Genomic DNA, 455,994 nt, shown 5'->3' with positions numbered 1-455,994 from the left:
CGATGGTGCCGAAAGAGCTGATCGAACGTCTGGAGCATGGGAGCGGCAGCAGCGGCTGAGGCCGCGCGGTCTCGTGTCTTTTCCGGCCTGATATCCTGATTGGAGTGTTCCGACATGCGTTCTCCTGGCGGATCGCAATTTGCCTCGCTGCTGGACTACATGGTCCGGCACCGGACAGCGGCCAACCTGCTGCTGGCCATGATGCTGATCAGCGGTTTCGCAGCCTCGACGCAGATCCGGACGCAGTTCTTTCCCGATTTTGTGCGCGAGGAAGTGGACGTCGTCGTCAACTGGTCCGGCGCCGGGCCTGAGGATCTCGACCGGGCCGTGGTCGAAATTCTAGGGCCGCAGTTGCTTGCCATCAACGGCGTCGACGAAGCCACATCCATTGCGCGTGAGGGCAGGGCCAGCATCGAACTGGAGTTCGAGGACGGCTGGGACATGAGCCAGGCAACCGACGAGGTGAAAGCCGCCGTCGACCAGGCCCGCTCCAGTCTTCCCGAAGGAATCGACGAGCCGGTTGTCACCCGCAGCGTCTACTCCGACCGTGTGACCGACGTCGTCATGTATGGTCCGGTCAATATCGACCAGCTTGCCCGCTTTGCCGAGGATCTTCAGACCGCGTTTTTCCGCCAGGGGGTCACACGGGTCACCATTCGCGGGCTGGAAGACCCGATCATCCGGGTCAATGTCGGCGAGAACATGCTGGTGCGTCACGGCCTGACGCTTGCCGAGATTGCCGACATCGTGTCGGCGGAGATGGAAACGACGCCCGCGGGCGATGTCGGCGGCAGTTCCGCGCGGCTCCGCACCGGCCAGACCCGGCGCAGCGAGCAGGAACTGGGTGAAATCGTCCTGAAAGCCCCTTCGCAAGGGGAAAAGCTCCAGCTGCGCTCGGTTGCCGACATTGTTACCGAAGGGGTGGAAAGCGGCCGGGCCTATTATCACAAGGGCATGCCGGCGGTCGTTCTCAGGGTCAACCGCAGTGCCCAGGGCGACACCATCGAGATCCAGCGGGCGGTCGAACGCATCACGGCGGAGTTCCAGCACACGCTTCCGGAAGGTGTCGTCGTTCAACTGACCAACACCCGTTCCCAGGCGATCATCGACCGGCTGGATATCCTGGTCGAAAACGGCATCTTCGGGCTAGCCCTGGTGCTTTTGTTCCTGTTTCTGTTCCTGTCGGCCAGAACTGCCTTCTGGGTGGCGGCCGGCATTCCGGTGGCGATGGCCGCCACAATCGGGCTGATGTATGTGTTCGGGATCACCCTGAACATGATCTCGGTGTTCGCGCTGATCATCTGTCTCGGCATCGTCGTGGATGATGCCATCGTGGTGGGCGAGCACGCCGACTTCCTGCACCGGCGCGGCTATTCGCCGGCGGAAGCCGCCAGCCTTGCCGCAAGGCGGATGACGGCACCGGTGTTTTGCGCGTCCATCACCACGCTGATTGCCTTTGTCGGGCTGGTGGCCATCGGCGGGCGCTTCGGCAGCCTTGTGGCCGATATTCCCTTTACCGTGTCGGTGGTGCTGATTGCCAGCCTTGTGGAATCCTTCCTCATCCTGCCGGCCCACATGAACCACGCGCTGAAGGCCAGCAAGAAGAAGCACTGGTTCGATCTGCCCAACCGCCTGTTCAACCGGGGCTTCGTCTGGTTTCGGGAAAAGCTGTTCCGCAGGTTTATCGCCTGGGTGATCGCCGTCCGCTATCCGGCGATCGGCTTCGCGCTGATGATCCTGGCGCTGTCCCTGACACTGGTTTTCGACAAGTCCGTCCGCTGGCGGTTCTTCAACGCGCCGGAGCGGGCCGTGGTCTCCGCCAGCATCGCCATGACGCCGGGGGCCAAGCGCGACGACACCAAGGCCATGATCGCCGAAATGGAACGGGCACTGGATGTGGTCAACCAGCGCTATGACGAGAAGTACGGCGCGGCCCCGGTCATCTTTGCGCTCTCAACAGTCGGCGCGACGGCCGGACGCGGCCTTATGGGCGCGGACACAAAGGATGTCGATCAGCTCGGCGGCATTTCCATAGAACTGCTCGACCCCGATCTTCGGCCGTATTCGGCCTATCAGTTCATCGGCGACTGGCAGGAGGAAATCACAAGGCCGCCGCTTCTGGAAACGCTGTCCCTGCGCGGCGAGCACTCAGGCCCGGGCGGCGATGCCATCGACGTCAAGCTCTACGGAAATTCCACGGACAACCTGAAGGCCGCCGCCGAAAGCCTCAAACAGTCACTGGCTGCCATGGAAGGGGTCAGCGGGCTGGAGGATACGCTGGCCTATGACAAGCCGGAACTGAGCCTGACGCTGACACCGCGCGGCGAAGCCCTCGGCTTCACCACGGAGGAAATCGCCCGTATTCTGCGCAACCGGCTGGAAGGCATCGAGGTTGCCGAGTTCCCTGTCGGACGCAGGACCGCGACGGTCAAGGTGCTGCTGCCGGACGAGGAGACGGATGCCGCGTTTCTCTACACCACGCGGGTGCGCACCGACGCTGATACATATGTTTCCCTGAGCGAGATCGTCAGCATCGACAGCAGCTACGGTTTTGCGTCGGTCCGCCGCAGCGACGGCCTGCGCACGCTGCGCGTTTTCGGCGATGTTTCGGAGGACAATCCGGAAGCCGCCGCCCGCGTGACGGAGGTGCTCCAGAACGAGCTTCTGCCGCAGCTTGCCGCCGATTTTGACGTTGAAAGCGAGATGAGCGGGCTGGCGGAACAGGAACGCTCGTTCCTGTCCGACGCCCTGATAGGTTTTGCCCTGTGCCTGGCCGGTATTTACCTGGTGCTGTGCTGGATTTTCGAATCCTGGACCCGGCCGCTGATGATCATGATCATCATTCCGTTCGGCTGCGTCGGCATGATCTGGGGGCACTACCTGCACGGCATTCCGCTGTCGATGTTCTCCGTGGTCGGCTTCATCGGCATGGCGGGCATCATCATCAACGACAGCATCGTGCTGGTGACCACAATTGACGAATACGCCAGGGACCATCCGTTCCGCCAGGCGGTGGTGAACGGCGTCTGCGACCGGCTGCGGGCCGTGGTGCTGACCACGGCCACGACGGTTTTCGGCCTTGCGCCGCTTCTGTTCGAAACCAGCCGGCAGGCGCAATTCCTGCTGCCGACGGTGGTTACACTGGCCTATGGGTTGGGTGTCGGCCTGCTTCTGGTGATCCTGCTGGTGCCCGCCCTCCTGGCAGTGCAGAAGGATTTCGGACAGGCGCTTACCAGCGGCAGGCGTCTGCTCAAACTTCGCGGGCGGGTACCGCTCTCGGGCGGCCGGGTCTGACAACAAGGCAGGCGAAGAGCCTCAGTCCAGCGCCTTTGGTCTTTACCGGTATTCCTGCCGCCCCGCTATCACCGGGCCGATGGTTTCAGGTCATCGGGTCTCGATCTCTTCTGGAGAAACCGAGGGCCGGGTTTTCGGTCGCCGTGAGTGTCGGACTTGCCGTGGATGAGGGAGTGACCTGTAGGCCTGAAATGGGGCGGATGGAGACGGATTTGTTTGGGGGGTGAAAGATGGGTGGCGGTTGTAAGTCCTTGAAAAATGTTATTTTTCGCCTCTCTGATGTCCGTTCCTGATCGAATGTTTCCGGCACCGGATCCGGTCTTTTTTGACGTGGGTCGCCGTTTCCTTTTTGGTACCAACTCCGCGAAGAACAGGAGTTTAATCACTTTGTTCAGATTGCCTTAACCATCGCGTTTGAAACCCATCCCCGCTCATTGTTTCCCACAACCAGTGGCGGTGGACGTCACACAATTTCCCCTATTCGCAGTGTCTGTTTTCCGCATGTGGGATGAGGAGTGATCGATGGTCGAGAAGTACGCCAGGACTGGCTACCCTTCTTTGGTGTTGGCCGTATGCGGTTTCGTTGCTGTCGGAGGTATGGTGGCAGTTCTTAGCGCCTGGTCTTTCGTCGGTCAGCGGCTCAAGGAAAGCCGTGACGCAGCACTCGCGGAAGCCGTCGCGGTCAGGGTCAGTGGAGTTGGCCTCGATTTTTCCCGAGAACTCTATCAGGATTGGCGTAATCTTCGGGTTATTGCAGTGGAGATGGCCGGACGAGGCCAGCCAACCGTCAGAACAGCGCTCGACATGGTTGTGGCCGACAAGGAAAGAATCTCCTGGGCGGGCCTTGCTTCGGTTGATGGGACCGTCAAGACGGCGTCCTCAGGGATGCTGGAAGGAGCCGATGTTTCTTCTCGTCCCTGGTTCCTGAACGGGCTTGAAAAGGATTTTGCCGGTGATGTTCATCCGGCGGTTCTGTTGGCGGAGATGTTGCCACCAGTCGACAATGAGCCGAGGCGCTTTCTCGACATGGCTACACCCGTCACCGACGAGTTCGGGGAGGTCGAAGGAGTGCTGGCCTTCCACATCAATCATCACTGGGTCGAGCGATATCTGACAGAGTCGGCTCATTCATTGGGGCTTGACGTCTATGTCGTCGACCGGACAGGAAATATCGTCGCAAGAACAGACGGTCTTTCCGAGCCGATCGACAAATTGCAGAGTTTCCGCGCTGCGATGGCCGGAGCGCGACAGACCTCAGTCGAGAAATGGCCGGATGGCGTGACTTATTTCACGACGGTCGTTCCATCGCTCGGTTACGCTGATCTGCCGACCTTCGGCTGGAGCATGATTGCCCGCATCAACAACGATGCTCACCGGATCAACGAATTCGCGAGTCTGTTCATCGTCTACTTCCTGACCCTCGGTGTTGTTCTCGCAGCTCTCACGGCCTTGTTCATCCTGATTTTTGTTCGCCCCTTCGGCAAGTTGGCAAAGTCGGCCAGGGCAGTCATGCGCGGTGAAGACATTTATCCGTTTGAAGCGAACTCCACCGCTGAAGCGAGGGTGTTGAGTGCGGCGATTGCAAGATTGCAGAATGAAATGCAGTCATAGGTATTGATCACGGTACTGCAGGTCTTCGGGCAGACCGTCGCTCCCGTCATCGATGCGGCGCTGACAATCTTTGCGCAAGATCGCCAAGCAACGCTCTGTAACGGGTCTTGGTTACGCCAGGTGCCTCTCCGGTCGTATAGAACCGGCGCAGCAAGGCTTCGTGCTGTTCGGGTTCCGGCTCCAGAAGGAGGCGGGCGCCATCGTCATCCGGCATTGTCACGACAGCTTTGACGATACCGACACCGTCAATCTCGATCTGGACAGGCATATCGTCAGATATCGCCGTACCACGTATCCTGACAGAGTTCTGTGTCAGCCCCACAATCCAGACCCGCTTCTTTCCGGTGGCCGAATGGAGGATTGCTCTCTCGGGCTTGTCCTGAAAATGAATTTCCCGCCTTGGAAGCTCCACGCAAACGATCATCGTCACGCCCAGGACGATCAGGTTATAGAACGTCCAGAACATGATGACGAGTTTGGCTTCACCGGCATCAGCGTATGCAAATGTGTCGGAGATGATTCCGAGCAACATGCCGACTAGCGTCAATATGAAGAATGTGCCGAAGAGGGCAATCAATCGCCATTGCACCACCACCCGGCTGCGATCGCCTCCTTTCGCAGTCACGGAAAAAGGGTGCCCTCTCGGAAAGAACAATCCAGTGAACGCTGCCCTGGTAATCGGCACCGCACCAAGCAACTGGCTGATGTCGTTGACGATGGGAACGACCAGACCTCCGGACACGAAGTTCAAGGTGATTAGGATCCACAGGTAGTAGGTGCCGAAATAGCGCAGCACTTCCTGCAGGGTCGCATCGACGACCATGATGTTGAAGTACCAGTAGAGCAGAGGATAGACGAGGATCGCGATCCGAAACGGAAAGTTTGTTGTCCAATAAAGCACGCTGTCAATGACGCTCCAACGGTCAGTCAGGTGTAAGCGATTGTCGGAAAAGGGGCCAAACCGGCTTCGGGCGATCTGCATCATGCCGAGACACCACCTGGCGCGCTGACTGATGTATTCCTTGAGCCCCTCTGGAGCGAGGCCCTCCGACAAGGCTTCATTCAGGTAGACGGTCTTGAACCCAGCGTCCTTCAGACAAAGCGTCAAAAGGAAGTCCTCGGTGATGCTCTCTGTCGAAAACCAGCCGATCTTTCGCAGCGCGGACCATCGGATGACGGAAGAGGTTCCGCAACAAAAGGCGATGCCCCAGGCATCCCGGGACGGCTGGAGGTAGTCGAAGAAAAAACGTTGTTCGTCAGGATATGACCGGCTGAGCCCAAGATTGTGCTGGATCGGGTCCGCGTTGAAGAAGTGCTGCGGTGTCTGAACCAGTCCCACCGTGTCGTCCTTCAGGAGGGCGATAGTTCTTTGCAGGAAATTGCTGTGAGGGACGAAATCTGCATCGAGAACGGCGATGAAGGCCGGCGCCGTACCTTCCGCATTCATCTGGCGGAGGGCATGGTTCATATTACCTGCCTTGGCGCCCGAGTTTTCGGGGCGGCTGACGTAGGTAACACCTTGAGAAATGCAGTATTCCTTCAGCCATTCGCGCCTGCTGTCGTCTAGCACATGAACGCTGAAATCCGGGTAGTCGAGCGCTAGAACCCCAATGATCGTGCGTTCGAGCACGTCCCTGTCTTCGTTGTAAGTGGGAATGAGAACAGCGACCTGAGGGGCGGGGGCGGGATGCCACCAGTCTCGATTTCGGTCTGCCTCCAGCTTGCGGTCGCGATGCCGCGACAGGATGAGAAACGCGCTGAGCGATGACAGGCAAGCAGCGCACTCAATCGCGAAAAATGACCAGCTTGCGAGGCAATCCACTGTCAGGTCCATCGGCGCAAGCGTGTAAGTTGCGCGCCAATATAGATATCTTGCGGTCAGGATGGCGCAGACGGAAAATAAGAGTGACCTGTGCCACGTCTTCTGCTGCGAGAACAACACTGGAACGAGCATTCCTGCCGCCAGCACAAGGTTGAGCTGTACGATGCTGGAGACGGTGTCGCTGAGATAGAGGACCGGAAACATCTTACAGCCAGAAGTTACGCAGGAAATCGAGCGGTCTTGCCTCGAAGAAAACCCTGCCGGTCCTTCCTATTGCGCATGCCAGTTCCGGATCGTTCCGAATAGCAGGAACGACCAGGGTTACATCGAAACGCTGCAAATGCCGTTCGCTGGGAGCAACGGCAAGGTTTCTATAAATCGTTTCTGCTCCGGATCCGGCCAGACGCGTGATCGTGCCCGCAAGAACCTTGTTGTCGTTGCTAACGCGAAACTTGGCAAGGTTCCCGATCTTGAGACGGTTGTAGACGGATTCAGCGACGCTCAGTGTGACGATCGTTGAGGTGCAATTCACCAGGCGCATCAGGGGTTCGCCCCGCTCAACCGACTCGCCGTTTGCTGTGAGCACTTCCCAAACGGTTCCGTTGACGTTCGAAACCAGTTTTGAGGAGGCCAGCCGATTTACTCGCAATCGCTCGATGGTGATACGATTGTCCAGAGCCTTGGCCTTCGCCTTTTCCGCATTGAGTAAAGCCTGGTTTTCCGACAGATCGAGCGTCAATTCCGAAATGCGTTGTTCGGAATAGGGGGCATCATTGTAACCACCGCCCAGAAATGTTCCGTTTCGAGCAGCCCGCAGTTCGATTTCGACAACAGCTGCCCTCTGGCGCGCGCTTTCGAGGTCCTGGGTTGCGACTCTTTGTGTCGCTCTTATCCGTTCGAAGGAGGAGGAAGTCTCCAATCCTCGATCAGTCAACTGCTTTGAACGCTGGAAAGCGGCCTGAGCCTCATCTCCCCTGGCTTCGGCGGCACCAATTTCCGAGGTGAGGGCACGCAGTTCCGCTTCAAGTTGCAAGATCCGCTGTTCCTGGTAGCGGATCGATCTCGCCTTCAGGTCATTTATCGCCTGTTCGAGTGCGGCAATCACGCTCGATAGCCGCTCGATTTCAGCTGTTGTGAACGCTTTTTCACGGATCATGTCATTGAGATGGATGTTGTCTACCAGGGGATCGTCGATCGACCCGAGCTGTTCGCCTTCCGCGACGCTCGACCCCAGCAGGCGGTGCTGCAACGTCAGCCGGCCCGCCGTTGGGGCCCGAACTGTTGATAGCCTGGCATTTATGACGGCATCTGCGCTGGCGCCGGACAGCTGTTCGCCAACAATGACAAATCCCGCGGCGACGATAACAAGTCCAGCAAGCAACAGTCTCAAAATCCGCATCGGACCTCGCACGTGTGTCGATCAAGAATGCATGCCCCCACGCGAAACCTCCTGTATCGCGCGAAGCGTGTAAAGAGAGCTTCTTCGCCTTAGTTAACGGACCAATGTTTTTGTTGTTTTTCAAAAGTATTTAACCAAACGCTTGCTTTTGATTTGGTGTTATTGAGAAATGAATTCAATTCATCGTTGCGATTAAGTGGTAAAAACTAAATAATATTTTTGCTTATTCAGTTTTCTTATTTATTTAAAACAATAAATATTCATGAGAATCTAACTTTTGGATTGAGAAATATTTAAGTCTACGGACTGAGAGAGGGTTGAGTTCCGTCTGTCTGGTCAAGTTTACTGAAATTTCTCAGTTGTGATTCGCACTCTCTCCTGCCCGAAACTGCGTCCTCAGATCTCAGGTGAGGGAAAATCGTCCTGCAGCTTGTCGGAATACCTGTCTTCGAAAATGTGCAGCCCTGTGTGGCGGATGGTGGTCTGGCAGTCGAGCCAGAGGGTGCCGCCGCAACCTTGCATCCAACGCAGGCTGAAGCTCTGGTCCCGGTGCAGGAACAGCCGGCCGTCCGATCGTTGCCGACCCGCCGTCTTCAGCACCGCCTCCACTCGCATCGAAGCTCTGCACGGGAAAGCCACCCTTGTTACCGCCGGAACTGTGCACTGGGCCAGGGCCGAGCTGGGAGGCGCCGATTAAGGCTCTTGTCGAGATAAGGATCGGTGCCGGTGTAGTCGGACACGGTCACCGGCTGCCGGGTGAAGGGGCATGTGACTTCCCACGTCTGAATTTGTCAGACCCATGGCCGGGTGCAAAGAGGGTATTGGCATTCGGAACCGGGATGCCTACGGCTGAACAAAAAAAGCCAGCCCGGCGTCAGGCAGGGCTGGCTGATTGCGCGGAACTGCGTTCAGGCGACTACTGCAGCAGGGCCGGAGCGTTGTCCGGAACAGGTGCCGCGGGCACCTTGGTGTCGGTGAAGGCGGGAACGGCTGTTTCGAAAGCGTCAAGCCAGGCCACAAGCTTCGGATGGGTCTGGCGCCATTCTCCGGCAAAGCGGATGTCCAGATAGCCGAGCGCGCAGGCCAGTGTCAGCGTTCCGGCATTGACGTCAGCGCCGGTCTCGGGCGCTGCTGGCGTATTGTCTTCAAAGTGTTTCAGGCCGCGTTCCATCTTGGCCGCCTGATAGGCGTCCCAGGCCGGGTCCCGGTACTTCTGCTCCTTGAAGCGCTTCTCGTAGACCCGGAGAATGGCCGCATCCATGATGCCGTCCGCCAGCGTCTGATCGCGCAGAACCGGAAAACGGGCTTCGCCTGCCGGAAACAGCTTGTCGCCGCCGGCCAGGAAATCGAGATACTCCAGAATGACGGAGCTATCGTAGAGGACATCGCCATTGTCCAGCACCAGTGCCGGGATCTTGCCGAGCGGGTTCTGGCTGCGCAGGCTGTCGGATGGATCGGCGGTGTTTGCGTCTTCGATCTCGACCTTGCCCTTGAGGCCGAGAATGGACAGGGCGAGCTTCACCTTGCGGCCGAAGGGGGAAGGGGGAGACGAGCGAAGTTTCATCATGGGCCGAACTCCTGAAGGAAAAAGGCGGGTGGGGTGTCGATAATGTTCAGCGGGCGCCGGGAGGGGGCACAGACAGGCTGCCTGCGCGGCAGCCGGACCTGTCGACCTCGCGGCAGGCACGGAAATCCAGATCCCTGGTCAGGCAGATGCGGACTTCCTCAAGTTCGCCCCGATCACAGGTGACGGCAAGCCCGTCCGCCTTGAGGCCCGGATTGGCCAGGCGAAAGGCTTTTTCCACGGTGTCGGGGGCGGCCTTGCCGCGTCTGTCGAGCGTTCGGAAGGCGCCGGGAATTCTGATCTTGTCGAAGGCCTTGCGGGTGAGGTCGAAATAGTCCTCCGGCGTCAGGCCGGAGCAGGTGCCGTGCTTGCGCCACTCATGGAAGACCAGATTGTGGCTGGGCATGATGTCTTCCATGGAGACGGCAATCTGGCGGTCAATGCGTTGCGGTGTGCCGGGGCAGCTTTCCGGAAATCCACGTTCATATTGCGGCCACAAGCCATGCACCACGAAGCGAAACGGGTTGGAGACGTCACATTGATGCGGATTGGCGTCCGCGCCTTCCTGCTTGCAGTAGGTCGGCGACCAGGACAGGGCGAGGACGTAGAAATCGAATTTTCCGGGTTGATCGGCCCGGGCAGGCAGGCTCAGAAACCCGACCAGCAGGCAGGCGGACAGTCTACCGAAACGGCCTAGCAGCGCCATAGATCAACCTTCTTGGGGACTGGCGGAGCCTCAGTGCGGGCGCGCCGTGCTGCAATGGGCGCCATAGACCCGCCACTTGTCGAGCGGAGCCAGGCAGGCCTCCACGTTCCAGCTCAGCCCGACGAAGCCGGCATGCTCTTCCACCATGTAGTGAACCGCCTGAACGGAACCGTCCGACAGGCTCGCGGTGCCCTTGCAGTAGCGGCGCTCGATCGGGCTGACGTCGTTACCGCTGCTGTTGACTTCGCTGATACCGTCGATGCTCAGGATGGTACGGCCGTCGTAATAGTCCTTGCGGGCCCGGGCGACTTTACCGGCCACGGCACTTTGAACGGATGCGGCCGTGCAGTCCGGCAGGCGCTTGTCGGAACCAAATGAGAAATAGACACGGTCGTCGTCCGCGGCGGCCGGCGCAGCCAGGCTTGCACAAAAGGCCAGGGCTGACAGGGTCAAACAGACAGAACGGGCAATACGCACGGCATGAACTCCGGAAAGCAAACTGTGAAGGAGACGATGGGGGAGCCGGGTCGGAAGGTCAAGGTTCGATCCCGGTAAAAGTGTCACTGCGGGGGCTTTATTCGCTGATCAGCTGCGTCACGTTCCAGCTTGCGCCGGGGCCCTGATGCAGCACATCGCACAGCCAGGGCAGAACCAGGCGCATGTCCTGCGCCAGCGTGTAGGGCGCGTTGACAAGCGTCATGCCCGACCCGAGCATTCTGGTATCCGGACCGCTCTTGCCCACATTGAGGTCGAGTGTCAGGACATCCCGCAGCCCGGCATCGGCGAAATCTTCATGCATGCGCCGGATCGCTCGTGCGTCCTTCATCGGATACCACAGTGCATAGGTACCGCCTGCCCATTTCCTGTAGGCCTTCATCACTGCCTCGGTCATGCGGGAAAACTCGTCCGTCACCTCGTAGGCAGGATCAATCAGCACAAGTCCGCGTTTTTCCTTGGGCGGCAGAAAGCTGCCCATCGCGAGCCAGCCGTCCAGGTGGATGGTCTTCACTTGATGATCGCCGGCGAACCGGTCTGCAAGTGTCTTGAAGTCCGCGGGATGCAGTTCCGTCAGCGTGAGGCGGTCCTGCTTGCGCATCAACTGCCGGGCAACCATGGGAGATCCGGGATAGGCTTTCAGACCGCCGTCTTCATTCAGCGCCCGCACAGCCTCCAGCCAGGGGGCGAGGAGTTCGGCCACCGCAGGCGGGCAATCGGCCTCAAGCACCTTGCCGACGCCCAATTGCCATTCACCGGTCTTTTGCATCTCCTGCGAATTGAGATCGTAGAGCCCGATGCCGGCATGGGTGTCGAGGATGCGGAAGGCTTTTTCCTTGCGCTGAAAATAGGCGATCAGGCGGGCCAGCACGACGTGTTTGAGGACGTCGCCGATATTGCCCGCGTGATAGGCATGGCGGTAATTCATTCGGACTGGTTTCCCGAAGCCGGTTCAGCCTCGCGTTTGAAGAAGACGACCGCCTTGTCGCCATGGTCGGCCTTGCCGATTTCCCTGAAGCCGAGCCGGCTGTGGAACCGCATCGAGCCCGGGTTGGCCGGCCGTTCGTTCACTTCACAGACGAAAACACGTCCGCTGCCGGCAAACCGTTCAAACAAGGCGCCGTAAAGCGCGTCACCTATCTTCTTGCCCCGAAGGGTCTCGTCGACACAGATCCGGTCGGTGTAGGCAAAGTTTGAAAGGCGTTCGCTCAGCCAGTGATAGTTCCGGCTGTCGTAATCGGTGCCGTCGCCAAGGCACAGCAGGAAGCCGGATGGAACGTCGTCGACCACGGCAACGAGACAGATCAGGGCTGAATTGACGAGGTCGAGCAGCTCCTCGGCGGTCAGTTCGTTTACGGCCGGTACGGCGGCATTGTTCAGCGGAAGCAGCGCGCCGAGGTCGCCCGGCAGGAAAGGTCGGATGGTCAGGGTATCTGATGAAACGGCAAGCATTGGGCACCACGGAGAAATTCGGACCCGCCTTATAGTGGCTTCGGCGGGCTGTGAAAAGATGTCTGCTGGTTCCCCTGGTTGCCGGAACAGCGGACGATCAGTTCGACCGGGGTTTCTCCGCAACGGGTCGGGGGAGGCAACGCCGGTATGATCTGGGAAAAGAATGTGGGCGCAGCAAGGCTGCGCCCACTTGCATCATACTCTCGCAATCCTGTTTGGCAGGAACTGGAGAAGCTTATTCTTCGGCTGGAGCGCCGTCGTCTTCCTGAGGCGCGTCACCTTCTTCGAGCGCCTGCAGGTTGACCGCTTTCGGTCCCTTGCCACGGCGATCCGGTTCGGTCTCGAAGGAGACGCGCTGTCCGCTGTCCAGGCCGGCAAAACCGGATCGTTCGACCGCAGAAATGTGCACGAACACATCCGCATCGCCTTCGTCCGGAGTAATGAAGCCGAAGCCCTTGTCGTTCTTGAAGAACTTCACAGTGCCAGACTGACGCGGTCCACGCTCGACCGGAGGCATGTCCCGCCGCGGGCGCTGTTGACGGAAGCCACCGTCGCCTTCGCCACCTTCGCGCGGGGCACCACCGCCGTATCCACCACGGCCACCACCGCCGTAGCCGCCTTCACGGCCACCGCCACCAGCGCCGCCGCCGTATCCGCCACGACCGCCGCCGTAACCGCCACCTTCGCGGCCACCACCGCCGTAACCGCCGCCTTCACGACCGCCACCGCCGTAACCGCCGCCGCCGCCGCCATAGCCGCCGCCTTCGCGTCCGCCACCGCCGTAGCCACCACGGCCACCGCCGCCGTAACCACCACCTTCGCGGTCGCCGCCACCGCCGTAACCACCACGGCCGCCGCCACCGCCATCACGGTTGCCGTAACCGCCGCGACCGCCGCCATAGCCGCCTTCCTTGTTGTCGTCGCGGCCGTAGCCGCCACCAAAATCATTGTCGCGTCCGCCGCGGTAGCCACCATCCCGGCCGCCGCCATAGAAGTCACCACCGAACTCGCTTCCGCCAAAATCACTGCCGAAGTCTTGCGGACCGCCAAACTCGCGCTTGCCGCCGCGCCGACCACGCGACCGCCGGTCCGAATCACCATCGTGCATTACCGAATCACCTTAATTGTTGCGCCCTTTCGGCACATAACGACCAACCTCACCCGCCTTCACAGTCGAGTCACCACACTCAGGCGCACTTCGTGCGTCTGATCAACATTCTTGGATCGGGCTGAAACAAACCTGCCGCATCCCTCTCCAGCCGCTGCGTTATCATCATAAGGGCGGGAGAGGCAAAATCGCAAGAAAATCCTTGGTGCAGGCCCTAATTCGAGGCGTTTTTAGGCGGCCAGGTGTTTGACCAATTGGACAAGTCAGGTTCCGTGCCGTCACATGTTTTCCTGGCCGCTTCCTCAAGCAGCACGAGGCCGGTTCCGTTCCAGACCCAGCGGTTCCAGAGACCGCACTCGCCAACGCCCGAGCCCTTGAAGTAACTCACTAGGTGCTGATCGGCCGGAATCCATCTGGCGTTGTAGATGAGGTCGGTTGCTACCGGACCCTTTTCCGACATACGGGCGACATGAACCTGTCGGGCCGCGCCGTCCTTGCCGGAGAGAACAGCCACATAAGGGCTGTTGTATGCGGTTGGAGCCCCGCATGGGATGATGTAGAGCGCAGCACTGTCGGCAAGTGGCACACGTACGGCATTCAGACTGGCGAAGATGGTCGGGTCGATTTCGGAGCAGAGGCGGTTGGCGGACCACACAGCGGCCACTTCCGGCGGGAGCTGGTCGGCGCTCATCAACGGAATGGCGTGGGGGGCGTCCCTGGCAGGTTCGTCGCCGGGGGAGACAATGGCCGCGACCGTGCCGGTGCGGTCCTGGCGGTTGTCGAGCCAGAGCAGGCTGGATTTGAGGCCAAGCAGGGAGACAGGCACGGCCACGGGGTCGGCTCCGGTGGCAGCGGGCAGGCGGATGGTCAGTTCCTTGCCCTGGCGCATGGCGTCAAGCAGCGTGGTGGTTGCCGGGCCTGTCGGGTACCAGAAACCTTCTCCGCCAAGCGGACGGAAGCCTGCAGGCGGATTGACGGCAGGCTGCATCTCGCGCAGCTGTTCGATTGGGAGAGCCTCGATCGGGGCGCCGTCCACCTCGAACTTGAGCGTGCCGTCCTTGGGAAGTTCGGTGTTGGTGGTTACCCGCACGAGCGGCTGGGCCTCGGCCTGCCAGTCGCGCACGATACGCACATCGACCCACACCGATTGGCTGCGGGTGAAGGAGGAGGCAAAGCACACGCCTGTATTGCCGCAATCGACCGTCCAGCTTTCGAAGCTGGGCGTCGTCCGGCCAGGCTGCGCCATGCCGTGCGAAGCGCTTGTAAGCGCTACGGCGACAGTCATCAGCAATGTCAACAGTCGTGGCGTCATCAGCTCCGGCGATCCGAATATGCTTGGCGTCTTCCAACAGGTCCATACATCTTGTACGAAATGCACGCGGCCAGGTGAAGCCGCGATTGATCAGAAACACGACACCGGATGGTGTTGTCCCGTATTTGTTACAATGGGCCGTGCGAGGCCGCTGTTAAAGGAGGCTGCCATGGCGCAAGACAATACGAATTCCGGCGAAGCCGGGAACAATGACGACGACATGCCGCCGATCCAGGTCATGGTGATAGCCGTGACGCCGTTCCAGCAGAACTGTTCGCTCATCTGGGACCCGTCAACCATGCGCGGAACGGTGATCGATCCGGGCGGCGATGTCGACAAGATACTGGCGGCCGTCAAGAAGCAGGGCGTCAAGGTTGAGAAGATCGTCCTCACCCACGGGCATATCGACCATGTCGGCGGCGCCGCAGATCTTGCCGAGGCGCTTCAGGTGCCGGTGGAAGGTCCGCATGAGGCCGACCAACCTCTGATCGACAGGGTTGCCGACCAGGCGGTGCAATTCGGTGTCGAGGGAGTCAAGCCCGTGATGCCGGACCGCTGGATGGTGGAAGGCGATCAGGTGGAAATCGCGGGCCGGCTGTTCGATGTGCTGCATTGCCCCGGCCATTCGCCCGGCCACCTGGTTTTTGTCGACAAGGAGCTGCGTTTCGCGATTTCCGGTGATGTGCTGTTTGCAGGCTCCATCGGCCGGACGGACTTGCCGGGTGGTGATCATGCAACCCTGATCAAGTCGATCCGTGAGAAGATGCTTCCGCTTGGCGACGATGTCGCGTTCCTGCCGGGGCATGGCCAGGCCTCGACCATCGGCCATGAGCGCGAGACCAATCCGTTCCTGACGTGAGGACCAGAACCAGGCAGCCCGTCCTGGGTAGGTGACTTGAAGCAGAAGCCTGCGGACGTTCGGCCTTTATGCCTGGACGTCCGCTCAGGAGACATGACCTGTCAGAGCAGGGCTCTCAGGTCGTCGATGCGGTCGTTGACCAGCCAGCCGTAATAGTTTTCCTGTGGCCAGCCTTTTCCGCTGCGGCGAAACTTTGCCGCCCGGCCCCAGGGATCGCCGAGATTATAGAGCGTTGCGGTCAGGCCGGGGTTCTTCGAAATGTCGACCTTGCCGACCGACTTGTACGCGGAAATGGAGTCCTTGATGATCGCGGCCATGTAGTGCAGCGAGATGTTCGGATCCATGGTCGCCTTGTAGACCGCTTCTGAATCGGCGGCTGTCAGCTTGCGGAAGTTGCTTGTCTTGGCAACCCGGTCGGTCATCTTGAGCACGGTGAGCGGGCTCAGCTGACCAAGGCCGAAGCTCTGGCCGGAATAGAGCGGCTGAAAGAATGCTTCGTTGAAGTTCTTTTTCGGATAACGAACGCCGTCGACGGAACGGCCCCGGAACTTGCTGTTCCAGACGTTCTCGTAGCAGGACCAGCGCCGGTCCGAGCTTTTCTGAATGTGATCCTTGCGGCATCGGTCGAACTGGGGACGCTCTACGAAGGTGTCGACATGCTCGCCGTTCAGCTCGAAGTCGAAGCGGATGCCGGCATAGGCCAGGGCCTTCACGTAATAGGACTGGGCGCTGTCGAGCGTGTCATAGTTGTAGGTGTGCTCGCCGACGATGGCGCCGATGATATGGATCGGGTCGATGCCGTAGCGAGCGGACACCCGCTTGATGGATCCCATCAGGCGGCGGTCACGCCGCAGCACGGCCAGCACCTTGTCGAACTTGGCGTCATAGGAAGATTTCGAAGCCGAGGTGCGGCGCGAGGATGCATAGGGGATCTTCGGCTGGCTCTTGAACCGGTTCCCTTCCGGAACGACCCGCACCGATTGGGCTTGCGCTGTCGTGGTTGCTGCCAGAGGCAGCGCCAGCGGCGCCAGGAGGAGGCCCAAAAGCAGACATCCTGTCACCAGTCTGGAAATTCGGCCGCGATGACGGGTCTTCCTGCACACCATAATTTTTCTGCGCCTGGCTTTATCTTGTGTTTCTCGCCGACCAGATACGGTCATGCCGGCAAGCCCCAGCTGTTTCACATAGCTCGCCGGATGCGACTGTAAATAACTCATCTTGCAAAAAGCCCCCAGAAAAAACCACCGCAGCCGCGAATATGCAACTGGTTCCTGTCTCTAGGGCAGGGACATCAACAAAGAAGTGATGCCGGTCACAGCCGGGTGGTTTGTCAGGTGGACGGCGCTGAACGAAATGCCGCCGCAGGCCCCATGCGCAGGCGGACCGCCTTCGGCACGGCCAGGAAATCGTAGAACGCCCGGTGCTGCCGCAGGCCGCACAGTTCACGCTGAATGGTGACATGCCAGAGCGCTTCACCGGCTTCGGCAAGCCGGTTTTGCAGCGTATCGGCGTCCGTATCAGGTGTTTCCTCAGCCAGCTTCAGATCCTTGAGAGCCTTTTCCAGCTTATTGGTGAGCCGGGAAAGCGTTGAGGCTTTCTCGTTGAGAACCTCGTTCTCGAGCGCAGCGGCAAGCGGATCCTTGTCGGTGGGTCTGGTCAGTTGAGGTGGGCGTACAGTCATGAGGTCAGGTGCAGTTAGGGCAACTGCACGCAGGGTCACACGGTGCCTGTCTCCAAAGCAAGGTCTTTTTCGGTCACAGATGGACGCGGTAACGGACCGGGTGGCCCGGTGGTCTGGCCCCAGCCGGAGCGGATGGAAGTTCGGCCCCAGGGCACGGTGTCAGGTCGGTCCGTTTCTCGGGAATTAGTCAATTCAACCGTAACTTTTAGGTGCTACCTACCCAGCTTCATACGCATTTATACGGATCATCCCGACCATGTTTAATGTGCTTGGCTGTATCGTTTATCAGCACAATATCGCGCTTGTGGGGCTCGCCGCTCTCGTTTGCCTGTTCGGGTCGGCGGTTACATTGCGGCTCTTGCGGCGCGGTGTGCGTGCGCAGGGCACGCAGCGCCTCGGCTGGCAGTTTCTGGCCGCGGTTGCCGGTGGCGGTGGGGTCTGGACAACACATTTCGTCGCGATGCTGGCGTTTGAACCGGAGGCACCCGTGTCGTTCGACCCGGCCTTGACGCTCATTTCGCTGGTGATCGCAATCGTCGGACTGTTTGTCAGTTTTGTCGTCAGTGGACTTGGAGCCGGAAAGATCCTGACCGGTGTTGGCGGTGCTCTTGCCGGTATTTCCTTTGCGGCGATGCATTACACCGGAATGTTCGCCTACCGTATCGTCGGTCTTGTCGAGTGGCAGTTCGGTTACATCGTCGCGTCCGTCCTGCTTTCTGTTGTCTTTTCCGCTGTCGCGGTCACACTGATCTGGCGCAGCTATCTGGGGTCACGACGGTACTGGGTTTCGGTTGCCCTCATGGTGACGGGGATCGTGAGCCTGCATTTCACCGGCATGACCGCGTTTCGGATCATTCCGATGTCCCAGAACTTTACGGAGGTCGATAGCGGGGCAGCTCTCGCGCTTGCGCTGGCGATTGCCGTTGTTGCGCTCCTGGTTGTCGGCACGGGGCTGACGAGTTTTCTGATCGACAACAATGTACGGGCGATATCCAAGCGGCAGCTTCATCATGTTGCCGCGCATGATGCGCTCACGGGCCTGCCAAACCGGACGAGTTTCCAGAGACAGCTTGCGAGAAATCTGGAAGGTTATTTCAATGCCGGCAAAAAGCTGGCGGTGATCGGGATCGACCTGAACCGCTTCAAGGAGATCAACGACACTTTCGGCCACGCCGCAGGCGACGAGGTTCTGCGCATACTGGCCCGGCGGATGGAGCAGATCCTGCGTGAGGATGAATTTATCGCCCGTCTTGGCGGCGACGAGTTCGCGGCGATCAAGCCGTTCATCGACAAGGATGAAATCCTGGCCTTCGCGAAACGGATCGAAGGTGTGTTCAGCCGTCCGATCGAGATCGGCGTCATGGACGGCATCGTCGGAGCAAGCCTCGGGGCGGCGATCTGGCCTGACGACGCCCGGACGCCGGACGAACTGGTCAACAATGCCGACCTTGCCATGTATCACGCCAAGCATGCGTTTCTTGAGACAATCTGTTTTTACGATGCCAATATCGGTGCAACGGTTCGCAATCGGCGGCAACTTGCGGAAGACCTGAGACGGGCGCTGGAACGGGGCGAACTCGAGATCCACTATCAGGTGCAGATGTCGCTGAATGCCAGTCAGGGCATTCGGGGGTACGAGGCGCTGCTGCGGTGGACCCATCCTGTGCTCGGCCCGATTTCGCCTGCCGAGTTCATTCCGATCGCCGAAGAAAACGGCCTGATCGCATCCCTCGGCGCATGGGTGCTCAACAAGGCCTGCGAGGACGCGTCGCGCTGGGAACCGGCCTACCGGGTCGCGGTGAACGTCTCCGCCGTGCAGTTCATGGACACCAACCTGCCACGGCTTGTGCACGAGGCCCTGGTGAAAACCGGACTTTCGCCGCACCGCCTGGAACTTGAATTGACGGAAACTGCCCTTGTGAAAGACAAGGCCCGTTCGCTCCACATCATGCGCCAGATCAAGGACCTGGGCGTCGGTCTTGCCCTGGATGATTTCGGCACCGGCTATTCCTCGCTGGAAACCTTGCGGACTTTCCCGTTCGACAAGATCAAGCTCGACAAGGCGTTTGTCGGGGAAATGGAGCAGGATCGGCAGTCAAAGGCGATCGTGCGTGCCGTGCTTGCGCTGGGAAAGAGCCTGGATATTCCGGTCCTTGCGGAGGGGATAGAGACGGAAGAGCAGATGGAAATCCTGCAGCAGGAAGGCTGCGACGAAGGCCAGGGTTTCTTCCTGGGGCGGCCGTCTCAGGTCCATCGTCTCATTCAGCACGGTGGCCCCGTGCAGAGCCATCCTCGCCATCCATCAGAAACGCCGTACAGCAAAGGACCGTCTGAAAGCGAAGCTTCTGACGAAGACGGCGATCTTGCCTCCCTCCGTGTGCCTATTGGCGCAGGCGGATGAGGCCGCCACAGGGGGGAGCGGAGCGTTGCCGACGGCAGCGTTTGGATTTTTCCAGGCACGTCAACCAGCGGGCTTTTCCGTCGTCAAATCCTTTTCAAATGCGACAAGGCCCAAAAGAGCGCTCAGTTTGATGAGGCACGGTACGCCCGCATAGGTGAGGCTGAGAAGAAAGCCGAGCTGCGCGGTAAGGACTGTGCCGGGCTGGTATCCGAACAGGCCCAGGAGCGGCAACGTGAGCCCGGTGGCAAGCGCAAGTCCGGACTTGGACAGAAATGCCATGATCGCGAACAGACGCGAGGCTTCACTCTGGCGCCGGTCCGCGTCGATGTGGTCGGCCAGGATGGCGGGCGGCAGGGCAAGGTCGGCTCCGAGCGCCAGGCCGGACAGGGCGCAGACAAAGGCATAGGCCGTCAGATCGCCCTGCTGAAGCAGCGCCGCCCAGCAGAAGGTGAGGATGGCACCTGCAAGCGACACCTGCCAGGCCCGGATCTTGCCGAAGCGGCGGGCAACACGTGTCCAGAGCGGCATGGAGATCACGCCGGAGAGGAAATAGACGAGCAAAAACAGACCCGCATAGCTTTCGCCGCCGAGCCGGTCGCGGATGAAGAACAGCACAAGCACGGCCGGGATGGCACTGGCGAAAATGTTGAGAAATACAAGGCCGAAGAACAGGCGCCGCCATCTGTCCCGCAATAGGGACCGCCACCCCATCACCGGCCTGTCTGTTTGCGGCGTTTCAAGCGGCGCCGACCGCATCCAGCGCAACAGCAGCCATAGGGCGACAGCCAGTAGTGGCAGATATCCGAGCGTTACATAGAAGAAGGACGTTTCGATGCCGATGCTTGTTGCCAGGGCGGTTGGCAGAACGGATGCAACGAGCAGACCGGCAAGCCCGAAACCTTCGCGCGTTGCCGTGATCGGCGTCCTGTCAGATGCTCTTGTTTTCCAGAGCCCACCAAGTGTCTGGTAGTTGATCGTCACGACTGAAAAGCCGGTGGTGCAGATAAGGACGGAGGCGGCGAACCAGACGAGCGGGGCGTCTTTGCTTGGATGAAACAGCATCCAGAAGCCAGCACCGAGCAGAAACGCCCCGAAAGCAAGGACGGCGCTGCGCCAACGGTGGAACCGGTCGCTGAGACTGCCGATAAAAGGGTCCTGAATGGCATCCAGCAGGCGCAAGGCCAGGAGAATGGTTCCAAGCGTTGCCACCGGTTGCTGCAGTGTCACGGCATAAAAGTCCGGGGCGTGCAGGTAGATCGGCAGACCGGCGAAAGCCAGCGGAAAAGCCATTATTCCATAAGCGGCAAGGCCGGAGAACGTTACGCTTCCGGCATCACCGGTCTCGCACTGCTGTGGCATATCACCAGCCGACAGTTGTGCCGTCACGAACCGGACCCGACCAGCTTTGCGCGTAATTGAGGGTCACGTGTGTTGTTGCCCAGCCAGATCGCGAAGAATTTCCTGGTGAAGGCCGGATCGGCGATCGTTCCGAGCTTTTGGTTGCCGAGATAGAACTCGGCCTGACCACTGTTGGTGCGCACACCCGTGATCGACTGGCCGGAGGTCACATTCGGAAACAGGGCCTCCATCTGGGCCTGCCACTTTGCGAGCTGAGCGTCCGAAACGCCTCCCTGCCGCCGGATCTCCTTGACCGAGCTTTCGGCAATCTGCTTGCCCTTGAAGGTGCGCAGATAAGTGAGCTTCAAGGCAAAAGGGGCCGACGGTCTGTAGTTTCCCTGAGGGGCGTAGAGTTCCGCGTCGAACACCTTGAAACCGAGAAAGGTCATCCGGCCCTTGCCAACCAGTTCGGCGGATGGCAACAGCCTTGCCGCCGAGCCAAGGTCGGCCAGGGCAGAGCCGCCGGGTATTGCGACAATCAATGCCAGGAGCACCGCAACGGCAACCCCCCGACGCCGAAACGTGTGTGTCTTCATTTGAGGAAACATCGAACACTCCTCCAAAGATCTTTTCATGAGCCCAGCCTGAATGGATCTACGAGGAAACGGCGCAGCCGGATTAGTTGCGGCCAAAAGCTCTCCGCAGGAGCCAGCTTCCCGCGAGGCGTTTTTTTGCAACGGGACGGCAAGTTTTCCGGCTGTCATGTTTTCTTCGATTTCGCGATGCAGTATAGTGGTGGAAAGCATGGGCCGGCTGCGGACGCTGCGTCATTGGATATGATGGCATCGGGTGCGGAGCAGGGCTGGCAACATGCAGCCGGAGGATTTGTCCGGCACAGTTTCCAATCCCCTGGTGAGACCGCATCGTGCGGACCCTGAGGCGTCAGCTTGGACGATTGTCATGAGTGAGATCGAATTCAAACCGAAGTTGAAGCAGAAGACCAAGGTACAGCGGCCAAAGCTCTACAAGGTGATGCTTCTGAACGATGACTATACGCCTCGGGAATTCGTTGTCCTGATCCTGAAGGCGGAGTTCCGTCTGGACGCATCCCAGGCGGAAGTCGTGATGATGACCGCGCACCAGAAGGGGATTTGCGTTGTTTCCGTCTATCCCAGGGACGTCGCGGAAACCAAGGCAACGCGAGCCATTGATGCTGCGGTTCAGCTTGGTTATCCGCTGCAGTTCACCGTTGAGCCGGAATGAGCCCACGCGTGGTGGACCCTTCAACTAGCATTTCGACACGACAAGGGTCGGCCTTATGCCGTCGCTCGAACGAAGACTTTCCTTTTTCGACAAGTATCTGAAATTGCTCGATTCTTTTGAAGTCAGACACGCCGGAGCGTTTATCGTTTCCGGCAAATGCAGCCGACGGGTCGCCATCCGGGCAGGCTGAAATCCATGGTCCCGCGGCAACCTGCCGGCAGGCGACTGGCACGATATCTGCTGTTTATGCACTCAAATGCTGCATTTATCGGGATTTGTGCCAATATGGAACATTGTTCAAAGACGGTTGCTCCGAAACAGAACATTTCCTTTCGCAAGATTGTTGTGACCGGTGGCCTGGGTTTTATCGGGTCGAAGGTATTCAAGCGTATCGCCCGCATGGCGAATGTCGCCGAGGTGGTAATCCTGGACAGGGTCTCCTACGCGGCTGATTTCCGGCGTCTCGCGCCCCAGGGCGAGGCGGGGGACCTGCCGGTTATTCGCGGCGATATCCGCTCGCCAATCGATGTTGCTGCGGCGATGCATGAATGCGATGCCGTTGTTCATCTGGCGGCCGAGACCCATGTGCCCCGGTCCTTCACCAACCCGGAGCTTTTCTTCGACGTCAATGTCACCGGCACTGAAACGCTCTTGCAGGGAGCGCAGGACGCCGGTGTGAAGCATTTCATTCACATCAGTACTGACGAGGTCTACGGCCCCGTGATGGATGAGACGCGTGAAACCGCTCCCATGCGGCCGACAACCCCCTACGCGACATCCAAGGCCATGGCCGAGGAAGCCGTCATGTTGGCGGCGCAGAGTGGTCTCAGGTCGACGATCCTGCGCCCGACCAATGCCGTCGGCACAGGACAGAACCCGGAAAAACTGTTTCCGCGCTTCATCATGCAGGCACTGAAAGGACAGCGGCTGACGGTCGAAGGCACCGGCACCCAGGAACGCAGCTTTCTGCCTGTCGGCGATCTGGCCGCCGCAATCTGTCTCCTGCTCAACACACAGGACGAAAAACCGCTCGAGATCTTCAACGTTTCCGGAGAAGAGGACTTGTCGGTGCTGGAAGTTGCACGGCGGGTTTCCGGTATTACGGGCATCGCCACCGGCCTGCATTTTATCCGGGACCGCGAGACGAACGATGCGGCCTACAGGATTGACGACAGCCGGTTGCGCTCTCTCGGATACCGCCAGAAGAGCTCTGTCGATCAGGAACTGCGTGCGATCTTTCGGGAAATGCGTGCCCGCGTCCGCCGTTTCGCCGACGAGGAAAGGTTCTAGATGCTGAATCTGCCGACCGCGGCGGCACCTCAGCCGATCCGATTTCATTCAACCCATATTCCGCCCGCCACATATGATGCAGTCGCAACGGCACTGAGCAGCAAGCACCTGCGCGCCGGCGGCAGCTATTGCCGGAAGGCGAAGGCGCTCGTGAGCCAGCATGTCGGCCATGACCACGTGTTCCTCACCAATTCCTGCACCTCCGCACTGGAGATCGCGGCATTGGCGCTGGACATCGGGCCGGACGACGAGGTCATCGTTCCCTCGTTCACCTTCTGCGCAACCGCCACCGCCTTTGCCCGCAAAGGCGCGCAGATTGTGCTGGCCGACATAAATCCGGCAACGATGATGGTGACACCGGAAACGCTGGAAGCGCGGCTGACCAGCCGGACCCGGGCCGTGGTCGTGGTGCATTATGGCGGAGCGGCGGCGCTAATGGCCGGGATCAGGGAGCTGTGCGAGCGGCGCGGCATCGTCATCATCGAGGATGCCGCCCAAGCCTTTGGCGCGAAGCAGGATGGCCGCGCCGTTGGGACCAGTGGTCTCTTTGCCGCTTATTCCTTTCACGAAACCAAGATCATCAGTGCGGGTCACGGTGGCGCACTGGTGTTGAACAGCGACAATCCCCTCCTGCGCGAGCGCGTTGAAGAGCTGCTGGCGCGCGGCACGAATTTTCCCGCTTTCGCCCGGCGGGAAGTGAACCACTATGAATGGACGTCCGTCTCGTCCAGTTTCGAGATGCCGGACCTGAATGCGGCCCTGCTGTACAGCCAGCTGGCGCATACAAGGGAAATTCTCCTGAAAAGCCGTGCGGTCTGGGCCTATTACGAGAAATCCCTGCGCGGATTGCCGATCGAGATCCTGCGGCCGGTGGACGGGACACGGGCCAACGGCTATTCCTTTGCCTTCCTCGCAGGGGATCGGGAAACGGCGAACCGTCTGCTGCGAGGCTCTGCGAGCCTGGGGCTCGGCATGCAATCGCACTACAAGCCGTTGCATCTTTCCAGGTTCGCAGGCCAGAACCTGGCGGGCAGTTGCCCTGGTGCCGAACAGTCCTGGGAACGGCTGGTGCGTCTGCCGGTACACATGGACCTGAGCACAGGCGATGCGGCCAGGATCTGTGAATTCCTGACAGCGGAACTGGGCTGAAACAACCCCTTACTCGCGGTTGTCGGCGGATACGGTTCGTTTGAGCAGAACGGCCATTGTCTTCATTGCAAGCTGAACATGGGACAGGTAGCCGGCCTCCTCGAAATAGGCCGTGTCGCGTGCTAGCCGTTCGGGCAGGATTTCCCGCGCATATACCGCCTCGGCATCTGCCGCGCCTTCGATCCGCCGCAGGTTGGTCAGAGCCCACAGGGTGCCCGGGCTGATCAGGCCCGGCAGGAAGTGAAGGGACCTCCGCATGTCGTCGTCGTAGAAACGGGCGACAATGCCGGGGTCTTCCGGCCTTGGTCCGAAAAACGCCATGTCTCCCTGCAGGATGTTCAGGAGTTGTGGCAGCTCGTCCAGCTTGGTGTTTCTCAGGAACTTGCCGATGGGGGTGATGCGGTTGTCGCCTACCTCCGTGATCGCGCCGGCATGGCTTGTGCCGGGGCGCATGGTTCGGAACTTCATCATGGCGAAGGTACTACCGCCCAGGCCGGTTCGCCGGGCGATGAAAACCGGTGCCTTCCGGTCGGCAAGCCAGACAAGAATGGCAATGCCGGCCAGGAGCGGCGACAGCAGGATCAGGAGAAAGGCGGCAATTACCCTGGTCATCAAATCGTCAGTGCGCGGAGGGAGCAGCCGGATCATGCCCGGCCTGTCTGGTGCCGTTTGGGAAAACAGTCATTGAAAAACGAGACCCCGGACTTCAGAAGCCGGGGTCTTGTCTCTTCAAGAGAGCTGCAGCCGGGAGACAAACATCCGGCATCGCCGCATGTCAGTCGCGCAGCTTGACGATCTTGTCGTCGCTGCCGCCAGGTGTGGTGTCGTCCGGACCGTCGTCGTCAGACGCATCGGTATCGACGTCTGCCGGTTCGAATTCGGCTGACAACGGCTCGGTGATCCCAAGTTCTGCGGCCGGGTCGTAGCCTTCCGTAAGTCCGAGTTCTTCTGCCGGGCCACGGCCTTCCATCGCCATCTGGTAGTTCACGATGACCGACTTCAGCTGGACAATCTGCTCGTTGGCCGTATCGACCTGGATCTTGTAGCGCTGCAGGCGCTTGTTCTCTTCAATCAGGTCTTCCAGGTTGTCGGCATATTTCTGGTTCTGGTTGCGCTGGTGGTTCAGGTCCGTCAGGGCCGAGTTGTAGCGCAGGTTCAGTTCACGCAGCTTGGCGGTGGTCGCCATCAACTCGTTGCGGTCTTTTTCGTGGTTCTTCTGCGCGCTGTCGAGCAGGTGTTCAATTTCCTGCATGCGCTTGAGAAGATCGCGGCTGCGTTCCTTCAGTGTGGAGTTTTCGCGCGCCATTTCCTGCAACGACTGGGCGCCGATGCGGCGCTGGGACGAGAGGTTCTCGATTTCCGCGTTCAGCGCATAGACCTCATTGTCGTGCTTGCGCTGTTCTTCCTCAAGCCGGTTCTTGGCGTAGACCAGTTCCTGGTTGGCAACGTCCAGATGAGACTTGAGGTCGATGTTGTCGTTGCGGAATTCGCCCACCTCGCGCTTGACCGCTTCCAGCTCGCTGGTGACCTGGTTGTTCTTGCGCACTTCGTCTTCCAGCAGCTTGGCGCTTTCGGACAGGTTCTGCTGCAGTTCCTTTTCGCGGTGGCGCACTGCCTCCAGATCTGAGCCGAGGCTTTCGGCGTGTTTTTCCAGTGTCTCGAACTTGGCCTTCAGGTCGTTGAGCTTGCCGGTGAGGTCGGATACCTGGGAATTGGCTTCCACCAGCTTGGCGCTCTGCAGCCGGTATTCCTCGTTGACCTTCTTGTTGTTGTCGCGGATGGAGACGATGTCGTTACGGGCGGTTTCCAGCGCGGTACGGGTTTCGGTCGCGCGCTTGCGCAGCGAGTGCACTTCGGCCTGGGCGTCTTCCAGCTGGGTGGTAAGCGTCCTGACCTTGTGTTCGGCGTCCAGAAGGTCGGTGGAGATCTTGGCGTTTTCGGACTTCAGCCGGACCTCTGTCTCCACGGATGACCGGGAGCCTTCGAGGTACTCGGCCATCATGCGGATCGACGTCTGGCTTTCCGCCGCGAAGGCAGCCATCTGTTCGAAGGTCTGGTTGAGACCGCCTATCCGGGACTTGAGCCCGTCCAGGTGGTTCATCTTCTCCTGCATTTTCAGGGCGAACGGTGAAAGATGCTCAATATTGCTCTTTTCAGGGGCCTGCACGGTTTCCTGAATTTCGCTTGCCTCTGTCCCGGTCTCGACCCGCTGCTCCTGGTCACCGCCGGGGCGCGAGGATTTCGAGAAAATGCCCATTCCTGTCTCCTGACTGTCCCGCCGGCGCCGCCCGGCGGAAGATACGCAAAACTTTAACTCTTTATTAACCCATAAGCGCTGGCGGTTTCAACGACTCAGGGAAACCCGGCCGCAGAATACAGTGTGAAGTGTTACCCTCAAAAGACAGATATCCCCGGCATTTTAACGGATTTGCACCTATGGTTAACAACTGTGCCGGATTGCAACGGACAATACATGCCGCAAAGACATGTTGCGGGACGCTTCCAAAGTGCGAAGGAGAGGGGCATGACACCCGCTTATCTGATCTTCATGACCTTCATGACGCTGGCTTTTCTCCTTATGATCGCCGGTTATGTGAGCGCGCTGCTGTTCATCAAGCGTTTGAAGCTTCTGGAAGAGGCTGCGTTTTCTCCCCTCAAAGGCGTCGCCCTGTGGAAACGGATGTTTACCTCCAATGGTTTCGGAGAAGAGGCCGAGCCTGGGCGTCGGCGTATTGCACGGCTCTACCTGCTGGCGCTGGCAGCTTTTGCGATTGCCATCGCCCTGTTTTTCATATTGCCGGCCGTGCCGCGTTGATTGGGCATCTGTCGTGTTGCAGTTGACGCCAACTCGGCATTCAGCCGAAATGCCGGGGATTTCAGACTGTTTTCACGAGGACAGACATGCACCTTTTCATAAAGACATTCCTGTTGGGCCTGGTCCTTGTTTCTTTTTCCCACCTTCCGGCAGCCGCCTATCAGGTGTTTCATACCTACAGGATTGCGGGCAGCGATATTCTGGCAGTGACCCAAGCCGACAATGCTGACGAGGACCCGCTGGTCCTGTCCCTGAAGCTCGCCGTCGGCAGCGGTGAAACCACCAATCTGGCGATCGAGACAGACGGCGATATCTCCGAATGCAAGCTCCAGCTCGAAACCATCATGGGGTCCGGCTCGGCCTATGCGGAAATCGTCGTCGACATGAATGCCCAGACCATGAATGGGATCCTGATGATCCAGTGTGCCGTCTTTCACGGTCTGTTTGGTGACGGTCAGTAGGGCGGGGCCCTAGGATCTCTTACAGGGACGGTTTCAATCGCCGTCCGCCCGGATGTCGTGGGCCCCGCTCGCGCTGTGTTGGGCCGTGATGGCAATCAGTTTCCGGGTCTGCCAGCAACAGACGCCTGCCGGATCCCTCAATCTCCCATCTCGTCAATCGTCCAGCTCAGGGGCCAGCCCTCTGCCGGGCCCGTGATGCCGTCGCAGTCGGATTTTTCGAGATATTCCATCAAGGTGTATCTGCCGCTCTCCGCTTCGAATTCGTGACGCTCGAAAGTGCCGCAGTCGTAGTTGGGTGAATGGTAGGTAGTGCCGGTCACAAGGCCGCTGTCCGGGTCGAAGAACAGATTGTTGACCAGCGCATGGTTGGGCTGGTTGAAGCCCGGAGGCGTTTCGAAGTCCTGCCATTCGTCCAGCGAGGGATTGAAGGGAATATGGGTTGCCATGTAGTAGGGCACGTTGACGTCGGCCATCTGGCAGGGAACGACCCAGGTCTCGACATCGCCTTCGGCGTAATATTGCGCACCGAAGGCGGGCACGGTCTCTTCCAGCTGACAGTCCAGCGTACGGTAGCCCATCATCTGGATTTCGTCCGGGATCTCGTTGACCGAATACACCTGACCGCGCGGGCCGCGGTCGATGCCACTGTTGTTGGTTTCCTCAGACGGCATGATCGGTGGTGGCAGATCGTCCACTGGCGCTTCTGCAACCGTTTCGGCAGGAGCAGGAGCTGGAGCTGGAGCCGGATCTGTCGCTGCCGGTGATGAAACCGGTGCGGCGGCAATGCCGGTGGCCTTTTCCGACGGCAATCCACCCCAGGCCACGATGGCATCCTGCCGGCCGATGCGGCCCTGAACGTCATCGATTTTCAAGAGCGCGTGGGTGATGCCACTGAGCGAGACCCAATAGGTGATCGTGCCGGTGCTGCCGCCATATTCGATCTGGATCGATGCGTCCTGGCCTAGGCGCAGGTTTTCGATCAGGTCCCGGTCGGCGTCACCGCCGAAGGTCATCTCGTTGCCCGTATAGACCTTGGCCGCCTTGCCGAAGAAGCCGACATTGTCCTCGTCGCCTTCGATCTCGATCCGGGCACGCAGGCCGGTTTCGAGGGGCGTTTTGGGCCGCAAGGTTACAAAAACCTGGGCATCGGGCTTGGCGCTGCGCTCTACCTTCAGCCGGAACGGTTCGTCATTGGAACCGGTACCTTCGGTTTCCGCGATGCAGTAATTCTTGTCGTTACAGCGCACCGACCATTTACCGAATTCGGTCCGGTCTTGTTGTGCGACGGCCGGTCCGGCAAGAACCAGCGATAATGACGCGCAGGCAAGTATTCGATTGATCAAGTCAGCCCCCTCTGACAGTGCCGGTCCATCGCCGGCCCCCGCACCACAATGCCGCTGCGTGAAGGGATGTCAATCGAGCGAAAGACGGATGCGCATATCGCAGGTGGCAGTGCGAAGGAATTGTCATGTTTGAGAAAACGACGTTGGAACAAAAGCTCAAGTCACTTGTTTTCCAGTGAGGACACCTGACCGTAACCGGTTCGGGGAGGTTCGCCCGGGGGGCGAGAGGATGAAAAGAATGACGTCGACACTGCTTCGAAATTCAACGGCCATGGCACTTGTACTGGCTATCGGCCTGCCGCTGCAGCCCGGGCTTCCGCGTGCCCAGGAAAAGATAGTGGATTGTGCGGCCAATCCGAACCAGGAGGGCTGTCTGACAGAAGGGGCAGCCCCTGCAGAAGAGGCTCCTGCTGATGCTGAGGGGGCCGCCGAGGAAGCTCCCGCGGAGGAGGCCCCAGCTGCGGAAACTCCGGCCGAGCCTGCGGTGACCGAGGGAGCGGCTGAAGAGACCGCACCAGAGGCAGTGCAGGAAGTTCAGCCCGAGGCGTCGGAACCAGCCGCGACCGAGGAAGCACAGCCCGAGGAAAAGCCGACAGCCCCAGTTGAGGAAGCTGCACCCGTCGAGGAAGCTTCTCCCGCCGAGAAACCGGCAGCTCCTGTCGAGGAAACAGCTCCGGTGGAAAAACCCGCGACTGCCGAAGAGACCACCGCACCGGAAGCAAAACCGGCTGCTCCGGTGGAGGAAACAGCACCTGCGGAAAAGCCTGCGGTTGAACCGTCTTCCGAACAGCCGGCTGCAGAGCAGCCTGCGGATGCCGAGACGGATGCGGAGGCCGGACAGACGGACACTACGGAAAGCCCGGAATCAACGGCGGATGCGCCAAAGGCTGCGGCCGAAGACCAGCCCGCCGACGCGATTGCCGCAGAAGAACCCACTGCCCAGGAAAGCACCGAGACGAGCGCCGGGGAACCCGCACCGGCTGACGCCACTTCCGCAGAGCCGGCGCCGGAAAAAGCCACCACAGAACAACCTGACGCAACCCAACAAACCGCGGACCAGCCGCAGACGTCTGAAGAGGCGGCTCCTCTCGCTGCCCCGGTTGAAGCCACCGCGGCGGATGAAACCGTGACCGAAGAGCCGGGTGAGCCGATCAAGGCCCAGTCGGCTGCACCGTCGGAAGAACCGGCTGCCGTCGTCTCGGACGACGCAACCGAAGCACAGCAGGCGGAAATCAAGGCCAAGGAAGAACGCCGCCGCGACAAAGCCCGCGACCGCAGGCTGGAACTGCTCGGCGCTGCGGCTGTAGGTGTCGGGGTCGGGATGCTGATCCCCGCGCTTGGCGGCAAGGTGGTCGAGGATCAGGGTGACCGGATCATCGTCGAGCGCGATGGCGAATATTTCGTGCGAAAGGACGAAAGCAGCCTGCTGCGTTACGGCGATGACGAATATCACGCCGAACGCCTGCGTGGCGGCCGGACGCGCGAAACTGTCACCCGGCAGAATGGCGTGAAGATCATCACCATCCGCGACGAGGGGGGATACGTTCTCTACCGTTCGCGTCTCCTTCCGGATGGCCGCGAATATGTGCTGATCGACAATCGGGAGTACAACCATCGCCGCCGGAACTATGATCGCGAGCTGCCGCCCTTGAGGGTTGGTATCCCGCGTGACCGCTACATCGTGCCGGCGGGCCGGGCGAACTATGACGAGATCTACCGGACGTTCGCAGCTCCTCCGGTGGAGCAGGTGGAACAGGCCTATTCCCTGCGCGACATTCGTGAAAGCGAACGGCTGCGCGACAAGGTGCGCCGGGTGGATCTGGACACGATCACCTTCAACACCGGCAGTGCCGTCGTGCGCCAGAGTCAGGTGCCGCTGCTGGAAGATATCGCCCGCGCGTCGCAGGCCCTGATCGACCAGGATCCGACAACGGTGCTGCTGATCGAAGGACACACGGATGCGGTCGGGTCGGATGTCTCGAACCTTGCATTGTCTGACCGCCGGGCGGAAACCGTCGCCCGCATTCTGGCGGACGTCTATGGCGTGTCGCCGGAAAACATGGTCGTTCAGGGCTATGGCGAGGACTATCTGAAGATCGACACGCAAGGCGCGGAAGAGCGCAACCGCCGCGTGACGATCCGCAACATCACCCCGCTGTTGAGCGTCAGAAATCAGTAATGGCAGTCGACCTGCCTTGATTTGGTGGGGCCTCCCGCGTTGGAAACAACGCGGGAGATAACGAGCGGGCTCCGGCAGTGCCGGAGCCCGTTTTGCATGCCCCCGGGAACGCGAAAAGTCCGTTCACCTTACGTTAGCGGTGGTTCTCCGCCGGTCCGACGGTTAAACTTGCGCGTATCTGCCCGGTTCTGCGGGCACGCGTTTCGTGCAACGGGAGCCCGGCGCCCATGAAGTTCCTTCCGGCTTTTCTGACCAGCCTCATGTTGTCCCTGATGGTGGTGTCTCCAGCTGGTGCTGCCCAAAAGGTGGCGCTGATCATCGGCAATTCGCATTATCTCAACGTCAGCCCGCTCGACAATCCGGTCCGCGATGCGGATCTGGCAGGCAGAACCTTCAAGGCGCTGGGGTTTGACAACCAGGTGGTGCTGGACGCTGACACGGACGGCCTGCGGCAGGCGCTTCGGGAGTTCCAGACGGCCTCGGCAGACGCGGAAGTCGCTGCCATCTTCTTTGCCGGCCATGGGGTGCAGGCCGCCAACGTCAACTACCTGCTGGCCACGGACACGGGTGCGGAAAACAAGGCGATCTTCGAAAACACCGCCGTGCGCATGGAAGAATTCCTCGCCGCCTATGCGCAGAGCGCCAGGGTCAAGCTGCTGATCGTCGATGCCTGCCGTGACAATCCATTCGCCTCCACCCGTTCGCTGGAGAAGATCTTCGACCCGGCCGCCAAGGGGCTTTCCCGGGTCAACCATCAGCTTCAGGACCTGATGGTGATTTACTCGGCCCAGCCGAACCACCGGGCATATGATGGGGAGGGAAGCAACAGCCCGTTCATGGAAGCCTTCTCCAGCGTTCTGACAGCCAGGGAAAACGTGCAGCTGAGTGATGCGCTGATCGACATTACCAATTTCGTGCGTACGAAGACGGCCGACAAACAGCTCCCCTACACCGAGGGCACGCTGTCCGTGCATGTGCAACTGACCCTGGAACAGCCCCTGGAAAAAGCCCCGGAGCCGGAGGTCTGTCCGGCAGACGGCAAGGTGATCGCCCTGGAAGATGTCGAGGACTACATGGAGTTCGAGGCCGGCCCCGAGAGCCTGATCGTCAACGACAAGGGCAAGCCCCTGCTGGAAGTCTGTCTCCACGACGGGGCGATCCTGGTCCACGGCAGCTACGACGAGACGTTCTCTCCGGCAGACCTGCGCAACGCGGAAAACGAAGGCTCAGGCTATTATTTCAAGACTCAGGACGGCAACGACGCCCACCTGTGGTTCTACGCCGACCCGGACGACCCCAAGGCCGTCACCCAGGTTGGTGTCTACGTCAACGACCAGGAAATCACCTGGATCACGACCGGTTGGGTGTTCTGAGAGCCTGGGTCTTCTCGGCAGGCAAGGCCTCCAATTCTCGACTCGGCACCGCACGTTCATTCCTCCGTCATTGCAGGGCTTGCCCCTGCAATCCATACCGTGCGTTCTCGACAAACGAGGCTTTTCAATCTGGCAACGGCACGGCGTGGCCCCCTTGGTCTAGCCATGGGAAGACGAAGAAACGGACCTTTACGGGCAGACCACCCCGGTCATGTAGAGCGAAACAAGCCGGAAATTCGGGGGCCACTCGCCTGTGATCTTCCTGCATTGACATTCCCGACAGGTCCGGCTCATGTGGCGGCGCCGGAGCGGCCGGGAAACGGATCGGTTCGGCATCTGGGCTTGGTTGACGCCTCGTCTGCCTGACCGGCGGCACGACCAAGACAACAAGATTTTTCAAGAGGTTCCCATGAGACTGACCGCCCCTTCATTGCTGGTATTCCTGATTTCCCTGGTTCTGTTCGTCTACGCCGTCCTGCCCCTCGCCGGTGTGGCCGTTCCGGCCATCGGCATTTCGACGATCTATATCCTGATTGCCTCCTGGGTGGTGCTGGCCGCCGGCGTCTTGTTCAAGGGGATCTGAGCGGGGGACAGCCCCCGGCAGGACGTTGAGCGAGCTGCGCTTGCACAGATGTCCGGAATGACGGTGGGGGGAGGCATTCGACCTCCTCACAGCTACATACTTCCACCGTCATTGCAGGGCTCAACCTTGCAATCCATGCCATGCCTTTTCGGGAAACGAGGCCTCTCGGTGTGGCCAAGTAACGGCATGGATCCCATGGTCAAGCCATGGGATGACGACACGGACCTTAACAAAACGGGCGACCACCTCGGTCGCCCCGGACGTTGCAAAGTCCTGGGACCCGTTTGCCGGCGAACGTGCGACACTGGTCCCGCACTACGCTTGCCCGGAGCGGGATGCTCTCAACCGGTCAGCCAGACAACGCCCGCGATGATCATCAGCGTTACAACACCAATGGCGACCATGGTCTGCGTATCGGGACCTGTGCGGGCACCGGGTTTCGGCTGGAAATAGGCGGCATCCGGATCGTTTTCCGTAACAGGCTCGGGTTCAGGTGCAGCCTTGGCGGGGATCAGTTTCAGCGTCAGCACCAGAAACAAGATGGCCATGATGATGGCCAGAGCCGGGGCGACGGATACTCCGACACCCATGGCAATACCGCCGTTCATGTCCCGGCCCTCAATGGCAACGAGGATCGGATAGACAACGATAAACGCCCCGAAAAACCCGACCACCGCACCGACGATCGCGGCGATTATTGCCAGAAGTGCCCGCATCTCTGTTCCCCCGAGCGTGCCTTTAGGGAAAGCTTAGCCTGCGAAAGCACGTTGGGGAAGACGCCGGGTCTCCCTCTCCCCGTTCCGGCGCTTGTGGTGGATCGCAGCGCGGGACTACGTTAAGGGTGAGGCTCAACGGACCCCTCGGAGACCGGTTATGAGATACGCCCTGTTCCTGTTGCTTGCGCTTCTCACGGTGGCCCCCGTTTCGGCGACGGAAAGAGTCGCCTACCTGATCGTGCTGGAGGCGGCGTCCGCAAAGATCGAAAATGGGCGGATCAGCCTGGAAGGAACCGGCGACAGGGTGGTTTTCTTTGCCGACAGGCCGTTCCGTGAGGTGCACGCGGAAACGCTTCAGGATCTTTTCGACAGCTGGATTGACGTCACTGACAGTTTCAAGTCCGACCCGCCCAATGCAGCCGTTACAGGCATGGAGGACGGCGAGCCGGTGGAACTCGTTGTGGAGCTCTCCCGCCCACAGCTTCAGAATAAAGTTCTCAGCTTCGACATCATGCGGCTCGACGGCCCGGATGTCGCTGGTCTCAAGGATGTCTCGGTGCTGATCGACATCAGCTTCGGCGATATCCTGAAAGGGGCGAAGTAGCCGTTTCCATTCCGGTCGTCACCTGGCGGATACGTCGGTGCCGTTCAGTACCTGTCAGCTCACAATCCACGCGGATGTCGTCTTTCCTCTTTCGTCATTTCGAAAAGGTGAGACACCGCCGACCGAAGATCCGGGAACCAGACATAGTCTGCGCCGAAAGCGCGCTTATTCTCTCATAAATATGGACCAATGAGTGAGCTGCGTTCGCGCGGACGTCTGGGGTCCGGATTGGCGCGCAGCTTTGCTGCGCTTGTCCGAAATGACGGCGGGGAGGAGAGGGCGATAGTCTCCTGAAAGCCTCATATTTCCACCGTCATTGCAGGGCCCGACCCTGCAATCCATGCCGTGCCTTTTCGACAATCGAGGCTTCTCGGTAAGGCCTGCGTATCGGCATGGATCCCATGGTCAAGCCATGGAATGACGATGAAACGGAGCGATGCAGACAATCCAGCCCTACTTAGCCCCGGCCGGCGAGCCGTTCCGGAGCAAAGGAAAAATAGCTACTGCCCCGGTCGCCCACTCTTCTTCGGCCGGCCTTTCCGTCGCTTCTCTTCCGCCGGATCCTCATAGGACCCCGCACCGATCTTTGCCCTTACCAGCGGTTTGACCGGATCGTCTGACCCAAGCGGGACTTCCGTGCGGCCGACGGTCATTTCGTCGAGGGTGTTCTTGCGCACCTTGGCGCTGGGAGCGGGTAGGGTATTCTTGTCTTTGGCTGCCTGGGCCTTGTCGCGGGCGGTCTGTTTCTTCTTGCCGCTGGCGCCTTCCTTGGTGCCGCCTGCGCCGAACTTGCGGTCGCCCTTGTAGCCGCCGGTCTTGCTGTCGACGTCGGACTGGCGGGCCATGGCGTCGTCGGCGACGGCCAGTTCGGTTGCCTGCAGGCGCTTGATCTCGTCGCGCAAGCGGGCTGCGGTCTCGAAGTCGAGATCGGCGGCGGCATCGCGCATCTGCTTTTCCAGGTCATCGATATGGGCTTTGAGGTTGTGGCCGACGAGGTTCCCTTCTTCGGCGAAACCGGCATCGATGGTGACGTGGTCCTGCTCGTAGACGCTTTCCAGAATGTCGCCGATGGAGCGGCGGACACTTTCCGGAGTGATGCCGTGTTCCTCGTTGTAGGCGAGCTGCTTTTCGCGGCGCCGGTTGGTTTCGGCAATCGCCCGTTCCATGGAACCGGTCATGTTGTCGGCGTAGAGGATCACCTTGCCGTCGACGTTACGCGCAGCGCGGCCAATGGTCTGGATCAGCGAGGTCTCGGAGCGCAGGAAGCCTTCCTTGTCCGCGTCCAGGATCGCGACCAGCGCGCACTCGGGAATGTCGAGGCCTTCGCGCAATAGGTTGATGCCGACCAGCACATCAAAGGCACCCAGGCGCAGGTCGCGCAGAATTTCGATGCGTTCCAGCGTGTCGATGTCCGAGTGCATGTAGCGCACGCGGACGCCGTTCTCGTGCAGATATTCCGTCAGATCCTCGGCCATGCGCTTGGTGAGCGTGGTCACCAGCGTCCGGTAGCCTTTCTGGGCCACCTCGCGAACTTCGCCCAGAAGGTCGTCGACCTGGCTGGTGGCCGGACGGATTTCCACCGGCGGATCGATCAAGCCGGTGGGGCGGATGACCTGTTCGGCGAAGACGCCGCCGGACTGGTCCATTTCCCAGGAGCCGGGGGTTGCCGACACCGCGATGGACTGCGGCCGCATGGCGTTCCATTCCTCAAAGCGCAGCGGACGGTTGTCCATGCACGACGGCAGGCGGAAGCCATACTCGGCCAGCGTCGCCTTGCGGCGGAAGTCGCCCCGGTACATGGCGCCGATCTGCGGAATGGTGACGTGGCTTTCGTCGGCGAAGACGATGGCATTGTCCGGCAGATATTCGAACAGGGTGGGGGGCGGCTCGCCCGGCTTGCGGCCGGTGAGGTAGCGTGAATAGTTCTCGATGCCGGCGCAGGAGCCTGTGGCCTCCAGCATTTCCAGATCGAACATGGTGCGCTGTTCCAGCCGCTGCGCCTCCAGCAGGCGGCCGTGCTGGTTCAGCTCCTCAAGCCGGTGCTTGAGTTCGTCCTTGATCGACTTGATGGCCTGGTTGAGCGTCGGCTTGGGCGTGACATAGTGCGAGTTGGCGTAGATCTTGACGCTTTTCAGCTCGCCCGACTTCTGTCCCGTGAGTGGATCGAATTCGGTGATCGACTCGATCTCGTCACCGAACATGGAAATGCGCCACGCCGTGTCCTCGTAGTGGGCCGGGAACAGCTCGATGGTGTCGCCGCGCACCCGGAAGGTGCCGCGCTGGAAGGCGGCGTCGTTGCGCTTGTACTGCAGGGCCACCAGATCGGCGATCAGCTGGCGCTGGTCCATGCGCTCGCCAACCTCGATGGCAAAAGTCATGGCGGTGTAGGTTTCGACCGAGCCGATACCGTAGATACAGGACACGGAGGCGACGATGATGACATCGTCACGCTCCAGCAGTGAACGGGTCGCGGAGTGGCGCATCCGGTCGATCTGCTCGTTGATCGAGCTTTCCTTTTCGATGTAGGTGTCCGTGCGCGGAACATAGGCTTCCGGCTGGTAGTAGTCGTAGTAGGAAACGAAATACTCGACCGCGTTGTCCGGGAAAAAGGACTTGAACTCCCCGTAGAGCTGGGCCGCCAGCGTCTTGTTGGGGGCCAGGATCAGCGCCGGGCGCTGGGTGCGGGAAATCACCTGCGCCATGGTGTAGGTCTTGCCCGAGCCGGTGACGCCGAGCAGAACCTGGGTCTGGTCACCGTTTTCCATGCCTTCCACAAGGTCGGCAATGGCGGTCGGCTGGTCACCCTTGGGTTCGTAGGCCGATTTCAGCACGATCGGAACGCCGCCTTCGGATTTCTCCGGACGCTCCGGCCGGTGCGGCACCCAAAGCTCGCCGTTCTTGTGCAGCGGGTTGCCGCTTTCGATCAGCGCAGACAGCGCCTCGACGGTCGCCGTGGCACCCTGGTTGCCGGTCAATTCGCCGTATTTGCTTTCCTTGTTCTTCTTCTTGTTGTCTTTCTGGTGCTGCTTGAGCTGTTTTTCGAGGCTTTCGGCCTCTTCCAGCGACATGTCGAGACCGGCCACCGGGTTGAGACCACCCGCCGCGCGTTCGCGCGCGCTGTCTGCCTTGCCGATGGAGGTTCCGCGCGACGACTTGGTCGGCTTTTCCTTTTTCGCGCTCGCGGTCGCACTGGTCTTGCGGCCTGACTTGCGTACGGGCGCGTCGTCGGCCCGATCCTTTTTTCTCTCACCAGCGCGCTGCGTTGCTGCCTTTTTCGGCTCCGGCTTGTCCGCTTCTTGCGAAATCTCGGCTGCCCAGTCGCTGATCGACCCGGACAGGGGCGCACCTGAAAAGGGGCTTTGCGGCGCTTCGCCGAAGCCGTCAGCAGATGTCGTATCGTCGGAGGAGGATTTGGTCGGGCGCTTGCTCATGGGCGCAATATGGTTCGGTTACGCGCGCGAGGAAAGGGGGTGGTTGCGGGTTTGTTCCGCTTTTTGCCACTTCCTGTCAGTCTCCTGACATAAGGGTGTCAGGAAGTCCGTTGAAGGGAGTTGGTCGCAGGACGAAGATCGGCAAAAAAATCGGCCCGCGAAGGGCATGTGGTGCGGGCCGATGGAAAGGTTGGATAATGGCCGTGCGATGGGGCCATGGCCAGTCTCGGTCCGGCGTTCCCCCTGTCCGGATGTGTGAGTGACAGGGCGTGATGCCGGGCAGTTCAGTTCACGACTTGAAGTGCGGTCACCAGGCGGTCGCCGGACACCGTTGTCGTGAAGGTGATCAGGACTTCCGATCCGATCATCAGATCTTGCGAACTGTGGCTATCGGTCAGATGGAACCTGGACCCGTCTTCAAGGGAAAACAGGCCATTGAAGGGATCGATGGACAGGATCGTACCTGCGATTTCATCTGCGAGCGCGGACCGAAGGCTGTGCGGGGGCAAAGTCAGCAACAACGGCACCGTCGCAATCGCGATGAGCCATTTTGGCATTCACGTCTCCATGTACAAAAAGGGGCGTCAGGATCCGGGTTCGGGGGCGTAGCGGATCCTGAATAGCAAGAGTGACACACCGGCAGAGCGAGGTAAGTGGTCGTCGCGGTGGAAGGTCACTGGCTCAGGGCTGAACCTCTATGGAGAGGATCGAGTCGACGCCGTTTTCCGAGCCGTTGTAGAGAATGGTGACGGTCTTTCCCGCAGCCAGGGTGTCCGGCACAGCGACGGAGCTGGAAATTGTCTGGAACTGTGTCTTGTCGCTCAGGACAAGCGTACGGGTTGTCGGATTCCAGGTAGAGACCGAAGCAGTCACGCTGTCGGCAACTGCGGGCACAAGGCCAGCAGCAAGGAAGGCAGCACCAAGGACAAAGCCGCGAATGGCCATTGCAGATATCCTTTCAAGGACAGAGATGTTTGAAGGTGCAGTGGTGTCGCGGTCATGACGGTTTGTGACCGGTGTCATGACGGCTTGGGTTCTCTATCCATCTCATGCCTGGAAAAACCAGAAACACTGCCTGGTGAGTGGCTTACGCGGGACGCGCTTAACCCTGCTGACCCGGATTCAGCGCCCGGATTACGGCGGAAATTTGTCCGGAAACCGGGGAGCGAAAATATTTTTCAGCCGGATTTCAGGAAGGCCTTTCAGTGTTTTTTCAGCGAATTTTCCGCTGTCTTCAGGTGCGTCTAAGCTGCAGGCAAACACGCCAGACATAACGCCCTTACGGACCGATGCGCCCACGTGAGGCTGTTGTTTCGCTTTGTAAATCTTTTGCGTGCTGCGTAGTTTGCTGAATATTCGGAATGGCTCCACCGTGCTATAATCGGTTCCACCAGATCACAAGCAGACAAGCTGCATCTTGCGCGGAGGAGGCGAAAGATGAGACTGAGAGCTATTGTTGAAGTTACGCTGATAACGGGCATGTTTTACGCGGTTTCCCCGGCTGGCGCTGACCCGCTTGACCTGACGCATCAACCGGATCTGGCTGTAGCGAAGGTTATTCTTGCAAGCCTGGACGGCGGACTTGAAGTGCCGCCGATGCCCAACATGTCGCCGCGCCTGTCGGGCGCTGTGAACCTTCCGGGATCTTCGACGGACAAGGGCCCGTTGATGCAAGTCGCCGGCCGTTGCGGATCGTCCGAATACTACTGTGACTCGCCCGGTTTCCTTTATTGCTGCGGCAATTCCTCGGAAGGGTTCTACTGCGCTGCCGACGTCAACGGTTGCACCAAGTAGCCCTCGACTCGTTCACATCTGCCTGCCCAGAGGCTGACTAGCGGCACTCACATACGGACATGCGGCCCTGCACGGTGGTGCGCCACTGGCCACTCCAGCTGAGACCGTTGCCAAAGCAGATACCGGGGCATTTGCCCTGCGCATCAGCGTTGTTCCAGATCGGCCCGGCCTGGATTTCACGTCCCGGGCTGGCCTTCTCACACGCACAGACCGACATCTGCCCCTGCACCGTCGTATGCCACTGCCCGTTCCAGCGCGCTCCCAGCCCGCCGCAGACACGCGGACATTTCGCCTGCGCGTCACCATTGTTCCAGATCGGCCCGGCCTCGACGTTGTAGGTCTGTGCGCTGGCGGGAAGTGCAATGAGCAGGAAGAAGAGCGCTGTGAGCAGCTTCGGCAATCGCATCGGGACCTCCGTAGACAATCGATCCGCCAGAGCTTCCATTACCTCTCGCCGTGTGTCGACCGGGAAGTTCTGTGTGAACTGGTTTCTCGCACGGTGTGGCCCCTGCTTCGGCAGGGCCAGGATCGGGGATCGCGGTGTCCGTGGGGCGGTATCTGGAAAATTTTTAGGTCAGAGGATTACTGGATCCTTGCCTTCGCGGGGACGACAAGGAGGGGTGGTGGGCTATGGGGCTTAAAGGCGGACTGGGCTGTCTCGCTCAGCAATGTCATCCCGGTTTGGCGTAGCCAAGACCGGGATCCAGTACCCCTTGGAGCCGGTAAATGGACACTCGCGAGGTCAGAGGATTACTGGATCCCCGCCTTCGCGGGGATGACAAGGAGGGTGTGGTGGGCCATGGGGCTTAAAGGCGTGTGGGGCTGTCTCGCTGAGCATTGTCATCCCGGTTTGGCGCAGCCAGGACCGGGATCCAGTTCCCCTTGGAGCCGGTAAATGGACATTCGCGAGGTCAGAGGATTACTGGATCCCCGCCTTCGCGGGGATGACAAGGAGGGTGTGGTGGGCCATGGGGCTTAAAGGCGTGTGGGGCTGTCTCGCTGAGCATTGTCATCCCGGTTTGGCGCAGCCAGGACCGGGATCCAGTTCCCCTTGGAGCCGGTAAATGGACATTCGCGAGGTCAGAGGATTACTGGATCCCCGCCTGCGCGGGGATGACAAGGAGGGTGCGGTGAGCTCTGGGGAACAGAGGCAGGCGTGGCCGCCACACTGAGCATTGTCATCCCGGTTTGGCGCAGCCAAGACCGGGATCCAGTACCCCTTGGAGCCGGTAAATGGACACTCGCGAGGTCAGAGGATTACTGGATCCCCGCCTTGGCGGGGATGACGAGGAGAGTGTGGTGGGCCATGGGGCTTAAAGGCGGGCGGTGCTGTCTCGCTCAGCATTGTCATCCCGGTTTGGCGCAGCCAGGACCGGGATCCCGTACTCCGTGTCGCTGGGAAGTGGAAACACAAGCGGTTAGAGGCGTACCGGATCCCCGCCTGCGCGGGGATGACAACGGGAAGCCAGCCGGTTCAGGAAGTAAACGGGGCTTCACTCCCCCCTTGGATACCTTTGGCTGTCCTCGACCACATTCAGGTCCATGTGGTTGCGCATGTAGCGTTCGGAAGCTTTTTGCAGGGGCTGGTAATCCCAGGGGAAATAGGCGCCGTTGCGCAGGGCTTCGTAGACGATCCAGCGGCGGGCCTGGGATTGGCGGACTTCGGCGTCGAAGGCGGCCATGTCCCACTGTTTTCCGGCGATTTCGGCAAAATGCACGGCGGTTGCGGCATGGGCGGGATCGGCGGCGAGGTTGGTCAGCTCATGCGGGTCGTCCGTCACGTTGAAGAGTAGCGGTGGATCGAGTTCGCAATGGATGTATTTCCAGTCGCCTTCACGGATGCCGACCAGCGGAGCGTAGGAAGCCTCTGCAGCATATTCCATCAGCACCGGTGCGGTGCGGGCTTCGCCTTGTGCCAGCGGTACCAGGCTGGTGCCGTCGGTCCAGGGCATGATCTCGCTCATGTCGATGCCGGCGAGGTCGCAGACGGTGGGCAGGACGTCGAGCGTGCTGACCGGATCTGCAATGTGCCTGGGAGCAAGATCCGCATCGGCAACCATCAATGGCACGCGGGCGGAGCCTTCGAAGAAGTTCATCTTGAACCACAGTCCGCGCTCGCCCAGCATGTCGCCATGGTCGGAAACGAACAGGATGGTCGTGTCCTCGGTCAGGTCCATGGCCTCGAGCGCATGCAGGATCTCGCCGATCTTGTCGTCCAGATAGGTGATGTTGGCGAAATAGGCCCGGCGCGAGCGACGGATGTCTTCTTCCGTAATGTTGAATTTGCGCCAGTCGTTGGCATCGAAGATGCGTTTTGCGTGCGGGTCGTGGTCGTCATAGTCCATCGCAGGCACCTCGGGCAGCAGGTGCTCGCAATCCTCGTAGAGATCCCAGTATTTCTGACGGGCGACATAAGGGTCGTGCGGGTGGGTGAAGCTCACCGTCAGGCAGAAGGGCCTGTCGTATTTGCCGCGGCCGTAGTCGTGGATCTTGCGCACGGCCTGGAAGGCGACATCGTCGTCATATTCCATCTGGTTGGAAATCTCGGCAACGCCCGCACCCGTGACCGAGCCCATGTTGTGATACCACCAGTCGATGCGCTCGCCCGGCTTGCGGTAGTCCGGCGTCCAGCCGAAATCCGCCGGATAGATGTCGGTGGTCAGACGCTCCTCGAAGCCGTGCATCTGGTCCGGACCGACGAAATGCATCTTGCCCGACAGGCAGGTGGTGTAACCGGCGCGGCGCAGGTGATGGGCGTAGGTCGGAATGTCGGAGGCAAATTCGGCGGCGTTGTCGTAAACGCCCGTGCGGCGCGGCAACTGGCCCGACATGAAGCTGGCACGCCCCGGCGCGCACAGCGGCGAGGCAGTATAGGTGTTCTCGAAGCGAATCGATCGGGCTGCAAGTTTCTTCAGGTTTGGCGCATGCAGAAACTCCACCGGGCCGTCCGGAAACAAGGTTCCGTTCAACTGGTCGACCATCAGGATCAGGATGTTCTTGCGCTTTCCCATGATGCTTCTCCGCCGTGAGTGAGGACCTTGTCGCAAGTGTTAGCTTTTTTTTAATTGAGCGATCAATCAAAAACGGCATAGTATGAAAAACAGGCGTCTTCGTGTCTGGCAATTCTGTCCGGATCAAGGACGTTCAGGGCAGATTTCTTTCGCGCGGACACGTTCACGCGGCGTCATTTCCATAATGAGGACATCAAAAAGAGGGGACATGAAAATGGGAAATCTTAACAAGCACATCCTGCAGTCCGGGGTCTCCCGGCGCAGCATTCTGCAGGGAACAGCGGCGCTGGGGGCAGCGGCTTTCGCGGGCCAGTTCGCAGTCGGACCGGCGGCGGCGCAGCCCAAGAAGGGCGGCACGTTCAGGGTCGGCATCGCCGCCGGCAACACCAGTGAAAACTATGATCCGGGCACCTGGGACAATGTCTTCGTGCAGGTGTTCGCCACATCCCGTCATGGCTACCTCATCGAGATCACTGCGGACGGTACCCTGGTGGGCGAAGTGGCGGAAAGCTGGGAACCGTCTCCCGATGCCACAGTCTGGACCTTCAAGATCCGACAGGGAATCGAGTATCACGGGGGCGGCACGGTCAAGCCGGAAGACGTGGTGGCCTCGATCAACTATCACCGCGGCGAAAACAGCACCTCGGCGGCGAAGCCTTTCGTCGATCCCATCAAGGACATCAGCGTCGACGGCGACAGTGTCGTGTTCACGCTGGAAGCGGGCAATGCCGACTTCCCGTTCGTGGTCAGCGACTATCACTTGCCGATCATGAAATCCTCCGACGGCAAGATCGATCCGACCAGCAGCGACGGTTGCGGTCCCTACAAGGTGACCAACTACCAGCCGGGTGTCATTGCCGAACTGACCAGGAACGAGAACTACTGGAAGACCGACCGGGCGCATTTTGACGATGTCAAGCTGCTGACCATCGTTGACCCGGCAGCGCGTCAGTCAGCGCTTCTGACCGGCAATGTCGATGTCATCGATCAGGTGGACCTGAAGACCGTCGGCCTGTTCAAGCGTTCGCCGAACGTCACGATCCTCTCGACGACGGGCACGCAGCACTACACGTTTGCCATGGACACGCGCACGGCGCCGTTTAACGACAACAATGTTCGTATGGCGCTGAAATATGCCGTCGATCGCCAGGAACTGGTCGACAAGATCCTGTTCGGCTACGGGGCGGTTGGTAACGATCATCCGATCAGCCCGTCCAACCGTTTCTTCGCGGACGACCTGGAACAGACCACTTACGATCCCGACAAGTCGAAATACTACCTGAAGCAGGCCGGTCTCGACTCCCTCGACGTCAGCCTGTCAGCGGCTGATGCGGCCTTTGGCGGTGCCGTCGATGCGGCCGTGCTTTATTCCAACAGCGCGAAGCAGGCCGGCATCAACATCAAGCCGGCACGCGAGCCGAATGACGGTTACTGGTCGGATGTCTGGATGAAAAAACCGTTCTGCGCAGTCTACTGGGGCGGACGTCCGACGGAAGACTGGATGTTCTCCGTGGCCTATGCGTCAGGCGCTCCCTGGAACGATACCTACTGGGAGAACGAGCGATTTAACCAGTTGCTGAAGGTGGCACGTTCCGAGCTTGACGAAACCAAGCGCGCCGAAATGTACCGCGAAATGCAGAACCTGGTGCGCACCGATGGTGGCGTGATTATTCCGATGTTCGCCAGCTATGTAATGGCGCACAACGAAAAGGTCCAGCATCCGGAAAAGGTTGCCGCCAACTGGACCCTGGACGGTTTCCGCGCCGTTGAACGCTGGTGGTTCGCTTAACAGAGCCAAGACGGCTCCTGCATCCGTAAAGGCGAAGGCGGTGGAACCCGCCTCGCCGGATCGACCTTAAAAGCGCTCCATCCGGAGCCTTTCCAACGGCCGGCCGGGCAAGTCCCGCCGGCCGCTTTTTTTGAAAAAGACGCTTGACCTGGAGTGCGCTCCAACCGGTAACTGAAGGAAATCGTTCCGTTCGGAGACTGACATGCGAATTGGCGACCTGGCCGAGAAATCGGGACTTTCGACCGACACCCTGCGCTACTACGAAAAGATCGGCCTTCTGCCACGCCCCCTGCGGGACGGTGGCGGACGGCGGGTTTACGATGCGACGATCCTCAGGTGGATCGACTTCCTGGACCGGCTGAAAGCGACCGGCATGGGCATCAAGGACCGGTTGCGTTACGCGGAGCTGCGCACCAAGGGGGCTGCTTCGTTGACGGAGCGCCGGAAGCTGCTGGAAGTGCACAGGGGCAAGGTTGCCGGCGACATTGCCCGGATGACCGAGATGCTGGACGTCCTGGACGATAAGATTGATCTCTACAGAAGAATGGAGGCGGGAGAGACCGTCGATCCGGCCTTCGAAAGCTGCGCCCGGACCGAACACGGCGCGCCGCCAAGCAAGGAAGCTCCGAAACATGAGCACCGCCCTGGAGCGCGGCCGCGCGCTGACGCAGAAACTTAACCCGGACCTGGAAGCCATACTCAGCGATCGTTACGACGATCTTCTACCCGGATTTGCCGAAAGCCTGATCGAATGGGCTTACGGCCGGCATTACGCCCGCGACGGGCTGGACCTGAAAACGCGGCAATTGTGCACCATCGCGGCGCTGACCGTTCTGGGAGGTCAGACGGCGCCGCAACTGAAGATCAACATCGAGCATACGCTTGCCGCCGGTGCGGACCGGAAGGAGATTGTCGAGGCAATCTGGCAGATGGCCGTCTACGGCGGCCTGCCGGCAGCCATCAACGGTCTGAACGCGGCTCGGGAGGTGTTTGAGGCACAGGATGCGGCGTGAGGGGGGCGATGCCACTCACGAAACAGATGCCTGACTGCCTCTCCATCGTCATCCCGGACGCAGCGTAGCGACGATCCGGGATCGGGGGCACTGTCATTCGCCGGGCGTTCGGGCGCCCTTCGAGACACCCGGCCCCCCGATTCCGGCTAGCGCCTTGCTTGGCCGGGATGATACCGAGAGCAGAGAGAACGCCCCCACTCAGGCGGCGGCGACGTCCTGCAGGAAACGGTCGATCCGGGTGGTCACTTCGGCAAGCTGCCGGGTGGCCGCGCCGGTGATTTCTTCCACTTCACGGGCCGACAGGCTGGTTTCGCTGGAGCCGCGGGAAAGGTCGCCGATGTTGTCCGACACGCTGGCTGTCTGGCCAGCTGCCTGGGAGACACCGGTGGAGATTTCCGCGGTGGCGCCGGCCTGCTGCTCGACGGAACTTGCCATGGCGGCCGCGGTCTCGTTGACCGATTCCATCATTTCCATAATTGCGCTGATCGCATCGACCGCGCCACTGGTTGCCTGCTGGATTTCGGCCACCTGGCTGGAGATTTCGTCAGTCGCCTTGGCGGTCTGACCGGCCAGTGACTTGACCTCGGACGCCACCACGGCAAAACCCCGGCCGGCGTCTCCGGCGCGCGCGGCTTCAATGGTTGCGTTGAGTGCCAGCAAATTGGTTTGTTCTGCAATTTCCTGGATTAGCTGAACGACGGCGCCGATACGCTCCGCCGCGGCAGACAGGCCTCTGATCTGGTCGTTGGAGGTCCGTGTGGCTCCGGCGACTTCCTCGACGCGCTGCAGGGTATCGTTGACCTGCCGGCCGACTTCCTGGACCGAGGCGCTGAGCTCCTCCGTGGCGGCGGCGATGGTCTGGACGTTCTGGCTGGCCTGGCTGGAGGCCGTGCTGACGTCCTCGCTCTTGCCTGTTGTCGTGCGGGCGATTTCGGACAGCTGCTCGGCGGTGTTGTCGAGCTGCTGCATGTTGCCGGTCACCGTGGCGAGTGCTTCCTCGATATCCTGACGGAATGATGCCACAAGCGTATCGACGGTCGCCTGGCGCTGGCGAACGTCTTCCTGTCTCGCCAGTGTTTCTTCTTCCAGCCGCATCCGTTCGATTTCCCGGTCTCGGAAGGTTGCGACGGCCTGAGCCATATGGCCGATTTCATCCTTGCGGTTCGCCGCCGGCAGGTCGAGATCGGTATCGCCGTCCCGCAGCTTGAGCATTGCATCGGTCAGGCCCCGAATGGGGCGGATGATGGCGGTGGAAAGCAGCACGACAAAGGCGACCCCCAGAAGCAAAGCAAACCCCAGGGTGACGGTGATCTGCGTCTGAGCGCCAACGGCACTTGCAAGAGCGGTCGCCTCCGAGTTGGCACTGATGATTTCCGCCTGATCCGTCAGCGAGGCGGCTGCCGCGGCAAAGGATTGTTCGCTTGATCGCAGCGCGGTCGTTGAGGCAACGACTTCGACGAAGGTGGCCTCCAGTTTCGGCAGGGCGTCCGCTCCGGCCGCAACAAGTGCTTTCAGAGGACCGTTCAGAAGATCGGTCAGGGCCTTGTCGGATGTATTCTTGCCGGCAGAGGTTCGCACGGTGTCAAGATTGTTCAGCTCCGTGCGTGCATCGGCCAAGTACATCTGGAATGTATCGGCTGCGTTTTGGGACGATGTGTTCAGATAGTCGGAATAGGCACTGCGGACACCGAGCACGCTGCGGGCCACGCTTTGGGTATAGTTCGACAGTAGCGCGATATCGGCGCTCGCCTTGTCGAAGTCGCGCAGTTCTGTCGTCAGCTCATCGATCGGCGCTTCGGCGGCCTTGATGATGGTGTTGGCAAGCGTGATCAGCTCCCGGGTTGCCGGCCCCAGTTTCTTTTCCCAGGCATCCTTGCCCGGAGATTTCAGGTGCGCCTTCAGCAGCTTTTCAAACGCCTTGGAGCTTTTGGTCAGACCCTTGACGCTGTCCTTGATCGTGTCCGTCTTCACTGTGCGGCGAACCGCCTTGGCGTCCTTTTCGAGCGCGTCGACCTGGTCAGCCAGCTTCTTCGCCAGTGCCTTGTCCGGCGTGGCGGCAAAGGTTTCGACTTCCTGCGGCAGCACCACGGTGGTGATGCGCATGTTGCCGAGCCGCGGACTGACGTTGGACAGGTTGGTCATCTTGCCTTCATTGGTGATGGCAAGGGCGGATCTGTAGGCGGCAAGGGCCTTGTAGTCCTCGAAGGCCTTGTTGGTGGTTTCGACTAGTCCGGAGGTGAGGGTGTCGAGGTTTGCGGCAGCCATGTCGCGGCTCTGCCGCGTGTCGCGCAGTGTTGCAAAACCGGTCTCCAGATCGCTGACAATCGTGGCGAGTTGCGTAGCCGCCTGAGGCTGGCTTTCAGACAGGTTGAGGCTTTCCCGCGAAATCGAGGCGATGACGGCGACGACAGCATCTGCGGCAGGGTCGCTGCCCTCCCGACCGAATGTCTGGGCGTCGGTCAGCAGACGGGGAACACTGCCGAGAAGTTCATTGGCTGTCTTTGCCACAGTGACCGAGTTTTTGACTTGTGAGCCGGCGAACAGGCCACCTGCGCCGACCCCGATGGCGCACAAGAGCATGGCGCCAAAACCGATCTGCAACTGGGTCTTGATCGGCCAGTCGAAAAATGGACGTTGCCGTGCCGCGTGTCCGGGGGCCTCGTGCCCTGTTGGGAAAGCCTGGGCTGCAGTCTTCCTGAAAGGAAGGTTTACGAACTTCATTCTCGAGCTCCGGACGTTGTCTTGCCGGAAGCAGTTTGAATTGAAAGTTTTAAGAAGACCCAAAGGAGAGTTGCATTAATTATAGGCGATGCTTTGTGCGCTTGTTGTGCAGGTAGGATTTTGGAAAGTATTTTCGTCGTTGTTCGGCAACGTGTCGGTGTGGCTCCGGCAGGAGACGGGATGATTGGCCTATTGCGTCAGACGTTCGGGGTTGTTTTGAGGGGGCTTTTGAAGACGCGCATTCAAAACGGCCTGCAGACGGTTAGTAAGCGAGGGGTCAGTTTGCCTGTTGCAGGCCAGCGCGAGTTCGACGGTCTGCAGGGTGAACAGGTTCTCGATCTCCACTCCCTGTTGCGCGGCGACATAGGGAGATGAAACCAGGCCACCCAGCCAGAGCTTGGTATGGCCGGACTTCAGCATGTTTGCGTTGAGCCCGTCTTCATCCACCAGAACCAGATTGGGGTGGCCGGCGTTCTGAAGTTCGTTGGTGCTGGTCCAGCCACCGACTGCTCCGGTCGCGTAGCCGAAGCTGTCTTCCACCGAAGACAGTTCGATACCGCTGCCTTTCAGCGCAAAAAGACCATAGCCGTCGATTTCCAGAGGGCCGACCCATGTGAAATTCGGTTCGCGATCCCTGGTGCGCCACAGTGCCATGAAACAATGGTTGGCATTGCTCTCAACCGCGTTCAGTCCGCGTTTGAAGGGCCGCATGTGCATTTCGATCGATACGCCTGCTTCGTCGGCGAGGCTTCGCACAAGTTGGGTGACGGAACCGATGATGTTGCCGTCTTCACCCGGATAATAGAGGGGTTTGTAGTCTTCGGTGTAGATCGCGAGGTCAGGCTTGGCAGTATGTGTGGCAGAACAGATGCCTGTTCCTGCAAGTGACAGTATTGCCAGAAATAGTGCTGATAACCTGATGTGCATGAAGGCTCCGGTTCATGCGCCTTGTCTGGAAAATTCTTGCAGGAAGCTTTGTTTTCGAGGTCATGATATACATATTCGCGCGTTTAAGAAGGGTAATTCGGTTTAACCCTGCCGTGTTAACTGTGCCGGTCCGGACGGTCACTGTGGCCAAGGTCCTTTTCCGGCCAAAGCTGGTCTCGCAGCCGCTGCTTCAGCACCTTGGCATCCGGAAAGCCGCCATCCGTCTTTCTGTCCCAGACAAGTGCGCCGTCGCAGGCGATCGTGAAAATGCCGCCGGTGCCGGGAACAAGGGTGACGGCGCCGGTTTCTTCCGAGAAGGTGGACAGGATCTCCTGAGCCATCCATGCGGAGCGCAGCAGCCAATTGCATTGGCGGCAGTAGGTGATGATGATATGGGGCGATGGGACGTTCGTCATGGCGTCCGGCCAGCTCCTCTGTTTCGTTTGATTGTTCCTGCTTGTGCCACAGCTTTCCTCTGACACGCCAGACGCCATTTTGCCGGAAATTCCGAACGCTTTTGACAGGCATCCGGATCTGCACCGCCTTTGCGGTACGCCGTTGGCGGCCACACCCCACCCCGGGCTGACCAACCGTGTGTTCAAGCTGGAAGCGGAGAAGGGCACCTTCTTTCTGCGGCTTCCCCGCCCGGAAACCGAAGGCAGCATCGACAGGAAAGCCGAAGCTCGGAACATGGCATTGGCCGCGGCAGCCGGCCTCGCCGTGCCACCGGTCTTTTGTGATCCGGGCTCAGGCATTCTGGTGACGCGCGCGTTGGACGTTTCCGGAAGCATTGCCGATCTTTCGGGGGTGTCGGACGGTTTGCAGGCTCTGGGGCAGGCCCTCGGCTGTCTTCATGGGTCTGGTGCCGACTTCGAAGGACGGCTCGACCCGGATGCGGTGCTTCAGGTTCAGTGGCAAGGGCTGCAGGAATCTGGCCGACACCTTGGAGAAATGACCGGACTGGAAAAGGTACTGCAGGTGCTGGGGACCGGTGGCACTGATCGCGCTGGCGCCGCGTTTGTCCCGAGCCATGGCGATCCGTCTCCCGGCAACTGCCTGGTAACGGCTGAACGGCTGTGGCTGATCGACTGGGAATTTTCAGGCATGTCGGACCCGGCCTGGGATATTGCCTATGCTGTGCTGGAGCACGAGATGAGCGCGGATCAGGAGCGTCTGTTTCTGCAAGCCTATGAAGCAACGGGTGCCACGGCGCCCGACGCCAGGCGGCTCGACGTGATGAAAGCGAAATGCGATGCGGTGTCGGCACTCTGGGCGCTGGAGCAGGTGGTGGCAGGGCGTGACGAGGCCGTGTTTCTTCCCTTTGCAAACCAGAGGAGGGAGCGGGCCCTGCTGCATCTGTCCCGGCTTAGCTAGGCCGTTTGAAAGAGCCGCGAAAGCGAGGTCAGTCGAGAGGATCCGGCCACTCGGGATCTGCCAGACATTGGCTGTACCTGTTCGACATCTGGCCTCGCAGCGACTGGTTTTCCGGCTCCGCCAGAAGCTTGTCCCAGATGCCGTCCGCTTTGAGATAATCGAGCGTGCAACCGCAAGCCGCCTCGCAGATTTCAGGCGTGGCGGTTGTTCCCTGGCAGGAAACCGTGCAATTGCGTACAAAGGCATTGGCCAAGCGGTCCATGTCAGGCCCGACTTGCGTTGCTGTCCAGACCAGGCCGAACAGCAAGGGCTGATGCAGAAGATAGACCGGCAGGGAATGGCGCCCGAGAAACCGTGTCAGACGGCCCGGGCGATGGGAAAAGGTCAGGCCGGACAGCATCTGCCACAGGTTGAACGTGCGGAAAATCTTCGAGACGGCGACGCCTGCCAGCGTCACTCCAGCCCAGGGCGCCAGCGGTACATAGTCGACGCTTGCGAAATCCGGAGTGCCGAGCCCGGTCCACAGCCAGAGCTGGCCGTCGAAGGCGGAAGAGGCCGCCCACAGGGGCAAGGAGAAAACCAGTGCGGCAGCCAGTGCGGCCACGACAGCCGGCAGGCGGGTGAAAGGCAGGGCAATCACGCTGGACAAGGCAATGGAATGAAGGATGCCGAACCGGACAAATGTGTCGCCAAAGGTGAAATAGGTTACGAGCGACACGGCAGCCGCCGCGGCAACGATCACGGCCAGTCGGCGCCAGAAAGCCTGCCATCGTACGCCCCGGTGATGTGCGAAATCCAGACTGACCCCGGCCAGGAACAGAAAACTGCCGGCTATCGACGCGGCGAACATTCGCCAGCCGGTGCCCTGGGCAACAGGCCAGTCGACATAGGCGAACCAGGAAAGGTCCCAGGAAAAATGGTAGATCGCCATGGCGACAACAGCGAGACCGCGGGCAAGATCGAGCACGGCCAGACGCGTTGAACGCATGAAGAAACTCTCTGAACGATGACCAGCACCGGCGAAGCGCGGATGGTCCGGTACGGATTAGCTGCTGAACGCCACGACCAGTGTCGTGATCAGGGCCGACGCAGCGATCATCGCGCCGACGAATGGCCATGGAGACGGACGATGGACGGTAAAAACGTCTTGGTTCGCCGGGTCTTGCAGCATGCCCTCAACTCCCTTGTCCCACCACGAAGTGGGGGAAGAGTGGGCCAATTGTCCGGCAGCGGAAAGATGGTAAATCAATTGCTAACCGGTTTTCCCAAGGAAAACGACAAGATGTGGAGAGACCGGCAAAATTGATCCGGTCTTCTTGACCTGTCGAAGCCCTTGAGGATTTGGAGAAAATGCTCCTTCGCGGTGCATGTCAGAGGTCGAGTGCGTCGAGACCGGCTTCCATGTGGTCGGCCAGCAACGGCATGCCGAGAAGATAGGTTGCCGTGGAGCCGACGGCGCGTTCGCGGGCTTCATCGACGGCCTGCTGGAAGTCTTCTGCGTCGAAATCACCACGGCCGATCCATGTGATCGCGACCAGTTCGGCGGCCTCATCCACGTTCAGATCCTCGATCAGTTCCCGCAGTTCCTCGTCGGAAAGGTCGTCGTTTTCCTCCTCCGCCAAACCGTCGTGACCGTGGCTTTGTTCCAGCGCGTCGGCATCGAATTCGACGTCGCCCTCATGACCGTCCTCGAACGAGTCCTGAAGTGACGATGCAACCGTTCGCGCCTTTTGTGCGAGCAGGCGGACCGTGTCTGCTGAAAGTGTGAGGTCGATGTCCATTACTGCCTCCGACAAACCCTTCGTTTCTTTATCGATCCACTTTTGGCTGTTGGCAATGGTCATCATGTGAAATCCCTCTCCGGTCGTTCTTTGACGCGGCGATTGCCGCCGGCGGGTGAAACGGTCGAGCTGCTGCCGGCGGTGCTTCCCAGACACGGGCCTGGCTTTGCCCGAGGGTGTCCACCAAGAACCTCTCCCGGGTTATCCCCGGTATTCAAGGCCGTGCCATGAGATGCTGGTTAATTTGCGGCCGATGCTGGTCAGGAACCGCGCGCGGTCTTGCGGTTGGCCAGTGATCTTGCTTTACTTGGCTGACTAACGAACTCCTGTCCTTGACCGTGATCAACAGCGGAAGCGACAAGCGGGGAAACGGCTGAGGCATTGTCAAATGCATCGGCCGGAAATGGCCCTCAAAGGGGTCTTCAGTGGTGAAACCGTTTCCACAGGGAACGAGCACAGGCAGACATGGTTTTCCGGGGGCGGACCGGGCACTGAGGCCCGGCACTCATGTGTCAGACATGGGGCCGGGTCTCGGCTTTCCTTGCGTCCGGGTTCCCGCCGGCAGACGGCTCGCCATCAGATATTCGGATCCGCCGCGACGGATCCCGGCGCATCAATCGATCAAAATGTCGACTTGGCGGGATGGCCAATGCTTGTCGGAGGGGTGCCGGGCGCCGTGTGGGTGACAGGTTCGGTCTTCGGGACACCATTCGTGTTGGCCGGATTGGCCATGGCCGCCGCAGCGACCAGGGCGGTTGCCAGCAGCATGCCCAGAAAGATTGCCTGCAACAGCGGCCGGGCCTCGTGCAGATCGCTTTTGAGAGGAGCGGATTTTCTGGATTTCTGGTTGTCGACGCGTGCCATGGTCAAGTTCTGTCAGGTTTGAACGGTTGTACTTTGTTTGCTGTCAGTCTGCCTGCGCATTTGCGCCGGTCAGATCCTGAAACAGACGACGAGCCAGCAGACGGGTGACGCCAGCCATTGTCAGGAACGCAAACATCGGCAGCACCAATGATGGTTCCAGAGCGGACATCAGCATCAACAAGCCCGCAGCCAGTATGAACAGCAAAACAGGTGGGAAGCTTGCGTTCTGCGTTTTGCTCGTCGGCAGTTCGGTCGTTGCGTAGGCCATTGGGTCCTCCATCCGCTTGGGAGAGTCCAATCTCCTTGGAAATTGCGCCGTCACGCGGACGCGATTTAGACCTGCGCCGTGTGTTTTCGTGACTATTTTGCGGCAAATTTGAACTAATTGCTGTCACTCGGCCCGGGGGCCACAAGAGGTGGTGTCAGCGTCCCTGCCTCTGCACGGGGACGGCTGCGGCTGCTCCGATTTTCCCTCCGCTCAGCGCTTCGCGCCGACGCGTTGACAGCACGGTTCAGACTGTCAGTATCTTTCAAATTAAGCTTTCGTAAAATTAACAATAAAACTTCTATTAAATGCGTATTTCTTTGTTTTGTTACTGTAGGAAATGACATAACTCAGCGATTTTACGGTGGGGTTTTAGTGTTTGTTTGCATTTCGGAAAGATACTGGCTCACCGGGAGAACTGATACAAACAGACCAGGCATGGAATGACGATCAACGCAGCGCAGAGCGTCACGGTGGACAAGCCGACAGATCCAGTAACGTCGACGGAGCCACCGGTCAAAAAGGCCGGGGAGCCACCGGCTTTATCGTTGGCGGGTATCCAGTTTTTCATTGCCGACATCAGCAAGAAAACCATTCTTTGGCATGAAGTCGGCTCCCAGAGTTTCAACAGTGAAGTGCGCGATCTGCAGGAAGCGCCCTCGAACGAGGCGTTGCGCCATCTGTCGCCGGAAGATCGAAAAACCATTCTGCGACTGGTTCAAGGAGCGATCCGGGAAGGGCAGGCGGGACCGTTCGATGTCGGCGGTGGGCCGGACCACCGGATCCCGGGCATTCCGATTGTCGCCTATCGCTATGAGTTGCCGGATGGCAAGATCCTCGCGATCTGTTTTCCCTCCATCGGAGAGAACGACAACAATCCTGGCCGGGTCATCCTGGGTCTGGCGCCGATCCTCCAGCATTTTGTCGCGTCCTCGACGCGCGTGGTGTTGTTGGTCGACAATTTCGGCTATGTGCGCTTTGCCAGCGACGGTTTCCTGAAGAGATTCCAGATCGAGGACGCCCGCCTTATCCTGGGGCGGAACATTGCCCATATCCAGAACCGCGTCGGCCGGACGATCGTCTCCCTGACGCTGGCTTCCCTGACACGCCGGGCCAGCGCGACCGGGCGGGGCAAATTTCTGCTGGCCTCCAACGACAGTGTCGAACTGAAATATGACGCCATGTATTTCCGCGTCGGCGGAACTGTGGGCGGGGTGCTGTTTTCGGCTGGCCACGGCGGCGGAGACGTCGACTTCGCTAGGGTCTTCGAAGCGTGCAGCGCACCCATTCTGGTGATCAACATCAAGTCACGCATGATCATCGCGGCCAACAACGCGGCGATGAAGACCTATCATCTGACGCCGGACGTAATCGACAGCCGTCCGATCACCGAAATGCTTCTGCATCCAAGCAACTACGCATCCCTGCTGACCTCTGCGAAAGACGCCTCGGATGTGCCGTTGTCGGTGCCTGTCACGGTGCTGAACGGCCAGACCAAGAAGAAGCGCTTCAAGTGCACGATCATCGACGAAGACAAGGACGAGCCGAAGCTCATCCTCGAAACGAGAAGCTGATCGCTACCCCCGGGCACGGTTGACCGGCCCGATTGCGTTATGCCGCAGAAGCTGCGTCCCCGTTGTGGTGTTCCACGGCCCAGAGGAAGATCCGGCCCAGGATTTCAGCCAGGCTCCGTCCCTTTGATGTCAGGCCGTAGCGGACGCGACGGCGGGCGTCGTCCAGTTGGGTGCGGGCGACCAGTCCGGCGTCTTCGAGATGGCGCAGCTCCTGGACAAGCACCTTTCGGCTGATCGGCGACAGTGTGCGCTGAAGTTCCAGAAAATGATGATCCTTCAAGGTCAGGCAATGCAGAACCCTGGGCGTGTGTTTGCCGCCGATGGTTTTCAGCGTGTCGGCGACCGGGCATTCCTGCGTGCCGGGCAGGCGCCAGAGGGGGGCGATCGGTTCGCTCATGTCAGTTTCCGCGGGTTTGCCCGGACCGAAGGCGTATCCGGGTTACCAAAAGGTGCCTAATTGAACGCTTTTTCGCGCCCACCTAGGAAAAGCTCAGCCTATCACCAGGAAGAGAGCCGCGGCAAACATGTCAGAAATCCAGATCCACTCCATCCCGATCCTGCCGTTCGGCATGGTCAATGCCTTTCTGATGACCTCTGCCGGTGGTGCAGTGCTTGTCGACACGGGGTTGCCGGGTAGCGAACGCAAGATCGGAAAAGTTCTGTCAAAGGCCGGTTGCTCCTTTGCCGACCTCAAGCTGATCGTGGTGACCCATGGCCATATCGATCATGCCGGCAGTGCCGCTCGCGTCAGGAAACTGTCCGGGGCGCCCATTGTTCTGCATGAAGGCGATCTGCCCTATTGCCAGGGCAAGGCTCCGCGGCTGCGCCCCTCCGGTCTGTTCGGCCACCTGTTCAAGATAACTGGGGCTATCGAGCGGCCGTTTCCGACGGTCGAGCCGGACATTCTCCTGACGGCAGACCAGACTCTGGATCTGTCCGCTTATGGCCTTGCGGGAGAAATATTGCCGACGCCCGGCCACACGCCGGGGTCTCTCTCAGTTCTGCTTGCAGACGGCTCGGTCATCGCTGGCGATCTGGCGGCATCCGGCATCCTCCTGGGGGGAATCGCATTGAAGGGCCGGCCCAAGCCACCTCCCTTCGAAGAGAGCCAGGCCCGGGTGGCCAGTTCGCTGAAATTCCTGCTGTCGAAGGGGGCGAAACGGTTCTATCTCGGCCATGGCGGACCGCTCGATGCCAGGGTGATCGAAAGATACGCCGGCAAACTGGCGCAAACGGCCTGAAAACGCCCGGTCCCGTCTTGATTTGGTCTTGTTTTCCGCAGCGCACGGATCTAGGGTCCGCGCGCTGTTAATCCCGTTTCCCCCTGGAGGACATTATGGGCTTTCTTGCTGACGCATTGGCGCGTGTTCAACCTTCTGCGACCATCGCCGTCACCAACAAGGCACGCGAGCTTAAAGCCGCAGGCCGCGATGTAATCGGTCTCGGAGCTGGCGAGCCGGATTTCGATACCCCGGAAAACATCAAGACAGCCGCCATCAAGGCCATCACCGACGGCAAGACCAAGTACACGGCCGTCGATGGCATTCCTGAACTGAAGGCGGCTATCGTCGAGAAGTTCAAGCGGGAAAACGGCCTCACTTACGAAACAAACCAGATCACCGTGGGAACCGGCGGCAAGCAGGTGCTTTACAATGCACTGATTGCAACGCTGAATCCGGGCGATGAAGTCATCATTCCGACCCCCTACTGGGTAAGCTATCCGGACATGGTGCTGCTTGCGGGCGGCGAACCGGTGATCGTGGAAGCGAACAAGTCCACCTTCAAGATCACTCCGGAATCGCTCGAAGCGGCGATCACCTCTCGCACCAAATGGCTGATCTTCAACTCTCCGTCCAACCCGTCCGGTGCGGCCTACACGGAAGCTGAACTGAAGGCGCTCTGCGAGGTGCTGATGAAACACCCCCAGGTCTGGGTCATGACCGACGACATGTATGAGCACCTCGTCTATGACGACTTCAAGTTCACCACGCCCGCTCAGGTCGAGCCGGCGCTTTACGAGCGCACGCTGACCGTGAACGGCGTCTCCAAGGCCTATGCGATGACAGGCTGGCGTATCGGCTATGCCGGTGGCCCGGCCGACCTGATCAAGGCGATGGCCAAGGTCCAGTCGCAGTCGACCTCCAACCCGTGCTCCATCGCCCAGTGGGCGGCGGTCGAAGCGCTGAACGGCACCCAGGACTTCATCCCGAAGAACAACGAAATCTTCAAGGGCCGCCGGGACCTGGTTGTCTCCATGCTGAACCAGGCCAACGGCATTTCGTGCCCGGTGCCGGAAGGCGCGTTCTACGTGTTCCCGTCCTGCGCCGGCACCATCGGCAAGACGGCACCGTCCGGCAAGGTGATCGAGAGCGACGAGGACTTCGTCTCCGAACTTCTGGAAGCTGAAGGCGTTGCCGTTGTACACGGTTCGGCTTTCGGGCTTGGTCCGAACTTCCGCATTTCCTATGCGACCTCGACCGAAGCTCTGGAAGAAGCCTGCACCCGCATCCAGCGCTTCTGCGGCAACCTGAAATAAGCTTTTCGATTATCTAGAAGTTATGCGAAAGGGCGGCCAATGGCCGCCCTTTTGTCATGCGAGCTGCGTTCTGTGGTTGCGTGATGGGCGGTTTACATCCCGCTGGCAGGCCTCTACCCTAGCAGTGTCAGGCGAAGGTGGATGATGGCGACTTCTCAACAAAAACAACTGCTTCTTGATCTGCTGGAAAGCCTGCCATCGATTGTGTTCATCCTGCTCTGGCGGCAAACGGGCGATCTGGAGCTCGCAGGCTGGAGCGGGTGTGGCCTTGCGGTTTTAGTTCTGGCTGCCTTTGGTCTGCTCGGGGCGCAAATGCACACCGTGCTGCTTGGGGTCAATCTGCACATCCTGCTGGTTACGCCGCTTCTGGACGCCCTGTCTCGCTTCGGCGACGCGTCGCTGGCTCGCTTCCTGATCGCCTATTCCTACAGTGCGGTTTTGTTGACGGTGACCATTACCGGCGGAGTGTTGACCCTTTTCTCGCGGGGCGGGTTTGCCGGAGTACCCGGACTGCCCGGACCCGTGCGGCTCCGGATGTCTGTGCTGATGCTTGCGGTGTCGATGGCAGGCACGATGTGGGCCTTCTGGACACCGGACAACAGCGTTCTTCCGGTGGTCGTCACCTTGTCCCTGCTGATAGGTGGTCGCCGGTTCCTGCTTGCCCGCCTGTCAGACAAATCCTCGAATGGCTTGATGCTCGCACCTGCTCTGGCAGGGCCTTCTGATACCGGTGACGTCCTCACCTGACGGGGTGTTTGCCGTGCCGCTATTTTGACGCCTTGGCGCGTCATACCACGAGCGTGATCCGCACATTTGCTAGAAGCGGATTTTCACAGCCGAACGGGAGTTCATTAAATGCATATTCTGAAACCGGTTCTTGCGGCCGTGGCCATCGCCTTTGCGATGCCGGTTCTTGCCTCCGAGGACAGCCCAAAGGTTGAAATCGGCAAACTGAGCTGCCTGGTGGAAGGCGAACACAGTTTCATCGTCGGTTCTTCCGCAACACTCGGATGCAGCTTTTCGCCGGTCGATGGCGGATCGGTGGAAAATTACAAGGGAACCGTCCGGGATTACGGGCTCGATATCGGCAAGACCAAGCAGGCCACTCTGGTATGGGGTGTGCTGGCACCGTCGGCAAACCGCAAACCGGGCCTGTTGGCTGGCACCTATGGCGGGCTGACCGCGGGGGCAAGTATCGGTGCGGGGATCAAGGCGAACGCACTTCTGGGCGGTTTCGACCGGTCCATCGCGCTCAACCCCTTCAGTCTGGAAAGCCAGACCGGCACCAATCTGACACTGGGCGTCAGCAAGATGACGCTGGAATTGATCAACTAACACCCGGCGGCGGTAGCCGTTTGATGTCTGTGCATCAATCGCGGCAGCTTTCGTTCGCGCCGGCACAAGGGTTTTCCACCTTGTCCGGCCGGGTGTTCTGCCGGTTGATCTGGTCGGTGCGGTTCAGACGGACCGCACCGTCGATCTGTTGGCGGGTCGAGAAGCCGGATTGTTGACGATTGAGATTCTGGTTCAGCTGCTGGCCGGCCGAGGGAAGCCGGGGTGAGGACGCCATGGGCGGACTGCGCAACTGGTTTGATTGCGCATGCGCCGGAATTGCCGGCACTGCCGCCAGCATCGCTGCACATAATAACAGGGTCTTGGTCACGCGTGCTCCTTTGGCCCGGGATGCCGTTTCTAGGCAGATACATAGGCTGCCGCAGCCGGATTTCACTATCTGTCGAATTCGGCAGGGCAAAGGCAGCGCTTGGCGGAAGGCATATTTACCGGACTTTTTTGTTCGCTAACCGCGACTTTCTCCGCCGGTGCCAAGGCTTGAAGCCTCAGGTTGGCAAGCGTGTTCAAGCCTCTGGGATCGAGGGTGTTTTGGATCTCGCTGTGCTTGGGGTGAGGGGAGACCAATCTCGATATTCGCGCCGTTACACAGGCAAATTGCTGCGCTGCCGCGTAAGATTCCCTTGCGTTGCCGTCGATATCGGCGCGACGATGGGCGACCGCCCCTGGTCGATCGGCCGCAGTTTGGGGCTTGGTGCTGATGATGAGTACCGGGCTATAGGCCTTCGATCCCATCCGGGCGAGACGCGGCAGGCCGCGTCCCCCTAGCCGGCCCTGCCGCGTTGTTACGAGATATCCTCGAACTAACGGGAGGCTCAGCATGGCAATCACTTCAAACGGAAAAGGATCTGCTGCGGGCAGCGCTCCGCGCTGTATCGCCTTGGTAGGTCCGTTCGGCAGCGGCAAGACCAGTCTTCTGGAAGCCTTGCTGGCGCGAACGGACAAGGTGGCCAGGCAAGGAACCGTCGCGAGCGGCAATACGGTGGGCGATGCATCGCCGGAAGCGCGTGCCCACGGCATGAGCGTGGAACTGAACATTGCGGATGCGGAATTTCTGGGAGACCGCTTCGTGTTCGTCGACTGCCCCGGATCGGTTGAGTTCCTGAGTGAAATGGACGGGGCTCTGTCCGGGACCGATCTCGCAGTCGTGGTGGCGGAGGACGACGAGCGCAAGGTTCCGGCCCTGCAGCTGATCCTGAAAGCCCTTGAAGCCCGCGCCATTCCGCGGGTTTTGTTTTTGAACAAGATCGACAAGAGCACGCGGCGAGTGCGCGACGTTCTTGGTCTGCTGCAACCGGCTTCCGCCGTGCCGCTGGTGCTTCGGCAGATCCCGATCTGGGAGGATGGCCTGGCGACCGGTTTCATCGATCTGGCGCTCGAACGGGCGCATGTCTATCACGAAAAGGAAGAAAGCACGCAGATCGACATGTCGGATGCGGATCTCGCGCGTGAGCACGAAGCCCGGTTCACCATGCTGGAACACCTTGCCGATCATGACGACGACCTAATGGAGGCGCTGCTCGAGGACATCGCGCCCAACCGCGACCAGGTGTTTGCCGATCTGGTGAACGAGATGCAGGACGGCCTCATCTGCCCGGTCTTTTTCGGGTCTGCAGAACACGGCAACGGCGTCAGTCGGCTGCTCAAGGCCCTGCGCCACGAGGTGCCGGGTGTCGACCAGTTGTCGCGGCGGGTGCTCGGCAATAAGACCCGCTCGATGCTGCAGATCATCAAGACATTGCATACCCAGCACGGCGGCAAGCTGTCGATTGCCCGTGTCCTGGAGGGAGTGGTCTCTGACGGCGATACCTTGTTTCTCAACGGTGACAGGGAAATCAAGGTGTCCGGCCTGTTTTCGGTCTTCGGTCAGCAGGCAAACAAGATCGCGACGGCCGGCAAGGGAGATCTGGTCGCGCTTGGCAGGCTCGACGATGTCCAGACGGGTGACCTTTTGAGTTTTGAAAACGGAGCCATTGAAAATCAGCAGGTTCCGGAACGGCGCAACCCCGTTCTGGCAACGGCGATTGCAGCCACCCAGCGCAAGGATGAAGTTCGTTTGTCGACGGCCCTGGCGAAGCTGGTGGAGGAAGACCGGTCGCTGATCGTCTCGCAGAACCAGACAACGGCCGAAACGCTGCTGGCAGGGCAGGGCGAAATGCACCTGCGTGTTGCCCAGGAACGGCTTGCCGGCAAATACGGACTGGATATTGCCGCGCACACACCGCATGTGCCCTATTCCGAAACAATCCGCTCGGGCACCAAGGTCCGCGGCCGCCACAAGAAACAGTCGGGCGGTCATGGTCAGTTCGGCGATGTAGTGCTGGAAATCTCGCCGCTGCCACGTGGCGAGGGCGTCCAGTTTACGGACACGATCACAGGTGGCGTCGTTCCCAAACAGTATATTCCGTCGGTTCGCGACGGTGTGCTGGACGCGCTGCGGCAGGGCTCGCTCGGTTTCCCGGTGGTCGATGTATCCGTCTGCCTGACGGACGGGTCCTATCACTCGGTCGACAGTTCAGACCAGGCGTTCAAGATGGCCGGTATTCTGGCAATCCGGGAAGGCCTGCCCGAGTGCAAGCCGGTGCTGCTTGAGCCGATCCACAAGGTAGTGATTGCCTGCCCAAGCGATGCAACGGCCCGGGTCAATGCGATCGTATCGGCCCGGCGTGGGCAATTGCTGGGCTTCGACGCCCGCCCAGGCTGGAACGGCTGGGACGAGGTTCAGGCGCTGATGCCGGAAGCCGAGATTGGCGATCTGATCATCGAACTACGCTCGGCAACGGCCGGCGTTGCCAGCTATACGGCGGAATTCGACCATATGGCCGAACTTTCCGGCAAGGCTGCGGACCTTGCGTTGCAGAGATCGGGCCGACAGGCAGCGTGACGGCAACTACCCTGAAGCGATGAGAGAGGGGCTGAATGGCCCCTCTTTTCCGTTTGGAACACCAGGACGCTTTCGCCGATCACCTTGTTGTTGCGTCCGGTCACCAGGGCGTTATTTGCCATTGAAAGCCGATTCCGGTTTCCTTCGGAACAAACGGGAGACTGACAATGAATATTTTGAAGAAGCGCAGCTGGGAGATTCCAGAACGGGAAGCAACACCGGAGGCCGTGTTCCTGAACCGCCGACAGATCCTCGCAGGCCTTGCAGGCGCGGGTGCACTGATGGGGACGGGGCTTGGAATTCGCCCTGCCTTTGCGGAAGAGGACCCGAGTGCCGGGCTCTATCCTGTCAAGCGTAATGCGTCCTTTACCCTCGACCGGGACGTGACCCCGGAAGAATTCACGTCCAAATACAATAATTTCTACGAGTTCGGCACGCACAAGCAGATCTGGCCGGCGGCGCAGGAACTCAAGACCCGTCCCTGGACCGTCGTGCTGGACGGCATGATCGACAACCCGCAGGAAATCGGCATCGATGACCTGCTGGCCAAGATGCCGCTGGAAGAGCGGCTGTATCGGCACCGCTGCGTCGAGGCCTGGTCAATGGCCGTGCCCTGGTCGGGATTTGCGCTTGCCGAATTGGTCAAGCTCGCCGGGCCGCAGGCCGGAGCGAAATATCTGCGCTTTGAAACCTTCCTTGATCCGTCTGTCGCCAGCGGCCAGAAACAGAGCTGGTATCCGTGGCCCTACGTCGAGGGGCTGACGCTTGAAGAGGCCACCAACGAGCTGGCCTTCATCGCGACCGGTGTTTATGGCAAGCCGCTTGCCAAACAGTATGGCGCGCCGATCCGGCTGGTGGTTCCGTGGAAATACGGCTTCAAGTCGATCAAGTCGATCGTGAAGATCTCCTTCACCGACGAGCGTCCGGTCAGTTTCTGGGAAGAAATCCAGTCATCGGAATACGGCTTCTGGGCCAATGTGAACCCGTCCGTGCCGCATCGTCGCTGGCCGCAATCGTCCGAACGGCTGCTTGGAACGGACGAACGCCGCAACACACTTCTCTACAATGGGTATGAGGAACAGGTGGCAGGCCTCTACAAGGATCTGGGCAACGAACGCCTGTTCATGTGAGGTGACACAAGGTCATGCTGCAGCGCAGCATGAACTGGACAAAAAAAGAGCCGGGTCTTAAAGACCCGGCAGTTTATTTTGATTCACTGAAAACAGTGGAATCACCTTCCAGAGGGGAACAGCTGGTCGGAACATCACTGGGAGGAGGACGTGATGTCCGTGTGACCAACAGTGATGCTTATATGCAGTGCACAAGCTGCGTAAACAAGAGGCAGGGGCGCAGATCTGCTATGCAATTTACGCAGAGCTTGACCGTTTGGTCAAAAATCAACCCAAAATCCCTTTAATTTCAACAAATTGAATTAGTCGAAATTCGCAAGATGCCCCGAAACTTTTTTTAATTTCGGGTGAAAAAATCCGTTGCTTCACCGATTTAAATTCATTTGCCTCAGGTGTGTGCAAGATTTTCTGTGCTTAAATGATGAGCTGATTTGGTGCCGGAAAAGCAGTTTTGCCGCGATAAACGGCTCTCGTTGCGGAAGGCGTCCGGCGGTTTCTTTCACCCGACCCCGGTCGCCGAATCCGGTTTGCGCAAGGCACAGGAGTATCGGTCAATGCCACGGCCATGCTGCCATGCCCGGGCGCGACCATCCGGTCCCGGGCTGAATACTCTCGAGGCAATTCAGTTGGGTTGGCAGTCAGGCTGGCCGAGCGACATCCGGTTCGTCCAACCGCCGTTCTAGTGCTCCATGGAGTGCGAACGGTCGTCGGTCCGTTCGGCGATCGCCGTAGTTCGGTCCAATAGGGACCACCGTCAGGTCAATCAGGCGGTCTAGAAAACCCAGCCTTCGGCATTCGCCAGCAGGAACTCGCGGAAAGCGGTGACGCGGGCCGTGTTTTTCAATTCCGAGGGATAGACAAAATACGTGTCGAAGGAAGGCACCTTGTCATCCTGGTCGGTCATCACGGGGACCAGGTTCGACGATTTGTCGATGATGTAGTCCGGCAGTATGGCAATGCCGACGCCGGACTGGACCGCGCGTTTGATGGCCACGATGTTGTTGGCCTTCAGCACGGACCTGCGCGGACTTGTCGCGACGCGGCCGGCTGTTTCCAGCCAGTTCATCGAACGCAGATAGGCCGGGGCCTGCTCGCCGAAGGTGATCAGCCGGTGCTTGTCGAGATCCTCGATCGATACCGGCGTTCCGAACCGCTGCAGATATTCCGGTGCCGCATAAACGTGGAAGTGCACCGTGAACAGCTTGCGCTGGATCAGGTCAGGCTGGGTCGGCTGGCGCAGGCGGATGGCGACATCCGCCTCGCGCATGCCGAGATCCAGCTCGTCATCGTCGAAAATCAGGTGCAGGTCGACGTCCGGGTAGAGGTCGATAAAACTCCTGATCCGCGAGGTGAGCCAGGTGGAGCCAAGCCCCACCGTGGTGGTCACGCGCAGGGCGCCGGAGGGCTTTTCCTTGCTGTCCGTCAGGCTTGACTGAACCGCTTCCAGCTTCATCAGCACATCGTTGGCGGTCCGGTAGAGCAACTCGCCCTGTTCAGTCAGCAACAGGCCGCGGGCGTGCCGGTGAAACAGCGGCACGCCCAGATCGTGCTCAAGCGCACTGACCTGACGGCTCACGGCCGACTGGCTCATATGCAGGGTGTCACCGGCATGTGTGAAACTGCCTGCCTGTGCGGCCGCATGAAAAATACGCAATTTGTCCCAATCCATGCGTGCCCCTCCGCAGGACAGTCTGGCCAGCCTATTCGGCGGCCTGCTTCGTCGACGTCACTTCATGTTCGGCCAGAAACTTCTCGGCTTCAAGGGCGGCCATGCAGCCCATGCCGGCTGCGGTAACCGCCTGACGGTAAATATCGTCGGTCACATCACCAGCGGCAAAGACCCCCGGGATGGATGTCCTGGTCGAATCCGGGGCCGTTTCCAGATATCCGTTCGGCTTCAGCGTAAGCTGATCCTTGAAGAGTTCAACGGACGGAGCATGACCGATCGCGATGAACACGCCGTCCGTGGAAATTTCCTGAAACTCTCCGGTGTTGGTGTTCTTCAGGCGTACGCCGGTAACAGCCTTCGGCATTCCGCCGCCGAGGATTTCATCGACCTGATGATCCCAGATGACGTCGATCTTCGGATGCTGGAACAGCCGGTCCTGCAGGATCTTTTCCGCACGCAGGCTGTCACGGCGATGGACCAGCGTCACCTTGGATGCAAGATTGGCGAGATAAAGCGCTTCTTCCACGGCGGTGTTGCCGCCACCGACAACCACAACTTCCTTGTTGCGGTAGAAAAAGCCGTCGCAGGTTGCGCAGGCGGAAACGCCGGCACCCATGTAATCCTGCTCGGAAGACAGGCCCAGCCAGCGGGCTTGCGCACCGGTGGCGATCACCAGGGTGTCTGCGGTGAACACGGTGCCGCTGTCGGCTTCCAGGCGGAACGGGCGCTGGGACAGGTCAGCCTTAACGATCGTGTCATAGACGATCTTCGTGCCAACGTTTTCAGCCTGCTTCTGCATCTGTTCCATCAGCCAGGGTCCCATGATGGGATCGGCGAAGCCGGGGTAGTTCTCGACATCGGTGGTAATGGTCAACTGGCCACCCGGTTGAATACCGGCCACCAGCGTCGGCTCGATCATGGCGCGGGCTGCATATATCGCGGCCGTGTAGCCGGCCGGGCCGGAGCCGATGATCAGAAGTTTGCTGTGTTCCGTGCTCATGGGCGCACCTTTATCCTGTTTCATGTCCCGGCCTTGCATTGCCGGGTTGGCCCATCGGGGCGTTGGTCTCGTTTTGCCGGAAGACCGAAAAATCGCTCAAGATGCGTTGAGCGATTACGGGCGTGGCATCTATCGGCTCGTAGGTAGTGGTTTTCAGCGGACCTGGAAAGGGGTGAATGACCCCCTGCTGCCGTAAAGTCCCCAAAAAGCGGGTGATCTTGTCGTGACCGCCACCCGGTTCGAACACATGCAGCGGTTTGCCGGTGGCCGTGGCCTCGCCGATCATGTTGGTGGAATCGGCCGTTGCGATGATGGCGTCGGCCTTGGCGAGGTAGACGCCGTAAGGATTTGGCTCTTCACCGGTCCAGTAGAGATGGCCACCCGCTTTTGCCAGGCCTGCCAAGCCGTAGGCCAGTCCGGCAGGTGTGCGGCGGGAGGCGGTGATCATGAAGTGCACATTTGCCGCATGCGCAAGTTCGCGCAGGCCGTTCAAAAGGCGGTTCTGGTCATCTTCGGAAAATCGGTGATGCCGGCTGTCGCCGCCGATGAGAACCGCAACACGCGGATGAGGAAGACTGTCGATCTCCGCCACCTGCCGGCCGCGAAGCTCGGCCAGCCTTGCGGCGGAGAAGCTGTGCGGAGAGGTGGGTGTGACAAGGACGTTGCGTCCGCGCAGCTTGTCGTGTTCGGGCACCCAGATCAGGTCAGCGGCATCGCTCCCTGTGCGCGGGTCTTTCAGGAACACCGTGAAGGTCCGGCTACCGGACAAGCGCTTGACCCGGCGCAGATAGGCGACTGCCCGCCGGCCGGAGGCGATGGCGATATCCGGATAAGGGGGGGCGATCGGACTGGCAGGCCGGCTTTCCCGCTCCCGGGGATCGGTGGGGCCAAAGGGCATGAACCAGGAAAAGGGGGCTTGCGGCGCAACCCGGCGCTCTTCGAAAGGCACGCCGAGCGCTTCGGCGACACCCCGGCACTGGGCGACATCGCCCGCCTTTCCGTCAGTCAGGATCCAGAGGGAGGAAGGGGCGTTCTCCGGCGATAAAGGCATGTTTTGGAGAAGTTCCCCTATCGTAATCTTTCGAAATCGTGCGCAATTTTGTTATAGTCTTGCACAAACGCGCAAAAAATCATAACTCGACACCACGAATAGAGGTTAGCTTGGGTTTCCACAATCCGGCAAGGCGACAGTCTTGTGCCGGGATGGATGGCCACAGCAAGACGCCTCATGTGAAGCGCGAAGGAGACAGGTTTGAAAGCGCGGCTCGATGCCATTGACTGGCAGATCCTGAAGGAATTGCAGGATGACGGACGGATGACCAATGTGGAATTGGCCCGCCGGGTCGGCATTTCCGCTCCTCCCTGCCTGCGCCGGGTGCGCGCGCTGGAGGAAGCCGGGCTTATCCTGGGCTATCGGACCCTGCTTGACGAGAAGCAGCTCGGTTACGATGTCACCGCATTTGCGATGGTCGGACTGCACAGCCAGACCGAGGCGGATCTGATCGCTTTCGAACAGACCGTTCAGAACTGGCCTCTGGTGCGTGAAAGCTACATGCTTTCCGGCGAGGTCGATTTCCTGTTGAAATGCGTTTCCCCGGATCTGCAGACCTTCCAGAATTTCATCATTCGCGAATTGACCGCGGCGCCCAACGTCGACAGCGTTCGCACGGCGTTGACGATCCGCCGCACCAAGGACGAGCCTGTCGTTCCAATCGATTGAAGTCAGGGCTGACCGCAAGAAGGGACAAGTTGCCATGGCCGTGAAACGGATCGTTGCCAATATCGCCTCGGCGGAGACCGGCAAGGCACAGAGTTTCTATGGTGACGTTCTGGGCATGGATCTGGCGATGGATCACGGCTGGATCGTAACCTTTGCCGGGGAAAGCGGTGCGATGGCCCAGGTCAGCATTGCAGCGGAAGGCGGCGGGGGGACACCCGTTCCGGATCTTTCGGTAGAGGTCGACAACCTGGAAGACGTGCTTGAGAAGGCGCAGGCGCAAGGCTTGCGGATCGAATACGGGCCGGCGGACGAACCCTGGGGTGTCCGGCGGTTCTACGTTCGCGATCCCTTCGGGCGGCTCGTGAACATTCTGCAGCACGTCTGAGGCTTTCTGGCTGCAGTGCAGGCAAAGCCAGCGGCTGCCACTCCCACTACGACGTCAGTTTCTTCAGTTTTTTCTGCAAGCGGCGGATCAGGGAGATATCCCTGAGGGCGGCCGAGACCAGCGTAAACGAGACCGAGACCAGAAGGATGGTCGTCAGCGCTGCGACGGGCAGAATCTGATCATAGTGGAAACTGTCGAGTGCGTGGTCGAGCGGTTCGATACCGGAATAGAACCGGCTGCCAATCGTCTCGCGGTAGGTCGTGATGCCCAGGTTGCCATTTTTCAGATATCGCAGGCCAAAGACGACGAAGAAGACGGCGACAGCCAAAATGATCAGGTAGCCGGCCATGCGCAGGGCAAACACGAAAGAACTTTCGTGGCGCTGCGCAACGAGGCGCTTGAACAACAGGCGTTCGCGTGTAGTTAGCCTGAAAAAGAGAAACCAGCGGTACATCCATAACGGAACCGACGCAATCAACAACCATACGGCAATCGCATTAAAGACCATTGCTCACTCTCCGACACCTTCCGGTTGTCAGCTTAATGGCTGTGCAGTGGACGTCAAAGGGAAAGCGCAGTTTTTGCTGCGCCTTAAAGGCGGTTGCCGGACGCGCATACGTTGCCTGGAAAGCGCGAGCCGTCAGGCGACACCGGACAAGCAGACCTTGGGACACACTGGGATCGCGGACATTCGACCGGCTAGATCGAATGTCCGAGGGTCCGGAGCAGGGTCAGGAGCAAAGTCCGTGGCCGGGAAGGGCCCATACCTGAATAAGGCTTGGGATCAGATGAAGCGTACGTCCACGATCTCGTAAGACCGGGCACCGCCAGGGGCGGCAACTTCAACGCTGTCACCGATGGACTTGCCGATCAGTGCGCGTGCGATCGGAGAAGAAATAGAGACCTTGTTGTGCTTCACGTCGGATTCGACGTCGCCAACGATCATGTATTTCTTTTCCTCTTCGGTGTCCTCGTCGATCAGGGTGACCGTCGCACCGAATTTGACGATATCGCCGGACAGCTTGGACACGTCGATGATCTCAGCGCGGGACAGTTTGTCTTCCAGTTCCGAAATACGGCCTTCGTTCAGGCTTTGGGCTTCTTTTGCCGCATGGTATTCCGCATTTTCCGACAGGTCGCCGTGTGCGCGTGCTTCAGCAATGGCCTCGACGATGCGCGGGCGCTCTACCGCGGTACGATCCTTCAGCTCATCCTGAAGCATCTTGTATCCGGCGGAGGTCATCGGAACTTTTTCCATTGGTCTCAGACCTTCAGCTTATTGGGTCCCCCTTATCTTGAGGACCGCGCTTTGACAAAAATAAACCGAGCCGGGAAAGGCGCGCTTTCCCGGCCGGTCACGAGTATAATAGCCTTAGCCGAAGTAGGATTGTAAAGGTCTTACTTCAAGGCTCCCAGCTTTATGGGCGGCAATTCCTTTGGCAGCAGCCACAGATCCTGCAAGGGTCGTGTAATACGGTACCTTGTTCAGAAGGGCTGCCCGGCGCATCGACCGGCTGTCGGAGATGGCCTGTGCGCCTTCCGTGGTGTTGAAGACGAGCTGGACCTCACCGTTCTTGATAGCATCGACGATGTGGGGGCGGCCTTCAAGCACCTTGTTGATCTTCTTCACCGCAATCCCCTTGTCCTCAAGGAACTTCTGGGTGCCGCCGGTGGCGATGATGGTGAAGCCGCCGGCTTCCAGGCTGCGCACGGCATCAATCACGCCAGCCTTGTCCTCGTCGCGCATGGAAACGAAGACCGTGCCCTTGTCCGGAACCCCAGTGCCGGAGCCGATCTGGGACTTAGCGAACGCCTTGCCGAAGGCGGTGTCGAGACCCATGACTTCGCCAGTCGAGCGCATTTCCGGGCCGAGGATCGTGTCGACACCAGGGAAGCGGGCGAACGGGAAGACGGCTTCCTTGACCGCGATATGGTCGAGTTTCTTCTCGCTGAGGCCAAAGGAAGCGAGGCTTTCACCGGCCATGATCCGGCTGGCGATCTTGGCCACCGGCACGCCGATTGTCTTGGCGACGAAGGGAACGGTGCGCGAGGCGCGCGGGTTGACTTCCAGCACGAAGATCTCGCCGTTCTTGATGGCGTATTGCACGTTCATCAGACCGCCGACTTCCAGTGCCAGAGCCAGAGCCTTGGTCTGCCGCTTGAGTTCTTCCAGCATGTCTTCGCCGAGCGAGAACGGTGGCAGGGAGCAGGCGCTGTCACCGGAATGGATGCCGGCTTCCTCGATGTGCTCCATGATGCCGCAGACAAACACGTCCTTGCCGTCGCAAAGGGCGTCGACATCCACTTCGATCGCACCGTCGAGATAACGGTCGAACAGCAGCGGGTTGGTGCCCAGAACTGTGTTGATCTGGCCGGTCTTGTCGTTCGGGTATTTGGCTCGTACTTCCGCCGGTACCAGCTCCGGCAGAGTGCCGAGCAGATAGGAATTGAGAGCTTCCTCGTCGCGAATGATCTGCATGGCGCGGCCACCCAGAACATAGGAGGGGCGTACCACCAGAGGCAGGCCGAGCTGACCGGCGATGAGGCGCCCCTGTTCGACCGAGTAGGCAATGCCGTTCTCCGGCTGCTTAAGGTCGAGCTTGATCAGGAGTTTCTGGAAACGGTCGCGGTCTTCCGCAAGGTCGATCATGTCCGGCGATGTGCCGAGGATCGGTACGCCGGCCTTGACCAGTGCCTGGGCCAGCTTCAGCGGGGTCTGGCCGCCGAACTGGACGATGACGCCGTGCAGCGTGCCGTTCTCCTGCTCCTTGTGCATGATTTCCAGCACGTCCTCGGGGGTCAACGGCTCGAAGTAGAGACGGTCGGAGGTATCGTAGTCGGTGGAGACCGTTTCCGGGTTGCAGTTGACCATGATGGTTTCGTAGCCAGCGTCTTCCAGCGCGAAGGCGGCGTGACAGCAGCAATAGTCGAACTCGATGCCCTGGCCGATCCGGTTCGGACCGCCGCCGAGGATAACGACCTTCTTGCGGTCGCTCGGGTGGGCCTCACACGCGGGCTTGCCCATGAAGGGAGCTTCGTAGGTGGAGTACATATAAGCGGTCGGGGAGGCGAACTCGGCAGCGCAGGTGTCGATGCGCTTGTAGACCGGGTGCACGTCCAGTTCCTTGCGGAGCTTGGCAACATCGGTGGCATCGAGATCGGCCAGGCTGGCCAGGCGTGCATCGGAAAAGCCCATGGCCTTCAGCTTGCGCAGGTTGGCCGTATCCTTCGGAAGGCCGATTTTGCGAACCTTGGCTTCGACTTCCAGAATGGCTTCGATCTGTTCCAGGAACCAGGGATTGATACCGCTCGCCTGGTAGATTTCCTCGACCGACATGCCGAGGCGCATGGCCTGGGCAACGTTGAGCAAGCGGGTGGGTGTCGGCGTTGAGACAGCAGCACGCAGCGCGTTGCGGTCGTCGCCCTGATCAAGGCCGGGGATTTCGGTTTCATCAAGGCCGTTCAGGCCCGTTTCCAGTCCGCGCAAGGCCTTCTGCAGGCTTTCGTTGAAGGTGCGGCCGATGGCCATCACTTCACCGACCGATTTCATGGCGGTGGTCAGGGTCGATTCGGAGCCCGGGAATTTCTCGAAGGCAAAGCGCGGGATCTTGGTAACGACATAGTCGATCGTCGGTTCGAAGGATGCCGGGGTCGCGCCGCCGGTGATGTCGTTCTCCAACTCGTCCAGTGTATAGCCGACGGCAAGCTTGGCCGCGATCTTGGCGATCGGGAAGCCGGTTGCCTTGGAGGCCAGTGCAGAAGAGCGCGACACGCGCGGGTTCATTTCGATGACGACAAGGCGGCCGTTGTCCGGATTGACCGCGAACTGCACATTAGATCCGCCGGTTTCCACGCCGATCTCGCGCAGCACCGCAAGCGAAGCGTCGCGCATGATCTGGTATTCCTTGTCGGTCAGCGTCAGGGCCGGCGCGACGGTGATGGAATCGCCCGTATGCACACCCATCGGATCGACGTTCTCGATGGAGCAGATGATGATGCAGTTGTCCGCCTTGTCGCGAACCACTTCCATCTCGTACTCCTTCCAGCCGAGCAGGCTTTCATCGATCAGAACCTGACCGACCGGAGACGCATCGATGCCGGAGCGCACGATGGTTTCGTATTCTTCCCTGTTGTAGGCAACGCCACCACCGGTGCCGCCAAGGGTGAAGGCCGGCCGGATAATGGCAGGCAGGCCGATCTCGTCGATGGCGCGCATGGCTTCCAGGTAACCGGCGTTGCGATCGTAGCCGATGATCCTGCCGTTCTCGTCATGGATCGCCGGGGAAGAGGCAATGGCCGCGCGCGGGTTTTCCAGGCCGATGACGTCCATCGCAGCCCGGAATTTTTCACGGTCCTCGGCCTTCTCGATGACATCGGCGCGGGCGCCGATCATTTCCACGCCGTATTTTTCCAGAATGCCCATCTGTTCCAGGTCAAGCGCGCAGTTCAGCGCCGTCTGGCCGCCCATGGTCGGCAAAAGCGCGTCCGGGCGCTCCTTCTCGATGATTTTGGCCACCAGCTCCGGAGTGATCGGCTCGATGTAGGTCGCGTCGGCCAGGTCCGGGTCGGTCATGATCGTCGCCGGGTTCGAGTTGACCAGGATGATGCGATACCCTTCCTCGCGCAGAGCCTTGCAGGCCTGGGTGCCCGAATAGTCGAATTCACAGGCCTGACCGATGACAATCGGACCGGCACCAATAATCAGGATGGAAGAGATATCTGTGCGTTTTGGCATCTCGGCTCGCAGCTCGCAGCGGCCTTTCCGGATAGCGGGCTCGCTATTCGGTCTGGCTCGGACATGAGGGTATGACTATGTTGGCTGAGCGCGTCTTATAGGGAAAAGCTGCGCAGGAGGGAACCCCGCCAGGACGTGAAAGTCGACCTTTTGCGGGCTAAAATCACGACTTTATTCCGGCTTGGCGGTTTCGGCGGGTAACGGGACTGTCGTCTGGCCGTCAAAGTCGCCGATCCCCTCCGACAACGCATAGCAGGCAAGGCGAATGGATTTGGGAATTTCCACAGGCCGTCCGTCGCGATTTCCCTTCTCATAATACTGGATCATCCGCTTCTTCAGGCCGAGACGGTCCGCCGCGTCCTTCTGCTTGAGCCCGAGCGCGCGTCGCCAGTGACGAAACTGCTGCGGGGTCATGCCAGGTACAATGTCTTTGGATTTGGAGTCGGCCATTTCGTCTTATTCCAGAATACCTTGGTTGCGGGCAGCTCCATGCGGCTTTGCCCGTCCAGCACTTCTGACAAAAATAACCTTGCTCACCGCTTGTCAATCAGGAAGTGCACAATGTGCTCTTTTGCATCAAGGGTGAAGGTTGAATTCGACTGTAAAATTGACCGTGTGGACAAAAAATTGATACACATGTTTGGTAATGTGGTGGTGGGCTTTTTTGGCGATAGATTAAGGAATTTCCTTATGTTTTTAAGGTTAGTAAGGTTGAATTGATATTCGCGTATAGCGGGTATTGTTTAATGGGTCGCACTCGTCTTCCCCCATTTGGGGGTGATTTTCAAACTTTTTTGCCTACGTAGTATCTAAAATAAGATTGCCACTTGTAATAAACGTCAGGGTTAGGAGTAAGTGATCTAAGTAATTTTCTCTTGGCCGCTGCCGTGAGGTAAAGAAAAAATATAGTGGATTTCCATATTCAAGAAAAGTCCAGTTATTATATTCAGATTATCGATAATTAATATTTATATGCGTTTCGGCTAAGGTGCCCTTGAATAAACATTCGTAGATGTGTGTCCTTTCTCATTTGTTTTGAGTTTTAGTTTTCGCATAACTGAAACTTCAGCAAAATCTGGTCAATATTCCCAAATTTGGCGTAGATTTTAACTGTCGATCCGGTGTATTAGACTACTGCTTAGTCTCCTATGAGTTTGGCGTTGGGAGCTTCTGAAGCGGAGAGCATTGCGCTTCAAGCTGAGGGGGCTGTAATTGCGGTGCTATGTGGGACCCGATGAACCGGAGGTGGGACCGGAGAGTCGGGAGCGCGGCAAGACCCAGCCAGACTTGGAACAAAAAAGACAAGATCGGGCTTAAAAGTATGAACAATGTAGCTACCAAGATGGTCGTGGTGCCGGATATAGCCGGACCAGGACAGGAAGTGATTCTGGACGATCGCGCACTGGCGATCTCGGAAATGTCGGAGCGGTTCGACGTAACCCTCCGTACCCTTCGTTTCTACGAAGAAAAAGGTCTCCTCAATCCGGTCCGCAAAGGCGCACGCCGTTTCTACGGCCCTCGTGACGTGTCGCGGATGCGGGTGATCCTTCAGGCCAAGAAGATCGGCCTGACGCTTGCCGAGATCCGCCGCGTGATCAAGCTGGTGGAAGGCAACGGCAAACGGGAAGACCAGTTCAAGGAACTTCAGGAGATCTGCCTGGCTCAACAGGACATCCTGGTGGAGCAGAAGCAGATGCTCGACGAGCAGATTGCCGAAGTCGGTCAGATCCTGACGGCATTCGACGAACTGATCGGATAAGGTTTCCGAAACCAGTCACGAAAAACCCCCGGCGCGCGCTGCTCGCCGGGGGTTTTTCTTTGTGCCTTGTACCGTTCCTGAAACGGAAAGGCGCTGGCCGATTTGTGCGGCCAGCGCCTTTGTGATTTTTACAATTCCAGGACTGGCCGAACTCAGGCCGCCGGTTTGACGGATTCCATCAGATCGGTAAACCGTTTGAACAGGTAGTGACTGTCGCGGGGGCCAGGCGATGCCTCCGGGTGATACTGGACAGAGAACACCGGCTTGTCCTTCATGGCCAGGCCGCAGTTGGAGCCGTCGAACAGGGACACATGGGTCTGCTGGACGTTGTCCGGCAGACTGTCAGCATCGACTGCGAAGCCGTGGTTCATCGAGGTGATTTCAACCTTGCCCGTTGTGTGGTCGAACACCGGATGGTTTGCGCCGTGGTGTCCCTGGTGCATCTTGATGGTCTTGCCGCCGAGTGCCAGCGCAAGCATCTGGTGACCGAGGCAGATCCCGAATGTGGGAACGCCGGCATCAACCACTTTCCTGATCATCGGTACCGAGTATTCACCGGTCGCGGCAGGGTCCCCCGGGCCGTTGGACAGGAAGACACCGTCCGGAGCATGTGCCAGGACATCGTCGGCTGTCGCGGTTGCCGGAAGAACGGTGACCTCGCAACCGGCGTCAGCCAGAAGACGCAGGATGTTGCGTTTGATGCCATAGTCGATGGCAACGACCTTGAACTTGCCGTCTTTTGTCTCACCGTAGCCTTCGTCCCATTTCCAGGTTGTCTGGTGCCACTGGTGGGACTGGGTGGTGGAGGCGTCCTTGGCCAGGTCCATGCCGACAAGGCCGGGCCAGTTGGCGGCGGCGGCTTTCAAAGCGTCGATATCGAAGGTGCCGTCCGGCGAATGCGCGATCACGCCGTTGGGCACGCCTTTTTCACGGATAAGAGCGGTCAAGGCGCGGGTATCGATGCCGCTGATGCCGATCAGATTGCGGCTCTTCAGCCAGGCATCGAGATGTTTTGCCGCCCGGTAGTTGGCCGGATCGGTGATGGTGGCTGCCAGAACGACGCCGCGAATGCCGCTGTCGGCGGCCATGTTGACGGTCTCTATGTCTTCGTCGTTGGTGCCGACATTGCCGATATGCGGAAATGTGAACGTGATGATCTGACCGGAATAGGATGGATCGGTCAGGATCTCCTGGTAACCGGTCATTGCCGTGTTAAAGCAAATCTCACCAACGGCTTGGCCGGTTGCTCCAAGGCCCTGTCCTTCGATAACACTGCCGTCGGAGAGCACAAGCAGGGCGGTCGCCGGGGTCTCGGACCATGCGTCTGCAGTCGTCATGTCTTGTTTCCAGATCTTGTTGGTGACATCATGCGCTGCAGGAAGGGCGTCTGCGGCGGGCTGAAAAGCTCGCAAAAGGCCGTCTGCATTAAGCGCGGGACTCTATGGGAAGCGGCTTGGATCGTCAATATTGATCCTCTGAAAAAAGATCTTTAAAATTCAATGACTTGGCTGAGAAAACACATTGGCGCCCCTGAGCGCCGGGCCTCAGCGCGACAGGGGTAGGGTGAACCATGCGCGACGTAATGCGCGAAAGAATCAACGCTGCCCTCAAAGCAGCGCAAGATGAGGGTGACAAGCGCCGGTGCGCCACATTGCGCCTGGTGCAGACCGCCGTAAAGGATCGCGAAGCCGCTGCACGTGAAAACGGCAAGGACGGTGTCAACGAAGCTGAAGTGATTGAGATCCTTCAAAAAATGATCCGTCAGCGGGAAACTTCCGCTGAAGAATTTGAAAGCGGTGGCCAGCTTGATCTGGCCGAGCAGGAGCGGGAAGAGCAGGAAATCATCCGCGAATTTCTGCCTGTTCAGTTGAGCGACGAGGAAATGCAGAAGATCTGCGAGGAGACGGTCAAGGAGATCGACGCACATGGTCTGCGTGACATCGGCCGCTGCATGAGCGAGCTGAAAACCCGTTATCCGGGGAAAATGGATTTCGTGCAGGCATCCTGCCTGGTGAAAGACATGCTCCGGGCAGACGTAGGCGAACAGGGCAGCAGCGGGACAGGAAAACCGGACTGAGCCGGTGCCGCAGCCGGCAAGGCTTATGCACAAAATTTCCAGAGGTGAGGCGACCAGCCTGCCACCACTGGAAACGACTTCGAAGACATTCTATTTTGGCGGACTGACCGGCGGTGCCTGAGCGTGCCGGCGGCAGGAAGCGTTTTCTGTTAATCCGGAGCCGAACACCGTTCCATGCGTTTCGAACCGCGCCTTCTCGATGAAATTCGTGCCCGTCTGACCTTGTCGGATGTCGTCGGGCGGCGTGTGACCTGGGACAGGCGCAAGACGCAGCCCGGCAAGGGCGACTACTGGGCCTGCTGCCCGTTCCACCAGGAAAAAAGCCCGAGTTTTCATGTCGATGACAGGCGAAATCGCTACAAATGCTTCGGCTGCGGTGCGTCCGGCGATCACTTCACCTTCCTGTGCGAAACCGAAGGGTTGAGCTTTCCGGAAGCCGTTGAACGGCTGGCCGAACAGTCGGGCGTCGGTTTGCCGGCACCCGATCCCCAGGCGGCGCGGCGCGAGAAGAAGCGGGCCGGCCTTGCCGACATCTGCGAAATGGCGGCGCAGTTCTTCCAGGCCGAATTCGCGGGCCCGCGCGGTGATGCCGCTCGCGCCTATACGCAAAAGCGCGGCCTGACTCAGGATACCTTGCGGGAATTCCGCTTCGGGTTTGCACCCGAAAGCCGCGATGCCTTGAAGGGATATCTGGCCGCGCGGGAAATACCGGAAGCCGCCATGATCGAGGCGGGGCTCATCATCAAGCCGGAGGATGGACGCCCGTCCTACGACCGGTTCCGCGGCCGACTGATGATCCCGATCCAGGATGAGCGCGGACGGGTGGTCGCCTTTGGCGGGCGAACACTGTCTCCCGAGGGACAGCCCAAATATCTGAACTCGCCGGAAACGCCGCTGTTTCACAAGGGTGTCATGCTCTTCAATGCTCACCGTGCACGCGAACCCGCCTTCAAGAGCGGTGAAGCCGTGGTGGTGGAAGGCTATCTTGATGCGATCGCACTCTGGCAGGCGGGTATCCACCACGTGGTGGCTTCGCTGGGCACGGCCTTTACAGAAGACCAGGTGGTGCGCCTGTGGAAGTTCGCTCCCGAACCGGTGATCTGCTTCGACGGTGACGCGGCCGGCGTTTCGGCGGCTCACCGCGCCATTGACCGGATTTTTCCGGTGCTCAAAAGCGGCTATTCGTTCCAGTTCTGCTTCCTTCCGGACGGCATGGATCCCGACGACCTGATCAAGCAGCGTGGCGTGGCCGGTTTTCATGGCGAAGTCGAGCGGGCCCAGTCGCTGTTCGATGTGGTCTGGGACCGCGAGATCTCCGTCTCCCGGCTGGACACGCCTGAACGCAAGGCCGCGCTTGAAAAGCGGTTCGACGATCTGATCGCCACCATTCGCGACGAGCGGGTGCGCCGACGCTATCAGCTGGATCTGAAGTTCAAGCTGTCGAACCTGTTCTTCGAGCAGGCCCGTCAGTCGCGGCAAGGTGGCAAAGGCGGCAAGGGAGGCGGTTCGACCGAAACCGCATCGCCCCTCGGCATTGCGCGTGAGCGGGTTGCAGCCAGTCACGATTTCGGTACCGAACGGCTTGTGCTGGGGCTGAGCATGCGCTTTCCGCATCTGCTCGACCGGAACTTCGAGCGGTTTTCCAGACTGCCTTTCGCCAATGACCTGCACCGGCAATTACGGGACATACTGTGCCGGATCGTCGACGATCTGGAGGCGACGCCCATTTCCGAGCTGACCAGTGCCTTTGATGAACCGCTTCGGAACATCATGGGAGAGATGATGCTGGAAACCATCGGGATGCAGCAGCAGAGAGGGGCGGAATTTTCCGCGCTGATACATCGTTTCCCGCTACTGAAATCCAATCCGCCGGAAGATTTCATCGAGGCGGCCTATCTGCATTTTCTCGACGTCCTGGAACTCAACGCGCTGGAAGACGAATTGTCGGCGGAACTTGCGACCGCGGACGAGCAGCTCGACGAACACTCCTGGATGCGCATTCAGGCCCTGACACAGGATCTCAGCCGGCGGCGGGAGGAATGTGCGCGTGACGAGGCCGATCTTGCAGAGCGTGCCAAAAAGATCCGCACAGCGCCTCCGGTGGTGGTTGCGGCCCAATAATCTGCAACGGTCAGGTGGGGAACAAACCGGTGCCGACAGCCTCCGCCTGGCGCTAAAGGAACTTTCGAGGTGATGACAGGTTTTCAAGGGAACACCGGCTTATCGTCTGGAATCGCCCTCTTTAGTGTGCGCAGGAGCACAAAAATGGCATTTTCCAATTGACCGGTGACGAATCACACTTGCGAATCGCGTGAGCCGAGCTAAATAGAACCTTTGCAGCCCTCAAGCGCCGCAGCTCTCAAGCCTGCTTGCGGCAAAAGTCTTACATATAGCTGCAACCCGAATGAACACCTTTTACGCATTCGCTTTCGGATGCCGACAGAAAAGGCCGTGTGCTGCGTCGATGCTGAAATATGCCAATGTCGAAAAGTGTACGGTTAATTGGGACTTAAGGGACACGGCTTACAAACCTATCCGCAGTGATTCTTTCAGACGCCGCCGCACCGTATGCTGGCGCGCTGAGTGTGAATTGGGTTGAAGCCAAACTAAGGGCGCGGCGTGGCCGGACCGGCCACGAACTGGAGCACGATATGGTAGCCAAAGCGACACAAGCAGACGACACACAGGAGCAGAGCACGGACGGCCCTGACGGCCCTCTGCTGGACCTGTCGGATGCCGCTGTCAAAAAGATGATCAAAGCCGCCAAGAAACGCGGCTATGTCACCTATGATGAACTGAACGAGGTTCTTCCCTCGGAGCAGGTGTCTTCGGAAAAGATCGAAGACACCATGTCCATGTTGTCCGACATGGGCATCAATGTGATCGATTCCGACGAAGCCGAAGAGGGCCCGGAAGAAGTCGATGGCGGTGACCTGGTGGCGGCTAGCACCACAGCGGTTGCCAAGACCACCACGAAGGAACCAGCCGACCGGACAGACGACCCCGTGCGCATGTACCTGCGCGAAATGGGGTCAGTCGAACTGCTGTCGCGCGAAGGCGAAATCGCGATTGCCAAGCGCATTGAGGCTGGCCGCGAAGCGATGATCGCCGGTCTTTGCGAAAGCCCGCTGACGTTCCAGGCCATCATCATCTGGCGCGACGAGCTGAACGAAGCCCAGGTCCTGCTGCGCGACATCATCGATCTGGAAGCAACCTACGCCGGCCCCGACGCCAAGGCCGGTCCGGCCGTTGCCAATGACGATGTGGCGCCGGCCGAGGGAGCGTCGGAAAATTCCGGCGGTGCTTCGGAAGACACCGAAAGCGAAGACGGCGAAGGTGACGGCGACGATGACGACGACGAGTTCGAGTCCAACGTCTCCCTGTCCGCCATGGAAGCCGAGCTGAAGCCGGGCGTCCTGGAAACCTTCGACAACATTGCCGACAACTACAAGAAGCTTCGCCGCCTGCAGGATCAGCTGGTGGAAAACAAGCTGGCCAACAAGACCCTGTCGCCGAGCCAGGAGCGCCGCTACAAGAAGCTGAAAGAAGACATCATTGTCGATGTGAAGAGTCTGTCGCTCAACCAGAATCGTATCGACGCCCTGGTTGCGCAGCTCTACGACATCAACAAGCGCCTGATGGGCTACGAAGGCCGTCTGTTGCGTCTGGCCGACAGCTACAACGTCGACCGGACCGACTTCCTGAAACAGTACCAGGGCGCCGAGCTCGACCCGAACTGGCTGCGCAAGGTGGCAAACCTTTCCACGCGCGGATGGAAGAACTTCATCGCCAAGGAAAAGGAAACGGTTCGCGAGCTGCGTCAGGACATCCAGACGCTGGCCACCGAAACCGGACTGGAAATCACCGAGTTCCGCCGCATCGTTGCCATGGTGCAGAAGGGCGAGCGCGAAGCGCGTATCGCGAAGAAGGAAATGGTCGAGGCGAACCTGCGTCTCGTGATTTCCATCGCCAAGAAGTACACCAACCGTGGCCTACAGTTCCTGGATCTGATCCAGGAGGGCAACATCGGCCTGATGAAGGCGGTGGACAAGTTCGAATACCGGCGCGGCTACAAGTTCTCCACCTATGCGACTTGGTGGATCCGGCAGGCGATCACCCGTTCGATCGCCGACCAGGCCCGCACCATCCGTATTCCGGTGCACATGATCGAGACGATCAACAAGATCGTCCGCACATCGCGCCAGATGCTGCATGAAATCGGACGCGAGCCGACCCCGGAAGAGCTGGCCGAAAAGCTGCAGATGCCGCTGGAGAAGGTCCGCAAGGTCCTCAAGATCGCCAAGGAACCGATCTCTCTCGAAACGCCGATCGGCGACGAGGAAGATTCGCACCTGGGCGATTTCATCGAGGACAAGAACGCGGTTCTGCCCATCGACGCGGCCATCCAGTCGAACCTGCGCGAAACCACCACCCGCGTTCTGGCATCGCTGACGCCGCGCGAAGAGCGTGTCCTGCGTATGCGTTTCGGCATTGGCATGAACACCGACCACACGCTGGAAGAAGTTGGCCAGCAGTTCTCGGTGACCCGTGAACGTATCCGCCAGATCGAGGCGAAGGCGCTGCGCAAGCTGAAGCACCCGAGCCGGTCTCGCAAGCTGCGTTCGTTCCTGGACAGCTAAGCTGCCGGGAAGAGCTTGAACCATCAAAGAACCCGGCGGAAACGCCGGGTTTTTTTGAAACCTCGAACCTGAAATCAACCGGCAACTTTGCTTTAAGGGCGCTCTATTGGCCATCACCGCCGACATGGACCGGATCATGGTCGGGATCGAGCCTGCAGACCGGCGGCTTTTCCTGTGGGGCCTTGTGGCCTCCGCCGTGTTGCATGCTTTAGTGGCACTGATGCTGATGGAAGGCGTGTCGGGGTATACGACCAAACCCTTGCAGGACGTCGTCGAAGTAGAGTTGCTGCCTCCGCCGCCGCAGGAAGAAGAGACGCCTCCGCCAGAGGTGCAGCAGCCGGAACCGGAACAGCCGGAGCAGGAAGAGGTCGAAACGCCCGAACAGCCCGAGCCGCCGGAACAGGAGCAGGCCGAGGAAGCGCCTCCTCCGCCACCGCCACCGCCAGCACCGGCACCTCAGGATCTTGCAGAAACGCCCGAACCACCGGCAGAACCATCCGTGCTGCAGGAAGTGACCGAATTCGGCGAAGAAGACACAGGCCTGCAAGGGGAAGAGGAAACGCCGCCGGCGTCTGCAGAGAGCGCTACCAGCGACGGTGAGCAGCAGGCGGAAGCCGACGCGCAGACGGATGACGCACAGACGGATGACGCGCAGGCGGGCGAAACGGACGCCGGCGAAGGGGAAGGCGAGGGCGAAGGGCAGGAGACCGAAACTGCCGAAACCGATGCGCCGCAGCAGGACGCTCCGGACGGGGCTCAGGAAGCAGCCCCCCAAGAGACATCCGAGGAGACCCCCGAAGAGAGTTCCGAAGACACTCCCGATGAAAGTGACGCTGCCGACGAAGCTTCGGATGTTGCCGAAACGCCCGAGCAGCCGGACGCCTTGCCAGAGGAGACCGCTGGAACGGGTGCTGAAACGGACACGGCTGAAACCGGAGAACAGCTTGCCGAGGATTTCGGCATTGTCGGTCCGATCGCGACCAACAAGACGCCCGCTCCGAAGCCGCCAAAACCCGTGGCTTCCCCACAACGAGACCAGGGTGGCGGGCGCCAGGCATCAGGCGGTTCGGAAGGGCCGCCTGCCGGAATGATCGCGGCACGGGAGCTTTATTCACGCGATATCCTGGACGATCCGCAGGCGCGTACCGCCATGCGCGGCATGTCCGAAGGACAGCGGCTGAACCTCTTGTGCATGACTGAACTCAGAGAGCAGATTGCCTCTGTCAGTGCCCTGCCGCCGGAACTGCTGCCGTCATTCCGGCCGCGCGGCGGCAACGTGCTGCAGCCGCGTATCGCAGCTTTCCGCAGCCTTGGCCGCTGGTTCGACGTCGCTTTCCGCTGCGAGACGGACGCAGGTGTAACGCGTGTAGAGCGTTTCTCCTTCAAGATCGGCAACGAGATCCCCCGCAGCCAATGGCTGCAACGGGGTCTGACGGGTTTTTAATCCCGCTGTCGGCTTACCCGTCAGGACTGACGCTTGAATTGCAGGGACGCGTTGGCGATCTCATGCGCACGCATATTCACCGCCCAATTGTAGAACGAGGTCTTGCGGGCAGGGCCGAGGATGGAGCTGATGATCACGTGTGACGGGGTCTTCATCGCCAGGGCGGTGAATTCCAGCGGATCATTGCTTTCGCTCGTGTGAGCTCCGACGGTGATTTCCGTCGCCTCGACAAACGGCGGGTCCAGGGTCACCGGCTTTGAGGTTGCACCGGCGTCGAACACGATGTTGGACCCTTCGAATTCCCGTCTGGTCTTGCCCAGTTCCTCAAACAGGTTCACCGGCTGCTGCGCGGTGATTGCCTTCAGTCTGGCAAACCCCAGGATCTCGCCGTTGGAGCCCGTGCGGGCGAAATCGATGGCCATGCGGTCCGCCAGTCCGGATTGCGGCTGGTTGACATGCCAGGACGCTGGGAAGAAGAAGCCGATGTCCTGGAAAAGCGAGAAGTTGCTCCAATCCTCGATCACGTTCGGTTGCCGGACCTGCTCGGTGCGGAAGGACCTGACGGCCATGTTGACGATGTCGGAAAGAGCCGGGAACTCGTTGGAGGGGACAAAGGCCTGGATCAGGATCAGTGTGTTGCCATTCACCGTGACGGTGACGAGGCCTCGCAGCTCATGACCTTCGGCCCGGACGAAGCAGCTCGCGCGTGCGCGCCGGGCATCGATCGGCTCCAGCGTATCGACCTGCCAGGTCGACTGAGAGCAGTAATATTCGAGCCAGTGCGCAGCGGAGATCTCGTTGTTGAGGAGAATGCCGATCACCTGGACGGAGATATTCGTCGCCATGGGAGGCTCGAAGACCGCGATGATGGTGGGATTGTCCGCCGACAGGGGCTGCTCGTTGACCTGCTTCACTTCCCAGCTTCCAGGAAGCAGCAGTTGGAACGCGAAGGGAGCCGGGCTGATTGCAGTCAGTTCGGCGGCGACATAGTCCTCAGTGGTCATTCCGATCGTCACCCTTGGGTGTTGTTTCCGGCAGTCTCGGATGCGAAACCGCCTGTCTAATAAACTCCGACAAAGACCTTGAAGCCCGCCATCGGACCAGCCCCTGCCTTGGCTTCTGCGGTCACGCCATAGACGCCGTCGATCTTTCCGGCCTGTGCGCTGGCCCCGGCTGCGGCCCCGATGCCGGCTTCCCCTTTGCCTCCGATCCGCAGGCCGTGGTCATAAGCGCTGTCGAGCGTTCGTTTTGCCGGATCTCCGCTCACCCAGCTCAAAAACGGGCCAAGGGTGTTGTCGTACAGGGTTTTGGGACTGATGTTAATGGTGCCTTCGGCGCTGGCCTGTACCAGAACGAGTTCACCCCCGATTTTACCTTCCACTCCCGCAAAATCTTCGGATTTTCGAAAGCCGACACCTCCTTCGGCTGAAGCGGACAAGGCTTCGCCTTCCAGCTTACCGCCCACAAGCCCGTTGAGCGTCTTGCCTTCGGCCTTTCCGGTGATGGCGGCAACTTTCGCGTTGGCATAGGCCCCGGCGGCAAAGTCTCCATCGAGATTGCCGGAGATGCCGAGCTTTGCCTCCGCGCTCGCCTCGGTCTTGAAATGACCGCCTTCCGATTCCCAGAAGGTTTTTTCCTTGCTGAACAGCTCATACTCGTATTCGGCGCTGACCTCGGCGTCGTCCTTCAGCTGGTCTTTCAGGGAACGCTGTTCTTTGTCCGGATTCTCAACGCCTTTCGAGTTGTATTTTTTCTTGAATCTTTCCTTGTACGGCTTCTCGCCGCTTTTCTCCGCGCCGGCAGAGAACTTGTGCGGACTTTTCGCAGGAGGCGCCGAACCGCCCGCGCCTCCGCCTCCTCCACCGCTGCCACCTTGCGTTCCGATCAGCACTGTCGGCAGACCTGTGACGATCGTGCCGGCCTTTGCGGTCAGGTCGGTCATCCGCGCAGCGGGGCTGCCTTCGACCAGAACGTTCCAGGCGCCCGTGATGATAGGATCACCGCCGAAAGGTGGCGGCGGGCCGACGCAAACGCACATGTCGCCAACGCGTGCCTGGGGCAGCATGCCGGTAAGCACCGTATAGGCGCATTTCCAGACGATTGGCGCAGGAACCCCCATGCACATGGGGCAGGTATGCAGGTCGGTGAGACGAGCGGCAGGAAAACTCATAAATGAACCGGTCTTAATAAAACTGCCGGATCATCCGAAAGTTGTTTCATACTGTCAATACTGCTTAGCAGCACCAAGAGACAGATTGCGGCTGAAAGAGACCTTGGGTCCGCAAGCAGATGCCAAGGTCAGCATGATTGACGCAGCTGTTTTCTTCCGGAGACGAGTTCTGTCACGACAATCACCGGAATTTCATCCAGGGGTGGCGTAACCTGGACCTGCCGGATTGAAACGCGCGGGACCGATCCGGGTTGAGACGGATGCAGGTCACCCGTTTGGGGTGGCTCTTTCCCGCGCGATCAGCCGATGACGGAGCGCCAGCATTGACATGGCCGGAACCAGGGTCAGACCCGCATTGATGTAGAAGATGGAGGCTCCGGACCGGACAACGGCCTCCCTGGTCAGCAGCTCCTCCGACCCCGGGGCCACCAAACCGGTGACAATTGCGATCAATCCGGTAAGGCCGCCACCGATGGCAATGCCGGCGGAGGATATGGTCGGCAGGATGCTGGAGACGAGGTTCTGGTCTTCGCCCTCGGCTGTGTACATCAGCGAGCGCATCAGGATCTGATTGCACAGACCGTGCCCTGCGCCTGCAACGACGGCGGCAAGTGCGAACAGCGGCAGCGAAGCGGTCGTTATGGCAAGGGCAGTCAGGGTCAAACCGCCGGCGATCAGAAAAGGCCCCGTCGTCAGATAGGTCAGCTCGCGCTGGCGTGAGGGCGCACGGGAGGAGAGGAAAGCGAAGATCGACCAGGAGAAAGCGAGGCCGGCGGCAACATAACTTGCCTGCGTCACGCTGAGACCCCAGTAGACCTGGCCCACCGTCGTCACGAAGACTGCGCGCACTGCAGCCGCTGCGGAAATCAGGAACACGATCCAGGTGCCGAGGCCTATGAGGGTCTGCGCCCGGAAGGCCTCGCGCGGGAAAAGACGGCGCGGGCTCGCGGCATCGTAGGTCAGAAGAAGGGTGGCGATTGCCAGACCGGCCATGATCGTCAGAGCAAGCTGCAGGGGAGCATGCAACTCGCCGATCACAGTCAGGAGGAAGATGCTGGCAGCCAGAAGGGCAAGGCGCACCAGCAAACGGACAGGGACTCTTCCTGCCGCGGGGTCGCTTGCCGGGGCCGGGCGGGCTGCGCTTGCAGGCAAGGCGGTGTTCATCAGGACGAACAGCAGCACTACAAGCGGTATGTTGATCAGGAAGGCGGCGCGCCATGACCAGAGCTCGGACAGCAACCCGGCCGAAACCGGGCCGATGCCCGCGGCGACAGCCCAGACAGCCGCCAGCATGGCAAAGACGCGCGGGGCAATGTTGCTGGGAAAAAGATCCGGGATCAGCGAGTAGCACAGTGCGATGATCATGCCTTCGCCGAACCCCTGCAGGGCACGCCCGGCAATCAACCCTTCCAGCGATGTCGAAAGACCGGCCAGGATCGAGCCGCTCGCCAGCAGAAAGGAAGCAAGCAGGAACGGGCTGCGGGCGCCGAAACGGACTTTCGCCGCGCCGGTCAGGCAACCTGCCAGGATCGCCATCATCTCGAATGAGGAAAACACCCAGAACGCCCGATCCTGGCCGCCGAGATCCCGAATGATATCCGGCAGGACAGCGGTCGTGACAAAGCCATTGATTGCGTGAGACCCGACCCCCAGCACAAGCGCAAGAGTGCCGGAGATCCGTTCCGGTGCAAAGAGTGAATTGCTGGCAGGCAGATGCGCTGGCGAACTGATGGACATGGGAACCTCAATAAAGAAAGAGTTTTGTTTTTATATGTGAGCGAGAAAAATAAAGAAAGAATTTTATTTTTTTATTTTGCTGGCGGTTGAAGAGAGGGCTGAAGCTTGGGGGCAACGCGTGGTGTCTATTGTGTGGAAAGTCCGTTTCTCGGTGTCACCCAGGCCGACTACAGGGAGAGCCAGGGACTACTCATTTCCAGAAATTTTGTAATTGGGCAGCGTAGATCCTCACACACTTCAGCGAGGGGCTCTGCGAGTGGGCGCAGGCTCTCCGCTTCGCTGCGGCCGGAATGACAACGGTGGAGACCGGGGTCAGTCATGCCTCCCGGTGGAGAAATTTTTGGACGCAGCCGGGAAAGTGATTTTGGCGGCCGGAAGTCCTGTTCCGGTGGTTGAGCCTTGGTTGTGCCAATTCACGGTTGCCGATCCATGTCTGGCTTGCAAAGGTAACGGGGAGACGCACCTGGGGCGGATGACGTGGACAATCTGAATTTCGAAAAACCGGAAGATGTCGGCAGTTGGCTGGTGGATCGGCCAGCGGAATGGACGCAGGTCGTGGCTGTCCGGGCGGCCTTGCGGGTCTACCCGCTCGTGCTGGATGGCATGTTGGCATCGAATGAGGAGCTGCCGTTCGAACTGCGGCTTGATCTTGTACTGCAAACCTTCCGGGCAAACCTTGTGGCCTTGATCACTTGCCGCCAACCGTCCGTGGAAGTGAGCTCTTTCGTCATTTACCAGGCTGCTGTCGACGCACTGGAGCCATTCGAGCAAAGATACTCAGGAAATTCTTCAAGCTCTCTCGTTTCTGCCGTTTCTGCGGCGAAGGCCGCCGCATATGCTGCTCATTTCGAGCTCGCTTCGACGTCGATCGCCGATCTGGCAGGTCTAGCAAGAGCTGCTGCAGACACCGCTTCTGCCGCAGCTGCAGAGCGCGGAGCCGGTGATCTGGTCTTGCAGGCCATTGCCGCCGACTGCAGGCGCTTGTCCAGTGAAATGTTGCCGGATGAGTTGATCCGCCAGCCTCTCTGGCCGGAAGAAATACGCGAAGAAGACAGCTTTAGCGCCAACCTTCCAGGCTGGGCTCGCGAGGCATTCGATAGGTTCACCTACAGCAAATGGGGAGAGACCTCTGGCGGCAACTTGATAGCCGACTGGTACCGCGCGCTGGTTCCCTTCGAAGGAGACCGATCCGAAAGCGCCTTCGGCGAAGATGTCGATGTCGACATCGCGACCCTGCCGGACGTGTTCTGGCGTGTTACTGATCAGCGCAGCGCGGACGATATCTGGGCGGATATTGCTCGTGTGTGCAGGGGAGAAACACTTCCGGAGATCGCGGACCCGAGTGAAGAGTTTCAATCGGCGGAAATTATCGACGTTGATGACGATCCCTCCGACGACAACCCGGAGGTTGAAATCGTCAAGGATTCCGATCCCGGCGAGAAAGGCCAGCCCGCAGAACCGAGTGGCGAGACGGAAAGCGTTGCCGAGAACCCCGATGCCGACGATGACATATCGGCAGACAATTCGAAAAAGCGGGAGGTTCCCGCCAACATCGACGTTGCCGTCCAGTTCGACCAGTTTGCACGCAAGGATGAGCTTGGCCGCAAGCGGTTTGCAGAGGTGCTGGCGACGCGGATCAGCGAACTGCATGCGGGTGGCGGGCCGGACGGGCTGGCGGTGAACCTGCACGCCCCCTGGGGCGCGGGCAAGACCACCGTGCTGCATTTCATGAAGGGCTTTCTGGAAGATGAGGCCCTGCCGCCGGAAAAACGCTGGGTGGTGGTCGAATTCAATGCCTGGCAGCATGAGCACCGGCGACCACCCTGGTGGCCGTTCCTGAAGACGGTGAAGAGCCAGGTGTCCGACCGGCTGATTGCCCAGAAGAAGCGTCAACGGGCGGCGGAGGTGCGCCAGAAGTGGCGCGCGTGGTTGTTCAAGGCGGAAGCCGGGCCATACCTGGTGATGCTGTTTGTGGTGGCTTTGCTGATGGCGCTGCTCTGGTCAGGCAGCAGCGATGTGGTCAAGAACATCTTCGGCGGGATCGGCAGCGTTCTGGCGGTGTTGGCAACGCTCACGCTCTATTCCCGGACGGCCTTCTTCGGCTCGGAAAAGAGCGCCAATCTGTTTCATGACTATGCCAGCGACCCGCTGGAGAAACTTTCCGTGCTCTTCGGGGAAATGGTCGTGGCGGCTGACGCGCCGGTCTGCATTTTCATTGACGATCTCGACCGCTGCCAGAACGAATTCGTGGTGGAACTTCTGGAGGGCCTGCAGACTTCGTTCCGCCATCGCAAGGTTGCTTACGTGGTGGCGGCGGACAAGTTCTGGATCAAGACCAGTTTCGAGGACAAGTACCCGAGCTTTTGCGAAAAGACATCCGACAGGACCCAGCCGCTTGGCTACCAGTTTCTGGAAAAGATCTTTCAGTTCAACGTGCCTCTGCCGGGCATGGCCGGTTGGAAGCAACGTTATCTGGAAGCGCGCCTTGGCCTCATAGGTGAGGGGGTGGCGAGCCAGGTGCAGCAGTCAGAGGAAATGGAAGGGGTGATGGATGACATTCTGGAAGGCGCAGGGCTATCCGATGTGATGGATCCTTCCGTGGCAGACACGGCAGCGGAACAAAGGGAAGACCAGGAGGTTGAGCGTTTGCGCGGTGCGATCCGCGAGCAGCAGCCGGAAGGGCTGACCCATGAGGCGGTCCGGACGCTTTCGGAAGGTGTGGCCAAAGGCAATACTGCCTATCAGGCGGCGCTTGCGCTCGAATATACCTCTTCCAGTGCCGCCCGGCAGGAAGCGACGCATTTCCTGCTCCGGTATCTGGAGCTGTTGCCGGACAATCCGCGGGTAATCAAGCGGATCATCAATGCGTTCGGCATGGCGGTGGCAACAACCATCCTGGAGCAGCAGGCGCTCGACTACGATGTGCTGACCAGATGGACGATCCTGGAGCAATGCTATCCGGCGGTTGCCGACGAACTGACCCGTGACCCAGACCTTGCTGACGCCCTTCTGGCTTTCGACGCGGACAGTGGTGAAGAGCTGGACGGTTTGCCCGTGGCACTGGCGGCGTTCTGCGAAAAGAAGATGGCGGCTCGGCTTCTGAAAGACGGCGCAACCGAAGTGCTGACAAAGGCGGTCATCAGACGGCTGACACGCGGAGCGGTTTTGCCTGCCGAAGCGGCATGAACCACGCATATGGCCGTCAGGCTTCGATCAGGGTCAGGAAGGCTGGGGGAACTGCGTCGGTCAGCCAGACGCCGTTGTCCGTCCGGAAAAACTGATGCCCGTCCGCCTGCATCGCGCCTGCCGCGACCTGAAGAACAGCAGGTTTGCCGTGACGTCTGCCAACCATGACCGCAGTGCCGTGATCCGGTGACAGGTGCACATGGTGCCGGGCGATCGGCTTCAGGCCTTCTGCCAGAATGAGAGGCAGAAAACGGGTCGCCGTTCCGTGGAACAGGACGTCCGGAGGCGTCAAGGCCGTCAGGCCGAGGTCAATGTCCACCGAATGCCCCTGGCGCGCGCGGATGCGTTTGCCGTCGTTGGAAAACTCGAAGCGTTTCTTGTCGTTGGTCGCGACCACTCTTTCCAGCTGATCCCTGTTGCACTCAAGGCCATGAGCGCTGAAGGCGTCCAGGACAGCGGCAACGTCAGTCCAGCCGTCGAAAGAAAGGGTCAACCCGGCGTCTTCCGGTTTGTGCCGAAGCCAGAAAGACAGGCGTTTTGAAATCGTTGTGTCTGTGTTCATTCTCTTTTTCTTTAAATGGATGGTGTTTTTTAAAATATGCGGTCCCGGGGAAGGCAGGAACGCAACATTAATTGTGGTTGCCGGTGACGAGGTTTGACAGGCATTTAGCTCAGGTCTTCGCTTCCCTGCGACTTGAGCTCCAAAGGGGGCAGCGTGACCGGTTAAGGCCTGCACGGCCGCGCAGAAACAGAAACGGCGCAGGTTACCCCGCGCCGTTCCGGCTCATGCTGCGTTGTCGTCCCGAAGCCGGACGAGGTCGTTCATGAGACCCACGGTTCCGTTGTGGATCGTGAGCCGGTCGATCTTGCCGGCAATGGCTTCGAGCGCTTCGAGCTCCTTGAGCCGAAGCATGACCGGGTTTTCGGCCATGACCTTGGCCGTGTTGAGAAGCGAACGGGTTGCGTTCGTTTCTTCACGGCGCCGGATCACGTTGGCTTCAGCTTCCTTTTCAGCCGTCACCACCTTGTTGAGGATCTCGCGCATTTCGCCCGGAAGGATCACATCCTTGAGGACGATGTCGGAGACCTCGACACCGATCTCGGCCATGTCGGCCTTGATCTTCTCGGCGGCTTCGGCGTTGACCTCGCCCTTCTTTTCAAGGATCTGGTCGAGCTTGAGCGCGCCAAGTTGCTTGCGGAACACAAGCTGCAAGGCCCGGTAGAGCGTGTCGGTGAAGTCCTTCACCTCGGTTGCGGCCTTTACCGGATCGACCACGCGGTAATCCGCGGAAAGGTTGATCCGGATTGTGACGCGATCGAGGGTCAGGACTTCCTGACCGGTGACGTCAAGGGCCTGACGCTTGAGGTCAATGACCTTCTGCGTCACGGTTCGGCCTGCCTTCCAGAAGGCGTGCACGCCGGCTTCAAGCACCTTGGTGAGCACGCCATCCATGAACAGCAGGGCAACGCTACCGTCGGTCACCGGCACGATCACGAACTGCTGCGTCTGCCGGGCATCCCCGAGCCGGCGCATAAGCTTCGGCGTGAGGGCCGGGTCGGCAGCCGTGTCGATGACCTCAAAGGTCCATGGACCGGCATCCGTCCACAGGACAAGCCGCTCGTCCGGGCCAAGCACCGTGTGGATACGGTTGTCGCGTTCCACGACGGCCACTTCACCCGGTCCGGTCCGGATAACGGTCAGGTGCTCTTCGGCAACTTGCGGAAGCTTATCGAAGAGCGCCTTCTCGTAGGCCGACCGGAACTGGGGCATCGCAGTCATGGACTGGCGCTCGACCACCAGTGTGCCACGGCCGTTCTGGAGGCTGTGTTCACCTGGTCCGAGAATACCCTGGAGCTCTCCCTTGCAGATGTGGAGGGCCCGTTCCGTTTCAGAAATCACTACGCGGGTTCGCCCGCGGATCTTGTCGAGAAAAGTCGTCATTTCGATAATCCTTCCATAGCGCTAAGGCACTTGGTTGTCCTTTCTGGTGTTGAAGTCGGTTGGGGGTTGAGGAAACCGGCCGTTCGTCATGAAGCGTCCGGGGCGAAACTATGAGACCCGAAGAGAGCACGAGGTCTCCCGTCGGGCCCTTGGCCAGAGGGCGGCGCGGCGGCAATGCGGGTTCCGCCCGTTCGAGAACAGGCGGTTCCGGCAAAGCTGCGGTGGAGCCTTTGCCAAAGGCCGGGCGAAGCGACCTGGCGTCGGCGGTCCGGGGGTACCTTTCACCCGAAGGCAAAAGACGCTCAGTCCGCGTTCGCAAGACCTCTACGGGTCCCCTATGGAACAGCTTGCATAGCTGCTGGCGTGACAGGCCAGTCCGGTGTCTGAAAACCGGGTTTGGAGCGAGAGTCGAACTCGCGACAGTCGGATTAAGCGTCCGATGCTCTACCATTGAGCTATCCATGGAGCACATCACAGGAGTCGAACCTGTTGCCTCCGGGATACAGTCCCGGCGTTCAACCGTTGAACTTCATGCGCGATTGTCCGATCGTCCGGGACAGCATCCGTACATGAGTAGGCAGAGCCTGATCATGCGGGTGGCGATAAATGGCCGGGCCGTTGATGTCTGTGCCGGTTCGGTGACCGGTGATGAGGTGATACTGCAAGATCGGGCGCCTATGCAACCGGCAAATTCACGTGAATAGGTAAATGTTGCCATTGAGATACAGTATGTTGTATTTTGGCAACTTCATCATGTTTGCGCCGACTGTTGCCGGCAGAAAAGCCATTCTTTGGTTTGAAGCGGTTTCGGTGAAGAACCGTAAACCGCAATCCTTTCTGCCTCTTGCGCCTGGAGAGCGGCGAAGGCAAACTCCCGGCCAGATTGTGTTTCCGCCCCTGCGAGGACCTATGGCCAACAAACAGTCCCGGTTTCTGATCGACACCTATTTCGCTGCCTTCAATGCCGGCGATACCAAGAAAATGGAAAGTCTGGTTGCCGACGACCTGATCCATGACGTCAATCAGGGTGAGCGCCGTGTCGGCAAGGACAAGTTCTGGTCCTTCAACGTTCACATGACGCGCTGCTACAAGGAGCGCCTCAGCGATATCGTGCTGTTCGTCAATGACGACGGCACGCGGGCAGCGGCCGAGTTCATTGTTCACGGCAGCTATATCGGCACCGACAGCGGGCTGCCGCCCGCAAACGGTCAGACCTACAAGCTGCCGGCAGGCAGCTTCTTCGAGATCCGCGACGGCCAGATCGCCCGCATCACCACCTATTACAACCTTCAGGACTGGATCGACCAGGTGACGGAAGGCGCGGGGGAAAAGGTGCCGGAAGAAGCCTGAGCCAAAACCCCGTTTCTGCGTCAGCAGAGCCGGACAGGCAAAATTCATTTGATCAATCAGCTCTCCGTGGTCATCCGCGGGGAGCTTTTTGTTTCTGAGAAGGGCGATTTCCTCGTTGATTGTCGTACACACGCAACCGTGAAGTTCATTTCATTGACGATAATTAATAGACCGGTCTATTTCTAATTTGACGAGAGCTGCAGACGACAGGCCGCACCAGCGGGACTGGTGGTGCCAGAAAGTTTCGGACGAAAGGATATCCCTTGGCCAGAACGCGCAATGAAGCCGCTTACGAGACAGCGAAAACCCGTCTTCTGGATGTCGGCATGACGCTCATTCGGGAGAACAGTTTCGACGGTATCGGGATCAATGACGTGTTGCGCGAAAGCGGCGTCCCGAAGGGGTCCTTCTACCATTACTTCGACACCAAGGAGGACTTCGGGCTCGAGGTAGCGCGTCATTACCACCGGGATCAGCTCGCTTTTGCAAAGGCCTGCCTTTCGGACCGCAAACGCTCGCCGGTGGAACGTCTGGAAGCATTTTTCTCCGGTGCCCGGGAAGGGATGAAAGACCGCGGCTACGCCCAGGGGTGCCTGATGTGCAACCTGTCGACGGAGCTGGCTGACCAGAAACCGGTCTTTCAGGCAGAGCTCGACAGCCATTGGAAGGCGCTGACGGGCGAACTGGAGATCTGCCTGCGGGAAACGGACTTGTCGCGGATCGGACTGTCTCATCTGTCCCCGGCACAGGCTGCCGACTGGCTCATGAATTCGTGGAGCGGCGCGCTGACAAGAATGAAGGCAAGCCGCAGCGACGAACCCCTGGCGCTGTTCATGCGCACAATCTTCAAGAAAGAAGGGAAATGAAAATGACCACCCAAAAGACAATCCTGATTACCGGTGCAAGCCGGGGCATCGGGTTTCTGACCGCCCAGAGACTCGTGCAGGAAGGCCATGTCGTTTATGCCGGCATGCGGGATCTGAACGGCAGAAACGCGGAAGCGGCCAAGGCGCTCAAGCTTTTTGCCGAAGGTCTTCCGGGCAAGCTTGTTCCCGTCAACGTGGATGTGGCTGACGAGAAAGGTGTCGAACAGACAGTCGCGGCGATCGAGGCCGAGCGGCCGATAGACGTCCTGGTCAACAACGCAGGCGTCATGCCTGTTGGTCTGACGGAAGGCTTCACCATGGAGCAGGCAAAGGATCTGTTCGACGTCAACGTCTATGGTGTCATGCATTTGACGCGGGCCGTGCTGCCGGCGATGCGGGCGCGGAAGTCCGGTCTCGTGATCAGTCTCAGTTCGGTTGCAGGCCGGTTCGGCATGCCTTTCTTCGGCCTTTACTGCGCCAGCAAGTGGGCGATGGAGGCTTACTGCGAGTCGTTGCATTACGAGCTGGAGCCGTTCGGGGTCGAGTCCGTGCTGGTTGAACCGAGTGGCCATGGCACTGACCTGGTGACCTCCGCTCCGGCGCCAGGCGATGCAGCGCGGGTCAGTCAATACGGCGACTACTCGAAAGGACGCGACCGTTTGCTTGGCATGTTCCAGGGCATGTTCGATCAGGGTGAAGCCATCACCGATGCGGGCAACGTCGCAACCAAGATCCTTGAGCTGATTGCAATGGACGGGCAGCGGCCGATCCGCACGCAAGTCGGGCAGGACATGGGTGTTACCGCCATGAACGAAGCGACTGCGCCGATCCAGGCGCAACTGGTGAGCGGATTGAAGCCAGTCTATCTGGGGGCCGCATCGTGAGCAGAAATGCCCTGATTGTCGGCGCCGGGTCGGGCCTCAGTGCCTCGCTGGCGCGGACGTTCGCCCGGGAAGGTTATGCGGTTGCTCTGGCCGCCAGAACCCCCGCAAAGCTGGAGGGGCTTTGCTCCGAGACTGGTGCGAAAGCCCATGCCTGCGATGCTGCCGATGCAGCCAGTGTGGCGCGCCTGTTCCAAGACCTCGACGATGCGGGAGCAACACCGGATATTGTCGTCTACAATGCCAGTGGCCGTGTACGCGGACCGGTTGCCGAGCTCAATCTCGAGGACGTGCATGCCGCGCTGGATGTGACCGCCTTCGGTGCGCTGGCCGTCGCTCATGAAGCGGCAAAGCGGATGGTGCCGAAGGGTGAGGGCGTGATGCTGTTTACCGGTGCTTCCGCCGGCATCAAGGGCTTCCCGCAGTCTGCACCCTTTGCCATGGGCAAATTCGCGCTGCGCGGTTTATGCCAATCGCTTGCCCGGGAATTGTCGCCGCAGAACATCCACGTGGTTCATTTCGTTATCGACGGGGTGATCTACAATCCGGATCGCGGTGCACCGTATGATGACCCGGACAAGACCCTCCACCCTGATGCGATCGCACGGGCCTATCTGGAAATCTCGCGCCAGGACAAAAGCGCGTGGACATCCGAACTTGAGCTGCGGCCGAGCGTGGAAAGGTTCTGACGAAAAGGTCTAATCGAGAAACTGGAACAATAACCGGCGCGACAATTGCCGCGCCGGTATTGCTTTGAACGCTTATTCGGCAGCGTCCGCACGGGCGCCGAAGTGCCGGGCGAGCTCGTTGGCAAGATCGGTTCTCTCCCAGCCGAAGCCGCCGTCTTCTTCCGGTGCGCGGCCAAAGTGGCCGTAAGCTGCGGTGCGGGCGTAGATCGGTTTCGACAGGCCGAGCCGCTCGCGGATGCCGCGCGGTGTCAGGCGCACCATCTCGCGCAAAGTCTTGCCAAGGGCGACTTCATCCACCTTGCCGGTTCCCTGCGTGTCGACATAAACGGCGACCGGCTCCGGCATTCCGATGGCATAGGCGAGCTGGATCAGGCATTTGTCGGCAAGGCCGGCGGCCACCACGTTCTTGGCGAGATAGCGCGAGGCATAGGCCGCTGAGCGGTCGACCTTGGTCGGATCCTTGCCGGAAAAGGCGCCGCCGCCATGAGGAGCTGCACCGCCATAGGTGTCGACGATGATCTTGCGGCCGGTGAGGCCGGCGTCACCATCCGGTCCGCCAATCACGAAGCGGCCCGTCGGGTTGATGTAGATCCGGTTGTCGGGAACGGACCAACCGACGGGCAGGGCGTGCAGGATGAACGGCAGAACGGCTTCGCGCACTTCTTCCTGGCTGACGTTTTCGCCGTGCTGGGTGGAAACGACCACAGCGTCGATGCCGGTCGGGCGTCCGTTTTCATAGCGCAGTGTCACCTGGCTCTTGGAATCTGGACCAAGGCGTGGTTCGCGGCCGGATTTGCGGGCCTCGGCCATGGTGCGCAGGATCTTGTGCGACAGCAGGATCGGCGCAGGCATCAGCTCTTCGGTCTCGTTGCAGGCGTAGCCGAACATGATGCCCTGGTCGCCGGCACCTTCCTCGCCCTTGTCGCCTTCGTCCACGCCCATGGCGATGTCCGCCGACTGGCGGTGCAGACGGTTGACCACCTCCAGCGTTTTCCAGTGGAAGCCATCCTGCTCGTAGCCGATGTCGCGGACCGCTTCACGCACGAGGCTTTCGACCGTGTCCAGGACCTGGTCGGGGCCGCGAACTTCGCCGGCAATGGTAACGTGATTGGTGGTGGTCAGCGTTTCGCAGGCAACGCGGGCGTCAGGGTCCTGTTCCAGGAAGGCGTCCAGAATGGTGTCGGATATACGGTCACAGACCTTGTCCGGGTGTCCTTCGGAAACGGATTCACTGGTGAATAGCCAGGATCTTTGCGTCATTGCGCGCTCCTTGTCGTTTTGGAAAGGATAGTCCTGCCCGGGGCGGTGTATGGCGCCCGGGCAGGAGATCGGGAAGGAAGGGGATCAGGCGGGCTTGCGGAAAAGCTGGATGCCCCAGGCGAGCTGCCCGGCGTCCGCAGCGTTGACCCAGTTCATGAGGCCGAGCGCCATCTTGTCGAGATAGTCTGCGGAAGCACCTTCGCTGCGAAGTTTGTCATAGTTGGCGAGCAGCTCTTCACGCACACGGAAATAGTGATTGCGCAGCTGCTGTGTCATGTCCCGCTGCTCGACGGTTTCAAAGCCGAGGGCTTCGGCCGTCTCGCGGTAGAACCGCATCGATCCCAGGCTGTTAAGCTGCAGGCGGTCATAAACCGGCTGCAGGGCCTTCGGATCGGCATCGTCTGCCTGCATCGGATCGGTGAAGATGAAATAGCCGCCCGGCTTGAGCACCCGGTAGACTTCCTGAAGCACCTTGTGGCGTTGATCGGAGTGCAGGATTGCATCCTGGCTCCAGACGATTTCGAAGCTTTCCGGCTCTTCCGGGATGTCCTCGAAGACGCCGTGTTCGACGCGGATCCTGTCCTTGAAACCCTGCTGGATATTGCGGTGCCGGTTGGTGTCGTTCTGGACATCGGAGATGTTCAGGCAAACCGCGCTGCAGCCGCTGGCCTTCACCAGCTTGCGCATCGCGCCGCCATAGCCGGAGCCAATGTCGAGAACCTTTGCGTCGGCACCGAGATTGGGCAGCATGCCGGCCATCTCGTCGATGGTCAGATCCGAAGCTTCGCGAATGTTGCTGGTGGTGTCATAGAGACCGATGTGCAGGTCCTGACCACCCCAGACAAGGCTGTAGAAAGTGTCGGCGTCGTCACTGTCGTAGTAGCTTTCAGCAACCTCGCGGATGTCCTTGGAACCATCCTCGGGCCGTGCTCCGCCCCAGCGAACCAGATGCAGGCTGGATTTTTCGGCGATGTGGATAAAAAAATCCGGATCGTTTTCCGCAAAGGTTTCCTGAAAATCGCCGTAGGTGCGAACCCGCTCGAAGCCTGCTTCCGACAGGAGGCGGCGCATGTAGTTCTTGCGGATGGGACACATGTTGAGCGTGTACTCGGCACCATCGGGAAAGCTGTATTTGAACCGGGCGAGGCCATCGTCCATGTGGACCGGTTCAGCCTTCACCTTCTTGCCGGCGTAGTAGTATTTGTGCTTGTTCGAAAAGCCATGGTCGAGCATCGCATCGTAGTTGCGCTGATCGATGATCAGGATGCCGTCATGTTTGAGTGCGGCATAGAATTCGGCAAGTGCCCGGCGGCGGTCCAGTTCGTCGTGCAGGTGCGTGAAGGAATTGCCGAGACAGATGATGGCGTCATATTTGCCCTGGATGTCCCGGTTGAGCCAGCGCCAGTCGGCCTGAACCGTCTTCAGGATCATGCCGCGCTTCTGGCCGTTCTGGAAGGCCTTCGCCAGCATGGCGGCGGAGCCGTCAGCCGATGTGACGTTGAAACCGGCGCGGGTCAGTCGCACCGAATGGAAGCCCGTCCCGGTGGCGACATCAAGAACTGTTTCCTTGCCGCGAGCGCGCAGCACGTCCATGAAGAACTGTCCTTCGCTGTCTGCACGTGCGTCCCAGTCGATCAACTCGTCCCACTTTTCCACGAAAGACATGATGTATTCGCCGCGATAGAGATCGGTCTCCCGGTCTGCAATCGGATCCTGGCCATAAGCCTGCTCGTCCAGTTGCAATTCGGCATTGGTGGCCAGCTGTTCAGCCTGCATGGATAGCGTCTCCTTTTTGAGGTCGAGCGATGCCGCACGGATCTGGCCGTAGCGCGCACGCGCTCATGCACCGCCCGGAAGTCGGGCAGCGAGCGTCGGAATTGTTCTGTTTCAAGCCCGGCAGGTGGTGCGAAGGTGCACTGGACGGAATTTACCCAACCCCTTGCGCGAAGGGTCGGATGCCGGACTTTTCTGGAAGGCGCACAAGGCAGCTAAAGGGTAGCTGCAGATGCGAAAGGTGGGCTGTCTGGTGCCCGGTCCATCCGCTGGAGAAGCGGCGCGCGCCTTTCAGTCATTGGGTGCCGGGACCTTAACAAACACCGGGTTCAATACAACCGCCGTTGCCGAGAAAATCGGGCCTGGGCCGAAATCGTTACTGTAAGACGCTGTTATATAAAGCGTATTTTTTTGTAAAACTTTTCTGACATGTACTCAGACAGCACACCTCAGGCGTGCTGCCTTTCTTTTTCTGCCGGCTTCAGGCGCCTTCGTAGTCCGGCATGCGTCGCTCGATCCAGGCAGTGAGGCCTTCGTGTACGTCCCGTGTTGCCGCCATGCGTGCGAACTGCTCCTGTTCGATCCGCAGGCCTTCGGCAATGGTTGTGTTGAGCCCGCGTGTGACGGCACTCAGGATCCTGGAGGCTGCCAGTGGAGAGTGACGCAGGATGCGTTTTGCGAGAGCGAAGGCGGCTTCCAGTTCGCTGCCGTCGGCAACCACCTGATTGACCAGACCAAGTTCAAAAGCTCTCGCCGCAGAAAAACTGTCCCCGGTCAAAAGCAGTTCAAGTGCGCGCTTGCGGCCCGCCAGACGCGGCAGGCGCTGGGTGCCACCAAAGGTCGGCGGAATGCCGATATTGATTTCAGGTTTGGCGAAGAGTGCACTTTCGCAGGCGACCGCGAGGTGAACCGCCTCGGTGATCTCGCAGCCACCGCCATAGGCCAGGCCGTTGACCGCCGCGATAACCGGTTTGGGATAGTCTTCCAGGCGTGTGGTCATTCGCTGCCCCCGCTGGCAGAAGTCGCGCATCGCGACCTCCACTCCGTCTGAAATGCTGCATGAAAACTCGTGAATGTCGCCGCCTGCCGAAAAAGCGCGCCGGCCTGCGCCGGTGATGACGACTGCATGAATGCTGTCGTTGGGCTCCAGCTCGTCCAGATGAGCCAGCAGCAGGTCATTCGTGGCGTAGTCGAGCGCGTTCAATTTCTCCGGCCGGTTGATTGTCAGGAGGGCGATCGGTCCGTGGCGGTCCAGAAGCACGGTAGCGGTCATGGGATGTGTCCTTGGTCTGATGTCGATAGGGGGACGCTAGCGGTGACGCGCATTGATGTATATTCACTGGTGAGTATACTAATCTGATGACCAAGCCTGCCGAGACAGCCCGAGAGCGGATCCTCACCGCCGCCAACAAGCTCTTCTATGCGGAGGGTATCCGCGCCGTCAGCCTGGATACGATCGCAGAGAAGGCAGGCATCACCAAGAAGACGGTCTACTACCACTTCAAGAGCAAGGACGATCTGATCGAAGCCTACCTGGCGTCCCGCGATCAGCCCAACCTCAATCAGTTCCGAAAATGGTTTGGCGAGGCCGAAGGCCAATTGCCGCACAAGGTGCAGGCGATCTTCCGCCAGATCGCAGTCTCCGCACGGCACCCGAAGTGGAAAGGTTGCGGGTTTCTGCGCACGGCAGCGGAACTGGCCAACATGCCAGGGCATCCGGCGATGAAGGTCGGGGCCGGACACAAAAAGAAATTCGAGGCGTGGATGGCGGAAGAATTCGAAGCCGCGTGCCTTGAGTGCGCGCCGGACCTTGCAAGGCATATCGTTCTGCTGCTGGACGGGGCGTTTTCAACCATCCTGGTTCATCGCGATCCTGCTTATGCGGACGCGGCGGGAGAAGCCGCGCGGGCACTGGTGGCATCGGCGATGACCAGTTAGCACACCTGATGGTTGGCACTTGACGCCATAATGCTTGCACTGCGTCTCTTGCTGAGACGACCGTTTTCCGGTCCGGTTCTGATCAAGGCAGGCTCTGATCCGGGAGAGTTCCCGACCGGGAGAAGGCTGACCTAGAAGAATTCCGGATTTCGGGCGACGATCTGATCAACCTGTTTCAGTGTGCCGGACAGATGCTCGCGGACGGCAGTTTCCGTCGCCGTTTCATCGCTTGCCTCGATCCCGGCCAGGATCAGCGCATGATATCTCAAGATGCTCGCGGGTTTGCCGGGATCCGGCAGATTGAGGTTGCGCAGACGGTCGATATGGCCGGAGCGCGACGCCACGAGCTGACACAGGCTGGCAAGACCGACCGCCTTGAACAGGGACAGGTGAAACCGTTTGTCGAAGGTGGCAAAGAGGCCTAGGTCGCCCTCGGCATGCGCCGTTTCCTGCAGCCTGAGGATCTGGCGGGCAGGGGCGATGGACGATTTGTCTTCCTGTCTGGCGAGAGTGCGTGTCACTTCAAGTTCCAGAGACAGACGCAGGAACTGGGTTTCGCGGGCGTGGTCGACGTCAATCTTCGAGACTTCGGTCTTGGACTGCGGATAGATGGTCAGCAATCCTTCTTCTTCAAGCTTCATCATCGCATCGCGCACAGGGGTCTGGCTGACGCCATAATGGGTGGCAAGGTCCGTCCGCGGCAGGCTGAGCCCGGGTGTGAGCTCAAGCGAAATGATCCGCGCGCGAAGTGATTCCTGGATTTGCTGACTGACGGAGATCCTTCTGATCCGTTCGCCACTGCCGGTGTCTGCCGCCCTATTCGGGTCATCCAGCAGTTGAGCCAGTTCAACCGTCATCGCTGATCCTCTCGTTCGAATGCACGATTCTTCTCAGGCGAAGATAGAACAGACTTGCATAAAATGCACTAATATATTAATGCATCAGATAGCGGGAGGAGGAGCTCCCCGCGCAATCGAGTGGAGGACACCATGAAATTCACCGCCGCTGCCCTGGCAGCTTCGGTCTCAGTCATCGCAACAATGGCGCAGGCCGAGACCTTCAGCATTCAGACCTCATTCAATGCAGGGGACTTTTCCACCCAGTACCTCACGGAAACCTGGCTGCCGAAAATCAAGGAGATGACCGACGGTCGTGTCGAGATCCTGTTGACGCCGAACGGGTCCGTGGTGCCGGCAAGGGAAACACCCGATGCCGTCGCTGCCGGCGTATTGGACGGTGACTTCACGTCCGTGAACTATTTTGCGGGCCGCGAGCCGGCCTATGCCATCATGGGTGATCTCATTTCCGGGTATGATACACCGCAGCAGATGATCGGCTTCTGCAAGGATGGCGGCGGCGAAGCCGTGATGCAGAAAGCCGCCGACGCCGTAACCGGCGGTGAAGTGCAGGTCGTTGCCTGCGGACCCTATTCCCGCGAAGCGCTGCCTGCCCGCGTTCCGATCCGCACGTTCGAAGATCTGGCCGGCAAGAAGATCCGCTCTCCGGAAGGCCTGGCCGCGGCGGTTTTCCAGGCAGCCGGTGCGTCGCCGGTCTCCATTCCGTTCTCTGAAGTTTATGGGGCGCTGGAAAAAGGCATCGTCGATGCGGCCGATGCCTCGGCCTATGTCAACAACGATGCGACCGGTCTGCATGACGTCGCGCCGTATCCGCTTTATCCCGGCATTCACTCCATGCCGTCGATGCAGTTCACCATCAACAAGGCAAAGTGGGATGCGCTGAGCGCGGAAGACCAGAAAGCCCTGCGCGACTGGTGGTATGACGCCATGTTTGCGATGGCGGCTGAAGTCGACAAGAAGGACAAGGAACTCGCCGCCAGAGACAGTGAGGGCGAGAAGATCGAAGTGATCGACTGGGCCCAGGAAGATCGCGACCAACTGCGTGAGATCGCCCGCAAGGAGTGGGAGACCTATGCTCAGAAGTCCGACCTTGCGAAGGAAGCGCTGGACGCGAACATCTCCTACATGACCGAAATCGGTCTCTTCAAAAACTGAAATCCGACTTAGCGGCGCGTGTCCTTGCTCTCCTTGCGGCGAGATGAGGGCACGCAGCGTTCTTGCCAAAGTTCCAGGCCAGGCACAGGCTTGAACACCGACGCCGGTGTCCTGCCCGGTTTTTCGTGCCCCTTGTTGTCTTCATTCAGGGAGAGATGATGAAACGCCTATTCGCGCGCTATGCCGACATCATGGACCGTGTCAGCGTGTTCATCGGCCATGGTTGCTCCGTGCTGTTTTTCGCCTGCATCGCGGTTTCCGCGCTTGAGGTGGTGATGCGCTACGGTTTCGACAGGCCAACGGTCTGGTCGACGGAACTTGCCATGACGCTCTGTGCCTCGGCCTGGGTGCTGGCTGTAGGATATGTCACCCAGCGGCATCGGCATATCTCCATCACCATGATCGAAACGCTGGTCAGCCCGCGTGTCTGGCATGTCATGCGCCTGTTGCAGATGCTGATCGCGGCAGGCGCGGTGGTCGTCCTGACCATGGCCCTGTGGGACCCGATGCTGAAGGTGCTGAAGCGCACCGAGCATTCCGGCACCGCACTCAATTCGATCCAGCCGACCTATCTGAAAATCCTGCTCGTCGTCGGCTGTGTCCTCTACATCCTCCAGCTTGTGGCAAACATCATTCGCTGGTGCCAGCGCACCGAAGGGGGGATCGCCGGTGGGCATTGAAATCATTACCCTTCTGATCGTCGTCGCGCTGCTGGCGCTGATGGCGCTGGGTGTACCGCTCGGCATCACCACGCTGACAGTCTCATTGGCAACCGCGATCCTCTATTTCGGGGAGCGCGCCGGCTTCTTCATCGTGGCCGCCAATGTCGGCGAGGTTCTGCACAAATACGAGCTGATCGCCGTTCCGTTCTTTGTCTTCATGGCCAACGTCCTCGAACGATCGGGGATCGCACAGTCGCTGTTCGACAGCATGGCGATCCTGGGCGGGCGCTTCCGCGGTTCGGTGGCGGTGCAGACCTGTGTCGTCGCGGTGGTGCTGGCGGCAATGTCCGGGATCATGGGGGGCGAGATCGTCATGCTTGGCCTGATCGCTCTGCCCCAGATGCTGAGGCTGGGCTATGACCGCAAGCTGTCCATCGGCATCATCTGTGCAGCCGGTGCATTGGCAACGCTGATCCCGCCGTCGGTGGTGCTGATCGTCTACGGCCTTGCCGCCCAGGTGTCTATCACCAAGCTCTTCGCCGCGTCCGCTGTGCCGGGCCTGATCCTCGCCAGCCTGTTCATCATCTACATTCTGATCCGGGTCCGGCTCAATCCGGCACTGGCACCGATCTACGATATTCCCGAAACCGGACTGCCTTTGTTCCAGCGCGTCAAGTTTCTGAAAGGAGTGGTGTTGCCGGGGCTTCTGATCGGCGCTGTGCTCGGGGTCATTTATTCCGGCATCGCCACCGTCACGGAGGCCGCCGCGGTGGGCGCCGTGGGAGCCCTCGTGGTTGCTGCCATCCGCAACGAGCTGACCTGGAAGATGGCCCGCGATGCCATGCGCCAGACTGTGCTGACCGTCGGGTCCATCATATGGCTGGTGCTGGGTGCCGTTTCGCTGATCGGCATCTACAACCGGATCGGTGGCGGCGAGTTCCTGCGCGGCCTGCTGACATCCCTAGACATCGCGCCGATCCTTGTGATCGTCGTCATGATGCTGATCGTGATGGTGCTCGGCACCTTCCTGGAATGGATTGCGATCATCTTCATCACCGTGCCGATCTTTGCGCCGGTGGTGGTGGATCTCGGGTTCGATCCTGTCTGGTTCGGAGTGCTCTTCGCCATGAATATCCAGATCTACTACCTGTCGCCGCCTTTCGGCCCGGCCTGTTTCTTCCTGAAATCGGTAGCGCCAAAAGACATCCAGTTGCAGGAGATCTTCGCCGCCGTGCTGCCGTTCATCGCGTTGCAGGCTGTGGGGCTGTTCCTGGTGTTGTTCTTCCCCGACCTTGCCCTGTGGCTACCGAACCTGCTGGATTGAGGAGGCTGAGATGAAAATAACCGACAAGGATCTCACCCGACAGGATGAGGACATCGCACCGGGAGACTTCGCGGACGAAGAACGCCGCGACGATAGGTTCGGCAACTGGCCGGAAGCCGCCGGCCTTGTCTTCACCCTCATCGTCATCTGGCTGACCTTTGCCTTCACCGGATAAAATCATGACGCACAAAGCCCCAAAAGACTTACGATCCGCGCGCTGGTTCGCCCCCGACGATCTGCGCAGCTTCGGTCATCGCTCACGGATGATGCAGCTCGGCTATTCGGAAGAAGACTTCCGCGACAAGCCTGTCATCGGTGTGCTCAACACCTGGTCCGAGCTCAACACCTGCCATGCTCATTTCAAGGAGCGGGTGCAGGATGTGAAGCGCGGGGTATTCCAGGCGGGAGGTTTTCCCGTCGAGATGCCGTCGCTTTCGGTCGACGAAAGCTTCACCAAGCCGACCTCGATGCTCTACCGCAACATGCTGGCCATGGAGACGGAAGAGATGATCCGCTCGCATCCGCTGGATGGCGTGGTGCTGATGGGCGGCTGCGACAAGACCACGCCGGGTCTCGTCATGGGCGCGATTTCAGCAGGTGTTCCGATGGTCTATCTGCCGGCAGGCCCGATGTTGCGCGGCAATTATGCCGGCAAGATCCTGGGGTCTGGTTCGGATGCCTGGAAATACTGGGACGAGCGCCGGGCGGGCAACATTTCCGACGAGGAGTGGCTTGGCATCCAGGGGGGCATTGCCCGTTCCGCCGGTACCTGCATGACCATGGGGACTGCCTCGACCATGACGGCGATCGCCGATGCGATGGGGCTCACCTTGCCGGGTGCGTCGTCCATTCCGGCGGTCGATGCTGGCCATCAACGCATGGGGGCAGATTGCGGCCGGCGCATCGTAGAGATGGTCTGGGAAGAGCTGACGCCGGACCGGATCATCACGGACGCCGCCTGTCGGAACGCCGCGGTCGTTGCCATGGCCACCGGCTGTTCCACCAACGCGGTCGTTCATCTTATTGCCATGGCGCGCAGGGCCGGGGTTGATCTGTCGCTCGACGATCTGGATGCCCTGGGCCGGGTGACGCCGCTGATCGCCAATGTGCGTCCCTCCGGCAAGGACTACCTGATGGAGGATTTCTTCTATGCAGGCGGCCTGCGCGCGCTGATGAAGCAGATCGAGGACCGGCTCGATCTTTCCGCCCTGACCATCACCGGCAAGACGCTGGGTGAGAACCTGGAAGGAGCGACCGTCTATAACGACGACGTCATCCGTCCGCTGTCCAATCCGGTCTACCAGGAAGGATCGCTCGCCGTTCTGCGCGGGAACCTGTGTCCGGACGGGGCCGTCATCAAACCGGCAGCCTGCGACCCGAAGTTCCATTATCACGAGGGACCGGCGCTGGTCTTCGACAGCTATCCGGAGATGAAGGCAGCGATTGACGACGAGAACCTCGACGTCACGCCGGACCATGTTCTGGTGCTGCGCAATGCCGGGCCCCAGGGCGGGCCGGGGTTTCCAGAATGGGGCATGCTGCCGATCCCCAAAGCGCTGATCAAACAGGGACACCGCGACATGCTGCGGATCTCAGATGCGCGCATGTCCGGCACGTCCTATGGCGCCTGCGTGCTTCATGTGGCGCCGGAAAGCTATGTCGGTGGGCCATTGGCGCTTTTGAAGACGGGCGACACTGTGCGCCTCGATCTGGCAAACCGCCGCCTCGACATGGTGGTCGACGAAGCCGAACTGACGACCCGCAAGGCCGCCTGGCAAGCGCCTGTGTCCCGATACGAGCGCGGCTACGGCTATCTCTTCCAACGCCACGTCACCCAGGCCGACAAGGGCTGCGACTTCGACTTCCTGCAATCCGATTTCGGCCGCACCGCCGGTGAACCCGATATCTTCTGAGGACATCATGAGCGACTACATTCTTTCCGACGACACCCGTGCAAAGCTGAAAAAAGTGTCGACCGCCTCGGTCGCAACAGCTCTCTACAAGCGCGGCCTGCGCAACCAGTTCATCCAGGGCGTGGTTCCCGTCGCTCCGAAGGACGAGAACATGGTCGGCCAGGCTTTCACGCTGCGCTATATCCCAGCGCGAGAGGATCGTAATCCGATCACTGTTTTCCGCAATCCCGATCATCCGCAACGGGTTGCCATGGAAACCTGCCCGCCGGGCCATGTTCTGGTGATGGATGCCCGCAAGGATGCCCGTGCCGCGACGGCAGGCTCCATCCTGATCACGCGGCTGGCGCTGCGCGGCGCCGCCGGGGTCGTCTCCGACGGCGGTTTCCGGGATGCGGAAGGCATCGGCGCACTGGACATGCCCGCCTATTACGCCAAGCCGTCAGCCCCCACCAACCTGACCTTGCATGAAGCGCTCGACATTAACGTGCCGATCTCCTGCGGCGATGCCCCTGTATTTCCCGGGGATGTCCTGGTCGGCGACAAGGACGGCGTCATGGTGATCCCGGCGCATCTGGCTGATGAGCTGGCGGATGAATGCACCGGCATGGAGAGCTTCGAAGACTTCGTGCTGGAGGAGGTTCAGGCCGGAACGCCGATCATCGGCCTCTATCCGCCGACGAAGGAAGAAAACCAGCAGAAATACGAGGCGTGGCGGCAGAAAAACGGTCGCTGAGCCTCCAGACCTCAAAAGAGGGGCGTTGAGCGAAGTCACTTTTCTGGTGAGTTCGCTCAACGCACGAGCTTGTCCACGAGGTCGATGACTTCGTCGACCGCCTTGTCTATCACCGGTCGCCCGTCATCATATTCGTAGCGGGCTCCCAGATACTTCTCCGGTGTCGCATAAACGAATTTTCGGCCGCGTCGGGTCTTTTCGATCATTCCCATCTCGACCAGCTTTGACAGCTTGCGGGTGGCGGAGGTCATTGAGATACCGACATTTTTCGCAACGTACTCAAGGTCGCATTCCTGTTCCTTGTAGTCAGCGAGATAGACAGCTTCCCGCACATGCATCTCGGCCAGCGTCAGGCCGGGAGAAATATCCATCAGGATCCGTGTGATGGTCGCATGGAGATGCACCAGCAGCCTGGCGCGCAGAAGCCGGCGCTCGTCGACCTTGTTGGTCGTTTGCAACTTGACGAAATTGCGCATGTTTTTCCCCTGAGCCTCACCAATCTGGCGAGTTCAAATCCTACAGGCTTTTTTTGAGCTTGCGAAATCGTCCACCGACGATATTCCGGGCGCCGCACATCAGGAGAGGCAGCGCCACACGCGTCCCTTACCGTGATCCCGGCCGCCTGACCGCTCATACGGGGCGCGTCTGCTCTCCCACCTTGTTTCCGCCGCTTGTCCGAACCGGCCGCTCCCACTGCTGGCCGGTTAGAGCGTCGGAAATGCGCCCGGTACGAGCATCGTCAACGGTTGCGGGAAACTGCGGGTCGATGTTTCGTGCCGGGCGTTATTTTATGGAAAATCAGCGTGCCGGCATGCCCTTCGCGCGGAAGTGACGTTTCTGGGCAGCGATGCGGAACTGGGCGTTGGCTGCGCCATAGCCCCTGTAGCCGCCGCGGCGTTCGACGATCTCGAAGAAGAAGCCTTCGCCATAGGTGGGGCTGTAGAGCTGGAAGTATTCACCGCTTCCGTCCCGGTCATAGAGAATGCCCGAGCTTTTCAGGTCGTTGAGGAAGTCTTCCTCGAGCCCGAACCGGGCGTCCAGATCGTCGTAGTAGTTCGGTGAGATCACCAGCGGCGTAAAGCCATTGGCTTTCAGCGCCTTCACTGTCTTGAAGATGTCCGCGGTTTCGAATGCGATATGTTGCACACCCGATCCGAAACCTTCCGAGATGAAATGCCCGGCAAGTGTCTTGCGGTTTTCTGCCCCGTTGAGCGTGATCCGCAGGCTGCCGTCGTCGTTCTCGATGACCTGGCTGCGGACAAGGCCGGCGGGGTCGATCACGTCCACCATGGCGGTCTTTTCTGTGTCGAAGATCGAGCGATAGAACAGCAGCCAGGTGAGCATCTCGTCGTAGTTCATGGTCTCGGCGAGGTGGTCGATGCGGGTCAGGCCTGCGTCACGCTTCCTGCCGCTGCCAGCGCCACTGTCCGCAACGGCCTCGAACTCGATTTCCCAGACCCGCGACAAGTCTTTGCTGTCGTCGACGAAGTGAATGACGCTGCCGCCAAGGGCGCGGATTGCCGGGATTTCAAGCTCACCAGGGCCGACCGGTTGCTCGAAGGTCCTTGCGCCAAGTGTTTCGGCGCGGGCAACAGTGGCAGCCGCATCGGCCACCTTCAGGCCAATGTCGCAGACGTTGGTGCCGTGGGAGATATAGGACGCGTAAGCGAAGCCGTGTGGATCGGTGTTGAGGACGATGTTGATGCCGCCCTGACGCCAGAGCTCGACCTCCTTGGAAACATGCTTGCCCGCCTTGTGGAAGCCGAGTGTCGTGAGCATGGCGGCCAGATCGTTGCCTTCCTTGCGGTCGGCTGCGAATTCCACAAACTCGATACCGGCGACCGGTACCCGGTCTGGCATGTCCGGGACGGGGATCTTGATACCGGGTTCGGTCCGCCGGACCTGATCCATCAGGTAGGGAAGCGAGCGGTAGCCATCGACGGCAATCGACTTCGGCGAGCCGCCGCGGAACTGGTCGTTGAAGATCTCCAGTGACAGCACGCCGTCATATCCCGTTGCAGCCACGGCCCGCATGAAGCCGGTCACGTCCAGATCGCCTTCGCCGGGCATGTTGCGGAAATGGCGGCTCCAGTAAAGCAGGTCCATGTTGAAATTCGGCGCGTCGGCGAGCTGGACGAAGAAGATCTTGTCGCCCGGAATGGCCCGGATGGTGTCCGGGTCGGTCTTGCGTGCCAGGGTATGGAAAGAATCCAGGATCAGGCCCACATTGGCATGGTCCGCCCTTCTGACGATTTCCCAGGCATCGCGGTGATCGTTGACGAACCGGCCCCAGGCGAGGGCCTCGTAGCCGATGCGGATACCGCTTTTGGCGGCAAGGTCGCCAAGTTCCGCGAGATCGTCAGCGGCGCGATCGATGCCGCCAAGCGCGATGGGGGAGACGTTGGAGCAGATCAGCACGAGGTCCGCGCCCATGTCCTGCATCAGTTCGAACTTGCGTTCTGCGCGGGCAAAGGTTCGGGTGCGCTGGGGTTCCGGCATGCCTTCAAAGTCGCGGAAGGGCTGAAACAGCGAGATCTCCAGTCCATGATCGCGAACCATCTGGCCGACGTCCTTCGGGCTGCGGTCGAAGGCCAGGAAGTCGTTTTCGAAGATTTCGACACCATCGAAGCCTGCAGCCGCGATTGCACTGAGCTTTTCGGCAAGGTCGCCTGCGATGGAGACGGTGGCGATGGCGGTTTTCATGGTGACTTTCCGTGGGTTCAGTAGCCCATCACGCGGGGCAGCCAGATGACCGTTTCCGGCACAAAGGTGAGGAGCAGCAGCACCAGCACCTCGACGAAGAAGAACGGCAGGATGGCCATGGTCAGCCGTGCCATTCCCACCTGGGCGATACCCTCGGCCACAAAGAGACAGAGGCCGAGTGGTGGAGTGATCAGGCCGATCATCAGGTTGAAGATGACAAGGATGCCGAAATGGACCGGATCGACCCCCATGCCGACGGCGATCGGGTGCAGGATTGGCACCAGAACCAGCATGGCGGCGATGCCTTCCAGAAACAGGCCGACGAAAAGGAACAAGAGAATGGTGGCGATCAGGAACGTGGTCTTGCTGTCCACGTTCAACAGCACCCAGTCGGTCAGCATGTTCGGGACGCGATTGTAGGTCAGCAGCCAGTTCGCGGCGGAGACCGCGGCAATGATGATCAGGATGACCGCGCTGTCGCGCATGGCTTCGCTGAAGAGACGCGGCAGGGCAGATAGCTTGATGTTGCGATAGACGAAGATGCCGAGGAAGAGCGCATAGGCGACGGCGAAGCTGGCGGCTTCCGTCGGGGTGACGACGCCGAGCAGGATGGAGCCGACAACAAACACCGGCATCAGCAGTGGCAGGATGCCGCCGAGAAGCGCCTTGCTGGACGGTTCTGCCGTCAGGCCCACCGCCTGGTCGCCATGATCCACCTTCACGGTCAGCATCACGAAGACGGACAGGAAGACAGCCAACAGGATGCCGGGAACGATGCCGGCGAGAAACAGGGCCGGAACGGAAACACCGGAGACAATCAGAGCATAGATGATGACTGGAATGGACGGTGGAATGATCGGGCCGATGACGGAGGAGGCTGCGGTGAGCGCTGCCGCAAAGGAGCGGGAATAGCCATGCTTTTCCATCTCCGGGATGAACACCCGGCCAATGGCGGATGTGTCGGCAACGGCGGACCCGGACAGGCCGGCAAAGATCACTGAAGCCCAGATGTTGACGAGAGCCAGACCGGCTCGCATCCGTCCGACCAGGACATTGGCGAAGGCGATGATGCGGCTGGTGATGCCGCTTTCGTTCATGACCTCGCCTGCCAGTACGAACAGCGGAATGGCAAGCAGGGGAAAGGAGTTCATTCCCTTGAACATTTCCGTTGCGACCACGCGCAGGGAATAGGGCGCTTCGCCGAAGCCCATGAACACCAGCAAGGCTGCAATGATCGCAAGAGCGATTGGAACGCCGGTGGCGAGGCCGATGAGAAGGATTGCGTAGATCATGCCTGCACCGCCTTGATGGCCGAGATGCGTTCGACGAACTTGAGAGCGGCCGCCACGGCCAGCAACGCTCCACCGATAGCGATCGCATATTGCCAGGTACCGACCTTGGCGACCCAGACCAGCGCGTCGATGCCGGTTGTTTCCGCGAGCCAGTTGCCTGCCGATTTCAGGCCCGAAGCATCCAGATTACCCCGGCGAACCGCAAAGGCGTGCCCTGAAACGGCGAGCGCGACGCCGGTCGCAAAGCTGACAAGATCGACGGCGGCAAAGAGCTTTTCCCGCACCGAGGGGGAGAGGAAATCGGTCAGCACCGTGAAGCGGATGTGTCTGTCTTGCAGATAGGCAAGCGCGAGACCGAACATGACGCCATAGATGGTCAGATAGATCGGCAGTTCCTCGCCCCAGGAAACCGACTGGCCCACGGTGTAGCGTCGAAGGGAATTGACGAAGATGATGGCGAAGACGAGGGCCATCGACAGGCCGGCTCCGAGCGCAAACAGGCGCCGGGCAAATTCGTTGACCGTTTTCATGTTCCAGGTCCTGCTTGTTCAGCTTTTGGCTATTCAACTGACTTTGATTGAACAGCCAAAAGCCGATCGTTTCCAACATTCCAGACCCCGGGCGGCGAACCGCCCGGGGTCTTGACCGGTTTACTGGCTTGCGGAAGCAACAGATTCCTGCAGGCGGTCGATCCAGACCGCATCTTCACCCAGTTCGCTGCGCAGATATTCAACCACGGCCGGCTGGGCCTTTTCGGCAAAAGCCGCGATTTCGTCAGCGGTTGGAGAATAGACCTGCATGCCTTCGGCCTGAACCTTGTTGACGCCTTCAGCCGTGCTCCACTGCTGGATGGAACGACCCATGTTGCCGGCAATCCGCGCCGCGCGGGCGACCACGGCCTGCTGGGCCGGTGTGAGCGACTGGAAGAACTCGTCAGAGATCAGGATGAAGTCAGCGGCATAGACGTGGCCGTCAAGGGTCATGTATTTCTGCAGTTTGTGCAGGCCGTTGTTGTAGATCACGCCGACCGGGTTTTCCTGACCGTCAACAACGCCGGTGGACAGCGCATTGGGCAGTTCAGTCCAGGCAATCGGTGTCGGTTCGCCGCCGAGGCCTTTCACCATTTCCACATAGAGCGGAATTGGCTGCACACGGAATTTCAGACCTTCCATATCCGCAGGCGTCCGGATTTCGCGGGTCCCGTTGGTGAAGTTCCGGAAGCCGGTTTCACCGTAAGCCAGCGTGCGCAGGCCGGTCTGTGCAAGGCAGTGTTCGGCAAGTGCATCACCGAAGTCACCATCCAGCACGTCCCAGGCTATGGTTGCCGAGGAGAAGGTGTAGGGAATGTCCAGAACGGACGCGGCCGGGCAGGCCTTGGACATGGCACCGGAAACCAGAACCACCTGGGTCAGGTTGTCCTGAGCCTGGGCGACAAGTTCGTCTTCGTTGCCCAGCGCACCGGCCGGGAACAGTTCCACCGTCAGGTCGGTTTCACCTTCGACGATGTTCTTGAAGATATGAGCGGCCGCGCCTTTCTTTGAGGCGGTCCATTCGTCCGGGTCGACGTGCGCCAGACGAATTGTCTGGGCCTGGGCCGCGGCGGCGAGACCGACTGTGAGTAGGGCAGTTGCTGCCAGAGATGAAAATTTGAAACGCATGACTTCCTCCCGTTTGCGTAACATTTTCGAAAAAACACCTTTTTCGCTTCCCTGATGATTGGAAAGCGGCAGGGGCTAAGCTTCCGCGGTTTCCCGCGGCAGTTCATCGAAGGCGTCGAACGCCGCCTTCATCCGGACCGGATCGGCAGGCCGACCGGTAAAGAGTTCAAAGGCCCGTACTGCCTGGAATACCGCCATGCCGGACCCGGGCAACACCCGGCAGCCGAGCTTCCGGGCTCCTGCCAGCAATTCCGTTTCCAGCGGGAAATAGACAATGTCGGCGACCCACATCTCCGGCTTGAGCAGTTGGAGCGGGAACGGTGTTCCCGGGGTCTTGGCCATGCCGACGGGGCTTGCGTTGACGATCCCGGACAGATCGGCGCAGCTTGCTGCATCGAGGGCGGCGACCGGTTCAACGGTCAGCCCCTGACGATTGGACCGAACTTGCCGGGCAAGCTGCTCCACGCGCGCAGTATCGAGATCGAAAATCTTCAGGTGCTCGACACCGCAATCCGCCAGCGCATGGGCAACGGCAACGCCGGCCCCGCCGGCTCCGATGAGAAGAACCGTCTTCAGGGACACGCCGATCATGTTCTGTCGAAAACTCTCGGCAAAGCCCCAGAGGTCGGTGTTGTGGCCAAGCCGCTTTCCGTGCCGGAACACAATGGTGTTGACCGAACCGATGGCCGCCGCGTTGGGCGATAGCTGGTCAAGCAGGGGGATCACTTCCATCTTGAACGGGTAGGTCACATTGAGACCGTTGAAACCGGTCACTTCGGCCGCTTGCACAATCGTTTTGATGTTCTGTTCGTCCGTGGGAAGCATATCGACATCGATAATGCGGTAGACGCCGCGCAGGTTCTGCGCCGCCGCTTCCGCCATATGCATTTCCGGCGTTCTGGAGCTGGCAATCCCCCGTCCGATCAGACCGGCCAGCACAATGTTGCTTTCTGCTTCCACCCAGGTTCCTCCCGGAAACCTCATTTTGGCTGCCCCGTTTTCGGGGTCTGTCAGGTTGGAGATCGTATTTCCTGATGCTCAAATTGTACTAACCAGTTAATTCAGTCAAGTGAAATGTACTGTGCGGTTAATTTGGGCTGGCGCCCAGCGCCGTGCTGGTTTAGAAAAAGGCATGTCGATCAATGAATCTGAGCTGCCGGAAAAAAGTTCTTCACGGGCGCGCTGGAAACAGGATCCGGAGGGTGTGCGTGCCAATATTCTGGCGGTCGCTCTGGAAGAGTTTTCCGCGAATGGTCTTTCCGGCGCACGCATGGATGAGATTGCGGCCAAGACCCGCTCTTCCAAGCGCATGATCTACTACTACTTCGGCGACAAGGAGAGCCTCTACCTCAAGGCTCTGGAAGCGGCCTACAAGAAAGTGCGCAAGGGCGAAGAGCAGCTGGAGCTGAACCATTTGCTGCCAAGGGATGCGCTGGCAAGGCTGGTGGCCTTCACTTTCGATCATCACCGCGAAAGCCCGGCGTTCATCCGGCTGGTCATGATCGAGAACATTCACCACGGACGCTATCTCGAGCAGTCGGAAGAAATCAAAAGCCTCAATGAAGCCGCGATTTCCCAGATCGCCGGCATCTACGCAAAAGGCGTGGCCGATGGTGTCTTTCGCGAGGGGCTGACACCCTTGAGGATCCATTGGCTGATATCGGCCATGAGCTTTTTCAACGTTTCCAACGCCACGACCTTTTCCATGCTGTTTGATCCGGAGTTGCAGTCCACGTCCGGTCAAGCCGCCCTCAAGGGGGATGTCTGCGAAACCGTGATGCGTTTTGTGGCAGTCTAGGCGGCGTCAGCAGCCCTTGCCGGGCAGGCAGCAGGCGCGGACGGTTTCGTTGTTTTTGCAGCAATCCTGCAGGAGATAGCGGACGAGCGCGCCGATGGCGGTGAAGTCGACACTGTAAAGGATCTGCCGGGAGTGCCGGGCAGAGGTGATCAGGCCGGCTTCTGCAAGGTTTGCAAGGTGGAAGGACGTTCGGGACGGTGTTGCCCCGACAGCTTCCGCAATCTCTCCCGCCGGCAGGCCGGCTTGTCCCGCTTCCACCAGGCATTTGAGCATCCGCAAGCGGGTCGCGCTGGAGATTGAGGAAAAGGCGGCGAGTGCATCGGCTTCATTCATATTTCAAACTTTCTTGAAATAATGGTTCGAGTGTGGCATTTCTTATATTTCAACAATTGTTGAAATGAAAGGATGAGCTATGACTTTGAACGACCTTCTTGACCTTCTCGACGCGCTGCCTACGGAAGCGCCGCTTGTTTTCAGCACCGATGCAGGCCCGATCGGCGACGGGTATCATGTGACCGAGCTGAAGCTGGTTCAGGTTGACAGCATTGATTGCGGTGCTCGCCGCAGCAACTGGACTGAATGCGTTGTTCAGTTGCTGGACGGAGAAGGGGATGGGCACATGTCCGTCGGCAAGTTTTCTGCCATCGCCCGGCAAAGCAGCCACAAGATCAACGGCCTGGCAGATCACGAGTTGCAGGTCGAGTTTGCCCCCCGAAACAGCGGGCTGAGAGTCTTTCAGCCTTTGGTCCCCGAACTTCTGAACGGAACTGTTGCGTTGTTCCTGAAGGAGGCGAGGGCGCATTGCAAGCCGGCGCTGGAGCGGGTTCCAAGCCTTGGCACTATCGGCTGCTGTGGTACCGGTAGTGCAGGTGCATGCTGCGCATCTGCTTAAGTGACGTTCGCACGGTCGGTTCCGGCCCCGATCGTTAATTGACGCCGTTTGCCGGGCTTTCTCACGCATCAACGACATGTCGATTGCTCACCTGAGTGTCCTCAGCCGCGATTGACATGTCGAAAAATAACCATATAACTAGATTTGTAGTTATTTAAGCGAGGCGCAGATGGATCTGGAAATTGCAGCGCAAGGCTTTGCGGCGCTGGGCTCGGAAGCCCGGTTGCAGGTGGTGTTGACCCTGGTGAAGGCCGGGCAGGCCGGTCTGACGGTAGGGGACATCCAGTCCCGCACCGGCATGGCGGCATCGACGCTCGCGCATCATCTGAAATTTCTCGCCTCCGCTGGCCTCGTGTCCCAGGAAAAGGATGGCCGCTCGGTGATCAACCGGGCCGCCTACGGTCATCTTGAGAACCTGGCCGGTTACATCCTGAAGGAGTGTTGCGTGGACGAGAAAGACCGCGCTTGCCTTGCCGCTGAAAAGGAACCCGCCGATGTCTGATGCCCTGAACAACCTTCAGCCGGGTGACGGCGGTTCGAGTTGCTGCGCCCCGAAGACTGCCTGCTGCAGCACGCCGGTTTCGAAATGGTCGCTGACGTCTCTTGCCGTTTCAAAATATCTCCTGTCGACCTGGACCATCGTGATCGGTGGTCCCTTGCTGGTCCTCTTGCTGGACCAGCCGCAATTTGTTGCCTTTGTGAGTTTCGCGATTTCGGCCTTTGCCGGGACGTTGCCATATATCGCATTCGCCGTGGCCCTGATCGCCTGGCTGAAGGCGGCCGGGGCGGAAGCGTTCGTCGGACGGGCCTTCGAGGGACGTGAGACGCAGGCAATCGTGCTTGCCGCCCTGTTCGGCGGGCTTGCACCTTTCTGTTCCTGCGAGGTCATTCCGTTTATCGCCGGCCTTCTGGCAGTTGGTGCTCCGCTATCGGCAATCATGGCCTTCTGGCTGTCATCCCCCTTGATCGATCCGCCAACACTGCTGATCACCGCTGGAGCGCTGGGCTGGCCGTTTGCGGTCGGCAAGGCGGTCTTTGCGGTGGCACTGGGCCTTTTCGGCGGATTTGCAGTGGCATTGGCTTTGCGCAGTGGCTTTCTTGCCAATCCGGTCAAGATCGGGGCGGCGACCGGTGGCTGCGGCTGCGGTGCATCCCCCAGGACAGGGCGGCCCGTCTGGAGGATCTGGCAGGAGCGTGAGCGCACCGACAAGTTCCGCAGCGAACTGAAAGCCAACGCTCTGTTTCTGATCAAATGGCTGGCATTGGCCTATGTGCTGGAGGCGGCGCTCGTGACTTATGTGCCTGCGGATCTGATCGCACGGGCCGTTGGCGGCGACGGGATGGGGGCGATCCTTCTGTCCGCGCTGATCGGCATGCCTGCCTACCTCAACAGTTATGTGGCTCCGCCGCTTCTGTCGGGCCTGATGGACCAGGGGATGAGCGCAGGGGCGGCGATGGCGTTCATGATCGCAGGGGCGGTCAGTTCGATCCCGGCAATGGCCGCCGTCTGGTCACTGGTCCGGCCGCAGGTCTTTGCCGCCTATATCGGCCTTGGCTTTGCCGGTGCGGTGCTGTCCGGCCTGATCTTCCAGCTGGTTGTCTGAGGGAGCGGAAATGCGCACGAACGTGATTGTTAGCGTCAAGCCGCAGGATACCGGCCGCCGGCTGCTGGTGCCTGTCGGTCTGCCGACACCCCATCAGACGCCGGTCCGGTTCGATGTCGAGGGCGGCCAGATATCCCTTGCAGGTGAAATCACGACCGGACAGATGGTGGCCATTGTGTCGGTGGAGCCGAATTCGGAGATCTCCGTCAAATACGAATACCGTGACGAGGGGCCAGGCTATCCGGACGCGGTGTTTGCACCGCTGCGCAACCGGTTTACCCGAGCCGCTCAGGATCTTGTCTTCGATGCGATCAACATCGCCGACAGCCAACCGGACGGACATGCTGCCATTCAGGCGCTCGTCAACGCGGCGGCAGAAAAGTTCCGCTACGCCCACCCGCAAGTGCGTTTCAACGAGGGCCATGACGAGGTGCCCTATCTGTCCTGCGGGCTGACGGAAGGATCCTGCGTCGACATCAACACCTACCTGATCGCCAGTCTGCGCGCGGCTGGCTTCGAGGCCGGTTATGTGACCGGGTATTTCTTTCCGGCAGAAAAGAACGGCTGCTGCGATGACATGCACTGCTGGGTGGTGACCCGGCACCAGGACGTGGTGCTGGAATGGGACATCGCTCATCATCTGAAGATGGGGACCCGGGAGATCTGCTGCGGACTCAACCCGAAACCGGGTGACCGGGTCGCGCTGGCCCATTCCATGGGGCTGACCTTTCCCGAACTCGGGATCTTCTGCGAAAAGCTGATTGCCGAACCCGTCTGGCTGTCACCGGACGGGCTGGAGAAGGCGGAGGTCACAATCCGCCGGGACATCGTCTGACGACGCCGTCCTCTCATATTTGCCTTCGTCAAGGACGCGCCTCAAATGCGCCGTCGCCGGTTTGTGGGTAGGAGCGTCGAAACGCATTTCCGGATCGGCTTTCAGCACCCGGCCAATTGCCTCGCGCACCGCGCGTTGGTGCGACCGGATCTTGTCGCCGCCATCGGACGAGAGGAAACGGTAGGCTTCGTGGAATTCGCGCAGCAGATAGCCTCAGTCCGGGAAATCAGCGAGTCGGTGGCTGGCCAGAGGCTGTTCTTCCGAAATATCTTTTTCCAGCTCGGATTATCCCCCCGCCCCATGACCACGATGGGCCTGAGCCCAGAGGGTCTGAGCGTAGCGGCTTCTGTCTCGACGGCAATTGAAAATACATAACCGGCATGCGTCATTTGCGTCAGAACGTCTCTTGCGCTCACCGGACAGGCGGATAATCTGGCCGCCCATTCCGCAGGACAAAATTCATGACAGTTGTGATTGTTGGAGCCGGCGTTTCCGGCCTTTCCACCGCCTGGGCCCTGACAAAAAGGGGTATTCCGGTGACGCTTCTGGAGCAGGGGCCGATCCCCAACCCGCTTTCGGCGTCCGGAGACCAGCACCGCATCATTCGCCGCGCCTATGGCGGGCAGGGTGGTTATCAGCGCCGGATCGGCGATGCTTATGCGGCCTGGGACGAGATGTGGGACGATCTGGGCGAGAAACATCTCGCCGAAACGGGCTTCATGCTGTTGTCGCAGCAACCGGGCGATGGCGGCGAGACCTATCGGGACGGCCTGGTTGAGGGCGGTTATCCGTTCGAGGATCTGACGCCGGAAGAAACTGCTAAACGGTTTCCCTTTGTCGATCCGTCGACCATCCGTTACGGCGCGGTCAGCGACGAAGGCGGTGTTCTGCTGTGCCAGAAGATCGCCGCCGGAGTGCGCGACTGGCTAAAGGCCAAGGGTGCCGATGTGCGCGAAAATGCGCAAGTCGCTGCGGTCGATACGTCTGCCGGCACGGTGACCCTTGCCGATGGAGGCCTGATTTCGGGTGATCATGTGATCGTCACGGCCGGTGCCTGGACGCTGGGGCTTTTCCCCAGGCTCGACATCAGCCTGACGACCTACCGGACTGCCGTGGTCTATCTGACGCCGCCGGAAGACCTGCGCGAGGCCTGGGAACGCTCACCCGCCATTCTCGATCCGGGCGGGCCGATCGACGGCTACATTCTGCCCCCGGTCGCCGGAACAGGGCTCAAGTTCGGTGCGGGCATTCACAAGTACAAGGCCCCGCCGAACCAGGACCGGATACCGGTCGCGGGTGAAGGCGAAACCCTGCGCGACTATTTCTCACCGCCGCTCAGCCGGATCAGGGAATACCGCGTGGATGACGTCGTCACCTGCGCCTACACCTTTACCTCGGACGAGCATTTCTTCGCGATGAGCGAAGGCAAGGCGACCGTGGTGTCGGCCTGCTCCGGTCATGGCTACAAGTTCGGTGCCGTCGTGGGCCAGAAGTTGGCGGAAGGCTTCGTCGGCAAGGACATGGACGCCGCACGGGTATGGCTGGAAGCGCGCGACTGATCGAGCTGGAACAAAAAAAGAAGGCTCTGGCGAAGCGGTTCGCCAGAGCCCTTGTTGTTTCTGCCGGTTATCTGGAGGACACCATCCGCATCATCGTGCCGTCCTTCAGCGCGACATGATGGTAGAGTGCACCGAGCACATGCAGCGCGATCAGCACGATAAAGAACGGTTTGCTCAACTCGTGGATTTCTTCCGCCGTGTGAATGCCGCCATACCAGGCCAGCAATCCGGTGATCGGTGCCAGCAGCATGGTCAGATAGAGCAAACCATGGACACCCCTGGCAGCCAGTTCCTGTAACCTGGAAGCGGGCAGTGGAGCCGGGACACCGAATTTTACCCGGACCAGAAGACGCATGAGGGTCAATGCCAGAATGGCAATGCCCACCCAGATATGCGCATTGCCGAGGAAGCCGGTTGCCGCATCCGGTACGTCGCCGTCACGCAGGGCGTGTTTGAAGTCCCCCATGCTTTCGCCGAAGATCAGCTGAAACAGGATCAGGGCGGCAATCACCCAGTGCAAAATGATATGTATCGGACTGTAGGAAGCTGGCTGTGTCCTGGACATGGCGTGCTTTGGCTCCTCGCAAGGAAGTGAAATACCCGATATGTGTGCCACGATCTTGCGGGCGGAGGTATCAGGGAATTGTACTATTTGGTAACGGTTCCATCCGGTTTTGCGACAATTGGAAAAAGGGTGGACCAGTGCCTTTCCAGGCCGGTCCGTTTGCGATCAGGAGGAGACATCATGCCGGTCGAAATCAGAACGCTGACGGGTTCCGATCTGACGGAAGCCCTCAACGATCTTGCGCGGCTTAGGATATCGGTCTTCCGCAGCTGGCCGTATCTCTACGAGGGCTCTCTCGATTACGAAGCCAGATACCTGCAGCGCTATACGCAGACGCTGGGTGCTGTGATCGTCGGGGCTTATGACGGTGACCGGCTAATCGGGGCGGCGACCGGCGAGCCGCTCGGTGCGGAACTGGAAGCTTTCAAGGTACCTTTCGTCGAGCAGGGACTGGATCCGGAACAGGTCTTCTACATGGCGGAATCCGTCCTGGATCCTGCCTATCGCGGCCAGGGCATCGGCCATCGCTTCTTTGACGAGCGCGAAGCCCATGCCAGGCGGCTCGGTTTCGGTGAGGCGGCGTTCTGTGCGGTGATCCGCCCGGACACGCATCCCCTGAGGCCGGCCGACTACGCGCCGCTCGATCCGTTCTGGCGCAAACGCGGTTATGAAAAACTGGAGGGGCTCGTCGTGACGTTTCCCTGGCGCGATGTCGGCGAGACCGTTGAAACCGACAAACCCATGCAGGTGTGGCACCGGACCTTGTGAGGGATGGCAGGCAGAACAAAGATCAGCAACGAACGCAAAAGACAAAAAACCGGGGTCTGGTAGCCAGACCCCGGTTTCCGTTTCCTGCGGAGGCTTACTTCAGCGTCCAGCGGATGGTGACATTCGCGCTGATGGTTTCCTCGCCGGCCTCGATCGGCACATCGGCGGATTTGGTCATCATCATGCCTTCGGCGCGCATCATGTAAGGACGCGGCATTTCGGTTCCGGTTTCCGTGATGTCGGCAATGGTTCCAAGATCGACGCCGGCCGCTGCCGCGAAGATGTCCGCCTTGTGCCGTGCGTCGTCAACCGCCTTCTTGCGGGCTTCGTCCAGCATCTCGTCGGCATTGCTGACTTCGAAGCGTATGGAATCGACCGAGTTGGCACCGCTCTCGACCACAAGAGTCAGCAGGCCACCGAGCTTGGCCAGATCGCGGATCTTGACCTCAACACCGTTGCGCACTTCGTAGCCTGCAATATCCGGCTGGCTGCTGGAATTCTTGGAGTGATCGTAGCGCGGGTAGATGCCGAACCCCTTGGTCTGGATGTCCTTTGCCTCGATGCCGTTCGCCTTTACCGCTTCGATGACTTTGGCAATTGCGGCGCTGTTTTCGGCAAGAACGTCGGCGGTGGATTTGCCTGTGGTGACCACGCTGGCGGAAATGACGGCCATGTCGGGGGCAACGGAAACCGCGCCGCGGCCCTGCATGGTGATTGTGCCGGCCGGTGCCGGGGCATCTTCGGCGAAAGCCGGTGCGGCACTCACGAGCGCGGCACTGAGGCCGGCGGCCAGAACGGCCTTGCGCAGCAGGGAGACGGAGGGGAAAAGAGGGGCATTCATATGAACTTATCCTTGATGGAAACAGTTTGTTCGATGGGCGGACACTCGCCTGTGATTGCGGCGCCGTAATGACGGTTGTGTTCATCTGCCGTTCATCTGCAAAAACCGCAAACCGCGTCAAAGCTGGCGTTAAAAATTGCTTCTTCGGTCTAACCGGTTTTGCGTGACAGGTCGCCGACTTCGCCGGTTTGCGACAACAGGATTGCTATCGGTCTGGAGCCTTCAAAACGGGCACAGACAATCACGATCATCACGGTCAGGGGGACGCACAGAACCATGCCGACAACACCCCAGATCGCCCCCCAGAACGCCAGCGACAGCATGATGACCAGGCCGGACAGGTTGAGGTTTGACCCCATCAGGCGCGGTTCGACCAGATTGCCGATTGTGAACTGGATGAGACCGAGGCCGGTTGCAATGGCGATGAAGGGGCCCAGTGTGTCGTAATAGACGACGGCAAGGAGGCTGGGAAAGATCACGCCGATCAGCGAGCCGATTGTGGGAATGTAGTTGAGCAGGAATGCAATGAAGCCGAACAGCGCGGCATAGGGCAGGCCGATGGCAATCAGCACGAGGCTGGTCAGCACTCCGGTGGCAACCGAGACGGCGGTCTTGATCGAGAAATAATGCATGATCGAGCGGTTGATCTCGGCCCGCATGGCGAAGGCGGCGTCCGCCCGCTCGGGCGAGGGAAACAGACGCTCGAACTTGCGGTCGAAGGTCGACTGCTCAAGCACAAGGAACAGGACATAGATGAACACAAGACTGGCCGACCCGGCCAGCGTCGTCACCAGGCTCGCACCCGCGGTTACCATCCGCGGCACAATGGAATCGGGCAAAAGATCCTTCAGTTCGATCGGATCGTTGAGGTGCAGTTGGGTCGAGGCCTGGGCAAAGAGTTCTTCCAGACGCCGCTGATAGGTCGGCGCGTCCTGGGCGAGCTGGGTGAGATTGACGGTCACGATGTCGAGCACAACCGTGCCGGCAAAGAAGATCGCCAGCAGTGCCAGAGAAAATGACACAAGACGGGGCAGGCGCCACCGGCCAAGCGGAATATGCGCAAAGACATGGGCCAGAGAGTTGATCATGTACCAGACGATCAGCGCGATCACGAACGGCAGGATCAGGGAGCGCCCGACCACCAGCAGCCAGCCGATCATGCAGACGAGCAGGATACTCAGCGTGGCGGTGAGAAGCGGTGATCGCATGGTGGCTCCGGCTGGCGAGAATGGCGGGTCTTGTCACCGGGTGACTCGTCGACACCCCGTCTGCCACATTTAGACCCGATGGCGCAGGCGAACGGAACCCGTTTTTCCACCAAAGCCCTCCCAGTCGGTCTGGAAACGCCTTCACCCTGCCAGTTTCCAAACCTTTTTCACCCTCCCGTTGCAAAGCACTTGCCCCGGAGATTGGCCATGGTATAGGGAACCAGACGCAGGGCCTTGCAAGGCTTCGCCCTGCCGTGGGCCTGTAGCTCAATTGGTTAGAGCCGTCCGCTCATAACGGATTGGTTGGGGGTTCGAGTCCCTCCGGGCCCACCACTTCCCTTTCGGGGCGTTGGTTTTCCTTTCGGGTTTTTCCTTTTTGTCCGCGCGATTTGTCAGCCGAAGAAAGCGGGTTTTCTTCTGTTCCCGTGAATTTTCGTGATGCTTGAATGCTGGCGTCGGCCAGCATGTGTGCTGCCTTGAAAGAGGGGCGAAGATGTTACTTTGCCGGCGGGTGAGGTCAGCCTCGACCAACACGCTTGGCATTACCACCCTCGGCATCCACGGCGAACATGATCTTGGCAAACTTGCCCGTGCATGAAGGTCTCATTGAAGGGGGCTGTCGCCTGGAACCATGCATTTGGCGACGTTGAACCTACCAGCACGTTGGCTTTTGTCACCGGCAGCTTGCCAATCACGATCACCGGCGCGGCGCTGGACCAGGATGTGGCGCTTGTCGATGCGGGGCTGGATTTCGGCGTGACTGACACCCTCAACATCACTGCCGATTGCACCGGCTCCTTCGGTGAGCGTCAGCAGGACCACACTTTCGCTGCGAAACTCAGGGCGAGGTTCTGAGACGGCAGGCATGGGTTTATGCGGTCTTGTCGATCCCGTTAGAAATGGCTGCCGGGAACGAAAGATGCCCCGCGACGCTGGACGGGGCGATGTTGGGCGCTTAGCTTTAATCGGACGGCCTGAGGGAGCCCCATGTGGGCCACATCGTTGATCAAGCCAGCCACGTGCTGCAACGATGAACGGATGTGCACATACCTCAACGGTCTTCAGGATCGGACATGAGCGGGAACGTGAGTTTGGCTTCCTACACGCAGGCAACAGGTCATTTCGAGAACGGAGAATTTGCAAATGCGCAGCACGCCGTTTCCGCCTGCCTGCAGGAGATCTACGCGAATATTCATCGCTTCGCCCTGACGGAAAACCTACAAAACATATACGGCACGAAGGTTTCGGTGATTGTCGTATCCCATCGGAGCGGCCTTGAGGCCTGCGAGGTTGGCTGGGGTATCGAAGATTTCGTCCGACGTCCGGACGTTGAATTGATTTTCGTCGGCAATGGGCCTGGAGCCTCTGAGGGGGCATCCGGCCTGTATGCGGACAAGGCGCGGGTATTCGGCTTGCCGGAGAATATCGGTTGCTCGGCGGCGCGAAACGTCGGTGCCTACGTTTCCCGAGGGGGGTGCCTTCTGTTTCTGGATGATGACGCATCGACAGGGGCGGCAGATCTCGAACTGCTTGCATGCACCTGTGTCGAGCGCGGGGCGGTGGCTGTGCGCGGGCGCATCGCGCCGAAGTCCGGAAACGGGCTGAAAGGCAACCACTACGATCTCGGCGACTGTCTGAAACCGGCGCCGCCGACGACGGAGGGTTTTTCGGCCTGGCAGGCGGTAGCCTTCGAAAAATATGGCGGCTTTGATCCGCTGTTGGCGGGCCACGAAGGCATGGATCTGTGTTGCCGGATGCTGGGCGAGACGGAGGCGAGGCAGTTTCTCTATCAGCCGGGCGCGGTGATGCGTCACGATTATGCCGGAGACGACCGGCAACGATCGCAGAAGGTGGAGAAACTCCAGCTTTCGGACAGGTATCTTGCGTTCAAGGGGATCGACAAGGATCGGGTTGCCTCCGCCTTCAAGGAGGTTGAGAAGGAGCATGCCGTCTGACTTGCCAAAGAGGTCTCCTTGCGAGTTTGGGAACCCTGCGATGACTTTTCCGGGCGAACTGCATGGATAGGCCTGACGACACCTGGCTGAGCCAGCGCTTCTGTTCCAATCCGTTCGACCGGATCGAGACCCAGCCGAACCAGGACATTCACTTTTGTCCCGCGGCCTGGCAACCGGCCGCAATAGGCAGCCTGTCTGACGATCCTGAAACCGCCTGGAATTCGCCCAAAGCCCAGGAAATACGGCGGTCGATCCTTGAGGGCGACTTTTCGCATTGCTGCCGTCCGGAATGCCCGCGCATCGCAGGGCGCGATCTTCCGAAGCGCGAGGAGATCCTGTCGTCAAGAGACCCGTCTTCTGCGGTCGCCTACTATCAGGAGATCATCCGGAGCGGCAAAACCTACCTGGAGAAGCCTCCAACATGCGCCAGCCTTGGTCATGACTTGAGCAGCAACACAGCCAGTCCCGTCCGCGGAACTGAACCTGTTCAACTGAAAAAGTATGATGCCGACAGGCTCGACTGGATCTTTAACGAGCCATACACACGCTTTCTGTCCCAAACCGACCGAATAACCATCGGCCGCGAAGGCGAGCCCTTTGCAAGCCGGCATTTCCTGAACTTCCTGAAGACCTATTGCCGTGAGGCAGAACCGCGAAAGGCTCTGGACCTTCACAGCAATGGCCTGCTGCTGACGGAAGCCGTCTGGAACCGGCTGGATCTGTGGGGGCATGTCGGCAGCGTTCGTGTGTCTGTTGACGCGGCAACGCCGGAAACCTACGGCAAGTTGAGGCCGGGCCAGCAGTTGGCCCAGCTGATGCCCAACCTTTATTTCCTTGGCCATTTGCGCAGATTGAAGGTCATTGACGAGTTCCAGATGGTGTTTGTTGTCCGGCAGGAGAATTACACCGAGATGCCGGATTTTGCCCGGCTTGCACGCCGGGTTGGGTCCACGGGCATTCTGTTCCGGAGGATGCGCGATTGGCGTGAGTTCGACGAAGAGACAGGTCGCGAAAAGGACATCGCTGACCCTCGCCATGCCGAATACGAGCAGTTGCAGCTGATCCTGGAGGACCCAGTCCTGAAGGCTCCGGACGTCGAGGTCGAGGGGCTGGCGCTCATGGTGGCGCGAGCGACCGTGAAGAAAACACTCCGGCCAGGCGGCGCATCCGACCTGATTTTGCAAGGTTGAGTGGCATGGTGCGTCACCACATTCTGCTATCAGCGGGAAGAAGCGGCACGCATCTGCATCAGACCATGATGCGGCACGGTCTTGAAAACGCTGTTGTGCTTGGGGAACTGTTCAATCCGTCGTCTCCCTTCGGCCTTGAGACCATGACGCCGGACTTTCTTGCCCTCCTGGAGGAGGAAAGCGGGATTGAAGTGGACCTGGCCAAAGCGAAAGCACTTGCAAATCATTTCAGGGAAGATCCGGTATCCGTCCTGAACGCGCTTTCCAGGGTTTGCAACCGCCTTGGCTTCGACGTCTTGTGCTACTCGATCCTGCCGAAGCAATTGGCTGGCAGATTGATTGAGGACATCCTTTTTCAGTTGAATTGCTCCTGCGCCTTTCTGACGAGAGAGCGGTTTGCGAGATATGTCTCTCTTGTAAAGGCACGGAAGCTTGGAGCCTGGAAATGGGTCGATACGACCTCCCTGAAACCGGAAATCACGATGGAAGGGTTTCTGGCGGATGCCGGAACCACTGACGACTGGTTTCGGTTCCTGTCGGAAAGGGTGCTCAGTGCGAGGCTTGATGTTCGGCACCTTTCCTATGGTGCCGATCTCAACCAACCAGCCCGGACCGCCTTTTACAGCCTGCAGAGGAAGTACCAGGGTATCTGCGGATTGTCCGCCTTCGACTTCACGCTGATACCGGATTTCAAGCAGGAGCGGGAAAGAGACCCTTTCCTGTCGATTTCAAACGGCGAAGACATTCGCGAAGCGCTTCAGCAGGCCTCCTTGTGGGACTATGCCTTTGCGGAGCCTGCCGTCTTTTCTGCGGATGGTTATGTCTGATCACCTTTTGACAGGGACAGGATATAATCATCGGGTGACTGGCCGACCGTGAACTCGAAGTCCGGTGCCCAGTTTTCCCGGATGCGTGCTATCCGCCGCGTGAGGTAGAGATCCCAATTGGACGGGATGCCGCTGCGGGGGAAATCCGACGACGGTGGCAGGGTTTCGAAAAAGAGGCCTCTACTTCGGAGTGCCGAGAAGTACCTGGGCGGGCACACGACGACGATCGTTTCGAACTCGGCAAGCTTCTCCAACTGGTCTTTCAACGCGTTGGAAAGGTGATCACTTGCCTGGTCGAGTGCCCAGACAAGTGCGACGGTGCCTTTCCTGCGCTGTTCCGACAAGAGGGCGGCATTGTCTTTTGGGTTGGCATCAAGTTTCTGAAAGCTGCCAAGGGCAACCCGAAGTCCGATTTTGCGAAGGCTTTGTTTGAAAGACACGGTTCAACGGTCCTCCAGGGGATTTGCAGGAAGCTGGGCGACCGCTTGCAACAGATGCGCAATCTGCTGCGCGCCGTTCCACCAGCCGGACTTTCGAAGACAGGAGCGGGACAGCGATTGGCGGACATCGCGGTCGAGCATCTGCTCCAGTTGGTTCCCGATCGCGTAGGGATCCTCGGCAGATGAGGAGAGGTTCCAACCGGCACGGGCGCCATACTCCGCCCGTGCTTCCTGCACGTCCATGATCGGATTGCTGTTCGGAATGAAGATCGATGGCAGCGCGGCGGCAATGTTTTCATGAAAGGTATTGTACCCGGCCGCACAGACCGCGAAGTCGAATGCCTTCAGATACTGCCCGAGCGGATAGACCTTCCGCATCAACAGGCGCTCATGGAAATCCGCCTGCTCTTCGAAATGAAGCGGCGATCTGACGTCGACCGCGATCACTTCGAGGTGTCTGTCCAGAAACTCCAGCAGACGTGCCCTTGGAAGGGACATGTCGAAGTTTGCCTCCGAACCGAGTTGCACCAGACAAAGGATTGCGTCGTCCGGCAGGTTCAGCGCCCGCCTTGCGGTTGGTCTGTCAAAGAGCTGGTCTCTCGGCGTCATCAGCACCGGGTCGACCCGCGCGACGCTGTTGGAATTGGGGCGGGAATAGCCTTCATCCAGGGGAGCGCATAATTCTCCCGGTTCGATGATCGCATCGAAAAAGCCCTCTCGGGCGATGCTGTTGGGCTGGAGCGTGCGCCAGAGCCCACGTCGGATCCAGACGCTTGTCGCCTGACCGTAGCTTTCAACAGCGTCCACGAACCCCGCATAGGGCAAGTTGCCGTCAAACAATGTGAGGCATGGCTTGTAGTGGCTGAGAGCTTCCCGCATTTCCTGGAAGAAGTAGCTGTTCCAGGCCTTGAAATCCAACTCCAGCCTCTGACGGAAAGGCCGGAATTCTGCGAGATATCCCATGGAACGCGCAATTTCTATTGCTTCGGACAGCGAGAAGAACACGACATTCGCACGCGGGCCGATCGCCTTGGCGATGGCTAGTTGCCGGGAAAGATGTCCGAGGCCGACGCCATTGGAGGTGACTGCAAGAACGACCGGTGCTGGTGCGGGTGCTCGCTGCCTGGGCGCAGGCCGGGCCGCGGCGGATGGTTCGGCGACACGGTCGAATTTTCCGGCGAACTGGTCCAGGCCGAACCGTTCTTCCACAAATGCGCGCGCCTTGCGGGAGGTCGTTTCATAGAGGTTGGGGTCGGTGCGAAGCCGCTCATAGACCAGCGGAGCCTCGTCCGGCTCGGCATAAAGACACGCATCGGAAAAGCTGGTTTCCATGTAGCGCGGAACCACGCATGGCAGACCGGTCGCAAGAGCTTCGAGCACGCAATATCCGAAGGCTTCGACAAGCGTACGGGAATGAAAATAGCTGTAAACGTCGAGGCCCTGAAGAAACCCGGATAGCGGTTCCTTCGAGAATGGCAGGACCTGCCAGTTGGACGGCAGGTCTTCGAACTGGTCGAGAAAGCCCTGAGGCACACCCATCATGCGGAAGGCAAGGTCCGGGGATTGGGGATAGCATGTCATGGCAACGGGCAGGGTGGGCCACTTGTCCACACTTGGCCGGCTGTGGCGACCGATGATCAATGGTGACTTCGGCTCCCTGGGCTGTTTCTCCGGAAAGTCGTCCAGATCGATCAGGTTCGCCCAGTCGCTCGTGTGAAGGGCATGGGACATGCCGTTTGCCACAAGGTCTTCCCGTACGATCTCGCTCACAGGCAGGAGCTTGAGTGCGTGGCCATACCAGTCTGAGATGAGCGCCGACCAGTGATCTGTCGGAAAGGCGCGTTGCCCGTCGCGGTTTCGGATTGTCTGATGGACGACGAGGTAACACGCATCCGCATCGAACCGGGTCCGGCATTGCACCCGCTTGTCCAGAAATGTCGGATGATACAGAAGCGCGATCCTGGATCGCGGCCTTTCGTTGCACGGAACTATGACGGTACCGGTCGCCTCGATTTCAGCCAGAACGGATGCGTTCAGGGTTCGGTTTCGGGAAAACAACGGGGAATGGAGAGGGATGAGGCCGGCTCTCAATCCGGCCCGCCTGCAGGCGCGAAGATCATATTTGAGCGATGTGGACGTGCCGCCGGGAAAGCGCAGGTCGGCCAGGTAAAGGACGTCAAATTCCATGTTCCGGTCGGCCCCCAAGAAATCTATCGAACAATCTTGCCGGAAATCACGATGGGGAGCCACCATAGAGCCGCCACGACTCCAGTCCGCGGTTGAAAAGCGGGCCGGGCACACCGTCCAGCGTGCCTTCGTAATAGCCGGCGGCCTGCAATCTGGTCTGGATTTCAAGAATGGTATCGTGTGACCAGCTTCGGGCTTCAGCGGAAACTTTCGCCAGTGTTTCGCCGCTGTCCGCCGTCAATGCGGACAACAGCAGTTCCGATGCCTTTTGCGGTGATTTGTCGGTGTGGAACCCTTCGTCGTAGATCGCTGCGGCTGCAAGTGCACCCTCCGCGTAGCCCTGCTGCGCGGCAAGCTCGAAGTAGGCGGCAGCATCTTCCGGGGTCTTGTAGATGCCTTCCTTGGCAAAGACGCCGAGATTGTAGGTTGCCCTGGCAGCGCCTTCGGAAGAGGCATATTCCAGGAGAGAGATCGCGCGGGGAACGTCTCGCGCGCCACCTGTGCCGTTATAAAGGGAGACGGCAAGATTGATGGCTCCGTCCGGGCTGCCGTTGCCATAAGCTCGCTCGAACAGCTCGCGGGCCTTTATCAGGTCCTTGGGCAGGCCCTGACCAAGTTCATAAAGCAGGCCAAGGCTGACCAGTGCCCGCGTGTCGCCGGCAGCAGCTGCCTGCTGGTAGAGGTCCACGGCAATCGTGGTGTCGCCGGCAGCGGCCCGAGCGCGCGCGAGGAGGGCCTTGTAGTGAGGCACATCCGGATAGTCCGCAACGGCCTGCTCGCAGGAGTGAATCGCGGCACCCGAGTTCTTTGCCAGAAGGTTGAGGGATACGCCTCGGTAGATGATGGTTGAATCATTCGGATGAGTTGCAAATTTCCTGCACAATTCCGCAGGCGTAAGATTGTTCGGATTGTCGGGCATCATCTGGGTGACTAGCTTTTTCGCCTGGTCCAGATATTGGCCTTCCGGAAAGCGCTCGATGTAGTATTGCAGCAAGGCCCTGTTCCGGGAGGCCAGTGCGTTCGACCAGATTTCTTCCTCCAGACTTGCGAGATTGACAGGAGCCGTGGGAAGCTCTCCATCCGAACTCTTCAAGGCTCTTTCGAGCATCGTCTGGGCCTCGTCGACGAACCTGCCTTCCGGATAACGTTGCAAATAGAGCTGGATCAGCTTGGGGTCTGCCTGCTGCACCGACAGTTTCCAGAGCCCCACTTCCAGGTCCCCGTCCGTCTCCGGCCCGGGCTTGAAATAGAAGTCGGGTTTGACGGAAAATTGCACGTAGGGGATTTGCGCGCCGCCCGTTTCCTTGCGCACGTTCTGGTTCACGTCCGATAGCACCGACAGGACCTCGCGGCCGGAGGCATGCATATAGGACAGGAGCGCCGCTGCGTAGGGGCTGTTGTCTCCCGCGCCGTCAAAGGCGACCTTTCCCGGCTGCGTCGCATAACCGATCAGGAACCCGCTGACATCCGGCGGCGGTGCCAGGCCGACTTCCAGGCTCATAATGCGATCCAGAAACGGGTTGTTCTGGCAGGCGTCGAGGAAGACCATCTTGAAGGCGCCACTGCGCCCGACAAGCTTTAGCAGCTCATCGAAATGGATGCTCTCGCTGACAAGCGTGTCGACGTCGCTGATGTGGGCGTCGACGGGGATGAGGTAGTTCTTTCCCGCCAGTTGAACGCCGTGTCCGGCGTAATAGACCAGTACCACACTGGCGTTGCGCCGGACGGCTGTCTGCGCGAACTCCTCGGTTTTAGCCAAGAAGCCCTCTTGCGTTGCGTCCAGGACCAAGGTGACCTCGAACCGAAGCGTTTGCAGCGTTGCTGCGATGCTCTCCGCGTCGTTGCGCGCGTTGGGGAGCTTTTCTCCCTTGTAGTTGGAGTTGCCGATGATCAGCGCCATGCGCGTGTCGGGCACGAGTTGCTGAGCTCGCGCAGGATCGGGACCGGAAACCGCGATTGCGAGTATCAGGCCAGACAGGAGCAAGACCGTGTGTAGAAGTCGCCGGACCAAAAGCACATTCATGGTTTGGAACCGCATTCCACTCAAATTGAAATCATGGAAGCCAGATTGACTTCGACCGCTTCAATTGTCTCGGTCAGAACGGCTCGCTGTTGTTGCTGCAGGTTGGCGATCACAGTGTCCTGGGAACGGACGATCTGAATGCGCTGAACCTTGCTGATGCCTTCGCGTACGGCGGCAAGAGCGGCTTCGTCGCTATCGGCTTGCTCGACTTTTACCACCATTTCGCGGACGATCGGCAGGGCGGACTGTGCAACGGCACTTCCGTTTTCCGCCTCGCGCGCCAGGCGATTTTCCAGATCCTGCAGGACCTCGGTAATGCATCTGACGGGTTCCAGGCCGCGTTTTACCTTCTGCTTGCAGCGCTCACAGGCATTTTTCACCCGAACGCGTGTGTTCAGGAAACGCTCTAGAGTGGCTCTTTCCCGGGAGATAGTGGTCTCTTCGCCATCACGCTTCGGAATGAAGAGAAAAGGCCGGGCTGCTTCCTTGCCGGACCCTTTCTTGACGCTCGGGGATTCGCTTTCATAGGCCGCGACCGTAAGGGGCTTGCCGTTGGGATCTTCGAGCTTGCTGCCGGTCACCATCGGGTCGAACGACTCGTCGAACGGCAGCAGTGTGCTTCGCGAAAAGATCTGCTGCGAGTTGGAAAGCTGCCAGGATGTATTGCTGACAGGATCGGTCATTTCCTGACTGCTCGCCTTGGCGGAACTTGTCGCGCCTGTCAGCCAGGCTACCAAAATAGACGCAATAAATGATAGGAAACCGAGCATCTTACGCTTGGTAATCTCTGCCATAACTCACCGATATTTTTTAAAGCTGACTTAGCGTTCTATGACGCTTTCATCATGTTTTTGATAAATATTGCATTGTCGGCGGCACACTACATCCTATCAATTGTCCACGTTTAGTGAAGCAAAATTTCGCGCCAGTGTCTGCCTGGCAATCGGGCTTCTCGTGTTCAGGCGGGAACATGAAGTCCTGGAGCCTGTTGGCTCAGGTCGGAAGACCGTTTCAGATGGGAAAGCCAAGCGATATGCTGCGGCCAGCGACGGGTTTCCCGTATCAAATCAGGGACGTGGGGTAGCTGGGGGGCGAGGACATCACGGAGCTTCGCCTTGTGACGGCGTGGCAAGTCCGTTTGGCGGGGCGCACCAATCGGACTGTCTGCAATCAGGCTGAAAATGCGCCGTTTCCTGCGTTATTTGCCGGACAGGAAATCTTCCGCCAGTGCGACCCAGAAATTCGTGCCGATGGGCAGGATGTCGTCGTTAAAATCATATCTGGGATGATGCAGGGGCGGGTCGCGGTCGGTCTTGGCGGTGCCGAGCATGAAGTAACTGCCGGGGCGTTCTTCCAGGAAATAGGCGAAGTCCTCACTACCCATGGAGGGTCGCTTAAGTTCGGCAACGTTTTCCTCACCCGCAAACCGTTTGGCGAGACCACGCAGATAATCGGTCTCGGCAGTGTGGTTGATCATCGGCGGATAGCCACGCTCGTAATCGACCTCGGCCCGCATGCCGTAGCTGGCGGCCTGACCGTCTGCGACCAGACGGATGCGCCGTTCCAGTTCATCGCGCACGTCGGGGTCAAGAGCCCGGACCGTCAGACTCATTTCGGCACGTTCGGGGATCACGTTGCTGGCAATGCCGCTGTTGAAGGCGCCGACCGTGATCACGGCAGACTGCAGTGGGTGGATGTTGCGCGACGCAATGGTCTGCAGTGCCATGATGATGCTGGCACCACACACGATCGGATCGGAAGCATCTTGCGGCTCTGCGCCATGGCCACCGTGACCAATGACGGTGATCTTGCATTCGTCGGCGGCCGCCATCATCGCTCCGTCCCGGAAGGCGAATTGGCCAAAGGGCAGGCCCGGGTCGTCATGGAGGCCGAAGACGGCGTCACAGGGGAAGCGTTCGAAGAGACCGTCCTCCATCATCAGCCTGGCGCCGCCGAAGTTTTCTTCCGCCGGCTGGAAGATCAGATGCACGGTCCCGTCGAACTGCTTGCGTTCGGCCAGGATTTTCGCTGCGCCAAGCAACATGGCCGTGTGGCCGTCGTGACCGCAGGCATGCATGACACCCGGATGGGTGCTGGCATAGTTTGCCCCGGTTTCCTCGAGGATCGGGAGGGCGTCGAAATCGGCACGAATGCCGACGCTTCGGGAGGACGTGCCATTGCGCAGTGTCGCGACGATGCCGGTCTTCGCAAGCCCGCGGGTAACCTCGTATCCCAGTGCAGCCAATTCGCCGGCGACGTAATCCGACGTCTTGAATTCCGACAGGCCGATTTCCGGAATTGTGTGCAGATGGCGCCGAGTGGCAACGATTTCGGGAAGGAAGTTGGACGACTGAAGGGTCATTCACGCACCACGGCTAGGGATCCGGTTTTCAAGGAAACGGAACAGCAATACCAGAATCCCGGTGAGACACATATAGATCAGTGCGAGCAGCAGCAGCGGCTCATAAGTGAGATAGGTATCCTGCCGCACTCTGGAAATGATTGCGTAGACATCGACCACCGTGATGGTTGCCACTAGCGGAGTCGATTTCAGCTGCAGGACGGTTTCCCCGCTCAAGGTCGGCAGCGCGCGGTAGATGGCACGCGGCAGCCAGATGCGGCGGAACATGGTGAAGCGGCTCATGCCGAAAGCGCGGGCAGCTTCCAGTTCACCCCGGGGTACGCCGGCGAAGGCGCCGCGCATCACTTCCCCTTCATAGGCGGCGAAGGAGAGCATAAGCGCCGTGAAGCCGTACGGCCAGGCCTGGCGCAGATAGGGCCAGAACATCGACTGCCTGATTTCGGGATATTGCGCGAAGACCGAGCCGAGGCCGTAATACAGCAGCCACAACTGCAGCAGTAGCGGCGTACCGCGGATCAGCGTGCAGAAGCCGCGGGCGAGCCAGGCAAGCGGTCTTGGCCCAGTGACCTGGACAAGGCCCAGGGCTATGGCAAGCAGAAAACCGGTGGCTGCCGTTGAAAACAGCAGGAACAGCGTTTCGCCGATGCCGTTAATCAGCTTCCATTGATATTTCGGCAGCCAGTCCCAGCGCAGGAACCAGACGGCGCAAAAGACGATAATCCCGAAGAGGGCGAACAGGAAGATCCTGTGCGGCTCCAGCAGCCGGCGGGGCGGCGGCGGAACATAGGCGGGCATGTCGATCTTGGTTTCGCTCATCTCACACAGGCCCCGCAATGCCGCGCCTTGCGCGTTTTTCGATGTGGGCAATGACGCGGTTGGAAACCAGCGTCAGGGTGAGATAGAGCACGCCGGCCGCGCAATAGAACAGCATGTAGGCCTTGGTACTGCCTGCTGCCTGGCGGGTTACCAGCGTCAGCTCGGAGAAGCCGACTACGGCCAGAAGGGCGGTGTCCTTGGTGGCGATCAGCCAGAGATTGGACAGACCGGGAATGGCATAGGGCAGCATGGCCGGCAGGGTGATGCGGCGCAGCGTCTTGAACGGCGACATGCCATAGGCGCGGGCGGCTTCGATCTGTCCGGGCGGCACAGCCTTGATTGCACCGCGCAGGACCTCGGTCGAATAAGCGCCCTGAACCACGCCGATGACGAAGATGCCGGCCGCCAGTCCGCTGATATCGACGCGGGGCAGGCCGACAAGCATCAGCAGCGAATTCACTGCGTCGGTGCCGGCGTAATAAAGCAGCAGGATGAGGACAAGCTCGGGAACGGCACGGATGACGGTAGTATAGACTTCAAGCAGATCGCGAAGGATCGGACCGCCGTAGAGTTTGCCGAAGGCGCCGCCGATACCAATCAGCAGGCCCAGGCCGAAGCCGCCGACCGCGAGCTGCAGCGAGGCTGCGAACCCTGCGAGAAGCACTCCACCCCAGCCCGGAGGCGACAGGGCGAGCAGATCGAGATTGAGAAAACCGGAAGGGGCAGCCATCGGCAGCGGTCAACCTTGCTTTGAAAATGTCCGCCCGCGCCGGAAGGCGCGGGACGGTTTCTTAAGGGCGATCGGACTGATTAGCCGCCGTAAATATCGAAGTCGAAATAGTTCTTGGAGAACGTTTCATAGGTGCCATTGTCGCGGATCGCCTTGATCGCGGCATTGACCTTGTCCTTCAGTTCCGTGTCGCCCTTGCGCAGGCCGACACCGACGCCGGCACCGAGGATCGCCGGATCGTCCTTGACGTTGCCTTTGAGTTCACAGCAGGCTCCAGCGTCGGATTTCAGGAACGCATCAAGAGCGATGGCGTCCGCCTGAACGGCGTCGAGACGGCCGGCGGCGAGATCCTGGTTGGCCTCATCCTGGGTCTGGTACTGCTTGATCTCCGCAGCGCTTTCGCCAAAATACTTCTCTGCATAAACGGCATGAACGGTCGAGACCTGCACGCCGACGATCTTGCCGGACAGGCCTTCCGGCGTGGCGTCGAACTCATCACCCTTGGCGCCGATGATGCCGGTCGGGGTGTTGTAGTACTTGTCGGAGAAATCAATGGTCTTCAGGCGCTCTTCCGTGATGGACATGGAGCCGATGATCATGTCGATCTTGCCGGACGTCAGGGCGGGGATGATGCCGTCCCAGGCAACCGGCGTGACGACGCAGTCGAGTTTGGCTTCCTCGCAGATAGCGTCCATGAATTCGATTTCCCAACCGACCCACTTGCCGCTGGAATCGGGCGAGGTGAACGGCGGATAAGGCTCGGCAGCGACGCCGACCTTGACTTCCTCGGCCATGGCGCCGGTGAAGGCGGTGGTGGCCAGTGCGGCGGCGACGAATGTTGTTTTCAGAATATGCTTCATGCTGTTCCCCTGTTTTTTGACTTTTCAGGCCGGGTCTTCCGGCCGGACCTCCCCGCGAAACCTTTGCGGGACGGTCTAGTTGATCGAGCTGATGAATTTCTTCAGCCGCTCCGATTTCGGGTCGCCGAACACCTGGTCCGGCGGACCCTGTTCCTCAATGATGCCGTTGTGCAGAAAGATGACGTGACTGGCGACTTCGCGCGCGAATTTCATTTCGTGGGTGACCAGGATCATGGTCCGCCGCTCGCGTGCCAGATCGCCGATGACGCTGAGCACTTCGCCGACCAGCTCCGGATCGAGGGCTGACGTCGGTTCGTCGAACAGCATGGCAAGCGGCTGGACAGCGAGTGCGCGCGCTATGGCGGCGCGCTGCTGCTGACCACCGGACAGAAACGCCGGATAGGCGTCCTGTTTTTCGTGCAGCCCGACACGGCGCAGCAGTGTTTCGGCAATGTCGACGGCTTCGTCGCGTTTCATGCCGAGCACATGGATCGGCACTTCGATCACGTTCTGGAGCACGGTCATGTGCTGCCACAGATTGAAGCTCTGGAAAACCATGGCAAGCTGGCTGCGGATGCGCTCGATCTGCTTGCGGTTGGCAGGACGCAGGCCGTGATGGCCGTCGTTTTTGAGGTCGATGGTCTCGCCATGAATGGTGACCGATCCGGCGCTTGGCATCTCAAGCATGTTGATGCATCGCAGGAAGGTGGATTTGCCGGAACCCGAGCCGCCGATGATCGCAGTCACGTCGCCCTGCCGGGCCGTGAGCGAAACACCTTTGAGCACTTCAAGAGCTCCGAAACGTTTAAAGAGGTCGCGTACCTCGATGGCTGGCGCCGCTGCTTCCATCCTACCGCCATTGCCCGGCCAGAGCCGGTGCACTGTTGTTTCTGTTCCCCGCTGACATCGTCTTTTTCAACCGGTGCGGCGTCAGCTCTCCGCCCGGTAGGTATTGTCAGCTTTGCACTTGTCTCGTAATTATTCAACCGTATAATAACGAAAAAATCGATGCCGGTGCGTCATGCGACCGGAGATCCAGGCGGAGGACACAAGGATGGCGCGGGAGGCGAAAGTGACGGCGGGAGCGCGGTGCCGGACCTTGCCTGCGAGCCTTGTGGCGCAAGAGAAACCGGCCCTTTGGAGCCGGTCATGAGTCGTCGTCCGTTCCATCGTGCCAGTGAGGCAGAGCGGCGTCAGGATCTCATCCGGGCGACGCTGGACTGTATTTCGGAGTTCGGACTGCGCGGCGCAACCGTGCGCGAAATTGCGGCGCGCGCCGGGGTCACGCCGGGGCTGATCCGTCACTATTTCTCCAGCAAGGACCAGATGCTGCAGGATGCCTATCGACAGGTCATGACCGGCATGACCTCCGCTGTGGTGGCGGCTGCCGATGGCGATCAGCCGAGCCCCAGGGCAAGGTTGCACGACTTCATCGTCGCCAACCTGACGCCGCCGGTTGCCGATGGACGGACGCTGTCGCTCTGGGCTGCCTTCATCAGCCACGTTCGCGTCGAGCCGGCCTTTGCCGAAATCCACCTTGAAAGCTATCTCGCCTTCCGCTCCGCCCTGGAGGCCCTTGTTGCGGACGTGTTGGCCGAAGCCGGAGAAGCGCCGGATGAGAAGCGATGCCGGGAACTGGCGATTGCGATCAACGGCGTGATCGACGGTCTGTGGATCGAAGGCACGCTGGTGGGCCACCTCTTTTCCGAAACGCCCTTGCCAGGCGTTGCCATCCGTTCCGTCGAGGCTCTTCTCGGTGGAATCAGCCTTGCCGCCAAACCCTAATCAATCTGAGAGACCGACTATGCGTTATGCGTCGATCACCGACCGCCTTGCCCATCTGGGCTCGGGAAAATGGACCGTCCACATCAAGGCGCGCGAAATGGCGGCGGAGGGCATTCCCGTTATCGAGCTGACGATTGGCGAACCGGACATCCTGCCCGACGAAGCCCTGTTTGCGGAAGCGACCCGAGCCATGAGGGCCGGCCGCATCCGCTACTCCAACGGCCGCGGCGAGCCGGGCATTGTCGCGGCGTTGACGGAAAAATACCGCCAGCGGCGACCTGATGTCAGCGAACACAACGTCCTGTGTTTCCCCGGAACGCAAACGGCCCTGTTCGCCGTCATGCTGGGCCTCGTCGAGACAGGCGATGCCGTCCTGGCCGGCGATCCGCTTTATGCCACCTATGAAGGCGTAATCGCGGCGACCGGCGCCCGCATGGTTCCGGTGCCGCTTCGCCCGGAAAAGGGGTTCCACCTTCAGGCGGAAGACCTTGAAAAGGCGATCACTCCAGACAGCCGGGTGCTTCTGCTCAACACTCCGCACAATCCGACCGGGGCAACGCTGACAGCAGACGAAATTGCCGCCATCGGCGAGGTCTGCATCCGCCACGATCTGTGGATCGTCTGCGATGAAGTTTATGAAAAACTGATCTTCGAAGGGACGTTTGCGTCCCCCTTCGACCAGCCCGCGCTGGCGGACCGGACCATCGTTGTTTCTTCAATCTCCAAGTCTCACGCGGCCCCAGGGTTCCGCTCCGGCTGGGCCATCGGGCCGGAAGAATTCTGCACGCGGTTGCTGGCGGTTTCCGAAACCATGCTGTTCGGGGGGCAGCCGTTCATTGCGGACATGACCGCCATGGCCATTGCCGGAGATTTCGATACCGCAGAGCGCATGCGGGAAAGTTACCTGCGGCGAGCAAATCTCATCATCGAGCATCTGTCCGGCCATGGAGCGCTGAAACCCATGATGCCAGAAGCCGGCATGTTCCTGCTGGTGGATGTCAGCGCAACGGGACTGGACGGCGCCGCCTTTGCTGAAAGATTGCTGGAGGAGAAGCAGGTTGCGGTGATGCCGGGGGCCTCTTTCGGCGATCAGGCCACGAACTTCATCCGGTTGTCGTTGACGGTCGCCGATGAAACGCTTTCGCAGGCAACGGATCGGATCGCGGCCTTTGCGGACGGTCTCGGCGAAGGTGAGGGAAACCGAAAATGGGCGTAGTGACCAAAACCGTCGGTGAGGCACTGATCGATATTCTTGAAGCCAATGGCGTCGAGGCAGTCTTCGGTATTCCGGGTGTGCATACGGTGGAGCTTTATCGGGGGCTTGCGGCATCCGACATTCGCCACATCACCCCGCGCCACGAACAGGGCGCAGGCTTCATGGCGGACGGATATGCCCGGGTGACCGGAAAGCCCGGAGTTGCTCTGGTGATCACCGGGCCGGGTCTGACCAATACGATTACCGCCATGGCGCAGGCCTATCAGGATTCCGTGCCGATGCTGGTGATCTCGGGCGTCAATGCGCGCGCAAGCCTGGGCCACGGCCGGGGCAAGCTGCACGAGTTGCCGGACCAGCGGGCGATGATGGCACCGCTCGCCCTGATGACACACACACTGCTGGAACCCGAAGATCTGCCGGCCGTCATGGACCGCGCTTTCGCGATCCTGCAATCGCGGCGTCCTGGCCCCGTCCATATCGAGATCCCGACCGATGTCATGGTCGAGAAGATCTCGATTGGCGACCTTCGCCCATCGAAGGCCTGCGGTCCACGTGCCGCGAAGGCGCAGGTGCTCGAACTGGCTGAAAAATGCCGCCAGGCCCGCTGCCCGGCGATCCTGTGCGGTGGCGGATCGGTTGCTGCTGCGGACAGGATCCGGCTGCTGGCGGAACTGATTGATGCGCCGCTGGTCACGACAGTCAATGCGCGGGGCATGTTTGCCGGCCATCCGCTGTCCGTTCCGGCCAGCCCGAGCCTAGCAGCCGTGCGAGACCTGCTTGCAGCTTCCGATCTGGTGATCGCCCTTGGTACGCAAATGGGACAGACCGATTACGACATGTATGCCGACGGCGGCTTTCCGGAGCTTGCCGACCTTGTGCGGGTCGACATCGATGCGGATCAGCTCGCCCGCGGTCCGGAGGCTGTGCTGCCGGTGCTTTCCAGTGTCGACCAGCTTCTGGACGATCTTCTGCCACTGCTTGAAGGCCACAGGACAGATGCGGACGGTGCCGAGCGGGCCAAGATCTGCCGCGAGGCGGTCGCGACCTGGTTGAGCCCCAAGATGCAGGCGGAAATCGGCGTTCTGGAGACGATCCGCGAGACGCTGCCCGGCTGCATCATCGTCGGCGATTCCACCCAGGCTATCTATTCCGGCAACCTGTCCTTCGAGGCGGGCCGGCCGCACGGCTGGTTCAACGCGGCAACGGGTTTCGGAGCGCTTGGATATGGCCCTCCGGCCGCGATCGGCGCCAGCATCGGTGAACCCGGAACGCCGGTCATCTGCCTGGTGGGCGATGGCGGGCTTCAGTTTTCGCTGGCCGAAATCGGTTCGGCCAGGGATTGTGGTGCCAGCGTCATATTCCTCGTCTGGAACAACGACGGTTATGGCGAGATCCGGTCCTACATGGTGGACTGCGGCATTGAGCCGGAGGGCGTGACGCCTTCGGCGCCTGACTTTGGCAAGATCGCCGACGCCTACGGATTGCCGTCCGTCAGGCTGGAGGATGTCGCAGATCTTGGCGCAGCGCTGAAAGGTTTTTCGGATCTGCCCGGGCCGAGCCTGATCGAAATCCACGAGACGAACACCCGTGGCGCGACCGCCTGAGTTGGTGTGCCGCAGGTCTCGCTCAGTTCGAGACCGGGATTGTCAGCCTGAATTGCGTTCCCCTGCCTTTTACGGAATGGCAGGTGAATGCAAGGCGATGTTCGCGCGCAAGGTCGTGACAGACCGAAAGGCCGAGGCCATGGCCCCGGGAATTGCTGCCTTTTTCGTAGGCCTTCGCCAAGGTTTCCTGCTCGGCCGCAGTCAGGCCCGGGCCTGTGTCGAGCACACAGAGCTCCAGGGTCTGGCCGCGATTGCGAATACCGATCAGGACCTTGCCTTTTTCGGTGTATTTGACCGCGTTGGAAACGAGATTGCTGGCGATGCGCATCAGGACGATGGGTGGCACGTCGGTTTTGCGCGTCGATGTTACCCGCCGCAGCTTCAGGCCCTTTGAAATCGCCTCCTCGCTGAACATCTGCTGGACGGTGTCGAGCACGAGGGAGAGTTCGTAGCTCTCGGTTTCCGCCGGTTCCGGGCGGGCAGCGGCGATGCTGTCCTGATCATTGTCCTCTTCCCTTGCCTGATCGGAATCTTCTGCAGTCTCTGTGTCATCGCTCCGTGGTGTCGTTTCCTTCAGGTAGGAATTCGACAGTGCCTCCATATAGTCAAAAGCCTCGACAAGGCGCTGGCGAACGGGTGGCTCCATGTGGTCGGCAAGGTGGTCGAAACTCAGCCGCAGCGACGTGATCGGCTGTTTCAGATCGTGGGAGGCGGTGGCGAGCTGGCGCTGGCGCAAGCTGGCAAGGTCGCGGGCGCGAGTGTAATTGCGCTCGGCCAAGAGAAGCTCCCGGCTGCGTTTGGCTTCAGCCTCAAGCGCTGCAAATTCGGCCTGCACTGCATTGGCGTGCTTGTGCCGCAGGGCGACGATATGCGCGGTAAGCCCGGTCATGGTGGCGACCAGAAGGCAGGAGAAAATGCCTTTGACCGTGGTTGCGACAGGCAGAATTTCCGCCTCCAGCCCAACCACCATCAAGGCAATTACACCGATGACCAGCAACGTTCCGACGACCGATATCAGTTCGCCGCTGAGATGCGCCGCGCCCTCGTGTCGCCGCCAGCTTCTGCCCGCGAGGAACACGGCGATGAACATCAATGCCAGAAGCACATATCCAAATACGGCGACATAGGTTCCAGGTGAAAAGAAGGAGAGCACGAAGCCCGCAACGGAGAGGGCCGACAAGGCCGTCAGACCAATGGAAAGTCCGGTTTCCCGCCGATCCAGGACGACCGAACGCCCCGAAATGACGAAGCCAAGGCCCGACAGGGAAAACAGCAGAAAGAAACCGATTGGCGACTGCAGTTCGGGATTGTCCGGGAAGAAGAACCGGAACCACAAGCCGTCGATATAGCCGATGAATGCGAGGCCGAGGCCAAACTGAAGGGCATACAGCATGCCGATCCAGTTTTTCATGGCCAGGTGAAAGCCGAAGAAGAAAAGCAGGCAGGATATGGTGAAGGCGTAGAACGCGGTGTGGGTGATACCGGACGCGAAGGCAGAGGCTTCCAGTTCGACAGGTGTTTCCAGCGCCATCTTGAAGGACTGGAACGGCCCGAACTTGAAATTGACCAGCAGGGTGATCCGCTCCTGCGGAGAGATCTGGAACACAGGTGTGCGCAGCCGCGTGACCGAATGGTCTTCGGGGGCGAAGGGTTCGAAAATCGAATAGTTGATCAGGTTTTCGGTGAAGCCGCTTTCCCGGACGACGTAGGCGTCCAGCTCGCTGATCAGCGGCAGTTCGACGGTGAGGACAAAGGGATCCGGCGCGCGGCCATCGTTCAGGGTTGCATTGAAGATCTCGACCGCGGCCCAGGCCTCGGGAGCATAGTTGGTTTCCAGCAAGGAAGCCTTGAGAGTGGGGGCGAACGCACCGGAGCGGAACCGTTGCAGGATTTCGGCAAGCGAGGCTGACGGGTCGCTTTCATAGACAAGATGCGGCTTCAGGTCTCCGATCCCCTGGCCGGGCTCGAGGCGCACGGTTTCGGCCCGGGCGACACCGGACAGGAGAAGACTGAAAAACAGAAGGACCCACAGGTGCAGAATTCTGGTCATTTCCCCAAAGGCATGTCAGATAGAAGGACTGCAGCTGCTGGATCGAGAGCCGTGAAAGATCAAAGATATAGTGCCATCATTGCAGACGATCACGCAATCGTTCGCTCCGGTTTGCGCGACGCGCTGGAAAAACCGGGCCTGATCGAACCGGAGGGGATCAATGTGCTGGCGGAAGCCGGCGACGGTCTCAGCGCGATTGCCGAGGTGCGCAAACACCGGCCCGACCTTCTGTTGCTGGACGTTTCGATGCCTATGGCGGGCGGTGTGGAAGTGCTGATCGAGGCAAGGCGCTGGTCGAAGGAAACCAGGGTTGTCGTGCTGACCGGCATTTCCGCAGTCGGGCTGATTTCCGATCTTATCGAGACGGGTGTCGACGGGCTGTTTTCGAAAGCCTCCGACAATGCCGAGTTCTACCAGAGACTGCCGGGTATCCTGCGTGGTCAGCGGCACATTTCTGACGTGTTTCTGAAACTCCTTGAGGCAACGCCCACGCCACCGATGCTGACCGACAGGGAACGGCAAACACTGAATCTGATCCTCGGCGGTCGGTCCAACAGGGAAATTGCCGAGGGGCTGGGGATCAGCATCAAGACCGTCGACAAGCACCGCACCAGCCTGATGCAGAAGCTGAACGTGCATTCGGTGCCGCAGTTGATGGCCAAGGCACTGAAGGAAGGCATGATCGATCCATCACGGGAACTTTGACCGGGACGCTGTTTGCTCTGGCCGGAATGGGGGATTGGCCCCATGGCTGGCGGTCCGTGGGCATGCATTACTGCTGCAAGTGACCCAGAAAAGGATCTTGCCATGCGTCGCCCTTTCAGATTTTCCGCCGTTTCACTTGCCGCGATACCCGTCCTTGGCCTGCTCGTGGCCGGTGTCGCGCAGGCGCAGGACGACGGGTTTCGCGAAATCCGCGTTGCCCCGGGAACCGCGGTCGCCGTCGATTTCATGGATGTGCTGATGCCGTTCCTGCAAGGCCATCCGGAGAGCGAGGAAGGCAATGCAGCCCTCGACCTGAAGGTGCGCAAGGCCGATAGCGGATACAGTGTCGACATCGTCATGACTGGGTATCTTGATGACAGTCTGGCCGGCGAACATTACCGGGGCACGGTGATACGCAGGGTGTCGGGCGAATGGGAACTCCTGGAGATGAAGGTCAGACCGCTTTGCGCGCGCGGTGAAAACGTCGGAGGGATATGTACCGCATCCGCAGCGCCTCCCGCCATGTTCCTGTCTTCCGGCGGGGCACTCGACAATCAGCTTATGTGCGTTTCCATTGCGCAAGATGATGTCTTGAATGTAAGGCAGGGGCCCGGAACGCGGCACCCCGTTACCGGGGCCCTTGCGGCCGGAACCTGTAATGTGGAACTTTCCAATGGCTGTGAAGGAAGCTGGTGCGAAATCCGTTCGGGCTCGATTTCCGGATGGGTGAATACCCGCTATCTTGAGCCCGCCAATTGAAGGACATATCGACGAGCCTCATGCCCGACAGCCGCCATCAAAAGTGCAGACCTGCCAGAAGCCTCCTCTTCGGGGGCTTGCTGCTGTCTTGCGCCACTGTCGCGGTTCTTGCCAGCGGCTTGCCGGAACCGACATTTCTGGAAAGCGGCAGCAACGATCTAATCCGTTTTCAGAAAGGCGAGGTGCCCGCACCGCCAATTGCACTGGAGGCCGCGCCGGCGGCTGCTCCGGAACCGGCACAACCTGCCGAAATGGGCGAGCCAGAGCGCCGGCTGATGGACAGCGAAGAGGCTGCCGCCGAGGTCGCCCTGCCGCCAGCACCTGCTCCTGCACCTTCTGCCGACACGTTTTCGCCGACAGACCGCTTGAGTCCGGAGTTGGACCCAGCTATCGGGCGGATTGCCCCCCAGCGGCAACGGGTTGCGCCGGCTGCTGCGCCGGCTGCTGCGCCGAAACACAAATCTCAAGAGCAGGAAACCTCTGGCCCTGAAATACAGGGTTTGAGCTCGGCTATCGAGAAACCCGTGAGCGGCCGCGTGCAGGAGCCAGCTCCACTTGAAGAGGCCGCGGATGCAGATGATGCAATTGCCGCGCGGCTGGTGACGGTCTGTCTGACCAATCCGGAGGATGCCAGCGGTGCCAAGGGATTCGATATCCGGCGCGACGGCCCGCCGCGCTATGTTGCCGACGTCGGCGCGACGGCCTGTGCACGGTTCGAGCCGACGCGTCATACGATCTATCTCTGGAAGACCAACGACCTGGGCGCTCTGTCGCTGATCCTCTCCAGCCGTCTCGATCTGGTCGAGGCAGACGGGACGCAAGTGTCACTGGACTGGTTGAGAGACCGGTAGCCGGCCGGCAGCGCAAACGGGCATTCTCCAGTTTTTCTCGAGTTTGTTACTCGCGCGAAAGCGCCTGGAAGCAAGGTTCTTTCCGGGCTGGCATGGCTTGTTGGGGATGCAATTCGGGGAACTTCTCCATCGTCATCCCGGCCAAGCGGAGCGCGAGCCGGGATCGGGGAGGGACAGGTTCCTTTTTTAGGTGCCCATTTCGCCAGCCCTCGGCTCTCCGACCCCGGATCTTCGCAGCGCTGCGTCCTGGATGGCCAAAGGGGGATGACCAACGGCGGGATGACCATTGGGGGGAGGCGAATGGAGCGACGGCCAACCTGGGGAGAGGCACAAGCAGAAACCGGCAGGTGGGGCTGCCGGTTTCGATGCGTGCGGTGGGGGTGCTTAACGCTCGGCGACGTCGGCTAGACGGACGAGAGTCAGGAATTCGGATCTGTAGCCGAACGGATCCGCGCCCCTGTTTTCACTGGCGAGCTTTTCAATCGCCTTGAAATCCCAGTCTCCCAGGTAATCGGTGCCTTTCAGCATTTGCCCGAAGGCGGCGACTGACGCGGCAAAGAGGGTTTCCGACATGGGTATGCCGCTTGTGTCTTCCATGACCGGTGTCTGGATCAAGGTGCTTTCCTTGTCTCCAGGCTGCTTGTAGCGCAGCTTCACGAAAGCGAGTTCACCCGAGTATGATGTCTGGACGGGTTCGATCTTCTCCTCGGGGCCGTAGCGCAGGTCCGAGAACTTTTCCGCCGGTGAACCGACAGGGGTGATTTCGTAAAGGGCAGTGACGTTGTGGCCCGCGCCGATGTCGCCTGCATCGACCTTGTCGTTCTTGAAATCCTCGGTTTTGAGGGCCCGGGTTTCGTAGCCGATCAGACGGTATTCCGCGACGGTTTCCGGGTTGAACTCGACCTGGATCTTGACGTCCTGGGCGATCATCGAGATGGAACTGACGACCTGGTCGACCAGCACCTTGCGGGCTTCAGACAGCGTGTCGATGTAGGCGGCAACGCCCTGGCCGTTTTGCGCAAGGGTTTGCATCAGCTCATCATTGTAGTTGCCGCGACCAAAGCCGAGCACGGAAAGCGCCGTGCCGTTTTCCCGCTGTTCGGCGACATACCGCTTCAGGCTGTCCGGGTCGGACAGGCCGACGTTGAAGTCGCCGTCGGTGGCCAGAATGATCCTGGTCTGCTCGCCGTCGCCGGTCATGGTTTCGGCCAGCGCGTAGGCGCCCTTCAGGCCCTCATGGCCCGCTGTGGAGCCACTGGAAGTCAGCGCGTTGATCTTTTCCAGGATCCGGGTTTTGTCGGCGACCTTAGTCGGTTCCAGAAGCACACCGGAACTGCCCGCATAGGTGACGATCGCAACTTCGTCCTCGTCGCGAAGCGAGGACAGCAGCAGGCGGAAGGACTGCTGCAGCAGCGGCAGCTTGTTCGCGTCGGCCATCGACCCGGATGTGTCGATCAGGAACACCAGGTTTTGCGGAGGAAGGTCATCGAGCGGGACCTTGTAGCCCTGAATGCCGACCTGCATCAGCTTGGTGTGTTCGTTCCACGGGGTGTCGACCACGGAAACATTGGTGGAGAAGGGATGGCCGCCTGTTTCCGGTACCGGGTAATTGTAATCGAAGTAGTTGACCATCTCTTCCACGCGCACCGCATCCGGGTTCGGCAGTCGGCCACCGGAGAGCGTGCTGCGGACATAGGAATAAGAGGCAGTGTCGACATCGACGGAGAAGGTCGACACCGGTTCAGCGCTCGTGCGTTTGAGTGGATTGGCCTCGGCGGAGGCAAACCTTTCCCTGTCTTCAAGCTGGACGGCAGGCAGCATCGGTGGTTCCGATTGAATACCGCTGTTCAGAACAGCTCCACCAGCGCCGGAGGAAAATGTCATCAGTCCGCCGGACGCTCCATCCGAACGACCTCTTTGTTTCTGAAGCAACGCCGGGGCCGGAGCGGGCTGAGGAGTTGCAACCGGACGCGCGATATCGGCGACGACGGTGTGGGTCTCTTCCTGTTTCGGGACCTCGGCTGTTGAAACCGACGCATCATCGTCGGGCTTGCCGGTGTTGGACATTCTGCCGGCTTCTTCTGTCGTGTCTGTGAGCTTTTTTCCGAGCTCCTGCCAATCGACGGTTTGCGAGGCGATGCCGGCAAAGGCGATCGTCATCAGGGAGGCGGAGCTGATCAGCACGGTTCTGGGCATGTGTTTGCCAAACATGAGACAAATCCTTTTCATCGACCGGAAAAGCATGTCCGGGCGTCAGGGGCAGTGAGAGTTGGTTGGAGCGTCATGCGGGAGCTGCACCAGTCAGGTGCAGCTCCTGCTGTGTCGGCCGGCTGTTACCGGAAAACGATGCGGTAGCTTTTGCCCTTGCGGCAGACCGATGTGCTTGAGTCCGCGTACCAGGTCTTGAGCAGGTTCCAGCGGCCGTTCGACTTCAGCTTGCGGAACTGGACCCGGACAAAGGTGCTGGCGTTGTTCACGCCTTCCAGGTTGCGGGTGACGCTATAGGTGCCGCCGTGTGCGATGACCCGGTTGGCGATGTTTTCAGAGCGCCAGCGGTTGGAGCCTAGGTCGCGGTAGTCCAGATCGTAGAGCTGGATTGGTTGTCCGGTGTTGTTCTTCACCGTGATGTGGACCTTCTTGCAGATGTCGAACATGGCGGCAGCCGGTGTGACGGCACCGAGGGAGGCAATGCCGGCAATGGCAAGAACGGTTGCGGCGGCGGCGGTTTTGGCAAGGGCTTTCATTGGTCAATTCCTTTCTCTTGAATGATCTCCTTTCGGAGGGGGTATCGATCTTTCGATGAGAGAAAGGTGCCAGAGCGGGCGGGCTGCCAGTATGGGGTCGATACCCCAATCGTGCTTCGGAGGTTTCGGCCTTGAGGCCGTGCGATCACTGAACTGGTGGATTGAAGACCCGCTTTGAGCTGTGGTCTATTGTCGGTTCATCGCCTGTTTGAAGAAGCCATTTTGACATGATCAATTCATTCGCTGACCTGCCAACCCGGACGTCCTGACAGTCCGGTCTTCCCCGGACGACTGATCTGCCGGTCATAAAAAGTAAAACGGACTGCCTCGAAAAGGAGTGCACATGATCTCGAGATGCCTGGTGTTTATTCTGTTCTGTCTTGCCGCGACGGTGGCGCAGGCTGCCGATGTGTTTCCGTCGAACGCGGAAGGCTGCGATTATCATGTGCGGGGGCAGATCGTCTCGGGCGACGCGGAAAAGCTGAAAGTTCTGCCGATCAATTCGCAGGGCATCACGCTGTGTCTCGATAGCCCCGGCGGCAGTTTTGCGGAAGGAAAGCGTCTGTTCGACACGATCTGGCAGCAGGATATCGCAACCATGGTGCGTTCGGGAGAACGGTGCGAATCCGCCTGTTCCCTGGCTTTTCTCGGCGGTAGCATGCGGATCGGGACAGCGGTAATCCGCTTTCAGATGCGTTCATTGAGACCGGGTGGCAAGCTGGGGTTCCATTCGCCCAGCCTGAACCTTCCCAACGACAACAGTTATCCGGCGAGCGAAGTTCAGACCGCTTTTGCAATCGCGCTGAAGGCGGCCGAATCCTTTTTCGATATCAAGCTGAGCGAGGAGCACGGTGTCCAGGCCATGACGGACTTCCTTTATCAGCGGATTCTTGGCACTCGCCCTGAAAACATGTTCCACATCGAGAGCGTCGGCGATGCGGTTCTGGCCAATATCACGGTCACGGGAATGACGCCGCCAGCCTCGATCACGGAGCGGGAGATCGCCAATGTCTGCGACAATGCCTATGCCGCCAATCTGATGGATGGCAGGCCGGGGTATACGACCAGCGCACAATACTACGAGGAAATCCTGGCAGGCGATCCGGATGGCGAGCGGAAGGTGGTGCTGACAAGGCAGGGGGAAGACCTTGTCGGCAAGGTTTTCAACTATTTCTCGGCGAGCAAATTCTCGGCACTTGGATGTTCGGTCAGGATATCGGACGACTGGAAACGCTTCTGGGATACCGATTACAGCCCGCTCAGCGTCTATTTCGAGCTGTATTCGGTAGGTGACGATTTCGACGAGGGGACGGGAGAGGAATTTTCCGCCCCCTACTGGTATCTGTTGCCGGCTTCGCAGACGCTCGTCACAGCGGCAGGAAGAACTGCCTCCGCACAGGACAGCAATGCGCCTCTATCGGCGTCTGTTTCGTCAGGCGAGGGCGGTTTTGTGCGCCTGAGCGGCTATGATCTGTATGGCGGAGACCTGCCGGACGGCTTGCTGCGCAACATGGGCGCGGAAGACTGCATCTCGTCGTGTACCGCCCGAAGCGGTTGCGACGCGGTGACCTACGACAGGTGGAACCGGATCTGCATTCAGAAATCGTCCGGCTACAGCAATGGCTTGCTGTATCTGCTTTCCAAGGCCGACACCTATGTGCAACGCGCCGCTGCCGGGTCTCTCAAACCCAACGTGACTGTACCGGTCCAGACATTCACCAAGCAGAACAAGGGCTTTCCCGGTCAGCCGGACGAGAGCCTGCAGGCCGGATCAGCCGGTCAGTGCGAGACGCTTTGCGCGGAGCGCACCTGTCTCGGCTTCAACTGGTCTGCGGGGGCGGGAAGATGCGATCTGTTCGTGCGGCCCGGGGTCTATTCCGACGCCGAGGGTGTCGTGGCCGGTTTCATGGTTCAGCCCGCGCAGTAAAATCGGGCCGTCCGCGGTCCGGATGATCGCGGACGGAACCTTGTCAGACCGCCTTCTGCCCGACGAAGCGGCCGGCACCTTCCGGCAATGGCAGGTCCTTGTGCGCATCGGCAAAGGCCTTGAGTTTTTCGGCAACCTCGTCACCCGGCAAGGAGCTGGCGCGGGTGTTGAGATCGACATGAAGCAGCAGCGTTTCCATGGTCGCGGCAAGTTTGCCGTCGGCGTTTTTCAGGAAGTGAAAGAGCTGCATCTTCTTGCCTTCTCCCTGAAGCACCTGGGTCGTGACCGTCAGGCGTTCGCCCGCGAGGAGTTCGTCCAGGTAACGCAGGTGGTTTTCAACGGTGAAGTAGCTCTTGCCGGTCGCGATGTAGTCGGCATCCGCACCGATCAGTTCCATGAACCGGTCGGTCGCCGCCGCGCCTGCTTCCAGATAGTGCGCCTCGTTCATGTGGCCGTTGTAGTCGGTCCAGCTTTGCGGGATCTGGCGATCGCCCGTGATCGGCAGGTCGACTTCGGCCGGAGCGGCCAAGGCTCGTTCGTGGGTGTTGAGAACACCGCCCGCACCGCTGCCACTTTTCTTGAGTGCCCGCATCATGCCGACCAGATTGTCGTCGCGCAGGCGCTCCAACTCGCGAATGGAGCGGTGGCCGGACTGGTCATCGGACTGACCGGCGATCAGGTCGACCAGTTCGTCAGTGAATTCCGGCACGTCCATCAGTTTGGTCCAGGGCCAGGAGAGGCACGGGCCGAACTGGGCCATGAAGTGCTTCATGCCGGCTTCACCACCGGCGATGCGATAGGTTTCGAAAAGGCCCATCTGTGCCCAGCGCAGGCCGAAGCCCATGCGGATCGCCTCGTCGATCTCTTCCGTCGTGGCGATGCCGTCCTTGACCAGCCAGAGCGCTTCGCGCCAGACAGCTTCCAGAAAGCGGTCAGCGATATGGGCGTCGATTTCCTTGCGCACCGTCAGCGGGAACATGCCGATGTCGCGCAGGATGTCCGCGGCGCGTGCGGTCTCGCCCGGGTCGCCGACCAGCTCCACCAGAGGCAAAAGATAGACCGGGTTGAACGGATGGGCGACAACCACCCGTGCGCCTTCGCTGGTCAGTTCCGAGGGTTTGAAACCGGATGTCGAAGAGCCGATGACCGCGGTCGTGGGGGCAAGTTCCGTCAGACTGCCGAGCACCTTGTGTTTCAGCTCCAGCCGTTCCGGCACGCTTTCCTGCACCCAGTCGGCGCCTGCGACAGCCTCTGCCAGGTCGTCGGTGAAGGTAAGAGCGCCTTCTTCCGGCAGCCGCTTGTCGTAGAGCGCGGGCAGGCTGCGCCGTGCATTGGCGATCACTTCGCCGATCTTGCGTTCGGCTTCCGGGTCGGTGTCGAAGACGGCAACGTCCCAACCGTTCAACAGGAAACGGGCGGCCCAGCCGCCGCCGATCACGCCGCCGCCGATGATGGATGCTTTTCTTGTCATGGTGCTAAGGTCTCCGTGTGGCCGTCGATGGCCAGGATTTGTCCTGAAATGCGGGTGCCGGCTTCAGACGCCAGAAAATGAATGGTGTTTGCGACATCCTGGGCCGTGACCCATGTCCTGAGCGAAACACCTTTGACGTAGCTTTCTCGAATGGCCTCTTCGGTCTCGCCACGCGCCTTGGCTTCCATTGCGACGACCCGATCCATTCGCTCCCCTTCCACCGCACCGGGGCAGACCGCGTTGACACGGATGCCGTGGGGGCCGAGTTCCATGGCGAGCGTCTTGGTGAGGCCGACGATTGCCCATTTGGCCGAGGCATAGGGCGAGCGGAAAGGGTAGCCGTAAAGGCCGGCGGTCGAGGAGGTGAGAGTGATCAGACCGTGCTCCTGCGCCTTCAACACTCTGGCAGCCCAGCGACAGGTCAGGAAGGCGCCGTGAAGATTGGTGGCGACGCAGCGTTGCCATTCAGCATAGTCCAGCGTCTCGATTGCGCCGGCGGGACCACCTGTGCCGGCATTGGCGCAGACCACGTCGACACCGCCCCAGCGCTGCTCCAGATCTGCCAGAAACCGCTCCATATCCTCCTCCGAGGTGACATCGGCAAGGGTCGCGATCGCAGTCGGATGGGTCTTCGAGAAAGTCTCAAGCGCCGCCGGGTCGGCGTCGCAGATCGCCACCCTATCCCCGTCGCTCAAAAACCGTTCCGCGATGGCGCGGCCGATACCCGAGGCACCGGCCGTGACGAGGACCCTGCGGCTCATCTCAGGCGCTCACAGGTGCGCGCTTCGTCAGGCCCAGCTTTTCGCGTACGGCCTGCGGCCCGATGATTTTGGCTCCCATGCCTTCGACGATACCGACCGCTTTTTCGACCAGTTGGGCGTTGGTGGCAAGGACGCCCTTTTCCAGGAAGAGATTGTCTTCCAGACCGACACGGACATTGCCGCCGGCCAGAACGGAGGCCGAGACATAGGGCATCTGATCGCGGCCGAGGCTGAAGGCAGACCAGGCCCAGTCTTCCGGTATGGCATTGACCATGGCCATGAAGGTGTTGAGGTCGTTCGGCGCTCCCCACGGCACACCCATGCAGAGCTGTACGAGGGCCGGGGAGGCGAGGGTGCCTTCCTTGACAAGCTGCTTGGCGAACCAGAGGTGACCGGTATCGAAAGCCTCGATTTCCGGCTTCACGCCAAGCTCGGTCATCATGGCACCCATGGCGCGCAGCATGCCCGGGGTGTTGGTCATGACATAGTCGGCTTCGGCAAAATTCATGGTTCCGCAGTCGAGCGTGCAGATTTCGGGAAGGCACTCGCGGATATGAGCCATGCGCTCGGTTGCGCCGACCATGTCTGTTCCCGTCTCGACGAGAGGAAGCGGTGCTTCGGTGGAACCGAAGACGATATCGCCACCCATGCCGGCGGTGAGGTTCAGCACCACATCCACATCGGCGGCGCGTATGAGATCGGTGACTTCCCGGTAAAGGTCCAGCCGCCGGGATGGAGCGCCGGTATCAGGGTCGCGCACATGACAGTGGACGACAGCCGCGCCGGCCTTGGCCGCATCGATGGCGCTGTCGGCGATCTGTTTCGGGCTGCGGGGAACATGCGGAGACTTGTCCTGGGTCCCGCCTGACCCGGTCACGGCGCAGGTGATGAAAACGTCGCGGTTCATGGTCAATGGCATTTGGTCCTCCTGAAGCAGCGGCAGCTCAACCGGAACCGGTCGAACTGAAAAAGCTGATTGATTTTAGAATGTTAGATCATGTTTTCTGCGTTCTTTCGAATGCAGGTTGATCTAGCGGCCCTTCCAGACCGGATCTCGTTTTTCGGCAAAGGCGCGAGCGCCTTCCTTCTGATCTTCCGAGCGGTAGAGCGTTTTAACCGTCTGGAACTGGCTTCCCGTGATGCGGTTGAGCGCGTCTTGAAACTTCATGTCTTCCGCTTCACGCACGATTTCCTTGATTGCGGCATAGACAAGAGGTGGACCGGACGCGAGCAGCTCGGCGAGCTTCCAGGCTTCCGCCATCAGATCCTGTCCGGGATAGATGTGGTTGATCATGCCCCAGCGGGCAGCTTCTTCCGCATCGATCCAGCGGCCGGTGAACAGCATTTCCATGGCGATGTGATAGGGAATGCGCTTGGGGAGCTTGATGCTGGCTGCATCGGCCACTGTTCCCGAGCGAATTTCCGGCAGGGCGAATGTGGCATGGTTTGCCGCCAGGATGATGTCGGCAGACAGCGCCAGCTCAAGGCCACCACCGCAGCAGATGCCGTTGACGGCTGCAATGATCGGCTTGTTGAGACCACGCAGCTCCTGCAGGCCGCCGAAACCACCCTTGCCATAGTCGCCATCAACAGCGTCGCCATCTGCTGCGGCCTTCAGGTCCCATCCGGGGCAGAAGAACTTTTCGCCGGCACCCGTGACAATGGCGACCCGCAGGTCCGGATCGTCGCGGAACCCGGTGAAGACATCGCCCATGATCCGGCTGGTCATCAGGTCGATGGCATTGGCCTTGGGCCGGTCCAGCGTGACAGCCAGGATGTGGCCGCGTTTTTCGGTCTTGATGGGACTATCCATCAGTTTTCTCCCATTCTCACCAGCGCATCGGCAGCAAGCGCAAAGTCTGCGCCGCACAGAAGCGGGTTGATTTCAACTTCTTCGACCGGCGCCGACAGAACGAAGGCCTGTACCGCCATGACAGCTTCAACAATCGCCTCCAGATCGCAAGCAGGTTTGCCGCGATATCCGGTCAGCACACGTCCTAGCCTGAGTTTTTCAAGTGCCTGCCTGATCTCCTCTCGTCCGGCGGGGACAATCAGCGAGCGACTGTCTTCCAGAAGCTCGGTCAGGATGCCGCCGGCAGCGAGGGTCAGGACATAGCCGTGAGCCGGATCACGGACGATGCCGATCAGCAGTTCGACGAGGCTGCCGGTGACCATCTTCTCCACCAGAAACGATGTGGCCGGCATTCCCGCGGCGGCAGCGTGTACCGCGCAGGCTGATTGAAGGTTCAGGGCAACAGCTCCGGCTTCGGTCTTGTGGGCGATGCCGGTGCCCTTCAACACCACCGGAAATCCGATCTCCTCGGCAGCGTTTGCCGCTGCTTGCGGTCCATCTGCAAAAGCGCTTGCCGGAACTTTGAGGCCATGTTGGTGCAAAAGGGCTTTTGCCTCCTGTTCCGAAAGAAGGCGGGAGGCCTGTACCGGCAGCGGAATCCGGATCGGCTCCGGCGATAGAGGCCTATCCAGAAAGGTAGCAGCCTCGATGGCCGTCAGGGCATCGTCCAGTCCGCACAGAGGCACCAGTCCGCGCTTCATGAGATCGGCTGCAAAGGCTTCCGGCATGGTTTCCGGCAGAGAACTCAGGACTGCCATCGGCTTTCCGGAGGCTTTCATGGCCGCTTCCACCGGCTCGATCACCTTCAGCCAGTCTTCCGGGTTGCAGCGGTCCGTTCTCGGAATATCGAGAATGACGATGCCGAGGGAAACATCCGCCTGCATCATGGCGGTGTAACACCGGCTCATGGCAGCACCGTCCCCCCAGATATAGGTGTGATAGTCGAGCGGGTTGGCGAGCGCGACCTTGGGGCCAAGCGCCTCGGAAAGAGCCGCTTTCTGCGCGGGACCAAGCGGGGGGAAGTTGATCTGCCGGCCAACCGCGGTGTCTGCAATCAGGCTGGCTTCACCGCCCGAGCAGGACATCGACACGATATCGGCGCTGGGCAGGGAGCCGGCAATGTGGACCAGCTTCAAGGTTTCCAGAAGCGCGGGCAGGCTGCCGACCCTGGCAATGCCCAACCTGTTGAACAGCGCGTCGGAGCCCGCCGTGCTGCCGGCAAGGGCGGCGGTGTGTGAAACCGTTGCCGCCTGTGCTGCCTCGGAGCGGCCGACCTTTACGGCCACCACGGGTTTGCCGAGCGCATGCGCCTTGCGGGCAAAGGCCTCGAAGGCCGCAAGATCGTCGAGCCCTTCTATGTGCAGGCCGATAGCAGTTACCCGATCATCGTCCAGGAGGGCGCTGCCAATGGCGGACAGTCCCGTCTGGGCCTGGTTGCCGGCGGTCATGAGATAGGCAATCGGCAGGCTTCGCGTCTGCATGGTCAGGTTCAGCGCGATGTTGGACGATTGTGCAATGATTGCAACACCGCGGTCGACCGGGGTCAGTCCGTGCTGATCCGGCCAGAGCGCCGCGCCGTCGAGAGCATTGAGGAAGCCATAGCAGTTGGGACCGAGGATCGGCATGTCGCCGGCAGCTTCGATCAGGGCGGCCTGGAGATCCGCGCCATCGGCCAGTTCCCGGATGGCTTCGCTGAAACCGGAGGCAAAGCAAATGGCTCCGCCGGCACCGAGGCGCGCTAGCGCGCGGACAATCTCGATGGTGACATGCCGGTTGACACCGATAAAGACCGCGTCGGGGGCTGAGGGAAGGTTGTCGACAGAGGTGTAGGCCCGGCAGCCGTCGATCTCTTCGTGGCTTGGGTGCACCGGCCAGAGGTCACCCTCAAAACCGGCCTTGCGGCATTCCCGCAGCACGTTTCTGCACCAGGAGCCGCCCCCGATGACCGCGACCGTGCTTGGCCGGAGCAAGCGTTCGAGAGAGCGCATGGATCAGGCTCCGAGCGGACGGAAGATATCGCGGCTGATGATGTGGCGCTGGATCTCGCTGGTGCCGTCCCAGATCCGTTCCACGCGGGCATCGCGCCAGAAGCGTTCGATAGGGAAGTCGTCCATGAGGCCCATGCCGCCGAAGATCTGCAGGGTCGTGTCGGTGACGCGTGCCAGCATTTCGGTCGCATAGACCTTGGCGCTGGCAATCTCTCGGTTGGCAGGCAGGCCCTGGTCAAGACGCCAGGCACCGGCAAGCGTCAGCCAGTCGGCGGCGTCGATCTCGGTGATCATGTCGGCGACCTGGAAACTGACACCCTGGAACTTGGCGATTGCCTGGCCGAACTGTTTGCGCTCGGCGGCATAGTTGACGGCATAGTCGAAACAGCGGCGGGCGCGGCCGACGCTCATGGTGGCAACCGTCAGACGGGTGGCGTAAAGCCACTCGTTCATGACCTCGAAACCGCCGTCGACTTCGCCAAGCACCTGGCTGTCCGGCAGACGGCAGCCGTCGAAGTAAAGAATACAGTTCTTGTAGCCCCGGTGGCTGACGGAGCGGTAGCCTTCGCGCACTTCGAAGCCGGGCGTGCCCCGGTCGACCAGAAAGCAGGTAATGCGCTTTTTCGGACCCTTGGGGGTTTCGTCGACACCGGTCGCGACAAACACGATGAAGAAATCCGCATGTTCCGCACCGGAGATGAAATGCTTGGAGCCGGACACGACCCAATCGCCGCCGTCGCGCACCGCCTGGCATTTCATGCCGCGCACATCCGAGCCGGCATCTGGTTCGGTCATGGCCAGGGCGTCCATCTTCTCGCCGCGTACGGCCGGCAGAAGGTAACGCTCGATCTGCTCACCCTTGCAGGCCATCAGGATGTTCTGGGGACGGCCGAAAAAGTGGTTCAGCGCCATCGAACCGCGCCCGAGTTCCCGTTCCACAAGCGTGAAATCCAGGTGGCTGAGGCCCGCGCCGCCGACTTCCTCCGGGAAATTGCAGGCGTAGAAGCCGAGATCGATGCACTTGCGCTTGATCTCCTCGCCAAGTTCGGGGGGAACCTGCCCCGTCTTCTCGACCAGTTCCTCATGCGGGTAAATCTCGTTTTCTACGAAGGACCGGACCGTGGAGACGATCATCTCCTGCTCTTCGCTCAGTCCAAAATGCATCGGAATCTCCTCTTGCCACAGGTCGACGAGGGTGAGACAAACGGGCCTGCGCTATTATGCAATTTTGGGTCGATATCATGCCGATTTCTCAGAAATCGAATTCGGTTCGAAAAATCTGTGTCCTGTTGTTCGAAAGTTTTTCGAACCACTGTCTGGCGAATGCGATCGAACCGTTCCGGGCAGCAAATACGATCGCCCGCAAGCAGCTCTATTCCTGGCAGCATGTGAGCCTTGGCGGGGGAACCGTCACGTCATCCAGCGGACTGCCGGTGGCGACGAGTGCCTGGACGGACGCGAAACCCGGTGGGGACTATCTCTTCATCATGCCGAGCTACGGTTTCGAGGCGTTCGCAGGGCAGGGAACGGTGCGCGCCCTGAAGGCCGCAAGGCAACGGTTCGGCACGTTGGTGGGCATGGACACCGGCGCCTGGCTTCTGGCGGCTGCCGGCCTGCTGGAGGGACGAAAGGCCACGATCCACTGGGATGAACTGACCGGTTTTGCCGAAAGGTTTCCGGAGGTCGATGCTGTCGAGGATCGTTTTGTGCTGGATGGCAACATCTGCACGTGTGGCGGGGCGTCGACCACCTTCGAACTGGCGCTGGAGTTGATCAAGCGCCACCACAGCCCGATGTTCGCGCTCGAGGTGGCAGCTCTGTTCATGTATGGCGACAAGCTGGACATGCACGATCCGCACAAGCGCCTGTCGGCGGATGCGCTGGTGCGCAGCGCGACGTCGCTAATGCGGCGGACGATCGAGACACCGATGCCGATTGAAGATCTGGCCCGGCAGCTGAAGGTGGACCAACGCACGCTGGAGCACCGGTTTCAGCGGGAAATGTCGATGACGCCGCTCGGGGTCTACAAGGCGATCCGCCTGCGAGAGGCTCGCCGGCTGGTGGAACTGACGCGGCTGGGCATTGCGGAGATTGCGGAGCGCTGCGGCTACAGGAATGCAAGTGCCATGACGCGCGCCTACCGGCAGGAATTCGGCCAGTCGCCACGCGAACATCGTCGGACGAAGTAATCCAAGCTTGCAAACGAGAAAGGCCGCGCGATCAGCGCGGCCCTTTCTTCGGAACGGGACGACCTTACTGGTGCGGGAAACCGGCTTTTGCGGTTCCGTTCCAGTCGCCCTGGAAAGGCAGGATGTGCAGCGGTTTTTTTGCCGTGGCGCCCTGTACCCTTGCACCGGCGACCTGCTGCTGGGCAACCGTCAGGCGTTCTTCGCCATTGTAGCTGCCGACAACCGGCAGGATCAGCAGTTTGCCGCTGCGTGCTTCAGCCAGAGCCTTTGCGTTGACGGTCCGCTGAATGCGAACGGAAACGGGTTTGTCACCGTTGAGATCGCCACGGGTGTCGTCCGGGTCGATGGCGAAGGCGTTGCCGGCCAGCGCGCCGGAAACAAATGCTGCGGTCAGCAGGGTGGAGAGAATTTTCTTAGACGTGCGCATGATCATGCTCCATGTGTCTGTTTCAGGTCATGAATGACTGCAGGGCGCTGTTGGCCCGGCAGGCTGTTCATGCCGGGAACAACGACACGAACGCGGATCGGTTGCGGCAAGGCTGGTAATAAGATCAACACAAAAACATGAGGCCCTGTGAGAGAAAGCCGGCCTTGCATCGGGGGTGATTTCACACCACGCACGCGTTCATCATTGTCACGGAGCAAACAGGGCTCGCCTCACCTGGCCGTGAACATCAAGCGAGCCACCGAGGCAGTTTTGTGCCCGATTTTCAAACCCTGATGACAAGCTCTTGAGCGAGCTTTTGCCGAGCTGGCGACGTCTTATATCTCGTCCACCACCAGCAGCACAGGAATGGTACGATGGCCTGCACCAAGGATGATTTCACAAGGGATCTGAAGAGCGAAATTCCGCATTTGCGCAGATATGCCCGCTCCCTGGCGCGAAACCCCGAAGCCGGCGACGATCTGATGCAGACCTCCCTGGAAAAGGCATTGCGGCATCACGCCAGTTTTCATTGTGGTACGGAGCTGCGCCGCTGGCTGTTCACGATTGCCCGCAACGCTTATCTGGACGAACGCAAGTGGCTTGCCCGCCGGGGCGATCACCTGCCGATCGAGGACTGGCTGCAGGAAACCCAGGCAGCGCCCGCACAGGAAAAACATCTGGAGCTGGAGGACGTTGCCAGGGGTATTGCCGGGCTCCGTCCCGAAGACAGGAACGCCCTGGAACTGCGGGTGTTTTCCGGCCTGTCCACCGGGCAAATTGCCGAGCAAACGGGTGTGGCTGTCGGAACGGTGAAAAGCCGGCTCTCCCGCGCCCGGCAGACGCTGGCCGTGTGAAGGCGACCCTTTCCGGTTAGTGGCATGCGTCTCTGCGCAAAAGTCCGGCGAGCAGTTCCGCTACATGTCGCAGGCCGGGGTCGTTCGCGCGGCGGCGGTGCCAGGCCAGATGAAGCGGAAACCCGGAGACCTGGATCGGCGGGTGGAAGGATACCAGGTTGCCTGCAAAAGGCAGAACCCGCGAGGGAAGCATTGCGATCATGTCCGATCCACGCAGGAGATCAGGAACCATCTGGAAGGAGGGGACCACCAGGCCAACCCGGCGCTTGCGGCCTATATGTGCCAGCTCGGCATCGAGCGGCGTCCTGGTATCGCCCCGGCCGGACACGAGAATATGCGGATAGGCCAGCCAGCTGTCGAGATCGAAGTCCTTTTCTGCAGGATGCCCCTTTCTCATCGCGACCCGGTAGCTTTCTTCAAAGAGTTCTTCCCGGTGGAGCTCTTCATCATCTCCCGGGAAAACCGAGACGGCGATGTCGGTGCCGCCATCGAGCAGGGCAGCCCGTGCCGAGGGGGCGCCATGCCATGGCTGGATGACGAGATCGATGCCTGGGGCGGTTTCCTGCAGTTGTCTTTGCAGCGGTCCAATGACGTAAAGGGTCGGGAAATCGGCCATGATCACGCGCAGGGTCTGGCGGATGTCGGTCAGAGGAACGGCGGCAGGCGCCAGAAGATCACCTACTCCGGCCAGCAGAGATTTTAGCGGAGCGCGCAGGGCTTCGGCCTTTGGCGTCAGGCGCATTATGCCGTGACCCCGTTCCAGCAGCTCATCGGCAAACAGGTGCCGGCAACGCTGCAAAGCCGCTGACATGGCCGGCTGGGAAAGGCCTATCCGGCTCGCTGCCCGGCTGACGTGGGCCTCCTCCAATAGCGCGTCCAGTGCAACGAGCAGGTTGAGATCGACAGAACGTAAATTCATGAAACAAATAATAGCATAGATAAATTATCGATTGGAATGATTTAAGTTCCGCGCACATCTTCTCTCGCGATCAACATGAGGGAAGAAAATGAGCAACACACTCGTACTTCTGTTTCACCCGGACCTGAAACAATCCAAGGCAAATGCGGCACTGGCCATCGCGGCGGCAAACGTCGACGGTGTTAACGTGGTCGACATGCAGGCCGCCTATCCGCAGGGGCTTGATCTATTTCGTGACGGCGAAAGGGAGGCGGCCCGTCTGCTGGAGGCCGACCGGATCGTGCTGCAATTCCCCGTGCAGTGGTATTCAACCCCGCCGCTCCTGAAAGCCTGGCAGGACGCTGTGCTGACCCGGATGTTCTATATCGCCTATGAGGAGGAGGGGCACAGACTGGGAGGCACACCTTTGATGCTTGCAGCAACTGCAGGCAACGTTCCCGAAGCCTACGGCCCAACCGGCGCGAACGGCTTTACCATGGATGCCCTGTTCGCACCGCTGAGAGCGACTGCGCATCGATGCGGCCTGGTTTGGTCGGAGCCTTTTCTTCTCTACAGGGCTAACAAGCTTTCGCCTGTCGAGCTGGAATTAGCAGCAGCTGGTTATGCCGAGGCCCTGACGAAGTGGATTGCCGAAACCTCGGCACGGGAAGTGGCATGAAAATGATCAAGCGTCACAACACATTCGAGCACTTGGGGGCGGGAATACCATGGTGGTATTCCTTCAGTGCACGAGCCCTGCCAGTCGGAATTCTCGGGCAGTATCTGACTGCAGGACTGGCGCTCTTCCGCGACGGTGAACTTTGGGGGCTTCACGCAGCCTCTGGTCTTGTACTGACTGGTTTTGTTGGCACTCTGACAGGCGGTAGCCTGTTGGTTGCCCGGCTCGGCGCCTTGGGCTGGTGGGCAGGACTGACCGGCATGCTCTACCTGATTCAAATATTACTATCCGCCGGTTCCAGACCGGAGCTGCTCGCTTTTCATCCTTTCAATGGTGCACTGTTGCTGATGGTAAGCCTGGTCCTGCTGGTGAAGATCGAGCAGCGCTTGGGGAACGCGGTTTCCCGGAAAATCACTCCATGACCATGTCAGACGGCGTGTTCTGCCTCTGTTTGACCCGATGGCCCGTCGCTCCTGTAGAATGCTCTCCGGGAGCGCCTGCAAACTGTCCTGGGAAGATCAGGAGGTTTGTTTTCCTGTTGCGAGGTGTCCGGTGTCAGGCCGCGACCCTGGCCTGGATACCGGCAGTCCGGGCGTCGATCCGTTCGTCCCGGTAATCAGACCAGTTGTCGGCCGTTTCATCTTCGTCTTCCCCGGTTCCGGGGAAAGCGGCGGAGAGCACTGCGCTGGTGATGTCATTGCACCAGCCTTCAGCCGGGTTGAATTCCAGAACCACCTGAACCTTCTCGAGTTGCCCTGCCTGAAGATCCCCGATGATCTTGTCCAGGTTCATGTCGGTCAGATCGGTTTCCGGGGTGTAGAAGCAGTTTCCAAGTTCGCAAATCACTGAATAGAACGACATGTCGAGGTTCAACGCCATAAAAGCCTCCGTCAAAACATGGTGTTAGATTATACGCATATTGCGTACATGTCAATCGATCGTGGGTTCAGGATATGCCAAAAGCGTATAGAATAGACGCGAGGTGTCGTGGCTGCGTACAACAGGGCGCCGTGAGAACATTTGTCTGGTGTCAGGGTTTCGGAGGTACGGGGCGGGCTTCGGAAGAATGGGGCGGGCGTCGCCGATGGAGACAGGGAGCCTCTGTGAGGGGCTCCTAAACCACTTGCCGGATCACGCTCAGAACCTTGGCGATGATGCGGACTTCCGTTGCTTCTTCGTCATGTTCGTTGAAGATTACCGGTTCCTGAAACCGTGGGTCGTTGGATTCCGGTTGTAGCTCGATCTGGCCGTTCCGGCGGATGATCCGCTTGGCCGTGCGTTCGATGGTGTGTCCGCCATCCCTGGTTCGTTCAACAACGGCGAGGTCTCCCGACTTGATCTCGATGCCTGCTTCCAGATAGTCGACACACAGGATCAAATCGCCGTTCCAGGCGATGCGATTGAGGCTTTCCCCATTGATTTGCAGCAGATATTGGCTCTCGCTGGGAAAGCGCAGATCCCCTGCGAAGCTGGTTTTCTTGGTGGCGTCCGTCTCAAATAGTCCGGATTCCATCCACAAGCCGGCGGCCACCTGACCTTTGACTTCCAGGGGAGTTGCGGCCCTGGAAGGCGCGCTGGAGGCGTCCAGGTCGGTGATGGAATCGGGAGCGAGCGCCAGAATGTCTTCCCGCGTGATCGGTTGTTCGCCCTTGCCCAGAAGCACAGGAAGAAGCTTTGCCACGAAATCGGAGGGCAGCGCCGGCTTCAGGTAGTCCGCACTGAAATACCGCTGAATGGAAGAGGCGTTCTGATAGCCCATCGCCCGTGCGATGGCGCGGATCGACAGGCCGCTGCGATCCTTCAGATCCACAAGCTGACGGGAGACTGCCGATTGTTCGTCGATATCCATTTGCCGATCACCAGGTCACGTTCGATGCATACGCTTTATCAGTAAAATCATACGGAGTCCATGTTGACATGTGTACGCAATAAGCGTACGAAATTTAGGTGTCATCAAGTAACTGCGTGGGAGTGACGATGGAAGCTCAGACAATCCTTCGACAAGGGGCAGAGGAGACCGGCCGGTGAGGGACCTGAAGGACGAAATTGAGGAGGCTCAGGCAAAGGTCGCGCATCTGAGGATCAGGGCCGAGCGACCGAGTGCGAGGCTGGAAGACGAGTTCGCGCTGGAAAAAGCGCGTAACAGGTTGCTGACGCTCGAGTTGCGGAAGCTGAAGCAGGGTAGGGAAGCGCGCGGCGGTTCCGGCCTGAGCGGCAATGGCGGTCGTGCCAGCAGTGGGGAGTCGGTAAGGCGGGCTACTTTTCGCAAAAGAACAAAACATGAACAAGAGCCGCGCACAGCACGGGAAAAAGCTGAAGAGGCATTTGCAGCCGTCCAGGGTATCGCGGCGGACAAGAAAGGTCGGGTCTGATGGCGTCTGGAGGACTGGTCGACAGGATCGCCGCAGAATATGGCGTCCATTTTGTCAGCTACACCAGGCGGGTGCAGGGGCGGCACCAGTCGAAAGCCCGGAGAACATGCCAGACCCTGTTGCAGAAACACGGGGCCGAACATCTGCGCCTCGTGTTCGGGCTGATCAACACGGCGGAGAACAGGGGCAACTGGTCGGCGCCGTGCTTTACCGCCGTTTCCTGGCTTGTGCTGAACAAGCCGGACTGGGTGGAGAGGCGCGGATTTCTGGACCAATTCGACCGGATCGATCTGGAGGCGCTGCTGAGCAGCGCCAAGCATATCAACCCTGCCGCGCCAACCATCACGCTTGCCGTGCTGCTGTCCTATGAACTCGACAAACGTCTGGAAACGGGCCGGGAAGGGCTTGCCGCATGAAACCTGTTGTCAGGCGCAATCGGTTGATTACACTGCCGCCGTCAATCTTCGGCTGTATTGAGTCTTTCACGGATTGCACGCTTGGCTTGTCGCGCTCCGGAACGGTGCGGGTGCCGGACGGATCTTTCACCGGTATTTTGAGAGAGGGTTTTGATGATGAACAACTATCTGACGAAGGCCCAGATTTTTGCCTTCGAACGCGGAGCCACTGCGTGCCGGGAAGGCAAATCCAGTGAGGACAATCCTTATCCGCCGAAGGCCGACTATTTCGGCCTGTGGGAGGAGGGATACCGGAAAGAGCGTGAAAGCCGGGGCAAGTAGCCGGCTCCAGGTTTGGACCTTGGATGCCGCAAGGCCGATTCTTCGGCCGGGCGGTTGTGTGTCACCTACAGTTTCAAGAGAGGCGTAATGGAAACAAACGCACCTGACCAGATTCTGGCCCGGTTGACGGAGGCTGTCGAAGTCATTGCGGTGACCGGCAAGGGCGATGGGCCGCGCGCAGTTCTGGCAAGTTGGCCCGAATGCCAGGGCAAGATTGCCAGGCGCCGGCGTGTCTATCCACCGCGGGCGGTCAGCCGGGCGGAAGAAGCGATCACGTGGTTCTCCCTGATAGAGGACGCGGATGCGCGCCGTGCCTTGCAGTTTGAGGTGATGTGCAAGGCAGGTGGCGGCAAGTTCTCCCGGATCTGCGACAAATACGGTTGGAAACGCTCAACGGTGACGAGCCGCAACAAGGTTGTCTTGCGCCGGTTGGCCGAAAGGCTTGGCGAGGAAAAGTCGGCCGGACACTGAGTGGCCCTGACGACAGCCGGTGGTGTTCCGGTTCCTGGAGCAGCGCTTGAAGGAAATCGCCGCCCCTTCCGCATCGATCCCGATGCGGAAGGGGCGAAGCAGGCTTAAAAGAGGCCTTTCAGTCCTGCTCCGTAAAGTCGCATTGTCTGTTTCTCAATCGCCTCTTTACGGTTGTCTGTTGTTTGAACTACAACTTTTTTTTGACCGTTCGTCACGCGTGCCGCCAGCCGGGGCAATTGGACAGATACTTTGGAGAATTTGATGACCGATTTGAAAACACTGACCCTTCAAGATTTTGAAAAGCTGCTGGATCAGGCGTTCGAGGTCAGGTCCGTTCCGGCCGATATTCAGCTGTCTCTTGTCGAGGTCAAATTCATGGGTTCTGGCGAGAGACGGGGAGGGGCATTTTCCACTTTGTGGCTGGGGCCGCAGGAGCCATTGCTGGAGCAATCGATCTACCGGCTTTATCGGCCGGACTTCGGCGAGCAGGACGTGTTTCTGGTCCCGGTCGCGCAGAAGGAAGCCGGCATTCAGTATGAAGCAGTGTTCACCTGATCGAGTGTTGTCTGGCAGGCAGATGACCGCCGCTCAGTGGCGGTCGCACCCGGATCTTCACGCTCGGCAAGGGTGCTCCATAAGGTCATAGACGCCTTTGTCTTCGCGCTGTTCGAAACCGAGCCGGCGATAGAGCCGCATGGCCGGGTTCTCTTTTTCGACATGAATGGAAAGTGTTTTTCCGGCCTGTTCCGCTTCGTCGATCAGGTCTTCCAGAATGGCACTGCCGATGCCGTGTCCCTGTGCCTCAGGCACCAAGGCAATGTCGATGATCCGGTGTTCGTTGGTCCAGCGCTCCAGATAGAGCCTGCCGACCGGAACGGAACCTTTTTCGATCACCATCCAGAGGGCGTCGGGATAATGCTGCTGGTAATGCCTGTGCTGAGCTTCGAACTGCATGCCGATAAAGGCCTGCTTTTCATCTTCGGTCCAGGGCGTGCGGGAAAGTTCGGTTTCACGGGTCGATCGGTAGAGGTTTGCCAGAAACGGAAGGTCTTCCGAGCACAAGGGCCGGTAGGTGATGCCCAGGGCCGCCGCGCGAAAGCGCGGGGCCAGAGACATGTCTGCTTGTGGAAGTGGCAGATCCATCGTGATCGAAGCTGTCATTCCGGGTTGGGGGTGACGTCCCGGGTGAGCGCACTTGCAGAGAGTGGGCCGCCGAGGGAGGTCCACGTCGCCGACCAGTGATCAAGCGAGATCTGCGGCAGGTAGGAAGCCACGCCGGATCCCGTGTCTAGCGCGAACAGGCTCAAGAGCGTGTTGGCGTTCGGCTGGAGTTTCAGCGTGCTGCCACCATCCGCATGGGCGATGACGCGCGGGGTTGTCCAGGAGGTTTCAACGGAACTGGTCTGATAGCTTGCGTAAACCGTGCTGTCCGGCCCTGAGCCAGCCAGGGCAACCAGGTAGATCCCTCCGTTGGAGGAGTTGGAGGCCGCCATGCTGCCGACAGGGGCATCAAACGTGGCAAACAGTGCCCAGTCGGAAAAGTCGAGCGAACTGACCTCGTCCTGCACCTTCATGTAGATCTTGGTTCCGATGCGGGCAAAAATGTGAACGAGTGCATTGCCGTCGATGCACAGGGCCAGTTGTTCAAAGCCGCTCAGGCCGCCGCTGATGTTCTGCCAGCCTTCCCATCCTTCCGGCAGAAGCGGCCTGTCGGTGGACTGGAAGTTGAGATAAGGCACGCCATCCGCGTTGATGCCGGTCAGAATAATGCGACCATCGGCATTCTGGGTTGCGGCGAGACTGCGCAGCGCCCCTGGCATCTGTTGCCAGTCCGCCCAGGGCTGGCTTGGTGGAATTTCGACAGGAACCGTAATTTCGATCGGTGTCGTCGTCCCCGGCGGGACCACCGTGATGGTTTCCATCTGAACGGTGTTGTTGTTCTGGAACCGCCACCAGATGGCGTTGTCCGAATCAGAACTCGTGACGAAGATGTTCTGCCGGCCGGTTATGCCGTTGATCAGCACCGTATCAATGAAACCCGTTACGCCGGTCGGCTTGCCAAGATCCAGCGGGTCGGCAAACCTCTGCGGTGCGTTTTCCTCCCGGTTTTCGCGGATGTAGACAAGATTTCCGGATTGGCTGTCTTCCGCAAGCAAGGCGACATAGCCTTCCTGGGTGACAGAGGCATTGAGCCGGCCAGTGGCATAACTTGCATCGGTAAGTTGGGTAAAGGAGGTGCTGAACGCTCCGTTCTCCGACGTCTGATCCTTGTATTCGAGGGTCCCGCCCGGTGTGAGCGCGGCAAAGAAGATGCGGAAGTAGGCCGGATCGGCAGTCACGTTCCCTTCGAATTCCTCGGGAACTGCTTCTTCGACTGACATGATGCGTTTCCTTTTGCTGATCTGAAGCCGGGGGCCTGGCCGGTCCGGCTTCGTTCTGCAGTGGTTAGCCGCGAGAGGGGTAAAGTCCCTGGAGCGCAATGATGAAGTTCAGCGTCAGATACGGCTGAACATTGTCGTGTGACTGGCTGCCACCGGCAGTGCCCAGCGTTTCCATGGCCATGTCGACCTGGTTCGTCTGAGTATCGGTGTGGTAGAGAGCATCCACGCCGGAGCTGGAAAAGGACGTCGATGACGAGGGCCCGGGAACACCACCGTTGCTGCTGCTCGCTCGCACCGTATGGGAATGCGACGGGATTTGGGCTTCCGTCAGGGTGACGGTCGTGACGCCGACCTTTTCCCCCAGTCTGCGGGCCGTGAGACCAGGGCCTCTTCCCGGATGCATCGGGGCACGGCCCTGCAGGTCCGGCAGAGCCATGGTGGTGCGGCCGTCCCCGCCATAGGTCGTTCCGATCAGAGAAAACAAAGCCGTATTCTGGGAAACGGGAAGGAGCTGGCCATCACAAAAAGCCCAGCTTCGGGGAGCGAAATTGCCAGCAAAAATACGGATTTCTGCGATAAAGGGTTCCGACATGGTCCGTCTCCTAATGCCTGCTGGGGTAAACGCCGAAGAGCGCGATAATGAAATGCACGCAAAGTGTCGGCATCAGGTTCGTGTGGGATTGGGAGCCGCCGGTGTTTGAAATCATGTCGTGTGCCATCGAAACGTCCTGACTGGCATCGGCGTAGTAGCTCACGCCTGCTCCGGCGGCCGGAACATGAGTTGCCGGCGACGTCTGGTCGGCCAGGCCGGTGTTGGCATTGAAGCCGTGCGAATGGCTGGCAAGCTGGTTGACCGTGAGTGTTTCCTTTTCCGCGCCGCCCTTTGAGCCAAGACGCCGCGGACTGAGCCCGGGTCCGGTGCCGGCGTGAAGCGGAATACGCCCGCGCAGATCCGGCAGGCCGAATGTGGTCCGGCCGTCTCCGCCGTAAATGGTTCCAAGCAGTGAAAACAGGGCATCGTTTTGGGAAACCGCCAGCAACTGGCCGTCACAGTAGGCCCAGCCGCGCGGTGCGAAATTACCCGCAAACATGCGGATTTCACCGACGAAAGGTTCAGACATTCTATGTCCTTTCGGAAATTTAGTTGCGGGACGGAAACAGGCCTTGAAGGGCGATGCAGAAATTGAGCGTCAGGTAGGGCTGCATGTTGTTATGCGCCTGCCCGCCACCTGCGTTGGTCACGGTTCCCGACCTCATCTGCGTCATCGTACCAACTTCATATGGCCGATATGGCTTGTCCGGAGCATTTTCGGATCCGAAAAGTGACATTGCCGGTGACCTGCTGTTTCCCGGCGAAGAGACCGCTTTCACCGTGTGGGAGTGTTCCGGGATTTGAGCCGCCGTGAGTGTGATGGTTTCCGCTCCGCTTTTCTGGCCGAGCGCATATCCATCACCTTCATGGATAGGCGTCCGGCTACGCAGGTCGGGCAAGGCAAAGGTTGTTCGCCCGTCTCCGCCATAGGTCGTGCCCAGAAGGGAGTAGAGCGACTGGTTCTGGTTGATCGGCAAAATCTGTCCGTCGGTAAATGCCCAGCCGCGTGGAGCGAAATTGAAGCCGACAATCCGTATCTCGGCGAGAAAAGGTTCTGACATGTTTCCTCCCGTTGCTCCCGAAGGAGGTTTCGGTATTGCAAATTTGGTCTGGATTTCCTGCGCTTACGAATCACAGGTTGTCTTGGATGGAAAATTGACCTGATATAATTAGCAACCTTTGCATGTGATAATTTGAAGTGCAATTAAAAATGTCTTGAAGTGAAGCTCAGGTATATCAAGCGTTCTCTGTTGAGTCTCATGTTAGAGACCTCGAGAAAATGCAATTTTCAAGAGAAATATTCGATCTATAGGGGAAAATAATCAAATCTGACGAAATCTTGCAACCTATGTTAGGTTTCGTCAGATTTGAACCCATATTGCTGGTGCAGATGTGGTCAGTTGAAGTTGTGATCGGATTTGCGCTTGAATTCTATTTTAGTTTGAGTTTAGTGGATTTTAAACCAAGGATTGTTTCGATAAAAGACCAGCTAAGGTTGTATTTGGCGGCTGGCGAGAATCCAGCCTTTGAGCATTGGCAATTTTCATTTTTGGGGTGCAGCGACCGTGTTTCGCTTTGTGGTGATTTGATGATGTGTGGCGTATTGGGAGCAAAGCTCAGGCGGGCGGTTGGCACAGGAGTTTGGATACGCGTTTTTCAGGCTGCATTCCTGGTGCTTCTGTTAAGTGCGATGCCTGATAAGGCGGAAGCGTCCTACGCCGATTGTCCAACTCATACGGACCCGCTTGATCCGCTTGTACTGAACTTCACGCTGGATGAATGCACGCTGGAAAGCGGTATCGGTTCAACAACACTGGATGACGACTGGATATTGATCCAGGATCAAGGCTCTGGAAGCAGTCTCACCAATTTCGATATCAACAACGGTCCAAATGACCCGGGTAATGTACTCTCGTATTCCGTTACCAATGGAACGGATACGATCAACGTAGCGTCGCCTGGCATTCAGACGATCGATTGTACCACGACCTGCACAATTACCGGGTCCTATGGTGCCTCAAGCATCAATTTCACCTATCTGGATACCGGCACCGGCGGGGCGGTCACACCGCCCACAACGCCTCCCACATTCAGCCAGTCATTCTCTCCAGGTACCATCGTGGCGAACGGAACATCGACCGTCACGTTCACGATCAACAATACGGCGAACGGCACGGACGCGGATTCGCTGGATTTCACCGACAACTTGCCGTCGGGAGTGACCGTTGCCTCCCCGTCGAACGCATCCACAGTGTGTACCGGTGGCACACTCACGGCGACCAGCGGATCGGGTGTAATCAGTTACAGTGGCGGAACGGCTGCTGCGGGTGCGACCTGTACCGTCAGTGTTGATGTAACGTCTGCAAGTGACGGAAGTTACGTCAACACCACAGGTGATCTCACATCGACCCTGGGAAATTCCGGCACATCATCCGCCACGCTGACGGTGGCCTCTCCTGAAATCAACGTCCAGGGCAACGGGGTTAGCATCGTCAGTGGCGACACGACACCGTCGGCGGCAGATGACACCGAATTCGGCAGCGTTTCTGTTTCGAGCGGTACGAATGCAAATACCTTCACAATCCAGAATACGGGTAATGGAGCGCTCACACTGACCAGTGTGACGTCCTCTGACAACACACAATTCGCGGTGTCGGGGACAACGGCCGGTTCGATATCGTCTTTGGGGTCTGTAACTTTCACGGTCACCTTCGATCCGTCCGCGACAGGTTCCCAGACAGCAACGATTACGATCGTCTCGAGCGACGCGGACGAGAGTCCCTATACGTTTACGGTTCAAGGAACAGGCATTGCTCCCGAGATCGACGTCCAGGGAAATGGGGTCAGTATTGCCAGTGGTGATACGTCTCCGAGTGCAGCGGACGATACCGACTTCGGGAGTGTTGCGGTTGCGAGCGGATCAGTGGCGAATACGTTCACCATCGAGAACACGGGCACTGACACGCTGACGCTTACAAGTGTAACGTCGTCGGACAACACACAGTTCGCCATTTCCGGTACGACGAGCGGATCGATCGCATCTTTGGGGTCTTCGACCTTTACCGTCACCTTTGATCCCAACGCCGGCGGGACCCAGACCGCTACGATCACCATCGTTTCCGATGACATCGATGAAGGTACTTACACTTTCTCTGTACAGGGGACTGGCATCGCGCCAGAGATCAACGTTCAGGGGAACGGGACAAGTATCGTTAGCGGCGACACGACTCCGAGTTCGGCGGATGATACTGATTTCGGCAACGTTTCTGTTGCGAGTGGATCCAACGCGAATACGTTCACGATCCAGAACACCGGAACAGATACCCTGACGCTGACGAGCGTGACATCTTCCGACAATACGCAATTCGCGGTTACCGGCACGACGAGCGGCTCGATCGCCGCTTTGGGGTCGTCGACTTTCACGGTCACTTTCGATCCCAATGCCCTCGGAACGCAGTCGTCGACAATAACGATTGTCTCTGACGATCCCGACGAAGGAACATACACCTTTACTGTACAAGGCACGGGGGTGGCGCCGGAGATCAATGTCCAGGGGAACGGCACAAGTATCGCCAGCGGTGATACGACGCCGTCGGCCGCGGATGACACCGACTTCGGCAGTGTTTCAGTTTCCAGTGGAACGAATGCGAATGTCTTCACGATCCAGAACACGGGCACGGACGCGTTGACGCTGACGAGCGTGACATCCTCGGACAATACGCAATTTGCTGTTACCGGCACAACGAGCGGTTCGATCGCCGCCTTGGGGTCTGCGACCTTCACGGTCACGTTTGATCCAAATGCCCTGGGAACCCAAACGTCGACGATCACGATTGTCTCCAACGATGCAGACGAGGGAACCTACACTTTCACGGTGCAAGGCACGGGAACGTCCACTCCGAGTTTCACGCAGTCCTTTTCTCCCGCGACCATTCTGGCGGGTGGAACCTCGACGGTTTCCTTCGTCATCATCAATTCCGCCAACGCGGTCGCGGCAACGTCGCTGGATTTCACTGACAATCTCCCCGCTGGTTTGACGGTTGCCTCACCTGCAAATGCCTCAACCACGTGTACCGGGGGGACGATAACAGCGACCAATGGGTCCGGTGTGATTTCCTACACTGGAGGTACCGTTGCGGCCGGGGGCAGCTGTTCCTTGAGCGCGGACGTTACCGGCTCTACAGATGGTTCCTTCACGAACACGACCGGAGACCTGACCTCCAGTCTTGGAAACTCCGGAACGTCTTCAAGCACTCTCACGGTTGCTACTCCTGAAATCGACGTACAACGTCCTGCAGGAAACTCTATTGCGGATAACGGTACGGATGCTCAGGGAACGGTAAACGTGGGAGACCAGCAAACACTGGTCTACACAATCGAAAACACGGGTACCGCGACGCTTACCCTGACCGGAACGCCTACCAGTGCCTCGGCAAGCAATGTTTCGGTGGACTCAATCTCCGCACCGGGGCTCACAACGCTTGCGGGCGGTGCGTCCACGACCTTCACCGTTCTCTACACGCCCAGTGCAATCGGAAACTTTTCGTTCGAACTCGATATTCTCAGCGATGATGCAGACGAACCCACATATGACATCCTGGTGAGCGGCACCGCGATTGGCAGTCCGGAAATCGAGGTTTCGTCGTCGACAGGAAATACCGTATCGGACGGCGGGACAGATACCGTTCCGGGTATCGTCATGCCGGGAACAACGTCGACCATCACTTACACGATCACGAACACCGGGTCGGCTGTTCTAAACCTCACAACTCCGACCGTTGGAGCAAACGTTACCGGCACAAGCAACGTCACAGTCAACAGTTTCACCTTGAGTTCCAACACCGTAAGCAGTGGTGGGGGAACTGCGACGCTGGCTGTGTCCTATACGCCAACAGCGCCTGGAGCATTCGGGTTCGACTTCAACTTCGCCAATGACGACGCGGACGAAAACCCCTTCAACGTATCGGTGAGCGGGACGGCAAGCGGGGCGGCGGCGGCACTGTCGGTCGTGTCGGGGTCCGGGCAAAGTTCCGAAGTCGGTACCCGGTTCGAGGCAGTTCTCGTCGCGAGGGCGACAGACGCCAGCAACAACGCTGCTGCAGGTGTCAGTGTAACATTCACCGCTCCGGCGGGCGGGGCGTCGCTGACATTTGCCAGCACGGGAACCAATACGGAAACGGTGACCACGGCTGCGGACGGGACGGCGACCAGTTCCGTGATGACCGCAAACGCGATCGCCTCGTCCTATAACGGCGGCGGTGCTCTCACGACATATTCGGTGACGGCGAGTTCCACCGGGTTGAGCAGCGTGAGCTTCTCGTTGACCAACGATCGGGATGCATCGGCCGATATCCAGAAAACGAAGGAAGTGATTGCATCCTTCGTGACCAACCGGGCAAATGCGATTGTGTCCGGACAGCCTGATATCGTCTCGCGCCTGACCAGCGGCCCCTTCGGCCGCCAGCGTGGCCGCAACGGATTCAATTTCGACGTTACGCCCAACTCGCAATCCGGAAATTTCCAGTTCTCCCTGCGAGCCTTTGCAAATTCTCTTCGGCAAGGCGGTGGAAATGGAAACAGTGCGACAATCGCTGAGGCTGCGACTGGCGTTCGGGCCGCCAACGCCGAGCCCGAGCGCTACGCGGTTTTCGACAATTTCACGTCCTCCAGCACGATGAGTTACACGAGCGTTGGTCCGCAGGTGATGCAGGACGATACCCTCGCGATCCTGAGCGGCTCCAATGGAGATGCACCTTCCGGCGGCGAGGGTGGTGCCGAGTGGCAATCGGGTTGGGATTTCTGGGCCCAGGGTACCTACGCGATCACCGACAACAACAGCAGCAACAGCAAGACCGGGCTGTTCTTTGCCGGGGTCGATTACCGTTACAAGGACAGAGCCGTTCTGGGCTTGTTGGGACAGCTCGATCTGACAGAGGAGCGAAACAGTGCCGCCGATACCTCCGCCGACGGCGTTGGCTGGATGGCCGGGCCTTATGCGGTTCTCCGGGTTCACCAGAATTTCTACCTGGACGGCATGGCGACCTACGGACAGTCCTACAACAGTGTGAATGCGCTGGGGCTGTTCGAAGATGACTTCAGAACACAGCGGTTCCTGCTGCAAGGCGGCCTGACCGGGGACTTCAAGCTCAACGAAACGACCAGGGTCAGTCCGTTTGCCCGGATCACCTATTATTACGAAGAGCAGGAAAGCTATACGGACACGCTGGGACGGCTGATCCCGTCACAGGATTTCGATCTGGGCCGTCTGGAGTTCGGGCCGAAGGTGTCCTGGGATCTGCAGCTGAACGAGCTTCTGTTCTCACCGTTCCTGTCACTGTCCGGGATCTACGACTTCAACAAGTTGCAGGACGACACCCCGACAGATGCGACGCTTGCTTCTTCCGATGAAGACTTGCGTGCGCGTGTTGAGGCCGGGGCCGGGCTTCTGGTTCCAGGGCGCAATATCCAGATTTCCGGAGAAGGCTTTTTCGACGGGATCGGGACGTCGGACTTCCGGTCCTACGGCGCAACGCTCAACGTCACCATACCGTTCTGAGGTAATGAGAACTGCCTCCGGCAACCCGGTGCCGGAGGAGGTTCATTTGGCTATAAGCTCAGGCTGCCTGACCGGAGACACCGGTGATCATGGAGACGATCTCGTTCTTGTCTGTCTCGCTGGTCTTGCGCACGCCGATCTGCTGACCGCGGCGCAGGACGCAGATGCGGTCAGACAAGCGGAAGACCTGGTCGAGACTGTGGCTGATGATCAGGATGGCGAGATTCTTTTCCTTCAGTGATGCGACCAGCTGTTCGACCTTGGCCGTTTCGGCGACGCCGAGAGCTGCCGTCGGCTCATCCAGCAGAACCAGTTTGCTGGCCCAGTGGGTGGCCCTGGCGATGGCGATGCCCTGGCGCTGGCCACCGCTCAGATCGCGGATGACGGAGCCTGCGGACGGAATGCGCACATCCAGCTCGTCGACCAGTTCCTGGCATTCCCGGCGCATGCGCTTCTTGTCGAGCAAGCCGAAGGGGGGCTTGGTCAGTTCGCGGCCGAGGAACATGTTCATGTAGACCGGCTGCTGGTCAGCAAGGGCAAGGTCCTGATACACAACCTCGATGCCGAGACTGCGGGCCGAACTGGCGTCGGAGAACGATGCAGATGTGCCGTCCAGCAGGATGTCACCAGAGGTTGGCTTGTGGACGCCGGAGATGATCTTGACCAGCGTCGACTTGCCGGCGCCATTGTCGCCGACGAGAGCAACGATCTCGCCCGCGTGAAGGTCGAGCGAAAAGTTCTCGATGGCAACCACGCCGCCGAATGCCTTGTGGATGTTTTTCAGGGATAGAACAGGATTGTCGGCGGTCATTGCTGGAACGCTCCCGGCCAGGAGACGGCATCTCCGAAGCCATTTTCGATTGTGGTGACAGCAGGCGTCCCGGTGCTGACACCGGAAATGCCGACGACTAGAGCGCGGGTCACGAAGGCCTGGCCACGGAAACCGAAGACGACGGTGTCCCCGGCGCGCACCGACTTGGGCGAGGTGGCGTCGATCATCGCGTAATAGTCGATGGCGGAATAATCGGGGATCTCGACGTCGAGCAGATCCGCCTGGCTGGAGGTCGGCTCCGAGGAGACGAGGGCCTTGACCGGGTACTTCGGGAAGACCGGATCGATATAAAGCCCGCCGCCGAAACAGTAGGCCTTGCCGCTGTGGTGGTGCGAGACTTCCGACAGATAAAGGACGGCCGGATCTTCCGGCAGGTCTTCCACTGCATGAAGTGGCGTGGTGCCGTGCAGACCGTTGCCCGGTTCGCACTGTGTGGCACCGGCCTCGGCCAGCGCGCCGAGCACAGCGGAAGACGTGGTGCCGGGGGCGTTGATCTCGATACCGGTGCGTCCTGCAGCTGCCAGCGCTTCGGCTGCCCTGGCGAGGGTCGACAGGTTCGGCGTCGGTTTTACCTTGCGTGTTTCCAAGTCGAAGAGCAGGGCGGGAAAGGTCGTGATGCCGGCAAAGGCGCCACCTTCCAGGGCATCAAGTTGTTCTGCCACGGTGACGATATCTTCCGCGTCGAAGCCGCCTTCATGGCCGCGATAGAAGGTATCGCCTTCAGTCTGGATACGGGCAAGCAGGTTCTGGACCCGTCCGGCCACCGAGGCGGCCTTTGCAGCTTCCTGTGCCTTTTCGGGTGAGAAGACCGTCCAGTAGTCCGGTTGCAGCTTGGCGGCTGCAAAAGCTGCCTCCCGCCTGGGGACCTGAACGAGATGACCGAGGTGACCGGTCCGGAGGCCGGCGCGGTCGCAGGCGAGAGCGCAGGCCATGTCCACGGCGACGGATCTTTCGACGCCTCCGCGCATGACCGCCTGGCAGAAACCGGAGTGGCGGCCGACCTGCTTGGTCATGGCGAAGGTTTTCAGGCCGTGTTTGTCGGCTTCCCCCTTGAAGAGGCGAGCGTTGCGTTCGACCGCGTCCAGATCGAGCACATAGGCGTTGGCGGGAATCTTGCCGGCCTGGTGCAGCGTCATGGCTGCTTCGATGAAGGCCGGGTTGCGGCGGATGAGAACGTCGAGAAACATCGTGGTCCTCCAGGTTACCGGCTGGTGTCGCGCAGGGAGACCGCGACAGCGACGAGAATGATGAGACCGCGGACGATCATCTGGTCGGAGACGTCGAGCCCCATCAGGATCAGTCCATTGTTGAGCATGCCCATGAGCAGCGAGCCGAGCAGGGCACCGATGACGGACCCCTTGCCGCCGTTGAGAGCGGTACCGCCGACGATGACGGCGGCGATGACCGTCATCAGGTCACTTTCGCCGAGCGTATATTTGGCTGCCTGCAGACGGCCGGCGTAAAGCAGGCCGGCAAGTCCGGCCATGGCGCCGCAAAGTGTCAGGACGCTGAGGCGAATGCGCGGCACCTTGATGCCGGACACCTGGGCAGCCCGGGCATTGTCGCCGGTTGCTACCACATGGGCGCCGAAGCGGGTGTTGCGGTAGACGATGTGACCGATGACAACAGCCGCGATGGTCCAGATGACCAGCGAGGGAATGGAGAACAGGCTGCCGGAGCCGAAGATGCCGGCGAAGGTGTCGTTCAAGACCGGGATCGAACGCAAGTCCGTCATGGAGCGGGCGATGCCGGCGAAGAGGCCCATGGTGGCCAGCGTCACCAGAAAGGACGGCAGGCGCAGATAGGCGACAAGGACACCGTTCATGGCCCCGATCAGAGCGCCTGCACCGATGCCGGCGATGATGCCGACGACCATCGGGTAACTTTGTAGAGCCATTGCCGCTGCCAGGGCAGAAACGGCAACGACGGACCCGAAGCTGAGGTCGATTTCTCCGGCGGACAAGGCGAAGACAAGGCCGATGGCCATGATCGTTGCCGGTGCCGTCTGCAGCACGATATTGGTCAGGTTGCGGGGCGACAGGAAGCCGACGTCGTGAAGGGTGAGAGCAAAGAAAAGAAAGATTCCGAGAAACCCGAAATAGATCACGCCTTGCTTGTAATCGAGTTGTCTTAGTCTCGAAACCGCCTGGGTCATGGATTGCCTCAAGTTCGAAGAGGTAGGTGGCGGCAGGCCGCAAGGCGCGGCCTGCGCGGGAATGGATTTACTTGGCTGCTTCGGCAACGCTTTCGGGCGGATCCATTTTCATGGATTTGTTCCAGCCTTCGGTGACATTATCCGGACCAACCGTGATGGCGTCGACCACCAGGAACGGTTCGACGGACTTGCCGAGCAGGCTGGCGGCAGCCGAGCGTGCCGCATAGACGCCGATGCTGTAGGCTTCGTCCGCAACGATTGCCGCTGTGTTGCCGCCCTTCAGCATGTCGAGGGCGACCGGCTCGTTGAGGTCGATGGTCACGACCTTGGTGGTGTCGTTGCCTTGCTGGCGCAACACAGAGAGGACGCCGAGCGCGGGCTCGGCCCAGGGTGTGTAGATGCCGCCAAGGTCCGGATTGCGAGACAGCATGGCACGGGCGATGTCCTCGGCATTGGCGGGATCCGTCATGCCGGATTCGATGACGATATCCATGTTCGGAAATTCGTTCTCGATGGTCCATTTGAAAGCCTGGTCACGCTGGTTGGTGACCGGGAAATCCGCATCGTGGAACATGTAGCCGACGGTGCCGGTCTCGCCCATGGAGGCCGCGAGTGCCCGGGCGGCCTTTTCGCCGATCTGAACCAGATCAGCGGAGACGACGGTGACGTAGTCCTTGCCATGAGTGAAGCCGTCGACGGCATTGTCGACGAAGACGAGCTTCACGCCTGCATCGCGGGCGATGCCGTAAACTGTCTGTGCTGTTGTCGGATCGATCGGCAGGGACACGATGATCGACGGCTGGTTGGCCATGATCGTCTCCACGTCGGACTTCTGGCGGGCAGAGTCAAAACCGGCGTCGGTTTCGGCAACGACCTTGATGCCAAGACGTTCGAACTCGTCCTTGGCGCCGCGGGCAACCGCATTGGACCAGTCGTAGAGCTCGTGCCATGCAAAGGCCGCGGTGTAGTTGCCTTCAGCCACCTTCGCGACTTCGGCATCGGTCAGTTCGAGCGTTGCGACAGGGGTCGGGGTTTCGCCCTTCGGGCCCACCGTTTGCGGGCGGTCTGCAGCCGAGGCGAAGGCAGTCATGCCGACCAGCAGCGTTGACGCCAGGAGTGTCTGGTACTTGAACATGCGACTTCTCCGTAAGGTTCGGTATTAACCGTCGGAAAGACGGCATTGCTTGTCGGAGGTCCGTTGGGTCTTTTAGTCTTGTTGTGAGGACCTTTTGGCCGGCAGGCTGCGATGGGTCAGCCTGCCGGATTGCCGGATCAGTTCGCGGAGGTAACGCTTGCCGGCGGGTCGATGTTGAGGGACTTCTTCCAGCCCTCGGCAACATTGTCCGCAGTCACGGTGATGGCGGGTGCGGCGATGAACGGCGGAACGTCCTTGCCGGCAAGACGCAGGGCTGCGGCTGCCGCCATGGCACGGCCAAGTTCATAGGCCTCGTCCGCAACAATGGCTGCGACGTTGCCACCGCGGACCATGTCGAGCGCAACCGGTTCGGACAGATCCAGCGTGACTATCTTTGTTTCCTTGTTGCCGTTGGCACGAAGAGCTGCCAGCACACCTTCGGCCGGACCGGCCCAGGTCACGTAGATGCCGCCGAGATCCGGGTTCTTGAGCAGCATGGCGTTGGCGATCTCCTCGGCGCGAGCCGGGTCGCTGATGCCCTGTTCGGCAACGATCTTGATATCCGGATAGTCGTTTTCGATGGTGGACTTGAAGGCGTTGTCACGCTGGTTGGTCACGTAGTAATCGGCGTCGTGGTAGATCCAGCCGACAGTGCCCTTGCCGCCCATGGCGCTGGCGAGCGCGTCGGCAGCCTGTTTGCCCATCTGAAAAAGGTCGTCAGTCACGATGGCCGCATAATCACGCGGGTGCTCGTAGTCGGCAGGCAGATTGGACAGGAACACCAGGGAGACGCCGGCATCGCGGGCTTCCTTGAAAGCGGCGGCGGATGTGACCGGGTCGAGCGGTAGCGACAGGATGATGTTGGGCTGTTTGGCCATCGCCGTTTCAACGTCGCTTCGCTGCTTGGCAGCGTCAAAGCCGGCGCTGGTGGTGGCGACAACCTCGATGCCGAGGCGCTTGAACTCGTCCGTTGCACCGGCGGAGACCGCGTTCACGAAATCCGACTGGTCGTGCCAGAGCAGGGCTGCCTTGTACTTCGCGTCCTTGATGGCGGCGACGCTGTCGTCGGGCACTGTCACGTCGGCGGAAAGCGTTGCCGCTTCCCCCTTCGGGCCGACCGTCTGGGCCATGGCGGAGACGGACATCAGCCCGAGAAGGGCGGATGTCGCCAGATGTTTGACTAGCAGTTTCATTTCTAACCCTCTGTTATGTTTGGTTCAGTCTGCTTCTTCTTCCAGGCCGCAATAGTCGGCCACGAACAGCGCGAAAGCCCTGACGGCTGCCAGATAGCTTTCCACCTCGATGCGCTCTTCGAATGTGTGTGCCACGCTGATGTCTCCAGGTGCGCAGTAGACGGCAGGACAGCCGATCTCGTTGACCAGAAAGGGAGATTCGGACCAGTAAGGCGCGCCGCCGATGGCGCCGCCGGTAAGGTCCTTGCCGTTCCTGGCCACCTGGACGCAGCGGGACAGCTGCAGGGCGGCGGGGGTGGCGCGGGAAATCTCGACGGGTGAGCCGCCAAAGCGGTGATCGCGGCCAGCGGGATACGCAATCTCGATGCCGATACCGTCCGCGACCGGTGCCGATCGGACGACAGCTTCGAAGGCGGCGACTGCTTCATCCAGGTTCTCGCCGGGGCGGAGCTTGCGGATCAGGGAGAGCTTGCACTCGCCCGGCACGGCAATATAGCCGCCGCCATTGATATGCGTGACGAGGATGGAGGAAGCGCCGAGGAGATCGTGCTTCGGACCTGCCGCCAGTTCTGCCTCGTGTTGCCAGAGTTTGCCCAGAACTGCGTGGGTTGCCTTCAGGGCATCGACGCCGAGTTCGGGGGTGCCGAAATAGGCGGATTTGCCGGTTATGGAGATGTCGGCAATGAAGAAGCCGATCTGGGCCGTGTAGACATCCAGCCTGGTCGGCTCGACATAGACCGCGAAGTCCGGTTTCGCGATGGTGCCGTTGTTGACCCTTTTGACGAGATCATGCGCGCCGGCGCTGACGCCGGTGCCCGGTTCGCCGCTTTCCTCATCGCCGATGAAAGCGAAAGAGAGGCCGCCGGCGGGACAGAAGCCCGCCTTTTGCAAAAGCCTGAGGCCGCCGAGCGCGGCGCATATGCCGCCTTTGAGATCGCAGGCGCCGCGGCCCCAGATCTCCCCTTCGATCAAGGCGCCGCCGAAGGGGCTTTCCTGTGGCTTGCCCTGCCAGGCTTCCTCCCAGCCGCGCACATGCACGGTGTCGGTGTGGCCGACGAAGAGGAGGCGGGAGGTATCTTCGCCGGTGACCGGCTGGCGCTGGCCCCAGACATTGAGACGGCCGGGCAGAAATTCGCCGGAGCCGGTCTCAAGACCGAGTGTCTCCATTTGCGACTTCAGGAAGGTGGCAAAGCCGGTTTCGTTGCCGGTGACGCTGTCAATCGACAGGGCGCTGCGAAGCAGATCGATGTCGGCGTCCCGGTCCTGCGCAGCCAGCAGCTTTTGGTGCAGATTTGCGGAAACCATCAGGCCGCTCCCTTCTTGAAGGTTTCGATGGAGGGCGGCGGAACAGCGATTTCAACGCCTTTGAGGCCTTCGGTGAAGAGCGACAGGTGCAGACGGGAAAGGGCAACGGAGGCACCACCCGCGAGGGCGGCGTGATTGCCGAGGGTCGACTTCTCGATCAGCACCGGGCGGGGGAAGCATCTGGAGACGAACTTGCGGACGTTGCCGAAAAGCTCGTCACGGGTGCCGATGGAACCGCCGATAACGATGCAGGACGGGTCCATGACGGCTGCCAGCGCTGCCATGACGCGGGCGACCTGGCGGGCGATTTCTTCCAGTGTTTCGGTGGCGGCTGTGTCGCCGGCATTGGCGGCTTCGAAGATATCCGGCACATCGAGTGTCTTGCCGGTCTTGTGGGCGTAGAGATCGGTGATCGCGTGGGTGGCGGCGACACGCTCCAGGGCGCCGACTTCCAGGCTTTCCGGCTCGAACGGATCCGCACCGAAGGGCAGGTAGCCGATTTCACCGGCAGCGCCGTTCATGCCACGATGGAGCTGGCCGCCGATGACGATGCCGGCACCAATACCGGTGCCGATGGAGACGTAGATCAGGTCGTCCTTGTCGCCGCGTCTGGTGAGCCAATGTTCGCCGAGGGCGGCAAGGTTGACGTCGTTTTCGATAAAGACCTCGATGCCGAGGATATCGCGCCACAGGCCCGGGGCGTCGATGTCGCCGATGCCGGGAATGTTCGGGGCCATGCGGATGTGGCCGGTGGCAGGGTCCGGGGCACCCGGAACACCGATGACGGCGACGCGGGGCAGCTTGAGCGAGGGGCTGGCCTCGGTCGCGGCACGGCGGATCAGGTCCGCGACCTGATTGACGACAGCAATGCCACCTTGTTTGTCGGTCGGTTCGACCAGCTCGGAGACGACGGCGCCGGTGAGGTTGCAAATGGCGACACGGATCTTGGTGCCGCCGAGATCGACACTGGCAACCGAGGCGGCGTCCGGCACGATTTCATAGACCACGGCGCGGCGGCCAATGTGGCCTTCGGTCTGTCCGACCGTGCGGACCCAGCCTTCTTCTTCCAGATTGCCGACGATTTCCGAAACCGTCTGTTTCGACAGGCCGGTGATCTTGGAGACGCTCGCCCGGGAGATCGGGCTGTAGCTGGCAATCGCCTGGACGATGGCACTCAAAGACATGCGTCTGGAGATGTTCGAGGGGTCTGCCAAGGCTACGCTCCATTAGTTCGTTCTGTCACCGAACTAATTAGATTTTGAAGCCTGAGTCAAGCGGCGCAGCAAAAAATCGGGATGGTGAGGACGGACGAATGAGGGGGTGCGAAGGGAAAACGGGCGCACAGCGAGGGGCGTTCGATGTTTCCGGGAAAAGCCGAAAAAAAACTGATCAGATGCGCACAACTGGGGGCTGCCGCCAAACCCCTTTTTGATAGAGATTTTCTGAAAAGTGCTGCCTAGACAATGGTTTCAGACATCTAGGTGGCGTGGACAGCTTCGACAAAAACGGGCAAAAAGGGGCTTCCTTATTTTACCGTGGATCAGTGTGCCTCAAGGGCCAGATACCGGTTTCGCGCTTCCTTACAGGCCCCGACATTTTGCAAGCGAAGCCGCAGTGCTTCGAACCCTGTTGCTGTGGACCATCGATGTGGAAGCGGCGGACTGCGCCCTGATCTGACCTCCAGACAACTTGCAGGAAAGTGCGACCCATGACTTTGCCAGAAGGGGGCGGTAGCGCGCTGAAGTGGCCGACGGCCAGAGCGCGCCGGAAGGTGTGCGCGGAGTTTTGCGCGCATATTGCCGCCGGATATTCGATCGACAGTTTTCCGGACGCCGACCGCCGGACGATCCGTTATTACGCCGAACAGTTTCCCGAGGACTTTCCGCCCGCGAGGCTGGAAGAGGCAGCGCGGCGCGGCCTTCTGGAGTGGGAGCGGATCGGCAAGGACGGCGCAAGGGGAGAGCTGGCGAAATTCAACGCCAGTGCCTGGACCTTTGCCATGAAGAACCGCGCCGGCTGGCGGGACCGAATGGAGCCGGAAGCCTGGCCGGTCTGGAGCGGGCTGGAAGACAACCAGACACTCGAGACATTGAAACCGCGCAGCTCGGAGGAAATTGCTCTGGGCGTAATGGCATTGCTGACCGGAAAGGATATGCCAAAGGATGGCGACGGCCCTCGAAACGCTGATTGACCACATCGACCGGATGCCTGCGGACGAACGGGTTGCCTTGCAGAAGCAACTGGATGAGGCGGGGGTGCTGGACCAGTTTTCCGTCTGGCGGCCGCAGGCCGGACCGCAGACGGAGGGGTATTTCTCCGAAGCCGATCTGACGCTTTACGGCGGCGCGGCGGGGGGCGGCAAGACGGACCTGATTGCCGGACTGGCGCTGTTTGCCCACCACAAGGCGGCGATTTTCCGCCAGTCGCTCAAGTCCCTGAAGGGCTTGAGCGAACGCATGAACGCGCTGATGCGCCAGGCTGGCATGGGCAAGATTTCAGGCAATCCGCCAAGGTGGACCGGGCCCGACGAGCGGCTGATCGAATTCGGCCACCTGGGTCTGCCGGGCGCGGAAGAGGACTGGCAGGGCCGTGACCATGACCTGAAGGCCTTCGATGAAGGGGCGCAGATGGACCCGCGCAAGATCATCTTCGTGCTCGGCTGGCTGCGCACGACACGAAAGGGACAGCGCTGCCGCGGGTTGATCGCCACCAATCCGCCGCTGGGCGGGCAGGGGGATTACCTGAGCGACTGGTTCGCACCCTGGCTCGATCCGCTGCATCCGCTCTACGGCAAGGTGCAGCCGGGAGAGATCCTGTGGGCGGTGTTCATCGACGACGGCGATGCCATCCGCACGGTGTGGGTGGACGGGCCGGAGCCGGTGGAGATTGAAGGCGAGATCCGCACGCCGAAGAGCCGGACCTTCATTCCGGCACGTCGGCAGGACAACCGCTTTCTGGGAACGGACTACGATGCCCAGCTCGACCAGATGCCCGAACCGATGCGCACGGCGCTGAAGACCGGAGATTTTCTGGCGGCCCGGCAGGACCACGAGTGGCAGGTGATTCCGTCCGACTGGGTGGACCTTGCCTTCGAGCGATACGACCAGGGCATCGACCGGGACGAACCCATGACGGTGCTGGCGGTGGACGTTGCCCAGGGTGGCAAGGACCGGACAGTGCTGCAGCCGCTGCATGGCCGTCGCTTTGAAACCAACATCGTGCGCAAGGGCACCGACACGAAAGACGGCGCCGATGTCGGTTCGCTGATCATCCGCGAGCGACGCGACAATGCGATGATCGTGGTGGACTGCACGGGCGGCTGGGGCGGGGACACGGTTGGCTTCCTGAAGCGGGAAAACAACATCCCGGCGGAAAAATGCGTCTTCTCCGCCCAGTCGGGCGAGAGCGCGAAGGACAGCAGGATCCCGTTCTACAATTTGCGCGCCGAACTTTATTGGCGCTTGCGCGAGGCCTTGCACCCCAAGAGCGGGCTGGGGCTGGCAATCCGGCGGTCGGCGACGGTGAAAGCGCAGTTGACCGCGCATCGCTGGAAGATGCGAAACGGGAAAATCCTTATTGAGAGCAAGGAAGAGATCAAGGAACGGCTGGGCTCTTCCCCGGACGAGGCGGATGCGATTGTCGAGGCATTGGGATGGAAGCAGAAAGCGGAGTTGAAGAAGGTTCTGAAAAGCAGGGCCAAGAGTCGGATGGTACCGCTGGGCGATCCGCTGGACGGTTTCTGATCCGCGACCTTTGCCTGCGGGATGCCAGCTTCATCGCGGCCAACATGCGGGACCAGGACCTGCGCGAAATCGCCTGTCTGTGGAAAGAGTGGGACACACGGGCGCTGGCGGCTTGCGCATTGCAGACGGCCGTGCCGGGCATGGTGTGGTCGCTCTGGTACGATGGCCAGCCAGCGGCGGCCTATGGCTTCAGCCAGGCGTCCGCCTTCGATCCGGATCATTGGCAGGCCTGGGCCTTCGGCACGGACCGATTCCGCCGATGTGTGCCGGCGATCACACGGCACTTGCTGGATATCCGGCAGATTGTGGAGCGGGATTGCCGGCGGCTGCAGGTGATCACGCTGGAAAATCATGACATTGCCCATGGCTGGATCGAGGAGATGGGCGCAACACGCGAAGGGCGGCTGAGGGCCTATGGCCGAGGCGGCGAGGACTTTTATGTCTATGCCTGGGTTAGGCGGGACAAGCGGCCATGAGCGTTGTTCATAACCGGGAAGGCTGGTAGCGTCCGGCCATTGCTATTTTGACGTTTTTATCTGGAGGCTCAGCCTTGTCTTCATCCAAGGACGATCTGCCTGTCGGGCAGATGACGAAACATTTCGCAGGCAATATCTCTCAACTGAATGCGATCGTTCTGTCCGACTATCGCAGGACCGAGGAAAACATCGGTTATCACAAGGGCCGCCTGGACCAGGGTTTCAAGCTGCTGGTCCTCAAGCACTTGCCGCTGCCGGAAGTGTTCGAGTTTCAGGGCACGACCTTGCGATCAGGCGGGCGGTATGGCCTGCCGGAGGAAACGCAGGAGGCGGACAGGCGGCGCGCGACCGTGCATGACGGCATTCTGGCGGACCGCGGCGCTGCGGGATACCGCGACCTGCAGACCCGAGCCCTGAGCCTTGCAACCGTGACCGGGCCGAAGCGGCTGGTGAAGGTCATGCCCACGATCCGGCATGACGAACATATGGCCCCGCGCGATCAATATCCGATGGGCGGCGGTTTTCTGCAGTGGGACCTGAAGAAGCCCGGCTTGCCGTTTTTCTGCGCGGCGCATTTCAAACCGGGCGGCACGGTGGTGACGGCGGACGGCACGTTTCAGGTCAACTCGGACAATTTTCTGGCCGACTATCCGCAGCGCGAGAAGCTGCAGAAGTATCTGCAGACAGTCTAGATTTCGTACCACATTTAGACAGTGCGAGCAGCGAAGCGGGTGCGGTAGTCGGTCGGGCGTAGGCCGAGTTTCTTGCGGAAGTGGTGGCGGAGCGCGTGGGCGCTGCCGAAGCCGACACGGGCTGCGATCGTTTCCATATCGTCGTCGCCCCGGCTGAGGATCTCCTTGGCGGCCTCCAGACGCTCCTGAACCAGCCACTCGCCCGGTGTCAGCCCCGTTGCTTCGGTGAAGCGGCGCTGGAAGGTGCGCGGGCTGAGGCGGCACAGGGCCGCCATGGTTTCAATGGTCCAGGCCGTCTGCAGCGCCTGCCTGACCCGCTCCAGAACCGGTGCGATTTCGCTGCCCTCGCGGTGGGCGACGGGGCGTTCCAGGAACTGAGCCTGGTCGCCGGTGCGGTGGGCTGGAACGACGAGGCGGCGCGCAACGGAGTTGGCCTTGTCGGCTCCGTAATCCTGGCGGATGATCTCGATCATCAGATCGATGCCGGCGGCGCTGCCCGCAGACGTGTAGATCCGGTTTTCCTGACGGTAGAGCGAGGCCTCGTCGACGGTGACGGCGGGGTGCCGCTCGCGCAGCTTTTCCGCGTAGCGCCAATGGGTTGTGGCGGAGCGACCGTCGAGCAGACCGGTGGCCGCCAGAACGAACGCCCCGGAGCAGATGGAAACGAGCCGCGCGCCCCGGCTGTGGGCCTCACAAAGCCGGTCGGCAAGCGCTTGGGGAACCGGGCAATCCGCCCCTTTCCAGCCGGGAACGACGATGATGTCCGCCTTGGCTATGTGTTCCGGGCCATGGTCTGGCACGAGTGTCAGGCCGCCATGGGCGCGTAAGGGGCCTTCCTCGACCGGGCAACTGGCGAAGCGGTACCAGTCGGCGCCGAATTCGGGGCGGGGCAGACCGAATATCTCCGCGACGATACCGAACTCGAACGTGCAAAGCCCGTCGTAGAGAAGGGCGACGACAAGCGGGCCTTCCGGCGCGGAGGGGGCAGTGGTTTGAGGGACTGTGTCTTTTGTCATGATATTTACGTATATAGTCAATCGCGCCAATTGCCAATCGGCGTTCAGACGGGCGACAAACAGCGGGAAAGGAGACCTTCATGACCAACAATGTCACCGCTGTTCCGGCCGCCCCGAGCGATCTTGCCAGGGAGCATTTTGCCGCTGAATTTACCTTCGAGGCCGATTGCTGGGATGTGCACGACGCCCTTCAGGGCGAGCCCGGCTTTGTGCTGCTGGATGTGCGCAGTCCGGCGCTGTTCGAAAAAGGCCATGTGCCCGGCGCGATCAACCTTCCCCACGGCAAGATCATCCGTTCCAAGATGGCCCGGTGGCCGGAAGAGACGCTGTTCGTGACCTATTGCGCCGGCCCGCATTGCAACGGTGCCGCACGGGGGGCGTTGCGGCTTGCGGAATTGGGCCACCCGGTGAAGATCATGGCAGGTGGCGTTACCGGCTGGATCGACGAAGGTTTTGAGCTGGCAACCGGTAATTCATGAGCTGAGCCGCAGCAAGAGCCCCTGCCAGCCCGATCCTGCCTGCTTTGGCCGGTCAGGCGGGGGCATTACCAGCAGCATCGGTCGAAGAGAAACGATAGCCAGGGCTGCAGCAAGGGAAGGCTTCAGGAAAGCTCCAGCGGCAGGTTGCAAAAATTCACCGGATCAACCACAATCCTCTTAGGAACAAAGAATGAACATTTTTTAGGGGATTTGGACGCAGGACCCATGGCGGATTTTGAAGATTTGACCGGCTGGCGGGAAGAATTGCAGGCATATTATGAAGAAGGTGGGCAAGAGGCGGTCGATTATATCTATCGACATGATCCAGAGGTCTTCCTTGTGAGTACCAGGCTCTCCCAAGTGCAGCATTTTGCTGAACTTCTGCTAAAGGACCCGGAACTTAGAGATGCGATTGCTCAGCAAATGGAGTGGTTGAAAGTTGTTGACGCCAATGGAGGTGCTGTTGGCAGGGGGGATCCGGATTGGGACAACCGGCCACTAGAGGCTCACATACTCATGGGAGACTTTTACGAATGGTACTGCCTGAAATCCGGGTATCCTCACGAAGCCAGGCACCTTTATAGTTTTGCTATGTTTACTGCCTGCGATGTCCTTGCGGGAAAATACGAATCTGTTCGCTCAAAAGCGTGTGTCGAACTTTTGCTAGACAGTGATTACATCGAACAAGACGAAGGAGGCTTGTGATGAGCAAGCAAACAGTCGTTGCACTCGACCATGCCAAGGTCGGGGCGTTTTCAGCCCAAGTTCGTTGATATTCTGACGTAAGACATTTTTGACGCAGGACCCATGGCTGATTTTGACGACATTACCGGCTGGCGGGAAGAGCTGGCCGCATTTGAGAAAACGGAAGAAGGCAGGGCCTTCTTTGCCGGCAACAAGCGCTACGGTGGCATTAAAGTTCCATATGAGAATGTCGTGCAGATGGTTGAACTGATCCGCGGGGATGAAGAGCTGCACGAGGCTTTACGGAAGAAAATCTGGTTTGCGGCCTATGCCGAAAAGCATGATCTGGAGGTTCACGATGATGAGTTTGTAGAGCTGAACCCGCTCGAGGCTCATGACACCATTATCGATTTCAGGAAATGGTACCTGATGAAAGCTCCGGTTCGCTTTGACAAAAGGGACATGATCGTTGCGACATGGCTGGCCATCGATTTGGAGGAGGGCAGGCTGACATCACTCAGAACTGAGCAGGCCCGAGACTTCATCAAGGAAAATTATACGCGCTATATCTCCTTTCCGGGCGAGGAGGTTTGATGGAGAAGATTGTTGCGATAGATGCCAATGAAATAAGCCCGATCATGAAAAACTTCGGGCTGGAAGGATTGATCGCCACCGCAAAACGGGCTGAAAGAGCTTTGGAACAATTAGTGAACATTTGAGAGGGATTTGGAAACAGGACCCATGGCGGATTTTGACGACATTACCGGCTGGCGGGAAGAGCTGGCCGCATTTGAGAAAACGGAAGAAGGCAGGGCCTTCTTTGCCGGCAACAAGCGCTACCGCGGCCGCAAAGTGCCTTATGAAAACGTAGTGCAGATGGTTGAACTGATCCGCGGGGATGAAGAGCTGCACGAGGCTTTACGGAAGAAAATCTGGTTTGCGGCCTATGCCGAAAAGCATGATCTGGAAGTTCACGATGATGAGTTTGTAGAGCTGAACCCGCTCGAGGCTCATGACACCATTATCGCATTTGAACGGTGGTACCTGATGAAAGCTCCGGTTCGCTTTGATAAAAGCCATATGTTAGCTGTGACATGGCTGGCCATCGATTTGGAGGAGGGCAGGCTGACATCACTCAGAACTGAGCAGGCTCGAGACTTCATCAAGGAAAATTATACGCTTTATGTCTCCTTTCCGGGAGAGGAGGCTTGATGGAGAAGATTGTTGCGATAGCTGCCAGTGAAATTAGCCCGATCATGAAAAACTTCGGGCTGGAAGGATTGATCGCCACCGCAAAGCGGGGCTGAAAGAACTCCGGAACAATTAGTGAACAATTGAGATGAGTTTGGACACAGGACCCATGGCGGATTTTGAAGATATTACCGGCTGGCGGGAAGAGCTGGCCGCATTTGAGAAAACGGAAGAAGGCAGGGCCTTTTTCGACAAATACAGTTCGTGGGATCGAACAAAACCCAGGGCACCCAAATTGCCATATGAAACAATCCTCCATTTCGCAGAGTTATTCCTCAGGCATCCGGAAGTTCTTGAGGCGCTGAAGAAATCAGGTGCTTGGCGCGATTATCTGACTGCCAATCCGGATTTCGGCCGGGATGATGAGGGGTTTGATGAGCTTTGCCCGTGGGCGGACAACGAAACCGTGTACGACTTCGAACGCTGGTATGCGATGAAAACGCAGATCCCCTATGACGGGAACCTCGACCCCGGCCGGCGCTTAGCCTACAGGGTTGCGACCGGAGAGCTTCCATCCCTGGCGGCTCCGGAGACCCGGGCTTACGCTGAAAAAGAGCATTCGACGGATATCGCCTTTTCAGACAAGGGGGCGAAATGAAAGAGAAGGTTATTCTCCTCGACGCCTCTGAAATTCTTACATTTATCGGAAGAGTGGGATCTGGAGAGTACCCGGTTCAGGGTTTGAATGCGATCGCGAACCGGGGTGACAAGTTTTTCTTCAGCGGGGATTTTCAAGCCGAGCTGATAAAAGCCGAAGAGTGGGAAAGCTCCAGGGGAAAGATCCTTCAACGATGGCTGGACGAGAATGCTCACCGCATCGTGAAAATCGATCCGGTGGAGGGCATTGACCAGGAAACATTCGAGCCAGAGGAAGAACTGTTCGATCCCAAAGGAAAGCGGCACGAGAGCGGTGGCGAAATGGCCGATATGTCGATCCGCAAATTCATGTGGCGGAACAGGGACACATACGATTTTGAAGTGATCGGCAGAGACATAGGCCTGCTGGACAATGATTTTGGTGAAAACCACCCGCTGCACCAATTGAAATTCGACCGTTTGAGCACGCGCTCGGCTCTGACTTGGCTGAGTGCCCATCCGGATGTGCCTTTTACAAAAGAAAAGTTCACCGCCCTTCGCAATCGGATATCTTCCGGTCGTTACGACCTTTCCGCAAAGCCGGGGAGGAGGGTAACGACGCATCCGCTTGAAAAACATACGTATGTTTTGCCGGACAACTTTGAACACGCCCAGGCGCTTAAGATAGGTAAACATGCGACGAATTTGTTCCGTCGAGGCGCGCCGGTTTTCGTTCTTGGCCTTGCCGCGCCGGTGATTTTCAACAAGGTTCAGGCACGTGCGGACGAGCGGAACATACCGTTTGCGCAGGCGGCAAGAGAGCTGGGGCTGGAGTTTACAGAGGACGATCTGAAGTCCATGGCAGCGGAGGCGGGCCTCGACCTGGCCGTTTCGCTGACGCCTGTCGGGCCGTTGAAAAAGGCCTGGGACGTTCTGGGCAATCTGGACGACATTATCGCCTTGACCCAGCTTTACGGCGAAGCCTATCCGGACAACCTGGTGATCCGGAAAATGGCCGAAATTGCTACAACCGTGGAAGGTTCGGAGGCATTTGGCGCCTACGTTTATGGCCGGGACGTGCTGACAGGCGCGGTGGGCAGCGCAATCGACTGGGCGTTTGCCGGCAGCGAGGATGAGGAAGAGGCCTTACAGGCGCTGCAGGGGATACAAAACGCGCTTGAGGCCGGCGGAGCCGTGGAGCAGGCCGCAAGCCGCGGCGCAACACGCGAAGAATTGACTGACACCCTGACGAGAGACGCAGAGCTGCGCCGTGGACAGGTCAGGCAACTGTTGTCGGCGGCCCCGATGGCGGCGACAGATGCGCCGCTTACGGCACCGCGGCTGGAGGATGACAGTCTTTCTTCTGAAACCATCCTGATGGATGGCGGGCAAGTGCCATTGGGCGAGAAGCCGGTTCTGCCAGGCTCTTCCGCCATTCTGGCCCCCGGTTTTGAGGAGGCGCGCCAAAACGGCGAATCTGGAGGCGGCGTGGCTGGAGCCGGCGCAGTTGGGGCCGAAGTGGGCACCGGCAAGCTGGACGGCGTGAGTGCCACAACGGCGGCCGATGTTGCTGACGCATCAGCCGGTTTGGCTGCATCTTCTGATCTGGCCCGGAAAAGTTCCTATGACCGATATCGGCAGATCGGCAGAACTGCCGCCGAAGAGGCGGAAGCGCTTGCGGATTACGAAAGGCTGTTCAGGCAAAGCTATGTCGAACTGGGCGGCCACAAGGAGGCTGCCAGGGACTATGCGATTTACCGGTTCAAGCAGATGTGGGGTCTTTCGGCCTTCGCGCCGGAGGCGGAAGGGACCGTATTGAAATATCCGGTCGAGACAGCCTATCCGGATCTTGAAAAAGACGGCCATGGTTACGTGCGCAAGGACGTTGAGGACCTGCTGAAAGCACAGGGGGTGCGCGCCGCGAAATGGCATCTGATGCCAAATGACAAGACCGGCCGGGACAGGCGGCAGGCCCCGGCGGACGAGGACGGCTACGGCCCGCGCATGACATTGACCTATGACGACGAGACCGGACAGCGCCATTTGCTGACGGAAGACTTTCAGGCAAATGTCGGCCGGGCTCGGGACAGGGCGTGGCAGGCGCACATCCCAAACAACAGCAGGCGGGCCGCGCGGCAGGCCCCAGCCGCACCGGCTGGAAACATTCCGGCGGCGCTGGCTGCCGCATCGCCCGGTAAAGCTGCGTCGCTGGATGGAGCTGCCACCGGGGCGCGGTGAAAAAACACCGCCTCGGGCGCACAACCGGGAAGCTTCAAAAAGCCTTTGAGTGGCAAGAGCTTTCCGGAAATGCGTGTCTGAACAACAGGTTCAGACATCTGGCCTTGCTGGACGCTTCGTCAAAACAAGGCTAAAACAGACCTCATACCGGTACTTTGGAAAATTGCGGCTTGGCCGGCAGGAACGCTTTGGCGCTGCCGGATACGTCCGTTCGATCTTTTTCCGGCCGCCTGCGCGGACCGGCCTTGAGGCGCTGCCGCCGTGCCGGCAGGCGGCGCTGATTTCACGTTTTCAAGACATTGAGAGAAAGGGACCACCCATGTGCATGTTTGGTGGGGGAGGCTCCAAGCAGCCGGACCCGGAACCGACACCGCCGCCGCCGCGCGAACCCGACCCGCAGCGGCAGGCGCGCAACCTGCAGGAAAACGGGCGCCGGCGCCGGGCCGCCGCCTATAACACCCGGGCCACCAACCTGACCGGCCCGCTGGGCGTTGCCGATTACGGCAGTGCCTCGCGGCCCGGTGTCACACTTTTGGGGCGTGCGTGATGGGGATTGTCGACGATCTGAAAACCGAGCTGCAATCGGCCCGGGCGGAGCGCCAATGGGTGGAGGCGGACTGGCAGGACTATGTCACCTATACGGCGCCGGACATGGAGCGGGCCTTCAACCGGCCCGGCGGCGTGAGCGCCCGGGATGGCATGAGCGCCCTGCGCGGGTCTGCCGCCCGGGACCGGTCGCGCAAGCTGTACGACCCGACCGCTGTCTGGCTGCTGGACAGGCTTGCCTCCGGCATCGGCTCGCTGACCATGCCTGAGGGCTTTCCCTGGCATGGGGTCGGCTTCGGCGATCCGTTTGCGCCGGCGCCCAGCCAGGCAGACGAGGAGTTTTTCGAACTGGTGCGCGATCACCTGTTTCGTGTGCGGTATTCAGGGCGTTCCGGCTTTGCGCTGGCCGACCGCTCGCGTCTGCTGTCCACCGTGAAACTGGGAACGGGTTTGCTGTTTCCGGTCGAAAACGAGGACAGCCTGGCCGATATCCGCACACCGGTTCACTACCGCTATGTGCCGCTTTACGAGATTTACCTGGTCATCGATGCCCAGGGCAACGATTGCGGGTTCTTTCGGGTGCGCACGTTGAAGGCGTGGCAGGCGGTGAAGGAATATGCCGGCAAGGTGTCGCCCAAGGTGAAGGAAGACGCGGCCGACGCGAAGCGCAAGAACACGGACTACACTTTCGTGCATGCCTGCTTTCTGCGCGAAGGCGGCCACGCCCAGGCGACCGACACCAGAAAATCGCGGTTCGAGAGCATCCACTTCGAGGAAGACAGCGGACATATATGCCGGCGGGGCGGCTTCTTCGAATATCCGCTGGTGATCAGCCGGTGGGACCGGGACGGGCTGTCGCCCTATGGCTCGCCGCCGCAGGCAAAGCTGATGAGCGACATCAAGAGCCTGCAGAGCCTGGCGCGCGACGGGCTGATTGCCAGTTCGCAGGCGGTGCGCCCGCCGATTGCCACCCATGCGCAGGAGCGCCAGCTTGACCTCAACCCCGGCCGGATCAATCCCGGGCTGATCGACGAGCAGGGCCGGCCGCTGTTCCGGCCGATGATCGACACGGTGAACCCGGGCGCGGCGGATGCGCAGATCGAGACCATCCGCGAGAAGCTGCGGGTGGGGCTTTATGGCGACCTGTGGCAGACGCTGCTGGAAGGCAATGGCCGCACGGCAACGGAAGCCAATATCCGCCGCAAGGAAATGGCCGACATGATCGGGCCGTTCTCCACCAACATCATGGCCGGAAACGAGGCCTTGTTCGAACGGGAGATCGGCATTCTGGGCCGAAGGGGCGCTTTTGCCCCCGGTTCGCCCCTTGCCCCGCCGCAAAGCGTGCTGGAGGGCGATGTGACCCTGACGCCGACGGCGCCCATCGACCAGATGCGCGAGGCCGGGCATTTCGAGGCGATCATGGGCTTCCAGGAGTATCTCGGCATTGCAGCGGGGGCCGATCCCTCCATTCTGGATCTGCACGACCGGGAAGCCGAATACGACTTGACCCGCCGCGCACTGGGGCTGCCCGCCAAGCTGAGGCGGCGGCCGGAAGAGGTGGAAGCACTGCGGCAGGAACGGGCAGCCGAGCAGCAGCAACAGCAGCAGCTTGCGACCGGCGAAAGCATGGCGCGGATCGCCCGCGACGGGGCGCCGCTTCTGCAGGCCCTGGGCGGCGAGGGAGGGCTGGATGGTCTGGCGTAGCCTTAAACGAGCCGCCCGGCGGCGCCGGGAGCGGGCTGGAGTGCTGGAACGGGCCTATCGGTCCGTTTTTTTGTGCCCGGACGGCGAAATTGTGCTGGCGGACCTGGCTGCCGAATGCGGCATCTACCAGGCGCCGCCGGTGAACCTGGAGCCGAGGGCGGGCGGTTATCTGGACGGGCGCAAGGCACTTTATGCCCGCATCCTGTCCATGATCCGCATTCCGCCGGAAGAGCACACCGCGCTGCAGGAAGCCGCCCGGCTGGAAATGCTGCCCGAGTTCGAAACTGACGAGGAATATTGACGATGTACGACGCGATTGAGCCGGCAGCAGGACCGGAGGCCGGCGGGCACGACGGTTCTGGACACGATGGTATGGCACATCGCCCTTCGGAGGGTGGAGGTTTTATTGTCGGCCTGAGCGATGCCGACCGGGACATGGCCGCCAGCCATGGCTGGCGCGATACCGCCGGCATTCTGGAAGGCTATCGCTCGCTGGAAGACAGACTGTCCGGGGCGCTTCAGGTTCCGGGCGAGGAGGCCAGCAGCGAGGAGCAGGCGGCCTTTTATGCCGATGTTTCCAGCCGCTGGACGCCGAAGGACGGCTATCGCTTCAAGATGCCCGAGGCGCTGCCGGAAAACTTTCCCTACGACCAGGCCTTTGCGCAGGAAGCCGGAGACTGGTTCAAGGAGGCGGGGCTTCACCCGGAGGCAGCGCAAAAGCTGCACGACCGGTGGGTGGGCAAGATGGCAGAGCAGTTTTCCGCCCATGAGGAAGCGGCTTTTGACGCCGCGCAGAAACAGGGCCAGGCGGCCGAGGCCGCGCACCTGTCCCTGGTCAGGGAATATGGGGAACCGGACAGCGACGGCTATCAGAACGCCATTGCCAAGGCCGACCGGGCGCTGAGCACCCTGAAGACGGCCGGGGTGGACCTGACAGGATGGTTTGCGGAAAAAGGCGCCCTGACCACGGCTAGCAGCGACGGTTTGCAGCAGGTGACGGACCCCGTGGCGGTAAAGCTGCTCGCCTTCATCCACGACAGCGCCTTTGCGGAAGACGGTCTGAACGGTTTCGGCGCGGGTGGGGAGGGCGGCAACCCCTTCGAGACCGGTAATCCGGACCTCAGGCAGCAGTCGGACCTTCTGGAAAACAGCCCCTTGCGGGCGCGGCAGATGATCGTCGCGGCGGGGCGGGATCCACGGTTGTTCGGGCTGTAGCGAGGTCTGATAGTGATGGCCACAAACTGGTTTAAGGCTTGGTTTTCCTGAAGCCGTAGTTCGCAGGAAGGTCTGCTTTTTTAGGTAGGTGAACTTTTCTCATACACTTTTCAGTTGACTGCTGAACAAATCATGAACAAATTGGACCCTAGGCAGAGGTTTTGCCAGGTAAAAATTCGAAGTGATTGAGAAGGGAGCCGACAGTGCGTCGTTTTACAAGACTAAGCAGACTTATTATTGCTGGTGCAACAATTTTGGCCGCGACAAGCCTTGGAACCACTGTTTCCTACGCCTGTGTAAACAATATGGATATGGTCAAAACCATAACTGGATTGATGGCGGACGGAAAATTCCAACAGGCAAGCCAGTATGCTGAAGAAAATCTCGACGTATGCCCGATGCAGGCCAGGTTTTATCTGGCGTTATTGACTGTAGAGGGGCGCGATGACCGGCCAAGTTGCGACGCCGTGTACCAGTTGGAAGAAAATTTCTCCATCAACAATTCCAAAGACAACCCGGAAATCTTAAGAAAGTCGAATGAGGACACAATTGTAAGTTTGCTCAATCGTATCTACATCGGCGGATATATTGAATATTCAATGATCGAGGGGAATGCGTATTCAACTCAGTTGTATATCTCTGAAAATCAGGAAAGATTTCTGAATTATCTGGAACTCGACAAGAATCTTGACTCTGGTTACCTGAATGTTGTTCGGCTTCTCAGCTATGGGGAGCAACTTGGCGTTGATCTAAACAACTTTCCCAAAATTCTTGAAATTGTCGGCGCAGATTTCGAAAGAGACGAATACCTGACGAATTCGGGTTGGCCAAAGTCGATTATATGTGATGTTAGAAAATAGGCAGTAAAACTGAATGAAAAATCTGAATGACAACGAGGTTGAAACGGTTTTCGATTTGTACCGGCGTGGAAACACTCTTCGAAAAGGTTACTTTCCGAATGAAAAGAATGGGCTCAAACCTTTCATTCGCGAAGGCAATCCCGGTAATCTGGTCGACGAAGGTTCGCTGGAATACCTGCGTTCGCAATACCTAGACCGGCTTTACGATCTGCCTGTCGATAGCAAACAGATTGGTGAGTTTAAGGAACGAATAAACAAGCTGAGGACAGAATTTTATAATCGTTCTATTCTTCCCGAAAGATTGCAAGAAAGTGTATTCGGATATTTTGAGAAAGTAATTGTTCAGGGAGAGATCGCTGACATCTTCAATGAAGAATTACAGAAAAACAATTATGATGGAGACATTGCAGAACAAAAAACCAGGGAGTTTTATGAGAGAGCGTGGCCTGCCCTAGAAAGGGGTTATTCGATCGAAGACCTTCGAAAGGGGGAAAGTTCTGGGGAACATGATCTCAACGGTCCTGAAGGGAAAGTTTTTGATTTAAATCGCGAGATCGAACAAGAGCCATTTCAGAAGAGGCCTGTTCCCAGAGAGCAAATGGTGCCTGCTCCCTTCATGGTTCCCGTTCCGTCCCGCAAGCCAATGCAACCGATGTCTCGCAGAACTCCCTCTGGTTCGAAAAGTCCGAATGTCGGAATGGCAAGTTCAGAAAAAACACTAAGGCGATCGAACCAAAACCCGTTTTTTCTTGAGAAATCTGACCTTCGAGAACAAGATCAACTTCTGGAGAGTAATCCCTTGCTAGCACGGCAAATGATTGTCGCGGCAGGGCGGGATCCACGGTTGTTCGGGCTGTAGCAAGCAGGCTTTTCAAGTTGCCGCGGCGAGGATGAGGGCAAGTTGCGTTGGTGCGGGTTTTCGATTGTTGGTCTGGCAGATCTTGTGCTCAACCCGCATGGCGCTACACGCGAAGAAAGCCAGTGGTGAGCGACGCCCTGTTAGTTGGTGAGTTCCTCACACCTGGGAATGATCCACGGTTCGCTGGATGGATCAATATCTGTAGACCAGAAGGCCAGGTCGCCGGTTTCCGATACCTCTGCGTGTACCTGATAAACACTGACATCGTCAGAGCCAGGCCACTTCTCGCGGCACACAAAGGTTTTTCCCTCTAATTTTTGGCATCTTGCGCTGTGATAAGCGCGATTTATCAAGAGTAGGTCGTCGATCATCGTGAAATCGTAAGGTATCCACTCTTCTGTGCAGAAATTTTCCTGTGCTTTTAATTCGTTAACGGAAAGAAATACCAGTGGATATGCGGCGATAAACTTAATGAAAAATCTCGTCAACGAATTCACTCGCAATGTCTATATCGCAGCTAAAAACCTTGGGTTGCCTGATTCTCAGGCGCGCTTGGCGGCAACACAAGCATCACTTGAGACCACATATGGCAAATCTGTCAAGATCGGTAATCCGGCCCGCAGGCAACAATCGAATCTTCTGGAAAACAGCCCGTTGCGGGTACCCCGGATGATCGTGTCCGCCGGTTTCGGAAGAGGTTTTCGTGCCAATTTCAATTAAAGGTTGATCAGGAACAAATAATGAACATATTCTGATTGTTCAGCGTCTCGATGCCTTTCTTCGAGAGCGATGATATATAAAGGGATCCGGAATGAAAATGAACACCTTTCGTTTTATCAAAGGCTTTGGGGCAATTCTGAAAGTGTCGGGGGTTATTGCTCTGCCGTCGGTTTGCCTGGCCGCGGACGGTGCAGTCATCCCGTGGGAACAGCAACCTGAAGTTCTTCGGTCTGAAATAGAGGGCTATGTCAATTCAAGCCTCGATCCCGCAATGTTCAAGGTGCAGGTCACGGAGGATGTCCGTGTGGTCTATCTGGGCTTTTCTCCCGAGGAAATCGAACAGAATGCGGAGCAGTTTCCGGATATTCCAGGCCATGGCATCTCGCATCAGCCCTATGGACGGAACGAGTATTACAGCACTCCGGTGGATGCGTTGGATTACCAGCTTTCCAATACGATTACCGTGCTCAATCTCGATCTGGACAAGAAACCGGGTTCGGAAGGTGGCAGTGGCGAGAAGAGTACGGAATTGACTGAAATTCTTGCGCCACAAGGAGAATTCTTTCAATCGCTCGGGTTATCCATTTTTGATTTGATGAGGGTCAAGGATGGTCGGGGCACTCTCGTTGAGTTCGGCCCGCCAATGTCAGTGTTCGACGATTTCGAGTTTTCCTATCGGGACAAGATTCTAGAGACGCCTTGCACATCGGTTTTTGAGTTTGCAGGAACTGACGACGGCACACAGGAAAACACCATGGTTGTTTATTCCGGCGCCGAACCCGGCTCCGCCGATCAACTTCAGTGCCTGGAGATGCAGGCTCTGGTTTTCATGCGGCCTGCGGGACTTGCATTCGAGAGGGTTTCTTCGAACGACTGATCTTCTGGGTTATTGACCTGATAAACCAAATTGCAGAACACTCGTCCGGGGGCCGTGTGGCCGGTTCCCGGACTGTGAAACGGCTTTGAAGTTCACGGTATGGGCCCGGTCTGACTTCCGGCTGTTCTGATGAGAAAGGCGGAACCAGCTAACTGCCGTGCCTCTGCCTTCGCGGTTGGCTTCCGATCGAAGCGCATCGTCAAATTCCACCCCTTTATCAATTCCGATTTCAGTGTGCAGGCCTTTTGGCCTGCACAGATGTATTTCGACGTGTCGATTTCGCTGAGGAGGCGAGACAGCAGGCGCGGGAAATTCTGGGACTGAGCAAACCCGAAAAGAAAATGAACGTGAAACCCCGGACTGATGGATGGTCCGGAGTGAGGCTTCAAAATGGAGCAAATCCGTTCGACGTGAAGCGGCCTGATCTCAAGAAACAAGCTGAAATGCTGGACCGTAATCCGGCTGTTGCGCGTAAACTTATCCTCGCTGCGGGCCGGGACCCCGAATTGTTCCTGGTCTGAGGGGCCCGAGGCTAAGTGCGTTCTATGTCAACGCTACTCGAAGACGAATTTGCTGCTCCGATACCCCGGCCTTGCGCCGGTTTTTTTGTTTCTCACCCCCATAGGCAAACGCAGCGTGAAACAAACGATTTTGAAGGCGTGACCGAATGGTCCGCGATGCCTCGCTTCGTTTGCCTCTTGCTCAAACTTGATCTCTTACACAAACCCAAGGAAATTCAATGACATCTCAAATTTCTGACATCGTCGTCCCGCGTGTGTTTACCCCCTATATGGCGGAGAACAAGCCGGCGAAGCTGATCATGCTGGAAAAATCCGGCATTCTGGCCGGTCCGGCACCGGAAATCGGCAAGCGCTTCAAGGCCGGTGGCAACCAGATTGAAGTGCCTTACTGGGAAGACCTCGATGATGCCGAGCCGACGGTGATTGACGACAGCGATAACAAGATCGGTGTCAGCAAGATTACCGCCAGTGACATGAAGGCCTACAAGCACCGCCTGGCCAAGAAATACGGTGCCAAGACGGTGGCAAGCTATGCCGCAACGGGCCGGGGCGACAGCGCCATGAACCGGGTGGCCGAACGGATCAGCGCCTATTGGGGACGCCGCAAGGAAGAGCGCATCATTGCGACGGCTGAAGGCGTGATCGCCGACAATGTCGCCAATGACAGCGGCGACATGGTCTATTCCATCTATTCCGATGTCGGTTCGCCGACGGCTGCCAACCGCATCAGCTATCAGGCGATCAACCGGGCCCGGTTGACCATGGGTGAAAACCTGGACGACCTGCGCGTGATCGCCATGCACAGCTTCGTTTACGGCACGCTTCTGGACGACGAAAAGATCGAGTTCAAGAAACCGTCCGAAGCGCCGTTCGAGGTGCCTTACTACGCCGGCATGATGGTGGTGCATTCGGAAATGATGCCGGTGACGGCCGGGGCCAATTCGGACGAATATTCCTGCTTCCTGTTCGCACCGGGTGCTTTCATGCATATCGACGAAGTGCCGAGCCGCTCGACGATCTACGGCAACGAGGGCACCGAAATTACTCGTGATCCGGACATCGGCGACGGTGGTGGCGCCGACTATCTGACCACCCGTCGTTTCGAGCTGATCCATCCGGCCGGAATGGATTTCACGGCGTCTTCTCTTGCCAAATCCCAGGGCGCGAGCCTGGCCGAACTGCGCAACGCGGCCAACTGGGACCGGAAATACAACCGCAAGAACGTGAAGCTGGCCTGCCTGAAGGTGAACATCTGACGGCGTACCCAGCGGGCAGTCTGGAGGCGAGCGACCGCAGGCATCCACTCCAGCGTTTTTGCCACCGATCGACGTTTCTGCCCGTAGCCTTTCCTGCGGGCTTTTTGTTTGGTCGGTTCGACCTCTCACGGGCCTGATCAAGTCAGGGCCTGCCAAACTTCTTCGGGCGGCGTTTGCCGCCCTTTTTCATTTTCTCGAAAAAGAGGCCAGACATGGACGAGATCATCATGCGCCGCTTGCGGCATCTCCAGCGCCTGGAAGAACAACACGAAGCCGATTTTCTGGCCCGTTGCGCCCCACCCAAAACCGAGGCCGAAAAGCGGCAGGAACACCTGGCCGATGCGCTGGCCGAGGACTGGAACCGCAAGCAAAGGGCGGCAAGGCAGTCACGGGCCGAAAAGCCGCTGCCCAAAGGTTGGCGGAAGGAGCACTGGAAGACCCAGCAGGCCATGGCCGCGGATTATGCCGGTGTGAAGGCCGCCAACAAATACGAGGCTGTTCAGGCGCTTGCTGCCTATGAGGCCAAAGCCGGCGACCTTGCCGCCGCCTGACCCTTTCAAGGAAACTATTTCATGTCGGGAACCGTCAACACAGCCGTTGAGATGGCGAACCTTGCGCTTGCGCATCTGAAGGAAGCGCCCATCCGCGACTTCGATTTTTCCTCCGTGGCGTCGCGCTGGTTCAGGAACCATTATGCAGCGCACCGGGATGCCTATTTGGCCATGCACGACTGGGACTTTGCCATCGAGCTGGTGAACCTGCCTGCGGAAACCGAAAAACCGCCGTTTCGCTGGGCCTATCAGTACAAGCTGCCGGCCGACACGCTTCGCATTCCGCAGCAGAGTGTTGGCGGATCGCCGGGAGGGACGATCATTCCCTTCGAAGTGGTGGGCCAGCGCATCATGTCGGATCATCCGCCGCCGTTTCCGCTCCGCCATGTGCGCCGGGTGGTGCGGGAGGCCGAATTCGCCCCGCTGTTCGTGAACGGGTTTGCCCTGTTTCTGGCGGCAGGCTGCGCCCATTCAATCACCGGAAAGAACAGTCGCGCAGAAGCCTTGCGCCAGGCGGCGCGGGAAGCCTTCGACCAGGCTGGAACATCCGACGCCCTGCAGGGCACGCCGCTGCCCATGATTGACCTGGATATCATTGCAAACAGATGAGCTATCACCTTCAAGCCACATTCAGCCGGGGCGAACTCGACCCGGAGCTGATCTACCGTTCGGACCTGGAACTGTTCCGGTCCTCCCTGGCCGAATGCCGGAATTTCCTGACCCTGAAACGCGGCGGTCTGCGCCGACGCGGCGGCACCAAATTCATTGCAGAGCTGAAGGACAGCAGTCGGCAAGGCTGGCTGATCCCGTTCGAGTTCGGAAACGGGCAATATTACATGCTTGAGTTCGGCGACCACATGTTTCGAGTGTTCACCAGCGAGGGGCGGGTCGGCACCGTGGAGGTTGCGACGCCTTATTCCTTCGAGGTTCTGCCGCGGCTGAAATTCGTGCAGTCTACCGATACGCTGTTTATTGCCGGTGCCGGCGTTGCACCACAGGCCCTCAAGCGGTTGTCGGAACTTTCCTGGGCGATCGAGCCGATGGCGTTCAGGGATGGGCCCTATCTGGATGTCAATATCTCGCCGACGAGCCTGAAACCGGCCGGCACGGGCAATGCTGTTCCGAAAATGACATCGAACACAGCCCCGAGCGGGGTGGTGTCGGCCTCCAACGGCAGCGCTTCCGCGTGGCAGGTGTTCAGCCGGTCGGAGGGCAAAACAGTGCTTTCATCCGGCGCAACGGGTTGGGTGCAGTATCAGTTTCCCAGCAGCGTCGTGATCGATGCCTACATGCTGCAAGCGCCGCGTGACAACAGCCAGAACGACGATATGCCCTGGCAGTGGAACATCGAGGCGTCGAACAACGGTTCCGACTGGATAATCCTGGATACGCAGGACGGTCAGGATACCTGGGCCTCCAACGAATGGCGGGAATATGATTTTCACAACGAGACTGCCTTTACCCATTACAGGCTGAGCTTCACGCAAGGAGGCGGATCGGCTTCGGACAATTCCGCAATCGGGCAACTGGTGTTTCACCAGGCAGGTGGCGATCAGAGCCCCTTCACGCTGACAGCATCAGGCACTGCGGGGATCAATGGCGGTGCCGGCTTTCAGGCGTCTGACGCTGGGCGGCATATCCGATTTCGCGGATCGGACGGTTTCTGGCGCTGGTTCCGGATCCACAGCCGGCAGTCGGCAACCTCAGTCAAGGTGCAGCTTTTCGGCCAGGCACTGCAGGACACAAAGGCGCAAAGCATCTGGCGACTGGGGGCATGGTCCGGCACGACGGGCTGGCCGGAAACGATCGGCTGGCACAAGAACAGGCTCGCCTTCGCGGGCACCAGCGAGGAACCACAGAAGATCTGGGAAAGCCAGACGGAGGACTTCACCAATTTTTCCGTATCCCATGTCCTGAAGGCATCCGACGCGGTGACCGCGGGCATTCTTTCCGGACAGGTGAACCGGATCCAGTGGCTGGTCGACGATAACGACCTGATTGTCGGCACGACCCGGGCGGTGCGTGCCGTCGGCAAGGCGACGGATCAGGACCCTTATGGGCCGGAGAACGTCGACCAGAAGCCTGAAACGAATTTCGGCGCCAATGATGTCAGCCCGATCAAGGTGGGATCGGTTCTGATCTACTACGGCCCTTACGGCACCGATATGCGCGAAATGGCCTATGACTTCGGGACGGATGGCCGGGTGTCGCAGGCGGTGAGCGAGGTGCAGTCACATCTGTTTCAGGATGGTATTTCCGGGGCCTGCTACCAGCAATATCCCGATAGCGTCATCTGGCAGTGGGATCAAAAAGGCCTCGGGATCGGGTTTACCTATGAGCGTCAGCAGCAGGTCTATGGCATGCAGCGGCACGATTTCGGCGGTATCGTGGAATGTATGGCCGATCTTTCGGGTGCTGGAGCGGATACGGTCTGGATGATCGTGAAACGCACCATCGACGGACAGGTGCGGCGGTACATCGAAATCATGCAGCGGCCGTTTCCGGGTGGGGCGATCGAGGATGCGTGGCACCTCGATTGCGGCGCGCGCTACGAAGGCATGCCGGTAAACACGGTCTCGGGACTTCAGCACCTGGAAGGCGAAGAGGTGATCCTTTTTGCCGATGGGACCGACTATCCGGCAACCGTGACGGCCGGAGAAGCGAGCCTGCCGAATGACCAGACTGCGGAAAAGATCCTGGTCGGACTGAATGTGGAGGCGCGGGCCAAGACGTTGCCGTTTCCCGTCAATGCGCAGGATGGTTCAGCCATGGGCCGCAAGATGCGCGTCGACAATTGCGGTATCGCGGTTCTGGACACCGGGACCCTGAAGGCCGGGGCCGACGAAACCTTTCTGGACGAGCTGATCTACTACCGTGCGGGGGATCCCGCCGGAGAGCCGGCGCCCTTGCGCACTGGCGTGCTCGACCAGCCAATCGAAACGCGATGGGAAGACGGGGGACAACTGACGCTGATGGCCAGCGGCGGCAAACCCTGCACCATCCTGGCCGTCAATTTTGGCCGAGACGCGGAGCCATAAATCATGTGTCACCCAGCAATATTGGCTGCGGTTTCCGTAGCGGGATCGCTTGCCGGCAGCGTCGTGCAAGCGCAGGGCGCACGCCAACAGGCGGATGCCCAGGCAAAGGCGGACGAACGACGGGCAGAACTGGCCGACCGCCAGAAGGCAGTCAACCAGACCCAAGCCTCTTTCGAGCGGAAACGAACTCTGGACAAATACCAAAGGGCGCTCGGCTTCAATCGCGCTGCCGGAGCCGAACGCGGGTTGTCGCAAACGGGTTCGCTGACTGACGTGGCGGACGACAATGCCTTCGAAGTTGCTCAAAACATCGAAGCAATACGCTATGGCGCGGAAGGCAAGCGGGACAACCTGACCTTCGAGGCGAAAACGGCCCGGGAGCGGGCTCGTTCGAGCCGCCATGCAGGGCGTATCAGCGCAACCAGCGCGATGTTGGGCGGTGTTACCAAGGCTTTCACGACGCTTGGTAATGCTGCGTACAACGGCGCATTTAATTTCAGATGACAAAGCGGCATTAACAATGGCGAGATTGCAGAAATTCAATGGTACCGACAGTCTTCCGGGTGTTGGCAGCCCGCAAGTAGTCGCTGACACTGCGGTGGGGGCAGCTACGGCCGGGTTGGGGCAGCAGATTGGCCGGTCCGCCGGCGCTGTCGGTGACCTTGCTGAAGCTGCAGCAGCCCGACGACGCAGGCAGATAGACGACTTCCAGGTTCAAAAGGCGCAGCGAGAGCTGGACGCCAAGTTGAAGGAAAAGGCTGCACAGGAGCAGCGGCAGGCACCGCCGGGCGGCTTCGGCTTCACCGAGGCCATGATGGCGCACCTTGAGAAGTCAAAGGAGCAGATGCTCAAGGAACTGCCGGAGAGGTCAAGTCCCGCTTTCGATCAGTCTGTCGAGGCGCAGCGGGATCGCTACATCAACGGCTTTGCTTCAATAGAGGCTTCTGAAAACGAACTCTATTTTCGGCAGGGGTTGGAAGAAGAAGGTGCTCGGCTGGCGGCGGAAGTCCGCGACAATCCGGAAGGTCTGGCAGAAGCGTTCGAGCAGGCTAAAACACTGATTAGAGCTGCTCCGTTGCCGGCCCAGGGCAAGGAAGCAGCCTATATTAAAATTGGCGAAACCCTCGCCGAAGCGTGGGCCGAGACAAAGCCGCCTGAAGAATTGCTGGCGGCAATCGGAGACGAACTTGCAAGGCGAGAGGTTGCAAGATCGGGAGGTTCAGGCAATGCCTTCAAACCGGTGGATGAGATGGTCGCCGGTACTGGCGATTTGGACGTATTTTCCGACCACCGCCAGATTCTGGCTGAGCGGCTGAAGCTGCTGCCTGGTGAAACGCTGGGCCGAATGCAGGTAAATGCCGCGAAAAGCCGAGCGGCGACTGCAGCTGGGGAAGCAGACCGGATTGCGAGCCGTATCGAGACGAGTTTTGGCCAGTTCGATGCTTCCGAGATCGAAGCTAACGACACGCTTGAGCCGAGGCAGAAATCACGATTGATCGGTCAGCTTGACGTTGTCAAAGAAGAGCATTTAGCGAACATAGAGGCCGCCAACTGGCTCTTTTCCGCTGAAGCTCATGTTCCGGAACCGCAGCGACAGAAAACTGCAGACCGGGCTTTCACCTTTCTGGATGATGGCGAGATCGACCGGGATTCACTTGCGCGCTGGATTGTGGAAACGAAGGGCATTTTGCCTGACGCCTATGCCAGCGGTTTGCGCAAGGGAACCATGAGCAGCAATCCGGAGGATATTAAACGAGCTTATGAAAATCTCGCCGGTATTCTGGCGTTGGCACCGCAGCCGGCGTTGTTGCAGGACAGGGGAGGCGACCTTGTCGTCATGCTTGAAAAATGGACCATTTTGACGAAGCACTACGGGCTGAGCCCGGAAGAAGCCTCAGTGACGCTGGCAAGAGGCAATGATCCTGCGACGGGCCAAGCTCTGGAGGAGGCTTTCGAGCAACGGGGGCGTCACTTGGAATGGAAGGCCTTCAGCAGTCAGGTTTTAAGCGAATTGTTGCCATCCGCAACGACAGGGCTTTCAGAAGAGTCTAGCGGAAAACCATAATTGGCTCAATCTTTTGAGACCCATATGCGAAACGGGAAGGGGCAAAATTATGCGAGACTGGGAGTGGAGCCCAGGGGGGGCAGGCCGATAAAATTTTGGACGAACATTACAGACTAGCAGTTGCGATTTGATCTCAAGCTCATCCTTTCTGAAGGGATTGATAATATGGGGCCTGGAGAATACGAGCTTGGCAAGGACAGGCGCTAACATAGCGAAAGCGCGAAAGTTTTTTCGATCTCCTGTGAGGAGAGTGTTCTTGATATGGGCAAGGATCTGATTGGCATGTCCGAGGCAGAGCTCATAGCTCATATTGGGCGCGAGCCGGACGGGATCGGAGACAGTGTCGAGTATGACAATGGCTTAATCCAGAACCCGGTTGATTGTTACGATCTGGCGATACAAGTCTGGTTTGAAGGCGGATTACTGATTTGCGCTAAAGTATCGGGAGCCGAAAAACGATTTTGGCAAAGCTTATTCCGGTTCAGAATACGTTTCGAATATAGCCGTCTGTCTATCATTATAATTCATTGCTTTGTTTGATTTTATCAATTCTCTATTTGCCATTTGCTGAGTTCCCGGCCTCGTGTCCGGATAGCATGCCATTCCTGAATGTGCCCCTTCGGAGCCGCCTGTGTGACTGCGGCCTAAATTCTGATCTCTCTTTTTACAGGTAACTCTATGACAGTAGCAGCCTTGACCGAAGGCCGCGCCCAGATCACGGGCGACGGCGTGACGGATCGTGTCGACTTGCCTTTCCAGTTTGTCGACCAGAACAATTTGCAGGTGACGCACTGGACAACAACCGGCGTGATTACCGTTTGGCAGTATCAGCAAAGCCCGGGCAACTGGCACTTTACCGGCGGCAACTTCGGCACCGGTACCGTGCTCTTTGACGCCAGCGCTCTGCAGGCAGGGGAAACGCTTACGGTTTTGCTGGTGAGCAAATACGATCAGCCTTACAGCCTGGCGGGCGGTGAGATTGACCCGGCGGTGATGGAACGCGCCATGGACCGAACGGCGATCAATATGCAGTCGGTCGTAACCCGGGCGCTGATCGAGGTCAACGGCGGCTTTGACCTGAAGGGCCGGCGGATGATCAACGCGCTTGATGCGGCTGATAATCAGGACTTGCCGACGCTGCAGCAGGTTCTTGAAATCGCGTCTCTTCCTGGCGCTCAAGGGCCGAAAGGTCCGGTTGGCAACCAAGGCCCAACGGGTCCGGCCGGTCCGCAAGGCCCAGCAGGTCCGCAGGGGCCTCAGGGGGAACGCGGGCCGCTCGGCTATGAAGGTCCGCGAGGCCCTACCGGGTTTCAGGGGCCGGAAGGCCCGCGCGGTCCTGAAGGTCCGTCCGGTCCGACTGGCTCGCAAGGCCCGATTGGTCCGCAAGGCCCGCAGGGGCCAGAGGGGCCGATTGGCAAGTCATTTGACCCGGATTACACCGGCTTGACTGCCGACCGCGCGGCCTATGACGCCGAACCGAAAGACACGTCCTTTCTCGATACCGAGGCCGGGATTGTTTATTGGAAGCTCTCCAATGATGTCGGCGTCTGGTCGACGGGCGTCAACTTCGGGCGCGGGCCGCAGGGCTTGCAGGGGCCGCAGGGCATTCAAGGCCCGGCCGGTCCCATCGGGTTGAACCACCGTGGAACGTGGAACGTGGCAACCGCTTACGTCGAGCGGGATACGGTCAGCCATGACGGGTCCTACTTCATCTGCGTGGCGGCTCATACCGGCGTCACCCCGGAAGATGCTGCGGCCGAATGGGACATTGTCACCGCCAAAGGGGAACGCGGCCTGCAAGGCTTGCAGGGCATTCAGGGACCGGAAGGGCCGCAGGGTGTGCAAGGCCCGGAAGGCATCCAAGGCCCGAAAGGTGATACCGGCGCGCAGGGGCCAATAGGTGCAGAAGGGCCGCAAGGCCCGCAGGGCGACCCCGGGTTGATCTATCGTGGCTTCTGGTCTTCCGGCGATACTTACAACTCTGATGAAACGGTTACCTATAACGGATCTTCCTATATCTCGTTGCGGGTGAACATCGGTCAGAACCCGAGTATTTCGCCGGATGATTGGGGACTGCTTGCGGCAAAGGGTGATGTTGGGCCGGTCGGCGCGACTGGACCGGAAGGGCCGCAAGGTTCAACCAGCTACGACGCTGGCACCGTCGGCGGCCTGACGCCAAGCCAGCTTCTGCGATCTGATATCAGCGGGACGGTGAGCGGCAGCCTGACAGTCAATGGCCACGTCTACGCCACCGGCTACATCTACGTGAACACGGACAACAGTGGCGACGCCTGGGTTGTTTTCAGGGATGCGAACAGCGGCGGCGCGGACCGCCTTCTCGGTTGGGATGACAGCGCCAACGCATTCGTCGCGGAAGAGAACGACGGGGGATTTCACAAGGTTGGATTGGTCTATGACGGAAGCTCATCGGGTGAAACAAACTATCCGATTGGCACAATGGTGCTTGCTGCTCACGGAACGTCTAACACGACCATAAACGCGGCTTACACTGTTCGGCGCCTCGACCAATATGACTTTTCGATGAGTTCGGGCTCTGCATTGTCCGGAACCTGGCGCGCTCGCGGTCGTAGTTACAGCAATCAAAACCAAATTTTTCAGCGGGTAGCATAATGGAAATTCTCCAAGTCCTTGGCATCGAAGCCCACGCAGATACTGACCACACAGTGACAGATGTTCAGCAACTGAGTGCAATCATAAAGCTTCGGGTTCAGTGGCCCGATGGGGTCATTGAAGAGATCCCCTATGGTGTTAATCCAAAGACAGAAGCGCAAAAGGCTGCTTTTCAAAAGCAGGTAAATAAGGCCTGGGACGAATATTCGCTGCGGTTGAGAGCTTGGGAAGTGGCGTATTCTGTTGGCGAGGCCGCGTTGAAAGACAAGCCTGTCTATCTAGAGCCGAAAGATCTTTCGCACGAAAATCTGGTAAGGTTGGCCGTGCGCAATTGGCTTGATGCGGGCAATGCCGTACCTGCATGGGTGCCCCCGACGCCCGAAGAGCTTCGCGAAGGGATGCCGTCCTTGACTGCTCGGCAATTCCGTCTTGGCCTTCTGCAGTCCGGGCGTTCTCTCTCTCAGGTGGAGACGTCGATTGCCGCCATCGCTGATCCTACCGAACGTGAAAAGGCGCAAGTTGAATGGGAGTATGCGGCAGAGTTCAACCGAACGCACCCGCTTGTTGTGTCCCTTTCGGTAACCCTCGGGTTCACGCCTGAAGAGGTTGACACGCTTTGGCAGAGTTCCTTGCAGCTCTAACAGGATCGGCCAGCTCTAAAAACGCTCCGCCCTTGAGGCGGTTTTTTTTATGCCTGAAAGGCCCTGACATGAAACTGGTTTCAGACTGGCGCGCGGTCCTGCAAAGGGCTTGGAGCGTGCGTCTTATGCTGCTTGCCGCGCTGCTCTCTGCCGCGGAAGTGGCCTTGCCTTTTCTGGGCGACTTCATTGCGCCGGGCTTACTCGCTGCCCTGTCGGTGCTCACAGTGTCAGCCGCGTTCGTGGCCCGACTTCTCGCACAAAGGAACATGAACGATGGGACGTAAAACTCGCCTTGTCGGCGGCATAGGCGCGGCTGCGATTGCGCTGGTCGGTGCCTGGGAAGGTCTGCGCCTGACGGCATACCGGGACGTTGTAGGCGTTCCAACCGTCTGTTATGGCGAAACGCTCGGCGTCAAGCTTGGAGACAAGCACACAAAGGTCGAGTGTGACGCAATGCTGTTGGCCTCGTTGCAGCGGCATGAAGCCGGAATGAGAAAGTGCCTCAAGCGGCCGGATGCCATTCCAGCAAAGTCCTATGTCGCGTTCGTCAGTCTCACCTACAACATTGGGGTAGGAGGCTTTTGCCGGTCGACAGCGCGCAAGCGTCTCGATGCCGGAGACGTGCGCGGGGCCTGTAACGCGGCTAAGTGGTTCAACAAGGCAGGCGGCCGGACGATCCACGGACTTGTGAACCGCCGGGCGGCTGAGCATTCGCTATGTCTGGAAGGGCTGCGGTAATGCCGGTGGTCGCCTGGATACTCCAAAGCCGCACCGTGTGTGCTGCGCTCGCCATTGCCGCCGTTCTGGGCGGCTTTTTTGTTTGGCACACGGTCGACAAGTCGAGCGCGCTTCGCCGTGCCGTTGTCGAGTATGTGGCCGATGCGGAATTGACCGCAGCCCAGGTGCAGCTTGAAGAACTGAAACGCCGGAAGGTCGTCACGGAACGGGCAAACCGGCGTTTCCTCTCCCTTATCGATCAGGCCAACGCGGAAGCGGATGCCACAGCACAGGAGTTGGAACACTATGTTTCGACTGTCGAGGACGGTTGCACTGTGCAGCCTGATCTTCTTGAGCGCTTGCGTAACCGATGAACAACGGCGGCTGCAGTCTGCGGCTGCACTCTCGGCACACGTGGAAGCCGCCAAAGAGCTTCCGGGGTATCCGGAAGACTGCCGGCGGAAAGAAGCGTCCGGCGTTCGGATCGGGGAGCCGCTGGACGTGGCCTTGCTTCGGACAGACCAGGCGCTCGGCCGCGCCAATGCCCGCGTGATGCGGTGCGGCCGGTGGTACGACGAAATTAAAATAGGATACGCAGGGGGCGAGCAGTGAACGAAGATCAGTTGCGGGAAATCGCGCGAGAAGGCGGGAAAGAGGGGGGACGCGAAGCTGCACATGAGGTGTTGCAGGCCTTGGGTGTCGACATTGAAAACGCTCTTGAGGCTCAAAAAGACATGCATTTTTTACGTGATTTGCGCAAAGGAACGTCCAGCATCAAGGGGAAGGTGATCAACACAGTCGTTGCGGCCTTGGCACTTGGAGGGCTCTACAAACTTGTTTCAGGGATCAGGTGGGGGCCGTGACATTTATTTTAAGCGATCACAGACGACTTGACGCACTGTTCATCAAAATGAAGCTAGTTGTGTCTTGCGGTGGCTATTATCTCCTAATCATGAACGGAAGAAGTCAATGCCGGTTCTGATAATCTGGAGAGCGCAATGTCCATGCTGCCTAAGACAATATTGCAAATCAATGCTTCTGCACGTGACACAGGTTCTGTGACGCGTGAGTTGGGACAATCGCTCGTGACGCGGTTGTTGGAAAAATCACCTGAAGCCAAAGTTATTGATCGTGATGTTTCGCACGGTTTGCCTTTTCTCGATGAAGAGTGGATCGGAGCGACTTTTACCGATCCTGCCGAGCGAAATGCCGCGCAGCGAATGAAGCTTGCTTTGTCAGACACTCTTGTCGGTGAGCTGAAGTCTGCCGATACTATTGTTATCGGAACGCCAGTGTACAACTTTGCAGTGCCGGCGGCACTAAAGGCCTGGATCGACCTGGTTGCGCGAGCAAGAGAGACGTTCCAATACACGGAAGATGGCCCTGTTGGCCTGCTTCAGGGGAAAAAAGCATATGTTATCATCGCTTCTGGTGGAACGAAGGTAGGGTCAGAGATCGATTTTGCCGGAAATTATCTGAAACACGTTCTTGGTTTCATCGGTATTACTGACGTCACGATTGTGGCCGCTGACCAGTTGATGATGGAACCTAAAAATCGAGAAGTTGCGCTTGCTCGGACTTTGGAACTGGCCGCTTGAGAAGGAAGATGGTTGACGTGACTATATCATCAATCCGTCTTGCAGACTGCAACTTGGCTTGAAGTGAATAAAATCGTTGGTTGTGCTTCTGGGGTTGCGAAAACGGCTTTAAGCAAGGACTGGAACGTCCATGTTACCTGTCCTGAGATTGAGGGCGATTGTTGTTTCGAGAATCGCCCGAACGCATTCTGCGGCTGCACCTTCTGGTGCAGCCGGTTGCGTTAGGCTATATTTTATTACCGTTGAATTGTCTTGTTGCCTGCCCGGCGCAGCTCGTTTTCTTTGGTTTCTTGCCGTTTGGTTCAGATTACACCAACTACAATTGCAGCCAAAAACGCAAAGGCTGCTAGAAAGGCAATCATGTTCAGGTTCCGTACAAGGGTCATATGTCCGCTCCCGATTACCTCTGACTGACTAGGCGATACTAAGTCAGCATAATGCCGAAGCGAAGCAAAAAAGTTGCTGCATCGCAGCGAAGCTCTGCATTCCTGGGTTGTGGGTGTTGAGGAAGCGTTAAGTAAAGCCTTGATTGGAAACGTTCACTGCCGATCGCGAAGAATACGGAATTAATTTGGCCACAAACCGCTCAGATAGGTGGTCAGCAGTGGAGACGAGCGATGTTTGACTCTGACTCGGCCATTAACCTGCTCAATTGCCGGTCTGTTGTTGTCGGTATCGGCGGTAGCTTAATGTTAAGAGCCAGCTGATAGGGTTTCAACTTACGCGACTGGCGCGCCGGAGTGTCGATGATCAATCTTGCAAAGCTTGCAGACCTGGCAAGGGACACAAGTTCTGGAGGCCGAAAAAGCCTGGTCAGTATGCTAACGGACCTGTTTGTAAATTCTGGTGACGAGCGTGACGAGCAGATCAGCCTGCTTTTTGGCGACATCGTTCTGAAGGTTCTCGGACAGCTGGAAGAGGAAACCCGGATCATTCTCTCCAAACGTGTTTGCAAGGAAAAGGATGCTCCACGCGAATTGATGGTGAAGCTGGCTCAGGACGCGTTTCCTGTTGCAGGACCGGTTCTGGAAAACTCGCCAGCACTCACATCAGATGATCTTGTTGCCATCGCATCCTCTGCCTCCATGGAACACCTTGGCGCGATTGCTGGACGTCAGACAGTCGACAAAGCGGTTACCAGTGTTCTGGTTGACCGAGGTGACACATCGGTCTTAAGCAAAGTCGCCGAAAACCACGGGGCAGCGTTTGCTGATGCATCGTTCCTGAAGTTGGTGGAGAAAGCCCGGTCGAGTGAAGCAATCCAGGCGGCATTGATCAACCGTACGGATTTGCCGGAGGAGGCTGCTCAAGCGTTGCTACCTTTCTTGACTGAAGAGTTGAAAGAAAGGGTGAGTGCGCTCGGCGCCGACAGTACACTTGTTCAGCTTCTGGCTGAGCGGGCAGCTACAGAAGTGGCAGCTCGTGCTCACAAGCTCGAAGAGGCTCGCGAGCAATCCAATGCGTTGATCCGGGACGTAGTCAGCAAAAAGACAAAAATCGATGAAGCGGTGACTTTGTTCGCAAGATCAGACCGAACAGCGGAACTTGGGATTTTACTTGCCAAGGTCAGCAACCTGCCGCCTGGCGCCGTATCTCAGCTGTTGTTTAGCGCAAGCGACAAGCCTTTGATCATCCTTTGCAAGGCGAACGGTGTCACGGCTGAGGCCTACAAGGACGTTCTGACGATGCGGGCTCGTCGGTTGCGAATTGGCGGATTGGAGCTGAACGCTGCGATCCAGCGCTATTCGGCCTTGAGCGAAGAGGGCGCACGCAGGTCGCTGGAAACCTTGAAACAATCCGGAGCGAACTTCGGCCTCAAAACCGAAGAAGAAAAAACCGAAGTCGAAGCGGTGCGGTCGAAGAAAAATATTCCTTTCGCTTCAAGTCGCTGAACGCTTACGCTTAATTAGAAGACCTCTGCAAAGTCGCCGTCATGGCAGCGGCAGAGATCAAGAATGCGCCGCCTACCTTGTTGATCAGCATCAGAAGCGACGGATTTCTCAGTTTTTGGCCAAGAGCCGCTGCTGCGAGTGCATAAACAGCTGCATTCAAAATTCCCAAAACAACGAATGTCGTTCCCAGAAGTGCGAGTTGTGGAACTACGGGAGCTTTTGGCGCAATGAAGTGAGGCAGGAATGCCATGAAAAAAACGATGCCCTTGGGATTGAGCGCGGTAACCACATAGGCATGCCAGAAAATTTTCCGGGCCGGGACATCGGCAACTTGATGGGGCCCAAGCGCAGTTGCCCGGCTTCTCCACATTTTTATTCCAAGCCAGACCAGATAGATCGCCCCTACCCACTTGAGTACGGTGAACGCCGTCGCTGATGCCGCAAGGATAGCACCCAGGCCCATCAGGGAAGCAGTTGCAGCCGTCGCGTCACCTAAACCGACCCCCAAAACGCTTGCCAGCGCGGATTTTCGGCCTTGGGTCAGAGCATAGCTGACCACAAGCATGATGGTAGGCCCCGGTATGGCAAGGACAATCAATGTGGCAACCACATAGGCGGAAAAGAGTTCTAGCGTCATCCGGAACCATCCCTTTTTGCTACTTGCAACCATAGACGGATGACCAGCGTTGTTCAATCATGACGGTCGTTGGCAGAGGGCGATGTGTGGAGCAGGGAATGTACATAGGCGTCGTGTCGGTTTGCGCGGTTCTTGCATTGGGATGTGTGTTGCCAGTCCAAGCTTTTGCAAATCCTCCGTCGCCACTAGACAAGCCGCTTCAGGACCTCGGTCAGTCGCATTTTATTGCCGGGGTCGATGTGCCGCGAACCAAACCAGCTCCTGATTCCAGTTTTCCTTTGCCGGACTTCGGTGAGGGGGACGGAAAGTCGCTTTTTGCCGAAGTCCCTACGCCGGCATCCTGCGACATTCGCGGTGCCGTATTTGAGCAGGTTACTCCTTTGAGAGGAGACCAGGGCGATGAAGACTGCGGCATTGCTGTGCCGATAAATCTATCCGGATTACGCACAGAGAATATCGAGGTGTCTTTTCCTGTGAGCGCCACATTGTCATGTGGTTTTGCAAAAACTCTCACTGCATGGCTTGTTGAAGATGTCTTGCCAGCTGCACAGAAGCAATTTGGAAAACCAGTGTCCGTGTTTCTGACGGGGCCTGGTTATCAGTGCCGCCGACGGAACAATCAGCCAGATGGCAAACTGTCGGAACATGCGCTTGGCAAAGCAATTGATATCACGGTGTTTCGACTGAGCGACGGAACGGAGATTTCAGTTGAAAGGGATTGGGCGAGCAATACCGAGAAAGGCAGCTTTTTGTCCGCCATTCACAAGGCTGCCTGTCAACGGTTTACGACCGTACTCGGACCCGATGCTGACCCCAACCACAAGTCTCATTTCCATCTCGATATCGGGTGCCATGGCAAAAGCTGCACTTACATAATCTGCCAATAACCTAATCCCGACTTGCAAATCAGCCCCAAGCTTGTTCCTTTCTAACCCTTGACTTCTAACGCCGGAACGACTGATGGAACGCTACAAAACTGCTGTTGACGCCGCTCTGGATCTTCGTCCCGATCAACCGGTCTATTGTTTCCGGCCGGAGGTGTTGAGGCATGATGCCCAGCAATTCCAGTCCCTCTTTCCCGGCAAAACGGCTTATGCGGTAAAGACAAATGGAGAGCCATTCGTTCTTGAAGCACTCGCAAAGGCTGGCATCAGTTGCTTCGACGTGGCCTCGCCCGCAGAATTTGCCTCGGTAAAAAAAGCCGCGCCAAAAGCTGAAATGCTCTACATGCACCCCATCAAGGCTCAGTCTGACATACGATTGGCTTTGGAAACCTACGGTATCCGGACCTTGTCGCTCGACCATGAGGACGAGGTGGCGAAGATCCTGCGCATCGTACGAGCTCTCGATATCGATCCCGGGACCATTACCCTTTTCGTTCGCATCGCCACCAAAGGGCATGCAGCGTACGAATTGTCGAAAAAGTTTGGCGCCGCTCCTGGGCACGCTGTTGAACTGTTGCAGCGGATTGACCGCATTGGGTTCAAATGCGGACTTTGTTTTCATGTTGGAAGCCAGATCGAAGACCCGGAGACCTACGAACGGGCTCTGGCTTCCGCCGACTGGATAAGGTCTCGTGCCGGAGTTCCGATCGTGGAACTTGATGTCGGAGGCGGATTTCCTGCCGTGTACGGACACGATCCCCGTCGCAAGGTCCCCGAGATGCCTACACTTGTGGAACTGATGGGGCAACTGAAGGCGGATATTGCCGATTGGCAGTTCGATGACCTTCCCCTAGTCGCCGAGCCTGGGCGTGTGATTGTAGCCCGGTCAATCTCGCTTATTGTTCGGGTGCTGCTGAAAAAGGGGCGTCGCCTTTACATCAACGACGGCATCTGGGCGTCCCTGTCGGACAGCTGGACGGGTAAAATCACGCTACCGGCCCGTTTTATTCCTGATCCCGCGCGCAAGACACGTGCCGGACAGCCGGATAAGATCGTTCCCTTCAAGGTCTGCGGGGCAACCTGTGACAGTGTTGATATTCTTTCCCGACCATTCTGGCTGCCGGAGACAGTCGATACCGGCGACTGGATCGAGATAGGTCATATCGGCGCTTACAGTCTGTCGCTGCGTACCAGGTTCAATGGGTTTTATCCGGACAAGGTGATTGAAGTCGACACGCCGTTTGATTCAGGTGCCGCACCGGAGGGATTTGCTTCAATCGAAACCATGGCGGACTGAGCAACCCGGAAGAAAATTTTGGCTCGGACACTTTCTTCTGGTCATGAAGGCCACTTCAGTGCTCCAACGGGTGCAACCGAATTGCCATACCGTTGACTGCGATCCTGTTTCCCAAAACAAAAGCGGCAACAAGCGGGGGACCGGTTGGGCCGATCTGTGGCTTGCTGCCGCAAGTTCATGCGCATGACCGGGTGGTTGCAAGCTTATTGGCAGAAACGCTGCTCACCCTGGTAGGTAGTGTAGGTGCCAGTCGATGGATTGAACGACCGGTATTTCGAAGAGCAGTATTGGTACCAGGCAGGGCTCCAGGGCTGATAGCCGACAGCCGCGTTGACTCGGCCCGGATAAGGAGCCGGCGGATAGTGGTTCACCGGCGGTGGGCCTGCGTAGCTTGGTTGACTGGTTGCGCCAAGCAGGATTGCACCTGCGGCCAGACCGATGACACCTGCTGCGACGGCCGCACCCAGATTGTCATTGTTCTTATGTCGATTATGATTTCGGTTATTGTGTCTATGGCTATGGTGGTGGCCACCGCGGTTGTCACGCCAGCCGTGGCGCGAACCGGCTTCAGCGGCTGCGAAGGTCGGCAAAAGAAGAGCGCCTGTAAGGGCGGCGGCAACAAGACGTTTGCTCATGGTCTTCATCGGTTTTCTCCAAAGGCAGGCGCTGTTTCCGTTTGGCGCCGTATCTGATGATGAGACAATCGCATGGACGCCCTGAACCAGTTCTGAGATGTCTGTTCATCTGACGTTCAGGTTTCGGGAGAAGGCAAACGGCATGGAACAACACTTGTCCGTGATGGCAGAAAAGAGAATCTGGAGGGGCCGTGAGCCTGGAAAAAGAACCGAAATCAGTGATCCGGCCAACCGACGATCAAGCCAGGCAATTGGCCAAGGAGCTGATAAGAACAGCTAGATTCGGAGCCCTTGCGGTGCTCGAAGCCGAAACAAGACACCCATTTGCCAGCCGCGTCGCAGTTGCGACTGATTTGGACGGCACGCCCGTCATCCTGACCAGTTCGTTGTCCGGGCACACCACTGCAATACTAGCGGATCCATCCTGTTCTCTGTTGCTGGGTGAACCAGGGAAAGGTGATCCACTCGCTCATCCGAGAATTTCTCTTTTATGTTCGGCGACCAAGATTTCAAAGGAAAGTGCCGAACATGGGCGGCTGCGCAAGAGGTACCTGTCACGGCATCCCAAGGCGGAGCTTTATGTCGATTTCGGCGATTTTTCTTTTTTCAGACTAAGTATCTCGCGAGCAAGCCTTAATGGCGGGTTTGGCAAGGCCTTCGAACTCGAGAAGCAGGACTTGCAAACGCCTGTCAGATCCCTGGAAGACTGGTCTTCAATGGAGGAAGGCGCAGTTGCTCACATGAACTCTGATCATCGGGATGCCGTGAAGCTTTATGCGCAGAATTTATTGAACGCTGGTGACGCAAACTGGCGGATTGGCTGCCTGGATCCGGAGGGCATTGATCTTGTGGCGGGCGACAGGGTTCAACGGCTCTGGTTTGCGGAGCGATTGGAAGAACCTTCAGAACTTCGCCCAGCATTGGTGGCCTTGGCTTTGCAAGCGCGCAACACCTGACGGCAATTCAGCCGGCATTTGGGTCAAGCCGTCAGGTTGAACTTGCCTGTTATTGATGCGAGCGCTATCGAATTTTGTCTTTTTCAATCTGGGCGTTTGTTTTGCCAACACTCTGACCGGTCATCGATCCCGCCTTGCATTCAGATGAATGCGTCATGAACTTGTTCGTCCTGGCGGCGGATCGGGACCGGTGTGGCTTGGCCATGCGCATCTGATCCTGTTCCGGTTCATTGCACCCAACCAGATTATTCCCAGCCAGACTGTATGCCGTTAGCTGACGCTATCCGGCCGTCCCGACTGCCTGTGACGGACTTCCCGACCGAGGAAGACCTGCAGAATGTCGTCTTTATTGACCGTAGAATGGATTGTTGCCCGTTCAGGGCCCCCAAAAATCGAGCGCCCCTGCCAACGATGCGGAATTGTGAGACTTTTTGGTTCGACCGGCAAATTTCGGCTGAACGCCAACGGAAGCCAACTCGATGCGTGGCTAGTTTATCGATGCGACGATTGCGGAAGCAGATGGAACCGAGCTTTTTTCGAACGTCGAGCAGTCGGTAGCCTGTCACCAGTAGAGCTGGAGTCATTGCAGCGGAACGATGCCGCTTTGGCGAACGCATTTGCCTGCGATCTCTCCGGGGTTACCGGAGGCGAGGCAGCCAAGGGTTTCAGCCTGAACCACCGCTTGGTATCAGGCGTGTATTCTGATGCTGACATGGCGATGCTGAGACTTTTAAACCCCAACCAGGTGGACGTGCGACTCGATAGGGTTCTTGCGAAGGGGTTGGGTCTGTCGCGCAATCACGTGTTTCAATTGGTTGAACACAGGGCCTTGAAGATACAATCGAGTTTCGCGAAGGCTTTAAAGAAGCAGGTTCCCGAACAGGTCATCGTTGAACTGCATCGTCATCCCGGGATGGAAACAGTGAACCTTTTCGACCGTCTGATCGACACGGGAATCTGCTCAAGACCTGAACCAACCTCAGGCACAATGTAGATTTCACAGGCATGAATTCGAGAGAGGGGCGATGGGTAGTCGAGCTCTCTCCCGAATTTTAAGTGTGTTTAGCCCATTGCCGGGTGGAGCCGTCGTGTGGGGGGGGTATTCGACCTGGCGGCGCCCATTCGCATCGCGAGGGTGCAGCCAGCGTCTCGATGAGACGCGAGAACGAGCTGAACCGGAGGTAATTTCCTACACGGCAGGCAGTTACGACACGCCGGAAGAGAGGCAGAGTGGTCTCAGGCGGCGCGAAGATGCCCAAGAAAATCGCTTAACCCATCCCGAATAGTCGTGATCTGTGAAGAAATGTTTTGGATGCCGCCTACAACTTCTTGAACCCTGTCACCGGAAGTTCGGGCAGCCTCGTTCACTTCGGAAATATTGACCGTAATGTCGGCACTGCCTTGAGCGACCTGATGCGCATTCTTGGCTATCTCAGAAGTCACTGCGTTCTGTTCCTCGATTGCAGATGCAATTCCTGAAATCTGTTCCCGAATTTCCATCATGGCTTTAACCACGGTGGTGATTGCACCAGAACAGGTGGCGGCTCCAGTCTGTACCCCACTCAACTGGGAGCCGATCTGATCAGTTGCCTGTCCGGTTTGAGTGGCAAGTGCCTTGACCTCAGATGCCACAACCGCAAACCCTTTGCCAGCCTCGCCAGCTCTTGCCGCCTCGATTGTTGCGTTCAAGGCCAGCAAGTTTGTTTGAGCGGCGATGTCGCTGATCAGCTTGAGGACATCCGTTATCTCTTCTGCGGACGTTGACAACTGCCCTACCGTTTCACCAGAGATTTCTGCCTGTTCGGATGTTCGTGAAGTGGAGGAATTTGCAAGCGTTATCTGACGGCTGATTTCATGAATCGAACTCGCCAGTTCTTCCGACGCGGATGCAACCGATTGCACCGATGCTGTGGCCTGTTCGGCTGCCGCGGCAACCGTGTTGGACCTTTCAATGGTCTCATGACTGTTGCGCGCCAATTCGTCGGCACCGAATGCAAGTTCGCTCAGGGTGGAAACGGCTGTGTCGCAGCTGGTCATCAGAAGCCTTTCAAGCTCGTCCGCCAACCGCAATCTTGTGTCCCGACGATCTGCTTCTGCCTGCATCTCCTCTTCGCGAGCCTGATCCTGCAGGCGCTTCATCTCTATGGTGTTTTCCCGAAAGGTCTCAAACGCGCTTGCCACCTGCCCAATTTCGTCTCTTGTTCGCACATTGACTTCGACTTCCGTGTTGCCTCTCGCCAACTCCAGAAGGCCTGTTGAGACCTGATGCAAAGGACGGGAAATCAGAAATCTGGCAAAAAGCACCGAGCCAACCAGGCACAAAACCAAAGTCAGCGCCGCGGTGATCGCGATCTGCTGAAAGGCTTGATTCTCGTGGTTTTCTGCGGATTTTGCAGCCGCTTGTGTAAAGCTCTCTATCTCGGCAAGGAGCGTTACCAATTCATGGTCCAGGCGGTTCTGTTCCTTTTCCAACTCCATGACCAATTTGCTCGCATCCGACAGATCGTTCTGTTCGATTTTCTGCAAGATGGCAGCTATTTCAGCCGAGTATATTTCATACTCGCTTTCAATGCGTTTCAATTGCTCGAGCGTTTTGGAGAATTCGTCCCGTTGCGCGTCGGTAGAAGACTTGTTCAATGCTGAAACGGCGAGAGCTTCGGCTTTCAGGATCTCGCTGGAAACCTGTTCGTTCAATATTGCCAAAGTTGATTTCAAGGCAGCAGTCGACGCTGCGTCCTCATCAGATGTCAGGCCGGAAATACGCATGATGCGCTCAATAACTGCTGCCTGTTGCAGTTGATTGCTGGCCACCTGACTGATCGCTTGTGTGAGCGGAATATCCTTCTCAGCGATGTTCTGTAGTTCCTTGCCGATCAATCCCATCTGGGTGATGGCAACTGTTGCCACGACAATCAAACCGAGACTAAGAAAGGCAACTAGTGCGAGTATCTTCGCCGCAACCGAAGTTGCAATAGGATTTGATGCAAACATCTCTCTAAAACCCGATTTCCTCGACGCAATGGTCAGCGCCTGAGTTGAAGCCGGATAAGTTTAGGCGGATTCAGATTGAAAAAACGGTAAACTTTCTACCTGGCGGAAAGAATAATTCTCGTATAGGTAGAAGTGTCGATGTTTAATTCTCAAAGAAAAAACGGTCGCCTCAGCAGGCGACCGTTCCTTTTTGCTCTGTTAGCTAAAACTGCGGTTTAAGCCTTGCCCCAGCCACCGGCTGTCGGTGTGATAACGGTGACTGCCTCGCCGGCTTCAAGCACGGTCTGATCACAACCTTCCAGCTGTTGGACCGTTCCGTCAAGCCTTCGAACTTCGGTACGGCCAAGCTCACCGTCGTGACCTCCGTCCAGTCCTTTCGGTGAAACAGTGCGATGGGATGCCAGGATGGCACAGTCCATTTTTTCCAGGAACCGCAGGGTCCGCCTGGTGCCGTCCCCCGCCGACCATTTGCCCTTGCCGCCGGAGCCCTTGCGGATATGGAAATCCTCCAGGAGAACCGGAAAACGGAACTCCAGGACTTCAGGATCGGTGAGGCGCGAGTTGGTCATATGGGTGTGGACACCGTCCGTGCCATTGAACCCGGGCCCTGCCGGAGATCCGGAACAGATGGTCTCATAGTACTGATAGGTGTCGTTGCCGAACGTCAGGTTGTTCATCGTTCCCTGAGCGTTGGCCATGGCACCAAGGGCGGCAAAAACTGCGTTGGTGACGTGCTGCGACGTTTCCACGTTGCCCGCCACAACAGCTGCCGGATAAGAGGGACGCAACATGCAGTCGTCCGGGATGATGATGTTGATCGGCTTCAGGCAGCCGGCGTTCATCGGAATGTCGCCATCTACCATCACGCGGAAGCAGTAGAGGATTGCCGCGCGTGTCACCGGTTCGGGCGCATTGAAGTTGTTGGGCTTTACCCCGGATGTGCCGGTGAAGTCTACCGTCGCCTCGCGTTTAGACTTGTCGACCGTGATCTTGACCTTGATCACGGAGCCCTGGTCTGTCGGATACTCGTATTCGGAATCCTTCAGTGCTTCGATCACGCGGCGAACACTTTCCTCCGCATTGTCCTGAACGTGTCCCATATATGCCTGGACGACATCCAGTCCGAAATGGGCCACCATTTTCCGCAGTTCCTGGATGCCTTTTTCGTTGGCAGCGATCTGTGCGGACAAGTCGGCGACATTCTGGTGCGGGTTGCGGGCGGGGTAGGGGTGGTTGGTCAGGAGTTCGACCAGTTCCTGCTCGCAGAAACGGCCTTTATCGACGATCTTGAAATTGTCGAAAAGTACACCTTCCTCGTCCACGTTGGTGGCGCGCGGCGTCATGGAGCCTGGAGCGGAACCGCCGACATCGGCATGGTGGCCGCGGGACGCCGACCAGAACAGGATCTCCTTGCCGTCGTCATCGAAGACAGGCGACACCACTGTAATATCCGGCAGGTGTGTACCGCCGTTATACGGTGCGTTGAGCGCGAATACGTCGCCCGGCTTGATCTTGCCCTTGTTGAGCTTGATGACCGTTTCGACCGAACGGTCCATCGAGCCCAGATGCACCGGCATGTGTGGTGCATTGGCAACCAGAGCGCCATTTGCGTCGAACACCGCGCAGGAGAAGTCAAGACGTTCCTTGATGTTGACCGAATAAGCCGTGTTCTGAAGGGTGACGCCCATCTGTTCCGCAATCGACATGAACAGATTGTTGAACACTTCAAGCATAACAGGATCTGCATGCGTGCCGATTGCTTCGGCTCGTTTCAATGGCACAATACGTTTCAGGATCACATGATCCTTTGAATTGATTTCTGCCTGCCAGCCATCTTCAACGGCGATCGTCGCATGCGGTTCGATGATAACCGCGGGGCCGGTCACCTTCATGCCCGGTTTGAGTGCCTCGCGTTTGAAGATGCCGGCCTTGTGCCAGGTACCCTCGGAGTAGACGCTGGTGGAAGTGGCCGGGTTGGGAGAGCCTGTGTCCAGGGTGAGGTCCGGCTCGGTGAGACCAGCGCCACCACCGGCGGTTTCGACTTCCAGAGCCTCCACAACAACCGGCTTTTTCTCGTAGGCAAATCCGAACTGTTTCTTGTGCGCATCCTCGAAGGCTGCGCGCATTTGGGCGACGGATCCCAGCGGCACCGGAAGTGGAGTATCCGTGCCGTCGTAGCGAAGATGCGCAGTTGCGCTCGTGCGGCGGGCATCGGCAGAGATCGACTGCCTGTCGAGTTCCGCTTCCGTCTGGCTTGCGAGCTGATCGCGCAGCGCCTGGAGTTCCGGGATCAGATCGTCTGTCAGTGTCTTGACGACAGCCTGCTGCCGGTCGGCGCGTATGTCAGCAAGCCCCATGCCATAGGCCGAGAGGATGCCTGAAAACGGATGCAGGATGACGGTCTTCATGCCGAGACTGTCTGCAACCCTGCAGCCGGTCTGACCGCCTGCGCCACCAAAACAGGTGAGTGCATATTCGGTGACGTCATAGCCGCGCTGGACCGAAATCTTCTTTATGGCATTGGCCATGTTCTCAACGGCAATCTTCAAGAAGCCGTCGGCGACTTCTTCCGGTGAACGGCCGTCACCAATACGCATGGCCAGATCGGTGAAGCGTTTGCGAACAACTTCGCCGTCGAGCGGCTGATCCTGGTCGGGGCCGAAGATTTTCGGAAAGAATTCGGGCGCCAGTTTGCCGGTCATCAGGTTCGCATCGGTGACGGTGAGCGGCCCGCCGCGGCGATAACAGGCTGGACCCGGATTGGCGCCTGCTGAATCCGGACCAACCTGAAAGCGGCCATCGGCATAATGAAGGATGGATCCGCCACCGGCAGCAACCGTGTGGATCATCATCATCGGCGCACGCATGCGCACACCCGCTACTTCCGTCTCGAATGCCCTTTCGTAGTCGCCATCATAGTGGCAGACGTCGGTCGACGTGCCGCCCATGTCGAAGCCAATGATCCTGTCGAATCCTGCCATTCGGGAAGTTTCGACAGCCCCCACCACACCGCCGGCAGGGCCGGACAGGATCGCGTCCTTACCCTGAAACAGGTCTGCCGCGGTGAGGCCGCCGGAAGACTGCATGAACATCAGCCTCGGGCCTTCGCCCAGTTCTTCCTGAACCTGGTTCACATATCGCCGCAAGATCGGCGATAGATAGGCGTCAACCACTGTGGTGTCGCCGCGCCCTACCAGCTTCATCAGCGGTGATACTTCGTGAGACACGGAGATCTGCGGAAAGCCGATATCTTCGGCGATCTTCTTCAAAAGCTGTTCATGCGCAGGATAGGCATAGGCATGCATCAACACGATGGCGATGGAGCGAATGCCGTCATCCCATGCCGCCTGCATTTCGTTGCGGGCCTGTCCCTCATCCAGCGCGAGCTCCAGTTCCCCGTCGGCGCGCACGCGCTCGGAAATTTCGTGGACACTCTCGTAGAGCAGCTCCGGCTTGATGATTTCCTTGGCAAAGATATGCGGCCGTGCCTGGTAACCGATTTCCAGGGCATCGCGAAAACCCTTGGTGATGAACAGAGCGGTCCGCTCACCCTTGCGTTCCAGAAGAGCGTTGGTGGCGACGGTCGTACCCATCTTGACGGTTGCAATCTTGTCCGAAGGAATTGCCGCGCCTTTTTCCACACCAAGCAATTCCCGGATGCCTTGAATGGCGGCATCGCGATAGGCTTCCGGATTTTCGGAGAGCACCTTGTGCGGATGCAGTGTGCCGTCCGGCGAACGGCCGACGATGTCGGTAAAGGTGCCGCCACGGTCGATCCAGAAATCCCACTTGGCTGTCATGATCTTCCCTCTGATGCTGCCGGCTTAAGGAACGTCTGATTCCGTGCCGACAATTAGCGTTTTGATAGCAAGTAACTTTATGCTGACATTTTATCGATAAAATGTCGATGAAAAAATCTGAATGGGTTGTTATTTGATCTTTTTATCGCCTGCGGTACTCCCATATGACCTTGTGGTAAAAGGGAAAACTGAAAGCTGGAGATGTCGGAAAACGATAAATCAGAAGAACGGGATCCGTTTCTGCTGCGTCTGGCGGAGGCTGTCGACTTCACAATCAGTATACTGACAGCAGACCTCTGGTTCGTTGGCATCTTCCTGCTTGTCGCCCTGCTTCTCGGCGTTTCCCTGCTTGGGCTTTTGCTGGAAGTTGCAATTGGTGCAGGGGTACTTGCGGCTGTTGCTGTCTATTTCTGGTTGTTTTGCGACTTGCATCCAGGCGAGTGAGATTATTCGACAGGGCCTCGCTCCAAAAGTGTCAGGCCACTGGCTCCCCAGCCAAAGCGCCTGGCTGCCGGAGTGCCTTCCCGCGGGGCAAAGGCTTCTTGCGCTTTGCTTAGTTCCTCACTGCTTGTGTGGACGATCAATAGCCATCGGGCATCATCGGTGCCCTTGTTTATTTCGGCAATTGTATCAACTGGCGTGAAGGTGTTGGGGTCGCGCAGGTAATAAGACAGGGCCGGTGCGGCAAATCCCTTGAACAGCAATAGATGATCGCCATCGGCTTTCTGTTCCAGATAGTCCCGTGCGATCAGGCGCCATTCGGGGCGTATTCTCTCCAGCAGCGTGAATTTCAATTCGGTGAAACTCAACCATATCGCGGCAGCAAACAATGCGATCGGTGCAACCTGTGGCGCCAGGCGCTGGGCTGTTACCGAGGCGAGCAGGAGAAGCCCTGGCCATGCCGCGATCAGGTATCGATCAAAAAGGATCGGTTGCACACTTATGGAATAGAGGTAGGCCAAAAGCGGAGGACCAACGGTGTAGGCAAAGCAAACGAGGATTGCATCCGCACTTTGCGGTTTGCCGAAGTACCTGCCTGGCAGGTGAACGATGGTCAGGAGACTGGCGACAGCCAAACCTGCCAGCACCCAGAACAAAGGCAGCGATCCGGCCATACTGAAGGCGATGTTGATGAGAAACGTCGGATCAGGATAAGCAATCCAGAAGCCTTCTTCGGCCACCGACCTTGCTCGCATCGCCAGGATGATCAACCAAGGTAAAAAGGCAAGCGCGCTCGCTGCCATTGCAAGGCAGACAAGAACCGCATTGGTGAGACTGATGCGGCCGGATTTCAAAATGCCGGTCAATGCCAGGATGCCGCAGACCACACCAACGGATGCGAAGCCCAGAAGGGCGTAGATGTGACTGTGGAGGAACAGGGCTCCAGCCACTCCAAGCGCCACCAGCCGCCAGGCCGATGGCCTTTCAAGGTTTTTCAGAACCAGGAGCAGAAAGGCGAGCCCGCATGTTGCCAGCAGGGCATACATGCGGGCTTCTGTCGAATACCAGATGTGGAACGGAGAGATGGTCAGGAGAGCGGCTGCAAGCAGTCCCGCGGTGTTTCCGGCCAGCGTCTTGCCAGTCAGAAAGATTAGCCAGACGGCAAGAACGCCCAACAGCACGGATGGCAAGCGCAATGCTGTTTCACTGTCACCTGCCAAGGGCATCGTCAGCCAGAGCAAAATATTATGCAGTGGCGGGTAATTGTCGGCGGCAACGGCTGTCAACAGCTCCGTTATTGTGCCCTTTGATTGGCTCCAGCTGACGGCTTCATCGTACCAAAGGCTGGTCCTGTCCAGGTTTTGAATGCGAAGGACTGCTGCTACGGCCAGAATAAGCGCCAAAATCAGCTGTTCCGCGCGATTGCCGGTCTGGAAGCGTTCATTGATGTTTGGCACGTATTCAGAATTCCAAATTGACTGGTCCAAACGCTACCTAATCCGGCCGGCGGAGGGAAGAACGCATCGTTCTTGATATGTATAATCACAATTTATCGATAAATTGTTGATGTCGCCATCTTTTGAGGCTAGTGTTTCAGAAGATGCTCTCCCCAAGGTGTTCGAAGAATGCACCTCGAGCAGCATCCCGACGGGCGACCCCCGCTTCCTAGAGGAGAAAATCATGCTGCAATCTCGTTTCCTGACCCGCGCCGGATTCCATCTGGCCGCTGCTGCCGCGTTCAGCCTGGCAGGCTTCACTGCCGTTTCCGCTGAAACCAAGTGGGACATGCCGACGCCATATGGCGACAGTAACTTTCACACTCAGAACATTGCCGCCTTCGCTGAAGAAGTGAAGGAAAAGACAGATGGCTCTCTTGTCATCCAGATCCATTCCGCCGGATCGCTGTTCAAGCATCCGGAAATCAAGAACGCAGTACGCAAGGGCCTTGCTCCGATCGGTGAAGTTCTTGTTTCCCGCCTTTCCAACGAAGATGCCGTCTTCGGAGTGGATTCCGTACCGTTCCTCGCCCCGTCCTACGACAAGGCCTGGAAGCTTTATCAGGCGTCCAAGCCCGCACTGGAAGAAAAGCTCGGTGAACAGGGGCTGCAGCTTCTTTACGCTGTGCCGTGGCCGCCTCAGGGTATTTATGCCAAAAAGGAAATCACCAAGGGTGACGACCTCAAGGGGCTGAAGTTCCGAGCCTACAATACTGCCACCGAACGTCTGGCCCAATTGGCTGGTGCGGTGCCGACGCAGGTTGAAGTGCCTGATATTCCGACTGCCTTTTCCACCGGTCGTGTAGAAGCGATGATCACGTCGCCGTCCACCGGTGCGAATTCCAAGGCGTGGGATTTCCTGAGCCACTACCATGATACCCAGGCCTGGTTGCCCAAGAACATGGTTTTCGTCAACAAGGGCGCTTTCGATGCCCTGAGCGACGAAGAAAAAGCTGCCGTGCTGGAAGCAGCAGACGTCGCTGAAAAACGCGGCTGGGAAGCTTCCAAGGTGGAAACCAAGACGCAGACCCAGGTTTTGATCGACAACGGCATCACCGTCGTTCAGCCGAGCAGCCAGTTGATCGAGGATCTTGCCGCAATCGGCGAGACGATGGCCGCCGAATGGCAGCAGGAAGCCGGAGATAGCGGCCAGACTGTTCTCGAAGCCTATAAAAACTAAACAGCTAAAAAGCGCCGGGCCAAATCAGCCCGGCGTTTTTTTAATATCAGCTGCACATCCGGTAGGGGAAGCCGATGCGAAAGGCTTTGAATACGCTTTATCAGGCGTCAACGGCCATGGCTGCGTGTTGTCTCGTTGTCATTGCCAGTCTCGTGGTACTTCAGGTTTTCGGACGTATTTTCGACTGGGCTCGAACGGTCTTTGGCCTCGATCCACTTGGACTTCAAGTACCGTCACTTGCCGAAATCGCAGGCTTCCTGCTGGTGGGGGCGTCTTTTCTTGCCCTGTCCGGCACGCTGCGAAACGGTGACCACATCAGGGTGGCGATCTTGCTCCAAAGCGTACCCAAAGGCGGAGCACGCATCCTGAATGTCTGGGCGGTGGCCGTTGCCCTGGCTCTGGCAGCGTTCTTCACCTGGAACGCGGGGCTGCTTGCTCTCGACAGTTACAAATTCAATGAGACTTCCTACGGTGTCATCCCGATCCCCCTGGTCTTTCCTCAGTCAGTAATGACCTTTGGCCTTTTGGTCTTCTCAGTCGCGTTGCTCGACGACCTCATCATGGCGCTCACTGGCAAGGCGCCCAGTTTTGAAGCGGTCGTCAAAGCCGATCCGATCGAAGGGAAAGAATGATGGATCTCTCCCTGATTGCCTTTATTCTCGGCCTTGGAATGCTCGCAGCGCTTGCGACCGGTATCTGGGTGGCCGTTGCTCTGTTCGCGGTCGCACTGGCGGCCATGATGGCTCTAGTCTCCGCTCCCGCCGGTCCCGTTCTCGCGACGACTGTCTGGGGTGCCTCGAATTCCTGGGACCTGACGGCATTGCCCATGTTCATCTGGATGGGCGAGATTCTGTTCCGCTCCCGCTTGTCAGAGGACATGTTCGCGGGTCTTTCTCCCTGGATGCGCAATCTGCCGGGCCGGCTGTTGCATGTGAACATTCTCGGATGCGGTATCTTTGCCGCCGTCTCGGGCTCTTCTGCCGCAACGACCGCCACAATCGGGCGCATGTCTCTGCCGGAGTTGAAGCAGCGCGGCTATGACGAGCGCATGGCCATCGGCACGTTGGCGGGGTCCGGCACGCTGGGTTTGCTCATCCCGCCTTCCATCATCCTGATCGTCTACGGCGCCGCGACCGAACAGTCGATCGCCCGGCTGTTCATGGCCGGTGTACTGCCTGGAGCAATGCTGTGCATCCTGTTCATGGGGTACGTGGTGATCTGGGCAATGCTGAATCGGGAAAAGATGCCCGCGAAGGAAGATGTCATTCCGTTCGTCGAACGACTTCTTGCAACACGCAGGCTGTTTCCGGTCATCGGTCTGATCGTCGGTGTGATCGGTTCCATATACGCCGGCCTTGCATCGCCGACGGAGGCCGCGGCCATCGGCGTGATGCTGTCTCTGCTTCTGTCCTGGATGAGCGGAACGCTGAGCCGCAAGAGCTTCGCAGAAGCCCTGATGGGGGCGACGCGAACGTCCTGCATGATTGCGTTCATTCTGGCAGGTGCGGCGTTCCTGACAGTTGCCATGGGCTACACCGGTATTCCGCGTGAGCTGGCGGCCTGGATCGGTTCGTTGAACCTGTCGCCCTATGCCTTGTTGATCGCCCTGACGCTGTTTTTTGTAGTGCTCGGCTGTTTCCTGGATGGCATTTCGGTGGTGGTTCTGACGACGTCAGTGATTCTACCGATGGTAGAACAGGCGGGGCTGGATCTTGTCTGGTTCGGCATTTATCTGGTGCTGGTCGTCGAAATGAGCCAGATCACACCGCCCGTCGGCTTCAACCTGTTCGTGCTGCAGGGCATGACCGGATACAATATCTTCAAGGTTGCGCGCATGGCCTTGCCGTTCTTCCTGTTGATGATCCTGGCAATCGTCTTGATTGTGGCCTTTCCGGGCTTGGCTCTTTGGTTGCCGCAGACGATGTTGAGCAACTAGTGCATTCCCGCCTCTCAACAAACCGGGTTCGGACGCACGAATACTTTTGAACCGACAAGCAAACGGGCCTCCAACCGGTTTCGGCTGGAGGCCTGCCGAAACAACAAACTGTGCCGGAGATCAGATGTGACGGATAATCCCGACTCCAGAAGCGATGCCCCCATCGGGCCTGTTGTCTCGGCTGCGCATCTGGCCTCCGGGGCAATGCCTGCCTTGTCGGAGATCGAATTTGCGGTGACCATGATGGTCAATGCCTATCACCGATGGATGGTCCGCTGTATGGCGGCCAGCGGGTCACATGGTCTTGGGCCTCTGGATGTGCTTGTGCTTCATTCGGTCAATCACCGTGGCCGAGCCAAAACACTGTCTGACATTTGCCTTGTGCTGAACATCGAGGACACGCACACGGTCACCTATGCGCTCAAGAAGCTTGAAAAGGCAGGGCTGATCTCGTCCGGTCGTCGGGGCAAGGAAAAAACAGCCGAAATTACCAAGTCCGGTGAAACGGCCTGCCTTGAATACCGGCGTTTGCGTGAGGCTCTTCTGGTCAAGCCGATGAAGGCGCTGGGCCTTGATGAAGGCGAACTTTCCAAGCTTGCTGCGACTTTGCGACTGGTTTCAGGAAACTACGACCAGGCTGCGCGCGCCGCTGCTGCCATGTGATGTCGGCCGCTGTCGTGTCCTGATTGTTCATTTGTTGAATATTCCAAAATTTCTTGTAATATCGAACTATGAAGGATCAGGACGCAGTCTCCGCCTTGGGCGCCTTGGCACAGGAAGATCGCCTTGCCGCTTTCCGTTTGCTGATGACGGCAGGGCTGGATGGGCTTCCGTCCGGCACGGTTGCCGAGCGGCTTGATATACAGCCAACCAGGATGTCGTTTCATCTGACGACACTTGAACGGGCCGGGCTGCTGACCACGCGCCGGGACGGGAGGCATATTCTCTATGCAGTCGATTATGACCGCATGCGAGATCTCCTGGGCTTTTTGATGGAAGACTGCTGCGGCAACGATCCTGCCATCTGCTGTTTTCCGGCAATCGAATTGAAGAATCCTAAGGGACTTTGACAGGACGACACCTCACATGAGCATGACGATTTATCACAACCCGAAATGCGGCACGTCCCGCAACACGCTGGAAATGATCCGCAAGTCGGGTGTTGAGCCTCAAATCATCGAATATCTGAAGACGCCACCGAGCCGGAAAGAGCTTGTCGAGCTGATTGCACGCACAGGCCTCCCGGTACGCGACATCCTCCGCCAGAAGGGAACGCCCTACGACGAACTGGGCCTGGGTGAAGACAAGTGGACGGACGACCAACTGATCGATTTCATGATGGAGCACCCGATCCTGATCAACCGGCCGATCGTGGTGTCGGAAAAAGGCGTCCGCCTGTGCCGTCCGTCCGAGAAGGTGCTGGACCTGTTGCCACAGGATATCGGTTCCTTCACGAAAGAGGACGGTGAGGTGGTCTCGTCCGGAGCACCCGATGCCTGAGGTGGAATTTGCGGGCGACGACTTGAAGAACGTGACCGTGGAGGACCTTCGTCAGATCGATCGGGACAGGTTGCTGGGCCTGCACAGGCCTTCCCATCCACCTCGGATAATGCTGCTCTATGGTTCGCTGCGCGAGCGGTCCTACAGTCGTTTTCTTGTGCTGGAAGCGCAACGGCTGCTGCGGGCCTATGGGGCGGAGACCCGGATATTCGACCCGTCGGGGTTGCCGCTGCCGGACGACAGTGGTTCCGATCATCCCAAGGTTGTCGAACTCAGGGAGCTGTGTGCCTGGTCCGAAGGGCAGGTCTGGTGTTCACCGGAGCGCCATGGGGCAATGACCGGCGTTCTCAAGTCTCAGATCGACTGGATACCGCTCAGTTTCGGCGCCATCCGGCCGACACAGGGCAAGACGCTGGCCTTGATGCAGGTGTCGGGAGGTTCTCAGTCTTTCAATGCGGTCAATCAGATGCGTGTCCTTGGACGCTGGATGCGGATGGTGACCATTCCCAATCAGTCATCGGTGCCCAGGGCCTATCAGGAATTTGATGAAGACGGCCGGATGAAACCATCGGCTCTCTACGACCGGGTGGTCGATGTCATGGAAGAACTCATCAAGTTCACGCTGCTGGTTCGTGGTCGGTCGGACTATCTTGTCGATCGCTATTCCGAACGCAAGGCAGACCGGGAACAGCAGTCGGCCGCTCAGGATGCGGCAGCCGGGGTAAGCCTCTGAAAACCGGTTATCGCGGATTTAGCCGGCAGGCTGCGACGGGGCCTTCTCAATCTGCGGCGTCGGAATTTCGCTGTGCCCGTCGGTCACAGGGGGCGGGGCAGCGGGCCTCACACTCTGGGCAAGTTTTGGGGCGAGACGAATGCGGGGTGAGGCCGAGGCTGTGTTCGGCTGCTGGTGTGCCCGGGGGAACCAGCGCCGGCCGGCCGGGCTGTGGGGGAACACCGGATAGGCGGTTTCGTGCTTTGCTACCGTATCAGGCCTGCCGAACAAGAAGCCCTGAACGAGATCGCACCCGGCTGCGCTCAGCAGAATGGCCTGGTCCTCGGTTTCGACGCCTTCGGCGGTGATGGTCACGTCCAATGAACGGCCGAGACCGACAATGGACGTAACGATGGCATCGGTGCTTGCATCCTTGCCAAGGTTCTGAATGAAGGCCTTGTCGATCTTGATCTTGTCGAACGGAAACAGGCTCAGATAGCTCAGGGACGAATAGCCGGTGCCAAAATCGTCCATGGCGATCGAGACGCCCATGTCGCGTATCTGGCGCAGGGTCTCGACAACGGCGTCAGTATTGGAAATCAGCAGGCTCTCGGTGATTTCGATTTCAAGCCGCTTCGGGTCGAGGCGGGAGTTCTGCAGCGCCTGGGCAACACGCTTCTGGGTTTCGCCGGCAATGAACTGGGCAGGGGAAACATTGACCGCGACCTTGCGGGACTGATCCTCCCAGAGCGCGGCCTCGTGACAGGCATGGTTGAGGACCCAGGTTCCGATTTCCTCAATGAGGCCCGTATCTTCCGCAATCGGAATGAAATCGTCCGGCCGGATGATACCCTTGGAGGGATGGTCCCAGCGGATCAGGGCCTCATAGCCCTTCAGTGTGCCGTCGTTCAGCGCGTATTGCGGCTGATAGAGGAGCTTGAACTGGTTGAACTTGAGCGCCTTATGGAGGCCTTCCTCAACTTCCTTGCGTTTTTGTGCCTCGGCGTCGAGGCTTGGCGTGTACCACGAGAATGTTGACCGCCCGCTGTGTTTGGCCCGGTAAAGAGCCAGATCAGCGCAATGAAGCATCCGGGAGGCTCTCCATGAGCCGTCAGTTGCTCTCGCGAGGCCAATGGACAGTGATATTCGGATATCCTTGCCGTCGATCGTGCAAGGGGCCTCGGTTGCCGAAATCATGTCTGTGGCAAGCCGGGTCATGCGGGCGGGGTCGGAAACGGACGTCAGCATGACCGCGAATTCATCGCCCGACAGGCGGGCCACCAGATGGTTGCCAAAGACGGCGTTGAGACGCTCACCGACGATCTGAAGAAAGACGTCGCCTATGCCGTGACCGTAGGTGTCGTTGATTTCCTTGAACCTGTCGACATCGATCAGCATGACGCCAATGTTGGACGCCTTGGCCTGGGCAAGGCGCAGTGCTTCGGTCAGCCGTGCGTTGAAAACGGCACGGTTGGGCAAACCCGTCAGTGTGTCGTGATGCGCCAGATACTGAATGTCGCGGCTGGTCCTGAGCTGATCGTAGAAGCGCATCCACAGGAGAATGCCTGCAAACACGAAGGACGCCACGCAAAGACCGCCAGCGGCTGCGCTGATCGTCCAGGTCAAGGCTGTCAGGCTGGACAGTATCTCCGACTGGGTCACCAGGAGCAAAAGCCCTGGAAAATCCGGAGCCGCACCTTCCGGACGGTATGCGATCACTGCATTCGTGCCGAATGTGCCCGCCCAGGACATGTCGGGAATCGCAATGAGCAGTTTTTCGTCGTTCAGCGCTGCTTTTGCCACAGAGACAGTAGCACCCGCGTGCAGCAGTCCGTCATGGTGCCAGAGGATTTGCGGCGGGGGCAGCGCTTGAACACCCGTCCCTGTTCGCGCGGGAAAAACCACTGCAGCGTCCAGAACCCCTGAGGCACTGGTGCTCTGCTGGAACAGGCGTTTCAAGACGTCATGCAAGTCGCCCGTCACATCCGAAGAAGGGGAGGCGTCTGCGGTCAGTCGCAATGCGGACACGTTGGCTGACGGCTCGAGTGCGACTTTGCCCGCTAGGGACCGCAGGATGGAGCCGAGAGTTTCTTCCTGTGGCAGGAAGGCCTGTTCAAGTCCCCGCACGACCAGCCAGTGGGTCAATAGACGGTTGCCAGCGTAAACACTCAGCGCCAGTGTCAGCACCAGCGACATGGAGATGAAAAAAATGACAATGTTGCTTCTTACCAGGGAGCTTGCCATCCGGCGAGGCACCATCTTGCGAACACGGGTCGCGCAAGGCTAAGCGGAATTCCTTTAGTCATCATGAATCTTGAAGTTGCTCAAACCTGCGGATTTCTGCGGAGAATGACGGCAAACTCGCGGCCTTCCCCACATGCTTTTCAGTGTTACCGCTAGTGCTGCAAACGTCCGCGAAGCGTGCCGCCGACCTTGCGGTTATTAGCGTGGCTGGATCTCGTCCCGTCCACCAGGGGACACCGACATGAAACCGTTGATCTGGTCAAATCCACCCCAGGCCGATAAGAGTCTGCAACGCATCGATTCATGCGGTTCATGGCAAGCTTTCCTGCCTGCCTTTTCCCACCGGTCCAGCGGGAGCTGAAGTGTGAGTGTCTGGAGCAGCCTCGGAGCTATTGTAAGTTCGGTCGGAACGGGGGGCGCGCAGATCGTCGACCGCCTTGTTCAGCTCGTGCTTGCGCGCCCGGAGGGAACCAACAGTGTCGGCTTCACGGTCGCGATGATTGCCTTGTCAGCGAAGATGGCCAAGGCAGACGGCGTGGTGACCACTGACGAAATTCTGGCTTTCCGTGAACTCTTCGATGTGCCGCCTAACGAAGAACGTAATGTTGCCCGTCTGTTCAATCTGGCGCAGGAAGATATCGCCGGATTTGAAGTCTACGCCAAAAAACTGGCGGATCTGTTCCCTTATGACCGCAAGACGCTGCTCGATATTCTGGATGGGCTTTTTCACATTGCCAAAGCTGACGGCGTCGTCCACGAAAGTGAAATAGGCTACCTTTCCCGGGTGGCCGAGGTTTTCGGATTCGACGATCGGGAGTTTTCCAGAATCCTCGCCAGACATGTGCGAAACGACGGCAATCCTTATGAGGTGCTCGGATTGGGACCAGAGGCAAGCGATGTGGAGCTCAAGGCGCATTACCGCCGCGAGGTCCAGGAAACGCATCCCGACCGGCTGATCGCAAGAGGCGTTCCGGAGGAGTTTGTCAGGATCGCGAATGACCGTCTTGCGGCCCTGAACGATGCCTGGGCGAAGATCTGCGCAGAAAGAGGCATATGAGCGTTGCGACTGATACCGGCGTAAAGGCCAGGGTCCATCCGTCCCCCAACCATGGACAGCGGGCGCAAGGAGCCCCTGTGGACATGGTCGTTCTTCACTATACCGGCATGCCGAGCGCTGAAGCGGCCTTGCAGCGCCTGTGTGATCCCCGCTCTGAAGTTTCCGCCCATTACGTCGTGAATGAGGATGGCAGCATCCTGCAATGCGTGCCGGAATCCCGCAGGGCCTGGCATGCTGGACGAAGTTTCTGGAAAGGTGAGACCGACATCAATTCCCGCTCGATCGGTGTAGAGATCGTCAATCCGGGGCATGAGCATGGCTATCAGCCATTCCCGGAGCCTCAGATTCAGGCCGTGATTGCGCTCGTTGGCGACATCTGTGCCCGCCACGGCATCCATCCCTGGATGGTTCTGGCGCATTCGGACATCGCGCCGGCCAGGAAGGAAGACCCGGGTGAACTGTTCCCGTGGGACCGCCTGGCGGAAGCCGGGATCGGACTTTATGTGAAACCGTTTCCTCTCGGGGCAGGTCTGCTGATGCAGGAAGGCGACAGCGGTCAACCCGTGGAAGCGCTGCAATCGATGCTCGCGCTCTATGGATATGAACTGGACATTACAGGAGACTTCGACCTGAAGACGCGGCATGCGGTTTCCGCGTTTCAACGTCATTTCCGGCCAGAGAAAGTTGACGGTGTTGTCGATCAGTCAACCATCGAAACACTGCACGCCTTGCTAAGGAAACTGCCGTCGCTTTCAACTTGAACGAGGAGCTCGGCGGCACTTTTCGGGAAAGTGCGAATTCAGACCATCTCAAAAAAACGCACAGTCAACAAAAATGGTTCCCGCAGCGCAGCATTTTTGAGGCATCAAAACCAAAAGAGGTCACAGAATTTCTTCTGAGGGCCTATCGATTGCCGAATTGCTTGCTAAATTTGGCCACAAACTACAGAAAATGACTAAGGTTGGCATTAAATTCCTGTAATATTCAGTAATAAATTGTAATAAATCGTGATGAATTAGCGCCCATTTTCGTCCCATAGCTCCGGCATTCCTCCGCCCTGATTTCAACGCAACGAAAACCAAAAGGGCTGGACTGAATGTTACGGTCATTCAAGAAACTTACTGGGGCGCTGTGCCTTTTCGCCTATGCAACCACTCTTGCAGCACCGGCTGCCATGGCAAGCAGCACGGGGTCCGGGTCGGAACCGATCCTGCACATTATCGATCCGAACAAGCAGAGCGAAGCTGCGGAAAGCAAGCCGTCGGTCGGCTCCGGTTCGAAGCCGATCCTGCATATCATTGAATCGAGCAAGCAGGACACGCAGGACAAACCTGCCAAGAAGACGAGAACTGCAAGCCTGACGCACAAGGTTTCGCCGAAGCGAACCGCTACCGTCAGCAACGACAAATACGCCAAACTCATCCGCAAAGCTGCCGCCAAACACGGCGTGCCGGTGAAGATCGCCAAGGCAGTGGTCCAGGTGGAAAGCAATTTCAATCCGCGTGCACGGGGCAGTGCCGGCGAAGTCGGGCTGATGCAGATCAAGCCGGCGACCGCACGGGGCATCGGTTACCGCGGGTCGACCAAGGCGCTCTATGACCCGGAGACCAATCTGGAATGGGGCATGAAATACCTTGCCGGCGCACACAAGAAAGCGGGTGGTGACGTTTGTGGCACCATCCTGCGTTACAACGCTGGTCATTTCGCAAAGCGGATGAATCCGGTCAGCAAGCGCTATTGCTCCAAAGTGAAGCGGATCATGGCGTCCAGGTAATTGGCTGCAGGGCGGTCAGACGTGGGCAAGAAGAAAACCCCGCCGGAAGGTCCGGCGGGGTTTTTTATTGCCTGAAGAGAGCTGGCACCTCATGCGAATTTCCTGCGGGCTGCCGGTATAGAGGCCGGTACCGGCGTTTCGGCAGATACGTCCGGCGCTGACAGGGGCTGTCCGAGAGCGCTCACCACAGGTACGACACCTGCCCAGATATCGGTTCCGAGGTCTTCCTTGTCATCCACCGGTCCGCCGGTTCTGACCTTTGTGCTTACATGGTCGATCTCCATGACAAGCACACCCGTGGCCTTGTGTTCCTTCGGCATCAATTCGCGGCATTCCTCCCAGCGGCCGGGCAGAAGATGATCGGTGATGGCTGCCAGGGCCTCGATCTGTTCCTGCTCGCTTTCAACCAGTCTTGCCGTGCCATGCACGATCGCGCAGCGATAATTCATCGAGTGATGGAAGGCGGAGCGAGCGACCACCAGACCATCCACCAGTGTCACTGTAAGGCTGGCCGGTACGCCATCCGCGTTCGACTTGATGATGCGGGTGGTGCTCGCCCCATGAATATAGATCCGGTCGCCGATCCGGGCATATGCCATCGGGATCACCATTGGCCGGTCTTCATGAATGAAACCGCAGTGGGCGACAAGGCCTGTGTCCAGGATGTCATAGGCAACGGCCCTGTCATAACCGCCCCGGTTCATCTGGCGGATCTTGGCGTAACCGGGCAGGTCCGCCGCCTGGCGTTTTTCCAGAGTGGACATGGTCTGTCTCCAATTGGCTGTCCGTCTTGTGTTCTGCTGTTTGTCCGATAAATTGGCTCCAAAGAAGATCCGGTTTTTGGAAAATGACAGAACCAGTTTTCCCTGAAGGCATCTTGTCTCTCCAGCGATCGGGAGACGTGCCGCTGGCAGAGCAGATTTACCGCGGGTTTCGTGATGCCGTGCGTACCGGCCTATTGCGGTCCGGCACAAAGCTGCCGTCCACACGGCGGCTGGCAGCGTTGCTCAACGTCGGGCGGAACACTGTCAACACGGCCTATGACCTGCTACAGGCCGAAGGTGTGATCACGGTGCGCACAGGCGCTGCTCCGCGTATCACCGAAGGGCTTTTGCTGGAAGGGGGGCCAGCGGCGCGCGTGGCTGACGTGTCCGGTCCCGCACTCTCCCGGCGCGGGCAGGCCCTGAGTGCCAATTTGCGCGGCGAAGGGTGGGCTAATCGTCAGGGGAGCTTGCAGCCGGGCGCGCCAGCGCTTGATCTGTTTCCCTATGAAGAATGGGCCAGGTGCCTGCGCAGGGCGGCGCGGCTCGAGCGCAGTGCGGATCTCCACTATCAGAATTTTGCTGGCTTGGATGCGCTCAAGCAGCAGATTGCACGTCATCTTGCGGCCGAGCGTGGGGTTCGGGCAGATCCCGGCCGGATTCTCGTTACCAGTTCCACGCAGGCCTGTCTGGCAATGCTCAGCCAGGTTCTCACCGATCCGGGCGACGAAGTCTGGCTTGAAGAGCCCGGATATCTTGGCGCTCGCACGGCTTTTTCTGGCGCGGCTCTGACAATTCGGCCCTTGCCGACGGACGGTGAAGGCGCGGACGCAACCAGGATGGCGCATCTGGATCATCCGCCAAAGCTGATCTACGTAACGCCTTCACACCATTATCCGCTGGGTGCACGCATGCCGTTGGCACGACGCCTGGCGCTTCTTGATGTCGCCCGCACGTATGGTGCGGTCATCCTGGAAGACGATTATGACAGCGAATTCCTGTTCGAGGGCCGGCCCGTCGCCGCGCTGCACGGGCTGGCAGATGAAGGGCAGGTCGTCTATCTGGGCACCTTCGCAAAGAGCTTGCTGCCGGGCCTCAGGATCGCCTATTGCGTTGTGCCAGACGGGCTCGTGGCTCCGCTAACCCAGACAATGCGCAATGTCGGTTGCTCCGCCAACGTTCAGGCACAGGCAGCGCTTGCCCGCTTCATGGATAGCGGCGCATATCAAAAGCATCTGAAGCAGATCCGTCCAGTCTATCTGGAACGTGGAACGCTGCTGGCAAATGCGTTGAGACACCGTCTGGGAAATCGCGTCGAAGTCGCACCGCTGACCGGCAATGTCCAGTTGACCGTGATGTTCCGAGAGCCTGTCGACGATATTGCCGTGGCCCTGGCCATGCAAGGCCGGGGTTTTGCGGTCTCACCGCTCAGCAACTGTTACCTGACCAAGCCTGGAAGGCCGGGGTTGATTGTCGGCTTTGCAGGTGCGAACGCACGGCAGATCGAAGACGGTGTGGACGCCCTTGCCGGTCTTTTGGGCACAGGCCAGGTGTACTGATCTGGCTGTGTCAAAACCGCATTGTCGGAGCGTCTCCATGAACGATCAACGAGGCTTCCATTGCCGAGATAACACTGTCGACGACGATGTCAGAGCCGTCCTACTCGGGATCATCCAGTTCGCGAGACAAACACCACGAATGAGACTGAAACTTATGGGCTGGCTGAAATGAGGGCTGCAGCTTCCTGCGTCTTGATGGCGTTTGTCACCAATACGTCCCCAGGGATGAGATCATGAGGAGACGTCAGCCGTTGGCGTCGCACAAGAAAAATGAACTTTGTGCGACGCGGTATTGTTACTGAACCTGCAAAACCCGTTCACCGGGCAAGCCTACGGCAGCCTAGGCTGCGCGAACCTTGGCCAGGAAGTCCTGCATGGCATGGCGCAAGGTATTGGACTGCTCGTGAAGCTCTCCCACAGCTGCGTTCATGTCCGTGCTGAGGTTTGCGGTTTCACTGGCGGCACCGCTGACTTCGGCAATGGACCTTGAAACACCCTCGGTGCCCTGAGCTGCTTCGGAGACGCTGCTGGCGATTTCAGTAGTTGCCAGGTTCTGTTCTTCCGCAGCACCGGACATGGCGTGCGTGTTTTCGGAGATCTTCTGGACCAGGCCGGCAACCGACCCTGTGGCTTCTGTCGACGCATCCGCCGCCTGGCGCATTTCGGTGATCTGCCGGTCGATTTCTTCCGTTGCCTTGGATGTCTGTTCGGCAAGAGCCTTTACTTCGGACGCAACGACCGCAAAGCCCTTTCCGGCTTCGCCTGCACGGGCTGCTTCAATGGTCGCGTTGAGAGCGAGCAGATTGGTCTGTTCAGCAATATCGGTGATCAGTTTCGTGACATCGCCGATGCGGGAAACCACCTGCTGCACCGTAGCCACAGCTTCGTTGGAGCGACCGACCTCGTTTTCCGCTTCCTGGGCGATTTCCGAGGACGAGCGCACCTGATCCGTGATCGCACGGATGGAGGCGGACAGTTCTTCTGTCGCACTGGCAACCGTATTCACATTTGTGGTCGCCTGTTCTGCGGCGGCCGACACGGCCAGAGCCTGTTCGGTCGTGTTGTTGGCAATCGTCGAGAGCGCGCCGGCAGAACCGGTAAGCTCGTCGAGCCTTGTAATCATGCCGTCGCAGATGTTGAGGACAGTGGCTTCGAAGTCGCTGGCGAACTGCTCCATTTCCTCGCGTTTCATCCGTTCGGCGTTGATGCGTTCGGCTTCGGTCTGTTCTTCGAGTTCCCGTGTGCGGATCAGGTTTTCCCGGAACACGCCGAGTGCACGGCCGAGCAGCCCGATTTCATCGCGCCTGTCGTTGACGTCCACCGTCAGCGAGGTGTCCCCGGCCGACAGCTTTTCGGTTATGGCGGACAGCCGGGACAGCGGTGCGGAAATCGCGATGTGATTGATGAAGCCAAGAATCATCGCAAGAACGGTCAGGATCAATGTGCTGGAAAGAGAGACGATCTGGACCGTGTTCAGGGCCTGGTTCTGTGCAACAACGGATGCTTGCCGTGCCACCCGGACAGCTTCGGCAAGCTCTCGGCTTTGTTGCTGGACCGCTGACAAAAGGCCTGCGCTCTCCGGGGTCAGGTCAATGGCGCGCGCCATGTCGACTGTTTCAGGCGTACGCATCAGATCGATCTGGCGTGCGGCAATCTGGTTGAACCAGGTTTTCCAGCTTGATTGCAGCTCGGAAAGATGGCTTTGAAATTCGGGCAGGGTCGCATCGACAAGAGAGCCGACTTCCGAAAAGCCTGCCTGAATTTCTCCGTTCAGATCCTGGGAACGTTTGAGAAGGTCGCGATTGCCGGTGAGCAGGAAGGACTTTACCGACAGGGCCTGTGCGGCGATTTTTTCGGTAAGTTCTGCCGTTTCCGTGCTGAGATCCGACAGATTGTTGGCGGATTTGACTTCATTCAGGGCGGAATTCGTCTGGTAGGCGCTCATACCACCGGCGATGGCGCCAATGAGTGCGAGCGTCAGGAACCCTGCTGCGATCTTTTTGCTGACGGAGAGATTTTTGAACATGGTTTTTCCCGCTTAAGATCCCGTTCCCTGACGACGCATAAGTTCGGTCAGGTTGAATTCCACTGTGGCAGCCCCGATTGCTTTTTTCGTCTCGGGGTCCGTGATCGTCACGTTGAGCTGGGCGCGCCAGATCTTGCTGTCTTCGTCCCATTCCGGTGCATCGATGAAAACGGCCTCGGGACCATTCGGGAATGTCTTTTGAAACTTGTCTTCGTCTCCCTGCCAATAGTCGCTTGTAATCGCGCTTTGCCCGACGTTCAGTCCGTTGGCATCCATGACGAAGATTTCAGGGTAAAGCCCCAGGGAACCCGCCTGAACACGCAGGAGATAGATCGACAAGGGTGCGGACAAGGTTGCGGAGATCAACGGTTTGTCCGAGGCCTCGCGTTCCTGCCGCCATTGCTTGTCCAATGCGTCAATTTCGGATTGGGAAAGCGAACCGCGCAGATTGTTCTGGGCGTTGATCGACAGTGCGACAATCGGGTTCGAAAGCCATTCGGTAACGGTTTCCACGACCTCCGGCTGGATCAACGCTTTCGCGTCCGGTGGTGTTTCGGCAGCCTGGGCTGCGGATGCCAGCAAAACCGCCGGCAGGATAGCGCACAGTTGACGCATCTTTTTCTCCTTGTTTGTTCTCATTACCTTCGGTCACCTGGGGTTTCTTAATGTTTAATTTTTGGGCAACGAGCGGAAAAAGTTTTTATCTATAGGGGTTTAGTGGAGTGTTTTTCAAAATTGCACTGGTAATTTTTACAGTAACGAAGTCGATTTTTCCCGATCCGTTCCGGAGTGGGTGTCTTGTGGCGAGTGTTGGGCCTGAAATTTCCCTGATAATTTTGTCAGCACCTATCCGTGCAAGCAGTAGCTTGCGCGAAGGTTGTGGTGCTGGTTGTGAGGCGGGATGGATCGGTGAAGACTGCGAGACGTCGCACGTCAGTTGAGAGGATCTTGGCACCTCTCACACTGCTCCCGCTCGTTCCGGGAAGCTTCGGATGGCAGGTGTCCTGACAGGTGAGTGTGGTTTCCCGGGAATTCACGCACCACGGCAGCGACAGTCGCTTGACCTTGACCTCAAAGCCTCCTAAGTCCCATGCGCCAGTCGGCCGGACAGCCGCTGCCGCAAGTGCCGAAAGGCCGCGGGGGAGGAAAGTCCGGGCTCCATGGATACACGGTGCCGGGTAACGCCCGGCGAGGGTGACCTTAGGGAAAGTGCCACAGAAAGCAAACCGCCCCGGACAAATCGAGAGATTTTCCCGGGGTAAGGGTGAAAGGGTGGGGTAAGAGCCCACCGCGCAACTGGCAACAGCGGCGGCATGGTAAACCCCACCGGGAGCAAAACCGAATAGGGACAGCGCGAACCGGAGCGATCCGGTTCAGGCCGGTTTCCGGGCCAGCTGTCCGGGTTGGTTGCGATAGGCGTCTGGCAACAGGCGTCACAGATGAATGGCTGTCACGTCCGCGCCAGATCTCGTATCTGGCCGGGCCATACAGAACCCGGCTTACAGGCCGACTGGCTCTTACCTTCCCTGATCAGCCTGCTGCATATTGCGGCGTGCTGCCAAGAAAAGTCCCGTAGGCTTCAGCGTTCGGATAGGAGAACTGCTCCGCCAGCGGGTTTGCGCGTTTTCGCCTGGCAGCGCCCATGTCCGCCAGCAACTCGTCAAAATGACGGAAATGGAACGGAGCCGAGCACAGCCCACCGTAGACCTGAGCTGCCGGACGTTCCCGGCGTCGCCAGTGGAGCATCTGGTCGATATTGGCGCGCATGTCTGCATCGCTCGGCTGATTGGCCAGCTGGCCGTCGGCGTAGCGCACCAGCCAGTTGGCAATCATCTCTGCAGAGAGCACCGTACAGAAGCTTGAGTTGAAGCCGACGAACCCCATGTCGGGCAAGTCCGGGTTCACCGACAACCGGTAGACCCGGTATTGCCCGTCAGGCTCGATGAGCTTGTCCCGGTATTCCTTTGCCAGATAGGGAATGCCAAGTTTCCAGCCAACCGCCAGCACTGCCAGGTCGCATGGGAGCGCTTCGCCCGTCGACAGGACGACGTGGCCGGTCTCGTAGCGCTGGAATGTTCCCCGGACAGGACGGATGCTGCCTGCCTCAAAACCTTCGAAGAGACCGGGTGTCACGATCGGCAAGGAACAGGAGGCATCCTTTTCGATCGGAATATCCGGCACCATGTCCCATTTCTTCAGCTTGAGCTGGGCCTTGAGCAAAGTTTCCAGGCCCCGGAAATTCGCCCAGATCAACGGTTTGAAGGCGGTGGAGACCACCTTCGCAATACCCGAGCGGCCCCAGCCGTTGAACTGCTGTTCCTGGGCGCGCATGTAAAGCAGGCGTTTGAAATTGATACCGCCGACAAAATAGGGCACGCGCCACACCGGCTCCCTGTATACCAGCGTGACGGATTTCGCGCCGTTTCTTGAGGCGTTGACCACAATGTCGGTGGCGGATTTGGATCCGCCGAGAACGACCACATGTTTGCCTTCCGCCAGGCCGCTGTCGGTATAGTCCGAACTGTGCAGCACCCTGCCGCCAGCGGCCTCAAAGGCATCCTGCCCGGAATGTGAAATGATGTTCTTGTCCGAGAACTGGCCGGTGCAGACCGCGACAAAATCGAAGTCCTCGTTCCAGGTTCTGCCTGCCGCTTCAAGTGTCAGTGTCCAGCCAGGCTTGCCGTCGGAGCGCCGGTCCATCGACAGGACGTTGGTGTTCAGCCGGAACAGCCGGCCCAGATTGTGCTTCTTCGCATAGGCATGCAGATAGGCGTGAACCTGAGGCCCCTTCGGCCATTCCGGATAGTCGTCCGGCATTGGCAGGTCGGTGAAGCGGTAAAGGTCCTTTGGGGACTGGGTCTGCACGTCCGGATACGACCGGGACAGTTCCCAAACACCCCCGAAATCATGGCTGCGCTCAAAGCCAAGTACCCGGTGGCCGCGCTCGTCAAAGGCTTTCGCGGCCGCAAGCCCGCTCACGCCGCCGCCGATCACGGCAACAGTCTTGCGTTTCGTCATTCTCGATGTCCTCTTGCCTCAGGGGCGGCCGGTGCTCACCTGAACGCCGGCAAGCCGCCCCGACACTTCAAAAACAGGTCTTGCCGTGTTTGATCAGGCCTGATCGGGTGGCGGCAGGAAGTCGACCTCGTGCAGGGCGGAAAGCCGGACCAGTTCAGCCGGATCCGTTACGCCATCGAGAGCCCCGAAAAGCTCGAAGAGTTTGCGTGACGGGGCTACGCCGAAGACACAGGTGGCGGTCTTGCCGGACCGGTTGAAGATGCCGTGTGCTTCGCCCATAGGCATGCGGATTGTGTCGCCTGCGTTCGCCTTGTGGGTCTTGCCGCCCATTTCAACTTCCAGTTCCCCGTCCAGCATCACGATCCATTCGTCCTGGGTCGGATGAATGTGGGGCGGGACAAAGGTCTCCGCGGGAATGACTGCGTGCCAGATGAAGGCGTTGCCGCTCAGGAGTTTCGGCGTGTAGGTGTGCCCGACCACATTCCAGCTGATATTGTCCAGTCCCGCGTTGGCTGCGGTAATGCCTGCGCCGTCTTGCATGATTGTTCCCCTCATTGCTCATTTGGTGCGCTTTGGTCTTTCGACGGGAAAAGGCTAAGCGCAGCAAGGCGGATTGCTTTATCCAGAAAGCGAAATTACTTGGCCCGATGCAGTAAAATGACGCATTGCACAGAAGGTGGCGCTTGAACGGGCTTCGCCGCGACGGCATGCTTCAGGGATGTTGTCTCAGGCAGAAAGCAAAACACCGCTCGACCGCTTCAGATGCTTCGAAACCTCGGATGTTGACGAAGCGAGGGAGATCGTTGCCCGTCACTTCTGCAACCATCGCCTGGGGCGGTTTTCCGTTTCCGACAAGTTTGATGCCTGCCAGAACCGGGTCTCCGGACAGCATCTGTCTCTCAACTATCTGCGCTACGGCGCCGACGTGGCTATCGAGCCGGGTGAACTTTCCGACTTTTATCTGATCCAGCTTCCGATTGCCGGAACTGCGGAGGTTCGAAATGGGTGCCGGTCTATGGTTTCCACGCCACGGGCTGCCTCCATTCTCAATCCGGACCGGCACACGGCCATGCGGTGGCATGCCGGCTGCGAACAGATCCTTCTTCAGATAGAGACAGGCTTCCTGAAGGACGTCGCGGCCAGGATGGCCGGCGTTGCGATCGGGCAGGTTCGCTTCGAGCCCGAGTTCACCCTGCTGTCACCGGAAGGGACCGCGTGGCGGCGACGCCTGTGCGGCGTTCTCAGGGCAGCCGAAGAGGGGCGCGTGTTTCAGGGAACCGGCAGTCCGGAGCAGCGCCATCTGGAAGAAGCGCTTGCCGGTGCGCTTCTGGAGTTTCAGCCAAACACCGTGTCGCCGCTGCTGGAGCGGCGGGAGACGGGCAGGTCGCCTGCGATCCTCAAACGGGCTCTCGGTTTGATCAGCGAGCGCTTTGCCGATGACATCAGTCTTCTGGATATCAGCACGCATGCACGAACTTCGCCACGAAACCTTCAACTGCAGTTCCGGCAGGAATTCGGCTGCACCCCGCTCCAGTACCTGCAAGACGTCCGATTGAGCTACGCACGCCACCTATTGTTGACCGAGGGGCGCAACCTGCCCGTGGCAGAGGTTGCCTATCGCTCCGGCCACCGGCATTTCGGCCGGTTCTCGGTTGCCTACAGAAAGCGGTTCGGTGAGACACCGGGAGCCACGGGGCGGGCGCACAGGTTCGGCTGAGACGTTCGTCGCGAAGGCGGATTTCATTCTCCACAAGTCTTTCGGAATAGGCAGAAATTGCCGGGTTTCCGGGCTTTGATGCGGAAAACCTCCGTATTCCTGCGAATCCGATTCTTCATTTGTGTCAAGGCTTCATTAAGCATGTTTGACTTAAGGTCTCTCGACGGGGTCGTGAGCGATCAAATCGAGCCTGAATCCACGAGATTCCATTGACCGCCCATGAATTCCCATGGTATCCCATAAGAACCCAGAATGGGGAGCGCGGGCCCATCTCAGTGGGGTCATGGACATCGGTTTAACGGCTCGGAAAGTGCCGTTTTTGCAAATTGCATGTCCGGGCAAGTTGCCGGCCTTCCTCTCATTTACGGGTGAACTTGGGATTTGAACGGGTGGGGACCCGTTTCGAGGGGATGAATGGCCGGCTTTGTTTCTCACTTTACCAACCGGCTGGATGCCAAGGGTCGCGTGTCGATCCCGGCGCCCTTCCGTACGGTATTGGCGAGAGATGGATTTGAAGGCCTTTATTGCATTGCTTCCTCACACTGCGCGGCTGTCGACGCGGGCGGTAACGATCTGCTCGCTGAAATCAACAAGTGCTCTGAAACCGTTGCAAAGCTCTCTCCCGATCATGATGCGCTGGCGATTGCCTTGTTCGGCGCAAGTGAGAACCCACGGATCGACGGAGATGGCCGCATGACCATTTCCGACATGATCCGTGAGCACACCGGAATTACCGACCAGGTCACCTTTGTCGGCATGAATTACAAGTTCCAGATCTGGGAACCTGAAAAGTTTCGCGAGTACCGCGCAGAGGCCCAACGGCGTGCGCTCGCGATGCTGTCGGGGCAACGCTCCGCACCCTCTCAGGGAGAGCCGGTATGATGGCGCTCGGCGACAGAGACGTTGCTTCTGACGCTGGCGGACCCGAGCGCCATGTGCCGGTTCTCCTGAAAGAGGTTCTGCAGTGGCTTGCGCCGCAGCCCGGTGAAGTGATTGTCGACGGCACGTTCGGCGCAGGCGGATATTCCCGAGCCATTCTGGAATGTGGGGCCAGTGTTGTCGGTATCGACAGGGATCCGGATGCGATAGCCGGCGGGCAGGAGCTGGTGAAGGCTTCCGGGGGGCGTTTGACGCTCGTGCCTGGTCAATTTGCCGAACTTGAGTCTCATGCGCGTGCTTGCGGGTTCGATGGTGTCGATGGCGTGGTTCTCGATCTCGGTGTGTCTTCCATGCAGCTCGATGAAGCCGAGCGCGGGTTTTCCTTCCTGCGTGACGGGCCCTTGGACATGCGTATGGAACAGGCCGGACCGTCTGCTGCCGACGTGGTCAACGAACTGCCGGTGAAGGATCTGATCCGCGTCATCGGTCTGCTTGGGGAAGAAAAGCGGGCGACGACTGTCGCTCATGCCATCGACAAGGCTCGCAAGGAGAAGCCGTTCACCCGAACGCTCGATCTGGCGAGCCTGATCGAAAAGGTGCTGGGCCGGTCGCCAAAGAAGGCGCAGATTCATCCTGCGACGCGGACCTTCCAGGCGCTGCGGATCTATGTGAACGGCGAGTTGCATCAGGCCGCCGAAGCGCTGGGCGCAGCCGAGCGGATCCTGAAGCCGGGCGGGCGTCTGGTTCTGGTGAGTTTCCATTCCCTGGAAGACCGCATCGTCAAGCGGTTCCTTCAGGATCGGACCCGGACCCGTGGTGGCGGGTCACGACACATGCCGGAAGAGGATGTCCCTCCGGCGACATTCGAATTGTTGACGCGCAAGGCGGTGGAAGCCGCTGGTGCGGAAACGGATATCAATCCGCGGGCAAGGTCCGCAAAACTTCGGGCCGGGCGGCGGACCGAAGCGGAGGCGCGAGAGCTGGACATCCATCAGGCGGGTGTCCCACGTCTCGCAGCCTTTCATGGTCTAGGGGGCTGAAAATGGTTCGAACGCTGAACATCGTGTTCATTCTGGCGGTCGTGATCGGCGCGGCGACCGTCTACGACATGAAACTCGCAGCAACGAAGTCTGCGGAGAAGGTTGCTGAACTCAAACGGCAGATCGACGAGGAGCGCGACTCTATCCGTCACCTGAAGGCGGAATGGAGCCTGCTCAACAAGCCGGACCGTCTCCAGTCCCTGGTCGAGCGCTATAACGATTACCTTCTTCTGGAGCCGCTGGATGTAAAGCAGATCGTGACGACAGAAGACCTTCCGGCGCGTCCTGTAATGCTGGAACCTATCGGTGGCAGTCAGATGGGCGGCTATGCCGGCACATCTGCTGTGATCCAGTGAGGGCGCGGTCATGACGATGGTTAGCGAACCGGCAAGCTTCCTCCAGGTGCGGCGGGCTCATCCCCGGGCTGCCCGGGACTCTGTTTCCGCCAGTGCGGTCAAGTCTCGTGTTTATGTGGCCATGCTCGCCTTTGCCTGCGTCTACATTGCGATTGCAGGGCGCCTTGTGATGTTGGCGCAGATGGAAGAAGCGCCGTCCCATGCATGGATTTCGGCGCAGGATTCAGTTGCAGCCTCCCGTCCGGACCTGATCGACAGAAACGGCGAGATCCTGGCGACTGATATCAAGACAGCTTCGCTTTATGCCGAACCGCGCCGCATCATGGATGTGGATGAGGCGGTTGAGGGCCTGATCCGCATCCTGCCGGACCTGAACGAAGGTCTCGTTCGCCGCCGTCTGGAAAGCGGTGCGGGCTTTGTCTGGCTGAAGCGTGAAATGACGCCGCAACAGGCGGAGAGGGTGCATAATCTCGGCCTGCCGGGGATCGGGTTCCTGTCGGAGAACCAGCGGTTCTATCCGGGCGGGCCAACGGCAGGGCACATCGTGGGATCTGTCAATGTCGACAACCAGGGCCTCGCGGGCATCGAAAAATACATTGATGACTCCTGGCTGAGGGATCTTCAGTCTCTCGGGTTCACGTCCGACCGAACCATGGAGCCGGTTCGGCTGTCCGTCGATCTGCGTGTTCAGCATGTCGTGCGCGATGAACTCGTGAAGGCGATGGAGCGCTACAAGGCAATCGCTGCAGCCGGTATTGTGCTGGATGTAAAGACCGGCGAAGTGGTCGCCATGTCGTCCTTGCCTGATTACGATCCGAACGACCGGTCGCAGGCGCTTGAAAAGGATCGTCTCAACCGGGCAACCGGCGGTGTCTTCGAAATGGGGTCGGTGTTCAAGACCTTCACCACCGCGATGGCGCTGGATTCGGGGGCTGTTTCGATCAACGACAGCTTCGATGCGACACGCCCAATCCGGGCAGGTGGCCGCACGATTTCGGATTTCCACGGGAAACACCGCATCCTGTCTGTGCCGGAAATCTTCATCTATTCGTCCAACATCGGTACTGCCAAGATGATGCTGGCAACCGGCATCGCACGTCAGCAGGAATTCCTGAAACGCCTGCATCTGACCGAGCGTCTGAACACGGAGCTGCCGGAAAATGCGGCGCCTCTGCTGCCTCCGAAATGGAACGAGCTGGCAGCGATGACCATCTCCTTCGGGCACGGTATTTCGGTTACGCCGATGCAGACCGCAGTTGCCGCGGCTGCACTCGTCAATGGTGGTACGCTGCTGCCGCCAACCTTCCTGCCACGAAGCCCTGAAGACGTACAAAAGCTTGGCAAACAAGTGGTTTCTCCGGAAACCAGCCGCATGATGCGTTATCTCTTCAGGCTGAACGTGCTCTCCGGTTCCGGCCGCCGGGCCGATGTCCCGGGGTATACGGTCGGAGGCAAAACGGGTACCGCGGAGAAGATCGAGAACGGCCGGTATGTCAGCAACAAGCGCCGCAACTCGTTCCTGTCGGCCTTTCCGATGGACGACCCACGCTATGTGGTTCTTGTCGTGGTCGACGAACCGAAACCGGAACGCGAAGGCATCGGTGCAACGGCAGGTCTCAATGCCGCGCCGATGGTCGGGGCAATCATTCGCCGCTCCGCTCCGATGCTTGGCGTGATGCCACGTTTCAGTAAAGGGGATGAACCTATCGAGATTTCCTATTAAGGAGTCGAATTGAGCTTTGAAGACCGGCGGGGTCGCAGCCGAAATCCGGTTTTCTGAAAAGCTTGCAGAAGACGACGCACAAACCGGATGATCGGGTGAAATGGATCTTGAGTATTTAGCTGCCGGGGTGACCTTGCCCGAAGCGGCAGGCTCTCGGAAAATCTCGGGGCTGACGGCTGATAGCCGAAAAGTTCAGCCGGGCTTTCTGTTTGCCGCCTTCAAAGGCGTTTCCGTCGATGGGACAAAATTCGCCCCGGACGCAGCAGCGGCCGGGGCAGTTGCCATTCTATGCGCGGAAGAGTCCGCCGAAGCTGTGCGCGCGCAGGTGCCTGATACGGTCGCCGTTGTCAGCACTGGGGAACCTCGCCGGGCTTTTGCAAAAATGGCGGCACGGTTCTATGGTGCACAGCCTGACACGATCGTTGCCGTCACCGGAACCGCGGGCAAGACGTCTGTTGCCCATTTCGCCCGCCAGATCTTTCAGGCAGCCGGCCACCCTGCCGCAAGTCTGGGCACTTTGGGTGTAATCAAGCCGGATGGCGAAAGCTACGGCGGTTTGACGACACCGGATCCGGTTGCCCTTCACAAACAACTTGCGGAGCTGGAAGACGAAGGCGTCAATCATGCGGCGCTGGAAGCCTCTTCGCACGGTCTCGATCAGTACCGGCTCGATGGCGTGCGGCTGACGGCAGCCGCTTTCACCAATCTCGGTCGCGATCACATGGACTACCATCCGACGATCGAGCATTACCTGAATGCCAAGCTTCGTTTGTTCACCGAGTTGCTGCCGGATGGTGGCACAGTGGTCTGCGATCCGGGCGAAAAATATGCGGACCGTGTCATGGCTGTTGCCGAGAAGCGCGGTCTGCCGGTCTTCTCTGTTGGAGAAAGCGGACGGAACCTTACCCTGACCGGTTTGAAGCCGATGGGCGCAGGGCAGGAATTGACGATCCTGAGCGTGCGCGGCGAATACAAGGTGACGCTGCCCTTGATCGGCCGGTTCCAGGTTTCCAACGCACTCATCGCAGCCGGTCTTGCCATTGCCTCGGGCATCGACACCGGAACGGCGTTGCGTGCACTGGAAAACCTGAAGGGGGCACCGGGCCGCCTCGAACTGGCTGGCAAGACGCCCGCTGGCGGACTGATCTTTGTCGACTACGCTCACAAGCCGGACGCGCTTGATAATGCGCTTGCGGCATTGAAGCCGTTTGCTCGCGGCAAGTTGTCTGTGGTGATTGGCGCCGGTGGCGACAGGGACCCGGGAAAACGGGAGTTGATGGGTGAGGTTGCGGCTCGCAGAGCTGATCTCGTTATCGTCACAGACGACAATCCGCGCTCCGAAGACCCGGCGATCATCCGCAAGGCGGTTCTGGGAGGCGCACCCGGAGCCATCGAGATTGGCGACCGGTATGAGGCGATTGCAGAAGGGGTTCGCCGTCTAAAGGATGGCGATATCCTGTGTGTGGCCGGAAAAGGTCACGAAACGGGCCAGATTGTTGGCGACACAGTGATTCCCTTTTCCGATCACGAAGCTGTAAAGCGCGCCATCAGTCTTGAAGGAAACACATGAGCGACCCGCTTTGGACCCTCGACGCCTTTGTTGAAGCTGCCGGTGGCCGCCTTCAGGGCGATGCTGGTGCAGAAATTACCGGAATATCCATCGATAGCCGGACGCTGGAGCCGGGCGATGCCTTTGTCGCGATCACCGGCGACCGTCTGGATGGGCACGATTATGTTGCCGCGGCTCTGGAAGCCGGTGCCTCGCTTGCCCTTGTTGCCGAAGAGCGTCTTTCGGATCTTCCGGAAGATGGCCGCTATGTGGTGGTGGGTGATCCGCTGGAGGCCATGCGCAAGCTCGGAATTGCCGCGCGGGCCCGCAGCAACGCCCGCATCGTTGCGGTCACCGGTTCCGTCGGCAAGACCGGCACCAAGGAAGCGCTTCGCCTGACGCTTGCTCCGTCTGGCAAGGTGCATGCTTCGGTTGCCTCCTTCAACAACCACTGGGGCGTGCCGTTGACGCTGGCACGCATGCCGGCCGATACAGAGTTCGGTGTCTTTGAAATCGGCATGAATCATGCTGGCGAAATCTCGCCCCTGGTGAAGATGGTGCGTCCGCATGTGGCGATCATTACAACCGTTCAACCGGTTCATCTGGAATTCTTCGACAGCGTCGAGCAGATCGCCAAGGCCAAGGCGGAAATTTTCGATGGACTCGAGCCGGGTGGCATCGCTGTCCTGAACAAGGACAATCTGCAGTTCGACCTGTTGAAATTTCTGGCAGTGGCCGCAGGCGTCTCCAAGATCCACACCTTCGGCGAAGATCTTGCCGCCGACAGCCATGTCCAGAAGGCAGTCGCCTATCCCGCCGGATCGAGTGTCGACGCCAGCATTCTTGGTCAGGAAATCACCTACAAGATCGGCGCTTCCGGCAAGCACCATGTCAAGAACAGCCTGGCTGTTCTGACGGCGGTGGTGGACCTGGGTGCGGATCTTGCCAAAGGGGGGCTTGCGCTCGATTCCATGCGTGCACCCAAGGGCCGCGGCGAGGTGACCCGTTTGCCGATGCAGAAGGGCGAGTTCAATCTCATCGACGAGAGCTACAACGCCAATCCGGCATCCATGAAAGCTGCGCTTGCCGTTCTGGGTGAAGCGCCGGTGACACGACCGGGGCGCCGTATCGCCGTTATCGGAGACATGCGCGAACTGGGCGCTGATGCCGACCGGTTGCACGCGGAGCTGCTTCAGCCGATCACGGATGCTGAAATAGACGCGGTTTACTGCGCCGGTCCGCACATGCATGCACTATGGAAACTGCTGCCGCATGATCTGCGCGGTCATTACTGCGAAGACGCGAAAGATCTGGAAGACGTGCTTTTGGGCGACGTCCGCTCTGGTGACGTTGTTATGATCAAGGGATCGCTGGGAACCCGGATGGGCCCGCTTGTCGACGCCTTGAAAAGGGAATATCCGCCTGCGGACGAGACAGCAGCGGCTTAAGGGGCATTGGATGTTTTATTTCTTGGGGCTATTCGCGGACCAGATTTCAGCACTGAACGTGTTCCGCTATATCACCTTCCGCACCGGCGGCGCGATCATGACCGCGCTGTTTTTCGTTTTCCTGTTCGGACCGAAAATCATCTCCAGTCTCCGGATCCGACAGGGCCACGGCCAGCCCATCCGCGCCGACGGCCCGGAAAGCCATCTGTTGACCAAGAAGGGCACACCCACAATGGGTGGCCTGATGATCCTGTCGGGAGCATTGGTCGCTGCGCTATTGTGGTCGGATCTGTCCAATCCTTACGTCTGGGTGGTCATCGGCGTCACCCTGGGCTTCGGCAGTATCGGCTTTTACGATGATTACCTGAAGGTCACCAAATCCTCGCACAAGGGCTTCGGTGGCAAGGCCCGACTGGGGTTGGAATTCCTGATCGCAGGGGCGGCCGCTTTTGCCGTCACGCTTCTGGATGTGTCCGAATACTCGGAAGCAATCACCTTCCCCTTCATCAAGGACCTGACGCTCAACCTCGGGCTTTTCTTCATTCCCTTCGCGGCCTTCGTGATGGTTGGTGCAGGCAATGCGGTGAACCTGACCGATGGTCTGGACGGGCTGGCCATTGTTCCGGTGATGATTGCCTGCGCATCCTTCGGCCTGATTGCCTATCTTTCCGGGAACGCGGTCTTTGCCAGTTATCTGCAGATCCATCATGTCGCCGGAACCGGTGAACTTGCGGTCATTTGCGGTGCCGTTATCGGCGCCGGGCTCGGTTTCCTGTGGTTCAATGCGCCTCCCGCTGCCATCTTCATGGGAGATACCGGGTCCCTGGCGCTTGGCGGCATGATCGGCGCGATCGCCGTTGCCACCAAACACGAGATTGTTCTTGCCATCATCGGCGGCCTGTTCGTGCTCGAAGCCGTGTCCGTAATCGTGCAGGTGTTTTCCTACAAGCTGACCGGCAAGCGGGTGTTCCGCATGGCACCGATCCACCATCATTTCGAGATCATGGGCTGGACGGAAAGCCAGGTGGTGATCCGTTTCTGGATCATTTCCGTCGTGCTCGCCCTTATTGGCCTTGCAACCTTGAAGCTGAGGTAGGCACATGATTCCTGTTACCACATTCGACGGCAGAAAGGTCGCCCTCTTCGGGCTCGGCGGGTCCGGGCTCGCGACCGCGCGTGCGTTGAAGGCAGGCGGTGCGAATGTGGTCTGTTTCGATGATAACGAGGCCCGCGTCGCGCAGGCTGCCGGAGAAGGACTTGCAACACAGGATCTGCGGGATCTCGACTGGTCGGACGTAGCCGCGCTGGTTCTTGCCCCGGGTGTACCGCTGACCCATCCGGTTCCGCACTGGTCGGTGGAACTGGCGCGCGAGGCCGGTGTCGAGATTGTCGGCGACGTTGAACTCTTCTGCCGCGAGCGGCGCAAGCAATGCGCGGCCGCACCACTGATTGCGATTACCGGAACCAACGGCAAGTCGACCACGACGGCCCTGATCGCGCATCTCCTGAAGGTGCTCGGCCGCGACGTGCAGCTGGGCGGCAACATCGGCACGCCGGTTCTGGAACTGGATCCCCCGCAGCCCGGCCGCCACTACGTGGTCGAGTGCTCGTCCTATCAGATCGATCTCGCACCGACCCTGGATGCGACTGTCGGCATTCACATGAACCTCTCGCCGGATCATCTCGACCGTCACGGCTCAATGGAACACTACGCCGCCATCAAGGAACGGCTGGTGGCCGGTGCCAAGGTGGCCGTGGTGGGTGTCGACGACCGGATGTCCTCGGCCATTGCCGACCGGCTGGAACTCGCGCGCAAGCCTGTGTGCCGGATTGCCGGTGAAAAGGAACTCACCAGCGGTATTTATGCCCGTCACGGGCGGCTGATCGAGGCGCATGACGGCAGCCAGATCGAAGTGGCCCTGCTGGGCGGTATCGACAGTCTCAGGGGCGACCACAACGGTCAGAACGCGGCGGCTGCCTTCGCGGCGCTGAGGGCACTGGAGATTCCGGCTTCGAAGATTTCCGAAGCGCTGAAGACCTTTCCCGGCCTTCATCACCGCATGGAAGTTGTGGAGAAGAAGGGCCGGGTGCTCTTCATCAACGATTCCAAGGCGACCAACGCGGACGCCGCGGCAAGGGCACTGGCAAGTTTCGAGCGGATCTACTGGATCGCCGGTGGCAAAGCCAAGGCGGGTGGCATTTCCTCGCTCGACGAATATTTCCCGAAGATCGCCAAGACCTTCCTGATCGGTGAAGCGGCTCAGGATTTTGCGAAGACGCTGGACGGACGTGTTCCGTTCAAGATCAGCGGAACGCTGAGCCAGGCCGTGCAGGATGCCGCCGCCGAGGCCGCGGAAGACGGCGCTGAGGAAATCGCCATACTTTTGTCGCCCGCCTGTGCGAGCTTCGATCAATTCCCGAATTTTGAACTGCGGGGCGCTGCTTTTGTAGATGCGGTGCGTGCCTTGCCAGATTCCGGCAACACCCAGGAGGTCGCCTGATATGGTTTCGCGCGCCGATCGCAGCCGCTTTGCGGAATGGCTCTGGACAGTGGATCACTATCTGCTTGCCGCCTTCAGCCTGCTGATGGTCGGTGGCGTGGTCCTGTCGTTTGCGGCCAGTCCGCCCGTTGCCGAACGCATCGGCGTTGAAACCTTCTTTTTCGTCAAGCGTCAGGCAATGTATCTGATCCCGGCCTTCACGATCATGCTGGCTGGCTCCCTGATGACGCCTCGCATGGTGCGGCGCGCGGCGCTCATCCTGTTCATCGTGTCGCTGCTGATGATGGTCGCCACCCTGTTCCTGGGGTTCGAAGCGAAGGGCGCCCGGCGCTGGATATATATCGCAGGGCTTTCGATACAGCCGTCCGAATTCCTGAAACCGGCCTTTGTCATTCTGATTGCCTTCCTGCTGTCTGAAAGCGGCCGCCGGCGTGAGGTGCCAGGAGTACTCTTCGCCTTCGTGCTGTTCGCGGTTTGCGCTGCGCTTCTGATTGCCCAGCCGGACTTCGGCCAGACCATGCTGCTCGGCCTTGTCTGGGCGGGGCTGTTCTTTCTGAACGGGATTTCCTGGCTCATCATCATGGCGCTCGGCGTCATCGGGATAGTCGGCCTTTTTGCCGCCTATGCCTTTCTGCCGCACGTGACCAACCGTGTCGACCGGTTCCTGGACCCCAGCTCCGGTGACACCTTCCAGGTGGATACGGCCAAGGATTCCTTCCTCGCCGGTGGATGGCTCGGCCGTGGACCGGGTGAGGGAACCGTGAAACGGATCCTGCCGGACAGTCATACCGACTTCATCTTCGCCGTGGTGGGTGAGGAATTCGGCGTGATCGCCTGTCTGCTGCTCGTCTCCGTCTTTGCCTTCATAGTGCTGCGCGGCCTGCGCCATGCCAGCCGCGATCAGGATGCTTTCAGCCGGCTGGCAACCGCTGGCTTGACAGTGCTGTTCGGTTTGCAGGCCACGATCAATCTGGCGGTGAACCTTCACCTCATTCCGTCCAAGGGCATGACCCTGCCTTTCGTTTCTTATGGCGGGTCTTCGCTTTTGTCGTCCGCCATGACCGCCGGTGCCATTCTGGCGCTCACGCGCAGGCGGCCGCAGCCGTCCCGCGGTGATGTCGTCACGGTGAGCCGGCTTTCACCCTCTTCCCTGATGTAAGGCCCCAAGCCGTACTTATGAGCAAAACTGTTTTACTGACGGCCGGCGGAACGGGCGGCCACCTCTTTCCCGCACAGGCGCTTGCCAGCGAGCTGATCCGGCGCGGCTGGACCGTGGAGCTTGCAACGGATGAGCGAGCCGACAAATACGGCACGGCCTTTCCGGCTCGCAACGTGCATATCATCTCCTCGGAAACCATTAGGGGTCGTAATCCCTTCCTGCTGGCAAAGACCGCTCTGAAGCTGTTTTTTGGAACGCTGCAGGCACGCAAGGTGATCAAGGCCTTGAAGCCGGACGTCGTGGCGGGGTTTGGCGGCTACCCGACGTTTCCGCCGATGTATGCTGCCCGGCTCACCGGCACGCCCTCAATTCTGCATGAGGCAAACGGCGTCATGGGACGGGCCAACCGCCTGTTGGCGAAAGGCGTGACCGCAATTGCCACAAGCGTGCCGATTGAAGACCTGCCGGCAGATTTCAAGGCCAAGTTGACCGAAACGGGCAACCCTGTTCGGGATGCCGTGTTGGCGGCTGCGGAGTTGCCTTATTCAGCCCCGCTGGCCGATGGAACGTTCAACCTGCTGGTCTTCGGCGGGTCCCAGGGCGCGCGCTTCTTTTCCGATCTCTTGCCGCCAGCACTTGAAAAACTGCCTGCCGACGTCCGCGCCCGTTTGCGGATCGTGCAGCAATGCCGTCCGGAGGACATGGAGAGGGTACAGGAAGTTTACGACAACCTGGGCGTTCTGGCCGAATGCGCGCCGTTTTTCCAGGACATGCCTCAGCGGATTGCCCAGGCGCATCTGGTGATTTGCCGGTCAGGCGCTTCGTCGGTGAGTGAGCTCAGCGTGCTCGGTCGCCCGTCCATTCTGGTGCCGTTGCCTGGTGCCATCGACCAGGACCAGGCTGCCAATGCCAAGGTGCTTCAAAAAGCAGGCGGTGCCTGGCCGATCCGTCAGGCAGACCTCGTTCCGGAGCGGCTGGCGCAGGAAATCACCCGTTTCATGAATGCACCCGAAATGCTGAGCGACGCGGCGCAAAAGGCGCGCAGTGTTGCCAGGCCTGATGCGGTGAAAAGACTTGCCGACCTCGTCGAGAAGGTCGCAGCAAACCAAGGAGAACGGCCATGAAGATGCCGCAGGACATCGGACCGGTTCATTTCGTCGGCATTGGCGGCATCGGCATGAGCGGCATCGCCGAAGTGCTGAAGACCCTCGGCTATACGGTGCAAGGGTCGGATATGGCGGAAAACGCCAATGTTCAGCGCCTGCGAGACAACGGCATCAAGGTAACTGTTGGCCATGCCGCGGAAAACCTGGGTGATGCCGAGGTTCTTGTCGTGTCGTCCGCCATCAAGAAGGACAATCCGGAACTGGTTGCGGCCCGTGAAAAGCTTATTCCGGTGGTGCGGCGGGCGGAAATGCTGGCCGAGCTGATGCGCTTCAAGCAGGCGATTGCCGTTGGCGGCACCCACGGCAAGACAACGACCACCTCCATGGTGGCAGCCCTTCTGGATGCCGGTGGGCTGGATCCGACCGTCATCAACGGCGGCATCATCAACGCCTACGGCACCAATGCCCGCATGGGCGAGGGCGACTGGATGGTGGTCGAGGCAGACGAGAGCGACGGCACCTTCGTCAAGCTGCCGGCGGACGTTGCCATCGTCACCAACATCGACCCGGAGCATCTGGACCATTACGGCGACTTCGCCGGGGTGCGTGCCGCCTTCCGGCAATTTGTCGAAAACGTGCCCTTCTACGGCTTTGCGGTCATGTGTCTCGACCATCCGGAAGTCCAGACGATGATCGGGACCATCGAAGACCGGCGGGTCGTCACCTATGGTGCCAATCCGCAGGCCGATGTCCGCTACACGGATGTCTCGATGGACGGCGGCAAATCGATCTTTTCCGTTACCCTTCGAGACCGCCGGAGCGGCCAGGTGACCGAATTGAAGGAGCTGGTACTGCCGATGCCGGGGCTTCACAACGTGTCCAACGCCACTGCCGCGATTGCAGTGGCCTGGCAACTGGGTGTCGGTGCGGATGATCTCAGGAATGGGATAGCGGGTTTCGGCGGCGTCAAGCGGCGCTTCACGCACACGGGCACGGTTGATGGCATCCAGATATTCGACGACTACGGCCACCATCCGGTTGAAATCAAGGCGGTGCTCCATGCCGCACGCGAGTCGACCAAGGGCAAGGTGATCGCGGTCATGCAGCCGCATCGCTACACGCGCCTGCACAGCCTTTTCGACGACTTCTCCAACTGCTTCAACGATGCCGACGCGGTGATCATTGCACCGGTCTATGCGGCTGGTGAGCAGCCGATCGAGGGCGCCGCCCATACGGATCTGGTCTCGGGCATGAAAACCCGTGGCCACAGGAACGTAAGGGCGATCGAGGGGCCGGAAGACTTGCCGGCGTTGATCAGGGAGCTTGCCGAGCCAGGTGACTTCGTTGTCTGCCTTGGGGCCGGAAACATCACCCAGTGGGCCTACGCGCTGCCGAAACAGCTGGAAGAGCTTTAAGGAGGACGTCTCATGGCGTTTGCCGATCTGCTGAAGCAGTATCCGGAGCTTGCCGAAGGTATCCGGGGCAAGCTGACAGCCAATCAGCCGCTGTCCGCGGTCACGTGGTTCCGCACCGGCGGACCGGCCCAGTTGATGTTCCAGCCGGCGGACGAAGACGACCTGGCCGCCTTCCTGAAAAAACTGCCGAAAGATATTCCCGTGCTTCCGGTGGGGCTTGGCTCCAACCTGCTGATCCGCGATGGCGGGCTCAAGGGTGTTGTCATCCGCTTGAGCGCCAAGGGCTTCGGATCGGTCGAGGACATCGGCGGCAACAGGTTGAAGGCGGGAGCAGCGGTGCCGGACAAGCGTCTGGCAGAAGCTGCGGCCAAGGCGGGTCTTGGCGGGTTTGCCTTCTACACCGGTATTCCGGGCGGTCTTGGTGGTGCACTGCGCATGAATGCAGGCGCTCATGGCACGGAAACCCGAGAGCGCATGGTGGAACTGACCGCCGTCGACCGCGACGGCAACCTGCATGTTTTGACCAACGCGGACATGGGCTATGCCTATCGCCATTCGGATGCTTCGAAAGACCTGATCTTCACCTCCGCCGTCCTTGAAGGTGTGCCTCAGGACGAGGCCTCGATCCGCCACGAGATGGCTGACGTTGTCGCCCACCGTGAACGCGCCCAGCCGATCCGAGAAAAAACCGGCGGATCCACCTTCAAGAACCCGCCGGGAACGTCGGCCTGGAAGGAAGTTGATGCGGCCGGCTGCCGTGGCTTGACTGTCGGGGGCGCGCAAATGTCCGAAATGCACTGCAACTTCATGATCAACACAGGCACGGCCACCGGTCGCGATCTCGAACTTCTCGGTGAAACCGTTCGGTCGCGAGTGCTCGCGCACAGCGGCATCCGTCTGGAATGGGAGATCAAGCGCCTGGGAGAGTTCGGTGCCGAAGGGGCAATCGAACCGTTCCTGGGCAAGGAAGGGGAGGCTGCCTGATGGCCAGCAAACACGTCGCCGTACTGATGGGGGGATGGGTTAACGAACGTCCGGTGAGCCTTGCCAGCGGCAAGGGGTGTGCCGACGCGCTCGAGGAAGCCGGCTATCGAGTGACCCGGGTCGATGTCAACCGCGACATCTCCGCTGTTCTCAAAGATTTGAAGCCCGATGTCGCCTTTAACGCCCTCCATGGACCCTTCGGCGAGGATGGGTGCGTTCAGGGAATATTAGAAGTTCTTAACATCCCGTACACACATTCCGGTGTGCTCGCCTCGAGCCTTGCAATGAACAAGGTGAAGGCAAAAGCGGTGATGAATGCAGCCGGAATTCCGGTGACAGAACACCTTGTGGTGAACCGCCGGGAGATCACCCGCGAGCACCCGATGAAGCCGCCCTATGTGCTGAAACCCATCAACGAGGGATCCAGCTTCGGAGTGCTGATAGTCAAGGAAGATCAAGAGTTTCCGCCACAGGAACTGGGGCGTGAGGACTGGCCGTATCCCGATACGCTGATGTGTGAAAAGTTCATCCGGGGACGGGAGCTGACCTGTGCCGTCATGGACGACACCGCCCTGGGCGTCATCGACATAGTGCCGTTAGGTCACGGCTTCTACGATTACGACGCAAAATATGCACAAGGTGGTTCAAAACACATTCTTCCTGCAAAAATTTCACCGATTGTTTACCAAACCGTAGAGACACTAGCAGTTAAGGCGCATCAGGCTTTGGGTTGTCGCGGTGTTTCCCGCGCAGACTTCCGATTCGATGAGACGGAAGACGGGTCCGGAGAACTGATTTGCCTAGAAGTGAACACGCAGCCAGGCATGACGCCGACTTCTCTTGTGCCCGAAATGGCGGCCCACAAGGGGATGAGTTTCAAGGACCTGGTCAGCTGGATGGTTGAGGACGCGAGTTGCTGTCGTTAAGGCGCAAACATTACCGGGATACAATGACCCCGCTGGAGGCCGAGCTGGCTCCGCGTGGGCGCGGTGTACCGCGTTTGCACCGCCAGCCGGTGTGGCGTTCGGCCGGGCGTCTGGCAGACCTGCCGCGCTGGTCCGGATCTGCTGCTGCACTGACTTTCTTAACCTTAACAATTGGTTATGGAATAGTCATAGGGGGGCATGGCCGGATTGTCGCGGACAGTCTCCTGTCCGCCGCAGGGTTCGGGATCGAGGCGGTCAAGCTGTCAGGCCAGCGTGAGATCAACGAGTTCCAGATCCTGGAAGCCCTGGAGATCCACGAAGGTTCTTCGCTGGCCCTGTTTGATGCCAACAGCGCCCGTGAGCGCCTCAACCAGATGGCCTGGGTGAAGAGCGCTTCGGTCATGAAGCTCTATCCGAGCACGCTGCAGATCAATATCGAGGAACGGGTTCCCTATGCGCTTTGGCAGCGCGGCGACCTGGTCTCGATCGTAAACGAATCAGGTGACGTGATCACCGACGATGTGGATGGGCGTTATGCCAATCTGCTTCTTGTCGTGAACCACGGCGCTCAACGCCGTGCGTCCGAGATCAACACCGCCCTGGAAAAGGTTCCGGGTCTGCGCCCGCGCGTGCGGGCAGCTTTCCTGATCAGCGATCGCCGCTGGGACCTGCAGCTTGAGAATGGGATTTCAATCCGCTTGCCCCAAGACAACATCGACGCCGCTCTGGCAGATCTGGTGAAAATGGATGAAGAAAGCGGGCTTCTGTCCCGGGATATCGTTGCCATCGACATGCGTCTGGCAGACCGCGTGACCGTGCGCCTCTCCGACGAGGCTGCCGAACAACGCAAGGTCATGACCGGCGGCAAAGGCCGTTCCGGCAAGAAGGAGCGTGACACATGAGCCGCTCCGAGAACAATCTCTACCTGCCCAAGATGCGGCCGCTGCCGAGCCGCCGTGCCGTCATCATGTCGGTTCTCGACGTGGGCTCCACAAAGGTCTGCTGCCTCATCGCCAAACTGGTGCCGCAGGAAGAAAAAGCGATCCTGTCCAGCCGCTCCCACAAGGTGGAAGTGCTGGGCTACGGTTATCAGCGCTCGCGCGGTATCAAGTCCGGTGTTGTCGTGGATATGGATGCTGCCGAGCAGGCGATCCGCCTGGCAGTCGACAGTGCCGAGCGCATGGCCGGTGTCACGGTGGAATCCCTGATCGCGAACATCAGCTGCGGCCGTCTGCAGAGCGAAATCTACAGCGCCAACGTTCCGCTGGCTGGCGACAGCGTGTCCGAGGCCGACATCCAGCGGGTGCTGTCCGCCGGTTCCAGCCACTCCGTGACGGACGGCCGGGCCGTGACCCACGCGCTGCCGATCTCCTATTCGCTTGACGGCAGCCGCGGCATCCGGGACCCGCGCGGCATGATGGGCCACAAGCTGGGCGTTGACATGCAGGTGGTGACGGCGGAAGTGCCGCCCGTGCGCAACCTGGAACTTTGCATCAACCGCGGCCACCTTCATGTGGAAACCATGGTGGCGACGCCGTTTGCCAGTGGCCTGTCCACCATCGTCGACGACGAAGCCGAGCTTGGCGTCGCCTGCATCGACATGGGCGGCGGTACGACGACACTGTCCGTTTTTGTCGACGGTCACATGGTGCACCTGGATGCGATTGCCGTTGGCGGCAATCACGTCACCACCGATATCGCCCGCGCTTTCGCCACCCGTCTGCAGGATGCGGAGCGCCTGAAAACTCTTTATGGCTCGCCGCTGGCCTCCAGCTCGGACGACCGTGACCTGCTCACGGTGCCGCCGCTGGAAAGCGACAGCGACCTGCCGAACCAGATCCCGCGCTCGGCGTTGACCCGGGTTATCCGGCCGCGCGTGGAAGAAATCCTAGAACTCGTGAGAGATCGGCTTACGGCGTCCGGCTTTGCCGGGCGTGTCGGTAAGCAGATCGTTCTGACCGGGGGAGCAAGTCAGCTCACGGGTCTTGGAGAAGTTGCGCGTCACATCCTGGGGCGCAACGTCCGTCTTGGCCGGCCTCTAGGCGTCGCCGGTCTTCCCGAGGCTGCCAAAGGTCCGGCTTTCGCCGCCGCTGTTGGCCTCTTGATTTATCCGCAGGTCGCTCAGATCGAACAGTTCGAACACAAGAACCGGAGATCAGGGTGGGGCGGGCAATCTGGTTACCTGGCCCGTGTGGGCCAATGGATCAGGGAAAGCTTCTGACGACATGAGCCAAGAAGACGACATCCAGGAAGTTGAGCTGCCAGGAATGGCAGAGGAGATTAGGGAAGAAGAGGCTACTCCCGTACCGGGGGCGCCAGTGGGTCGCGAGGATAATATGACCATCAACCTGAAGATGCCCGACATTCAGGAGCTGAAGCCACGCATTACGGTCTTCGGCGTAGGCGGCGCGGGCGGAAACGCCGTCAATAACATGATCACTGCAGGTCTCCAGGGCTGCGACTTCGTCGTTGCCAACACGGATGCCCAGGCACTGGCCATGAACCATTCAGACAGGCTCGTCCAGATGGGCGTGGCCGTGACCGAAGGTCTTGGTGCAGGCTCCCAGCCGGAAGTCGGCTGCGCAGCTGCCGAGGAAGTGATCGACGAAATCAACGATCACCTGTCCGGATCGCACATGGTGTTCATCACCGCCGGCATGGGCGGTGGAACCGGCACCGGTGCAGCTCCCGTTATCGCACGGGCGGCCCGCGAGCAGGGTATACTGACGGTAGGTGTGGTGACCAAACCGTTCCAGTTCGAAGGCGCACGCCGTATGCGGATCGCCGATTCCGGTATCGAGGAACTGCAGCGGAGTGTCGACACACTGATCGTCATTCCGAACCAGAACCTGTTCCGGATTGCCAATGCTCAGACCACTTTCGCCGACGCTTTCGCGATGGCCGACCAGGTGCTCTATTCGGGTGTTGCCTGCATCACCGACCTGATGGTGAAGGAAGGTCTCATCAACCTCGATTTCGCCGACGTTCGCTCCGTTATGCGCGGCATGGGCAAGGCCATGATGGGCACCGGCGAAGCCAGCGGCGAAAAGCGTGCTCAGCAGGCGGCCGAAGCTGCCATTGCCAACCCGCTGCTCGACGAATCCTCGATGAAAGGCGCCAGAGGCCTGCTCATCTCCATCACCGGCGGCAATGACCTGACGCTGTTCGAAGTGGATGAAGCGGCAACCCGCATCCGTGAGGAAGTGGACGCTGACGCCAACATCATTCTGGGCGCAACCTTTGACGAGACACTGGACGGTCTCATCCGCGTGTCCGTCGTTGCAACAGGCATTGACAGGGAGGAAGGCTTTGCGGCCAACACGTTTCCCGGAACAGAAGCTCAGCCTGTAAAGGCCGAAGCGTCGGTGGTAAGCCGGACACCGGAAATCAACACCGCACGCCCGGCAGCCATGGCTGAAAAGGCTCATGCGGAAAATGCCGCTGCCAAGGCCGTTGCCAATCTGGAACGGGAACTTGCCATTCCGGATCCTCAGCCCGTGTCCGTTGCCAGCGACCCGGCTGTAGAGATCAAGAAGGTGCAGCCGACTGCAGGATCGCTTGCGGCCAAATCGCAGATGCTCGACATCGAAGACGAAGCCCGGGCACCTGTTGCCGAAGACATGCCGGTCAGCCAGCCCTACATTCCGCCGGTTGCCGCCGAGCACAACCCTGCGCCGCGTATGCCGCGCGTCGAGGATTTCCCGCCGATCGCTCAGCGTGAGATCCAGGCCAAGCAGCAGACTGCAAGTGTTGCCCAGCCTCAGCAGGCAGCCCCTCAGCAGGCCGCTGCTCAGCAGCAACCCCAGTATGCTGCTCCGGCACAGAGCTATGAAGAGCACGGCGAAGACGACCGCCGCCCGATGGGGCTGCTGCGTCGTCTGGCAAGCGGCCTTGGCCGTCACCATGAAGAAGATCAGGAGCATGACATGGCTGCCGCACCGGTTGCCCGTCCCGCTCCGCAGATGCAGCCGGCCCAGCAGGCCGCTCCGCGTGCACCCCAGCAACGCCCGGCAGCTCATGGAGCCGCAGGTCAGCTGGACAACACCGGGCGGGCAACGCCGAAGCCGGTCAGCGCGACTGAAGACGAACAGTTGGAAATTCCGGCGTTTCTCCGCCGCCAGGCCAACTGATTCGACACCCGATCATCTTCCCTGATCGTCACAGCCCGGAGTTCACACTCCGGGCTGTTTCCGTAACGGAACGAATTCCCTTTTCAATTCAGTGTGTTGCAAGCCTGTGAATCGTTACAAATCGTAATAAAGCTTTATTTCGCCCAAGAGGGGTTCGGGACTATGTTCCCAGCCAACGCGGGATCGTTAAAAGTCCGTAACCCTGAAAGGGCAAATAAAGGGCTTGTTTCCGCCGCAAATTGAAGGGCAGGGTTTATGACCGCATTTGTTGACCGACAGACGACGCTGGCCGATCAGGTGACCCTGACCGGTATAGGCGTTCATTCGGGCAAGCCTGCGTCGATCACTCTCGTACCGGCCGAAGCTGGTGTGGGGATTGTGTTCACCCGCACCGACCAGGAAAATTCCACTGAAGTTCCGGCCTTGTGGAACAAGGTATCCGCAACCGCGCTTTGCACCGTGCTTGGCGATCCGTCCACTGAAGGTGTCGCGACTGTCGAACATCTCATGGCCGCACTGTTCGGCATGGGGGTCGACAATCTGATCGTGGAAATCGACGGACCGGAAATGCCTGTCATGGACGGCAGCAGCGTCGAGTTTGTCGAAGCGATCGAGCAGATCGGCCTGAAGCGCCTGGACCGGGGACGCCGGTATCTGAAGGTGAAGAAGACCGTTCGTGTCGACAATGGCACGGCCTGGTGCGAGCTGCATCCTTACAACGGCACCAAGTTCGACATCACCATCGATTTCGATACACCGCTGATCGGCCGCCAGAAGTTTGCTTCCGACATCACGCCGGACGTGTTCCGCGAGGAGCTTTCCCGGGCACGTACTTTCGGATACGTGAAGGATGTCGAACAGCTCTGGAAGATGGGCTTTGCCCTCGGCTCTTCTCTGGAAAACTCCGTGGCGATCTCCGAGGACAAGGTTCTCAATCCGGAAGGAACTCGCTGGCCGGACGAATTTGCACGTCACAAGGCCCTGGATGCCGTTGGCGATCTGGCTCTCGCCGGCTTGCCGATCCTGGGGCTCTACCGCTCTTACAAGGGCGGTCACAAGATGAACCATGCAATTCTGGTCAAGCTGTTCGAAGACCCGAGCGCGTTCGAAATCGTCGAGTCGCCTGCCTTCCGCAAGGTCGGTCAGGTCGACAAGGGCGGTATCGCAGCCGCAGCCGCTTTCGGCCCGGACGTTTCCTGATATAAATTTGATCGGCCGCTTCATTGGAGCGGCCGTTTTCTTTTCGGCGGAATTCGGAACCTATTTGGACCGGTTGCCATAAAATTGCTCAAAAAAACCGTCAGATGGCCGATGAGGACGTGACGGGGACCGGTGATTTCCGCTAAACACTCCTGTCGATAAATTTGCAAGGCCCTATGACACGGGCCTTAGGGGCTTTAAAGGCCCGGGAGTATAGGCGTGAACGGAATGGATACTGGTTCTGAAGTGAGCAGAGCCAAACACATGAAGACCTTCCTGAGACTGGCTGTTCTGGCAGTGCCGCTTGCGCTTGCCGCATGCGGCGGCAAGGATGATCTCGACGAGCTGGCGCTCAACGATACGCCGCCGGAAGTTCTGTTCAACGAAGGCCTGTCCCTGCGTGCGCAAGGCAAACTGCGCGATTCGACCCAGAAGTTCGAAGAGCTCGACAAGCTTTATCCCTATTCGGAATATTCCAAGAAATCGCTGGTGAACCTGGCGTTCCTGAACTATTCGCGCGGCAAGTACACGGAAACCGTGACCGCGGCGAAGCGGTTCGTGACGCTTTATCCGGGGGATGAGGATTCAGCCTACATGCTGTATCTCGCCGGGCAGGCCTATTTCCGCCAGATGCCGGACATTACCCGCGACCAGGCAGTGACCCGCAAGGCAGCCGGTGCCTTTAACGAGCTGATCCAGCGGTTCCCGGAATCAGAGTATGTGCCGGACGCTGAAAGCAAGCTGCGGATCGTGCACGACCAGCTCGGCGGCAAGGAAATGCAGGTTGGCCGCTTCTATCTGAAGAAGCGCAACTACATTGCAGGCATCAACCGCTTCAAGACGGTTGTTGTCGATTACCAGACCACTCGCCACGTGGAAGAAGCCCTGTTCCGTCTGACCGAAGCCTATTACGCGCTCGGTGTCGTCAACGAGGCGCAGACGGCCGCGGCCGTGCTCGGGCACAACTATCCGGACAGCCAGTGGTACAAGGACGCCTATTCGCTGCTGAACAAGGGTGGATACGAACCTTCCGAAGACAGCGGCAGCTGGATCAGCCGCGCCTTCAAGAGCATCTGACGCCCAGTTTAATCCCGAATTGGCTTCAGCCTCGCAAATGAGGTTGAAAAGGCCCAAACAGGCTCTTTCAAGACGCTTCGGTCCTCCTATATGGTGGGCCGAACTTTAAGGAGCATCCCTTCATGCTGGTCGCGCTGTCTATCCGTGACATCGTTCTGATCGACCGTCTTGACCTCGAATTTGCTGCCGGCATGTCGGTTCTGACCGGCGAGACCGGTGCGGGCAAGTCCATCCTTCTCGATTCCCTGTCGCTGGCACTGGGGGCTCGCGGCGATGCCGATCTCGTGCGGCACGGCGAAGCGCAAGGGCAGGTGACTGCCGTCTTCGATGTGGCGGCGAACCATCCCGTCCGCACCTTTCTGCGCGAGAACGACGTTGATGACGACGGCGATATCATTCTGCGCCGTATCCAGACATCCGACGGCCGTACAAGGGCGTTCGTCAACGATCAGCCTGTCAGTGCGGGGCTGCTGCGCCAGGCGGGCGCACTTCTGGTGGAAATTCACGGGCAGCATGACGACCGCGCCCTGGTTGACCCGGAAAGCCACCGTGCCCTCATCGATGTGTTCGGAGGACTGACGACCGAGGCCGAAGCCGTTGCGCAGGCCTTTGCCACCTATCGCGCAGCCGACAAGGCAGTGACCGACCATGAAAAGCGGATCGAGGCTGCGCGCAACGAAGCCGATTTCCTGCGCTCTGCCGTTGATGAGTTGTCGGTGCTGAAACCGGAAACCGGCGAAGAGGAGCAACTCGCCGCCCGGCGGACGGACATGATGGCGGTCGAGAAGATCGCAGGCGATCTCAACGAAGCCTTCGAAACCTTGAACGGCACTGCTTCGCCGATCCCCGAGCTTGCCAGCTTGTTGCGGCGGCTGGAGCGAAAGGCCGACCAGGTGCCCAATCTGCTTGGCCTGCCTGTCCGCACGCTTGCCGAAGCACTGGACCTTCTGGAGGAAACACGGGGCGGACTGGAAACAGCGCTTCGCGAGACTGAATATGACCCGCGCGAACTGGAAGCGGTCGAAGAGCGTCTGTTTGCGCTTCGCGCTGCTTCCCGCAAATATTCCGTGCCGGTTGACGAGTTGTCCGCGCTCTGTGCCCGCATGAGCGGTGATCTGGCCGATCTCGATGCCGGTGAGGACAAGCTGGCGGCGCTGGTGAGTGCTGCAGGCAAGGCCCGGGCCGACTACGACAAGAAGGCGGCCAACCTGTCCGACAAGCGGCGCAAGACAGCCAAGGCATTGGAAAAGGCGGTTGAAACAGAGCTGCCTGATCTCAAGCTTGAGCGGGCTAAATTCATCGTCGAACTGGAAAGCAATTCCGAGAACCGTGGTCGTTCAGGCATCGATCAGCTGGAATTCCATGTCCAGACCAACCCGGGCACGAAGCCTGGACCCATGATGAAGGTGGCGTCGGGCGGCGAGCTTTCCCGTTTCCTGCTGGCACTCAAGGTGTCCCTGGCGGACAAGGGCTCGGCTCCGACCCTGGTGTTCGACGAGATTGATACTGGTGTCGGCGGTGCGGTGGCCGAGGCCATCGGTCTGCGTCTGGCGCGGCTTGCCGGCAGCGTTCAGGTTCTTACTGTTACCCACGCGCCGCAGGTCGCAGCCCGTGCCGCAGGGCATTTCCTGATCGCCAAGGAAGCAACGAAGCGGGATCGGGTCGCGACGCGTGTCCAGCGCATCGATGAAGACCACCGCAGCGAAGAAATCGCCCGGATGCTTGCCGGCAGCGTCATCACCGAAGAAGCGCGCGCGGCTGCGCGCAGGCTGCTGACGGCTGCCGAATAGTACCCTCGGTCAGTGTGCGTTGGCGCGAAAAAAAAGGGCGGGTTAGCCGTAGCTCCCGCCCTGTGGTGCAGTTTGCATATTGGAAAAGATCTTACGGCTCCTTGACGAGCGGTGCTTCCTTCATGTCCGGCAGCTTGAGTTCGCCTTCACCCACATTGGGCACGTTCAGCTCGATGCTCAGCTCTTCGTCGTTCGTGAAAAAGCCATTGGCATAGAGCAGGCCGCCTGCGATCAGCGCGACGACAAGCGCCCCGGCCATGAACCAGCCTGCGCTGTTGCCGGTAGTCTTCTCGACATAATGCGTTTCACGGTCCTGATAAGCCATTCGTGTCTCCTCATTCCAACATTGACCAGCATCGAGTTTTGCCGGTTCGATGTGCTATCAACGCTTGAGCCCGCCAATCGGTTCCGGTATCGGATTTAATCCGGTCATCAACTCGGCCTTTCCCGCTGACACATTTCGTGAAGACATCATGACTGACACCTCCTTCGCCCAAACCGACATCGATGCCCTGACGCAGGAGGAGGCCCAGGTTGAGCTGAAACGGCTCGCGACGGAAATCGCCGAACATGACCGGCGGTATCACCAGGAAGATGCTCCGGTCATCTCGGACGCGGATTATGACGCCTTGCGGCGGCGGAACGCGTCTATCGAAGCCCGGTTCCCCAATCTGATTCTTGAAGACGGCCCATCCGCCCAGGTGGGGGCGGCACCGGCGTCCGGTTTTGGCAAGATCACTCACCGGGTGCCGATGCTGTCACTGGACAATGCCTTCAGCGACGACGACGTGCGGGATTTTGTGGGTCGCGTCAGGCGGTTTCTGAAATTCGATCCGCTGATGGGCGCACTTGCGGTCACCGCCGAACCGAAGATCGATGGCCTGTCTCTGTCTCTTCGTTACGAGAACGGTGTCCTGGTCTATGCGGCAACGCGCGGTGATGGAACCACAGGTGAAAACGTCACCGAGAACGCGAAGACCATCAAGGACATCCCGGAAAAGCTTTCCGGAACGGTTCCGGACGTGGTGGAGGTGCGTGGTGAAGTCTATATGGCGCACAAGGACTTCCAGGCGCTGAATGAACGCATGGCGGCCAATGGCGGCAAGGTTTTCGCCAATCCGCGCAACGCCGCGGCCGGGTCGCTACGCCAGCTCAAGTCCGAGATCACCGCGTCCCGCCCGCTGCGCTTCTTCGCCTATGCCTGGGGCGAAATGAGCGCGCTGCCGGAAGACACCCAGTTCGGCATGGTCAAGCAGCTGGAGGCCTGGGGCTTTCAGATCAATCGCCTGATGAAGCGCTGCGAAACCGTGGAAGAGCTTCTCGGTGTCTATCACGGCATCGAGGAAAGCCGTTCCCAGCTCGACTACGACATTGACGGTGTCGTCTACAAGGTCGACCGACTGGACCTGCAGGAGCGGCTCGGTTTCGTCTCCCGGTCTCCCCGCTGGGCGATCGCGCACAAGTTTCCGGCAGAACAGGCCTATACCACACTCAACGACATCGAGATCCAGGTCGGCCGTACGGGCGCGTTGACGCCTGTTGCCAAGCTGGAGCCGATTACGGTGGGAGGGGTCGTCGTTTCAAACGCAACCTTGCACAACGAAGACTACATCAAGGGCATCGGCCAGGACGGTGAACCGGTCCGTGGTGGCAAGGATCTTCGCATCGGTGACACGGTAAAGATCCAGCGTGCCGGCGATGTCATTCCGCAGATTGTCGATATCGATCTGGACAAACGTCCGGAAGGGGCGGAAGCCTTCGATTTTCCAACAGTCTGTCCTGCCTGCGGCAGTCACGCGGTGCGCGAGGAAAAAGAAAAGACCGGGCGACGGGATGCCGTGCGCCGCTGCACCGGCGGCCTGATCTGCCCGGCACAGGCAACGGAAAAGCTGAAGCACTTCGTCTCGCGCAATGCCTTCGACATCGAAGGTTTCGGCGACAAGCAGGTCGACGCCTTCTACAAGGAAGGGCTGGTGATGGCCCCGGCGGATATCTTCACGCTGGAAGAACGGGACAAGCGCTCTCTCACCAAGCTGCGCAACCGGGAAGGTTGGGGTGCCGTTTCGGCGAAGAACCTTTTCGAAGCGATCAACGCCCGGCGTGAAATCGACCTTCACCGCTTCATCTTCGCCCTTGGTATCCGACACGTGGGCGAGGGCAACGCCAAACTTCTGGCCCGCGCCTATGGCTCCTGGGCGGCGTTTTATGCAGCCATGAAGGCGGCGCACGACACGGCGGGTGAAGCCTGGACCGAGCTCAACGATATCGACGGCATCGGACATATCGTTGCCGAGGCGCTGGCGGAATTCTTTGCCGAGCAACATAATCTCGACCAGCTCGATGCGCTTCTGGTCGAGGTGTCGCCGAAGGATGCGGAAAAGATCAATGCGTCCGGCTCACCGGTTGCAGGCAAGACAGTGGTCTTTACCGGCTCGCTGGAGCGCATGACCCGCGACGAAGCCAAGGCCATGGCCGAACGGTTCGGTGCCAAGACTGCCGGGTCCGTGTCGAAAAAGACCGACCTCGTGGTGGCTGGCCCCGGCGCGGGCTCCAAGCTGAAAAAGGCGCAGGAGCTGGAGATCGAAGTCATCTCCGAGGATGACTGGTTCGATCTGGTGGGGGCCTGAGCGAGTATTCCCTTCGTGTTTTGTCATCCGGGTTTTTTGACGAAAGGACCGAGGCAGAGGCATTTTGCTCCAAAGGTGCCTGCGTTTACTGGATCCCCGCCTGCGCGGGGATGACAAAATGGAGAGGTGGGCTCTGTTTTCATTTCACACTACCCCGCCATCCATTGTCATCCCGGTTTGACGCGCAGCTGCAAGACCGGGATCCAGTACCCCCCTGTGCTCGCTGGAACCGCAAACCATCGGTTATTTGAAACCGGTATCGGCTGCGTTAAAGCAGCAGGACTAACGTTTATCCCGGAAGAATTTCAACAAAGGCTCCACGTTGCACCTCGATCAGCAATACTATGTCTACATTCTTGCAAGTGGACTGGGCGGCACGCTCTATGTCGGGGGTGACGAATGATCTGTTGGGCAGGGTTTCGCATCACCGTGAAGGCATCGGAAGCCAGTTTACCGCGAAATATGGCGTGCATCGGTTGGTGTATTACGAAGTTCACGAGGAAATCGAGTGGGCGATCAAGCGGGAAAAACAAGTCAAACGCTGGAATCGTGCCTGGAAGATCCGTTTGATCGAAGAAGGGAATCCAAACTGGGACGACCTGTTTCCTAAACTGGTTTGACACTTTTGCGTTGCTTCGATCGTTTGCTGCGCATGGCTTGTTCTCCTGCCACATGGTCAAGCAACAGGCTCCCTTGTTTACTGGATCCCCGCCTACGCGGGGATGACAAGAGAGGCTTCAGGACTTGCCTTTGCTTCTTGTCATCCCGGTTTGCCGCAACGCGGCAAGACCGGGATCCAGTAATCCTCGGTGTTGGCTGGAGTCACAAGACTTTGGGACTCCACCGGTCTTGACGCCTATCAAACCGTAATTGCCTCACGCAGTTGCTGGGCCAAATAAGAAAAGCGCAGTCCTTGTCCCCACCAAATCGGACATTCCCGCCTCGCCAGCGCCGGTTTGTTGCTATATTGTTCTCAAAACAAGCGCTTGAAACCGGACCAGTAAACCATGACCGACCCGGACGGGTACGACGATTCCTTTGACGATCCTTTCCAGCCTATCGGCACGCAGGCGGAGCCTGCGCCTGTGCCGGTGCGGCCGCAAGGCGGGATCGCGGCCCGGGCGATGGCGGCACGGCGGGCACCGGACTATCTGACCGGTCTGAACCCGGAACAGCGACTTGCGGTGGAGACCACCGAAGGGCCGGTTCTGGTGCTGGCCGGGGCCGGAACGGGCAAGACCCGTGTGCTGACAACACGCATTGCGCATATCCTGGCCTCCGGTTTGGCGCGGCCGTCTGAAATTCTGGCCGTTACCTTCACCAACAAGGCCTCCCGCGAAATGAAGGAGCGCATTGCCGGCTTCGTCGGCGGCAATGTCGAAGGCATGGCCTGGCTTGGCACGTTCCACTCCATCTGCGTGAAGATCCTGCGCAAACATGCAGAACTCGTCGGTTTGAAATCGTCTTTCTCGATCCTCGATACAGATGATCAGATCCGCCTGATCAAGCAGATCATTCAGGCCGAGGGACTGGATGACAAGCGCTGGACCGCACGGGCTTTCGCCAGCATCCTGGACAGCTGGAAAAACCGGGCATTGGGACCGAAGGACGTTCCCGAGGGCGAGGCACGGGCGTTTGCCAACGGCAAGGGCCGCAAGCTTTACGAGGAATATCAGGAACGCCTGTCGATCCTGAACGCGGCTGATTTCGGCGACCTGCTGCTGCATGTCATCACCTTGTTCAAGACCCAGCCGGATGTTCTGAAGGAATATCAGCGCCGGTTCCGTTACATGCTGGTGGACGAGTATCAGGATACCAATATCGCGCAGTACCTGTGGCTTCGGCTGCTCGCTCAGGGCAATCCGAATGTCTGCTGTGTCGGCGATGACGACCAGTCGATTTACGGCTGGCGCGGGGCGGAGGTCGACAACATCCTTCGCTTCGAGCACGACTTCAAGGGGGCCGTGGTCATTCGCCTGGAGCGCAATTATCGCTCGACCAGCCACATTCTGGCGGCAGCGTCCCACCTGATTGCATTCAACGAAGGTCGTCTCGGGAAAACGCTGTTCACCGATTTCGAAGAGCCCGACCATGACCTGGTGTCGGTGGCATCCGTCTGGGACAGCGAAGAAGAAGCCCGCACCATTGGTGAAGAGATCGAATCCCTTCAGTCAAAAGGCCATTCGCTCAACGAAATGGCGGTTCTGGTGCGCGCATCTTTCCAGATGCGCGAGTTTGAAGACCGGTTCGTGACGCTGGGGCTGAACTATCGGGTTATCGGCGGTCCGCGCTTCTATGAGCGCATGGAAATCCGTGACGCCATGGCGTATTTCCGCTGTGTTGTGCAACCGGCCGACGACCTGGCGTTCGAGCGCATCGTCAACACGCCGAAGCGTGGTCTGGGCGATGCCACGCTGAAGTTGGTCCACGGCGTTGCCCGCGCAGAACGCATTCCGCTGATGCAGGCAGCCAGCCAGCTCATCGACACCGAAGAATTGAAGCCCAAGCCACGTAACGCGCTGAAATCCGTGCTCGACAACTTTGAGCGCTGGCGGCGTCAGCTCGACCAGATGAAACACACCGAACTGGCGGAAATCATTCTGGACGAAAGTGGCTATACGGAAATGTGGCGGCAGGACCGGTCTGCGGAAGCGCCGGGGCGGCTCGACAACCTGAAGGAACTGATCCGGTCGATGGACGAATTTGAATCCATGGCCGGTTTTCTGGAGCACATCTCTCTCGTCATGGACCGGGACAGCGCGGATGCAACCGATGCCGTGTCCATCATGACGCTGCACTCGGCCAAAGGGCTGGAGTTCGACACGGTGTTTCTGCCCGGTTGGGAAGAGGGGCTGTTTCCCCATCAGCGCGCGCTGGACGAATCCGGCCGCGCCGGCCTGGAGGAAGAACGCCGGCTGGCCTATGTCGGCATCACCCGCGCGAAGAAACGTGCGAAGCTCTATTTTGCCTCCAACCGGCGCATTCACGGCCTTTGGCAGTCGACCGTTCCCTCCCGTTTTCTGGACGAGTTGCCGCCGGACCATGTCGAGATTGCAGAAGCATCGACAAACTATGGTGGATATGGCGGCGGTGGTTACAGCCCGTCTCGTTTCGACAGCCATGATCCCTTCGACAAGGGCAGCTATTCCACACCCGGCTGGCAACGTGCGCAGCGTGCCAAGCAGTCCTCCAGCGGATTTTCCGACAGTGGCGGACGCGGGTATCAGTCCGCGCGGCAGAAGCGCCAGGGACCGCTGACGATCGAAGGCGAACTGGTCGCGAAATCCGTCAGTGACACGCCTTCAGACTTTTCTACTGGCGAACGGGTGTTTCACATCAAGTTTGGCTATGGCGCGATCAAGTCGATCGAAGGCAACAAGCTGACAATCGATTTCGAGAAGGCGGGCGTGAAGAAGGTCATCGACAGTTTCGTCGAACGGCATTGAGCTTTACTCGGGCAGGACTTATTCCGTCGAATGTTGCTGGATGGTTCTTCCCGGAACAACTGCGGAAGCTCTTCTGTGTGGTGCTGAGTAGGCCTTGTCGAGCGCTGACGATGCCTTCGTGCCCCTCAGCTTCCCTAAAGATCAACGCCTTGTGGCTTGATCAGCATGTCGCGTTCCTTGAGGAAAGGATGAATGCCGACCGCTTCGCGAAGGACTTCCTGTCCTGACTCCACCCGGCCGAGCGTCATCAGGATGATTGCCTTGCCGGACAGGGCCCCGAAGTGGCGCGGCTCCAGGGCAAGGGCACGCTCGATGTCTTCCAGGCTGGCTTCGTAGTTGCCTTGCAGAAAAAGGATGAAGGCGCGCTGGTTCCAACCTTCCGAATAGTCCGCAGCCTCTTCCACCACCTTGTCGAGCAGGACCTTTGCGCCTTGAAAGTCATAGCTATCGCGCCGGCGCATGGCCTCATCCACCTTTTGCCGGATCTCGGGCGTCGGTGCCGCATCCAGCCAGCTGGTCCAGATGTCATCTTCAATCCTGCTGGCTTCTTCTTCCGTTGGGGCATTTTTCAACGCCTTGAAAAGGGCGTCCTGTTCCGGCGTCGCCCGGGCAGGCATTGCAAGCAGGCAAAGGGAAAGCGCGGCTGCTAGCAGCATCAGGAGCACCGACTGCCGCAACGGCTTTGAAAATGGGCTGATCATGGCGTTTCCTCACATTTCCCATTGAAATGGGGCAGAGACCCGATTTGCCCAGTCCATGGGCTGTTTCAAGCTGGCATCACCTGCCGCTTCCCGCTATACCGCACGCCTTGACCCCTATAACCACAGGCGCGAGCAGCGATGAAAACCATCCGGGTGCGAATCACGGCTGAAGAACTGGAAGCCAAGCGGATCTCCGAGATCCTTGAACGGGCGTTCGAGGATGACGGCAATCCGGTGACCATTTATGAAGCCACGCCCGATGGCCGGCTCTGGGCAGCTGAAATCCTCCTGTTCGACATGGAACCGGAGGAAGCCGCCGCGGCCGTTCGCGATCGTGTCGGCGCGGATGCGTTTGCCGCACCGCTGGAAGCGGAAGAACTGCCGGACATCAACTGGGTGGAAAAGAGCCTGGAAGGACTGAAGCCCGTTAAAGCGGGCCGGTTCGTCGTTCACGGCAGCCATGACCGGGACAAGGTTCCGGGCGGTGCCATTGGTATCGAGATCGAAGCGGCGCTTGCCTTCGGAACCGGCCACCACGGCACGACGGCCGGGTGCCTTGAAGAGATCGACAGGCTGCTGTCCATGCGGGAGTATAACAGCATTCTGGACCTGGGCACGGGAACCGGGGTGCTTGCAATCGCTGCTGCGCTTCAATCCCGCCAGACGGTGCTGGCAACCGATATCGACCCGGTGGCAACGAAAACGGCCCTGGAAAACGCACGGCTCAACGGAGCAGGGCACCTGGTCAAGGGCTTTACCGCCAATGGTATCGAAGATCGCCGCTTCCGCCTCTATGGACCTTTCGATCTGGTGATTGCCAACATTCTGGCGCGGCCCCTGATGAAGATGGCCAAATCCATCGGCGAAAGCATGACGCCGGTCGCAACGCTTGTCCTTTCCGGCCTCAGGGTTGAGGACGGCCCGCGGATCCTGTTTGCCTATGGCTGTCAGGGCTTCGTTCTGGACCGGCGCGGCGAAAAGGATGGCTGGTTGACACTGACCCTCGTGCGGGGCAGGAAATACGCCTGATCACTGGTTCCGTTTGCTAGGAGCCTGCAATGACCACGTCGTCATCCTTCTAGACGATTGTCTTCGCCAATCTCCTCAGGATGAGGCTACGGGTGAGCCGGGTTTTTTCGGAACTTTGATTGAACCCGATTGAGCGGTGCGGGTTCTTCATTCTGACATCTTGAGCCTTCCATCCAGGTTCACTAATGCCTGTCTTCCATTAAAAAAGGCCCGCCGGAAATCCGGCAGGCCTTTCTTTGTGCACAGTGGTCTTTAACTGAACCGTCCTGAGCCCCTTAGAACGCGCTGGTCGAAGCGCCTTCACGCTCCAGCTGGCTGCGGTCATAGCCGTGAGTGGCCAGAGTCGCGTCGTCCAGCGATAGAAGGTAGCCGTTCACGTAACGGCGAGCCTGGATGGAGCGGGCTTCAATCATCCGGTCGAATGCGCGGCGCATGAAGCTGCCGCCGGCGCGGGTCGAAGTGGTTGTTTTCATGGTCATCGTGATCAATCCCGTTTGAAGTTTCAGAGCTTCCCTAGGGAGAAACGTCTTTTTCTTGTCTGGACCCTATATGCGCCTTTGCCGGAGCCTCAGGTAGGCCTTGGAACGCATGCCAGCCTTGCGTCCTTCGCATATGCGAAAGAATTTGCTGCAACGCAAAATATAGGGAAAATAATGCTGCTTAAGCGATTCAGGCGGAATAAATATCCAGCTTGATCGGATGCTGCCGCGAAATTATCTTGCGGCCATGTTCCAGACCTTTGATGATCTCAGTGATCCTTCCTGTGGTGCTCCGCATGCGGCGCTTCTCAGAGCCGAACTCTCCCGCCGTGGTCTTGACGGCTTCCTCGTTCCACGCGCCGATGCGCATCAGGGCGAATATGTGCCGCCTCATGATTGCCGGCTGCAGTGGCTGACCGGATTTACCGGTTCCGCTGGCATGGCAGCGATTCTGGGAGATGAGGCTGCGATCTTTGTCGATGGCCGCTACACCATCCAGGTGCGTGACCAGGTCGATATGGCTGTGTTTCCTGCACGCCATCTGATCACCGAACCGGTAACCGACTGGTTGGCCGACCGGCTGAAGCCGGGGCAGAAACTCGGCATTGATGCGATGCTGCATACGGTGCGTGAGGTGCGTCGGCTCCAAGAGGTTTGCGAGGCGGCTGGGGCCAAACTGGTAAAGCTGACTCACAATCCGCTCGATACTGTCTGGAAAGACCGGCCGGAGCCGCCACTTGGCCAGGTGTCGCTGTATCCTGAAGAACTGGCCGGACGCGCCTCGAAAGACAAGATTGCCGAGATCCAGTCGGCACTTGGCGAGAAGAAGGCAGATGCCTGCGTCCTGACCCAGCCCGACTCGATCGCATGGCTGTTCAACATCCGTGGTTCTGACGTCACCCATACGCCACTGCCGCTGTCGTTCGCCACTGTTCCGGCTGAAGGCAAGCCGTCGCTCTACATCGACGGCCGCAAACTCTCCAATTCGGTGCGGGACGCACTTGCCGATCTGACGGAGCTGAACGAGCCTGCCGATTTCAAACCGGGGCTGGAAGCGTTCGGCAAGGCGGGCGCCAGGGTGATGATCGATCCGGGCCTTGCGGGCATCGGTATTGCAGACGCCATCACCGATGCAGGCGGCACGCTGCTGGAAGCCCAGGATCCGATCCTTTTGCCAAAGGCGATCAAGAACGAAACGGAACTGAAGGGCGCGCGCACCGCGCATATCCGCGATGCCGCAGCCTTCGTCAATTTCCTGTGCTGGTTCGACGAAGTTGCTCCGAACGGCGATCTCGATGAGATCAGTGCTGCGGAGAAGCTCGAACAGTTCCGTCAGGAGACCGGCGTTCTGAAGGATATTTCCTTCGACACGATTTCCGGTGCCGGTCCGAACGGGGCAATCTGCCATTACAGGGTCAGCCGCTCCAGCAATCTCGAGATTCCGGTCGGCAAACCGTTTCTGATCGATTCGGGAGCCCAATATGAAGATGGCACCACCGACATCACCCGCACGCTTGCGGTTGGTGAGGTGAGCGCTGACATGAAGAAGCACTATACGCTGGTCCTGAAGGGGCATATTGCCATTTCGACCGCGAAATTTCCCGAAGGCACCACAGGTGCCCAGCTCGATACCCTTGCACGGATCGACCTGTGGAAGGCCGGACTGGATTTCGACCATGGGACCGGTCACGGCGTCGGGGCGTATTTGAGCGTACATGAGGGACCACAGCGCATTTCCAAAACCGGAACCGTGGCGCTGAAACCAGGCATGATCCTGTCCAATGAGCCGGGCTACTACCCTGCCGGCGAATACGGTATCCGTATCGAGAACCTGGAAATCGTCACTCCGGCTCGCGATTTGCCCGGCGGAGAACGGCCGATGCTCGGTTTCGAGACGATCACTCTGGTGCCGATGGATTTGCGGCTGGTAGAGCCGGGTTTGCTGACGGCGGCGGAACGTGACTGGCTGAACCGCTACCACGAGAAGGTTCGTGCCGAGATCGGTCCGCTTGTGGGTGCGAAAGAACGGATCTGGCTGGAACAGGCGACAAAAGCGATCTAAAAGACCCTGGTGGCCGGTGTCGTCGTCCGGCCTCCCATTTTTTGAATTCTTGTTTATCGAACCGAGGTTTTCATATGCGCGCCGCGGATGTTCTCAAGATGCCGCTCTATGCCGCCGAGCTGGCAACCGGGGCCAAATCGTTTCGGGACAACCCGCTGATCGGCAGTCGCCGGCTGAACGAGGCCGGTCTGCACGCAAAACGCATCAAGCTGGCGGAAACGATGGCAGATGCGCGCCGCCGCAGGCTGGAACACCTCCTGCCGGAAGAAGATCGCGCTGCCTATGCCAGGGACGGCTTCATTGCGACGCGGGACCTTTTGCCGGAAGCTGAACTGGCAGCACTGCGCAAGGAAGTTGAAACAACGCGGTTCGATGCCTGGGACATGCGCCAGGGCAATGCCGTCACGCGCTTTATTCCGCTGCCACCCAGTGTTCTGGCAGATTTGCCTCATCTGAAGGCTTTTGTCTGGAGCAAGCCGTTCCAGAACGGTCTGCGTTATGTCGGCTCGACCAACGGTGATCCTCTGGTCTATCTGCACATCGTCATGACCAATCCGGACACCAAGCGCAAAGCGGATCCGCAAACGGCGTTTCATTCCGATACGTTCCATCAGACTGCGAAATCCTGGTTCTTCCTCTATGACATCGACGATGCCGAGGGACCCTTCACCTATATTCCCGGCTCTCATCGGCTGACGCCGGAACGGCTGGAATGGGAGCGTGAACAGAGCCTGTCGGCGTGTGGCGACAAGAACACGCTGCACGCCCGTGGGTCCTTCCGGCTTGCTCCTGAGGAACTTGGTCGGCTGAAGTATCCCGAACCGGTGCGGTTCGCGGTTCCCGGCAATACGCTGGTCGTTGCCGATACACACGGTTTCCATGCCCGCGCCACCAGCAAACGGCCGTCAGTTCGCGTCGGTATTTATGGTTCGTTGCGGCGAAATCCTTTCCTGCCGTGGGCCGGGCTGGATCCGTTCGATCTGCCGGGACTAAGAGGGAGGCAGGCGCGGTTCTACATGGCCCAGAAGGATCTGCAGTTCCGACTGAAAGGCAAGGCCTCGCATCGTTATGCCGGCAAGATCCTGGTGACAGAACCGTCGAAGTTCTGATCTTGCCGGAAGGCGGTCGGTCTGTTGGTTGCCGTCAGTGGTGCTCTTCCTCGTTGGCCTTGATCAGCTCCGCGTTGAAGTGATGGAGCGCCTTTACGTGGCGTGCCTGCCCGATGATCCTGGTGGCGTCGCTGCTGCTGACCACCGGAAGGGCAGCTTCCCCGCAGGAATCGAAGCTTTTCAGCGCGCTTTCAAGCGAGTCGGTATCGTGAAGGTAGCTGCCGTCCTCACCGGGCCGGAAGACGCAGTCCTCCTCGTTGGCTGGCGGAGGGTCCATGAAGTCCTTCACCTTGACCGTTTCTCCCAGAAAACGGTGGATGCCGTCATTCACGAAATAGCCGCGCAAGCCAAGCAGCCAGTGGAAATAGGATTTGCCATGAACGGCCTGGGTCAGGCCCGTTGCAATCGACACGGTCAGCAACAGGGCGATGGAGAGCGTGTAGCCGCCTGTCAATTCGAAGACGATCATGGTCGTTGAAAAGGGAGCGCCAAGCACCGCTGCCGCAACGGCCCCCATTCCCAGGATCGCGTAAAGCCCCTCGCTTGAAGCCAGTTCAGGAAAGACGGAGGCGGCAATCAGCCCGAAGGCACCTCCTGTCATGGCCCCGAGATAGAGCGACGGCGAGAAGATACCGCCACCAAAACGGGAGGCGAGCGTTATCGCAGTCGCGGCCGTTTTGGCGAACAGCAGAGCGAACAGCATCGCAAGGGGCAACTGGTCCTTAAGGGCGGCATCCGTGGTCTCGTAGCCGACGCCAAGCACATCGGGAAAGACCAGAGCGATGAGCCCGACTGCGAAACCGCCGACAACGGGCCGCAGCCAGACCGGCATCGAAATGTTTCGGGCGACCCAGTCCGTTCCGATCAATGCAAACTGGAACAGGATTGCCACGAGCGCGGAGACCAGGCCCAGCAGGGCGAATGCCGGAAATTCCCAGTAGGAGGTGATCTGATGTCCCGGGATCACGAAGGCGGCGACATCACCGAACCAGAGCCTGGAAAACACGGTTCCGGTCACTGCAGCGATCGCGATGGGCGAAATGGCGGACATCGCATAGTGGCCGAGAATGACTTCGTGTGCGAACAGAACGCCCGCGATCGGCGCGTTGAAAGATGCGGAAACCGCACTTGCAACGCCGCAGGCAAGCAGAATGCGATGCGCGGAATCAGGCAGGTGAAACAGCCGCCCGACCGACGCCCCGATTGTTGCCCCCAGGTGCACGACAGGGCCTTCACGCCCGGCGCTGGCCCCGGAGCCGAGCGACAGTGCGGTGATGAGTGCGGACGAAATGCCCGGCCAGAACGGCAACCCTCTTCCGCCTTTCACACGGGCTTCGATGACGTCAGCCACGCTGAAGGTTCTCTGCATGGGCTGCATGTGCTGGAGCAGCAGGCCGACCAGCAATCCGCCGATGGTGGGGCCGGCAACGATGACATACCAGGGCAGCGTTGCCGCGGCGCTGACGACCCTTTCCGTCGCGGTGCCCAGCCATGGCAACTGCACCACACTGATGATCTCGCGAAAGATGATGGCCGCCCAGGAGACGAAAGAGCCTATCAGCAGTGCCAGCAGCCAGACGATATGGCTTTTCTGACGCAGAAACTCTCTGAAATTGAAGCCAATGCCTGCGAGAAGTCCGGCAATGCCGGAACGAATGGAGGGAACGAGTCTTGAGAGAAAGTTGAATCGGTCTGGCATTTGGTCGGCGGAACTCACCTGAAAATTAAAGCCAATCTCTTATTTGGGCCTATCTTACGGAGGAACCGCGTCACTTCATCGTCAAATTTAAAAAAATTAGGCTTGTCCCTTGATTTTCATGTGTTCAGGTTTATGGAGGGAGGTGTCGAGCCCTTTTGGCCGTGTTGCCTTCCCCGGTCGCCAAGGCTGGCTGTTCCGGGCCCCGACAAATCGCCATAAGTTGCCCTCTCAGCCAAAAAGCGTTGGCCTGCCATGTCCGTTGTTGAACCGTCCGATACCTCTGCACCATCCGGTGAAGAGGCTCCTGACGCGAGAGAAGAACGCGTATTTTCCGTCCCCCTATTGTGTCTTGTGGCATTCTTTATCGGGATCGTCGCGGCTATCGGTGCCGTTTTCTTCCGATATCTGATCTCGATCGTTCACAACCTTTTTTATTACGGAAAATTCTCGACCGTTTACGACGCAAACCAGTTTGCAGAAGCTAGCCCTCTCGGTGCCCTGGTCATTCTTGTGCCCGTCATTGGCGGTCTGATTGTGGTCTTTCTGGTCAGGACCTTCGCTCCGGAAGCCAAGGGGCACGGGGTTCCGGAGGTCATGTTCGCGATCTACCACAAGAAGGGTGACGTGCGCGGCGTCGTGGCGCTGGTGAAATCCTTTGCCTCGGCAATTTCCATCGGAACGGGTGCATCCGTCGGCCGCGAAGGGCCGATCATCCAGATCGGGGCCTCATTTGGCTCGACGATTGCGAGGGCGCTGCATCTGCCGAGGTGGCAGAAGATCACGCTGCTGTCCGCAGGAGCAGGGGCGGGGATTGCCGCCACCTTCAACACGCCGCTTGGCGGCGTGCTCTTTGCCGTCGAGATGCTGTTGCCGGAAGTCAGCAACCGGACCTTCCTGCCGGTGGTTGTCGCCACCGCAACAGCCACCTATGCAGGCCGCATCGCCTTCGGTCTGGATCCGGCGTTCATCGTGCCGATTTCCGCGGAAGAGGCGATCGAGGCTATCGAGCCGATCCAGTTGGGGGCCTATGCGCTGCTCGGCGTGCTGGCAGGCATCGCCTCCTGGGCTTTCATCCGCACGCTTGCCTGGTGCGAGGATCTCTTCCCCAAACTTCCCGGCAACGATTATACCCAGAACATCATCGGCATGCTGATCATCGGCGTGATGAGCTACGCCATGATGCTGACCACCGGGCACTACCACACGGCTGGCGTCGGCTATGCAACGATCCAGGACATCCTGAATTCAACGCCCTATACGCTCATTCTGCTGGCTGTTCTTTTCATCGCGAAAATCATCGCGACATCGATCAGCCTCGGCGCCGGGGCGTCCGGGGGTGTCTTCTCGCCCTCACTGTTCATCGGCGCGACGCTTGGCGGCATGGTCGGCGTGCTGTGTTCCTATCTCTTCCCGGAAAGCGGGTTCACGGCGGTTGAATTCGCGCTTGTCGGCATGGGGGCTCTGGTGGGCGGAGCAACCGGCGCGTCGATGACCGCTATCGTGATGATCTTCGAGATGACGCGCGACTATAACGTCATCGTGCCGCTGGTTCTGGCGGTCGCGATTGCGGTCGGTATCCGGCGCTGGCTCATCAAGGAAAACATCTACACGGTCAAGCTGCGCCACCGCGGCAAACCGATCCCGCTTAACCGTCATACCAACATGTATCTGGTGCAGCCGATCAAGGAAGTGATGGCGAAGAACTTCGTGATCCTGCCGCTCGATACCCCGATCCAGGAAGCGATTGCCGCGGTGAGCGCCGACGGAGGTTCACACATCATCGCGTCCGACGGGCCCCGCATTGCCGGTTTCGTCCGGCTCGGCACCATTCCCTACCAGGCCGACCGGTTCGCTGGTCAGACACTGCGCGCGATCCTCTCAAGCGACTTCGTGGTTGCTCCGGCGACAAACATCATGAACTCGGTGATCACGCGCATGAACAACCGCAACCGCAGCTGCGCGATCATCGTGTCCGGTGACGGCCGCATTCCGCGCCCGGACGACGTGGTCGGGGTGGTCGATTCCCAGGAAATCGCAGGCGTGGTGGTGTCCAACCACTACGGTTGAGGATCGAAGTCCGCATTCAGGCCGTTGGAGCGCTGTGTCGCTTCAACGGCCTGACTATGTCTCCGGCAGCGCTCAGACCGCCTTTTTGCGGATTTCGATATGACGTCCGGCCCGCTCCGGGCGTGGCAAGGCGGCGTGGGCTTCCGACAAGGCGTTGAGATTGGCGGCGATGTCCTCCGGCCAGGGAGCAACCTTGCGGGCTTTCATGTCAACGTGAAGGCTCAGTTGTTCGGAGGTTGCCGACAGCCAGCCTTCCTCGGCGTGACGCAGTTCCTGATAGAAATGAGCGCGCTTGGCATCGAAATCGACAAGCTGAAGTGTTGCGATCACCGGCATGCCGGCGCTGAGTTCGCGCACATAGCAGACGTGCACTTCCGCGGTGAAATACGACGCGTCGCGGGTCTTCACATAGTCGGGACCAAGGCCGAGGCGCAGAAAGACCTCGTCGACGGCCGTATCGAACAGGACGTTGTAATAGGCCATGTTCAGATGGCCATTGTAATCGATCCAGTCGTCCTTGACCGTCATGATTTCGCTTTCCACCGGCTTTGCGTCCCAAGTCACCTTCGCAGTCCTCCTTGCGCCATTGTGTCCAACCTTGCGGGAAATACCCATTAGGCTTTGACCTTTCGGGCCGGGGCTAACATATTCGGTTTTTCACCGCGCAGACAAAGGCGCGGACCCAGGAGGAAAGAGAATGCCGGAAATGGCAACCGCACCGGATGGAGCGCAAGTCCTTGAAAAGAATAACGGGATCGGTGCTGCCATCGAGAAGCTGACGGACCTTTTCAAGGACCGTTGCTCCACGTCCCAGGCCCTGCGGGAACAGCATGGCCACACCACTACCTGGCTGAAGAATCAGCCGCCCGATGCCGTTGTCTTTGCCGAGACGACCGAGGAAGTCGCTGCAGCCGTGAAGATCTGCGCTGCGCACAAGGTGCCGGTGATCGCCTTCGGTACCGGGTCATCGCTTGAAGGGCATGTGAACGCGCCATTCGGTGGCGTATCCATCGACCTGTCGCGCATGAACAACGTTCTGGAAGTCAACGCTCAGGATCTGGATTGCCGCGTCGAGGCAGGTGTGACGCGCAAGCAGCTCAACAGCTTCATCCGCGACACCGGTCTGTTCTTCCCGATCGATCCGGGTGCGGATGCCAGCATCGGCGGCATGGCGGCCACCCGTGCGTCGGGCACCAATGCGGTACGATACGGCACGATGAAAGACGCCGTCCTCGGCCTAACCGTAGTGACAGCGGACGGGCGCATTATCAAGACGGGTGGACGGGCGAAAAAGTCGTCCGCCGGCTATGATTTGACCCGGCTTTTTGTCGGCTCGGAAGGCACGCTCGGCATCATCACGGAGCTCACCCTGCGTCTAAATGGACAGCCGGAAGCCATTTCCGGCGGCGTCTGCCCGTTCCCGGATGTGGCGTCCGCCTGCAATGCGGTGATCATGACCATCCAGATGGGACTGCCTGTCGCCCGCATCGAGTTGCTGGACGAAGTTCAGGTGCGTGGTTGCAACATCTATTCCAAGCTGGACCTGCCTGAAACGCCAACGCTTTTCCTGGAGTTTCACGGGTCTGAGGCAGGTGTACAAGAACAGTCCGAAACCTTTTCTGCCATAGCCGAGGAATTTGGCGGCGGTCCGTTCAAATGGGCGACTGGGGCCGAGGACCGGACGAAACTATGGGCAGCGCGCCATGATGCCTATTGGGCCGGCAAGTCGCTGAAGCCTGAAGCCAGCATCATGGTGACAGACGTTTGCGTGCCAATTTCCCGGCTTGCCGACTGCGTTGCCGCCACGGCCGAAGACATCCGCAACGAAGGTTTCCTGGCACCGATCGTAGGTCATGTCGGCGACGGCAATTTCCATGTTCAGATCCTGGTCAATCTGGACGATCCGGAAGAAAAGCAACGGACGGAAGATTTTGTCGGACGGCTTGCGCTGAGGGCGATCGACATGGGTGGTACCTGCACCGGCGAACATGGGGTCGGCCAGGGCAAGCAGAAATACATGGCCAAGGAACATGGCGAGGCGCTTGACGTGATGCGCGCTGTCAAACAGGCACTTGATCCGGACAATGTGATGAATCCCGGCAAGATCCTGCCGCAGTCATGATATTGTATCGAATCAGTTCAATAAGCTCGTTTTGCTCCGCCGGACGTTGCAGCACGGCGATCCGGCCAGTGCCGGCAATCCTGTGTTTGCAGTGCAGCACGGATCGGCTACATCTATCCGGTACGATTTCCGGTGACTTTGGAGAACAAGGAGACAAGGCCTGAACTCCGTCTACATCACGTTGGGTGTAACCGTCATTCTGGTGCTGGTAACAGCGCTGGTCGGGCCGTTCTTTATCGACTGGACCGTCTATCGGTCGACTTTCGAAAGCTATGCGGAGCGTGCACTCGGACACAAGGTGACTGTGTTGGGCGAGGCGGATCTGCGGCTTCTGCCCGCGCCATCCATCAGCTTCTCCGATGTCCGGGTAGGCGGCGCAGAAGACCCGCTGCTGGTCGTCTCGCGTTTCGACATGCGCATCGAGCTTCCCTCTCTGCTCAAGGGCGAGATCCGTGTTCTCGACATGGAGCTCGACCGCCCGCATCTGTCGCTTTCCCTTGATGAAGACGGCCGTCTGGACTGGTTGACCGCCATGACCTCGAGCGGCGCCATCGCCAAACTGGCGCCGGACGATCTGAGCTTCGAAAAAGTGTCGATCCGCGACGGAGCTTTGACGATCGTCGATGCGCGGTCCGGGGAGATCAACAGGATCGATAACGGCAACCTCGTGGTGTCCGCACGGTCTCTTGCAGGGCCGTTCCGGGCCGCTGGCAGCCTCACGCTGAACGGAGCTCCCTATACGGTCAGTCTGGCCTCGGGCCGCGCTCAGGAAGATGCCGGACTGCGTGTAAAGGGTGAAGTCACACCGACCAACCGTCCCGTGAACTTTGCCTTCGACGGCCAGCTTCAGGTTGCCGACGCCGCGCCTGAATTCGACGGCCGTTTCACCATTGCCTCTGTCGCGCTGGAAGAAAACGATCCGAATATGTGGCAGGCGGAAGGGCTGTTCACAGCCGATATTGCCGAGGTCGCTGTGCCGGAGTTTGAATTCCGATACGGCCCCGAAGACCGGCGCCTGAGCATGACTGGCAATGCGGATCTGATCTATGCAGGCGACAAGCGTTTCGAAATCCGGGCGAAATCAAAGCAGGTCGATCTCGACAGGCTGCTTGGGGGCGGGCCGCAGTCGCCCGTGGACATCAATGAGGCGGCAACGCGGCTGATCGCAGCCCTGCGTGCCGTGCCGTTGCCGTCCATCAACGGTGCCATTTCCATGGATGTACCGGCTCTGGTTGCCGGGGGCGGCATCATCCAGAATGTCCGTCTGGATCTTGAAACCATGCTGGGTGGTTGGCGTGTGGCACGTCTTGCAGGGCGATTGCCCGGTCGCACGACAGTTGCCACCCAGGGGGATCTCGGTCTCGAACCTTCTCTGACTTATCGCGGCGCGGTTTCCATCAGCTCCGATCAGCCGGGTTCGCTCCTGAGCTGGTGGCGGAAGAAGGAAAGCGGCGTCGGCACCATTGAGCCGGTGACCCTTGAAGGGCGCTTGAACCTGGTGCCTGAAGGGGCGGCTCTGGACAATTTGCGCCTGACCATTGCCGGATCCGAAGCCCGTGGCGGCTTGGCGTATCGTATTCCGCGCAGCGGCAATTCGGAATTCTCGCTGTCTCTGGAAGCTGACCGGCTCGACCTGGATCAGATTGAAAGCATGGCCGCGTTGCTTCATCCAAGGGTGGGGGACGTGGGTGAGCCGAAAGATCCCAAGGGTCTCGATGTCTCCTTGCGCCTTCGCGCCAAGCAGGTGGTGGCACGCGGCGTTGAAGGCGAAGGACTGGCGCTTGAAGCGGAGTATTCGGACGGAGGCGTCAGGATCGACAGACTGTTTGCCGACGATCTTGCCGGCGCCAGGCTCGATGTCTCCGGCGATATCCGGAACCTGTTTTCCGCACCTCAGGGGACTGTGTCCGGAACTCTCGACGCCCGTGACCTTTCCGGCCTGGTTGCGCTGGCGGGCGGGCTGTTTCCCGAAACCGTCTTTGCAGAACGGCTCGAGCGTGCTGCTGCAAGTCTGGTTCCTGCCAAGTTCGACGCCGAACTGAAAGCTGCAGCGGTGGGCGAGGGGACGGACATGACGCTGCGCCTTGATGGCAGCGCGGGTGGTGCCGATGCTGCGATCAATGCGGAACTCAAAGGCCGTGTCGACCAGTGGCACGACGCTGAGATTGCCGTCGGCGTTGAACTGAAGGGCCCGGATGGCGGCAGGCTCTTGCAGCAGCTGGGTTTTGATGTCATCCCGGTGGAGGCTGCCGGTACCGGCCATCTGGCACTGAACGTTGCCGGTGTTCCGGCAAAGGGACTGACCACCGGCCTTGCTACGGAGATCGGTGGGTCGACGCTTGATGCCAACGGCACTTTGACCCTGAAGAAGGATGAAGCGCCGGAATACCTCATCTCCGTGACCGCAAAGACCGACGATCTGGGACCGCTGGCACTGATGGGCGGGCGGGTTCTGCCGGTCATGAGTGGCACGATCCCGGCAGAGCTTTCAGTCGACGTCGAAGGCGTCGGCAGCTCGCTGGCAGTCAGCAGGGCGGAAGGTGCGCTCGGGTCGACGACGTTCGAAGGGCGGCTTGAAGGCGACCTGGAACCGGCGCCAGGTGAACGCAACAGACGCTTTTCCGGCGAAATGACGATCTCCGAGGCTGATCTGCGAACCATGACGGAACTGGTGCTTGGCCCGGACCAGTGGTTCTCGGCAGGAGACGGTTCCAGCATCTGGCCGACAACCCCGTTCGGCTCACCGCTTCTGGATGGTCTCGACCTGACCCTGCAGCTCAAGGCGGACAGGATGCTGCTGGACGAGGAAACGGAAATCGCAGGTCCCAGCGCCGAACTTCGGTTGACGCCGAGCCTGTTCCGCCTCGACGGATTGCAGGGAACCTTTGCCGGTGGGCAATTGGACGGCAGTCTCTCGATCCGCAGGACGGAGGCGGAGGCCTCGGCTTCCGGCAGGGTCAAACTCGAAAATGCCGATCTGCGACAGGTTTCCTGGCGCCCTGATGACAGGGCCGTGGCCTCCGGCACGCTCGATCTTTTTCTGGAATTCGAGGGAGCGGGGCGGTCGATCTCGGCCATCGTGTCCGGCCTCAACGGCGGTGGCACGTTCTCGATGGAAAACGGTGACTTCCGGGGCCTCAATCCACAGGCCTTCCCATTGGTGACACGTGCGGTAGATGCGGGGCTGGATCTTCAGGACAGCAAGATCCGGGACGTTTTCATCAGCCACATGGCTGCGGGGAGCCTTCCCTTCAAGCGTGTTGACGGCACGCTGACGATGGTGGGCGGGCGACTGAGTGCGCGCAATGTGGTCGTCGACGCCGAAAAGGCCGAGATCTTCGGCAGCGCCGAAGTGAACCTTGCCAACTATGATCTTGATGCGGATTTCTCGCTGAAAGTCGATCCGGGCGAAGATGCGGTCACGGGTGCCGAGCCGCAAGTCGGGCTGCTGTTCGAAGGACCGGTGGAGGCTCCGGAGCGACGCGTCGATATCACTCCTTTCACCGCCTATCTGACCCTGCGCGCCTTCGAACGCGAGGTCGAACGTGTGGAGAAGCTTCAGGCGGAAATCCTGGAACGGGACCGTCTTGTTCGGGAATTGAAAAATCAGCGGGAAGGGCAAGCCCGCCGGGAACGGCAAGCAGCAGAAGCGGCTGAACAAGAACGGCTGCGGCTGGAGCAGGAACAATCCGGTGACAGTCAGCCGGAACCGAGGAAGCAGGAAAACACGGCGCTACCAGAAAAAGTCAATCCCGCGCCGCAGCGGGAAACGAAGGTCGTGCCAGCCCCCGCACCGGCACCGGCCGCACCTGCTTTTGCAGAGCGGATCAGGGCAGTGCTGGAATCACCTGATCTTGAAGATCTGACAGCACCGCCGGACGCCGCTCCTGCCGCCAAACCCTCCAACGGCCTACCACCTCTGGATCCGCCGGTCTCGATTGAAGATTTTCTGACGCGCGACGCCGGGTCGCCGCTGGTTCTGCCGGGCGCGCAATAAGTGGCCGATACCTCGGGCTTTCGCTCGTTGGTATGGACAAGTGTTTCCTTAAGCCCTTTGAACGGTCGTTAAAGAAAAACTGCCGTCCCTTCTTTCTCAACTTTCCAACATCCTCTCCCAATCCTGAAGAAGCGCGGAGCGCTGTCTCGAAGGATGGGCTGCTTGCTCTGACTGTGTCGCCCATCCTTCGGGACGCGCACACGTGCGCTCCTCAGGATGAGGGAGATGTGTCTGGCTAGAGCGGCGATAGGGCTGAAGCTCGGGAGGCGGTCCGGGCACTTCCAACAGCGCTGTGGTGTGGGCGAAAACGGCGGACCGGCAGTCAGTTTGCCAGCCGCTCATCACTCCGAACTCTGACCTGCTTCTGCTTGCACCCTTTTCAAGGCCCATACCCTGACTGCCGAAGACAGCGGGTCTTCCGGGTCGCGGTTGTCGTCGATCTCGGCGATCAGGCCGGCGAGGGATTTATGCGCGGCATTGGCATGAGCGTCGACCACGTCCCAAAACTCCGCTTCCAGCGCCAGGCTGGTGCGGTGGCCGTGAAGGGAGAGGGAGCGCTTGACGAGGGCCATGAGCGGTCAACTGCCGCTGCCTGAGGAATCAGGATCTGACCGATGGGGGGCGGATAGCTCTGAGTCGGGATGTACGGGATGGGACTTTGCGGCATCCGGGGCATCCGGCTTTTCCAGCAGATGACCGTCGACATGGGATTCCAGAGTTTCCCGGCGTTGGCGGGCAGCATCACGCTCGGCTTTGGACCGGCCATATTTGCGCCGATTGTCCTCGGCCGTCTGGTCCTTGTCCTGACGTTTCTTCTGCTTGCGCACCATGCGCAGATTGATGATCTCCGCGCTCATGGGAAAGGCTCCCGATCTCAGGTCTTCTTGCGAAAGGCGTCCAGGGATACGACTTCGCCGCCGCCGTCACTGCTTTCGGCAGCCTGTACGGCAGGTTTCGTCTTGCCATCTGCAGTGGCCGCTTCCTTGTCGTCGGCGCTGTCGTCCTGCTTGGCTTCCTTGTCTGCGTGTTCCTGCTCCGCCCTGGCAAGTTCTTCCACGGCTTCGAGCAGTTCCTCCGGCAGCTCTTCTGCCGTTTTGCCTGGATCGAATTCCAGGGCAAATTGAACGGAGGGATCGAAGAAGCCCTTGATGGCAGAGAAAGGCACCAGCAGCTTTTCCGGCACGCCGCCGAAAGACAGGCCGACCTCGAACGCATGTTCGCCAATGGCCAGATCCCAGAACTGGTGCTGCAGAACGATTGTCATTTCCTGCGGATAGCGCTCCTTGAGGCGCTGGGAAATGCGCACGCCCGGGGCGTTGGTGTCGAACGCAATGTAGAAGTGGTGGTCTCCGGGCAGCCCGGTTCGACCGACTTCGGCAAGTATTTTCTTCACCGCTCCACGCAGCGCGTCCTGGATCAGAATATCGTATCGCAGAAGGTCTTCAGACATCGGGTTTCGTCGAATCTCGCTGGAAAAGTCCACTATCAGGAGCACATTGACGGGCCGAGATCAAAAAGAAAAGGCTCTTTTCCAAGTGAACCCAGATTAATGTGTGCAACCCCGCAATCATCGCTCGCTGGTTCAGCAACCTATCTAGGACGCTTCAAATACAAGGGAAGATCAAGTGGAGGCTTCTGTTGCCAGGTGCCTCCGAACCCCGCCCGTGAGTGCTACCTCAAAGGACTTAGTGGACTACCGGCGCAGCGTTACGCTGCGACAGCGTTGTCCATAGCATAGTTGTCATTTGCAACTATTAAGAAAGCCCGATAACGGTGGTACAATGCCGAGCAAAAGCACAGTCTTTACGCCCTCGTCGATCCTATTTCGCCCCCGCCGAAACCCATGGAGTTTCAGAAGCTTGGCCTCATGGGCTTGGGTGGAGGCGCCGGGTACCGCCCCCGGGTCCGATAGGTTTATTGCACTGACCATTTATTGCCATAGCTGGCGAACCAGCAGCCTTGATATAAGGTCTTCGGCCCTGAAATGAAAGAGGCTTGTGAGGATCTGCCTTGTTAGCCGGCCTGGGGAACGGTCCTTCGTCCACAACAAGCGCCAAGTTGGGGAAAGTGTGGGGGAGGGGCTGTCTTTTCGGCAAAATCTGCCAAGTTAACCACAAACCTCAGATTTCCCGACCGCGAAGGCTTCCGCCGTGCAGCAATATCTCGATCTCTTGTCAAAAATCCTGGACGAAGGCGTCGACCGGGGCGACAGGACCGGAACGGGCACGCGCTCGATCTTCGGCCACCAGATGCGCTTCGATCTTTCGGAAGGCTTTCCCTGCATCACCACCAAGAAGCTGCATCTGAAGTCGATCATCCACGAGTTGCTGTGGTTCCTGGCGGGCGATACCAACATTCGGTATCTGAAGGAAAACGGCGTGAAGATCTGGGATGACTGGGCGGACGAGAACGGTGATCTCGGCCCGGTTTACGGCTACCAATGGCGTTCCTGGTCCGCTCCGGACGGCCGATCTATCGACCAGATCACCAATCTTCTGAACATGATCCGCACGAACCCGGAAAGCCGGCGGCTGATCGTGTCAGCCTGGAACCCGGCTCTCGTCGATGAAATGGCCCTGCCGCCGTGCCACTCGCTGTTCCAGTTCTATGTGGCCGACGGCAAGCTCTCCTGCCAGCTCTACCAGCGCTCGGCAGACGTCTTCCTGGGCGTGCCCTTCAACATCGCCTCCTACGCGCTGTTGACGTTGATGGTGGCGCAAGTGACCGGCCTCAAGGCTGGTGACTTCGTGCACACGTTCGGCGATGCGCATCTTTATGCCAATCATTTCGATCAGGCGCGCGAACAGCTCACGCGCTCGCCGCGGCCCTTGCCGGAAATGAAGATCAATCCGGAGGTGACGGACCTCTTTGCCTTCAAGTTCGAGGATTTCGAACTGACCGGCTACGACCCGCTTCCGCATATCGCAGCACCGATCGCCGTCTGATCAAGCGAACTGGTTAGGCGACCTCGAACCACGTCATCATGCCGGAGGCCGCGTGGCCCAGCATGTGGCAATGGATCAGCCATTTGCCGGGATTGTCCGCAACAAAGGCGATCTTGACGGTCTCGCGCGGCTGGCTTGTGAAGGTGTCGCGCCAGTCGGGGTTCTCCAGTTTCGTGCCATCGCGCTCGATGACGCGGAAATGATGGCCATGCAGGTGGATCGCATGCGGGAAAGCCGTGTCGTTCCGGCTTTCCAGAACGATCGTGTCGCCGCGCTTGGCGGAAAACATCGGATCATCTTCCATACCGGCCACACCGTTGAAAGCCCAGAAGAGTCCCTCGGACATCGTCTGGCGCATGTCCATCTCGACGCCGTGTCTCATCATCGACTGCATGCCGCCCATGGCTCCACCCGCCATCACTAATGGCAGTTCCCTGGGAGAGCTCAGATCGGGTTCAGGCAACCGGTTCGGCGGTGGCAACATCAGTGGCAGATCTTCGGTTTCTGTTTCCGAGACGACGAAGTTGGCGAAGGTGAATGGCTTGCCGGTCATCATCTCGAACGGCAGCTTGCCGGTTTCCTGAGGTCGCAGCACCAGATCCATGCGCTGTGCCGGCGCCATTTGCACAGTGCCCTCGACCTCCCGCGCGGTGTCAAAGGCCTGCCCATCGAGCCCGATTATCTGCGCACCAAACCGCGCCGGAGCCAGATCAAGGATACGCGCCGTGGAGGCGTTGATCAGGCGCAGCCGGTGCCAGCGGTCCTTCTTCAACGCAATGTCCGGCATCGACGCGCCGTTGATGGTCAGCCAGTTGCCCAGACGTCCGGCATGGGCAAAGTCATGCATTGCGCCGAAGCTGGCGGTTTCCAGGATGCCGTTTTCGTCCAGGCGCCAGTCGTTGAGGATCAGCGTGATGTCGCAGTCCGGATCGAAGGACGGTTCGTCATCCTCCACGATCAGTGCACCGGCGAGGCCGCGCGGCACCTGGTTCCAGCTCATGTTGTGGGCGTGGTACCAGAAGGTGCCTGCATCCGGCACGACAAAGTCGTAGTCGAAGCTTTCTCCAGGGCGGATGGGCGGTTGGGTCAGGCCGGCAACACCATCCATGGCGTTGTCGATGCGGATGCCGTGCCAATGAACCGACGTCGGCTCATCCAGGTTGTTGGTGAAGCGCACCCTGACGCGCTCGCCGCGTTTCACCCGGATCTGCGGGCCGGGCAGCCGATCATTGTAGAGCCAGAGATCCGAAAGGCCACCGTCCTTGCCGTAAAGACGGGCCTGTCCCTTGTTCGCCGTCAGGTCGAAGAAACCTTGTTCCGTTTTTGCCAGGGCAAAGGTCGGTGACAAGGCAGCCACACATCCGGCTGCCGATGCTTTCAAGAACGAACGGCGATCCACTCTCCCACCTTCCTTATGCTGGTTTTTGTCCCCTCGAATATGGTGGTTCCAGTTGGTGGAAGGTCAAGCACCCGGCGTGGGATAAAACGTCTCAAATAATGCTCGCATTTGGCGACGAAACTGCCGACACTCCCTTCAGGTTTAACACATGGATTTTCCAGATGAGTTCAGGCACGGGCCTTTCGCTTTCCCCTCACGCAGCAGCGGCCGAGCGCCGCGGGTTCGACACCGCCCTGGGCCGCAAGCTCTGTGCTGGTGTCGAGGCAGGTTTGCTGCCGCATCTTCATGCGGTGCTTGCGGAGCGGGGCGGTGAAACGGTCCTGGAAAGTTATGGCAGGGGGCATGACGAAAACTGGGGGCAGCCAATCGGTGAAGTCACCTTCGGCGCCGATACCCTTCACGACTTGCGCTCGGTTACCAAATCCATCGTGAGCCTGCTTTACGGCATTGCCCTGGAACGGGGCGAGGTGCCGACGCTGGATACGCCGGTCCTGACGCTTTTTCCCGAATATTCCGATCTTGCAAGGGATTCAAAGCGGATGGAGCGGACCGTCGAGCACGCCTTGACCATGACGCTGGGTATGGAATGGGACGAGACCGGTCCCTACACCGGTCCGGAAAACAGCGAAGTCGCCATGGAAATGGCGCCGGACAGATATCGCTACATTCTTGAGCGCCCGTTGGTGAGTGAGCCCGGCAGTCGCTGGATCTACAGCGGTGGAGCAACCGCCCTCGTGGGTGAAATCCTGCAACGGGGAACGGGGCAAAAACTGGCGGACTATGCCCAGGCGCACCTGTTTGCTCCGCTGGCAATCTCGCAATTCGAATGGACTGTCGGGCGTGACGGAACCCATTCGCCTGCTTCGGGACTGAGGATGACTGCGCCGGATCTGCTCAAGATTGGACGTCTGGTTCTCAACAACGGCATCTGGGAAGGCCGTGAAATCGTTCCAGAAGCCTGGATCCGGGCAGCGCTGCAGACGATCATCGAAACGAGTGAAGGGCCGGGATATGGCTACTTCTGGTTCTGCGGTCAGGTGCCCGTGCAGGCACTGGGCGGCCCGACACCCTGGTTCGCCGGCTTTGGCAACGGTGGCCAACGGCTCTGGCTCTGTCCGAAGGCCGATGTCGCGGCCGTCGTCTATTCCGGAAATTACAACAACTGGAACGCCTGGATCCCGCCGACCCGGGTCTGGAGCGAGATCATTCTGGCCAATTTGCGGGAGGCTTAGAGGTCCAATCCCTCGGCTTGCCTGCTAGTTTCGCAGTCACAACACCCTCATCCTGCGGAGCGAGCTTGCTCGCGTCTCGCAGGATGGGCCCCAGGCGCAGAAACTGCCGCCATCCTTCGAGACAGCGCTGCGCGCTTCCTCTGGATGAGGGGGGAAGGAGGAGGATGAAGAGGATGATCTGTGCGCATCCTGGCGGTGCTTGGCCTGGATGACGACAGAAAGTCAGCGCGCATGTCGCCCCTACCTGTGCGCCTCGATCAAATCACGGTACCACAAAGCGCTGTTCTTGAGGGTGCGGACCTGGGTGTCGTAATCCACGTGAACGATGCCGAAGCGCATTCTGTAGCCTTCGGCCCACTCGAAATTGTCCATCAGGCTCCAGAGGAAATAGCCTTTCACCGGTACACCGGCGTCGCGTGCATCGGCGATGGCACCGAAGTGTTTTTCCAGATAGTCGATCCGGCGCTGGTCATCGACAACGCCGTCCTGCGGCTCGTCGTTGTAACAGGCACCGTTTTCCGTGATGTAGCAGTCCGGAAGCGGGTAACGGGTATCCAGGTCCTTCAGGAGATCCGACAGCCCCTTTTCATAGACTTCCCAGCCGATATCGGTCAGCTTCGGACCCGAAGTTGGGGGAACCGTCCCGGCCATCGGATAGACCGCGCCGACATTGGTGTCTGCTTTCACGCGTAGCGGGGTGTAGTAGTTCAGCCCCCACCAATCGAGAGGCTGGTGAATGGTTTTGAGATCACCGTCGCGGATGTCCATATGGTCGCCAAAGGCAACGAGCACGTCCGCGGGATAGCTGCCCTGGAACATCGGTTCAAAGAAAATGCCGTTGTTGAACTGGAAGGCGCGTTCCGCAGCGTCCTTGTCTGTCGCCGTGTCGCTGGCCGGATAGACGGAATGCGCGTTGATGACGATGCCCATCGGCAGGTCCGATCGGACAGAGCGGGCGGCCTGAACGCCCAGGCCATGGGCCAGGTTCAGGGTGTGTACGCTCGCGGCAAATGCCTCGACGCTTTTTTCGCCCGGCGCATGAATGCCGTAAAGGTGGCTGAGGTGGCAGATGCACCAGGGTTCGTTGATCGTTGCCAACGCATCCATCCGGTCACCGAGCCGTCTCACGACAATCTCTGCGTAGTCCGCAAAGGCTTCCGCCGTGCTGCGGGCGGTCCAGCCGCCGTCGCCTGCCAGGGTCAGCGGCAGGTCCCAGTGGTAAAGCGTTGGATAGACCTTCAGACCACGCGCGACCATGCCGTCGATCAGCCGGTCGTAGAAGTCGAGACCCTTTTCGTTCACCGGGCCACGGCCATCCGGCAGGATGCGTGGCCAGGCGATGGAAAAGCGGTAGGCATCAACGCCAAGCGACTTGATCAAGTCGAGATCGCTCTCCCAAAGATGGTAGTGGTCACAAGCGACCTCTCCCGAATGTCCCTGATAAACGCGTCCGGGCATCTTGGAAAAAGCGTCCCAGATGCTGGGCTTGCGGCCGTCTTCCCCGGTTGCGCCTTCAATCTGATAGGCAGCGGTTGCAACACCGAACAGGAAATCGCCGGGAAAACGGCGTGCAAGGTTTTTGGGAAGGGACATTGGAACTCATCTTGAGTGGGAACTGAATGCGATGGTCATAAGTACCAAAGCGCTTTGGATCAAGTGATTTCGTCTTTCCTCCGCAGTCTTTCGTCTCTGGCTGTGCAGTTACGCCTGGCCGGTGTGTAGCGTCATCAGCCAGTGCCAGAAGGGCAGGGCCGGTTCGATTGCCCTCGCAATCGCCTCGTGTCCGTCTGCCCCCTGAAAGGCCGCGATATCCGTCTCGTCGCGCCAGACGGCAAGCCCCTTGTGACGGGCGAGGTCTTTACTCGGGTGATCCTTTGGAAAGCCGCGCGGGGCGTTGGCAAGATCGGGGGCAGACAGCTCAAATCCTGCACCGGTCATTCGCCCGATCAGTTCCTCGATGCCGTCGCCGTCTGTCTCAAGCGTTTGCAGAAAGGTCCCGAGCACCGGTTTTGAAAAACGCATGCAGCCGGCGCCGGTTCGCACGTGGTCGGCTTCGATGGATACGAAGAAGCTGGGCGGTTGCGCGTCCTTGCCTTCAAAGACGGTTCCTTTTGGCCAGAAGGCTATGCGGATGTGGGTGTTGTATGGTGTCTTGTCCCTGGAAAAGCGCAGATCCCGATTGATGCGGAACTGCTTTGTCGTGAGATCGTGGCCGCAGAGCCGGGACAGGGCTTCGCCCAGCCTGCCACGGACCGCGTCGGCAGGTTCCTTGACGAAACGCTGGTAGTCGGCCTTGTGCGTTTCGAACCACTCTCTGGAATTGTTGGCGGCGAGGTCTTCCAGAAAGCGGAACGTTTCGGGCTGAAAGCCGGAGGGGCTCATTTTGCCGGCTTTCGGGATTTCGATTTTTTCGGTTTGGCGGTCTTTGGCGGCAGAGTGCCGACGTAGGATCTCGCCATGTCGATCCAGCTTTTCAGATCATCATCGCTTTCGATCCCCTCCGGCTCCACTCGAATGAAACCGGACATGGGTCTGCCACCCATCTTGCAGACAGAGGCATAAGGTTTTGCAATCGCCTCTGCCTGCAGCCCGGTGCCGACACGTGCCATCAACCCGCGTCTCGACGCGCACACCAGCATGTTGCCGTCGATCATGAAACAGGTGGAGCCGAACATGCGTTTCTGCTCGATATTGTCATCCGGGATCAACGCACGGGTGCGTTCGATCAGGACGGTTTCCATCAGGTCTGACATTCCGAAGGTCTCCTGGTTGCAGCGGTCCGGAATCCAGAACGTTCCATTTCGCACTCACCCGACAGCCCTGGCGAGAAAAATGCCTGCAATTTTTCTTGGCTCTCTTTCCATGCTAGGAGGCGAGTGTCGAAATGAAAACCGGATTCGGAGAAGGCTTTGCCGGAACTTGTCTTGATTGCCGCTGTGGCACGAAACGGCATCATCGGGGCCGATAACGACATGCCGTGGCGCTTGCCGTCGGATCTGAAATATTTCAAGCAGCTCACGCTCGGAAAGCCGGTGATCATGGGCCGCAAGACCTTCCTGTCCTTTGGCGGCAAGCCCTTGCCGGGACGACCGCATGTGATCGTTTCCAGGGATCCGGATTATGCGCCGGAAGGCGCGGAAGCTGCGACGTCGTTTGAAGCGGCACTTCAGCGGGGTGCTGAGCTTGCGGACGATCTCGGTGTCGATCAGGTCATGTGCATCGGCGGCGGCCAGCTTTATGCGCAGGCAATCGACAATGCCGACCGGCTCGAGATTACGGAAGTGGATGCCCAGCCGTCCGGCGATACCCGTTTTCCGCATATCGATCCGGCCGTGTGGCAGGAAGTCCGGCGCGAACCGGGTCTTCGCACCGACCGCGACAGCACCGATTTCACCTTCGTTACTTACCGCCGCAAGGCGTGACCCATCCTGGAACCGTATTCATGAGTTTACCCGCCAATCTGACGGCCCGTTGGGCTGCCTTCGATGAACTCAGTCTCAATGACCTTTATGAGGTACTCCGGCTCCGCCAGAACGTGTTCGTTCTGGAGCAGGCATCCTTGTATGCCGACATCGACGGCAAGGACCAGACGGCGCTGCACTATCTGATCAGGGATGGACAGGATGGAGCCCTGCTGGGGGCAATTCGCCTTTTTACCGAACCACAGAAGAACAGAGCCCGGATCGGGCGGGTTGTGATTGCAAAGGCCGGCAGAGGCTCCGGGCTCGGACGCCTCATGATGCGGGCCGGTATCGACAAGGCTGAGGAACTGGTACCAGGGTGCACGATCCACGTTTCCGCGCAGTCCTATCTGGAGGCTTTTTACGGCTCTCTGGGGTTTGCGGCCGTATCGGAAGAATACATTGAAGACGGCATTCCGCATGTCGACATGGTCCGTTCTGCGAAGTCGACCTGAACCGCTCGCGCGGGGCGGATTTCCGCCGGGGTGCGGCCAATTGTTCGCTCAGTCTTGACAGTCCGCTCCGTTGCTACCACCTGCGGCACGGGAACACGCGGGTTTTGCGAGGTTTTTACGCGGGGCTTTCCGTTGAAAGCGCACGGTAACCTCCCTATAACCAACGGTGAGTCAGAACGGGTGAAAATCCCTGTCCGGCACGATCAGCCGGACGTCAAAGAAGGAAGTTTTGATGCCTTGGAGCAATCAGTCAGGTGGCGGTGGCCCCTGGAAAGGTGGCGGAAACAACGGCGGCCCATGGGGCAGCGGCGGTGGCGGTGGCGGTAACAGCAACGGCCCATGGGGTGGAGGCCCCAACCGGGGAGGCAACAACCCACCGGACCTTGAAGAGCTCCTGAAACGCACACAAGACCGCATGCGCAACGTCCTTCCGGGCGGTGGCGGCGGCGGTCTGGGCTTCATCGGCGGCGGGATCGTGGCCGGCGTGGCACTCATCGTCTGGCTGGCATTCGGCTTTTATGTGGTCGACGAAGGTGAAGTCGGTGTCGAACTGGTGCTCGGCAAGGTCGAGGACCAGACCCCTCCGGGCCTGAACTACAACTGGCCCTATCCGGTTGGTGAAGTTTATACCCCGAAGGTCGAACTGCAGCGCGAAACCACTGTCGGAACCGAAGAAAGCGTCAGCAGCTCGGGCGTGGTCCGGGCACGTGACGTTCAGGAAGAAAGCCTGATGCTGACCGGCGATGAAAACATCGTCGACGTCGGGTTCAAGGTGCTGTGGCGCATCCGGAATACCAATGACGGTATCGCCGACTACCTGTTCAATATCCAGGACCCGGAAGCGACCGTGAAAGCCGTTGCCGAGAGCGCGATGCGCGAGGTTGTCGGCGGATCGAAGATCGATTCCATCCTCACGGAAAACCGCGTCTCCATCCAGAACGACGTTGCCAGCCTGATGCAGAAGACGCTCGACAGCTATCAGTCGGGTATCGAGATTGGCGAAGTTCAGATGCAGCGGGTCGATCCGCCTGCGCAGGTGATCGATGCCTTCCGCGACGTGCAGGCTGCACGTGCCGACGAAGAGCGCATCAGCAACGAAGCAAAGGCCTATGCCAACCGGGTGGTTCCGGAAGCGCGCGGTGAAGCAGCACGCGTGCTGGAAGCCGCAAACGCCTACAAGGACCAGACCATTGCCGAGGCAACCGGTCAGTCCCAGCGTTTCACAAAGATCTATGAAGAGTACAAGAAAGCTCCGGACGTGACTCGCGAGCGTCTCTATCTCGAAACCCTGGAAAAAGTTTTGGGCTCGAACAACAAGATCATCATCGACAGCGACTCGACAGGCTCCGGCGTGTTGCCGTTCCTGCCGCTGAATGACCTGAACGGGCGTCAGACCGCCCCTGCACAACGCGCGGGAGGCAACTGATCATGCGTAGCGGTATTCTTGCAATCATTCTGCTGATCGCAGCGGTCATCGCGTATCTCTCGGTCTTCATCGTCAATCCGACACAGCAGGCACTCGTTCTGCAGTTCGGCAAGATCGTCGAACAGCCGAAGAAGGAACCGGGCATCTATTTCAAGATCCCGTTCGTTCAGAATGTCGTCTATTTCGACAAGCGCATCCTCAACTTGAACATGCCGCCGCTTGAGCCGATCACTTCGGACAAGAAGCGACTGATCGTGGATGCTTTCGCACGGTACCAGATTTCCAATCCGGTGCTTTTCTACCAGCGCGTTCAGAACATTCAGACCGCCAACCGGCGCCTGTCGACGTTTCTGCAGTCCTCGCTGCGTTCCGAAGTCGGCCGGACCAGCTTCGCGGCGCTCGTTCGCGACGACCGCACAGGCGTGATGGAAAACATTCGCCGTGATATCGATGCCAATGCCGAACAGCTCGGCATCGAGGTGATCGACGTGAAGATCCGTCGCGCGGATCTGCCTGACGCCAACTCCCAGGCGATCTACGCCCGCATGCAGACCGAGCGTCAGCAGGAAGCAACGGAAATCCGTGCACAGGGTGAAGAAGCTGCCCGCAGGATCCGGTCCCGTGCGGATCGCGACGCGACCGTTCTTGTCGCCGAAGCGAGAAGGGATTCCGAAATCGAGCGCGGTACCGGCGATGCGGAAAGAAACCGGATCTTTGCCGAGGCTTTCGGTGCCGATCCGGAATTCTTCGCGTTCTACCGGTCCATGCAGGCCTATGAAGCAGGATTGCGGTCCGGCGATACCAGCCTGGTGCTGTCGCCCGATTCCAGCTTCTTCCGCTTCTTCAAGGACCCGTCCGGAATCTTGCCGGCTCCGGGCGCCGACGGGAACGGTAGCCAGGGTGTATCCGACCGGAACCCGTCACTCGCCGCACAATGAGCGATCTGGTAACGGCGCTTGGCCTGGTGCTGGTGCTTGAAGGTGTTCTCTACGCGCTCGTGCCTGGTGGCATGAAGTCCATCATCCGGAGCGCGCTGGAGACATCGGACCAGACCTTGCGGGCCACGGGCCTGATCGTTGCGGTGATAGGCGTATTTCTTGTGTGGATGATACGCGGATAACGAAAAGTTTTCGGGCGGGAGGCGCAAAATCTTCCCGCCCGTTCTATATTCTGAACCAAGGACCGGAACAAACCCATCGACTGTCAGTGTTCTGACTGCAGTCCAACCGGCTGGGATGAGGAGAAAGCCCTATGGCTCCACAAAGTATTCGCCGTCGGATGACCAGGATCGCCGCAGTAGCAGCGGGCATCTTTATCGGTGGAATGGCAGCTTTTCAGCCTATCCAGGCAGCAAACGCACAAGGACCTGTGTCCGTTGCGGATCTGGCGGAAGGCCTTGCGGACGCAGTGGTGAATATTTCCACCGCTCAAACCGTGCAGGGCCGCCGTTCCGTACCAATGCCGCAGGTTCCGGAAGGATCGCCCTTCCAGGAGTTCTTCGAAGAATTCTTCAACCGGCAGAACCGGGACGACGACCAGCCGCGACGGGTTCAGTCCCTCGGCTCGGGCTTTGTCATCGACGGTGAAGCCGGCATCATCATCACCAACAATCACGTGATCGAGGGTGCGGACGAAATCACTGCCAACTTCAACGACGGCACCAAGCTGAAGGCGACACTCCTCGGCACCGATGAGAAAACCGACCTTGCAGTGCTGCAGGTGGAGCCGACAACGCCGCTGAAGGACGTCAAGTTCGGCGACAGCGAAGCCATTCGCGTCGGCGACTGGGTGATGGCGATCGGCAACCCGTTCGGTCTTGGCGGCACGGTGACCGTGGGTATCGTTTCGGCACGCAACCGCGATATCAACTCCGGCCCCTACGACAACTTCATCCAGACCGACGCGTCCATCAACCGGGGCAACTCGGGTGGGCCGCTGTTCGATATGGATGGCAATGTGATCGGCATCAATACGGCCATCATCTCACCCTCCGGCGGGTCCATCGGTATCGGTTTCGCAATCCCTGCCAACACCGCCGTGACCGTCATCGACCAGTTGCGCAAGTTCGGCGAGACGCGTCGCGGCTGGCTGGGTGTTCGCATTCAGGAAGTCACGGACGAGATTGCAGACAGCCTGGCGATGGACAAGGCCATGGGAGCGCTGGTTGCCGGTGTGACCGACGACGGTCCTGCGGCCAAGGCGAAAATCGAGCCGGGTGACGTGATTATCAGGTTCGACGGCAAGGACGTCGACACGATGCGGGAACTGCCGCGCATGGTGGCCGAAACGGAAATCGGCAAGGAAGTTGAAGTGACGGTCCTGCGCAAGGGCGAGGAAGTCACCATCAGCGTGATCCTTGAGCAGCTCGTTGAGACCGAGGTGAGCGAAGCCAGTGCGACCGAGGAAGAACAGCCTGCCGAACAGCCGGTCGAAAAGAGCGAAGTGCTCGGCATGTCGCTTGCGGTTCTGGACGACAATCTGCGCAAGCAGTTCTCCATCGACGAAGACGTCAGCGGCGTTGTTGTCACGGAAGTGAAGCCGGGTTCCTCCGCCGAAGAAAAGCGGGTGTTGGCCGGCGATGTCATCAAGGAGGTCGCACAGGAAACGGTCGAGACTCCGGAAGACGTCATCGCCGAGATCGACAAGCTGAAAAAGGACAATCGCCGCTCGGCCCTGCTTCTGCTGGCCAATCCGACAGGGGATGTTCGCTTTGTCCCGGTGCGGATCGAGGACGAGTGATCCTCCCGGACTTCAGGATCTGAACGAAAAGGGCGCCGAAAGGTGCCCTTTTTTTGTCCGTGTGCCATTGTCTTCAGGCGCGTCCTGACAACGGACGGAGGCCTGTCTCGAAGGAGGAGCCGCATGCTCTTACGAAAAGTGTGAGCTTGGAGAGCTGAGCAGGGACACGCCGGCTTCCAGTCAGATGGGCACTTCTGCAGCCCTGCTTGCTTAACTCAGAACAAAGTCGCTTTCCGCGTAACCTTGCAGATAGAGCAGGGCCGTCAGGTCGCCGTGGTCGATGCGGAAGTCGGCAGCGGCGGCGACAGCAGGTTTTGCGCGATACGCAACGCCGGCTCCGGCGCGTTCGATCATGGCAAGGTCGTTGGCACCATCGCCGACCGCGAGCGTATCGGCAAAATCGAGACCCCGTTCCGCAACGAGATATTCCAGGCGTGCACGCTTGGCCTCTCGGCCGAGGATCGGTTCTCCGACCTTGCCCGACAGTTTGCCGTCTTCTTCCAGCAGCGTGTTGGCCTGGTTCTCGTCAAAGCCGATCAGTGTGGCGACCGCGGATGTGAAATGGGTGAAGCCGCCTGACACCAGTGCGCAATAAGCGCCGTTGGCTTTCATTGTCTGCACCAGTGTGCGGCCACCCGGCATCAGCTGGATCCGATTGCTAAGCACGGTCTCAATGGCCGAAACCGGCAGACCGGCAAGAAGGCCGACACGTTCACGCAGGGCCGGTTCGAAATCGATCTCGCCGCGCATCGCCCGTTCGGTAATCTCAGAAATGCGATCCTTGAGGCCGAGTTCGGCTGCCAGTTCGTCGATGCATTCCTGGCGGATCATGGTTGAATCCATATCCGCGATCAGCAGGTGCTTGCGGCGGCCCGCTTCCTTCTGCACAAAGACGTCGACGGGGGCACGGCCAATCACTTCGCGCAAGATACCGTCCGCGGCACTTGCATTGAGCCCCTCAAAGCGGATATCCGCTGCGACACCTGCGGAAAGACGGGTCGAGGTTCCGGAAGCGCCAAGCGCATCGGATGCCTGCCGGACCAGATCCTCGTCGACTGCGGGCGCAGTAGGAGTGGACACCAAAGTGGCAACAAAAGACATGGACGGTTCCCTGGAAGACGGTGATCGCACGCCTGTGAGTGGCAGGCGCGCCATTCTGATAGCCGGGCCGACCGCCAGCGGCAAGTCCGCTTTGGCGTTGACGCTGGCCAAAAGGCTGAATGGCGTCATCATCAATGCCGATTCCATGCAGCTTTACGAAGACTTGCGATTGGTAAGTGCACGCCCGAGTGCCGAGGAAGAGGCCGTTGCTCCCCACCGGCTTTATGGTGTGCTGCCGGCATCGACCGCTTTTTCGACCGGGGCCTGGCTGCGCATGGCGGAACAGGAGCTGAAGGCTGTCTGGGCAAACGACCAGATGCCCATTTTTGTTGGTGGCACCGGGCTCTATTTCAAGGGCCTCACCGAAGGCTTTGCCGAAATGCCGGACATCCCGCAGGAAATCCGGTCCCGGGCAAGGGCAATCGCCGACACTGACGGGGTGGCGGGGCTGAAGCGGTGCCTGATTGCCGAAGGTGATCCCGCCTCCGCTGAAACGCTGGCGGATCCGCAACGGCTCGCCCGTGCCCTCGAAGTGCTTCTTGCAACGGGGCGCCCCCTGAAAGCATGGCAACAGGAAGCCCAGTCCCAACCCCTTCTGTCGGCGCAGGCGTGTTGCCGGGTTGTTCTGGCACCGCCTCGGCCCTGGCTGCACAAACGCATAGAACAGCGTGCCCGGCTGATGGTGAGCGAGGAAGGTCTAGCCGAAGTCCGGAGGTTGCTGGCGAAGGGGCTGTCGCAGAAGTTGCCGGCCATGCGGGCAATCGGGGTGCCGGAACTCGGCGCCTATCTTGCTGGAGACGCCGATTGTGCAGACACCATCCACAGGCTGACTGTTGCAACGCGTCAATACGCAAAGCGACAGGAAACCTGGTTTCGCAACCAGATGGCCGATTGGCAACGGCTTGATCCATCTGACTTAATCGACATGGAGGCATTTCTTCGAATGGTTTGACGTCTCATCGTCAACCTGTGATGTGTGCGGTGCAGCAGCAGTGTGAGCGTAACTCGTTGGTATTGCGCATGTATTTTTGCAAAATTTGATCTTATACTTTTGTCTGCCATCTCGATGGCACAATTCAGGGTTACATGGCTCTCATGCAGACGGTGGCGGGATTCGCTGCCGGCGCACGGCCTGAAGCAATCCTAGACTGGGAGGACACGGTGCAGACGATCATACTCGAATGCGGCTCAGTGCGGCTCGTCCCTTTCACGCCAACCGATATTCACCTCGTCAAAGATCTTCATTCCGATCCTTACGGCAATCGATGCACAGAATATTCAACCAATTGCACCGTCGTTGATGCGGAGGAACTGGTGAGGTCTGCCCAGCAGAATCAGGACGACCTCGGGTTTGCCAAATGGAAAGCGGTGTCGTCGGAAGGTGCGTTTCTGGGCTGGGCCGGATTCACACCGGTCAGCGAAACTTCCGAGATCAGCCTGAACTACTGCCTGCGTCTCGACGTGCTGGACCAGGATCCGGATCTGCCTAAGCGCCTTTGTGCTGCGCTGTCGGACTGGTTCTTCGAAAATACCTATTTTTCCCATCTGGTCGCAGTGGTGCGTACCGATAACCGGACCATGCGAGAAGTGGTCAAGAGCAACGGTTTCTATCACCGCGAAAGCAAAGTGATCGAAGGAATGCAGGCGGACGTGTTTCAGCTTCTGAGCCCGTCCATGCAATCCTATCTCATGAGTGCTTAGGCATTTCCGGGGCTTACGGGACTTCGGGAAATGCGTCGGGACCGTGTATGTCACGGTCCCTTTTTTTGAGAGAAATCCATTTTGAACACCCCCATTCTGACCACTGGCAGGCTGCGCCTTTCGCCTTTTACTGAAGATGATTTTCCGCTGTTGCAGGACCTGCATTCGGACCCGGAGGTCAACCGTTACCTGTCACCTGGACCCGCCATCATGGATCCGGATGAAGTGCGGCGGCGTCTTGCCAACTATGTCGGTGATCACCGCCTCACCGGGATTTCCAAATGGAAGCTGGAAACTGTTGGAGGGACCTTTATCGGCCGTGCGGGGTTTTCCTTAGAACGGGATCCGGAGGGCCATGAGCTCGGCTACAGCCTGAAGCGGTCAGCCTGGGGGCAGGGCTATGCGAGCGAGATCGCGAAGGCTCTCGTTGCCTGGTTCTTCGATAAGACACCTCATGATCACATGTTTGCCTATGCGATTGCCGAACATGAGGCCTCGCAACGTGTGATGCGCAAGGCCGGACTGCGTTTCTGGCTGGAAATGAGGAAGCACGGGCTGCCCTGCCGGTTCTACCGGATCACACGCCAGCAATACCTTCAATCGCCGGATCAGCCGGCAGTCGGCTGATTGCCCGGGGCGGTTGGTCAGGTTGAAGCTCCGGCGGCCTGCAGTGCCGCGGGCAGGGCGGCGGCGGTCACGGTTTCCGCTAGCGTTTCATCCGACATCGCCCGTGCCGTGGTCAGTCCTCCGATCAGGATGCTGAGAAAGACCCAGGCGCGGTTCTGCCGGTCCACTGCATCACCCGCCGGCAAACCGTCGGCGACCAGGGCTGCAATTTCCTGCATCTTGTCATCGTAGAGTTTGCGGGTCTCGGGTTTGGCGCGTGCGACGTCGGGCGACAGTGCGGTCATCGCGCAGCCGCAGGCGCGGTCTTTCCGGTGGGCCGCACCAAGATAATACCTGGCGAAAGCCTCGATCCATGTGTCGCCAAAGCGTTGCCTGTAGTCGGGAATGGTGGTGATGACTTCGTTCAGACCCAGTTCCAGCGCTGCGTGGAAGGCTCCGTCCTTGGAGCCGAGATGGGCGTAAAACGCACCGGACGTTGCGCCTGCCGACTTGGCGATCGCATCGACACCGACCCCCGAATAGCCTTCGCTCCGGAAGGCCCGGCTGGACGCGGCAAGCAGGGCCTTTTGTGTTTCTGCCTTGCGAAGCTGTTGTTTTGCCATTCGGTTCTCTCAATAAAAAAGCGATCGTTATATAAAAGTTGACTTCATAACGATCGTTACATAAATAGGGTGTGTAAGAAAATATAGCGACCGTTATATTTAATTGAAGGAAACGGAAATGCCACTCGCACTGAATTACACCCAAGGCGTGATGACAGAAGATGCCGGTCTGAAAGCCGGCAAGAAGATCACGGAAGCTTTCCTGAAATGGCACGGGCTTGGCGGCAACAAGGTCATGACACCCAATGTCACCATGCAGATCCAGGCACTGCCGAAAAACGGGGCCCTGTCCGGTGGAGAGCCGGTGGAGGGAGCCTGGCTGGAATGCAAGACACCAGCCTTTGCCCTCGCCGCGCGCGACATTCAGGTCGGCTTTTTCAAGGAAGCGACCGATATCATCGCTGCGGCCGCGGAAGGCCGTTTGCCGCGAGATCGCATCTATTCAAACGTGGTGCACACAGTGGACGGGACCTGGAACCTGGACGGTGAGGCCATGACCAACAACCAGCTTTCCGAAAGGATCGCTCAAGGTTGACTTTTGACCTCGCAGCGAAGAAAGGGCCGCGTGAGCGGCCCTTTGCAGGGACAGCACGTTGCTGTTCCGCCGATCGCCGGGTTCAGCTCATGAGGCCTGCGCCGAATTCAGACCGGTGAGGAAGCGTTTCAGTTGCCGGGGTCGGGTGAAGACATGGCGTGTTCCGGAGAACGCGCGCATGCTTTCCAGATCGCGGTCCCGCCGCGACCGCCTGTAATTGAGTACGAACTTGAAAAACGGCCAGTCGAACCGCTCCAGACAGCCATCGGGCAGTTCTCCTCCACGTGTGCCGCCAAGGCCGAGGAACGAGCGCCTGAGTACTCGCGACGCGCACAGCCGCGTGGAAAAATCCAGATAGACGAGTGTATCGGCTGCCTTGAGACGCAGATCCAGTGTGCTGCCGTAGTTGCCGTCCATGATCCAGCGGGGGCGGGCGATCAGTTCCTTCATGGTGGCACGCCAGGCTTCGGGAGAAGGGCGCTGCCAGCCCGGTTGCCAGTAATGACTGTCCAGATGAATGACAGGCAGACCGGTCAGGTCGCTCAAGGTTCTGGCAGCACGGGACTTGCCGGAGCCCGGGCAACCGGCAATCACCACGCGCTTCATCTCTCCGTCTGTGCCAAGGCTTTCCACCTGTTTGCCTCCCCGACAAAAACAAAGCCTCCCGAACCTTACCGGAAAACCGGAGGTTCAGGAGGCTTTTCATGCCATGGCAGGCTGCGCCCTGTGTTCACCTGAGCGAAAACAGGAGGTTTTTCGGCGTTAGACGGCGGCAAGCGCACCCGGATTGCCGGTTTGCTGGCGCAGGGCCAGCTTGTTCATGGCCGACACATAGGCTCGGGCGGAGGCAACCAGCGTGTCGGTGTCCGCACCCTTGCCGGTGGCGATCCGCCCGCCGGCTTCCAGGCGAACAGACACTTCTGCCTGTGCGTCGGTGCCTTCGGTAACCGCATGCACCTGGTACAGCGACAGCTTGGCCTCATGCGGTACGATTGCCTTGATGGCATTGAACGTGGCATCGACCGGGCCGTCGCCCGTGGCTTCCTTGGTGATGTGCTGACCGTTGACGTCCATGGTCAGGATCGCCTTCTGCGGACCGCCGGTGCCGGCAATCACGGTCAGCGCGATTACCTTGGTGCTTTCGCCCAGGATGCTGATTTCGTCCTCGACCAAGGCTTCGATGTCCTCGTCGTAAACGTGTTTCTTGCGGTCGGCGAGGTCCTTGAAGCGGCGGAAGGCATCCTGCAGGGCGTTGTCGCCCAGTTCGAAGCCCAACTCCTTCAGCTTGTCGCGGAAGGCATGACGGCCGGAATGCTTGCCCATGACCAGGGACGTCGCTTTCACGCCGACATCTTCCGGACGCATGATTTCGTAGGTTTCGGCATTCTTCAGCATGCCGTCCTGGTGGATGCCGCTTTCGTGGGCAAAGGCGTTCTTGCCAACGATGGCCTTGTTGTACTGAACCGCGAACCCGGAAGCTCCTGCCACCATCTTGGAGGCGCGCACCATGAATTTCGGGTCGATCTGGGTCATGTAGGGCAGGACGTCGCTACGCGTGCGGATCGCCATGACGATCTCTTCCAGCGCAGCATTGCCTGCGCGTTCGCCCAGGCCGTTGATGGTGCATTCGATCTGGCGCGCACCGCCGGCGACACCGGCCAGGGAGTTGGCAACCGCCAGTCCCAGGTCGTTGTGGCAATGAACCGAGAAGATTGCCTGGTCGGAATTTGGCACGCGCTCGCGGATCTGCTCGAACAGGGACTTGTATTCGTCCGGGGTGGCATAGCCGACCGTGTCCGGCAAGTTGATGGTGGTGGCTCCGCATTTGATGGCGGCTTCCACGCAGCGGCACAGATAATCGATCGGCGTGCGGGTTGCGTCCATCGCGGACCATTCTACATCATCGATCAGGTTGCGCGAGCGGGTAACCGTGTCGGTGATGATTTCCAGCACCTGCTCTTCGGTCTTGTTCATCTGGAACTTCAGATGGATCGGCGAGGTGGAGACAAAGGTGTGGATGCGGCCCTTGCCGGCGTGTTTCACGGCTTCGCCGCAGCGGTCGATATCGGCGTGGATGGCGCGCGCCAGGCCGGCGATAACGGAGTTTTTCGACCGTTTGGAGATTTCGCTGACAGCTTCAAAGTCGCCATTGGAGGCAATCGGGAAGCCGGCTTCGATGATGTCGACACCCATGTCGTCGAGAATTTCTGCAATCTGCAGCTTTTCTTCCAGTGTCATGGAGGCGCCGGGCGACTGTTCGCCGTCGCGCAATGTGGTGTCGAAGATCCGGACCTGGTCCTTCTCGGAAGTGGCAGTCATGTCGTTTCGTCCCTGGCTTGGATCGGGCCTTAGGTCGCTCGGGTAAGGAAAGGCGTGGCGCGATCCGATGGTCGTGATGCGGTTTTTTGAAAACTCTCCCCTAAGTGCCCGTTCCGCCTAAAGACAAGCGAAGCAGCCGACGCTCAGGGGCATCTAAGAAGGAGGAGATCGCCAAGTAGAATGAGGCCGCCGCGCTGAGCCAGCGCGTTGCGAGAAGATCCAGAAATGTCGCGAACCGCGATCATGGGTCTGTCTTGGCCTTTGGTCGTCTTTTCAATTGGTCCGCCAAGCGTGGCGCAAAAGCGTGACCTGACGGTTAATGGGGATTGTTCATAAGTCAGGATGAACCATGATGCAACCAGCTTTTCCGAAGCTTGCACATTTGGCACGACCTGCAGCGCCGATATGCAGGCCGGTTTGCGAGGTATCGGACGAATGTGGGGCGGAGCCTCAGGAACGCCGCAGCACCTGTGTGCTGTCCGATACCAGTCCGGTCTGCTCACGTTTATCGCAAGAAAGACCGGACAGTTCATCAGCGCCGCGAAGGGGGGAGCAGGCAGGCTGTCTCAACCGTTTGCAGCCGCCTGCATCGGCTCATCAGCGAACCGGGCCTGGATCTTTTCCACCTCCCGCCTTTTGCTGAGGAAGGCGGCAACACATTCGGGATCGAAGTCACTGCCTGCTTTTTCTTCCAGAAAGCCGAAGGCCCGCTCGTTGTTCCATGCGGATTTGTACGGGCGTTCGGTCGTCAGGGCATCGAAGACATCGGCGACGGCAGCAATCCGGCCGACCAGCGGAATTTCCTCGCCGCGCAGGCCGTTGGGGTAGCCGGTGCCGTCCCAGCGTTCGTGATGGGTTGCGGCAATCTGGGTGGCCACCTGCAGCAGCCGGCAGCTGGAGCCCTTGAGAATGCCCGCACCGATTTCCGTATGCCGATTGATTTCCTCGCGTTCCTCGGGGGTGAGGGGGCCGCGTTTCAGCATGATCCGGTCCGGAATGCCAACCTTGCCGATATCGTGCATCGGGGCAGCCATCTTGAGATCTCGCCGAAACTCCATGCTCATGCCGAGTTCTTCGGCGATCAGCTCGCAGAAGTTCGCCATGCGTAAGGTATGCATGGCGGTGTCGAGATCCTTATATTCGGAAGCAAGGATCAGCCGGTGAACGATTTCCTCGCCGCGCTTCCTGAGTTCCGTGGTAGCCCTGTCGACTTCCTCCTTCAGCCATTCCGCCCGGGTGGACAACTTGCGCTGTGCCTCGGCAAGCTTGGTCAAGTTCCGGACGCGCGCCTTGAATTCCACGATCTCAAGCGGTTTGTTCAGAAAATCGACGGCACCACAAGTCAACGCTTCAATCCGGGTGCCGCGGTCCTTGTCTGCCGTCACGATCACCATCGGCTTGTCGGTGTGTTCCAGGTGCTGATGGATTTCCTTGATAAGTTCGATGCCGTTGAGGCCCGGCAACTGATAGTCGACGATCCCCACATCGAACTGGATCGTGTCGAGCCTGGCGATCAGGTCGACAGGATTGGAAAAGCTGATCGCCCGGCACCCGGGGATGCGTTCCACGAGCCTCTCCATGATCATGCGGTTGGTGGGATCGTCTTCGACCAGCAGGATGCGGAAGTCGGTGTCGGCAAGAGGTGTCTCGTTCATATCGCTATCCTCCGGTATCGGGTTTTTGCTTTTTCCAGCTCCACCGTCAGCAGAGTCCCCTGGTTTGAGGTCTCGATGCTGGCGCGAAGGGTGTCGGCAGTTCTTGAGAGAGTGGTAAATCCAAGGTTGTCCGACGCGCCTTTCAGCGTGTGCAGCAGCCGGTCGAAGGTCTCCGCGTCACCGGAGGCCGCCGCCGTGGAGATCTGCGCAACAAGTGTGTCGGCATTCTCGAAAAAGGCATTCACCAGTGCGTGGAAGACCTCTTCACCAAGTTCGGTCACAAGTTCGGCTTGTCTGGCATCACCAGTTTCATCCCCGGCAAGGCGAACCACGTTGGTGTTGGGGCCAGTTGTGTTCGACTGTGCCGAGCTCGCCGGATCCACGGCCTCCTCAGGCGCGGGTGTCGTGATGTCGTCGATCGATATTTGCGAAGGGGCGTATTCCCGAAGGATTGCCGCGAGCCGCTGGAACGTGACAGGTTTTGATTCAAAGGCATTCATGCCTGCGTCGAGGCATTCCTGGCGGTGCTGGTCCGATGCATTCGCCGTCATCGCGATGATCGTCAGGGTATTGAATGGAGCGCCGAGATCTCGAATGAGGCGTGTCGCGGAAATACCGTCAAGGTCGGGCATCTGCAGGTCCATCAATACGAGATCAAAGGGGGTGTCCTGCACCCGTTCGACCGCCTGCCTGCCATCGCTGGCGATGGTGACCTCCTGTCCCAGCTTTGCCAGGAACTTTGCCGCGACGCGCTGATTGATGACGTTGTCTTCCACGAGCAGAATGCGCAGACGCGGTACTGAACGAGACAGTGCCGAGCTGTCTTCCCGTCCGACAGGATTCGCGGCAGGGGCCTGTGCGCGCTGCACCGGAACCGTGAAACTGAAAGTCGCTCCATGGCCGGGAATGCTGGCAACATCGATCTCGCCACCAAGTGCCTCAACGATCTGCTTGCAGATGGCAAGTCCGAGCCCAGTGCCGCCAAACCGCCGGCTGATCGAGGAGTCGACCTGGTGGAAAGCAGTGAACAGCTGTTGTTGCGCTTCTTCTGCAATGCCGATGCCGGAGTCCGTGACGCTGATATGCAGCTTCAGGGCCTCGTCTGTTACATTTCTGGCAGTGACGTGGACGCAGATCGAGCCGTTTTCGGTGAACTTCACGGCATTGGACAGGAGGTTGAGCAAAACTCGCTTCAATCTGGTGGGGTCGCTCTTGATGAACGCCCTTTCAAGTACCGGGTCGATAAACAGCGTGAGGTCGTCGTTTTGCTCAATCGCCTGGCCTTCGACGACCGCTGCTGCTTCCCGGACAAGTTCATCGAGCCGGAAGACGATCTGCTCCGACTGTAGCGAACCATATTCGATCTTGGCGAAATCGAGGATTTCGTTGATCATTTCTAGCAAGGCCCTGCCGGAGCTGTTGATGGTGCGTACGTAACCCGTTTCTTCTTCCGGCAGCGGTTTTTGCGCCAGAAGTTCTGCCATGCCCAGAATACCGTTCAATGGCGTGCGAATCTCATGACCAATGGTGGCCAGGAACGCAGATTTGGCTTTGTTGCCGGCTTCTGCAGCCTCATAGGCTTTCTCGAATTCCGCGGCGGCCTTGGTCATGCCTTCGCGCGTCTGTTTCACGATGCGAACCTGGCGAAGCATGTGCAACGCCAGAAACAGCGCTGCAACGACGATCGCGAACATGAACAGAAATGCCAGCATCTGTACGTTGAAGACATCGTTTCTGGCATCAGCACGCGCTTCGGAAATCGTTGCGTTCGTGCGCACAAGGAACTCGTTGGTAGAGCTGCGAATTTCCCCCAGGGTTCCTTCGACAGGCGCGAACTCGATATCGACGTAGCTCTTTTGCGCCGCGATCTTGTTGAACACAGGCTCGAGGTTCAGGATTTTCGTTTCGATGCTCGAAATTCGGGATCTGAAGCTCGGACTTTGCTCGAAGAAGATGTTGTATTTCGAGTTGGCAAGGACGGAGAGGCGCGAATAGAGGATGTCATAGCGCATCACGACATCGCGCGGCGACACGGCTTGTTCTGCCGCTTCCGTACCTGCCTCGCCGATACGATATCTGACATGTTGCACCAGTTCGTAGACGGCCCGAACTTCCCGGTCGAGTTGGTAGACGGCCCAGATCGCATCCTCACGGATTGCGTCTTGCAGCTGTCCTTCCCGCTTTACCAGCAAGGAAAAGATCGCAAGAACAGTACAGACAAGAAAGATCTGGACGACGAGAACGGATTTCGTCGCCCGTGCCGCCTGTTCAACGGCCTTACCGCCTATTTCGAGCTGACTTTTCACTCGACGACTTCAACTTCACGGATCTGCCAGACCGAACGGGAAAAGTATTTCTCGTTGAACAGTTCCGGGTTCGTGTCGAAAGGGTAGATCAGGAACAAGGGGCCCTTGTCGCGAATGGACATGTAGTCGCCGTTCATTTTCGTCGCCAGCATGGTGTCGAACTTCTCGGCGTCTTCCACCGGCACTTCGGCGCTGTAGTCGTTGAGGGCCTTGACGATCAGCTTGGACCCATGTGCGCCGACTTCTTCAAGCAGTGCCTGCAACTGCGGGCCGGAAAAAGCGGTGGTGCCTTCGGTCCACGGAGTTTCAAGCGTTCTGGAAGTTCCCGTGAGGTTTTCCAGCATGTCCATGTCGAATTCGGCGCTGTTGCCCTTGTTGGTGTTGGCGATATTTCCGGTAACCACGAGAACGATTTCACCTGTCGGGGTGGGCAGGCTGGCGGCCTGAACGGCAGAGGTGATCAGCAGCGCACCAGCTAGGGTGCTCAGTAAAGTCTTCATGGCGTTTCCTGTTTGCTTATGCGTTACTGTAAAATCTGACAGAAACGTTGTCTTTGGCAGTTTCTCTACGGAACCTGGATACGCCGCGATCCTTTAATCAAATGGAAATCAATTGGGGAAACAGTCAGTTAATTTCATCAAATAAAGTAATTATTTTTACGTTTTTGTTTCTATAAATCAATACCTTGATCGACTTGCGAGGCGTTGAAATTGTTTGATTCAATTTTGAGCTAAAAGCGTTCCAACAGTTGGGCGCCGTTGAACGTCGCAACCCGAAGTCTTCCCAATTCAAGCTATGCTCAAGTACGTGGCCAGATCCATTTCCTGCGCTTCCGCGCCTTCAGGAAGACCAGTCCGCCTCAAACCATTTCATCTTCATTTATGAGGCCACACCCTAGCCGTCTTGAAGGCTGACAAGATCAGCCAGTCGTCCGAAGCAGCCGTTCCAGCCACCACCGACCCCACGGCGGGCATCTTCGCTCTTGATGGCCTCGTGACGCAGCTTGACCTCCGTCGCCTTGCCCACCTCGGTAAAGCTCACGGACACTCTGGAGGTATCGGTCGCCTCTCGCGTGCCGTCCGCGAATTCCTGGACATGGCGCCAGGAAAACTCGAGGCGGTTCGGCGCTTCAATGGTCAGATATTCCCCTTCGAAATGGATCTGCTTTTCCGCCGTCTTCTCAATGACGAAGCACCAGCGTCCGCCCACCTGCAGATCGATCTCCGCAGATACCAGCCCGCCGGACTTCGGCACGAACCAGCATCGGACCTCATCGGGTTCGGTGAAGGCACGAAAGACCCGACCCGGGTCAGCCCGGAACAGGCCTTCCACGAGCACCGGCTCCTGGCCGGGACTGGATGTCAGGAACGCATGGGGTTGCTGTTCGGCGGTCATTTTTCACTCTCCTTGGCGAGATGGCGGGCGAGGGCATCGAAACGGTCGATCCAGAAGGCTTCGTATTTGCTCAGCCAGTCGACAGCTTCCTTGATCGGTGCACCGCGCAGGCGGCAATGACGGGTGCGGCCCCGTTTTTCGATATCGACCAGCCCGGCATCCGAGAGAACCCGCAGGTGTTTTGACACCGCCGTCAATGACATGTCGAACGGTTCGGCGAGGTCCGACAGGGACGTCTCGCCTTCGGCAAGCCGGGCAACGATCGCGCGGCGGGTGCCATCGCTGAGGGCTGCAAAAGTGGCATCGAGTTGGGGCATGTCGGGTGCGACCATAAAGTGAACCTTTTGGTTGACTATCATCCGGCTTCATTATAGTCAACTAATTGGTTGAGTAAATGGGTGGCGCGCGACACCGGCTCAATTTCCGCCTGGTCAGATGCGGCGCGTTTGAAAACCGAACGTGCCCCTGACGACCGGACTGACAGCAAGTGGAGTGATGGACATGAAACTTTTTACAGCAAACATTTCGCCCAATTGCCGCCGCGTCGAGGCGGTGCTTCACCATCTCGGGCTCTATGATGAGGTCGAGGTGTGCCGGTTGAAAATGATCGAGGGTGAACAACATCGGGACGACCTGAAAGCTGCAAACCCGAATGTGAAGGTTCCGACCCTTGTCGTGGGCGACATGAGCCTGTGGGAAGCCAATCCGACGATGATCTACCTGTGCGACAAGGCAGGCGACGAGGGCTTTTGCCCGGCGGATGCCAAGTCGCGTTTCGAGATCCTGCGCTGGATGTCCTGGGAGGTGCAGCATTATAACCGGGCGACCAGCGAAATTGCCTGGGAAACGATAGCCAAGCCGCAATTCGGTCTGGGTGAGCCGGATCAGGAAACGATCGAAACGGCGAGCGAGAACTTCCATCGGTTCGCCGCCGTTCTCGAGGCTCATCTGAAGGGGCGGGCCTTTATGCTTGGAGACACCGTGACCGTGACCGATTTTGCGGTCGGTGCCTTGTCTGCCCTGGTGCTGAACCCGCAATCCCGGATCCCGCTGGAGGATTATCCCAATATCAGGACCTGGTATCATCGGCTTGAAACCGTGCCGAGCTGGGCCATGACTGCACCGCAGCGCCAGATGGAAGCTGCCGAGTAACCCAATGCATGCGGCGGCCGGGATACGGCCGCCGCAGCACAACGTGTGCCTGGGCTGTCAGAGGTTCTGACCACCCGAGACTTCAATGCGCTGGCCGGTCATCCAACCCGTATTGCCGCCCAAAAGTGCAGCAATGGCTCCGCCGATGTCATCCGGAAGGCCGGCACGGCCCATCGCCGTCATGGAGGCGACCACCTTGTTGATTTCCGGATTGTCCCGCACGGCGCCGCCACCGAAATCCGTTTCAATGGCACCGGGCGCCAGCGTATTGACGGCGATGTGTCGAGGTCCCAGCTCCTTTGCGAGATAGCGGGTCAGAACTTCGATCGCGCCTTTCATCGTTGCGTAGGCGGAATAGCCGGGCAGGGAGAACCGCGCGAGGCCTGAAGATACGTTGAGGATGCGTCCGCTATCGGCGATCAGTGGCAGCAGGCTTTGGGTCAGGAAAAAGACGCCCTTCACGTGGACATTCATCAACTGGTCGAAATCGGCCTCCGTGGTCTCGGCGAAAGGCTTGTGAATGCCCGTGCCTGCGTTGTTGACCAGAAAATCGAAACTGTCTCGCTGCCAGGTTTGTTGAAGCACGGTTTTCAATGTGGCCATGAACGCCGGGAAGCCGGACGTGTCGGCAGTATCAAGCTGCAGGGCAACAGCCTTGGCTCCCCGCGCTTCAACTTCGGCAACGACCTGTTCGGCCTCTTCCTTGCTGGACCTGTACGTCAGGACCGTATCGATGCCGTTCTTGGCAAGATGCAGGACGGTGTTGCGGCCAAGGCCGCGGCTGCCGCCGGTGATGAGGGCGATCTTGGAGGATGTGGTCATGCTAATTGCTCCAGTGTTGTGGGGCTTGATGTCGATGACCCTGAAATAGTCCCTCGCGAGACGTGTTGTGTGCCGATTTCTCCAGAAGACTTGCCTGATTCTATAAATCGGAGAAGCGGCATGGTTGCCATCTCCAACCGGTGAGCGTATCGATGGGGCCTCAAGGGAGTAAACCATGCAGACTGACGAGCTTGTCCGGAAACTTGTCGCATTTGCTGACGATTGCGGCGCTGGAAGTGATCCTTATCCGGTCGGCGTGGGTGGGATGACACTGGTGCGTCAACGCCAGCCAACCCTGATTTTTCCCGTCATCTACCAACCGATTTTCTGCCTGGTTCTCCAGGGTGAGAAGCAGACATATCTCGGGTCGAAAACCGTCCGGTTCGGCGCCATGCAGTCACTGATTGTCGGACTGGACCTTCCGGCGCAAGCACGGGTCGTGTGTGCGAGCCGCGCCGAGCCATATGTTGCGCTTGCCATTCCGCTGGATATCGTATTGATCCGCGAACTTGCTCTGGAGCTGGACCGGCCGGGCAAAACATCTCCGGCTACAGGCGCAGTGGCAAGCGGCAAGGCAGATACGGCAATCGTCGATGCCATGCGGCGTTTGTTTGAACTTGCTGAGATGCCGGAGGCCGGCAAGGTGTTGCTGCCGCTGATCCAGCGGGAGATCCATTACTGGTTGCTGACGGCGGAACATGGCGCGATCCTGCGTCAGATATCCGAACAGGACAGTCATGCCGCACGCATCGCCAGGGTCATAGCCGGCATACGCCAGGATATTGCCTCGTCCTTGCGGGTGGACGATCTTGCCGGTGAAGCAGGCATGAGCGTGTCTGCGTTCCACGCGCACTTCAAGGATATTACCGGCACCAGCCCGTTGCAGTTTCAAAAGCAGTTGCGGCTGATGGAGGCGCGCCGGCTTCTGCAGGCGGAAAAACTGTCCGTATCGCGGGCAGCGTTTCAGGTGGGCTATGAAAGCCCGACCCAGTTCAGCCGCGAGTACTCCCGGCACTTCGGTCTGCCGCCTCGTGCCGACAGGGCGAACGAGCCTGCTCAGGCGGCATTCTGATCGTCCGGGCAGCCGTCTGACTTGACTAGAGGAACAGTTCGCCCCTTGCGACCAGGGTCGCCTGGCCGCCGATCCTGACCGCGTGCATGTTGCCCCCTTCGATATCGATTTCCAGATCGATGAGCGACGGGCGGCCCATCTCGAAGCCCTGTTCGATGCGGATATGATGCGTGCCGTTGGGCAGGTCGTCATAATAGTCGACCACACCGGCAAAAGCGGCTGCTGCGGAACCTGTGGCGGGATCTTCAGGAATGCCCATGTCTGGTGCAAACAGACGGGCGTGGAAAGCACTGTCGTGAGAGCGGGTTTCACGGCAGTAGACATATGCGTCGGTGTGACCGTTCTTGCCGAATCCAGCAGTCCACATGGCTGGCACCGGTTTTGCCCGTGCCAGCGCATCGAGATCGCGCACCGGAATGAAGGTGAAGGGCGGACCGACGCGGAAGCGGGATGGGCCGTGGTTCTCGAACCCGATGTCGCTCGGCTCCAGATTGAGAGCCGCTGCGATCAGGTCGATATTATTGGTCGGTCCGGCGGGTTCCGGCAGGGTGGGAACGTCAAACTCGGCAAAGGCGGCTGCGTGTTCGCGCAGGATCACGGCGCAGCGCACGGTGCCGATCGGCTGCTTCAGAACAACGACGGCATCCTGTTCGCCAGAAATCTCGCCGAAGCGTTCCGTCGCCAGAAGGATGGCCGTGCCCACAGTCGGGTGTCCTGCAAACGGCAGTTCCATCTTGGGGGTGAAGATCCGAATGGTCGCCGAATGTCCGGTCTTTTCCGGTGGAAAGACAAAGACCGTCTCGGAAAGATTGAACTCACCGGCGATCTTCTGCATCTGCACGTCGCTCAAGCCCTCGGAGTCCAGAACCACCGCCAGGGGGTTCCCGGCAAGGCTTGTGTTGGTGAAGACATCCAGGATCGCATAGCGGCGGCTCATACTTCTCTTCTCCCTGTCGCCGCCCACCTGCCTTCGAACGAAGCCGGGCGAGGGGCACAAACGCTGTAAAACAACCAACCTGTCCGCATCGGACGGACCCGTGCAACCCACGGTGCCGGGATCAAAGGTGAGCGGACTTTTGCATTTTCAGGCAAGTCCTGCCAGTGCTTAGTGCGCATTCATGGTGAACAAAATATTGCCCTTCCCGGCTGCTTTGCCGAGTGCCGGTCACGGCAGCAAATATTGGCCGAGCGAGCGGGCGTAGGGCACGATGGCACTGTCCGCAAGGTCCTCGCGCGTTCGTATTATGCGAATATCCGCCAGTTCCTGTTCGTCGGACGCCTCAGAGAAACGCAGGATCTGCGCGCGCAGCTCTTCCGCGGCACGGGGCACGTCCATCAACTGACCGATGGAAATCCGCCAGCCATCGAACGTCACCAGCAGTTCTGCTGGCTGGACCTCGTTGCGCTTGAGGCCTGTTTCCTCTTCAAGTTCCCGGTAAATCGCCCCGACGACATTCACCGTGCCGTCTTCATTCAGATCCGTCGGATCGAGATTGCCACCAGGCGGATAGATCATCCCAGCCGTTGCCGTTTTCGAGGACATGACACCGTAGAGCAACGCGCCATCGGCGGACCTCAGGATAGCGGAGCCGAAGAGATTGAAAGAGGTTGGATCAGGCGCGCCCCAGTCACGCCACGCCAGGAACGCCGCGAAGGAACATTCCGCGCAGGTGCCGTTGAAAGCGCCGTCCTTGAACTCAAATCCGGTCAGCTTCATGGTGCGGCCGTTCCAAAGCTGGGGGATGCGCTTCCTGGCTTCCACGAAATACGCATCGATCGCGTCAGCATGCTCGGTTTCAAAGGCCCAGGGTTTGTTCGAAACCTCGATGTTGAGTGTATCCACCCGGTGAACCGTCGGTGCCAACGGTTTTTCCATCAGGGGGATGTCCTTGCCGGGTGACATCTCGCTGGGCCGTGCTGCCAGCGTCCGAAACCCGCGTTTTTCGTAAAATGGACCTGCGTGGGCGTCGCTTTCCAGATAAAGCCGGTTCAACCCCTGACGGTGCGCATGATCCTCGGCGCGCTGCAACAGCAGATCCCCAATGCCTTGCCGTTGGGCTTCCGGGGCGACAAACAGGAAGTCGATGAGCAAGGTGTCTTCGCTTTGGGGCGAAAGCCCGGAAAAGGCGACCGGCAGACCGTCCCGTTCCGCGACGGTGACCGTAAGGGAGCGGATGGTCGCCTCTGAAATTCGCCAGTTTTCGCGAAACTCCGCCATCTTTTCGTCCGGATAGCCCCAGGACGCCTTGGCGCGGTGCAGAATGTCGGTGAGGGCAGGAGCGTCGGCTTCGTTGGCCGGGCGGAGTTTCAATGGCATGGGCGGTCCAGTCGTTTGCGTTCCGGACAGCCCTAGCCAGACTTTGTGAAAGTTACAAGGCAGTGGTCCTCTATTGGGCCTACCGGATAAACGTGCCGTTCTGCAGTTCGGTCACGGCCTGGATCAGCTCCTTGCGCGTGTTCATCACGATGGGGCCGTGCCAGGCGACAGGTTCCTTGATCGGCGCTCCGGAAACCAGCAGGAAGCGCAGGCCTTCCTCGCCAGCCTGGACCACGATTTCATCGCCGGAGCCGAAGATTACCAGTGAGCGGTTGCCGGTCTCGTCGCGGATCTTCAGTTCTTCACCGCCGAATTCCTTTTCCGTCAGCACACCGAACGGGTCGGATGCCCCCTCGAAAGTTCCAGAGCCTTCGAAGATATAGGCGAAGGTCTGCTTGTAGGTGTCGACCTTGAAGCGCTTCTTCTGGCCCGCCGGAACGTGGATGTCGAGATATTGCGGATCTGCCGCAATGCCATCGACCGGACCGCGCTTGCCCCAGAACTCGCCACAGATGATCCGGGCCGAGGTGCCGTCGTCATCGATCACAACGGGGATTTCGCCGGAAGCGACATCCTGGTAGCGCGGAGCGGTCATCTTCAGCGAGGAAGGCAGGTTTGCCCAGAGCTGAAAACCGTGCATGCGGCCGTTGGCATCGCCCTTGGGCATTTCCTGGTGCATGATCCCGCGTCCGGCGGTCATCCACTGGACGTCGCCTGCACCCAGATTGCCGCTGTTGCCCAGGCTATCGCCGTGTTCAACGGTGCCGGCCAGCACATAGGTTATGGTCTCGATGCCGCGATGCGGATGCCAGGGGAACCCCTTCAGATAGTCCTCGGGGCGTTCGTTGCGGAAATCGTCGAGCAGCAGAAACGGATCCAGCATTTCCGGATCCTGAAAACCGAACGCACGTTCCAGCCGGACGCCGGCGCCTTCCATGGTCGATTGAGTGCTGCCGATATGGGTTACGGGACGGATGGACATGACTGATTTCCTGCTGCGAAGTTGCTTTGACCGAAAGATAGCGGCTTGGCGGGCAAAACCTAGTCTTGGGTCTGCAGACGCAGTGTTTCGACAGGCGAAACAGTGAGACAGCGTTCCGGATTTCGACTGGCCGGATGCCGACATGCCCCCGCAGGGTTGCATCTTGCGGCCTGTCCGCCCACATGCGAGTGTGCTCGCCTGTTTGGCCGTATGGTCAAATCTCCAATTCCGAACCGGTTGAAACGATGGCCCCGATACTTTCCGTACGTGACCTGGAAAAAACCTATGAAGGTGGCTTCCAGGCTCTCAAATCCGTGTCCTTGGATATCCAGCAAGGAGAGGTGTTCGCGTTGCTCGGGCCGAACGGCGCCGGCAAGACGACGTTGATCAGCACGATTTGCGGCCTGGTCAGGCCTACCTCCGGTACCATTCACGTATGCGGTCATGACGCCTTGAACGAGTATCGCGCGGCCCGGCAGATGATCGGTCTGGTGCCCCAGGAAATGCCGACGGCGCCTTTCGAAAGGGTCGGCGACACGGTCGCCTTCAGCCGCGGGCTGTTCGGCATGAAACCCGACCCGGCGAAGATCGAGCATATTCTCAAGGATCTGACGCTCTGGGAGAAACGCGATAACCCGATCATGGCCCTCTCCGGTGGCATGAAGCGGCGTCTCCTGGTCGCCAAGGCACTGGCGCACGAGCCGAAGATCCTGTTCCTGGACGAGCCGACCGCTGGCGTGGACGTGGAGCTCAGACACGACATGTGGCGTATCGTCGGTGAGCTGAAGCAGAAGGGTGTCACCATCATCCTGACGACGCACTATATCGAGGAGGCCGAGGAAATGGCCGACCGCGTCGGTGTGATCAACAAGGGTGAGATCATCCTGGTGGAGAAAAAGGCGGAGCTGATGCGCAAGCTCGGGCGCAAGCTGCTGTCCCTCAGCCTGTCCGAACCTCTCGGCGAGATCCCCGGCAGTCTTGCCCGCTACGACCTGAAGCTCGAGGACGAAGGCCGCAGCCTGGTCTATACCTATGATACCCGGGCCGACAGGACCGGTATCACATCGCTTCTGACCGATCTCTCTCAGGCTGGCGTACGTTTTCACGATCTGCAGACCGATCAGTCATCGCTGGAAGACATCTTCGTGGGCCTGGTCAGGCAGGGATGACGGCGGGATGGAAACAGGCTTCACCATCCGCAAGGCGACACTCGATGACAGCAGCGCACTGACGGATCTGTGCATGCGATCCAAGCAGTCGAACGGTTACGACGACGCTTTCATGGCGATGTGTGCCGAAGAGCTGAAGGTTCGCGACAGCTGGATCGAGGAGCATGATTTCTGGTTGGCGCAGGACGCCGATGGGCAGCCGGTCGGCTGTATCCGGTTGTCCATGGAGGACGACGGCGAAACGGGCGAACTGGAAACCTGTTTTGTCGACCCTGTCTGGCAGGGGCGACGCGTCGGCCGGGCATTGTTCGATACACTTCATGCGAGGGCACGCAGCCTTGGACTGGTCAGGATCGGTCTCGATGCGGATCCTTTTGCAGAACCTTTCTACGCCCGCATGGGCTTCAAGACCATTGGCCGGTCTCCATCCGGCTCGATCCCGGGGCGCACATTGCCCCGGATGGAACTCATTCTGATTTCGGGGCAGCAGGGCACATGAATTTCGAAGCGATCAAAGTCATCTATCTGACCGAAATGGCGCGCACCCGCCGCACGATCATGCAGAGCATCATTTCGCCGGTGATCTCCACGGTGCTTTATTTTGTCGTCTTCGGAGCGGCCATCGGGTCGCGAATATCCGAGGTTGACGGCGTCAGCTACGGCGCCTTCATCGTGCCGGGACTGATCATGCTGTCCCTGATGACGCAGAGCCTGTCCAACGCCTCGTTCGGCATCTATTTCCCACGGTTCACCGGCACAGTTTTCGAGGTGCTGTCAGCGCCTGTGTCGTTCCTGGAAATCACCATCGCTTATGTCGGTGCGGCGGCGACCAAATCCATCCTGGTCGGGTTGATCATCCTGATCACGGCAAGTTTCTTTGTTCCGCTGGAAATCCAGCATCCGGTCTGGATGGCGGCTTTCTTTCTTCTGACCGCCGTCACGTTCGCCCTGCTCGGGTTCATCATCGGCATCTGGGCCGACAATTTTGAAAAACTGCAGTTTGTACCGCTGCTGATCGTCACGCCTCTGGCTTTTCTGGGCGGCAGCTTCTATTCCATCAACATGTTGCCGGAGATCTGGCAGAAGATCACGCTGATCAACCCGGTGGTCTACCTGATATCCGGGTTCCGCTGGAGCTTCTATGGTAAGGCGGATGTCAGCCTGTGGCTGTCGCTACTGGCAACCATGATCTTCCTCGGCGGTTCACTGGCCGTCATACATTGGATTTTCAAGACCGGATACCGCCTGAAGGCGTAAAGGTTTCCGGCCGAAACGCGAAACAAGAGAGCGGGAATGCGTGCGTCTTTCCTTTTGAAAAAGGCTTCGATCTTCGTTCTGGCCGGGTTTCTGGCTGCATGTCAGACGGGGCAGGGCCCAACTCCGACACCTGTCACCAACGCCGCTCCGGCCGTCCAGAGCACACCGCTGCCTGCCGTCGCTTATGCGCCGCAAACGGCTGTCGAGCGCGGCTTTTCGGCACTGGTCCTGAATGCTTCGACAGGCGAGGAGCTTTATGCGGTCGATGCGGACGCACCGCGCTATCCAGCTTCGCTCAGCAAGATGATGACGCTCTACCTCTTGTTCGAAGCCGTCTCGGAGGGGCGTTATTCGCTCTCCTCACCGCTGACCGTTTCAGCCAAGGCTGCTTCGCAGCCTCCGGCCAAGATCGGCCTGAAGGCTGGGTCGACCATCACGGTGGAGCAGGCGGCAAGGGCGCTAGCGGTCAAATCGGCCAATGATGTTGCCATTGCCGTTGCCGAGAACCTTGCCGGAAGCGAAGCGGCCTTCGCCCGGCAGATGACTGCCCAGGCGCGGGCGCTCGGGTTGTCCCGGACCCGCTTCGTCAATGCCTCGGGCCTGCCCGATCCGGCGCAGGTGTCCTCCGCTCGCGACATGGCCGTGCTCGGCCTCGCTCTCAAGCGGCGGTTTCCGCAATATGGCAGCTACTACCGGGCCAAGTCGTTTGCCTACAACGGACGCACCTTCCGGTCCACCAACAACCTGATCGGCAAGGTGGCCGGTGTCGATGGGCTGAAGACGGGGTATATTCGCATGTCCGGCTATAATCTTGTCGCGACAGCCAATCGGGGTGGCAAGCGACTGATCGTTGTCGTCATGGGCGGGGCAAGCGAGGCTGCCCGGGACAAGGAAGTGACGCGGCTGATCGAAGCCTATTCCTGAGCGGTCCGCAGCGGTTCGGACGTCATTGCGCCGGACACCTTCTCGACGACGGAGATCCGATTGCGACCGGTCCGTTTGGACAGGTAGAGGCTCTCATCGACTGTCTTGAGCAATTCGGCCGACGGCAGCTCGCTGCCGTCTCCGTGATAGACACCAGCCGAAGCCGTCAGATTGAAGTCCTGCGGTGCAAATTCGAACCGCAGGTCGGAAATGCGTTCGCGCAGGCGATCGGCGACCCTGAAGGCGTTCTCGCGCGAAATGGATGGCAGAAGCACGGCGAATTCTTCGCCTCCAAGGCGGGCGAAACAGTCGTTCTGGCGCAGATGCGCCTTCACTTCCGAACAGATTTTCACCAGCGCTTCATCGCCCGCGACATGGCCGAAGCTGTCGTTCACCTGCTTGAAGTGGTCGAGGTCGAAGTGGACCAGGCCGAAATCGTCCTTTTCCGTTTCCTTCAAAAGAGTTTCCAGGCGTGACTGGAACTCCCGGCGGTTGAAGGCCCCGGTCAGGGGATCGCGCCTGGCAGCTTCCTGGTTCCGGTTCGCCACCAGCTCGAAGGATAGCGCCAGCGAAAAGGCTCCTGTCAGACTGACAAAGACCAGCGCGCACATCAGGTGAATGTCCACGATCAAGTCATCGATCATGCCGGGGCCCTGGGGGCCGCCGGAGACAATGCCATGTACCGTGCGCAGCACACCTTCGGCCGCCAGAAAGAAGAACGCCAGAATGAGGCCGATGTTGGAGATCATCCCCCGGAACGGCCTTGAGGCATAAGCGGTGATGGTCGCGACGGACAGCAGGGTGAACACCACGTTGGCAGCCATATAGGCCAGGGCGTAATTGGAAAGCAGGTAGGCGCAGACTGCGGCAATGACATAGGCAAAGGCCGGGGCAACGATATTGCTGAGCCTGCTCGGCATGTCTGCCAGCAGGCGTGCCGCGTGCCAATGGCAGCCAAACCCGAGCAACAGCAACGTGTTGGGCAGCAGATAGGCGACCAGGGGAGGCAGCATGCTGCTGAGGGCAAAACAGATCAGCGCAGTTGCCAGAAGAGTATTCGCGGCGGCCCAGCTCAACCAGTGAGAACGTGGGCTCACCTGCAGTGAGATGGCCAGGAAGCAGATGGCGAAAATCGACAGCAGGAGCACATTTGCCGAAAAGAGTGTCGAAAGATCCATCAAGGCAGTCTCCGGAAACGGTCCCTCAATCTCACAAAGGATAGTGATTACGTTACGGGAGAGGGTCTTGCAATCCAGTTAGCCTTGATAAAAAAAGTTTTATCAAATCGGGAAGTCACCACTTTGCTTCCGTTTACGTTTATCGGAAATTTTACGGAGGCTTGGTGTGGCTTGGTCGGGAGGCCGGCCGGTTGTTGAACACCCTGTCATGCCGCAGGCCGCCGTGTGATACCAGCCGGCAATCCTTTGAGCGTCCGGTCCCGCTGAAATGAAGAAACCCCGCTGTTGCCAGCGGGGCTTCGTTTCGGGTCGATGGGGCGAACCTTGTTAGTTCTTGGTCTTGTCGACGAGAGCGTTGGACTTGATCCACGGCATCATGCCGCGGAGCTTTTCGCCAACTTCCTCGATCTGGTGTGCGTCGTTCAGGCGGCGGGTTGCCTTGAACTTGGCTGCGCCTGCACGGTATTCCTGCATCCAATCGGACGTGAACTTGCCGGTCTGGATGTCGGTCAGGACGCGCTTCATTTCTGCCTTGGTTTCCGGCGTCACGATGCGCGGGCCCGTCACATACTCACCCCACTCTGCGGTGTTGGAGATCGAGTAGTTCATGTTGGCGATGCCGCCTTCGTAGATCAGGTCGACGATTAGCTTTACTTCGTGCAGGCACTCGAAATAGGCCATTTCCGGCGCGTAGCCAGCTTCGACCAGAGTTTCGAAACCGGCGCGGATCAGCTCGACGAGACCGCCGCACAGAACGGCCTGTTCGCCGAAGAGATCGGTTTCACACTCTTCCTTGAAGGTGGTTTCGATGATGCCCGAACGGCCGCCGCCGACGCCGCAGGCGTAGGACAGGCCGAGGTCATGGGCATTGCCGGAAGCATCCTGATGGACTGCAATCAGGCACGGCACGCCGCCACCCTTCATGTATTCACCGCGCACGGTGTGGCCCGGGCCCTTCGGCGCGACCATCAGAACGTCGACGGTGGACTTCGCTTCGATCAGGCCGAAGTGAACATTGAGGCCATGTGCGAAGGCAATGGCAGCGCCGTCGCGGATGTTGGCTGCAATGTGGTCCTTGTAGATGTCGGCCTGCAGTTCGTCCGGCGTGGCCATCATCATCAGGTCGGCCCAGGCAGCGGCATCGGCCACGTTCATGACCTTGAAGCCGTCGGCTTCTGCCTTCAGAGCGGTCGTGGACCCCTCGCGCAGGGCAACGGCGATCTCGGTGCAGCCGCTGTCCTTCAGGTTCATCGCATGGGCGCGGCCCTGAGAGCCGTAGCCGATGATGGCGACTTTTTTGGATTTGATCAGGTTAAGATCAGCATCACGATCGTAATAAACGCGCATGGGTTCCTTTCTCCCGTCTGCATTCTGTCGTTTGAAGGCCGGTTTTCCGGTCTTGATTGGTTCTGGTGTTTCCCAGTGGTTCCGAAGGTTCGCGGCGATCAGGCCCCGAACAGACGGTAAAAGCGGTCGACGGCCACTTCGGCCTGCGATTTCAGATCCGTCTCGGCGGGACCGGCGGTCTCACCGAGAAGGAGGCGAATGTGGACGTCCCGAATGGCAAGGCCGTAAAGCACCTGATAGGCGTCTTCGGATTCATCGAATTTCAGAAGTCCGTGCCGGCGGCCGCTGTCCAGCATGGCGCGGGCCCGGGACGAAATCATGTGTTTGCCGCGCACCAGCAGCAACTGGCCGAGACGGTTGGAATTGGTGTTGGACTGGCCGATGGACAGCCGGTTCAGCGCCAGCGATGTCTCGGAAAAGAGCACGCCCAGCAGGGCTTCGACAAAGGCCGTCACATGGGCCCGGAATGTCGCGGCGTCGGCAGTGGCTCCGGCTTCGGACGGAAACTGAACCTGGCTGGCCTGAAAGGCGACGACGGCGGCCAGTAGGCCGTCCCGGTCGCCGAACCACTTGTAGAGGCTTTCCTTGGAGCAGCTTGCAGTCCGGGCGAGCCCGGCCGTGGTCAGCGCCTTCTCTCCACCCTCGACCAGCAGCGTCAGCGCATGTTGCAACACCACCTGCTGGCGCGGCGAAAACTCGGGCGCTGCATCCGGGCGGGAGGTGGCAATATCGTAGGCGGTTGCTGGCATGAGTCTGATCGGGTCGTTGATAAACAGGTGGGAACCGTACGGTACGGTTCGGGTGTGGTTATGACATCGGCGAAAGGGGAGGTCAAGGGTAATTTTGCGAGCCTTGCCGGCGCGCTTTTTGTCCCGGTGAAGGACTTTCCGTTGATGTTGTGATGCGTCAGGTCCGAGTAGAAATTTACTCTTACTTTAGGTCAGGCTTGCGTCTTAAAGAAAATCCGGATTAGATTTTTGTATTGAAATTAGTTGTCTTGATTTTTGCTGGATGGTTTTGAAATGTTGACGATCAGAAAACTCATTGTCGGGCCGTTGTTGCTGGTCTTCCTTGCCTTGACCGCTGCCAGTGCGAGTGCCGCGCCGCGGGTGACTGCCAAAATCGATCTCTCCGAACAGCGGCTTTATCTTTATGTCGATGGCCGGTTGCGCAGCAAATGGCCGGTTTCAACAGCGCGCAAGGGATATCGTACGCCGACAGGCAGCTGGCGGCCGACCCGTCTCGAACGCGACTGGCATTCGCGCAAGTACAATTGGGCACCAATGCCCTATTCGGTCTTCTTTCTCGGTGGATACGCCATTCACGGCACCAACGACCTCAAGCGGTTGGGGCGCCCTGCCTCTCATGGCTGCATCAGGCTCCATCCCAGAAACGCCGCGCAGCTATACAATCTGGTGCGCAAGGTCGGCCGCGCCGACACGAGGATCGTGATCAAGCGGTGACTGGGCGACCGTCCCCGAACGACGGAGAACCTCCCGAGGCAATCACTCAATAAGTGCACGATCTGTGTCTTCCGCAGTCCCACACAACCGGACTTCGGCGCGCCTGATCCGGTACCAGCTGTCTTCACGCTGGAAGGCATGCAGCTACCAACGACAGCTTTCCTGTCGGTTCCCTGCTGTCACAGGTTGCATGGCCGGGGCGAGGCGGTTTTACTTTTGAACACCTTCTGCGTGATTCCCGTTCTGCCAAGCGGAGGCCGTCATGACCGCCTGCTCCAAATCCTGCCAACGACTATCAAGTGCTGTCTTGTTGTTTCTCTCGATTGTTCTCGTTGGGCCTGCGCTCGGTCAGACGGCAGCGGGCGAAGACAATCCGCCGCTGCCGGAAAGTCCGGTTAGCGTCGGTCTTTACATCAGCCCGCCCTTCGTCATGGAGGAAGAGCCAGGCGTCTATTCCGGCATGGCGGTCGATCTTTGGGAGGCGTTGGCGCAGAAAAACGGCATTCCCTACGAGTACAGGATTTTCCCGACCATCCGGGAACTGGTGGATGCCACGGCGGACAAGTCCATCGGTGTTGCTGTCACCAACCTGACAATCACCCGCAAGCGTGCGGACAGGATCGACTTTACGCAGCCCTGGTTCGACGCAGGTCTGCGTATACTTGTTCCGGTCAGTCGGGGGGCGAGCTTCAGCGAAGTGATCACCGGGCTGAGCGAATCCGGCTTCCTGAGAGCCTATGGCTGGTTACTGCTTGTGATCTTGATCGCCACTTTGCTGATGACCCTGTTCGACCGGCGCTTCGACAAGAATTTTCCGCGTGGCTGGCCGGAAGGGGCGTCGGAAAGCTTTTATGCGGTGATGTCCGTGGTTACCTCCGGCAAGGCGCCGTCGCGCAAGAACCTGTTCGGCTGGCCCGGGCGCATCTGGCAGGCGCTCTGGCTGGTGTGCGGCATTGCGGTGATGGCCTATGTCACCTCGTCGGTAACCACCGTCATGACAACTCTCTCGCTCACCAACCAGATCAACGGAGTTGCCGACCTGCCGGGCAAGAGCATCGGTGTCTTTTCCGGCAGTGTGGCCGAGGAGTTTGCCGATGCGTCCGGCTGGTCGCACCAGCCTTTCGATGACATCGATAGCGCCGTTGCCGCTCTCAGCGGGGGGGCGATCGATGCCGTTGTCGGCGATGCTCCCGTTCTGGAATATTACGCCCACAGTCACCCTAGAGCGAATGTCGAGGTGATCGGTCCGATCTTCGAGCCGGACAAATACGGCTTTGCACTTGCGCATGGCAGCCCGTGGACAAGGCCGTTGACCCTGGAATTGCTGACGGCGCATGAAACAGATCTGATCGAGCAATTGCGCGTGCGCTACTTCGGCGACGAGCGTTAGCCGTAGGACTGCGCCGCAGTCCTCAGCCAGTCGACAACTACGGCTGCCGTCTCCCGGTTGCCACCGCGATGTGACAGCACGGCATGATAGGCGTCGCTCGGCTGAAGCGGTGGCAGGCCGGCGGGAACCAGCAGGCCGTGTTCCATGTGATCGCCAGTGATGGACCGCCAGCCGAGCATGACGCCGTGGCCTGACAGGGCCGCCTGGGCTGCCTGGACATAGTTGGAAAACCGCAGCCCCTTGGCCGAGCCGGCCGCCTTCTGTCCCGTGCGGGCGAGATAGTCCTGCCAGGAGATCCAGCGTCTGTCACTGGTGTCCACATGGATCAGGAACGCCGTGCCCAGGCTGCCGCCTTCCGCGCGGATGCGGTCGGCAAGGGACGGGGCGCATACGGGTTCAACCCGCTCGCGGAACAATTGTTGGACCGTGCCGTCGTTCCAGCGGCCATCACCATAGCGCATGGCGATATCGATGCCCTGGCCAAGCCGGGGCACCTCCTGCTGCGTGGTGTGGACGTTCACCGCGATGTCTGGATGGTCGAGATAGAACGCCTCCAGCCGCGGCATCAGCCAGTAGGTGGCAAAGCCGATGGTACAGGCAACGGTGACAGAGGCGCTGGCCGGATCACCAAGCGCGCGGATGTCGTTCAGCGCTTCACTCAGCCGTTCCGTGTTTTCGACAACGGCCTTCAGCAGAATCTCACCGGCTTCCGTCAGACCCGAGGGGCGGGTGCTGCGGTCGATCAGGGCGGCGCCGATATGCTCTTCCAGTTGGCGCAGGGCCTGGCTGACCGCCGACATGGACACATTGAGTTCGGCCGCCGCAGCCTTGGTGCCACCGGCCCGTTGAACCGTCTCGAAGACGTTGAGCAGTCTGAGCGGGGGAAGCCGGAGCATCTGTTTATCCAAGTTAAGTGATTGCTTAATTTAAGTTTCGATTTTATCGCCTTTTCAAATTGGCGAGGCAAGAGCAGTTTCATGGAAGCCACTTGGAACATTAAGCCTTTTAGACATGCCTGCGGACTGCTCAGGTGGCTGGTAAGCTAAATTTAAAGGACGGAAAAGATGCTTGGAACAGGTGATGCGGGTGTATTGCTTCAGGACAATGGCCTGGACGTGCCGCTGAGCAACGGACAAACCGCCTATTTCAATTATTACTGGCTGCGCGACAATTGCCCGAGTTCCTTCGATCCGGAGACCCGCGAGCGCGTCAACGACATCTTCGCTCTCGAGGAAGCACCAAGAGCGGCCTCGGCGGTCATTGTGGGCAGTGACCTGGAAATCGTCTGGGCCGGTACGAACAACGTCTCCCGCCTGCCGCTGTCCTTGCTCAGCGCCTATTCCAGCGGCGAGAAGCGTCCGGATGTCGCCAATCTGCCACGGGTGCCCTGGTTTGCCGATCACTATCCGAAGATGGCCCGTTATTCCTATGACGAGGTCATGCGCGATACCACCCGCCGGCGTGACTGGGCAAAGGCCATGCTGACCGACGGGGTCGCACTCCTGACCGGTTTGCCGGATACGGACGAAGCGCTCACCGACACGGCCGGCCTGATAGGATACGTCCGGCCGAGCTATTTCGGTCTCACGTTCGAGGTGAAGACCCACATCAAGCCGACCAACCTTGCCTTCACGTCCAAGGCTTTGCCACTGCATACGGACCTGCCCGACGAGGATCTCGCACCAGGGGTGCAGTTTCTGCACTGCCGGGCCAATTCGGTCGAGGGTGGCAACAGCATCTTTGTTGATGGGCTGGCTGTTGCGGAAGATTTCCGCAAGGCCTATCCGGAAGACTTCGAACTTCTGATCACCGTGGACGTGCCCTATTTCTGCGAACACGACACGTTCGATATGCGTGCACGCCAGAGGGTGATCGAACTGGATGAGCACGGCAACATCTCCGGGGTCACGATCAGCCAGCATCATGCGGACATCTTCGACATGCCGCAGCATGAGCTGGACCGCTACTATCCGGCCTTCTGCCGCTTCGGCCGGATGATGCGGGACGACAAATACCTGATGCGGTTCCGTCTCAATGCAGGTGAATGTATTGTCTTCGACAACCACCGCATCGTGCACGGCCGGGCGGCCTATTCGGCAACCAGCGGTGAACGGCACCTGCGCGGCTGCTACACCGACCGGGGCGAGCTGCGCTCCACATACCGGATCCTGTCCGGCGAAGGACGGTTCAAATGAGTGTTGTTACCGACGTGCGTTTTGGAGCAGCGCCGGACCGGCAAAGCGAACAGGCTCTGCGTGAGGATCTCGCGGCTGCGTTTCGCCTGGCGGTGAAATTCGGCTGGAGCGAATCCGTCGGCAATCACTTCAGCGCTGCGGTTTCCGAAGACGGGTCCAAATTCCTCATGAACCCGAAATGGCGGCATTTTGCAGAAATTCGGGCCAGTGACCTTCTGCTGCTGGATGCCAATGACGACACGGTGATGGCAGGCGAAAATGCGCCCGATGCGTCCGCCTGGTGCATTCACGGGACGGTTCATCGGGGCAATCCCAAGGCACGGGTACTGTTTCACTGCCATCCGCCCAATGCCACGGCGCTGGCGACGCTGCAGGACCCTTCGATGAAGCCGATCGATCTGAATACGGCCCGCTTTTTCGGCAAGGTCGCGGTCGATCTTGGCTTCGGCGGCATGGCCGACGAGGCGGAAGAAGGCAGGCGGATTGCAGAAACACTGGGCGACAAGCCAGTGCTGGTCATGGGCAATCACGGGGTATCGATCTCCGCCGTCACCGTCGCCGAGGCTTTCGAACACCTCTATTTCTTCGAACGTGCCGCCGAAACATTGTTGAAGGCCTATGCCACCGGACAGCCACTCGCCATCATGTCGGACAATCTGGCAGCCAAGACGGCTGCCGAATGGGAGCCTTATGTCGGCATGGGTTATGCCCATTTCGACTACTGGAAGCGGGATCTCGACCGGAGCGAACCGGACTACCGGGACTGAGATCTGTGCGTGCCGACTTGCTTTCGCCTCTCCTGCGCGGGGAGGCGAAATGCGTTCAGCGCCAACCTCGATGTCCCCCGGGGCGAGCGAAGCGAGACCCGGGGCCACTCGTTTCCAGAGCACGGAGGTGCGGGAGGCGGTTCCGCTATCTTGCTTATCCGCTTCAACAAGGTGCCTTGCGAGTAGGCCCCGGATCTGTGCGTTGCTTGTCCGGGGTGACACTGAGGACTTGCCGGAAGTGCTACACCTCAGGCTGGGCGGGTGATTTTGTCTTGGCGGACCGTGCAGATGGAAATGCCCCGAAAAAGCAGAATTTCTCCCTGTAGTAGTGACCTAATACCCGTTCAAACCTGCCGCCTGCTAGCCTTCCTCCATCGCTATTTGCCAAGCTGGAGGACAGAGCATGAGTGCGAAGAAAATCCTGATGATTACGGGTGATTTCACCGAAGATTACGAAACGATGGTGCCGTTTCAGACGCTGCTGGCCATGGGCTACACAGTCGACGCGGTGTGCCCCGGCAAGAAGGCCGGCGAGACTGTTGCCACCTGTATCCACGATTTCGAGGGCGACCAGACCTATTCTGAAAAGCGCGGCCATAATTTCACGCTGAACGCCACCTTCGCTGATGTTGACGTTGCCGGATATGACGCCCTGGTGATCCCGGGTGGCCGGGCGCCGGAGTATCTGCGTCTTGATGTGGCCGTTCTCGACGCTGTGAAGCATTTTATGGAGGCTGGCAAGCCGGTTGCCGCGATCTGCCACGGTGCGCAGATCCTCACTGCTGCAAAGGTCATCGAGGGCCGTACGGTTTCCGCTTATCCGGCCTGCCGCCCGGAAGTCGAACTTGCCGGAGCCACCTACGCGGAGATCGCCATCGACGGCGCCGTGACCGACGGCAATCTCGTCACCGCTCCGGCATGGCCTGCTCACCCGGCGTGGCTGTCGCAGTTCCATGCGGTTCTGAGTGGCGAGGCCGCCGGAACCATGGCAGCCTGAGGCGCAAGACAGAAGGCCAATTGGCCCGCGCCACCTGTTCACCGCTATCTGTGGGAAGCATGTGAGCGCTGACTGGAAAGGATGGGGTGCAGGCACCAGGAATGCCGTTCGCCCCGTCCCTCACACTTCCCCACATGGGGGAAGGGGATTAGGCTGAGCGACGAGCGTCGCAAAGCCCACGAAGTTCCGGGAACTTTGCCGCCCTGTTCCGAACCGGAGGAAACATCATGTGCAAACTCTTCATCGATGCGGATTCCACGCTTTGGGAAAGCACGACCAAGTCGCTGCGTATTGATGGCATGGTGACATCGGTGCGGCTGGAAACCTTCTTCTGGAAGGTTCTGGACGAGATTGCCGGTCGCGACGGCATGAATGTGGTGCAATTGATCACCAAACTTCATCACGAAAGCATCGACGCGGGGCATGACCTCGGAAATTTCACAAGTTTTCTGCGGGTCTGCTGCGGCCGCTATCTGGCACTGCAGCTCTCCGGCGATGTGCCGACAGACAAGCGCCTGCCGATTGCGGGACTGGATGCGGACGGTATTCTGGAAGCCGAGACCGGCCGGATGCACTGATCCGGCGCGGGTCATTTTACAGTGGTCAATTGCCGGATCTTGAGATCAGGCCACTGCTTCCTGCTGAAGAGCCAGGCGCATGTCTTCGGCAACCTCGACCGGGGCTGCCTCTGTCGGTACCTGGAAGAGGCCCAGATTCTTCGTGACCTTGCCCATCAGCACCGACGCCGTCATCCAGACCAGCAGAGGCGCGATCACCAGCGGCAGGGCGACGGGCAAAAGCCAGTAGAACATTTCCGGCGCATAGGTATGCGAGAAGGCGATGGCGCCTGCGCCTGCGAGACTCATCCACCAGGTGGCTGAAAATGCCGCGGTGATGGGCAATGAGCCGTCGTCACGATCGGCCGTCGGCCAGCCGCTGTCTGCACCCGTCAGCACCTGAAACACCGAGCGGCAGTGAAACATCATGTGGATCGGCGCAAGGATCGATGTCAGCAGGATTTCCAGTAGAAAGCTGATCAGAAGACGCACAGGGCCTCCAAAGTCTGCCGAATTGCCGCCAAGAAGCGCCCGGCCAACGAGCAGGAGCTTGGGCAGGATCAGCAGGGCGACCAGGCCGAAGAGCAGAGCGAGTGCCGTGGTCGTCTCCGGATGGGGAAAGACCGGGAACGGCGAATGGCCGTCGAAATAGACCGGGGGCGGAGCAACCAGAGGTGCAACAAGGCTCGCCAGCAGGAAGACGCACCAGATCGGCGAGGCCAGATAGGCGAAGACGCCCTGCAGGATTGATATCCGGCTCCAGAACCGGAAGCGGGGTGCGGCCAGAATGCGGCTGTGCTGCAGGTTGCCCTGGCACCAGCGCCGGTCGCGCTTGGCATAGTCGACCATGTTGGCGGGTGCTTCCTCGTAGGAGCCCGTCAGATCCGGATCGAGGCGCACCTTCCAGCCGTCACGCGCCAGCAGCGCCGCCTCGACGGTGTCATGGCTGAGGATATGGCCACCGAAGGGTGGTTTGCCTGTAAGAGGTGCCATGCCGCAGGCCGCAGCAAAGGCGCGAGTGCGGATCAGGGCATTATGGCCCCAGAACGTCCCTTCCTCGCCTTGAACCGCAGCCAGGCCACGGGCGAAATAAGGCCCGTAAAGACCGGTCGCGAACTGCAAAAGGCGTCCGAACAGGGTGGTGAGGCCAATGATCTGCGGCAGTGACTGCAGCAACCCGAGGCGCGGGTCGGCTTCCATGCGCCGGACCATCTCCAGAATGGTCTTGCCATCCATCAGGCTGTCGGCGTCGAGCACAAGCATGTAGTCGTAGGCGCCGCCGGATGTCGTCAGAAAATCGGCAATATTGCCCGCCTTGCGGCCGATATTCTGCTCGCGTCGCCGATAGAACAGACGGCCGCCGGCGTTCTGGCGGACAAGCAGCCGCTCATAGGCGCGCTGTTCCTCTTTGCCGACATCCGCCTTGGTGGTGTCGGACAGGACAAAGAAATCGAACCGGTCCGCTGCGGGAAGGGCGGCAACGGACTTCATGATGGCTTCCAGCCGCGCGAACACCGGCCCGGTGGCCTCGTTGTAGATCGGCAGGAGAATGGCGGTCCGGCCTTCCGGCAGGTCGGCGGTGGCTGATCTTTCTTCTGCCGGAAACAGGATGCCGAAGAGGGCAATGCATCCGCCCCAGGCCAGCCAGAAGGAGGCAATTGCCATTAGCGCGATGCGGATGATGTCCAGCCAGTCGAACCCGTCCGACTGGACCACAATGGCAAACATGTAGGAAGCCCCTGTGGTCAGGCACAGGGCAATCAAGACCATGGCCAGCCGCCGAAAGGCTGTCGACCAGGCTTCGGAGCTGGCCTTCTTCATGTCAGCGGTCCTTGGATGGTACCGGAATGCGCTTCAACTGCGGTGCAAGCGGCTGCATGGCCCGTTGCCACAGGGCGACAAGCGGGGCAAAGCGCACGGCCAGCGGCGGGTTGAGATCATGCTGAGGCATATTCAGTCCGTGGCGGGGGGCAGGTACCGGCAAGGTCTTGATGAAAGCTGCCCGGTCTTGCGGCGTGTCGGCAACATGGCCGATGCCACGCCGGCCAGCCGGGGAACTGGCCAGAACGGACAAAAGCACGTCGTCGCCGAGATCGGGGCGCTTCAGGACAGACCGGATTTCCTCAAGCAGCATGCTGTCGGCGAAAAGGGTTGGACTGGCTGTCCGATCGATACTCACATGAGATGTCATCTGTTCCCACTCCACTGATACATCCAGGTTTCCGTCACATCGGTGCCGTCGAGTTGCAGTGCGAGAATGAACTCGACAGGTATTTCCTCGTCGTCCCGTGCAATGTCGAGCACGGCTCGCCAGCTACCGCTTTCCAGTCGCTGGACAAACTGGTGCTCCACCTTGCCGTTCTGCAGTGTCAGTCTCGGCGTCAGGGGGGCTTCCGCTCCCATGTCAGCCAGATTGCCACCGGCAAATTCCACGACGAACTTGCGCAGTTTCGGATCCGGATCCGAGGCAGCCGCACCACCATGCCCAGTGCTGGTCGCGATCACCTGTGCCAGTTCGGTGCCCGGTTCCGGCTCGCGGCCCCAGATCATCCGGTAGGCAAAACGATGCTCGGATCCTGCCTTGGTTCCGTTTTCAGGAACCCAGCAAGCCACGAGGTTGTCGTAGATCTCTTTTTCGGCCGGGATCTCGGCCAGCATGACCTGGCCCTTGCCCCAGTCGTTGATCGGCTCGATCCAGAGCGACGGACGGCGCTGATATTTGGCTTCCGTGTCCTGGTAATGATCGAAGTTCCGGTCCCGTTGCAGCAGCCCGAAGCCCGCCGGGTTCTCCTCGTTGAAGAACGACAGGGCAAGCGCTTCCGGATTGCGTGCCGGCCGCCACAGGCGCTGGCCGTTCTGGCGCAGGATCAGCAGGCCGTCGTTGTCATGAACTTCCGGACGGTAGTCATCGAAGCTTGTGCGGTCGTTTTCGCCGAACAGATACATCGACGTCAGCGGTGCGATACCAAGGCGTTCGACATCGTCGCGCAGGAAGATGCGCGCATCGACTTCCATCACCGTGTTGATGCCCGGCTTGATCGTGAACTGATAGGCCCCGGCAACACGTTCGCTTTCGAGCTCCGCATAAAGCCGCATTTCGGCGGCTCCGTCCGTCGGCCGCTCCAGATAGAACTTCGTGAATCGCGGAAATTCTTCCGGTCCGGAAATGGCGGTGTCGATTGCAAGTCCGCGCGCAGACAGGCCATAGACGTTGCCCTTGCCGAGTGCCCGGAAATAGCTTGCCCCCAGGAACACCACCAGTTCGTCGAAATATTCCGGTGTGTTCAGCGGGTGGTGCAGGCGGAAGCCGGCGATACCGGGCAGGTCCACATTCTTGAATTGCTCAGGATCAAGCGGCTCGCGATATTCGAAGTCGGCGCCGGTGAAATGCAACTCGCTCACCTGGCCGTCGACGATTTCGTAAAGTTCAACCGGCTCCTTGTAGAGCCAGCCCGGATGAAATGCCTGCAGTTGATAATTGCTGCCGGTGTCCTTCCAGACAGACCTGTCGGGATTGAACCTTATGGCACGATGCTGGTCATAATCGAGCTTGGCGAGAATTTCCGGAAGGACGGGCATATCGGGGGCAAATGCCTTCCCTGCCTTTTCCTTCATGCGCTCGACGAGTGCCGGAAAGTTAAACTCTTCGCCCGCAGCAATGGCCCCGCCTGTTTGTGCAGGTGCGGCATTTTCTGTTGCGAGCGCAGTGCGGGGATCCGCCACTGCAAGAGCACCGGCCGCCAGGGCCGTTGCCGATAAAAACGTGCGCCGATTGATCACGACGATTGGCCACCTTGTTGAAATTAAAGTGTTCTTTTTAGTTCAGTTATGGAATGAGCACGCGCACTGAAGCAATTTTATGGAGAAAAACGGTCCAAATAATGGCATTCCTGTGCAACGCAGCATCGTACGTCTGTTCGTTCGACTTTCAAACGTCCAAACCGCCGATTGGTTTCAAATTTTTTTGAAAAAAGAGCGGCTCAGGGCCTGATTGCAATCAGGTCTGTCACAAAACTTGCGATTGCCATGGCCGATGTGAGGCCAGGGGATTCGATTCCATAGAGTGCAACCAGGCCATCAAGTCCATGATCCGCAGGTCCGTCGATGCGGAAATCGGCGGCCGGTTCTCCGGGGCCGGAGATCTTGGGCCGTATGCCGGAATAGTCAGGCACAAGCGCTCCGTCCGGCAGGCCGGGCCAATAGCTGCGGATTGCGGCGTAGAAGCTGTCGCCGCGGACCGGGTCTACGCGGTAATCGGCATTGTCCACCCATTCGACATCCGGGCCGAAGCGGGCCTGGTGCTGCAGGTCCAGCGTCAGGTGAACGCCGAGCCCGCCGGGTTCCGGCACGGGGTAGACGAGCCTGGAGAAGGGGGCCTTGCCCTGAAGCTTGAAATAACTGCCCTTGGCAAGATAGGCGGTCGGCGGATGGGTGCCCACCAGCCCTGACGCAAGGGCAGGTGCGCCGTGGCCTGCCGACAGGATCAGTTCCTTGCATGTGAGGGCGTAGGTCTCTGTTCCACCCGTTTCGGCATGAAGCCGGAAGCCGCCCTCCGCCAGGCTTTCCAGCCTCGCGACCCTTGTGTTCAGCACAACCTGGCCGCCGTTTGCCTCCAGCCCGCCCTGAAGAGCGAGCATGAAGCCATGACCGTCGACAATGCCTGTGGAGGGAGAATGCAACGCACCGGTGCAGGAAAGCTCCGGTTCGGTCTGTTGCAAGCTGTCCCGTTCCACGAACACCAGATCTGTAACGCCGTTTTCCGCGGCTTTGCGGCGGATTGCCTGCAGCTGCTCCAGCTGATCGTTATTGGACGCAACGATCAATTTGCCGAGCTTCTCGAAACCGACACCGTTTTCGGCGCAAAACCGATAAAGCTTTGCCTTGCCCTCCACACAGAAGCGGGCCTTCAGGCTGCCTGTCGGATAATAGATACCAGCGTGAATGACTTCCGAATTGCGGGCGCTGGTCTCAGACCCGATCAGGTCATGCTGTTCCAGCACCATCACCTCGCGGCCGGTCAGGGCCAGCTCGCGCGCAATCGCAAGCCCGACCACACCGGCGCCGATTACAAGTGTTTCGATATCATGCATGGTGTCGTGGGTGTTTCTGCTTGCGCGGCTGTTTCCTCATCGGTCCGTCATGCCACGACTTGCTTTCAACGTCGATGCGGAAGTTGTGGGTGGTGCAACGGACGGAGTGTCAAACAAATGGACCGTCACTCTGCCTTGGAGCGATGGCCATACTTGTCTCTCCGTCATTGACGGGCTCGACCCTGTACTCAATGCCGCTCGGGCGCCCAGTCAAAAGCGCTGGCGGAAAGTGCTGAGAGGAAGCGGCATGGATGCCATGGCCGCGCCATGGCATGACGGTCGGGTCGGGATGTTTTCGCTCCCGTCTCACGACTGGCAACCTCTATGGAGCAGGGTATCCTGTGGCGCGTGGCAGCAATGCATCGATTGGGTCGCGATTGGGCCACAGCATCCGAGAAAACGTCAGCTGCGTACCCCGGACCAGTAAATGGTCCGGGGCGCATTCTTCTCGTGAGTACTTAGCCCCACCAGGCTTCCGGTGCGAAGGAACCGGCGGCGTCTTCGATGACCTGGCCGACCTGGAAGAGTGTGCTTTCTTCGAAAGGTTTTCCGATCAGCTGCAGGCCGAGAGGCAGGCCACTGTTGTCGAGACCTGCGGGGACGGAGATGCCCGGAAGACCGGCCATGTTCACGGTTACGGTGAAGATGTCGTTGAGGTACATTTTGACCGGGTCGGAGTGAAGATCCTGGTCGGCAACACCGAAGGCGGCAGACGGGGTTGCGGGTGTCAGGATGGCGTCGACGCCGTTTTCCCAGGCAAGGTCGAAGTCACGCTTGATGAGCGTGCGAACCTTCTGGGCTTTCAGGTAGTAGGCGTCGTAGTAACCGGCAGACAGAACGTAGGTGCCGATCAGGATACGGCGCTTGACCTCTTCCCCGAAGCCTTCGGCGCGGGTGTTCTCGTACATCTCGACGATGTCCTTGCCCGGAACGCGCAGGCCGTAGCGCACGCCGTCATAACGGGCAAGGTTCGAGGAGGCTTCCGCCGGTGCCACGATGTAATAGGCCGGCAGGGCGTATTTGGTGTGCGGCATGGCGATGTCGACGATCTCCGCGCCGGCATCCTTCAGCCAGTCGATCCCCTTCTGCCACAGCGCCTCGATCTCGGCGGGCATGCCTTCCAGGCGATATTCCGCCGGAATGCCGATCTTGAGGCCCTTCACGGATTTGCCGATGGCAGCCTCGTAGTCCGGCACCGGCAGGTCTACGGAGGTGGTGTCCTTGGCGTCGACGGACGCCATCGACTTCAGCATGATCGCGCTGTCCCGCACGGTGTGGGCGATCGGGCCGGCCTGGTCGAGCGAGGAGGCAAAGGCGACGACACCCCAGCGGGAGCAGCGGCCGTAGGTCGGCTTGATGCCCACGGTGCCGGTGAAGGCGGCCGGCTGACGGATGGAGCCACCGGTATCGGTGGCGGTTGCACCCATGCACATGCGGGCGGCAACGGCGGCGGCAGAGCCGCCGGAAGACCCGCCGGGTACGAGATCCTGGTTCGAGTTCTTCTTCCGCCACGGGTTGATCACCGGGCCGTAATAGGAGGTTTCGTTGGAAGAGCCCATGGCGAACTCGTCCATGTTCAACTTGCCGAGCATGACGGCGCCGTCGGCCCACAGATTGGAGGTGACGGTGGACTCATAAGCCGGCTTGAAGCCATCCAGAATGTGGCTGCAGGCCTGGGTATGCACACCCTGGGTGGCGAACAGGTCCTTGATGCCGAGCGGAATGCCTTCCAGAGCGCCGCCTTCGCCTTTGGCGAGTTTGGCGTCGGAAGCTTTGGCCATGTCGCGTGCCTTGTCGGCGGTCACGGTCACATAGGCATTCAGCTTCTCATTGGCTGTCTCGATGTTCTTGATGAAGGCTTCGGTCAGTTCCAGGGACGTATAGTCCTTGTTTTTCAGGCCTTCGCGGGCCTCTGCAATGGTCAGTTTGGTCAGATCGGTCATGGATTTGAACTCTCAGGCGGCCACCAGCGGCCGGGAATAGAAGATGGAATAGGGACTGTCGGGATAATCGAGCACGGGGCCGCAGCGGCTGAAGCCGGCACGTTCGTCGAGGCGCCAGGCCGCCGGGTGCTTGTCGCCGGTTTCCAGAACGAGCTCGGAAAAGCCCTCCTGGCTTGCCAGCGCTATGATCCGGTCCAGAATGCTGCCGCCCAGACCAAGGCCCTGATAGGTCGGCCTGGTATACATGCGCTTGACTTCGGCAACGCCGTCCGGGTGCCGGTGCAGGGCACCGCACGCAGCCGCCTTGCCGTCAATCCGGGCGACGAAGACAGTCGTTGTCTCGCCGGCCATTTCTTCGGCCGTCATGTGGTAGCAGGCCTCAGGCGGGCTCAGTGTCAATAGCAGGGCGTTCAGCTCGGCAATCATCTCGCCCATGTCGGCAGACAGGGGCGTTTCGATGACGATAGCTGGAACGGGTGCGATCATCCGGGGTGGTCCGCTTATTCGACGACTTTCGGCACCATGAAGAAGTTATCTTCGGACGCCGGTGCGTTCAGGGTGATGTCGGCAGCCTTGCCGCCGTCGGTTACGCCGTCCGCGCGCTTTTTCATGGTCTGCTCGACCACGGAGGTCAGCGGTTCGACGCCGGAAATGTCGACTTCGTCCAGTTGCTCGACAAAGCCGAGAATGGCGTTCAGTTCGCCGGTCATGCGGGTTGCGTCTTCTTCGCTCACCTTGATGCGTGCCAGGCGGGCGACGCGTTTCACCGTATCGGTATCAACAGACATGTTTTCCTCGTCGTTACAGGTGCCTGAAGCGGACGACCGCTCAAGGCTTGCGCTCTTCTTGCTGCGACAGCGCAGGGAAGGCAAGTGCGCAGACTTGCCTTGCGGGTGAATTCGGAATAAATCGGTACCAATGGTAACCGAAAAAGGAGCGTGCGTGTGATCCAACCTTCCGAAACGATCCGTCCATTGCCGATGGCGGCGATTGTCTACCTGGCTTTCGAACCGGCCTGGTTGGCGCTTTCCAGGTCTGAGCGGGGCGAGATTGCCGGTCAGATCGGCGAGATCCTGACACGTCACCCGAAGGTCAGCTTCGAGTGGTTCGATGCCGATGCTCTGGCGGGCGGGTTTTCGGACTTCGCGATCTGCCGGTTTTTCGACATGCGCGCCTATCACCATCTGTGGGAAGAGCTGCGTGACACGGTGATCTTCTCCAAACCCTATGCCCGGATCGTCAATGTGACGACCGGTATCGAGAACGGGTTCCAGGACTACGAAGCCGCCTTGCAAGAGGCTGCCGCTGAAGAGACAGGTGGTGCCTAAGGCTGGCGCGGCGGGCCGGCCGCGAGAAGTCCGTGTCAGCAAGGCGCTGTTGGACGCAACGCTGACGGAACTGGCCGAGAATGGCTACAAGAAGACCACCATTGCCGCGATTGCCGCACGTGCACGCACCAGCAAGCAGGCAGTTTACCGGCGCTACGCGGACAAGGGCGCGCTGATCGCGGCGGCTGTCGAGGCGGCCCTTGCCCGAGCCAATCCGGCGCCGCCCCAGCGGGGCAGCGTCGCGGAAGATCTGCGGCAATGTCTGTCCAACACGGTTGCGGCCTTGCAGGATAGTGCGCTGGGCGCGGCGGTTCGTGCGCTGGTTCCCTATCGCGACAGACCGGACCTTGCTGGCGTGCTGGACGAGGCCGAGGCTGCCCGGCGTCTGGTCCTGCGTCAGATTTTCATCGCGACACCATTCGAATCCGATATGGAAGCCCGGATCGATCTGCTGCTTGGCCTCATCTACTTTCGCCTGCTCATCCGCAATATCAGGATCGAGGAAAGAGACATCGAAACGGCCATCTATCTGGTGCTGGGCCTGGTGGCGCCTCGCCAACCGGTGCCGCGCCCGGACGTGCCGGGCCTCCCCGGATTGTGAAGCCATCCGCCTTCACGATTTTATCGCTCGCGGTTAGCAGCTCTGTGATCAAGGGTGATTGGCCAAATTCTGCGGCACAAGACATGGTTTTTCCCGCGTGGAGCGTTAGGCTCTACCTGATCAAGCCATTTCACACCCAATGGAGACGCAAATGCCGCTCTATACGTCCAAATCCGTTCTGCTGGGACTGACCGCGCTCTTCTCTGCTGCCGCCTTCACAGCGTCCGCCGACGAAATCACCACCTTCACCAAAGGTGGAGCGGCAATTGGCGGTACCGATCCGGTTGCCTATTTCACGGCTGGCAAACCTGTTGCCGGTTCTGACGAATTCACGGCCGAATATGACGACGTCACCTGGAAGTTCTCGTCCGCGGAGAACCGTGACAAGTTCGTTGCCGATCCGGCGAAATATGCCCCTCAATACGGTGGCTTCTGTGCGTTCGGTGCCGCCATGGGCTTCAAGGTGCCGGTGGTGCCGGAAGCCTGGTCGATTGTCGACGGCAAGCTTTACCTGAACAACTCCCTGAAGGTGCAGGAACGGTTCGAAGAAGATGTGCCGGGCTATATCCGCAAGGCGACGCTCAATTGGGACATCATCAAGGAGAAGAACCCGGGCGACCTGAAAGAGCCGATCATCCGGGATTAATGGTGCCGGTTCCGTTATCTCTGCCGAAAGCCCGCCAGCCGGTGGGCCAAGGCCCCTCGCAGGGACGTAATGCCGATGATCGTCGTCCCGGCCAGGCGTAACGCGGGCCGGGATCGGGGCGGGGCATCACGCGCACCCGCGATACGTGGTTACACTTTTTCGAACGGCAGATCTTTAAATCGGCATTCGTCGGTGTTAAATCTTGAGATTATTACTCAACATTTATGAGGTGCCCCTTGGCCACTCCACCGAAACGAAAGCCCCGCATTCTGACCGTCAAGACGACGCGCTACCTCAGCCCCAATCTTATCCGCGTCACCTTTGCCGGGCCGGAACTGCAAGGCTTTCCCGAAGGCCACGAAGGCGCGAACTGCAAATTGCTGCTGCCGCATGAGGGCGAAAGCCGCTCGGCCTTTGAAGCGCATTATTCGCCGGACGGACCTTCCGAACGTGTTCATCCGGTCCGAACCTACACCGTTCGCTCTTTCCGCCAGGATGCGCTTGAACTCGATATCGACTTTGTTGCCCACGGCGACGAAGGGCCCGCTACACGCTGGGCGCAACGGGCCGTAGAAGGAGATTTCCTGGGCTTTCTCGGCCCAAGCCAGCCGAAAATCACCGAGTTTCATGCCGACTGGTATTTGCTGGCGGCAGACCTTTCGGCTATGCCCGTGGTCGAAGCGACACTTGAGGCAATGCCTCGAGAGGCCAGCGGTCTCGTGCTGTTCGAAGTTCCGTCCGAAGACGACAGGCGCGATATCGCGGCACCCGAAGGCGTGGAAATCAGATGGCTGGTCCAGGACAACCCGCATCTGCCTTCAACCGCGCAGGTTGACCTTGTGAAATCCCTAAAGTGGCCTACGGGAACTGTCCAGACCTGCATTGCCGGTGAAAGTTCTGTCATTCGGGCGCTTCGGGATCATCTTCACAACGAGCGGAAAGTGCCGAAGGCTGACACCTACATTTCCGGATATTGGAAAATCGGGCTTGTCGAGGACGAGCATCAGCAGCTCAAACGGGCCGAAGCTGCCTGAGGTTTTTCGTTGGAAAATCACATTCCTCACCGGTTGGGCTCGGCTCCAGCCGGGAGGAACGCAGACTGCCCGTCTGACTTCCCTTTCGAATATCTCCCGGCGACCCAAATCTTGCCATCAACCTGAGATCCGTTAGATCTGTTGGTAAAGGTTTTTCGGGAGTCGTTCTCATGCGTGGTTTTGCAGTTGGTCTTGGTCTCGTTGTTGCCGGGATTGCCTTTGTGCCGCCTGCCTGGGCCGCCGGTCCGGCCTTCGATTGTGCGAAAGCGGAAAGTTCGGCTGAAAAGCTGGTCTGTTCGAATGAGGATCTGGGAGCACTGGATCAGAAACTGGCCGATATTTATGAAGGCGCGGTCGGCGTGGTGAAGTCGCTTGATGCGGGCGCCGAAGAAGAACTCAACACGCTGAAAGCCTATCAACGCGGCTGGGTCAAAGGGCGCGACGAATGCTGGAAGAGCGACGACGAACTCTCCTGCGTCCGCTCGGCCTATGAACGCCGGATCGCGGAACTGACCGCGCGCTATCAACTGATCAAGGGGCAGGCTCCGGTCTTTTACACCTGCAACGATAATCCGGCCGACGAGATTGTTGCGACCTTCTTTGATACGGAGCCACCGTCTGCGCGGCTGGAGCGCGGTGACACGACGGAGATCGTGGTGCAGGGGCCAAGCGGATCCGGTGCGCGTTACGAGGGAGACTTCGGCATTCTTTTCTGGATCAAGGGAGACGAAGCCATGGTCGACTGGCCACAGGGAACGTCTTTTGATTGCAAGGCGCGTAGCTGACAGGCCTGTAACGGCCTGTCAGGCAGCGAAAGCCGGCCGGTGCGATTGCGCAACGGCCGGTCGGATCGGGATCAGCCGTCCTTGTAATAGTAGCTGTAGCCATTGAGGGCGGGGGCGCCGCCGAGGTGAGCGTAGAGCACCTTTGACCCTGCGGGAATTTTGCCCAGCTTGACCAGGTCGATCATGCCTTGCATGGATTTGCCCTCATAGACCGGGTCGGTAATCATTGCCTCGGTCTTTGCGGCAAGCCGGATGGCGTCGTTGGTCTCTTCAGACGGAACACCATAAGCCGGGTAGGCGTAATCGGGATTGATCACGATCTCGTCGTCCCGCACCGTGCGGCCAAGCTCCACGAGGGAGGCCGTGTTGTCGACGATCTGACGGACCTGGTCACGGGTTTGTTCAACCGTACCGGAGGCGTCGATGCCGATGACGCGGTCCGCCCGGTTCTGGTCGGCAAAGCCAACGATCATTCCGGCCTGGGTGGAGCCGGTGACCACGCAGACGATGATGTAGTCGAAGGTGAAGCCAAGCTCTTCTTCCTGCTGCTTCACTTCCTTGGCAAAGCGCACATAGCCAAGGCCGCCATACTTGTGCACGGACGCACCGGCGGGAATGCCGTAAGGCGTGCCGCCAGCATCGCGAACGGACTGCATGGCGTCTTCCCAACTCTGGCGAATGCCGATGTCGAAGCCGTCTTCAACCAGACGGGAATCCGCGCCCATAAGGCGGGTCAGGAGAATGTTGCCGACCCGGTCGTAGACGGCATCATAGTGAGGTACCCACTTTTCCTGCACCACGACGCATTTCATGCCGATCTTGGCAGCGGTCGCCGCGACCATGCGAGTGTGGTTGGACTGGACACCGCCGATGGACACCAGCGTGTCGGCGCCGGAAGCGATGGCATCGGGTACGATGTATTCCAGTTTCCGCAATTTGTTGCCGCCAAAGGCGAGGCCGGAATTGCAGTCTTCCCGTTTTGCGTAAATGTCCACCTTGCCGCCGAGCGCTTCGGAAAGCCGGGGCAGGTGTTCGATAGGCGTCGGGCCGAAGGTGAGGGGATAACGTTCAAACTTGCTGAGGTTCATTGAGCGCACCGGGTAGATTGATGATGTTTAAAGCCTTGCAGAAAATTCCAGAAAGGTGCTCTCAAATTTTGAGGAAATTTTTCTGTTATTGAGAAGTCGATTTGGATAGGAGTTAGTGTTTGAATTAATCAAGGCCAGAAAAATGAAAGAATCTTCCATGGCTGATGAGCTTGACCGGATCGACCGCAAAATTCTCAAGCTGCTGCAGGAAGTTGGCCGTCTCAGCAACGCCGAGCTTGCAGGTCTGGTGAACGTCAGCCCGGCCACCTGCCACAGACGCACACAACGTCTGTTTGACCAGGGGTTCATTCAGGGCGTTCGCGCGCATATCGATCCGCAAAAGGTGGACAGATCCGCTCTTGTGATCGTGGGTGTGGTGCTGGACCGGTCGACGCCGCAAAGTTTTGCGGAGTTTGAAGAGGTGGTTCGCAAGGCGGACTTTGTTCTCGACTGCCATCTGGTCGCGGGCGACTTTGATTATTTTCTGAAGATCCGCACGCGGGACATGGCGGACTTCAACAAGCTGCACGGCGAAAAACTGATCGCATTGCCGGGTGTGCGCCAGACGCGCACGTTCTTCGTCATGAAGGAAGTGACGGACAACGCGCCGCTGACTTTCTGATAGCGCCACGTCTCGGTTGTTTTTAGACTCTACAACTGAGCGCATTGTCTTCTTCGGCAGATATCAGCCGCGCTGACGAGCCAGCCGCGCCCGGTATCGGTCCAGGTGTTGCGTGACGATGGTCGCCAGACGGACATCGTCACAGATCGTCTCTGCCGTAATGGCATTGCTCGTGAGGCCTAGGGAAAATCCGGCTTCACTGACGATTTCTGCGGACATGGTTCGAAGGATCTCTTCCAACTGAACCGGGGCGAACGCATGGCGAGAGGTGACATGGGCAAGGGCGACTGGTTTTCCGGGAAACTTCTGGCAGCCAACCATCCAGTCGAGGGCGTTCTTGAAGCTGCCGGGCAGTGCATGCATGTATTCCGGCACGGCGAACAATAGCCCGTCGGCGCGCGCAACCTGTTCGCGCAGGTCGATGACGATCTCCGGCAGGTGATCGGCAATATCCAGATCCGGCACGAAATGTGGCAGATCGCCGATGCGGGCATAGCGGCTGAGAATGAGCCCCTCCGGAGCCAGCCGTTCTGCAGCGCTCAGCAGAGCCAGATTGGACGATGCGGCACGCAGACTGCCGCAAAATGTGAGGATCTTCAGAGGCAAGGGACTGGTCCGGTTGAAGGAGGCTAGGGGCGAGCCTATCGGATTCGCCCCGCTGCGTGATCCCCCAGGAGCCTTCTGGCGAGTGCTGCCTTACCGGCTGGCTGCTGCCAGGGCCGCGCCGAAGCCGACAAAGAGCGTGCCTGTAACCCTGCGCACCCAGAGCATCCGTTTTGCGGAGGTCAGGAAGCGGCGCATATGACCGCCTGCATACGCAATCGCGGCATGGTTGGCGAAACACAGGGCAGCGTAGGTGAAGGACAGTACCGAAATCTCCATGAGGTCGATGCCGTCGGCGCGCATGAATTGCGGGAACAGCGCGGTAATGACCAGAATGGCCTTCGGATTGGTGATGGAAACGAAGAGTGCTTCCAGAAACAGTTTTCTGGCGCTCTTGCGGGCGATCAGGACGCCTTCTTCCACATGAAAGGCGGATTTGTCGCGCCAGATCTTGAGGCCGATGAAAATGAGATAGGCCGCGCCGATGATCTTCAGTACCGTGAAGGCCACTGCGGAAGTGGCCATCAGCGCGCCGAAGCCGAGGGCAACCGCGTAGCCCAGGATCACCAGTCCCGTGGCGTTGCCCGCAGCCGAGGCGAGGGTCGCGTTACGGCCGAAGCGGAGTGTGTTGGAAATGGCCAGCATGACCGCCGGGCCGGGGCTGACGGCAGGCAGAAGCGAGACGGCAATGAAGACGAGCCAAAGGTCTATCGGCATGTGTGTTCTCAAGAAAAGGGCTGCGGGCAGCAGCCGGAGGTGTTTGTCAGGGTAGCAGACGGCCGTCGCTGACGGCCTGGTTAAGAAGATCCTGGGCAAAATCCCATAGCCCGGGGAAGGGAGACAGGCGGGATTCCTTCGTCAGCTTCAGGGCTTCGGCAGAGATTGGTTCGTGGGTCGGGTCGTCCAGGCCGGATGCAAAGACCATCACCATCGGATGCAGCGCGTCCATCGCGTTGGCGAATTTGGCTTCCGATGTTTCGTTGGCTTCGAACTCCTGCCAAAGAGCCTTGAAATCCAGGCCCTGCGTCGTGGGAAGCAGGGCGAACAGTCGGCTTGCGGCTGCCTGTTCCAGATCCTTGATGCTTGCCCGGTTGTCGTCAGTGACCCAGTGATCGCCTGCGTCGATCTCGACCAGGTCGTGAACAGCGAGCAGCTTGACGACGTGGTTGATGTCGGTGCCGGCAGGCGCATGTTCGGCAAGCGTCAGCGTCTGCAGGATCACGTGCCAGCAGTGCTCGGCCGTGGTCTCGCGCCGGGCGCCACCCGTGAGCTGGTTCAGCCGGACAACTTCCTTCAGCTTGTCGGTTTCCAGAAGAAACGCGACCTGCTTTGCCAAAGTGTCGTTCATCAGATCTCGCCCATGGCCCGGCGGAAGCGGGCAACGCTTTCGGCGAAACCGTAAATTAGCGCGTCGGCGGTGAAGCCGTGGCCGATCGACATTTCCCGAATGAAGGGGGCGCGCGCCAGCAGGGCAGGAATGTTTTCGACGGTCAGATCATGCCCGGCATTCACGCCAAGCCCGCAGGCCTTTGCGGCTTCCGCCGTGGCGACGATCCTGTCGAGTTCCTTTTCAGCGCGTCCCGGGTCGTCATGGCAGGCGCCATAAGGCCCTGTGTAGATCTCGATCCGCTCGGCGCCCAGCCTTGCGGCGTGTTCGGGGGCGGCCGGGTCCGGATCGCAGAAGAGCGAGACCGTGACCGCCCATTCCCTGGCGGCGGCAATGGCGGTTTCAAGGGCGCCTGTGTCTTTCGAGAAGTCCCAGCCATGGTCCGAGGTGGTTTGCTGCGGGTCGTCCGGCACGAACAGAACCTGTTCGGGGCGCGCCTCCTCCACCAGCTTGATGAAATCAGAGGTCGGATAGCCTTCCAGACACAGCTCCTTGTTCGGGAACCTGTCCTCGATCAGTTCGGAGAGTTCGAACACGTCCGTCTTGCGGATATGGCGTTCGTCCGGACGCGGGTGCACGGTGATGCCCTTGGCGCCGGCTTCCATCGCGATGGCCGCAAGGCCAGTCACGCTCGGCCAGGGCAGATCCCGGCGATTTCGCAACATGGCGATGGCGTTGACATTGACGGAAAGGCGCGAAACGGCAGGCATGATTGATAGTCCGGTGAAAGCGGTTCTGATCTGGCTTTAAGAGACTGGGTCAGGTTCGCAAGATTGTGTCAAAAGCCGTTGAAGTCAAACGAGGAATTGTCACTAGAGACAATGTTTTTCAGTGTTGGTGGGGCTTCAGCCACCCTTGATATCGCACGAGCCGCCCAAGACCAGGCAGGGAGATCTCGACGTCGAAGCGGAAGATGCCATCCGGTGCCGTCTCGGCTGTTTCGCTGATCGGCAACAGCCAGCGCGGCAAGGGAATGCCAAACAGCTTGCCACTGCGAACGGGATAGGCGAGTGCATCGCCTTTCAGGTTCAGGTGAATGTTGAACGTTGTTGGTCCGAAACGCTCCTGAACCACGCCGGAGCCCGGTGCACCTGACAGGCTGAGCACGGACCGGAAAGTCTTGCCGCCGAAATTGCGCTGCCAGATTTCCTTGTCGCCCTGCCGCTTGATGGTCACTTTCACCGGAGTTGCATCTGCTTCGGGTGGAAAGCCGACGATACGGCACAGCAACTGGCCGAGCCGCGAGGTGCCACGCGTGACCTTTGCCTCACCGATCCATTGCCGGCGGTCAAACACTGTGTGAAGGGAGCGGATCTCTTCAGGCAAAGCTTTGAAGGTGCTGCTGCCGAGTGCCTGCTGGAACAAGACCGGTGCCGCCTGCTTTGCAGAGAAGGTGCGAACGTTCAGATGAGCGGTTGCTTCCTCGACGTCTGCCAGCCTGAATTCACCAAGGCTTGGCCGCGCTCCGGCTGGAACAACACCTTCGACAAGGTGCTTGCACAAGATAGCGCCCGGGACTGCCGGGATATGCGGCCCGTCGCCAGCTTCCGCAATCAGAGACCAGCTGGCGGCCACCGGCTGACCTTCCGTGCCAAGCCCGGCAAGCCGGACTTCCATGCCGCCGCGGTCGGACCCGAACCGTTCGAACCAGCCCGCGACAGTACGAAGGAGTGGAGCGGCAGCTTGTAGTGACCTGACAAGGCGAAGACGCACCAGCCAGGAGAGAGCCCAGAGGCCCAGATGAAGGAGGGAGAGTTCAAGTCCCGCCCGGAACAGCACCGTTCGGGCGTTGTAGAACTTGGGAAAGAGTGTCAGATCCGGCGCGCCGATGAAACTCGACCAGCGCTTTGAAAGGCCGCTGCTGCCTACCGGGCCGATCCGGCGCCGGGAGAGACCGGACCAGCCGATGACCTTTGTCCATCCGCCATCGCGGTAGACGGAAACGGGCTTGCCGGACTGGGTCAGGATCGCTTCGATGACGGAGAGGCCACGAGGTGCACGATTGCCCGGCAGGATGGTGCTTTCGATCAGGTCGACCAGTGAGAACTCATGCCGAAGAGCTTCGACCGCAACCGAAGAGAGAGCCGGTACGCTGGAAACGCCAGATAGCACGGCCAGACCGCTCAAGCGTGCCTGCTCGTCGAGCACAGTAATACCGCTGGTGAACCCGGCATCGTCGGAAAGATCCAGATAATGGCTGCCGGCGGCAAGCGCTGCTTCCGCAACAGCGTAGGGGGATTGCCGGTAGGCCTGAAACGGTCCGGCGGCGTCGACGGTGACGAAGGGGCGAAGGGAGAGAAGGGCAGCAGCGAAATCAGGTGCCGTCCGATCCAGAACGGCGGCAGTGCCACCATGCCGGCGACAGAAGTCTTCAGCCTTTTGCTGGCTGCGACCTGCGACGATGACTTCCAGATGCTCGTGCCTCAGCAGCGCCTCCGCCAGCTTTCCGCCGAAAACGCCGTAGCCACCGAGTACGACGATGCGTTTCCTTCGGGAAAGTTCAGTCAAGGAGCCGTTCCTTCAGGGCCGCCGAGGGCAGGGGACAGGTTCGTCTGCCGAGCCGATAGCGGTTTTGGGCAATCCTGTCATAAGTCCAGTCCGCGAGCCTGCGCGGCAGAAGATCCAGCACCGTGAGCGCCTTCCAGGGCCAGCCGAGACTTTTCATGGCTGCGGTGAAGGACGCCATTTTGGTGTAGGCCCGGCCGCGGCAGATAACGATGTTGGTTTCCATCTTCTGCGGGTCGAGCCCGTGGTGCCGGTAGAGTGTCTGACCGATGTCCGAGTGGGCGTCGACAAAGCGAAAGCCTGCTGTCCGGTCGTGCCTGGCGACGAACCGGGCAAAGCCGGAACACAGAACGCAAATGCCATCAAAGACGATCAGGTTGTCGGGAAGATGTGCAAGGGCAGTCGGGGCCGGTTTGACGTTGCGTCTGGTTTCCATCGTCTTGGGGCTTTCGCGGGCAATGACAGGTTTCCGCCTCTCATGTAGGGTTGCAACGCAGGGTTCGGCGAGCCCGCACAAGGTCGCAGTACAGTATTACGACTAGGTTTTCAGGTTCAGCCGTTTCCTCTAAGACTGGCCGCAAGGGGCCCGATTCTTAAGCTTGTTCCGGACTGAAACCGATTTCGGTGTCGATCCGAACGAGAATCAATGCATACATCGAGGTCTCGGATCGAGAAAACTACCAGGTAATCCATGGCCATCTCCAACGCGCTCCTCCTCTTGGCCCAGGCAGCCGTTTATTTCATAGTCATGATGAGCCTTCTCAGGGCTCGTCAGGTGATCGGCATCGGCGTCTTCATGTGCGCGCTCGGGGTGATGCACTTCCTGGAAACCTATCTCGCCAGCGTTTTTTACATCGAACTGCCGTTCGGCATCGTATCCCCGGGATCGACGGTGCTCTTTTCCGGCAAGCTTCTGATGATCCTGCTGCTTTATATCCGCGAGGATGCACTGATCGTCCGTCAGCCCATCTATGGCCTGTTGATCGGAAACTTCCTGATCGTCGCGCTGGTGATGATCCTGCGGAACCACGAGACGATCTCGGTGACCGACGGCCGCAACCCGGATTTCGCCTTCATCGACGAGATGGGGCTGCTGATGATCTGGGGCACCATCTTGCTGTTCATCGATGCGATTGCGATCATCGTGCTTTATGAGCGCATCGGCAATTGGGGCGGACGACACCTTGGATTGCGCTTCCTGATCTGCGGCGCGGCGGTGCTGACCTTCGATCAGGCCGGCTTCTTCCTGGCACTGCATTACGTATCCGGTGCGCCCTGGCATGTGTTTATCGGCGGCTGGGCGGCCAAGATGGTGGCGACGCTTGTCTACACGGCACTGTTCATCCTCTATCTGAAATACTTCGACAACGAGAGCAGCTGGCTCACGAACCGGTCCTTCAAGGACGTGTTTCAGGTGCTGACCTACCGGGAGCGCTACCATCAGCTTCTGGAAGCCTCCATTCGCGATCACCTGACAGGAACGTTGCATCGCAGCCAGTACGACCAGAATGCTCCCAAGATTCTGGCAAAGAACCTGCAGGAAAAGCGACCTTTGTCGCTGCTTGTGATCGATATCGACCACTTCAAGCAGGTGAACGACCGGCATGGCCACCAGGCCGGAGACGAGATCCTGAAGATGGTTGCCCGGCTTCTGGCCGACAATCTGCGTTCCGACGATCATCTTTACAGGGTTGGCGGAGAGGAGTTCGTGCTCTTGTGCGAGAAACTGCCGGTGGAAGGTGCGACTTCCATGGCCGAGCGGCTGCGCAAGGCAATCGAGCGCTTCAGCAAGATCTATCTTCCGGAAAAGGTGACGGTCAGCATCGGTCTGGCCAGTGCGCCGCAGGATGGCGTGACCATGGAGGCCCTGTTCAGACAGGCGGACCTTCGGCTTTATGAAGCCAAGAAGCAGGGCCGCAACCGGGTCTTCAGCCCGGTGCCGGTGGAATAGTGCTTCTGCAACGTTCGTGATCGTCTGGCTGAGTGGAGGGGTGGAAGAATACCCTGGAACAGAAAAAGCCCTGGAGACGCTCCAGGGCTTTTGTTGTTGTTTCCGGCAGCCGGAACAATCAGACCCGGTTGAGGAGCCTTGCCCGGATGGTGTTGGGCAGGCTGCGGATCTCTTCCAGAATGCTGACCGGATCTTCCACCGGGCTGTCGACATCCAGAACCACGTAACCGATGTCCAGATGCGACTGCATGTACTGGGCACAGATGTTGAGATTGTGCCGGGTGAAGAGGTCGTTCAGCGTGCGCATGGCGCCGGGCGCGTTATGATGCACCTGGATGAAGCGTGTGGCTTCCGTGCCCTTGGGCAACTGAACCTGGGGGAAGGAGACCGAGCCGATGGTGGAGCCGACGTCGGAATATTCCACCAGCCGCTTGGAGACTTCCTCGCCAATCCGGTCCTGTGCCTCTTCAGTCGAACCGCCCACATGCGGGGTCAGGATGACATTGTCGAGACCGCGCAGCGGTGACAGGAATTCATCCTTGTTGGACTTCGGTTCAACCGGGAACACGTCGATGGCCGCGCCTGCAAGGTGGCCTGATTTCAGCGCGGTGGCCAGAGCGTCGATATCGACAACCTTGCCGCGGGCGTTGTTAATCAGGAACGCGCCCTTTTTCATCTTGGAAATCTGGTCTGCGCCGAACATGTCGCGCGTTTCCGGCGTATCGGGCACGTGCAGCGACACGACGTCGGATTCAGCCAGCAGTTCGTCGAGGCTTTCGGACGGCATCACGTTGCCGTGCTGCAGCTTGTCGACCAGATCGAAATAGATCACCCGGAGGCCCATGGCTTCGGCCAGGTTCGACAACTGCGTGCCGATGTTGCCGTAACCGACGATACCGAGCGTCTTGCCCCGGACTTCGTGAGAGCCGGCAGCGCTTTTCATCCAGCGGCCTTCGTGGGCTGCCGTGGACTTGGGGAAGACGCCGCGCATCAGCATGACGATTTCGGCGACGGTCAGTTCAGCCACCGATCTCGTGTTGGAGAAGGGGGCGTTGAACACCGGGATGCCGCGGGTCAGCGCGCCCTTCAGGTCCACCTGGTTGGTGCCAACGGAAAAACAGCCGACGGCGACGAGGCTCTTGGCTGCTTCCAGAACCTCTTCGGTCACCTGGGTTCGCGAGCGGATGCCGAGAATCTGCACACCCTGCAGCTTTTCAATCAACGCGTCCTTTTCCAGGGCTCCGGACAGGACTTCCACATTTGTGTAACCGTGTTTTTCAAGAACCGCGCGCGCGGTCGGCGAAATGCCTTCCAGCAGCAGCCAGCGGATCTGGTTTTTCGGCCGGGAGAGACCGTGAATCATGGCGAAATGCCTTTGGGTCTGATTGGTTTTGAATCGCGCCGGATCGGCGCTAACAGCGCGGGTGTCGTATACGCGCTCGTTCACGTCGCGTCTAGGGCGCCATTTTGATGGAACGCATGTCGATGCCGCGCGTTTTGTCACCCCGGTGTCGGTGAAACCGGTTGCTGACAGATGGCAGCCTGTGCGACAAAGCGGCGGGGGCGCGTTACGGTCGGATCTCCAACCGGCTGCTTGAATAAATTCCAATACCTAGCGAGCGCAGGAACCCCAAATCCATGTTGAAATTGAACGGGCCTCATTTTGATTATGAGCCGTATCCCGTCTGCTATGTAAAAGATGTATTGCCGTCGGATACGTACCGGTCACTCGTCGAGAGCTATCCTGCCAAGGATCTGTTCAAATACATGCCGAACCTCGGGCATAAATATTCTTTGTCCGATATCAATAACCCGGATAACTACTACAAGTTCCTGTCGGAAACGCCTGGCTGGAAAGCCTTTTACGACCATGTGAAGTCAGAGAACTTTATTCACAACGTCCTGGATATGTTGACTGCCAACAATGTCGACCTTGGCCTGCGCCGGCTAAAGGTGATTGCGAAGGACGGACAGCGGAAGGCCAGCCTTCTAAGCCGTATCCGTCGCCAGACCGAGATCAGCGCCCGGTTCGAGTTCTCGATGATGCCGGCAAACGGCGGCCAGATTCTTCCGCACACCGATGCTCCGCATAAATTGATCACCCTGGTTCTGTCGATGATGGAGCCGGGAGCCTGGGATCACTCATGGGGCGGTGGGACGGCGGTTTGCCTTCCCAAGGACCGGACGAAGGTCTTCAATCACATCAACAAGGCCATGCCGCTTGACGAGGTTGAAACGCTGAAGACGTTCCCGTTCGAGGAGAACCAGTGCGTCCTGTTCGTGAAGACCTACAATTCCTGGCACCATGTTGCACCGATGACAGGACCGGACGACGCACCCTTGCGCAAGACGCTGACGATCAATATCGAGAGCAAGCTTTAGGGAAGGCGAGGCCTGTGGAGATGCAGCAGGCCTCCTGCCAACGCCGGCGTTGTCGCGCCGACCTCAGTCGAGGTGGTGCAGATCCTTCAAACGTTGGGCAATGGCGCGAACCGTATGGTCGTCATATCCGAGGCCAAGGTCGTTGCGCATGAAACGGCCAAGGTCTTCCGCTTCCTCGATCAGCCACTCCCGCTTGTTGCCACCGCCGACAAACCGGGCCCGGCCGTCCAGGAAGCTGATGAAACCCCGATCCGTCAGCCGGTAGAATTTCATGCTGCCCGCAAAGGACTGCCTGGGCGAGGCGGCGCACAGGAAATTGGCGGCTTCAATGTCGACAGGGCGGACGTCGACCCGGTCAAAGCCATAGAGCGCAAACCAGCCATCCTCAGTCTGTCGTTCCAGTACGTGCTCCCCTGACACAGCTTCAAAGCGTATCCTGTAGATCTGGTCGCGGATCTGCTGGCCTTCCTCCGAAATGCGCACGGGCTCAGCTGGAGCCTGGCCACCGAAGCCGGCATCAACCAGCCATTCAGCGCCATTGAAAGTCACCACATAGGCAAGATGGGAGCGTGCTCCGCCTTCAGGTGCCCCCATGCGCACCCGGGCAAGCACCTGCCGGGGGGAAAAACCGATGGCAGCCAATGCGTCGCCGAGCAGTGAATTCAGCTCGAAGCAGTAACCGCCGCAGCGGCGTTGCACGAGCTTTTGCCAGAGGCTGTCACGGTCAAGATCCGGTACCTTGCCGAGAAAGGGCAGGACATTTTCGAACGGGATAGTGCTGATCTGGGCTGTCTGCAGGGCCCGCAAGCCGTCGAGGGTGGCCGGGCACGTCTCCAGACCAATGCGGTCAAGATAGGTGGTGAGGTCGAAGGGCATGGGCAGGCTCTGTCCGGTCTTGAGGTGTTGGTTGCATGTAGGCAGATCCCTGGCTGTTGCCAAGGGACTCGCCGCCGGGAGCAAGACTGTTCATCGCCGTGAAGGAGGGCTGAAGCGTTTCGGGAGCATTCCGCACTTAAGGTCTGCGTGCTTCAACATGAACACGAAAACAAAGAGGCCCGCCGCATACGGTGCGACGGGCCTCGCGATCAGAAATCGATCTCTTAAAGGCCTTCCGGTCCGCGCTGAACGGCGGCGACGCCGGTGCGGGAGACTTCGACCAGGCCGAGCGGTTTCATGATGGAGATGAACTGCTCGATCTTGGAGGTCCTGCCGGTGATCTCGAAGACGAAATGTTCCGTCGTGGCGTCGATCACCGTCGTGCGGAAGGCGTCCGCAAGGCGAAGGGCCTCCAGCCGTTTTTCACCCGTGCCTGCCACCTTCACCAGGGCCAGTTCGCGTTCCAGCGGCTTGTCCTGGTTGATGCGCTTGGCACGAACGGTAAGGTCCGTCACGCGGTGCACCGGCACCAGCCGGTCAAGCTGGTGGCGGATCTGCTCGATAATCATCGGCGTACCGGTGGTCACGATGGTGATGCGGGACAGGTGCTTCTCGTGTTCGGTTTCCGACACGGTCAGGCTGTCGATGTTGTAGCCACGGCCGGAGAACAGGCCGATCACGCGGGCAAGAACACCCGGCTCGTTGTCGACGAGTAGCGATAGAGTATGGGTTTCGATTTCATTGCTGACTTCGGCCAGGAAGTAGGCGGAAGGCGCATCAACATTCTGTGCGTTCATTTTCTTAAAGTCCTTTTGCCTTCATCACCTTAAACGAGCGACTTGCCTTCGGCGCTGATCGCGTTGGCAACAGCTTCGTCATTGGCTTCGTCCGGCAGCAGCATCTCGTTGTGAGCCTTGCCCGAGGGGATCATCGGGAAACAGTTGGTCAGATTGGCGACGCGGCAGTCGAACAGTACCGGCTTGTCGACGGCGATCATTTCCTCGATCGCGCCGTCCAGATCACCAGGCTTCTCGACCCGGAACCCGACCCCGCCATAGGCCTCGGCCAGTTTGACGAAGTCCGGCAGGCTGTCGGTGTAGGAATGGGACAGGCGGTTGCCGTGCAGCAACTGCTGCCACTGGCGCACCATGCCCATGTACTGGTTGTTCAGGATGAACACCTTGACCGGCAGGCCGAACTGAACGGCAGTCGACATTTCCTGGATGTTCATCAGGATAGATGCATCGCCGGCAATGTCGACGCACAGCGCGTCGCGGTGGGCAACCTGGGCACCAATGGCAGCCGGCAGGCCGTAGCCCATGGTGCCGAGGCCACCCGAGGTCAGCCAGTGGTTCGGTTCCTCGAAGCCGTAGAACTGGGCCGCCCACATCTGGTGCTGACCGACTTCAGTGGAAATGAAGGTCTTGCGGTGCTTGGTCAGTTCATAGAGCCGCTGGATCGCATATTGCGGCATGATGACGTCGCTGTTCGGCTTGTAGGCCAGCGAGTTGCGTGCCCGCCACTGGTCGATCTGCGTCCACCAGTTCTTCATGGCCTTGGCGTCGGACTTCAGCGACGAGGACCGCCAGATCCGCACCAGGTCTTCCAGCACATGTGCGACATCGCCGATGATCGGCAGGTCGACATTGATCGTCTTGTTGATGGACGACGGGTCGATGTCGATATGGATCTTCTTGGAATTCGGCGAGAAAGCATCGGTCCGGCCGGTGATGCGGTCATCGAAGCGCGCGCCGATGCAGATCATCAGGTCGCAATCGTGCATGGTCATGTTGGCTTCGTAGGTGCCGTGCATGCCCAGCATGCCGAGCCAGTTGTCACCGGAGGCCGGATAGGCGCCGAGGCCCATCAGGGTGGAGGTGATCGGGAAGCCGGTCAGCGATACCAGTTCGCGCAGAAGCTGGCAGGCCTGCGGACCGGAGTTGATCACGCCACCGCCGGTATAGAGAACCGGCTTCTTGGCAGCGGCCATCATCTCGGCGGCCATGCGGATGCTGGCGGCATCGCCCTTCAGCTGCGGGCGGTAGCTCTTGTGCGCGGCCGCCGGGTTCGGCGTCGGACCCTGATAGGTGCCGGTGGCAAACTGCACATCCTTCGGAATGTCGACGACAACCGGGCCCGGACGGCCGGAGGTTGCGACATAGAAGGCTTCATGAAGGATGCGCGGCAGGTCATCGACATCGCGCACCAGCCAGTTGTGCTTGGTGCAGGGGCGGGTGATGCCGACAGTGTCGCATTCCTGGAACGCATCGTTGCCGATGAGGTGCGTCGGTACCTGGCCGGTGATGCAGACAAGCGGAATAGAATCCAGCATGGCGTCGGTCAGGGCGGTCACCATGTTGGTGGCACCGGGACCGGAGGTGACCAGGGCAACACCGGGTTTGCCGGTTGAGCGGGCATAGCCTTCGGCGGCATGGCCTGCGCCCTGTTCGTGACGTACGAGAATATGCTCCAGACCTTCCTGCTGAATGATCTCGTCGTAAATGGGAAGCACAGCACCGCCCGGGTAGCCGAAGATCGTGTCAACTCCCTGGTCTTTCAGCGCCTGGATGACCATTTCGGCGCCGGTCATTTCCCGTGTCATTCGTCTCGTCCTTGCATTCTCGCCTGAAAGGTCAGGCTTTGGCTCATATAACTGTTTGTTCTTCTGTCAATCCGTACCCGTTCGGGCGTGGACTGATTCAACACTGTCTGTCTGGCCCGACGCATGCGGCGTCAAAGATCCGGGCAGTGGTGGAAAAGGCGAGGTCAGGAGGCGGGTACAAAAAAAGGCCCCTTTGGGAGCCTTGGTCGCGCGCCATCCTGTCCGTACGGGGTCATCCCGCCGCGGAGGCGCGCTTTCCTACTACTACTAGAATGAGCGACATTGCCATGTCGTCCCGGTCCTTTGATGCTGCAGGCCGTCCGGGCCTGGTTCAACGTTGTTCTGGAACGCTCCGGAACCGGAATGCCCCGCCAACCGGACGACTGCCGATATGACAGCGACTTCAACAAGCTGGCTCAAGTCCGTCACGTCTGCCCCGGTCTTGATGCGCCGCACCCTAGTGAGGCGGATATGACCGGTCAAGCCTTAATTTCGAAAATTGCGCAAAAGATCGAAGATGTTTCTGAAAGTTGCCTTTTGGGCGGCGTTAATGAGCTTTCCTTCCGGCAATGGCTGTTTTTTCCAAGGGCTGCGTTTGCGGCATGGCCGCCCTGATAAAAAATTGTCATAAAAACCGTTGCACCAAATCGGATCGCACTATATACACCCGCCATCCGACGTGCCGCGCGGTTCTCGCGGCCCTGTCGCTTTGGGTGTGTAGCTCAGTTGGTAGAGCAGCTGACTCTTAATCAGCGGGTCTGGGGTTCGAGCCCCCACTCACCCACCATTTTCTTCTCCTGGATATTATGCAAATGCCAAGGCGCCGCGAGTTCGCGCCGTGCTTCTTATTGTGCATTTTGTCGAGATCTGTGGCCGCCGGTCGACGGCCACGAATTTTATTGCAGTGCCGCTGACATCAGCAGGGGAACTCGTTTGTGATGAATTTCGAATCCTTCAAGGTGGTGAAACAGGTGTTACCGTTCTTGAAGTAGGTGTTTTCGTGGCCGCAAACCATTGTCTCGTCCCGGAAGCCCTGTTCGCAAAACTGGCCGTCCTTCACTTCCCATTTCAGTGTTTTCTTCGCGGGCTTTTTGCCTGTCACGGTCACCACGGCGATCTTGCTGCCGTTGTTGTTCCACTCGACAATCCAGTCGCCGGCTTTCTTGCCGTTTTTTCCGTAGAAAATTCCTTCGATCTTGTTGCCCGACAAGATCTTGATCCGTTCGGACTCAGTCATCGGCTTGGCTGATGCCGGAAGATCCTTGGCGATTGAGCCAGTTGAAATTGCACACATGGCGGCAAGCAAGAATAGTTGCTTCATCATCGTGTTCTCCAATCAAGTTCAATATCAATCAATAAGTTCTGGCACAGTAACATCTGAACTCTAGTTGTGACTGTTGATGGTGACAACTTGATCAAAGGATGTGTTTGGAGATGCGAATCCGGGGAGGCGTTGACCCCTTCGTGAGGGGAAAAGCCAGCCGCGAAAGGCTCCTTTCTCAGTGCAGTGGATAACCGCCTTCTTTTACAGACGGTGAATCTCCGGTTGAAAACTCCCATTCTTTCAAAACGATACCCGCAAGTTTTAACCTTGATATTTTTTCTTGTTTGACCGCCTTGGCAGACAACTTAACGTGCTGCCAAGCAGGGAAAATCGGTGCCTATCTAATCTATTAGCAAACAAGGTGATCGCCGCGTTTGACGCGGCGGCTCTTTGCGGGATGCGGTTGAAGGGCGACATCAGACGGGACATCCATGCACAAACTGGATTTCGAGTTGGACAAGGCACAGCTGAAACGTGCCTGGGGCGTTATAGACCGGGAGTTTCAACGCCTGGGTCTGGTGCTGCGCCGTGGGTCGGACTTCGATGTTGTCGAGGCGATGGCGGCGGCCAGCGGTCTGAAGCGGCTGGAGGGGCATTTCACCCCCAGTCTCAACACCTATACGCCTTCTCAGGCGTTCTGGCTGGCGCTGGTGGATGAGGAAGACCGGATGGTCGGCCGGGTGTGCGCCCGTTTCGACAGGATGACCTACCCGATGACGCTGACCGATTTCTGGCGCAAGTATTTTCACCGCTGCTATCCGGACGCCGAAGGGGGCAAGGTTGTGCTGAGCGACAAGCAGCCGCGCGTCGGCCGGCGGATTACCGGCGACGTCGTTTATCTGGGGGGGACGGAGGTCGCCAAGGAGTGGCGTGGCTCGAAGCTCGGCGGCCTGCTCAACCAGATCGCCCAGATCGAGGCATTGGACGAGTGGGGCGCCGGCTTCTACTACGGCTGGGTACAGGGCTTCAATTTCATGGACGGCTTCTGGCGAGACTGCGGCTTCACACGTGCACACTTCCATGCATTGAACTGGGTTGAACCCTTGCCTGGTACGCTGGATGCCAATCTGATTTTTGTTGCGAACACAGCTGACGACGTGTGCGATCTGATTGATAGGATCGCGAATGGACTTCAAGCAAAGTCATGAGGCAGAAAATCCGTGTGAAGCCCGCGCTGGTGCGGAATTTCACCAGCAGGCGCTGCAACGTCATGTCCGGCACGCCTTCGCCCAGCCTGTCGCCTGTGCGCTGGATGTCGAACCAGGGCTCGCCCTCCATGGCGATCTGGTAGGCATCGGCCACGCCCTGTCGGTAGACCGAGGGCAAGTAGCTGGTTGGCGGGCGCGGCGTTTCCGGATCAAGCGCCTGCGGGAAGAAACGGCGAAAGGTGCTGTGCTTGCCCGCAAATGTCAGCGGCGGTACATCACCCGGGTCGGCAGTCGGCAAGGTCATCAGCAGGTACGGGCTCAGACGCGTCATGCGGCTGTCCTGCACGATGATGCCCTCACTGTCGCGCCAGGTCTTGAACAGGAACTGCGTTTTGTCTCCCGCCAATCCGTTTTCGATCAGCGAGAAGGGTAGCGGCTCAACAAAAGTGTTGATGCTCATGGACGCCTCCAAAGGGACTGGATTTGGGAAGAAATCCCTTCTGCATTGCTTCGGCATAGATGTCATATCTTGCCGCTGCCGCCAACTGGGCTCGTTCGCCGTCGCTCAGCAGGCTGGTCTGGTCGTGATCGAACAGATCGAAGCAATGGAAATCCAGCAGAAACAGACAGTCATATCGAGCTGCAATTTCGAATATTTCCAGGAATTCGAGCTGCTCTTTGGTGTATTGATCTTCGCTCATCCCTGCCGCCTTGTCTTTACATGTCATTCTTTGTTTTGCCTTTCAGACAATTTCCGGCGTCGTTAGACCCTTGAGCGGTCTGCACGTCTGGAAACCTGCTGGCCGGTTGCATCGGCCCGGCTTCCAGACGTCCCCTGATTTGCAGAGGCCGCTTCAATCCGAGATTGGTATGGGTCTCGTCTCGCCAATCACAGATTAGCAAAGAAAATTGCTGCAGGCGAGATTTCTTCTTTGATTTTCCCTAGAGTCAGATCTTCAATTCTTCGAGGGTGTGGACAGCCGCGTCAGCGACAGGTTGAAAACTGCCGTGCCTTCCGATTGTCTAGTCGGTCGAATCTTCTGCTTGCACCGCACGCAAATTCAGTTTCTTCGCAGCTGCATCCAGAGACTTGATCTCCGATGACGCAGCGATGTCCCGGGCGGCAGCGTAGCGATCGTGGTTCTGGGCCACCTTGGCAAGATCGTAGAGGTAATTCACCATCACGCCCATCGACTGGACGAGGCCCTTTGCCGAGGTATCGGCGTCCGCATGAACCGCGTGCACCTGGGCTCCGTTGCCCAGATGGAAACGGGCCACCGGATCAGCCGGCTGCCCATCCTCGCGGCGGGCCGACAGCAGATAATGTGCGGCAAGCGTGCGCAGCAGCTTAGGGTCCGCGTCCTCAAGGGCGATACCTTCCTTCGACAACCACTTCGTAAGTCCCGGGATCGGCGACAGGGTGACAAAGGTCTTCAGGTTCGGCAGCTCTGCGGAGAGGTCTGCCGCCACCTGCTTGATGAGCGAGTTGCCGAAGGAAATGCGGGCCAGCCCTTCCTGGCAATTGGAAATCGAATAGAACACGGCCGTGCGTGCCCTGGCCGCCGTGATCGGTTCCCGATCACCCGCCAGAAGGTCCTGAATCGAGCCGGGAACATCGGCCGTAAGGGCAACTTCCACGAAGATCAAAGGTTCGTCGGGCATGGACGGGTGGAAAAATGCGAAGCACCGGCGGTCTCCCGGCGCAAGACGGCTGCGCAGGTCTTCCCAGCTGGTGATTTCGTGCACCGCCTCATAGGCAATGATCTTTTCCAGAATATGTGCCGGGCTTTCCCAACTGATCGGCCGCAGCACCAGAAAGCCCCTGTTGAACCAGGAAATGAACAGGTGCCGGAAGTCCTGGTCGAGGGCCTGAAGTTCCGGATCGGTGCCACCGAGGCGCAAAAGGTCGGCGCGCATGCTTACGAGCTGCTCGGTGGCGCCCGGGATCTGGTTCAGTCGCCGGATCAGTTCCTGGCGCTTGGGCTCTACTGCAGCCATGAAGGCCGTGTAGGTTTTCCGGTTCGGGCTTGCCTCGTAGGCATCCAGCGCGGTGCGAACGCCGTCCGGATCGATGTTCATGTCGTGGGCGAGGTGGCGGAAGAACTGCAGCTTGTCACTGTCCTCCATCTCCTGGAACCGCTGCAGCAGTGTGCTTGCAACCGCAAGACCGGCCACATCGCCGGCTGTGCCGACAAGCGCACCGACCAGATCTTCCATCGGACGGTTGTCGCGCCGGTCCGGCGTCGCTGTTCGATAGCGGCGCTCGAAGATGGTCGACAGCAGGTCGCCGAGAATGGTCATGCAGGTCTCCAGGACTTCCGGTGAGGTGTTGGTCTCTGTCCTGAAGATAGGTTGGTCGACGCGCTGACCCAATTCCCCAAAAGAGGCAATGCGTGTGATCGTGCCCGGACGCGCTTTCCAGAAAACGGTCCGCTGTCAGGCGGCTTCGCTGTCCTGCTGGTCGAGGGGGCCCTTCTTCAACGATTTGAAGAAGGCAGTCACTGCTTCGGTCAACTGCCCGGCGTTGGACGACATGCTCTCGGCCGAGCTGAGCACGGTTTTGGAAGCCGCGTGGGTCGTTGCCGCATTCCGGGCAACACCATCGATGATGCCGGTGACCTTGTTGGTGCAGGCCACTGTGTGGGTCACGTTCTCCTGAATGGCCTGTGTCGCCTCGGCCTGCTTGACCGACGCGTTGGAAATCATGGTGGTGATGGATTCAATTTCCGTAATGGTTCTGGAGATCGTGTCGAAGGACTGCGCGGTTTCGCGGCTGGCCGCGTCGACTTCTTCCAGCGACTGGGTGATCTCCTGTGTCGCCTTTGCGGTCTGCGTCGCCAGCTCCTTGACCTCGGAGGCAACCACGGCGAAGCCTTTGCCCATCTCGCCTGCTCGGGCGGCCTCGATGGTGGCGTTCAGCGCCAGCAGGTTTGTCTGATCGGCGATGGAGGAAATCAGGTTGATGATCTCGCCGATGGCTTCTGCGGATGTGCGCAGGCTGTTGGCCTTGTCCTGGCCTTGCGTGACCTGGACAACGGCAGCACGGGCAATCTCTATGGAGCGTTCGATCTGACCACTGATTTCCGTGGCGGTCGAGGACAGATGATCGGCCGCGGAGGCCGCCGCATTCACGTTTTCCGCCGTCAGGTCTGCCGCATCGGCAATGGCGGTCACGACTTCGGAATTCGAAACCGCAGAGGTTTCCATTTCTTCGGCTGTTCCGGTCATCTGCTCGGCGGAGGCCATCAGGCTCTGGGCGATCTGGCTGATCTGGCTCTCGAAGGAATCGGTCGACTGGCGGAAGTCACCGACACGACCCTTGATCGTCTCGATAGCCGTGTTCATGATCGTCGCATTCTGCAGATAGCTGCCGTTTAACCCGCCGGGTTGGATACGGCGGTAATAGCGGTTGTTCTCGATCGCGGTCATCGATGCGGCAGCTTCCCGCAGGAAGGCGTCCGTCCGGTCGATCATGTGGTTCATGGCGGTCATCAGGTCACGGACTTCGCCGGCTTCGGTGTAATCGCGGGCTCTTGCCTCGAAGTTGCCCCAGCCGACCTGGCTGCAGACTTCCGTCGCAGCGGCCATTCCGCGCCGCGTCCGATGCAGTGCGGTCACCACGAACAGCATGGCAAGCGACGCGATGGCGGCGCAGACCACTGTTGCCATCGTCCAGCCAAGCACGGCGGCGGCCATGGTGGCGGCGGCGGCCACCAGCGCGGCGCCGGAGGCGAGCGAGGCGTTAAAGAGTGTGAATGAGCTCGTCATAGCTCACGCCTTTCGATTGAAGGATCGATACCAGCTGATCATGACCGGCCTGCATGCCGGCCTTGCGGTTGTCCGCATGCTGTTCTGTCTGCCGCAACTGGGCATAAAGAGGGGTGATGATGTCATCGACGATACGCCGGTTGGGCACACGTCGGTTGGAATGATAGCCGATGATCTTGCCGCTCTCGCCATAGGACGGGGTAACGTGAGCAAGAACCCAGTAGTGGTCGCCGTTCGCGGACATGTTGACCACATAGGCAAAGATCTCTCCGCCCGCCTCGATCGTGTCCCACAGCAGCTTGAAGACGCAGCGTGGCATGTCCGGGTGACGAATGAGGCTGTGCGGCGCATTCTCAAGGGCCTTGCCATCGAAACCGGCAATGTCCCGGAAGATGTTGTTGGCATAGGTAATGCGCCCGCGCGTGTCAGTTTTCGAGACGATCAGGTCCCGTTCGGAAAAGAACCGTTCCACCCCCGTCGGGGTGACCTTGTACTGGGTCATCCTTGGTGCGCCCGCTTCAATTGGCAATTCTGGGTAAGGGTACGGTTGCGTGCTTAATGATCCTTAAATGAATGTGGACGAGAGCAGATTTTTAACTATATGAATTCATTGGTATTTCTTCCGATGTTGTCTAATCTCGATAGTCAGCTTTCTGGTTGGTATTTGTTGGAATTTTCTGAAGTTTTCGAGCAGACCTTGCGTTCGTCTTGAAACTGGAGTGGTCGTACATTTGCTGAACTTGTGGTTCGCAGGGTCTCGACGGTCTGGCCCTGAGGCGCATATCAGGTTGCCGGTACGCAAAGCGTCTGGCGCCGCATGACGGGTCCGAGAAACTGCGGACTTTTCAGACAGGCCCCTTAGGCTGTATAGAAGGCGCCACTCGCCGGTTGGAGGCTTATGTCCCCTGGATCCGGCGTCCTTCAACAAACAGAACAAGCCCCATGAACGATTTTCTCGTTGCCGCTCTTTATATGTTCACGCCGCTCGACGACTTCGAGGCCATGCGCAGCCCGCTCAAGGCCTATTGTGAGGAACGAGATGTGCGCGGCAGCCTGCTGCTTGCAGCCGAGGGCATCAACGGCACCATCTGCGGGCCGGAAGCCGGTGTGCGCGAGGTGCTGGCGCATCTGCGGTCCGATCCACGGCTTGCGGGGCTGAACCACAAGGAGGCCTGGACCCACCGCCATGTCTTCAAACGCATGAAGGTGAGGCTGAAACAGGAGATCGTGCGGCTTGCTGTCGACGGTATCGATCCGAACGAGATCGTTGGTGAATACGTCAAACCGGAAGACTGGAACGCCCTGATTTCCGATCCGGACGTGGTCGTTATCGATACGCGCAACGATTATGAATTCGCCTTCGGCACGTTCGAGCGCGCCCTCAATCCGAAGACCCAGTCGTTCCGGGAGTTTCCTGCCTGGGTGGAAGGGGACGACGAGCTTCAGAAAAAGCCGAAAGTGGCCATGTTCTGCACCGGCGGCATTCGCTGCGAGAAGGCGACAGCCTGGATGCTGAAGAACGGCTTTGAGGAAGTCTACCACCTGGAAGGCGGCATCCTGAACTATCTGGAAAAGGTGCCGGAGAAAGAAAGCCTCTGGAAGGGTGAGTGTTTCGTCTTTGACGACCGGGTGTCGGTCGACCACCAGCTTCAGCCGCGCTGGGGCGAGTGGATCCCCGAAGAAGCCCGCCATATCATCAACGAAGACACCGATTACGAGAAGAGCGCCCGCGATGAGGCTGGTGACGAGGACGATGATCAGGTGGTCGTCCGGGCCATTTCTTAACGGTTATTAACTTTTTCGCTTTAACCCCTTGTGCAACTTCCCTAAAGTCAGGGTTGCGGGAGTTTTCCTGCGCCAGACTGGGGGAAAGTACATGCGTCACAGCTTCTGGAGCGCGCTCGCCGCGCTAGTTGTCAGCCCGTTGATCAGCACGTCCGCGCTGGCGGGTGGCAAGGCATTGTCCTGCTACGAACAGGCGACGGTTCCGGCCGTCTACAAGACGGTCAACGAGCGGGTACTGGTCCAGCCGGCATCAAGCTACGTGGTGCAGAAACCGGCCGTCTACAGCTATCAGGCCCGGCGGGTTCTGGTGCAGCCCGAACGGGTCAGCTATCGCACATCTCCTGCCGTCTATCAGACCCGGCAGAGCCGGGTTCTGGTCGAGCCTGCCAGCATCGGCTGGGAATACCGGGTCATCAACGGCCGCAATATCCTGTGCAAGGTGCAGAACCCGGCGGTTTATCGAACTGTCAGCCAGAAGGTTCTCGTGCAGTCGGCCTCCCGGGTCGCAGTGCGCCAGCCGGCCATCTACAGCTCGGTGAAGGAAAAGGTTCTGGTCCAGCCCGCCACAAGCTACCGGGTGCAGAAACCCGCAGTCTACCAGACGGTCAGCCGCCGGGTTCTGGTTCAGCCGGCCCAGACAGTGTGGAAACCCGTGCGGGTTCGGGGTTGCCGCTACTAGGGCACTGGGTCAAGATCGGCCTTGTGACGTTTGTCAAAACAGGCTGAATGCCGATTGTCCGAACTGCTGCGGGGCCGAAACATGATTTGCACACTGATTGCGTCTTCCATCCTGCTCAGCATGGAGGACGGTTCCATGGCCGTGCTCATTCCCGAGAACCAGTCGGTGCGCATCTTCAACGAGCAAACCGTCAAAGGGGAGGTCGCCGTCGTACACCTCTACGGGGAAACGAAGATCCAGGTTCCTGGTGTGAACGCTGAACAGATCATTGAAGCCCTCAGGGACTGCCAGTCTCCGAAGGATGCTGAATAGCGGCCCAGGATGAGGCTGTGCTCTGAAAACCGGTCGTAACCTCTCCCTCCAATTCACCAAAGCCGGGCCACCCATTCCGAACTCCTTCCGAGGAGAAGCGGACAGATCCTTCCCGAAGGAAGGGCCTCTTGTTCTGGAGTGTGCGGCCCATCCTTCGAGACAGCGCTCCGCGCTTCCTCGGGATGAGGCAGGGGCTGATGGCGTATGCCTGCGCGATGGGCTCAGGTTTTGCGATGGACATGGTGGCAAACCGAAGCAAACGCGGCGGAAACTGCGTCCTCGAAGTCCGACCCGGGCTGCTCCCCACCTCTCATCCTGAGGAAGGCCAGTCAGGCCAGTCTCTAAGGATGGGCCACTTGCGCCGTGGTAAGCCGCCGATCCTCTTAAAGGCAGTGCACCGCGGTTTCTCAGTTGCGCGCCGTCTTGAACCGGTAGGTCTTCAGGCCGGTCTTGCCGTGACCTTCCACCAGGAACAGACCACCGGACAGCGTGTCGGGTTCGATGGCGGTCGGGTCTGCGGGCTGCTTGATGCTGGTGACGATCAGATGGTCGAGGTCCGGTCCGCAGAAGCAGGGCATGGTCGGCTTGTCGACCGGCAGCTTGATGGCGGCAAGCAGATCACCATCCGGGCCGAAGCAGTTAAGGACGCCAGCGGAAACGCCAGCACTCCAGTAATTGCCTTCGATATCCACCGCCGCGCCATCCGGCCGGCCGGTGTCGTTGGTTTGCTGGGCGTAAAGCATCTTTGAACCGAGCGCGCCGGTTTCTGGGTCAAACCCGTAACATTCGATCCAGCCGGGGGAGGTATCGGAGTGGTACATGTAGGTGCCGTCCGGCGTCCAGGCGAGACCGTTGGAACATTGCAGCTCGTCACGGATCTCGGCAACGTCGCCATTGCCGTCTATCCGGTAGAGCCCGGCAATCGGCTCGCGCGGGGAACTGGTGTCCATCGTGCCCACCCAGAAGGCGCCGTCCGGACCAACCTTGCCGTCGTTCAGCCGCGTGCGCGGCTCGTCCGCCTGCACTTCTGCCAGAAGCTCACTGGTGCCACTTTCGGGATCGAACAGGACGACCTTGTCCCAGACGCTCACGATCAGTCGGTCGTCATCGGTCAGGCCGAAGGAGCCGACCTCGTTGTCAAAATGCCATGTGGTGATCTTGCGGCTCGCCCAGTCCAGGGACTGGATGGAGCGGCCCTGGATGTCGGCCCAGAGCAGGCGGTTCAATCTGTCGTCCCAGGTCGGACATTCGGCAAGTTGGTAAGTCGTATCGATGAAACGGGTGATCGTATGGGTCACCGGAGCGGGTTCCTTGAAAAGCCAGGCACTTGAATGGATGCGGACTATACCCGCCAGCGTTGGCTGCGTCGAGACACTGGATTCAATGGCGGAATTGCAGGCGGTTTGGCTGTGGACCTGCGATGAAGAAGGCTCAGCTTTCCCCGTCCAGGGGAATCGCCGTGCGTCTGACGATGGGCCGGATGGCGAAGGAGGATTTCATCCTCAGGACGCCGGGAAGCTGGGCAAGGTGGTCGCGGTGGATGCGTTCGAAGTCGATCGGATCCCGGGCCGAGAGGCGCAGGATATAATCGGCATCGCCCGCCATGAGGAAACATTCCATGATCTCTCCGGAGCGGGCGACGGCGCGCTCGAAATTCTCAAGCGTTTCCTTGGACTGGCCGGTAAGCGAGATTTCCACGAAGACGTCCATATGCCGGCCGAGTTTCTTCTGGTCCAGCAGCGCGACGTATTTCTCGATGATACCGGCTTCCTCCAGCGCGCGCATACGCCGCAAACATGCGGACGGCGACAGGCCCACCTTTTCGGCAAGATCCGCATTGGCAATGCGACCGTCGCTTTGCAGCACGTTGAGGATCTTCTGGTCGAGACGGTCGAGTTTCATTTTGTTGCACCGCACATAATGCCGAGTTCAAGATAATACATAGTAGATTATTTGATGAAGTGTCAAATTAGCGCAAGAAAGTTGCGTGTATTTGGGTCATAGCCCCTTGGAACGCAAGCACATGCGACAAAAAGAGGCGTAAAATATTCGGCAATCAATAACGCTTCCAGAGGAGACGGGTTATGCGCATTGGTGTGCCGAAGGAAATCAAGAATCATGAATACCGGGTCGGCCTGACGCCGGACAGCGTTCATGAAATGGTGGCCCATGGCCACGAAGTCGTCGTTGAAACCAATGCCGGCGTCGGCATCGGCGCCAGCGATGCCGACTATGAAGCCGCAGGTGCGAAGATCCTGGCGACCGCCAGGGAAGTCTTCGACGCGGCGAACATGATTGTGAAGGTCAAGGAACCGCAGGCCGTTGAGCGCGCCATGCTGCGTCCTGACCACATTCTCTTTACCTATCTGCACCTGGCGCCGGATGCGGAGCAGACCGCTGATCTGGTGAAATCCGGTGCGACCTGCATTGCCTATGAAACCGTTGTCGATGCTCGCGGCGGCCTGCCGCTTCTTGTGCCGATGTCCCAGGTCGCCGGCCGACTGTCAGTGATTGCCGGTGCAAAGGCGCTGGAAAAAGCCCAGGGTGGCTCCGGCACGCTTGTGGGCGGCGTTCCCGGTGTCGAACCGGCCAAGGTTGTCGTGATCGGCGGCGGTGTGGTCGGCTCCCATGCCATCACCATGGCGCTCGGCCTAGGCGCGGATGTGACTGTTCTCGACCGGTCTACCGCCGTTCTGGGCAATCTTTCCCAGACCTTCGGCCCGGCTCTGAAGACCGTCTATTCGACCAGGGCTGCGCTGGAAAAACACGTGCTGGAAGCCGATATGGTGGTTGGTGCCGTGCTGGTGGCAGGTGCCGCCGCCCCGAAGCTGGTATCGCGTGAGCTGGTCAGCCGCATGAAACCGGGTTCGGTTCTCGTCGACGTCGCCATCGACCAGGGCGGTTGCTTCGAAACCTCCAAGGCAACGACGCACTCCGACCCGACCTACATCATTGATGAGGTCGTTCACTACTGCGTCGCCAACATGCCGGGTGCTGTGCCGAAGACCTCCACCTACGCCCTCAACAACGCCACGTTGCCGTTCGCCCTGGCGCTGGCCGACAAGGGCGCGAAGAAGGCACTGCTCGACGATCCGCACTTCCTGCCGGGACTCAACGTCATCGGCGGCCAGGTCACCTGTGAAGCGGTCGCAACCGCCCTCGGTTACACGTATGTCGATCCGAAGGTTGCTCTTGAGCAGGCCAAGGAAAGCGTGGCCGCCTGATAAGGCACATCGCTTCGCAACAAGAGAAAAGCCGGTCCATCGGGCCGGCTTTTTTGTGTTCGCACTGTTGTCCCGGGTTGGCGCGTTAGCGACAAGGCTTGCATTCAACGGGTCGTCGAGTGTGAATTGGACAAGGTTCGTGGCTCAGCAGGATGCTTGAACTCTGCCCTTGCAGTGATGACGAACATTTTCGAGGTGTTTGTTTCACGAAAGGATTGCTTGCAATTCGGCTGTAAGCAGCAAAGGCCCTGCCTACCAGACATGATGGCAGGGTCGGAGCCTAAGGACAGCGCACCTTGAAGGGGATGCCCTGTTCGTCGGTGGCGATGCAGTTGCGCGGGGTGGTGACAACGCCGATAAGGCCACCGCCGACGGCACCGAGAGCAGCGCCTGCAAGGGTCGCGTTCACCGTTGAGCCGGCAACGGCACCGATCGTGGCTCCGGTTGCCGCACCGAGACCTGCCCCGATCAGCATCCTGTCCCGTTGACTTTCGGTGTTGGCGCAGCCTGTCAGCACGATGGCGAGACTTGCGGCTGCAAGGACGGATCTCATCCAGAACCCCTTGGCGAAAAAAGTGCGTCCGGCAAGGGTGGAGATCTATGGTTAACAGTTTCTTACCAAGGCGGATTTATCCAAGGCAGATCGCCAAAGCAAAACGGGCAAGCCCCTGAAATCAGGAGCATGCCCGGTCTTGTCACAAAATTCGTCTGCTCTTGCGGCGATTAGGACGCCAGAGCACCTTGGTTTTACGGGCAGGCGACTCGGTAAGAATTGCCATAGCGGTCACGCGCCACGCAATTCTTCGGCGTGGTCGCAGCACCAATAACAGCACCGCCTGCGGCGCCGATGGCAGCACCGGCAAGAACGGGTGCAGCACCGGCGCCTGCAGCAGCGCCGACGATAGCGCCGGTTGCGGCACCGAGGCCGCCGCCGATCAGGGCACGATCTCTTTGGCTGCTCGATTGACAGCCGGCGAGGGCGGTGGCCGCAAGGGCCACCAGCAGGATCTTTTTCATTTCGTAAACCTGTGAAGACCCGATTGACTCAGGTCAGTTGAGATCAGGGGCAGGCGACGCGATACGGGTTGCCATACCGGTCGTAGGCGACACAGTTCTTGGGTGTCGTTGCCGAGCCGATGATGGCACCGCCTGCAGCACCGATTGCCGCACCGGCGAGGGCCGGCCCGACGCCGTTACCGGCGGCGGCACCGATCACGGCGCCTGTGGCAGCGCCAAGACCGCCGCCGACGAGCGCACGGTCTCTTTGACTGTCAGACTGGCATCCTGCCAGAAAAGCGGCCGAAGCGGCAATCAGAAGGAGTTGCTTCATTCTTTTCTTCCCAACGGTCTATTACCGAAACGAAAAAGGATCGCCCCCTGTTAAGGGCAAGCGACCCGGTAAGGATTGCCGTAGCGGTCATATGCAACGCAGTTCTTCGGTGTCGTTGCGCTGCCGACGATGGCACCACCGGCCGCACCGATTGCACCACCTACCAGAGCGCCGCCGACATCGCCGGTCGCCGCAGCACCGATTGCTGCACCGGTTGCCGCGCCGAGACCGCCGCCGACAAGGGCGCGGTCACGCTGGCTGTCGGACTGGCAGCCCGCCAGGGCTAGGCCAACTGCTGCGAGCAGAACTAGTTTTTTCATGAAATCAGTCTCCCTGTCGGACCGCAACCACGGCGGGTCGAATGTATAAAATCTTTCCAAGCCTAAGCTGCTTTGCACGTTGGGGCAATCTCTGTTTGCCACAACCAGCCCATGTTCGTCGTGAATACCAATAAGAGTTCTTCAACGATGTGAACCAGATAGGGCCGGTAGGGCAAAATTATGACGAGAACACCTCACGTGTTAACGCCCAAGGAACGCACTGGTTCCCAGGTCAGCTTTTGAGGGCTGCAAGGAGGCCTTTGGTGGAGGCATCCTTGGTATCGGCTGAGACTTCACCCTTGACCATCGGCAGCAGTGCGGTGGCCAGTTCCTTGCCCAACTCCACGCCCCACTGGTCGAAGGAGTTGATTTCCCAGATGACGCCTTCGACAAAGACCCGGTGTTCGTAAAGGGCAATCAGTCGGCCGAGCGCGAACGGCGTCAACTGGTCGTAAACCAGTGTGATGGACGGCCGGTCGCCCGGAAACACCTTGTGCGGCGCCAGGCGGTTGATCTCGTCGGTCGCCATGCCGGAAGCGCTCAGCAGTGCCTTTGCTTCTTCCAGCGTGCGGCCGAGCATCAGGGCTTCGGACTGGGCCAGACAGTTCGCGACCAGGAGGTCGTGATGGTGCTTCAGGTCGTCTTCGTGTCCGTTGGCGGCAATCAGGAATTCACACGGAATGACCGTCGTGCCCTGGTGCAGGAGCTGATAGAAAGCGTGCTGACCGTTCGTGCCGGGTTCTCCCCACACCAGCGGGCCCGTTTCCTCGGTCACGGGGCTGCCGTCCTGCTTCACGCGCTTGCCGTTCGATTCCATGTCGAGCTGCTGCAGATATGCCGGCAGGCGCGACAGGCGCTGGTCGTAGGGCAAGACGGCGCGAGCGGAATAGCCAAGCGTGTCCCGGTTCCAGACGCCTATCAACGCCATCAGGACCGGCAGGTTCTTCTCCAGCGGCGCCTCGGCAAAATGAATGTCCATGGCATGGGCGCCGGCAAGAAAATCGCTGAAGGCATCCGGACCGATGGCAATCATCAGAGGCAGACCGATTGCCGACCAGACGGAATAGCGTCCGCCGACCCAGTCCCAGAAACCGAAGACCCGGCTTTCATCGATGCCAAAGGCGGCAACCTTGTCGAGCGCGGTGGAGACGGCAGCGAAGTGGTCGCCCACCGCATCTTCGCCAAGCGCACCTGCAATCCATTTGCGCGCGGTTTGCGCGTTTGTCATGGTTTCGATGGTGGTGAAGGTCTTTGACGCAACGATGATCAGCGTCGTTGCCGGGTCGAGTTTTTCCAGCGTATCGGCAATATGGGCGCCGTCCACATTGGACACATAATGCAGCTCGGGTCCGTCATGGTAAGGGCTTAACGCCAGCGTGGTCATGACGGGGCCGAGATCCGAGCCTCCAATTCCGATATTGACAACATCGGTGAAGGCGTCGCCGGTGGATGAAGTCAGGTCACCGGAGCGGACCGCTTCGGAGAAGTTCGCCATCGCGTCCAGAACCGCACGCACATCCGGCATCACATCCGTGCCGTCGACCAGAACCGGCTTGTCCGACTGGTTGCGGAGTGCTGTATGCAAAACGGCGCGCTTTTCGGTGCCGTTGATCTTGTCGCCGGCAAACATGGCGGCTCGTTTGCCTTCCACATCCGCAGCGCGGGCAAGATCGAGCAGCAGGCCGAGCGCCTTGCCGTCGATCCGTGACTTGGAATAATCGAGCAGAAGGTCGTCAGTCGTGGCGGAGAACGTGTCGAACCGGGTCGGGTCGGCCGCAAAGAGTTGCCTCAAAGACGTGCCCTTCAATTGTTCCGCATGCCGGTTGAGAGCCTCAAATGCTGCTTCTAGCGCCATGAACAATCCTCTTAAATCGATTTAACAGCTTGTCTTCGCGCCGACGCGCGCGGGGCATCCATTAGCATACCCATCGGTCGAGGGGGAGAGGAAATTCAGGGCGAATGCCGCCGGAAGACGGGCAGGAGGTCTCCGGCGGCACAAGGTCGATCAGTTGGCGATCGGGGCCAGCAGTTCAGGGGCTGTCACGAGCTGACGGACACCGTGGGAATGGTCTTCCTTGAAGACATTGCCTTGTTCCGCCCAGGCGTTGAGCGAGTTGATGTCCAGCTTGGCGCATTGCGGATGCACACTCCAGGTTACCTGAAGCGGGGAGCATGTCGACTGCGTGAAGCTTGGGCCTGTTGTCGACCCGATGAAGGTAACCGGAGTGCCCGTTCCCTCCGGCAACGCCTTGGCCTGGTGACGGCCGTTCACGATATTGCCGTCGTAGTCGAAGTCGAGAAAGCTGAGGGCGTTCGGATCGTTCACGACCAGGAAGACCTGTGCTTCGACGCGAAGCTGCGGGTTCGCACAGGCGTCGCTCAGGCAGGAGCCGAGCCCTTCGCCCGGAGTGACGTTGCAGGACGTGTGGACCCAGTGAACCTCGATCGTGTCTCCAGGCTTGACGTTATGAAAGGCCTCGCCGTCGGGTGCGGCCAGCTCGGCCTCGGTCAGGTCGGCAGTTTCGTTGCACTGATAACCTCCATGTTCGCCGTCACCGGCAAAAACAGTAAAGCCCGGGCCCTTGTGTTCCGCGTTCGTGTGCGTGTGGATGTTGCACAGGTTCAGCTTGTCGGCGGATGGTGCAATTGAGACTGTGGCCGCGTTCAGTCCCGCGGTCTGCGAAATGTCACGTGGTGTCTGCGGGCCGAAGCCCTGACAGAGTTCTTCTGCTTGTGCTTGGGAAAGAAAGCCAAGGCTTGCGACAGCCGCAAATGCCAGTCCGATGTATTTAACCATGGAGAACTCCTGGGTAGGGGGGAGGCAGGCTGAAGGACACTCGTTCTGGAAAGTGGGAACCGAATGAACGTGCCTTAGTTGAACGCGCTTTTCGCCGGGGCGCCAAGTGCGAAAATTGCTCAGGTTGTCAGATTGATTCGGGCAACCAGGCCCAAAGTTGGCGGAAAACAACGATATATTCAGAAAAGAGACTTCATTTTAAGTGAAATGAAAGTTTCCTCAAGGTAAACTAAATCTATGAATTCCGAAAACAAATCACACGGTCTGTCCCATCTGCTCGATCAACCCGACGCCGAGGAGGAGGTTCTCGTTGTTGACTTCGACAACCTCTCGGTGATCAACGCGGTTGCGTCAAACATCAGCGAATGGGGCTTTCGGTTGACCTCGCCGGACATCGTTGAGCTCTACAAGAATATTGGCGTTCGGCCCAAGGACGCGAGCAAGCTTGTGAAGGCCCATGTCACCTCGGTGAAAGGCAATGATGCCGCGGTTGTTTTCGCCAAGAGCGAAAACTCCGTTTCGGACAAGCGCCGTGAAAAACGGAACAATGTCAGCATTCCTGTGACGATCGCCGATTTTGACGGCATTACGGAAATCAGCGGCACTATCGTCGATGCAGGCAAGAACGGTTGCCGCATAACCGCAAGGGGCCTGACAGCGCTTCCAGAGGAAGTGCTGCTGACGATGAAGAAATTCGAAAGACCGGTTGTTGCCGAATTCGCATGGCGCAACGACACTTCCGCCGGGATGCGTTTGCTTTGGGACCGGACCCTGGAACGGGATGACGATTCCGCAGACGGCGATGATGAGATTGACGGAGAAACCGAAATGGACTCCGAAGAAGCGCAGAACGCCTGACCTGACACGGGCTGATCCACACCTGCTTCCACATATTGAATGCTGTACCTGTGCCGGCTCCAGAGGCCGCGGGGAGAAGCGGTGTTGTGCGCTGATCGTGTCCCGTTTTAGCCCGGTGATCCGCTTGCGCTGGAAAGTGGTCACTTCCACTTTTTTGTCAAAAAATAGTTTTTAGCCCGGAACTTCTCCCACGTTCAGTTGTTCTCACAGTAACCGCTTCATCAATAGAAATACTGATGTTGCAGGCCATGGAAATCACTGTGAGAGGATGTAATATTATGAAACGGATTATCACCGCAACTGCGATGTCCTTGATGTTGACGACATCGCTTTACGCAGCAGATGAAGTAAAGCCTCTTCAGACTTATGAATATAATGAGTCTGCAAGCATGAACGACATTCTTGCATCCGACCTGATCGGCATGCGGATCTATTCGGTCGAAGAAAACTACGACCGGTTCAATGAAGATTATCAGGCAAAGGCCGACGAAGAAAAAGACTGGGACGACATCGGTGAAGTCAACGATGTGATCCTGGGGTTTGACGGCTCCGTGAAAGCTGTTGTGCTTGGTGTAGGCGGCTTCCTCGGGATTGGCGAAAAGGACATCGCCCTGCCGATGGATCAGCTCAAGGTCGTCCGCGAACAGGACGATGCTGACGACTACTTCCTGGTCGTCAATGCCAACAAGGACGTGCTGACGAGTGCGGCGCCCTATGAAGATCCGGACCGCGCCATGGAAAAGTCCGAGACAGCCGAAATGACCGAGGCGAAACCTGCGGCCACCGACACGGCAATGGCGCCGGAAACCGACGCTGACGGACGCCCGCTGTTGCCGCGTGCCGAGGTTGAACGCGAAGGTTACATGGAGGCGAGCGTCGCGGAACTGACTGCGGACGACTTCCAGGAAGCACGTGTCTATGACGCCAATGATGAAGACATCGGCGAAATCGACCAGCTTGTGATCTCCGAAGACGGTCAGATCCAGAAGGTTGTGCTGGACATCGGTGGCTTCCTGGGCATTGGCGAAAAGCCGGTTGCCATGACCTTCGACGAGCTGCAGATCATTCGCGAAGAAGATGGCAGCGACCTGCGGATCTACGTGGGTGCAACGAAGGAACAGCTGGAAGCACAGCCGACCTACGAAGCGACCCAGTAACGAGAGATCTCTTGATTGCGCGGTGCAGTTTGCCCGCGCGGTCAGGCCAGGTGCTCGACAGGGCTCTACCAAACCGGGCCTGAAGGGTGTGCTCCTGACCAGGCGGTGTGAAACCCGCATCAGGGCCATCGAAACCCACAGACCCCTAACAGCCGACCGGCACACATTCGAACCGTTCGCCCGGCGGCTCATTTAAGGAGAAACGAAATGAACTGGGACATTATCGAAGGCAATTGGAAACAGGTTAAAGGCAAGGCCCAGGAACAGTGGGGCAAGCTGACCGACGACGACCTGGACCGGATCGAAGGCAATCGCGACCAGCTCGCAGGCAAGATCCAGGAGCTCTACGGCAAGTCGCGCGATGAAGCAGAGCGCGAAGTTGATGAGTGGGCAAGCCGCCACTAATCGTCAGATGTATGAAAAAGAGCCGGGCGATTTTTCGCCCGGCTCTTTTCGTTTGTGAATTTAGCCGGGGCCCTCGCAGGCCAGATCACCGGTGCTCAGACTTTCATGGCCGCTGCCGCCTTTGCGCGCGCTTCAATGCCTGACCAGTCGTCCGCTGCAATCGCCTTGGCATCCGCAATCCATGAACCGCCAACGCACAGGACGTTCGGCAGTTTGAGGTAATCGGGAGCCTTGTCGAGGCTGACACCGCCGGTGGGGCAGAACTTGGCCGCCGCCAGCGGCGAGGAGAGTGACTTCAGGTAAGACGCGCCACCCGCCTGTTCAGCCGGGAAGAATTTCAGCCTTTCGTATCCGCGTTCCAGCAGGAACATGACTTCCGATGCAGTCGCCGCACCAGGAAGCAGCGGCACGCTGTGCTGGTCTGCGGCATCCAGCAGGTTTGCGGTCGCGCCGGGGGAGACGATGAAGCGGGCGCCTGCAGAAACAGCAGCGTCATATTGCTTGCCGTCCAGCACGGTACCGGCACCGACAATCGCGCCTTCCACGTGCTCGTTGACCGCGTTGATCGCTTCCAGCGCACGGGCTGTGCGCAGTGTGATCTCGATAGCGGGCAGACCACCGCGCACAAGCGCTTCGGCCATGGGAACGGCTTTTTTAGGGTCGTCCACGATCAGCACCGGAATGACCGGCGCCGCGCACATTACCTTTTCGATCTTTTCAATGTCCTGGGCCATGTCGCCTCCAAAATCTCTTTCTTGTCGCCCCCACACCAAACCCGGCTGGAGCAGATCGCAAAACCTATCGTGCCAAATTCATCTGGCCGGTATGGGCCTGATCCTTAATCACCGAACACATGCGCGCCGGTATCGGCCGTGCCGACCGCGCCGCGGAAGGCGGCGAACAGGTCCCGGCCGGTGCCGAAGTGGCTCTCGCTCAGATCCGCTTCGGCCAGCGGGCGGGCGTTGAATTCGGCTTCGTCGACCAGCACTTCCAGCTTACCCGTCACCGCATCGACGCGGATCATGTCACCGTCGCGGATCCTGGCGATGGGGCCTCCGGCGGCAGCTTCCGGGGTCACGTGGATTGCCGCCGGCACCTTGCCGGATGCGCCGGACATGCGGCCGTCGGTAATCAGGGCGACCTTGTGGCCGCGATCCTGAAGGATGCCGAGGCAGGGCGTCAGCTTGTGCAGTTCCGGCATGCCGATCGCCTTCGGGCCCTGAAACCGAACCACGGCGGCAACGTCTCCCGTCAGTTCCTTGTTGTTGAAGGCTGTCAGGAAATCGTTCTGGTCGTGGAAGACGCGTGCCGGTGCCTCGATGATATGGCGTTCCTTGGCAACCGCCGAAATCTTGATGACGGCCTTGCCCATATTGCCGGTGAGCATCTTCAGGCCGCCGGTTGGCTGGAAGGCCTTTGACACCGGAGCGAGGACCGTCTCGTCTCCGGATGTTTCGGGAACTTCCTCGCGGTGCACGTTGCCGTCGGCATCCAGTTTGGCTTCCACGGTATAGCCGGACAGATCAGTACCGTAGACCGTCTTGACGTCCTGGTGCAGGTAGCCATCACCCAGGAGCTCGCGGATCAGGAAGGCCAGGCCACCGGCGGCCTGGAAGTGGTTCACGTCGGCCTTTCCGTTCGGATAGACGCGGGCCAGCAGCGGCACGACGTCGGACAGGTCGGAAATATCGTCCCAGGTCAGCTTGATGCCGGCGGCCGCCGCGATTGCCACCAGATGCATGGTGTGGTTGGTCGAACCACCGGTCGCGTGCAGGCCGACAACGCCGTTGACGATCGCCTTTTCGCTGATCACTTCGCCGGCCGGCGTGAACTCGTTGCCGAGCGCGGAAATCGCGATCGCGCGCTTGGCAGCTTCCCTTGTCAGGGCGTCGCGCAGCGGTGTGCCCGGATTGACGAAGGAAGCGCCCGGCATATGCAGGCCCATGATCTCCATCAGCATCTGGTTGGAGTTGGCAGTGCCGTAGAAGGTGCAGGTGCCCGGCGAATGGTAGGCACGGGATTCACTTTCCAGAAGGGCATCGCGGCTGACCTTGCCTTCGGCATAGAGCTGGCGGATTTTCGACTTCTCGTCGTTGGAGATGCCGGTCGGCATCGGACCAGCCGGGACGAACACCGCCGGCAGGTGGCCGAAAGAGAGGGCGGCGATCGCAAGGCCAGGCACGATCTTGTCGCAGATGCCGAGAAAGACGGCGGCATCGAACATCTGGTGCGACAGGCCGACGGCGGCTGCCATGGCAATCACGTCGCGGGAAAACAGCGACAGTTCCATGCCGTCCTGGCCCTGGGTGACGCCATCGCACATGGCCGGAACACCTCCGGCCACCTGGGCAACGGCGCCGATTTCATGGGCGGCATCGCGGATCAGGGCCGGATAGGTTTCGTAAGGCTGATGAGCCGACAGCATGTCGTTATAGGAGGTGATGATGCCGAGGTTCGGCACCACGTCGCCGGACAGGGCCTGCTTGTCGGAGAGGCCACAGGCGGCAAAACCATGGGCAAGGTTGCCGCAGGACAGGCGCGAGCGCTGCGGTCCCTTGTCAGCGGCCTTGCCGATGCGGTCCAGATATCTTGAGCGGCTGTCGTGACTGCGTTTGACGATCCGTTCGGTGACGTCGCCAATGCGATCCTGGATGGTCATTGCTTCAAATCCTTTGCTAGCCGCGTCGCGGCCTGGCTGGTCCTATGTCCGGCACATAGGGCGTTGCGGCATGCTTGCCGCTCTCTAATCGATTTAAGAGGCCGGAGACGCGCAAGGCCGGGCCTTGCGCGCAGTATCAGTTGCCGTCGTCTTCGGCCCAGGTGCGGCCGTCGCGCTCCACCAGCGCGATGGAGGCCGACGGGCCCCAGGTGCCGGCGGTATAGCCTTTCGGCGTTTCCTTGGAGGCAGCCCATGCAGCCTGGATCGGGTCGATCCATGCCCAGGCGGCGTCGACTTCGTCGCGGCGCATGAACAGGGTCTGGTTACCGCGGATCACGTCCATGATCAGGCGCTCGTAGGCATCCGGGTTACGCACCTTGAAGGCTTCGGCAAAACTCATGTCGAGTGGGACCTGGCGCAAACGCATGCCGCCGGGGCCGGGGTCCTTGATCATGATCTGCATCTGCACGCCTTCATCCGGCTGAAGGCGGATGATCAGGCGGTTGGCGGTTATGGCGCCGGCTTCAACGTCGAAGATCGAATGCGGGATCGGGCGGAACTGGACGACAATCTCCGACACACGCTGGGCAAGGCGCTTTCCGGTGCGCAGGTAGAAGGGCACGCCGGCCCAACGCCAGTTGGCGATTTCCGCCTTCAGGGCGACGAAGGTTTCCGTCCGGCTCTCGTTGTTTCCGAGTTCTTCCAGGTAGCCCGGAACCGCACCGCCGGCTGAAGCGCCCGCACGGTACTGGCCACGCACGGTCAGTTTGTCGATGCTCTGCTCGTCGATCGGGGCAAGGGCTTTCAGAACCTTCAGCTTCTCGTCACGCACGCTGTCGGCGTTCATGCTTTCCGGCGGCTCCATTGCCACCAGGCAGAGCAGCTGCAGGATGTGGTTCTGCACCATGTCGCGCAGAGCGCCTGCGGTATCGTAGTAGCCGGCGCGGCCACCCGTGCCGAGCGACTCGGCCACAGTGATCTGCACATGGTCGATATGTGCCGCATTCCAGAGCGGCTCGAACAGGGCGTTGGCAAAGCGCAGAGCCATCAGGTTCTGCACCGTTTCCTTGCCGAGATAGTGGTCGATACGGAAGATCTGGTCTTCCTTGAAGACGGCGCCGACGGTGTCGTTGAGCGCCCTGGCGGACTTGCCGTCCTTGCCGATGGGCTTTTCCATGACGACGCGGGAATGGTCGTTGACGACGCCGATGCGGCCGAGGTTCTCGGAGATCGTGCCGAACAGGTCCGGACCGACCGCAAGATAGAAGGCGCGGATGACATCGGGACGTTCATCCAGAATGGTTTTCAGATCCTCGAAGCCATCGCCGGTTGCGATGTCGATCTTGACGTAGCGCAGGCGCTTCAGGAACTGCTGCAGATGCTCGTCGTCCAGATCCTTGACGTGTTCTTCAAGCGCGGCTTTGGCATAGTCGCGATAGTCGTCGTCTGAATAGTCGCGGCGGGCGCTGCAGATGATGCGCGCGCTTTCCGGCATCTGGCCGTCGGCGTCGCGGTGGTAAAGGGCAGGCAGAAGCTTGCGGTGGGCAAGGTCTCCGGAGGCTCCGAAAACGACGAGGTCGAATTCTTCAACTTCAATGACGCGTACCGCCATAAACACATCCCTTCTCACAGCTGCCAGTCCGTGGGCCGCATCGGCCTGGACCGTTTTCGACTGCCTTTTAAATCGATTTAATTCTCTTGTCAGCCCCTCATTTCAGGGCCGACCACTCTTTTTCCAGTTCATTCCTGCGCGGCAGGTCGGCTCCGCGCCGGGAGCAGGTGATGGCCGCAGCCCCGACGGCAAAATCAAGAAGACGATTCAACTGGCCTGCGTCAAGGGCTGCAAGTGTCTCGCGGCTGGTGGCACCAAGATGCTTCAACCCGGCCAGCAGTGCCGCCTGGAAGGTGTCGCCCGCGCCGACCGTGTCTTCGACCGCCACCTTGATGCCCGGGCGGCTGACCTCGATGCCATTGGCAAAGGCGGTCGCACCGTCACCGCCACGCGTGACAATCACCAGCGAAGCCCCCATGCCCAGCCAGGTGCGGGCAATCGTCTCGACAGGTTCACCCGGAGCGATCAGGGCCAGATCCTCGTCGGACACTTTGACCACATCCGTCAACGGTACGAGGCTTTCGGTATTGCGGCGCCAGAGCGCCATGTCCGGCACCACGGTCGGACGGATGTTCGGGTCGAAAGAAACAAGCGTATGAGTCCGCTCGCGCTCGATCAATGCCTTGAAGGCGGCCGATACCGGCTCGACGAGCGCCGTATAGGATCCGATGTGAAGGAACTGCGGCGGTTCATCGAAATCCGGCAGATCGTCCACCGTAACCATGCGGTCGGCGGCGTTCTCGCCGTAGAATGTATAAGCGGGCGATCCGTGGTCGTCCTTCTGGACGAGGCTCAGCGTCGTCAGGTAATCGGTCCGCAGGATGTAGCGCTCCGAGACGCCTTCGCTCCGGAACTTCTGCACCAGCCGTTCACCGAGCGCATCGCGCGAGATGCCGCCGAAAAATCCTGCATCCTCTTCAAGGCGAGCAAGCCCCATGGCAACGTTGAAGGGTGAGCCGCCGATACGGGCGTCGAAAGAAACACTGTCGCCGGAACCGGCTTCGCCAAACAGGTCGAACAGTGCTTCACCGCAAATCAAAAACATATACGTTCAGGTCTTTCGTCGTTCCCTGAACCCGCCCCGATGGCGGGTTCGTGACTGTCTATCATTTTCCGGCTGCAGCAAATCTGACTACCGCCTCATCCTGAGGAGGGCCAATCGCCGTCTCGAAAGATGGGCTTCCGGCACCGAACTTGCCGCCCATCCTTCCAGACGAACCTGCCGGTTCTCCTCAGGATGAGGCGGGGAGCAGGAGGCGCCCGAAACAGGCGCCCCCGGTTTTCTTTCCAAGCCTAGGCCGCCAGAGTTTCCGGCGGATCCATGGCTCCGGTCATGATCGCCACCGCATCGGACATGGAAAAGTCCGACGGTTTGATGACACAGGCACGACTGCCCAGCCGGTGGATATGGATACGGTCGGCGACCTCGAAGACATGGGGCATGTTGTGACTGATCAGCACGATGGGCAAGCCCCTTTCCCTGACATCCTTGATCAGCTCCAGCACGCGCCGGCTTTCCTTGACGCCGAGAGCCGCAGTCGGTTCGTCCATGATCACCACCTTGGATCCGAAGGCAGCCGCCCGGGCCACCGCCACCCCCTGGCGCTGACCGCCGGAAAGCGTTTCGACGGCCTGGTTGATGTTCTGAATGGTGAGAAGGCCGAGCTCGTTCAGCTTTTCACGGGCGATCTCCTCCATCTTCTTTCGGTCCAGCTGGCGTAGCACGGAGCCCCGGAAGCCGGGTTTCTTCAGCTCCCGGCCCATGAACATGTTGTCGGTGATCGACAGGGCAGGGGACATTGCCAGGGTCTGATAGACGGTCTCGATGCCGGCTTCCCGGGCGTCGATAGGCGAGGTGAAGTGAACGGGCTTGCCGTCGAGCAGGATCTCGCCGCCATCAGGCTGCACGGCACCGCTGAGAGCCTTGATCAGGGTGGATTTGCCCGCCCCGTTGTCGCCGATCACGGCGAGGATCTCGCCCGGGTAGAGTTCGAAATCCGCTCGGTCCATAGCCACAACACGGCCGTAGCGCTTGACCAGTTTACGCGCTTGCAGGACAGGTTCCATCACACAGATACCTTTCTGATCCATTGGTCGATCGCGACCGCGCCGATGATGAGAATGCCGATCAGCAGATAGGTCCACTGCGCATCCGCGCCGAGCAGGCGCAGGCTGAGCGTGAACACACCGACGATGAGCGCGCCGAACAGGGTGCCGAGCACGGAGCCGCGCCCGCCGAAGAGCGAAATGCCGCCGATCACCACGGCAGTGATGGATTCGATGTTGGCCAACTGACCGGTGGTGGGCGAAACCGAGCCGATGCGGCCGATCATGGCCCAGCCGGCAAAGGCGCAGATGAGGCCGGACAGCATGTAGACCGAAATCAGCACCTTCTTCACCTGCACGCCCGAAAGCTGCGCGGCTTCCGGATCGTCGCCGACGGCGTAGACATGCCGTCCCCAGGCGGTCTGTCGCAGCGAATAGGCCAGAACCAGCACCAGAACCACCATGAAGATGACGCCATAGGTGAAAATGGCGCCGCCGACATTGACCTTGTTGCCGAAGAACTGAAGCAGCGGTGCGACTTCTGCGATTTCCTGCGACCGGATGGTTTCGTTGGCCGAATAGAGGAAGTTGGTGGCAAGCACGATCTGCCACATGCCGAGCGTCACGATGAAGGGAGGCAGTTTGACAATGGCGACAAGAAAGCCGTTGAGATAGCCGCACAAGGTGCCGCAGATCAGCCCGCAGACGATGGAAATCTCCACCGGCAGGCCGTATCGGAAGGTGAATTGCCCCATCACGACGGATGACAGCACCATGATGGCACCGACCGACAGGTCGATGCCGGCGGTCAGGATAACGAGGCTCTGTGCCGCGGCCACGATGCCGACAATCTGGACCTGCTGCAGAATCAGTGTCAGTGCGAAGGGGGAGAACAGTTTCGATCCGAGCAGAAGCCCGAAGACGATAAGGGAGATTACCAGAACGATCAGTGGAACCAGTGATGGGGTCTGGTGCAGCGTGTGCTGGATTTTTTGCCCGATTCCATGACGTTCGTCATCGAATGAGGCGACGGCTTGCGGCCCGGAGGCCAACGCGGATTCGTAATCCGCCGGCCCGTTTGCCGTTTTGCTATCTAAGGTCATGCCCGTTTAACCTTCTTTGCGCCGGTTTTGAAAAAAGGGGCAAGGTTGCCCATGCCCCTTTCGATCTCGCTTAAAGGTGCCTTAGCCCCAGCACAGATCCGTGCCCTTGGCGGTGTCGATGGAATCAACCCCTTCGACCGGCTTGTCGGTCACAAGGGCCACACCGGTGTCGAAGAAGTCCTTGCCCGGGGTCGGCTCCGGCTTTGTGCCATTGTCAGCCCAGGCCTTGATCGCCTCGATGCCGAGCGATGCCATCAGCAATGGGTACTGCTGCGAGGTCGCGCCGATGACGCCGTCCTTGACGTTCTGAACGCCCGGGCAGCCGCCGTCGACAGACACGATCAGCACGTCGTTTTCGCGGCCGATGGCCTTCAGGGCTTCATAGGCCCCCGCGGCTGCCGGTTCGTTGATCGTGTAGACCACGTTGACCATCGGGTCCTTGGCGAGCAGGTTTTCCATGGCCTTGCGGCCGCCTTCCTCGTTGCCCGCGGTCACGTCGTTGCCCACGATGCGCGGATCGGTTTCATCACCCCATTTGTTCGGGTCGCCCAGGTCGATACCGAAGCCCTGCAGGAAGCCCTGGTCGCGCAGCACGCCGACGGTCGGCTGGCTGATGCCGAGGTCGAGCATTGCGATCTTGGCATTGGCTGCCTCGTCGCCCAGGCTGGCTGCGGCCCACTGGCCGATCAGCTCACCGGCCTTGAAGTTGTCGGTGGCGAAGGTTGCGTCGGCCGCGTCAATCGGGTCGAGCGGAGTGTCGAGTGCAATCACCAGAAGACCGGCGTCGCGAGCCTGCTGCACTGCCGGCACGATGGACGAGGTGTCGGATGCGGTCAGCAGGATGCCCTTGGCGCCGTCGGCAATGCAGGTTTCAATCGCTGCTACCTGGGTTTCATGGTCGCCGTCGATCTTGCCGGCAAAGGACTTCAGCTCGATGCCGAGTTCTTCAGCCTTCGCGGTGGCGCCTTCCTTCATTTTCACGAAGAACGGGTTGGTGTCCGTCTTGGTGATGAGACAGGCGGAGACGTCTGCTGCGGCTGCCGGTGCGGCAGCCATTGCGGCGAGAACGGAACCGGTGGCGAGTAGTTTGCGGATCATTTGCGTTTTTCCTCCCTGGCCAATTCAGGTTGAACGGTTGGGTGCGGCCAGATGTGACCCCAACCGTGCTGCCCGTGCCGGAAAGCTGGCTCTATCCTCCGAGCTGCCAGCCCCGGCGGGTCCGGTGTCTTTCCCGCCCGTCAGGATCGCTGCCCTGGGCGAGAAATTGAAAAATTGCGGCAGACTGGCTGCGCCGATGGCGCCAGCGTCATGGCCGAAGCTGCCGATCTCGATGTCCGGCGACAGCCGTTTTTCCGGCGCGGCTTTCTCGACCGCCTTCCTCAGGGCGGTGCGAAAAGCCTCCGGGAACGGGCCGCCGAGATCGCCGTCGAGAACGACCAGTGGAACATCCAGAAGCGCATAGGCCGAGCGCAGGGCAAGCGCGAGCGCTTCGGCGCAGTCTTCCAGCCATTCAGTGTATTTCGGGTGGTCGGTTTCCACCGCGTGCTGAAGGTCGGAGCGATTGAGCTTTGCAAAATCCTCCGGCGACATGTGCCGGGCAAGCGCCACCAGCGATGCGCGGGTCAAAAGCAGGTCCCAGGAATTGCGGGCCTTCGGCGCGGTGGTCAGCGTGCTTGGCGGCACGGGGATCATGGCGACGTCGCCCGCATTGCCGGACACGCCCCTCACGACATCCCCTTTCAGGATCAGGCCGCCACCGATGGCAGGTCCGAGGAACAGATAGACAAAATTGTCGTTCTGCCGGCCAAGCCCGTAGAAGAGTTCGGCCACGGCCGCCGCCGTGCCGTCATTCTCGCTGAACACGGGCAGGTCCGTGGCTTTTTCCAGGGCGTCGGCAAGATCGAAATCTTCCCACTTCATGAAATCGGCCTGGGGCAGGCCGAGTTCGTGCAGCCATGCGCCGAGGTTGAACGGTTGTGCCAGGCCGATGCCGGTGATGCGGGACTGGTCTTCCTTGCTCAGGTTCTGACGCAGGAAATCCAGGTCGTCCTTCAGGATTTCCAGCGCCTGTTCCGGCGCGGGCAGTATCATGTCATGCAGCCGGCGCGCGATCAGCTGACCGGAAAAATCCATCAGCACGGTTTCCATGTTGGTACGGTCGAGCCGCACCCCGAAGGAAAAGGCGCCACGCGGGGCAAGACGAAGGATGGTGGCCGGTTGTCCGCGGCTGCCGTCGTGGCGCTTGCCGGCTTCCACGATCAAACCTTCCTCAATGAGGTTCTGGATGATGGCGCCGATGGCCGCGTTGGTCAGCTGTACTGCCCGGGCGAGTTCTGCCTTGGAGGCCTCACCAGCACGTCGAAGGATCTGAAGTACGATGCGCTCGTTATACCGACGCAATTGCGCGGAATTCGAACCACGGCCGCTTTTGCGCGTGTCCTCCACCAGTCTTGCTCCTCCCCAGGAACTGCCTGCTCTTGTCGGCGGCATCAGAATAAATAAGTGTGATAAAATTATTCGCTTATGTGGCCCGGCTGTCAATCGCAATCTGTTTTGCAATGCACGTTTTTCGTATTGTGGCGCGGTAAGTGGCTGCGCAATAACACGAAAAAATTTTCCCGGCCTCGGTAACAATTTTCCGGCAAGGACCGGTCTGGCGCTTCCTCGGTGCAGGCGAATGCACAAGGACGAATGGCGGTTTGCTTTTCAGCTCTATCGTGCAGGATATCCTACCACACCTTCGTGAAATCGTTGCCGGAGCTTTCAACATCCGTATTGTCGGGGAAGGACGAGAATCGGAGATAAAAAATGCCGGCCACACATGATGAAGCGTTTCTGGAACGGGCGATTGCCGCCGGGGCGGGCGAGCGCCCTGCCGATCTGGTGATCAGGAATGTCAGCCTGTTCAGCGTTGTCGATGGGTCGACGATTGAAACGGATATTGCGATCGTCGGTGACAGGATCGTCGGCACACACGGGCAGTATGAAGCCGCGGAAACCATTGATGGCAGCGGGCTGACTGCAGTTCCGGGCTTCATCGACACGCATCTTCATGTGGAATCGTCTCTGGTGACGCCGTTCGAGTTCGACCGCTGCGTTCTTCCACACGGTGTCACCACCGCCATTTGCGACCCGCATGAGATCGCAAATGTACTGGGTGCCGAAGGGATCCGTTATTTCCTGGACAGTTCTCTGGAAACGGTGATGGACCTCAAGGTCAATCTCTCGTCCTGCGTTCCCGCAACGGCTTTTGAGACAGCCGGGGCCTGCCTGGAGATCGAGGACCTGCTGCCGTTCCGCGGTCATCCGAGTGTGATCGGCCTTGCCGAATTCATGAATTTTCCAGGTGTGCTTGCGCGCGATCCCAAGGTGCTGGCGAAGCTTGCCGCCTTTCAGGACGGTCATATCGACGGCCATGCGCCTCTGCTTCAGGGCATCGGCCTCAACGGTTATCTGGCCGCAGGCATCCGCACCGACCACGAGGCAACCTCCGCCGAGGAGGCGCTGGAAAAGCTCGCCAAAGGCATGACGATCCTGATGCGGGAAGGCTCCGTTTCCAAGGACCTGGAAGCGCTGGCTCCGATCCTGACACCGGATGTTTCGGCTTTCGTCGCGCTGTGCACGGACGACCGCAATCCGCTCGATATTGCCGAGGAAGGCCACCTCGACAGCATGATCCGCCGCCTGATCGCCAAGGGCATCCGCCCGCTGGACGCCTATCGGACCGCGAGCTGGTCGGCGGCCAATGCCTTTGGCCTGAAAGACAGGGGCGTGATTGCGCCGGGCAAGCGCGCAGACATTGCGCTGTTGAGTGACTTTGCCGATTGCCGTGTGGCGCAAGTGATCTGCGGCGGTGTTCAGGCGACGGACGAAGCTTTTGCAAAAAGAACCATCGTCCCGCCGGTTGGCCTCGACAGCGTGCATGTCGATGAGGTCACCGCGTCAAAGTTCGATATACCGGCGCGCAACAGCGAGGCCGACGTTATCGGTGTGGTGCCGGGCAGGATTATCACTGAACACCTGAAGCGCACCTTGCCGGTGACCGGCGGCAAGACGCTGGCCGATCTTGATCAGGATGTGCTGAAGGTCGCCGTCGTGGAGCGGCACAAGGGCACTGGCAACATTGGCCTCGGTTTCGTCAATGGTTTCGGCATGAAACAGGGCGCAATTGCTTCGTCCGTCGGCCATGACAGCCACAACATCTGCGTGGTCGGCGCGGATGAGGAAGCCATGGCCCACGCGGTCAACCGGGTGATCGCCATGAAGGGTGGATTTGCGGTTGCCGACAAGGATGGTGTGAAAGCCGAACTTGCCCTGCCGCTGGCGGGACTGATGAGCCTGGAGCCGTTCGAAACGGTGAAGGAGGAACTGGAGCACCTTCGCGCCGCCGCCAAGGATCTCGGCTGTACGCTGGCCGAACCGTTTCTGCAGGTCGCCTTCCTGCCTTTGCCGGTCATTCCGCATCTGAAGATCACCGATTTCGGCGTCTTCGATGTCAACAAGTTCGAACTGGTGGATCAAGGGAGCTGAAACAGGTCTTTCGATGATCCTCACTCTTGCCGTTTCCGGATACCGCTCGCTACGCGACATCGTCTTGCCGCTCGACCGCATCACCCTGGTGACGGGTGCGAACGGCAGCGGCAAGTCGAGCCTTTACCGGTCGGTCCGTTTGCTGGCGGAAGTCTCGCAAGGCCAGGCGATCGCCTCGCTGGCAGCGGAAGGTGGCCTCAATTCGACGCTCTGGGCAGGGCCTGAAGCTTTTTCCAGGGCGATGAAAAAGGGCGAAGTGCCGGTTCAGGGAACCGTGCGCAAGGGCGTGGTCAGTCTGAAGCTCGGCTTTGCCGATGAGGATTACGGCTATGCGATAGATCTCGGTCTGCCGGCGGACGCCGGGCGGTCGCTGTTTTCCATGGATCCGGAAATCAAGGCCGAGGCTCTTTGGGCCGGCGAAGCCTTGTCCCGCTCGAACGAGATCGCGGCCAGAAACGGCCCGACGGTTCGGGTTCTCAACAGCCAGGGGCAGCGCATACCGGTTTTCCAAAACCTTGCCCGCTTCGACAGCATGATGACCCATGCCGCCGATCCGAAAGACGGTCTGGAACTTCTGGTCATGCGCGAACGCATGCGCGCCTGGCGTTTTTATGATCACCTGCGCACCGACAGGGACGCTCCCGCGCGGTTTCCCAAGATAGGAACACGGACACCTGTGCTGAGCGGGGATGGCGGGGATCTGGCCGCCGCTCTTCAGACCATCCAGGAAATTGGTGACGAGCGGGCCCTGGAAGAGGCTGTCGATGACGCATTCCCCGGAGCATCCGTCAGGATTTCGGTCAACGACGGCTATTTTGAACTGCTGATGCAGCAAAAGGGGCTGTTGCGGGAGCTGCGGGCCAGTGAACTGTCTGACGGAACGCTCCGGTATCTCCTGTTGACGGCGGCGCTCCTGTCGCCGCGCCCGGCGCCCTTGGTGGTGTTGAACGAGCCTGAAACCAGCCTTCATCCGGCATTGCTGGAGCCTCTCGCCCGCCTGATTGCACGGGCCGCGGAAAAGACGCAGGTGATCGTCGTTTCCCACGCGGAAGAACTGGTGTCCGTGCTGTCGTCGGAAAGAGGCTGCATGCGCTACGATCTGCGCAAGGAACTTGGCGAGACGGTTGTGGATGGCGCTGATGCACCTCGCTGGAACTGGCCAAAGAGATAAACGGGCGGTTTTGCACTGCCGTCGATAAGTTTTTGATTTGACGTCTCTATTGCCAATTGGCTCAGCAGGCTTATCTTAATCGGATGGTTCTTCGCGCGCAAAAAAATGACGAGGTGTCGTTACGTCGCGAGTTGACGTGAACGGAAGGTTGCGTCATGTCAGGAAAGACCCAAAGAGGTAACGCCTCATTGGTGGCCGGGCCCTGGAGGAGGACCATTTCGTGCCAAGGATACAGTCCGGATCGCGAAATTTCAGGATGAAGGCCCGTCCGCGCAGTGAGGCGATAAAGCGCGTTGGAGAACGTAATGACGACTGCGGAGGAGTGGAACGCGGCGTTCAAGCCCCGTCCAGTACACGAGTATCTCGAAACGACTGTTGCGGAACATGGCGCCCGTCCTGCCTGTGATTTCATGGGCAAGGTGTGGACCTATGCCGAAATCGGCGCGCTGGTCGACAGGACAGCGGCCGGTCTTCAGGCGATGGGGGTCGGGCCAGGTGTGCACGTCGGCCTCTGCCTGCCCAATACGCCCTACTACACGATCTTTTACTTCGCGGTTCTGAAAATCGGTGGCACGGTCGCCAACTTCAATCCGCTTTATGTCGAGCGCGAATTGTCCTTCCAGGCGCGTGATGCCGATGTGCGCATCATGGTGACCATGGACCTTAAGGTGATCTATGACAAGGTCGAGGAGGTGCGCAAGGAACGCGCGCTCGACAAGATCATCGTGTGCCCGATGGCCTGGTGTCTGCCGACGGTCAAGAAGGTGCTGTTCAGCCTGTTCAAGCGAAAGGAACTGGCGGACATTCCCCGTGATGACGACCATATCCGTTTCGAGGACCTGCAGACGAGGGGAGACAAGCCCAAGCCGGTTGCAATCGATCCGGCCAACGATGTTGCGGTTCTGCAGTATACCGGTGGCACTACCGGCGTTCCCAAGGGCGCCATGCTGACGCACAAGAACCTGTCCGCCAATATCGAGCAGATGCGCTGCGTATTTGAAAAGGCGCGGCCGGGCGAAGAAAAGATGTTGTGCGTACTGCCGTTCTTCCACGTGTTCGCGATGACGGTGGCGCAAAATCTGTCGATCATCCTGGGTGCCGAAATGGTGCTGCAGCCACGGTTTGAGCTAAAGTCCCTGCTGGAAGCGGTCAAGCGCAAGAGAGTGACCCTGTTCCCGGGGGTGCCGACAATCTACACAGCCATCAACAATTCGCCCATGACCGCGAATTACGATCTTACCAGCATCAAGATCTGTCTGTCGGGTGGTGCACCGTTGCCGGTCGAGGTGAAGGAAAGCTTCGAAAAGATCACGGGCTGTATTCTGGTTGAAGGTTACGGCCTCACCGAAACGTCTCCTGTCGCAGCGGTTAATCCGCTGGACGACAGCCGCCGGGCGGGGTCCATCGGTAGGCTGGTGCCCGGCACCAGTGCCCGGTTCGTCAGTATCGAGGACCGCGAAACCGAGGTTCCGGCTGGCGAAAAGGGTGAATTGCTGTTGCATGGTCCTCAGGTGATGAAAGGCTACTGGAAGCGGCAGGAAGCGACTGCCGAAACCATCACCCAGGACGGTTATCTGCATACGGGCGATGTCGGTTATCAGGATGATGGCGGCTTCATTTATCTGGTCGACCGGATCAAGGACCTGATCCTGTGCTCAGGCTACAACGTCTATCCGCGTGTCATCGAGGAAGCGATCTACCAGCATGAGGCGGTCGACGAAACCATCGTCATTGCCGTGCCCGACGCCTATCGAGGCCAGACCCCGAAAGCCTTCATCAAGTTGAAGGAAGGCTACTCGCTCACGGCCGACGACATGAAGGTCTTCCTGAAGAACCATCTGTCGGCGATCGAACTGCCGCGTGACTATGAATTCCGCGACGAACTGCCGAAAACCATGGTCGGCAAGTTGTCGAAAAAGGAACTGGTCGAGGAAGAAGCCCAGAAACGGGCCGAGGCCGAAGCCCGGAGCGCCTGAGCGCTGGGCCGTCGAAAGCAGCCGAAGCGCCTTCAACAAAGCGCTTCAGCCGGCGGAGACCGGGGTTTGCATACGGATCTGCTGCGAGGAAATGTCTGTGCGGTGGCCAGGGGGGCAAGGCTTCGCTGGTTCACGGACCTTTTGCGAGGATCCCGCCCCGGCCGCTTCAAAGTGTCTTCAGATAATCCTGAAATTCCTTGCCGGTCTCTACGGGAAACCGGGTGTCGGTGATCTGGTATGCCTTGATGCGGTCGAGCCGGAAATTGCGGAAGCCGTCGCGCATTTCGCACCAGGCGGTCAGCACCCAGACACTTTCAAACGCGGTCAACCCCAATGGACGGGTGAGGCGGTCACTGACGCGGTCTTGCATGTCGCTGTAGCCGAGGTGCACCTTGCGCCGATTGCGGATGGCATCGCGCAGAGGTGTAAGAGTGCCCTGGCCTTGTGCAGAGGCGGCCTTGCCGACGGCAAGCAGCGGACGGTTCAACGAGCGTTCTCCTTCGGACAACACGGCACCGAGTTTGCCAAGCACCCGTTCGGCGGTCTCGCGCATGTCTGCATCGCCGCGTGCCTTGACCATCCGGATGCCGAGCAGGATGACATCCAGTTCGTCCGGGTCGAACTGCATCGGCGGCAGGAAATAGCCGCGCTCGAGAATGTAACCGACCCCGCCTTCGCCGCGAATGGGAGCGCCCATCGCTTTCAACGTTGCCATGTCCCGATAAATCGTGCGTTCCGTTACGCCCAGCAGATCGGCGAGCATGGCTGCCGGAACCGCGCTCCTGCGGCTGCGCAGAGTATCCAGGATCGAAAACAGCCTGATGGTTCGCATGGGACGTCGGTCTCCGGCCGGTTCTGTAAGGTGCTTGCGGCAACGCGCTTGCCACTGGGAGTTTCCAGGCGATCATAGCCACATTCCCCTGACAGAAACTGTCTCTGAAGATGTCTATAGAGCGGGCAGCTCAAACACGAAAGGACATCTCATGCTGCGAAAAGACCAGGGACCGATGAAAGTGATGGGCTTTGCCCGCTATGACGCAAAACCAGGCGTCGGAGCGCCTGAGCTGATTGCTGCTGCCCGCCAGTGGCAGAAGGAGTTCCTGAGCCACCAGCCGGGCGTCGCCTTTCACTGCTTTTTGGGAAATGCATCGGGTGGATATGCCGACGCGATTCTGGCCAGGGACGAGGCCAGTTTTGCGGCCATGTCCGAAGCGCATATGCAGGCGCCGAGTTCCAGGGCTTTCGTGGATCTTCTGGATCCCGGCAGCATTCGCCTGTGTCTCAACCGCCTGATGGAGGACCTCGACGCGGTGCCGGAGGGGTTTGCGGCAATCGAGTTCGGTACGTTTCGCCCCAAGGATGACGGCAGCTTTTCCGAAGAGGTGCTGATGGCGGCATCCCGGCGGATCGAGCAGGAATATCTTGCTACCTTGCCGGAAACACGGGCACATCTGATGGCGCGGGCAGGGGAGAATGCCTACTCGGAAATCTGCTTCGTCGAGACAGAAGGTGCTGCCCGCGAGATCTGCGGAGGCTATGTCTTGTCAGCAGCCTGTGCATCACTTCTGAGCCTGTTTGACCCTGCCAGCGTCGATCTGGATTTCTGGCATGTGCTCGCCTGAGCGGGCCGAAAGACAGATCGCCCGAGGCTCTAGTTGTTGTAACCGCGTCCGTCCGAGGCCCGGGCCAGTTTCTGGCCGCGTTTTGCCTCGCGGCGGACGGTATAGATCGAGGCCGCAATGATGACCGCGGCCCCGGCCAGCGTTTCCACGCGCGGCCACTGGTGGAACACAAGGGCGCCGAAAATGGTGGCGTAGAGAAGCCGGGTGTAATCCAGCGAGGCAATGGCCGTGGCTTCGCCTGCGCGAAAGGCCTGGATATTGGCCATCTGGGCCGCCCAGGACACGATGCCGATCCCCAGGAGCAACCCCCACTGTTCCAGGGTTGGTGTCTGCCATGTCAGGATGGCTGGAATGATCATGATCAGCCCGACACCGAAGGCCTGGTAGGTCAGGATGGTGACCGGGGGATCGGTGCGCGTCAGCAGGCGGACAACGATCATCACCAGGCCGGCGCAGGCAGCGCCAGCAATGGCAAGCAGCGCATAGGGATCGATCAGCCCATCGCCCTGCGGCCGCAGCATCAGGACAACTCCCAGAAAGCCGACGATGGTTGCGCCCCAACGATGAACGCCGACAGTTTCTCCCAGAAACCAGATGGCGAAGATCGTCAGGAAAAAGGTTTTGGAGAAGCTGATCGCCGTGGCATCGGCCAGCGGCAGCTCGATGACCGCAGTGAAGCCGCAGAGCATGGCCGTGGCGGCGACAACGATACGGGTCAGCTGCAGTCCGGGACGCTTCGTCGCCAGCGACGTGGGCAGGCCACTGAGGATCTTCGGGGTCACGATCGCAAGCATGATACCCTGGCGGATTACCAGGATCTGGAACACCGTCAGGTCCTTGCCGAGCAACTTGATCAGGGTGACCATGATCGAGAACAGAAAGGCGGCCAGCAGGATCCAGAGCGCGCCGATCGTGTTTGACGGCAGGTTCTCCGTCAGGCTTGTCATCTTGCGCCGAAGACGGTTGCCGGTTGCCTCGGGAGGCTCCGGTTGTTGGGTGGGCATGTCCATCGTGGATCCTTGCCGGAGGGTATGCGGATGCGGCGGCGCGTTTTGGCCGGAGCACGGGCAAGACTCGGATAAGGCTGTTTGTTGCAGTTGAAACAAGCTTAGCGCTTTTCACCCAGAAGGAAAGAGGGCGGGTGTTTGCCTTTGCAAGCGGTTGCAAATTAAACTGCGCCGATCAGGGAGGAAGGCAATGGAAAAAATCCAGACACAGGGCGTGCACCACATCACTCTGGTGGGGGCAGACAGGCAGACTTCCATCGATTTCTGGGAAGGCCTGCTGGGAATGCCTTTCGTTTTCGAACAACCCAATCTGGACGATGCAAACCAGAGCCACCTCTATTTCGATCCGGGCGACGGCCGATTGATTACGATCTTCACCAATGAAGACCGCAAACCGGACCCGGAGCCGGCTCCCCAGACCATCGGTTGCGTCCATCATCTGGCGCTTGCCGTGTCGCAGGCCACCTTCCGGCAAATTGCGGAGCGTCTTGATGCACGCGGCATATCGCATAGCGGTCCGAAGGATCGTGGCTTCATGGATTCCATCTATTTCCGCGATCCGCTCGGACTGTTGATCGAGCTTGCCAGCTACCGCTTCGTGCCGCCGGAAGGCGTGGCCATGGGCGAGGTGATGCTCGAGGCGCACAAGATCCGCGTCGCGCGCGGCGACTACAACATCCAGGAAGTCCACCTCGCGGATGCGATCGAGCAACTGACACGCGAAACGAGACGTAGTCTGTCGGACGACCGGAGCCCCAGGAACCCTTACAAACGGTAAGGGCAATGGCCTGACGCCGCCACTGCCTGTCGTTCTTTTCGAGCGCTTGCAAATTCGCTTGCGCGCGACTGTGAATCATGATGATGAGCTGCGTCCGTAGCCTTGTATCCAGGCGGGACTGCAACCCGAGTTGCGCTCTCCGACAGGCCATGCAATGCTCGGAAACAACGTCGTTTGGGAAATGCTCCAGCAAGGGGCTCCAGGGTTTTTTTGAATGACAATTGCTAAGAAGGGGCGTTCCCTGGCCGCAGCCGATATCATCGGTTGGCGTGAAATCGTGAGTCTGCCCGAACTTGGCGTTTTCGACATGCGTGCCAAGATCGACACCGGTGCACGCACCTCCGCACTTCATGCCGAAGAGCAGGAAGTGTTCGAGCGCGACGGCCGGACCTGGGTACGGTTCCGAGTACCGGCCTCACGTCATCACAGCGATTTCCGGGCTGAAGTTCCGGTTCTGGACGAACGCAACATCAAGAATACGAGTGGTGTTCCGGAGAGGCGGATCGTCATCCGGACGTTGCTTCATCTTGGAAAACATCACTGGCATGTGGATGTGTCACTCGCGGACAGATCGAACATGGGGTTCGACATGATCCTCGGCCGGACGGCAATCCGGCGGCACAATGTGCTGGTGCATGCGGGCCGGTCTTTCCTGGCGGGAAAGCCCGCTTTGGCGACAAAACACTAGGGTGTGGACCCATAAATGAAGATGAAATGGTTTGAGGCGGATTGGTCTGCCTCAAGGCGTGGAAGCGCAGGAAATGTGGCTCATTTTCAAGCTTACGCAACGCTGAGGAGGACCAATCCGGTCAAATCCGAAGGACATGAAAATGGCTTCACCGCGTGTCGTCAGCGTGCTTGACCGGGCAGAAAGCCCGCCCGGCGCACTCTTCCTAACGCCGTTTCGCCATTTCTCATGCAATTTCGTCTTCATTCATGGGTCTACACCCAAAGCCGCGCGTTTACGCGGCAGAAAACAATCATTCACTGAACATTCGGTGTCGCAACACCGTTCGGAACAAGGCTGAGACGGAGGGACTTGAACCAATGAAGATTGCTATGATGGCACGGAATCCCGACCTCTATTCGCACAAGCGCCTGAAGGATGCTGCCGAAGAGCGCGGTCACGAGCTGGAAATCATCAACACGCTGCGCTGCTACATGAACATCGCCTCGCGGCGACCGGAGATCTACTACAATGGCGAAAAGCTGACCGGTTTCGACGCGGTTATCCCGAGGATCGGTGCCTCGGTCACTTTCTACGGGTTGGCGGTGCTTCGTCAGTTCGAGATGATGGGCGTATACCCATTGAATGAGTCCGTTGCCATCGGCCGGTCGCGGGACAAGCTGCGGTCGATGCAGTTGCTTGCCCGCGACGGCATCGGCCTGCCGGTGACGACCTTCGCCCACGATCCGAAGATGACCGAGGAAGTGCTGGCTACCGCCGGCGGTGCCCCGGTGGTGATCAAGCTGCTGGAAGGCACACAGGGTATCGGCGTGGTTCTTGCCGATACCGAGCGTTCGGCCAAGTCGGTCATCGAGGCGTTTCGAGGCGCCAATGTGAACATTCTGGTGCAGGAATTCATCAAGGAAGCGGGTGGGACGGACATCCGCGCGCTGGTCGTTGGCGGCAAGGTCATCGCCGCCATGAAACGGACGGGCGCCGAAGGCGAATTCCGCTCCAACCTGCACCGTGGCGGCAGTGCGGCCGCCATCAAGATCTCGCCCGAGGAACGTTCGACCGCCATTCGCGCGGCGAAGACCATGGGGCTGAACGTCTGCGGTGTCGACATGCTGCGATCCAATCACGGACCGGTGGTGATGGAGGTCAATTCCTCGCCCGGGCTGGAAGGCGTTGAAAAGGCGACCGGTATTGATGTTGCCGGCAAGATCATCGACTTTATTGCCAAGAATGCCCAGGTTGGCAAAACCAAGACCAAGGGACGCGGTTGACCACAAAAGTGAAAGCCTTCGAGATCGGCGAGCACAAGATCGCGCCGGGAACCCGGCGTACGATCGATCTTCCGGTCAGCGTGCTGTCGGATCATACGCCCGTGACGATGTCCGTGCATGTTCTGCACGGAAGCAGACCGGGGCCGGTCATGTTCGTCAGTGCGGCGGTTCACGGCGATGAAGTCATTGGCGTGGAAATCGCGCGCCGGGTCCTGAAGGCGCCACAGCTTGAAATCCAGGAGCTGGACAAGTTCAAGGGCACGCTGTTGGTCATCCCGATCGTCAATGCCTTCGGTTTTCTGAACCATTCGCGGTACCTGCCGGACAGACGCGATCTGAACCGCTCGTTTCCCGGCAGTCTGCGCGGTTCGCTGGCCGGGAGACTGGCGCAACTGTTCATGAGCGAGATCGTCAACCGGTCGGACTATGGCATCGACCTGCATTCGGCGGCCATTCACCGGACAAACCTGCCGCAGATCCGCGTTTCGCCTTCACGTGCAGACACGCTGGCGCTTGCGAAAGCTTTTGGTGCCCCGGTCATCCTCACTTCCAAGGTCCGCGACGGGTCCCTGCGTCAGGCGGCACAATTGAAGGGGACGGACGTGCTGGTGTTCGAGGCAGGCGAGGGGCTGCGGTTCGATGAAATGGCGATCCGGGCAGGGGTATCCGGTGTTCTGCGGGTGATGCGTGAACTGAAGATGGTGGGGGCCAAAGGCATCACACGGCCGAAGGCACGTTCGATTCTCAGCAAGACGAGCTACTGGGTCCGTTCGCCGGCCGGGGGACTGTTGCGGCCGTTCAAATCGGTCGGCGATGTTGTCGAACCCGGCATGCTGCTTGGCATCACCTCTGATCCATTCGGCGAGAAGGAACGGAACGTGCTGGCTGAACTGGGTGGGCTCATCGTGGGCAGAACCAACCTGCCCGTGGTCAACGAAGGGGACGGGTTGTTTCATATCGCCGAGTTCAACGAACGCTACGACGCGGAAACAACTCTCGACAGCCTCGCCTCGCAGCTTGAGGCAGATCCGCTGTTTGACGAGGACGAAATTATCTAGAGGCAGCCCGGTTTCAGCGCGTCTGCGGACGACCAGCAGCTCATCCGACCACCGCCTCATCCTGAGGAGGGCCGGGGGTCTGTTTCGAAGCAGGGGCAACAAACACCGGATTTGCCGCCAAAATCCGGGAAAGAGCGAACCGTCTCTGCACCAGCCGCCCGCCTGGAAAAACAATTGTACGAAGTAGAGTTGTCCAAACCTCTGGCCACGTCGGCTTTCGGGCACTATGTTGATGAAAACCGGCGCTCCCGGCGCGTGGATATTTCCCAAGGGAAAGTCTTCCCAAAAAAGCAGGTCCCGATTCATGAACCAGATGGTCACTCCGAAATTCGGTGTTGGCGCCCCATTGCGCCGCAAGGAAGATGAGCCGCTCATTACGGGCAAGGGCATCTATACAGGCGATTACGTGCCGGAGGGCTGCCTGCACGGGGTTGTCGTGCGCTCCGCCATGGCGCACGCACGCATAAGCCTGGGCAACGTGGATGAGATCCGCGAGATGGACGGCATTCGTCTGGTGCTCACCGGGGCCGAACTCGAAGGCCGGACGATGCCCTGCCGGGCGCGCCCGAAGCAGATCGACGGGTCAAATTTCGTGGCGCCCGATCAGCCGGTCCTGTGTTCCGACGAAGTGCGCTACGTGGGCGATGCCATCGCTTTCATCGTTGCCGACGATGTCAACACGGCCAGGGATGCCGCCGAGATGCTGGAAATCGACTACGACCCGATGGATGTGGTTGTCGGAATCGAAAAGGCCCTGGCACCGGACGCCGTGAAGGTCTGGCCGGAGTTCGGGACCAACGTTGCCTTCACATACGGTCAGGGTGACCAGAGCAAGACCGATGCCGCGTTTGAAAAGGCAAGCAAGGTCGTATCCATCGATGTGGTCAACAACCGCATCGTCGCCAACTACATGGAGCTGCGCGGCTGCGTCGCCGAATTCGACTCCGCCAGCGACCGGTTCAAGCTGACGGTCGGAACCCAGGGTGGTCACGGCCTGCGCGACATCATCTGCAGCATTCTGGATCTGGAAGCTGACAAACTGCAGGTGATCACGCCGGAAGTCGGTGGCGGCTTTGGCACCAAGATGTTCTGCTACCGCGAATATCCGCTGAGCATGATTGCGGCGCGTGAACTTGGCCGGCCGGTGCGCTGGACGGGTGAACGAATGGACCACTTCGTCACCGATGCCCATGGCCGGGACAATGTCAGCCATGCGGAACTGGCGCTTGACGCCTACAGCCGGATCCTGGGGCTCAAGGTGCATGTCAAGGCAGCCATGGGCGCTTACCTGCACCAGTTCGGCCCGTTCATTCCCTTCGTCGGCACGTCAATGACGTCCGGCCTTTATGACATTCCGGCGGTCTTTACGAAGGTCGAGGGCGTCTACATGCACACAGTGCCGACCGACGCGTTCCGCGGCGCCGGCCGCCCGGAGGCTGCCTATCTGATCGAGCGTCTGATCGAGAAGGCAGGTGAGGAAACTGGCCTCGGGTCGGTAGAGATCCGCAAACGCAACTTCATCAAGCCCGAGCAACTGCCCTACACGACCCAGACCGGTCGCATGTACGACACTGGTGATTTCGCCGGGCATCTGCAAAAGGCGCTGGAAGTTGCCGACTGGGACGGCTTCAAGGCCCGCCAGGAAGACAGCGCCAAACACGGCAGGTATCGCGGTATCGGCATTTGTTCCTACATTGAGGCCTGTGCCTTCCCCGGCAGCGAGGAAGCCACGCTGGAGCTCAACGACAAGGGCACGCTGACGCTGCTGATCGGCACGCAGACCAACGGCCAGGGCCATGCAACGGCCTATAGCCAGGTGATTGCGGAACAGTTCGGCCTCTCCATCGAGGACATCGACGTCATTCAGGGCGACACCGACCGGGTGCGCAAGGGCGGTGGCACGGGTGGCTCCCGTTCGATCCCCATCGGATTGCCGTCGGTACGTGATGCCGGTATTGCGCTGGTCAAGAAGGTGAAGGAACTTGCCGCCGACCGGCTGGAAGCCGGGATCGAGGATCTGGAACTCGATGGCGGAATGGTTCGTGTCGTCGGCACCGACCAGCAGGTGACCCTGGCGGAGATCGCAGCAGGCGCGGGGGAAACCCTGACCGCCCGCGAAGAGGTCAACCAGACCGAGGCGACCTATCCGAACGGCACCCATGTCTGCGAAGTGGAAATCGATCCGGACACCGGTGACGTTGCCATCGTGAATTACGTGATCGTCGACGATTTCGGCGTCACGGTGAACCCGTTGCTGCTGGCCGGTCAGGTCCACGGCGGTGCGGCATCCGCACTCAGCCAGGCCCTGTGCGAGCAGACGATCTATGACGAGGACGGCCAGCTTCTGACGGCATCTCTGCTCGATTACCGCATGATCCGCGCAGCCGACTTGCCGGACATTCACTTCGAGACCCGCAATGTTCCCTCGACCACGAATGCCATGGGCATCAAGGGTGCAGGAGAAGCCGGCACCATCGGCGGATGTGCGTCCGTCATGAATGCCGTGCAGAACGCCCTGAAGGACGGGGCAGGGGTGAGCGAACTGATCGACATGCCGGCAACACCGCTGAAAGTCTGGGAAGCCATCCAGGCTGCAAGATAACGGAAACCGAAAAGGCGCCTTCTGTGGGCGCCTTTTTTCTTTCCGGCCACAAGTTGACACCGGTAAAACCGGGATCTCATGATTGTGTCTGTGGCTTTTTTTAAATAACCGTATGAATTATCTGGTTCTTGCCGCAATCTTGCGGTTCATCGGTGCGCGAGAATCGTAGATCCCTAGGAACAGGACTGTCGCCTGTGTTTCAATCCTTCTTTCCAAGACCGAGGCTGTTTTTTACCTCGGCTTTGCTGTGGACCATTGTTGCCGTCGCTTTCTGGTATAGCTTTGCCGATGGCTTGAGCGGTCCGCTCGGCTTCGGCGTTTCGGAGACCAATCACAAAGAGATTGTGGGCCCCGGTTTCTTCGTCTCGCCCGAGTTCCTCTGGTTCTACTGCTACTATTTCATCTGCACGGTCCTGTTCGGCGGGTTCTGGTGGTTCTTCGCCAGAAATCATCGCTGGCAGATCTGGTCTGTCTGGGGATCGTCCGCGATCATCTTCTCGACCTACTATTCAGTGCAGGTTTCGGTCGCCATCAACAACTGGCGCAGACCGTTCGGCGATACGCTGCAGAACGCGTTGCCGGGCGACAAGGGTGTCACGGCGTGGGACTTCTATTCGCTCATGATCGTGTTCGTGCAAATCGTGGCGTTTCAGGTCGTCCTGTATGTCTTTACCCGGTTTTTCGTGAGCCACTACGTCTTCCGATGGCGTACGGCGATGAACGACTACTACGTGGAAAAGTGGGCCAACGTCCGCCATATCGAAGGTGCTTCGCAGCGTATTCAGGAAGATACGATGCGGTTTGCCGCGATCATGGAAGGGCTTGGCGTCGCAATGATCGACTCGGTCATGACGCTGATCGCCTTTCTGCCCGTCTTGCTGTCGCTGTCGAGCTACGTCTCGGAGCTGCCGATCGTCGGAGCCATTCCGGCCCCCTTGTTCACGGCGGCGATCCTGTGGTCGTTGTTCGGCACGGGATTGCTGGCGCTGGTCGGTATCAAGCTGCCAGGGCTGGAGTTTCACAACCAGCGTGTCGAAGCTGCCTATCGTAAGGAACTGGTCTATGGCGAGGACTACGAAAACAGGGCGCAGCCGATAACGCTGTCGGAACTGTTCGCCAATGTTCGCAAGAACTATTTCCGCCTTTACCGACACTACCTCTATTTCAATCTGGCCAGAGGCATCTACCTTCAGGCGGACAATCTGTTCACCTACTTCATCCTCGTTCCCACGATTGTCTCCGGTGCGATCACCTACGGTATTCTGCAACAGATCCTGACCGCCTTCGGCCAGGTTTCAAACTCGTTCCAGTACCTGGTCAATTCCTGGACGACGATCATCGAGCTTCTGTCCATCTACAAACGTCTGAAGGGCTTCGAAGTCTCGATTGCGGAGCGTGAACGGATGTCTCCGGAAGAACTTGCAAAGGTGCTGGCGGAAAAAGAATCCCGGCTCTGATGCATAATGTCAGGAGACGCAAGGCACGCGAAAAATGAGGTGCCGCCCGTCGGTTTGAGCGGGCGGCGTTTTTCCCGGAAGCGGACTTGCCGTCAATCCCGTTTGGTCAAATACTGAAGGCCCTTCACTTCACGCCCCGCATACTCGCATCCTGTTTGCGTGACGTTTCTTGATATGCTGCATTCGAAGGGCCAGTCGAACTGGTTCTTCCCACGGTTCATTGGACCGGTACACCGTGGGATTTGTCATTGAAAAGCCGGACCTGGAAGTTGTCATGGCGTTCTTGAGCCAGAAGTCCCGTTTTTCCGGACCTCCGGCGCCCACCGGGATGACCCGGCAGGCTCCCCTCATCGGAATATCGCTGAAAGTGGCTTCCACCATGGTATTCTTCGTCATGGCGACGGCTCTCAAGATTGCCGCGGAGCATGTGCCGATCGGTGAGCTTGTGTTCGCGCGGAATTTCTTCGGACTGTTTCCGGTGCTGATCATGGTGGCGATGCGCCGGGAGCTTGGGCTGGCTTTCAAAACGGCCAACCCACTTGGTCATCTCACCCGGGCGTCCGTCGGGCTGACGGCGATGGTCTGCGGTTTCACGGCGTTGTCCCTGCTGCCTCTGCCGGATGCGACGGCCATCGGGTTCGCATCGCCGCTCTTCGTGGTGGTGCTGGCGTTTCTTCTTCTTGGTGAAAAGGTGCGGGTCTACCGCTGGAGCGCGGTCGGTGTCGGCTTTGTCGGCATTCTGGTGGTGCTGTCGCCACATCTGGGCGATGCGGAAATAGACAACAATTCGATGATAGGTGCCTTGATCGGCGTGATGGGCGCCGGGTTTGCGGCGCTTGCCATGATCACCGTGCGCAAATTGTGCGAGACGGAACGCACGTCAACCATCGTCACCTGGTTCGCCGGAATGTCTTCGGTGCTATCGCTGCTCACGCTGCCGCTCGGCTTTCTGCTACCGGGGCAAGCGTGGATCGTGCCGGACCTGCCCACCGCCGGGCTGCTTCTGCTGATCGGTCTGGCCGGCGGTGTCGGCCAGATCCTGCTGACCCAGAGCTACCGGTTTGCCGATGCTTCCACCATTGCGCCGTTCGATTACGTCAACATGCTGTGGGCGATCATCGTCGGCTGGGTTGTCTTTAGCGAAACGCCACTGCCCGCCGTGGTGCTCGGCGCGCTGATCGTGATTGCCGCCGGCATCTTCGTCATCTACCGCGAGCACAAGCTCGGCCTGGACAGGACCAAGGCCCGCCGGGCGTCGTCGCCGTCAAAGTCTTAGGTCGAAATTTCCAGGATTACGACCTGTCCACAGTCATTCCAGACAAGTGAGGCAAAGCCGAGCGCCGATCCGGAATCCGGACTTGTTTCGCGCCATAGGCGCGGCGTTACCCGAAGAGAGAAGCGTTCGCTCCACTCACACAGATGCGCTGGATTCCGGATCTGCGCGAAGCGTTGCTGCGCTTGTCCGGAATGACGGTGGAAATGTGAAGTTTTCTATCCGGACCTTACTGCGGCTTGTACTCGAACCGTTCAACGGCGCTCTTGGTGCCGTCCTTGAAGATCAGCTGTACGCTGATCGACTGGGCCGACGCGGCTGGAAGCTCCAGATACGGCTTGTCCTTGAGTACGACGTTGGGGTTGTCCGGATCGCAGGCTTCCAGTTGCCATTCCTGGTCGATCGGGCCGTCGTTCAGTCCGTAGAAGACATAGTCGATGCCGCACTTCCAGGATTCCAGGTGCGTGAAATAGATCAGTTCCTGGCCCTGCCAGTCGCGAAAGGACACCCAGTTGGCCTTGGTGAGGTCCAGGATCTGCTTGATCTGCTCCGGCGGCATGCCTTGCGCTGATGCGGTGGTGCCGAGCGGAGCAAGGGCAAGTGTCAGGCAAAGGGCTGCTGATTTAATGAGATGCATGAAATATGTCCGGGTCTGACGTTAGAAGGCCTTGAAGGTAATGATGGTTTTGGTGTCCTGAATGCCGTCGATCGGATGGACTTTTTCGTTCACGAAATGGCCGATGTCCGATCCGTCCTCGACATAGAATTTCACCAGAAGATCGTAGTCGCCGGAGGTGGAATAGACTTCGGACGCGATTTCCGCATCGGCGATCGCGTTGGCAACCTGGTAGGTCTTGCCCAACTGGCATTTGATCATCACGAAAAACGGTACCATGGGGCGCTCCGGGCAGTTGGTGTTTGAAGTGGGTGAACGTGTCACCTGAACCATCAGCCGGGCTGTTCGGTCAGCCAGACTTGCCGGGCAACAGATTCACAAAAGCAGACTAGGACATCGCCCATCTCCTCGCGCCAGTCAATTGCCGAGTGGCCGGCCTGCACGTGCCGGGTCTTGCAATCGCGCGGACACCTTGTTAGCAGTGCAAGCATCTCATGGGGGTGCCCGGCCATGCAGGACCGGGCTGAGAGGCAGCCTGCCAACTCCTTGAACCTGATCCGGCTGATACCGGCGGAGGGATTTGAGATCATGATGCACACACCTCACCCCGCAACACGTCCTTTCCGGAATACCGGCAACGGGTTTTCCGTCACAGGAGAGCCGTCATGAGCCTTTCCGTCGCTGCGTCCACGCAGGCCCTGAGCGCCGAACAGGTCTTCACCCTTCTGGAAAGGGTGCGACAGAAAACCCCGCGCGTTCACGCCATCACAAACGCTGTCGCGCAAAGCTTCACCGCCAATGTGCTGCTTGCGCTCGGTGCCGTTCCCTCCATGACCATCGCGCGGGAGGAAGTTGCGGCTTTTGCCGGCGGGGCTGATGCGCTGCTGGTGAACCTCGGCACCCTTGACGAGGAGCGCCGTGCAGCCATTCCGCTCGCAATAGAGGCCGCCAGGACTGCCGGACGTCCGGTTTGCGTCGATCCGGTCTTCGTCAACCGGTCTCCCGTGCGCTGCGCCTATGCGCGCGAACTTATGGCCCTGAACCCGGATCTGGTGCGGCTCAATCCGGAAGAACTCACCGCTCTCTTGCCGGAGCGGGCGGATGCCGATGCATTGATCGAGGCCGGAACGGTTTTTGCCGTGACCGGCCCCGAAGACAGGGTCGAAAGCCGCGGTGAGGATTTTCTGCTGCGCAACGGCGATCCGCTGATGTCACGCGTGACAGCCACCGGCTGCGCAGGCGGTGCGGTTCTGGCAGCGTTTCTCAGTGTCGAAAAGGACCGGGCGCTGGCGGCCGCTTGCGGACTGTCCGTCTTCAACATCGCCGGCGAAATCGCAGCCGGCCGGGCAGGTGGGCCGGGCACTCTCGTGCCCGAATTGCTTGACGCGCTGTTTTCCCTAACCGACCGCGACATTGAAGCCCGTCTCAAGACCGGCTGACGCAGGCTCAGCCGCATTTACACCCAGGAGGCTTTCATGACCGCAATCGCGGTGACCATTGCAGGATCGGATTCCGGTGGCGGAGCCGGCATTCAGGCAGATCTCAAGACCTTTTCCGCCAACGGCGTCTTCGGTGCCAGCGTCATTGCGGCGCTAACGGCGCAGAACACGCTTGGTGTCAGCGCCATTCATGACGTTCCACCGGACTTCGTGCGGGCCCAGATGACGGCGGTCTTCTCCGATCTTGCAGTTACGGCAACCAAGATCGGCATGCTGTCACGCGTTGATACGATCGAGGTGGTGGCGGAGGGACTAAAGGTACTTGAGACGGGCCCGGTCGTGCTTGACCCTGTGATGGTGGCCGCTTCCGGTGACCCCTTGCTGGCGGACAGTGCGGTGGACACGTTGATCGCCCTGCTGCTGCCTCTGGCGGATATCGTTACACCGAACCTTCATGAAGCAGCCCGCATGCTGCAGGGCGAGGTTGCGGCGGATGAAGCCCAGATGCACGCACAGGCAGAGCGTCTGCTCGGTCTTGGCGCCAACGCGGTTCTGCTCAAGGGCGGACACGGGGCAGGGGCGAAAAGCGCGGATCTCCTGCTGGACCGCGAAGGCAATGCAGTCTGGCTGCGGTCCGACCGGATCAAGACAGACAACACCCATGGCACCGGCTGTACCCTGTCGTCGGCAATTGCCTCGGGTCTTGCCAAGGGGCAAGGCATGGAAGAGGCCGTGAAGTCCGCCAAATCCTACATTCAGGCCGCGATAGCTGCTGCCGATACGCTTCACATTGGCAGTGGTCACGGGCCTGTTCATCATTTCCACGCGTTCTGGAGCAAGTGAGATGACCGATCAGCCAATGACCAAAACCGGACAGATCAGCCGCAGAGGGCTTCTGGGGGCATCCGCCGCTGCCGGGGCAAGCGCATTGGCTGCCCCTGCGGTGGCGCAGGAGCAGGCGACGCTGGAATGGAAGATGGTCACCTCCTGGCCGAAAAACCTGCCGGGGCCTGGGGTCACGGCGCAGCGGATTGCAGACCGGATCGAACTGATGTCCGGTGGACGGCTGCGCGTCCGGCTTTATGCCGCTGGTGAACTGGTGCCGGCTCTGGGCGTGTTCGAGGCGGTTTCCGCAGGCACGGCGCAGATGGCGCATACGGCCTCTTTTTTCTGGCAGGGCAAGATCCCGGCTTCGGTCTATTTCACGGCGATACCCTTCGGCCTTCTGCCGCATGAGCACATCACCTGGATAGAGCAGGGCGGCGGCCAGGCGCTTTGGGACGAGCTTTATGCCCCCTTCGGGCTGCGACCCGTAATGGCCGGGAACACCGGTGTCCAGATGGGCGGCTGGTTCAAGCGCGAGATCAACACGCTGGACGACCTCAAGGGGCTGAAGATCCGCATGCCGGGCCTGGGCGGTGAAGTGATGCACCGGCTCGGGGCAACCCCTGTCAGTCTGCCACCCGGCGAATTGTTCCAGGCACTGGATAGCGGCGTGCTGGATGCGACGGAATTCCTGGGGCCATGGTCGGACCGGGCAATGGGATTCCAGAAAGCTGCCAAATCCTATTACACGCCCGGCTTCCATGAGCCCAATGGCACCGGCGAAGCGCTGTTCAACAAGGTGGCGCTGGAAGGCCTGCCGGAAGATCTTCGCGCGATCATTCTGGAAGCCTGCAAAGCCGAAAACGGCCGGTCGCTTGCCGAAAGCGAATGGGAAAATGCCGGCGCCCTGAAGCTCCTGCAGGAAGAAGACGGCGTCACCGTTCGCTCTTATCCCGATGATGTGCTGGATGCGCTGCGGGAGACCGCGGCAGTCGTGCTGGCGGAATTTGCGAGCAAGGATGCGCTCAGTCAGAGGATCTACGAAAGCCATATGGCTGCCAGAGCCCGTCTGGCCCCCTGGAGCGACGTTGCCATGCGCCGTTTCCTGGAAGCCCGGGACGGTTAGACCGGCCACTCCAGGCCGCCGACAGGACTGCTAATGGATCCCGAGATGATCTTTGCGCGCGAACCGGTGCAACCTGCCGGTTCGCAGCTTGCAACCGGTCAGCCTGTCATTCCGGAATCACGCGTGAAACAAACGCATCAGGCGCAGTAAAACTTCCTGACAAAGTGTCAGCGCAAGCCTCCAGCTTGAAGTGCCGTAGTGCGCGGATCGACATTCCGTTAGGAAAGGTGATTGGCGTTTTTACCAAGGAATTTCAAAGGACTTGTCCTACAAGCGATCCACATTCCGTGGCGAAACCTGTGGCAAAGCCGCAACGATTCAGGGTTAAATTACGTTATGGGAAGCTGACATTTTAAGTGCTTATTTTTTAGGCAAATGTTTGAAAGTGTGTCGGTCCGGTGACGAAGAGACTTGGAACCTGTCCTTTTTGAAGTGTTTTGATCGTCTACGCAGCATTCCTTACGAAAAATGCCGCGCATTTCGCATTGCAGCATGAAGAAATGACGGCAGAACTGGCGTAATTATTCAGTTGAAACGGACGGCGTTCTCCTAAAACCCTGTGTCAGGTTGTCATGAAACATCCGGTGGCTAAGGGATGGGAGGAAACTTAATGCCGTGGGCAAACAAGAAATCAGTTCTACTTGCTACTACAGCTGCAGCTCTATCAGTGGTTGCAAACTCGGCCTTTGCAGGCGGTTTTGCGCTTAGAGAACAGAGCTCGTACTTTCAGGGTATGTCTTTTGCCGGGTATGGGACGTCCGGTGGTTCGATCTCTTCGATGTACTGGAACCCGGCGTCGCTTATCGGCGCCCAGCAGGGCCTGACCATCGAAGCACACAATACAGGGCTCTTCCCTAGCTCGGACATCAACGGCACGCTGTCTGGCGGGTTCCTCGGCACGTCATCCATCGGCAGTGGTGATATCGCATCCGACGCGTTCATTCCCGCTTCCTATGCAGCCTACCGGCTGAACGACAAGCTGATCTTCGGTGTTGGTATCAACGCGCCCTTCGGCCTGTCGACGAAACCGGAGCAGAATTGGGCAGCTCAGTTCTATTCGCGTTCGTCTTCCGTGTTCTCGTTGAACGTCAATCCGACCGTCGCGCTCCAGATCAACGACATGTTCGCGATCGCGATCGGTGTTCAGGCGCAATATCTGGATGTCTCGCTGAAGTCCGCCGACGCCACATCCGGAGCAGGGTTTCCACGTTCGAACCAGATTTCCGGTGACGATATCGGCTTTGGTGTGACTGCGGGTCTGACGGTGCGGCCGTTCGAAGGTACGGAAATCGGTCTCGGGTACCGCTCCGGTGTCGGTCACGATCTTGATGGCGATCTGTTCGCCGGTGGTGTCACGACGGCGATTGGCCTTGGCGTCATCACGCCGGACATGATCAACCTGTCCGCAAAACAAAAGGTGACCGACAAGATCCGCGTTCTGGGAACGGTTGAATGGACCAACTGGAGCCGGCTGAAGTCGCCGCGCGCCATCAACGATGCAACCGGTACCGCGGCCACAGTCCTGCACTTCAACTATGATGACGGCTGGTTCTTCTCGCTGGGCGGCGAATACGACTTCAACGACAAGCTGACCTTCCGCGGTGGTGTCGGCTACGAGATTTCGCCGATCGACGAAAAGATCCGCTCCACGCGCCTGCCGGACAATAACCGCTGGTGGCTGTCGGCTGGTGCCAGCTACACCTTCAACGAGCACCTGGCGTTTGATCTCGGCTATACGCACATCATTCCGGAATCGACCGATATTAACATCGATTCCAATCACCAGGACTACAACGCGGCATTCGGTACCTATTCGGGGGATGTCGACAGCAGTGTCAACATCATCTCCGCCGCGTTGCGCTACAAGTTCTGATCCGACTGGTCAGCAGTTCAAGAAAGGCCGGGGCAATTGCTCCGGCCTTCGTTTCTGACAAGGGCTTAGAACGCCGCCGGATAAAGACCGCCGTCCATCAGGATGTTCTGGCCGGTAATGTAGCCGGCGTGCCGGGAGCACAGGAAGGCGCAGGTCTGGCCGAATTCCTCGGCTGAACCGAAACGTCTTGCCGGGATTTCCGCTGCCTGTGCCGCCCGGACATCCTCGATGCTTTTGCCTGACTGCTGCGCGGCGCGCTCGAAGCCGCCTTTCAGACGGTCGGTGTCCATCTTGCCGGGCAACAGGTTGTTGACCGTCACGCCGTGGGGGGCAAGCTGGCGACAGACGCCGGCCAGGAATGCCGTGAGCCCCGCCCGAGCACCGCTGGACAGATCGAGACCTTCGATTGGCATCTTTACCGAAAGCGAAGTGATGTTGACGATGCGGCCGAAACCGCGCCCCTTCATGCCGGGAACAACCGCCTGGATCAGCTCGATGGGGGTGACGAAATTCTGCACCACACCTTCCATCAGCGCCGCACGGTCCAGCTCGGAATAGTCGCGCCGGGGTGGGCCACCGTTGTTGTTGACCAGGATGTCCGGGTCCGGGCAGGCCGCCAGAAGCGCTTCTTGTCCGTCCCGGGTGGAGACATCCGCTGCGATGGCGGCAACGCTCACGCCGAAGCGGTTCTGCAGCAAGGTGCGGGTTTCTTCCAGAACCTTTTCGTTACGTCCGTTCAGGACGATGTCGCAGCCTGCTTCCGCCAGTGCTTCGGCGCAGCCCTTGCCGAGGCCGCGGCTTGACGCACAGATGATTGCCTTTTTGCCTTTGAGGCCGAGGTCCATGAACGTTCTCCTTGATGCAGGTTGGACATGCTTTGTGGCTGGCAAAACCCGATGCTGTCAAATGCCGTCAGGGACATATGGAGCGGGTCAGCATCCGGCAAGATGTTCGTGAAGCAACGGAATGAAGTGAGGGAGGCCAATACCCGATCCGTGCCGGTGTTAATCATTAAGCTGGAAAACAATCGGCCTCGAGGAAGTCTCGTCATTTGTCATAATAGTGATACTTGAATCGCGTCTATAGCGCTCCAATGGGAATTTGGAGAAGTGCTATGTCTACCGCTGAGGCATCGCGGCATTACCGGGCCTTGTTTATTTCCGACGTCCATCTTGGCACACGCGGTTGCCAGGCGGAGATGCTGCTTGATTTTCTGAAAGACAATGAAGCCGAGACCCTATACCTGGTTGGCGACATTGCCGACGGCTGGCGGCTGCGGCGATCCTGGTACTGGCCGCAACTGCACAACGACGTTGTGCAGAAGATCCTGCGCAAGGGCCGCAAGGGCGCGCGTATCATCTATATTCCGGGAAATCACGACGAGTTTCTGCGCAGTTTCCTTGGTACCCATTTCGGCGGTGTCGAAGTGACCGACAGCATCGTTCACGAGGCCGCCAACGGCAAACGCTATCTGGTCATTCACGGCGATCAGTTCGATGTGGTGATCCGCCACGCCAAGTGGCTGGCCTTCTTTGGCGACAAGGCCTATGTGACCGCGCTCGGAGTCAACACCTGGGTCAACATGGTGCGCCGCCGCCTTGGGCTGACCTACTGGTCGCTGTCCGCCTGGGCCAAACTCAAGGTCAAGAATGCGGTCAGTTTTATCGGCCGTTTCGAAGAGGCTTTGTCTGACGAGGCACGCCGGCAGGGTGTCGATGGCGTCATTTGCGGGCATATTCACCACGCCGCGGATCGTGATCTGGATGGCATTCACTACATCAACACGGGCGACTGGGTGGAAAGCTGCACCGCGGTTGCCGAGCACCATGATGGAACATTTGAGGTGATCCGATGGGTGGACCGTACCCAGCAGGAGGCTGTGCCGGAGAAAGCCAAGGAAGCGCCGGTCGCCGCATGAGTTCCATTCTGATTGTGACGGATGCCTGGCATCCCCAGATAAACGGCGTGGTTCGCTCGCTGGAACGCACGGCTGAGGAACTTGAAAAGATCGGCGTACGGGTGGAATTCCTGACCCCGCAAGAGTTCACGACGCTGCCATGTCCGACGTACCCGGAAATTCGCCTGTCACTGACCCACCGCGGCATCGTTCGCCGGAAGATCGAGGACTACGGTTGCGAGCATCTGCACATTGCCACGGAAGGTCCGCTCGGCCTTCTGTCGGCAAGCGTTGCCAGGAAAGCCGGCCGCCCCTTCACCACGAGCTACCACACCCGGTTTCCCGAATATGTGTCCGCCCGGTTGCCGGTTCCACTGTCCTGGTCCTACAGCTGGCTGCGCCGATTCCACAATTCCGGCTGCGGCTGCATGGTCGCGACCCGGTCGCTGGAAAAGGATCTGCGCGGCCGCGGTTTTACCAATCTCATGCGCTGGTCGCGCGGGGTAGATGAACAGCAGTTCAAGCCCTATCAGGGGTCCGTTCTGCCTGCCGATCTGCCGCGGCCGGTGTTCATGTACGTCGGCCGGGTCGCAGTCGAGAAGAACATCAAAGCGTTCCTGGATCTGGATCTGCCGGGATCGAAGGTTGTTGTTGGTGGCGGCCCCCAACTCGACAGCCTGCGCCGGGAGTATCCGGGCGTGCATTTTACCGGTTCGAAGGTGGGCGAGGACCTTGCACGGCACTATTCGGACGCGGATGTGTTCGTGTTCCCGTCTCTCACAGACACCTTCGGCAACGTGATGCTGGAGGCCCTGGCCTGCGGGGTGCCGGTTGCCGCCTTCCCGGTGATGGGGCCGCTCGACGTCATCAGCGATACGGGCGCGGGTGTTTTGTCCGAGGACCTGCGGGAAGCGGCGGAAGCCGCGCTTGATATTCCGCGAGACCATTGCCGGGCGATCGCCATGAACTACACATGGGCGGCCAGTGCGCGTCAGTTCCTGGACAATTGCATCGAGGCACAGGACATTCACAACAGCCGGACGACGCAAGGAAAAGCCGCCGAATAAGGCCGCTGTCCGGGTGTTTCGAGGCGCTGCGCAGGGCGGGGCACGAAATTGACACCAAGACAAGTTCCCGCTGGAACTGCCCGCTTTCCTGTGAAAACACTTGCATTGAGACCCGGCCCTGAAAGGGGCCGAGGCATTGCCTTGTGCGCTTCTGCGGCAGGCCCCCGAGCAGTTGTTTGACGTTTAGAGCGAGTTCCGATGACGAATATGCAATCGCAGCCAATTGTTGAAGCCAGCCCGAAGTCGGACGGAAGGACCGTTACGATTGAGGATATCGAAGCGGCTGCGGAGCGGATCCGCGGCGAGGCGCTGCTGACGCCGTTACTGCGGCATCCGCTTCTCGACGAGCTGACCGGTGCCACTGTTGTCATCAAGCCGGAAAACCTGCAACGCAGCGGGTCGTTCAAGTTCCGTGGGGCTTTCAATCGCCTCAGCCTCATCCCGCTGGCAGACCGACCTAGAGGCGTTGTGGCCTGTTCGTCCGGAAACCACGCGCAGGGCGTTGCTGCAAGCGCGCAGCTGCTCGGTATGCCCGCAACCATCGTCATGCCGTCCGACGCTCCAAGGATCAAGCTGGAGCGCACACGCGGCTACGGGGCGACCGTCATCACTTACGATCGTGAGACCGAAGACCGTGACGCGATTGCAGGAGACCTGTGTTCCAAGTCAGGAGCGACGTTTGTCCACCCCTACAACGATGTCGGTGTGATCGCAGGGCAGGGCACAGTCGGACTGGAGATGGCGGCCCAGGCGGCTGCGCTGGGCCTGCATCTGGACGACGTGCTCGCCTGTACCGGCGGTGGCGGATTGTCCAGCGGCATTGCCCTGGCGCTGGAAGACAAGTCACCCGGAACGGTCTTCCATACTGCTGAACCGGAGCTGTTCGACGACTACAAGCGCTCGCTGGAAGCCGGTGAGCGGCTCTCCAATGCCGTAAAGACCGGCTCTGTCTGCGATGCGCTCCTGTCCGATTCGCCGGGTGATATCGGCTTTTCAATTCTAAGCCGCGTAGCGGGTGAAGGCGTGACTGTCACAGACGAGGAAGCTCTGGCTGCCGTTGCCTTTGCGTTCACCGAACTGAAGCTCGTCGTTGAGCCCGGCGGAGCAGTTGCACTTGCAGCACTTTTGGCCGGAAAGCTGCCTTTCAAGGGCAAGACAGTCGGTATCGTTTTGACTGGCGGAAACATCGATCCACAAATGCTAAAGACTGCGCTGTCCCGTTAACGCGCCTTTAGGGGGCTACCCGCTAGAGCGGTTCCACAAGCATGACTTGCCGAAGTCGGGTGGAGGAGACCGGGCCAGGCAGTCCTGTTTGCCTTTTCGTCGGGACGGCGCGAACAGGGCTGCTGAAAATTGAAATCCAGCGTGGATTGCCGGGCAACGGCGCCGCGTCTTCTCCTTTCATCACCTGAACATTGCCAGCGTACCGATGCATCGAGCATGGCGCGTTTAGCCGTATTCTGCCTTCCAACGGTCTGCAAGGACTCGCGGAAGCTCGGGTAACTCGCGCCTTATTGGATCAGGATCCCTTGGCTTTCCACAGAAAAGCCCGGCGGTCCGGTAACTGGAAAGCGATCAGCTGGAGGCGTCCGACAACCCGGTCGGCCACAGGCTGATCCAAGAGGCATTCATGCAGACAAACACCTTGAAAGACCGGCTGAAATTTTTTCGTTTCACGGATGAGGACCGGACATTGGCCCAATCCGTCTGGCCGGTGATCAAGGAGGCCCTGCCGACGGTTCTGGACGGGTTCTACGCCCACGTGAAAACCGTGCCGCACCTGGCAGCGCTTGTCGGCAGCCAGCAGTCCCGCCTGGTGAAGGCTCAGATGAACCATTGGGAAGGTCTGTTCGCAACGGGTCCTGATGAAGCCTATCAGCAGCGCGCGGTGCAAATCGGCCTGACGCACGTGCGGATCGGCCTGGACCCGAGCTGGTACATCGGTGGCTATTCCTTCGCCCTGACGCAACTGACTGAAACAATCCTGAAGAAGCGCTTCATGTCTTCCGGCAAGCGCATGCGCGCCGTGCAGGTGCTGACCAAGCTGGTCATGCTCGACATGGATGTCGCGATCTCCACCTATCACGAGAAAATGGTGGCTGATGCCGTCGGGCGCGAGACCGAACTGAAAGCTGCCATCCAGGAATTTCAGGGCGTGCTCGGGGGCACCGTCGGCACACTCGGCACGGCCTCGCAACAGCTCGAAGCGTCCTCCGGCAGCCTGCGGCGCGAGACAGGCGCCATTGGAGACCGGATGGTCAAGATGGACAATACGTCCGCGGAAACGGCGAGCGGTGTCCAGTCCAGCGCGACGGCAACGGAAGAAATGTCAGCGTCGATCACGGAGATTGGACGTCAGGCAGGCCAGTCTCGCGAAATGGCCCTCAAGGCGGTGGAAGGAGCCCGCAGCACCAACGCCTCGGTCACCAAGCTTGCCGGTTTCGCGGAACAGGTGGGCTCCGTGATCGGCCTGATCTCGGAAATTGCGGAACAGACGAACCTCCTGGCGCTGAACGCCACTATCGAAGCGGCTCGTGCCGGCGAGATGGGCCGCGGGTTTGCCGTCGTTGCAGCCGAGGTGAAGGAACTCGCCAGTCAGACCACGAAGGCGACCGAAGAAATCACCGTACAAGTTGCCAGTATTCAGCAGGCAACGAAACAGTCGGTGCAGGATATCGAAGGCATCACCTCGATCATCGGCGCTCTGTCCGAAATTGCGACCGGCATTGCGTCCGCGGTGGAACAACAGGCTTCGGCAACGGCCGAAATCTCCGCCAATGTCCAGATCGCGGCACAGGGCACCCAGGCCTTTACCGACGAGATCACCGCTGTACGCGGTTCTGTCGAGAATGTCGAAGGGGCCGTCGGCACCATTCAGGACATGTCGACGGCACTGAAGGATCAGGCGGGCCAGCTCGGTCTTCAGGCGGAACAGTTCTTCGCGAAGATCAATTCCGGACGCTGATTGCTGTCGGGTCACCCTCCCGGCCAAGTGCCCCTTGATGTCCCGGCCGTGCGCCGGGACTTCGATGGCACGTTTTTCTTTCTTGAGCCTTCGGCACCCCGAGCCCTGAGCCTGGTTCTGCACTCCCGGGATGTCCTGTCGAAAGGGCAACAAAAAAAAAGGCGCCGGAGGGGCGCCTTTTCAATTGCCAGTCTGACTGCCGGACCTAGTTGAAGAGAGCCTGACGCTCGGCTTCGGAAAGCTGTTTGAGCGGGTCTTCGCCTTCTTCTTCGCTGACTTCCTCGGTCAGCTCCCATTCGGCATCGGCTTCAGCTTCTGCTTCGTCTTCCACCTCGAGGGTATCACCGCCGACTTCACTGTCGAACAGGCGTTCGATGGCGGCTTCGTCCAGGGTAGCGTCAGGATCGGCTCCGGCGAATTCGTCGTCTTCTTCTTCGTCCTCGGCTGCGGAGGCAGAGGCAAACATGTCGTCGATGGCAGCTGCGTCCATCGGCTCGTCGCCACCAGCCATGATGGCGTCGACATCTGCCTCGCTGGCGTGTTTCGGCGGTTCTGCCGGCGCCGAGGCGGCTGCCTCGCCATCCGTGCCGGTCTGATTCATTGCGGCGTTGAACACATCGTCGCTGACGGACATCAGTTCATCGACGTTGTTCTGGGAGACACCGCCACCCGCGAGCTGCGGGCCATTCAAGAGATGTGCATCCGGACGACTGTCGACCGGGCCAGCCGTAGCTTCGGCTTCCATCTCTTCGATGCCCCAGATGTTGATCATCAGGTTGATGCGGCTTTCAAGATAACGCAGCACCTGCACAACCTTGTTGGTCCGCTGACCGGTCAGATCCTGGAACGAGCAGGCCATGAAAATTTCGGTCGCCTTGGCGTCGATATCGTCGCAAACCGCGTCGTCCGCACCGTTCTCGCGCAGCACCCAGGCCTTTTCCTGGATCTGCTCGGCAGCTTCCAGGATGGATTGGGTTGCGCCTTCGGTCTGGGTGACGATGGCATCGAGTTCGTGAGAGGCATCGACAAAGCGGTTGCTTTCCTCGCCCTCTGCCTTGATGTTGGCAATCTCGGCCTTGGTACGCTCGATGGCCTCGTGCATATCGGCGATGTCGAGACGGATCTTGTCGAGATCCGGCACCTTGCGTTGCCGGGTCATCATTTTCTCTAGCCGACCAATCGCAGTCAGGATCTCGGTGGTTTCCGGTGTCTTGTTGCGATTGAGAAACTCTTTCAGAAACCTGCGCCCGCGATCGGACTCCATCAGGGTCTGTTCGAGAGTCTGGTATTCGGCTTCGCCGATCAGCTCCGGCTGTTCCTGTGCTGCTTCCGCTTTCATGTGGACGCGAATCTCAACTTGCCTAAGGGTCGTTTATTGCCGTAACACGGACAACTTCGCCCCCAAGGTAAGGCGGAAATCGTTAACATCCTTTTAGGGCGGTCCTTCGCCCGGTATCCCATGTCGCTCGACCGTTCCAGCATCAGCAGCCGTGTCTCGGCCCTGTTCGCCAGCCATTTCTTCGGCGTTGGCTTGTTTCTGCCGTTTATTCCGGTCGTACTCGGGTTTCGCGGGCTGACGGCTGCCGAAATCGGATTTGTTCTGGGGATAGGCACCATTGCCCGGATCGCGGCAAGCCCGCTGCTTTCGAATCTCTCCGACCGTACCGGCCAGCGCCGTCTGTCGATCCTGATCTACTCTCTGGCAGCGGCAACCTTCATCGGGCTGTATTTTCTCCCCCTGGGGCTTGTGTTCCTGTCCATCGCGGTGATCGGCTACATGGTCATGAATGCACCCGTGGTGCCGCTCAGCGATGCCTATGCGCTGGATGTTCAGCGCAATACCGGGGCCGATTATGCGCGCATGCGGCTGTGGGGCTCGGCCGGTTTTGTGGTCGCCAGCGTTGTCGGAGGTTCGCTGGCCGCAGAGGGCACGTCCTGGCTCATCGTGGTTGCCGTGGGCCTGGCTTCGCTCGCAACAGGTGCCGTTGCCATGTCGCTTCCCCGCCAAAAGCGGCGTGAAGCGGGCGCCACGTCAGGAGCCGAGGCTGCAACTGGAGCTGACGACGACGACAAGGACACGCCTTTCAAAAGCGTCTGGTTCTGGCCATTGCTGGTGGTGCTTGGCCTTTACCAGGCGAGCCATTCGGCCTTTTACGGCTTTGGCACGCTTTATTGGCAGGCCATGGACGTTCCGGATTTCGCCATCGGTCTGTTGTGGGCGACGGGTGTTGCGGCCGAAATCGCCTTGTTCACGATTGCCGGAAAGCTGGCTCAACGGTTCGATCCGCCTGTCTTCCTGCTGGCAGCCGGCGCGGCGGCCACCGTGCGGTGGCTGCTGTTTCCCTTCGCCGATACGGTTCCTGCCATGGCCGCCCTCCAGACGTTGCATGGCCTTTCCTTCGGCGCGGCGCATCTGGGGGCTGTGGCAATTCTTGCGCGGGTCGTGCCCAGCCGGTGGGCGGGAACGGGGCAGGGGCTTTTGGCAACGTCCGTGGGCATCCAGATGGCGATCGGTCTCAGCGTTTCCGGTGCCATTTACGAGATCAACCCGGACTGGCCCTTCTTCGTAATGTCGGTGGTTGCGGCAATCGGCACCCTGCTGACGCTGGCCATGACGCCAATGCTGCGAAAGCGTATGGCGGCGGAGTAACACTGAAATAGGCCGAGGATCTGCGCTGAAACGCGATTGTTGCGACTTCTAAAATCGGGGAGGCGCAGGCCAACAAAAAAACGCCGCCCCCTGATCTCAGGAGCCGGCGTTTTTCGTTTTCATTCAGGCCTTTGCCTTATCCCCACAACTCCGGCAGGGGCGGGTAGAGCGTGCTGCCCTCGAAGCGCAGGCCTGGGGAACGGTCTTCGGCCAGAAGCAGAGGGCCGTCGAGATCGACGAAGTCGGCCTGCTGGGCAATCAGCACTGCCGGTGCCATGGCCAGTGATGTGCCGAGCATGCAGCCGACCATCACCTTGAGGTCCTGAGCGCGCGCATCCTCAACGAGTTTCAACGCCGCCGTCAGGCCACCCGCCTTGTCGAGCTTGATGTTGACCGCGTCATATTTTGCGCGCAGTCCGTCGATGCTCTTGCCTGGATGAAGGCTTTCGTCGGCGCAGATCACCACACGGCGCTCAAGCCCCGCCAGAAGGCCGTCATTCTTGGACGGGAGCGGCTGTTCGATCAGGGCAACGCCGGCAGCCTCACAGGCGGCCATGTTGATGTCAAAGCAGCTTTCGTCCCAGGCTTCATTGGCATCAACGATCAGGGTGCTGTCCGGCGCCGCGAGGCGCACGGCGGCAATCCGCTCGTCGTCCCCCGGACCGGCAAGCTTGATCTTCAAAAGCGGGCGATGCGCCGCCGCACGGGTCTTCTGGGCCATCGTCTCCGGCGTGTCGACGCTGATGGTGAAGGCTGTCGTGACCGGTTTCAGCGTGCCGACGCCGGCAAGATCCGCAGCTGACGTGCCCGTGCGCTTTGCTTCCAGGTCCCACAGGGCGCAGTCGACGGCATTTCGGGCTGCTCCGGCAGGCATTGCCTCCAGAAGCTGCTGCCGGCTGAGACCATCTTTCAGAAGCGGTGCGATTTCCTCGATCTGCGTCTGCACGGTTTCAAGCGATTCGCCATAACGCGGATAGGGCACGCATTCGCCATGGCCGGTTGCGTTGCCGTCACTCAAGGTGACGACAACCACCTGGGCATGGGTGCGCGTCTCACGGGAGATCTTGAAACCTCCCGCGATTTCGAAGCGTTGGGCTTCGATGCTGACTTCAAGGCTCATGGCGCACCGAATTCTGCCGAAACCTTGTCGACAATGGCTTCCATGCCGTAGCGCACGGGATCGGTCGCCGGCAGGCCGTGCTTTTCGCCGACTTTTGCCAGATAGGCGAGCGCTTCGTCGTCATCGAGCGCGGTGGTATTGACCGCAATACCGACGCAGCGGATGTCCGGGTTGGTCAGTTTTCCGCAGGCGATGGTCATGTCGATGACCTGCTCGATCGTCGGCAGTGCCGCTTCGACACCGCGCATCTTGGTGCGTGTCGGTTCATGGCAGACGATGAAGCCGTCCGGCTGGGAACCGTGAAGAAGGCCGAGCGTGACACCGGCGAAGGACGGATGGAACAGAGACCCCTGGCCCTCGATGATCTGCCAGTGATCGGGATCGGTCTCCGGAGAGATCCACTCGGCAGCGCCGGAAATGAAGTCGGCAATCACCGCGTCGAGTGCGACACCGCGACCCGAAATGAACACGCCGGTCTGGCCGGTGGCGCAGAAGGTGCTTGAATAACCCCGGTCGTTCATGGCCTTGTCCATGGCAAGCGCGGTGTATTTCTTGCCCACGGAACAGTCGGTGCCGACGGCCAGAATACGCTTGCCGGCGCGCTTGGTGCCCTTGCCGGTGGCAAAAGCCATGTTGTTGTGGCGCACGTCGTGGAGCTGACGGCCGTTGCGATCGGCGGCTTCCTTGATTGCCGGCACGCTGGCAAGGCGGACATGCAGGCCGGATGCGACATCCATGCCGGCATCGAGCGCCTCGACAACGGATTCGACCCAATGATCCGGCAGCCGACCACCGGCATTCACCGCCCCGATGATGAAGGTCTTGGCGCCAGCTTCCGCCCCCTCTGCAATCGACATATCGGCAAGGCCGGTGTCGGCGGCGCAGCCCGGCATGCGGACCTGGCCCAGGCACCAGTCCTTGCGCCAGTCAACGATGCCGATGGCGGTCTTTGCGGCAAGGGCATCGGGAACATCACCGAGAAACAACAGGTAAGGACGTGCAATTTCCATGGACAAAGCTTTCAAGTGGCTGCTGGAGGGTTTACCAACTTCATGGTGAATGACGGTTGGTATTGAACTTCTCCATCAGGTATACGGGGGATGGTGAACCAGCGGCAAGAGGGCAGCCAGCCGGAATGGCATTCTTGGAAAAAAACATTGCACCGGAGATGGCTCTGGAAGCAGACGGTCCGGATCATCAGTACCTTGCCCTTTCCGGTGACTGGACGGTCAGCACCATTGCCGACGCCGAAAAGGATCTGGTCGGCCTCACGCTCGACAAAAAAAGGCTGACCTGCATCGATGTTTCCAACATCGAACATCTGGACACGAGCGGCGCCTGGCTGATCCACCGCACACGTGGCCGGCTGGAATTCGAGGGACGCAAGGTCGGCCTGACCGGCGTCACACCTGTCCGCCAGACCCTGTTCGACGAAATCGAGAGCCATCATCCGCCGAGCTGGAAACCGGACAAGGGCGGATTTTCCGTTGCCGGCTTTCTGGAGGCCACCGGCCGGCAGATGGTCGATGTCTATCACGACGCCCTGGCGATGCTTCACATCCTCGGCTCGCTCGGCCTGGTCCTGTCGACGGTCTTGCTGCAGCCAAAACGTTTGCGCAGCATCTCGATCGCGGTTCAGTTCGACCGGAGCTGCATTGGTGCGGTGCCGATCGTGGCGCTGATGAGTTTTCTCATCGGGGCCATCATCTCGCAGCAGGGCGGGTTTTATCTGAGACAGTTCGGTGCGGACATCTTCGTGGTCGATCTTGCCGGTATTCTGGTCCTGCGGGAAATCGGGGTCATTCTGACCGCCATTATGGTGGCAGGCCGCTCGGGGTCCGCCTTTACCGCGGAACTTGGCGCCATGCGCATGCAGGAGGAAGTCGATGCGCTGCATGTGATTGGCCTCAGCGTGACGGAGGTGCTGGTACTACCGCGCATTCTGGCGCTCATGATCGCACTGCCCATCCTGACCTTCATTTCCGACGTTGCCGCGCTGCTCGGGTCGGGCATCGTGACCTGGGCCTATCTGGACATTCCGCCCGCCGCTTTCCTGACCCAGCTCCAGGCGGCCATTACCATCAACACGCTGGTGGTCGGTCTGGTGAAGGCACCGTTCATGGCGCTGATCGTCGGTCTGATAGCCTGTGTGGAAGGCCTGAAGGTGGAGGGCTCGTCCGAATCCCTTGGCCGCCACACCACCATGTCGGTGGTGAAGGCCATTTTTCTTGTCATCGTGGTGGATGGTTTCTTCGCCATATTCTTTGCCGCGATTGGAGTTTGACCGACCGATGACGCCAAGCCAAAGCGTGAGCCCTGCAAAAGAGATCGCCTCGACGGGCGACAATTCGGACAATGTTCTGTCCGTGCGCGATATCACCGTCGGATTCGGGTCCAAGATCATTCTGCAGGATCTCGACCTGGATGTGCGCCGGGGCGAGGTGCTCGGTTTTGTCGGCGGATCGGGCACAGGCAAGTCGGTGCTGATGCGCACTATTCTGGGCCTGACACCGAAGCGAACCGGCAGGATTTCGGTCTTCGGACACGACCTGTCTACCGCCAGCCAGAAGGAACGCACGGCCATCGAACGCCGCTGGGGCGTGTTGTTCCAGCAAGGGGCGCTGTTTTCCTCGCTATCGGTCAAGCAGAACATTCAGGTGCCCATGCGGGAGCACCTGAAGCTTTCACCGCAATTGATGGACGAGTTGGCGACCTTGAAATTGGAACTGGTGGGGTTGCCGCAAGACGCTGCCGACAAGCTTCCATCCGAGCTTTCCGGGGGCATGGTCAAACGGGCCAGCCTGGCCCGCGCCCTTGCACTCGACCCGGATTTGGTGTTTCTGGACGAACCGACGTCCGGACTCGATCCAATCGGGGCGGCGGCCTTTGATTCGCTTATTGCAAATCTCAGTTCGACCCTCGGACTGACCGTTTATATGGTCACCCATGATCTTGATAGTTTGCATTCTATCTGTGATCGGATTGCTGTTCTTGGGAAAAAGCGTGTTCTGGCCATCGGCACGATGGACGATATGATGAAAAATGACGATCCCTGGATTAAGTCATATTTCAGGGGTGAACGGGCCTTGCGCCGAGTATAGGTTGGACTGAATGGAAACCCGCGCGAACTATATCCTGATCGGCGCCTTCATGGTGGCTATTCTGATCGGTGCGTTCGGCTTTGTGTATTGGCTCGCCGTTACCGCGGAATCCAGGCAGAACGTGGAGCTCAAGATCGTCTACCCCGGGCCTGTGACCGGCCTGCCCGTGGGCGGGCAGGTGCTGTTCAACGGCATCAAGGTCGGTGACGTGAAATCGCTGGATTTCGCCCCGGACGATCCGACCAAGGTTGTTGCGACCGTTGGCATCAAACCCTCGACACCCTTGCGCGAAGACACCAAGGCGACGCTGAACTTCACCGGTCTGACGGGTGTTGCCTATGTCGATCTCAGCGGCGGGTCGTCGGAATCGCCTCTTCTGCTCAGCCTGAATGACGATCAGGACGAGGACAACGTTCCGGTCATCTACGCCGAACGGTCTTTCTTCGACGATATCGTCGACGGTGCGCGCGACGTCCTGAAACGTGCGGACTCGACGATGAAAACGATCGATGACCTTCTCAAGGACAACGGACCGGCGATCACGGAGATCGTCAACAACGCCGAGACATTTTCCGCCGCACTTGCCGCCAATTCCGATGGTGTGAAGGACTTCATGGCCAGCATCGGCAAGGCATCCGAGGCATTCTCCAGCTTGTCCGGCCGGCTTGAAACGCTGGTGGAGGAAGGTGAGCGCCTCCTGGCTGCGGTTCCGTCCGACAAGGTCACCGACATCGTTGACGATCTGTCGAAATTCTCCGCAAGCCTGGGCAAGGCCAGCGGCGACATCGATCTCCTGATGGCCGACGCCCAGAATGCGGCCAAGGAATTGGAGACCTTCACCAAGAACCTCAACGAGGGACTTGATCGCGTTCACAAGATCGTCGGTGCGGTCGATCCTGAAGACGTCCAGAAGGTCGTGAAAGGGGCTGCCGCTCTTGGCGATGTGCTGCAGAAGCGCACCGGGGATATCGACAAGCTGATCAGTTCCACCAGCGAAACCATGCAGAACGTCAATGCGGTGGTGGAAAACATCAGGAACCAGGAAGGCGCGATCAAGGATATCGTGCAAGGTGGGCGCGAGGTCGTGGTCAAGGTGGACGCCATCATGACGCGCGGCGTGGAAATCGCCGCTGCCATCGATCCGCTCAAGGTTGAAGAAGTGGTTGCCAATGTCAGCACCTTCACCGACAGTCTCAACATGTCGCTTGGAAAGGTTGACGAACTGGTCGCGAGCGTCGATCCGGAAAAGGTCAGCAAGGCCGTCGACAACGTCTCCAGCATCATCGACAACTTCAACAGTCAGCAGAGCCAGATCAACGAGATTATCGCTTCCACAAAGTCCACCGTTCAGAACTTCGAGGCGGTGTCGGCAACGGTGCGTGGCCAGGATGACCGAATCGCGGCGCTGATCACCGATGTTCAGGCAGCGGCGGAACGCTTTGCCACGACACTTCAGACCGCGAACGACCTGATGAAGGCCGTCGATCCGGAAAAGGTTGCGAATATCGTCGGTTCCGTCGAGACGGCGACCTCCGGTCTTGCCAATCCGGAAGACGGTATTCCAGCGATCCTGGAAAGCGCGCGCAAGGCTGCGGATAACGTCCAGCAGATGACGGCGGATCTGTCCAAGCGGACACCGGATGTCGATCAGATCATTAGCGACGCCAAACAGATGACGGCGACGCTGAACTCCACTTCGGTCCGGGTCGAAAGCCTGGTGGAGAAGGTCTCCACGATGGTGGACGGCGATGGCGAGGGCCTGATCAAGGAAGCTACGCTGGCCGCGCAGGCGATCCGCAAGGTCGCAGTCGCGTTTGAAAGCCGGGCGGATGCGATTGCCGGTGGCCTTTCCAAGTTTGCTACCCAGGGGTCTGCCGATTTCAGTGCGGCACTTGGGCAGGTGAACCGGACGCTTATCTCGATCCAGCGTGCGGCGGAAAGTTTTGAACGCAGTCCGAACCGGGTGATCTTCGGCGGCGAGGATGTGCCGACCTATTCCGGCGGGCGGCGCCGGTAAGAATGCCGGTAAGAATGAATGTGCAGAGGCAGGGGCGTATGACGAAGGCAACCACTGACATGACCCGCCGGGGCGTCCTGACCGCTCTCGGGCTTGGCGTGCTGGTGTCCGGGTGCGCCAGCTCCGCGCCGTCGGCCTATTACAGCATCGCTGCGGCCGATGTAGGCGGCCTGAAGGGCCGCTCCAGCCGTGTCCAGGTGCTGGTGTCCGCCCCGCGGGCGCTTAAGGCGCTCGACACGAGCTACATCGCCGTTGTCGACAAGGGTCCGGTCTACAGCTACTTCCCGGATTCCGCCTGGGCCGACACGCTGCCCAATGTGGTCCAGGCCAAGCTCGTCGAAACACTGCAGAACACCAACCGCCTGCGCGGTGTCGGCCTGCCGGGCGACGGGCTCCTGATCGATTACCAGCTCCAGACCGAAATCCGCGCCTTCGAACTGCAGGTGGCGGGTGCCAATCGCGGAGTCGTTGAGATTTCAGCCCGCATCGTCAACGACCGCAACGGGCGAACGGTCGCCAGCAAGGTCTTCCGGGCGGAGACCTCCGCGGGCAGCACGTCCGTCGACAAGGCGGTCGAGGCAATGAATTCATCCGCCGACCGGGTGTTCGCGGAAGTGGCCGCCTGGACACTTCAGAACGTCTGAGGCTGGTCGTTCCCCTCACTTCAGCTGTGGGGAGGCCCCTGCTGCCAGCGGTATTCCGGCATCTACGACACCGCATTCGATCTCGTCTCCCGGTGAGCCACTCTTTGTCCAGTGCTGCGAGAATATCCTGCGACCTGCAAATATTCGTTGTCGTCTTCCCTATCTGGGGGCAGTGAATTGAGGTGGTGCCTGTTAGTCAGGTGCTCGGATATTTGATGAGGGGCGAGAAATGACGAGAGTTAACTTCGGCATCTGGTGCAGGGCAGGTGTCGTGCTTTTTGTTTTGCTGCTTGGAGCGTTTGCAGGATCCTTTGCAAAGGCAGCCGACTTCAGGCTGCGCCCCGATCTGGAAACGCATCTGAGGAGCCTCAAGCGCATCTATCCGCCGGAAGGACCGCACAGCGTTCTGGCGCAACGTCCGAACCTGGATGAAGAAGGCGTTTGGCAGAACGATCAGTATGTGCTCTCTCCTGCCGAGCCGGACCAGAAGACGCATATCATCGAGATTTCAGGCACGATCGTTAAAGGAGACGCCAAAAAGTTCAGCGCGTTCCTGGGGGCTATCAACGATTGGTCGACCCGATACCTCGTCTTCAACAGTCCGGGTGGCGATTTCCTGGAAGGCTTCAAGATCGCCGACGTGATCCGGTACAATCTGGAAAGTCAGGATCCGAACATTGGCGGTGTCTTTGTTCTGAAGAACACAAGTTGCCTGTCCGCCTGTGCCCTGGCTTTTTCCCTGTCCGTGGACATGGTTCATCCTTTCGCCAGCGACGCCCGTTATTTCGAAAAGGGAGCGGAGCTGGGCTTTCATATGGCGTATCTGGCGGGCAATCAGGGAGCTCAGGTCGAACGCATCGACAAGATCCTCGCCTTTGGCTACCAGCTCACCGAACGTTACAGCGAGCTGATCGGCTTCAATATCAATCCTCCCGAACTGATGATGGAAGCCCTGAAGCATTCGACCGCGGACAGCTTCTTCTTCCTGCGCGGCGGGATCAACACCTGGAACCTCGGCTTTTCGCCCGTTTCCAACGAAGCCGAATCGAACCTGGTTTATGTGGGGGATGGCGTCGACTACAGCGCCAATGAGATCTGCAACACCGTCAATGTTGCTGGCCGGTCCTTCAAGGCCTATTACGAGGTTGCGGACCTGTTTCAGTTCATGAATTCCGAGTTCTCGCTTTCAGACCTGAAGTCTCTGACAGGCAGAACGGCAACCCTTTATACGGAAACGTTCTCCTGCCAGTTGTCGATGACGCCAGAGGGGGCGTTGTCGGTTGCGCTTTGGCGCGGCAAACCTCTTTGCCTGCAACAGGGCCCTGGAAACGAGGAAGTTGACGGTGCCTTGCAGGGCTGGTGTGCCTCAAGGAAGGTCGTTTCAGCGCCTGTAACGCTGGGTCTGATGGGGAATGTACTTGGGTGCTCGGATGACAGGCTTGTCTCCCAAAGCGGATGGGCGGGCGAAAACGGAGGCCCGTCCGGCAGGGTGAAAAGCAATGTGAACTTTCGCTCCGGTCCGGATACCGGAGGGCAGGTTCTTGGAATACTTCCTGCCGACGCCACGCTTTCCCTGACCGGTTGTGCGGTTCGTGGGGACAAGGTCGGCGTCTGGTACCAGGGGTACTTTGAAGGTCAAACCGGTTGGGTCAGCGCCCGCTACATATCGCCCAACCTTTATTATGAGGCCGGCCAGTTCCTGCCGATCACGCGCCGATTGAAGCCTTCCTGGGAAAACGCGCAAGAGTAAAAAGCGGATCAGTTCATGCCGGCTGCCTTGGCATAGCGGGCGGGTGGGCAACCGACGTGGCGGGTGAAGGCTGTGCTGAACGCGCTGGCGGAGCCATAGCCGGTCCGGTCGGAAATCTCGCCGACGCTGTGGAGCCCTGACCGCAACATGTGCTTGGCCAGCGTCATGCGCCAGTTGAGCAGATAGCTCATCGGCGGCAGGCCGACGATGCGATTGAAACGGGTGAAGAATGCGGAGCGGGAAAGACCTGCTTCACCGGCCAGTGTCCGGATCGACCAGGCCTCATGCGGAGCGCCGTGCATGGCGCGCAGTGCTGGCGCAACCCGTGCGTCCGCCAAACCGCTGAGAAGGCCAGTGGAGGCTGTGGACTGAACGGACGAGCGGAAGGCCTCGATCAAGAGGACCTGCAGGAGGTTTTCCAAAACCACATCCCGTGCCGGGCGGTCTGCCCGTGCTTCGTCACGTACCAGGGCAGCCAGCGACGCAAGGCGGTCTTCGCCGCGCACCACCGCCATGTCCGGCAAAAGAGAAACCAGAAGTTCGGCATCCGGGCTGCCGAAACTGCAATGCCCGACGAGCTGCTGAACATCTGCAGGTGTATCTGGAGAGGCCTTCATGCCGATGCGCACCACGCCGTCCCGACCGTGCACCGGCTGACTGATGTGGCCCGGGGGCGGTGGTGGATCGAGACTGGTGACCGTCAGCCCGCCGACGGCGGGCAGCAGCACAAAATCTCCGGCCGACAATATGACTGGTGCTTTTCCGTCCACTTCCAGGTTGAGCCGCCCGGTCAGCACCATGCAATAGAACACTTCGCTGATATCGTCCCGCCGTACCCGGAAGGGGCCGCAGGCTTCGGCGAGTTTGGAAAAGGGCGCTCTTGGCCGCAAAAGCGTGATCACCTCGGACAGTGGATCTGGCATTTCGGACTTTCAATAAAAATACAAAGACTTTGCATGATAGAAAGTTTTGCCTGACGTGTCGATATGGAGAACATCCAACAACAGGAGATTTTCTCATGAAGACCATCATGATCACTGGATGTTCCTCCGGCTTCGGCCTGGAAACGGCGCGGCATTTTCTGAACGAGGGCTGGCGGGTTGTCGCGACGATGCGCAAACCCGACGAGGCGTTGCTGCCGGTATCCGACCGCCTCAGCATCCTGCCGCTGGACGTAACGGACCGCAGCAGCATTGCCGGAGCCCTTGAGGCTGCCGGGCCGGTCGATGCGCTGGTGAACAATGCTGGCGTCGGCTGGCTGTCGCCGTTCGAGGCCACATCGGAAGACATGGTGCGCAGGATATTCGACACCAATACCTTCGGAACCTTCGAGATGATCCGTGCGGTGCTGCCACAGATGCGGGAGAAAAGGCAGGGCGTTATCGTCAACGTGTCGTCCAGTGTCACGCTGAAGTCATTGCCGCTGCTGCCGATCTATACCGCCAGCAAGGCAGCCGTGAATGCCTATACCGATTGCCTGGCTCTGGAACTCGCGCCGCTTGGCATCCGCGTTCAGCTGGTTTTGCCGGGCCGGGCTCCATCGACCAGCTTTGGCACGAATGCACGGGCGCTGATGGCGGACGCTCTGGAAGCGCCGGCAGCCTACAAACCCTTTGTCGAGGAAGTCATGGGAGCCTTCATGGCAGATGCCGACAAGGAACCAACCCGTTCGGAAGATGTGGTGAAGGCGATCTGGCGGGCGGTCACCGATCCGTCCTGTCCGGCCCAACTGCCTGCTGGCAGCGACGCCGAGGCGCTTGCGGCCTGATGACCGGCCTGCCGGGCGGCTTGGCAGCCGCCCGGCGGATCTTCCTGGCGCTGAACGTCTCGGTGATGCGCCAGGTGGCAGAGCCCTAGATGAGGGCCAGCGACAGCAGCGGAACCGCAATCAACAGCGCTAGGCGCAGAATGTCGGCCAGCCAGAATGGCAGGATGCCCGCAAACATCGTCCGCAGCGGCACGTCTGTCAGCACAGAGCGCAGCACGAAGACGTTGAGGCCGATCGGCGGCGAGATCAGGCTGATTTCGGTGACCACCACGACGATGATGCCGAACCAGATCAGCACCATTTCCGGATCGGCCAGCAGACCGCCACCAAAGTCAAGGGAACTGACCAGCGGAAAGAAGACCGGTACCGTCAGCAGGATCATCGACAGGCTTTCCAGAACCGCCCCCAGGACCACGTAGATCAGCACCAGAACCAGGATGACCACATAGGCGTTTACGTCGAGCGACTGAACAAATGTCAGAAGCGCGTCGGGCACGCCGGCATAGCTGATGAAGTTGGAAAAGACTTCCGCACCGATGATGATCGCGAAGATCATGGCTGTGGTGCGCGCGCAGTTGAGCGCTGCGGTGTAGAGCTTTTCGAAGGTCAGGCCACCGGACACGAGTGCGATCACGAAGGACGCCGCGGCACCGATGCCGGCTGCCTCCGTCGGGGTAAAGAAACCGCCGTATATTCCGACCATGATCACTGCAAAAAGGCCGACAACCGCCAATACACCCCAGACATCCCGCTTTTCGAGCTTCATGTCTTCAGAGGCAGTTGGCGCAAGTTCGGGTTTTAGCAGAACGGTGACATAGATGGCGGCGAGATAGAACAGCACGCCGAGCAGGCCCGGGATGATGCCGGCAATGAACAGCTTGCCGATATCCGCCTCGGTGAGCAGCCCGTAGATGATCAGGATCACCGACGGCGGGATCAGGATACCGAGCGTGCCGCCGGCAGCGATGGACCCGGTCGCCAGGCTGTCGGCATAGCCTGCCTTGCGCATGGACGGCATGGCCACCTTGGACATGGTGGCTGCCGTTGCCAGTGACGAACCGCAGACGGCTGAGAAGCCGCCGCAGGCGACAATCGCAGCCATGGCAAGACCGCCGCGCATGCGGTGAAGCATGTGGTGGGCCGTTGAGAACAGCGACTGGCTGACGCCGGAGATGGTCAACAGGTTGCCCATCAGGATGAACAGCGGGATCACCGAAAGGGTGAAGGACAGGCCAGTCTCGAAAGCGGCGTTGCCCAGAAGGTTGAGCGCCGCGTTCCAGTTGCGCAAGGCTGCGAACCCGGCGGTACCGACGATGATCATGGCAATCGCGATGGGCACACGCAGCAGCACGAGCGCGAAGAGCGCAATGAATCCGATCAGAGCTTCAAGCATAAACAATTCTCACTGGTCTCAAGCCTTCTCACGCAAACGTCTGACCGCAAACACGATGGCCGCCAGGGCCGAAAGCGCGAAGGAGGCGGCTCCGAGCCAACCGATCAGCGAAAGCGGGATTTGCAGGGAATCCGTCACTTGTCCGCGACGGTCCATCTTTTCGGCATGCTCAAACAGCTTGAACGCTATCAGCGCCAGAATGCCGACCGTGCAAACGGCCGCAACCAGTGTGCCGAGCCGCTTGAGAAAGGCGCTCTTGAGCCCGTCGAGAAGTTCCACCTCGATATGTTCGCCGGCGGCTGTGGTCAGCGGCAGGGCCAGAAAGATGAGCGTGGCCAGCAGCAGTTCGGTCAGCTCATAGGCACCGTTCACGGGGCTGTTGAAGGCGTAGCGGGCAACAACGTCGACACAGGTAAGCCCGATCAGGCCGGCCAGCACCAGTAAACAGGCCAGCCCGAGCAGGAAACCGGCACCGCGCCGGATCGTATCGATCCGGCGCGGTGCCTGGCCTTTGGGTTCGGCAGACATGATTAGTGCTTGATGCCGGTTTTGTCGCGGAATTCGGCCAGTGCGGCCGTACCGTCAAAGCCGGTTTGGGAGACGGCTGCGGCCCAGGTGGCCTCGTGCTTGGCTGCAAGTTCCTTCACTGCTTCCAGAACCGGCGCGGGGGCGTCGTAGACCTCGATGTCCTTGTCGGCGATGTAAGACGCAGCACGGGCATCCGCGCCATCCCAGACGCCGCCAGCCATTTCGGCAAGAGCCTCGCCGGAAATCTTGTCGATGGCCGCCTGATCTTCTTCCGACAGTCCGTCCCAGACGTCTTCGTTCATGACCATGAACCAGGAGGTGTTGTAGAAACCACCCGGCAGGCGCATGGAGTATTTGGTGTAGTCGGTCAGGTTGAAGGCCTGCAGCGCTTCCATGGGGAAGGTGACACCGTCGATGACACCGCGCGACAGTTTCTCATAGACTTCGCCCGGGCCCATGAACTGGGTGATGATGTTGAGGTCCTGAGACAGGTCCGCAACATAGCCGCCCGGAGTGCGGATTTTCAGGCCTGCAAAATCCTCTGGCGTCTCGATCTTGCGCTGGTTGTTGTGGAACATGCCCGGGCCGTGCACCCAAAGGCCGAGCAGCTTGGTGCCCTTGTGTTCGCTTTGCGCATCCAGCGTGCCGCCATAGACGTCCCAATAGGCTTTGGAGCCTTCGGTTGCCGTGTTGGCGATGAAGGAGAACTGGCCGATGCGCGAGCGCAGGAAGCGATCGTCGCGGGTGAAGGAGTGCAGCCCGTAGGTGATGTCTACGATGCCTTCTGCGGCAAGGTCGAAATGCTCCGGCGGTGAACCGACCGGCTTCGGCAGGATACGAACGGTCACGCGACCGTCGGTAACCTTGGCGACTTCTGCTGCCCAGGGTTCCATCACGTCGGTGACGAGCGGGTGTTTCGGCGGAAGCCAGGACGATAGGACCAGCTCGTCCGCGGATGCGCTGGCGATGAAACCGGTCAGTGCGGACGCCGCGACACCTGCGAGAATGGAAAGACACTTCAACTGTTTCACGATTTTCTCCTCCCCTTCAGTTCATGAAGGCCGTTCTTGCCGGTATGATCCCGAACTTGAAACGTGATGCCAAACATAGTTACATATGCAACAAAATAGTTGCAAATGAAACCAAGTCAATCGTAAAATCGTGCAGACTAGCTAACCGATACTGTTGAGCGCCGATGACAAAGCTGACCGACCCGGACGACGAGACACAAGAAGCCATTGGGATTGCGAGCGAAACGCCGGAGGCCACGTTGCCGGACTTCGAGCTGGAAACATTTTTCCCCTACCGGGTGCGCGTATTCTATTCCGACGTGACGCGAGCGCTTTCGGCGGTTTACCAGCGTGACTATGGCATGATGCCGGCCGAATGGCGCACCATGGCTATCCTCGGATCTGCCTCCGGTGGATTGCAGGCAAGCGAGATCGTTGCCCGTTCCAGCATGGACAAGGTCGTGGTCAGCCGGGCCGTGAAACGCATGGAAGAGCGCGGCTTTCTGACACGGGAAAGCAACGAGGCCGACGGACGCAGCTTCCTTTTGCAACTTTCAGAGAAAGGCCGTGCTGCCTTCGAGGATCTGGCCCCCAAACTGAAAGCCGTCGAACAGAAAATGCTCAGCGGCCTCTCCGCCGAGGAAATAAAAGCGTTCCTGGCGGTAACCCGGCGGATCCGGGAAAACCTGTCGGATGAACTGGACGGTGTGACTGATTGAACTGGCAAGGTCGGTCGGTTTTGCTGGCTGGTCTTCTGCGGTAAATCGAGGCCGGCAGCAGGCACTGGCTTTCAAGTGATGATATCGAACTGACAGGTGCTGTCGCCGGGATGTTACTGGCGCTCCGGCAATGAGTAGGCCCCGGGTCTCGCGTTGCTCGCCCGGGGCCTACGCGTTTGCAGAACCGGATTGCCGGAGCAAGGGGAGGAGGCTGGGAACCGAAACGGGACCGCAGTCTGGGGTTGGGAGAACGCCCGGTCCGGGGTTTTTGCAGTTGAGGGTCAAAGACACCGAGCGTCCTTCGAGACAATAAAAAAGGCGGCCAGTGGCCGCCTTTTTCGTGTGTTTTGCTTGACGCCTTAGTCCAGACGGCCGCTGGCGTGGGCCAGCATGGTGTAGACCTTGCCGGTGTCCGACGTCAGGTAGGTCTGGCCGAGCATGTTGTCGCGGTCATTGCGCGACACCTGGGCCAGGAGCTGCTCGAAGTCGGCCACATAGCGTTCCACGGCGGTGCGGAACTCGGGATCGCGCGAGTATTTCTGACGGATCTCGTCAAAGGTCTGCTGACCCTGCAGCGTATAGAGACGGCGGGTGAACACGTGACGCTCGCCATTGCGGTAGCGGTTCCACAGATCGACGAAGGTTTCGTGATCGATGGCGCGGGCAATGTCGACCGACAGCGAGTTGAGGCTTTCCACCGTCTGCAGTGGCGTACGGCTCATGTCCGTGTCCGAACCGGCATCGTCGTCGCGCGAGGCGCGGCGCAGCAGGTCGGCGACCCAACCCTTGCCGCCGGAGCTGGCGGTTTCGGCAGGGGCCGGCTGCTGCCGGCGGGTGTTGACCGGTGCCGGACGCGGTTCGCTTGCCGGAGCGCTCTGCTGACGCGCAGGTGCTGCCGGAGCATAGTTCACCGGAGCCGGCTGCTGCGGGGCAGGGGCAGGGGCTGCACTTGCTGCCGCTGCCTGGACTTGCGGACGGGAGATGTCCAGTGCGTTGGATTGCTTGGCGACAATCTCGGAGAGTTCCGTCAGAGCGCGGATCTGCTCGTTGACCACCTTGCGCAGCGCTGCGGAAGATTCTTCTGCTTCTTCCGGCAGGTTCAGGACGCCCTGTTTCAGTTCGCTGCGGGTTGCTTCCAGTTCGCGGTGGACGTCGCGGGCGACGTCGCGCATCCGGCCGGCCGCATCGTTGAAGCGTTCGGAGGCTTCGGTCACGGTGCGGGTCATCTCGGCGATGATGTCGTCCTGTGCGGAACGGATCGCCTCGCGAGCCTTCTGACCCTCCATACCTGCCGTCAGGCGCATGGATTCGAACTGCTCGGACACCTGCTTGGACGCAGCTTCCGCCGCCGCGGACAGCATGTTGGCTGCATCGCGTGCCTTGTCGTCCGCCGTTTCCAGCGTTTCGGACAGGGTCTTGGTAAAGGAGCGCATGAGCGTATCGACGGCTTCGGTCTTGGCCAGAAGCGTGTCGGCAACGTCCTCGATGGCGGTCCGGCGCTCGGTGACACGGCTCTCGACGGAGCGGTTGGTGTCTTCCAGGTGACGGGCTGCCTTGGTCAGTTCCTCTGACTGGTCGCCGAAGCGGCCGGTGAGGTTCTTGATGTCCGCCAGGGTGGTGTCGGTCACATCGCGCAGGTTCGCGACCTGTTCGGTGATGAGCGCCGTGGTGGAATTGGTTTCCGAGACCGCCCGGTCGACGGCAGAGCGGAACTCGCCGGCGCGGCGGGCCAGGTTGCCCTCGACTTCGTTGAGGTTTTCGCCGGCCGTTGCGACGATACCCTGCAGGTTGCTGTTGGACGTCTCGATCTTGTTGAGGATCTCGGTAACGTCTGCCTCCAGCCTGCGCTTGGTGTCGGTGAGCAGGGTGGTTGCCTGTTCGCTGCGCTCGTTGATGCTGGCGACGATGCGGTCGCCGGCTTCCACCAGCGAGCGGGTCGCGTCGAGGCCTGTATGGGCAAAGGTGTCGGTGACATCGCGGCCCTTGACCGTGATGGCTTCCAGGATCGCCGTATGGACCTCGGACAGGCGCCCGGTAAGGTCGTTGGCACGCAGTTCGATGGCGCTGATGAGTTCGTTGCCGTCGGTGCCGACGATCTTCGCCAGTTCGCCGGAACGAGCACCAAAGGCTTCGTTGAGGGCGGTTGCCTTGTCGAGCAGTTCGTTGGCGACCTCGTTGCCGCGGCCTACCAGCAGATCGGCGGCTTCGGTAACGGCGCTGTTGACGCGGGCACGAACCATGCCGGCTTCGCTCGACATCTGGCCGCGGATTTCCTCCAGCGTTTTTGCCAGCGTCATGCGGGCCTGTTCACTTTCGGCGGACAGGTTGCCGGAAATCTCGGCAATCAGGCCTGACAGCTCGTTGCGGACCTTGTCGCTTTCGCCGGTCAGGGAACCGGAGAACTCGGCAAGGGTACCGGCATAGAGCGTACGGGCCTTTTCGCTTTCGGCAGCCATGGCGCGGGCGGCATCGCCAACCGCGCTCAGAACCAGATCGCGGATCTTGCCGCTTTCACCCGACATTGCGCCGGTGGCCTGGTTCATGGCGGAGGTGACCGCGTCGGCTGCCTTCTGGCTTTCGCCGACCAGCACGCCGCGGGCTTCGCCGACGGACCCCAGAACGATCTGACGCATGCGGTCGCCTTCGCCGGACAGTTTTTCGGTTGCCTGGCTGAGGGCGCTGTCGACGATCTCGACGGTGCGGTTGCGTTCGTCGGAGAGAGTCTCGACAGCGGCGGTGACCGCTTCCTGGACCACATCGCGCAGTCGCGTGCTTTCGGTGGAAAGCGTCGCGCCGGCTTCGGAGATCACGGCCGTGAGAATGTCACGGGCGCGCTCACTCTCGCCGGTCAAGGTGCCGGAGATGCTTTCCAGACGCTCGTTGAGCAGCGTTTCCAGCTGGGTTGCGCGGCTGTCGAGGGTTTCTGCAACCTCGAACACCTTGGCCCCAAGGGAAACGTTGATTTCAGCGATACGCTCGGACAGGGATTCCGTCAGCTGTTCGCTCTGCTTGCCCAGTACACTGCCGGCTTCCGCCAGACGATTGTCGAGGGCGGAGGTCATTTCGTCCTGACCGTCGACAAAGGCCTTGGCGATTTCCTTGGTGCGGGAAATCAGAGTTTCGGAAATCTGGCGGGCACGGGCATCGAGCGTCTCGTCGATCCTGTCGGTGCCGCTGGTCATGGAAGCGGAGATCAGCTCGGCCTTGTCTGCCATGGAAGAGGCCGCGCCGTCGACGCGTTCGGACAGGGACTGGCCGATTTCCTCGGCGCGCTCGGCAAGGGTGTTGCCCGCCGCTTCGATCCGCTGGCCAAGCTGAAGCGTGATCGCGTCGGAGCGGTCCGCAAGCACATCGGTGATGTTGCGGGTCTTTTCCTCCAGCGCATCGCTGATGCCGGTGGTGCGGTTCTCGATGGCATCGGACAGGATCTGCGTACGGGCTTCAAGGGTTGCCTCGAAGGCCGCGGTCCGCTGATCGAGCGTCAGGTCCAGGGTGTTGATATGGCTGCCCAGAGAGGCGTCCATCGTGGAGATCCGCTCGCTGAGCGAGCTGTCCATCGACGACAGGCGATGCTCAAGCGAGTTGTCCAGCGTGCTGATGCGGTCGCTGAGGGTCGCATCCATCAGGGAGTAGCGCTGTTCCAGAGACGCGTCCATGGTGCCGATGCGCTCGCCAAGACTTGCATCCATCGTGGTGAAGCGATGCTCGAGAGAGCTGTCCATCGTGGCGATGCGGTCTGTCAATGTCGCATCGATGGCGGTGTAACGCTGCTCGAGCGTTGCATCCATGGTCGCGATGCGGTCGTTCAAGGTTGAATCGATCGCCGAATAGCGCTGGTCGAGCGATGCATCCATGGCTGCAATGCGGTCGCCCAGGGAAGCGTCCATGGAGTCGATCCGGGTGGCGAAGGTCGTGTCCAGCGTGGACAGGCGCGAATCCAGTGCCTCGGACAAGAGCAGTGTCTTGGTGTCGAAGGCGTCGATCAGCTGGCCACCGCGATCGGTGACGATGGTTTCCAGCTCGGTGAGGCGGCTGGACAGGCCGTCCTGCAGCGCCTGGCCGCGCACTTCCAGAGTTTCGGCAATCTTGCCGCTGATCTGGTTGATGTCGCCTGCAACGCGGTCGCCGCGGCTGCCGATAAGTTCAGCAAGCTGGGTTCCGGTTTCTGCCAGTTTCTGGGTAAGGGCACCGGTCTGGTCGCCAAGGCTGGCGGAGAACTGGCCGGAGACGCTTTCCAGAGTTTCCCGGAAGTCGATGGTCTGCTGCTCCAGGATGGTGGCCATCTCGTTGCTGCGGGCAGCCAGACGTTCGTCCAGCTCGCTGCCGTTGATGGAGATGGCGGTGTAGATGCGCTCGGAAATATTGTCGAGTTTCTCGGCCAGTTCACCACCGCGTACGGAGATGGTCTGGGTGAGGGAACCTGCGGTCTCGTCGAGCTTGGAGGCGATTTCACCGCCGCGCAGCGACAGGTCGACCACGATGCTCTCGCCGGTGCCGCGCAGGATTTCTGCGACTTCCGTGGACCGGCTGGACAGGGTTTCGACAATTTCCGCACCCCGGATGGAGATGGTGTCGGTAACTGCCTGACCCTTTTCGGAGATGCTCTCGACCACACGGTTGCCGGTTTCGGCAAGGGACTCGTCCAGCGTGGTGACGCGGTTGTCGACGGTTGCCACCAGTTCCTCGGTGCGCGATGTGATCGTGTCGATGAGACGGCCGGAGGTGAGCGACAGGTTGGCGTTGATCTCTTCGCCGCGCGCCGTGATGACGTCGCCGACGTTGGTGCCCGTGGTTTCCAGGGTAACCCGGAATTCGTCCGCCTTTTCGCTCAAGGTGTTGATCACCGAGTTGCTGGAAGATGCCAGGGTCTCGTTGATCGATGTGCTGCGAGCGGACAGGGTTTCCACGAAGGTATTGGCAGTGTCGGCGAAGCGCTCGTTGACCTCGTTGCCGCGTGCCGTCAGCGTTTCCCACATGGTGGCGCCGGTTTCCGCCAGACTGTCGACCAGGTCGTTGCCGGTAGAGGAGAGGCGGGAGACATAGTCTTCCGCACGGACGGTGAGGCTGTCGACCAGTTCGTTGCCGGAGGCGTTCAGCGTAGCGCCGAGGGACTCGATGCGGCTGTCGACCGTGGACGTCAGTTCTTCGACGCGGCTGTTGACGGCATCGATCATGCGCTGGGTAGCGTGATCCACGGTGCTGCCGAGTTCGCCGGAAGTGCTGGAAAGCTGTGAGGCGAAGCTCTCGTGGGCACCGGCGATGGTTTCGCGCACGCGCTCGGCGTTCATGACGATGGACTCGCGCTGGCTGATCAGTTCGTCGATCAGGGCACGGATCTTCAGCTCGTTGTCGTTGTAGGATCGTTCCAGCGAAGACACTTCATTGTGAACCAGGACTTCCAGCTCGCTGGCACGCGCGATGGCGCGCTCGATGCCGTCGCCCATGGCTGCCACTTCGCGGCGGATGGCCTGGCCGACGCTGAGGATGCTTTCCTTGGCCATGTCTTCCGGTTCGGCAAGACGCAGGGCTACTTCGGTCATGCCACGGGCAACGATGCGCATTTCCTGCGCGCGCCAGATCATCATGGCCATGACGAAGAAGAAGATGATCGGAACGACAATGCCGACGACGGCCAGGATCATTTCCGGCGAGCCGATCAGGGTCTGGGGATCGGTGAACGATCCGACCTTGTCCGAAAAGGCGGTCATGAAGAGGCTGCTGCCGAGCGCGGCCCAAAGGGCGCTGAGGGCGAGGGCACCCCAGAACGGCGCGGACGAAGGCCGGCGCTGCAAGGAATAGATCAGGTTACCGATGTTCCGGCGGTCGTCGTTGGCGGCCGGCGGGCGTCCGCCCCGTCCCCTACGCCTGGACTGGCGCTGCTCTTCGCGCTGGGACTGGCCGCGCGTTTCCGTCTGGGACCGGCGTGCCGGTTCCGCCTGGGCAGGGCTTGCATCTGCTGCAGCGGTTGTTTCTGTGGTATCCGGGCCGCCGAAATCGAGTTTCAGGGCTTCTTCAACTGCTGAGAGAGCCGCTTCTGCCGGATCTTTCGCCTTTGTCGGATTTGCCATTTGGGGTCGCCTCACATCCGTACTCATTACACACCGGTAATCGCGCAGAGCTGCTGGCGCAGCTCTTTACAGTTATCTACCGGATGCGTCCTTGTCGCGAGCGCTGCCCAGCTGTGGCAACACCGCAAAACCTGTTCGTGCGGGAGGGCCGCCGCTGACCGACCGTGAACTTTCCGTTCGACGGTACACTCCCCACCTTGCCGCATCAGTAACTGTAATGGCACAATCTCTCCTAACGAACAAGAAACGGCAATAGCGTGAGTCACTTAGGGGGCGGATTGGATGCCGGAATCAAAGCAGGTTGACGCATCGGCAGATGCTGAAAATACGGTCCTGAAAGTTACGCTTAAAGCGGGAAAGTTGACGGCCTCGCAAAAGCGGTGGTTGCAAAAGGGGCTTGGGCAGGCAGGGGGCAAACTGCCTCTGTTCGATGACAACGGGCGGGAAATTCCGGTGCGTACAATTCGTGCCTGCATCGACGCAGGGTGGGCAGAGCCTTGGTTTTCCAACCCAATCAAGCCCGATTGGCTGGTCTGCAAGCTCACTCCCGCCGCTATCGACGCGCTCACTGCAAGCGAAAAAGACAAAAAAAGTTAACGGCGAATCATATCATTAAAATTTTAGCGATTCAGGAAATCGGCGGAAACGCAAGGACTTTTTTAATCCTGTTTCGTAACCTGCGTTAAAACGCATTAACCATGAAATCAATTTTTTGGGGACATGGCCTGAAAGAGACGGTTTGAGCGACCTGTTTAACCGGGCGTTTGGGCTTGTGGCGCATTGTTATGGCTCTACAGCTTGCGGCGGGGTGCCGTCAGGCAGGTATTGAGTAATGTGGAGCACCCTTATGGCCCCTTCTTCCATGGCCCGCGTCGCTGGACGCGCCGGTCCGGAGGCACCGATCGATCTGGTGCAGCTTGCGACCAATACGCTGGGCAACCGGGATCTAGAAGTGCAGGTCCTGCATCTGTTCAAGTCGCAGTCCATCTCGACACTTGAGCGGTTGAAGCAGGAAACCGACGATTCCGTTCGCCGCGACCTCGTACACACCCTTAAGGGGTCTGCCCGCGCCATTGGTGCGGAAAGGGTTGCTATCGTTTGCGAAAACCTGGAAGGCAAGATGCGGTCGAGCACCGATACGGCTACCGAAGGTCTGATCGCAGCGGTCGACGAGGCCAACCGGTATATCCGGGACCTTCTGGAAGGTTGAAAGGCATATCCCCGCGTTTGACGGGCAGAGGCAGATTGCCGCGTTGAAATGGCACGGTCCTTGACCTTTTGTCGTAAATCTTTATGTCGTGCTTCGAAGACCCGCAAATTCAGGCTTGGACGCGACATATGCCGAAAATTACATTTGTAACCGCCGATGGAAACCGGACCGACGTTGACGCTGCTGAAGGCTCAACCGTGATGGAAAATGCCATCAAGAACATGGTTCAGGGCATCGAAGCGGAGTGCGGCGGCGCTTGCGCTTGCGCAACCTGCCACGTTTATGTCGACGATGCCTGGAGCGGCAAGACCGGTTCTCCGGAGCCGATGGAAGAGGACATGCTCGACTTTGCCTATGACGTGAAGCCGACCTCGCGCCTGTCCTGCCAGATCAAGGTGACCTCCGATCTCGACGGCCTCGTTGTGCACGTGCCCGAACGCCAGGCCTGATCAGGTCTCTGCAGACTAGGTTTCAAAAAAACGCCCGCCGGATCGCTCCGGCGGGCGTTTTGGTTTGGCTCAGCGCCTAAAGATTACTCTGCCGGCTGGGCAGACGGCTTGCGGTACCAGAAGTCGACTTCGCGGCCTTCTTCCGGATTGCTCGGGATCATGGTTGCCAGCACAAGGCTGACCACTGCCATGGCAGCACCGGCAAGGAAGACTGCGGCCGGGGAAACCAGCCAGATCAACCCGAACACAACGGGAATGAACACCGCGGCGATGTGGTTGATCGTGAAGGCAACACCGGCGGTCGGCGCGATGTCGGCCGGATCGGCGATCTTCTGGAAGTAGGTCTTGATGGCGATGGCAATCGCAAAGAAAGCGTGGTCGACCACGTAGAGGCTGGCTGCCAGCGTCGCATTGGTGACGAAGGCATAGCAGACGAACACCAGGATCAGGCCGACGTATTCAAGTACCAGAGCCTTGCGCTCGCCGAAGCGGACGATCAGCTTTCCGATCTTGGGCGCCAGAACCATGTTGAAGGCGCCATTGAGGAGAAACAGTCCCGCGACCTCGTGCACGTCATAGCCGAACCGCTCCACCATCAGGAAGCCGGCGAAAACCGTGAAGATCTGGCGGCGGGCACCGGCCATGAAGGTGAGGGCGTAATAGAGCCAATAGCGTCGTCTCAGGATCAGCTTCTTGTGCTGCGGCACGCCTTCGCGGAAATGCGGATAGGCGAAAATCAGAAAGACGAGGACGACAAGCGTCAGGCCGCCTGCGATGGCGAAGACCACCGTGAAGGACAGCTCGAACATCTTCCAGGCTACGAAGATGACGCCATAGGCAATCAGCTGGGCGAAGGCACCTACAGACAGGATCTTGCCCATGCTGGCGGCAGCCGTCGCCTTGGGCAGCCATTGCAGCGACAGCGACTGCGCCATGGTCTCATAGTAGTGGAAGCCGATCGACATGATCAGCGTCGTCACGTAAAAGCCGAGGGCAGTCGGAAAATAGCCCGTGACGGCAACACCGACACCCAAGAGCAGCAGTGACACATAGGCCAGTGTCTGCTCGCGCATCATCAGCAGAAGATAGACCGCGAGGAAGCTCAGGAAGCCCGGGATTTCCCGGATCGATTGCTGGATGCCGATCTCCCGGCCGGTGAAATCCAGCTCCTGAACGGCGAAATTGTTCATCAGGTTCCACCAGGCAGCGAAGGAAAGCTGCATGGCGCCTGCCATGATCATCAGGAGAACCAGAGGTGACCGCCAGCCGGTCGCCTCGTTCGGGTGGGTATTCTGGGTGAAGTAAGTCATTCTGTAGCCGTGGAAAATTAAAACGTTCGGCGGTGTTGCGAACAGTTTCTAACGCCAATTGCGTCTTGCGTGTTAGCGCTGTTTTGTCATGAGATGTTTCCGAAACGCCAAATTGAAAGCGCGCTGGTCCATCGACGGGTCAGGGCAGGGGGTGCTGCCCAGGCAGATCGCTGAATGTAAAGGGTGCTTTACAGGCGAGCGCAATTGTGCAACGTAAAGGTAACTTTACATTGCGAGGAATGGTGGTGATGTCCCGGTTTGACCGTCTGTCGATAAGATACACTGCCGAATGCCTGGCCGCCGCGGGCCTCTTTGTCCTGGTAAGTTATGCCGTTCATCCCTATCTCGACGCAAACAGGCCTCTGACAGGGCTGGTCGCACTGGCCCTGGTCGCGACCCTGCCGATGGTGCTGGTCGTGTGGTCGGTCTACCGCTTCTTCCGCGACGTGGACGAACGCGAGCGCTACATTCTGGCGACAGCAGGCGCCATAACCCTGCTGGCCGGCGTCATTGCCGCGGTATTTTTGGCAAAGCTCGGCGCGGTGCTGACAGTCAATCTAAACTTCTTCGCGGCATTCCTGTTGATTTTCTGGACGCTGGCAACGCTTGTGGTGCGCTGGAAAAGCTGATGCGCAATCACCTGAAGCAGCTGCGCGGGGAACTTGGCTGGTCCCAGGCCGACTTGGCCGAAAAGCTCGATGTCTCCCGGCAAACGGTAATCGCTCTGGAAAAGGGCAAATACGACCCGAGCCTTCCCCTGGCCTTCCGTATTTCCAGGGTTTTCGGCAGGCCGATCGAGCAACTGTTCGTACCGGACGAGGTCTGAGCTGATCAGGCTGGAAAGGGGCATCGGTCCCCTGTGAAATTGAATGGCAACGGTATACGATCCCGCGCATGAGCATTCATCCCGAACTTGCCGAGTTTCCGAAAGAAGCGGTGGCCGCGCCGATCATCGGGTACGCGCGGACCCAGTTGCAGGGCCGGAACAATGGCTGGCATTCGCATGATGCCGCGCAGCTGTTTCATGTGATCCGGGGATCGATTGCCATCGACACGGAAATGGGCACCTATTTCGTGCCACCCGAGCGGGCCGTGTGGCTGCCGCCCAGGGTCAGCCATCAGACCCGGTATCTGACCGATACCGAGCTGCGCTACATCTACGTCCAGTATGATTATACACGGGATCTGCCGCAAACGCCGCAGGTGATGCAGGTAACGACCTTGCTCAGGGCGCTCATTCTGGAGTTCATGTCCTATCCGCGTTCGGAGACGGAAAAGGGTCCGGCAGCGCGCATTGCCGCGGTCATCCTGGATCAGCTGAAGATGCTGCCGGTCGCTCCCCTCCAACTGCCAATGCCGCAGGATGCCAGGCTTCGCGAGTTGTGCGAAGGCGTGGTCCGTTGCCCGGCGCATATTCCCTCGCTCAGTGAGGCGGCAGACCGATGCGCAACCTCCGTGCGCTCGTTCGAGCGGCGAATCAAGGCTGAGACGGGCCTCAGCTACCGCACCTGGTGCCGGCAGGTGAAACTGTTCCGGGCCCTCGAGCTGCTGGCCTCAGGGCGAAGCGTTTCCGATGTCTCCCACAAGCTCGGCTACGAGGGGCCAAGCGCATTCGTGTCGACGTTCAAGAAGGCGTTCGGCGTGACCCCGGGTCGATACTTTGACGGTGTCGAAGCCGTTTGATCCTTGTCATGGCGACCCTTTTCTCCCAGGCGCAAAACAGGAAGACCTGATTTTTGGGGAGACAAGACATGTTCAAGAAAATCCTCGTTCCCGTTGACCCGGCCGAAACCGGCTTTGCTGCGGAAGCCCTTGCCAAAGCCTCGCAATTTGCCCGCGACTACGGCTCCAAGATCCATCTGATGGCCGTCTGCCCGGAAGTCCAAAGCTTCGTGGCAAGTCAGCTTCCGGAAGGCTGGCAGAAGCGGGAATTTGAGGAAACCGCGAAAATTCTCGACACTATCGCAGCAGAACTGGATGTTCCGGAAGGCACCATCGATCTGACTGTGCGAATGGGCTCAGTTTATCATGAAGTGATCGAGGAAGCGGAAAAGGCAAGCTGCGATCTGGTGCTGATGACATCGCACAAGCCGGGCCTGTCGACCTATTTCATCGGCTCGAACGCTGCCCACATCGTTCGGCACGCACCATGTTCGGTGATGGTGCTGCGCAGCTAGTGCGTCATGCATCAAGTCGGCCATTCGATGCCCGGTCTATCAAGGTCGATCGGCCCGTGAGCCTCAGTCGTCAGCCATTGCGCGTCAGCAGCATGGCGACGGCTGCGTACCGGAAAGGGTAGAGGCTGGTGTCGGCCTTCAGGCGGTCTTCGGCCCTTGCAAAGATCCGGTTGATCAGGTCCTCTCGCGATGAGCTGTCGGGCAGAGCTGCGCGCAACACCGCTTCGGTGAAGGCGCGGAAGAAATTGACATAGTCGCTGGCATAGCGGTCAAGGTCGCCGTCCTTCTTGAAACGGTCGACGAACGGGACCGCAATTTCATACTCCATCGTCCGATCGATTGAATAAAGCCCGGCTGCTCCATAGGCTTCATTGGTGACCGGGTCGGTAAGTTCCTTCAGTTCACGCATGTAGACCGGCTGGTAATAGCGGTCGTAGACGTCTCTGCCAATGTCTCCTGCTTCGACGAAATCCAGAACCGCGTCGTTCAGAAGGTCGTAAAGGCCGTCGCAGGTTCGAGCCGGTCCCTTGGAACCAAACACTTCAACCAGCAGCTTGCCACCTGGAACCAGCTCCTTTGCGCGGACGACCAGGTAACGGGCGATGTCCTGTTTCGCCTGTTCAGCGAAGGCATGGCGGTCTTCCTCCGCCACATAACCGTTTGCCCGCGCCGCACTTGGCCCATTGGGCAAGATATAGCCAGGCAACCTGTCGACCGGGCGGCAGGAGAGAAAGCCAATGGCGTTGAATGTGGTGGCAAGGTGCAGGGTCTGCGGCGGGCAGAGCTGATCGTACATCGATCCACCGATCGCGGCAGAATAGATCCTGTCCGAGCCGAAAACCGAGCCGCCATCCGGTCTGAGGCCGCGAAATAGTTCAGAAAAATCGTTTGTGGGCAGATCTGAATGGAGGGTCTGGATCGGCCGTTCAGTGCGAGCAAGCAACGCCGGGAGGGCTTGTTTCATGACCGCAATGGAATTGCGGCCCTCCGAGCAACCGTAGTCAGCGATGCCGATGGGACCGGTGCCATCAGCGGGCAGGGTTGCGATCGCCTCTTCTATCAGGGGCAATATCGTTTCGATGGCAGTCCATTGGGTAGCCGAGTTGGCGTTGTAAAACCCTCTGCCCGACATGCCGGTAGTGGTTGCATGGGAAACAGGTTGCGAGAAAGGATGATCGGGTTTTGTGGTCTGTTCCATGCGCTCCCTTTCTGCGCCTTGTGTGCGGAAAATCTACCTGGCCAGTTCTTTCATGGCTTCCGTCAGGCCTTCAACCGTCATGGGGAACATGCGGCCTTCCATCAGTTCGTGCAGCATCTGGATGGAATGGGTGTAATGCCAGTGTTCCTGCCGGACCGGGTTCAGCCAGACTGCACTCTTGTAGAGCCCTGTGATCCGCTGCATCCAGTCAGCGCCGGCTTCCTCGTTCCAGTGCTCCACCGAGCCGCCCGGATAGGCAATCTCGTAGGGGCTCATAGACGCATCGCCGACAAAGATGATCTTGTAGTCGGCGGGATACTTGTGCAGCACGTCCATCGTCGGCATGCGCTCGGTGTGACGGCGGCGGTTTTCCTTCCAGACATATTCATAAAGGCAGTTGTGGAAGTAGAAATGCTCCATCACCTTGAATTCGGACCGTGCGGCTGAAAACAGCTCCTCGCAGACCCGGATGTGGTCGTCCATCGACCCGCCGATATCAAAAAACAAGAGCACCTTGACCGCGTTGTGGCGCTCGGGACGCATCTTGATGTCCAGAAGGCCCTTGTGGGCGGTGGCGCGGATCGTGTCTTCGAGATCCAGTTCTTCCGCAGCGCCTGTGCGTGCGAAGTTGCGCAGCCGTTTCAGGGCCACCTGGATGTTGCGCGTGCCCAGCAACTGGGTGTCGTCGAGATCCTTGAACTCGCGCTTGTCCCAGACCTTGACCGCGCGCCGGTGACGGCTTTCGTGCTGGCCGATGCGCACGCCTTCGGGATTGTAGCCGTAAGCACCAAATGGCGACGTGCCGGCTGTGCCGATCCACTTGTTGCCGCCCTGGTGGCGCTTCTGCTGTTCCTTCAGCCGTTCGCGCAAGGTCTCCATCAGCTTTTCAAAGCCGCCAAGGGCTTCGATCTGCGCCTTTTCCTCTTCACTCAGGTGTTTTTCGGCCAGGCGGCGCAACCAGTCTTCCGGTATCTCTGTGGTGGCAACCTCGCTCATGAGGTCGAGCCCCTTGAAGACGTGGCCGAAGACGCGGTCGAACTTGTCCAGGTTGCTCTCGTCCTTCACCAGCGTGAGCCGCGCGAGATAATAGAAATCCTCGACGCTCTTTTCCGCCAGATCCTTATCCAGCGCTTCCATGAGCGTCAGATATTCGCGGAGCGAGACCGGGATGCCGGCCGATTTCAGTTCGGTGAAGAAGGTAATGAACATGATGCGAAAGGTAAGATCCTGGCAGATGCCTGTCGAGGGGTCAAAAAGGTCGTCGGGCGAAGAGTTGTTGCAGCAGCTTGCCGATTGCACGCAAGGGAGCAGTCATCTTCCATGACGTTGAGGCGAGGAGGGTGTCATGGCGCTGGTTCAATTGGTCGAGTTCGGCCTGCAGTTGCCTGATTTTTCCCTGTTGGGCAGATACGGTTTGCGCCTGCCGGGCTGCATTGTCCGCATGACGCCGGCTTTCGGACTTGAGGTCGCCAATCAAGTGTTCGTTGCAGGCGGTCTGGAAATTCTGCCGTTCCGCAGGATCGGCAAACCTTTCAACCAGTGCCGCCGTTTCGCTTTGTCGTTCGGCCAGTGTCATATTCTTCCGGTGAACTGCGGAAGGCTTGATGCATTGAACGGTGGGCCTTGTTGCGAAGGTGAAATCAGAGCGCACAAGGAACTTCCGCCACATGAAGAGGTCCGTCCAGAAATCGGGCGGGGCCGGGCTCCAGCCGACGTCGAGGGACTGGTAGGCCTTAAGAGAATAGCCGACGGTGGACGGGCCGAAGAAGTTCCATCGTGTCTCCACCATCCTGCGGCGTGTATCGGCATCCGCCAGATCGCCGAAGTGAACCTTGAAATTGCCGTCGGGCAGTATTTCAGCCTGTAGAAGATTGCCGAAGTCACAGGTTTGCATCAGGCGCTCGAGTTCGGACAGATGTTCGGGAAACCAGAGATCGTCGTCGCCGATCTGGGCCACATATTTGCCGGTTGCTTGCCTTAGAGTCGTGTCCCGATGGGCTTCGCCGTGCCTCTCGCCCTTGGGGAACGAAAAAACATGGATCCTGTCGTCACTCCTTGCCAGCTTCTCCGCTTCCTGCACGGTCTCTTCGGGCGCGCCGTCGCAAACGATGAACAGTTCGAAATCTTGCAGGGACTGGCCCAGAACGCTAGCGACGGCGAAAGGCAGAAGCTCGGGGGGTCTGTTGACCGGCAGCAGGATGGTGAAGCGCGGGCGTGTCACGGCAGTCCTGCAAGCGCTCTGAGCTCGGCAATGCGCCTGACGATCAATGCACCTTCTGCAGCTGAAGACTTTGGAGCAGGTCCTCCTTCCAGATGCGCGACGAATGCTTCGAGTTCGGCCAGAAGAGGCATTTTCGTGCCAACCTCGACTTGCTGCGGCTTCCGGCTGGCATCCCTCGGGGCAAGGAGAATGCGGTCGTCATAGGATGCGGCCAGTTGTGCCACCGCCTTGCTGCCGATCACGACGACGGAACGTGTAGGAGATGGATGGAGGGAAGAGATCTCCATGGTAACGGTGGGCGGTTCCCCATCATTTTGAAGGCGGGCAATCAGATCCTCGCCGCCGAGTCCGGGGATCTGTGTCATCGACGAGTGAGCCGCCGGCAGAGATCCCAGAATTTCGAGCGCAATTGAAAGGTCATGCGGAAGCAGGATCCAGAGGCTGTCGACATCCCTGTGCGGATTGCCCCAACCGAGGCGATACGTTCGCATGGCTTCGATCTGACCCAGCTCGCCGGATTTTGCCAGCTCGGCAAGTTTCAGAATGCCGGGGTGATAGCGCCACTTGTCCATGACGAAGAGACGCTCTTGCAGCGTATCGGCAAGCCGTTGCGCTGCCTGCGCATCATTGGTGACCGGTTTCTCGCAGAAGATCGGCCGGTTCCGCGATGCAAGTGCGTCGATACAGGCAGCGTGATGCACTGTCGGCGGCGCAACGACATATCCCGCGCAGTCGGGAAGGCCGGCAGCGCTTTCACACACAGAAGCGGCCCCGGCCTCGAGAGCTGCTTGCCGGCTGTCCGAACCGGGCACGGCCACGTGTACCGGAACGCCCAGACTGTGCAGGTCGCGAAAGATGAGCTTTCCCCATCGGCCGAAGCCGACCAGACCGACATCAGTCATGGCTGTGTCCAATTGCCAGTGAAGGGAGATTGCTGGTTTCCAAAAAATCAGGCATTGGCGTCCGAATAGAATTTATCAAGCATCTGCGCATAGTTGCCTGCTGTTCTGTCTCGATTGGAAAGAACGGGGGCCTTCGTCGGCCAAGGCAGGTTCAGTTCCGGGCAATCGAATTTGCAGCCCAGTTCGTCCGTCGGGTTGAAGTAGGTGGAAACGGAATAAAGATGTGTCGCGGCTTCAGGATAATAGAACCCATGGCACACACCCGGCGGGATGGAGACAGCGCGTCTCTGCGCTGCTGTAAGATCGAGAAATTGCGATGTTCCAGATGTGGGGCTGTCGCGGCGGATATCATGCAGACCAAGCAACATCCTGCCGGCCAGGACCATCAGATAATCGTAGTGATCCTTGTGCACATGAACGCCGCGCAGCGTGTCCTCTTTCGAGGTGACGATGTTCCACTGGATCGACCTGAAGCCCGTGAGCCATGTTTCCCGATAGATTTCGGTAAAACTGCCGCGGTCATCGATGTGCGAAACAAAGTCATGGACAATCACGCCTTCAATTGACGTTTCTTCGGTTTGCATCGAATTGCCTGACCCCAACAGCCGTTTTCCCCGCGCGAAGTTCGCATCCCATCCGAACCCTGCGCCAGACTAACAGGTTTCCCGAGGATGTGGAGACCGGGTGCCGGAGACTGCGCAGGAAATCCTGCACCGAGAATAGGGCCGCTGCGGCCCAGGCGAAAAAGTTGAAGCCCTGATCTTTGCAGCTTTGCTCTTTGCACTCCTGCGGGGGCGCGTTTGAGAGAGGGGGTAAGTTTCCTAAGCCCCTCAGAAGCTGATCCTGGCGCCCAGGCGAACCGATGCGGACAATGTATCGGCGCTGTCGTAGCCACCTTCTATGCCTGCGAGAAATCTGGTGCCATCGTTGACCTGCCACACGGCATCGGCTGCCGCAAAACCGCGAAGCACAGCATCATCACTATCGACGGACAGGTTCAACGCGGCTCCTTGCAAGGTGCCGTCAACACTGTCGGTCAAGGTGAAGGAGCCGTCGATACCCGCATTTGCACTGAGATAGAGCGTTCCGCCGTTCTGGAGGATGGGAGCATGGTCATAGGTTGCCTGCGCACGCAGTTCCAGAACGTGCAGCGAGCGGCCGGAGACCGAAAGGCCGGTGACGCCTTCATCGGCATTGCCGGTTTGCCAGAGACCCGAGTAGCGCACCCGAGCGCTGGGCGTCAGCGTTCCCTCACTCAGGGCGAAGGCATGGCCGAGACGGGCAGAAGGCGTCACGTAGACATAGTCGTAGTCGATGGACAGGTCCTGAAGGCCACCGACAACCATGTTGTTGAGGACGGTGACGTCTTCACCGCTCTTCAGATAGCCGCCGAGCAGGCCAAATTGAGCGAAGGTCGCCTGCCAGGAACGGCCGAGATAGCCACCGGCGTGAATGCTGTAGCTTGAGGCCGAGTGAATGTCGCCGTCGCTGGTTGTTCTGCCGATGGTGAAACCACCCGCAAGACCGGCGGCAAGCCCTTCAGCGAATGTCTTCTCGACCCCGGCGGTGAGGCCGCCGAAGGCGTGATCGAAACCATCGCTTCCCTGGCGGGATAGAACACCGCCAAGTGGCGTGACCCATAGCGACGTGGAATTTTCGAAATCCGGAGCCGGGCCGTTGGTTGCGACGAAGGACGTACTGCCCAGTCGACTGAGGTCCATCTGCTGTTCAACGCTGCCGGTGACGGCGCGCGTCATGGTGTTGAAGGTCTGGGCGACCGTGTCCAACCGGAAGTCCTCCGGATTGAGGATGGTGATCGTGTTGCCGTTGGTCGCAGAGACCAGGCCAGCGATGGTCAGGGTGGCGGGAAGGCCGCTGAAGGTCAGGATCGCCGTTCGACCCGCGGCATAGTTCAGGGTCGTGCTTGTCGGGTCGGTGAAGGTGAGCACACCCTGAAGAATGGTGCCCTCGTTCAGGGCAACCGTTGTATTCGACCCGTCGACATAGATCGAGGATCCGTTGGTGCTGTAGATCTTGCCGGAATTGGTGATCGTGACATTGTCGCCAACAACGGCAATGCCGTGCCCGACATTGTCATGATCTCCGGAAATCGTGCCGGTGTTGCGAAGCGTGCCGCTGTTGGAAATGGTGACGTCATCGCCGTTGGACTCGAGCGGGTTGGCGTCTTCGCCAGAAACGGTGATCGTGCCCGAGTTGGTGATCGCGGCGCGGTCACCATCATTGTCGATGCCGTCGGCCAGCCTGCCGGACATGGTCATAACACCGGTGTTGATCAGGGTGACATCGTCGCCGTCGCTGTCGAAGCCGTCTGCGTCCTCACCGGACGTCGTGATTGTTCCAGTGTTGGTGATCTTCGCTTCGTCTTCATCTGTGTCGATGGCATAGGCGTCGTCGCCTGTCGTGGTGATCGTACCCGAGTTGAAGACAGTCGGACGGTCGCCTTCCGCGTTGATGCCGTAGGCAGCTTCGCCAGTGGTGGAGATCGTGCCGGAGTTGGTGATGTCGGTGTCCGCCCCCAGCGACAAGATGGCGTCGGATTCCTCGCCAGAAGTGGTGATGTTTCCCGAATTCGTGACCTTGAAGTCGGCCCCGTCTCCGGCAATGCCGAAGGCACGGCTGCCTGTCGTGGTTATGGACCCGTTGTTGTGAACGACAGCATCGTCTTCATTGGAGCCTATGCCGGCAAAATTTGGTGTGCCAGTGGTTGTCTTGGTGACGATAATGGTGCCGTTGTTGGTTGCTGTCTGGTCGTCGTTGTCCAGAACCAGGCCATCCTGATCAGTCACGTCGATTGTGCCGCCGCTTTCGACCGTTCCGGTATCGCCGACACCCGTAAGCGTCTGCGTCGTTGTGACCGTGGTTCCGGACGCAACGGTAATGTCGCCCGCAAAGCCCGGGCCCGGTCCGATCAGAACCAGGGTACAACCGCAAAGCAGAATTTGCTTGAGTGTGCCGCCATGCGAATAGGTGTATTTCTTCGGGTTCGACAACGGCCTATCGCTACACAAGTTAACGTCTCACCTGGCTATTGTTGTTTTATTTCTGGGAAGACGCTACAGCCCGTCTGCCGAAATCTTAACGATTGAGACGTTTATGTGTCATCGGTAGAAATAGCAATTGGTTTGTTCGCTTCGGACGAATAACCATGCCGTGTATTATTTCAAATCTAAACTTTAAGACTTGTTGGCCGGGTCTTCTTTTTTGGCAAAGGAGACGAGCTCACCCATGAAGTCCGAAATGGTGGGGCCGGTGCCGGCCACGAACGGTGCAGGCCTGCAGACGGCGATGGCGGCAATGCCAATGCGTGCTGTGAGCAGTCCATTTACCACGCCTTCGCCCAGGCGGGCCGATAGCCGTGCCGCCAGTCCGTGACCCAGCACTTGCGAGGCAAGGCTGTCACCGGCGGCCATGCCACCTGTCACGGCCAGATGCGCCATGACGTGTCTGGCAAGACGCAGGAAGCCAAGCGTACCGGGCCGGCCGCCATAGAGGGCAGACAAGCGCCGGATCGTCCTGAGGTTCTCGAACAGGACGGCCAGCAGATCGACCAGTGCCCGGGGGCTGACAGCCGTTACGATGGAAACACGTTTTGCGCTGTTCATCACGATGCGACGGGCTTCCAGATCGAGCGGGCCAAGCAGGTCGCGTTCGGCCAGTTTGACCAGGTCCCGTCCGTCGATGACTTCGCGCATATGCCCGGCGAGCGCCTTGCGGCCCAGGGCGGTTTCGGGCCGGTCCTTGTAGAGCGCCAGCAGTTCCTTTAGGCCCGCCGATGCCGCCTTTGCGTCGTCGGCCGTAGCGGCACTCTGCAGCCGGTCCCGCAGATGGTCGATGCGTCCAAGGCGCATGAGGCTTGCGATTTCGCGAACGACCAGCCCGAGCAGGCCGAGCACCGCCAGCGCGGCCAGCGCGACGCCCAGCCAGCCCAACCAGTCGGTCCGGGCAAAAAGGTCCCTTATGAGACTGTCGATCGCCAGGCCGACGGCAAGCGAGACGAGGCCGGACAGACCAATCGTCAGCCACTTGCCATACCGAAATCCGGACCGGGGCGTGCTGGCCGCACGGGGGAGGCGAGGCTCTTCATCCTCGACATACGCCTGAGTGATCAGCGCTTCGCCGACGCCGGGGGACCGGGTGTCGTCATCAGTCATCCGCACCTTGGCATCGTCGAGACGGAAGGCCGCCGGTTTGCGATTGGAAGGGGGCTGAGAACCGGTCATGCCAGGCGA

Annotated in this window: 424 protein-coding genes, 4 tRNA genes, 2 other RNA genes and 1 riboswitch (2 of these 431 cut by a window edge); of the genes, 231 read left to right on the top strand and 199 right to left on the bottom strand. The window is 59.4% G+C overall.

Annotated elements, in window-relative coordinates; translation table 11 throughout:
* The 3 genes from ACYQ54_RS06290 to ACYQ54_RS06280 all read left to right on the top strand — a co-directional run.
* On the top strand, positions 1–59 hold the end of the coding sequence (locus ACYQ54_RS06290) for an efflux RND transporter periplasmic adaptor subunit (RefSeq protein ID WP_460080337.1). Its footprint begins 1,453 nt before the window's first position; only the last 59 of its 1,512 coding nucleotides appear in the window; its start codon lies beyond the left edge, outside the window; it ends in the stop codon at positions 57–59.
* A 55-nt stretch (positions 60–114) separates the two neighbouring features.
* On the top strand, positions 115–3,294 hold the full coding sequence (locus ACYQ54_RS06285; protein WP_460080335.1) for an efflux RND transporter permease subunit: 3,180 nt from the start codon (positions 115–117) through the stop codon (positions 3,292–3,294).
* A 600-nt stretch (positions 3,295–3,894) separates the two neighbouring features.
* On the top strand, positions 3,895–4,905 hold the full coding sequence (locus ACYQ54_RS06280; RefSeq protein ID WP_460080333.1) for a cache domain-containing protein: 1,011 nt from the start codon (positions 3,895–3,897) through the stop codon (positions 4,903–4,905).
* Positions 4,906–4,951: 46 nt separating this feature from the next.
* Here ACYQ54_RS06280 and ACYQ54_RS06275 read toward each other — a convergent pair whose 3' ends face one another.
* From ACYQ54_RS06275 to ACYQ54_RS06230, 10 genes are all read right to left on the bottom strand, one after another.
* Positions 4,952–6,931 (bottom strand): glycosyltransferase family 2 protein, encoded by a 1,980-nt coding sequence (locus tag ACYQ54_RS06275; RefSeq protein ID WP_460080331.1) that lies wholly within the window; start codon positions 6,929–6,931, stop codon positions 4,952–4,954.
* A gap of 1 nt (position 6,932) precedes the next feature.
* On the bottom strand, positions 6,933–8,126 hold the full coding sequence (locus tag ACYQ54_RS06270) for an HlyD family secretion protein (protein WP_460080329.1): 1,194 nt from the start codon (positions 8,124–8,126) through the stop codon (positions 6,933–6,935).
* Positions 8,127–8,522: 396 nt separating this feature from the next.
* Positions 8,523–8,741: a hypothetical protein gene (locus ACYQ54_RS06265; RefSeq protein ID WP_460080328.1), complete on the bottom strand. Its 219-nt coding sequence runs from the start codon at positions 8,739–8,741 to the stop codon at positions 8,523–8,525.
* 301 nt (positions 8,742–9,042) lie between these two features.
* Entirely contained in the window at positions 9,043–9,693 is a 651-nt protein-coding gene (locus ACYQ54_RS06260; RefSeq protein ID WP_460080326.1) for a glutathione S-transferase family protein, read from the bottom strand.
* A 46-nt stretch (positions 9,694–9,739) separates the two neighbouring features.
* Entirely contained in the window at positions 9,740–10,396 is a 657-nt protein-coding gene (locus tag ACYQ54_RS06255) for a ribonuclease T2 family protein (protein WP_460080323.1), read from the bottom strand.
* Positions 10,397–10,426: 30 nt separating this feature from the next.
* On the bottom strand, positions 10,427–10,873 hold the full coding sequence (locus ACYQ54_RS06250; RefSeq protein WP_460080321.1) for a cytoplasmic protein: 447 nt from the start codon (positions 10,871–10,873) through the stop codon (positions 10,427–10,429).
* Positions 10,874–10,970: 97 nt separating this feature from the next.
* Positions 10,971–11,819, bottom strand: coding sequence for a 23S rRNA (adenine(2030)-N(6))-methyltransferase RlmJ (locus ACYQ54_RS06245; RefSeq protein WP_460080319.1), 849 nt, complete (start codon positions 11,817–11,819; stop codon positions 10,971–10,973).
* Positions 11,816–12,343 carry a GNAT family N-acetyltransferase gene (locus ACYQ54_RS06240; protein ID WP_460080318.1) on the bottom strand — a complete coding sequence of 176 codons (528 nt, stop codon included), beginning with the start codon at positions 12,341–12,343 and terminating at the stop codon, positions 11,816–11,818. The genes ACYQ54_RS06245 and ACYQ54_RS06240 overlap by 4 nt, the downstream gene beginning before the upstream one ends.
* A 235-nt stretch (positions 12,344–12,578) precedes the next feature.
* Positions 12,579–12,860: a cold-shock protein gene (locus tag ACYQ54_RS06235; protein WP_460081690.1), complete on the bottom strand. Its 282-nt coding sequence runs from the start codon at positions 12,858–12,860 to the stop codon at positions 12,579–12,581.
* 805 nt (positions 12,861–13,665) lie between these two features.
* Positions 13,666–14,736 (bottom strand): DUF1176 domain-containing protein, encoded by a 1,071-nt coding sequence (locus ACYQ54_RS06230; protein ID WP_460080315.1) that lies wholly within the window; start codon positions 14,734–14,736, stop codon positions 13,666–13,668.
* 196 nt (positions 14,737–14,932) lie between these two features.
* Here ACYQ54_RS06230 and ACYQ54_RS06225 point away from each other — a divergent pair, with 196 nt between their 5' ends.
* Complete coding sequence (locus ACYQ54_RS06225) at positions 14,933–15,622, top strand: MBL fold metallo-hydrolase (protein ID WP_460080314.1); 690 nt, start codon at positions 14,933–14,935, stop codon at positions 15,620–15,622.
* A gap of 101 nt (positions 15,623–15,723) precedes the next feature.
* On the opposite strand, the gene ACYQ54_RS06220 is transcribed toward ACYQ54_RS06225, so the two are convergent.
* Positions 15,724–16,728 carry a DUF1402 family protein gene (locus ACYQ54_RS06220; RefSeq protein WP_460080312.1) on the bottom strand — a complete coding sequence of 335 codons (1,005 nt, stop codon included), beginning with the start codon at positions 16,726–16,728 and terminating at the stop codon, positions 15,724–15,726.
* 224 nt (positions 16,729–16,952) lie between these two features.
* Positions 16,953–17,342, bottom strand: coding sequence for a DUF6665 family protein (locus ACYQ54_RS06215; protein ID WP_460080311.1), 390 nt, complete (start codon positions 17,340–17,342; stop codon positions 16,953–16,955).
* Between the two features lie 217 nt (positions 17,343–17,559).
* Between ACYQ54_RS06215 and ACYQ54_RS06210 the strand changes: the two genes are divergently transcribed.
* Positions 17,560–19,704 (top strand): putative bifunctional diguanylate cyclase/phosphodiesterase, encoded by a 2,145-nt coding sequence (locus ACYQ54_RS06210; RefSeq protein WP_460080309.1) that lies wholly within the window; start codon positions 17,560–17,562, stop codon positions 19,702–19,704.
* 60 nt (positions 19,705–19,764) lie between these two features.
* Here ACYQ54_RS06210 and ACYQ54_RS06205 read toward each other — a convergent pair whose 3' ends face one another.
* Positions 19,765–21,063 (bottom strand): MFS transporter, encoded by a 1,299-nt coding sequence (locus tag ACYQ54_RS06205; protein ID WP_460080308.1) that lies wholly within the window; start codon positions 21,061–21,063, stop codon positions 19,765–19,767.
* A gap of 23 nt (positions 21,064–21,086) precedes the next feature.
* Positions 21,087–21,650: a chalcone isomerase family protein gene (locus tag ACYQ54_RS06200; RefSeq protein WP_460080306.1), complete on the bottom strand. Its 564-nt coding sequence runs from the start codon at positions 21,648–21,650 to the stop codon at positions 21,087–21,089.
* A 352-nt stretch (positions 21,651–22,002) separates the two neighbouring features.
* Here ACYQ54_RS06200 and clpS point away from each other — a divergent pair, with 352 nt between their 5' ends.
* The 3 genes from clpS (at position 22,003) to ACYQ54_RS06185 (ending at position 24,744) form a co-directional block, all read left to right on the top strand.
* On the top strand, positions 22,003–22,305 hold the full coding sequence (clpS, locus tag ACYQ54_RS06195) for an ATP-dependent Clp protease adapter ClpS (RefSeq protein ID WP_460080304.1): 303 nt from the start codon (positions 22,003–22,005) through the stop codon (positions 22,303–22,305).
* 285 nt (positions 22,306–22,590) lie between these two features.
* A complete protein-coding gene (locus ACYQ54_RS06190; protein WP_460080302.1) occupies positions 22,591–23,595 on the top strand; it encodes an NAD-dependent epimerase/dehydratase family protein in 1,005 nt (334 codons plus the stop codon).
* Positions 23,596–24,744 carry an aminotransferase class V-fold PLP-dependent enzyme gene (locus ACYQ54_RS06185; RefSeq protein ID WP_460080300.1) on the top strand — a complete coding sequence of 383 codons (1,149 nt, stop codon included), beginning with the start codon at positions 23,596–23,598 and terminating at the stop codon, positions 24,742–24,744.
* A gap of 9 nt (positions 24,745–24,753) precedes the next feature.
* Here ACYQ54_RS06185 and ACYQ54_RS06180 read toward each other — a convergent pair whose 3' ends face one another.
* Together ACYQ54_RS06180 and ACYQ54_RS06175 are read right to left on the bottom strand one after the other, a co-directional pair.
* Entirely contained in the window at positions 24,754–25,356 is a 603-nt protein-coding gene (locus ACYQ54_RS06180) for a sugar transferase (protein WP_460080298.1), read from the bottom strand.
* 163 nt (positions 25,357–25,519) lie between these two features.
* The gene (locus tag ACYQ54_RS06175; protein ID WP_460080296.1) at positions 25,520–27,001 is read right to left on the bottom strand and encodes a hypothetical protein; all 1,482 of its coding nucleotides are present in this window, start codon (positions 26,999–27,001) and stop codon (positions 25,520–25,522) included.
* A 267-nt stretch (positions 27,002–27,268) separates the two neighbouring features.
* On the opposite strand from ACYQ54_RS06175, the gene ACYQ54_RS06170 reads away from it, so the two are divergent.
* Together ACYQ54_RS06170 and ACYQ54_RS06165 are read left to right on the top strand one after the other, a co-directional pair.
* Positions 27,269–27,559: a hypothetical protein gene (locus ACYQ54_RS06170; protein ID WP_460080295.1), complete on the top strand. Its 291-nt coding sequence runs from the start codon at positions 27,269–27,271 to the stop codon at positions 27,557–27,559.
* Between the two features lie 86 nt (positions 27,560–27,645).
* Positions 27,646–28,020 (top strand): hypothetical protein, encoded by a 375-nt coding sequence (locus tag ACYQ54_RS06165; protein ID WP_460080294.1) that lies wholly within the window; start codon positions 27,646–27,648, stop codon positions 28,018–28,020.
* A gap of 137 nt (positions 28,021–28,157) precedes the next feature.
* Here ACYQ54_RS06165 and ACYQ54_RS06160 read toward each other — a convergent pair whose 3' ends face one another.
* Positions 28,158–29,363, bottom strand: a complete 1,206-nt coding sequence (locus ACYQ54_RS06160) for a DUF1176 domain-containing protein (RefSeq protein ID WP_460080292.1) — start codon at positions 29,361–29,363, stop codon at positions 28,158–28,160.
* A 238-nt stretch (positions 29,364–29,601) separates the two neighbouring features.
* On the opposite strand from ACYQ54_RS06160, the gene ACYQ54_RS06155 reads away from it, so the two are divergent.
* The 3 genes from ACYQ54_RS06155 (at position 29,602) to ACYQ54_RS06145 (ending at position 33,498) form a co-directional block, all read left to right on the top strand.
* Complete coding sequence (locus ACYQ54_RS06155) at positions 29,602–31,542, top strand: OmpA family protein (protein WP_460080290.1); 1,941 nt, start codon at positions 29,602–29,604, stop codon at positions 31,540–31,542.
* A 227-nt stretch (positions 31,543–31,769) separates the two neighbouring features.
* On the top strand, positions 31,770–32,915 hold the full coding sequence (locus tag ACYQ54_RS06150; RefSeq protein ID WP_460080289.1) for a caspase family protein: 1,146 nt from the start codon (positions 31,770–31,772) through the stop codon (positions 32,913–32,915).
* Between the two features lie 409 nt (positions 32,916–33,324).
* Positions 33,325–33,498 carry a hypothetical protein gene (locus ACYQ54_RS06145; protein WP_460080286.1) on the top strand — a complete coding sequence of 58 codons (174 nt, stop codon included), beginning with the start codon at positions 33,325–33,327 and terminating at the stop codon, positions 33,496–33,498.
* A gap of 341 nt (positions 33,499–33,839) precedes the next feature.
* On the opposite strand, the gene ACYQ54_RS06140 is transcribed toward ACYQ54_RS06145, so the two are convergent.
* Positions 33,840–34,214 carry a hypothetical protein gene (locus tag ACYQ54_RS06140; protein ID WP_460080285.1) on the bottom strand — a complete coding sequence of 125 codons (375 nt, stop codon included), beginning with the start codon at positions 34,212–34,214 and terminating at the stop codon, positions 33,840–33,842.
* 157 nt (positions 34,215–34,371) lie between these two features.
* Between ACYQ54_RS06140 and ACYQ54_RS06135 the strand changes: the two genes are divergently transcribed.
* A complete protein-coding gene (locus ACYQ54_RS06135; protein ID WP_460080283.1) occupies positions 34,372–34,818 on the top strand; it encodes a hypothetical protein in 447 nt (148 codons plus the stop codon).
* Between the two features lie 500 nt (positions 34,819–35,318).
* Here the strand turns inward: ACYQ54_RS06135 and uvrB are convergent, their stop codons facing one another.
* From uvrB to ACYQ54_RS06120, 3 genes are all read right to left on the bottom strand, one after another.
* A complete protein-coding gene (gene uvrB / locus ACYQ54_RS06130; RefSeq protein ID WP_460080281.1) occupies positions 35,319–38,249 on the bottom strand; it encodes an excinuclease ABC subunit UvrB in 2,931 nt (976 codons plus the stop codon).
* 284 nt (positions 38,250–38,533) lie between these two features.
* Positions 38,534–38,806, bottom strand: coding sequence for a DUF1344 domain-containing protein (locus ACYQ54_RS06125; RefSeq protein WP_460080279.1), 273 nt, complete (start codon positions 38,804–38,806; stop codon positions 38,534–38,536).
* 124 nt (positions 38,807–38,930) lie between these two features.
* A complete protein-coding gene (locus ACYQ54_RS06120; RefSeq protein ID WP_460080278.1) occupies positions 38,931–39,194 on the bottom strand; it encodes a hypothetical protein in 264 nt (87 codons plus the stop codon).
* A gap of 492 nt (positions 39,195–39,686) precedes the next feature.
* Between ACYQ54_RS06120 and ACYQ54_RS06115 the strand changes: the two genes are divergently transcribed.
* Entirely contained in the window at positions 39,687–40,043 is a 357-nt protein-coding gene (locus ACYQ54_RS06115; protein WP_460080277.1) for a hypothetical protein, read from the top strand.
* A 37-nt stretch (positions 40,044–40,080) separates the two neighbouring features.
* Here the strand turns inward: ACYQ54_RS06115 and ACYQ54_RS06110 are convergent, their stop codons facing one another.
* Together ACYQ54_RS06110 and betC are read right to left on the bottom strand one after the other, a co-directional pair.
* Positions 40,081–40,449, bottom strand: coding sequence for a mannan-binding lectin (locus tag ACYQ54_RS06110; RefSeq protein ID WP_460080274.1), 369 nt, complete (start codon positions 40,447–40,449; stop codon positions 40,081–40,083).
* A 1,087-nt stretch (positions 40,450–41,536) separates the two neighbouring features.
* On the bottom strand, positions 41,537–43,054 hold the full coding sequence (gene betC, locus ACYQ54_RS06105) for a choline-sulfatase (RefSeq protein ID WP_460080272.1): 1,518 nt from the start codon (positions 43,052–43,054) through the stop codon (positions 41,537–41,539).
* A 214-nt stretch (positions 43,055–43,268) separates the two neighbouring features.
* On the opposite strand from betC, the gene ACYQ54_RS06100 reads away from it, so the two are divergent.
* From ACYQ54_RS06100 to ACYQ54_RS06090, 3 genes are all read left to right on the top strand, one after another.
* Positions 43,269–44,843 (top strand): ABC transporter substrate-binding protein, encoded by a 1,575-nt coding sequence (locus ACYQ54_RS06100; protein ID WP_460080271.1) that lies wholly within the window; start codon positions 43,269–43,271, stop codon positions 44,841–44,843.
* A gap of 202 nt (positions 44,844–45,045) precedes the next feature.
* The gene (locus ACYQ54_RS06095) at positions 45,046–45,522 is read left to right on the top strand and encodes a MerR family transcriptional regulator (protein ID WP_460080269.1); all 477 of its coding nucleotides are present in this window, start codon (positions 45,046–45,048) and stop codon (positions 45,520–45,522) included.
* On the top strand, positions 45,476–45,856 hold the full coding sequence (locus ACYQ54_RS06090; RefSeq protein WP_460080268.1) for a carboxymuconolactone decarboxylase family protein: 381 nt from the start codon (positions 45,476–45,478) through the stop codon (positions 45,854–45,856). The genes ACYQ54_RS06095 and ACYQ54_RS06090 overlap by 47 nt, the downstream gene beginning before the upstream one ends.
* A gap of 198 nt (positions 45,857–46,054) precedes the next feature.
* Here ACYQ54_RS06090 and ACYQ54_RS06085 read toward each other — a convergent pair whose 3' ends face one another.
* From ACYQ54_RS06085 to ACYQ54_RS06075, 3 genes are all read right to left on the bottom strand, one after another.
* Entirely contained in the window at positions 46,055–48,577 is a 2,523-nt protein-coding gene (locus ACYQ54_RS06085; RefSeq protein WP_460080266.1) for a methyl-accepting chemotaxis protein, read from the bottom strand.
* Positions 48,578–48,766: 189 nt separating this feature from the next.
* Positions 48,767–49,504, bottom strand: coding sequence for a substrate-binding periplasmic protein (locus tag ACYQ54_RS06080; RefSeq protein WP_460080264.1), 738 nt, complete (start codon positions 49,502–49,504; stop codon positions 48,767–48,769).
* 116 nt (positions 49,505–49,620) lie between these two features.
* Entirely contained in the window at positions 49,621–49,920 is a 300-nt protein-coding gene (locus tag ACYQ54_RS06075; protein ID WP_460080262.1) for an Rdx family protein, read from the bottom strand.
* 43 nt (positions 49,921–49,963) lie between these two features.
* Between ACYQ54_RS06075 and ACYQ54_RS06070 the strand changes: the two genes are divergently transcribed.
* A complete protein-coding gene (locus ACYQ54_RS06070) occupies positions 49,964–50,878 on the top strand; it encodes a phosphotransferase (RefSeq protein WP_460080261.1) in 915 nt (304 codons plus the stop codon).
* A gap of 28 nt (positions 50,879–50,906) precedes the next feature.
* Here ACYQ54_RS06070 and ACYQ54_RS06065 read toward each other — a convergent pair whose 3' ends face one another.
* From ACYQ54_RS06065 to ACYQ54_RS06050, 4 genes are all read right to left on the bottom strand, one after another.
* Positions 50,907–51,866: a heparan-alpha-glucosaminide N-acetyltransferase gene (locus ACYQ54_RS06065; protein ID WP_460080258.1), complete on the bottom strand. Its 960-nt coding sequence runs from the start codon at positions 51,864–51,866 to the stop codon at positions 50,907–50,909.
* 382 nt (positions 51,867–52,248) lie between these two features.
* Positions 52,249–52,659 (bottom strand): DUF3775 domain-containing protein, encoded by a 411-nt coding sequence (locus ACYQ54_RS06060; RefSeq protein ID WP_460080256.1) that lies wholly within the window; start codon positions 52,657–52,659, stop codon positions 52,249–52,251.
* 621 nt (positions 52,660–53,280) lie between these two features.
* Positions 53,281–53,523: a hypothetical protein gene (locus ACYQ54_RS06055; protein ID WP_460080255.1), complete on the bottom strand. Its 243-nt coding sequence runs from the start codon at positions 53,521–53,523 to the stop codon at positions 53,281–53,283.
* A gap of 43 nt (positions 53,524–53,566) precedes the next feature.
* A complete protein-coding gene (locus ACYQ54_RS06050) occupies positions 53,567–53,791 on the bottom strand; it encodes a hypothetical protein (protein WP_460080253.1) in 225 nt (74 codons plus the stop codon).
* 440 nt (positions 53,792–54,231) lie between these two features.
* Between ACYQ54_RS06050 and ACYQ54_RS06045 the strand changes: the two genes are divergently transcribed.
* Positions 54,232–55,362: a hypothetical protein gene (locus tag ACYQ54_RS06045; protein WP_460080251.1), complete on the top strand. Its 1,131-nt coding sequence runs from the start codon at positions 54,232–54,234 to the stop codon at positions 55,360–55,362.
* Positions 55,363–55,399: 37 nt separating this feature from the next.
* On the opposite strand, the gene ACYQ54_RS06040 is transcribed toward ACYQ54_RS06045, so the two are convergent.
* Positions 55,400–55,759 (bottom strand): winged helix-turn-helix transcriptional regulator, encoded by a 360-nt coding sequence (locus ACYQ54_RS06040; RefSeq protein ID WP_460080250.1) that lies wholly within the window; start codon positions 55,757–55,759, stop codon positions 55,400–55,402.
* Positions 55,760–55,886: 127 nt separating this feature from the next.
* Here ACYQ54_RS06040 and ACYQ54_RS06035 point away from each other — a divergent pair, with 127 nt between their 5' ends.
* From ACYQ54_RS06035 to ACYQ54_RS06020, 4 genes are all read left to right on the top strand, one after another.
* The gene (locus ACYQ54_RS06035; protein ID WP_460080247.1) at positions 55,887–56,603 is read left to right on the top strand and encodes an MBL fold metallo-hydrolase; all 717 of its coding nucleotides are present in this window, start codon (positions 55,887–55,889) and stop codon (positions 56,601–56,603) included.
* A gap of 95 nt (positions 56,604–56,698) precedes the next feature.
* A complete protein-coding gene (locus ACYQ54_RS06030) occupies positions 56,699–57,898 on the top strand; it encodes a pyridoxal phosphate-dependent aminotransferase (protein WP_460080245.1) in 1,200 nt (399 codons plus the stop codon).
* Between the two features lie 144 nt (positions 57,899–58,042).
* Positions 58,043–58,645 (top strand): hypothetical protein, encoded by a 603-nt coding sequence (locus ACYQ54_RS06025; RefSeq protein WP_460080244.1) that lies wholly within the window; start codon positions 58,043–58,045, stop codon positions 58,643–58,645.
* Positions 58,646–58,753: 108 nt separating this feature from the next.
* On the top strand, positions 58,754–59,233 hold the full coding sequence (locus ACYQ54_RS06020) for a DUF992 domain-containing protein (protein ID WP_460080242.1): 480 nt from the start codon (positions 58,754–58,756) through the stop codon (positions 59,231–59,233).
* 34 nt (positions 59,234–59,267) lie between these two features.
* Here ACYQ54_RS06020 and ACYQ54_RS06015 read toward each other — a convergent pair whose 3' ends face one another.
* A complete protein-coding gene (locus ACYQ54_RS06015; RefSeq protein WP_460080240.1) occupies positions 59,268–59,561 on the bottom strand; it encodes a hypothetical protein in 294 nt (97 codons plus the stop codon).
* Between the two features lie 507 nt (positions 59,562–60,068).
* On the opposite strand from ACYQ54_RS06015, the gene ACYQ54_RS06010 reads away from it, so the two are divergent.
* Both ACYQ54_RS06010 and msrP read left to right on the top strand, forming a co-directional pair.
* Positions 60,069–62,132 carry an elongation factor G gene (locus ACYQ54_RS06010; RefSeq protein WP_460080239.1) on the top strand — a complete coding sequence of 688 codons (2,064 nt, stop codon included), beginning with the start codon at positions 60,069–60,071 and terminating at the stop codon, positions 62,130–62,132.
* A gap of 167 nt (positions 62,133–62,299) precedes the next feature.
* Positions 62,300–63,262 carry a protein-methionine-sulfoxide reductase catalytic subunit MsrP gene (gene msrP / locus ACYQ54_RS06005; RefSeq protein WP_460080237.1) on the top strand — a complete coding sequence of 321 codons (963 nt, stop codon included), beginning with the start codon at positions 62,300–62,302 and terminating at the stop codon, positions 63,260–63,262.
* A gap of 772 nt (positions 63,263–64,034) precedes the next feature.
* Here msrP and ACYQ54_RS06000 read toward each other — a convergent pair.
* Genes ACYQ54_RS06000 through ACYQ54_RS05990 form a run of 3 tightly spaced genes read right to left on the bottom strand, consistent with a single transcriptional unit; the run spans position 64,035 to position 66,982 of the window.
* Positions 64,035–64,931 (bottom strand): LysR family transcriptional regulator, encoded by an 897-nt coding sequence (locus tag ACYQ54_RS06000; RefSeq protein ID WP_460080235.1) that lies wholly within the window; start codon positions 64,929–64,931, stop codon positions 64,035–64,037.
* 31 nt (positions 64,932–64,962) lie between these two features.
* On the bottom strand, positions 64,963–65,931 hold the full coding sequence (gene trxB / locus ACYQ54_RS05995) for a thioredoxin-disulfide reductase (protein ID WP_460080234.1): 969 nt from the start codon (positions 65,929–65,931) through the stop codon (positions 64,963–64,965).
* Between the two features lie 10 nt (positions 65,932–65,941).
* A complete protein-coding gene (locus tag ACYQ54_RS05990; RefSeq protein ID WP_460080232.1) occupies positions 65,942–66,982 on the bottom strand; it encodes a mitochondrial fission ELM1 family protein in 1,041 nt (346 codons plus the stop codon).
* 201 nt (positions 66,983–67,183) lie between these two features.
* Here ACYQ54_RS05990 and ACYQ54_RS05985 point away from each other — a divergent pair, with 201 nt between their 5' ends.
* Both ACYQ54_RS05985 and ACYQ54_RS05980 read left to right on the top strand, forming a co-directional pair.
* Positions 67,184–67,651 (top strand): Lrp/AsnC family transcriptional regulator, encoded by a 468-nt coding sequence (locus ACYQ54_RS05985; protein WP_031268195.1) that lies wholly within the window; start codon positions 67,184–67,186, stop codon positions 67,649–67,651.
* Positions 67,652–67,685: 34 nt separating this feature from the next.
* Positions 67,686–68,036: a VOC family protein gene (locus ACYQ54_RS05980; RefSeq protein WP_460080230.1), complete on the top strand. Its 351-nt coding sequence runs from the start codon at positions 67,686–67,688 to the stop codon at positions 68,034–68,036.
* Positions 68,037–68,082: 46 nt separating this feature from the next.
* On the opposite strand, the gene ACYQ54_RS05975 is transcribed toward ACYQ54_RS05980, so the two are convergent.
* From ACYQ54_RS05975 to ACYQ54_RS05960, 4 genes are all read right to left on the bottom strand, one after another.
* Positions 68,083–68,544 carry a hypothetical protein gene (locus ACYQ54_RS05975; RefSeq protein WP_460080229.1) on the bottom strand — a complete coding sequence of 154 codons (462 nt, stop codon included), beginning with the start codon at positions 68,542–68,544 and terminating at the stop codon, positions 68,083–68,085.
* Between the two features lie 276 nt (positions 68,545–68,820).
* Positions 68,821–69,294: a transcription elongation factor GreA gene (gene greA, locus ACYQ54_RS05970; protein ID WP_460080227.1), complete on the bottom strand. Its 474-nt coding sequence runs from the start codon at positions 69,292–69,294 to the stop codon at positions 68,821–68,823.
* A 114-nt stretch (positions 69,295–69,408) separates the two neighbouring features.
* A complete protein-coding gene (gene carB, locus ACYQ54_RS05965; RefSeq protein WP_460080225.1) occupies positions 69,409–72,771 on the bottom strand; it encodes a carbamoyl-phosphate synthase large subunit in 3,363 nt (1,120 codons plus the stop codon).
* A 171-nt stretch (positions 72,772–72,942) separates the two neighbouring features.
* The gene (locus ACYQ54_RS05960) at positions 72,943–73,221 is read right to left on the bottom strand and encodes a helix-turn-helix domain-containing protein (RefSeq protein WP_460080223.1); all 279 of its coding nucleotides are present in this window, start codon (positions 73,219–73,221) and stop codon (positions 72,943–72,945) included.
* Positions 73,222–74,092: 871 nt separating this feature from the next.
* Between ACYQ54_RS05960 and ACYQ54_RS05955 the strand changes: the two genes are divergently transcribed.
* The gene (locus ACYQ54_RS05955) at positions 74,093–74,530 is read left to right on the top strand and encodes a MerR family transcriptional regulator (protein ID WP_460080220.1); all 438 of its coding nucleotides are present in this window, start codon (positions 74,093–74,095) and stop codon (positions 74,528–74,530) included.
* Between the two features lie 152 nt (positions 74,531–74,682).
* Here the strand turns inward: ACYQ54_RS05955 and carA are convergent, their stop codons facing one another.
* A complete protein-coding gene (gene carA, locus ACYQ54_RS05950; protein ID WP_460080219.1) occupies positions 74,683–75,867 on the bottom strand; it encodes a glutamine-hydrolyzing carbamoyl-phosphate synthase small subunit in 1,185 nt (394 codons plus the stop codon).
* 245 nt (positions 75,868–76,112) lie between these two features.
* On the opposite strand from carA, the gene ACYQ54_RS05945 reads away from it, so the two are divergent.
* From ACYQ54_RS05945 to ACYQ54_RS05930, 4 genes are all read left to right on the top strand, one after another.
* The gene (locus ACYQ54_RS05945) at positions 76,113–76,607 is read left to right on the top strand and encodes a GatB/YqeY domain-containing protein (RefSeq protein WP_460081688.1); all 495 of its coding nucleotides are present in this window, start codon (positions 76,113–76,115) and stop codon (positions 76,605–76,607) included.
* Between the two features lie 174 nt (positions 76,608–76,781).
* Complete coding sequence (dnaG, locus tag ACYQ54_RS05940) at positions 76,782–78,728, top strand: DNA primase (RefSeq protein WP_460080218.1); 1,947 nt, start codon at positions 76,782–76,784, stop codon at positions 78,726–78,728.
* 530 nt (positions 78,729–79,258) lie between these two features.
* Positions 79,259–81,247 carry an RNA polymerase sigma factor RpoD gene (gene rpoD, locus ACYQ54_RS05935; protein WP_460080217.1) on the top strand — a complete coding sequence of 663 codons (1,989 nt, stop codon included), beginning with the start codon at positions 79,259–79,261 and terminating at the stop codon, positions 81,245–81,247.
* Positions 81,248–81,353: 106 nt separating this feature from the next.
* Complete coding sequence (locus tag ACYQ54_RS05930) at positions 81,354–82,691, top strand: DUF930 domain-containing protein (protein ID WP_460080216.1); 1,338 nt, start codon at positions 81,354–81,356, stop codon at positions 82,689–82,691.
* Between the two features lie 20 nt (positions 82,692–82,711).
* On the opposite strand, the gene ACYQ54_RS05925 is transcribed toward ACYQ54_RS05930, so the two are convergent.
* The 3 genes from ACYQ54_RS05925 to ACYQ54_RS05915 all read right to left on the bottom strand — a co-directional run bounded on the left by ACYQ54_RS05925 (position 82,712) and on the right by ACYQ54_RS05915 (position 86,598).
* Entirely contained in the window at positions 82,712–83,695 is a 984-nt protein-coding gene (locus ACYQ54_RS05925) for a hypothetical protein (protein ID WP_460080214.1), read from the bottom strand.
* Positions 83,696–83,751: 56 nt separating this feature from the next.
* Entirely contained in the window at positions 83,752–84,861 is a 1,110-nt protein-coding gene (locus tag ACYQ54_RS05920; protein WP_460080213.1) for a PAAR domain-containing protein, read from the bottom strand.
* Between the two features lie 267 nt (positions 84,862–85,128).
* Entirely contained in the window at positions 85,129–86,598 is a 1,470-nt protein-coding gene (locus tag ACYQ54_RS05915; RefSeq protein WP_460080212.1) for an MFS transporter, read from the bottom strand.
* Between the two features lie 477 nt (positions 86,599–87,075).
* Here ACYQ54_RS05915 and ACYQ54_RS05910 point away from each other — a divergent pair, with 477 nt between their 5' ends.
* Positions 87,076–89,784: a KAP family P-loop NTPase fold protein gene (locus ACYQ54_RS05910; RefSeq protein ID WP_460080210.1), complete on the top strand. Its 2,709-nt coding sequence runs from the start codon at positions 87,076–87,078 to the stop codon at positions 89,782–89,784.
* A gap of 16 nt (positions 89,785–89,800) precedes the next feature.
* Here the strand turns inward: ACYQ54_RS05910 and ACYQ54_RS05905 are convergent, their stop codons facing one another.
* From ACYQ54_RS05905 to ACYQ54_RS05890, 4 genes are all read right to left on the bottom strand, one after another.
* Complete coding sequence (locus ACYQ54_RS05905; protein WP_460080209.1) at positions 89,801–90,346, bottom strand: RNA 2'-phosphotransferase; 546 nt, start codon at positions 90,344–90,346, stop codon at positions 89,801–89,803.
* 222 nt (positions 90,347–90,568) lie between these two features.
* A complete protein-coding gene (locus tag ACYQ54_RS05900; RefSeq protein WP_460080207.1) occupies positions 90,569–91,726 on the bottom strand; it encodes a slipin family protein in 1,158 nt (385 codons plus the stop codon).
* A gap of 397 nt (positions 91,727–92,123) precedes the next feature.
* A tRNA-Lys gene (locus ACYQ54_RS05895) sits at positions 92,124–92,187 on the bottom strand.
* Between the two features lies 1 nt (position 92,188).
* A tRNA-Thr gene (locus ACYQ54_RS05890) sits at positions 92,189–92,263 on the bottom strand.
* 372 nt (positions 92,264–92,635) lie between these two features.
* Here ACYQ54_RS05890 and ACYQ54_RS05885 point away from each other — a divergent pair.
* The 4 genes from ACYQ54_RS05885 (at position 92,636) to ACYQ54_RS05870 (ending at position 95,512) form a co-directional block, all read left to right on the top strand.
* The gene (locus ACYQ54_RS05885) at positions 92,636–93,076 is read left to right on the top strand and encodes a ketosteroid isomerase-related protein (protein ID WP_460080206.1); all 441 of its coding nucleotides are present in this window, start codon (positions 92,636–92,638) and stop codon (positions 93,074–93,076) included.
* Positions 93,077–93,339: 263 nt separating this feature from the next.
* Positions 93,340–93,942, top strand: coding sequence for a TetR/AcrR family transcriptional regulator (locus ACYQ54_RS05880; protein WP_460080204.1), 603 nt, complete (start codon positions 93,340–93,342; stop codon positions 93,940–93,942).
* Between the two features lie 2 nt (positions 93,943–93,944).
* Complete coding sequence (locus ACYQ54_RS05875; protein ID WP_460080202.1) at positions 93,945–94,826, top strand: SDR family oxidoreductase; 882 nt, start codon at positions 93,945–93,947, stop codon at positions 94,824–94,826.
* Entirely contained in the window at positions 94,823–95,512 is a 690-nt protein-coding gene (locus tag ACYQ54_RS05870; RefSeq protein WP_460080200.1) for an SDR family NAD(P)-dependent oxidoreductase, read from the top strand. The genes ACYQ54_RS05875 and ACYQ54_RS05870 overlap by 4 nt, the downstream gene beginning before the upstream one ends.
* A 72-nt stretch (positions 95,513–95,584) precedes the next feature.
* On the opposite strand, the gene metK is transcribed toward ACYQ54_RS05870, so the two are convergent.
* From metK to ACYQ54_RS05855, 3 genes are all read right to left on the bottom strand, one after another.
* Positions 95,585–96,772 carry a methionine adenosyltransferase gene (gene metK, locus ACYQ54_RS05865; RefSeq protein WP_460080199.1) on the bottom strand — a complete coding sequence of 396 codons (1,188 nt, stop codon included), beginning with the start codon at positions 96,770–96,772 and terminating at the stop codon, positions 95,585–95,587.
* A gap of 84 nt (positions 96,773–96,856) precedes the next feature.
* A complete protein-coding gene (locus tag ACYQ54_RS05860; RefSeq protein ID WP_460080197.1) occupies positions 96,857–98,548 on the bottom strand; it encodes a glycine/sarcosine N-methyltransferase in 1,692 nt (563 codons plus the stop codon).
* 478 nt (positions 98,549–99,026) lie between these two features.
* Entirely contained in the window at positions 99,027–99,818 is a 792-nt protein-coding gene (locus tag ACYQ54_RS05855; RefSeq protein WP_460080195.1) for a crotonase/enoyl-CoA hydratase family protein, read from the bottom strand.
* A gap of 86 nt (positions 99,819–99,904) precedes the next feature.
* Here ACYQ54_RS05855 and ACYQ54_RS05850 point away from each other — a divergent pair, with 86 nt between their 5' ends.
* A complete protein-coding gene (locus ACYQ54_RS05850; protein WP_460080193.1) occupies positions 99,905–100,483 on the top strand; it encodes a TetR/AcrR family transcriptional regulator in 579 nt (192 codons plus the stop codon).
* Between the two features lie 131 nt (positions 100,484–100,614).
* Here ACYQ54_RS05850 and ACYQ54_RS05845 read toward each other — a convergent pair whose 3' ends face one another.
* A complete protein-coding gene (locus tag ACYQ54_RS05845) occupies positions 100,615–101,340 on the bottom strand; it encodes a GntR family transcriptional regulator (RefSeq protein WP_460080191.1) in 726 nt (241 codons plus the stop codon).
* Between the two features lie 132 nt (positions 101,341–101,472).
* Here ACYQ54_RS05845 and dctP (ACYQ54_RS05840) point away from each other — a divergent pair, with 132 nt between their 5' ends.
* The 6 genes from dctP (ACYQ54_RS05840) (at position 101,473) to ACYQ54_RS05815 (ending at position 107,127) form a co-directional block, all read left to right on the top strand.
* Positions 101,473–102,495, top strand: coding sequence for a TRAP transporter substrate-binding protein DctP (dctP, locus tag ACYQ54_RS05840; protein WP_460080190.1), 1,023 nt, complete (start codon positions 101,473–101,475; stop codon positions 102,493–102,495).
* Between the two features lie 158 nt (positions 102,496–102,653).
* Positions 102,654–103,175, top strand: coding sequence for a TRAP transporter small permease subunit (locus ACYQ54_RS05835; protein WP_460080188.1), 522 nt, complete (start codon positions 102,654–102,656; stop codon positions 103,173–103,175).
* Positions 103,165–104,481, top strand: coding sequence for a TRAP transporter large permease (locus ACYQ54_RS05830; protein WP_460080185.1), 1,317 nt, complete (start codon positions 103,165–103,167; stop codon positions 104,479–104,481). The genes ACYQ54_RS05835 and ACYQ54_RS05830 overlap by 11 nt, the downstream gene beginning before the upstream one ends.
* Positions 104,482–104,491: 10 nt before the next feature.
* A complete protein-coding gene (locus ACYQ54_RS05825; protein WP_460080184.1) occupies positions 104,492–104,656 on the top strand; it encodes a hypothetical protein in 165 nt (54 codons plus the stop codon).
* A 4-nt stretch (positions 104,657–104,660) separates the two neighbouring features.
* Entirely contained in the window at positions 104,661–106,394 is a 1,734-nt protein-coding gene (gene araD / locus ACYQ54_RS05820; protein WP_460080182.1) for an L-arabinonate dehydratase, read from the top strand.
* Between the two features lie 7 nt (positions 106,395–106,401).
* Positions 106,402–107,127 carry a ribonuclease activity regulator RraA gene (locus tag ACYQ54_RS05815; RefSeq protein ID WP_460080180.1) on the top strand — a complete coding sequence of 242 codons (726 nt, stop codon included), beginning with the start codon at positions 106,402–106,404 and terminating at the stop codon, positions 107,125–107,127.
* A gap of 56 nt (positions 107,128–107,183) precedes the next feature.
* Here ACYQ54_RS05815 and ACYQ54_RS05810 read toward each other — a convergent pair whose 3' ends face one another.
* The 6 genes from ACYQ54_RS05810 to ACYQ54_RS05785 form a co-directional block, all read right to left on the bottom strand.
* Complete coding sequence (locus ACYQ54_RS05810; protein WP_460080178.1) at positions 107,184–107,603, bottom strand: hypothetical protein; 420 nt, start codon at positions 107,601–107,603, stop codon at positions 107,184–107,186.
* A gap of 322 nt (positions 107,604–107,925) precedes the next feature.
* Entirely contained in the window at positions 107,926–109,830 is a 1,905-nt protein-coding gene (locus ACYQ54_RS05805) for a bifunctional sugar phosphate isomerase/epimerase/4-hydroxyphenylpyruvate dioxygenase family protein (protein ID WP_460080176.1), read from the bottom strand.
* Between the two features lie 17 nt (positions 109,831–109,847).
* Entirely contained in the window at positions 109,848–111,122 is a 1,275-nt protein-coding gene (locus ACYQ54_RS05800) for a TRAP transporter large permease (protein ID WP_460080174.1), read from the bottom strand.
* Positions 111,119–111,652 (bottom strand): TRAP transporter small permease, encoded by a 534-nt coding sequence (locus ACYQ54_RS05795; RefSeq protein WP_460080172.1) that lies wholly within the window; start codon positions 111,650–111,652, stop codon positions 111,119–111,121. Before ACYQ54_RS05795 ends, ACYQ54_RS05800 begins: the two co-directional genes overlap by 4 nt.
* Positions 111,653–111,772: 120 nt before the next feature.
* On the bottom strand, positions 111,773–112,780 hold the full coding sequence (gene dctP, locus ACYQ54_RS05790; RefSeq protein WP_460080169.1) for a TRAP transporter substrate-binding protein DctP: 1,008 nt from the start codon (positions 112,778–112,780) through the stop codon (positions 111,773–111,775).
* A gap of 75 nt (positions 112,781–112,855) precedes the next feature.
* The gene (locus tag ACYQ54_RS05785; RefSeq protein ID WP_460080168.1) at positions 112,856–113,740 is read right to left on the bottom strand and encodes a shikimate dehydrogenase; all 885 of its coding nucleotides are present in this window, start codon (positions 113,738–113,740) and stop codon (positions 112,856–112,858) included.
* Positions 113,741–113,912: 172 nt separating this feature from the next.
* Here ACYQ54_RS05785 and ACYQ54_RS05780 point away from each other — a divergent pair, with 172 nt between their 5' ends.
* Positions 113,913–114,578 (top strand): TetR/AcrR family transcriptional regulator, encoded by a 666-nt coding sequence (locus ACYQ54_RS05780; RefSeq protein ID WP_460080167.1) that lies wholly within the window; start codon positions 113,913–113,915, stop codon positions 114,576–114,578.
* Positions 114,579–114,584: 6 nt separating this feature from the next.
* Here ACYQ54_RS05780 and ACYQ54_RS05775 read toward each other — a convergent pair whose 3' ends face one another.
* Positions 114,585–114,911, bottom strand: coding sequence for an ArsR/SmtB family transcription factor (locus ACYQ54_RS05775; RefSeq protein ID WP_460080166.1), 327 nt, complete (start codon positions 114,909–114,911; stop codon positions 114,585–114,587).
* 79 nt (positions 114,912–114,990) lie between these two features.
* On the opposite strand from ACYQ54_RS05775, the gene ACYQ54_RS05770 reads away from it, so the two are divergent.
* From ACYQ54_RS05770 to ACYQ54_RS05750, 5 genes are all read left to right on the top strand, one after another.
* The gene (locus ACYQ54_RS05770; protein WP_460080164.1) at positions 114,991–115,470 is read left to right on the top strand and encodes a DUF6428 family protein; all 480 of its coding nucleotides are present in this window, start codon (positions 114,991–114,993) and stop codon (positions 115,468–115,470) included.
* Positions 115,471–115,639: 169 nt separating this feature from the next.
* Positions 115,640–115,972 (top strand): ArsR/SmtB family transcription factor, encoded by a 333-nt coding sequence (locus tag ACYQ54_RS05765; protein ID WP_460080163.1) that lies wholly within the window; start codon positions 115,640–115,642, stop codon positions 115,970–115,972.
* Entirely contained in the window at positions 115,965–117,074 is a 1,110-nt protein-coding gene (locus ACYQ54_RS05760) for a permease (protein ID WP_460080161.1), read from the top strand. The genes ACYQ54_RS05765 and ACYQ54_RS05760 overlap by 8 nt, the downstream gene beginning before the upstream one ends.
* Before the next feature lie 10 nt (positions 117,075–117,084).
* Positions 117,085–117,909, top strand: coding sequence for a transglutaminase-like domain-containing protein (locus ACYQ54_RS05755; RefSeq protein WP_460080158.1), 825 nt, complete (start codon positions 117,085–117,087; stop codon positions 117,907–117,909).
* A gap of 461 nt (positions 117,910–118,370) precedes the next feature.
* Positions 118,371–119,468 carry an NAD(P)/FAD-dependent oxidoreductase gene (locus ACYQ54_RS05750; protein ID WP_460080157.1) on the top strand — a complete coding sequence of 366 codons (1,098 nt, stop codon included), beginning with the start codon at positions 118,371–118,373 and terminating at the stop codon, positions 119,466–119,468.
* Between the two features lie 67 nt (positions 119,469–119,535).
* Here the strand turns inward: ACYQ54_RS05750 and ACYQ54_RS05745 are convergent, their stop codons facing one another.
* A complete protein-coding gene (locus ACYQ54_RS05745; protein ID WP_460080155.1) occupies positions 119,536–120,033 on the bottom strand; it encodes a cytochrome b in 498 nt (165 codons plus the stop codon).
* Between the two features lie 180 nt (positions 120,034–120,213).
* Between ACYQ54_RS05745 and ACYQ54_RS05740 the strand changes: the two genes are divergently transcribed.
* Positions 120,214–120,801, top strand: a complete 588-nt coding sequence (locus tag ACYQ54_RS05740; RefSeq protein WP_460080153.1) for a GNAT family N-acetyltransferase — start codon at positions 120,214–120,216, stop codon at positions 120,799–120,801.
* Positions 120,802–120,895: 94 nt separating this feature from the next.
* Here ACYQ54_RS05740 and ACYQ54_RS05735 read toward each other — a convergent pair whose 3' ends face one another.
* Together ACYQ54_RS05735 and ACYQ54_RS05730 are read right to left on the bottom strand one after the other, a co-directional pair.
* On the bottom strand, positions 120,896–121,642 hold the full coding sequence (locus tag ACYQ54_RS05735) for an SIMPL domain-containing protein (protein ID WP_460080151.1): 747 nt from the start codon (positions 121,640–121,642) through the stop codon (positions 120,896–120,898).
* Between the two features lie 149 nt (positions 121,643–121,791).
* Positions 121,792–122,850 carry an AI-2E family transporter gene (locus ACYQ54_RS05730; RefSeq protein ID WP_460080150.1) on the bottom strand — a complete coding sequence of 353 codons (1,059 nt, stop codon included), beginning with the start codon at positions 122,848–122,850 and terminating at the stop codon, positions 121,792–121,794.
* Between the two features lie 256 nt (positions 122,851–123,106).
* Between ACYQ54_RS05730 and ACYQ54_RS05725 the strand changes: the two genes are divergently transcribed.
* The 5 genes from ACYQ54_RS05725 to ACYQ54_RS05705 all read left to right on the top strand — a co-directional run bounded on the left by ACYQ54_RS05725 (position 123,107) and on the right by ACYQ54_RS05705 (position 126,822).
* Positions 123,107–123,183, top strand: a tRNA-Ile gene (locus ACYQ54_RS05725).
* A 261-nt stretch (positions 123,184–123,444) separates the two neighbouring features.
* Positions 123,445–123,705, top strand: a complete 261-nt coding sequence (locus tag ACYQ54_RS05720) for an autotransporter domain-containing protein (protein ID WP_460080148.1) — start codon at positions 123,445–123,447, stop codon at positions 123,703–123,705.
* A 218-nt stretch (positions 123,706–123,923) separates the two neighbouring features.
* Positions 123,924–124,805 carry a glycosyltransferase family 2 protein gene (locus ACYQ54_RS05715; RefSeq protein ID WP_460080147.1) on the top strand — a complete coding sequence of 294 codons (882 nt, stop codon included), beginning with the start codon at positions 123,924–123,926 and terminating at the stop codon, positions 124,803–124,805.
* Positions 124,806–124,867: 62 nt separating this feature from the next.
* Positions 124,868–125,995: a hypothetical protein gene (locus ACYQ54_RS05710; protein WP_460080145.1), complete on the top strand. Its 1,128-nt coding sequence runs from the start codon at positions 124,868–124,870 to the stop codon at positions 125,993–125,995.
* A 5-nt stretch (positions 125,996–126,000) separates the two neighbouring features.
* Complete coding sequence (locus ACYQ54_RS05705; protein WP_460080144.1) at positions 126,001–126,822, top strand: hypothetical protein; 822 nt, start codon at positions 126,001–126,003, stop codon at positions 126,820–126,822.
* Here the strand turns inward: ACYQ54_RS05705 and ACYQ54_RS05700 are convergent.
* The 9 genes from ACYQ54_RS05700 to ACYQ54_RS05660 form a co-directional block, all read right to left on the bottom strand.
* The gene (locus tag ACYQ54_RS05700; protein ID WP_460080142.1) at positions 126,813–127,262 is read right to left on the bottom strand and encodes a hypothetical protein; all 450 of its coding nucleotides are present in this window, start codon (positions 127,260–127,262) and stop codon (positions 126,813–126,815) included. The two genes, ACYQ54_RS05705 and ACYQ54_RS05700, sit on opposite strands and share 10 nt — an antisense overlap.
* 3 nt (positions 127,263–127,265) lie before the next feature.
* Positions 127,266–129,449, bottom strand: coding sequence for a hypothetical protein (locus ACYQ54_RS05695; protein ID WP_460080140.1), 2,184 nt, complete (start codon positions 129,447–129,449; stop codon positions 127,266–127,268).
* 46 nt (positions 129,450–129,495) lie between these two features.
* Positions 129,496–131,472 (bottom strand): caspase family protein, encoded by a 1,977-nt coding sequence (locus ACYQ54_RS05690; protein WP_460080138.1) that lies wholly within the window; start codon positions 131,470–131,472, stop codon positions 129,496–129,498.
* Positions 131,473–131,492: 20 nt separating this feature from the next.
* Positions 131,493–132,155: a hypothetical protein gene (locus ACYQ54_RS05685; RefSeq protein ID WP_460080137.1), complete on the bottom strand. Its 663-nt coding sequence runs from the start codon at positions 132,153–132,155 to the stop codon at positions 131,493–131,495.
* Between the two features lie 515 nt (positions 132,156–132,670).
* Positions 132,671–133,834 (bottom strand): M20 aminoacylase family protein, encoded by a 1,164-nt coding sequence (locus ACYQ54_RS05680; protein WP_460080135.1) that lies wholly within the window; start codon positions 133,832–133,834, stop codon positions 132,671–132,673.
* Complete coding sequence (locus ACYQ54_RS05675; RefSeq protein ID WP_460080134.1) at positions 133,835–134,650, bottom strand: ABC transporter permease; 816 nt, start codon at positions 134,648–134,650, stop codon at positions 133,835–133,837.
* A gap of 1 nt (position 134,651) precedes the next feature.
* Positions 134,652–135,380, bottom strand: a complete 729-nt coding sequence (locus tag ACYQ54_RS05670) for an ABC transporter permease (RefSeq protein WP_460080131.1) — start codon at positions 135,378–135,380, stop codon at positions 134,652–134,654.
* 80 nt (positions 135,381–135,460) lie between these two features.
* Positions 135,461–136,240 carry a transporter substrate-binding domain-containing protein gene (locus ACYQ54_RS05665; RefSeq protein ID WP_460080129.1) on the bottom strand — a complete coding sequence of 260 codons (780 nt, stop codon included), beginning with the start codon at positions 136,238–136,240 and terminating at the stop codon, positions 135,461–135,463.
* Between the two features lie 75 nt (positions 136,241–136,315).
* Positions 136,316–137,089 carry an ABC transporter ATP-binding protein gene (locus tag ACYQ54_RS05660; RefSeq protein WP_460080127.1) on the bottom strand — a complete coding sequence of 258 codons (774 nt, stop codon included), beginning with the start codon at positions 137,087–137,089 and terminating at the stop codon, positions 136,316–136,318.
* A gap of 300 nt (positions 137,090–137,389) precedes the next feature.
* Between ACYQ54_RS05660 and ACYQ54_RS05655 the strand changes: the two genes are divergently transcribed.
* Genes ACYQ54_RS05655 through ACYQ54_RS05645 form a run of 3 tightly spaced genes read left to right on the top strand, consistent with a single transcriptional unit; the run spans position 137,390 to position 140,845 of the window.
* Complete coding sequence (locus tag ACYQ54_RS05655) at positions 137,390–138,025, top strand: TetR family transcriptional regulator C-terminal domain-containing protein (RefSeq protein WP_460080125.1); 636 nt, start codon at positions 137,390–137,392, stop codon at positions 138,023–138,025.
* 19 nt (positions 138,026–138,044) lie between these two features.
* Positions 138,045–139,241 (top strand): pyridoxal phosphate-dependent aminotransferase, encoded by a 1,197-nt coding sequence (locus ACYQ54_RS05650; protein WP_460080123.1) that lies wholly within the window; start codon positions 138,045–138,047, stop codon positions 139,239–139,241.
* Positions 139,232–140,845 carry a 5-guanidino-2-oxopentanoate decarboxylase gene (locus ACYQ54_RS05645; RefSeq protein WP_460080121.1) on the top strand — a complete coding sequence of 538 codons (1,614 nt, stop codon included), beginning with the start codon at positions 139,232–139,234 and terminating at the stop codon, positions 140,843–140,845. Before ACYQ54_RS05650 ends, ACYQ54_RS05645 begins: the two co-directional genes overlap by 10 nt.
* Positions 140,846–140,867: 22 nt before the next feature.
* Here the strand turns inward: ACYQ54_RS05645 and ACYQ54_RS05640 are convergent, their stop codons facing one another.
* On the bottom strand, positions 140,868–142,895 hold the full coding sequence (locus ACYQ54_RS05640) for a sensor histidine kinase (protein ID WP_460080120.1): 2,028 nt from the start codon (positions 142,893–142,895) through the stop codon (positions 140,868–140,870).
* Positions 142,896–142,946: 51 nt separating this feature from the next.
* On the opposite strand from ACYQ54_RS05640, the gene ACYQ54_RS05635 reads away from it, so the two are divergent.
* The 3 genes from ACYQ54_RS05635 to ACYQ54_RS05625 all read left to right on the top strand — a co-directional run bounded on the left by ACYQ54_RS05635 (position 142,947) and on the right by ACYQ54_RS05625 (position 145,210).
* Positions 142,947–143,600 carry a response regulator gene (locus ACYQ54_RS05635; RefSeq protein ID WP_460080118.1) on the top strand — a complete coding sequence of 218 codons (654 nt, stop codon included), beginning with the start codon at positions 142,947–142,949 and terminating at the stop codon, positions 143,598–143,600.
* A 102-nt stretch (positions 143,601–143,702) separates the two neighbouring features.
* Positions 143,703–144,359: an SH3 domain-containing protein gene (locus ACYQ54_RS05630; RefSeq protein WP_460080116.1), complete on the top strand. Its 657-nt coding sequence runs from the start codon at positions 143,703–143,705 to the stop codon at positions 144,357–144,359.
* A 182-nt stretch (positions 144,360–144,541) separates the two neighbouring features.
* Positions 144,542–145,210, top strand: coding sequence for a hypothetical protein (locus ACYQ54_RS05625; protein ID WP_460080115.1), 669 nt, complete (start codon positions 144,542–144,544; stop codon positions 145,208–145,210).
* 384 nt (positions 145,211–145,594) lie between these two features.
* Here the strand turns inward: ACYQ54_RS05625 and ACYQ54_RS05620 are convergent, their stop codons facing one another.
* Positions 145,595–147,421: a vWA domain-containing protein gene (locus ACYQ54_RS05620; RefSeq protein ID WP_460080114.1), complete on the bottom strand. Its 1,827-nt coding sequence runs from the start codon at positions 147,419–147,421 to the stop codon at positions 145,595–145,597.
* Between the two features lie 122 nt (positions 147,422–147,543).
* Positions 147,544–147,954 carry a hypothetical protein gene (locus ACYQ54_RS05615; protein ID WP_460080111.1) on the bottom strand — a complete coding sequence of 137 codons (411 nt, stop codon included), beginning with the start codon at positions 147,952–147,954 and terminating at the stop codon, positions 147,544–147,546.
* Between the two features lie 343 nt (positions 147,955–148,297).
* Between ACYQ54_RS05615 and ACYQ54_RS05610 the strand changes: the two genes are divergently transcribed.
* A complete protein-coding gene (locus ACYQ54_RS05610; protein WP_460080109.1) occupies positions 148,298–149,881 on the top strand; it encodes a hypothetical protein in 1,584 nt (527 codons plus the stop codon).
* Positions 149,882–149,924: 43 nt separating this feature from the next.
* Here ACYQ54_RS05610 and ACYQ54_RS05605 read toward each other — a convergent pair whose 3' ends face one another.
* The 6 genes from ACYQ54_RS05605 to ACYQ54_RS05580 all read right to left on the bottom strand — a co-directional run bounded on the left by ACYQ54_RS05605 (position 149,925) and on the right by ACYQ54_RS05580 (position 157,117).
* On the bottom strand, positions 149,925–151,352 hold the full coding sequence (locus ACYQ54_RS05605; RefSeq protein ID WP_460080107.1) for a carnitine 3-dehydrogenase: 1,428 nt from the start codon (positions 151,350–151,352) through the stop codon (positions 149,925–149,927).
* Positions 151,349–152,113, bottom strand: a complete 765-nt coding sequence (locus ACYQ54_RS05600) for an SDR family oxidoreductase (RefSeq protein ID WP_460080106.1) — start codon at positions 152,111–152,113, stop codon at positions 151,349–151,351. Before ACYQ54_RS05600 ends, ACYQ54_RS05605 begins: the two co-directional genes overlap by 4 nt.
* A gap of 1 nt (position 152,114) precedes the next feature.
* The gene (locus ACYQ54_RS05595) at positions 152,115–153,032 is read right to left on the bottom strand and encodes a beta-keto acid cleavage family enzyme (RefSeq protein WP_460080103.1); all 918 of its coding nucleotides are present in this window, start codon (positions 153,030–153,032) and stop codon (positions 152,115–152,117) included.
* Positions 153,033–153,143: 111 nt separating this feature from the next.
* On the bottom strand, positions 153,144–153,926 hold the full coding sequence (locus ACYQ54_RS05590; RefSeq protein WP_460080101.1) for a carnitinyl-CoA dehydratase: 783 nt from the start codon (positions 153,924–153,926) through the stop codon (positions 153,144–153,146).
* The gene (locus ACYQ54_RS05585) at positions 153,926–155,953 is read right to left on the bottom strand and encodes an acetate--CoA ligase family protein (RefSeq protein ID WP_460080100.1); all 2,028 of its coding nucleotides are present in this window, start codon (positions 155,951–155,953) and stop codon (positions 153,926–153,928) included. Before ACYQ54_RS05585 ends, ACYQ54_RS05590 begins: the two co-directional genes overlap by 1 nt.
* Before the next feature lie 3 nt (positions 155,954–155,956).
* Positions 155,957–157,117 carry an acyl-CoA dehydrogenase family protein gene (locus ACYQ54_RS05580; protein WP_460080098.1) on the bottom strand — a complete coding sequence of 387 codons (1,161 nt, stop codon included), beginning with the start codon at positions 157,115–157,117 and terminating at the stop codon, positions 155,957–155,959.
* 77 nt (positions 157,118–157,194) lie between these two features.
* Here ACYQ54_RS05580 and ACYQ54_RS05575 point away from each other — a divergent pair, with 77 nt between their 5' ends.
* The gene (locus ACYQ54_RS05575) at positions 157,195–158,142 is read left to right on the top strand and encodes a GlxA family transcriptional regulator (protein WP_460080097.1); all 948 of its coding nucleotides are present in this window, start codon (positions 157,195–157,197) and stop codon (positions 158,140–158,142) included.
* Positions 158,143–158,206: 64 nt separating this feature from the next.
* On the opposite strand, the gene ACYQ54_RS05570 is transcribed toward ACYQ54_RS05575, so the two are convergent.
* Positions 158,207–158,569, bottom strand: a complete 363-nt coding sequence (locus ACYQ54_RS05570; RefSeq protein ID WP_460080095.1) for a hypothetical protein — start codon at positions 158,567–158,569, stop codon at positions 158,207–158,209.
* 374 nt (positions 158,570–158,943) lie between these two features.
* Here ACYQ54_RS05570 and ACYQ54_RS05565 point away from each other — a divergent pair, with 374 nt between their 5' ends.
* A complete protein-coding gene (locus tag ACYQ54_RS05565) occupies positions 158,944–159,423 on the top strand; it encodes an RNA polymerase sigma factor (protein WP_460080093.1) in 480 nt (159 codons plus the stop codon).
* A 16-nt stretch (positions 159,424–159,439) separates the two neighbouring features.
* Here ACYQ54_RS05565 and ACYQ54_RS05560 read toward each other — a convergent pair whose 3' ends face one another.
* Positions 159,440–160,342 carry a LysR family transcriptional regulator gene (locus ACYQ54_RS05560; protein ID WP_460080092.1) on the bottom strand — a complete coding sequence of 301 codons (903 nt, stop codon included), beginning with the start codon at positions 160,340–160,342 and terminating at the stop codon, positions 159,440–159,442.
* Between the two features lie 88 nt (positions 160,343–160,430).
* Between ACYQ54_RS05560 and ACYQ54_RS05555 the strand changes: the two genes are divergently transcribed.
* Together ACYQ54_RS05555 and ACYQ54_RS05550 are read left to right on the top strand one after the other, a co-directional pair.
* Positions 160,431–161,000, top strand: coding sequence for an NAD(P)H-dependent oxidoreductase (locus ACYQ54_RS05555; RefSeq protein WP_460080090.1), 570 nt, complete (start codon positions 160,431–160,433; stop codon positions 160,998–161,000).
* A complete protein-coding gene (locus ACYQ54_RS05550) occupies positions 160,997–161,422 on the top strand; it encodes a DUF6220 domain-containing protein (protein WP_460080087.1) in 426 nt (141 codons plus the stop codon). The genes ACYQ54_RS05555 and ACYQ54_RS05550 overlap by 4 nt, the downstream gene beginning before the upstream one ends.
* A 133-nt stretch (positions 161,423–161,555) precedes the next feature.
* On the opposite strand, the gene ACYQ54_RS05545 is transcribed toward ACYQ54_RS05550, so the two are convergent.
* Together ACYQ54_RS05545 and ACYQ54_RS05540 are read right to left on the bottom strand one after the other, a co-directional pair.
* Entirely contained in the window at positions 161,556–161,879 is a 324-nt protein-coding gene (locus ACYQ54_RS05545; protein ID WP_460080085.1) for a hypothetical protein, read from the bottom strand.
* Positions 161,880–162,114: 235 nt separating this feature from the next.
* Entirely contained in the window at positions 162,115–162,849 is a 735-nt protein-coding gene (locus ACYQ54_RS05540) for a LexA family protein (protein WP_460080083.1), read from the bottom strand.
* Between the two features lie 175 nt (positions 162,850–163,024).
* Between ACYQ54_RS05540 and ACYQ54_RS05535 the strand changes: the two genes are divergently transcribed.
* From ACYQ54_RS05535 to ACYQ54_RS05515, 5 genes are all read left to right on the top strand, one after another.
* A complete protein-coding gene (locus tag ACYQ54_RS05535) occupies positions 163,025–163,372 on the top strand; it encodes a hypothetical protein (protein WP_460080081.1) in 348 nt (115 codons plus the stop codon).
* On the top strand, positions 163,372–163,788 hold the full coding sequence (locus ACYQ54_RS05530) for a hypothetical protein (protein WP_460080079.1): 417 nt from the start codon (positions 163,372–163,374) through the stop codon (positions 163,786–163,788). Before ACYQ54_RS05535 ends, ACYQ54_RS05530 begins: the two co-directional genes overlap by 1 nt.
* A gap of 153 nt (positions 163,789–163,941) precedes the next feature.
* On the top strand, positions 163,942–164,109 hold the full coding sequence (locus ACYQ54_RS05525) for a ribosome modulation factor (protein WP_460080077.1): 168 nt from the start codon (positions 163,942–163,944) through the stop codon (positions 164,107–164,109).
* An 87-nt stretch (positions 164,110–164,196) separates the two neighbouring features.
* Positions 164,197–164,580 carry a DUF6362 family protein gene (locus ACYQ54_RS05520; protein ID WP_460080076.1) on the top strand — a complete coding sequence of 128 codons (384 nt, stop codon included), beginning with the start codon at positions 164,197–164,199 and terminating at the stop codon, positions 164,578–164,580.
* Between the two features lie 261 nt (positions 164,581–164,841).
* On the top strand, positions 164,842–165,135 hold the full coding sequence (locus ACYQ54_RS05515) for a DUF6916 family protein (protein WP_460080074.1): 294 nt from the start codon (positions 164,842–164,844) through the stop codon (positions 165,133–165,135).
* 57 nt (positions 165,136–165,192) lie between these two features.
* On the opposite strand, the gene ACYQ54_RS05510 is transcribed toward ACYQ54_RS05515, so the two are convergent.
* From ACYQ54_RS05510 to ACYQ54_RS05490, 5 genes are all read right to left on the bottom strand, one after another.
* Positions 165,193–165,723 carry an N-acetyltransferase family protein gene (locus ACYQ54_RS05510; protein ID WP_460080072.1) on the bottom strand — a complete coding sequence of 177 codons (531 nt, stop codon included), beginning with the start codon at positions 165,721–165,723 and terminating at the stop codon, positions 165,193–165,195.
* A gap of 14 nt (positions 165,724–165,737) precedes the next feature.
* Entirely contained in the window at positions 165,738–166,961 is a 1,224-nt protein-coding gene (locus ACYQ54_RS05505; RefSeq protein WP_460080071.1) for a PLL family lectin, read from the bottom strand.
* 64 nt (positions 166,962–167,025) lie between these two features.
* The gene (locus ACYQ54_RS05500; protein ID WP_460080069.1) at positions 167,026–167,553 is read right to left on the bottom strand and encodes a phage tail protein; all 528 of its coding nucleotides are present in this window, start codon (positions 167,551–167,553) and stop codon (positions 167,026–167,028) included.
* 10 nt (positions 167,554–167,563) lie between these two features.
* Positions 167,564–168,082 (bottom strand): phage tail protein, encoded by a 519-nt coding sequence (locus ACYQ54_RS05495; RefSeq protein ID WP_460080067.1) that lies wholly within the window; start codon positions 168,080–168,082, stop codon positions 167,564–167,566.
* A gap of 19 nt (positions 168,083–168,101) precedes the next feature.
* Positions 168,102–168,614: a phage tail protein gene (locus ACYQ54_RS05490; RefSeq protein WP_460080066.1), complete on the bottom strand. Its 513-nt coding sequence runs from the start codon at positions 168,612–168,614 to the stop codon at positions 168,102–168,104.
* A 629-nt stretch (positions 168,615–169,243) separates the two neighbouring features.
* Between ACYQ54_RS05490 and ACYQ54_RS05485 the strand changes: the two genes are divergently transcribed.
* A complete protein-coding gene (locus ACYQ54_RS05485) occupies positions 169,244–174,109 on the top strand; it encodes a choice-of-anchor D domain-containing protein (RefSeq protein WP_460080064.1) in 4,866 nt (1,621 codons plus the stop codon).
* Positions 174,110–174,167: 58 nt separating this feature from the next.
* Here the strand turns inward: ACYQ54_RS05485 and ACYQ54_RS05480 are convergent, their stop codons facing one another.
* The 7 genes from ACYQ54_RS05480 to ACYQ54_RS05450 all read right to left on the bottom strand — a co-directional run bounded on the left by ACYQ54_RS05480 (position 174,168) and on the right by ACYQ54_RS05450 (position 181,943).
* Positions 174,168–174,920 (bottom strand): ATP-binding cassette domain-containing protein, encoded by a 753-nt coding sequence (locus ACYQ54_RS05480; RefSeq protein WP_460080063.1) that lies wholly within the window; start codon positions 174,918–174,920, stop codon positions 174,168–174,170.
* Positions 174,917–176,128 (bottom strand): alanine racemase, encoded by a 1,212-nt coding sequence (locus ACYQ54_RS05475; RefSeq protein WP_460080062.1) that lies wholly within the window; start codon positions 176,126–176,128, stop codon positions 174,917–174,919. Before ACYQ54_RS05475 ends, ACYQ54_RS05480 begins: the two co-directional genes overlap by 4 nt.
* Before the next feature lie 14 nt (positions 176,129–176,142).
* Positions 176,143–177,096, bottom strand: a complete 954-nt coding sequence (locus ACYQ54_RS05470) for an ABC transporter permease (RefSeq protein WP_460080061.1) — start codon at positions 177,094–177,096, stop codon at positions 176,143–176,145.
* Positions 177,097–177,163: 67 nt separating this feature from the next.
* Positions 177,164–178,231 carry a substrate-binding domain-containing protein gene (locus ACYQ54_RS05465; protein WP_460080060.1) on the bottom strand — a complete coding sequence of 356 codons (1,068 nt, stop codon included), beginning with the start codon at positions 178,229–178,231 and terminating at the stop codon, positions 177,164–177,166.
* Between the two features lie 137 nt (positions 178,232–178,368).
* Positions 178,369–179,424, bottom strand: coding sequence for a substrate-binding domain-containing protein (locus tag ACYQ54_RS05460; protein WP_460080058.1), 1,056 nt, complete (start codon positions 179,422–179,424; stop codon positions 178,369–178,371).
* Positions 179,425–179,448: 24 nt separating this feature from the next.
* Complete coding sequence (locus ACYQ54_RS05455) at positions 179,449–180,729, bottom strand: M20 family metallopeptidase (RefSeq protein ID WP_460080057.1); 1,281 nt, start codon at positions 180,727–180,729, stop codon at positions 179,449–179,451.
* Positions 180,729–181,943: an ROK family transcriptional regulator gene (locus ACYQ54_RS05450; RefSeq protein ID WP_460080055.1), complete on the bottom strand. Its 1,215-nt coding sequence runs from the start codon at positions 181,941–181,943 to the stop codon at positions 180,729–180,731. The genes ACYQ54_RS05455 and ACYQ54_RS05450 overlap by 1 nt, the downstream gene beginning before the upstream one ends.
* A gap of 494 nt (positions 181,944–182,437) precedes the next feature.
* Here ACYQ54_RS05450 and ACYQ54_RS05445 point away from each other — a divergent pair, with 494 nt between their 5' ends.
* The 4 genes from ACYQ54_RS05445 to ACYQ54_RS05430 all read left to right on the top strand — a co-directional run bounded on the left by ACYQ54_RS05445 (position 182,438) and on the right by ACYQ54_RS05430 (position 185,640).
* A complete protein-coding gene (locus ACYQ54_RS05445; protein ID WP_460080053.1) occupies positions 182,438–182,920 on the top strand; it encodes a hypothetical protein in 483 nt (160 codons plus the stop codon).
* Complete coding sequence (locus ACYQ54_RS05440; RefSeq protein ID WP_460080051.1) at positions 182,892–184,472, top strand: hypothetical protein; 1,581 nt, start codon at positions 182,892–182,894, stop codon at positions 184,470–184,472. Before ACYQ54_RS05445 ends, ACYQ54_RS05440 begins: the two co-directional genes overlap by 29 nt.
* Positions 184,473–184,516: 44 nt before the next feature.
* A complete protein-coding gene (locus ACYQ54_RS05435) occupies positions 184,517–184,948 on the top strand; it encodes a hypothetical protein (RefSeq protein ID WP_460080049.1) in 432 nt (143 codons plus the stop codon).
* Between the two features lie 74 nt (positions 184,949–185,022).
* Complete coding sequence (locus ACYQ54_RS05430; RefSeq protein ID WP_460080048.1) at positions 185,023–185,640, top strand: hypothetical protein; 618 nt, start codon at positions 185,023–185,025, stop codon at positions 185,638–185,640.
* A 14-nt stretch (positions 185,641–185,654) separates the two neighbouring features.
* Here ACYQ54_RS05430 and ftrA read toward each other — a convergent pair whose 3' ends face one another.
* Positions 185,655–186,656, bottom strand: coding sequence for a transcriptional regulator FtrA (gene ftrA / locus ACYQ54_RS05425; RefSeq protein ID WP_460080046.1), 1,002 nt, complete (start codon positions 186,654–186,656; stop codon positions 185,655–185,657).
* Between the two features lie 80 nt (positions 186,657–186,736).
* Between ftrA and ACYQ54_RS05420 the strand changes: the two genes are divergently transcribed.
* From ACYQ54_RS05420 to ACYQ54_RS05395, 6 genes are all read left to right on the top strand, one after another.
* A complete protein-coding gene (locus ACYQ54_RS05420) occupies positions 186,737–187,135 on the top strand; it encodes a rhodanese-like domain-containing protein (RefSeq protein WP_460080045.1) in 399 nt (132 codons plus the stop codon).
* A 225-nt stretch (positions 187,136–187,360) separates the two neighbouring features.
* The gene (locus ACYQ54_RS05415; RefSeq protein ID WP_460080044.1) at positions 187,361–187,840 is read left to right on the top strand and encodes a hypothetical protein; all 480 of its coding nucleotides are present in this window, start codon (positions 187,361–187,363) and stop codon (positions 187,838–187,840) included.
* Positions 187,841–187,942: 102 nt separating this feature from the next.
* On the top strand, positions 187,943–188,413 hold the full coding sequence (locus tag ACYQ54_RS05410) for a hypothetical protein (protein WP_460080042.1): 471 nt from the start codon (positions 187,943–187,945) through the stop codon (positions 188,411–188,413).
* The gene (locus tag ACYQ54_RS05405) at positions 188,413–188,538 is read left to right on the top strand and encodes a hypothetical protein (protein ID WP_460080041.1); all 126 of its coding nucleotides are present in this window, start codon (positions 188,413–188,415) and stop codon (positions 188,536–188,538) included. Before ACYQ54_RS05410 ends, ACYQ54_RS05405 begins: the two co-directional genes overlap by 1 nt.
* 22 nt (positions 188,539–188,560) lie before the next feature.
* Complete coding sequence (locus tag ACYQ54_RS05400; RefSeq protein ID WP_460080039.1) at positions 188,561–189,031, top strand: hypothetical protein; 471 nt, start codon at positions 188,561–188,563, stop codon at positions 189,029–189,031.
* A gap of 148 nt (positions 189,032–189,179) precedes the next feature.
* On the top strand, positions 189,180–189,668 hold the full coding sequence (locus ACYQ54_RS05395) for a hypothetical protein (RefSeq protein ID WP_460080037.1): 489 nt from the start codon (positions 189,180–189,182) through the stop codon (positions 189,666–189,668).
* Here ACYQ54_RS05395 and ACYQ54_RS05390 read toward each other — a convergent pair.
* Positions 189,611–190,342 carry a hypothetical protein gene (locus ACYQ54_RS05390; protein ID WP_460080035.1) on the bottom strand — a complete coding sequence of 244 codons (732 nt, stop codon included), beginning with the start codon at positions 190,340–190,342 and terminating at the stop codon, positions 189,611–189,613. The two genes, ACYQ54_RS05395 and ACYQ54_RS05390, sit on opposite strands and share 58 nt — an antisense overlap.
* A gap of 9 nt (positions 190,343–190,351) precedes the next feature.
* Here ACYQ54_RS05390 and ACYQ54_RS05385 point away from each other — a divergent pair, with 9 nt between their 5' ends.
* The 24 genes from ACYQ54_RS05385 (at position 190,352) to ACYQ54_RS05270 (ending at position 213,575) form a co-directional block, all read left to right on the top strand.
* A complete protein-coding gene (locus ACYQ54_RS05385; protein WP_460080033.1) occupies positions 190,352–191,884 on the top strand; it encodes a hypothetical protein in 1,533 nt (510 codons plus the stop codon).
* Positions 191,885–192,209: 325 nt separating this feature from the next.
* Complete coding sequence (locus tag ACYQ54_RS05380) at positions 192,210–192,431, top strand: hypothetical protein (RefSeq protein ID WP_006936041.1); 222 nt, start codon at positions 192,210–192,212, stop codon at positions 192,429–192,431.
* Positions 192,431–194,134 carry a portal protein gene (locus ACYQ54_RS05375; protein WP_460080031.1) on the top strand — a complete coding sequence of 568 codons (1,704 nt, stop codon included), beginning with the start codon at positions 192,431–192,433 and terminating at the stop codon, positions 194,132–194,134. The genes ACYQ54_RS05380 and ACYQ54_RS05375 overlap by 1 nt, the downstream gene beginning before the upstream one ends.
* Positions 194,121–194,435, top strand: coding sequence for a Bbp19 family protein (locus ACYQ54_RS05370; protein WP_460080030.1), 315 nt, complete (start codon positions 194,121–194,123; stop codon positions 194,433–194,435). The genes ACYQ54_RS05375 and ACYQ54_RS05370 overlap by 14 nt, the downstream gene beginning before the upstream one ends.
* A gap of 2 nt (positions 194,436–194,437) precedes the next feature.
* Positions 194,438–195,349, top strand: coding sequence for a hypothetical protein (locus ACYQ54_RS05365; RefSeq protein WP_460080029.1), 912 nt, complete (start codon positions 194,438–194,440; stop codon positions 195,347–195,349).
* 203 nt (positions 195,350–195,552) lie between these two features.
* Positions 195,553–196,209, top strand: a complete 657-nt coding sequence (locus tag ACYQ54_RS05360) for a hypothetical protein (RefSeq protein WP_460080028.1) — start codon at positions 195,553–195,555, stop codon at positions 196,207–196,209.
* Between the two features lie 13 nt (positions 196,210–196,222).
* Entirely contained in the window at positions 196,223–197,068 is an 846-nt protein-coding gene (locus ACYQ54_RS05355; protein ID WP_460080027.1) for a hypothetical protein, read from the top strand.
* 471 nt (positions 197,069–197,539) lie between these two features.
* Complete coding sequence (locus ACYQ54_RS05350; RefSeq protein ID WP_460080025.1) at positions 197,540–197,788, top strand: hypothetical protein; 249 nt, start codon at positions 197,540–197,542, stop codon at positions 197,786–197,788.
* A gap of 91 nt (positions 197,789–197,879) precedes the next feature.
* Positions 197,880–198,665 (top strand): hypothetical protein, encoded by a 786-nt coding sequence (locus ACYQ54_RS05345; RefSeq protein WP_460080024.1) that lies wholly within the window; start codon positions 197,880–197,882, stop codon positions 198,663–198,665.
* Between the two features lie 739 nt (positions 198,666–199,404).
* Positions 199,405–200,442, top strand: a complete 1,038-nt coding sequence (locus ACYQ54_RS05340; RefSeq protein ID WP_139314137.1) for a hypothetical protein — start codon at positions 199,405–199,407, stop codon at positions 200,440–200,442.
* A gap of 212 nt (positions 200,443–200,654) precedes the next feature.
* Entirely contained in the window at positions 200,655–200,993 is a 339-nt protein-coding gene (locus ACYQ54_RS05335; RefSeq protein WP_460080022.1) for a hypothetical protein, read from the top strand.
* A 21-nt stretch (positions 200,994–201,014) separates the two neighbouring features.
* Positions 201,015–201,602, top strand: a complete 588-nt coding sequence (locus ACYQ54_RS05330) for a phage connector family protein (protein ID WP_055655535.1) — start codon at positions 201,015–201,017, stop codon at positions 201,600–201,602.
* Positions 201,599–204,031: a phage tail protein gene (locus ACYQ54_RS05325; protein WP_460080020.1), complete on the top strand. Its 2,433-nt coding sequence runs from the start codon at positions 201,599–201,601 to the stop codon at positions 204,029–204,031. The genes ACYQ54_RS05330 and ACYQ54_RS05325 overlap by 4 nt, the downstream gene beginning before the upstream one ends.
* A 3-nt stretch (positions 204,032–204,034) precedes the next feature.
* Complete coding sequence (locus tag ACYQ54_RS05320) at positions 204,035–204,535, top strand: virion core protein, T7 gp14 family (protein ID WP_460080019.1); 501 nt, start codon at positions 204,035–204,037, stop codon at positions 204,533–204,535.
* A complete protein-coding gene (locus tag ACYQ54_RS05315; RefSeq protein WP_460080017.1) occupies positions 204,501–206,096 on the top strand; it encodes a hypothetical protein in 1,596 nt (531 codons plus the stop codon). The genes ACYQ54_RS05320 and ACYQ54_RS05315 overlap by 35 nt, the downstream gene beginning before the upstream one ends.
* Positions 206,097–206,357: 261 nt before the next feature.
* Complete coding sequence (locus ACYQ54_RS05310; RefSeq protein WP_460080016.1) at positions 206,358–206,636, top strand: hypothetical protein; 279 nt, start codon at positions 206,358–206,360, stop codon at positions 206,634–206,636.
* 138 nt (positions 206,637–206,774) lie between these two features.
* On the top strand, positions 206,775–208,727 hold the full coding sequence (locus ACYQ54_RS05305) for a collagen-like domain-containing protein (protein WP_460080014.1): 1,953 nt from the start codon (positions 206,775–206,777) through the stop codon (positions 208,725–208,727).
* On the top strand, positions 208,727–209,368 hold the full coding sequence (locus ACYQ54_RS05300) for a hypothetical protein (RefSeq protein WP_460080013.1): 642 nt from the start codon (positions 208,727–208,729) through the stop codon (positions 209,366–209,368). Before ACYQ54_RS05305 ends, ACYQ54_RS05300 begins: the two co-directional genes overlap by 1 nt.
* A 68-nt stretch (positions 209,369–209,436) precedes the next feature.
* Positions 209,437–209,652, top strand: a complete 216-nt coding sequence (locus tag ACYQ54_RS05295) for a DUF7940 domain-containing protein (RefSeq protein ID WP_460080010.1) — start codon at positions 209,437–209,439, stop codon at positions 209,650–209,652.
* Complete coding sequence (locus ACYQ54_RS05290) at positions 209,642–210,106, top strand: lysozyme (RefSeq protein WP_460080009.1); 465 nt, start codon at positions 209,642–209,644, stop codon at positions 210,104–210,106. Before ACYQ54_RS05295 ends, ACYQ54_RS05290 begins: the two co-directional genes overlap by 11 nt.
* On the top strand, positions 210,085–210,459 hold the full coding sequence (locus tag ACYQ54_RS05285; RefSeq protein WP_460080007.1) for a hypothetical protein: 375 nt from the start codon (positions 210,085–210,087) through the stop codon (positions 210,457–210,459). The genes ACYQ54_RS05290 and ACYQ54_RS05285 overlap by 22 nt, the downstream gene beginning before the upstream one ends.
* 234 nt (positions 210,460–210,693) lie before the next feature.
* On the top strand, positions 210,694–210,948 hold the full coding sequence (locus tag ACYQ54_RS05280; protein ID WP_460080005.1) for a hypothetical protein: 255 nt from the start codon (positions 210,694–210,696) through the stop codon (positions 210,946–210,948).
* A 135-nt stretch (positions 210,949–211,083) separates the two neighbouring features.
* Positions 211,084–211,683: an FMN-dependent NADH-azoreductase gene (locus tag ACYQ54_RS05275; protein WP_460080003.1), complete on the top strand. Its 600-nt coding sequence runs from the start codon at positions 211,084–211,086 to the stop codon at positions 211,681–211,683.
* A 746-nt stretch (positions 211,684–212,429) separates the two neighbouring features.
* The gene (locus ACYQ54_RS05270; RefSeq protein ID WP_460080001.1) at positions 212,430–213,575 is read left to right on the top strand and encodes a DUF2336 domain-containing protein; all 1,146 of its coding nucleotides are present in this window, start codon (positions 212,430–212,432) and stop codon (positions 213,573–213,575) included.
* 10 nt (positions 213,576–213,585) lie between these two features.
* On the opposite strand, the gene ACYQ54_RS05265 is transcribed toward ACYQ54_RS05270, so the two are convergent.
* Positions 213,586–214,212, bottom strand: a complete 627-nt coding sequence (locus ACYQ54_RS05265; protein WP_460080000.1) for a LysE family translocator — start codon at positions 214,210–214,212, stop codon at positions 213,586–213,588.
* A 98-nt stretch (positions 214,213–214,310) separates the two neighbouring features.
* Between ACYQ54_RS05265 and ACYQ54_RS05260 the strand changes: the two genes are divergently transcribed.
* Both ACYQ54_RS05260 and ACYQ54_RS05255 read left to right on the top strand, forming a co-directional pair.
* Positions 214,311–215,099 carry an extensin-like domain-containing protein gene (locus ACYQ54_RS05260; RefSeq protein ID WP_460079999.1) on the top strand — a complete coding sequence of 263 codons (789 nt, stop codon included), beginning with the start codon at positions 214,311–214,313 and terminating at the stop codon, positions 215,097–215,099.
* Positions 215,100–215,172: 73 nt separating this feature from the next.
* On the top strand, positions 215,173–216,393 hold the full coding sequence (locus tag ACYQ54_RS05255) for an alanine racemase (RefSeq protein WP_460079996.1): 1,221 nt from the start codon (positions 215,173–215,175) through the stop codon (positions 216,391–216,393).
* A 203-nt stretch (positions 216,394–216,596) separates the two neighbouring features.
* Here the strand turns inward: ACYQ54_RS05255 and ACYQ54_RS05250 are convergent, their stop codons facing one another.
* A complete protein-coding gene (locus ACYQ54_RS05250; RefSeq protein ID WP_460079995.1) occupies positions 216,597–217,037 on the bottom strand; it encodes a BA14K family protein in 441 nt (146 codons plus the stop codon).
* Positions 217,038–217,219: 182 nt separating this feature from the next.
* On the opposite strand from ACYQ54_RS05250, the gene ACYQ54_RS05245 reads away from it, so the two are divergent.
* Positions 217,220–217,984: a HugZ family pyridoxamine 5'-phosphate oxidase gene (locus ACYQ54_RS05245; protein WP_460079993.1), complete on the top strand. Its 765-nt coding sequence runs from the start codon at positions 217,220–217,222 to the stop codon at positions 217,982–217,984.
* A 337-nt stretch (positions 217,985–218,321) separates the two neighbouring features.
* Entirely contained in the window at positions 218,322–218,978 is a 657-nt protein-coding gene (locus tag ACYQ54_RS05240; RefSeq protein WP_460079992.1) for a DUF1062 domain-containing protein, read from the top strand.
* 242 nt (positions 218,979–219,220) lie between these two features.
* Here ACYQ54_RS05240 and ACYQ54_RS05235 read toward each other — a convergent pair whose 3' ends face one another.
* Both ACYQ54_RS05235 and ACYQ54_RS05230 read right to left on the bottom strand, forming a co-directional pair.
* The gene (locus tag ACYQ54_RS05235) at positions 219,221–220,975 is read right to left on the bottom strand and encodes a methyl-accepting chemotaxis protein (protein ID WP_460079990.1); all 1,755 of its coding nucleotides are present in this window, start codon (positions 220,973–220,975) and stop codon (positions 219,221–219,223) included.
* A gap of 215 nt (positions 220,976–221,190) precedes the next feature.
* Positions 221,191–224,775, bottom strand: a complete 3,585-nt coding sequence (locus ACYQ54_RS05230; protein ID WP_460079988.1) for a hydantoinase B/oxoprolinase family protein — start codon at positions 224,773–224,775, stop codon at positions 221,191–221,193.
* A 201-nt stretch (positions 224,776–224,976) separates the two neighbouring features.
* On the opposite strand from ACYQ54_RS05230, the gene ACYQ54_RS05225 reads away from it, so the two are divergent.
* On the top strand, positions 224,977–225,219 hold the full coding sequence (locus tag ACYQ54_RS05225) for a hypothetical protein (RefSeq protein WP_460079986.1): 243 nt from the start codon (positions 224,977–224,979) through the stop codon (positions 225,217–225,219).
* A 2-nt stretch (positions 225,220–225,221) separates the two neighbouring features.
* Here the strand turns inward: ACYQ54_RS05225 and ACYQ54_RS05220 are convergent, their stop codons facing one another.
* Positions 225,222–226,673 carry a glycosyltransferase family 39 protein gene (locus tag ACYQ54_RS05220; RefSeq protein WP_460079984.1) on the bottom strand — a complete coding sequence of 484 codons (1,452 nt, stop codon included), beginning with the start codon at positions 226,671–226,673 and terminating at the stop codon, positions 225,222–225,224.
* 223 nt (positions 226,674–226,896) lie between these two features.
* Here ACYQ54_RS05220 and ACYQ54_RS05215 point away from each other — a divergent pair, with 223 nt between their 5' ends.
* The 7 genes from ACYQ54_RS05215 to arsH all read left to right on the top strand — a co-directional run bounded on the left by ACYQ54_RS05215 (position 226,897) and on the right by arsH (position 232,061).
* Entirely contained in the window at positions 226,897–227,892 is a 996-nt protein-coding gene (locus ACYQ54_RS05215; protein WP_460079983.1) for a TRAP transporter substrate-binding protein, read from the top strand.
* Positions 227,893–227,966: 74 nt separating this feature from the next.
* A complete protein-coding gene (locus tag ACYQ54_RS05210; RefSeq protein ID WP_460079981.1) occupies positions 227,967–228,524 on the top strand; it encodes a TRAP transporter small permease in 558 nt (185 codons plus the stop codon).
* Positions 228,524–229,828 (top strand): TRAP transporter large permease, encoded by a 1,305-nt coding sequence (locus tag ACYQ54_RS05205; protein ID WP_460079979.1) that lies wholly within the window; start codon positions 228,524–228,526, stop codon positions 229,826–229,828. The genes ACYQ54_RS05210 and ACYQ54_RS05205 overlap by 1 nt, the downstream gene beginning before the upstream one ends.
* Before the next feature lie 204 nt (positions 229,829–230,032).
* Positions 230,033–230,491: a winged helix DNA-binding protein gene (locus tag ACYQ54_RS05200; protein ID WP_460081687.1), complete on the top strand. Its 459-nt coding sequence runs from the start codon at positions 230,033–230,035 to the stop codon at positions 230,489–230,491.
* Positions 230,492–230,559: 68 nt separating this feature from the next.
* Complete coding sequence (locus ACYQ54_RS05195; RefSeq protein WP_460079978.1) at positions 230,560–230,898, top strand: ArsR/SmtB family transcription factor; 339 nt, start codon at positions 230,560–230,562, stop codon at positions 230,896–230,898.
* 16 nt (positions 230,899–230,914) lie between these two features.
* Entirely contained in the window at positions 230,915–231,328 is a 414-nt protein-coding gene (gene arsC / locus ACYQ54_RS05190; protein ID WP_460079976.1) for an arsenate reductase (glutaredoxin), read from the top strand.
* On the top strand, positions 231,321–232,061 hold the full coding sequence (arsH, locus tag ACYQ54_RS05185) for an arsenical resistance protein ArsH (RefSeq protein ID WP_460079974.1): 741 nt from the start codon (positions 231,321–231,323) through the stop codon (positions 232,059–232,061). The genes arsC and arsH overlap by 8 nt, the downstream gene beginning before the upstream one ends.
* 18 nt (positions 232,062–232,079) lie before the next feature.
* On the opposite strand, the gene ACYQ54_RS05180 is transcribed toward arsH, so the two are convergent.
* Positions 232,080–234,284, bottom strand: a complete 2,205-nt coding sequence (locus tag ACYQ54_RS05180) for a putative bifunctional diguanylate cyclase/phosphodiesterase (protein WP_460079972.1) — start codon at positions 234,282–234,284, stop codon at positions 232,080–232,082.
* Positions 234,285–234,648: 364 nt separating this feature from the next.
* On the opposite strand from ACYQ54_RS05180, the gene ACYQ54_RS05175 reads away from it, so the two are divergent.
* From ACYQ54_RS05175 to ACYQ54_RS05165, 3 genes are all read left to right on the top strand, one after another.
* Positions 234,649–235,341, top strand: a complete 693-nt coding sequence (locus ACYQ54_RS05175; protein ID WP_460079970.1) for a TerB family tellurite resistance protein — start codon at positions 234,649–234,651, stop codon at positions 235,339–235,341.
* Positions 235,338–236,102 carry an N-acetylmuramoyl-L-alanine amidase gene (locus ACYQ54_RS05170; RefSeq protein ID WP_460079968.1) on the top strand — a complete coding sequence of 255 codons (765 nt, stop codon included), beginning with the start codon at positions 235,338–235,340 and terminating at the stop codon, positions 236,100–236,102. Before ACYQ54_RS05175 ends, ACYQ54_RS05170 begins: the two co-directional genes overlap by 4 nt.
* 413 nt (positions 236,103–236,515) lie before the next feature.
* Positions 236,516–237,115 (top strand): lytic transglycosylase domain-containing protein, encoded by a 600-nt coding sequence (locus ACYQ54_RS05165; RefSeq protein WP_460081685.1) that lies wholly within the window; start codon positions 236,516–236,518, stop codon positions 237,113–237,115.
* Between the two features lie 89 nt (positions 237,116–237,204).
* On the opposite strand, the gene ACYQ54_RS05160 is transcribed toward ACYQ54_RS05165, so the two are convergent.
* Positions 237,205–237,879, bottom strand: a complete 675-nt coding sequence (locus tag ACYQ54_RS05160; RefSeq protein WP_460079966.1) for a pyridoxamine 5'-phosphate oxidase family protein — start codon at positions 237,877–237,879, stop codon at positions 237,205–237,207.
* Positions 237,880–237,962: 83 nt separating this feature from the next.
* On the opposite strand from ACYQ54_RS05160, the gene pdxR reads away from it, so the two are divergent.
* On the top strand, positions 237,963–239,435 hold the full coding sequence (gene pdxR, locus ACYQ54_RS05155; RefSeq protein WP_460079964.1) for a MocR-like pyridoxine biosynthesis transcription factor PdxR: 1,473 nt from the start codon (positions 237,963–237,965) through the stop codon (positions 239,433–239,435).
* Between the two features lie 340 nt (positions 239,436–239,775).
* Here pdxR and ACYQ54_RS05150 read toward each other — a convergent pair whose 3' ends face one another.
* Entirely contained in the window at positions 239,776–241,461 is a 1,686-nt protein-coding gene (locus tag ACYQ54_RS05150) for a methyl-accepting chemotaxis protein (RefSeq protein WP_460079962.1), read from the bottom strand.
* Between the two features lie 12 nt (positions 241,462–241,473).
* Positions 241,474–242,076, bottom strand: coding sequence for a hypothetical protein (locus tag ACYQ54_RS05145; protein ID WP_460079960.1), 603 nt, complete (start codon positions 242,074–242,076; stop codon positions 241,474–241,476).
* A gap of 480 nt (positions 242,077–242,556) precedes the next feature.
* On the opposite strand from ACYQ54_RS05145, the gene rnpB reads away from it, so the two are divergent.
* Positions 242,557–242,979, top strand: an RNA gene (gene rnpB, locus ACYQ54_RS05140) — RNase P RNA component class A.
* Between the two features lie 12 nt (positions 242,980–242,991).
* Here the strand turns inward: rnpB and ACYQ54_RS05135 are convergent.
* Together ACYQ54_RS05135 and ACYQ54_RS05130 are read right to left on the bottom strand one after the other, a co-directional pair.
* On the bottom strand, positions 242,992–244,479 hold the full coding sequence (locus ACYQ54_RS05135) for a flavin-containing monooxygenase (RefSeq protein WP_460079959.1): 1,488 nt from the start codon (positions 244,477–244,479) through the stop codon (positions 242,992–242,994).
* A 93-nt stretch (positions 244,480–244,572) separates the two neighbouring features.
* Positions 244,573–245,019 (bottom strand): cupin domain-containing protein, encoded by a 447-nt coding sequence (locus ACYQ54_RS05130; RefSeq protein WP_460079958.1) that lies wholly within the window; start codon positions 245,017–245,019, stop codon positions 244,573–244,575.
* Between the two features lie 178 nt (positions 245,020–245,197).
* On the opposite strand from ACYQ54_RS05130, the gene ACYQ54_RS05125 reads away from it, so the two are divergent.
* The 20 genes from ACYQ54_RS05125 (at position 245,198) to recN (ending at position 269,479) form a co-directional block, all read left to right on the top strand.
* Positions 245,198–246,196 (top strand): AraC-like ligand-binding domain-containing protein, encoded by a 999-nt coding sequence (locus tag ACYQ54_RS05125; RefSeq protein ID WP_460079957.1) that lies wholly within the window; start codon positions 245,198–245,200, stop codon positions 246,194–246,196.
* Positions 246,197–246,610: 414 nt separating this feature from the next.
* Positions 246,611–247,078, top strand: coding sequence for a division/cell wall cluster transcriptional repressor MraZ (locus ACYQ54_RS05120; RefSeq protein WP_460079955.1), 468 nt, complete (start codon positions 246,611–246,613; stop codon positions 247,076–247,078).
* Entirely contained in the window at positions 247,075–248,115 is a 1,041-nt protein-coding gene (gene rsmH / locus ACYQ54_RS05115; RefSeq protein WP_460079954.1) for a 16S rRNA (cytosine(1402)-N(4))-methyltransferase RsmH, read from the top strand. The genes ACYQ54_RS05120 and rsmH overlap by 4 nt, the downstream gene beginning before the upstream one ends.
* 2 nt (positions 248,116–248,117) lie before the next feature.
* Positions 248,118–248,471 (top strand): cell division protein FtsL, encoded by a 354-nt coding sequence (gene ftsL, locus ACYQ54_RS05110; protein ID WP_460079951.1) that lies wholly within the window; start codon positions 248,118–248,120, stop codon positions 248,469–248,471.
* A gap of 10 nt (positions 248,472–248,481) precedes the next feature.
* Positions 248,482–250,194: a peptidoglycan D,D-transpeptidase FtsI family protein gene (locus tag ACYQ54_RS05105; RefSeq protein ID WP_460079950.1), complete on the top strand. Its 1,713-nt coding sequence runs from the start codon at positions 248,482–248,484 to the stop codon at positions 250,192–250,194.
* Positions 250,195–250,294: 100 nt separating this feature from the next.
* Positions 250,295–251,764 carry a UDP-N-acetylmuramoyl-L-alanyl-D-glutamate--2,6-diaminopimelate ligase gene (locus tag ACYQ54_RS05100; RefSeq protein WP_460079947.1) on the top strand — a complete coding sequence of 490 codons (1,470 nt, stop codon included), beginning with the start codon at positions 250,295–250,297 and terminating at the stop codon, positions 251,762–251,764.
* Positions 251,761–253,191, top strand: coding sequence for a UDP-N-acetylmuramoylalanyl-D-glutamyl-2,6-diaminopimelate--D-alanyl-D-alanine ligase (locus tag ACYQ54_RS05095; RefSeq protein ID WP_460079946.1), 1,431 nt, complete (start codon positions 251,761–251,763; stop codon positions 253,189–253,191). The genes ACYQ54_RS05100 and ACYQ54_RS05095 overlap by 4 nt, the downstream gene beginning before the upstream one ends.
* 10 nt (positions 253,192–253,201) lie before the next feature.
* Positions 253,202–254,287: a phospho-N-acetylmuramoyl-pentapeptide-transferase gene (gene mraY, locus ACYQ54_RS05090; RefSeq protein ID WP_460079944.1), complete on the top strand. Its 1,086-nt coding sequence runs from the start codon at positions 253,202–253,204 to the stop codon at positions 254,285–254,287.
* Positions 254,288–254,291: 4 nt separating this feature from the next.
* Complete coding sequence (murD, locus tag ACYQ54_RS05085; RefSeq protein ID WP_460079943.1) at positions 254,292–255,692, top strand: UDP-N-acetylmuramoyl-L-alanine--D-glutamate ligase; 1,401 nt, start codon at positions 254,292–254,294, stop codon at positions 255,690–255,692.
* 1 nt (position 255,693) lies between these two features.
* Complete coding sequence (locus ACYQ54_RS05080; protein ID WP_460079941.1) at positions 255,694–256,851, top strand: FtsW/RodA/SpoVE family cell cycle protein; 1,158 nt, start codon at positions 255,694–255,696, stop codon at positions 256,849–256,851.
* Between the two features lie 17 nt (positions 256,852–256,868).
* The gene (gene murG / locus ACYQ54_RS05075; protein ID WP_460079939.1) at positions 256,869–257,975 is read left to right on the top strand and encodes an undecaprenyldiphospho-muramoylpentapeptide beta-N-acetylglucosaminyltransferase; all 1,107 of its coding nucleotides are present in this window, start codon (positions 256,869–256,871) and stop codon (positions 257,973–257,975) included.
* Complete coding sequence (murC, locus tag ACYQ54_RS05070) at positions 257,972–259,372, top strand: UDP-N-acetylmuramate--L-alanine ligase (protein ID WP_460079937.1); 1,401 nt, start codon at positions 257,972–257,974, stop codon at positions 259,370–259,372. Before murG ends, murC begins: the two co-directional genes overlap by 4 nt.
* A gap of 12 nt (positions 259,373–259,384) precedes the next feature.
* Entirely contained in the window at positions 259,385–260,356 is a 972-nt protein-coding gene (gene murB, locus ACYQ54_RS05065) for a UDP-N-acetylmuramate dehydrogenase (protein WP_460079936.1), read from the top strand.
* Positions 260,356–261,282 (top strand): D-alanine--D-alanine ligase, encoded by a 927-nt coding sequence (locus ACYQ54_RS05060; RefSeq protein WP_460079933.1) that lies wholly within the window; start codon positions 260,356–260,358, stop codon positions 261,280–261,282. Before murB ends, ACYQ54_RS05060 begins: the two co-directional genes overlap by 1 nt.
* A gap of 23 nt (positions 261,283–261,305) precedes the next feature.
* Positions 261,306–262,184, top strand: a complete 879-nt coding sequence (locus ACYQ54_RS05055; RefSeq protein ID WP_460079931.1) for a cell division protein FtsQ/DivIB — start codon at positions 261,306–261,308, stop codon at positions 262,182–262,184.
* Positions 262,181–263,503, top strand: a complete 1,323-nt coding sequence (gene ftsA, locus ACYQ54_RS05050; protein ID WP_460079929.1) for a cell division protein FtsA — start codon at positions 262,181–262,183, stop codon at positions 263,501–263,503. The genes ACYQ54_RS05055 and ftsA overlap by 4 nt, the downstream gene beginning before the upstream one ends.
* Before the next feature lie 115 nt (positions 263,504–263,618).
* Entirely contained in the window at positions 263,619–265,412 is a 1,794-nt protein-coding gene (ftsZ, locus tag ACYQ54_RS05045; protein WP_460081682.1) for a cell division protein FtsZ, read from the top strand.
* A gap of 255 nt (positions 265,413–265,667) precedes the next feature.
* Positions 265,668–266,612: a UDP-3-O-acyl-N-acetylglucosamine deacetylase gene (lpxC, locus tag ACYQ54_RS05040; RefSeq protein WP_460079928.1), complete on the top strand. Its 945-nt coding sequence runs from the start codon at positions 265,668–265,670 to the stop codon at positions 266,610–266,612.
* 264 nt (positions 266,613–266,876) lie between these two features.
* Positions 266,877–267,689 (top strand): outer membrane protein assembly factor BamD, encoded by an 813-nt coding sequence (locus tag ACYQ54_RS05035; RefSeq protein ID WP_023000501.1) that lies wholly within the window; start codon positions 266,877–266,879, stop codon positions 267,687–267,689.
* A gap of 122 nt (positions 267,690–267,811) precedes the next feature.
* The gene (recN, locus tag ACYQ54_RS05030) at positions 267,812–269,479 is read left to right on the top strand and encodes a DNA repair protein RecN (protein ID WP_460079925.1); all 1,668 of its coding nucleotides are present in this window, start codon (positions 267,812–267,814) and stop codon (positions 269,477–269,479) included.
* Positions 269,480–269,570: 91 nt separating this feature from the next.
* Here the strand turns inward: recN and ACYQ54_RS05025 are convergent, their stop codons facing one another.
* Positions 269,571–269,804 carry a hypothetical protein gene (locus ACYQ54_RS05025; protein ID WP_460079923.1) on the bottom strand — a complete coding sequence of 78 codons (234 nt, stop codon included), beginning with the start codon at positions 269,802–269,804 and terminating at the stop codon, positions 269,571–269,573.
* A gap of 148 nt (positions 269,805–269,952) precedes the next feature.
* Here ACYQ54_RS05025 and ligA point away from each other — a divergent pair, with 148 nt between their 5' ends.
* From ligA to ACYQ54_RS05010, 3 genes are all read left to right on the top strand, one after another.
* On the top strand, positions 269,953–272,106 hold the full coding sequence (gene ligA / locus ACYQ54_RS05020; RefSeq protein WP_460079921.1) for an NAD-dependent DNA ligase LigA: 2,154 nt from the start codon (positions 269,953–269,955) through the stop codon (positions 272,104–272,106).
* Between the two features lie 344 nt (positions 272,107–272,450).
* Positions 272,451–272,726, top strand: a complete 276-nt coding sequence (locus tag ACYQ54_RS05015; RefSeq protein WP_460079918.1) for a GIY-YIG nuclease family protein — start codon at positions 272,451–272,453, stop codon at positions 272,724–272,726.
* Positions 272,727–273,113: 387 nt separating this feature from the next.
* A complete protein-coding gene (locus tag ACYQ54_RS05010; protein ID WP_460079916.1) occupies positions 273,114–275,552 on the top strand; it encodes an ATP-dependent helicase in 2,439 nt (812 codons plus the stop codon).
* A gap of 134 nt (positions 275,553–275,686) precedes the next feature.
* Here ACYQ54_RS05010 and ACYQ54_RS05005 read toward each other — a convergent pair whose 3' ends face one another.
* Positions 275,687–276,253 carry a tetratricopeptide repeat protein gene (locus tag ACYQ54_RS05005; protein WP_460079914.1) on the bottom strand — a complete coding sequence of 189 codons (567 nt, stop codon included), beginning with the start codon at positions 276,251–276,253 and terminating at the stop codon, positions 275,687–275,689.
* A gap of 138 nt (positions 276,254–276,391) precedes the next feature.
* On the opposite strand from ACYQ54_RS05005, the gene ACYQ54_RS05000 reads away from it, so the two are divergent.
* Positions 276,392–277,282 (top strand): 50S ribosomal protein L11 methyltransferase, encoded by an 891-nt coding sequence (locus ACYQ54_RS05000; protein ID WP_460079911.1) that lies wholly within the window; start codon positions 276,392–276,394, stop codon positions 277,280–277,282.
* Between the two features lie 275 nt (positions 277,283–277,557).
* Here the strand turns inward: ACYQ54_RS05000 and ACYQ54_RS04995 are convergent, their stop codons facing one another.
* On the bottom strand, positions 277,558–277,761 hold the full coding sequence (locus ACYQ54_RS04995) for a hypothetical protein (protein ID WP_460079909.1): 204 nt from the start codon (positions 277,759–277,761) through the stop codon (positions 277,558–277,560).
* A 247-nt stretch (positions 277,762–278,008) separates the two neighbouring features.
* On the opposite strand from ACYQ54_RS04995, the gene ACYQ54_RS04990 reads away from it, so the two are divergent.
* Both ACYQ54_RS04990 and ACYQ54_RS04985 read left to right on the top strand, forming a co-directional pair.
* Complete coding sequence (locus tag ACYQ54_RS04990) at positions 278,009–279,823, top strand: aminopeptidase P family protein (protein WP_460081680.1); 1,815 nt, start codon at positions 278,009–278,011, stop codon at positions 279,821–279,823.
* Between the two features lie 74 nt (positions 279,824–279,897).
* Complete coding sequence (locus ACYQ54_RS04985; protein ID WP_460079908.1) at positions 279,898–280,932, top strand: phytanoyl-CoA dioxygenase family protein; 1,035 nt, start codon at positions 279,898–279,900, stop codon at positions 280,930–280,932.
* Positions 280,933–280,966: 34 nt separating this feature from the next.
* Here ACYQ54_RS04985 and ACYQ54_RS04980 read toward each other — a convergent pair whose 3' ends face one another.
* A complete protein-coding gene (locus tag ACYQ54_RS04980; protein ID WP_460079905.1) occupies positions 280,967–282,631 on the bottom strand; it encodes a chloride channel protein in 1,665 nt (554 codons plus the stop codon).
* A 252-nt stretch (positions 282,632–282,883) separates the two neighbouring features.
* On the opposite strand from ACYQ54_RS04980, the gene ACYQ54_RS04975 reads away from it, so the two are divergent.
* Positions 282,884–284,698: a chloride channel protein gene (locus ACYQ54_RS04975; RefSeq protein WP_460079903.1), complete on the top strand. Its 1,815-nt coding sequence runs from the start codon at positions 282,884–282,886 to the stop codon at positions 284,696–284,698.
* Positions 284,699–284,770: 72 nt separating this feature from the next.
* Here the strand turns inward: ACYQ54_RS04975 and ACYQ54_RS04970 are convergent, their stop codons facing one another.
* Positions 284,771–285,313, bottom strand: a complete 543-nt coding sequence (locus ACYQ54_RS04970; RefSeq protein WP_460079901.1) for a thioesterase family protein — start codon at positions 285,311–285,313, stop codon at positions 284,771–284,773.
* Between the two features lie 91 nt (positions 285,314–285,404).
* On the opposite strand from ACYQ54_RS04970, the gene ACYQ54_RS04965 reads away from it, so the two are divergent.
* Positions 285,405–286,820 carry an FAD-binding oxidoreductase gene (locus tag ACYQ54_RS04965; RefSeq protein ID WP_460081678.1) on the top strand — a complete coding sequence of 472 codons (1,416 nt, stop codon included), beginning with the start codon at positions 285,405–285,407 and terminating at the stop codon, positions 286,818–286,820.
* A gap of 181 nt (positions 286,821–287,001) precedes the next feature.
* On the top strand, positions 287,002–290,817 hold the full coding sequence (locus ACYQ54_RS04960) for an AsmA family protein (RefSeq protein WP_460079899.1): 3,816 nt from the start codon (positions 287,002–287,004) through the stop codon (positions 290,815–290,817).
* A gap of 341 nt (positions 290,818–291,158) precedes the next feature.
* On the opposite strand, the gene ACYQ54_RS04955 is transcribed toward ACYQ54_RS04960, so the two are convergent.
* The 4 genes from ACYQ54_RS04955 to ssrA all read right to left on the bottom strand — a co-directional run bounded on the left by ACYQ54_RS04955 (position 291,159) and on the right by ssrA (position 292,811).
* A complete protein-coding gene (locus ACYQ54_RS04955) occupies positions 291,159–291,389 on the bottom strand; it encodes a ribbon-helix-helix domain-containing protein (protein WP_460079896.1) in 231 nt (76 codons plus the stop codon).
* A 6-nt stretch (positions 291,390–291,395) separates the two neighbouring features.
* Positions 291,396–291,674 (bottom strand): DUF4169 family protein, encoded by a 279-nt coding sequence (locus tag ACYQ54_RS04950; protein ID WP_460079894.1) that lies wholly within the window; start codon positions 291,672–291,674, stop codon positions 291,396–291,398.
* Positions 291,675–291,691: 17 nt separating this feature from the next.
* Positions 291,692–292,267, bottom strand: a complete 576-nt coding sequence (locus ACYQ54_RS04945) for an SspB family protein (RefSeq protein WP_460079892.1) — start codon at positions 292,265–292,267, stop codon at positions 291,692–291,694.
* A gap of 174 nt (positions 292,268–292,441) precedes the next feature.
* Positions 292,442–292,811, bottom strand: a transfer-messenger RNA (tmRNA) gene (ssrA, locus tag ACYQ54_RS04940).
* A gap of 156 nt (positions 292,812–292,967) precedes the next feature.
* On the opposite strand from ssrA, the gene ACYQ54_RS04935 reads away from it, so the two are divergent.
* Positions 292,968–293,762, top strand: coding sequence for a thymidylate synthase (locus ACYQ54_RS04935; protein ID WP_460079889.1), 795 nt, complete (start codon positions 292,968–292,970; stop codon positions 293,760–293,762).
* Positions 293,763–293,775: 13 nt separating this feature from the next.
* On the opposite strand, the gene ACYQ54_RS04930 is transcribed toward ACYQ54_RS04935, so the two are convergent.
* Positions 293,776–295,161: a multicopper oxidase family protein gene (locus ACYQ54_RS04930; protein ID WP_460079887.1), complete on the bottom strand. Its 1,386-nt coding sequence runs from the start codon at positions 295,159–295,161 to the stop codon at positions 293,776–293,778.
* A gap of 161 nt (positions 295,162–295,322) precedes the next feature.
* Between ACYQ54_RS04930 and ACYQ54_RS04925 the strand changes: the two genes are divergently transcribed.
* On the top strand, positions 295,323–296,393 hold the full coding sequence (locus ACYQ54_RS04925) for a serine hydrolase domain-containing protein (RefSeq protein WP_460079886.1): 1,071 nt from the start codon (positions 295,323–295,325) through the stop codon (positions 296,391–296,393).
* 240 nt (positions 296,394–296,633) lie between these two features.
* Here ACYQ54_RS04925 and ACYQ54_RS04920 read toward each other — a convergent pair whose 3' ends face one another.
* From ACYQ54_RS04920 to ACYQ54_RS04910, 3 genes are all read right to left on the bottom strand, one after another.
* The gene (locus ACYQ54_RS04920; RefSeq protein ID WP_460079884.1) at positions 296,634–297,986 is read right to left on the bottom strand and encodes a GH1 family beta-glucosidase; all 1,353 of its coding nucleotides are present in this window, start codon (positions 297,984–297,986) and stop codon (positions 296,634–296,636) included.
* A gap of 108 nt (positions 297,987–298,094) precedes the next feature.
* Positions 298,095–298,775 (bottom strand): DUF2461 domain-containing protein, encoded by a 681-nt coding sequence (locus tag ACYQ54_RS04915; RefSeq protein ID WP_460079882.1) that lies wholly within the window; start codon positions 298,773–298,775, stop codon positions 298,095–298,097.
* On the bottom strand, positions 298,772–299,146 hold the full coding sequence (locus ACYQ54_RS04910; RefSeq protein ID WP_460079881.1) for a TfoX/Sxy family protein: 375 nt from the start codon (positions 299,144–299,146) through the stop codon (positions 298,772–298,774). The genes ACYQ54_RS04915 and ACYQ54_RS04910 overlap by 4 nt, the downstream gene beginning before the upstream one ends.
* Positions 299,147–299,302: 156 nt before the next feature.
* Between ACYQ54_RS04910 and ACYQ54_RS04905 the strand changes: the two genes are divergently transcribed.
* The 6 genes from ACYQ54_RS04905 (at position 299,303) to ACYQ54_RS04880 (ending at position 304,474) form a co-directional block, all read left to right on the top strand.
* Complete coding sequence (locus tag ACYQ54_RS04905; RefSeq protein ID WP_460079879.1) at positions 299,303–299,815, top strand: dihydrofolate reductase; 513 nt, start codon at positions 299,303–299,305, stop codon at positions 299,813–299,815.
* Between the two features lie 20 nt (positions 299,816–299,835).
* Entirely contained in the window at positions 299,836–300,309 is a 474-nt protein-coding gene (locus ACYQ54_RS04900; RefSeq protein ID WP_460079878.1) for a GNAT family N-acetyltransferase, read from the top strand.
* A gap of 232 nt (positions 300,310–300,541) precedes the next feature.
* On the top strand, positions 300,542–301,735 hold the full coding sequence (gene hflK, locus ACYQ54_RS04895; protein ID WP_460079875.1) for an FtsH protease activity modulator HflK: 1,194 nt from the start codon (positions 300,542–300,544) through the stop codon (positions 301,733–301,735).
* Between the two features lie 2 nt (positions 301,736–301,737).
* A complete protein-coding gene (gene hflC, locus ACYQ54_RS04890) occupies positions 301,738–302,673 on the top strand; it encodes a protease modulator HflC (protein ID WP_460079873.1) in 936 nt (311 codons plus the stop codon).
* Positions 302,670–302,855, top strand: coding sequence for a DUF2065 domain-containing protein (locus tag ACYQ54_RS04885; protein ID WP_460079872.1), 186 nt, complete (start codon positions 302,670–302,672; stop codon positions 302,853–302,855). The genes hflC and ACYQ54_RS04885 overlap by 4 nt, the downstream gene beginning before the upstream one ends.
* Before the next feature lie 131 nt (positions 302,856–302,986).
* Positions 302,987–304,474, top strand: coding sequence for a Do family serine endopeptidase (locus tag ACYQ54_RS04880; RefSeq protein ID WP_460079870.1), 1,488 nt, complete (start codon positions 302,987–302,989; stop codon positions 304,472–304,474).
* A gap of 210 nt (positions 304,475–304,684) precedes the next feature.
* Here ACYQ54_RS04880 and serB read toward each other — a convergent pair whose 3' ends face one another.
* The gene (gene serB, locus ACYQ54_RS04875; RefSeq protein WP_460079867.1) at positions 304,685–305,575 is read right to left on the bottom strand and encodes a phosphoserine phosphatase SerB; all 891 of its coding nucleotides are present in this window, start codon (positions 305,573–305,575) and stop codon (positions 304,685–304,687) included.
* Here serB and miaA point away from each other — a divergent pair.
* The 3 genes from miaA to ACYQ54_RS04860 all read left to right on the top strand — a co-directional run bounded on the left by miaA (position 305,559) and on the right by ACYQ54_RS04860 (position 307,903).
* Positions 305,559–306,527: a tRNA (adenosine(37)-N6)-dimethylallyltransferase MiaA gene (miaA, locus tag ACYQ54_RS04870; protein WP_460079864.1), complete on the top strand. Its 969-nt coding sequence runs from the start codon at positions 305,559–305,561 to the stop codon at positions 306,525–306,527. The two genes, serB and miaA, sit on opposite strands and share 17 nt — an antisense overlap.
* 209 nt (positions 306,528–306,736) lie before the next feature.
* Entirely contained in the window at positions 306,737–307,276 is a 540-nt protein-coding gene (locus ACYQ54_RS04865) for a GNAT family N-acetyltransferase (protein ID WP_460079863.1), read from the top strand.
* Positions 307,277–307,357: 81 nt separating this feature from the next.
* Positions 307,358–307,903: a GNAT family N-acetyltransferase gene (locus tag ACYQ54_RS04860; protein WP_460079862.1), complete on the top strand. Its 546-nt coding sequence runs from the start codon at positions 307,358–307,360 to the stop codon at positions 307,901–307,903.
* A gap of 17 nt (positions 307,904–307,920) precedes the next feature.
* Here the strand turns inward: ACYQ54_RS04860 and ACYQ54_RS04855 are convergent, their stop codons facing one another.
* The gene (locus ACYQ54_RS04855; protein ID WP_460079860.1) at positions 307,921–308,505 is read right to left on the bottom strand and encodes a TetR/AcrR family transcriptional regulator; all 585 of its coding nucleotides are present in this window, start codon (positions 308,503–308,505) and stop codon (positions 307,921–307,923) included.
* 118 nt (positions 308,506–308,623) lie between these two features.
* Here ACYQ54_RS04855 and ACYQ54_RS04850 point away from each other — a divergent pair, with 118 nt between their 5' ends.
* Positions 308,624–309,040: a 4-oxalocrotonate tautomerase gene (locus ACYQ54_RS04850; protein ID WP_460079859.1), complete on the top strand. Its 417-nt coding sequence runs from the start codon at positions 308,624–308,626 to the stop codon at positions 309,038–309,040.
* A gap of 87 nt (positions 309,041–309,127) precedes the next feature.
* Here the strand turns inward: ACYQ54_RS04850 and ACYQ54_RS04845 are convergent, their stop codons facing one another.
* From ACYQ54_RS04845 to ACYQ54_RS04815, 7 genes are all read right to left on the bottom strand, one after another.
* Positions 309,128–309,673 carry a P-loop NTPase family protein gene (locus tag ACYQ54_RS04845; RefSeq protein WP_460079856.1) on the bottom strand — a complete coding sequence of 182 codons (546 nt, stop codon included), beginning with the start codon at positions 309,671–309,673 and terminating at the stop codon, positions 309,128–309,130.
* Between the two features lie 129 nt (positions 309,674–309,802).
* The gene (locus tag ACYQ54_RS04840) at positions 309,803–311,359 is read right to left on the bottom strand and encodes a 2-isopropylmalate synthase (protein ID WP_460079854.1); all 1,557 of its coding nucleotides are present in this window, start codon (positions 311,357–311,359) and stop codon (positions 309,803–309,805) included.
* Positions 311,360–311,925: 566 nt separating this feature from the next.
* Positions 311,926–313,014, bottom strand: coding sequence for an HD domain-containing phosphohydrolase (locus ACYQ54_RS04835; RefSeq protein WP_460079852.1), 1,089 nt, complete (start codon positions 313,012–313,014; stop codon positions 311,926–311,928).
* On the bottom strand, positions 313,011–315,320 hold the full coding sequence (locus tag ACYQ54_RS04830; protein ID WP_460079850.1) for an ATP-binding protein: 2,310 nt from the start codon (positions 315,318–315,320) through the stop codon (positions 313,011–313,013). Before ACYQ54_RS04830 ends, ACYQ54_RS04835 begins: the two co-directional genes overlap by 4 nt.
* Complete coding sequence (locus ACYQ54_RS04825; RefSeq protein ID WP_460079848.1) at positions 315,317–315,820, bottom strand: putative pterin-binding protein; 504 nt, start codon at positions 315,818–315,820, stop codon at positions 315,317–315,319. Before ACYQ54_RS04825 ends, ACYQ54_RS04830 begins: the two co-directional genes overlap by 4 nt.
* 394 nt (positions 315,821–316,214) lie before the next feature.
* Positions 316,215–316,715 (bottom strand): SRPBCC family protein, encoded by a 501-nt coding sequence (locus ACYQ54_RS04820; RefSeq protein ID WP_460079846.1) that lies wholly within the window; start codon positions 316,713–316,715, stop codon positions 316,215–316,217.
* Positions 316,712–317,074 (bottom strand): ArsR/SmtB family transcription factor, encoded by a 363-nt coding sequence (locus ACYQ54_RS04815; RefSeq protein WP_460079844.1) that lies wholly within the window; start codon positions 317,072–317,074, stop codon positions 316,712–316,714. The genes ACYQ54_RS04820 and ACYQ54_RS04815 overlap by 4 nt, the downstream gene beginning before the upstream one ends.
* 142 nt (positions 317,075–317,216) lie before the next feature.
* Here ACYQ54_RS04815 and ACYQ54_RS04810 point away from each other — a divergent pair, with 142 nt between their 5' ends.
* On the top strand, positions 317,217–317,867 hold the full coding sequence (locus ACYQ54_RS04810; RefSeq protein ID WP_460079843.1) for a glutathione S-transferase family protein: 651 nt from the start codon (positions 317,217–317,219) through the stop codon (positions 317,865–317,867).
* A 57-nt stretch (positions 317,868–317,924) separates the two neighbouring features.
* On the opposite strand, the gene ACYQ54_RS04805 is transcribed toward ACYQ54_RS04810, so the two are convergent.
* Positions 317,925–318,689, bottom strand: coding sequence for an SDR family NAD(P)-dependent oxidoreductase (locus ACYQ54_RS04805; protein WP_460079841.1), 765 nt, complete (start codon positions 318,687–318,689; stop codon positions 317,925–317,927).
* 175 nt (positions 318,690–318,864) lie between these two features.
* Here ACYQ54_RS04805 and ACYQ54_RS04800 point away from each other — a divergent pair, with 175 nt between their 5' ends.
* Positions 318,865–319,761 carry an AraC family transcriptional regulator gene (locus ACYQ54_RS04800; RefSeq protein WP_460079840.1) on the top strand — a complete coding sequence of 299 codons (897 nt, stop codon included), beginning with the start codon at positions 318,865–318,867 and terminating at the stop codon, positions 319,759–319,761.
* Positions 319,762–319,786: 25 nt separating this feature from the next.
* Here the strand turns inward: ACYQ54_RS04800 and ACYQ54_RS04795 are convergent, their stop codons facing one another.
* From ACYQ54_RS04795 to ACYQ54_RS04785, 3 genes are all read right to left on the bottom strand, one after another.
* Positions 319,787–320,698 (bottom strand): PhzF family phenazine biosynthesis protein, encoded by a 912-nt coding sequence (locus ACYQ54_RS04795; protein ID WP_460079838.1) that lies wholly within the window; start codon positions 320,696–320,698, stop codon positions 319,787–319,789.
* Between the two features lie 228 nt (positions 320,699–320,926).
* Positions 320,927–322,078, bottom strand: a complete 1,152-nt coding sequence (locus ACYQ54_RS04790; protein ID WP_460079835.1) for a GNAT family N-acetyltransferase — start codon at positions 322,076–322,078, stop codon at positions 320,927–320,929.
* A gap of 79 nt (positions 322,079–322,157) precedes the next feature.
* Positions 322,158–323,060 carry a pirin family protein gene (locus ACYQ54_RS04785; RefSeq protein ID WP_460079834.1) on the bottom strand — a complete coding sequence of 301 codons (903 nt, stop codon included), beginning with the start codon at positions 323,058–323,060 and terminating at the stop codon, positions 322,158–322,160.
* 245 nt (positions 323,061–323,305) lie between these two features.
* Between ACYQ54_RS04785 and ACYQ54_RS04780 the strand changes: the two genes are divergently transcribed.
* The 4 genes from ACYQ54_RS04780 to ACYQ54_RS04765 are packed head-to-tail and all read left to right on the top strand — an operon-like array spanning position 323,306 to position 326,410.
* Positions 323,306–324,229 carry an ABC transporter ATP-binding protein gene (locus ACYQ54_RS04780; protein WP_460079832.1) on the top strand — a complete coding sequence of 308 codons (924 nt, stop codon included), beginning with the start codon at positions 323,306–323,308 and terminating at the stop codon, positions 324,227–324,229.
* 7 nt (positions 324,230–324,236) lie between these two features.
* Positions 324,237–324,728 carry a GNAT family N-acetyltransferase gene (locus ACYQ54_RS04775; protein ID WP_460079831.1) on the top strand — a complete coding sequence of 164 codons (492 nt, stop codon included), beginning with the start codon at positions 324,237–324,239 and terminating at the stop codon, positions 324,726–324,728.
* On the top strand, positions 324,725–325,486 hold the full coding sequence (locus tag ACYQ54_RS04770; RefSeq protein ID WP_460079830.1) for an ABC transporter permease: 762 nt from the start codon (positions 324,725–324,727) through the stop codon (positions 325,484–325,486). The genes ACYQ54_RS04775 and ACYQ54_RS04770 overlap by 4 nt, the downstream gene beginning before the upstream one ends.
* A gap of 36 nt (positions 325,487–325,522) precedes the next feature.
* Positions 325,523–326,410, top strand: coding sequence for a D-alanyl-D-alanine carboxypeptidase family protein (locus ACYQ54_RS04765; RefSeq protein WP_460079828.1), 888 nt, complete (start codon positions 325,523–325,525; stop codon positions 326,408–326,410).
* On the opposite strand, the gene ACYQ54_RS04760 is transcribed toward ACYQ54_RS04765, so the two are convergent.
* The 3 genes from ACYQ54_RS04760 to ACYQ54_RS04750 form a co-directional block, all read right to left on the bottom strand.
* Positions 326,401–327,588, bottom strand: a complete 1,188-nt coding sequence (locus ACYQ54_RS04760; RefSeq protein WP_460079826.1) for a GGDEF domain-containing protein — start codon at positions 327,586–327,588, stop codon at positions 326,401–326,403. The genes ACYQ54_RS04765 and ACYQ54_RS04760 overlap by 10 nt on opposite strands.
* 327 nt (positions 327,589–327,915) lie before the next feature.
* A complete protein-coding gene (gene ilvC / locus ACYQ54_RS04755; protein WP_006935853.1) occupies positions 327,916–328,935 on the bottom strand; it encodes a ketol-acid reductoisomerase in 1,020 nt (339 codons plus the stop codon).
* 98 nt (positions 328,936–329,033) lie between these two features.
* Complete coding sequence (locus ACYQ54_RS04750) at positions 329,034–329,684, bottom strand: TetR/AcrR family transcriptional regulator (RefSeq protein ID WP_460079824.1); 651 nt, start codon at positions 329,682–329,684, stop codon at positions 329,034–329,036.
* A gap of 273 nt (positions 329,685–329,957) precedes the next feature.
* Between ACYQ54_RS04750 and ACYQ54_RS04745 the strand changes: the two genes are divergently transcribed.
* Both ACYQ54_RS04745 and ACYQ54_RS04740 read left to right on the top strand, forming a co-directional pair.
* The gene (locus ACYQ54_RS04745) at positions 329,958–330,398 is read left to right on the top strand and encodes a L,D-transpeptidase (protein WP_460079822.1); all 441 of its coding nucleotides are present in this window, start codon (positions 329,958–329,960) and stop codon (positions 330,396–330,398) included.
* Between the two features lie 262 nt (positions 330,399–330,660).
* Positions 330,661–331,788, top strand: a complete 1,128-nt coding sequence (locus ACYQ54_RS04740; protein ID WP_460079821.1) for a transporter substrate-binding domain-containing protein — start codon at positions 330,661–330,663, stop codon at positions 331,786–331,788.
* Here the strand turns inward: ACYQ54_RS04740 and ACYQ54_RS04735 are convergent.
* Positions 331,785–332,684, bottom strand: a complete 900-nt coding sequence (locus ACYQ54_RS04735; protein ID WP_460079818.1) for a LysR substrate-binding domain-containing protein — start codon at positions 332,682–332,684, stop codon at positions 331,785–331,787. The two genes, ACYQ54_RS04740 and ACYQ54_RS04735, sit on opposite strands and share 4 nt — an antisense overlap.
* A gap of 168 nt (positions 332,685–332,852) precedes the next feature.
* Here ACYQ54_RS04735 and ACYQ54_RS04730 point away from each other — a divergent pair, with 168 nt between their 5' ends.
* From ACYQ54_RS04730 to ACYQ54_RS04715, 4 genes are all read left to right on the top strand, one after another.
* Positions 332,853–333,983, top strand: a complete 1,131-nt coding sequence (locus tag ACYQ54_RS04730; RefSeq protein ID WP_460079815.1) for a TauD/TfdA family dioxygenase — start codon at positions 332,853–332,855, stop codon at positions 333,981–333,983.
* A complete protein-coding gene (locus ACYQ54_RS04725; protein ID WP_460079814.1) occupies positions 333,980–334,750 on the top strand; it encodes a class II aldolase/adducin family protein in 771 nt (256 codons plus the stop codon). The genes ACYQ54_RS04730 and ACYQ54_RS04725 overlap by 4 nt, the downstream gene beginning before the upstream one ends.
* 403 nt (positions 334,751–335,153) lie before the next feature.
* Positions 335,154–335,747: a DJ-1/PfpI family protein gene (locus ACYQ54_RS04720; RefSeq protein ID WP_460079812.1), complete on the top strand. Its 594-nt coding sequence runs from the start codon at positions 335,154–335,156 to the stop codon at positions 335,745–335,747.
* 227 nt (positions 335,748–335,974) lie between these two features.
* Positions 335,975–336,325, top strand: a complete 351-nt coding sequence (locus tag ACYQ54_RS04715) for a ribbon-helix-helix domain-containing protein (protein ID WP_460079809.1) — start codon at positions 335,975–335,977, stop codon at positions 336,323–336,325.
* A 45-nt stretch (positions 336,326–336,370) separates the two neighbouring features.
* Here the strand turns inward: ACYQ54_RS04715 and mdoH are convergent, their stop codons facing one another.
* The 7 genes from mdoH to gatC form a co-directional block, all read right to left on the bottom strand.
* The gene (gene mdoH / locus ACYQ54_RS04710) at positions 336,371–338,125 is read right to left on the bottom strand and encodes a glucans biosynthesis glucosyltransferase MdoH (RefSeq protein ID WP_460079808.1); all 1,755 of its coding nucleotides are present in this window, start codon (positions 338,123–338,125) and stop codon (positions 336,371–336,373) included.
* Between the two features lies 1 nt (position 338,126).
* A complete protein-coding gene (locus ACYQ54_RS04705) occupies positions 338,127–338,495 on the bottom strand; it encodes a hypothetical protein (protein WP_460079806.1) in 369 nt (122 codons plus the stop codon).
* Positions 338,492–340,084, bottom strand: a complete 1,593-nt coding sequence (locus ACYQ54_RS04700) for an OpgD/OpgG family glucan biosynthesis protein (RefSeq protein WP_460079805.1) — start codon at positions 340,082–340,084, stop codon at positions 338,492–338,494. Before ACYQ54_RS04700 ends, ACYQ54_RS04705 begins: the two co-directional genes overlap by 4 nt.
* 200 nt (positions 340,085–340,284) lie before the next feature.
* Positions 340,285–341,394: an NAD(P)/FAD-dependent oxidoreductase gene (locus ACYQ54_RS04695; protein WP_460079802.1), complete on the bottom strand. Its 1,110-nt coding sequence runs from the start codon at positions 341,392–341,394 to the stop codon at positions 340,285–340,287.
* A gap of 458 nt (positions 341,395–341,852) precedes the next feature.
* On the bottom strand, positions 341,853–343,337 hold the full coding sequence (gene gatA / locus ACYQ54_RS04690) for an Asp-tRNA(Asn)/Glu-tRNA(Gln) amidotransferase subunit GatA (protein ID WP_460079801.1): 1,485 nt from the start codon (positions 343,335–343,337) through the stop codon (positions 341,853–341,855).
* 12 nt (positions 343,338–343,349) lie between these two features.
* Positions 343,350–343,823, bottom strand: coding sequence for a GNAT family N-acetyltransferase (locus tag ACYQ54_RS04685; RefSeq protein ID WP_460079799.1), 474 nt, complete (start codon positions 343,821–343,823; stop codon positions 343,350–343,352).
* A gap of 14 nt (positions 343,824–343,837) precedes the next feature.
* On the bottom strand, positions 343,838–344,125 hold the full coding sequence (gene gatC, locus ACYQ54_RS04680) for an Asp-tRNA(Asn)/Glu-tRNA(Gln) amidotransferase subunit GatC (RefSeq protein ID WP_460079798.1): 288 nt from the start codon (positions 344,123–344,125) through the stop codon (positions 343,838–343,840).
* A 156-nt stretch (positions 344,126–344,281) separates the two neighbouring features.
* Between gatC and ACYQ54_RS04675 the strand changes: the two genes are divergently transcribed.
* From ACYQ54_RS04675 to ACYQ54_RS04655, 5 genes are all read left to right on the top strand, one after another.
* Positions 344,282–344,665, top strand: a complete 384-nt coding sequence (locus ACYQ54_RS04675; RefSeq protein ID WP_460079796.1) for a darcynin family protein — start codon at positions 344,282–344,284, stop codon at positions 344,663–344,665.
* Complete coding sequence (locus ACYQ54_RS04670) at positions 344,658–345,266, top strand: TetR-like C-terminal domain-containing protein (RefSeq protein WP_460079795.1); 609 nt, start codon at positions 344,658–344,660, stop codon at positions 345,264–345,266. The genes ACYQ54_RS04675 and ACYQ54_RS04670 overlap by 8 nt, the downstream gene beginning before the upstream one ends.
* Positions 345,267–345,417: 151 nt before the next feature.
* Positions 345,418–345,912 carry a YHS domain-containing (seleno)protein gene (locus tag ACYQ54_RS04665; protein WP_460079793.1) on the top strand — a complete coding sequence of 165 codons (495 nt, stop codon included), beginning with the start codon at positions 345,418–345,420 and terminating at the stop codon, positions 345,910–345,912.
* A gap of 236 nt (positions 345,913–346,148) precedes the next feature.
* Positions 346,149–346,946 (top strand): siderophore-interacting protein, encoded by a 798-nt coding sequence (locus ACYQ54_RS04660; RefSeq protein WP_460079792.1) that lies wholly within the window; start codon positions 346,149–346,151, stop codon positions 346,944–346,946.
* 170 nt (positions 346,947–347,116) lie between these two features.
* A complete protein-coding gene (locus tag ACYQ54_RS04655) occupies positions 347,117–347,731 on the top strand; it encodes an MliC family protein (protein WP_460079790.1) in 615 nt (204 codons plus the stop codon).
* Between the two features lie 71 nt (positions 347,732–347,802).
* Here the strand turns inward: ACYQ54_RS04655 and ACYQ54_RS04650 are convergent, their stop codons facing one another.
* Entirely contained in the window at positions 347,803–348,819 is a 1,017-nt protein-coding gene (locus ACYQ54_RS04650) for a 1-aminocyclopropane-1-carboxylate deaminase (protein WP_460079788.1), read from the bottom strand.
* Positions 348,820–348,961: 142 nt separating this feature from the next.
* On the opposite strand from ACYQ54_RS04650, the gene ACYQ54_RS04645 reads away from it, so the two are divergent.
* On the top strand, positions 348,962–349,441 hold the full coding sequence (locus ACYQ54_RS04645; protein ID WP_460079786.1) for an Lrp/AsnC family transcriptional regulator: 480 nt from the start codon (positions 348,962–348,964) through the stop codon (positions 349,439–349,441).
* Between the two features lie 63 nt (positions 349,442–349,504).
* Here ACYQ54_RS04645 and ACYQ54_RS04640 read toward each other — a convergent pair whose 3' ends face one another.
* The 6 genes from ACYQ54_RS04640 to ACYQ54_RS04615 form a co-directional block, all read right to left on the bottom strand.
* A complete protein-coding gene (locus ACYQ54_RS04640; RefSeq protein ID WP_460079784.1) occupies positions 349,505–350,047 on the bottom strand; it encodes an NADPH-dependent FMN reductase in 543 nt (180 codons plus the stop codon).
* 90 nt (positions 350,048–350,137) lie between these two features.
* The gene (locus tag ACYQ54_RS04635) at positions 350,138–350,761 is read right to left on the bottom strand and encodes a LysE family translocator (RefSeq protein WP_460079783.1); all 624 of its coding nucleotides are present in this window, start codon (positions 350,759–350,761) and stop codon (positions 350,138–350,140) included.
* Between the two features lie 46 nt (positions 350,762–350,807).
* Positions 350,808–351,392, bottom strand: a complete 585-nt coding sequence (locus tag ACYQ54_RS04630) for an HD domain-containing protein (RefSeq protein ID WP_460079780.1) — start codon at positions 351,390–351,392, stop codon at positions 350,808–350,810.
* Positions 351,392–352,141, bottom strand: a complete 750-nt coding sequence (locus ACYQ54_RS04625; RefSeq protein WP_460079779.1) for a pyridoxine 5'-phosphate synthase — start codon at positions 352,139–352,141, stop codon at positions 351,392–351,394. Before ACYQ54_RS04625 ends, ACYQ54_RS04630 begins: the two co-directional genes overlap by 1 nt.
* A gap of 118 nt (positions 352,142–352,259) precedes the next feature.
* The gene (locus ACYQ54_RS04620) at positions 352,260–353,939 is read right to left on the bottom strand and encodes an SDR family oxidoreductase (protein WP_460079778.1); all 1,680 of its coding nucleotides are present in this window, start codon (positions 353,937–353,939) and stop codon (positions 352,260–352,262) included.
* The gene (locus ACYQ54_RS04615) at positions 353,932–354,372 is read right to left on the bottom strand and encodes a thiol-disulfide oxidoreductase DCC family protein (protein WP_460079776.1); all 441 of its coding nucleotides are present in this window, start codon (positions 354,370–354,372) and stop codon (positions 353,932–353,934) included. Before ACYQ54_RS04615 ends, ACYQ54_RS04620 begins: the two co-directional genes overlap by 8 nt.
* Positions 354,373–354,627: 255 nt before the next feature.
* Here ACYQ54_RS04615 and ACYQ54_RS04610 point away from each other — a divergent pair, with 255 nt between their 5' ends.
* Positions 354,628–355,887, top strand: a complete 1,260-nt coding sequence (locus ACYQ54_RS04610) for a GGDEF domain-containing protein (protein WP_460079775.1) — start codon at positions 354,628–354,630, stop codon at positions 355,885–355,887.
* Positions 355,888–356,005: 118 nt separating this feature from the next.
* Here the strand turns inward: ACYQ54_RS04610 and serA are convergent, their stop codons facing one another.
* A complete protein-coding gene (gene serA / locus ACYQ54_RS04605) occupies positions 356,006–357,250 on the bottom strand; it encodes a phosphoglycerate dehydrogenase (protein WP_460079773.1) in 1,245 nt (414 codons plus the stop codon).
* 341 nt (positions 357,251–357,591) lie between these two features.
* Between serA and ACYQ54_RS04600 the strand changes: the two genes are divergently transcribed.
* Positions 357,592–358,269, top strand: a complete 678-nt coding sequence (locus ACYQ54_RS04600; protein ID WP_460079772.1) for a hypothetical protein — start codon at positions 357,592–357,594, stop codon at positions 358,267–358,269.
* 63 nt (positions 358,270–358,332) lie between these two features.
* Here ACYQ54_RS04600 and ACYQ54_RS04595 read toward each other — a convergent pair whose 3' ends face one another.
* From ACYQ54_RS04595 to ACYQ54_RS04585, 3 genes are all read right to left on the bottom strand, one after another.
* Positions 358,333–359,145: an arylamine N-acetyltransferase family protein gene (locus ACYQ54_RS04595; protein WP_460079769.1), complete on the bottom strand. Its 813-nt coding sequence runs from the start codon at positions 359,143–359,145 to the stop codon at positions 358,333–358,335.
* Positions 359,146–359,369: 224 nt separating this feature from the next.
* Positions 359,370–359,942: an acetolactate synthase small subunit gene (ilvN, locus tag ACYQ54_RS04590; RefSeq protein WP_248157397.1), complete on the bottom strand. Its 573-nt coding sequence runs from the start codon at positions 359,940–359,942 to the stop codon at positions 359,370–359,372.
* A 29-nt stretch (positions 359,943–359,971) separates the two neighbouring features.
* Complete coding sequence (locus ACYQ54_RS04585; RefSeq protein WP_460079766.1) at positions 359,972–361,747, bottom strand: acetolactate synthase 3 large subunit; 1,776 nt, start codon at positions 361,745–361,747, stop codon at positions 359,972–359,974.
* Positions 361,748–362,053: 306 nt separating this feature from the next.
* Between ACYQ54_RS04585 and ACYQ54_RS04580 the strand changes: the two genes are divergently transcribed.
* Both ACYQ54_RS04580 and ACYQ54_RS04575 read left to right on the top strand, forming a co-directional pair.
* Entirely contained in the window at positions 362,054–362,362 is a 309-nt protein-coding gene (locus tag ACYQ54_RS04580) for a hypothetical protein (RefSeq protein WP_460079765.1), read from the top strand.
* A gap of 96 nt (positions 362,363–362,458) precedes the next feature.
* A tRNA-Lys gene (locus ACYQ54_RS04575) sits at positions 362,459–362,534 on the top strand.
* Between the two features lie 129 nt (positions 362,535–362,663).
* On the opposite strand, the gene ACYQ54_RS04570 is transcribed toward ACYQ54_RS04575, so the two are convergent.
* A complete protein-coding gene (locus tag ACYQ54_RS04570; protein ID WP_460079763.1) occupies positions 362,664–363,068 on the bottom strand; it encodes a hypothetical protein in 405 nt (134 codons plus the stop codon).
* A gap of 434 nt (positions 363,069–363,502) precedes the next feature.
* On the opposite strand from ACYQ54_RS04570, the gene ACYQ54_RS04565 reads away from it, so the two are divergent.
* Both ACYQ54_RS04565 and ACYQ54_RS04560 read left to right on the top strand, forming a co-directional pair.
* The gene (locus ACYQ54_RS04565) at positions 363,503–364,219 is read left to right on the top strand and encodes a hypothetical protein (protein ID WP_460079761.1); all 717 of its coding nucleotides are present in this window, start codon (positions 363,503–363,505) and stop codon (positions 364,217–364,219) included.
* Positions 364,197–364,652 carry a hypothetical protein gene (locus ACYQ54_RS04560; protein WP_460079760.1) on the top strand — a complete coding sequence of 152 codons (456 nt, stop codon included), beginning with the start codon at positions 364,197–364,199 and terminating at the stop codon, positions 364,650–364,652. The genes ACYQ54_RS04565 and ACYQ54_RS04560 overlap by 23 nt, the downstream gene beginning before the upstream one ends.
* Positions 364,653–364,656: 4 nt before the next feature.
* Here the strand turns inward: ACYQ54_RS04560 and ACYQ54_RS04555 are convergent, their stop codons facing one another.
* The 4 genes from ACYQ54_RS04555 to ACYQ54_RS04540 form a co-directional block, all read right to left on the bottom strand.
* The gene (locus tag ACYQ54_RS04555; protein WP_023000596.1) at positions 364,657–364,920 is read right to left on the bottom strand and encodes a hypothetical protein; all 264 of its coding nucleotides are present in this window, start codon (positions 364,918–364,920) and stop codon (positions 364,657–364,659) included.
* Between the two features lie 322 nt (positions 364,921–365,242).
* Positions 365,243–366,520 (bottom strand): malonyl-CoA decarboxylase, encoded by a 1,278-nt coding sequence (locus ACYQ54_RS04550; protein WP_460079758.1) that lies wholly within the window; start codon positions 366,518–366,520, stop codon positions 365,243–365,245.
* Between the two features lie 135 nt (positions 366,521–366,655).
* Entirely contained in the window at positions 366,656–367,987 is a 1,332-nt protein-coding gene (locus ACYQ54_RS04545; protein ID WP_460079756.1) for a methyl-accepting chemotaxis protein, read from the bottom strand.
* Positions 367,962–368,489 carry a PAS domain-containing protein gene (locus ACYQ54_RS04540; RefSeq protein ID WP_460079755.1) on the bottom strand — a complete coding sequence of 176 codons (528 nt, stop codon included), beginning with the start codon at positions 368,487–368,489 and terminating at the stop codon, positions 367,962–367,964. The genes ACYQ54_RS04545 and ACYQ54_RS04540 overlap by 26 nt, the downstream gene beginning before the upstream one ends.
* 440 nt (positions 368,490–368,929) lie before the next feature.
* Between ACYQ54_RS04540 and trhO the strand changes: the two genes are divergently transcribed.
* The 3 genes from trhO to ACYQ54_RS04525 all read left to right on the top strand — a co-directional run bounded on the left by trhO (position 368,930) and on the right by ACYQ54_RS04525 (position 370,763).
* Positions 368,930–369,772 carry an oxygen-dependent tRNA uridine(34) hydroxylase TrhO gene (gene trhO, locus ACYQ54_RS04535; RefSeq protein ID WP_460079753.1) on the top strand — a complete coding sequence of 281 codons (843 nt, stop codon included), beginning with the start codon at positions 368,930–368,932 and terminating at the stop codon, positions 369,770–369,772.
* Between the two features lie 91 nt (positions 369,773–369,863).
* Positions 369,864–370,451 carry a hypothetical protein gene (locus tag ACYQ54_RS04530; RefSeq protein ID WP_460079751.1) on the top strand — a complete coding sequence of 196 codons (588 nt, stop codon included), beginning with the start codon at positions 369,864–369,866 and terminating at the stop codon, positions 370,449–370,451.
* An 81-nt stretch (positions 370,452–370,532) separates the two neighbouring features.
* A complete protein-coding gene (locus ACYQ54_RS04525; protein ID WP_460079749.1) occupies positions 370,533–370,763 on the top strand; it encodes a hypothetical protein in 231 nt (76 codons plus the stop codon).
* 407 nt (positions 370,764–371,170) lie between these two features.
* Here ACYQ54_RS04525 and ACYQ54_RS04520 read toward each other — a convergent pair whose 3' ends face one another.
* Both ACYQ54_RS04520 and ACYQ54_RS04515 read right to left on the bottom strand, forming a co-directional pair.
* Positions 371,171–372,061, bottom strand: coding sequence for an SMP-30/gluconolactonase/LRE family protein (locus tag ACYQ54_RS04520; protein WP_460079748.1), 891 nt, complete (start codon positions 372,059–372,061; stop codon positions 371,171–371,173).
* 133 nt (positions 372,062–372,194) lie between these two features.
* Entirely contained in the window at positions 372,195–372,665 is a 471-nt protein-coding gene (locus tag ACYQ54_RS04515) for an Lrp/AsnC family transcriptional regulator (protein ID WP_460079746.1), read from the bottom strand.
* Positions 372,666–372,847: 182 nt separating this feature from the next.
* Between ACYQ54_RS04515 and ald the strand changes: the two genes are divergently transcribed.
* Entirely contained in the window at positions 372,848–373,987 is a 1,140-nt protein-coding gene (ald, locus tag ACYQ54_RS04510; protein WP_460079744.1) for an alanine dehydrogenase, read from the top strand.
* 280 nt (positions 373,988–374,267) lie between these two features.
* On the opposite strand, the gene ACYQ54_RS04505 is transcribed toward ald, so the two are convergent.
* The 6 genes from ACYQ54_RS04505 to ACYQ54_RS04480 all read right to left on the bottom strand — a co-directional run bounded on the left by ACYQ54_RS04505 (position 374,268) and on the right by ACYQ54_RS04480 (position 378,434).
* Entirely contained in the window at positions 374,268–374,540 is a 273-nt protein-coding gene (locus tag ACYQ54_RS04505; RefSeq protein ID WP_460079741.1) for a glycine zipper domain-containing protein, read from the bottom strand.
* Positions 374,541–374,734: 194 nt separating this feature from the next.
* Complete coding sequence (locus ACYQ54_RS04500) at positions 374,735–375,004, bottom strand: lipoprotein (protein ID WP_460079740.1); 270 nt, start codon at positions 375,002–375,004, stop codon at positions 374,735–374,737.
* 43 nt (positions 375,005–375,047) lie between these two features.
* Positions 375,048–375,317 (bottom strand): glycine zipper domain-containing protein, encoded by a 270-nt coding sequence (locus tag ACYQ54_RS04495; protein ID WP_460079739.1) that lies wholly within the window; start codon positions 375,315–375,317, stop codon positions 375,048–375,050.
* Positions 375,318–375,367: 50 nt separating this feature from the next.
* Complete coding sequence (locus tag ACYQ54_RS04490) at positions 375,368–375,637, bottom strand: glycine zipper domain-containing protein (RefSeq protein WP_023000610.1); 270 nt, start codon at positions 375,635–375,637, stop codon at positions 375,368–375,370.
* Positions 375,638–375,869: 232 nt separating this feature from the next.
* Positions 375,870–377,492, bottom strand: coding sequence for a glucose-6-phosphate isomerase (pgi, locus tag ACYQ54_RS04485; RefSeq protein WP_460079737.1), 1,623 nt, complete (start codon positions 377,490–377,492; stop codon positions 375,870–375,872).
* Positions 377,493–377,642: 150 nt separating this feature from the next.
* Positions 377,643–378,434: a delta-class carbonic anhydrase gene (locus tag ACYQ54_RS04480; protein WP_460079736.1), complete on the bottom strand. Its 792-nt coding sequence runs from the start codon at positions 378,432–378,434 to the stop codon at positions 377,643–377,645.
* A gap of 237 nt (positions 378,435–378,671) precedes the next feature.
* Between ACYQ54_RS04480 and ACYQ54_RS04475 the strand changes: the two genes are divergently transcribed.
* The 3 genes from ACYQ54_RS04475 (at position 378,672) to ACYQ54_RS04465 (ending at position 380,854) form a co-directional block, all read left to right on the top strand.
* A complete protein-coding gene (locus ACYQ54_RS04475; RefSeq protein ID WP_460079734.1) occupies positions 378,672–379,292 on the top strand; it encodes a PilZ domain-containing protein in 621 nt (206 codons plus the stop codon).
* Between the two features lie 389 nt (positions 379,293–379,681).
* Positions 379,682–380,449, top strand: coding sequence for a PRC-barrel domain-containing protein (locus ACYQ54_RS04470; protein WP_460079733.1), 768 nt, complete (start codon positions 379,682–379,684; stop codon positions 380,447–380,449).
* Between the two features lie 207 nt (positions 380,450–380,656).
* A complete protein-coding gene (locus tag ACYQ54_RS04465) occupies positions 380,657–380,854 on the top strand; it encodes a CsbD family protein (RefSeq protein WP_460079732.1) in 198 nt (65 codons plus the stop codon).
* Between the two features lie 95 nt (positions 380,855–380,949).
* Here the strand turns inward: ACYQ54_RS04465 and eda are convergent, their stop codons facing one another.
* The 8 genes from eda to ACYQ54_RS04425 form a co-directional block, all read right to left on the bottom strand.
* On the bottom strand, positions 380,950–381,588 hold the full coding sequence (gene eda, locus ACYQ54_RS04460) for a bifunctional 4-hydroxy-2-oxoglutarate aldolase/2-dehydro-3-deoxy-phosphogluconate aldolase (protein WP_460079730.1): 639 nt from the start codon (positions 381,586–381,588) through the stop codon (positions 380,950–380,952).
* 104 nt (positions 381,589–381,692) lie between these two features.
* Positions 381,693–383,513, bottom strand: coding sequence for a phosphogluconate dehydratase (gene edd, locus ACYQ54_RS04455; protein ID WP_460079728.1), 1,821 nt, complete (start codon positions 383,511–383,513; stop codon positions 381,693–381,695).
* Between the two features lie 136 nt (positions 383,514–383,649).
* A complete protein-coding gene (gene zwf / locus ACYQ54_RS04450) occupies positions 383,650–385,125 on the bottom strand; it encodes a glucose-6-phosphate dehydrogenase (protein ID WP_460079727.1) in 1,476 nt (491 codons plus the stop codon).
* A 97-nt stretch (positions 385,126–385,222) separates the two neighbouring features.
* Complete coding sequence (locus tag ACYQ54_RS04445) at positions 385,223–386,170, bottom strand: carbohydrate kinase family protein (RefSeq protein WP_460079725.1); 948 nt, start codon at positions 386,168–386,170, stop codon at positions 385,223–385,225.
* 248 nt (positions 386,171–386,418) lie between these two features.
* The gene (locus ACYQ54_RS04440) at positions 386,419–387,216 is read right to left on the bottom strand and encodes an ATP-binding cassette domain-containing protein (RefSeq protein WP_460079724.1); all 798 of its coding nucleotides are present in this window, start codon (positions 387,214–387,216) and stop codon (positions 386,419–386,421) included.
* Entirely contained in the window at positions 387,192–388,274 is a 1,083-nt protein-coding gene (locus tag ACYQ54_RS04435; RefSeq protein ID WP_460079722.1) for an ABC transporter permease, read from the bottom strand. The genes ACYQ54_RS04440 and ACYQ54_RS04435 overlap by 25 nt, the downstream gene beginning before the upstream one ends.
* Before the next feature lie 81 nt (positions 388,275–388,355).
* Entirely contained in the window at positions 388,356–389,372 is a 1,017-nt protein-coding gene (locus ACYQ54_RS04430; RefSeq protein ID WP_460079720.1) for a substrate-binding domain-containing protein, read from the bottom strand.
* A 24-nt stretch (positions 389,373–389,396) separates the two neighbouring features.
* Entirely contained in the window at positions 389,397–390,719 is a 1,323-nt protein-coding gene (locus ACYQ54_RS04425) for an ROK family transcriptional regulator (RefSeq protein WP_460079718.1), read from the bottom strand.
* Positions 390,720–391,082: 363 nt separating this feature from the next.
* On the opposite strand from ACYQ54_RS04425, the gene ade reads away from it, so the two are divergent.
* The 3 genes from ade to ACYQ54_RS04410 all read left to right on the top strand — a co-directional run bounded on the left by ade (position 391,083) and on the right by ACYQ54_RS04410 (position 395,951).
* Entirely contained in the window at positions 391,083–392,804 is a 1,722-nt protein-coding gene (gene ade, locus ACYQ54_RS04420) for an adenine deaminase (protein ID WP_460079715.1), read from the top strand.
* 13 nt (positions 392,805–392,817) lie between these two features.
* Positions 392,818–393,975, top strand: coding sequence for an AAA family ATPase (locus ACYQ54_RS04415; protein ID WP_460081675.1), 1,158 nt, complete (start codon positions 392,818–392,820; stop codon positions 393,973–393,975).
* A gap of 305 nt (positions 393,976–394,280) precedes the next feature.
* Entirely contained in the window at positions 394,281–395,951 is a 1,671-nt protein-coding gene (locus ACYQ54_RS04410; RefSeq protein WP_460079714.1) for a long-chain-fatty-acid--CoA ligase, read from the top strand.
* A 166-nt stretch (positions 395,952–396,117) separates the two neighbouring features.
* Here the strand turns inward: ACYQ54_RS04410 and ACYQ54_RS04405 are convergent, their stop codons facing one another.
* Complete coding sequence (locus ACYQ54_RS04405) at positions 396,118–396,783, bottom strand: helix-turn-helix transcriptional regulator (RefSeq protein ID WP_460079712.1); 666 nt, start codon at positions 396,781–396,783, stop codon at positions 396,118–396,120.
* Between the two features lie 151 nt (positions 396,784–396,934).
* On the opposite strand from ACYQ54_RS04405, the gene ACYQ54_RS04400 reads away from it, so the two are divergent.
* Entirely contained in the window at positions 396,935–397,573 is a 639-nt protein-coding gene (locus tag ACYQ54_RS04400) for a hypothetical protein (RefSeq protein ID WP_460079710.1), read from the top strand.
* Between the two features lie 29 nt (positions 397,574–397,602).
* On the opposite strand, the gene ACYQ54_RS04395 is transcribed toward ACYQ54_RS04400, so the two are convergent.
* Positions 397,603–398,577 (bottom strand): DMT family transporter, encoded by a 975-nt coding sequence (locus ACYQ54_RS04395; RefSeq protein WP_460079708.1) that lies wholly within the window; start codon positions 398,575–398,577, stop codon positions 397,603–397,605.
* Positions 398,578–398,770: 193 nt separating this feature from the next.
* Between ACYQ54_RS04395 and ACYQ54_RS04390 the strand changes: the two genes are divergently transcribed.
* From ACYQ54_RS04390 to ACYQ54_RS04360, 7 genes are all read left to right on the top strand, one after another.
* Complete coding sequence (locus ACYQ54_RS04390; RefSeq protein ID WP_460079706.1) at positions 398,771–399,358, top strand: VOC family protein; 588 nt, start codon at positions 398,771–398,773, stop codon at positions 399,356–399,358.
* Between the two features lie 214 nt (positions 399,359–399,572).
* The gene (locus tag ACYQ54_RS04385) at positions 399,573–400,046 is read left to right on the top strand and encodes an ATP-dependent zinc protease family protein (RefSeq protein WP_460079704.1); all 474 of its coding nucleotides are present in this window, start codon (positions 399,573–399,575) and stop codon (positions 400,044–400,046) included.
* A 359-nt stretch (positions 400,047–400,405) separates the two neighbouring features.
* Positions 400,406–401,311, top strand: coding sequence for a 30S ribosomal protein S6--L-glutamate ligase (gene rimK, locus ACYQ54_RS04380; RefSeq protein WP_460079702.1), 906 nt, complete (start codon positions 400,406–400,408; stop codon positions 401,309–401,311).
* Positions 401,308–402,369, top strand: coding sequence for a succinylglutamate desuccinylase/aspartoacylase family protein (locus ACYQ54_RS04375; protein ID WP_460079700.1), 1,062 nt, complete (start codon positions 401,308–401,310; stop codon positions 402,367–402,369). Before rimK ends, ACYQ54_RS04375 begins: the two co-directional genes overlap by 4 nt.
* 304 nt (positions 402,370–402,673) lie before the next feature.
* A complete protein-coding gene (locus ACYQ54_RS04370; RefSeq protein WP_460079697.1) occupies positions 402,674–404,971 on the top strand; it encodes a xanthine dehydrogenase family protein molybdopterin-binding subunit in 2,298 nt (765 codons plus the stop codon).
* A gap of 194 nt (positions 404,972–405,165) precedes the next feature.
* Entirely contained in the window at positions 405,166–406,428 is a 1,263-nt protein-coding gene (gene sbmA / locus ACYQ54_RS04365) for a peptide antibiotic transporter SbmA (RefSeq protein WP_460079695.1), read from the top strand.
* 235 nt (positions 406,429–406,663) lie between these two features.
* Positions 406,664–407,704 carry a DMT family transporter gene (locus tag ACYQ54_RS04360; protein ID WP_460079692.1) on the top strand — a complete coding sequence of 347 codons (1,041 nt, stop codon included), beginning with the start codon at positions 406,664–406,666 and terminating at the stop codon, positions 407,702–407,704.
* Positions 407,705–407,930: 226 nt separating this feature from the next.
* Here the strand turns inward: ACYQ54_RS04360 and ACYQ54_RS04355 are convergent, their stop codons facing one another.
* Together ACYQ54_RS04355 and ACYQ54_RS04350 are read right to left on the bottom strand one after the other, a co-directional pair.
* The gene (locus tag ACYQ54_RS04355) at positions 407,931–408,338 is read right to left on the bottom strand and encodes a hypothetical protein (RefSeq protein ID WP_460079690.1); all 408 of its coding nucleotides are present in this window, start codon (positions 408,336–408,338) and stop codon (positions 407,931–407,933) included.
* 21 nt (positions 408,339–408,359) lie between these two features.
* Positions 408,360–408,596, bottom strand: coding sequence for an Lrp/AsnC ligand binding domain-containing protein (locus ACYQ54_RS04350; protein WP_148587290.1), 237 nt, complete (start codon positions 408,594–408,596; stop codon positions 408,360–408,362).
* 207 nt (positions 408,597–408,803) lie between these two features.
* Positions 408,804–408,914, top strand: a riboswitch (TPP riboswitch).
* Between the two features lie 68 nt (positions 408,915–408,982).
* Between ACYQ54_RS04350 and thiM the strand changes: the two genes are divergently transcribed.
* The 4 genes from thiM (at position 408,983) to ACYQ54_RS04330 (ending at position 413,580) form a co-directional block, all read left to right on the top strand.
* A complete protein-coding gene (gene thiM, locus ACYQ54_RS04345; RefSeq protein WP_460079687.1) occupies positions 408,983–409,756 on the top strand; it encodes a hydroxyethylthiazole kinase in 774 nt (257 codons plus the stop codon).
* Positions 409,757–409,792: 36 nt separating this feature from the next.
* Positions 409,793–410,599 carry a bifunctional hydroxymethylpyrimidine kinase/phosphomethylpyrimidine kinase gene (gene thiD / locus ACYQ54_RS04340; protein WP_460079686.1) on the top strand — a complete coding sequence of 269 codons (807 nt, stop codon included), beginning with the start codon at positions 409,793–409,795 and terminating at the stop codon, positions 410,597–410,599.
* A 1-nt stretch (position 410,600) separates the two neighbouring features.
* Positions 410,601–411,707: a TRAP transporter substrate-binding protein gene (locus ACYQ54_RS04335; protein ID WP_460079684.1), complete on the top strand. Its 1,107-nt coding sequence runs from the start codon at positions 410,601–410,603 to the stop codon at positions 411,705–411,707.
* Positions 411,708–412,302: 595 nt separating this feature from the next.
* Complete coding sequence (locus ACYQ54_RS04330; protein ID WP_460079681.1) at positions 412,303–413,580, top strand: OmpP1/FadL family transporter; 1,278 nt, start codon at positions 412,303–412,305, stop codon at positions 413,578–413,580.
* 65 nt (positions 413,581–413,645) lie between these two features.
* Here the strand turns inward: ACYQ54_RS04330 and ACYQ54_RS04325 are convergent, their stop codons facing one another.
* Positions 413,646–414,425 (bottom strand): SDR family oxidoreductase, encoded by a 780-nt coding sequence (locus ACYQ54_RS04325; protein ID WP_460079679.1) that lies wholly within the window; start codon positions 414,423–414,425, stop codon positions 413,646–413,648.
* A gap of 248 nt (positions 414,426–414,673) precedes the next feature.
* On the opposite strand from ACYQ54_RS04325, the gene ACYQ54_RS04320 reads away from it, so the two are divergent.
* The 4 genes from ACYQ54_RS04320 to ACYQ54_RS04305 all read left to right on the top strand — a co-directional run bounded on the left by ACYQ54_RS04320 (position 414,674) and on the right by ACYQ54_RS04305 (position 419,509).
* Complete coding sequence (locus tag ACYQ54_RS04320; RefSeq protein WP_460079678.1) at positions 414,674–415,498, top strand: UDP-2,3-diacylglucosamine diphosphatase; 825 nt, start codon at positions 414,674–414,676, stop codon at positions 415,496–415,498.
* On the top strand, positions 415,495–416,544 hold the full coding sequence (locus tag ACYQ54_RS04315) for a glycosyltransferase family 4 protein (RefSeq protein WP_460079675.1): 1,050 nt from the start codon (positions 415,495–415,497) through the stop codon (positions 416,542–416,544). The genes ACYQ54_RS04320 and ACYQ54_RS04315 overlap by 4 nt, the downstream gene beginning before the upstream one ends.
* Before the next feature lie 198 nt (positions 416,545–416,742).
* A complete protein-coding gene (locus ACYQ54_RS04310) occupies positions 416,743–417,768 on the top strand; it encodes a threonine ammonia-lyase (protein ID WP_460079673.1) in 1,026 nt (341 codons plus the stop codon).
* A gap of 406 nt (positions 417,769–418,174) precedes the next feature.
* A complete protein-coding gene (locus ACYQ54_RS04305) occupies positions 418,175–419,509 on the top strand; it encodes a protoglobin domain-containing protein (RefSeq protein WP_460079671.1) in 1,335 nt (444 codons plus the stop codon).
* 205 nt (positions 419,510–419,714) lie between these two features.
* On the opposite strand, the gene ACYQ54_RS04300 is transcribed toward ACYQ54_RS04305, so the two are convergent.
* The gene (locus tag ACYQ54_RS04300) at positions 419,715–420,848 is read right to left on the bottom strand and encodes a protein phosphatase CheZ (protein WP_460079669.1); all 1,134 of its coding nucleotides are present in this window, start codon (positions 420,846–420,848) and stop codon (positions 419,715–419,717) included.
* A 120-nt stretch (positions 420,849–420,968) separates the two neighbouring features.
* Here ACYQ54_RS04300 and ACYQ54_RS04295 point away from each other — a divergent pair, with 120 nt between their 5' ends.
* Positions 420,969–422,159: an MFS transporter gene (locus tag ACYQ54_RS04295; protein ID WP_460079667.1), complete on the top strand. Its 1,191-nt coding sequence runs from the start codon at positions 420,969–420,971 to the stop codon at positions 422,157–422,159.
* Between the two features lie 136 nt (positions 422,160–422,295).
* Here the strand turns inward: ACYQ54_RS04295 and dgcA are convergent, their stop codons facing one another.
* Both dgcA and dgcN read right to left on the bottom strand, forming a co-directional pair.
* A complete protein-coding gene (dgcA, locus tag ACYQ54_RS04290; RefSeq protein WP_460079664.1) occupies positions 422,296–423,279 on the bottom strand; it encodes an N-acetyl-D-Glu racemase DgcA in 984 nt (327 codons plus the stop codon).
* A complete protein-coding gene (gene dgcN / locus ACYQ54_RS04285) occupies positions 423,276–424,289 on the bottom strand; it encodes an N-acetyltransferase DgcN (protein ID WP_460079663.1) in 1,014 nt (337 codons plus the stop codon). Before dgcN ends, dgcA begins: the two co-directional genes overlap by 4 nt.
* 125 nt (positions 424,290–424,414) lie before the next feature.
* Between dgcN and ACYQ54_RS04280 the strand changes: the two genes are divergently transcribed.
* The 5 genes from ACYQ54_RS04280 (at position 424,415) to ACYQ54_RS04260 (ending at position 430,791) form a co-directional block, all read left to right on the top strand.
* The gene (locus ACYQ54_RS04280; protein ID WP_460079661.1) at positions 424,415–425,563 is read left to right on the top strand and encodes an ABC transporter permease; all 1,149 of its coding nucleotides are present in this window, start codon (positions 424,415–424,417) and stop codon (positions 425,561–425,563) included.
* 7 nt (positions 425,564–425,570) lie between these two features.
* On the top strand, positions 425,571–426,380 hold the full coding sequence (locus ACYQ54_RS04275) for an ABC transporter ATP-binding protein (protein WP_460079658.1): 810 nt from the start codon (positions 425,571–425,573) through the stop codon (positions 426,378–426,380).
* Positions 426,381–426,390: 10 nt separating this feature from the next.
* A complete protein-coding gene (locus ACYQ54_RS04270; RefSeq protein WP_460079657.1) occupies positions 426,391–428,397 on the top strand; it encodes an MlaD family protein in 2,007 nt (668 codons plus the stop codon).
* Between the two features lie 38 nt (positions 428,398–428,435).
* The gene (locus ACYQ54_RS04265) at positions 428,436–429,041 is read left to right on the top strand and encodes an ABC-type transport auxiliary lipoprotein family protein (RefSeq protein ID WP_460079654.1); all 606 of its coding nucleotides are present in this window, start codon (positions 428,436–428,438) and stop codon (positions 429,039–429,041) included.
* Positions 429,042–429,270: 229 nt separating this feature from the next.
* A complete protein-coding gene (locus tag ACYQ54_RS04260; RefSeq protein WP_460079653.1) occupies positions 429,271–430,791 on the top strand; it encodes an SH3 domain-containing protein in 1,521 nt (506 codons plus the stop codon).
* A gap of 8 nt (positions 430,792–430,799) precedes the next feature.
* Here ACYQ54_RS04260 and ACYQ54_RS04255 read toward each other — a convergent pair whose 3' ends face one another.
* Positions 430,800–431,714, bottom strand: a complete 915-nt coding sequence (locus tag ACYQ54_RS04255; RefSeq protein ID WP_460079650.1) for an AraC family transcriptional regulator — start codon at positions 431,712–431,714, stop codon at positions 430,800–430,802.
* Positions 431,715–431,809: 95 nt separating this feature from the next.
* Here ACYQ54_RS04255 and ACYQ54_RS04250 point away from each other — a divergent pair, with 95 nt between their 5' ends.
* Positions 431,810–432,559, top strand: a complete 750-nt coding sequence (locus ACYQ54_RS04250) for an SDR family oxidoreductase (RefSeq protein ID WP_460079648.1) — start codon at positions 431,810–431,812, stop codon at positions 432,557–432,559.
* Positions 432,560–432,644: 85 nt separating this feature from the next.
* Here the strand turns inward: ACYQ54_RS04250 and ACYQ54_RS04245 are convergent, their stop codons facing one another.
* The 3 genes from ACYQ54_RS04245 to ACYQ54_RS04235 are packed head-to-tail and all read right to left on the bottom strand — an operon-like array spanning position 432,645 to position 435,511.
* The gene (locus ACYQ54_RS04245; RefSeq protein ID WP_460079646.1) at positions 432,645–433,952 is read right to left on the bottom strand and encodes a TRAP transporter large permease; all 1,308 of its coding nucleotides are present in this window, start codon (positions 433,950–433,952) and stop codon (positions 432,645–432,647) included.
* Between the two features lie 18 nt (positions 433,953–433,970).
* Positions 433,971–434,480: a TRAP transporter small permease gene (locus ACYQ54_RS04240; protein WP_460079645.1), complete on the bottom strand. Its 510-nt coding sequence runs from the start codon at positions 434,478–434,480 to the stop codon at positions 433,971–433,973.
* Between the two features lie 2 nt (positions 434,481–434,482).
* On the bottom strand, positions 434,483–435,511 hold the full coding sequence (locus ACYQ54_RS04235) for a TRAP transporter substrate-binding protein (protein WP_460079643.1): 1,029 nt from the start codon (positions 435,509–435,511) through the stop codon (positions 434,483–434,485).
* Positions 435,512–435,675: 164 nt separating this feature from the next.
* On the opposite strand from ACYQ54_RS04235, the gene ACYQ54_RS04230 reads away from it, so the two are divergent.
* Entirely contained in the window at positions 435,676–436,209 is a 534-nt protein-coding gene (locus ACYQ54_RS04230) for a MarR family winged helix-turn-helix transcriptional regulator (RefSeq protein ID WP_460079640.1), read from the top strand.
* Positions 436,210–436,568: 359 nt separating this feature from the next.
* Here ACYQ54_RS04230 and ACYQ54_RS04225 read toward each other — a convergent pair whose 3' ends face one another.
* Positions 436,569–442,277 carry an apolipoprotein A-IV repeat region-like domain-containing protein gene (locus tag ACYQ54_RS04225; protein ID WP_460079638.1) on the bottom strand — a complete coding sequence of 1,903 codons (5,709 nt, stop codon included), beginning with the start codon at positions 442,275–442,277 and terminating at the stop codon, positions 436,569–436,571.
* A gap of 282 nt (positions 442,278–442,559) precedes the next feature.
* On the opposite strand from ACYQ54_RS04225, the gene ACYQ54_RS04220 reads away from it, so the two are divergent.
* The 3 genes from ACYQ54_RS04220 (at position 442,560) to ACYQ54_RS04210 (ending at position 443,936) form a co-directional block, all read left to right on the top strand.
* Entirely contained in the window at positions 442,560–442,874 is a 315-nt protein-coding gene (locus ACYQ54_RS04220) for a hypothetical protein (protein WP_460079637.1), read from the top strand.
* A gap of 250 nt (positions 442,875–443,124) precedes the next feature.
* Positions 443,125–443,487, top strand: a complete 363-nt coding sequence (locus tag ACYQ54_RS04215; protein WP_460079635.1) for an Hpt domain-containing protein — start codon at positions 443,125–443,127, stop codon at positions 443,485–443,487.
* 128 nt (positions 443,488–443,615) lie between these two features.
* A complete protein-coding gene (locus tag ACYQ54_RS04210; RefSeq protein WP_460079634.1) occupies positions 443,616–443,936 on the top strand; it encodes a 2Fe-2S iron-sulfur cluster-binding protein in 321 nt (106 codons plus the stop codon).
* Positions 443,937–444,019: 83 nt separating this feature from the next.
* Here the strand turns inward: ACYQ54_RS04210 and ACYQ54_RS04205 are convergent, their stop codons facing one another.
* Positions 444,020–445,246, bottom strand: a complete 1,227-nt coding sequence (locus tag ACYQ54_RS04205) for an MFS transporter (RefSeq protein WP_460079632.1) — start codon at positions 445,244–445,246, stop codon at positions 444,020–444,022.
* 248 nt (positions 445,247–445,494) lie between these two features.
* Here ACYQ54_RS04205 and ACYQ54_RS04200 point away from each other — a divergent pair, with 248 nt between their 5' ends.
* The 4 genes from ACYQ54_RS04200 (at position 445,495) to ACYQ54_RS04185 (ending at position 447,423) form a co-directional block, all read left to right on the top strand.
* Positions 445,495–445,875, top strand: coding sequence for a hypothetical protein (locus ACYQ54_RS04200; protein WP_460079631.1), 381 nt, complete (start codon positions 445,495–445,497; stop codon positions 445,873–445,875).
* A complete protein-coding gene (locus ACYQ54_RS04195; protein ID WP_460079629.1) occupies positions 445,875–446,072 on the top strand; it encodes a helix-turn-helix transcriptional regulator in 198 nt (65 codons plus the stop codon). Before ACYQ54_RS04200 ends, ACYQ54_RS04195 begins: the two co-directional genes overlap by 1 nt.
* Positions 446,073–446,140: 68 nt before the next feature.
* A complete protein-coding gene (locus ACYQ54_RS04190) occupies positions 446,141–446,929 on the top strand; it encodes an AraC family transcriptional regulator (RefSeq protein WP_460079628.1) in 789 nt (262 codons plus the stop codon).
* A 68-nt stretch (positions 446,930–446,997) separates the two neighbouring features.
* Complete coding sequence (locus tag ACYQ54_RS04185; RefSeq protein ID WP_460079626.1) at positions 446,998–447,423, top strand: universal stress protein; 426 nt, start codon at positions 446,998–447,000, stop codon at positions 447,421–447,423.
* Positions 447,424–447,493: 70 nt separating this feature from the next.
* Here the strand turns inward: ACYQ54_RS04185 and ACYQ54_RS04180 are convergent, their stop codons facing one another.
* The 8 genes from ACYQ54_RS04180 to ACYQ54_RS04145 all read right to left on the bottom strand — a co-directional run.
* Entirely contained in the window at positions 447,494–448,621 is a 1,128-nt protein-coding gene (locus tag ACYQ54_RS04180) for a class I SAM-dependent methyltransferase (RefSeq protein WP_460079624.1), read from the bottom strand.
* Between the two features lie 33 nt (positions 448,622–448,654).
* Positions 448,655–449,830 carry a vWA domain-containing protein gene (locus tag ACYQ54_RS04175; protein ID WP_460079622.1) on the bottom strand — a complete coding sequence of 392 codons (1,176 nt, stop codon included), beginning with the start codon at positions 449,828–449,830 and terminating at the stop codon, positions 448,655–448,657.
* A gap of 40 nt (positions 449,831–449,870) precedes the next feature.
* Entirely contained in the window at positions 449,871–450,842 is a 972-nt protein-coding gene (locus ACYQ54_RS04170; RefSeq protein ID WP_460079620.1) for a glycosyltransferase family 2 protein, read from the bottom strand.
* The gene (locus ACYQ54_RS04165; RefSeq protein ID WP_460079619.1) at positions 450,839–451,744 is read right to left on the bottom strand and encodes a Gfo/Idh/MocA family protein; all 906 of its coding nucleotides are present in this window, start codon (positions 451,742–451,744) and stop codon (positions 450,839–450,841) included. Before ACYQ54_RS04165 ends, ACYQ54_RS04170 begins: the two co-directional genes overlap by 4 nt.
* A 47-nt stretch (positions 451,745–451,791) precedes the next feature.
* Positions 451,792–452,328: a dTDP-4-dehydrorhamnose 3,5-epimerase family protein gene (locus ACYQ54_RS04160; RefSeq protein WP_460079617.1), complete on the bottom strand. Its 537-nt coding sequence runs from the start codon at positions 452,326–452,328 to the stop codon at positions 451,792–451,794.
* 246 nt (positions 452,329–452,574) lie between these two features.
* The gene (locus ACYQ54_RS04155) at positions 452,575–454,773 is read right to left on the bottom strand and encodes an autotransporter outer membrane beta-barrel domain-containing protein (protein WP_460079615.1); all 2,199 of its coding nucleotides are present in this window, start codon (positions 454,771–454,773) and stop codon (positions 452,575–452,577) included.
* Positions 454,774–454,938: 165 nt separating this feature from the next.
* Entirely contained in the window at positions 454,939–455,985 is a 1,047-nt protein-coding gene (locus tag ACYQ54_RS04150; RefSeq protein WP_460079614.1) for a YcjF family protein, read from the bottom strand.
* Positions 455,982–455,994, bottom strand: partial view of a YcjX family GTP-binding protein gene (locus tag ACYQ54_RS04145; RefSeq protein WP_460079612.1) — the 3' end only. 1,502 nt of this gene lie beyond the right edge of the window; the window shows 13 of its 1,515 coding nt (coding positions 1,503–1,515); its start codon lies beyond the right edge, outside the window; its stop codon occupies positions 455,982–455,984. Before ACYQ54_RS04145 ends, ACYQ54_RS04150 begins: the two co-directional genes overlap by 4 nt.

It is taken from the genome of Roseibium sp. LAB1, from assembly GCF_054658235.1.
Note: the sequence above shows the minus strand (reverse complement) of the source record. Positions and strands in the feature narration are given on the sequence as shown.

Coding starts and splice junctions, on each gene's coding strand:
- ACYQ54_RS06210 (WP_460080309.1), top strand. CDS start 17,560: ATGTTTAATGTGCTTGGCTGTATCGTTTATCAGCACAATATCGCGCTT.
- arsC (WP_460079976.1), top strand. CDS start 230,915: ATGAGCATGACGATTTATCACAACCCGAAATGCGGCACGTCCCGCAAC.
- ACYQ54_RS04435 (WP_460079722.1), bottom strand. CDS start 388,274: ATGACCTTAGATAGCAAAACGGCAAACGGGCCGGCGGATTACGAATCC.
- ACYQ54_RS05925 (WP_460080214.1), bottom strand. CDS start 83,695: ATGACCACTGAGGACTATGTCGCCGCCGAACTGACTGCAATCAGCCCG.
- ACYQ54_RS04990 (WP_460081680.1), top strand. CDS start 278,009: ATGTTCCAGACCTTTGATGATCTCAGTGATCCTTCCTGTGGTGCTCCG.
- ACYQ54_RS04835 (WP_460079852.1), bottom strand. CDS start 313,014: ATGAACGAGACACCTCTTGCCGACACCGACTTCCGCATCCTGCTGGTC.
- ACYQ54_RS06145 (WP_460080286.1), top strand. CDS start 33,325: ATGAGACTGACCGCCCCTTCATTGCTGGTATTCCTGATTTCCCTGGTT.
- ACYQ54_RS04385 (WP_460079704.1), top strand. CDS start 399,573: ATGACAATTGCTAAGAAGGGGCGTTCCCTGGCCGCAGCCGATATCATC.
- ACYQ54_RS05445 (WP_460080053.1), top strand. CDS start 182,438: ATGACTTTGCCAGAAGGGGGCGGTAGCGCGCTGAAGTGGCCGACGGCC.
- ACYQ54_RS05885 (WP_460080206.1), top strand. CDS start 92,636: ATGGCCAACAAACAGTCCCGGTTTCTGATCGACACCTATTTCGCTGCC.
- ACYQ54_RS05250 (WP_460079995.1), bottom strand. CDS start 217,037: ATGAAGACCATGAGCAAACGTCTTGTTGCCGCCGCCCTTACAGGCGCT.
- ACYQ54_RS04810 (WP_460079843.1), top strand. CDS start 317,217: ATGAAACTTTTTACAGCAAACATTTCGCCCAATTGCCGCCGCGTCGAG.
- murC (WP_460079937.1), top strand. CDS start 257,972: ATGAAGATGCCGCAGGACATCGGACCGGTTCATTTCGTCGGCATTGGC.
- ACYQ54_RS05805 (WP_460080176.1), bottom strand. CDS start 109,830: ATGAAAACCGCCATCGCCACCGTCTCCATCGCAGGCGACCTTGCCGAA.
- ACYQ54_RS05370 (WP_460080030.1), top strand. CDS start 194,121: ATGGTCTGGCGTAGCCTTAAACGAGCCGCCCGGCGGCGCCGGGAGCGG.
- ACYQ54_RS05760 (WP_460080161.1), top strand. CDS start 115,965: ATGTCTGATGCCCTGAACAACCTTCAGCCGGGTGACGGCGGTTCGAGT.
- ACYQ54_RS04630 (WP_460079780.1), bottom strand. CDS start 351,392: ATGAACGACACTTTGGCAAAGCAGGTCGCGTTTCTTCTGGAAACCGAC.
- ACYQ54_RS05480 (WP_460080063.1), bottom strand. CDS start 174,920: ATGACCGCCGACAATCCTGTTCTATCCCTGAAAAACATCCACAAGGCA.
- ACYQ54_RS05495 (WP_460080067.1), bottom strand. CDS start 168,082: ATGTCTGAACCTTTCGTCGGTGAAATCCGCATGTTTGCGGGTAATTTC.
- ACYQ54_RS05915 (WP_460080212.1), bottom strand. CDS start 86,598: ATGTCCATCAGTTCGCCAGCGCATCTGCCTGCCAGCAATTCACTCTTT.
- araD (WP_460080182.1), top strand. CDS start 104,661: ATGACGCACAAAGCCCCAAAAGACTTACGATCCGCGCGCTGGTTCGCC.
- ACYQ54_RS06080 (WP_460080264.1), bottom strand. CDS start 49,504: ATGCACATCAGGTTATCAGCACTATTTCTGGCAATACTGTCACTTGCA.
- murB (WP_460079936.1), top strand. CDS start 259,385: ATGGCGTTTGCCGATCTGCTGAAGCAGTATCCGGAGCTTGCCGAAGGT.
- ACYQ54_RS05990 (WP_460080232.1), bottom strand. CDS start 66,982: ATGCCTTTATCGCCGGAGAACGCCCCTTCCTCCCTCTGGATCCTGACT.
- ACYQ54_RS04270 (WP_460079657.1), top strand. CDS start 426,391: ATGGAAACCCGCGCGAACTATATCCTGATCGGCGCCTTCATGGTGGCT.
- gatA (WP_460079801.1), bottom strand. CDS start 343,337: ATGACCGATCTGACCAAACTGACCATTGCAGAGGCCCGCGAAGGCCTG.
- ACYQ54_RS04720 (WP_460079812.1), top strand. CDS start 335,154: ATGAGTGCGAAGAAAATCCTGATGATTACGGGTGATTTCACCGAAGAT.
- dnaG (WP_460080218.1), top strand. CDS start 76,782: ATGCGTTTCGAACCGCGCCTTCTCGATGAAATTCGTGCCCGTCTGACC.
- ACYQ54_RS04770 (WP_460079830.1), top strand. CDS start 324,725: ATGAATTTCGAAGCGATCAAAGTCATCTATCTGACCGAAATGGCGCGC.
- ACYQ54_RS05750 (WP_460080157.1), top strand. CDS start 118,371: ATGACAGTTGTGATTGTTGGAGCCGGCGTTTCCGGCCTTTCCACCGCC.
- ACYQ54_RS05835 (WP_460080188.1), top strand. CDS start 102,654: ATGAAACGCCTATTCGCGCGCTATGCCGACATCATGGACCGTGTCAGC.
- ACYQ54_RS05100 (WP_460079947.1), top strand. CDS start 250,295: ATGGATCTTGAGTATTTAGCTGCCGGGGTGACCTTGCCCGAAGCGGCA.
- ACYQ54_RS04530 (WP_460079751.1), top strand. CDS start 369,864: ATGCGTCACAGCTTCTGGAGCGCGCTCGCCGCGCTAGTTGTCAGCCCG.
- ACYQ54_RS04555 (WP_023000596.1), bottom strand. CDS start 364,920: ATGAGCGAAGATCAATACACCAAAGAGCAGCTCGAATTCCTGGAAATA.
- ACYQ54_RS05505 (WP_460080071.1), bottom strand. CDS start 166,961: ATGTCAGTCGAAGAAGCAGTTCCCGAGGAATTCGAAGGGAACGTGACT.
- ACYQ54_RS05235 (WP_460079990.1), bottom strand. CDS start 220,975: ATGTTTGCATCAAATCCTATTGCAACTTCGGTTGCGGCGAAGATACTC.
- ACYQ54_RS04970 (WP_460079901.1), bottom strand. CDS start 285,313: ATGGGTATTTCCCGCAAGGTTGGACACAATGGCGCAAGGAGGACTGCG.
- ACYQ54_RS04495 (WP_460079739.1), bottom strand. CDS start 375,317: ATGAAGCAACTCCTTCTGATTGCCGCTTCGGCCGCTTTTCTGGCAGGA.
- ACYQ54_RS05540 (WP_460080083.1), bottom strand. CDS start 162,849: ATGGATATCGACGAACAATCGGCAGTCTCCCGTCAGCTTGTGGATCTG.
- ACYQ54_RS04175 (WP_460079622.1), bottom strand. CDS start 449,830: ATGTTCATTACCTTCTTCACCGAACTGAAATCGGCCGGCATCCCGGTC.
- ACYQ54_RS06030 (WP_460080245.1), top strand. CDS start 56,699: ATGGGCTTTCTTGCTGACGCATTGGCGCGTGTTCAACCTTCTGCGACC.
- ACYQ54_RS05730 (WP_460080150.1), bottom strand. CDS start 122,850: ATGCGATCACCGCTTCTCACCGCCACGCTGAGTATCCTGCTCGTCTGC.
- ACYQ54_RS04980 (WP_460079905.1), bottom strand. CDS start 282,631: ATGCCAGACCGATTCAACTTTCTCTCAAGACTCGTTCCCTCCATTCGT.
- ACYQ54_RS06270 (WP_460080329.1), bottom strand. CDS start 8,126: ATGCGGATTTTGAGACTGTTGCTTGCTGGACTTGTTATCGTCGCCGCG.
- ACYQ54_RS05290 (WP_460080009.1), top strand. CDS start 209,642: ATGGGACGTAAAACTCGCCTTGTCGGCGGCATAGGCGCGGCTGCGATT.
- ACYQ54_RS06245 (WP_460080319.1), bottom strand. CDS start 11,819: ATGAATTACCGCCATGCCTATCACGCGGGCAATATCGGCGACGTCCTC.
- ftrA (WP_460080046.1), bottom strand. CDS start 186,656: ATGACAAAAGACACAGTCCCTCAAACCACTGCCCCCTCCGCGCCGGAA.
- ACYQ54_RS05735 (WP_460080151.1), bottom strand. CDS start 121,642: ATGAATGCCCCTCTTTTCCCCTCCGTCTCCCTGCTGCGCAAGGCCGTT.
- ACYQ54_RS04985 (WP_460079908.1), top strand. CDS start 279,898: ATGCGCGCCGCGGATGTTCTCAAGATGCCGCTCTATGCCGCCGAGCTG.
- ACYQ54_RS04885 (WP_460079872.1), top strand. CDS start 302,670: ATGAGCGATCTGGTAACGGCGCTTGGCCTGGTGCTGGTGCTTGAAGGT.
- pgi (WP_460079737.1), bottom strand. CDS start 377,492: ATGGCGCTAGAAGCAGCATTTGAGGCTCTCAACCGGCATGCGGAACAA.
- ilvC (WP_006935853.1), bottom strand. CDS start 328,935: ATGCGCGTTTATTACGATCGTGATGCTGATCTTAACCTGATCAAATCC.
- ACYQ54_RS04505 (WP_460079741.1), bottom strand. CDS start 374,540: ATGAGATCCGTCCTTGCAGCCGCAAGTCTCGCCATCGTGCTGACAGGC.
- ACYQ54_RS04920 (WP_460079884.1), bottom strand. CDS start 297,986: ATGTCCCTTCCCAAAAACCTTGCACGCCGTTTTCCCGGCGATTTCCTG.
- ACYQ54_RS04925 (WP_460079886.1), top strand. CDS start 295,323: ATGAGTTCAGGCACGGGCCTTTCGCTTTCCCCTCACGCAGCAGCGGCC.
- ACYQ54_RS05845 (WP_460080191.1), bottom strand. CDS start 101,340: ATGACGGTTGAACTGGCTCAACTGCTGGATGACCCGAATAGGGCGGCA.
- ACYQ54_RS05590 (WP_460080101.1), bottom strand. CDS start 153,926: ATGGATAGTCCCATCAAGACCGAAAAACGCGGCCACATCCTGGCTGTC.
- ACYQ54_RS05230 (WP_460079988.1), bottom strand. CDS start 224,775: ATGACAGCCAAGTGGGATTTCTGGATCGACCGTGGCGGCACCTTTACC.
- ACYQ54_RS05415 (WP_460080044.1), top strand. CDS start 187,361: ATGGCGGATTTTGAAGATTTGACCGGCTGGCGGGAAGAATTGCAGGCA.
- ACYQ54_RS05240 (WP_460079992.1), top strand. CDS start 218,322: ATGTCGTCTTTATTGACCGTAGAATGGATTGTTGCCCGTTCAGGGCCC.
- ACYQ54_RS04265 (WP_460079654.1), top strand. CDS start 428,436: ATGACGAAGGCAACCACTGACATGACCCGCCGGGGCGTCCTGACCGCT.
- ACYQ54_RS04580 (WP_460079765.1), top strand. CDS start 362,054: ATGCTGCAGGCCGTCCGGGCCTGGTTCAACGTTGTTCTGGAACGCTCC.
- ACYQ54_RS04165 (WP_460079619.1), bottom strand. CDS start 451,744: ATGACTGATGTCGGTCTGGTCGGCTTCGGCCGATGGGGAAAGCTCATC.
- ACYQ54_RS04565 (WP_460079761.1), top strand. CDS start 363,503: ATGCACAAACTGGATTTCGAGTTGGACAAGGCACAGCTGAAACGTGCC.
- ACYQ54_RS05825 (WP_460080184.1), top strand. CDS start 104,492: ATGAAAATAACCGACAAGGATCTCACCCGACAGGATGAGGACATCGCA.
- ACYQ54_RS04445 (WP_460079725.1), bottom strand. CDS start 386,170: ATGTTTTTGATTTGCGGTGAAGCACTGTTCGACCTGTTTGGCGAAGCC.
- ACYQ54_RS05275 (WP_460080003.1), top strand. CDS start 211,084: ATGTCCATGCTGCCTAAGACAATATTGCAAATCAATGCTTCTGCACGT.
- ACYQ54_RS05645 (WP_460080121.1), top strand. CDS start 139,232: ATGGGCGTAGTGACCAAAACCGTCGGTGAGGCACTGATCGATATTCTT.
- ACYQ54_RS04350 (WP_148587290.1), bottom strand. CDS start 408,596: ATGGTACCGTTTTTCGTGATGATCAAATGCCAGTTGGGCAAGACCTAC.
- ACYQ54_RS05015 (WP_460079918.1), top strand. CDS start 272,451: ATGTCTACATTCTTGCAAGTGGACTGGGCGGCACGCTCTATGTCGGGG.
- ACYQ54_RS04470 (WP_460079733.1), top strand. CDS start 379,682: ATGAACGACATTCTTGCATCCGACCTGATCGGCATGCGGATCTATTCG.
- ACYQ54_RS05545 (WP_460080085.1), bottom strand. CDS start 161,879: ATGGCGTTGAACCTCGACATGTCGTTCTATTCAGTGATTTGCGAACTT.
- ACYQ54_RS05380 (WP_006936041.1), top strand. CDS start 192,210: ATGTTTGGTGGGGGAGGCTCCAAGCAGCCGGACCCGGAACCGACACCG.
- ACYQ54_RS05210 (WP_460079981.1), top strand. CDS start 227,967: ATGCGAAAGGCTTTGAATACGCTTTATCAGGCGTCAACGGCCATGGCT.
- ACYQ54_RS06230 (WP_460080315.1), bottom strand. CDS start 14,736: ATGACTGTCGCCGTAGCGCTTACAAGCGCTTCGCACGGCATGGCGCAG.
- ACYQ54_RS05410 (WP_460080042.1), top strand. CDS start 187,943: ATGGCTGATTTTGACGACATTACCGGCTGGCGGGAAGAGCTGGCCGCA.
- ACYQ54_RS05860 (WP_460080197.1), bottom strand. CDS start 98,548: ATGCAGGCTGAACAGCTGGCCACCAATGCCGAATTGCAACTGGACGAG.
- ACYQ54_RS05510 (WP_460080072.1), bottom strand. CDS start 165,723: ATGGATCTGCCACTTCCACAAGCAGACATGTCTCTGGCCCCGCGCTTT.
- recN (WP_460079925.1), top strand. CDS start 267,812: ATGCTGGTCGCGCTGTCTATCCGTGACATCGTTCTGATCGACCGTCTT.
- ACYQ54_RS06200 (WP_460080306.1), bottom strand. CDS start 21,650: ATGTTTCCTCAAATGAAGACACACACGTTTCGGCGTCGGGGGGTTGCC.
- ACYQ54_RS06000 (WP_460080235.1), bottom strand. CDS start 64,931: ATGGATTGGGACAAATTGCGTATTTTTCATGCGGCCGCACAGGCAGGC.
- ACYQ54_RS04570 (WP_460079763.1), bottom strand. CDS start 363,068: ATGAAGCAACTATTCTTGCTTGCCGCCATGTGTGCAATTTCAACTGGC.
- ACYQ54_RS04950 (WP_460079894.1), bottom strand. CDS start 291,674: ATGAGCGCGGAGATCATCAATCTGCGCATGGTGCGCAAGCAGAAGAAA.
- ACYQ54_RS04305 (WP_460079671.1), top strand. CDS start 418,175: ATGCAGACAAACACCTTGAAAGACCGGCTGAAATTTTTTCGTTTCACG.
- ACYQ54_RS04440 (WP_460079724.1), bottom strand. CDS start 387,216: ATGGATCAGAAAGGTATCTGTGTGATGGAACCTGTCCTGCAAGCGCGT.
- ACYQ54_RS05255 (WP_460079996.1), top strand. CDS start 215,173: ATGGAACGCTACAAAACTGCTGTTGACGCCGCTCTGGATCTTCGTCCC.
- ACYQ54_RS05740 (WP_460080153.1), top strand. CDS start 120,214: ATGCCGGTCGAAATCAGAACGCTGACGGGTTCCGATCTGACGGAAGCC.
- ACYQ54_RS05265 (WP_460080000.1), bottom strand. CDS start 214,212: ATGACGCTAGAACTCTTTTCCGCCTATGTGGTTGCCACATTGATTGTC.
- ACYQ54_RS05655 (WP_460080125.1), top strand. CDS start 137,390: ATGAGTCGTCGTCCGTTCCATCGTGCCAGTGAGGCAGAGCGGCGTCAG.
- ACYQ54_RS05325 (WP_460080020.1), top strand. CDS start 201,599: ATGAGCTATCACCTTCAAGCCACATTCAGCCGGGGCGAACTCGACCCG.
- ACYQ54_RS05530 (WP_460080079.1), top strand. CDS start 163,372: ATGGCGTCTGGAGGACTGGTCGACAGGATCGCCGCAGAATATGGCGTC.
- ACYQ54_RS04850 (WP_460079859.1), top strand. CDS start 308,624: ATGCCACTCGCACTGAATTACACCCAAGGCGTGATGACAGAAGATGCC.
- ACYQ54_RS04665 (WP_460079793.1), top strand. CDS start 345,418: ATGCCGCTCTATACGTCCAAATCCGTTCTGCTGGGACTGACCGCGCTC.
- ACYQ54_RS04685 (WP_460079799.1), bottom strand. CDS start 343,823: ATGATCGCACCCGTTCCAGCTATCGTCATCGAAACGCCCCTGTCTGCC.
- ACYQ54_RS05150 (WP_460079962.1), bottom strand. CDS start 241,461: ATGTTCAAAAATCTCTCCGTCAGCAAAAAGATCGCAGCAGGGTTCCTG.
- ACYQ54_RS04735 (WP_460079818.1), bottom strand. CDS start 332,684: ATGCTCCGGCTTCCCCCGCTCAGACTGCTCAACGTCTTCGAGACGGTT.
- ACYQ54_RS04160 (WP_460079617.1), bottom strand. CDS start 452,328: ATGCAAACCGAAGAAACGTCAATTGAAGGCGTGATTGTCCATGACTTT.
- ACYQ54_RS05170 (WP_460079968.1), top strand. CDS start 235,338: ATGAGCGTTGCGACTGATACCGGCGTAAAGGCCAGGGTCCATCCGTCC.
- ACYQ54_RS05560 (WP_460080092.1), bottom strand. CDS start 160,342: ATGAATTTACGTTCTGTCGATCTCAACCTGCTCGTTGCACTGGACGCG.
- ACYQ54_RS05460 (WP_460080058.1), bottom strand. CDS start 179,424: ATGAAACTGCTAGTCAAACATCTGGCGACATCCGCCCTTCTCGGGCTG.
- ACYQ54_RS04610 (WP_460079775.1), top strand. CDS start 354,628: ATGGCCATCTCCAACGCGCTCCTCCTCTTGGCCCAGGCAGCCGTTTAT.
- ACYQ54_RS04880 (WP_460079870.1), top strand. CDS start 302,987: ATGGCTCCACAAAGTATTCGCCGTCGGATGACCAGGATCGCCGCAGTA.
- ACYQ54_RS05285 (WP_460080007.1), top strand. CDS start 210,085: ATGTCTGGAAGGGCTGCGGTAATGCCGGTGGTCGCCTGGATACTCCAA.
- ACYQ54_RS06170 (WP_460080295.1), top strand. CDS start 27,269: ATGACACCCGCTTATCTGATCTTCATGACCTTCATGACGCTGGCTTTT.
- ACYQ54_RS05855 (WP_460080195.1), bottom strand. CDS start 99,818: ATGACCGCTACCGTGCTTCTGGACCGCCACGGACCGATCGCCCTCCTG.
- ACYQ54_RS05035 (WP_023000501.1), top strand. CDS start 266,877: ATGAAGACCTTCCTGAGACTGGCTGTTCTGGCAGTGCCGCTTGCGCTT.
- ACYQ54_RS04225 (WP_460079638.1), bottom strand. CDS start 442,277: ATGGCAAATCCGACAAAGGCGAAAGATCCGGCAGAAGCGGCTCTCTCA.
- ACYQ54_RS04240 (WP_460079645.1), bottom strand. CDS start 434,480: ATGTCTGCCGAACCCAAAGGCCAGGCACCGCGCCGGATCGATACGATC.
- ACYQ54_RS04465 (WP_460079732.1), top strand. CDS start 380,657: ATGAACTGGGACATTATCGAAGGCAATTGGAAACAGGTTAAAGGCAAG.
- ACYQ54_RS05335 (WP_460080022.1), top strand. CDS start 200,655: ATGGACGAGATCATCATGCGCCGCTTGCGGCATCTCCAGCGCCTGGAA.
- ACYQ54_RS05120 (WP_460079955.1), top strand. CDS start 246,611: ATGGCCGGCTTTGTTTCTCACTTTACCAACCGGCTGGATGCCAAGGGT.
- ACYQ54_RS05570 (WP_460080095.1), bottom strand. CDS start 158,569: ATGCGCACGTCTAAGAAAATTCTCTCCACCCTGCTGACCGCAGCATTT.
- ACYQ54_RS05585 (WP_460080100.1), bottom strand. CDS start 155,953: ATGCGCTCTCTCGAACGCTTGCTCCGGCCAAGCACGGTCGCGGTCATC.
- ACYQ54_RS06140 (WP_460080285.1), bottom strand. CDS start 34,214: ATGCGGGCACTTCTGGCAATAATCGCCGCGATCGTCGGTGCGGTGGTC.
- ACYQ54_RS05660 (WP_460080127.1), bottom strand. CDS start 137,089: ATGGAAGCAGCGGCGCCAGCCATCGAGGTACGCGACCTCTTTAAACGT.
- ACYQ54_RS05180 (WP_460079972.1), bottom strand. CDS start 234,284: ATGGCAAGCTCCCTGGTAAGAAGCAACATTGTCATTTTTTTCATCTCC.
- ACYQ54_RS04725 (WP_460079814.1), top strand. CDS start 333,980: ATGAGTGTTGTTACCGACGTGCGTTTTGGAGCAGCGCCGGACCGGCAA.
- ACYQ54_RS04335 (WP_460079684.1), top strand. CDS start 410,601: ATGACCGATCAGCCAATGACCAAAACCGGACAGATCAGCCGCAGAGGG.
- ACYQ54_RS04790 (WP_460079835.1), bottom strand. CDS start 322,078: ATGCCATTGAAACTCCGCCCGGCCAACGAAGCCGACGCTCCTGCCCTC.
- ACYQ54_RS05225 (WP_460079986.1), top strand. CDS start 224,977: ATGTCGGAAAACGATAAATCAGAAGAACGGGATCCGTTTCTGCTGCGT.
- ACYQ54_RS04430 (WP_460079720.1), bottom strand. CDS start 389,372: ATGATCCGCAAACTACTCGCCACCGGTTCCGTTCTCGCCGCAATGGCT.
- ACYQ54_RS05260 (WP_460079999.1), top strand. CDS start 214,311: ATGTACATAGGCGTCGTGTCGGTTTGCGCGGTTCTTGCATTGGGATGT.
- arsH (WP_460079974.1), top strand. CDS start 231,321: ATGCCTGAGGTGGAATTTGCGGGCGACGACTTGAAGAACGTGACCGTG.
- ACYQ54_RS05405 (WP_460080041.1), top strand. CDS start 188,413: ATGGAGAAGATTGTTGCGATAGATGCCAATGAAATAAGCCCGATCATG.
- ACYQ54_RS04910 (WP_460079881.1), bottom strand. CDS start 299,146: ATGTCAGACCTGATGGAAACCGTCCTGATCGAACGCACCCGTGCGTTG.
- ACYQ54_RS05680 (WP_460080135.1), bottom strand. CDS start 133,834: ATGACCCTTCAGTCGTCCAACTTCCTTCCCGAAATCGTTGCCACTCGG.
- ACYQ54_RS05005 (WP_460079914.1), bottom strand. CDS start 276,253: ATGATCAGCCCATTTTCAAAGCCGTTGCGGCAGTCGGTGCTCCTGATG.
- ACYQ54_RS05465 (WP_460080060.1), bottom strand. CDS start 178,231: ATGTTCAAGTACCAGACACTCCTGGCGTCAACGCTGCTGGTCGGCATG.
- ACYQ54_RS06150 (WP_460080289.1), top strand. CDS start 31,770: ATGAAGTTCCTTCCGGCTTTTCTGACCAGCCTCATGTTGTCCCTGATG.
- mdoH (WP_460079808.1), bottom strand. CDS start 338,125: ATGAAGAAGGCCAGCTCCGAAGCCTGGTCGACAGCCTTTCGGCGGCTG.
- ACYQ54_RS04815 (WP_460079844.1), bottom strand. CDS start 317,074: ATGATAGTCAACCAAAAGGTTCACTTTATGGTCGCACCCGACATGCCC.
- ACYQ54_RS05875 (WP_460080202.1), top strand. CDS start 93,945: ATGACCACCCAAAAGACAATCCTGATTACCGGTGCAAGCCGGGGCATC.
- murG (WP_460079939.1), top strand. CDS start 256,869: ATGAGCAAAACTGTTTTACTGACGGCCGGCGGAACGGGCGGCCACCTC.
- ACYQ54_RS05810 (WP_460080178.1), bottom strand. CDS start 107,603: ATGCGCAATTTCGTCAAGTTGCAAACGACCAACAAGGTCGACGAGCGC.
- uvrB (WP_460080281.1), bottom strand. CDS start 38,249: ATGAGCAAGCGCCCGACCAAATCCTCCTCCGACGATACGACATCTGCT.
- ACYQ54_RS04825 (WP_460079848.1), bottom strand. CDS start 315,820: ATGAAGACTTTACTGAGCACCCTAGCTGGTGCGCTGCTGATCACCTCT.
- ACYQ54_RS05975 (WP_460080229.1), bottom strand. CDS start 68,544: ATGGTCTTTAATGCGATTGCCGTATGGTTGTTGATTGCGTCGGTTCCG.
- ACYQ54_RS04220 (WP_460079637.1), top strand. CDS start 442,560: ATGCCGGAATCAAAGCAGGTTGACGCATCGGCAGATGCTGAAAATACG.
- ACYQ54_RS04745 (WP_460079822.1), top strand. CDS start 329,958: ATGTTGACGATCAGAAAACTCATTGTCGGGCCGTTGTTGCTGGTCTTC.
- rpoD (WP_460080217.1), top strand. CDS start 79,259: ATGGTAGCCAAAGCGACACAAGCAGACGACACACAGGAGCAGAGCACG.
- ACYQ54_RS05195 (WP_460079978.1), top strand. CDS start 230,560: ATGAAGGATCAGGACGCAGTCTCCGCCTTGGGCGCCTTGGCACAGGAA.
- ACYQ54_RS06135 (WP_460080283.1), top strand. CDS start 34,372: ATGAGATACGCCCTGTTCCTGTTGCTTGCGCTTCTCACGGTGGCCCCC.
- ACYQ54_RS05105 (WP_460079950.1), top strand. CDS start 248,482: ATGACGATGGTTAGCGAACCGGCAAGCTTCCTCCAGGTGCGGCGGGCT.
- ACYQ54_RS04300 (WP_460079669.1), bottom strand. CDS start 420,848: ATGAAAGCGGAAGCAGCACAGGAACAGCCGGAGCTGATCGGCGAAGCC.
- ACYQ54_RS05900 (WP_460080207.1), bottom strand. CDS start 91,726: ATGACGACTTTTCTCGACAAGATCCGCGGGCGAACCCGCGTAGTGATT.
- ACYQ54_RS06275 (WP_460080331.1), bottom strand. CDS start 6,931: ATGTTTCCGGTCCTCTATCTCAGCGACACCGTCTCCAGCATCGTACAG.
- ACYQ54_RS05980 (WP_460080230.1), top strand. CDS start 67,686: ATGGCCGTGAAACGGATCGTTGCCAATATCGCCTCGGCGGAGACCGGC.
- ACYQ54_RS04715 (WP_460079809.1), top strand. CDS start 335,975: ATGTGCAAACTCTTCATCGATGCGGATTCCACGCTTTGGGAAAGCACG.
- ACYQ54_RS04210 (WP_460079634.1), top strand. CDS start 443,616: ATGCCGAAAATTACATTTGTAACCGCCGATGGAAACCGGACCGACGTT.
- ACYQ54_RS04315 (WP_460079675.1), top strand. CDS start 415,495: ATGAGTTCCATTCTGATTGTGACGGATGCCTGGCATCCCCAGATAAAC.
- ftsA (WP_460079929.1), top strand. CDS start 262,181: ATGAGCCGCTCCGAGAACAATCTCTACCTGCCCAAGATGCGGCCGCTG.
- ACYQ54_RS04185 (WP_460079626.1), top strand. CDS start 446,998: ATGTTCAAGAAAATCCTCGTTCCCGTTGACCCGGCCGAAACCGGCTTT.
- ACYQ54_RS05745 (WP_460080155.1), bottom strand. CDS start 120,033: ATGTCCAGGACACAGCCAGCTTCCTACAGTCCGATACATATCATTTTG.
- ACYQ54_RS05555 (WP_460080090.1), top strand. CDS start 160,431: ATGAGCAACACACTCGTACTTCTGTTTCACCCGGACCTGAAACAATCC.
- ACYQ54_RS05475 (WP_460080062.1), bottom strand. CDS start 176,128: ATGTTTCTCGACGTTCTCATCCGCCGCAACCCGGCCTTCATCGAAGCA.
- ACYQ54_RS05055 (WP_460079931.1), top strand. CDS start 261,306: ATGACCCCGCTGGAGGCCGAGCTGGCTCCGCGTGGGCGCGGTGTACCG.
- ACYQ54_RS05685 (WP_460080137.1), bottom strand. CDS start 132,155: ATGACCGATCCTGTCAGCAATACATCCTGGCAGCTTTCCAACTCGCAG.
- ACYQ54_RS05135 (WP_460079959.1), bottom strand. CDS start 244,479: ATGACGAAACGCAAGACTGTTGCCGTGATCGGCGGCGGCGTGAGCGGG.
- ACYQ54_RS05060 (WP_460079933.1), top strand. CDS start 260,356: ATGGCCAGCAAACACGTCGCCGTACTGATGGGGGGATGGGTTAACGAA.
- ACYQ54_RS06035 (WP_460080247.1), top strand. CDS start 55,887: ATGTCAGAAATCCAGATCCACTCCATCCCGATCCTGCCGTTCGGCATG.
- ACYQ54_RS05770 (WP_460080164.1), top strand. CDS start 114,991: ATGACTTTGAACGACCTTCTTGACCTTCTCGACGCGCTGCCTACGGAA.
- ACYQ54_RS04775 (WP_460079831.1), top strand. CDS start 324,237: ATGGAAACAGGCTTCACCATCCGCAAGGCGACACTCGATGACAGCAGC.
- ACYQ54_RS06085 (WP_460080266.1), bottom strand. CDS start 48,577: ATGAAGTTCGTAAACCTTCCTTTCAGGAAGACTGCAGCCCAGGCTTTC.
- ACYQ54_RS05580 (WP_460080098.1), bottom strand. CDS start 157,117: ATGCATTTTGGACTGAGCGAAGAGCAGGAGATGATCGTCTCCACGGTC.
- ACYQ54_RS04415 (WP_460081675.1), top strand. CDS start 392,818: ATGATCCTCACTCTTGCCGTTTCCGGATACCGCTCGCTACGCGACATC.
- ACYQ54_RS05595 (WP_460080103.1), bottom strand. CDS start 153,032: ATGCCATTGACCATGAACCGCGACGTTTTCATCACCTGCGCCGTGACC.
- ACYQ54_RS04405 (WP_460079712.1), bottom strand. CDS start 396,783: ATGCGAACCATCAGGCTGTTTTCGATCCTGGATACTCTGCGCAGCCGC.
- ACYQ54_RS05130 (WP_460079958.1), bottom strand. CDS start 245,019: ATGCAAGACGGCGCAGGCATTACCGCAGCCAACGCGGGACTGGACAAT.
- ACYQ54_RS05305 (WP_460080014.1), top strand. CDS start 206,775: ATGACAGTAGCAGCCTTGACCGAAGGCCGCGCCCAGATCACGGGCGAC.
- ACYQ54_RS05500 (WP_460080069.1), bottom strand. CDS start 167,553: ATGTCGGAACCCTTTATCGCAGAAATCCGTATTTTTGCTGGCAATTTC.
- ACYQ54_RS04390 (WP_460079706.1), top strand. CDS start 398,771: ATGGAAAAAATCCAGACACAGGGCGTGCACCACATCACTCTGGTGGGG.
- ACYQ54_RS04900 (WP_460079878.1), top strand. CDS start 299,836: ATGAGTTTACCCGCCAATCTGACGGCCCGTTGGGCTGCCTTCGATGAA.
- ACYQ54_RS05470 (WP_460080061.1), bottom strand. CDS start 177,096: ATGACCCAGGCGGTTTCGAGACTAAGACAACTCGATTACAAGCAAGGC.
- ACYQ54_RS04760 (WP_460079826.1), bottom strand. CDS start 327,588: ATGGATCTTTCGACACTCTTTTCGGCAAATGTGCTCCTGCTGTCGATT.
- ACYQ54_RS04190 (WP_460079628.1), top strand. CDS start 446,141: ATGAGCATTCATCCCGAACTTGCCGAGTTTCCGAAAGAAGCGGTGGCC.
- lpxC (WP_460079928.1), top strand. CDS start 265,668: ATGACCGCATTTGTTGACCGACAGACGACGCTGGCCGATCAGGTGACC.
- ACYQ54_RS06065 (WP_460080258.1), bottom strand. CDS start 51,866: ATGCGTTCAACGCGTCTGGCCGTGCTCGATCTTGCCCGCGGTCTCGCT.
- ACYQ54_RS06165 (WP_460080294.1), top strand. CDS start 27,646: ATGCACCTTTTCATAAAGACATTCCTGTTGGGCCTGGTCCTTGTTTCT.
- ade (WP_460079715.1), top strand. CDS start 391,083: ATGCCGGCCACACATGATGAAGCGTTTCTGGAACGGGCGATTGCCGCC.
- ACYQ54_RS05145 (WP_460079960.1), bottom strand. CDS start 242,076: ATGCGTCAACTGTGCGCTATCCTGCCGGCGGTTTTGCTGGCATCCGCA.
- ACYQ54_RS04525 (WP_460079749.1), top strand. CDS start 370,533: ATGATTTGCACACTGATTGCGTCTTCCATCCTGCTCAGCATGGAGGAC.
- ACYQ54_RS05010 (WP_460079916.1), top strand. CDS start 273,114: ATGACCGACCCGGACGGGTACGACGATTCCTTTGACGATCCTTTCCAG.
- ACYQ54_RS04295 (WP_460079667.1), top strand. CDS start 420,969: ATGTCGCTCGACCGTTCCAGCATCAGCAGCCGTGTCTCGGCCCTGTTC.
- ACYQ54_RS05160 (WP_460079966.1), bottom strand. CDS start 237,879: ATGTCCACTCTGGAAAAACGCCAGGCGGCGGACCTGCCCGGTTACGCC.
- ACYQ54_RS06240 (WP_460080318.1), bottom strand. CDS start 12,343: ATGCTTGCCGTTTCATCAGATACCCTGACCATCCGACCTTTCCTGCCG.
- ACYQ54_RS04975 (WP_460079903.1), top strand. CDS start 282,884: ATGTCCGTTGTTGAACCGTCCGATACCTCTGCACCATCCGGTGAAGAG.
- ACYQ54_RS05695 (WP_460080140.1), bottom strand. CDS start 129,449: ATGGAATTTGACGTCCTTTACCTGGCCGACCTGCGCTTTCCCGGCGGC.
- zwf (WP_460079727.1), bottom strand. CDS start 385,125: ATGGCGGTACGCGTCATTGAAGTTGAAGAATTCGACCTCGTCGTTTTC.
- ACYQ54_RS05620 (WP_460080114.1), bottom strand. CDS start 147,421: ATGTTTGGCAAACACATGCCCAGAACCGTGCTGATCAGCTCCGCCTCC.
- ACYQ54_RS05395 (WP_460080037.1), top strand. CDS start 189,180: ATGGCGGATTTTGAAGATATTACCGGCTGGCGGGAAGAGCTGGCCGCA.
- ACYQ54_RS05095 (WP_460079946.1), top strand. CDS start 251,761: ATGAGCGACCCGCTTTGGACCCTCGACGCCTTTGTTGAAGCTGCCGGT.
- ACYQ54_RS06175 (WP_460080296.1), bottom strand. CDS start 27,001: ATGGGCATTTTCTCGAAATCCTCGCGCCCCGGCGGTGACCAGGAGCAG.
- ACYQ54_RS05455 (WP_460080057.1), bottom strand. CDS start 180,729: ATGGTTTCCGCAAATCTGCACCAAAAGCTGCTGGCTGCGCAGGACCGG.
- ACYQ54_RS05705 (WP_460080144.1), top strand. CDS start 126,001: ATGGTGCGTCACCACATTCTGCTATCAGCGGGAAGAAGCGGCACGCAT.
- ACYQ54_RS06055 (WP_460080255.1), bottom strand. CDS start 53,523: ATGGCACGCGTCGACAACCAGAAATCCAGAAAATCCGCTCCTCTCAAA.
- ACYQ54_RS05200 (WP_460081687.1), top strand. CDS start 230,033: ATGCCTGCCTTGTCGGAGATCGAATTTGCGGTGACCATGATGGTCAAT.
- metK (WP_460080199.1), bottom strand. CDS start 96,772: ATGACGCAAAGATCCTGGCTATTCACCAGTGAATCCGTTTCCGAAGGA.
- ACYQ54_RS04595 (WP_460079769.1), bottom strand. CDS start 359,145: ATGCCCTTCGACCTCACCACCTATCTTGACCGCATTGGTCTGGAGACG.
- ACYQ54_RS04740 (WP_460079821.1), top strand. CDS start 330,661: ATGACCGCCTGCTCCAAATCCTGCCAACGACTATCAAGTGCTGTCTTG.
- ACYQ54_RS04945 (WP_460079892.1), bottom strand. CDS start 292,267: ATGTCTGAAGACCTTCTGCGATACGATATTCTGATCCAGGACGCGCTG.
- ACYQ54_RS05795 (WP_460080172.1), bottom strand. CDS start 111,652: ATGAAAACGGTCAACGAATTTGCCCGGCGCCTGTTTGCGCTCGGAGCC.
- ACYQ54_RS06095 (WP_460080269.1), top strand. CDS start 45,046: ATGCGAATTGGCGACCTGGCCGAGAAATCGGGACTTTCGACCGACACC.
- dctP (WP_460080190.1), top strand. CDS start 101,473: ATGAAATTCACCGCCGCTGCCCTGGCAGCTTCGGTCTCAGTCATCGCA.
- rsmH (WP_460079954.1), top strand. CDS start 247,075: ATGATGGCGCTCGGCGACAGAGACGTTGCTTCTGACGCTGGCGGACCC.
- trhO (WP_460079753.1), top strand. CDS start 368,930: ATGAACGATTTTCTCGTTGCCGCTCTTTATATGTTCACGCCGCTCGAC.
- ACYQ54_RS05025 (WP_460079923.1), bottom strand. CDS start 269,804: ATGGCTTATCAGGACCGTGAAACGCATTATGTCGAGAAGACTACCGGC.
- dctP (WP_460080169.1), bottom strand. CDS start 112,780: ATGCGTTTCAAATTTTCATCTCTGGCAGCAACTGCCCTACTCACAGTC.
- ACYQ54_RS06225 (WP_460080314.1), top strand. CDS start 14,933: ATGGCGCAAGACAATACGAATTCCGGCGAAGCCGGGAACAATGACGAC.
- ACYQ54_RS06090 (WP_460080268.1), top strand. CDS start 45,476: ATGAGCACCGCCCTGGAGCGCGGCCGCGCGCTGACGCAGAAACTTAAC.
- ACYQ54_RS04260 (WP_460079653.1), top strand. CDS start 429,271: ATGACGAGAGTTAACTTCGGCATCTGGTGCAGGGCAGGTGTCGTGCTT.
- ACYQ54_RS04705 (WP_460079806.1), bottom strand. CDS start 338,495: ATGACATCTCATGTGAGTATCGATCGGACAGCCAGTCCAACCCTTTTC.
- ACYQ54_RS06045 (WP_460080251.1), top strand. CDS start 54,232: ATGACGATCAACGCAGCGCAGAGCGTCACGGTGGACAAGCCGACAGAT.
- ACYQ54_RS05670 (WP_460080131.1), bottom strand. CDS start 135,380: ATGGCTGCCCCTTCCGGTTTTCTCAATCTCGATCTGCTCGCCCTGTCG.
- ACYQ54_RS05125 (WP_460079957.1), top strand. CDS start 245,198: ATGTTGTCTCAGGCAGAAAGCAAAACACCGCTCGACCGCTTCAGATGC.
- ACYQ54_RS04195 (WP_460079629.1), top strand. CDS start 445,875: ATGCGCAATCACCTGAAGCAGCTGCGCGGGGAACTTGGCTGGTCCCAG.
- ACYQ54_RS04635 (WP_460079783.1), bottom strand. CDS start 350,761: ATGCCGATAGACCTTTGGCTCGTCTTCATTGCCGTCTCGCTTCTGCCT.
- ACYQ54_RS05330 (WP_055655535.1), top strand. CDS start 201,015: ATGTCGGGAACCGTCAACACAGCCGTTGAGATGGCGAACCTTGCGCTT.
- ACYQ54_RS04955 (WP_460079896.1), bottom strand. CDS start 291,389: ATGGCCCTCGTCAAGCGCTCCCTCTCCCTTCACGGCCACCGCACCAGC.
- ACYQ54_RS05850 (WP_460080193.1), top strand. CDS start 99,905: ATGACCAAGCCTGCCGAGACAGCCCGAGAGCGGATCCTCACCGCCGCC.
- ACYQ54_RS06115 (WP_460080277.1), top strand. CDS start 39,687: ATGAGACTGAGAGCTATTGTTGAAGTTACGCTGATAACGGGCATGTTT.
- ACYQ54_RS06260 (WP_460080326.1), bottom strand. CDS start 9,693: ATGATGAAACTTCGCTCGTCTCCCCCTTCCCCCTTCGGCCGCAAGGTG.
- ACYQ54_RS04840 (WP_460079854.1), bottom strand. CDS start 311,359: ATGACTGCCACTTCCGAGAAGGACCAGGTCCGGATCTTCGACACCACA.
- ACYQ54_RS06180 (WP_460080298.1), bottom strand. CDS start 25,356: ATGACCAGGGTAATTGCCGCCTTTCTCCTGATCCTGCTGTCGCCGCTC.
- ACYQ54_RS05605 (WP_460080107.1), bottom strand. CDS start 151,352: ATGACAAGAAAAGCATCCATCATCGGCGGCGGCGTGATCGGCGGCGGC.
- ACYQ54_RS04585 (WP_460079766.1), bottom strand. CDS start 361,747: ATGACACGGGAAATGACCGGCGCCGAAATGGTCATCCAGGCGCTGAAA.
- ACYQ54_RS06255 (WP_460080323.1), bottom strand. CDS start 10,396: ATGGCGCTGCTAGGCCGTTTCGGTAGACTGTCCGCCTGCCTGCTGGTC.
- ACYQ54_RS05355 (WP_460080027.1), top strand. CDS start 196,223: ATGAAAAATCTGAATGACAACGAGGTTGAAACGGTTTTCGATTTGTAC.
- serA (WP_460079773.1), bottom strand. CDS start 357,250: ATGATTCACGGTCTCTCCCGGCCGAAAAACCAGATCCGCTGGCTGCTG.
- ACYQ54_RS06120 (WP_460080278.1), bottom strand. CDS start 39,194: ATGGCCATTCGCGGCTTTGTCCTTGGTGCTGCCTTCCTTGCTGCTGGC.
- ACYQ54_RS05485 (WP_460080064.1), top strand. CDS start 169,244: ATGCCTGATAAGGCGGAAGCGTCCTACGCCGATTGTCCAACTCATACG.
- ACYQ54_RS04280 (WP_460079661.1), top strand. CDS start 424,415: ATGGCATTCTTGGAAAAAAACATTGCACCGGAGATGGCTCTGGAAGCA.
- ACYQ54_RS04820 (WP_460079846.1), bottom strand. CDS start 316,715: ATGACCGCCGAACAGCAACCCCATGCGTTCCTGACATCCAGTCCCGGC.
- ACYQ54_RS05640 (WP_460080120.1), bottom strand. CDS start 142,895: ATGACCAGAATTCTGCACCTGTGGGTCCTTCTGTTTTTCAGTCTTCTC.
- ACYQ54_RS05300 (WP_460080013.1), top strand. CDS start 208,727: ATGGAAATTCTCCAAGTCCTTGGCATCGAAGCCCACGCAGATACTGAC.
- ACYQ54_RS04785 (WP_460079834.1), bottom strand. CDS start 323,060: ATGTCCATCCGTCCCGTAACCCATATCGGCAGCACTCAATCGACCATG.
- ACYQ54_RS05435 (WP_460080049.1), top strand. CDS start 184,517: ATGCGGGACCAGGACCTGCGCGAAATCGCCTGTCTGTGGAAAGAGTGG.
- ACYQ54_RS04180 (WP_460079624.1), bottom strand. CDS start 448,621: ATGGAACAGACCACAAAACCCGATCATCCTTTCTCGCAACCTGTTTCC.
- ACYQ54_RS04215 (WP_460079635.1), top strand. CDS start 443,125: ATGGCCCCTTCTTCCATGGCCCGCGTCGCTGGACGCGCCGGTCCGGAG.
- ACYQ54_RS04540 (WP_460079755.1), bottom strand. CDS start 368,489: ATGACCCAGTACAAGGTCACCCCGACGGGGGTGGAACGGTTCTTTTCC.
- ACYQ54_RS05000 (WP_460079911.1), top strand. CDS start 276,392: ATGAAAACCATCCGGGTGCGAATCACGGCTGAAGAACTGGAAGCCAAG.
- greA (WP_460080227.1), bottom strand. CDS start 69,294: ATGGAAAAAGTTCCGATGACCTCCGCCGGATACAAGATGCTTCAGGAT.
- ACYQ54_RS05270 (WP_460080001.1), top strand. CDS start 212,430: ATGATCAATCTTGCAAAGCTTGCAGACCTGGCAAGGGACACAAGTTCT.
- ACYQ54_RS04915 (WP_460079882.1), bottom strand. CDS start 298,775: ATGAGCCCCTCCGGCTTTCAGCCCGAAACGTTCCGCTTTCTGGAAGAC.
- ACYQ54_RS06075 (WP_460080262.1), bottom strand. CDS start 49,920: ATGACGAACGTCCCATCGCCCCATATCATCATCACCTACTGCCGCCAA.
- ACYQ54_RS05080 (WP_460079941.1), top strand. CDS start 255,694: ATGGTTTCGCGCGCCGATCGCAGCCGCTTTGCGGAATGGCTCTGGACA.
- ACYQ54_RS05600 (WP_460080106.1), bottom strand. CDS start 152,113: ATGAGCCGCAGGGTCCTCGTCACGGCCGGTGCCTCGGGTATCGGCCGC.
- ACYQ54_RS05920 (WP_460080213.1), bottom strand. CDS start 84,861: ATGAGTTTTCCTGCCGCTCGTCTCACCGACCTGCATACCTGCCCCATG.
- ACYQ54_RS06285 (WP_460080335.1), top strand. CDS start 115: ATGCGTTCTCCTGGCGGATCGCAATTTGCCTCGCTGCTGGACTACATG.
- ACYQ54_RS06190 (WP_460080302.1), top strand. CDS start 22,591: ATGGAACATTGTTCAAAGACGGTTGCTCCGAAACAGAACATTTCCTTT.
- ACYQ54_RS05960 (WP_460080223.1), bottom strand. CDS start 73,221: ATGGCCGACTCCAAATCCAAAGACATTGTACCTGGCATGACCCCGCAG.
- gatC (WP_460079798.1), bottom strand. CDS start 344,125: ATGTCTGTTGATACCGATACGGTGAAACGCGTCGCCCGCCTGGCACGC.
- ACYQ54_RS06110 (WP_460080274.1), bottom strand. CDS start 40,449: ATGCGATTGCCGAAGCTGCTCACAGCGCTCTTCTTCCTGCTCATTGCA.
- ACYQ54_RS04645 (WP_460079786.1), top strand. CDS start 348,962: ATGAAAGAATCTTCCATGGCTGATGAGCTTGACCGGATCGACCGCAAA.
- ACYQ54_RS04655 (WP_460079790.1), top strand. CDS start 347,117: ATGCGTGGTTTTGCAGTTGGTCTTGGTCTCGTTGTTGCCGGGATTGCC.
- hflK (WP_460079875.1), top strand. CDS start 300,542: ATGCCTTGGAGCAATCAGTCAGGTGGCGGTGGCCCCTGGAAAGGTGGC.
- ACYQ54_RS05440 (WP_460080051.1), top strand. CDS start 182,892: ATGGCGACGGCCCTCGAAACGCTGATTGACCACATCGACCGGATGCCT.
- ACYQ54_RS05515 (WP_460080074.1), top strand. CDS start 164,842: ATGACCGATTTGAAAACACTGACCCTTCAAGATTTTGAAAAGCTGCTG.
- ACYQ54_RS05630 (WP_460080116.1), top strand. CDS start 143,703: ATGCGTCGCCCTTTCAGATTTTCCGCCGTTTCACTTGCCGCGATACCC.
- ACYQ54_RS04400 (WP_460079710.1), top strand. CDS start 396,935: ATGCTGCGAAAAGACCAGGGACCGATGAAAGTGATGGGCTTTGCCCGC.
- edd (WP_460079728.1), bottom strand. CDS start 383,513: ATGACCATCCAGGATCGCATTGGCGACGTCACCGAACGGATCGTCAAA.
- ACYQ54_RS04490 (WP_023000610.1), bottom strand. CDS start 375,637: ATGAAAAAACTAGTTCTGCTCGCAGCAGTTGGCCTAGCCCTGGCGGGC.
- ACYQ54_RS05650 (WP_460080123.1), top strand. CDS start 138,045: ATGCGTTATGCGTCGATCACCGACCGCCTTGCCCATCTGGGCTCGGGA.
- ACYQ54_RS05315 (WP_460080017.1), top strand. CDS start 204,501: ATGCTGCGTACAACGGCGCATTTAATTTCAGATGACAAAGCGGCATTA.
- ACYQ54_RS04805 (WP_460079841.1), bottom strand. CDS start 318,689: ATGACCACATCCTCCAAGATCGCCCTCATCACCGGCGGCAGCCGCGGC.
- ftsL (WP_460079951.1), top strand. CDS start 248,118: ATGGTTCGAACGCTGAACATCGTGTTCATTCTGGCGGTCGTGATCGGC.
- serB (WP_460079867.1), bottom strand. CDS start 305,575: ATGTCTTTTGTTGCCACTTTGGTGTCCACTCCTACTGCGCCCGCAGTC.
- ACYQ54_RS04255 (WP_460079650.1), bottom strand. CDS start 431,714: ATGCCAGATCCACTGTCCGAGGTGATCACGCTTTTGCGGCCAAGAGCG.
- dgcA (WP_460079664.1), bottom strand. CDS start 423,279: ATGAGCCTTGAAGTCAGCATCGAAGCCCAACGCTTCGAAATCGCGGGA.
- ACYQ54_RS04230 (WP_460079640.1), top strand. CDS start 435,676: ATGACAAAGCTGACCGACCCGGACGACGAGACACAAGAAGCCATTGGG.
- ACYQ54_RS05165 (WP_460081685.1), top strand. CDS start 236,516: ATGGCAAGCAGCACGGGGTCCGGGTCGGAACCGATCCTGCACATTATC.
- ACYQ54_RS05520 (WP_460080076.1), top strand. CDS start 164,197: ATGGAAACAAACGCACCTGACCAGATTCTGGCCCGGTTGACGGAGGCT.
- ACYQ54_RS06205 (WP_460080308.1), bottom strand. CDS start 21,063: ATGCCACAGCAGTGCGAGACCGGTGATGCCGGAAGCGTAACGTTCTCC.
- ACYQ54_RS06025 (WP_460080244.1), top strand. CDS start 58,043: ATGGCGACTTCTCAACAAAAACAACTGCTTCTTGATCTGCTGGAAAGC.
- ACYQ54_RS04250 (WP_460079648.1), top strand. CDS start 431,810: ATGAAGACCATCATGATCACTGGATGTTCCTCCGGCTTCGGCCTGGAA.
- ACYQ54_RS04410 (WP_460079714.1), top strand. CDS start 394,281: ATGACGACTGCGGAGGAGTGGAACGCGGCGTTCAAGCCCCGTCCAGTA.
- ACYQ54_RS05905 (WP_460080209.1), bottom strand. CDS start 90,346: ATGAACACAGACACAACGATTTCAAAACGCCTGTCTTTCTGGCTTCGG.
- ACYQ54_RS06050 (WP_460080253.1), bottom strand. CDS start 53,791: ATGGCCTACGCAACGACCGAACTGCCGACGAGCAAAACGCAGAACGCA.
- ACYQ54_RS05490 (WP_460080066.1), bottom strand. CDS start 168,614: ATGTCAGAACCTTTTCTCGCCGAGATACGGATTGTCGGCTTCAATTTC.
- ACYQ54_RS05610 (WP_460080109.1), top strand. CDS start 148,298: ATGATCTCGAGATGCCTGGTGTTTATTCTGTTCTGTCTTGCCGCGACG.
- ACYQ54_RS05675 (WP_460080134.1), bottom strand. CDS start 134,650: ATGAGCGAAACCAAGATCGACATGCCCGCCTATGTTCCGCCGCCGCCC.
- ACYQ54_RS04200 (WP_460079631.1), top strand. CDS start 445,495: ATGTCCCGGTTTGACCGTCTGTCGATAAGATACACTGCCGAATGCCTG.
- trxB (WP_460080234.1), bottom strand. CDS start 65,931: ATGAGCACGGAACACAGCAAACTTCTGATCATCGGCTCCGGCCCGGCC.
- ACYQ54_RS04205 (WP_460079632.1), bottom strand. CDS start 445,246: ATGACTTACTTCACCCAGAATACCCACCCGAACGAGGCGACCGGCTGG.
- ligA (WP_460079921.1), top strand. CDS start 269,953: ATGACTGACACCTCCTTCGCCCAAACCGACATCGATGCCCTGACGCAG.
- ACYQ54_RS05345 (WP_460080024.1), top strand. CDS start 197,880: ATGAAAATGAACACCTTTCGTTTTATCAAAGGCTTTGGGGCAATTCTG.
- ACYQ54_RS05215 (WP_460079983.1), top strand. CDS start 226,897: ATGCTGCAATCTCGTTTCCTGACCCGCGCCGGATTCCATCTGGCCGCT.
- ACYQ54_RS05340 (WP_139314137.1), top strand. CDS start 199,405: ATGACATCTCAAATTTCTGACATCGTCGTCCCGCGTGTGTTTACCCCC.
- ilvN (WP_248157397.1), bottom strand. CDS start 359,942: ATGAACGCACAGAATGTTGATGCGCCTTCCGCCTACTTCCTGGCCGAA.
- mraY (WP_460079944.1), top strand. CDS start 253,202: ATGTTTTATTTCTTGGGGCTATTCGCGGACCAGATTTCAGCACTGAAC.
- ACYQ54_RS05205 (WP_460079979.1), top strand. CDS start 228,524: ATGGATCTCTCCCTGATTGCCTTTATTCTCGGCCTTGGAATGCTCGCA.
- ACYQ54_RS05375 (WP_460080031.1), top strand. CDS start 192,431: ATGGGGATTGTCGACGATCTGAAAACCGAGCTGCAATCGGCCCGGGCG.
- ACYQ54_RS04855 (WP_460079860.1), bottom strand. CDS start 308,505: ATGGCAAAACAACAGCTTCGCAAGGCAGAAACACAAAAGGCCCTGCTT.
- ACYQ54_RS05525 (WP_460080077.1), top strand. CDS start 163,942: ATGATGAACAACTATCTGACGAAGGCCCAGATTTTTGCCTTCGAACGC.
- ACYQ54_RS05295 (WP_460080010.1), top strand. CDS start 209,437: ATGAAACTGGTTTCAGACTGGCGCGCGGTCCTGCAAAGGGCTTGGAGC.
- ACYQ54_RS05815 (WP_460080180.1), top strand. CDS start 106,402: ATGAGCGACTACATTCTTTCCGACGACACCCGTGCAAAGCTGAAAAAA.
- ACYQ54_RS06010 (WP_460080239.1), top strand. CDS start 60,069: ATGGCAATCACTTCAAACGGAAAAGGATCTGCTGCGGGCAGCGCTCCG.
- ACYQ54_RS04625 (WP_460079779.1), bottom strand. CDS start 352,141: ATGCCTGCCGTTTCGCGCCTTTCCGTCAATGTCAACGCCATCGCCATG.
- ACYQ54_RS06235 (WP_460081690.1), bottom strand. CDS start 12,860: ATGCCTCCGGTCGAGCGTGGACCGCGTCAGTCTGGCACTGTGAAGTTC.
- ACYQ54_RS04500 (WP_460079740.1), bottom strand. CDS start 375,004: ATGAAAAAGATCCTGCTGGTGGCCCTTGCGGCCACCGCCCTCGCCGGC.
- ACYQ54_RS05800 (WP_460080174.1), bottom strand. CDS start 111,122: ATGATCTACGCAATCCTTCTCATCGGCCTCGCCACCGGCGTTCCAATC.
- ACYQ54_RS06265 (WP_460080328.1), bottom strand. CDS start 8,741: ATGCGAGTGGAGGCGGTGCTGAAGACGGCGGGTCGGCAACGATCGGAC.
- ftsZ (WP_460081682.1), top strand. CDS start 263,619: ATGACCATCAACCTGAAGATGCCCGACATTCAGGAGCTGAAGCCACGC.
- ACYQ54_RS04750 (WP_460079824.1), bottom strand. CDS start 329,684: ATGCCAGCAACCGCCTACGATATTGCCACCTCCCGCCCGGATGCAGCG.
- ACYQ54_RS05575 (WP_460080097.1), top strand. CDS start 157,195: ATGCCGATTTCTCAGAAATCGAATTCGGTTCGAAAAATCTGTGTCCTG.
- ACYQ54_RS05565 (WP_460080093.1), top strand. CDS start 158,944: ATGGCCTGCACCAAGGATGATTTCACAAGGGATCTGAAGAGCGAAATT.
- ACYQ54_RS04615 (WP_460079776.1), bottom strand. CDS start 354,372: ATGGAAACCAGACGCAACGTCAAACCGGCCCCGACTGCCCTTGCACAT.
- ACYQ54_RS04550 (WP_460079758.1), bottom strand. CDS start 366,520: ATGACCATTCTCGGCGACCTGCTGTCGACCATCTTCGAGCGCCGCTAT.
- ACYQ54_RS06220 (WP_460080312.1), bottom strand. CDS start 16,728: ATGGTGTGCAGGAAGACCCGTCATCGCGGCCGAATTTCCAGACTGGTG.
- thiM (WP_460079687.1), top strand. CDS start 408,983: ATGAGCCTTTCCGTCGCTGCGTCCACGCAGGCCCTGAGCGCCGAACAG.
- ACYQ54_RS04395 (WP_460079708.1), bottom strand. CDS start 398,577: ATGCCCACCCAACAACCGGAGCCTCCCGAGGCAACCGGCAACCGTCTT.
- ACYQ54_RS06020 (WP_460080242.1), top strand. CDS start 58,754: ATGCATATTCTGAAACCGGTTCTTGCGGCCGTGGCCATCGCCTTTGCG.
- ACYQ54_RS05715 (WP_460080147.1), top strand. CDS start 123,924: ATGAGCGGGAACGTGAGTTTGGCTTCCTACACGCAGGCAACAGGTCAT.
- carB (WP_460080225.1), bottom strand. CDS start 72,771: ATGCCAAAACGCACAGATATCTCTTCCATCCTGATTATTGGTGCCGGT.
- ACYQ54_RS04310 (WP_460079673.1), top strand. CDS start 416,743: ATGACGAATATGCAATCGCAGCCAATTGTTGAAGCCAGCCCGAAGTCG.
- murD (WP_460079943.1), top strand. CDS start 254,292: ATGATTCCTGTTACCACATTCGACGGCAGAAAGGTCGCCCTCTTCGGG.
- betC (WP_460080272.1), bottom strand. CDS start 43,054: ATGGGAAAGCGCAAGAACATCCTGATCCTGATGGTCGACCAGTTGAAC.
- ACYQ54_RS05955 (WP_460080220.1), top strand. CDS start 74,093: ATGAACAATGTAGCTACCAAGATGGTCGTGGTGCCGGATATAGCCGGA.
- ACYQ54_RS06100 (WP_460080271.1), top strand. CDS start 43,269: ATGGGAAATCTTAACAAGCACATCCTGCAGTCCGGGGTCTCCCGGCGC.
- ACYQ54_RS06185 (WP_460080300.1), top strand. CDS start 23,596: ATGCTGAATCTGCCGACCGCGGCGGCACCTCAGCCGATCCGATTTCAT.
- ACYQ54_RS06125 (WP_460080279.1), bottom strand. CDS start 38,806: ATGCCAAAATGGCTCATCGCGATTGCGACGGTGCCGTTGTTGCTGACT.
- ACYQ54_RS04330 (WP_460079681.1), top strand. CDS start 412,303: ATGGGAGGAAACTTAATGCCGTGGGCAAACAAGAAATCAGTTCTACTT.
- ACYQ54_RS05690 (WP_460080138.1), bottom strand. CDS start 131,472: ATGAATGTGCTTTTGGTCCGGCGACTTCTACACACGGTCTTGCTCCTG.
- msrP (WP_460080237.1), top strand. CDS start 62,300: ATGAATATTTTGAAGAAGCGCAGCTGGGAGATTCCAGAACGGGAAGCA.
- ACYQ54_RS05665 (WP_460080129.1), bottom strand. CDS start 136,240: ATGAAGCATATTCTGAAAACAACATTCGTCGCCGCCGCACTGGCCACC.
- ACYQ54_RS05780 (WP_460080167.1), top strand. CDS start 113,913: ATGTCGATCAATGAATCTGAGCTGCCGGAAAAAAGTTCTTCACGGGCG.
- ACYQ54_RS04150 (WP_460079614.1), bottom strand. CDS start 455,985: ATGACCGGTTCTCAGCCCCCTTCCAATCGCAAACCGGCGGCCTTCCGT.
- dgcN (WP_460079663.1), bottom strand. CDS start 424,289: ATGGAAATTGCACGTCCTTACCTGTTGTTTCTCGGTGATGTTCCCGAT.
- ACYQ54_RS05615 (WP_460080111.1), bottom strand. CDS start 147,954: ATGAAAGCCCTTGCCAAAACCGCCGCCGCCGCAACCGTTCTTGCCATT.
- ACYQ54_RS04320 (WP_460079678.1), top strand. CDS start 414,674: ATGGGAATTTGGAGAAGTGCTATGTCTACCGCTGAGGCATCGCGGCAT.
- ACYQ54_RS04480 (WP_460079736.1), bottom strand. CDS start 378,434: ATGGTTAAATACATCGGACTGGCATTTGCGGCTGTCGCAAGCCTTGGC.
- ACYQ54_RS04355 (WP_460079690.1), bottom strand. CDS start 408,338: ATGCATCTCATTAAATCAGCAGCCCTTTGCCTGACACTTGCCCTTGCT.
- carA (WP_460080219.1), bottom strand. CDS start 75,867: ATGACGACTGCAGACGCATGGTCCGAGACCCCGGCGACCGCCCTGCTT.
- ACYQ54_RS04475 (WP_460079734.1), top strand. CDS start 378,672: ATGAATTCCGAAAACAAATCACACGGTCTGTCCCATCTGCTCGATCAA.
- ACYQ54_RS06060 (WP_460080256.1), bottom strand. CDS start 52,659: ATGGACATCGACCTCACACTTTCAGCAGACACGGTCCGCCTGCTCGCA.
- ACYQ54_RS04370 (WP_460079697.1), top strand. CDS start 402,674: ATGAACCAGATGGTCACTCCGAAATTCGGTGTTGGCGCCCCATTGCGC.
- ACYQ54_RS05720 (WP_460080148.1), top strand. CDS start 123,445: ATGAAGGTCTCATTGAAGGGGGCTGTCGCCTGGAACCATGCATTTGGC.
- ACYQ54_RS04965 (WP_460081678.1), top strand. CDS start 285,405: ATGGCAACCGCACCGGATGGAGCGCAAGTCCTTGAAAAGAATAACGGG.
- ald (WP_460079744.1), top strand. CDS start 372,848: ATGCGCATTGGTGTGCCGAAGGAAATCAAGAATCATGAATACCGGGTC.
- ACYQ54_RS04245 (WP_460079646.1), bottom strand. CDS start 433,952: ATGCTTGAAGCTCTGATCGGATTCATTGCGCTCTTCGCGCTCGTGCTG.
- ACYQ54_RS05400 (WP_460080039.1), top strand. CDS start 188,561: ATGGCGGATTTTGACGACATTACCGGCTGGCGGGAAGAGCTGGCCGCA.
- ACYQ54_RS05390 (WP_460080035.1), bottom strand. CDS start 190,342: ATGTTTACCTATCTTAAGCGCCTGGGCGTGTTCAAAGTTGTCCGGCAA.
- ACYQ54_RS04730 (WP_460079815.1), top strand. CDS start 332,853: ATGCTTGGAACAGGTGATGCGGGTGTATTGCTTCAGGACAATGGCCTG.
- ACYQ54_RS05350 (WP_460080025.1), top strand. CDS start 197,540: ATGAAAAATCTCGTCAACGAATTCACTCGCAATGTCTATATCGCAGCT.
- ACYQ54_RS05775 (WP_460080166.1), bottom strand. CDS start 114,911: ATGAATGAAGCCGATGCACTCGCCGCCTTTTCCTCAATCTCCAGCGCG.
- ACYQ54_RS04275 (WP_460079658.1), top strand. CDS start 425,571: ATGACGCCAAGCCAAAGCGTGAGCCCTGCAAAAGAGATCGCCTCGACG.
- ACYQ54_RS04560 (WP_460079760.1), top strand. CDS start 364,197: ATGGACTTCAAGCAAAGTCATGAGGCAGAAAATCCGTGTGAAGCCCGC.
- ACYQ54_RS05710 (WP_460080145.1), top strand. CDS start 124,868: ATGGATAGGCCTGACGACACCTGGCTGAGCCAGCGCTTCTGTTCCAAT.
- clpS (WP_460080304.1), top strand. CDS start 22,003: ATGAGTGAGATCGAATTCAAACCGAAGTTGAAGCAGAAGACCAAGGTA.
- thiD (WP_460079686.1), top strand. CDS start 409,793: ATGACCGCAATCGCGGTGACCATTGCAGGATCGGATTCCGGTGGCGGA.
- ACYQ54_RS05765 (WP_460080163.1), top strand. CDS start 115,640: ATGGATCTGGAAATTGCAGCGCAAGGCTTTGCGGCGCTGGGCTCGGAA.
- ACYQ54_RS05945 (WP_460081688.1), top strand. CDS start 76,113: ATGCGCGAAAGAATCAACGCTGCCCTCAAAGCAGCGCAAGATGAGGGT.
- ACYQ54_RS04765 (WP_460079828.1), top strand. CDS start 325,523: ATGCGTGCGTCTTTCCTTTTGAAAAAGGCTTCGATCTTCGTTCTGGCC.
- ACYQ54_RS05755 (WP_460080158.1), top strand. CDS start 117,085: ATGCGCACGAACGTGATTGTTAGCGTCAAGCCGCAGGATACCGGCCGC.
- ACYQ54_RS05420 (WP_460080045.1), top strand. CDS start 186,737: ATGACCAACAATGTCACCGCTGTTCCGGCCGCCCCGAGCGATCTTGCC.
- pdxR (WP_460079964.1), top strand. CDS start 237,963: ATGACAGAACCAGTTTTCCCTGAAGGCATCTTGTCTCTCCAGCGATCG.
- ACYQ54_RS05365 (WP_460080029.1), top strand. CDS start 194,438: ATGTACGACGCGATTGAGCCGGCAGCAGGACCGGAGGCCGGCGGGCAC.
- ACYQ54_RS06155 (WP_460080290.1), top strand. CDS start 29,602: ATGACGTCGACACTGCTTCGAAATTCAACGGCCATGGCACTTGTACTG.
- hflC (WP_460079873.1), top strand. CDS start 301,738: ATGCGTAGCGGTATTCTTGCAATCATTCTGCTGATCGCAGCGGTCATC.
- ACYQ54_RS04780 (WP_460079832.1), top strand. CDS start 323,306: ATGGCCCCGATACTTTCCGTACGTGACCTGGAAAAAACCTATGAAGGT.
- ACYQ54_RS05550 (WP_460080087.1), top strand. CDS start 160,997: ATGAAAATGATCAAGCGTCACAACACATTCGAGCACTTGGGGGCGGGA.
- ACYQ54_RS04545 (WP_460079756.1), bottom strand. CDS start 367,987: ATGACGAGCTCATTCACACTCTTTAACGCCTCGCTCGCCTCCGGCGCC.
- ACYQ54_RS04795 (WP_460079838.1), bottom strand. CDS start 320,698: ATGAGCCGCCGCTATGCGATCCTGGATGTCTTCACCAACACAAGCCTT.
- ACYQ54_RS04515 (WP_460079746.1), bottom strand. CDS start 372,665: ATGAAACTCGACCGTCTCGACCAGAAGATCCTCAACGTGCTGCAAAGC.
- ACYQ54_RS05320 (WP_460080019.1), top strand. CDS start 204,035: ATGTGTCACCCAGCAATATTGGCTGCGGTTTCCGTAGCGGGATCGCTT.
- ACYQ54_RS04995 (WP_460079909.1), bottom strand. CDS start 277,761: ATGACCATGAAAACAACCACTTCGACCCGCGCCGGCGGCAGCTTCATG.
- ACYQ54_RS05310 (WP_460080016.1), top strand. CDS start 206,358: ATGGGCAAGGATCTGATTGGCATGTCCGAGGCAGAGCTCATAGCTCAT.
- ACYQ54_RS04800 (WP_460079840.1), top strand. CDS start 318,865: ATGCAGACTGACGAGCTTGTCCGGAAACTTGTCGCATTTGCTGACGAT.
- ACYQ54_RS04650 (WP_460079788.1), bottom strand. CDS start 348,819: ATGAACCTCAGCAAGTTTGAACGTTATCCCCTCACCTTCGGCCCGACG.
- eda (WP_460079730.1), bottom strand. CDS start 381,588: ATGGCCCAGGACATTGAAAAGATCGAAAAGGTAATGTGCGCGGCGCCG.
- ACYQ54_RS06040 (WP_460080250.1), bottom strand. CDS start 55,759: ATGAGCGAACCGATCGCCCCCCTCTGGCGCCTGCCCGGCACGCAGGAA.
- ACYQ54_RS04695 (WP_460079802.1), bottom strand. CDS start 341,394: ATGCATGATATCGAAACACTTGTAATCGGCGCCGGTGTGGTCGGGCTT.
- ACYQ54_RS04325 (WP_460079679.1), bottom strand. CDS start 414,425: ATGGACCTCGGCCTCAAAGGCAAAAAGGCAATCATCTGTGCGTCAAGC.
- rimK (WP_460079702.1), top strand. CDS start 400,406: ATGAAGATTGCTATGATGGCACGGAATCCCGACCTCTATTCGCACAAG.